The organism is Streptomyces sp. NPDC104814 (genome assembly GCF_055583185.1).
Genome location: NZ_JBVJOL010000001.1, coordinates 399697 through 857690, shown reverse-complemented (window position 1 = coordinate 857690; position 457994 = coordinate 399697). Strand labels below are relative to the sequence as shown.

At 72.6% G+C, this 457994-nt stretch carries 379 protein-coding genes, 1 tRNA gene and 11 pseudogenes (2 of these 391 only partly in view); 153 read left to right on the top strand and 238 right to left on the bottom strand.

Features of this window, described 5'->3' with window-relative positions; all coding sequences use genetic code 11:
* The 13 genes from shc to ACZ64A_RS03510 all read right to left on the bottom strand — a co-directional run.
* Positions 1-99, bottom strand: the start of a protein-coding gene (gene shc, locus ACZ64A_RS03570) for a squalene--hopene cyclase (RefSeq protein WP_469807949.1). Its footprint begins 1926 nt before the window's first position; only the first 99 of its 2025 coding nucleotides appear in the window; it begins with the start codon at positions 97-99; its stop codon lies off the left edge, out of view.
* A 119-nt stretch (positions 100-218) separates the two neighbouring features.
* Positions 219-1355 carry a polyprenyl synthetase family protein gene (locus tag ACZ64A_RS03565; RefSeq protein ID WP_469809040.1) on the bottom strand — a complete coding sequence of 379 codons (1137 nt, stop codon included), beginning with the start codon at positions 1353-1355 and terminating at the stop codon, positions 219-221.
* A complete protein-coding gene (gene hpnE / locus ACZ64A_RS03560) occupies positions 1355-2788 on the bottom strand; it encodes a hydroxysqualene dehydroxylase HpnE (protein ID WP_469807948.1) in 1434 nt (477 codons plus the stop codon). The genes ACZ64A_RS03565 and hpnE overlap by 1 nt, the downstream gene beginning before the upstream one ends.
* Positions 2785-3015 (bottom strand): hypothetical protein, encoded by a 231-nt coding sequence (locus ACZ64A_RS03555; RefSeq protein WP_469807946.1) that lies wholly within the window; start codon positions 3013-3015, stop codon positions 2785-2787. The genes hpnE and ACZ64A_RS03555 overlap by 4 nt, the downstream gene beginning before the upstream one ends.
* Positions 3012-3962 carry a presqualene diphosphate synthase HpnD gene (gene hpnD, locus ACZ64A_RS03550; protein ID WP_469807945.1) on the bottom strand — a complete coding sequence of 317 codons (951 nt, stop codon included), beginning with the start codon at positions 3960-3962 and terminating at the stop codon, positions 3012-3014. Before hpnD ends, ACZ64A_RS03555 begins: the two co-directional genes overlap by 4 nt.
* The gene (hpnC, locus tag ACZ64A_RS03545; RefSeq protein WP_469807943.1) at positions 3959-4864 is read right to left on the bottom strand and encodes a squalene synthase HpnC; all 906 of its coding nucleotides are present in this window, start codon (positions 4862-4864) and stop codon (positions 3959-3961) included. The genes hpnD and hpnC overlap by 4 nt, the downstream gene beginning before the upstream one ends.
* A gap of 391 nt (positions 4865-5255) precedes the next feature.
* Positions 5256-6044: an ABC transporter ATP-binding protein gene (locus tag ACZ64A_RS03540; protein WP_469807942.1), complete on the bottom strand. Its 789-nt coding sequence runs from the start codon at positions 6042-6044 to the stop codon at positions 5256-5258.
* The gene (locus ACZ64A_RS03535) at positions 6037-6966 is read right to left on the bottom strand and encodes an ABC transporter permease (RefSeq protein WP_469807941.1); all 930 of its coding nucleotides are present in this window, start codon (positions 6964-6966) and stop codon (positions 6037-6039) included. Before ACZ64A_RS03535 ends, ACZ64A_RS03540 begins: the two co-directional genes overlap by 8 nt.
* Positions 6967-7068: 102 nt before the next feature.
* Positions 7069-7953: a glycosyltransferase family 2 protein gene (locus ACZ64A_RS03530; RefSeq protein ID WP_469807940.1), complete on the bottom strand. Its 885-nt coding sequence runs from the start codon at positions 7951-7953 to the stop codon at positions 7069-7071.
* Entirely contained in the window at positions 7950-8729 is a 780-nt protein-coding gene (locus ACZ64A_RS03525; protein ID WP_469807939.1) for a CDP-alcohol phosphatidyltransferase family protein, read from the bottom strand. Before ACZ64A_RS03525 ends, ACZ64A_RS03530 begins: the two co-directional genes overlap by 4 nt.
* On the bottom strand, positions 8707-9768 hold the full coding sequence (locus tag ACZ64A_RS03520; RefSeq protein WP_469807938.1) for an iron-containing alcohol dehydrogenase family protein: 1062 nt from the start codon (positions 9766-9768) through the stop codon (positions 8707-8709). The genes ACZ64A_RS03525 and ACZ64A_RS03520 overlap by 23 nt, the downstream gene beginning before the upstream one ends.
* Complete coding sequence (locus ACZ64A_RS03515) at positions 9756-10508, bottom strand: phosphocholine cytidylyltransferase family protein (protein WP_361629227.1); 753 nt, start codon at positions 10506-10508, stop codon at positions 9756-9758. Before ACZ64A_RS03515 ends, ACZ64A_RS03520 begins: the two co-directional genes overlap by 13 nt.
* Positions 10505-12352, bottom strand: coding sequence for a DUF5941 domain-containing protein (locus ACZ64A_RS03510; RefSeq protein ID WP_469807937.1), 1848 nt, complete (start codon positions 12350-12352; stop codon positions 10505-10507). The genes ACZ64A_RS03515 and ACZ64A_RS03510 overlap by 4 nt, the downstream gene beginning before the upstream one ends.
* 480 nt (positions 12353-12832) lie before the next feature.
* Here ACZ64A_RS03510 and ACZ64A_RS03505 point away from each other — a divergent pair, with 480 nt between their 5' ends.
* Entirely contained in the window at positions 12833-13777 is a 945-nt protein-coding gene (locus ACZ64A_RS03505) for a cation diffusion facilitator family transporter (protein WP_469807935.1), read from the top strand.
* 209 nt (positions 13778-13986) lie between these two features.
* Positions 13987-14583 (top strand): isopentenyl-diphosphate Delta-isomerase, encoded by a 597-nt coding sequence (gene idi / locus ACZ64A_RS03500; RefSeq protein ID WP_469807934.1) that lies wholly within the window; start codon positions 13987-13989, stop codon positions 14581-14583.
* A 69-nt stretch (positions 14584-14652) separates the two neighbouring features.
* Here idi and ACZ64A_RS03495 read toward each other — a convergent pair whose 3' ends face one another.
* Positions 14653-15162, bottom strand: coding sequence for an ATP-binding protein (locus ACZ64A_RS03495; RefSeq protein ID WP_469807932.1), 510 nt, complete (start codon positions 15160-15162; stop codon positions 14653-14655).
* Between the two features lie 313 nt (positions 15163-15475).
* Between ACZ64A_RS03495 and ACZ64A_RS03490 the strand changes: the two genes are divergently transcribed.
* A complete protein-coding gene (locus ACZ64A_RS03490) occupies positions 15476-16225 on the top strand; it encodes an enoyl-CoA hydratase/isomerase family protein (RefSeq protein ID WP_469807931.1) in 750 nt (249 codons plus the stop codon).
* A gap of 106 nt (positions 16226-16331) precedes the next feature.
* Here ACZ64A_RS03490 and ACZ64A_RS03485 read toward each other — a convergent pair whose 3' ends face one another.
* Positions 16332-16967: a DJ-1/PfpI family protein gene (locus tag ACZ64A_RS03485; RefSeq protein WP_469807929.1), complete on the bottom strand. Its 636-nt coding sequence runs from the start codon at positions 16965-16967 to the stop codon at positions 16332-16334.
* Between the two features lie 28 nt (positions 16968-16995).
* Positions 16996-17955 carry a GlxA family transcriptional regulator gene (locus tag ACZ64A_RS03480; RefSeq protein ID WP_469807927.1) on the bottom strand — a complete coding sequence of 320 codons (960 nt, stop codon included), beginning with the start codon at positions 17953-17955 and terminating at the stop codon, positions 16996-16998.
* A 129-nt stretch (positions 17956-18084) separates the two neighbouring features.
* Between ACZ64A_RS03480 and ACZ64A_RS03475 the strand changes: the two genes are divergently transcribed.
* The 4 genes from ACZ64A_RS03475 to ACZ64A_RS03460 all read left to right on the top strand — a co-directional run bounded on the left by ACZ64A_RS03475 (position 18085) and on the right by ACZ64A_RS03460 (position 22471).
* Positions 18085-18954, top strand: coding sequence for an SCO6745 family protein (locus ACZ64A_RS03475; protein WP_469807926.1), 870 nt, complete (start codon positions 18085-18087; stop codon positions 18952-18954).
* A 171-nt stretch (positions 18955-19125) separates the two neighbouring features.
* A complete protein-coding gene (locus tag ACZ64A_RS03470) occupies positions 19126-19257 on the top strand; it encodes an LPFR motif small protein (RefSeq protein WP_361629254.1) in 132 nt (43 codons plus the stop codon).
* 175 nt (positions 19258-19432) lie between these two features.
* Positions 19433-21832 (top strand): Tex family protein, encoded by a 2400-nt coding sequence (locus ACZ64A_RS03465; RefSeq protein ID WP_469807925.1) that lies wholly within the window; start codon positions 19433-19435, stop codon positions 21830-21832.
* Positions 21833-21898: 66 nt separating this feature from the next.
* On the top strand, positions 21899-22471 hold the full coding sequence (locus ACZ64A_RS03460) for a putative glycolipid-binding domain-containing protein (protein ID WP_469807923.1): 573 nt from the start codon (positions 21899-21901) through the stop codon (positions 22469-22471).
* Between the two features lie 53 nt (positions 22472-22524).
* Here ACZ64A_RS03460 and ACZ64A_RS03455 read toward each other — a convergent pair whose 3' ends face one another.
* On the bottom strand, positions 22525-24162 hold the full coding sequence (locus ACZ64A_RS03455) for an ABC-F family ATP-binding cassette domain-containing protein (RefSeq protein WP_469807922.1): 1638 nt from the start codon (positions 24160-24162) through the stop codon (positions 22525-22527).
* A 62-nt stretch (positions 24163-24224) separates the two neighbouring features.
* Positions 24225-25232 (bottom strand): oxidoreductase, encoded by a 1008-nt coding sequence (locus tag ACZ64A_RS03450; RefSeq protein ID WP_469807920.1) that lies wholly within the window; start codon positions 25230-25232, stop codon positions 24225-24227.
* Positions 25233-25298: 66 nt separating this feature from the next.
* Between ACZ64A_RS03450 and ACZ64A_RS03445 the strand changes: the two genes are divergently transcribed.
* Positions 25299-26252 carry an FAD-dependent oxidoreductase gene (locus ACZ64A_RS03445; RefSeq protein ID WP_469807919.1) on the top strand — a complete coding sequence of 318 codons (954 nt, stop codon included), beginning with the start codon at positions 25299-25301 and terminating at the stop codon, positions 26250-26252.
* A gap of 13 nt (positions 26253-26265) precedes the next feature.
* Here the strand turns inward: ACZ64A_RS03445 and ACZ64A_RS03440 are convergent, their stop codons facing one another.
* Positions 26266-28209 (bottom strand): Xaa-Pro dipeptidyl-peptidase, encoded by a 1944-nt coding sequence (locus ACZ64A_RS03440; protein WP_469807918.1) that lies wholly within the window; start codon positions 28207-28209, stop codon positions 26266-26268.
* A gap of 213 nt (positions 28210-28422) precedes the next feature.
* On the opposite strand from ACZ64A_RS03440, the gene ACZ64A_RS03435 reads away from it, so the two are divergent.
* Entirely contained in the window at positions 28423-29916 is a 1494-nt protein-coding gene (locus ACZ64A_RS03435) for a M1 family metallopeptidase (protein ID WP_469807917.1), read from the top strand.
* Between the two features lie 122 nt (positions 29917-30038).
* On the opposite strand, the gene ACZ64A_RS03430 is transcribed toward ACZ64A_RS03435, so the two are convergent.
* A complete protein-coding gene (locus tag ACZ64A_RS03430) occupies positions 30039-30515 on the bottom strand; it encodes a macro domain-containing protein (RefSeq protein ID WP_469807915.1) in 477 nt (158 codons plus the stop codon).
* Between the two features lie 43 nt (positions 30516-30558).
* A complete protein-coding gene (locus tag ACZ64A_RS03425; protein ID WP_469807914.1) occupies positions 30559-32016 on the bottom strand; it encodes an amino acid permease in 1458 nt (485 codons plus the stop codon).
* 254 nt (positions 32017-32270) lie between these two features.
* On the opposite strand from ACZ64A_RS03425, the gene ACZ64A_RS03420 reads away from it, so the two are divergent.
* The gene (locus ACZ64A_RS03420) at positions 32271-32969 is read left to right on the top strand and encodes a MerR family transcriptional regulator (protein ID WP_469807912.1); all 699 of its coding nucleotides are present in this window, start codon (positions 32271-32273) and stop codon (positions 32967-32969) included.
* Positions 32970-33002: 33 nt separating this feature from the next.
* On the opposite strand, the gene ACZ64A_RS03415 is transcribed toward ACZ64A_RS03420, so the two are convergent.
* From ACZ64A_RS03415 to ACZ64A_RS03400, 4 genes are all read right to left on the bottom strand, one after another.
* Positions 33003-35183, bottom strand: coding sequence for a 3-hydroxyacyl-CoA dehydrogenase NAD-binding domain-containing protein (locus ACZ64A_RS03415; RefSeq protein WP_469807911.1), 2181 nt, complete (start codon positions 35181-35183; stop codon positions 33003-33005).
* A gap of 51 nt (positions 35184-35234) precedes the next feature.
* Positions 35235-36449, bottom strand: a complete 1215-nt coding sequence (locus tag ACZ64A_RS03410; protein WP_469807909.1) for an acetyl-CoA C-acetyltransferase — start codon at positions 36447-36449, stop codon at positions 35235-35237.
* Positions 36446-37678 carry a CaiB/BaiF CoA transferase family protein gene (locus ACZ64A_RS03405; RefSeq protein WP_469807908.1) on the bottom strand — a complete coding sequence of 411 codons (1233 nt, stop codon included), beginning with the start codon at positions 37676-37678 and terminating at the stop codon, positions 36446-36448. The genes ACZ64A_RS03410 and ACZ64A_RS03405 overlap by 4 nt, the downstream gene beginning before the upstream one ends.
* A 141-nt stretch (positions 37679-37819) precedes the next feature.
* Positions 37820-38200, bottom strand: a complete 381-nt coding sequence (locus ACZ64A_RS03400; RefSeq protein ID WP_469807907.1) for an MmcQ/YjbR family DNA-binding protein — start codon at positions 38198-38200, stop codon at positions 37820-37822.
* A gap of 123 nt (positions 38201-38323) precedes the next feature.
* Here ACZ64A_RS03400 and ACZ64A_RS03395 point away from each other — a divergent pair, with 123 nt between their 5' ends.
* On the top strand, positions 38324-39502 hold the full coding sequence (locus tag ACZ64A_RS03395; protein WP_469807906.1) for a saccharopine dehydrogenase family protein: 1179 nt from the start codon (positions 38324-38326) through the stop codon (positions 39500-39502).
* A 10-nt stretch (positions 39503-39512) separates the two neighbouring features.
* On the opposite strand, the gene mmpA is transcribed toward ACZ64A_RS03395, so the two are convergent.
* Entirely contained in the window at positions 39513-39659 is a 147-nt protein-coding gene (mmpA, locus tag ACZ64A_RS03390) for a morphogenic membrane protein MmpA (RefSeq protein ID WP_469807905.1), read from the bottom strand.
* Positions 39660-39896: 237 nt separating this feature from the next.
* On the opposite strand from mmpA, the gene ACZ64A_RS03385 reads away from it, so the two are divergent.
* Complete coding sequence (locus ACZ64A_RS03385; protein WP_469807903.1) at positions 39897-40085, top strand: hypothetical protein; 189 nt, start codon at positions 39897-39899, stop codon at positions 40083-40085.
* Here ACZ64A_RS03385 and ACZ64A_RS03380 read toward each other — a convergent pair.
* The 3 genes from ACZ64A_RS03380 to ACZ64A_RS03370 form a co-directional block, all read right to left on the bottom strand.
* Positions 40046-40756, bottom strand: coding sequence for an endonuclease V (locus ACZ64A_RS03380; RefSeq protein WP_469807902.1), 711 nt, complete (start codon positions 40754-40756; stop codon positions 40046-40048). The genes ACZ64A_RS03385 and ACZ64A_RS03380 overlap by 40 nt on opposite strands.
* A gap of 239 nt (positions 40757-40995) precedes the next feature.
* Positions 40996-41334, bottom strand: coding sequence for a plasmid stabilization protein (locus tag ACZ64A_RS03375; RefSeq protein ID WP_469807901.1), 339 nt, complete (start codon positions 41332-41334; stop codon positions 40996-40998).
* 73 nt (positions 41335-41407) lie between these two features.
* Complete coding sequence (locus tag ACZ64A_RS03370; RefSeq protein ID WP_469807900.1) at positions 41408-42484, bottom strand: WD40/YVTN/BNR-like repeat-containing protein; 1077 nt, start codon at positions 42482-42484, stop codon at positions 41408-41410.
* Positions 42485-42821: 337 nt separating this feature from the next.
* Here ACZ64A_RS03370 and ssgD point away from each other — a divergent pair, with 337 nt between their 5' ends.
* The 5 genes from ssgD to ACZ64A_RS03345 all read left to right on the top strand — a co-directional run bounded on the left by ssgD (position 42822) and on the right by ACZ64A_RS03345 (position 49646).
* A complete protein-coding gene (ssgD, locus tag ACZ64A_RS03365) occupies positions 42822-43238 on the top strand; it encodes a spore wall synthesis regulator SsgD (RefSeq protein WP_469807899.1) in 417 nt (138 codons plus the stop codon).
* 381 nt (positions 43239-43619) lie between these two features.
* On the top strand, positions 43620-45242 hold the full coding sequence (locus ACZ64A_RS03360; protein WP_469807898.1) for an ABC-F family ATP-binding cassette domain-containing protein: 1623 nt from the start codon (positions 43620-43622) through the stop codon (positions 45240-45242).
* A gap of 10 nt (positions 45243-45252) precedes the next feature.
* Entirely contained in the window at positions 45253-47508 is a 2256-nt protein-coding gene (locus ACZ64A_RS03355) for an ATP-binding cassette domain-containing protein (protein ID WP_469807896.1), read from the top strand.
* A gap of 173 nt (positions 47509-47681) precedes the next feature.
* Positions 47682-48458 carry a dimethylargininase gene (ddaH, locus tag ACZ64A_RS03350; protein ID WP_469807895.1) on the top strand — a complete coding sequence of 259 codons (777 nt, stop codon included), beginning with the start codon at positions 47682-47684 and terminating at the stop codon, positions 48456-48458.
* A 213-nt stretch (positions 48459-48671) separates the two neighbouring features.
* On the top strand, positions 48672-49646 hold the full coding sequence (locus ACZ64A_RS03345; protein ID WP_469807893.1) for an acyl-ACP desaturase: 975 nt from the start codon (positions 48672-48674) through the stop codon (positions 49644-49646).
* 313 nt (positions 49647-49959) lie between these two features.
* Here ACZ64A_RS03345 and ACZ64A_RS03340 read toward each other — a convergent pair whose 3' ends face one another.
* Positions 49960-50205 (bottom strand): WhiB family transcriptional regulator, encoded by a 246-nt coding sequence (locus ACZ64A_RS03340; RefSeq protein WP_469807892.1) that lies wholly within the window; start codon positions 50203-50205, stop codon positions 49960-49962.
* 200 nt (positions 50206-50405) lie between these two features.
* Between ACZ64A_RS03340 and ACZ64A_RS03335 the strand changes: the two genes are divergently transcribed.
* Entirely contained in the window at positions 50406-51191 is a 786-nt protein-coding gene (locus tag ACZ64A_RS03335; RefSeq protein ID WP_469807890.1) for a VOC family protein, read from the top strand.
* Between the two features lie 40 nt (positions 51192-51231).
* Here ACZ64A_RS03335 and ACZ64A_RS03330 read toward each other — a convergent pair whose 3' ends face one another.
* Together ACZ64A_RS03330 and ligD (ACZ64A_RS03325) are read right to left on the bottom strand one after the other, a co-directional pair.
* The gene (locus ACZ64A_RS03330) at positions 51232-52332 is read right to left on the bottom strand and encodes a LacI family DNA-binding transcriptional regulator (RefSeq protein WP_469807889.1); all 1101 of its coding nucleotides are present in this window, start codon (positions 52330-52332) and stop codon (positions 51232-51234) included.
* A 181-nt stretch (positions 52333-52513) separates the two neighbouring features.
* Positions 52514-53554 (bottom strand): non-homologous end-joining DNA ligase, encoded by a 1041-nt coding sequence (ligD, locus tag ACZ64A_RS03325; RefSeq protein ID WP_469807888.1) that lies wholly within the window; start codon positions 53552-53554, stop codon positions 52514-52516.
* A 96-nt stretch (positions 53555-53650) separates the two neighbouring features.
* On the opposite strand from ligD (ACZ64A_RS03325), the gene ACZ64A_RS03320 reads away from it, so the two are divergent.
* Positions 53651-54715, top strand: coding sequence for an ATP-dependent DNA ligase (locus ACZ64A_RS03320; RefSeq protein WP_469807886.1), 1065 nt, complete (start codon positions 53651-53653; stop codon positions 54713-54715).
* A gap of 124 nt (positions 54716-54839) precedes the next feature.
* On the opposite strand, the gene ACZ64A_RS03315 is transcribed toward ACZ64A_RS03320, so the two are convergent.
* Positions 54840-56030, bottom strand: a complete 1191-nt coding sequence (locus tag ACZ64A_RS03315; RefSeq protein ID WP_469807884.1) for a zinc-dependent alcohol dehydrogenase — start codon at positions 56028-56030, stop codon at positions 54840-54842.
* A gap of 237 nt (positions 56031-56267) precedes the next feature.
* On the opposite strand from ACZ64A_RS03315, the gene ACZ64A_RS03310 reads away from it, so the two are divergent.
* Entirely contained in the window at positions 56268-57329 is a 1062-nt protein-coding gene (locus tag ACZ64A_RS03310; protein WP_469807883.1) for a DUF3048 domain-containing protein, read from the top strand.
* Positions 57330-57421: 92 nt separating this feature from the next.
* Here ACZ64A_RS03310 and ACZ64A_RS03305 read toward each other — a convergent pair whose 3' ends face one another.
* Positions 57422-57889, bottom strand: coding sequence for a MarR family winged helix-turn-helix transcriptional regulator (locus tag ACZ64A_RS03305; RefSeq protein ID WP_469807882.1), 468 nt, complete (start codon positions 57887-57889; stop codon positions 57422-57424).
* A 175-nt stretch (positions 57890-58064) separates the two neighbouring features.
* On the opposite strand from ACZ64A_RS03305, the gene ACZ64A_RS03300 reads away from it, so the two are divergent.
* From ACZ64A_RS03300 to ACZ64A_RS03265, 8 genes are all read left to right on the top strand, one after another.
* Positions 58065-58820, top strand: a complete 756-nt coding sequence (locus ACZ64A_RS03300; RefSeq protein ID WP_469807881.1) for a CoA transferase subunit A — start codon at positions 58065-58067, stop codon at positions 58818-58820.
* Complete coding sequence (locus ACZ64A_RS03295; RefSeq protein WP_469807879.1) at positions 58820-59464, top strand: CoA transferase subunit B; 645 nt, start codon at positions 58820-58822, stop codon at positions 59462-59464. Before ACZ64A_RS03300 ends, ACZ64A_RS03295 begins: the two co-directional genes overlap by 1 nt.
* On the top strand, positions 59461-60666 hold the full coding sequence (locus tag ACZ64A_RS03290; RefSeq protein WP_469807878.1) for a thiolase family protein: 1206 nt from the start codon (positions 59461-59463) through the stop codon (positions 60664-60666). Before ACZ64A_RS03295 ends, ACZ64A_RS03290 begins: the two co-directional genes overlap by 4 nt.
* A 17-nt stretch (positions 60667-60683) precedes the next feature.
* Positions 60684-61457: a protocatechuate 3,4-dioxygenase subunit beta gene (gene pcaH, locus ACZ64A_RS03285; RefSeq protein WP_469807877.1), complete on the top strand. Its 774-nt coding sequence runs from the start codon at positions 60684-60686 to the stop codon at positions 61455-61457.
* A gap of 6 nt (positions 61458-61463) precedes the next feature.
* Positions 61464-62066 carry a protocatechuate 3,4-dioxygenase subunit alpha gene (gene pcaG / locus ACZ64A_RS03280; RefSeq protein ID WP_469807876.1) on the top strand — a complete coding sequence of 201 codons (603 nt, stop codon included), beginning with the start codon at positions 61464-61466 and terminating at the stop codon, positions 62064-62066.
* On the top strand, positions 62063-63397 hold the full coding sequence (gene pcaB / locus ACZ64A_RS03275; protein WP_469807875.1) for a 3-carboxy-cis,cis-muconate cycloisomerase: 1335 nt from the start codon (positions 62063-62065) through the stop codon (positions 63395-63397). The genes pcaG and pcaB overlap by 4 nt, the downstream gene beginning before the upstream one ends.
* Entirely contained in the window at positions 63394-64518 is a 1125-nt protein-coding gene (gene pcaDC / locus ACZ64A_RS03270) for a bifunctional 3-oxoadipate enol-lactonase/4-carboxymuconolactone decarboxylase PcaDC (RefSeq protein WP_469807873.1), read from the top strand. Before pcaB ends, pcaDC (ACZ64A_RS03270) begins: the two co-directional genes overlap by 4 nt.
* A 70-nt stretch (positions 64519-64588) precedes the next feature.
* Positions 64589-65380, top strand: coding sequence for an SDR family NAD(P)-dependent oxidoreductase (locus ACZ64A_RS03265; RefSeq protein ID WP_469807872.1), 792 nt, complete (start codon positions 64589-64591; stop codon positions 65378-65380).
* Positions 65381-65507: 127 nt separating this feature from the next.
* Here the strand turns inward: ACZ64A_RS03265 and ACZ64A_RS03260 are convergent, their stop codons facing one another.
* The gene (locus ACZ64A_RS03260) at positions 65508-68189 is read right to left on the bottom strand and encodes an ATP-binding protein (protein WP_469807870.1); all 2682 of its coding nucleotides are present in this window, start codon (positions 68187-68189) and stop codon (positions 65508-65510) included.
* A gap of 426 nt (positions 68190-68615) precedes the next feature.
* On the opposite strand from ACZ64A_RS03260, the gene ACZ64A_RS03255 reads away from it, so the two are divergent.
* Complete coding sequence (locus ACZ64A_RS03255; RefSeq protein ID WP_469807869.1) at positions 68616-69692, top strand: DUF2510 domain-containing protein; 1077 nt, start codon at positions 68616-68618, stop codon at positions 69690-69692.
* A gap of 150 nt (positions 69693-69842) precedes the next feature.
* On the opposite strand, the gene ACZ64A_RS03250 is transcribed toward ACZ64A_RS03255, so the two are convergent.
* Positions 69843-70457: a TetR/AcrR family transcriptional regulator gene (locus ACZ64A_RS03250; protein ID WP_361626780.1), complete on the bottom strand. Its 615-nt coding sequence runs from the start codon at positions 70455-70457 to the stop codon at positions 69843-69845.
* A gap of 165 nt (positions 70458-70622) precedes the next feature.
* Between ACZ64A_RS03250 and ACZ64A_RS03245 the strand changes: the two genes are divergently transcribed.
* Positions 70623-71462, top strand: a complete 840-nt coding sequence (locus tag ACZ64A_RS03245; protein ID WP_469807868.1) for a phosphatase PAP2 family protein — start codon at positions 70623-70625, stop codon at positions 71460-71462.
* Positions 71459-72445: a DMT family protein gene (locus ACZ64A_RS03240; RefSeq protein ID WP_469807867.1), complete on the top strand. Its 987-nt coding sequence runs from the start codon at positions 71459-71461 to the stop codon at positions 72443-72445. The genes ACZ64A_RS03245 and ACZ64A_RS03240 overlap by 4 nt, the downstream gene beginning before the upstream one ends.
* 30 nt (positions 72446-72475) lie before the next feature.
* On the opposite strand, the gene ACZ64A_RS03235 is transcribed toward ACZ64A_RS03240, so the two are convergent.
* Positions 72476-73342 carry an LURP-one-related family protein gene (locus ACZ64A_RS03235; protein WP_469807865.1) on the bottom strand — a complete coding sequence of 289 codons (867 nt, stop codon included), beginning with the start codon at positions 73340-73342 and terminating at the stop codon, positions 72476-72478.
* Between the two features lie 93 nt (positions 73343-73435).
* Positions 73436-75490, bottom strand: coding sequence for a phosphocholine-specific phospholipase C (locus ACZ64A_RS03230; protein WP_469807864.1), 2055 nt, complete (start codon positions 75488-75490; stop codon positions 73436-73438).
* A 169-nt stretch (positions 75491-75659) separates the two neighbouring features.
* Here ACZ64A_RS03230 and ACZ64A_RS03225 point away from each other — a divergent pair, with 169 nt between their 5' ends.
* Entirely contained in the window at positions 75660-76946 is a 1287-nt protein-coding gene (locus ACZ64A_RS03225) for an MFS transporter (protein WP_469807863.1), read from the top strand.
* A 25-nt stretch (positions 76947-76971) separates the two neighbouring features.
* Here ACZ64A_RS03225 and ACZ64A_RS03220 read toward each other — a convergent pair whose 3' ends face one another.
* Genes ACZ64A_RS03220 through ACZ64A_RS03205 form a run of 4 tightly spaced genes read right to left on the bottom strand, consistent with a single transcriptional unit; the run spans position 76972 to position 80992 of the window.
* Positions 76972-77787 (bottom strand): ABC transporter permease, encoded by an 816-nt coding sequence (locus ACZ64A_RS03220; protein WP_469807862.1) that lies wholly within the window; start codon positions 77785-77787, stop codon positions 76972-76974.
* A 16-nt stretch (positions 77788-77803) separates the two neighbouring features.
* On the bottom strand, positions 77804-78697 hold the full coding sequence (locus ACZ64A_RS03215) for an ABC transporter permease (protein ID WP_469807861.1): 894 nt from the start codon (positions 78695-78697) through the stop codon (positions 77804-77806).
* Between the two features lie 4 nt (positions 78698-78701).
* Positions 78702-79895 carry an ABC transporter substrate-binding protein gene (locus ACZ64A_RS03210; protein WP_469807860.1) on the bottom strand — a complete coding sequence of 398 codons (1194 nt, stop codon included), beginning with the start codon at positions 79893-79895 and terminating at the stop codon, positions 78702-78704.
* 17 nt (positions 79896-79912) lie between these two features.
* Entirely contained in the window at positions 79913-80992 is a 1080-nt protein-coding gene (locus ACZ64A_RS03205) for an ABC transporter ATP-binding protein (RefSeq protein ID WP_469807859.1), read from the bottom strand.
* Between the two features lie 121 nt (positions 80993-81113).
* Between ACZ64A_RS03205 and ACZ64A_RS03200 the strand changes: the two genes are divergently transcribed.
* Together ACZ64A_RS03200 and ACZ64A_RS03195 are read left to right on the top strand one after the other, a co-directional pair.
* Positions 81114-81860 (top strand): FadR/GntR family transcriptional regulator, encoded by a 747-nt coding sequence (locus ACZ64A_RS03200; protein ID WP_469807858.1) that lies wholly within the window; start codon positions 81114-81116, stop codon positions 81858-81860.
* A gap of 32 nt (positions 81861-81892) precedes the next feature.
* Positions 81893-82675, top strand: a complete 783-nt coding sequence (locus ACZ64A_RS03195; protein WP_469807857.1) for a cache domain-containing protein — start codon at positions 81893-81895, stop codon at positions 82673-82675.
* A 135-nt stretch (positions 82676-82810) separates the two neighbouring features.
* Here ACZ64A_RS03195 and ACZ64A_RS03190 read toward each other — a convergent pair whose 3' ends face one another.
* The gene (locus ACZ64A_RS03190; protein ID WP_469807855.1) at positions 82811-83479 is read right to left on the bottom strand and encodes an MmyB family transcriptional regulator; all 669 of its coding nucleotides are present in this window, start codon (positions 83477-83479) and stop codon (positions 82811-82813) included.
* 238 nt (positions 83480-83717) lie between these two features.
* On the opposite strand from ACZ64A_RS03190, the gene ACZ64A_RS03185 reads away from it, so the two are divergent.
* The 3 genes from ACZ64A_RS03185 to ACZ64A_RS03175 all read left to right on the top strand — a co-directional run bounded on the left by ACZ64A_RS03185 (position 83718) and on the right by ACZ64A_RS03175 (position 85248).
* The gene (locus ACZ64A_RS03185; protein WP_469809038.1) at positions 83718-84374 is read left to right on the top strand and encodes a helix-turn-helix domain-containing protein; all 657 of its coding nucleotides are present in this window, start codon (positions 83718-83720) and stop codon (positions 84372-84374) included.
* A 32-nt stretch (positions 84375-84406) separates the two neighbouring features.
* Positions 84407-84937: a toxin-antitoxin system, toxin component gene (locus ACZ64A_RS03180; protein WP_469809037.1), complete on the top strand. Its 531-nt coding sequence runs from the start codon at positions 84407-84409 to the stop codon at positions 84935-84937.
* Between the two features lie 80 nt (positions 84938-85017).
* Positions 85018-85248 (top strand): hypothetical protein, encoded by a 231-nt coding sequence (locus tag ACZ64A_RS03175; RefSeq protein ID WP_469807854.1) that lies wholly within the window; start codon positions 85018-85020, stop codon positions 85246-85248.
* A 651-nt stretch (positions 85249-85899) separates the two neighbouring features.
* On the opposite strand, the gene ACZ64A_RS03170 is transcribed toward ACZ64A_RS03175, so the two are convergent.
* Both ACZ64A_RS03170 and ACZ64A_RS03165 read right to left on the bottom strand, forming a co-directional pair.
* A complete protein-coding gene (locus tag ACZ64A_RS03170) occupies positions 85900-86580 on the bottom strand; it encodes a 4'-phosphopantetheinyl transferase family protein (protein WP_469807852.1) in 681 nt (226 codons plus the stop codon).
* A complete protein-coding gene (locus ACZ64A_RS03165; protein ID WP_469807851.1) occupies positions 86577-87437 on the bottom strand; it encodes a metallophosphoesterase family protein in 861 nt (286 codons plus the stop codon). Before ACZ64A_RS03165 ends, ACZ64A_RS03170 begins: the two co-directional genes overlap by 4 nt.
* 270 nt (positions 87438-87707) lie before the next feature.
* Between ACZ64A_RS03165 and ACZ64A_RS03160 the strand changes: the two genes are divergently transcribed.
* Both ACZ64A_RS03160 and ACZ64A_RS03155 read left to right on the top strand, forming a co-directional pair.
* Complete coding sequence (locus ACZ64A_RS03160) at positions 87708-88793, top strand: ATP-grasp domain-containing protein (protein WP_469807850.1); 1086 nt, start codon at positions 87708-87710, stop codon at positions 88791-88793.
* A 221-nt stretch (positions 88794-89014) separates the two neighbouring features.
* Complete coding sequence (locus ACZ64A_RS03155; protein WP_469809035.1) at positions 89015-90682, top strand: carbohydrate binding domain-containing protein; 1668 nt, start codon at positions 89015-89017, stop codon at positions 90680-90682.
* Positions 90683-90985: 303 nt separating this feature from the next.
* Here ACZ64A_RS03155 and ACZ64A_RS03150 read toward each other — a convergent pair whose 3' ends face one another.
* Positions 90986-92323: a 6-phospho-beta-glucosidase gene (locus ACZ64A_RS03150; RefSeq protein ID WP_469807849.1), complete on the bottom strand. Its 1338-nt coding sequence runs from the start codon at positions 92321-92323 to the stop codon at positions 90986-90988.
* Positions 92324-92560: 237 nt separating this feature from the next.
* On the opposite strand from ACZ64A_RS03150, the gene ACZ64A_RS03145 reads away from it, so the two are divergent.
* Positions 92561-93007, top strand: a complete 447-nt coding sequence (locus ACZ64A_RS03145; protein ID WP_469807848.1) for a MarR family winged helix-turn-helix transcriptional regulator — start codon at positions 92561-92563, stop codon at positions 93005-93007.
* A 104-nt stretch (positions 93008-93111) separates the two neighbouring features.
* Here ACZ64A_RS03145 and ACZ64A_RS03140 read toward each other — a convergent pair whose 3' ends face one another.
* Positions 93112-94839 carry a hypothetical protein gene (locus ACZ64A_RS03140; RefSeq protein WP_469807846.1) on the bottom strand — a complete coding sequence of 576 codons (1728 nt, stop codon included), beginning with the start codon at positions 94837-94839 and terminating at the stop codon, positions 93112-93114.
* A 604-nt stretch (positions 94840-95443) separates the two neighbouring features.
* Here ACZ64A_RS03140 and ACZ64A_RS03135 point away from each other — a divergent pair.
* From ACZ64A_RS03135 to ACZ64A_RS03125, 3 genes are all read left to right on the top strand, one after another.
* Positions 95444-96838, top strand: coding sequence for a glycoside hydrolase family 16 protein (locus ACZ64A_RS03135; protein ID WP_469807845.1), 1395 nt, complete (start codon positions 95444-95446; stop codon positions 96836-96838).
* A 183-nt stretch (positions 96839-97021) separates the two neighbouring features.
* Positions 97022-98005 carry an ATP-grasp domain-containing protein gene (locus ACZ64A_RS03130; protein ID WP_469807843.1) on the top strand — a complete coding sequence of 328 codons (984 nt, stop codon included), beginning with the start codon at positions 97022-97024 and terminating at the stop codon, positions 98003-98005.
* A complete protein-coding gene (locus tag ACZ64A_RS03125) occupies positions 98002-98796 on the top strand; it encodes an ATP-grasp domain-containing protein (RefSeq protein WP_469807842.1) in 795 nt (264 codons plus the stop codon). Before ACZ64A_RS03130 ends, ACZ64A_RS03125 begins: the two co-directional genes overlap by 4 nt.
* Positions 98797-98920: 124 nt before the next feature.
* Here ACZ64A_RS03125 and ACZ64A_RS03120 read toward each other — a convergent pair whose 3' ends face one another.
* Positions 98921-99826: a helix-turn-helix domain-containing protein gene (locus ACZ64A_RS03120; RefSeq protein ID WP_469807841.1), complete on the bottom strand. Its 906-nt coding sequence runs from the start codon at positions 99824-99826 to the stop codon at positions 98921-98923.
* 146 nt (positions 99827-99972) lie between these two features.
* Between ACZ64A_RS03120 and tkt the strand changes: the two genes are divergently transcribed.
* The 8 genes from tkt to ACZ64A_RS03080 are packed head-to-tail and all read left to right on the top strand — an operon-like array spanning position 99973 to position 110326.
* Positions 99973-102048, top strand: coding sequence for a transketolase (gene tkt, locus ACZ64A_RS03115; protein WP_469807840.1), 2076 nt, complete (start codon positions 99973-99975; stop codon positions 102046-102048).
* Positions 102049-102067: 19 nt separating this feature from the next.
* Complete coding sequence (gene tal / locus ACZ64A_RS03110; RefSeq protein WP_469807839.1) at positions 102068-103210, top strand: transaldolase; 1143 nt, start codon at positions 102068-102070, stop codon at positions 103208-103210.
* Positions 103211-104773: a glucose-6-phosphate dehydrogenase gene (gene zwf, locus ACZ64A_RS03105; RefSeq protein ID WP_469807838.1), complete on the top strand. Its 1563-nt coding sequence runs from the start codon at positions 103211-103213 to the stop codon at positions 104771-104773.
* The gene (gene opcA, locus ACZ64A_RS03100) at positions 104770-105711 is read left to right on the top strand and encodes a glucose-6-phosphate dehydrogenase assembly protein OpcA (protein ID WP_469807837.1); all 942 of its coding nucleotides are present in this window, start codon (positions 104770-104772) and stop codon (positions 105709-105711) included. The genes zwf and opcA overlap by 4 nt, the downstream gene beginning before the upstream one ends.
* Positions 105704-107350 carry a glucose-6-phosphate isomerase gene (gene pgi, locus ACZ64A_RS03095; RefSeq protein WP_469807836.1) on the top strand — a complete coding sequence of 549 codons (1647 nt, stop codon included), beginning with the start codon at positions 105704-105706 and terminating at the stop codon, positions 107348-107350. The genes opcA and pgi overlap by 8 nt, the downstream gene beginning before the upstream one ends.
* Before the next feature lie 2 nt (positions 107351-107352).
* The gene (gnd, locus tag ACZ64A_RS03090) at positions 107353-108234 is read left to right on the top strand and encodes a phosphogluconate dehydrogenase (NAD(+)-dependent, decarboxylating) (protein ID WP_469807835.1); all 882 of its coding nucleotides are present in this window, start codon (positions 107353-107355) and stop codon (positions 108232-108234) included.
* 7 nt (positions 108235-108241) lie between these two features.
* Positions 108242-108820 carry a histidine phosphatase family protein gene (locus ACZ64A_RS03085; protein WP_469807833.1) on the top strand — a complete coding sequence of 193 codons (579 nt, stop codon included), beginning with the start codon at positions 108242-108244 and terminating at the stop codon, positions 108818-108820.
* 45 nt (positions 108821-108865) lie between these two features.
* Positions 108866-110326: a membrane-associated oxidoreductase gene (locus ACZ64A_RS03080; protein ID WP_469807832.1), complete on the top strand. Its 1461-nt coding sequence runs from the start codon at positions 108866-108868 to the stop codon at positions 110324-110326.
* On the opposite strand, the gene ACZ64A_RS03075 is transcribed toward ACZ64A_RS03080, so the two are convergent.
* Complete coding sequence (locus ACZ64A_RS03075; RefSeq protein ID WP_469807831.1) at positions 110313-112115, bottom strand: bifunctional sugar phosphate isomerase/epimerase/4-hydroxyphenylpyruvate dioxygenase family protein; 1803 nt, start codon at positions 112113-112115, stop codon at positions 110313-110315. The genes ACZ64A_RS03080 and ACZ64A_RS03075 overlap by 14 nt on opposite strands.
* A gap of 8 nt (positions 112116-112123) precedes the next feature.
* Complete coding sequence (locus ACZ64A_RS03070; protein ID WP_469807830.1) at positions 112124-113002, bottom strand: shikimate dehydrogenase; 879 nt, start codon at positions 113000-113002, stop codon at positions 112124-112126.
* A gap of 136 nt (positions 113003-113138) precedes the next feature.
* Here ACZ64A_RS03070 and ACZ64A_RS03065 point away from each other — a divergent pair, with 136 nt between their 5' ends.
* Positions 113139-113804, top strand: a complete 666-nt coding sequence (locus ACZ64A_RS03065; protein WP_469807828.1) for a TetR/AcrR family transcriptional regulator — start codon at positions 113139-113141, stop codon at positions 113802-113804.
* A 273-nt stretch (positions 113805-114077) separates the two neighbouring features.
* Positions 114078-115436, top strand: a complete 1359-nt coding sequence (locus ACZ64A_RS03060) for an MFS transporter (RefSeq protein WP_469807827.1) — start codon at positions 114078-114080, stop codon at positions 115434-115436.
* Between the two features lie 142 nt (positions 115437-115578).
* Here the strand turns inward: ACZ64A_RS03060 and ACZ64A_RS03055 are convergent, their stop codons facing one another.
* On the bottom strand, positions 115579-115917 hold the full coding sequence (locus ACZ64A_RS03055; protein ID WP_469807826.1) for a VOC family protein: 339 nt from the start codon (positions 115915-115917) through the stop codon (positions 115579-115581).
* 139 nt (positions 115918-116056) lie between these two features.
* Positions 116057-116656 (bottom strand): TetR/AcrR family transcriptional regulator, encoded by a 600-nt coding sequence (locus tag ACZ64A_RS03050; RefSeq protein ID WP_469807825.1) that lies wholly within the window; start codon positions 116654-116656, stop codon positions 116057-116059.
* 127 nt (positions 116657-116783) lie between these two features.
* Here ACZ64A_RS03050 and ACZ64A_RS03045 point away from each other — a divergent pair, with 127 nt between their 5' ends.
* Positions 116784-117716 (top strand): NAD(P)-dependent oxidoreductase, encoded by a 933-nt coding sequence (locus tag ACZ64A_RS03045; protein ID WP_469809034.1) that lies wholly within the window; start codon positions 116784-116786, stop codon positions 117714-117716.
* A gap of 13 nt (positions 117717-117729) precedes the next feature.
* Here the strand turns inward: ACZ64A_RS03045 and ACZ64A_RS03040 are convergent, their stop codons facing one another.
* Positions 117730-118179 carry a PPOX class F420-dependent oxidoreductase gene (locus ACZ64A_RS03040; protein WP_469807824.1) on the bottom strand — a complete coding sequence of 150 codons (450 nt, stop codon included), beginning with the start codon at positions 118177-118179 and terminating at the stop codon, positions 117730-117732.
* 77 nt (positions 118180-118256) lie between these two features.
* Between ACZ64A_RS03040 and ACZ64A_RS03035 the strand changes: the two genes are divergently transcribed.
* Genes ACZ64A_RS03035 through ACZ64A_RS03025 form a run of 3 tightly spaced genes read left to right on the top strand, consistent with a single transcriptional unit; the run spans position 118257 to position 121577 of the window.
* Positions 118257-118835 carry a TetR/AcrR family transcriptional regulator gene (locus ACZ64A_RS03035; protein ID WP_469807822.1) on the top strand — a complete coding sequence of 193 codons (579 nt, stop codon included), beginning with the start codon at positions 118257-118259 and terminating at the stop codon, positions 118833-118835.
* Complete coding sequence (locus ACZ64A_RS03030; RefSeq protein WP_469807821.1) at positions 118832-120292, top strand: MFS transporter; 1461 nt, start codon at positions 118832-118834, stop codon at positions 120290-120292. Before ACZ64A_RS03035 ends, ACZ64A_RS03030 begins: the two co-directional genes overlap by 4 nt.
* A gap of 55 nt (positions 120293-120347) precedes the next feature.
* Positions 120348-121577, top strand: a complete 1230-nt coding sequence (locus ACZ64A_RS03025; RefSeq protein ID WP_469807820.1) for a serine hydrolase domain-containing protein — start codon at positions 120348-120350, stop codon at positions 121575-121577.
* A 12-nt stretch (positions 121578-121589) separates the two neighbouring features.
* Here the strand turns inward: ACZ64A_RS03025 and ribA are convergent, their stop codons facing one another.
* Positions 121590-122261: a GTP cyclohydrolase II gene (gene ribA / locus ACZ64A_RS03020; RefSeq protein WP_469807819.1), complete on the bottom strand. Its 672-nt coding sequence runs from the start codon at positions 122259-122261 to the stop codon at positions 121590-121592.
* A gap of 39 nt (positions 122262-122300) precedes the next feature.
* On the opposite strand from ribA, the gene ACZ64A_RS03015 reads away from it, so the two are divergent.
* A complete protein-coding gene (locus ACZ64A_RS03015; protein WP_469807818.1) occupies positions 122301-123083 on the top strand; it encodes a creatininase family protein in 783 nt (260 codons plus the stop codon).
* A gap of 101 nt (positions 123084-123184) precedes the next feature.
* Here the strand turns inward: ACZ64A_RS03015 and ACZ64A_RS03010 are convergent.
* From ACZ64A_RS03010 to ACZ64A_RS02990, 5 genes and pseudogenes are all read right to left on the bottom strand, one after another.
* Positions 123185-124339: pseudogene (locus ACZ64A_RS03010) on the bottom strand (lysylphosphatidylglycerol synthase transmembrane domain-containing protein); the annotation flags it as partial.
* Complete coding sequence (locus ACZ64A_RS03005; protein WP_469807817.1) at positions 124336-125376, bottom strand: methyltransferase domain-containing protein; 1041 nt, start codon at positions 125374-125376, stop codon at positions 124336-124338. The pseudogene ACZ64A_RS03010 and the gene ACZ64A_RS03005, both read right to left, overlap by 4 nt.
* Entirely contained in the window at positions 125373-126554 is a 1182-nt protein-coding gene (locus ACZ64A_RS03000; RefSeq protein WP_469807816.1) for a glycosyltransferase family 4 protein, read from the bottom strand. The genes ACZ64A_RS03005 and ACZ64A_RS03000 overlap by 4 nt, the downstream gene beginning before the upstream one ends.
* Positions 126551-126949 (bottom strand): 6-pyruvoyl trahydropterin synthase family protein, encoded by a 399-nt coding sequence (locus tag ACZ64A_RS02995; RefSeq protein WP_469807815.1) that lies wholly within the window; start codon positions 126947-126949, stop codon positions 126551-126553. The genes ACZ64A_RS03000 and ACZ64A_RS02995 overlap by 4 nt, the downstream gene beginning before the upstream one ends.
* Before the next feature lie 152 nt (positions 126950-127101).
* The gene (locus ACZ64A_RS02990; protein ID WP_469807814.1) at positions 127102-128085 is read right to left on the bottom strand and encodes a zinc-dependent alcohol dehydrogenase; all 984 of its coding nucleotides are present in this window, start codon (positions 128083-128085) and stop codon (positions 127102-127104) included.
* 107 nt (positions 128086-128192) lie between these two features.
* Between ACZ64A_RS02990 and ACZ64A_RS02985 the strand changes: the two genes are divergently transcribed.
* Positions 128193-128996: a CDP-alcohol phosphatidyltransferase family protein gene (locus ACZ64A_RS02985; RefSeq protein WP_469807813.1), complete on the top strand. Its 804-nt coding sequence runs from the start codon at positions 128193-128195 to the stop codon at positions 128994-128996.
* Between the two features lie 16 nt (positions 128997-129012).
* Here the strand turns inward: ACZ64A_RS02985 and ACZ64A_RS02980 are convergent, their stop codons facing one another.
* The 10 genes from ACZ64A_RS02980 to ACZ64A_RS02935 all read right to left on the bottom strand — a co-directional run bounded on the left by ACZ64A_RS02980 (position 129013) and on the right by ACZ64A_RS02935 (position 140498).
* Positions 129013-130200 (bottom strand): MDR family MFS transporter, encoded by a 1188-nt coding sequence (locus ACZ64A_RS02980; RefSeq protein ID WP_469807812.1) that lies wholly within the window; start codon positions 130198-130200, stop codon positions 129013-129015.
* The gene (locus ACZ64A_RS02975; RefSeq protein ID WP_469807811.1) at positions 130197-131942 is read right to left on the bottom strand and encodes an ABC transporter permease subunit; all 1746 of its coding nucleotides are present in this window, start codon (positions 131940-131942) and stop codon (positions 130197-130199) included. The genes ACZ64A_RS02980 and ACZ64A_RS02975 overlap by 4 nt, the downstream gene beginning before the upstream one ends.
* A gap of 2 nt (positions 131943-131944) precedes the next feature.
* Complete coding sequence (locus ACZ64A_RS02970; protein WP_469809033.1) at positions 131945-133429, bottom strand: ABC transporter substrate-binding protein; 1485 nt, start codon at positions 133427-133429, stop codon at positions 131945-131947.
* A gap of 5 nt (positions 133430-133434) precedes the next feature.
* The gene (locus ACZ64A_RS02965; RefSeq protein WP_469809032.1) at positions 133435-133929 is read right to left on the bottom strand and encodes a GNAT family N-acetyltransferase; all 495 of its coding nucleotides are present in this window, start codon (positions 133927-133929) and stop codon (positions 133435-133437) included.
* 246 nt (positions 133930-134175) lie between these two features.
* Positions 134176-135270, bottom strand: a complete 1095-nt coding sequence (locus ACZ64A_RS02960; RefSeq protein ID WP_469807810.1) for an ADP-ribosylglycohydrolase family protein — start codon at positions 135268-135270, stop codon at positions 134176-134178.
* 47 nt (positions 135271-135317) lie between these two features.
* On the bottom strand, positions 135318-135716 hold the full coding sequence (locus ACZ64A_RS02955; RefSeq protein ID WP_469807809.1) for a hypothetical protein: 399 nt from the start codon (positions 135714-135716) through the stop codon (positions 135318-135320).
* A 139-nt stretch (positions 135717-135855) separates the two neighbouring features.
* The gene (locus ACZ64A_RS02950; protein WP_469807807.1) at positions 135856-137214 is read right to left on the bottom strand and encodes a GH1 family beta-glucosidase; all 1359 of its coding nucleotides are present in this window, start codon (positions 137212-137214) and stop codon (positions 135856-135858) included.
* A gap of 56 nt (positions 137215-137270) precedes the next feature.
* A complete protein-coding gene (locus ACZ64A_RS02945; protein ID WP_469807806.1) occupies positions 137271-138110 on the bottom strand; it encodes a carbohydrate ABC transporter permease in 840 nt (279 codons plus the stop codon).
* 79 nt (positions 138111-138189) lie between these two features.
* Positions 138190-139176, bottom strand: coding sequence for a carbohydrate ABC transporter permease (locus ACZ64A_RS02940; RefSeq protein ID WP_469807805.1), 987 nt, complete (start codon positions 139174-139176; stop codon positions 138190-138192).
* A 5-nt stretch (positions 139177-139181) separates the two neighbouring features.
* Positions 139182-140498: an ABC transporter substrate-binding protein gene (locus ACZ64A_RS02935; RefSeq protein WP_469807804.1), complete on the bottom strand. Its 1317-nt coding sequence runs from the start codon at positions 140496-140498 to the stop codon at positions 139182-139184.
* Between the two features lie 234 nt (positions 140499-140732).
* Between ACZ64A_RS02935 and ACZ64A_RS02930 the strand changes: the two genes are divergently transcribed.
* Positions 140733-142556: a coagulation factor 5/8 type domain-containing protein gene (locus ACZ64A_RS02930; RefSeq protein WP_469807803.1), complete on the top strand. Its 1824-nt coding sequence runs from the start codon at positions 140733-140735 to the stop codon at positions 142554-142556.
* Positions 142557-142643: 87 nt separating this feature from the next.
* Here the strand turns inward: ACZ64A_RS02930 and fusA are convergent, their stop codons facing one another.
* Complete coding sequence (fusA, locus tag ACZ64A_RS02925; RefSeq protein ID WP_469807802.1) at positions 142644-144692, bottom strand: elongation factor G; 2049 nt, start codon at positions 144690-144692, stop codon at positions 142644-142646.
* Positions 144693-145012: 320 nt separating this feature from the next.
* Entirely contained in the window at positions 145013-145708 is a 696-nt protein-coding gene (locus ACZ64A_RS02920; RefSeq protein ID WP_469807801.1) for a nucleotidyltransferase domain-containing protein, read from the bottom strand.
* 474 nt (positions 145709-146182) lie between these two features.
* Here ACZ64A_RS02920 and ACZ64A_RS02915 point away from each other — a divergent pair, with 474 nt between their 5' ends.
* The 4 genes from ACZ64A_RS02915 (at position 146183) to ACZ64A_RS02900 (ending at position 152200) form a co-directional block, all read left to right on the top strand.
* A complete protein-coding gene (locus tag ACZ64A_RS02915; protein WP_469807800.1) occupies positions 146183-147391 on the top strand; it encodes a cation:proton antiporter family protein in 1209 nt (402 codons plus the stop codon).
* A gap of 135 nt (positions 147392-147526) precedes the next feature.
* Entirely contained in the window at positions 147527-148567 is a 1041-nt protein-coding gene (locus ACZ64A_RS02910; protein ID WP_469807799.1) for a hypothetical protein, read from the top strand.
* Positions 148564-149715 carry a P-loop NTPase family protein gene (locus ACZ64A_RS02905; RefSeq protein WP_469807798.1) on the top strand — a complete coding sequence of 384 codons (1152 nt, stop codon included), beginning with the start codon at positions 148564-148566 and terminating at the stop codon, positions 149713-149715. Before ACZ64A_RS02910 ends, ACZ64A_RS02905 begins: the two co-directional genes overlap by 4 nt.
* 238 nt (positions 149716-149953) lie before the next feature.
* Positions 149954-152200: a hypothetical protein gene (locus ACZ64A_RS02900; RefSeq protein WP_469807797.1), complete on the top strand. Its 2247-nt coding sequence runs from the start codon at positions 149954-149956 to the stop codon at positions 152198-152200.
* Here ACZ64A_RS02900 and ACZ64A_RS02895 read toward each other — a convergent pair.
* The 3 genes from ACZ64A_RS02895 to fxsA form a co-directional block, all read right to left on the bottom strand.
* Positions 152184-153206 (bottom strand): hypothetical protein, encoded by a 1023-nt coding sequence (locus tag ACZ64A_RS02895; RefSeq protein ID WP_469807795.1) that lies wholly within the window; start codon positions 153204-153206, stop codon positions 152184-152186. The genes ACZ64A_RS02900 and ACZ64A_RS02895 overlap by 17 nt on opposite strands.
* A gap of 75 nt (positions 153207-153281) precedes the next feature.
* Entirely contained in the window at positions 153282-157058 is a 3777-nt protein-coding gene (fxsT, locus tag ACZ64A_RS02890) for an FxSxx-COOH system tetratricopeptide repeat protein (protein WP_469807794.1), read from the bottom strand.
* Positions 157059-157242: 184 nt separating this feature from the next.
* Entirely contained in the window at positions 157243-157461 is a 219-nt protein-coding gene (gene fxsA / locus ACZ64A_RS02885) for an FxSxx-COOH cyclophane-containing RiPP peptide (protein WP_469807793.1), read from the bottom strand.
* Between the two features lie 277 nt (positions 157462-157738).
* On the opposite strand from fxsA, the gene ACZ64A_RS02880 reads away from it, so the two are divergent.
* Positions 157739-159055 (top strand): FxsB family cyclophane-forming radical SAM/SPASM peptide maturase, encoded by a 1317-nt coding sequence (locus tag ACZ64A_RS02880; protein WP_469807792.1) that lies wholly within the window; start codon positions 157739-157741, stop codon positions 159053-159055.
* The gene (locus ACZ64A_RS02875; protein WP_469807791.1) at positions 159052-160425 is read left to right on the top strand and encodes an aKG-HExxH-type peptide beta-hydroxylase; all 1374 of its coding nucleotides are present in this window, start codon (positions 159052-159054) and stop codon (positions 160423-160425) included. Before ACZ64A_RS02880 ends, ACZ64A_RS02875 begins: the two co-directional genes overlap by 4 nt.
* Positions 160426-160699: 274 nt before the next feature.
* On the opposite strand, the pseudogene ACZ64A_RS02870 reads toward ACZ64A_RS02875, so the two are convergent.
* Positions 160700-162242, bottom strand: a pseudogene (locus tag ACZ64A_RS02870) (AMP-binding protein).
* A 121-nt stretch (positions 162243-162363) separates the two neighbouring features.
* Between ACZ64A_RS02870 and ACZ64A_RS02865 the strand changes: the two are divergent.
* Positions 162364-162618: pseudogene (locus ACZ64A_RS02865) on the top strand (transposase); the annotation flags it as partial.
* An 80-nt stretch (positions 162619-162698) separates the two neighbouring features.
* Here the strand turns inward: ACZ64A_RS02865 and ACZ64A_RS02860 are convergent.
* From ACZ64A_RS02860 to ACZ64A_RS02845, 4 genes are all read right to left on the bottom strand, one after another.
* Positions 162699-165488 (bottom strand): pPIWI_RE module domain-containing protein, encoded by a 2790-nt coding sequence (locus tag ACZ64A_RS02860; protein WP_469807789.1) that lies wholly within the window; start codon positions 165486-165488, stop codon positions 162699-162701.
* A 74-nt stretch (positions 165489-165562) separates the two neighbouring features.
* A complete protein-coding gene (locus ACZ64A_RS02855; protein ID WP_469807788.1) occupies positions 165563-169066 on the bottom strand; it encodes a pPIWI_RE_Z domain-containing protein in 3504 nt (1167 codons plus the stop codon).
* Entirely contained in the window at positions 169059-170180 is a 1122-nt protein-coding gene (locus ACZ64A_RS02850; RefSeq protein WP_469807787.1) for a restriction endonuclease-related protein, read from the bottom strand. Before ACZ64A_RS02850 ends, ACZ64A_RS02855 begins: the two co-directional genes overlap by 8 nt.
* Positions 170170-171816, bottom strand: coding sequence for a PD-(D/E)XK nuclease family protein (locus tag ACZ64A_RS02845; protein WP_469807786.1), 1647 nt, complete (start codon positions 171814-171816; stop codon positions 170170-170172). The genes ACZ64A_RS02850 and ACZ64A_RS02845 overlap by 11 nt, the downstream gene beginning before the upstream one ends.
* A 237-nt stretch (positions 171817-172053) precedes the next feature.
* Here ACZ64A_RS02845 and ACZ64A_RS02840 point away from each other — a divergent pair, with 237 nt between their 5' ends.
* From ACZ64A_RS02840 to ACZ64A_RS02825, 4 genes are read left to right on the top strand one after another with little or no spacing between them, the layout of a single operon-like run.
* Positions 172054-174183, top strand: coding sequence for an N-6 DNA methylase (locus ACZ64A_RS02840; protein WP_469807785.1), 2130 nt, complete (start codon positions 172054-172056; stop codon positions 174181-174183).
* Positions 174184-174197: 14 nt separating this feature from the next.
* The gene (locus tag ACZ64A_RS02835) at positions 174198-176237 is read left to right on the top strand and encodes a type I restriction-modification system subunit M (RefSeq protein ID WP_469807784.1); all 2040 of its coding nucleotides are present in this window, start codon (positions 174198-174200) and stop codon (positions 176235-176237) included.
* Positions 176234-177544 (top strand): restriction endonuclease subunit S, encoded by a 1311-nt coding sequence (locus ACZ64A_RS02830; protein WP_469807783.1) that lies wholly within the window; start codon positions 176234-176236, stop codon positions 177542-177544. The genes ACZ64A_RS02835 and ACZ64A_RS02830 overlap by 4 nt, the downstream gene beginning before the upstream one ends.
* Positions 177541-180813, top strand: coding sequence for a type I restriction endonuclease subunit R (locus ACZ64A_RS02825; RefSeq protein ID WP_469807781.1), 3273 nt, complete (start codon positions 177541-177543; stop codon positions 180811-180813). Before ACZ64A_RS02830 ends, ACZ64A_RS02825 begins: the two co-directional genes overlap by 4 nt.
* 52 nt (positions 180814-180865) lie before the next feature.
* On the opposite strand, the gene ACZ64A_RS02820 is transcribed toward ACZ64A_RS02825, so the two are convergent.
* Together ACZ64A_RS02820 and ACZ64A_RS02815 are read right to left on the bottom strand one after the other, a co-directional pair.
* On the bottom strand, positions 180866-181051 hold the full coding sequence (locus ACZ64A_RS02820; protein ID WP_164457301.1) for a DUF397 domain-containing protein: 186 nt from the start codon (positions 181049-181051) through the stop codon (positions 180866-180868).
* Positions 181048-181869, bottom strand: a complete 822-nt coding sequence (locus tag ACZ64A_RS02815; protein ID WP_451714164.1) for a helix-turn-helix domain-containing protein — start codon at positions 181867-181869, stop codon at positions 181048-181050. The genes ACZ64A_RS02820 and ACZ64A_RS02815 overlap by 4 nt, the downstream gene beginning before the upstream one ends.
* Positions 181870-182022: 153 nt before the next feature.
* Between ACZ64A_RS02815 and ACZ64A_RS02810 the strand changes: the two genes are divergently transcribed.
* On the top strand, positions 182023-182457 hold the full coding sequence (locus ACZ64A_RS02810) for an ATP-binding protein (protein WP_469807779.1): 435 nt from the start codon (positions 182023-182025) through the stop codon (positions 182455-182457).
* Between the two features lie 14 nt (positions 182458-182471).
* Here ACZ64A_RS02810 and ACZ64A_RS02805 read toward each other — a convergent pair whose 3' ends face one another.
* On the bottom strand, positions 182472-184568 hold the full coding sequence (locus ACZ64A_RS02805; RefSeq protein ID WP_469807778.1) for an AIPR family protein: 2097 nt from the start codon (positions 184566-184568) through the stop codon (positions 182472-182474).
* A gap of 211 nt (positions 184569-184779) precedes the next feature.
* On the opposite strand from ACZ64A_RS02805, the gene ACZ64A_RS02800 reads away from it, so the two are divergent.
* Both ACZ64A_RS02800 and ACZ64A_RS02795 read left to right on the top strand, forming a co-directional pair.
* Entirely contained in the window at positions 184780-186375 is a 1596-nt protein-coding gene (locus ACZ64A_RS02800; protein WP_469807777.1) for a serine/threonine-protein kinase, read from the top strand.
* A 46-nt stretch (positions 186376-186421) separates the two neighbouring features.
* Positions 186422-188556 (top strand): annotated as a pseudogene (locus ACZ64A_RS02795) (UvrD-helicase domain-containing protein).
* A 455-nt stretch (positions 188557-189011) separates the two neighbouring features.
* On the opposite strand, the gene ACZ64A_RS02790 reads toward ACZ64A_RS02795, so the two are convergent.
* Both ACZ64A_RS02790 and ACZ64A_RS02785 read right to left on the bottom strand, forming a co-directional pair.
* Positions 189012-189096 (bottom strand) — tRNA-Leu (locus tag ACZ64A_RS02790).
* Between the two features lie 147 nt (positions 189097-189243).
* Positions 189244-189684: a MarR family winged helix-turn-helix transcriptional regulator gene (locus ACZ64A_RS02785; RefSeq protein ID WP_469807776.1), complete on the bottom strand. Its 441-nt coding sequence runs from the start codon at positions 189682-189684 to the stop codon at positions 189244-189246.
* Between the two features lie 62 nt (positions 189685-189746).
* On the opposite strand from ACZ64A_RS02785, the gene ACZ64A_RS02780 reads away from it, so the two are divergent.
* Entirely contained in the window at positions 189747-190643 is an 897-nt protein-coding gene (locus ACZ64A_RS02780; protein ID WP_469807775.1) for an LLM class flavin-dependent oxidoreductase, read from the top strand.
* A 48-nt stretch (positions 190644-190691) separates the two neighbouring features.
* Here the strand turns inward: ACZ64A_RS02780 and ACZ64A_RS02775 are convergent, their stop codons facing one another.
* The 19 genes and pseudogenes from ACZ64A_RS02775 to ACZ64A_RS02685 all read right to left on the bottom strand — a co-directional run bounded on the left by ACZ64A_RS02775 (position 190692) and on the right by ACZ64A_RS02685 (position 212788).
* Positions 190692-191843, bottom strand: a complete 1152-nt coding sequence (locus ACZ64A_RS02775; protein WP_469807773.1) for a sugar phosphate isomerase/epimerase family protein — start codon at positions 191841-191843, stop codon at positions 190692-190694.
* Positions 191840-193282, bottom strand: coding sequence for a nucleotide pyrophosphatase/phosphodiesterase family protein (locus ACZ64A_RS02770; RefSeq protein ID WP_469807772.1), 1443 nt, complete (start codon positions 193280-193282; stop codon positions 191840-191842). The genes ACZ64A_RS02775 and ACZ64A_RS02770 overlap by 4 nt, the downstream gene beginning before the upstream one ends.
* Positions 193279-194439, bottom strand: coding sequence for a metabolite traffic protein EboE (eboE, locus tag ACZ64A_RS02765; protein ID WP_469807771.1), 1161 nt, complete (start codon positions 194437-194439; stop codon positions 193279-193281). The genes ACZ64A_RS02770 and eboE overlap by 4 nt, the downstream gene beginning before the upstream one ends.
* Positions 194440-194444: 5 nt before the next feature.
* Positions 194445-195293 (bottom strand): TatD family hydrolase, encoded by an 849-nt coding sequence (locus tag ACZ64A_RS02760; RefSeq protein ID WP_469807769.1) that lies wholly within the window; start codon positions 195291-195293, stop codon positions 194445-194447.
* Positions 195293-195895, bottom strand: coding sequence for an EboA domain-containing protein (locus ACZ64A_RS02755; protein ID WP_469807768.1), 603 nt, complete (start codon positions 195893-195895; stop codon positions 195293-195295). Before ACZ64A_RS02755 ends, ACZ64A_RS02760 begins: the two co-directional genes overlap by 1 nt.
* On the bottom strand, positions 195892-196740 hold the full coding sequence (locus ACZ64A_RS02750) for a sugar phosphate isomerase/epimerase family protein (RefSeq protein WP_469807767.1): 849 nt from the start codon (positions 196738-196740) through the stop codon (positions 195892-195894). Before ACZ64A_RS02750 ends, ACZ64A_RS02755 begins: the two co-directional genes overlap by 4 nt.
* Positions 196737-197684, bottom strand: a complete 948-nt coding sequence (locus tag ACZ64A_RS02745; RefSeq protein ID WP_469807766.1) for an SCO3242 family prenyltransferase — start codon at positions 197682-197684, stop codon at positions 196737-196739. Before ACZ64A_RS02745 ends, ACZ64A_RS02750 begins: the two co-directional genes overlap by 4 nt.
* A complete protein-coding gene (locus ACZ64A_RS02740) occupies positions 197681-198793 on the bottom strand; it encodes an inositol-3-phosphate synthase (RefSeq protein WP_469807764.1) in 1113 nt (370 codons plus the stop codon). The genes ACZ64A_RS02745 and ACZ64A_RS02740 overlap by 4 nt, the downstream gene beginning before the upstream one ends.
* An 89-nt stretch (positions 198794-198882) precedes the next feature.
* On the bottom strand, positions 198883-200211 hold the full coding sequence (locus tag ACZ64A_RS02735) for a ThuA domain-containing protein (RefSeq protein WP_469807763.1): 1329 nt from the start codon (positions 200209-200211) through the stop codon (positions 198883-198885).
* 12 nt (positions 200212-200223) lie between these two features.
* Positions 200224-202701: a PQQ-dependent sugar dehydrogenase gene (locus ACZ64A_RS02730; protein WP_469807762.1), complete on the bottom strand. Its 2478-nt coding sequence runs from the start codon at positions 202699-202701 to the stop codon at positions 200224-200226.
* Positions 202702-202790: 89 nt separating this feature from the next.
* Positions 202791-203789 carry a sugar phosphate isomerase/epimerase family protein gene (locus ACZ64A_RS02725; RefSeq protein ID WP_469807760.1) on the bottom strand — a complete coding sequence of 333 codons (999 nt, stop codon included), beginning with the start codon at positions 203787-203789 and terminating at the stop codon, positions 202791-202793.
* A 15-nt stretch (positions 203790-203804) separates the two neighbouring features.
* Positions 203805-205046, bottom strand: coding sequence for a Gfo/Idh/MocA family protein (locus tag ACZ64A_RS02720; protein ID WP_469807759.1), 1242 nt, complete (start codon positions 205044-205046; stop codon positions 203805-203807).
* Positions 205047-205347: 301 nt separating this feature from the next.
* Positions 205348-206388, bottom strand: coding sequence for a substrate-binding domain-containing protein (locus ACZ64A_RS02715; RefSeq protein ID WP_469807758.1), 1041 nt, complete (start codon positions 206386-206388; stop codon positions 205348-205350).
* Positions 206389-206404: 16 nt separating this feature from the next.
* Positions 206405-207421, bottom strand: coding sequence for an ABC transporter permease (locus ACZ64A_RS02710; protein ID WP_469807756.1), 1017 nt, complete (start codon positions 207419-207421; stop codon positions 206405-206407).
* Positions 207418-208935 carry a sugar ABC transporter ATP-binding protein gene (locus ACZ64A_RS02705; protein ID WP_469807755.1) on the bottom strand — a complete coding sequence of 506 codons (1518 nt, stop codon included), beginning with the start codon at positions 208933-208935 and terminating at the stop codon, positions 207418-207420. The genes ACZ64A_RS02710 and ACZ64A_RS02705 overlap by 4 nt, the downstream gene beginning before the upstream one ends.
* Before the next feature lie 239 nt (positions 208936-209174).
* The gene (locus ACZ64A_RS02700) at positions 209175-210356 is read right to left on the bottom strand and encodes an ROK family protein (RefSeq protein ID WP_469807753.1); all 1182 of its coding nucleotides are present in this window, start codon (positions 210354-210356) and stop codon (positions 209175-209177) included.
* Between the two features lie 363 nt (positions 210357-210719).
* A pseudogene (locus ACZ64A_RS02695) lies at positions 210720-211425 on the bottom strand (GntR family transcriptional regulator).
* A gap of 172 nt (positions 211426-211597) precedes the next feature.
* On the bottom strand, positions 211598-212545 hold the full coding sequence (locus ACZ64A_RS02690; RefSeq protein WP_469807752.1) for a beta-ketoacyl-ACP synthase III: 948 nt from the start codon (positions 212543-212545) through the stop codon (positions 211598-211600).
* Positions 212546-212599: 54 nt separating this feature from the next.
* Positions 212600-212788, bottom strand: coding sequence for a hypothetical protein (locus ACZ64A_RS02685; protein WP_469807751.1), 189 nt, complete (start codon positions 212786-212788; stop codon positions 212600-212602).
* Here ACZ64A_RS02685 and ACZ64A_RS02680 point away from each other — a divergent pair.
* Together ACZ64A_RS02680 and fdhD are read left to right on the top strand one after the other, a co-directional pair.
* Positions 212726-212928: pseudogene (locus tag ACZ64A_RS02680) on the top strand (2Fe-2S iron-sulfur cluster-binding protein); the annotation flags it as partial. The gene ACZ64A_RS02685 and the pseudogene ACZ64A_RS02680 sit on opposite strands and share 63 nt — an antisense overlap.
* 21 nt (positions 212929-212949) lie before the next feature.
* The gene (gene fdhD / locus ACZ64A_RS02675) at positions 212950-213798 is read left to right on the top strand and encodes a formate dehydrogenase accessory sulfurtransferase FdhD (protein WP_469809031.1); all 849 of its coding nucleotides are present in this window, start codon (positions 212950-212952) and stop codon (positions 213796-213798) included.
* A gap of 232 nt (positions 213799-214030) precedes the next feature.
* On the opposite strand, the gene ACZ64A_RS02670 is transcribed toward fdhD, so the two are convergent.
* Positions 214031-214468 (bottom strand): MarR family winged helix-turn-helix transcriptional regulator, encoded by a 438-nt coding sequence (locus ACZ64A_RS02670; protein ID WP_469807749.1) that lies wholly within the window; start codon positions 214466-214468, stop codon positions 214031-214033.
* 129 nt (positions 214469-214597) lie between these two features.
* Between ACZ64A_RS02670 and ACZ64A_RS02665 the strand changes: the two genes are divergently transcribed.
* Positions 214598-215515: a quinone oxidoreductase family protein gene (locus ACZ64A_RS02665; protein WP_469807747.1), complete on the top strand. Its 918-nt coding sequence runs from the start codon at positions 214598-214600 to the stop codon at positions 215513-215515.
* A gap of 17 nt (positions 215516-215532) precedes the next feature.
* On the opposite strand, the gene ACZ64A_RS02660 is transcribed toward ACZ64A_RS02665, so the two are convergent.
* A complete protein-coding gene (locus ACZ64A_RS02660) occupies positions 215533-216567 on the bottom strand; it encodes a bile acid:sodium symporter family protein (protein ID WP_469807745.1) in 1035 nt (344 codons plus the stop codon).
* A 167-nt stretch (positions 216568-216734) separates the two neighbouring features.
* Here ACZ64A_RS02660 and ACZ64A_RS02655 point away from each other — a divergent pair, with 167 nt between their 5' ends.
* The 4 genes from ACZ64A_RS02655 (at position 216735) to ACZ64A_RS02640 (ending at position 221612) form a co-directional block, all read left to right on the top strand.
* Positions 216735-217616 carry a LysR substrate-binding domain-containing protein gene (locus tag ACZ64A_RS02655; protein ID WP_469807744.1) on the top strand — a complete coding sequence of 294 codons (882 nt, stop codon included), beginning with the start codon at positions 216735-216737 and terminating at the stop codon, positions 217614-217616.
* Positions 217617-217965: 349 nt separating this feature from the next.
* On the top strand, positions 217966-219792 hold the full coding sequence (locus ACZ64A_RS02650; RefSeq protein WP_469807743.1) for an AMP-dependent synthetase/ligase: 1827 nt from the start codon (positions 217966-217968) through the stop codon (positions 219790-219792).
* Between the two features lie 106 nt (positions 219793-219898).
* A complete protein-coding gene (locus ACZ64A_RS02645; RefSeq protein ID WP_469807742.1) occupies positions 219899-220735 on the top strand; it encodes an aldo/keto reductase in 837 nt (278 codons plus the stop codon).
* 127 nt (positions 220736-220862) lie between these two features.
* Positions 220863-221612, top strand: a complete 750-nt coding sequence (locus ACZ64A_RS02640; protein ID WP_469807740.1) for a glycoside hydrolase family 75 protein — start codon at positions 220863-220865, stop codon at positions 221610-221612.
* A gap of 12 nt (positions 221613-221624) precedes the next feature.
* Here ACZ64A_RS02640 and ACZ64A_RS02635 read toward each other — a convergent pair whose 3' ends face one another.
* From ACZ64A_RS02635 to ACZ64A_RS02620, 4 genes are all read right to left on the bottom strand, one after another.
* Positions 221625-222326, bottom strand: coding sequence for an SDR family oxidoreductase (locus ACZ64A_RS02635; RefSeq protein WP_469807738.1), 702 nt, complete (start codon positions 222324-222326; stop codon positions 221625-221627).
* An 83-nt stretch (positions 222327-222409) separates the two neighbouring features.
* Positions 222410-223303, bottom strand: a complete 894-nt coding sequence (locus ACZ64A_RS02630) for a methyltransferase domain-containing protein (protein WP_469807737.1) — start codon at positions 223301-223303, stop codon at positions 222410-222412.
* Positions 223304-223505: 202 nt separating this feature from the next.
* Positions 223506-225254, bottom strand: coding sequence for a glycoside hydrolase family 6 protein (locus tag ACZ64A_RS02625; protein ID WP_469807735.1), 1749 nt, complete (start codon positions 225252-225254; stop codon positions 223506-223508).
* A 12-nt stretch (positions 225255-225266) separates the two neighbouring features.
* Complete coding sequence (locus ACZ64A_RS02620) at positions 225267-226760, bottom strand: cellulose binding domain-containing protein (protein WP_469807734.1); 1494 nt, start codon at positions 226758-226760, stop codon at positions 225267-225269.
* 269 nt (positions 226761-227029) lie between these two features.
* On the opposite strand from ACZ64A_RS02620, the gene ACZ64A_RS02615 reads away from it, so the two are divergent.
* Positions 227030-229948 carry a glycoside hydrolase family 48 protein gene (locus ACZ64A_RS02615; RefSeq protein WP_469807733.1) on the top strand — a complete coding sequence of 973 codons (2919 nt, stop codon included), beginning with the start codon at positions 227030-227032 and terminating at the stop codon, positions 229946-229948.
* 270 nt (positions 229949-230218) lie between these two features.
* Positions 230219-230461 (top strand): hypothetical protein, encoded by a 243-nt coding sequence (locus tag ACZ64A_RS02610; protein WP_469807732.1) that lies wholly within the window; start codon positions 230219-230221, stop codon positions 230459-230461.
* A 227-nt stretch (positions 230462-230688) separates the two neighbouring features.
* Here ACZ64A_RS02610 and ACZ64A_RS02605 read toward each other — a convergent pair whose 3' ends face one another.
* Together ACZ64A_RS02605 and ACZ64A_RS02600 are read right to left on the bottom strand one after the other, a co-directional pair.
* Complete coding sequence (locus ACZ64A_RS02605; RefSeq protein ID WP_469807731.1) at positions 230689-231432, bottom strand: class I SAM-dependent methyltransferase; 744 nt, start codon at positions 231430-231432, stop codon at positions 230689-230691.
* 31 nt (positions 231433-231463) lie between these two features.
* Positions 231464-231769, bottom strand: a complete 306-nt coding sequence (locus ACZ64A_RS02600) for a 4a-hydroxytetrahydrobiopterin dehydratase (RefSeq protein ID WP_469807730.1) — start codon at positions 231767-231769, stop codon at positions 231464-231466.
* A gap of 219 nt (positions 231770-231988) precedes the next feature.
* Between ACZ64A_RS02600 and ACZ64A_RS02595 the strand changes: the two genes are divergently transcribed.
* The 7 genes from ACZ64A_RS02595 to narI all read left to right on the top strand — a co-directional run bounded on the left by ACZ64A_RS02595 (position 231989) and on the right by narI (position 241186).
* On the top strand, positions 231989-232822 hold the full coding sequence (locus ACZ64A_RS02595; RefSeq protein WP_469807729.1) for a helix-turn-helix domain-containing protein: 834 nt from the start codon (positions 231989-231991) through the stop codon (positions 232820-232822).
* Between the two features lie 27 nt (positions 232823-232849).
* A complete protein-coding gene (locus tag ACZ64A_RS02590) occupies positions 232850-233716 on the top strand; it encodes a helix-turn-helix domain-containing protein (protein ID WP_469807728.1) in 867 nt (288 codons plus the stop codon).
* A 13-nt stretch (positions 233717-233729) separates the two neighbouring features.
* Positions 233730-234545 carry an SAM-dependent methyltransferase gene (locus ACZ64A_RS02585; RefSeq protein ID WP_469807726.1) on the top strand — a complete coding sequence of 272 codons (816 nt, stop codon included), beginning with the start codon at positions 233730-233732 and terminating at the stop codon, positions 234543-234545.
* Positions 234546-234673: 128 nt separating this feature from the next.
* The gene (locus ACZ64A_RS02580) at positions 234674-238357 is read left to right on the top strand and encodes a nitrate reductase subunit alpha (RefSeq protein WP_469807725.1); all 3684 of its coding nucleotides are present in this window, start codon (positions 234674-234676) and stop codon (positions 238355-238357) included.
* Complete coding sequence (gene narH / locus ACZ64A_RS02575) at positions 238357-239973, top strand: nitrate reductase subunit beta (RefSeq protein ID WP_469807724.1); 1617 nt, start codon at positions 238357-238359, stop codon at positions 239971-239973. Before ACZ64A_RS02580 ends, narH begins: the two co-directional genes overlap by 1 nt.
* Complete coding sequence (narJ, locus tag ACZ64A_RS02570) at positions 239973-240467, top strand: nitrate reductase molybdenum cofactor assembly chaperone (RefSeq protein ID WP_469807723.1); 495 nt, start codon at positions 239973-239975, stop codon at positions 240465-240467. Before narH ends, narJ begins: the two co-directional genes overlap by 1 nt.
* The gene (gene narI / locus ACZ64A_RS02565; protein WP_469807722.1) at positions 240464-241186 is read left to right on the top strand and encodes a respiratory nitrate reductase subunit gamma; all 723 of its coding nucleotides are present in this window, start codon (positions 240464-240466) and stop codon (positions 241184-241186) included. Before narJ ends, narI begins: the two co-directional genes overlap by 4 nt.
* 4 nt (positions 241187-241190) lie before the next feature.
* On the opposite strand, the gene ACZ64A_RS02560 is transcribed toward narI, so the two are convergent.
* From ACZ64A_RS02560 to ACZ64A_RS02545, 4 genes are all read right to left on the bottom strand, one after another.
* Positions 241191-242492 carry an MFS transporter gene (locus ACZ64A_RS02560; RefSeq protein ID WP_469807721.1) on the bottom strand — a complete coding sequence of 434 codons (1302 nt, stop codon included), beginning with the start codon at positions 242490-242492 and terminating at the stop codon, positions 241191-241193.
* Positions 242489-245758 carry an AfsR/SARP family transcriptional regulator gene (locus tag ACZ64A_RS02555; protein WP_469807719.1) on the bottom strand — a complete coding sequence of 1090 codons (3270 nt, stop codon included), beginning with the start codon at positions 245756-245758 and terminating at the stop codon, positions 242489-242491. Before ACZ64A_RS02555 ends, ACZ64A_RS02560 begins: the two co-directional genes overlap by 4 nt.
* Before the next feature lie 333 nt (positions 245759-246091).
* A complete protein-coding gene (locus tag ACZ64A_RS02550; RefSeq protein ID WP_469807718.1) occupies positions 246092-246475 on the bottom strand; it encodes a hypothetical protein in 384 nt (127 codons plus the stop codon).
* A 22-nt stretch (positions 246476-246497) separates the two neighbouring features.
* Positions 246498-247397: an alpha/beta fold hydrolase gene (locus ACZ64A_RS02545; RefSeq protein ID WP_469807717.1), complete on the bottom strand. Its 900-nt coding sequence runs from the start codon at positions 247395-247397 to the stop codon at positions 246498-246500.
* 63 nt (positions 247398-247460) lie between these two features.
* Here ACZ64A_RS02545 and ACZ64A_RS02540 point away from each other — a divergent pair, with 63 nt between their 5' ends.
* Positions 247461-247994: a cysteine hydrolase family protein gene (locus tag ACZ64A_RS02540; RefSeq protein WP_469807715.1), complete on the top strand. Its 534-nt coding sequence runs from the start codon at positions 247461-247463 to the stop codon at positions 247992-247994.
* A gap of 24 nt (positions 247995-248018) precedes the next feature.
* Here ACZ64A_RS02540 and ACZ64A_RS02535 read toward each other — a convergent pair whose 3' ends face one another.
* The 14 genes from ACZ64A_RS02535 to ACZ64A_RS02470 all read right to left on the bottom strand — a co-directional run bounded on the left by ACZ64A_RS02535 (position 248019) and on the right by ACZ64A_RS02470 (position 263601).
* Entirely contained in the window at positions 248019-248408 is a 390-nt protein-coding gene (locus tag ACZ64A_RS02535) for a PPOX class F420-dependent oxidoreductase (RefSeq protein ID WP_361627128.1), read from the bottom strand.
* Positions 248405-249919, bottom strand: coding sequence for an FAD-dependent monooxygenase (locus ACZ64A_RS02530; RefSeq protein WP_469807714.1), 1515 nt, complete (start codon positions 249917-249919; stop codon positions 248405-248407). Before ACZ64A_RS02530 ends, ACZ64A_RS02535 begins: the two co-directional genes overlap by 4 nt.
* The gene (locus tag ACZ64A_RS02525) at positions 249916-251484 is read right to left on the bottom strand and encodes an MFS transporter (RefSeq protein ID WP_469807713.1); all 1569 of its coding nucleotides are present in this window, start codon (positions 251482-251484) and stop codon (positions 249916-249918) included. Before ACZ64A_RS02525 ends, ACZ64A_RS02530 begins: the two co-directional genes overlap by 4 nt.
* Before the next feature lie 61 nt (positions 251485-251545).
* Positions 251546-252583: a beta-ketoacyl-[acyl-carrier-protein] synthase family protein gene (locus tag ACZ64A_RS02520; RefSeq protein ID WP_469807711.1), complete on the bottom strand. Its 1038-nt coding sequence runs from the start codon at positions 252581-252583 to the stop codon at positions 251546-251548.
* Positions 252570-253409, bottom strand: a complete 840-nt coding sequence (locus ACZ64A_RS02515) for an HAD family hydrolase (protein ID WP_469807710.1) — start codon at positions 253407-253409, stop codon at positions 252570-252572. The genes ACZ64A_RS02520 and ACZ64A_RS02515 overlap by 14 nt, the downstream gene beginning before the upstream one ends.
* Positions 253410-253413: 4 nt before the next feature.
* Positions 253414-254379 (bottom strand): aldo/keto reductase, encoded by a 966-nt coding sequence (locus ACZ64A_RS02510; RefSeq protein ID WP_469807709.1) that lies wholly within the window; start codon positions 254377-254379, stop codon positions 253414-253416.
* A 19-nt stretch (positions 254380-254398) separates the two neighbouring features.
* Complete coding sequence (locus ACZ64A_RS02505) at positions 254399-255631, bottom strand: beta-ketoacyl-[acyl-carrier-protein] synthase family protein (RefSeq protein ID WP_469807707.1); 1233 nt, start codon at positions 255629-255631, stop codon at positions 254399-254401.
* Positions 255628-255867 carry an acyl carrier protein gene (locus ACZ64A_RS02500; RefSeq protein ID WP_469807706.1) on the bottom strand — a complete coding sequence of 80 codons (240 nt, stop codon included), beginning with the start codon at positions 255865-255867 and terminating at the stop codon, positions 255628-255630. Before ACZ64A_RS02500 ends, ACZ64A_RS02505 begins: the two co-directional genes overlap by 4 nt.
* 154 nt (positions 255868-256021) lie before the next feature.
* Positions 256022-257068, bottom strand: coding sequence for a beta-ketoacyl-ACP synthase III (locus ACZ64A_RS02495; RefSeq protein ID WP_469807705.1), 1047 nt, complete (start codon positions 257066-257068; stop codon positions 256022-256024).
* Entirely contained in the window at positions 257065-258060 is a 996-nt protein-coding gene (locus ACZ64A_RS02490) for an AfsA-related hotdog domain-containing protein (protein ID WP_469807704.1), read from the bottom strand. Before ACZ64A_RS02490 ends, ACZ64A_RS02495 begins: the two co-directional genes overlap by 4 nt.
* A 353-nt stretch (positions 258061-258413) precedes the next feature.
* Complete coding sequence (locus ACZ64A_RS02485) at positions 258414-258839, bottom strand: OsmC family protein (protein ID WP_469807703.1); 426 nt, start codon at positions 258837-258839, stop codon at positions 258414-258416.
* A gap of 93 nt (positions 258840-258932) precedes the next feature.
* Positions 258933-260309, bottom strand: a complete 1377-nt coding sequence (locus ACZ64A_RS02480; RefSeq protein ID WP_469807702.1) for an amino acid permease — start codon at positions 260307-260309, stop codon at positions 258933-258935.
* 128 nt (positions 260310-260437) lie between these two features.
* The gene (locus ACZ64A_RS02475) at positions 260438-262492 is read right to left on the bottom strand and encodes a phage holin family protein (protein ID WP_469807701.1); all 2055 of its coding nucleotides are present in this window, start codon (positions 262490-262492) and stop codon (positions 260438-260440) included.
* A 677-nt stretch (positions 262493-263169) separates the two neighbouring features.
* The gene (locus ACZ64A_RS02470; protein ID WP_361627167.1) at positions 263170-263601 is read right to left on the bottom strand and encodes a hypothetical protein; all 432 of its coding nucleotides are present in this window, start codon (positions 263599-263601) and stop codon (positions 263170-263172) included.
* Positions 263602-263685: 84 nt separating this feature from the next.
* On the opposite strand from ACZ64A_RS02470, the gene ACZ64A_RS02465 reads away from it, so the two are divergent.
* Both ACZ64A_RS02465 and ACZ64A_RS02460 read left to right on the top strand, forming a co-directional pair.
* On the top strand, positions 263686-264459 hold the full coding sequence (locus ACZ64A_RS02465) for an MBL fold metallo-hydrolase (protein WP_469807700.1): 774 nt from the start codon (positions 263686-263688) through the stop codon (positions 264457-264459).
* The gene (locus ACZ64A_RS02460) at positions 264456-265082 is read left to right on the top strand and encodes a DedA family protein (protein ID WP_469807699.1); all 627 of its coding nucleotides are present in this window, start codon (positions 264456-264458) and stop codon (positions 265080-265082) included. The genes ACZ64A_RS02465 and ACZ64A_RS02460 overlap by 4 nt, the downstream gene beginning before the upstream one ends.
* 180 nt (positions 265083-265262) lie before the next feature.
* Here the strand turns inward: ACZ64A_RS02460 and ACZ64A_RS02455 are convergent, their stop codons facing one another.
* The 4 genes from ACZ64A_RS02455 to ACZ64A_RS02440 form a co-directional block, all read right to left on the bottom strand.
* The gene (locus ACZ64A_RS02455; protein WP_469807698.1) at positions 265263-266429 is read right to left on the bottom strand and encodes an MBL fold metallo-hydrolase; all 1167 of its coding nucleotides are present in this window, start codon (positions 266427-266429) and stop codon (positions 265263-265265) included.
* A complete protein-coding gene (locus ACZ64A_RS02450; protein WP_469807697.1) occupies positions 266426-267673 on the bottom strand; it encodes an aminotransferase class I/II-fold pyridoxal phosphate-dependent enzyme in 1248 nt (415 codons plus the stop codon). Before ACZ64A_RS02450 ends, ACZ64A_RS02455 begins: the two co-directional genes overlap by 4 nt.
* 147 nt (positions 267674-267820) lie before the next feature.
* Positions 267821-268600, bottom strand: a complete 780-nt coding sequence (locus ACZ64A_RS02445) for a hypothetical protein (protein ID WP_469807696.1) — start codon at positions 268598-268600, stop codon at positions 267821-267823.
* Between the two features lie 230 nt (positions 268601-268830).
* Entirely contained in the window at positions 268831-269613 is a 783-nt protein-coding gene (locus ACZ64A_RS02440) for a SigB/SigF/SigG family RNA polymerase sigma factor (RefSeq protein WP_469807695.1), read from the bottom strand.
* Positions 269614-269856: 243 nt separating this feature from the next.
* Between ACZ64A_RS02440 and ACZ64A_RS02435 the strand changes: the two genes are divergently transcribed.
* The 3 genes from ACZ64A_RS02435 to ACZ64A_RS02425 are packed head-to-tail and all read left to right on the top strand — an operon-like array spanning position 269857 to position 272627.
* On the top strand, positions 269857-271650 hold the full coding sequence (locus tag ACZ64A_RS02435; protein WP_469807694.1) for a thiamine pyrophosphate-requiring protein: 1794 nt from the start codon (positions 269857-269859) through the stop codon (positions 271648-271650).
* Between the two features lie 18 nt (positions 271651-271668).
* A complete protein-coding gene (locus ACZ64A_RS02430) occupies positions 271669-272079 on the top strand; it encodes a DUF2795 domain-containing protein (RefSeq protein WP_469807693.1) in 411 nt (136 codons plus the stop codon).
* Positions 272080-272081: 2 nt separating this feature from the next.
* Positions 272082-272627 (top strand): type 1 glutamine amidotransferase domain-containing protein, encoded by a 546-nt coding sequence (locus ACZ64A_RS02425; protein WP_469807692.1) that lies wholly within the window; start codon positions 272082-272084, stop codon positions 272625-272627.
* A gap of 375 nt (positions 272628-273002) precedes the next feature.
* Here ACZ64A_RS02425 and ACZ64A_RS02420 read toward each other — a convergent pair.
* Positions 273003-273280: pseudogene (locus ACZ64A_RS02420) on the bottom strand (DUF6158 family protein); the annotation flags it as partial.
* A 60-nt stretch (positions 273281-273340) separates the two neighbouring features.
* Here ACZ64A_RS02420 and ACZ64A_RS02415 point away from each other — a divergent pair.
* Positions 273341-274459 carry a baeRF2 domain-containing protein gene (locus ACZ64A_RS02415; protein WP_469807690.1) on the top strand — a complete coding sequence of 373 codons (1119 nt, stop codon included), beginning with the start codon at positions 273341-273343 and terminating at the stop codon, positions 274457-274459.
* Positions 274460-274544: 85 nt separating this feature from the next.
* Here ACZ64A_RS02415 and ACZ64A_RS02410 read toward each other — a convergent pair whose 3' ends face one another.
* Positions 274545-276164 carry an ABC-F family ATP-binding cassette domain-containing protein gene (locus ACZ64A_RS02410; RefSeq protein WP_469807689.1) on the bottom strand — a complete coding sequence of 540 codons (1620 nt, stop codon included), beginning with the start codon at positions 276162-276164 and terminating at the stop codon, positions 274545-274547.
* Between the two features lie 82 nt (positions 276165-276246).
* A complete protein-coding gene (locus ACZ64A_RS02405; RefSeq protein WP_469807688.1) occupies positions 276247-276903 on the bottom strand; it encodes a histidine phosphatase family protein in 657 nt (218 codons plus the stop codon).
* Positions 276904-276969: 66 nt separating this feature from the next.
* On the opposite strand from ACZ64A_RS02405, the gene ACZ64A_RS02400 reads away from it, so the two are divergent.
* From ACZ64A_RS02400 to ACZ64A_RS02390, 3 genes are all read left to right on the top strand, one after another.
* A complete protein-coding gene (locus ACZ64A_RS02400; RefSeq protein WP_469807686.1) occupies positions 276970-278463 on the top strand; it encodes a phosphatase PAP2 family protein in 1494 nt (497 codons plus the stop codon).
* Positions 278464-278574: 111 nt separating this feature from the next.
* Positions 278575-279396 carry a methyltransferase domain-containing protein gene (locus tag ACZ64A_RS02395; RefSeq protein ID WP_469807685.1) on the top strand — a complete coding sequence of 274 codons (822 nt, stop codon included), beginning with the start codon at positions 278575-278577 and terminating at the stop codon, positions 279394-279396.
* Between the two features lie 42 nt (positions 279397-279438).
* Complete coding sequence (locus ACZ64A_RS02390) at positions 279439-279609, top strand: hydrophobic protein (RefSeq protein WP_361627216.1); 171 nt, start codon at positions 279439-279441, stop codon at positions 279607-279609.
* Between the two features lie 115 nt (positions 279610-279724).
* On the opposite strand, the gene ACZ64A_RS02385 is transcribed toward ACZ64A_RS02390, so the two are convergent.
* The 12 genes from ACZ64A_RS02385 to ACZ64A_RS02330 all read right to left on the bottom strand — a co-directional run bounded on the left by ACZ64A_RS02385 (position 279725) and on the right by ACZ64A_RS02330 (position 288059).
* Positions 279725-279988, bottom strand: coding sequence for a gas vesicle protein K (locus tag ACZ64A_RS02385; RefSeq protein ID WP_469809030.1), 264 nt, complete (start codon positions 279986-279988; stop codon positions 279725-279727).
* Between the two features lie 11 nt (positions 279989-279999).
* Positions 280000-280209, bottom strand: a complete 210-nt coding sequence (locus ACZ64A_RS02380; protein WP_469807684.1) for a gas vesicle protein — start codon at positions 280207-280209, stop codon at positions 280000-280002.
* A complete protein-coding gene (locus tag ACZ64A_RS02375; RefSeq protein WP_469807683.1) occupies positions 280206-281009 on the bottom strand; it encodes a GvpL/GvpF family gas vesicle protein in 804 nt (267 codons plus the stop codon). Before ACZ64A_RS02375 ends, ACZ64A_RS02380 begins: the two co-directional genes overlap by 4 nt.
* Positions 281006-281344, bottom strand: a complete 339-nt coding sequence (locus tag ACZ64A_RS02370) for a gas vesicle protein (protein ID WP_469807682.1) — start codon at positions 281342-281344, stop codon at positions 281006-281008. Before ACZ64A_RS02370 ends, ACZ64A_RS02375 begins: the two co-directional genes overlap by 4 nt.
* Complete coding sequence (locus tag ACZ64A_RS02365) at positions 281341-282567, bottom strand: SRPBCC family protein (RefSeq protein WP_469807681.1); 1227 nt, start codon at positions 282565-282567, stop codon at positions 281341-281343. Before ACZ64A_RS02365 ends, ACZ64A_RS02370 begins: the two co-directional genes overlap by 4 nt.
* Complete coding sequence (locus tag ACZ64A_RS02360; protein ID WP_469807680.1) at positions 282564-283268, bottom strand: DNA primase; 705 nt, start codon at positions 283266-283268, stop codon at positions 282564-282566. Before ACZ64A_RS02360 ends, ACZ64A_RS02365 begins: the two co-directional genes overlap by 4 nt.
* Positions 283265-283528: a gas vesicle protein GvpG gene (locus ACZ64A_RS02355; RefSeq protein WP_469807679.1), complete on the bottom strand. Its 264-nt coding sequence runs from the start codon at positions 283526-283528 to the stop codon at positions 283265-283267. Before ACZ64A_RS02355 ends, ACZ64A_RS02360 begins: the two co-directional genes overlap by 4 nt.
* 4 nt (positions 283529-283532) lie before the next feature.
* Positions 283533-284306, bottom strand: a complete 774-nt coding sequence (locus ACZ64A_RS02350) for a GvpL/GvpF family gas vesicle protein (RefSeq protein ID WP_469807678.1) — start codon at positions 284304-284306, stop codon at positions 283533-283535.
* Entirely contained in the window at positions 284303-284725 is a 423-nt protein-coding gene (locus tag ACZ64A_RS02345; protein WP_469807677.1) for a gas vesicle structural protein GvpA, read from the bottom strand. The genes ACZ64A_RS02350 and ACZ64A_RS02345 overlap by 4 nt, the downstream gene beginning before the upstream one ends.
* A gap of 55 nt (positions 284726-284780) precedes the next feature.
* Positions 284781-285185, bottom strand: coding sequence for a gas vesicle protein GvpO (locus ACZ64A_RS02340; protein ID WP_469807676.1), 405 nt, complete (start codon positions 285183-285185; stop codon positions 284781-284783).
* A gap of 100 nt (positions 285186-285285) precedes the next feature.
* Positions 285286-286215 (bottom strand): non-homologous end-joining DNA ligase, encoded by a 930-nt coding sequence (gene ligD, locus ACZ64A_RS02335; RefSeq protein WP_469807675.1) that lies wholly within the window; start codon positions 286213-286215, stop codon positions 285286-285288.
* Entirely contained in the window at positions 286212-288059 is a 1848-nt protein-coding gene (locus ACZ64A_RS02330; protein WP_469807674.1) for a transketolase, read from the bottom strand. The genes ligD (ACZ64A_RS02335) and ACZ64A_RS02330 overlap by 4 nt, the downstream gene beginning before the upstream one ends.
* Before the next feature lie 231 nt (positions 288060-288290).
* Between ACZ64A_RS02330 and ACZ64A_RS02325 the strand changes: the two genes are divergently transcribed.
* On the top strand, positions 288291-289244 hold the full coding sequence (locus ACZ64A_RS02325; protein ID WP_469807673.1) for an LLM class F420-dependent oxidoreductase: 954 nt from the start codon (positions 288291-288293) through the stop codon (positions 289242-289244).
* 200 nt (positions 289245-289444) lie between these two features.
* Here ACZ64A_RS02325 and ACZ64A_RS02320 read toward each other — a convergent pair whose 3' ends face one another.
* Positions 289445-289930: a phage holin family protein gene (locus ACZ64A_RS02320; protein WP_469807671.1), complete on the bottom strand. Its 486-nt coding sequence runs from the start codon at positions 289928-289930 to the stop codon at positions 289445-289447.
* A gap of 112 nt (positions 289931-290042) precedes the next feature.
* On the opposite strand from ACZ64A_RS02320, the gene ACZ64A_RS02315 reads away from it, so the two are divergent.
* Positions 290043-290393, top strand: coding sequence for a VOC family protein (locus tag ACZ64A_RS02315; RefSeq protein ID WP_469807670.1), 351 nt, complete (start codon positions 290043-290045; stop codon positions 290391-290393).
* Positions 290394-290498: 105 nt separating this feature from the next.
* On the opposite strand, the gene ACZ64A_RS02310 is transcribed toward ACZ64A_RS02315, so the two are convergent.
* The gene (locus ACZ64A_RS02310; protein WP_469807669.1) at positions 290499-292454 is read right to left on the bottom strand and encodes a DUF5107 domain-containing protein; all 1956 of its coding nucleotides are present in this window, start codon (positions 292452-292454) and stop codon (positions 290499-290501) included.
* Positions 292455-292596: 142 nt separating this feature from the next.
* Here ACZ64A_RS02310 and ACZ64A_RS02305 point away from each other — a divergent pair, with 142 nt between their 5' ends.
* A complete protein-coding gene (locus tag ACZ64A_RS02305) occupies positions 292597-292944 on the top strand; it encodes a DUF6204 family protein (RefSeq protein ID WP_469807667.1) in 348 nt (115 codons plus the stop codon).
* On the opposite strand, the gene ACZ64A_RS02300 is transcribed toward ACZ64A_RS02305, so the two are convergent.
* The 10 genes from ACZ64A_RS02300 to ACZ64A_RS02255 form a co-directional block, all read right to left on the bottom strand.
* Positions 292916-293467 (bottom strand): GNAT family N-acetyltransferase, encoded by a 552-nt coding sequence (locus ACZ64A_RS02300; RefSeq protein ID WP_469807666.1) that lies wholly within the window; start codon positions 293465-293467, stop codon positions 292916-292918. The two genes, ACZ64A_RS02305 and ACZ64A_RS02300, sit on opposite strands and share 29 nt — an antisense overlap.
* Before the next feature lie 75 nt (positions 293468-293542).
* Positions 293543-294466: a S66 peptidase family protein gene (locus ACZ64A_RS02295; protein ID WP_469807665.1), complete on the bottom strand. Its 924-nt coding sequence runs from the start codon at positions 294464-294466 to the stop codon at positions 293543-293545.
* Complete coding sequence (locus tag ACZ64A_RS02290) at positions 294463-296391, bottom strand: dipeptidyl-peptidase 5 (RefSeq protein ID WP_469807664.1); 1929 nt, start codon at positions 296389-296391, stop codon at positions 294463-294465. Before ACZ64A_RS02290 ends, ACZ64A_RS02295 begins: the two co-directional genes overlap by 4 nt.
* 10 nt (positions 296392-296401) lie before the next feature.
* On the bottom strand, positions 296402-297706 hold the full coding sequence (locus tag ACZ64A_RS02285; protein WP_469807663.1) for a M20/M25/M40 family metallo-hydrolase: 1305 nt from the start codon (positions 297704-297706) through the stop codon (positions 296402-296404).
* Positions 297699-298532 carry a M55 family metallopeptidase gene (locus tag ACZ64A_RS02280; protein ID WP_469807662.1) on the bottom strand — a complete coding sequence of 278 codons (834 nt, stop codon included), beginning with the start codon at positions 298530-298532 and terminating at the stop codon, positions 297699-297701. Before ACZ64A_RS02280 ends, ACZ64A_RS02285 begins: the two co-directional genes overlap by 8 nt.
* Before the next feature lie 225 nt (positions 298533-298757).
* Positions 298758-299105: a DoxX family protein gene (locus ACZ64A_RS02275; RefSeq protein WP_469807660.1), complete on the bottom strand. Its 348-nt coding sequence runs from the start codon at positions 299103-299105 to the stop codon at positions 298758-298760.
* A 115-nt stretch (positions 299106-299220) separates the two neighbouring features.
* Positions 299221-299946: a methyltransferase domain-containing protein gene (locus tag ACZ64A_RS02270; RefSeq protein ID WP_469807659.1), complete on the bottom strand. Its 726-nt coding sequence runs from the start codon at positions 299944-299946 to the stop codon at positions 299221-299223.
* A gap of 99 nt (positions 299947-300045) precedes the next feature.
* Positions 300046-302496, bottom strand: a complete 2451-nt coding sequence (locus ACZ64A_RS02265; RefSeq protein WP_469807657.1) for a SpoIIE family protein phosphatase — start codon at positions 302494-302496, stop codon at positions 300046-300048.
* A 160-nt stretch (positions 302497-302656) separates the two neighbouring features.
* Positions 302657-305071: an MFS transporter gene (locus ACZ64A_RS02260; RefSeq protein WP_469807656.1), complete on the bottom strand. Its 2415-nt coding sequence runs from the start codon at positions 305069-305071 to the stop codon at positions 302657-302659.
* Between the two features lie 161 nt (positions 305072-305232).
* Positions 305233-305676 carry an SRPBCC family protein gene (locus ACZ64A_RS02255; protein WP_469807655.1) on the bottom strand — a complete coding sequence of 148 codons (444 nt, stop codon included), beginning with the start codon at positions 305674-305676 and terminating at the stop codon, positions 305233-305235.
* Positions 305677-305877: 201 nt separating this feature from the next.
* On the opposite strand from ACZ64A_RS02255, the gene ACZ64A_RS02250 reads away from it, so the two are divergent.
* From ACZ64A_RS02250 to ACZ64A_RS02240, 3 genes are all read left to right on the top strand, one after another.
* A complete protein-coding gene (locus ACZ64A_RS02250) occupies positions 305878-306921 on the top strand; it encodes an Rv2578c family radical SAM protein (RefSeq protein WP_469807654.1) in 1044 nt (347 codons plus the stop codon).
* A 136-nt stretch (positions 306922-307057) separates the two neighbouring features.
* Positions 307058-308626, top strand: a complete 1569-nt coding sequence (locus ACZ64A_RS02245) for an alpha/beta hydrolase (protein WP_469807653.1) — start codon at positions 307058-307060, stop codon at positions 308624-308626.
* A 62-nt stretch (positions 308627-308688) separates the two neighbouring features.
* Positions 308689-309087, top strand: a complete 399-nt coding sequence (locus ACZ64A_RS02240) for a RidA family protein (RefSeq protein WP_469807652.1) — start codon at positions 308689-308691, stop codon at positions 309085-309087.
* Positions 309088-309256: 169 nt separating this feature from the next.
* Here ACZ64A_RS02240 and ACZ64A_RS02235 read toward each other — a convergent pair whose 3' ends face one another.
* Positions 309257-309829, bottom strand: a complete 573-nt coding sequence (locus tag ACZ64A_RS02235) for an adenylosuccinate lyase (RefSeq protein WP_469807651.1) — start codon at positions 309827-309829, stop codon at positions 309257-309259.
* Positions 309830-310235: 406 nt separating this feature from the next.
* On the opposite strand from ACZ64A_RS02235, the gene ACZ64A_RS02230 reads away from it, so the two are divergent.
* The 9 genes from ACZ64A_RS02230 to pssA all read left to right on the top strand — a co-directional run bounded on the left by ACZ64A_RS02230 (position 310236) and on the right by pssA (position 321196).
* Entirely contained in the window at positions 310236-312041 is a 1806-nt protein-coding gene (locus ACZ64A_RS02230; RefSeq protein WP_469807650.1) for a 3-hydroxyacyl-CoA dehydrogenase family protein, read from the top strand.
* A gap of 145 nt (positions 312042-312186) precedes the next feature.
* Positions 312187-312999, top strand: coding sequence for a TetR family transcriptional regulator (locus ACZ64A_RS02225; protein WP_469807649.1), 813 nt, complete (start codon positions 312187-312189; stop codon positions 312997-312999).
* 425 nt (positions 313000-313424) lie between these two features.
* Positions 313425-314762, top strand: a complete 1338-nt coding sequence (ccrA, locus tag ACZ64A_RS02220; protein WP_469809029.1) for a crotonyl-CoA carboxylase/reductase — start codon at positions 313425-313427, stop codon at positions 314760-314762.
* Positions 314763-314779: 17 nt separating this feature from the next.
* Positions 314780-316828 (top strand): protein meaA, encoded by a 2049-nt coding sequence (locus tag ACZ64A_RS02215; RefSeq protein WP_469807647.1) that lies wholly within the window; start codon positions 314780-314782, stop codon positions 316826-316828.
* Complete coding sequence (locus ACZ64A_RS02210) at positions 316825-317790, top strand: HpcH/HpaI aldolase/citrate lyase family protein (RefSeq protein WP_469807646.1); 966 nt, start codon at positions 316825-316827, stop codon at positions 317788-317790. The genes ACZ64A_RS02215 and ACZ64A_RS02210 overlap by 4 nt, the downstream gene beginning before the upstream one ends.
* 5 nt (positions 317791-317795) lie before the next feature.
* The gene (locus ACZ64A_RS02205) at positions 317796-318323 is read left to right on the top strand and encodes a MaoC family dehydratase (RefSeq protein ID WP_469807645.1); all 528 of its coding nucleotides are present in this window, start codon (positions 317796-317798) and stop codon (positions 318321-318323) included.
* 2 nt (positions 318324-318325) lie between these two features.
* Positions 318326-319531 carry an acyl-CoA dehydrogenase family protein gene (locus tag ACZ64A_RS02200; RefSeq protein WP_094056016.1) on the top strand — a complete coding sequence of 402 codons (1206 nt, stop codon included), beginning with the start codon at positions 318326-318328 and terminating at the stop codon, positions 319529-319531.
* A 170-nt stretch (positions 319532-319701) separates the two neighbouring features.
* Positions 319702-320358: a phosphatidylserine decarboxylase gene (locus tag ACZ64A_RS02195; protein ID WP_469807644.1), complete on the top strand. Its 657-nt coding sequence runs from the start codon at positions 319702-319704 to the stop codon at positions 320356-320358.
* Between the two features lie 22 nt (positions 320359-320380).
* On the top strand, positions 320381-321196 hold the full coding sequence (gene pssA, locus ACZ64A_RS02190; RefSeq protein ID WP_103783613.1) for a CDP-diacylglycerol--serine O-phosphatidyltransferase: 816 nt from the start codon (positions 320381-320383) through the stop codon (positions 321194-321196).
* A gap of 1062 nt (positions 321197-322258) precedes the next feature.
* Here pssA and ACZ64A_RS02185 read toward each other — a convergent pair.
* Positions 322259-323410, bottom strand: coding sequence for a glycerate kinase (locus ACZ64A_RS02185; protein ID WP_469807643.1), 1152 nt, complete (start codon positions 323408-323410; stop codon positions 322259-322261).
* A gap of 225 nt (positions 323411-323635) precedes the next feature.
* On the opposite strand from ACZ64A_RS02185, the gene ACZ64A_RS02180 reads away from it, so the two are divergent.
* Both ACZ64A_RS02180 and ACZ64A_RS02175 read left to right on the top strand, forming a co-directional pair.
* The gene (locus tag ACZ64A_RS02180; protein WP_469807641.1) at positions 323636-324712 is read left to right on the top strand and encodes an ADP-ribosylglycohydrolase family protein; all 1077 of its coding nucleotides are present in this window, start codon (positions 323636-323638) and stop codon (positions 324710-324712) included.
* Positions 324713-324741: 29 nt separating this feature from the next.
* On the top strand, positions 324742-325233 hold the full coding sequence (locus ACZ64A_RS02175) for an NUDIX domain-containing protein (protein WP_469807640.1): 492 nt from the start codon (positions 324742-324744) through the stop codon (positions 325231-325233).
* Between the two features lie 103 nt (positions 325234-325336).
* On the opposite strand, the gene ACZ64A_RS02170 is transcribed toward ACZ64A_RS02175, so the two are convergent.
* A complete protein-coding gene (locus tag ACZ64A_RS02170) occupies positions 325337-325879 on the bottom strand; it encodes a GNAT family N-acetyltransferase (RefSeq protein ID WP_469807639.1) in 543 nt (180 codons plus the stop codon).
* A 119-nt stretch (positions 325880-325998) separates the two neighbouring features.
* Between ACZ64A_RS02170 and ACZ64A_RS02165 the strand changes: the two genes are divergently transcribed.
* Positions 325999-326736, top strand: a complete 738-nt coding sequence (locus ACZ64A_RS02165; RefSeq protein WP_469807638.1) for an SIR2 family NAD-dependent protein deacylase — start codon at positions 325999-326001, stop codon at positions 326734-326736.
* Between the two features lie 63 nt (positions 326737-326799).
* Here the strand turns inward: ACZ64A_RS02165 and ACZ64A_RS02160 are convergent, their stop codons facing one another.
* From ACZ64A_RS02160 to ACZ64A_RS02150, 3 genes are all read right to left on the bottom strand, one after another.
* A complete protein-coding gene (locus ACZ64A_RS02160) occupies positions 326800-326976 on the bottom strand; it encodes a hypothetical protein (RefSeq protein ID WP_469807637.1) in 177 nt (58 codons plus the stop codon).
* Between the two features lie 109 nt (positions 326977-327085).
* On the bottom strand, positions 327086-327568 hold the full coding sequence (locus ACZ64A_RS02155; RefSeq protein ID WP_469807635.1) for a methylated-DNA--[protein]-cysteine S-methyltransferase: 483 nt from the start codon (positions 327566-327568) through the stop codon (positions 327086-327088).
* Between the two features lie 8 nt (positions 327569-327576).
* On the bottom strand, positions 327577-329046 hold the full coding sequence (locus ACZ64A_RS02150) for an AlkA N-terminal domain-containing protein (protein ID WP_469809028.1): 1470 nt from the start codon (positions 329044-329046) through the stop codon (positions 327577-327579).
* Between the two features lie 200 nt (positions 329047-329246).
* On the opposite strand from ACZ64A_RS02150, the gene ACZ64A_RS02145 reads away from it, so the two are divergent.
* On the top strand, positions 329247-330443 hold the full coding sequence (locus tag ACZ64A_RS02145; RefSeq protein WP_469807634.1) for an MFS transporter: 1197 nt from the start codon (positions 329247-329249) through the stop codon (positions 330441-330443).
* Here ACZ64A_RS02145 and lpdA read toward each other — a convergent pair.
* The 7 genes from lpdA to ACZ64A_RS02110 all read right to left on the bottom strand — a co-directional run bounded on the left by lpdA (position 330433) and on the right by ACZ64A_RS02110 (position 341664).
* Positions 330433-331845 (bottom strand): dihydrolipoyl dehydrogenase, encoded by a 1413-nt coding sequence (lpdA, locus tag ACZ64A_RS02140; protein WP_469807633.1) that lies wholly within the window; start codon positions 331843-331845, stop codon positions 330433-330435. The two genes, ACZ64A_RS02145 and lpdA, sit on opposite strands and share 11 nt — an antisense overlap.
* Before the next feature lie 164 nt (positions 331846-332009).
* On the bottom strand, positions 332010-335906 hold the full coding sequence (locus ACZ64A_RS02135; RefSeq protein WP_469809027.1) for a glycoside hydrolase family 2 TIM barrel-domain containing protein: 3897 nt from the start codon (positions 335904-335906) through the stop codon (positions 332010-332012).
* A gap of 254 nt (positions 335907-336160) precedes the next feature.
* Complete coding sequence (locus tag ACZ64A_RS02130; protein ID WP_469807631.1) at positions 336161-336670, bottom strand: SRPBCC family protein; 510 nt, start codon at positions 336668-336670, stop codon at positions 336161-336163.
* Between the two features lie 148 nt (positions 336671-336818).
* Positions 336819-337328 carry an O-acetyl-ADP-ribose deacetylase gene (locus tag ACZ64A_RS02125; RefSeq protein ID WP_469807630.1) on the bottom strand — a complete coding sequence of 170 codons (510 nt, stop codon included), beginning with the start codon at positions 337326-337328 and terminating at the stop codon, positions 336819-336821.
* The gene (locus ACZ64A_RS02120) at positions 337325-338734 is read right to left on the bottom strand and encodes a phytoene desaturase family protein (protein ID WP_469807629.1); all 1410 of its coding nucleotides are present in this window, start codon (positions 338732-338734) and stop codon (positions 337325-337327) included. Before ACZ64A_RS02120 ends, ACZ64A_RS02125 begins: the two co-directional genes overlap by 4 nt.
* A gap of 140 nt (positions 338735-338874) precedes the next feature.
* Positions 338875-339720: an inositol monophosphatase family protein gene (locus tag ACZ64A_RS02115; protein ID WP_469807627.1), complete on the bottom strand. Its 846-nt coding sequence runs from the start codon at positions 339718-339720 to the stop codon at positions 338875-338877.
* Positions 339721-339828: 108 nt separating this feature from the next.
* The gene (locus ACZ64A_RS02110; protein WP_469807626.1) at positions 339829-341664 is read right to left on the bottom strand and encodes a gamma-glutamyltransferase family protein; all 1836 of its coding nucleotides are present in this window, start codon (positions 341662-341664) and stop codon (positions 339829-339831) included.
* 120 nt (positions 341665-341784) lie between these two features.
* On the opposite strand from ACZ64A_RS02110, the gene ACZ64A_RS02105 reads away from it, so the two are divergent.
* Both ACZ64A_RS02105 and ACZ64A_RS02100 read left to right on the top strand, forming a co-directional pair.
* Positions 341785-342849, top strand: a complete 1065-nt coding sequence (locus ACZ64A_RS02105) for a lipoate--protein ligase family protein (RefSeq protein WP_469807625.1) — start codon at positions 341785-341787, stop codon at positions 342847-342849.
* 172 nt (positions 342850-343021) lie between these two features.
* Positions 343022-343696, top strand: a complete 675-nt coding sequence (locus tag ACZ64A_RS02100) for a hypothetical protein (RefSeq protein WP_469807623.1) — start codon at positions 343022-343024, stop codon at positions 343694-343696.
* 15 nt (positions 343697-343711) lie between these two features.
* Here ACZ64A_RS02100 and ACZ64A_RS02095 read toward each other — a convergent pair whose 3' ends face one another.
* The 9 genes from ACZ64A_RS02095 to ACZ64A_RS02055 form a co-directional block, all read right to left on the bottom strand.
* A complete protein-coding gene (locus ACZ64A_RS02095) occupies positions 343712-345232 on the bottom strand; it encodes an NCS1 family nucleobase:cation symporter-1 (protein WP_469807622.1) in 1521 nt (506 codons plus the stop codon).
* A gap of 135 nt (positions 345233-345367) precedes the next feature.
* On the bottom strand, positions 345368-346390 hold the full coding sequence (locus ACZ64A_RS02090) for a TIGR03842 family LLM class F420-dependent oxidoreductase (RefSeq protein WP_469807621.1): 1023 nt from the start codon (positions 346388-346390) through the stop codon (positions 345368-345370).
* 20 nt (positions 346391-346410) lie between these two features.
* Complete coding sequence (hydA, locus tag ACZ64A_RS02085; RefSeq protein WP_469807620.1) at positions 346411-347814, bottom strand: dihydropyrimidinase; 1404 nt, start codon at positions 347812-347814, stop codon at positions 346411-346413.
* A 73-nt stretch (positions 347815-347887) separates the two neighbouring features.
* Positions 347888-348730 carry a nitrilase-related carbon-nitrogen hydrolase gene (locus ACZ64A_RS02080; RefSeq protein ID WP_469807619.1) on the bottom strand — a complete coding sequence of 281 codons (843 nt, stop codon included), beginning with the start codon at positions 348728-348730 and terminating at the stop codon, positions 347888-347890.
* 156 nt (positions 348731-348886) lie between these two features.
* Complete coding sequence (locus tag ACZ64A_RS02075) at positions 348887-350470, bottom strand: PucR family transcriptional regulator (RefSeq protein WP_469807618.1); 1584 nt, start codon at positions 350468-350470, stop codon at positions 348887-348889.
* Between the two features lie 103 nt (positions 350471-350573).
* On the bottom strand, positions 350574-351824 hold the full coding sequence (locus ACZ64A_RS02070) for an aspartate aminotransferase family protein (RefSeq protein ID WP_469809026.1): 1251 nt from the start codon (positions 351822-351824) through the stop codon (positions 350574-350576).
* 29 nt (positions 351825-351853) lie between these two features.
* Positions 351854-352696, bottom strand: a complete 843-nt coding sequence (locus ACZ64A_RS02065) for a nitrilase-related carbon-nitrogen hydrolase (RefSeq protein ID WP_469807617.1) — start codon at positions 352694-352696, stop codon at positions 351854-351856.
* A 446-nt stretch (positions 352697-353142) separates the two neighbouring features.
* Positions 353143-354768: a hypothetical protein gene (locus ACZ64A_RS02060; protein WP_469807615.1), complete on the bottom strand. Its 1626-nt coding sequence runs from the start codon at positions 354766-354768 to the stop codon at positions 353143-353145.
* Positions 354769-354896: 128 nt separating this feature from the next.
* A complete protein-coding gene (locus tag ACZ64A_RS02055) occupies positions 354897-355163 on the bottom strand; it encodes a helix-turn-helix domain-containing protein (RefSeq protein ID WP_469807614.1) in 267 nt (88 codons plus the stop codon).
* 33 nt (positions 355164-355196) lie between these two features.
* Here ACZ64A_RS02055 and map point away from each other — a divergent pair, with 33 nt between their 5' ends.
* Both map and ACZ64A_RS02045 read left to right on the top strand, forming a co-directional pair.
* Positions 355197-355964 carry a type I methionyl aminopeptidase gene (gene map, locus ACZ64A_RS02050; RefSeq protein WP_469807613.1) on the top strand — a complete coding sequence of 256 codons (768 nt, stop codon included), beginning with the start codon at positions 355197-355199 and terminating at the stop codon, positions 355962-355964.
* Between the two features lie 129 nt (positions 355965-356093).
* Positions 356094-358625: an ATP-dependent Clp protease ATP-binding subunit gene (locus ACZ64A_RS02045; protein ID WP_469807611.1), complete on the top strand. Its 2532-nt coding sequence runs from the start codon at positions 356094-356096 to the stop codon at positions 358623-358625.
* 128 nt (positions 358626-358753) lie between these two features.
* Here the strand turns inward: ACZ64A_RS02045 and ggt are convergent, their stop codons facing one another.
* The gene (ggt, locus tag ACZ64A_RS02040; protein WP_469807610.1) at positions 358754-360553 is read right to left on the bottom strand and encodes a gamma-glutamyltransferase; all 1800 of its coding nucleotides are present in this window, start codon (positions 360551-360553) and stop codon (positions 358754-358756) included.
* A 78-nt stretch (positions 360554-360631) separates the two neighbouring features.
* Here ggt and ACZ64A_RS02035 point away from each other — a divergent pair, with 78 nt between their 5' ends.
* Positions 360632-361387: a hypothetical protein gene (locus tag ACZ64A_RS02035; RefSeq protein WP_469807609.1), complete on the top strand. Its 756-nt coding sequence runs from the start codon at positions 360632-360634 to the stop codon at positions 361385-361387.
* A 375-nt stretch (positions 361388-361762) separates the two neighbouring features.
* Here ACZ64A_RS02035 and ACZ64A_RS02030 read toward each other — a convergent pair whose 3' ends face one another.
* Positions 361763-362506 (bottom strand): amino acid ABC transporter ATP-binding protein, encoded by a 744-nt coding sequence (locus ACZ64A_RS02030; RefSeq protein WP_469807607.1) that lies wholly within the window; start codon positions 362504-362506, stop codon positions 361763-361765.
* 147 nt (positions 362507-362653) lie between these two features.
* Positions 362654-363073, bottom strand: coding sequence for a DUF6278 family protein (locus ACZ64A_RS02025; protein ID WP_469807606.1), 420 nt, complete (start codon positions 363071-363073; stop codon positions 362654-362656).
* A 207-nt stretch (positions 363074-363280) separates the two neighbouring features.
* Here ACZ64A_RS02025 and ACZ64A_RS02020 point away from each other — a divergent pair, with 207 nt between their 5' ends.
* Positions 363281-365083 (top strand): SGNH/GDSL hydrolase family protein, encoded by a 1803-nt coding sequence (locus ACZ64A_RS02020; RefSeq protein WP_469807605.1) that lies wholly within the window; start codon positions 363281-363283, stop codon positions 365081-365083.
* 83 nt (positions 365084-365166) lie between these two features.
* On the opposite strand, the gene ACZ64A_RS02015 is transcribed toward ACZ64A_RS02020, so the two are convergent.
* The 6 genes and pseudogenes from ACZ64A_RS02015 to ACZ64A_RS01990 form a co-directional block, all read right to left on the bottom strand.
* On the bottom strand, positions 365167-365946 hold the full coding sequence (locus ACZ64A_RS02015) for an exodeoxyribonuclease III (RefSeq protein WP_469807604.1): 780 nt from the start codon (positions 365944-365946) through the stop codon (positions 365167-365169).
* 71 nt (positions 365947-366017) lie between these two features.
* Positions 366018-366830, bottom strand: a pseudogene (locus ACZ64A_RS02010) (IS5 family transposase).
* A gap of 282 nt (positions 366831-367112) precedes the next feature.
* Positions 367113-367748 carry an MBL fold metallo-hydrolase gene (locus tag ACZ64A_RS02005; RefSeq protein ID WP_469807603.1) on the bottom strand — a complete coding sequence of 212 codons (636 nt, stop codon included), beginning with the start codon at positions 367746-367748 and terminating at the stop codon, positions 367113-367115.
* A gap of 95 nt (positions 367749-367843) precedes the next feature.
* Positions 367844-369145 carry a bifunctional 3-oxoadipate enol-lactonase/4-carboxymuconolactone decarboxylase PcaDC gene (gene pcaDC, locus ACZ64A_RS02000; protein ID WP_469807602.1) on the bottom strand — a complete coding sequence of 434 codons (1302 nt, stop codon included), beginning with the start codon at positions 369143-369145 and terminating at the stop codon, positions 367844-367846.
* A gap of 76 nt (positions 369146-369221) precedes the next feature.
* Positions 369222-369344, bottom strand: a pseudogene (locus ACZ64A_RS01995) (transposase); the annotation flags it as partial.
* 121 nt (positions 369345-369465) lie between these two features.
* On the bottom strand, positions 369466-370605 hold the full coding sequence (locus ACZ64A_RS01990) for a PucR family transcriptional regulator (RefSeq protein ID WP_469807600.1): 1140 nt from the start codon (positions 370603-370605) through the stop codon (positions 369466-369468).
* 87 nt (positions 370606-370692) lie between these two features.
* Between ACZ64A_RS01990 and ACZ64A_RS01985 the strand changes: the two genes are divergently transcribed.
* Together ACZ64A_RS01985 and ACZ64A_RS01980 are read left to right on the top strand one after the other, a co-directional pair.
* Entirely contained in the window at positions 370693-371748 is a 1056-nt protein-coding gene (locus ACZ64A_RS01985) for a ferredoxin reductase (protein WP_469807599.1), read from the top strand.
* Between the two features lie 7 nt (positions 371749-371755).
* Positions 371756-372874: a fatty acid desaturase family protein gene (locus ACZ64A_RS01980; protein ID WP_469807598.1), complete on the top strand. Its 1119-nt coding sequence runs from the start codon at positions 371756-371758 to the stop codon at positions 372872-372874.
* Positions 372875-373120: 246 nt separating this feature from the next.
* Here ACZ64A_RS01980 and ACZ64A_RS01975 read toward each other — a convergent pair whose 3' ends face one another.
* From ACZ64A_RS01975 to ACZ64A_RS01950, 6 genes are all read right to left on the bottom strand, one after another.
* On the bottom strand, positions 373121-374806 hold the full coding sequence (locus tag ACZ64A_RS01975; protein ID WP_469807597.1) for a ribonuclease J: 1686 nt from the start codon (positions 374804-374806) through the stop codon (positions 373121-373123).
* Positions 374803-375237 carry a CBS domain-containing protein gene (locus ACZ64A_RS01970; RefSeq protein WP_469807595.1) on the bottom strand — a complete coding sequence of 145 codons (435 nt, stop codon included), beginning with the start codon at positions 375235-375237 and terminating at the stop codon, positions 374803-374805. The genes ACZ64A_RS01975 and ACZ64A_RS01970 overlap by 4 nt, the downstream gene beginning before the upstream one ends.
* Positions 375238-375282: 45 nt before the next feature.
* Positions 375283-376779 carry a DEAD/DEAH box helicase gene (locus ACZ64A_RS01965; protein ID WP_469807594.1) on the bottom strand — a complete coding sequence of 499 codons (1497 nt, stop codon included), beginning with the start codon at positions 376777-376779 and terminating at the stop codon, positions 375283-375285.
* Positions 376780-377126: 347 nt separating this feature from the next.
* Positions 377127-377330 (bottom strand): cold-shock protein, encoded by a 204-nt coding sequence (locus ACZ64A_RS01960; RefSeq protein WP_055531870.1) that lies wholly within the window; start codon positions 377328-377330, stop codon positions 377127-377129.
* 461 nt (positions 377331-377791) lie between these two features.
* A complete protein-coding gene (locus tag ACZ64A_RS01955) occupies positions 377792-378280 on the bottom strand; it encodes a GNAT family N-acetyltransferase (RefSeq protein ID WP_469807592.1) in 489 nt (162 codons plus the stop codon).
* Between the two features lie 164 nt (positions 378281-378444).
* Entirely contained in the window at positions 378445-379380 is a 936-nt protein-coding gene (locus ACZ64A_RS01950; RefSeq protein ID WP_469807591.1) for an oxidoreductase, read from the bottom strand.
* Positions 379381-379462: 82 nt separating this feature from the next.
* Between ACZ64A_RS01950 and ACZ64A_RS01945 the strand changes: the two genes are divergently transcribed.
* A complete protein-coding gene (locus tag ACZ64A_RS01945; RefSeq protein WP_469807590.1) occupies positions 379463-380104 on the top strand; it encodes an acyl-CoA-like ligand-binding transcription factor in 642 nt (213 codons plus the stop codon).
* 59 nt (positions 380105-380163) lie between these two features.
* A complete protein-coding gene (locus tag ACZ64A_RS01940; protein WP_469807588.1) occupies positions 380164-380808 on the top strand; it encodes a dihydrofolate reductase family protein in 645 nt (214 codons plus the stop codon).
* A gap of 110 nt (positions 380809-380918) precedes the next feature.
* On the opposite strand, the gene ACZ64A_RS01935 is transcribed toward ACZ64A_RS01940, so the two are convergent.
* The 13 genes from ACZ64A_RS01935 to ACZ64A_RS01875 all read right to left on the bottom strand — a co-directional run bounded on the left by ACZ64A_RS01935 (position 380919) and on the right by ACZ64A_RS01875 (position 399975).
* The gene (locus ACZ64A_RS01935; protein ID WP_469807587.1) at positions 380919-383717 is read right to left on the bottom strand and encodes a DUF5682 family protein; all 2799 of its coding nucleotides are present in this window, start codon (positions 383715-383717) and stop codon (positions 380919-380921) included.
* A gap of 5 nt (positions 383718-383722) precedes the next feature.
* On the bottom strand, positions 383723-384835 hold the full coding sequence (locus tag ACZ64A_RS01930; RefSeq protein ID WP_469807586.1) for an ATP-binding protein: 1113 nt from the start codon (positions 384833-384835) through the stop codon (positions 383723-383725).
* 120 nt (positions 384836-384955) lie between these two features.
* On the bottom strand, positions 384956-386473 hold the full coding sequence (locus ACZ64A_RS01925) for a vWA domain-containing protein (RefSeq protein ID WP_469807585.1): 1518 nt from the start codon (positions 386471-386473) through the stop codon (positions 384956-384958).
* Entirely contained in the window at positions 386470-387885 is a 1416-nt protein-coding gene (locus tag ACZ64A_RS01920) for a hypothetical protein (protein WP_469807584.1), read from the bottom strand. Before ACZ64A_RS01920 ends, ACZ64A_RS01925 begins: the two co-directional genes overlap by 4 nt.
* Positions 387855-388358, bottom strand: a complete 504-nt coding sequence (locus ACZ64A_RS01915; protein WP_469807583.1) for a hypothetical protein — start codon at positions 388356-388358, stop codon at positions 387855-387857. Before ACZ64A_RS01915 ends, ACZ64A_RS01920 begins: the two co-directional genes overlap by 31 nt.
* A 406-nt stretch (positions 388359-388764) precedes the next feature.
* Positions 388765-390885, bottom strand: a complete 2121-nt coding sequence (locus tag ACZ64A_RS01910; protein WP_469809024.1) for an SWIM zinc finger family protein — start codon at positions 390883-390885, stop codon at positions 388765-388767.
* Positions 390886-391346: 461 nt separating this feature from the next.
* Positions 391347-394217 carry a DEAD/DEAH box helicase gene (locus tag ACZ64A_RS01905; protein WP_469807581.1) on the bottom strand — a complete coding sequence of 957 codons (2871 nt, stop codon included), beginning with the start codon at positions 394215-394217 and terminating at the stop codon, positions 391347-391349.
* Between the two features lie 116 nt (positions 394218-394333).
* Complete coding sequence (locus tag ACZ64A_RS01900) at positions 394334-394915, bottom strand: sugar kinase (RefSeq protein WP_469807580.1); 582 nt, start codon at positions 394913-394915, stop codon at positions 394334-394336.
* Complete coding sequence (locus tag ACZ64A_RS01895) at positions 394912-396060, bottom strand: ROK family glucokinase (protein WP_469807579.1); 1149 nt, start codon at positions 396058-396060, stop codon at positions 394912-394914. Before ACZ64A_RS01895 ends, ACZ64A_RS01900 begins: the two co-directional genes overlap by 4 nt.
* A 142-nt stretch (positions 396061-396202) precedes the next feature.
* Entirely contained in the window at positions 396203-396994 is a 792-nt protein-coding gene (locus ACZ64A_RS01890) for an ATP-binding cassette domain-containing protein (protein WP_469807578.1), read from the bottom strand.
* Positions 396991-398022 (bottom strand): ABC transporter permease, encoded by a 1032-nt coding sequence (locus ACZ64A_RS01885; RefSeq protein ID WP_469807577.1) that lies wholly within the window; start codon positions 398020-398022, stop codon positions 396991-396993. Before ACZ64A_RS01885 ends, ACZ64A_RS01890 begins: the two co-directional genes overlap by 4 nt.
* Positions 398019-399023, bottom strand: a complete 1005-nt coding sequence (locus ACZ64A_RS01880) for a sugar ABC transporter substrate-binding protein (RefSeq protein ID WP_469807576.1) — start codon at positions 399021-399023, stop codon at positions 398019-398021. Before ACZ64A_RS01880 ends, ACZ64A_RS01885 begins: the two co-directional genes overlap by 4 nt.
* Positions 399024-399237: 214 nt before the next feature.
* Complete coding sequence (locus ACZ64A_RS01875; RefSeq protein WP_469809023.1) at positions 399238-399975, bottom strand: GntR family transcriptional regulator; 738 nt, start codon at positions 399973-399975, stop codon at positions 399238-399240.
* 129 nt (positions 399976-400104) lie between these two features.
* Here ACZ64A_RS01875 and ACZ64A_RS01870 point away from each other — a divergent pair, with 129 nt between their 5' ends.
* On the top strand, positions 400105-401109 hold the full coding sequence (locus ACZ64A_RS01870; RefSeq protein WP_469807575.1) for a Gfo/Idh/MocA family protein: 1005 nt from the start codon (positions 400105-400107) through the stop codon (positions 401107-401109).
* Positions 401110-401264: 155 nt separating this feature from the next.
* On the opposite strand, the gene ACZ64A_RS01865 is transcribed toward ACZ64A_RS01870, so the two are convergent.
* From ACZ64A_RS01865 to ACZ64A_RS01850, 4 genes and pseudogenes are all read right to left on the bottom strand, one after another.
* Positions 401265-402449, bottom strand: a complete 1185-nt coding sequence (locus ACZ64A_RS01865; RefSeq protein WP_469807574.1) for a cytochrome P450 family protein — start codon at positions 402447-402449, stop codon at positions 401265-401267.
* 97 nt (positions 402450-402546) lie between these two features.
* Positions 402547-403227, bottom strand: a complete 681-nt coding sequence (locus tag ACZ64A_RS01860) for a response regulator (RefSeq protein WP_469807573.1) — start codon at positions 403225-403227, stop codon at positions 402547-402549.
* 240 nt (positions 403228-403467) lie between these two features.
* A pseudogene (locus tag ACZ64A_RS01855) lies at positions 403468-403937 on the bottom strand (hypothetical protein); the annotation flags it as partial.
* 285 nt (positions 403938-404222) lie between these two features.
* Positions 404223-405479 carry a sensor histidine kinase gene (locus tag ACZ64A_RS01850; protein ID WP_469807572.1) on the bottom strand — a complete coding sequence of 419 codons (1257 nt, stop codon included), beginning with the start codon at positions 405477-405479 and terminating at the stop codon, positions 404223-404225.
* Positions 405480-405658: 179 nt separating this feature from the next.
* Here ACZ64A_RS01850 and ACZ64A_RS01845 point away from each other — a divergent pair, with 179 nt between their 5' ends.
* On the top strand, positions 405659-405859 hold the full coding sequence (locus ACZ64A_RS01845) for a hypothetical protein (protein WP_469807571.1): 201 nt from the start codon (positions 405659-405661) through the stop codon (positions 405857-405859).
* A 136-nt stretch (positions 405860-405995) separates the two neighbouring features.
* Here ACZ64A_RS01845 and ACZ64A_RS01840 read toward each other — a convergent pair whose 3' ends face one another.
* Positions 405996-406391, bottom strand: a complete 396-nt coding sequence (locus ACZ64A_RS01840) for a guanyl-specific ribonuclease (protein ID WP_469807570.1) — start codon at positions 406389-406391, stop codon at positions 405996-405998.
* A gap of 276 nt (positions 406392-406667) precedes the next feature.
* On the opposite strand from ACZ64A_RS01840, the gene ACZ64A_RS01835 reads away from it, so the two are divergent.
* On the top strand, positions 406668-407411 hold the full coding sequence (locus tag ACZ64A_RS01835) for an SDR family oxidoreductase (RefSeq protein ID WP_469807568.1): 744 nt from the start codon (positions 406668-406670) through the stop codon (positions 407409-407411).
* Between the two features lie 184 nt (positions 407412-407595).
* Here the strand turns inward: ACZ64A_RS01835 and alc are convergent, their stop codons facing one another.
* Together alc and allB are read right to left on the bottom strand one after the other, a co-directional pair.
* A complete protein-coding gene (alc, locus tag ACZ64A_RS01830; RefSeq protein ID WP_469807567.1) occupies positions 407596-408711 on the bottom strand; it encodes an allantoicase in 1116 nt (371 codons plus the stop codon).
* A 71-nt stretch (positions 408712-408782) separates the two neighbouring features.
* On the bottom strand, positions 408783-410120 hold the full coding sequence (gene allB / locus ACZ64A_RS01825) for an allantoinase AllB (RefSeq protein ID WP_469807565.1): 1338 nt from the start codon (positions 410118-410120) through the stop codon (positions 408783-408785).
* A gap of 293 nt (positions 410121-410413) precedes the next feature.
* Here allB and ACZ64A_RS01820 point away from each other — a divergent pair, with 293 nt between their 5' ends.
* Together ACZ64A_RS01820 and ACZ64A_RS01815 are read left to right on the top strand one after the other, a co-directional pair.
* Entirely contained in the window at positions 410414-411217 is an 804-nt protein-coding gene (locus ACZ64A_RS01820; RefSeq protein WP_469807564.1) for an IclR family transcriptional regulator, read from the top strand.
* Between the two features lie 557 nt (positions 411218-411774).
* Positions 411775-414147 carry an ATP-binding cassette domain-containing protein gene (locus ACZ64A_RS01815; RefSeq protein WP_469807563.1) on the top strand — a complete coding sequence of 791 codons (2373 nt, stop codon included), beginning with the start codon at positions 411775-411777 and terminating at the stop codon, positions 414145-414147.
* 153 nt (positions 414148-414300) lie between these two features.
* On the opposite strand, the gene ACZ64A_RS01810 is transcribed toward ACZ64A_RS01815, so the two are convergent.
* Entirely contained in the window at positions 414301-414609 is a 309-nt protein-coding gene (locus ACZ64A_RS01810) for a DUF5955 family protein (protein ID WP_469807562.1), read from the bottom strand.
* A gap of 180 nt (positions 414610-414789) precedes the next feature.
* Between ACZ64A_RS01810 and ACZ64A_RS01805 the strand changes: the two genes are divergently transcribed.
* Both ACZ64A_RS01805 and aceB read left to right on the top strand, forming a co-directional pair.
* On the top strand, positions 414790-415413 hold the full coding sequence (locus ACZ64A_RS01805) for a nucleotidyltransferase family protein (RefSeq protein WP_469807561.1): 624 nt from the start codon (positions 414790-414792) through the stop codon (positions 415411-415413).
* Positions 415414-415635: 222 nt separating this feature from the next.
* Positions 415636-417261 carry a malate synthase A gene (gene aceB, locus ACZ64A_RS01800; protein WP_469807560.1) on the top strand — a complete coding sequence of 542 codons (1626 nt, stop codon included), beginning with the start codon at positions 415636-415638 and terminating at the stop codon, positions 417259-417261.
* 55 nt (positions 417262-417316) lie between these two features.
* On the opposite strand, the gene ACZ64A_RS01795 is transcribed toward aceB, so the two are convergent.
* Positions 417317-418222 (bottom strand): HipA family kinase, encoded by a 906-nt coding sequence (locus ACZ64A_RS01795; protein ID WP_469807559.1) that lies wholly within the window; start codon positions 418220-418222, stop codon positions 417317-417319.
* A gap of 20 nt (positions 418223-418242) precedes the next feature.
* Positions 418243-419766, bottom strand: a complete 1524-nt coding sequence (locus tag ACZ64A_RS01790) for an IucA/IucC family protein (RefSeq protein WP_469807557.1) — start codon at positions 419764-419766, stop codon at positions 418243-418245.
* A gap of 91 nt (positions 419767-419857) precedes the next feature.
* On the opposite strand from ACZ64A_RS01790, the gene ACZ64A_RS01785 reads away from it, so the two are divergent.
* The 3 genes from ACZ64A_RS01785 to ACZ64A_RS01775 are packed head-to-tail and all read left to right on the top strand — an operon-like array spanning position 419858 to position 423456.
* Positions 419858-421345: an IucA/IucC family protein gene (locus tag ACZ64A_RS01785; protein WP_469807555.1), complete on the top strand. Its 1488-nt coding sequence runs from the start codon at positions 419858-419860 to the stop codon at positions 421343-421345.
* Between the two features lie 45 nt (positions 421346-421390).
* Positions 421391-422653 (top strand): VWA domain-containing protein, encoded by a 1263-nt coding sequence (locus ACZ64A_RS01780; RefSeq protein ID WP_469807554.1) that lies wholly within the window; start codon positions 421391-421393, stop codon positions 422651-422653.
* A complete protein-coding gene (locus ACZ64A_RS01775) occupies positions 422653-423456 on the top strand; it encodes a hypothetical protein (protein ID WP_469807553.1) in 804 nt (267 codons plus the stop codon). The genes ACZ64A_RS01780 and ACZ64A_RS01775 overlap by 1 nt, the downstream gene beginning before the upstream one ends.
* A 29-nt stretch (positions 423457-423485) precedes the next feature.
* On the opposite strand, the gene ACZ64A_RS01770 is transcribed toward ACZ64A_RS01775, so the two are convergent.
* Complete coding sequence (locus ACZ64A_RS01770; RefSeq protein WP_469807551.1) at positions 423486-424127, bottom strand: winged helix-turn-helix transcriptional regulator; 642 nt, start codon at positions 424125-424127, stop codon at positions 423486-423488.
* Between the two features lie 81 nt (positions 424128-424208).
* Between ACZ64A_RS01770 and ACZ64A_RS01765 the strand changes: the two genes are divergently transcribed.
* From ACZ64A_RS01765 to ACZ64A_RS01750, 4 genes are all read left to right on the top strand, one after another.
* Positions 424209-425417, top strand: coding sequence for a pyridoxal phosphate-dependent aminotransferase (locus ACZ64A_RS01765; RefSeq protein WP_469807550.1), 1209 nt, complete (start codon positions 424209-424211; stop codon positions 425415-425417).
* A gap of 80 nt (positions 425418-425497) precedes the next feature.
* Positions 425498-426097 carry a histidine phosphatase family protein gene (locus ACZ64A_RS01760; RefSeq protein WP_469807549.1) on the top strand — a complete coding sequence of 200 codons (600 nt, stop codon included), beginning with the start codon at positions 425498-425500 and terminating at the stop codon, positions 426095-426097.
* Between the two features lie 54 nt (positions 426098-426151).
* Positions 426152-426781 carry a hypothetical protein gene (locus ACZ64A_RS01755; RefSeq protein WP_469807547.1) on the top strand — a complete coding sequence of 210 codons (630 nt, stop codon included), beginning with the start codon at positions 426152-426154 and terminating at the stop codon, positions 426779-426781.
* Between the two features lie 71 nt (positions 426782-426852).
* On the top strand, positions 426853-427275 hold the full coding sequence (locus ACZ64A_RS01750; RefSeq protein WP_469807546.1) for an acyl-CoA thioesterase: 423 nt from the start codon (positions 426853-426855) through the stop codon (positions 427273-427275).
* 358 nt (positions 427276-427633) lie between these two features.
* Here the strand turns inward: ACZ64A_RS01750 and ACZ64A_RS01745 are convergent, their stop codons facing one another.
* The 8 genes from ACZ64A_RS01745 to ACZ64A_RS01710 form a co-directional block, all read right to left on the bottom strand.
* The gene (locus ACZ64A_RS01745) at positions 427634-429001 is read right to left on the bottom strand and encodes a nucleobase:cation symporter-2 family protein (protein WP_469807545.1); all 1368 of its coding nucleotides are present in this window, start codon (positions 428999-429001) and stop codon (positions 427634-427636) included.
* 221 nt (positions 429002-429222) lie between these two features.
* Positions 429223-430608: an 8-oxoguanine deaminase gene (locus ACZ64A_RS01740; RefSeq protein WP_469807544.1), complete on the bottom strand. Its 1386-nt coding sequence runs from the start codon at positions 430606-430608 to the stop codon at positions 429223-429225.
* Positions 430609-430679: 71 nt separating this feature from the next.
* Positions 430680-432092 carry a nucleobase:cation symporter-2 family protein gene (locus ACZ64A_RS01735; protein WP_469807543.1) on the bottom strand — a complete coding sequence of 471 codons (1413 nt, stop codon included), beginning with the start codon at positions 432090-432092 and terminating at the stop codon, positions 430680-430682.
* Between the two features lie 65 nt (positions 432093-432157).
* A complete protein-coding gene (gene pucL, locus ACZ64A_RS01730) occupies positions 432158-433093 on the bottom strand; it encodes a factor-independent urate hydroxylase (protein WP_469807541.1) in 936 nt (311 codons plus the stop codon).
* 8 nt (positions 433094-433101) lie between these two features.
* Positions 433102-433503: a hydroxyisourate hydrolase gene (gene uraH, locus ACZ64A_RS01725; RefSeq protein ID WP_469807540.1), complete on the bottom strand. Its 402-nt coding sequence runs from the start codon at positions 433501-433503 to the stop codon at positions 433102-433104.
* 8 nt (positions 433504-433511) lie between these two features.
* A complete protein-coding gene (gene uraD / locus ACZ64A_RS01720; protein ID WP_469807539.1) occupies positions 433512-434021 on the bottom strand; it encodes a 2-oxo-4-hydroxy-4-carboxy-5-ureidoimidazoline decarboxylase in 510 nt (169 codons plus the stop codon).
* Positions 434022-434926: 905 nt separating this feature from the next.
* Entirely contained in the window at positions 434927-435295 is a 369-nt protein-coding gene (locus tag ACZ64A_RS01715) for a helix-turn-helix domain-containing protein (RefSeq protein WP_469807538.1), read from the bottom strand.
* Positions 435292-435549, bottom strand: a complete 258-nt coding sequence (locus tag ACZ64A_RS01710; protein WP_469807537.1) for a YkoF family thiamine-binding protein — start codon at positions 435547-435549, stop codon at positions 435292-435294. Before ACZ64A_RS01710 ends, ACZ64A_RS01715 begins: the two co-directional genes overlap by 4 nt.
* Before the next feature lie 230 nt (positions 435550-435779).
* Between ACZ64A_RS01710 and ACZ64A_RS01705 the strand changes: the two genes are divergently transcribed.
* From ACZ64A_RS01705 to ACZ64A_RS01690, 4 genes are all read left to right on the top strand, one after another.
* Positions 435780-436619 carry a TIM barrel protein gene (locus ACZ64A_RS01705; protein ID WP_469807536.1) on the top strand — a complete coding sequence of 280 codons (840 nt, stop codon included), beginning with the start codon at positions 435780-435782 and terminating at the stop codon, positions 436617-436619.
* A 70-nt stretch (positions 436620-436689) separates the two neighbouring features.
* Complete coding sequence (locus ACZ64A_RS01700) at positions 436690-437580, top strand: 2-hydroxy-3-oxopropionate reductase (RefSeq protein WP_469807535.1); 891 nt, start codon at positions 436690-436692, stop codon at positions 437578-437580.
* Positions 437581-437781: 201 nt separating this feature from the next.
* Entirely contained in the window at positions 437782-439245 is a 1464-nt protein-coding gene (locus ACZ64A_RS01695; RefSeq protein ID WP_469807534.1) for a catalase, read from the top strand.
* Positions 439246-439845: 600 nt separating this feature from the next.
* Complete coding sequence (locus tag ACZ64A_RS01690; protein WP_469807533.1) at positions 439846-440106, top strand: hypothetical protein; 261 nt, start codon at positions 439846-439848, stop codon at positions 440104-440106.
* Positions 440107-440806: 700 nt separating this feature from the next.
* Here ACZ64A_RS01690 and gcl read toward each other — a convergent pair.
* Complete coding sequence (gene gcl / locus ACZ64A_RS01685; RefSeq protein WP_469807532.1) at positions 440807-442594, bottom strand: glyoxylate carboligase; 1788 nt, start codon at positions 442592-442594, stop codon at positions 440807-440809.
* Between the two features lie 249 nt (positions 442595-442843).
* On the opposite strand from gcl, the gene ACZ64A_RS01680 reads away from it, so the two are divergent.
* Positions 442844-443467 (top strand): hypothetical protein, encoded by a 624-nt coding sequence (locus ACZ64A_RS01680; protein WP_469807531.1) that lies wholly within the window; start codon positions 442844-442846, stop codon positions 443465-443467.
* Between the two features lie 89 nt (positions 443468-443556).
* Here ACZ64A_RS01680 and ACZ64A_RS01675 read toward each other — a convergent pair whose 3' ends face one another.
* From ACZ64A_RS01675 to ACZ64A_RS01665, 3 genes are all read right to left on the bottom strand, one after another.
* On the bottom strand, positions 443557-444090 hold the full coding sequence (locus ACZ64A_RS01675) for a hypothetical protein (protein ID WP_469807529.1): 534 nt from the start codon (positions 444088-444090) through the stop codon (positions 443557-443559).
* A gap of 118 nt (positions 444091-444208) precedes the next feature.
* Entirely contained in the window at positions 444209-445798 is a 1590-nt protein-coding gene (locus ACZ64A_RS01670) for an AMP-binding protein (RefSeq protein WP_469807527.1), read from the bottom strand.
* On the bottom strand, positions 445795-447465 hold the full coding sequence (locus ACZ64A_RS01665) for an AMP-binding protein (RefSeq protein ID WP_469807525.1): 1671 nt from the start codon (positions 447463-447465) through the stop codon (positions 445795-445797). Before ACZ64A_RS01665 ends, ACZ64A_RS01670 begins: the two co-directional genes overlap by 4 nt.
* Before the next feature lie 124 nt (positions 447466-447589).
* Between ACZ64A_RS01665 and ACZ64A_RS01660 the strand changes: the two genes are divergently transcribed.
* From ACZ64A_RS01660 to ACZ64A_RS01650, 3 genes are all read left to right on the top strand, one after another.
* Positions 447590-448528, top strand: coding sequence for a helix-turn-helix transcriptional regulator (locus tag ACZ64A_RS01660; RefSeq protein ID WP_469807524.1), 939 nt, complete (start codon positions 447590-447592; stop codon positions 448526-448528).
* Between the two features lie 588 nt (positions 448529-449116).
* Positions 449117-451927 carry a helix-turn-helix transcriptional regulator gene (locus ACZ64A_RS01655; protein ID WP_469807522.1) on the top strand — a complete coding sequence of 937 codons (2811 nt, stop codon included), beginning with the start codon at positions 449117-449119 and terminating at the stop codon, positions 451925-451927.
* Positions 451928-452139: 212 nt separating this feature from the next.
* The gene (locus ACZ64A_RS01650; protein ID WP_469807520.1) at positions 452140-452934 is read left to right on the top strand and encodes a S1 family peptidase; all 795 of its coding nucleotides are present in this window, start codon (positions 452140-452142) and stop codon (positions 452932-452934) included.
* A 177-nt stretch (positions 452935-453111) separates the two neighbouring features.
* Here ACZ64A_RS01650 and ACZ64A_RS01645 read toward each other — a convergent pair whose 3' ends face one another.
* The gene (locus ACZ64A_RS01645) at positions 453112-454212 is read right to left on the bottom strand and encodes a winged helix DNA-binding domain-containing protein (protein ID WP_469807519.1); all 1101 of its coding nucleotides are present in this window, start codon (positions 454210-454212) and stop codon (positions 453112-453114) included.
* A gap of 222 nt (positions 454213-454434) precedes the next feature.
* Here ACZ64A_RS01645 and ACZ64A_RS01640 point away from each other — a divergent pair, with 222 nt between their 5' ends.
* On the top strand, positions 454435-454746 hold the full coding sequence (locus tag ACZ64A_RS01640; protein WP_469807518.1) for a DUF3040 domain-containing protein: 312 nt from the start codon (positions 454435-454437) through the stop codon (positions 454744-454746).
* A gap of 109 nt (positions 454747-454855) precedes the next feature.
* Here the strand turns inward: ACZ64A_RS01640 and ACZ64A_RS01635 are convergent.
* From ACZ64A_RS01635 to rfaE2, 4 genes and pseudogenes are all read right to left on the bottom strand, one after another.
* Positions 454856-455771: pseudogene (locus tag ACZ64A_RS01635) on the bottom strand (glycosyltransferase family 2 protein).
* On the bottom strand, positions 455768-456631 hold the full coding sequence (locus ACZ64A_RS01630; protein WP_469807517.1) for a glycosyltransferase family 2 protein: 864 nt from the start codon (positions 456629-456631) through the stop codon (positions 455768-455770). The pseudogene ACZ64A_RS01635 and the gene ACZ64A_RS01630 overlap by 4 nt, the downstream one beginning before the upstream one ends.
* Positions 456628-457560: a glycosyltransferase family 9 protein gene (locus tag ACZ64A_RS01625; protein WP_469807516.1), complete on the bottom strand. Its 933-nt coding sequence runs from the start codon at positions 457558-457560 to the stop codon at positions 456628-456630. Before ACZ64A_RS01625 ends, ACZ64A_RS01630 begins: the two co-directional genes overlap by 4 nt.
* Positions 457557-457994, bottom strand: partial view of a D-glycero-beta-D-manno-heptose 1-phosphate adenylyltransferase gene (gene rfaE2, locus ACZ64A_RS01620; RefSeq protein ID WP_469807515.1) — the end only. Its footprint extends 960 nt past the window's final position; the window shows 438 of its 1398 coding nt (coding positions 961-1398); its start codon lies off the right edge, out of view — the gene reads right to left on this strand; it ends in the stop codon at positions 457557-457559. Before rfaE2 ends, ACZ64A_RS01625 begins: the two co-directional genes overlap by 4 nt.

Sequence of the window (457994 nt, the reverse complement as noted above, 5' to 3'; positions counted from 1 at the left end):
CACCCCGGCCGCCCCGGGGGTGTGGGTGTCGGTGTCGCTGGCCGCGGCAGCGCGGGACGGCAAGGCCGCCCCGGTGCTTCCGTCGGTCGTCGCTGTCATGGCTTCCCCTTCGTGCAGTCGTGCGAGTCGTGCTGCTGTGGGTCCGCCGTCGGCCGGTGCTCTTGTTGCGGAGCTGCCGGCCGGCGACTACGCGAGGATGGTCGTTCTCCCGATAGTGATCATCTCTTCCGTACGACGACGAAGTCGGCGAGCGCCGTGAACTGGTCCCGCACCCGGTCGGGCATGTCGACGGTGTCGAGGGCTTCGATGGCGATGGTGTGCTGGCGGCGCGCCTCCTCGGCGGTCCAGTCCCGGCCGCCGGCCTCCTCGATGAGGCGGGCGCGCTCGGCGAACTCCTCCTCGGAGAAGTTCTCGAAGTCGCTGGCCTTGGCGTCGGCGGCGAGCAGCTCGCCGAGCCGGTCGGAGGCCGCGCCGCCCGCCGCGAGCGCGGCGACGACCGGCAGCGACTTCTTGCGCTGGCGCAGATCGCTCCAGGTCTGCTTGCCGGTGGCGTCCGGGTCGCCCCAGATGCCGAGGAGGTCGTCGACGGCCTGGAAGGCCAGGCCGAGGTGGTAGCCGTACGTCTCCAGCGTGTCCGCGGTGCGGTCGTCGGCGCCGCCGAGGACCGCGCCGATGGAGCTGGCGCAGGCGAGCAGGGCGCCGGTCTTGTTGCCCTCCATCTCCAGGCACTCCTCGACGCTGACGCGGTCGCGGTGCTCGTAGGAGATGTCCTGCGCCTGACCGTCGATCAGGGCCCGGCTGGCGGTGGTCAGACGCCGGGTCGCGCGGCCGGCGTCGGTGGTGCCGAGCTCCAGCAGGACCTCGTTGGCCAGCGCGAACAGGGCGTCGCCGACCAGGATGGCCTGGGCGGGGCCGTGCACCTTCCACACGGTGTCGCGGTGGCGGCGCTGCTCGTCGCCGTCCATCAGGTCGTCGTGCAGCAGCGAGAAGTTGTGCACGAGCTCGACCGCGACCGCGCCGGGGACGCCGGTCTCCGGCGCCGCCCCGGTGACCTCGGCGGACAGCACGGCCAGGGCGGGGCGCACCGCCTTGCCGCCGTCACCGGAGGACGGGTTGCCCGCCGCGTCGATCCACCCGAAGTGGTAGGCGGCGACGGTGTCCATGGGAGGGGCCAGGCGGTCGACGGCCGCCCTCAGTACCGGCGTGGCCAGTGTCCGGCCGCGCTCCAACAGCGCGGCCACGTCCACCTCGGTGGCACGAGCGGCCGTCGAGGCCGGGGGGACAGGGGGCACAGTTACTCCTCTTGTTGCGGTACCGGGGGTGCGGGGGTCTGCCTCGCCGCGCTCACCGAGCATCACGCCGCCTCCTCGAGAGCGAAGAGACGGCGGGGGCGGGGCCGGCCCAGGGCGCCGAGGGCGGCCTCGGCCGCGCTCACACCGCTGCGGACCGCACTCTCCATGGTCGCGGGCCACCCGGTGGCGGTCCACGCTCCGGCCAGGTACAGGCCGGGGGTTCTGGTGCGGGCGCCGGGCCGCAGCCGCCCGACGCCGGGGGTGGGAGCGAACGTGGCGGTGCGCTCCCGGGTCACGAAGAAGTCCCGCACCTCGGCGCCGCGGGTGCCCGGCAGCAGCCGCTCGAGCTCGGGCAGATAGCGTGCGCGCAGTTCGGCGACGGGCAGGTCGATCTCGTCCTGCACGGCCGACTGCGACAGCGCGAGGTACTGGCCCGAACGCAGCCCGGAGGACTCCGTGCGGTCGAAGACCCACTGCACCGGGGTGCCCAGCGCGGAGAGGAAGGGCGCGTCGAGCACCTTGCGGTCGTAGACGACATGGACGTTGAGGATCGGCGCGGTCCCGATCCGCAGCAGGTCCTCGGGCGCGTCGAGCGCGCCGGGCGGCAGCAGGTCGTGGGCCTCGCGCTGCGGTACGGCGAGGACGACGGCGTCGGCGGTGAGCGTCTCGCCGGGAACCTGAACGCGCAGCCGTCCGTTTCCGTCTTCACTGACGGAGGTGACGCGTGTACGGACTTCGGTGCGCACGCCCGCGGAGTCGAGCGCCTTGCGGGCCAGCCGGTCGTGCAGATCTCCCAGGGGAACGTGCGCCCAGCCGATGTCGGCCGCGCCCGGTTCGGAGAGCAGACCGGTCTTGAACACCATCGCGGCGAGGGCGAGGGAGGCGTCGGAGGCGACCGCGTTGAGGGTCGCGACCCCGACGAGGTCCCACAGGGCCTCCACGGCGCGCGGCGACTGGCCGTGCGCGGCGAGCCAGCTGCCGAAGTCCTGCGTGTCCAAGGCCGGGTCGGTGAGGTCGAGTGCCTTGAGGGCGAGCGCGGCCCGTCCGACCTTGGCCCGCTCGGCGAGCGAGAGGTGCGGGTAAGTGGCGAGGCTGCGTCCCAGGTGGAGCGGTACGGGCAGCGCGTCGCGGCGCAGCCGGCCGAGCCGCCGTCCCGCGGGCTTGTCGAGGTCGACCACGGGCACGTCGAGGCGCTTCTGCAGCGGGGCCAGCGCGGCGCCGTCGATGCGGTCGAGGAACCAGCGGTAGGCCGTGCAGCAGCGCAGGTAGACGTGCTGGCCGTTGTCGACGGTGAGGTCGCCGCGCTGGAAGGAGAAGGCCAGGCCGCCGAGTCTGGGCCGGCCCTCCAGCAGGGTGACGGCCAGGCCGGCGTCGGCGAGGGCGAGCGCCGCGGTGATGCCGGCGAGGCCGCCGCCGACCACGACGGCGTGCCGCCCGTTGCCGGCCGGCTGCGGCGCGTCCGCGTACGGCCCTGCGGACCGCGTCCCGTCGCTCATCGCGCCCCCTCCCCCGCGTTCGCCGCCTGCCCGCCGAGCGCCGCACGCGCGGCCGTCGCCGTCAGGGACGCCGCCACCCCCACGAGGGTTGCGCGCGACGGTCCCCCGGCCCCGGTCCCGCAGACGGCGGGGCGCCGGCCGGCCCGCAGGCCGACGCGGCCCACGCCGACGCGCACGGGGCCGGCGGGGGCTCTGCGGATGCCGTCCTGCACGGCGGGCTTCTTCACACGCGCCTCCTGACGGTCTGCCGGGAGATGTTGCGGGCGTCCAGTCCGGACAGGCCGCGTACGGCGACGTAGGCCTTCTCGTGTCCGGGCAGTGAGACGCGGCCGCGCAGCACGGCCTCGGGCTCGCGCTCGATGCGGTCCAGCAGCCGGCGGTAGATGCCGGCCATCGCGGCCACGCAGGCACCGCTGCGTCGGTCGAGCATGGGCAGCAGCCGGTAGCCCTCGGCGAAAAGGGCGCGGGCCCGTCGCACTTCGAAGTGCACGAGGCCCGCGAAGTCGGAGCCCTCCGGTGGGGTCGGCCCCCGGAACCCGGCGGAACAGCCGAATTTGGCGAGGTCGTCGGCGGGCAGATAGGTGCGGCCGCCCTCGGCGTCCTCCCGGACGTCTCTGAGGATGTTGGTGAGCTGCAGCGCGAGCCCCAGCGTGTCGGCGTACTCCGGGGCGCGTTCGACACCGCGCGCCCCCGGTTCCGTACCGAACACGCCGAGCGAGAGGCGGCCGATGGCGCCCGCCACGCAGCGGCAGTACACCTTCAGGTCGTCCCAGGTCTCGTACGTCTCGCCGCGTACGTCCATCAGGACGCCGTCGATCAGCTCGTCGAGTCCGCCCAGCGGGATCGGGAACTGCGCGGCGGCGTGGGCGAGGGCGACCGCGACCGGGTCGGTGTCGTCCTCGCCGACCTCGCCGGCGCGTACCCGGCCCAGCACCGCCCGCGTCTCCTCCAGCCGCGTCGCCTTGACCTCGGCGTCGAGCGCGCCGTCGCCGATGTCGTCGACGCGACGTGAGAAGGCGTACAGCGCCGACATCGCGCGCCGCTTGGGCGTGGGCAGCAGCCGGATGCCGTAGGCGAAGTTGCGGGCCTGCTGTCCGGTCACGGCCTCGCAGTAGCGGTAGGCGGCGAGTACCGGTGCGGACACGTGTGACGGAGGCTCCACGGTCCGGATCACCCCTCTCCTCGCAGGGTCACGCCCACCTCGCGCAGCAACTGGACCTTGCCGTGCTTGGGAGGGCCGGAAAGTACGTCGTATTCGGCGGCGGCGATCGCGTCGATCGCCGCCCTTCCCCCCGCCACGAACCCCGCGAGCAGCAGTTTCAGCCTGCCGTGGACGCTACCCACCAGGGGGGCGCCTTCATTCAGCAGCCGGCGGGCGCGTTGTGCTTCGAACGCGACCAGCGCGCGCACCGATGCGCCCGCGCTCGCCGCGGCGAGATCCGCCTCGGCGACGTGAAAGCGTTTCATGTCGGCGGCGGGCAGATAGATGCGGTCACGGCCGAGGTCCTCGGCCACGTCCTGGAGGTGCTCGACGATCTGCAGGGCCGTGCAGATCTGGTCGGAGCGGCGGATCCGCTCGGGCGTGGCGGTGCCGGTGACGGCGAGCACCAGCCGGCCCACGGGGTTGGCGGACAGTTCGCAGTACGCGAGGAGGTCGTCGTAGGTCTCGTAGCGGGTGACGAGCTGGTCCTGGCGGTTGGCCGCGATCAGGCCGAGGAAGGGCTCGGGGGTGAGCGCGCGGCGGTGGACCGTGCGCTGGAGCCGGCGCAGCAGCGGGTGGCGGGGCGTGCCGTCGAAGACGCGGCGCAGGTCGGCCTCGAAGGCGTCCAGCAGCAGGAGGCGGTCCTTCGCGTCGCCGTCCGCCACTCCGAGCAGCCGGGCGTCGGCGCCCCCGGGGGCGAGGTCGCCGTCGCCGATGTCGTCGACCAGGCGGGCGAAGCCGTAGACGGCCATCAGGTCGTCCCGCCAGGCCCGGGGCAGGAAGAAGGGGGCCACGGGGAAGTTCTCGTCCGCGGCCTTGGCGAGGGTGCCGCGCTCCGGATCCGTACGGGGCCGCGTCGTCGCCGTGTCCGTCACCGCCGGCTGCCCGGGGCGGGGACGGCACATGCTGCGCCCAGCTGGGGAGTTTCCGTAGCCATTGCCGTCACATCTCCCGTTCTACACCGCGGACCCGATACACACTATTTCGGACACGCCGCCCGACCCCCCGCGCGGCGTCCCCGGCGCAGGGTGTCGCGCATTATCTCCCCACTTGCCGCCTTTGGGGACTGTTCCAGCTTACGTTGTACAACGCAGCCTGGATCCCCGGGGTGTCCTGCGCATCACAACAACACACCGATCGCGGTCAAGATTCCTCATGCCGCCCGGAGTTGACGTTTCCTTTGCACGACGAGGGCCCCGCCGGACCCTCCTGTGCACGGCGAGGGCCCCGCCGGATCCGGTCCGGCGGGGCCCTGGCACAGGCGGGTCACTTGCCCGTGAACTTCTCGTACTCCTTGAGGACCTCTTCGGTGGGGCCGTCCATGCGCAGCTCACCGCGTTCCAGCCACAGCACCCGGTCGCACGTGTCACGGATGGACTTGTTGCTGTGGCTGACCAGAAACACCGTGCCGGCCTCCTTGCGCAGCTCCCGGATGCGTTCCTCGGAGCGCTTCTGGAACTTCGCGTCACCGGTGGCGAGCGCCTCGTCGATCATCAGCACGTCGTGGTCCTTGGCGGCCGCGATGGAGAACCGCAGACGGGCGGCCATGCCGGAGGAGTAGGTGCGCATCGGCAGGGTGATGAAGTCGCCCTTCTCGTTGATGCCGGAGAAGTCGACGATGTCCTGGTAGCGGGTCTTGATCTCCTCGCGGGACATGCCCATGGCCAGACCGCCGAGGATGACGTTGCGCTCGCCGGTCAGGTCGTTCATCAGCGCCGCGTTGACGCCCAGCAGCGAGGGCTGGCCGTCGGTGTAGACCCGGCCCTTCTCGCAGGGCAGCAGCCCGGCGATGGCGCGCAGCAGGGTCGACTTGCCGGAGCCGTTGGAGCCGATCAGGCCGATGGCCTCGCCCTTGTAGGCGACGAACGACACGCCGCGCACGGCGTGCACCTTGCGCACGCCCCGCGCCGCGTCGTCGGAGCCCCGCTTGAGTATGCGGCTCAGGGCGGCGGTCGCGCTGCCCTTGCCGCCCTTCGCGCCGTTGACGCGGTAGACGATGTGCACACCGTCCGCGATCACCGTCGGGATGCGTTCGGTGCCCTGCTGCTCAGCCACGGCCGTACCTCTCCTCCGCCTTCCAGAAGTACACGAAGCCGCCCACGGCGAACAGCGCCGCCCAGCCGCCGGCCGCGGCCCAGACGTGGTCGGGCAGGTTGCCCGCGCCGTAGCCGTCGATGAGGGCGAAGCGCATCAGGTCCATGTAGATCGCCGTCGGGTTCCACTGCAGCAGCGTGGCGATCCACTGCGGCTTGTTGGCGAGCATCACCGGGATGGAGAACATCACGCCCGACGCGTACATCCAGGTCCGCATGACGAACGGCATGAGCTGCGCGAGGTCCGGGGTCTTCGCGCCGGCCCGCGCCATGATCAGCGACAGCCCGGTGTTGAAGCAGAACTGCAGCACGAGTATGGGAATGATCAGCAGCCAGGACAGGTCCGGGTAGCTGCCGAAGCCGATCGCGAAGATGAACAGCACGATCATCGAGAAGAGCAGCTGCTGCAGCTGCTGGAGCGAGAACGAGATCGGCAGCGAGGCGCGCGGGAAGTGCAGCGCGCGCACCAGGCCGAGGTTCCCGGAGATCGCCCGCACCCCGGCCATCACCGAGTTCTGGGTGAAGGTGAAGACGAAGATGCCCGTGACCAGGAACGGGACGTAGACCTCACGCGACATGCCCCGGTCGGCCCTGAGGATGAGGCCGAAGATCAGGAAGTACACGGCCGCGTTCAGCAGGGGGGTCGCCACCTGCCACAGCTGGCCGAGCTTGGCCTGGCTGTACTGGGCGGCCAGCTTGGCCGAGGAGAAGGCCATGATGAAGTGGCGCCGGCCCCAGAGCTGGCGGACGTACTCCCTCAGCGGCGGCCGGGCGCCGCTCACGGCCAGCCCGTACCGGGCGGCGAGCTGTGCCGCCGTGAGGCCCTCGTCGGGCGACGGTGCCGCGCTCACCGCGACTGTGCCGTCATGCGTTGTCTCACTCACAGTGGAAACTTTCGTCTTCGTTTCGATGCGCAGCCTGTGCGGGCTGGGCACGGGCTGGGGGCCAGGGGTCGGGCCGCCGGCGTGCCGTCGGGAACGAGCTTCTCAGATGATGGGGGGCCGGCCCAGCCGGGTCAGCCGCCACACGGTACGCCACCGCATGGGGCGGCGGGGACCGCACGCGGTGGTCCAGCCCTCGCGGAAACCGCCCAGCCACGCCTTGAGCGCCGGCCGGGAGGGACGGCGGGCCAGCGTGAGCAGCAGCCACACCCCGAGGTAGACCGGGACGAGGGGGGCGGGCAGGTTGCGGCGGGCCAGCCAGACGCGGTTGCGCGCGACCATGCGGTGGTAGACCGCGTGCCGCGAGGGGGCGGTCGTCGGGTGGTACAGCACCATGTCGGACCGGTAGTCGATCATCCAGCCCGCGTCCAGGGCCCGCCATGCCAGGTCGGTCTCCTCATGGGCGTAGAAGAACGCGTCCGGCAGCGCCCCGACCTCGGCGAAGACCTTGGTGCGGACGGCGTTGGCGCCACCGAGGAAGGTGGTGACCCGCGAGGAGCGCATCGGGTCCGAGGCGCGCAGCCGCGGCACGTGACGGCGCTGGGTGACGCCGGTGTCCGGGTCGGCGATGCGGAAGCTGATGATGCCGAGCTCGCTGTCGGCGGCGAACGCCTCGCGGCACAGCTCGGCGGTGTCCGTGCGGGCCAGCAGACCGTCGTCGTCGAGGAAGAGCAGGATGTCGACGTCCCGGCCGCCGGGCCCGAACGCCTCGATGCCGACGTTGCGCCCGCCGGGGATGCCGAGGTTCTCCGGCAGCTCGATGGTGCGCACGCCCGCGGGGACGTCCGGCACGGGCGAGCCGTTGCCGACGACGACCACCTCGACCCGGTCGCCGTCCTGCTTGGCGACCGAGTCGAGCAGCGCGCGCAGCTCGTCGGGGCGGTTGCCCATGGTGATGACGACCGCGCCGACCTTCAGCGGGGCACTCATTTGAGCCTGCTGGAGGCGAGGACGGACACCAGGTGCAGCAGCGTCTGCAGCAGCGCGATCCCGGCGAGTACGGCGGTGCCGAGTCGGGTGAAGAACAGGTCTCCGCGGGCCTGGTCGGCGATCGCGAGGACCAGGATCAGCAGCGACGCCTCGATGCCGAGGATCAGCCGGTGGAACTTCAGCGCCGCCGCGGCCTTGCGGGCCAGCGCCATGCCGGAGGAGCGCAGCTCGGACGCCGTCTCCTGCACGGGCGGCTTGCCGGCCTGGTGGCGGGCGACGCCGACCAGGTCGGTCTCGGCCTTGATCAGGATCGCGCCGAGCGCGGCGAGGGTGCCGAGGAACGCCCACAGCCAGTCGATACGGCCGCTGCCGAACAGGTCGGCGGCGCGCAGCCCGAGGCCGACCAGCACGGCGGCGTCGGTGAGGTAGGCGCCGACCCGGTCGAGGTAGACCCCGCCGAGGGAGTACTGCTGCTTCCAGCGGGCGATCTCGCCGTCGACGCAGTCCAGCAGCAGGTACAGCTGGACCGCCACCACGCCGAGGACCGCGCCGGGGATGCCGGGCACCAGCAGCGCCGGGGCCGCGAGGACGCCGCACACGGTCATCAGGTAGGTGAGCTGGTTGGGGGTGACCCTGGTGTTCACCAGGTAGCGGTCGATCCGCAGGGACACCTCGCGCATGTAGAGGCGGCCCGCCCAGTGCTCACCGCTGCGCCGGTCCTTGACCCCGGCGGGGTGCACGACCGGGCGGAGTTCAGCTACCGATGGCCTTGACATAGTCGGCGTAGACGTCCTTGATCTGTTCGGTCGTGAGGTCGAGGTGTTCCAGGATCGTGTAGCGGCCGGGCCGGGTCTCCGGGGCGAACTCCACGACCCTGACGAACTCCTCGGTCGTGAAGCCGATCTCGGCGGGCAGCACCGGCAGACCGTGCCGGCGCAGCACCTCGGCCATGTGGGCCGACGCCTCGTGCGCGCCGCGCAGGTACATCGCGAAGCTCGCGCCGAGACCGCACTGCTCGCCGTGGCTGGCGGCCCGCTTGGGGTAGAGCAGGTCGAAGGCGTGGTTGATCTCGTGGCAGGCGCCGGAGGACGGCCGCGAGTCACCCGAGACGGACATGGCGATGCCGCTGAGGACCAGCGCCTCGGCGAGGACCTGCAGGAAGTCGTTGTCGCCGATGCCGCCGGGGTGGCGCAGCACGGCCTCACCGGCCTGCCGGGCCATGGCCGCGGCCAGGCCGTCGATCTTCTCGCCGTTGACCCGGTTGGCCAGCTCCCAGTCCGCGATGGCGGAGATGTTGGAGATGGCGTCGCCGATGCCGGAGCGCACGAAGCGGGCCGGGGCGTCGCGGATGACGTCCAGGTCGATGACGACGGCGATCGGGTTCGGCACACCGTAGGAGCCGCGGCCGGCGTCGTTGTCGAGGGTGGCGACCGGGGAGCACAGGCCGTCGTGCGCGAGGTTGGTCGGCACGGCGACCAGCGGCAGCCCGACACGCGCCGCGGCGAACTTGGCGCAGTCGATGATCTTGCCGCCGCCGAGGCCGACGACCGCGTCGTAGCGGCCGCCCTTCATGTCGCCGGCCAGCCGGATCGCGTCGTCCAGGGTGCCGCCGCCGACCTCGTACCAGGTGGCGCCGGGCAACGAGGGCGCGATGCGCTCGCGCAGCCGGGCGCCGGAGCCGTTGCTGACGGCGACGGCGAGCCGCCCGGAGTGCGAGATCCGCTCGTCGGCGAGGACGCCCGCCAGGTCGTCGAGGGCACCCGGGCGGATGTCCACGACGACCGGCGTGGGGATCAGCCGGGTCAGTACTGGCACGCGATCACACGCCCCTTGGCGAGGTCGTCGTGGTTGTCGATCTCGACCCACTTGACGTCGCCGATCGGCGCCACGTCGATCTGGAAGCCGCGGTTGACGAGCTCCTGGTAGCCGTCCTCGTAGTACAGCTGCGGGTCGCGCTCGAAGGTGGCCTTCAGCGCGTCGGCCAGCTCGGCGGCCGCGTCGCCCTCGATGAGGGTGACACCGATGTACTCGCCGGTCGCCTCGGCCGGGTCCATCAGCTTGGTGATCTTCTGGACGCCCTTGGCGGGGTCGACGACGACCTTCATCTCCTCGTCGGCGAGGGACTTCACGGTGTCCAGCGCGAGGATGATCCTCTTGCCGTCGCCACGGGCGGCGAGCAGGGTCTTCTCGACGGAGACCGGGTGCACGGTGTCGCCGTTGGCGAGGATCACGCCGTCCTTGAGGGCGTCACGGCCGCACCACAGGGAGTAGGCGTTGTTCCACTCCTCGGCCTTGTCGTTGTCGATCAGGGTGATCTTCAGGCCGTACTTGGCCTCCAGGGCCTCCCGGCGCTCGTACACGGCCTCCTTGCGGTAGCCGACGATGACCGCGACCTCGGTCAGGCCCACCTCGGCGAAGTTGCCGAGGGTGAGGTCCAGGACGGTGAGGCTGTCCTCGGCGCCCTCGGGCCCGACCGGCACCAGTGCCTTGGGCAGGGTGTCGGTGTAGGGGCGCAGACGCCGTCCGGCGCCGGCCGCCAGCACGAGGCCGATCATGCGGGTTCTCCTTCGTCGTGTACGGCGGGTGCGCCGCCCTGGTGGGCGGACACCCAGAAGCGGATGCTCTCGGCGAGCACCAGCAGGGCGATGATCACGGCCAGTGCCGTGAGCGCGACCTTGAACTGCGGGGCGGTGAGCAGCGCGGCCAGTACCGCGACGAGCAGCGTCCGCCCCTCCTGTCCCCCGGTGGCGCGCACCAGCCAGGCCGGGGGCGCGCCGGCGTCGCCGCGGATGCGGTACACCGTGTCGTAGTGATGGTAGGCGACGGCCGCCACCAGCCCGAAAGCCGCCGGAAGCGCCCCGTTCACGTCCGCTGTCGCGGCCAGCGCGAGCACGGTGACGTACTCGGCGGCGCGGAAGAGCGGGGGGACGAGCCAGTCGAGGGGGCCGGTGAGCGGGCGGGCCACGGCGAGCGCCGAGGTCAGGACGTAGCCGGCGGCCGCGAGGGCGGACCACACACTGCCCTGACCGGTCAGGAGCGAGACGGCCACGACCGCGGCACCGCCCAGTGCGGCCACGGCGGGGACGGCGAAGCCGGGCAGCCGCCGCCCCGGCAGCACACGGGCGAGGCCGTGGGCGAGCGGCCCGGAGTCGGCCAGGTCCGCGAGCGCCTGCGCCGCGCGGTCGGTGGTCCGGCGGGCCCTGCGGGCCAGGGAACGCAGCACCCGGCCGGCCGTCGTGTAGACGGAGGCGAAGGCGCAGCCGATGAGCAGGGCGTAGAAGGTGATGCGCGGGGTGGTCGCGGCGGTGAGGACCGCGATCATGGCCCACCGCTCGCCGATGGGCAGGATGATCATGCGGCGCACCCACAGGGTCCAGCCGACGCCGTCGAGCCGGTCGGTGGGGGCGGCGGGCTCGGCTGCCGCCGTGGCGGGGGCCGCGTCGTCGGTGGCCTCGTGGAAAGCGAAGTCGACCATGTGCCGGCCGGTCTGCAGGATCATCGCGCCGAGCGCGAGGGCCCATACGTCGTCACCGCCGCGGGCCGCCCCGAGGGCCAGGCCCGCGTAGTAGGCGTACTCCTTGGCCCGGTCGAAGGTGGCGTCCAGCCAGGCGCCGAGCGTGGAGTACTGCAGGGAGTAGCGAGCGAGCTGGCCGTCGGTGCAGTCCAGCACGAAGGAGGCGATGAGCAGAACGGCAGCCGCGACGAAGCCGCCGCGGGTGCCGGTGGCCGCGCAGCCCGCGGCGATCAGCGCGGTGAGCAGCGAGGCGGTGGTGACCTGGTTCGGAGTGAGGCCGCGCCGGGCGCACCAGCGGGCGATGTGACGCGAGTACGGGCTGATGAAGAAGGTCGTGAAGAAGCCGTCGCCGGCCTTCACGGCCGACTTCAGGCGTACGGCCTCCTCGTCGACGGCCGCGACGGCCTGCCGCGCCTCGTTGCGGGCCTGCGGGTCGGCCGGCACGGCGGCGACGAGACTGCCGAGCGCCGGCTTGTGGACGCCGGTGCCCTCGGCGTCGAGGGCCGCGGTGACGCGGTCCGCGAGACCGCCGACGACGGTGTGCGTGGCGCCCGGGGCGGCCGGGGCGCTGGTGGCGCCGGAAGCGGAGGTTTCGCGGGCCATCGCGCGGGTGAGGGCCTGGCGGCCGGCCGGCTGGGCGCTCACCGCGCCGGGGATCGCGGCGAGCGGGAAGCGGGGGTCGGTCAGGCCGAGCCGCAGGGCGTGCAGGTGGCCGACGAAACGGGCGTCGACGACGGCGACGCGCTGGTCACCGGGGACGGCGGCGAGCAGGGACTCGGCGTCGGCGGCGTCCGAGGCGAGCCGCACCTCGAAGCCCAGCGCCCGCAGGTCGTCCTCGATCGACGCTCCGGGGACCGGCTGGCCGGTGAGGATGGCGGTCGGCAACCGAACTCACTCCCTGGACACCGGCGCGTCGGGCGCCGGTCGTGTGCATGGTGGGGGGTGCCGCTGGGTGCACCAGGCGGGCGGCATGTCGGCAGAGGCTATCGGATGCCGCGAAGCGCGTGTTCACCGCCCGTTCAACACCTGATCGACGCGGACGGCACCGCCCTTTGCCGCGATCATCATCGGTGATCGCACCCCCACCCCACAAACCGCCCCCGACAGACACCGCATGAAGGGACATACCGGCGGGGCGCTCCGCAGGGTTCCGCGCGGCGGGCCGGGGCCGTGACGGCGCGGGCAGCAGGCGGGGCGCGATGGCGCGGGCGATGGCGGGGGCCGTCGGCGAAGCCGTCCGCAACCTCCTGACCTGGGATTCGTTTGTGCAGGTCAGGGCATATGACAACGGTGTTCAGTGCCGCGTTGCCGGATACCCCCCACCCGTAGTTGACTGGGGGCTCGGGCGTTCACAGGAGGAGTTTCATGGGGGCTGGGCACGATCACGCGCACGGTCACGGCGGGCATGCGCACACCGCCGGGACGGCGACCGCGGCGTACCGCGGGCGGCTGCGGGCGGCGCTGGGGATCACGCTCACCGTGATGGTGGTCGAGATCGTCGGCGGTCTGCTCGCCGACTCCCTCGCGCTGGTCGCCGACGCCGCGCACATGGCGACCGACGCGCTCGGCCTCGGCATGGCCCTGCTGGCGATCCACTTCGCGAACCGTCCGCCCAGCGAGCGCCGCACCTTCGGCCTGGCCCGCGCCGAGATCCTCGCCGCGCTCGCCAACTGCCTGCTGCTGCTCGGCGTGGGCGGTTACGTCCTCGTCGAGGCGATCCAGCGCTTCGTCACCCCCGCCGCCACGGAGGGCGGGCTCACGATCTTCTTCGGTGTCTTCGGTCTCGTCGCCAACAGCGTCTCGCTCGCCCTGCTCATGCGCGGCCAGGCGGAGAGCCTCAACGTGCGCGGCGCCTTCCTCGAGGTCGCCGCGGACGCGCTCGGCTCGGTCGCCGTGATCATCGCAGCGGCGGTGATCCTGCTCACCGGCTGGCAGGCCGCCGACCCGATCGCCTCCCTGGTCATCGGCCTGATGATCGTCCCGCGCACCGTCAAGCTGCTGCGCGAGACCCTGGACGTGCTGCTGGAGTCGGCGCCGAAGGGCGTGGACATGGCGGAGGTGCGGACGCACATCCTGGCCCTGGACGGCGTGGAGGACGTGCACGACCTGCACGCCTGGACGATCACCTCGGGCCTGCCGGTGCTGTCCGCACACGTCGTCGTCAGCACCGAGGTCCTCAACGCGATCGGCCACGAGAAGATGCTGCACGAGTTGCAGGAGTGCCTCGGCGGCCACTTCGACGTCGAGCACTGCACCTTCCAGCTGGAACCGGGCGGCCACGCCGAGCACGAGGCCCGTCTGTGCCACTGAGCGCCCCCGTCACCGCCCCCGGCTCACCCGGAAAGGACGGTTCCGCGGCCGTCGCCCCGGGCAGCATCAACCACCGGGCCCCCTCCCGGTGACCGGGCGGTCACGGCCGCGGTCCGCGTCGGCGCGGGACATGCGGCGTGCCGTCAAGGGCCGGGAGTGCCGGAAATGTACGGCAGACTGGGGCCCGTAGGACGATGCGAAGGATGGGTATGCCGATCACACCTGCCACCGCGACGCACACCTCGTCGTCGAACGGCACCGCGGACGCGATTTTGCTGGAGCTGGTCGACGAGAACGGCGTGACGATCGGCACCGAGGAGAAGCTCGCCGCCCACCAGCCTCCCGGGCAGCTGCACCGGGCGTTCTCGGTGTTCCTGTTCGACGAGACCGGCCGGCTGCTGCTCCAGCAGCGGGCGCTCGGCAAGTACCACTCCCCCGGCGTCTGGTCGAACACCTGCTGCGGCCACCCCTACCCGGGTGAGGCGCCCTTCGCCGCCGCCGCCCGGCGTACCCACGAGGAGCTGGGGGTGTCCCCGTCGCTGCTCGCCGAGGCCGGCACGGTGCGCTACAACCACCCGGACCCGGCGTCGGGCCTGGTGGAGCAGGAGTACAACCACCTGTTCGTCGGGCTCGTGCAGTCCCCGCTGCGCCCAGACCCGGAGGAGGTCGGCGCGACGGCCTTCGTGACCCCGGCGGAGCTGGCCGAGCGCCACGCGAAGGACACGTTCTCGGCCTGGTTCATGACCGTGCTGGACGCGGCGCGTCCGGCGGTCAGGGAGCTGACGGGCCCGAGCGCGGGCTGGTGAGGACCGCTCCGGTCCGGTGAGCGCCGCCCCCGTCCGGTGGGCGCGCGCCGCCGGGCCGGCCGCGGAACGTTACGGCACGCGCGCGGGCGTGAGCGGCAGGGCCGCCCAGATCACCTTGCCGCCGCTCGCCGTGTGCTCGACGTCGCACACCCCGCCACCCTCCCGGGTGATCTCGCGGACCAGCAGCAGCCCGCGTCCGCCGAGCTGCCCGTGGTCGGCCTCCAGGGCGGTCGGGCGGTAGGGGTGGTTGTCCTCCACGGACACCCGCACCCATTCGGCGCCGACCGCCACCTCCACCGCGAGCATCGGCGAGAGCAGCGCCGCGTGCCGGACGGCGTTGGTCACCAGCTCCGAGACGATCAGCAGCAGTCCCTGCAACAGGTCGGACGTGACCGGGACGCCCTGGCGGTACAGCAGGTCCCGCACGGCGTGCCGGGCCTGCGGTACCGAGGCGTCGACGGCGGGGGCGGTGAACCGCCACACGCCTTCGTACGGCAGCGGGCCCGGTCCCGGCGGGCCGGCGGGGACGTCCGTCCCGCCCGCCGGGCGGGGGGCGGACCCGCGCCCGTGATCGTCCATCGTCCGGTCGCCACCTCTGCGCTCGATTGTCACCACACGTCGAGTGTTGAGAACGCGTCGCTCCCCTCCACCCGGCTGACCAGAAGTAGACGCATATCGAGCATTTGTGACCGTTGGCGTATGACACGGTCAGATGTGGGACTGCTCGTGTCGCGGTCGTGCCGCCTTCCGGAACTCTTCGGGTTGTACGGGTTCTGCACGGCCCGCACGCCCCGGGCGTCCGCCGGGTCTTCGCCCAGCGTGGGACGTTTCACCTCGCCCCCGTGCGCGGTCTCACTCCGGCCCGGGGCGGCGGCGCCGATAGCATCCGGCCATGGAGCCCGAGCTGCAGCACAGCGTCACCGACGCGGTCGCCACCGTCGTCATCAGCCATCCGGCCAAGCGCAACGCCATGACGGCGGCGATGTGGCGGGCGCTGCCCCCGCTGCTGGACACCCTGGCCGCCGATCCGGACGTGCGGGTGCTGGTGCTGACCGGCGCGGGCGGCACCTTCTGTGCGGGCGCCGACATCTCCACGCTCCAGGGCTCCGCCGAGGAGGCCCAGCGCCTGGCGGTGCTCGCCGAGGAGGCGCTGGCCGCGTTTCCCAAGCCGACGCTGGCCGCGGTGCGGGGTCACTGCGTGGGCGGCGGCGCGCAGTTGGCCGCTGCCTGCGACCTGCGGTTCGCGGAGCAGGGGGCCCTGTTCGGGGTGACGCCCGCGAAGCTCGGGATCGTCTACCCGTCCTCCGCGACCCGCCGGCTGGCCGCGCTCGTCGGACCGGCGACCACCAAGTACCTGCTCTTCTCCGGTGAGTTGATCGACGCCGAGCGGGCCCTGCGCACCGGGCTCGTCGACGAACTGCTGCCGGAGGGCGAACTGGACAAGCGGATCGCCGAGTTCACCCGGGTCCTTGCCGCTCGTTCCCAGCTCACGCAGGCCGCGGCCAAGGAGTTCGCGAACGGCCGCACGGACCGCGAGGCGCACTGGGCCGAGCAGGCGCGTGGCAGCGGCGACACCGCGGAGGGTGTCGCCGCGTTCCTGGAGCGCCGGGCGCCGCGCTTCACGTGGACCACGTCGGGCTGACCCTCAGGTCGTGCTGACCCTCACGTCATGCACATCCCCGGGTCATGCCGATTCTCGGGTCACGCCGGTCCTCGCGTCGCGCCGGTCTGCGCGTCACGCTCTGCCCTCACGTGAGGGCGAAACGGCTCGCGGTGCGGAACTCCTCGACGAGATGCGCGGGCGCCTTCTCGGGTGACCCGGCGTCGTAGGGAGGCTGCGGGTCGTACTCGGTGAGCAGTTGGACCGCCTGCGCGTGCTCGTCGCCGGCGATCCGGCCGACCAGGGCGAGCGCCATGTCGATGCCGGAGGAGACCCCGGCCGCGGTGACGTACTTGCCGTCGAAGACGACCCGCTGTCCCGTCGGTTCGGCCCCGTACTGCCGCAGCAGGTCCAGCGCGGCCCAGTGACTCGTCGCGCGCCGGCCGCGCAGCAGGCCGGCGGCGGCCAGCAGCAGCGAGCCGGAGCACACCGAGGTCGTCCAGGTGCTGGTCGCGTCGGCCGTGCGCAGCCACTCCGCCAGGGCCTCGTTCCCCGCCTGGTCGAAGGTGCCGGGGCCGCCCGCCACCACGACGACGTCGGGGCTCGGCACCTCCCGCAGCGCCCGGTCGGCCGTGACGGCGAGGAAGCCGGTGTCGGTGCGGACGGCGCCCGGTTCCTCGGCGACGAAGTCGACGTGCGCGTCCGGCAGGCGGCTGAGGATCTCGTAGGGCCCGACGACGTCGAGGGCGGTGAAACGGTCGTAGACGACCATGGCGATCTGCATGAGGTCCCTTTCGGCAAGTGGTGGCGGTTCAGCGGACGGTGGCGGGGCGGAACCGGCGGCGGTACTCCGCCGGGGAGACGCCGAGGGCCTTGACGAAGGCGCGCCGCATGGCCTCCGGGGTGCCGTAGCCGCTGGCGCGGGCGACCTCCTCCACGCCGTCGCCGGTGTCCTCCAGCAGACGGCGGGCGTGCTCCAGACGGACCCGGTCGACATAGCGGCCCGGTGTCGTGCCGGTCTCGGCCTGGAACGCGCGCGTGAAGTGCCGTGGCGACAGCCGGGCGCGGGCCGCGAGCGCCTCCACGCCCAGATCGCCGTCCGGATGCTCGGTGATCCATTGCTGCACCTCGCGCAGCGGTTCACGGGCGGCGGTCTGTGCGGCGAGCTGGGCGCTGAACTGCGCCTGGTTGCCGGGCCTGCGCAGGAAGACGACGAGGTGGCGGGCGATGGCGAGCGCGGCGTCCCGGCCGAGGTCCTCCTCGACCAGGGCGAGGGAGAGGTCGATGCCGGAGGTGACCCCGGCGGAGGTGTGCACATGACCGTCCCGGACGTAGATGGGGTCGGGGTCGACCTGGACGGCCGGGTGGTCACGGGCGAGCGTGCCGCAGTACGCCCAGTGCGTGGTGGCGCGCCGGCCGTCCAGCAGACCCGCCCGGGCGAGCAGGATCGCGCCCGTGCACACGGAGACGAGCCGCCGCGCCCGCGGTCCGTGCCGGCGCAGCCAGTCGACCAGCCGCGCGTCGGGGCTGCGGGTGCCCTGCCCGCCCGGGACGAGCAGGGTGTGCGGGTCGGGCGTGTCCTCCAGCGCCTCGTCCGGTACGAGGAGCAGGCCGCTGGAGGTGCGCACGGGGGCGCCTCCCAGGGACGCCGTACGCAGGCGGTAACTGCCCGGCGTGTGGTTCCCGGCGCCCGCGAAGACCTCCAGGGGGCCGGTGACATCGAGGCTCTGCACGCCGTCGAAGAGCACGAAGAGAACGGTTCGCTGCGCCATGCCGACGATTCTTCGGCAGCGGCGTGATGGCGGCAACGACGAATTTCCCACCTTTTCTGCCATGCGGTCCGAGGCGGAGGGTGCGCGGGGCTGGAGTCGGATACCGACTGGTCGGTAACGTGCACGCCCATGACTACCGCCCTCCTGCCGCCGCGCGCCGGACGCCACTGCCACAACGCGCTGAACACGCTGCACGCCACGCACTACTTCGCGCCCGAACTGGGCAAGGAACTCGCCTCCCTGGGAGTCACACACCCCCGGGCGGTCAACTTCGCCGTCCGCTCGGCGGCGCTCGGACCGGTGGGCGCCGGCACCGTCGCCGCGGCCTTCTACAACTACCGCTACGACCTGGTCGCCGAGCATGTGCCCGCGGTGTGGGAGACGGCCGCGCCGGCCGAGGTGCTCGCGGCACGCGTGCGTGCCGTCGACGGCGCGCTGCGCCGGCTGCTGGGCAAGGAGACGATCGCGTCGCAGGAGATGGCCGAGGCGGCAGGGCTGGCGCTACGGGCCGCCGAGGCCTGTTCCCGCCCCGGGCGGCCGCTGTACGCCGCCCACGCCGACCTGCCGGTGCCGAAGGAGCCGCACCTGGCTCTCTGGCACGCGGCGACGCTGCTGCGCGAGCACCGGGGCGACGGGCACCTCGCCGCGCTGCTGGCGGCCGAGCTGGACGGTCTGGAGGCCGTGGTGACCCACACCGCCACGGGCAAGGGCATGGCGCCGTCCTGGGTGTTCACCACCCGCGGCTGGACGCGCGCGGACTGGGACGCGGCCCAGGGGCGGCTGCGTGAGCGCGGTCTGCTCGACGCGTCGGGCGAACTGACCGAGCGGGGTGTGGCGCTGCGCGCGGACATCGAGGAGCAGACGGACCGGCTGGACCGGGCCCCCTACCAGCACCTGGGCGCGGAGGGTGTCGCACGGCTGACGGATCTCGCCGGCACCTTCGCCCGCACCACCGCCTTCGCGGGCGCCTTCCCGGCGGACCTGCTCGGCAAGGGCTGAACCCCCGCCCGCCGGCAGCCGGCTCGCAGGCCCGGGCATGGGCGAACCTCCCGGCCCGGCCGCTGCCGGCTCGCAGGTCCGGCAAGGGCTGAGCCGCAGGTCCGGGCATGGGCGCAGCACGGCGCGGTACCCGGTGCGGGACAGCGACCCGGACGAGCAAAGGGGATGTACGTGTTCCGTGCGATCGCAGACGTTCTGCGCCAGATCGGCTCGGCGGTGGCCACCGTGGTGACACTGCCGTTCCGCGCCGTGGCCCGCCTCTTCGGCGGCGCCTCGAGCACGGCCCGGGGCCATGGGGCCTGAGCCCGCAGGGCGGGGCGGGCCGGCGCGGTGGTGACCACCGCCCGCCCGCCCCGCGCCTCCCGTCCCCGCCCGGAGGCACGATCCCGCCCCGCCGGGGCCACGCCCTGATCCCCTATGTCGGTGCCGCCTGCCACAATTGCCGCGCAACCCGATGTGGAGAAGGCGGTACGGGATCGTGACGACACCCGGATCCATCGAAGTAGGGTCCATCGAAGGCAGGATCGCCGAGGAGCTCGGCGTACGGGAGCGGCAGGTGAAGGCCGCCGTCGAGTTGCTCGACGGCGGCTCGACGGTGCCCTTCATCGCCCGCTACCGCAAGGAAGCGACCGAGATGCTCGACGATGCGCAGCTGCGCACGATCGAGGAGCGGCTGCGCTATCTGCGGGAGCTGGAGGAGCGCCGGACGGCGATCCTCGAGTCGGTGCGCGAGCAGGGCAAGCTCACTGAAGAGCTGGCGGCGCAGATCCGCGGCGCGGAGACCAAGGCGCGGCTGGAGGACATCTACCTGCCGTACAAGCCCAAGCGGCGCACCAAGGCGCAGATCGCCCGCGAGGCCGGTCTCGAGCCGCTGGCCGAGGGGCTGCTCGGCGACCCGTCCGTCGACCCGCTCGCGGCCGCCGCGGCCTTCGTCGACGCGGACAAGGGCGTCGCCGATCCGCAGGCCGCCCTGGACGGCGCCCGGGCGATCCTCACCGAGCGGTTCTCGGAGGACGCCGACCTGATCGGCGAGCTGCGCGAGCGGATGTGGGTGCGGGGCCGGCTGGCCGCGAAGGTCCGCGAGGGCAAGGAGGAGGCGGGCGCCAAGTTCGCCGACTACTTCGACTTCGCCGAGCCGTTCACCGAGCTGCCCTCGCACCGGATCCTGGCGATGCTGCGCGGCGAGAAGGAGGAGGTCCTCGACCTCGTCCTGGAGCCGGAGGAGCCCACGGACGGCCCGTCGTCGTACGAGGGGATCGTCGCCGCGAAGTTCGGGATCGCCGACCGCGGACGGCCCGGCGACAAGTGGCTGAAGGACACCGTCCGCTGGGCCTGGCGCACCCGCATCCTCGTCCACCTCGGCATCGACCTGCGCCTCAGGCTGCGCACGGCCGCCGAGGACGACGCCGTGGGTGTCTTCGCCGCCAACCTGCGGGACCTGCTGCTCGCCGCCCCGGCGGGCACGCGCGCGACGCTCGGCCTCGACCCCGGTTTCCGCACGGGCGTCAAGGTCGCCGTCGTCGACGCCACGGGCAAGGTCGTCGCCACGGACGTCATCCACCCGCACGTCCCGGCGAACCGGTGGGACGAGGCCATCGCCAAGCTGGCCCGGCTCGCGAAGGAGCACGCGGTCGAGCTGATCGCCATCGGCAACGGCACCGCCTCCCGCGAGACCGACAAGCTCGCCGGTGAGCTGATCACCAAGCACCCGGAGCTGAACCTCACCAAGGTGATGGTGTCGGAGGCCGGCGCCTCGGTGTACTCGGCGTCGGCGTTCGCCTCGCAGGAGCTGCCCGACATGGACGTGTCGCTGCGCGGCGCGGTGTCCATCGCGCGCCGGCTGCAGGACCCGCTGGCCGAGCTGGTGAAGATCGACCCGAAGTCGATCGGTGTCGGCCAGTACCAGCACGACCTGTCCGAGGTGAAGCTGTCCCGTTCGCTGGACGCGGTCGTGGAGGACTGTGTGAACGGCGTCGGCGTCGACGTGAACACCGCGTCCGCGCCCCTGCTCGCCCGTGTCTCCGGCATCACCTCCGGGCTCGCCGAGAACATCGTCGCGCACCGCGACGCCAACGGCCCCTTCACCTCCCGCGCCCAGCTGAAGAAGGTGCCGCGGCTCGGCCCCAAGGCGTACGAGCAGTGCGCGGGCTTCCTGCGCATCCGCGGCGGCAGCGACCCGCTGGACGCCTCCAGCGTGCACCCCGAGGCGTACCCGGTGGTGCGCCGCATGGTGAAGACCACCGGGCAGGAGGTCGCCTCCCTGATCGGCAACACCTCGGTGCTGCGCTCGCTGAAGCCGCAGGAGTTCGTCGACGACACGTTCGGTCTGCCGACCGTCACCGACATCCTCAAGGAGCTGGAGAAGCCCGGGCGCGACCCGCGGCCCGCCTTCAAGACGGCCACCTTCAAGGAGGGCGTCGAGAAGATCTCCGACCTGAGCTCGGGGATGATCCTGGAGGGCGTCGTCACCAACGTGGCGGCCTTCGGTGCCTTCGTCGACGTCGGTGTCCACCAGGACGGCCTGGTGCACGTCTCCGCGATGTCGAAGACGTTCGTCAAGGACCCGCGTGACGTCGTCAAGCCGGGTGACATCGTGAAGGTGAAGGTCCTCGACGTCGACATCCCGCGCAAGCGGATCTCGCTGACGCTGCGGCTCGACGACGAGGCGGCCCCGCAGGAGAAGTCCGCCTCCCCCGCCGGCGGCCGGCAGCGCGGCGGGCGTCCGCCGCAGCAGCGCCAGGGCCGTGGGGGCGGCGGTGGCGGTGCCGGTGGAGGTGGCCGGCAGGACCGGCAGGCGCCGGCCCCGGCGAACAGCGCCATGGCCGACGCGCTGCGCCGCGCGGGCCTGCTGGGCGCCGACAAGAAGGGCCGCCGCTAGGCCGTTGCGGGGCGCCCGGTTCCGTTCCGGCAGGGGCGGGGCCGGGCGCGCTCGTACAGTGGCCGTATGACCACTTCGCGTGTGCTCACCTGGGACGTACCGGCGAGCGGTGGGTACGAGACGGCGTGGGCCGACTGCGGCCAGGGCGCCCTGCACGCCCGGGGGCGAGCGGTCGGCACCACGCCGGAGCCGTACTGGATCTCCTACGAACTGGAGACCGCGGAGGACTTCGTCACGCGGCGGCTGCGGGTGACCGCGGAGACCGCCGCCCGCACCCGCACCCTGGAGCTGCGCCACGACGGCCGGGGCGGCTGGAGCGCCGACGGCGAACCGCTGCCCCAGCTGACCGGCGCCCTCGACTGCGACCTCGGGCTGAGCCCGCTCACCAACACCATGCCGGTGCTGCGCCACGCCCTGCACCGGGCGGCGGGCGAACAGGAGTTCCTGATGGCCTGGGTCTCGGTGCCGGGCCTGGTCGTACGGCCTTCCCGGCAGACCTACACCCACCTCGCCCGCCTGTCCGGCGGAGGCGGCCGGGTGCGGTACGCCTCCGGCTCCTTCCGCAGCGACCTGGAGATCGACGCGGACGGGTTCGTCGTCCACTATCCGCAGCTGGCGACGCGGATCGCCGCGGAGTGAGACAGCAGCGCGCGGCCGCCGCACCGGCGGCGGCCTGCGCGGCGGCGGGACCCCTACCGTTCCGTCACCTTGCCGTCGGCGACCTCCAGGCGGCGGGTCACGTGGACCGCGTCCAGCATGCGGCGGTCGTGGGTGACCAGCAGCAGGGTGCCCTCGTAGGCGTCGAGGGCGGATTCCAGTTGCTCGATGGCCGGCAGGTCGAGGTGGTTGGTCGGCTCGTCGAGGACCAGCAGGTTGACTCCCCGGCCCTGGAGCAGTGCCAGGGCCGCCCGGGTCCGCTCGCCCGGGGAGAGCGTCGCGGCCGGGCGCATCACGTGGTCGGCCTTCAGGCCGAACTTGGCGAGCAGCGTGCGCACCTCGACCGGCTCGGTGTCGGGCACGGCCGCGCAGAACGCGTCCAGCAGGGCCTCGGTCCCGTGGAACAGCTTGCGCGCCTGGTCGACCTCGCCGACCAGCACGCCGGAGCCCAGCGTGGCGTGTCCCGCGTCCAGCGGGACCCGGCCGAGCAGGGCGCCGAGCAGGGTGGACTTGCCCGCGCCGTTCGCCCCGGTGACCGCCACCCGGTCCGCCCAGTCGATCTGGAGGGAGACCGGGCCGAAGGTGAAGTCGCCGCGCCGGACCTCGGCGTCCCGCAGGGTCGCCACGACCGCGCCGGAGCGCGGGGCCGAGGCGATCTCCATGCGCAGCTCCCACTCCTTGCGGGGCTCCTCCACGACGTCGAGGCGCTCGATCAGCCGCTGCGTCTGGCGGGCCTTCGCGGCCTGCTTCTCGCTGGCCTCGCTGCGGAACTTGCGGCCGATCTTGTCGTTGTCGCCCGCCTTGCGCCGGGCGTTCTTCACCCCCTTGTCCATCCAGGAGCGCTGGGTGCGCGCCCGGTCCTCCAGCGCGGACTTCTTGTCGGCGTACTCGTCGTAGTCGTCGCGGGCGTGCCGGCGGGCCACCTCGCGCTCCTCCAGGTAGGCGTCGTAGCCGCCGCCGTAGAGGTTGGTCTGCTGCTGGGCGAGATCGAGTTCGAGGACCTTGGTGACCGTGCGGGTGAGGAACTCGCGGTCGTGGCTGACGACGACCGTGGCCGCGCGCAGCCCGCTCACGAAGCGTTCGAGGCGCTCCAGGCCGTCGAGGTCGAGGTCGTTGGTGGGCTCGTCCAGGAGGAAGACGTCGTAGCGCGACAGCAGAAGCGAGGCGAGGGAGGCACGTGCCGCCTGGCCGCCGGACAGGGACGTCATCGGCTGGTCGAGGCCCACGGCGAGGCCGAGGGAGTCGGCGACCTCCTCGGCGCGCTCGTCGAGGTCGGCGCCGCCGAGGGCGAGCCAGCGTTCCAGACTCACCGCGTACGCGTCGTCCGCGCCCGGTGCGCCGTCGACCAGCCCCTGCGTGGCCTCGTCCATGGCGCGCTGGGCGGCCGCGACGCCGGTGCGGCGGGCCAGGAACTCGCGGACGCTCTCCCCCGGCCGGCGCTCCGGTTCCTGCGGGAGGTGGCCCACGGTGGCCGTCGGCGGGGACAGGCGCAGCTCGCCCTGCTCGGGCGGGACGAGCCCGGCGAGCATGGTCAGCAGCGTGGACTTGCCCGCGCCGTTGGCACCGACCAGCCCGATCACGTCTCCGGGCGCGACGACGAGGTCGAGCCCGGAGAAGAGCGAGCGGTCGCCGTGCCCGGCGGCGAGGTTCTTGGCGACGAGAGTGGCAGTCATCAGGGCGCCGATCCTAACGGCCGCCGGTGACGGCGACGCGCCCCGTGGGGGTGCGGCGGCGGTCAGCGCAGGGCCGCCACCAGGACGTTGCCCGAGGTCCGGGCCACGATCCAGCACTGCCCCTTGACCGTCCCGGGGTCCAGCGGGATGCGATGGCCGCCGGTGCCGAGGACGCCGTCGAAGATGTCGTGGGTGTGGGTGCGCGAGAGCCGGTCGACGCGGTACGCCGTCAGCCGCACCCGGCACGTCGAGGTGACCTCGACGGCCGCCTCGCCCCGGGCCGCGGTCAGCCGGGTCAGCCGGCGCTGCCCGGCGGGTCCCTGGTCCAGTGCCTGTTCGATCTGCGCCACGAGCAGCGGCACGACCGGCGTCAGGGCGTCCACGTACGCGGCCTGCACCCCGGCGGCCTCGAACGCGCGGCGTACGACGGCGCGTTCGGCGTCTCCGACGCCCCGGCCGAAGGCGACGGCGCCGTAGCCGCGCAGTTCCTCGGCGGGCACGCCGTCCGCGTCGTGGGCGATGTCGGCGCCGATGCCGATGGCGCGCAGCGCGGCGGCGAGCTTGGCGAGCAGGGCCACGCGGGCGCCGATGAGGAGCACGCGTCGGCGCCCGGTGTCCGGCAGCGCGGCCAGCGCCGCCCGGTACTGCTCGCCGCGGAACCGGAACGGCCCTATGCCGTGGTAGCCGTCGCGTTCCAGATCGACGTCGTCGCGGGTCTGCCAGGCGAAGTCCCGCCAGACGTAGTCGTCGCCGTCGTGCTCGATGACCGCGGTGACCGCCCCGCAGGCCAGGTCGGCGCACTCGGGGCAGCCGTAGATGACGAACCGCCCGCCGGGCAGCGGCGCGTCGGCCTCGCGCAGCAGACCCCGCACCTGCTCCGTGAAGATCGCGGGCGGCACGTCGGAGGCGAGCGGGGAGACGGCGTCCAGGTCGGCGAGCCGGAACAGCAGCGGGCGGCCGTCCACGACGAAGTCGAGGAAGTCCCGGTGGACCTGGTAGCCGCCGTCGGCGAGGACGGAGCCCGCGCGGGTCGCCGGGGCCAGGCCGAAGGTCGCGTACGCGGCAGACATGGGGTGAGTATTCCCGCGCCGTCACCGATGTGAGCGCGGCATGACACATTCCGCTACCGTCCCGGTGTGGAGAGTGAGCGCGGGGACGACGTGATCGTGGTCGGCGGCGGTGTCGTGGGGCTGACCACCGCCCTGGTCCTGGCCGAGCGCGGCCGGCGGGTGCGGGTGTGGACGCGGGACCCGGTGGAGCGGACGACCTCGGCGGTCGCCGGCGCGCTGTGGTGGCCGTACCACATCAAGCCGGTGGCGTCGGCGCGGAGGTGGGCGCTGCGCTCCCTGGACGTGTACGAGGAGTTGGCACAGAGCCCGGAGGCGACCGGCGTACGCCTGGTCGAAGGGGTACTGGGCGAGACGGAGCTGGACGAGGTCACCGGGTGGGCTGCCGCGCGGCTGCCGGCGCTGCGCGCCTCGGCGAAGGAGGAGTACGCCGGGTCGGGGGTGTGGGCGCGGCTGCCGCTGATCGACATGGCGGTTCATCTGCCGTGGCTGCGGCGGCGGTTCACGGCGGCGGGCGGGGTCGTCGAGGAGCGCGCGGTGTCCGGTCTGGACCGGGTGCCGGCCGCGGTCGTCGTGAACTGCACCGGTCTGGGCGCCCGCGAGCTCGTCCCCGATCCGGCGGTGCGGCCGGTGCGGGGGCAGTTGGTCGTGGTGGAGAACCCCGGGGTGCGCACCTGGCTCGTGTCGACCGCCGCCGGCGGCGAGTTGGCGTATCTGTTCCCGCACCGGGACCGTCTGCTGCTGGGCGGCACCGCGCAGGACGGCGACTGGTCCACCGAGCCCGACCCGGCCGTGGCCGAGGCGATCGTGCGGCGGTGTGCGGCGCTGCGGCCGGAGGTGGCCGGTGCGCGGGTGCTGGAGCACCGGGTGGGGCTGCGGCCCGCCCGGGACGTGGTCCGCCTGGAGCGCGAACTCAGGCCGGACGGGCGGGTGGTGGTGCACAACTACGGGCACGGCGGCGGGGGCGTCACCGTCGCGTGGGGCTGTGCGGAGGAGGCGGCCGGCTTGGCCGCCCCCTCCTGAGGCGGGATGAGGGTCAGGGCACGCGCGGGGTGTTCCGGGGCCCGCGCACGCCCTCCAGCGTGGCCGGGTGCGGGGCCGGGGCGGCCGCTCCCGCCGTGGCGCGGGCGAAGGCGCCGGCGCCGCCGACGAGCGGGAGCCGGGCCGAGGTCCGGGACAGGTCGAGGGTGAGGGTCGGGGTGGTGGACGGCGGGTCGATGAGGTCCTTGTCGGTGCCGGCCACGATCAGCGCCAGCCGGTGGCCCTTCGGTACGACGTGGTCGGTCGCCGCCAGATCGACGGTGATCGTGCAGGACCGGCCCGGGACGAGCGGCTCGCCCTTGCCGGGGTCGGCCCAGGTGCCGAGATCGGCCCAGCCGCGGCTGACGACGGTGTAGCCGACGTCGGTGGTCCTGGCCCGTGTCTCCTTGAAGCAGGCGCTGTCGCCCGGGGTGCTCGCGCCCCAGCAGGTGCGTTCGGTGAGGGTCGTGATGCCCTCGGCGGCGTCGGCGTAGTCGCGGATGGTGGCCGGGCCGACGTCGACGAGGACCGCCGACAGATGGGCCGTGGCGGTGGTCGGCGTCGCGGTGACGGTGACCTTCGAGGAGCCGGACAGGCGCAGGTCGCGGGTGAGCGGCGCGGTGGTGAAGCCGGCCTTGTCGGGGGTCGGCCGGTCGAGCTGCGCGGCCCAGTCGGTCTCGCTGTGCCGTGGGTCGTCGGTGAAGGTCGCGGTGCCGGTGGCCGGGCGCAGGCCGAGGGTGCCGACGCCGGGCTGGGCGCCCGGGGCGGGCCGCAGGGTCGTCGCCCGGGTGCCGCTCGGCGGCCAGAGGGGTGAGGTGGTCCACTGGTCCGGGCGGCGTTCGATGTCGGCCATCGGTTCACGGTCGATGCCGTTGTCGTAGCCGAGGAGTTCGTGGTCGAACCAGCGGTGCAGGGTGTCGACCCAGGCGGCGCGGCGGAAGTCGAAGGGGTCGACGTGCCCGGTCTGGGAGAGCCAGATCTTGCGCTTGACGCCGTTCTTGGCGAGGGCGTCCCACCACTGGCCGAGGTGCTTGGTGCGCACGTTGAGGTCCTGCATGCCGTGCACGAGGAAGACGCTCGCGCGGACCTTCTTCGCGTCCTTCACGTAGTCGCGTTCGGTCCACAGCGGGGTCAGGTCTCCGCTGCGGGGCGCGCCGTCGACGAGCTTTCGCTGGACGGCGGCGCAGCGGGCGCGGGCGTCGGGGCTGTCGACGTAGTCGGACAGCCACTCGGGGCCGGAGTCGTACAGCGGGGCGCCCTGCTGGAAGTAGTAGTCGTACCAGGAGGAGATCGCGCTGATCGGGACGACGGTCCTCAGGCCCTTGACGCCGGTCGCGGCGACGCCGTTGGCGATGGTGCCGTCCCAGCTCTTGCCGATCATGCCGGTGCGGCCGTCGGTCCAGCCGGCCTTCACGGTGGTGTCGCCGGTGCGGGAGGTGTACGCCTTCGCGCGGCCGTTCAGCCAGTCGATCACGGCCTTGGCGGACAGGACGTCGGAGCGGCCGCCGACGTCGACGCAGCCGTCGGAGCGGTTGGTGCCGGCCAGGTCGACGCCGACGACGGCGTAGCCGCGCGGAACGAAGTAGTTGTCGTAGAACAGCGGCATCTGCACGACGTGGCCGTCGGCGTCGTAGGTCTTCTTCTGGCTCTCGTTGCCGCGGCCGCAGCAGGAGTAGTAGGGGCTGGCGTCCATGATGACGGGCACCTTGCGGCCCCGCGCGGCGGGTTCGCTCGGCCGGACGATGTCGGCGGCGACGCGGTCGGTGCGGCCGTCGCCGTCGCCGTCGTATCCGGTGTCCACCCAGACGGCTTCGCGGATGGCGTGCGCGTAGGAGTAGACGGGCCGGCTCTCGCGCGGGGTCGCGTGCGCGGCGGCCGGGGTGAGGAGGGCGGCCACCAGGGCGGCGACCGCGGCTGTCACGAGCGTTCTTGTGGTCGTGAAGCGCGTGCGTTTCGGCATGCGCGGACGGTACATCGGTCAACTCCTGTACAGAAGAGCGCACACGGGGGCCGCTGGGCCATGCCGGGCGGGCAGAAGGTGAGGAGTGTCGAGCGGCTTCGGTCATGACGGCTGAATGGCGATCGTGTGACAGGAGGGGCCATGGACATGACCGGGGGTGGAGGGACTGAATAGGCTCGAACGAACTTCGGTCCCCTACGACTTGGAGCTTTCGTGCACCGCAGAATCATCGCGCCGGGCGCACTGGCCGCCGCCTCCGTCCTGCTGGCGATCCCGGCATCGGCGGCGAGCTTCTCCCCCGGCGCCCCGGGCATCGGCGATCCCTATTACCCGGCCTACGGCAACGGCGGATACGACGTCTCCCACTACGACCTGAGGCTGAAGTACCAGCCCGCGACCGACGAGTTGGAGGGCACGGCGACGATCCTGGCGCGGACCACGCAGGATCTGAACCGGTTCGACCTGGACTTCCTGCTGGACGTCAGCGAGGTCCGGGTCAACGGCGCCAAGGCGGCTTTCACCACGTCGGGCGAGCACGAGCTGGTGGTCACGCCGAGGACGCCACTGCCCAAGGGCACGGCGGTCACCGTGGTCGTGCGCTACAGCGGGGTGCCGTCGTCGAAGAAGGCGTACGGGTTCACGAGCTGGCACCGCACCCCCGACGGCGGCATCGGGGCGAACGAGCCGGAATCGGCCTGGTGGTGGTTCCCGAGCAACGACCACCCCCTGGACAAGGCCACCTACGACGTGTCCGTGCTGGTGCCCGACGGCACCCAGGCCCTGTCCAACGGCACGCTGCAGTCGACGAGTTCCAAGCTCGGCTGGACGCGGTGGAACTGGCGTGAGAACAAGCCGCAGGCGACATATCTGGCCACCTTGGCGCTCGGCAAGTTCGACCTCACGACATCCACCTCCGAGGGCGGCGTCCCGGTCGTCAACGCCTACAGCAAGGACCTCGGCGACAACGACGGCGCGGCGCGGGCCAGCGTGGAGCGCACCGGGGAGCTCGTCGACTGGCTGAGCGGCTACTTCGGGCCGTACCCGTTCTCGTCGGCGGGCGGCTATGTGCCCAACACGACGACGGGGTACGCGCTGGAGACCCAGACCCGGGTCTACTACAGCCCGCGGCAGTTCGCGAACGGCGCCAACACCTCCGTCGTCGTGCACGAGCTGGCCCACCAGTGGTGGGGCGACAGCGTGTCGCTCAAGAGCTGGAAGGACATCTGGATCAACGAGGGCTTCGCGCGGTACGCGCAGTGGCTGTGGTCGGAGCACGAGGGCGAGGGCACGGCGCAGGAGCTGGCGGACTACGTGTACGCCTCGCACCCGGCCGACGACGCCTTCTGGACGGTGAAGCCGGGTGACCCGGGTCCGGACAACCAGTTCGACATCGCGGTCTACGACCGGGGCGCGCTGGCCATCCAGGCGCTGCGCAACGAGATCGGTGACGACGCGTTCTTCAGGATCCTGAAGGGCTGGCCGCAGCGGTACGCCTACGGCAACGCGTCGGTGGCCGACTTCCAGCGCTACGCCGAGCAGGTCTCCGGCAAGCCGCTGGCGTCCCTCTTCGACACCTGGCTGTACGAGCCGGCGAAGCCGGCCACCCCGGCGGCCCACGCGCAGTCCTTCGCCAGGTCTTCCACGCCCCCGGCCCAGCCGAAGTCCTGGAAGAAGATCGCGGCAACGAACGAGATCCACTCCCACTGAGCCTTGCCCCGGCAGTTCCCCGCGGCCCGAAAGGGGCGCGGGGAACTGCGCAACCAGCCACGACCGACCAGCAGCCAGGTGGGCCGCGCAAGGACCTCCCGCGGCCGCGCCGGAGGCGGACCTCACCCGTGGTCGTACACGGTGACCGGTATCCCCCGCCGCACCAGCCGCTCGGTGATCAGGGGCTCGACGCGGGACCACTTCCCACCGGCGAGCCCGCAGCCGATCCGCGGCATGTGGACGGACGCGCCGAGTTCGAGGGCCTGGTCCGCGACACGGGCCAGCGCGGCGTCGATGGCCTCGTAGCGAACCGGCACGCCCTTGCTGCCCGTGCGTATGCCCCGCTGGCCGACCATGTTGGCCACCCAGAGCTGCCGCTCGACCTGGACGAACTGCACGGCGCCCAGGCCGAAGTCGTTCGCCGCGCGGTCGCGGTGCCAGGCGCGGTACGCCGTCTCCGGCTCCGGCCAGCGGCGCGAGAGCGCCAGGACGAAGCCCTTGCCCCAGCCCCCGATGTCGTTGCAGACGTGGGCGATCAGCTTGACGCCCTTGACCGAAGGCACGGTGGCGTCACCCCGGACATACGTGATCTCCGACATGACGCCACCGTACGCCGTGCCACTGACAGTGGCTGGGATGGTGCTACTGGGGCAGTTCGTGGGCCGTGTTTTCGGTGACGCGGCGGCGGACCGCGAACCAGCCTGCGGTCAGGAGGACCGCGATCAGCGGGATCAGGAGCAGCGTCTTGCGGCCGACGTCGGGGTCGTTCCACATCATGCCGAGGCAGGCCAGCAGGAACGCCACCGTGGCGATCTCCGTGACGGGGCTGCCCGGCAGGCGGAAGTTCGGCCGGGTGACCAGGCCCGCCTTCGCCCGGCGCACGAACACCAGGTGGCAGATCATGATGATCACCCAGGTGCTGATGATGCCGAGGGACGCCACGTTCAGCACGATCTCGAAGGCCTGGCTCGGCATCAGGTAGTTCAGGCCCACGCCGAGCACGCAGATGCCGCAGGTCAGCAGGATGCCGCCGTACGGCACCTGGCTGCGGCTCATCACGCGGGTGAACTTCGGCGCCGAGCCCGCCATCGCCATGGAGCGCAGGATGCGGCCGGTGGAGTACAGGCCGGAGTTCAGCGAGGACATCGCCGCGGTCAGGACGACGAGGTTCATCACGTCACCGGCCGCCGGCACGCCGATCTTCGACAGGACCGTCACGAAGGGGCTCTGGTCACCGGAGTACACCGACCCCGGCAGCAGCAGCGCCAGCAGGACGACCGAGCCGACGTAGAACAGACCGACGCGCCACATGATCGAGTTCACCGCGCGCGGGACGACCTTCTCCGGCTCGGAGGTCTCGCCGGCCGCGACGCCGACCAGCTCCAGCGCCGCGTAGGCGAAGATCACGCCCTGCATGACCAGGACGACCGGCATCACACCGTGCGGGAAGACGCCGCCGTGGTCGGTGATCACGCCGAGGCCGGGCGTGTGACCGCCGACCTCGTGCTGCGTGGCCAGCAGGAAGATGCCGATCAGCATGAAGGCGACCAGGGTGACCACCTTGACGATGGAGAACCAGAACTCCATCTCGCCGAAGATCTTCACCGAGATCAGGTTCACGGTGAGCACCACCGCGAGCGCGATCAGCGCCAGCACCCACTGCGGGATGGGCGTGAACAAACTCCAGTAGTGCGTGTACAGCGCGATCGCGGTGATGTCGGCGATCCCGGTCGTCGACCAGTTCAGGAAGTACATCCAGCCGGCGACGTACGCGCCCTTCTCCCCGAGGAACTCGCGCGCGTACGACACGAAGGATCCGGAGGAGGGACGGTAGAGGACCAGCTCGCCGAGCGCCCGCACCACGAAGAAGGCGAAGATGCCGCAGACGAGGTAGGCCAGCGCGAGGGCGGGGCCCGCGTTGTGCAGCCGGCCGCCGGCGCCCAGGAAGAGGCCGGTACCGATCGCGCCGCCGATCGCGATCATGTTGACGTGGCGGTGCTTGAGGTCCTTGCTGTAACCGGCGTCGCCCGCGTCCGCGGGCGTAGCGGTCGCCGCGGGGTGGGCGGCGGCCTGTGCCGTGTGCACGGCTTCCTTGCTCACGGGTGGTTCCACTCTCTGGTGCGGCCCGAGCGGGTTGCCCTCGGGACTCGTACGTGTGGGTCGGCCCGCACCACCCCCTCACGGCACAGACCAAGGCAGCAGCTTCCCAGAGAGATCACTTCTCATGCGATGGTCCATGTCACAGAGCGGTTCTTCTCACATGGGGTTCACACCGCGTTCACCAGCCACGACGTACCGCCCACTCCCGGCACGAGTGGTGTCACAGCACCGATGAGACAGTGATACTGCTGCACATGACGACCACCGAGGAGCCGACCCTCACGATCGACGAGCTGGCCGCCCGCGCGGGCGTCACCGTGCGCACGGTCCGTTTCTACAGCACCAAGGGTCTGCTCCCGCCCCCCGTCCTCGGCCCGCGCCGGGTGGGCCGCTACGGCGCCGGTCACCTGGCGCGCCTGGCACTGATCGAGGAGTTGCAGCGGCAGGGCATGACGCTCGCGGCCATCGAGCGGTACCTGCGGCAGCTGCCGGCCGATCTGAGCGCCCGGGACCTCGCGATGCACCGCGCGGTGGTGGCGTCCTGGGCGCCGGACACGGTGGAGTCGGTGAGCCGGGAGGAGCTGGAGCGGCGGGCGGGCCGCGCGCTGAGCGACGAGGATCTCCAGCGGCTGACCGCCATGGACGTGATCGCTCAGGACGGCGACGGCCACCGCGTCGACGCCGGGCTGCTCCGGCTGGGCGTCGAGCTGCTGGACGTACCGCTGTCGCAGGAGACGGTGCTCGCCGCCCGCAGCGCGCTGATCGAGCACTCCCGCGCGGCGGCGCGGGAGCTGTCGGGGCTGCTGCGGGCCGCGGTCGCCGACCGCGGCCCGCAGGACGTGAAGGAGCTGTCCGCCCATATGCACCCCCTGGTGGTGCAGGCCCTCCTCACGACCTTCCAGCGGTCGCTGCGCGAGGAACTGCGGGAGTGGCTGGACGGCACCGAGGAGTGAGGCGCCCCCTCGGCGCGCGTCCGGGCCGGTGGCTCAGCGGCCGTCGGTGAAGGTCTCCCCCCGCTCCGCCTTCTCCACCAGCAGCGCCGGCGGCGTGAAGCGCTCGCCGTAGCGCTCGGCCAGCTCACGCGCGCGTGCCACGAAGCCGGGCAGGCCGCCCTCGTAGCCGTTGATGTACTGCAGCACGCCGCCCGTCCAGCCGGGGAAGCCGATGCCGAAGACGGAGCCGATGTTGGCGTCGGCGACCGAGGTCAGCACGCCCTCCTCCAGCAGCCGGACGGTGTCCAGCGCCTCGGAGAACAGCATGCGCTCCTGCATGTCGCGGAACGGGATCTCGCGACCGGGCTCGGTGAAGTGCTCCCGCAGGCCCGGCCACAGCCGCAGCCGCTTGCCGTTCTCGTCGTACTCGTAGAAGCCGGCGCCGCCGCTGCGGCCGGGGCGGCCGAACTCGTCGACCATGCGGTCGATGACAGCCTCGGCGGGGTGCCCCGCCCAGGTGCCGCCCGACTCCTCCACGGCCCGCTTCGTCTCGTTACGGATCTTGCGGGGCAGGGTCAGCGTCAGGTCGTCCATCAGGGAGAGCACCTTGGCCGGGTAGCCGGCCTGCGCCGCCGCCTGCTCGACGGACGCGGGCTCGATGCCCTCGCCGACCATGGCCACGCCCTCGTTGATGAAGTGGCCGATCACACGGGAGGTGAAGAAGCCGCGCGAGTCGTTGACCACGATCGGCGTCTTGTTGATCTGCCGCACCAGGTCGAACGCGCGGGCAAGGGCCTCGTCGCCGGTGCGCTCCCCCTTGATGATCTCCACCAGGGGCATCTTGTCGACCGGCGAGAAGAAGTGCAGCCCGATGAAGTCGCCCTGCCGCTCGACGCCCTCGGCGAGGGTGGTGATGGGCAGCGTGGAGGTGTTGGAGCACAGCAGCGCGTCCGGCGCGACGACGGACTCGATCTCCTGGAACACCTTGTGCTTGAGCGCGGTGTCCTCGAACACGGCCTCGATGACCGCGTCGCAGCCCGCGAGGTCGGCGACGTCGGCGGTGGGCGTGATGCGGGCGAGCAGCGCGTCGGCCTTCTCCTGCGTGGTGCGGCCCTTGGCGACGGCCTTGGCGCACAGCTTCTCGGAGTAGCCCTTGCCCTTGACGGCGGACTCCAGCGCGACGTCCTTCAGGACGACGTCGATGCCCGCGCGGGCGCAGGAGTAGGCGATGCCGGCGCCCATCATGCCGGCTCCGAGCACGGCGACCTTGCGCACCAGGCGGGGCTCGACGCCCTTCGGGCGGTTGGCGCCGGAGTTGACGGCCTGGAGGTCGAAGAAGAACGCCTGGATCATGTTCTTCGAGGTCTGGCCCGCGGCCAGCTCCACGAAGTAGCGGGCTTCGATGACCTGCGCGGTCTCGAAGTCGACCTGGGCGCCCTCGACGGCGGCGGCAAGGATGTTGCGCGGCGCCGGGTAGGGAGCGCCGTTCGTCTGCTTGCGCAGGCTCGCCGGGAAGGCGGGCAGGTTGGCGGCGAACTTCGGGTTCGCCGGGGTGCCGCCGGGGATGCGGTAGCCGGGCCGGTCCCAGGGCTGCTGGGACTCGGGGTGGGCGTCGATGAAGGCGCGGGCCCGGGCGATCAGCTCCTCGCGGCTGTCGACGACCTCGTCGACCAGGCCGTTGTCCAGGGCGCGCCGCGGGTTGTACTGGGTGCCCTGGAGGAGGACCTTCAGCAGGGCGTCGGTGATGCCGAGCATCCGGACGGTGCGCACGACGCCGCCGCCTCCGGGCAGCAAGCCGAGGGTGACCTCGGGGCAGCCGATCTTGGAGCCGGGGGCGTCCAGGGCGATGCGGTGGTGGCAGGCCAGCGCGATCTCGTAGCCGCCGCCGAGGGCGGCGCCGTTGAGCGCGGCGACGACCGGCTTGCCGAGGGTCTCGATGCGGCGCAGGTTGCGCTTGATGGCCAGGCCGCCGTCGAAGAGGTCCTGCGCGGTCTCGGGGGTGACCCGGATGAGGTCGCGCAGGTCGCCGCCGGCGAAGAAGGTCTTCTTGGCGGAGGTGACGATGACGCCCCGGATGGTGTCCTTCTCCGCCTCCAGACGGTCGGCGACCGCGGCGAGCGAGTCGCGGAACGCCTGGTTCATGGTGTTGGCGGACTGGTTGGGGTCGTCGAGGACGAGGGTGACGACACCCGTGTCGTCCTGTTCCCAGCGGATGGTGGTGGGCTCAGTGCTCATGGAAGCTGCTCCGTGAAGGTCCGTGATGGCCGTGGTGATCCGTTGGGAAGGTCAGATGCGCTCGACGATCGTGGCGATGCCCATGCCGCCGCCCACGCACAGCGTGGCGAGGCCGTAGCGCTTGTCCTGGCGCTCCAGTTCGTCGACGAGGGTGCCGAGGATCATCGCGCCGGTCGCGCCGAGCGGGTGGCCGAGCGCGATGGCACCGCCGTTGACGTTGACCTTGTCCAGCGACAGGCCCATGTCCTTCACGAAGCGCAGCACGACCGCCGCGAACGCCTCGTTGATCTCGACGAGGTCGATGTCGTCGATGGTCAGCCCGGCCTTGGCGAGAGCCTTGCGGGTGGCCGGGGCGGGGCCGGTGAGCATGATGGTGGGCTCGGAACCGGACACGGCGGCGGAGACGATCCGGGCGCGCGGGGTGAGGCCGTAGCGCTCGCCGACCTCCTTCGAGCCGATGGCCACGAGGGAGGCGCCGTCGACGATGCCGGAGGAGTTGCCCGCGTGGTGGACGTGGTCGATCTGCTCCACCCAGTGGTACTTCTGCAGCGCGACCGCGTCGAAGCCGCCCAGCTCGCCGATGTCCGCGAAGGACGGCTTGAGCTTCGCGAGGGAGTCGGCGGTGGTGCCGGGGCGCAGGTGCTCGTCGTGGTCGAGGACGACGAGTCCGCTGCGGTCCTTGACGGGGACGACGGACCGCTCGAAGCGGCCCTCCTTCCAGGCGGTGGCCGCGCGCTCCTGGGACAGGGCCGCGTACTCGTCGACGTCCCGGCGGGTGAAGCCCTCGATGGTGGCGATGAGGTCGGCGCCGATGCCCTGCGGCACGAAGTTGGTGGCGAGGTTGGTCATCGGGTCGTTGAACCAGGCGCCGCCGTCGGAGGCCATCGGCACCCGGGACATCGACTCCACACCGCCCGCGAGGACCAGGTCCTCCCAGCCCGAACGGACCTTGGCCGCGGCCAGGTTGACGGCCTCCAGACCGGAGGCACAGAAGCGGTTCTCCTGTACACCGGCGACCGTGTCGGGCAGGCCGGCGGCGATCGCGGCGATCCGCGCGATGTCGGAGCCCTGGTCGCCGACCGGACCGACCACGCCGAGCACGATGTCGTCGACCGCCGCCGGGTCCAGGCCAGGGAAGCGGGCCCGGATCTCGTGGATGAGGCCGACGACCAGGTCGACGGGCTTGGTCCCGTGCAGGGAGCCGTTGGCCTTGCCGCGTCCGCGCGGGGTGCGGATCGCGTCGTACACGTACGCTTCGGTGCTCACGAGGAGGCCTTTCGCTGAGGGTCGGAGGAAGGCTGGGGGCGGGAGGACGGCGGGGGCAGCAGTTCGGGTACGTCCCAGTCGCGGGCCACGTCCGCGGTGTCGGCGCCGGGCTGCGCGGGGCCGCTGCGGATGGTGGCCGGGGTCGCGGAGAAGCGGGGCGCGGGGGCCGGCTGGGTGATGCCGCCGTGATCGGTGAAGGTGGAGCGGGCGGCGAGGTGAGGGTGGTGCGGGGCCTCGCGGAGCGAGAGCACGGGGGCCACACAGGCGTCTGAGCCCTCGAAGACGGCCGTCCATTCGTCCTGGGTGCGGGACTTGAAGCGGGCGGCGACCGCCTCGCGCAGCTCGCCCCAGCGGGTGACGTCGTGCCGGGCCGGGGCGTCGTCGGCGAGACCGAGCAGGTCCGTGAAGGCGTCGTAGAACCGCGGCTCGAGCGCGCCCACCGCCATGTACCGGCCGTCGGCGGTCTCGTAGGTGCCGTAGAACGGGCAGCCGCCGTCGAGGAGGTTGGCGCCGCGCCGGTCCTGCCAGCCGCCGGCCGCGAGCATGCCGTGGATCATCGCCGACAGATGGGCGGTGCCGTCGACGATCGCGGCGTCGACGACCTGCCCGGTGCCGCACGCGCGTGCGTGGTGCAGCGCGGCGAGGAGTCCGACGACGAGGTAGAGGGAGCCGCCGGCGTAGTCGCCGAGCAGGTTGGCCGGCGGCGGGGGCGGCCGGTCGGGGCCGCCGATCATGCCGAGGGCGCCGGTGACGGCGATGTAGCCGATGTCGTGACCGGCGCGGTCGGCGAGCGGGCCGTCCTGGCCCCAGCCGGTCATGCGGCCGTAGACCAGCCGGGGGTTGCGGGCGTGGCAGGCCTCGGGGCCGACGCCGAGACGCTCGGCGACGCCGGGGCGGTAGCCCTCGATGAGGAGGTCCGCGCGGGCGGCCAGGGCGAGGACGCGCTCGGGGCCGTCCGGGTCCTTGAGGTCGACGACCACCGAGCGCTTGTTGCGGTTGGTGACGTCGTACGCCGGGTCGATGCCGAGGCCGGGGCCGCCGGGCCGGTCCACGCGGACCACGTCGGCGCCGAGGTCGGCCAGGAGCATGGCGGCGAACGGGCCGGGGCCGATACCGGCGAGCTCCACCACGCGCACGCCGGTCAGCGGTCCGGGTCCGGGCGTCGGGACCGGACCGTCGCCGGGCGTCGGGACCGGACCGTCGCCGGGCGTCGTCGGTGCCGTGGCCATCCAGCCCCCTTGCTGTGACACAACCGATGTAACACCAGTGATGCTAAGAACGTGTTCCACCGGGCACAAGACCCGGACGAGCAAGCGCTTAGCCAATTATGGACAGCTGCCGCCCGAACGGCCTCCCGCCCGGCGCCCGCCTCACCCCGCGTCGAGCTCCGCGACGAGCCGTTTGGGCGCGATGGCGCGGTAGCTCTCCTCCACCCAGTCGCACAGCAGCTCCGCGGCCGGGGCGCCCGCCCCCTCCAGGGGGACGCGCACCCAGCCCGCTCTGCCGAGGCCGTACCCGGCGGGTTCGGCTCCCGGGGAGGTCAGGGCGTGGGCGTGCGCCGCCTCGTCCGTGAGCTTCACGGTCACGGCCAGGGGATGGCTGCCGTCGGTGACACCGAGGAAGGCGAAGACCTTCCTGTTCACCTTGGCGACCGTCTCGCCCCAGGGGAACTCCTCGGCCGCACCGGGCAGGGACAGGGCGAACCCGCGCACTCTCTCCCATTTCCGCAGCGCGCTTTCGGCCACCGCCATCCGCCACCTCCGGCCTCGTCGTCGGCTCGCGCACTCCTCACGCTAGCCTCGGCCACCGACAGCGGCGCGGCCGAGCGGACCGGGGCGTGTCACGAGCGGGTGCCGAACGAACCGAGGGGTGTCATGAGCAGGCTAAAAGGGACGGACCGTCCGTACGACATCGTGCTCTTCGGAGCCACCGGCTTCGTCGGGACGCTCACCGCGGAGTACCTCGCCGCGCACGCGCCCGAGGACCTGCGCTGGGCGGTCGCCGGACGCGACACGTCGAAGCTGGAGCGGCTGCGGGAGCGGCTGCCCGGCGGCGAGCGGATCGGTGTGCTGCGGGCCGACGTCGCCGACCCCGCGTCACTGCGGGAACTCGCCGAGCACGCGCGCGTGGTGGCGACCACGGTCGGGCCGTACATCCGGTACGGCGAGCAGCTCGTCGCCGCCTGCGCGGAGACCGGCGCCGACTATCTCGACCTGACCGGCGAGCCGGAGTTCGTGGACCTGATGTACGTCCGGCACGACGCTCGCGCGCGGGAGACGGGTGCGCGTCTGGTGCACGCGTGCGGCTTCGACTCCGTACCGCACGACCTGGGCGTGCTGTTCACCGTGGGGCAGCTGCCGCCGGACGTGCCGCTGACCGTGGACGGCTTCGTGTCCGTCGACGCGGCCTTCTCGGGCGGGACGCTGGCCTCGGCGCTGAACCAGTTCGCGCGCGGGCGGCAGATGGTGGCGGCGGCCCGGGACCGCGCGCGGCACGAGCCGCGGCTGGTGGGCCGCCGGGCGACCGCCCCGATCGGCGCGCCGCACTACGCGCGCGAGATCGGTGCCTGGGCGCTGCCGCTGCCGACCATCGACCCACAGGTCGTCCAGCGGTCGGCGCGGTCCCTGGACCGCTACGGGCCCGACTTCCGCTACCGCCACTACGCCGCCGTGCGCCGGCTGCCGGTCGCGGCCGGCGGCCTGGCGGCCGTGAGTGCAGTCGCGGTGGCCGCTCAAGTGCCGCCCGCCCGGCGCTGGTTGTCGGACCGGGTGCGTCCAGGCGAGGGGCCGGACGCCGAGAAGCGGGCCCGCAGCTGGTTCCGGGTGCGCTTCGTCGGCGAGGGCGGCGGCCGGCGGATCTTCACCGAGGTGTCGGGCGGCGACCCCGGCTACGGCGAGACCGCGAAGATCCTCGCCGAGGCGGCCCTGTCCTTGGCCTTCGACGACCTGCCGCCGACGTCCGGGCAGGTCACCACGGCCGTGGCGATGGGCGAGGCGCTGACCGAACGGCTGCGGGCGGCGGGCATCGTCTTCCGGGTCGCCGCGCGGCGTTGAACCCGGGCGCCTAGAAGGGCCGGCTCACCACCGTGTAGATCATCCCGCAGATCCACGCCAGTCCCGCGAGCACGGAGAGGACGAGCGCGACGTTCACGGCACGCTCGACGGGCCGGGCGGTGTCGTCGAGGGACTTGGCGGCGCGATGTGTCGTCATGCGGGACAGCCTTCCGCCCGCGGGGCCGTGGCACATCCGTACGCGTACTCAGCGCACGTACTCAGAACGCGTACGCGCGCGGGTCGGGTACACGCACCCGGTGCATGCGTGCCCGGGTGCACCCTGCTTTGAGACTTTCACCGGCGGCCTTCGAGGCTTTCACCGGTGGCAGAGCCGTGATCCACGCGGCCCGTCGGCGAAAGTCTCACAGGAGACGTCAGTGAAACGATGGAAGGCATGAAGTTCCTTCTCGACATCACCCTGGACGAGGCCGCGAGCAGCGAGGACAAGGCCCGTGAGCTGAGCCGGATCCTGCGGTACTGGGCCGGAAACGTCCGCCACTACCCGCTGGAGGCCGGCGACGGGTCGGCCGTGTACGACGCGGACTACCAGGAGGTGGGTGCCTGGCGGGTCGTCGCCTCCTGAAGCGCCCGGCGGCACAGCGCGTCGGCCCGGCGGGTCGTCTCCGGCAGCCGGTAGGCCGGCGTCAGCGCCAGGGTGTGGGCGCAGGCGCCGGCCAGACTCACCCGGTGACCCACGGACACGAACACCGGCTTGACGCCGTCACGGGTGCGCAGCGCCCGGCCGACCTCCTCGGCGCCGGCCAGCAGCGGCGAGGACGAGCCGCGCGGCGCGTCGGGGTCGTCGTAGGTGAAGGTGAACGGGTTCTTGGCGACGCCGATGGTGGGCAGTCCGGTGAGCACGCCGAGGTGGCTGGCGAGCCCGAAGCGGCGGGGGTGGGCGAGGCCGTAGCCGTCGCACACGACCAGGCCGGGCGGGCTGGGCAGCGCGTCGAGGGCGGCCAGCACCGTCGGTATCTCGCGGAAGGCGAGCAGCCCCGGCACATAGGGGAAGGAGACCTGGCCGACGGCGGTCGCCTCGGCGACGACGTCGAGTGTCGTGGCGTCCAGGACGACGGCCGCCGCGGCGACGACGTCGCGTTCGTCGTCGTAGGCGACGTCGACGCCGGTGACGTGCCCGGTCCCGGGCGGCGGCCCCGGCTCGTCGAGCACCACCCGGGCCCGCAGCTCGTCCTGGACGGCCCGGGCCTCTTCCTCGGTCGCGGGCCAGCCCGCGGGTACACGTACGGTCGTCATGATGACCAGGAGCCTACGGTGCCGCGGCTCGTGCGGGCGCAGACCGCCGGTCGCGTGCGTGAGGGAACTGCATCCGCACCGCGCCGCTCGAGGCGTCGACACCGTCCGGCTGGACGAGCTGCACGCTGAGCGTGCAGGGCCACGGCCCGGCCTCCGAACGCAAGGAACCCCGCGACGGCGGGGTGATCATCGCCGTCGCGGGGAACCGCGCGCAGAGACGCTCGGCCGTGCGGCCTCGCTCACTTACCGAGGGCGCGCTGCAGCTCGCTCTTGTTCATGTGGGAACGGCCGTGGATCTCCCGGCGCTTGGCCTCCTCGTACAGCTGGTCGTAGGTCTGGCCCTCGGAGCCCTGACCCTGGGAGCCCGTGCCGGACCGCTGGCCGCCCCGCTTCGAGGGCGACGGCCCCGTGGTGGAGCTGCGGCTCGCGGTCTTGGACTCGCCGGAGCGGGCGCGTTCCTTGTTGACGGTCCGTGCGGCCATCTCCTTGGCGCGCCCGGTGCTCGCGCCCCGCTCCTCGGCGCTCTCCTTGATGTGTTCGTACTGGCGTTCCCGCTTGGGGCTGGAACCGCGTGGCATGTGCGTTCACTTCCTTCCGGATGCGGTCCCCGAGTACCCCCATTGCACCCGAATGTGCCTGCCGGGGCCTGTTTCAGGGCTCCAAGCGGGCCACGCGCCCCTGCTCGCCCGCGGCCCAACACGCCCGGTCCGCCGTGCAGTCCACGGTGTCGTACGACCCGGTGTCGACGGTGCGCCAGGTGCGGCCCGCGTCCGTCGTCAGATCGGTGCCCGTGGGGCCGACGGCGAGGGCGGCGCCCCGGCTGTGCGGGAGCCAGGCGGCGCCGGAGCGGTAGGCGGGCGGCGGGCGGTCGGCCGGACGCCAGGTGCGGCCGCCGTCCGCGGTCACCGCCGCCGCGAGCGGCGAGGGCTGATCGGGGCGGTAGTCGCCGCCGACGGCGAGTCCGTGGGCGCGGTCGCGGAAGGCGAGCGCGAAGACGCCGCGGGCCGGGTCGCCGGCCGGGACGGGGACCTCGGCGGCGGTCCAGGTCAGGCCGCGGTCGGCGGAGTGCAGCACGCGCGCGTGGGCGGCACCGCCGGTGGCCAGCCAGACGTCCTTCGGCCCGGACGTCACCAGGCACTGGCCGCTCGCCGCGAAGCCGGCCTCGCCGTCGAGGGCCGCGGGCATGCCGCGCTCGGGGAGCACCGTCCAGGAGCGGCCGCCGTCATCGGTGGACAGGATGCGGAACCGTCCGTCGACGGGGTCGCTCATCGCCAGGCCGTGCCGCTGGTCGAAGAAGGCCAGGCAGTCGTAGAACGCCTTCGGGTCGGTGTTGCGGAAGGACTCCGTCCAGGTCGCGCCGCCGTCCTCGGTGCGATACACGCGGGACGCCTCGCCCTCGCCGATCGCCAGGACCACGGCGCGGCGCGCGTCGAACGCCTCGACGTCCCGGAACTGCAGTTCGCCGGCGCCGGGCGGGGAGACGTTCCGCCAGTGCGCCCCGCCGTCGGTGGTGCGCAGCACGGTCCCCCGGGTGCCGGCCACCCACGCGGTCTCCCGGTCCACGGCGGCCAGTCCGCGGAAGCGGACGGAAGGCGCCGCGGTGTCCTTCAGCGCCCAGTGGGGCCTGGGGTGCGCGCCGGTGGACGTGAGCGCCCCGGGGGGCGTGCCCCGCGGGCCGTCGTGCGCCTGTGCCGGGGCGGCGGCCAGGGCGGCGGCACCGCCGCGCACAGCGCTCCCGAGGCGGTCCTGCGGCTCGTGCGGCCCTTGCGTCCCTTGCTCCTCGTGCCCCTCGTGATCCTCATGGCGGGCGAAGCTAGCCGACCGCCCCGGTGCCGTCCAGAGCGCACCCGCCCCGAGCGGCCTTCCCCGCCCGGAGCACATCCGCCCCAAGTGACCTTCCGGGCACACCGGAAGCAGTCGGACACCCTCGTGCATGAAGGCGGTGACAGAGGTCACTCGCTCTGTGTGTGCACGGAACGGCCGGTTCCTACGTCTCTTGAAGTGACCGGCCTCATCCGCCCCCGCCGCCCGTCCATCCGTCCAGCCGTCACAAGGGAGCAAGGCGTTGTCCACCGTCATCGAGCAGCCCGTTCAGGCACGTCTCGTCGCCGCCGCGCCCCGGATGCCGAACATCCCCGCCACGCTGCACTACGACCGCCGGGATCCCTTCGCGGTCCGGATGACCTTCCCCGCGCCGGCCACCCTGGAGGGCGTCGAGGTCTGCTGGACCTTCTCCCGTGAGCTGCTCACGGCCGGCCTGGAGACCTCGGAGGGCCACGGCGACGTCCGCGTGCGGCCGTACGGCTTCGACCGCACGGTCCTGGAGTTCCACGCCCCCGAAGGCACGGCCGTCGTCCATGTCCGCACCGGTGAGATCCGGCGCTTCCTGCAGGCCACGAGTGAGCTGGTGCCGGTGGGCCTGGAGCACCTGCAGCTCGACCTGGACCACGGCCTGGCGGAGCTGATGCGGGACGCCTGCTAAACGTGGTGCGCGCGTGTGGGGGGCGCCGTGCGTCCTCCCCGTGGGGGCGCGTGAGGGTGCGCCCAGCCGTCGGCTCTGCCCGGGCTCCGCGTTGCGGTGCGCCGCCCGCCGTTTATTCGTTGACAGCCCCACACCCCCCTCGTACGCTGTACAGCGGTCCTGTTGCCGTCGATTGGAGAAGGACGTTGCTCGTCTGAGGTCCTGAGACACCGCGCCGCACCCGTCAGGTGTGTGCGTAGCGTGCGACCTCGGCATACGAGCCGTCCCCCGGCGCAGGGCCTCGCTGTTTCCCCTGCCTTGCCGGACCCTCGGCGGTCGCCGTCTCGCGGTGTCTCGATACGCGTTTGCCCTCCTTCCGCATGCGAGCAACCGCGAGGTCCCATGTCCGTATCCCTCACCTGCGCTTCCCTGTCCTTCGCCTGGCCGGACGGCACGGTCGTCCTCGACGGCTTCGACGCCTCCTTCGGCCCCGGCCGCACCGGGCTGGTCGGCGTCAACGGGTCCGGGAAGTCCACTCTGTTGAAGCTGATCGCCGGGGAGCTGGTCCCCACCGACGGAGCCGTGCGCGTCGCCGGGGAGATCGGCTACCTGCCGCAGAACGTCACCCTCGACACCGCGCTGCGCGTCGACCAGGCACTCGGCATCGCCGCGCAGCGCGCCGCGCTGCACGCCATCGAGGCCGGTGACGCCGCCGAGGAGCACTTCGAGACCCTCGGCGACGACTGGGACGTCGAGGAGCGCGCCCTGGCCACCCTCGGCGAACTCGGCCTCGGCCACGTCACCTTGGACCGCACCGTGGGCGAGGTGTCGGGGGGCGAGTCGGTGCTGCTGCGGCTGGCCGCGCTGCTGCTGCGCCGACCGGAGGTCCTGCTGCTCGACGAGCCCACCAACAACCTTGACCTGTACGCCCGCCGCCGGCTGTACGCGGCCGTGGAGTCCTGGCCGGGCGTGATGGTCGTGGTGAGCCACGACCGCGAACTGCTGGAGCGGGTCGACCAGATCGCCGACCTGCGCGGCGGGGAGATCACCTGGTACGGCGGCAGCTTCTCGGCCTACGAGGAGGCGCTCGCCGTGGAGCAGGAGGCCGCCGAGCGCATGGTGCGCGTGGCGGAGTCCGACCTGCGCAAGCAGAAGCGCGAACTGGCCGACGCCCAGGTCAAACTGGCCCGCCGCAAGCGGTACGGGCAGAAGATGTGGGACAGCAAGCGCGAGCCGAAGATCGTCATGGGGGCGCGCAAGCGCGCGGCGCAGGAGTCCGCGGGCAAGCACCGCATCATGCACGAGGAGAAGCTCGGCGAGGCCAGGGAGCGGCTCGACGAAGCCGTGGAGGCCGTACGGGACGACGACGAGATCCGGGTCGACCTGCCGTACACCGCCGTTCCCGCGGGCCGCGGCGTGCTGACCCTGCGGGATCTGGAGCTGGCCTACGGCGCGCGCGTCGAGGGCGGTTTCGATCTGCACGGTCCGGAGCGGATCGCGCTGATCGGGCGCAACGGTGCGGGCAAGACGACGCTGCTGCGCACGATCGCCGGTGAGCTCGCTCCGGTGGCGGGCGAGGCGACGGCCCACGTCCCGCTGCGTTTCCTGCCGCAGCGGCTCGACGTCCTGGACGGCGAGCTGACCGTCGCGCAGAACGTGGCCCGGTTCGCGCCGGGCGCCACCAACAACCGGATCCGGGCGCGGCTCGCCCGCTTCCTGTTCCGGGGCGCTCGCGCCGACCAGAAGGCGGCCACGCTGTCCGGCGGCGAGCGCTTCCGGGCGACCCTGGCCGCGCTGATGCTCGCCGAGCCCGCCCCGCAGCTGCTGATGCTGGACGAGCCGACGAACAACCTCGACATGGCGAGCGTCCGTCAGCTCACCACAGCGCTGGAGTCCTACGAGGGCGCGCTGCTCGTGGCCAGCCACGACCTGCCGTTCCTGAGGTCCATCGGCATCACACGCTGGCTGATGCTCGACGGAGAACTGAAGGAAATCACGCCAGAAGCTGTCGGGTATCCCGCCTAGCGTCGAGGGCATGCGCGACTACATCACCCTCACCGGAGCCAGGGAGAACAACCTCAAGGACGTCACCCTCCGCATCCCGAAAGGCCGGCTGACCGTGTTCACCGGCCTTTCGGGATCGGGCAAGTCGTCGGTCGTCTTCGACACGATCGCCGTCGAGTCGCAGCGGCAGCTCAACGAGACGTACACCTGGTTCGTGCGCAATCGGCTGCCCCGGTTCGAACGGCCGCGCGCGGACGCCATGGAGGACCTGTCCCCCGCCATCGTGGTCGACCAGCGGCCGGTCGGCGGCCACTCGCGCTCCACCGTCGGCACGATGACCGACGTCTACGCGGTGATCCGGGTGCTGTTCTCCCGGTGCGGCACCCCGAGCGCCGGGGAGGCCACGGCGTACTCCTTCAACGACCCGTCCGGCATGTGCCCGACGTGCCACGGGCTCGGCCGCACGGTCCGGCCCGCCTGGGACCGCATCCTCGACCCGGCCCGCTCCCTCGCGGGCGGTGCGATCCTCTTCCCGCCGTTCGCCGCGGGCACCTGGCAGGGGCAGACGTACACCAACACGCCGGATCTCGACGTGCACAAACCGGTCGGCGAGTTCACCGGCGCCGAGCGGGAGTTCCTGCTGCGCGGGCGCGGCACGCGCGTGAACGTCGACAACACCGGCGGATCGCGCGACATCGACTACGAGGGGCTGGCCGACCGGTTCGAGCGCCTGTACCTCAACCGGGACCTGTCCGCGCTCAGCGCGCGCACCCGCGAGACGGTCGAGCGCTTCCTCACCGAGGACACCTGCCCGCGCTGCGCGGGCGCCCGGCTGAACGAAGCCGCGCTGGCCACCCGGATCCGCGGCCGGTCCATCGCCGACTGCGCCCGGATGCAGATCACCGACCTCATCGCCGTACTGAGGGAACTCGACGACGATCCGCTCGCCGCGCCGATCGCGCGGGCCGCCGTCACGGCGCTGGAGCGGATCGAGGCGATCGGCCTCGGCTATCTGAGCCTTGACCGGGAGACGTCGACGCTGTCCGGCGGCGAGGGCCAGCGGCTGAAGACCGTGCGGCACCTGGGCTCCAGCCTGACCGGGATGACGTACATCTTCGACGAGCCCAGCGCCGGGCTGCACCCGCGTGACGTGCACCGCCTCGGCGACCTCCTGCTGCGCTTGCGCGACAAGGGCAACACCGTGCTGGTCGTCGAGCACGACCGGGACGTCATCGCGCTGGCCGACCATGTCGTCGACATGGGCCCCGGGGCCGGCACCGACGGCGGGCGCGTGGTGTTCGAGGGCACGCCGCGTGAGCTGGCCGGCGCGCCGACCGCGACCGGGCGCTGCCTGCGCCGCCGTACGACGCTCAAGCCGCGGGTGCGGCGGGCGGACGGCGGCCTGTGGGTGAAGGGCGCGGACCGGCACAACCTGCGGGACGTGACGGTCGAGTTCCCGACCGGGGTGCTGACCGCGGTCACGGGGGTCGCCGGGTCGGGCAAGTCGACCCTGGTCGCGGAGTTCACCGCCGCGCATCCGGACGCCGTGGTGGTCGACCAGTCGTCGATCGGGATCTCCGCGCGCTCCACTCCGGCGACGTACCTGGGGATCATGGACACGGTACGGCGGATCTTCGCGCGCGCGACGGGCAGCGAGCCGGGCCTGTTCAGCTTCAACTCCACGGGGGCGTGCCCGGCGTGCGAGGGACGCGGGGTGCTGTACACGGACCTCGCGTTCATGGACCCGGTGACCACCACCTGCCCGGACTGCGGCGGCCGGCGCTTCCGGGAGGACGTGCTGCGGCTGACGGTGGACGGTCGCTCGATCGCCGACGTGCTGGCGATGACCGCCGAGGAGGCCCTGGACTTCCTCGGCGACAGCGCGGTGGGCCCGCGGCTCGGCGCCCTGCGCGACGTCGGCCTGACCTACCTGACACTGGGCCAACCGCTGTCCACGCTGTCCGGCGGCGAACGGCAGCGGCTGAAGCTCGCGACCCGGCTGCACCGCACCGGCGCGGTGTACGTCCTGGACGAGCCGACGACCGGCCTGCACATGGCCGACGTGGACGGGCTGCTGGAACTGCTGGACCGGCTGGTGGACGGCGGCAACACCGTCGTGGTCGTGGAGCACCATCTCGACGTGGTGGCCCACGCCGACTGGGTGATCGACCTGGGCCCGGACGGCGGCCGGGACGGCGGCCGGATCGTCTTCGAGGGCCCCCCACGCCGATTGCTCACCCACCGCACCTCGGCCACGGCGGAGTACCTGCGCCGGGCCGCCGGCTGACGGCGGGGGCAGATCGGCCCCGGTTCGCGGACCGCACGAGCGCCGGTCCGGGGTTACGCCCTGGTAACCCCTCCCCACCCGGGGTTTCGCCGGGCGCGCCTCGCCCTGCATCATGGCGGACCGGTGCCGCATGATGGCCCGGAGAACCACCCGCCGATACGGAGACCACGCTCGTGCCCAGCAAGAAGGCCCTCGTCCGCCGCCCCAGCCCCCGACTCGCCGAAGGTCTGGTGACGCACATCGAGCGGGAGCAGGTCGACGCCGAGCTGGCGGTCGAGCAGTGGGAGGCGTACGTCGCCGCCCTGCGCGCGCACGGCTGGGAGGCGATCGAGGTCGACCCGGCCGACGACTGCCCCGACTCCGTGTTCGTCGAGGACACGGTGGTCATGTACAAGAACGTCGCCCTCATCACCCGCCCCGGCGCCGAGTCCCGCCGGCCCGAGACCGCCGGCGTCGAGGAGGCCGTGGCGCGCCTCGGCTGCTCGGTGAACTGGATCTGGGAGCCGGGCACGCTGGACGGCGGCGACGTGCTCAAGATCGACGACACGGTCTACGTCGGCAGGGGCGGGCGCACCAACGCGGCCGGGGTGCAGCAGGTGCGGGCCGCCTTCGAGCCGCTGGGCGCGCGCGTGGTCGCCGTACCGGTGAGCAAGGTGCTGCATCTGAAGTCGGCGGTGACCGCGCTGCCGGACGGCACGGTGATCGGGCACATCCCGAAGGTGGACCGGCCGGCGCTGTTCCCCCGGTTCCTGTCGGTACCGGAGGAGTCCGGGGCGCACGTGGTGCTGCTCGGCGGGGCGAAGCTGCTGATGGCGTCGAGCGCGCCGCGCACCGCGGACCTGCTCACCGACCTCGGTTTCGAGGTGGTCGCGGTGGACATCAGCGAGTTCGAGAAGCTCGAGGGCTGTGTGACTTGCCTCTCGGTCCGACTGCGGGAGCTGTACGCCTGACGGGTGACGGCCTCACTCTTACGGCCCTGGGATCTGCGGATTCCGGGGCCGTGACGTCTTTCCGGCGGGCGGGCTCGACGGCGCTGATCAGCACTGTTTACGACGCCCTTAACCTACGGTTACGTAACCTACGGACTCGTAGCCTACGATTCCGTAGGTTCCGGCGCCGCACCGCCGGAGGCTTCCGCTCCGTTACGTCCCCCTGGAGTATCCGTGACGATCACCTCGACGCACCTCGGCAGTTCTGCCGGCTGGACCGACGCCCGGCTGCTGTACGCACTGGAGGAAGTGGTCGAGAAGGAACTGAACCGGCATCTGCAGGTCGCCAAGGACTGGATGCCGCACGAGTACGTGCCGTGGAGCGACGGCCGTAACTTCCCCGGCCTCTTCGAGGACGGCGAGGCCTGGGACAAGGAGCAGTCCAAGGTCACCGAGATCGGCCGGATCGCGCTCGTGGTGAACCTCCTGACGGAGGACAACCTGCCGAGCTACCACCACGAGATCGCCACGCTCTTCGGCCGGGACGGCGCCTGGGGCACCTGGGTGCACCGCTGGACCGCCGAGGAGGGCCGGCACGGCATCGTGATGCGGGACTACCTGCTCGCCTCACGCGCGGTCGACCCGGACAAGCTCGAGCAGTTCCGCATGGCGCACATGAGCGAGGGCTTCGAGTCCGACAACCGGCACTCGATGCTGCACTCGGTCGCCTACGTCGCCTTCCAGGAGCTGGCCACCCGCATCTCGCACCGCAACACCGGCCACCAGTCCGGTGACCCGGTGTGTGACCGCATGCTGGCGCGCATCGCGACCGACGAGAACCTGCACATGGTCTTCTACCGCAATCTGCTGAAGGCGTCCTTCGAGATAGCGCCGGACCTCACCATGCAGGCGGTGCGGGACGTGGTGGTCAACTTCCGCATGCCCGGCCACGGCATCCCCGGCTTCGAGCGGGCCGCGGCGCAGATGGCGATCGGCGGCGTGTACAACATGCGCATCCACCACGACGACGTGCTCCAGCCCGTCCTGCGCCACCTGAAGGTCCTGGAGATGGACGGCTTCGGCCCCGAGGGTCTGCAGGCCCAGGAGGAGCTCGGCCTCTACATGGGCGGCCTGAACGACGAGGCGACGAAGTTCGACGAGAAGCTGGCAGCGCGCCGGGCACGGATGGCGGCGCGCGCGAGCGCCTGACGCCACGGCACCGCGCGCCGCTGCGCCGCGCGGCCGTCCCCCGGCGGTCGCGCACGCCCGCCGCGAAACGGCGGGCCGGACGCCGACCGCTCCGCCGCCCGGTGCGGGCGGCTGCCCCACCGCAAGGCCCGGCCGCGGACTGCGGCTCGCCACCTTCGGATTCGAACCGGCGTGTACGCCCGCGCAGGCGTGCGACCGCCTCTGCGCTGCGTCCGGGCGCGCCCGGGGATCTCAGCGGTACGGCCCCCCGCGAGCCGTACCGCTTTTCGATTCCCCCGACGGGGACGTGCAGGGCGATGACCGGCCGGGGCGGTCACGGGGCGGTGCGGCGCAGGGCCTGGCGTTCCTTCTCGGACAGGCCGCCCCAGACGCCGAAGCGTTCGTCGTGCTCCAGGGCGTAGTCCAGGCAGGCGGAACGGATCGGGCACAGGGCGCAGATCCGCTTGGCCTCGCGGACGGAGCTGCCGGGCTCGGGGAAGAAGAAGTCGCCTCCGGTCTGCGCGCACAGCGCCTCCTGCTGCCAGGCGAGGTCGGGCATGTCGATCGTCTCGGTGTACATGGCCGAGAGCGTGCCGTGCGGCGCAAAACGTTCGATCAACGCCGGATCAACGCCTCCCCCGGGCCTCCGGCCACCCGATGATGCCCCCGCCACCCTGCGGTGCGCACGGCGGCGCGCGGGCCGGTGTCGTGGCGGCGATTGTCAGTGGGCGGTGCAAGACTCGGCAGAGCAGACAACGGGACCTTCGAAGGAGGGCGACGATGCTCACCACCCGTTTCGTCAACGGCGCTCCGAACTGGATCGATGTCGGCACGGCCGACATCGAGGGCGCCACGCGCTTCTACGGCGCCCTCTTCGGCTGGCGGTTCCAGTCGGCGGGGCCCGAGGCCGGCGGTTACGGCTTCTTCCAGCTGGACGGCAAGACCGTGGCCGGCGGCGTGCAGACCACACCGGAGCAGGGGCCGCCGGCCTGGACGGTGTATTTCCGCAGCGCGAACGCCGAGGCCACCGCGAAGGCCGCCGAGCAGGCGCACGGCAGCGTGCCGTTCCGGCCCATGGACGTGATGGGCGAGGGCACCATGGCGGTCCTCGCCGACCCGGCCGGGGTGCGGTTCGGCATCTGGCAGCCGGGGCGCACGAAGGGCGTCGACGTCGCCGGTGACAGCCGTTCACTGACGTGGGTCGAGCTGTACACGGCGGACATCGCCGCGGCGGCCGCCTTCTACCACTCGGTACTGGGCCTGGAGACCTCGGCGGTCGCGTTCCCCGGCGGCACGTACACCTGCGTCAACCCGGCCGAGGGCGGCGAGGACGCCATGTTCGGCGGGATCGTCGCCCTGGCGGACGACCCGGCGGAGACGGAGGCGCACTGGCTGCCCTACTTCGAGGTGCCCGACGTGGACACGGTCGTCGCCACGGCGCAGGAGATGGGCGGCACGGTCCGGGTGCCGGCCATGGACGTGGAGGGGGTCGGCCGGATGGCCCGGCTCGCCGATCCGTACGGAGCCCGGTTCGCAGTGATCAGGAGCGCCCCGCGGCAGGAGTGACGGCCGTGCGCGGGGTACCGCGACCGCCGGACCACGTCGCCTACGCGGACGCGCGACGCACCAGTGTCGTGGGCAGCACCACACCGGGCGGCCCGTCCGCCGCACCTGACGCCCCGTCCACCGCGCCCTCCTGCGCCGCCGTGCCGTCCTGCGCCGCCGCGCCGTCCTGCGCCGCCGCGCCATGGGGGGCCACGCCGCCCAGCAGCAGGCGGGCCATCAGCCTGCCCATCTCCTCGATGTCCTGACGGACCGTCGTCAGCGGCGGGTCGGTCTGCTCGGCGACGGTGACCATGTCGTCGAAGCCGATGACGGCGACGTCGTCGGGGACGCGCCGCCCGTGCTCGCGCAGGACGCGCAGGGCGCCGGCGGCGCTGAGGTCGTTGCCGGCGAAGACGGCGTCCAGGTCGGGACGGCGGTGCAGCAGCTCGCGCATGGCGCGTTCGCCGCCGGCCGCGGTGAAGTCTCCCTCGGCGACCAGCGACGGGTCGCTCTCGCCCAGGGCGTCCCGGTAGCCGTCGAGCCGGTCCGCCGCCGACGTCTGGTCGAGGGGGCCGGTGATGTGGGCGACGCGGCCGCGGCCCAGGGAGAGCAGATGGCGGACGGCCTCACGGGCGCCGCCCCGGTTGTCGCTGTCGACGTACGAGGCGCTGCGGTCCCCGTCGCGCCAGCCGGGGCGGCCGCCGAACACCGTCGGGACGCCGGCGTCGTGGATCAGGCCGGGCAGTGGGTCGTCGAGGTGCAGCGAGAAGACGAGCGCCCCGTCGACATGGCCGCCGGCGAGGTACCGGGCGACGCGGGCGTGGTCGTCCCGTCCTTCGGTGAGCAGCAGCACGAGCTGGTTGTCGTGCGCGGTCAGCTCCCGGCTGATGCCGCGCAGTTGCAGCGCGAAGAAGGGGTCGGCGAAGACACGGGTCTCGGGTTCGGCGATGACGACGGCGACGGCGTCGTGGCGCCGCGTCACCAGGCTGCGGGCGGCCTGGTTGGGGACGTAGCCGAGTTCGTCGACAACGCGCCGGACCCGCTCCACGAGGTGCGGCCTGACTCCGTCCCCGCCGTTGACCACCCGGGACACCGTCGCCCGGGAGACACCGGCCCGGGCGGCGACGGCCTCCAGCGTGGGGCGCGGGGCTGTCTCGGTCACATCGGGCTCCTCGGCGGCGGGGTGCGGCCCAGGATAGCCCCGGTGAGCGGGGGCGAGCCCCGCCGCCCACGGCGACCGGACGCGCCGCGGACGATCCGATCCGCGACGATCCGCGCCCCCGCCGCCCGCGGTCGCGGTCGCCGGGCCGCGGTCGCCTCGCCCGTCTCGTCCGGTGCGTCACCTAGGACGGTGTGTCGGCGTCGTCCGCCGGTTGGGTCCGGCGGGCGCGGCTCGGCTGGACCCGTTTGGGCTCGCCCGGCATCTTCGGGTATTCGGGCGGGTAGGGCAGGTCGCCGAGGCCGTGGTCGTGTTCGTCCTTCGTCGCCAGGTCGAGCAGCGCCTGCAGTGAGTAGCGGTGGTCGTCCATGTCGGCGTGGACGTCGCCGAGTTCGGCGAAGCGGGCCGGCATCGTCACGAGGTCGAAGTCACGCGGGTGGGCGACTCCGACCTCCTCCCAGCGCAGGGGCGCGGAGACGGGGGCGTGCGGGCGGGGCCGTACGGAGTAGGCGGAGGCGATGGTGCGGTCGCGGGCGGTCTGGTTGTAGTCGATGAAGATGCGCTCGCCGCGCTCCTCCTTCCACCACTTGATGGTGACCTGCTCGGGCATCCGGCGTTCCATCTCCCGGCCCACGGCGATCGCGGCGCGGCGCACCTGGGTGAAGGTCCAGCGCGGTTCGATGGGCACGAAGACGTGCAGGCCGCGCCCGCCGGAGGTCTTCGGGAAGCCGCGCAGTCCGCCGAACTCGTCGAGGACGGCGCGCAGTTCGTGGGCGGCGCGGGCGGCGTCGTCGTAGTCGGTTCCGGGCTGCGGGTCGAGGTCGATGCGCAGTTCGTCGGGGCGGTCGACGTCGTCGCGGCGCACCGGCCAGGGGTGGAAGGTGAGGGTGCCGTACTGCGCGGCCCACAGGACGGCGGCCTCCTCGGTGGGGCACATCTCGTCGGCGCTGCGCCCGCTGGGGAAGGTGATGTGGGCGGTGGGGATCCAGTCCGGCATGTTCTTCGGGGCGCGTTTCTGGTAGAACCACTCGCCGGTCACACCGTCCGGGTAGCGCTCCAGCGTCGTGGGGCGGTTGCGCAGGGCGCGCAGGATTCCGGGGCCGACCGCCTGGTAGTAGCGGGCGAGGTCCAGCTTGGTGAAGCCGCGCTCCGGGAAGAAGACCTTGCCGGGGTTGGACAGCCGTACGGCCCTGCCGCCCGCTTCGAGTTCCACCGCGTCACCCATGCGGCCACGGTAGGCGCAGCCCGCACACTTCGCATACCGGATGAATCACCCGGGACCTCACGGGCGGACATCCGTGACGAATCGTACAGTCGGTGCATGGACCTGCCCGTCATGCCGCCCGTGAAGCCGATGCTCGCCAAGTCCGTCGCGAAGATCCCGCCCGGGATGCACTACGAGGCGAAGTGGGACGGATTCCGCGCGCTCGTGTTCCGCGACGGGGACGAGGTCGAGCTGGGCAGCCGTACCGGCAAGCCGTTGACCCGGTACTTTCCCGAGCTGGTGGCGGCGCTGAAGGAGCGGGTGCCCGAGCGGTGCGTGCTGGACGGGGAGATCGTGATCGCCCTGGAGGGCCGGCTGGACTTCGACGCGCTGACCGAGCGCATCCACCCCGCCGACTCACGGGTACGGATGCTGGCGGAGCGGACCCCGTCCTCCTTCGTGGCGTTCGACGTGCTGGCGCTGGACGACCGGTCGGTGACCGACGTGCCGCTGACCGACCGGCGGGCCCTGCTGGCCGAGGCGCTGGCGAGTGCGACGCCGCCGGTGCACCTGGCTCCGGCGACGACGGACATCGAGGTGGCCCAGCGGTGGTTCGAGGAGTTCGAGGGGGCGGGCCTGGACGGGGTGATCGCCAAGCCGCTCGGTCTGCGCTACGTCCAGGACGAGCGCGCCATGTTCAAGATCAAGCACGAGCGGACGGCGGACGTCGTCGTCGCCGGTTACCGCTTCCACAAGTCGGGGCCGATCGTCGGCTCCCTGCTGCTCGGTCTCTACGACGACAAGGGCGCGCTGCAGCATGTGGGGGTGTCGGCGGCGTTCTCGATGAAGAAGCGCGCCGAACTGGTGGAGGAGCTGGAGCCGCTGCGCATGGACGACGTCACGGGGCATCCGTGGGCGGCCTGGTCGGAGGAGGCCGCCCACGAGACGGCGCGGCTGCCGGGGGCGCCGAGCCGCTGGTCGGGCAAGAAGGACCTGTCCTGGGTCCCGCTGCGGCCGGAGCGGGTGGTGGAGGTGGCCTACGACCACATGGAGCACGGGGCGCGCTTTCGGCACACCGCCCGCTTCCGCCGCTGGCGCCCGGACCGGACACCGGAGAGCTGTACGTACGCCCAGTTGCAGGAGCCGGTGCGCTACGACCTCGCGGAGGTCCTCGGCGACTGACCGGCCGCCGCCGAGGTCACAAGGCCGCCCGCGAGGTCACGCAACCCGCACCCGCAAGCCTGCTCGCGCGGTTCCGCGTCGCCCCCCACCACCCACGAGCCGCCCGCCGGTCCGCGAGGTCACCTCACGGCTTCATCAGGACCTTCACCGCGCCGTCCTGCTTCTTCTGGAACATCTCGTAGGCGTGCGGTGCCTCGTCCAGCGGCACCCGGTGGGTGGCGAAGTCGTCGACGCCGAGCGGATCCTCGTCGGTGAGGTACGGCAGAATCTCGTCGCTCCAGCGGCGGACGTTGGCCTGGCCCATGCGGACCTGGATCTGCTTGTCGAACAGGGTCAGCATCGGCATCGGGTCGGCCATGCCGCCGTAGACACCGACCAGGGAGAGCGTGCCGCCGCGGCGGACGAGTTCGATGGCGGTGTGCAGGGCGGCGAGCCGGTCGATGCTGAAGCGCTCCATGAGCGGGCTGACCAGCTTGCGCGGCATCGACGAGGTGGCCTGCTGGGCCAGCTTGGCGATCGCGCTGCCGTGCGCCTCGGTGCCCACGGCGTCGATCACTGCGTCGGGCCCGCGTCCGTCGGTCTGGTCGCGGATGGCGTTGACCAGCTCCTTCTCGTTGTCGAAGCTGCTCAGGTCGAACGTCTCCACGCCCCGTTCCTTCGCCCGGCGCAGCCGCTCCGGGACGAGGTCCACGCCGAACACCCGCCCGGCGCCGCGCACCTGGGCGACCCGGCAGGCCATGTCACCGATCGGGCCGAGACCGAGCACGGCGACGCTGCCGCCCTGCGGGACGTCGGCGTAGGCGACGGCCTGCCACGCGGTGGGCAGCACGTCGGAGAGGTAGACGAAGCGGTCGTCGGGCGGCCCCTCGGGGATCTTGATGGGACCGAACTGAGCCTGGGGAACGCGCAGATACTCGGCCTGCGCCCCGGGTACCGAGCCGTACAGCCGGGTGTAACCGAAGAGCGCGGCGCCCATGCCCTCGCCGGAGACCTGGGTGGTCTCACACTGGGTGGGCAGCCCGTTCAGGCACATCCAGCAGTCGCCGCAGGCGATCTGGAACGGCACGACGACCCGGTCGCCGGCCATCAGGTCCGGCACCCCGGCGCCGACCTCCTCGACGATGCCGATGGGTTCGTGGCCGAGGATGTCGCCCGGCGTCATGAACGCGGTCAGCACCTCGTACAGATGCAGGTCGGAGCCGCACAGCCCGGAGGACGTGACGCGGATGACGGCGTCCGTGGGTTCCTGGATCGTCGGATCGGGGACCGTCTCCACCCGCACGTCCCGCTTGCCCTGCCACGTCACTGCCTTCATCGCGCCGGCTCCCTCCACCGTGGGTGCGCTTCCGGACCTGCGCCCGGGTACCCGGACGGCCCTGCGCGAACCGTCGGGGGGCGGTTCCGCTGAGCCGATCGGCCGAGCCGGCGCGACCGAGGGGACGTAACCGGGTATGTCACTGAATGATCCGATTACCGGACTATCGATGACCGAGCTGGGCGGGTGGCGACGGTGGGCACAGGACGTGGGGCGCGCGCACGGCAACGGCGCACGGTGACGACGACGGCCTTCCTGGCCGTGACGCTGACGGTCGCGTCGGCCGCGGGCTGCACCACGGGCACGAACGCGGCCGACGACGGACGCGACCAGGGGCACGGGACCGCGCCCTCGCCCACCGGGCAGGAGACGAGACCCACGTCCATCGGGCAGGGGACGAGACCCGCGCCCAGCGGCCAGGAGACGGGCCCCGCGGTCAGCGGCCGGCCCTCGGGGCCCTCGCCGAGCGGTCAGGAGACGGCCCCGGGGCCCGTGCTGGCGGTGAAGATCGACAACGCGCGCGCGGCCCGGCCGCAGACCGGTCTGGGCGCGGCCGACATCGTCTACGTCGAGCAGGTCGAGGGCGGGCTGAGCCGGCTGATGGCGGTGTACGCGACCGCCGCGCCGTCCGTGGTCGGCCCGGTGCGCAGCGCCCGTGAGTCGGATCTGGAGCTGCTGCGCCAGTTCGACCGGCCCACACTCGCCTTCTCCGGCGCCCAGAGCAAGCTGCTGCCGCTGATCGACCGGGCCCCTCTGCGGGCGGAGACCCCGGGCCGGACCAGGGGCGCCTTCGAGCGCGGCGCCGGCCGTCCCGCTCCGCACAACCTCTTCCTGCACCCGCGCGCGCTGCAGGACCGTGAGCCCGGCGCGGCCGCCCTGACCACCGGTTTCCGCTACGGCGCGGCGCCCGCGGGAGGGCACCCGCTGGCGACGCGCACCGTGCGCTTCCCGCTCGCCACCTTCACCTTCACCTGGTCCGCGAGCCGGCACCGCTATCTGGTCGCGATGGACGGCGCACCAGCGGAGACCACCGACACGGGACCGATGGCACCGGCCACGGTCGTCGTGCAGTACGTCAAGGTGCGCCCGTCCGAGTTCCACGACTTCCTCGGCCACGCCACGCCGTACACCGAGACGGTGGGGGCGGGAGCGGCGACGGTGATGCGCGACGGGCGGGCCTACCGGGCGACCTGGAAGCGCCCGACGGCCACGGACGGCACACGCTTCGAGACGAACGACGGCAAGCCCATGACCTTCGCCCCCGGCCAGGTCTGGGTGGTCCTCGCCAAGGCCGCCTGACCCCCGCGGGCACCCCGGCCGGTTCCCCTCCCCCGCAGCCACCCCGGCCGGTCCCCCTGCCCCGCCGGCACCCCGGCCGGTCCGCGTGCCGGTCAGCCGTGGGACGCGGCGACCGGCTCCGCGGGGTTGCGCAGCCCCTCCGCCGCGTCGGCGACACGGCGGATCAGGTCGAGGAACAGGCTCTGCTCCTCGGCGGACAGGGGCGCGAGGAAGACCTGGTTCATCCGCGCCGTGCGGACGGACAGCTTGCGGTGCGTGCGCAGTCCGTCGTCGGTCGGGCGCAGCAGGGAGCGGCGGCCGTCCTGGGGGTCGCGCACCTTGTCGATCAGACCGCGCCGGCCGAGCCTGCTGATCACCTCGGCGATCGTGGAGCGGTCGAGCCCCACCCGCTCCCCCACCGTGCGCTGGTCGAGGCCAGGCTCGGCGACGAGCGCGTTGAGCACCGCGAACTGCGGTGAGGTGATCTCCTCCGAGACCATGGTGTTCCAGAGCAGGTAGTGGGCCTGCTGGAGCCGCCGGGCGAGGTGCCCGGGGTGCGTCGAGAGGTCCACCGCGGCCATGTGCGCTCCCGTGGTCGTTTTCGTTGGTGTACTGAACGATACCTGCCCTTAATCCCCCTGTCCGCAGCGGACCTCCACGCAGACCCCAGCTCTTGACGCGTCAGACGACCGGTGGCAGCGTGAGGGCCACCTCGCTGGAATACTCAGTGCGCTGACTAATTGGAGGGCTTACCGGATGGACAAGGTGGTCGCCTCGGCCCTGGAGGCGGTGGGTGACGTGCCGGACGGCGCGTCGCTCGCGGTCGGCGGGTTCGGGCTGAGCGGTGTGCCGAACGTGCTGATCCAGGCGCTGTACGAGCGCGGGATCGCCGGCCTGAGCGTGGTGTCGAACAACTGCGGTGCCATGGAGACGGGTCTCGCGGTGCTGCTGGCCGCGGGGCGGATCGCCCGGGTGACCGGCTCCTACATCGGGGGCAACAAGGAGTTCGCCCGGCAGTACCTGGCCGGCGAGCTGGAGGTCGAGCTGATCCCGCAGGGCACGCTCGCGGAGCGGCTGCGCGCGGGCGGCGCCGGCATCCCGGCCTTCTACACGCCGGCCGGGGTGGGCACGCAGGTCGCCGAGGGCGGCCTGCCGTGGCGCTACGACGGCTCCGGCGCGGTCGCGCTGGCCTCGCCGCCCAAGGAGGTCCGTGAGTTCGACGGCACCGAGTACGTGCTGGAGCGGGGCATCCGGACCGACTACGCACTCGTGCGGGCGGCGAAGGGGGACCGGCACGGGAACCTGGTGTTCAACAAGTCCGCCCGGAACTTCAACCCGCTGGCCGCCATGGCGGGGCGGATCACCGTCGCCGAGGTCGAGGAGCTGGTCGAGCCCGGCGCCCTCGACCCCGACGCGGTGCACGTACCCGGCATCTTCGTGCAGCGGGTCGTGGCGCTGACCGCACAGCAGGCGGCGGACAAGAAGATCGAGCAGCGGACGGTGAGCAGCTGATGGCCTGGACGCGCCAGGAGATGGCCGCCCGCGCGGCGAAGGAACTGAAGGACGGGCAGTACGTCAACCTCGGCATCGGGCTGCCCACACTGATCCCGAACCATCTTCCGCCGGGTGTGGAGGTCGTCCTCGAATCGGAGAACGGCATCCTGGGCACCGGCCCCTACCCCGCCGCGGACCAGGTCGACCCGGACCTGATCAACGCGGGCAAGGAGACCGTGACCGTCCTGCCGGGCGCCTCCTTCTTCGACTCCGCGCTGTCGTTCGCGATGATCCGCGGCGGGCACATCGATGTCGCGGTGCTCGGCGCGATGCAGGTCTCCGCAGGCGGCGACCTGGCCAACTGGGCCGTCCCGGGCAAGCTGGTGACCGGCATCGGCGGTGCGATGGACCTGGTGCACGGGGCCCGCACGGTGATCGTGGTGATGACCCACACCGCCAAGGACGGCAGCCCGAAGATCCTCAAGGCATGCACGCTGCCGCTCACGGGCAAGGCGTGCGTGAACCGCGTCATCACCGACCTCGGCGTCCTGGACGTCACCGACGACGGGCTCGTCCTCGTCGAGACGGCGCCCGGCGTGAGCGTCGACGAGATCGCCGCCCGGACCGACGCCCCGCTCACCGTCCCGGAGAACGCCCTGTGAACCCGGTCTACATCGTCGACGCCGTACGCACCCCGTTCGGCAAGTACAACGGCGCCCTGGCCGGTGTCCGCCCGGACGACCTGGCCGCGCACGCCCTGCGGGAACTCCTGGCCCGCACCCCTCGGTTGGACCCGGCCCGCATCGACGACGTCCACCTCGGCAACGCCAACGGCGCCGGCGAGGAGAACCGCGACGTCGCCCGCATGGCCGCGCTGCTCGCGGGCCTGCCCACCAGCGTCCCCGGCGTCACCGTCAACCGGCTGTGCGCCTCCGGCCTCGAAGCGGTCGTCCAGGCCGCCCGGGCCATCGCCGTCGGGGACGCCCACATCGCCGTGGCCGGCGGTGTGGAGTCCATGACCCGCGCCCCCTACGTCCTGCCCAAGAGCGACACGCCCTTCCCGGCCGCGCACACCGAGCTGTACTCGACCACGCTCGGCTGGCGGATGGTCAACCCGAGGATGGACCCGCAGTGGACCATTCCCCTGGGTGAGTCGGCCGAACTCATCGCCGACAAGCACAAGATCACCCGCGAGCAGCAGGACGAGTACGCCCTGCACAGCCACCGCAAGGCCGCCGACGCCCAGGCGCGGGGCCTCTTCGACGCCGAGATCACCCCCGTCCCCGTCCCGCGGCGCAAGGGCGACCCGGTCACGTTCGCCGCCGACGAATGCGTACGCCCCACCGCCTCCCTGGAGGCGATGGCCAAGCTGAAGCCGTCGTTCCGCCCGGCGGACACCGGCACGGTGACGGCCGGCAACGCCTCCCCGCTCAACGACGGCGCCGCCGCCCTCCTCCTCACCGACGAGGAGGGCCTGAAGGCCACCGGCCGCGAGCCGCTGGCCCGGGTCTCCGCCTCCGGTGTCTGTGGCATCGACCCGCGGTACTTCGGCCTCGGCCCCGTCGAGGCCGTCCACCGGGCCCTGGCCAAGGCGGGCAGGACCTTCGACGACCTGTCGGTCCTCGAACTCAACGAGGCGTTCGCCGCGCAGGTGCTCGGCTGTCTCGCCGAGTGGCCCGACGTCGACCCGGCGATCCTCAACCCGCAGGGCGGCGCCATCGCCCTCGGCCACCCCCTCGGCGCCTCCGGTGCCCGCCTCGCCGGCACCGTCGCCCACCAGCTCGCCCGCCGGGGCTCCGGCACCGGCGTCGCCGCGCTCTGCATCGGCGTCGGCCAGGGCCTCGCCCTCGTCCTCGAACGTTAGGAACTCCGGGGAACCCCATGACTCTCACCCAGCACGACATCGACCAGGAGATCGCGGCCGAGCACGCCGCGTACGAGAAGCGGCTCGCCGACGGCGCGCCCGTCGAGCACCACCCGCGGCGCGACTACGCGCCGTACCGCTCCTCCGTCCTGCGTCACCCGCAGCAGCCGCCCGTCACCATCGACGTCACCAAGGACCCGGAGCTGGTGGAGCTGCACTCTCCCGCCTTCGGCGAACGGGACATCACGGAGACCGACAACGACCTGACCCGGCAGCACACCGGCGAACCGGTCGGCGAGCGGATCACCGTGTCCGGCCGGCTGCTCGACCGCAACGGACGCCCCCTGCGCGGCCAGCTCGTGGAGATCTGGCAGGCCAACTCGGCCGGCCGGTACGCCCATCAGCGCGAACAGCACGACGCGCCGCTCGATCCGAACTTCACCGGCGTGGGCCGCACCCTCACCGACGACGAGGGCCGCTACCACTTCACGACGATCCAGCCGGGCCCGTACCCGTGGCGCAACCACGTGGGCGCCTGGCGGCCGGCGCACATCCACTTCTCGCTGTTCGGATCGGCGTTCACACAGCGGCTCGTGACGCAGATGTACTTCCCGAACGACCCGCTCTTCCCGTACGACCCGATCCTGCAGTCCGTGACGGACGACGCCGCCCGGCAGCGGCTGGTGGCGACCTACGACCACGGTCTGTCGGTGCCTGAGTTCTCCCTCGGCTACCGCTGGGACATCGTGCTGGACGGCCCGAGGGCCACCTGGATCGAAGAAGGACGCTGAGGCGACATGACGACGATCGACACGAGCCGGCCGGAGAGCGTGCTGCCCACGCCGTCGCACACGGTCGGCCCCTTCTACGGATACGCCCTGCCCTTCCGCGGCGGCGAGGAGATCGCCCCGCTCGGCCACCCGGACACCATCACGGTGCACGGTCGCGTCCTGGACGGCGCGGGCAAGCCCCTGCCGGACGCCTTCGTGGAGCTGTGGGGTCCGGACCCGGACGGCAACATCCCGCAGGTGGACGGCTCGATGCGGCGCGACCCGGCGACCGGAGGCCATCTCGGCCGCAACGGCGTGGAGTTCACCGGCTGGGGCCGGATGCAGACGGACGCGAACGGCCACTGGTACGCGCGCACCCTGCGGCCCGGCCCGCGCGGGCACAGTGCGCCCTGTCTGAGTGTGTGCGTGTTCGCCCGGGGTCTGCTGGTGCACCTGTTCACACGGATCTATCTGCCCGGCGACGACACCGCGCTCGCCGCCGATCCACTGCTCGCGCAGGTGGGCGACCGGCGCGACACGCTGATCGCCCGGGACGAGGGGAGGGGGACGTACCGTTTCGACATCCGCCTTCAGGGCGAAGGCGAGACGGTTTTCCTGGAGTTCCAGTGACATCCGAGGCAACGGACACCGGCCTGCTCGCCCCCGGGTGGGCCGGCTCCCCGGCGGCCGCGGCGACGAGCGACGCCGCGTTCCTGCGCGCGCTGCTCGACGCCGAGGCGGCCCTCACCCGCGCCCAGGCGGCGCTCGGGCTCGCGCCGCGCGGGGCCGCGCAGGCGGTCACCGAGGCGGCCGCCGACCAGGGCGCTTTCGACCTCGCCTCGCTGGCCGCACGGGCCCGGGGCGGCGGCAACCCGGTGATCCCGCTGGTCGCGGACCTGACGAAGGCGGTCGGCGAGGAGTACGGCGCCTACGTCCACCGGGGCGCGACCAGCCAGGACATCCTGGACACCGCGGCGATGCTGGTCTCCGCGCGCACCCTTGACCTGGTCCTCGCCGACCTCGCCCGCACCGAGCGGGCGCTGGCCCGGCTCGCGGCGGAGCACCGCGACACGCCCATGCCGGGGCGGACGCTCACCCAGCACGCCGTACCGACGACCTTCGGTCTGAAAGCGGCAGGGTGGCGGTCGCTGGTACTGGACGCGCGGGACCGGGTGGCGGCGGTCCGGGACGCACTGCCCGTGCAACTCGGCGGCGCGGCCGGGACACTGGCGGCCTTCACGGCATACGGCGCCGAGGACGCGACCGCGCTGCCCGCCCGGTACGCCAGTGAACTCGGCCTGTGCGCGCCGCGGTTGCCGTGGCACACACTGCGCACACCGGTCGCGGACCTCGCCGGGTGCCTGGCCTTCACCGCCGGGGCGCTGGGCAAGGCGGCCGTGGACGTGCTCACCCTGTCCCGTACCGAGATCTCCGAGGTGGCGGAGGGCAGCGGGGGCGGCTCGTCGGCCATGCCGCACAAGGCGAACCCGGTGCGCGCCACGCTGATCGCGGCTGCCGCCCGCCGCGCCCCGCAGCTCGCGGCCACACTCCACGGAGCGATGGCCGCCGAGGACGAGCGGCCGGCCGGGGCCTGGCACGCGGAGTGGGAGCCGCTGCGGGACCTGCTGCGCCTGGTGGGCGGCGCGGCCCGGGACTGCGCCGAACTGACGGAGAACCTGCGCGTGGCGCCGGACGTCATGCGCGCCCACCTGGACCTCACCCACGGGCTCATCGTCTCCGAGCGGCTGTCCGCGGAACTGGCCCCGCTGCTCGGCCGCGCCCGCGCCAAAGAGCTGCTCACCGCGTGCGCCCGGCGGGCCGCGGAAGAGGGCCGCCCGCTCGCTGAACTCCTCGCCGAGCAATCCGCGTTGAAGGACGTCGACCTGGGCGAACTGACCGACCCCGCCCGTTACACCGGCTCCGCCGGAGCCCTCACCGACCGTGCGCTGGAGCGACCTTGACCGAGAAACTCCTCAACCACCTCACCGAAGGCCCGGACTCCGCTCCCCCGCTGCTGCTCGGACCCTCGCTCGGCACGTCGTACGCGCTGTGGGACGACATCGCGCCCGAGCTGTCGACCGGGCATCGCGTGGTGCGCTGGGACCTGCCGGGGCACGGCGGGTCGGCCGCCGAGCTGATCGGTCCGGGCGCCACCGTCGGCGAGCTGGCCGACCTGGTGCTGGCCCTCGCCGACTCCCTCGGGATCGACCGCTTCGCCTACGCCGGGGTGTCGCTGGGCGGTGCGGTCGGACTGCATCTCGCCGTGCACCACCCCGAGCGGCTCTCCTCCCTCGCCGTGCTGTGCTCCTCCGCGCACTTCAACGGCGCGGGCCCCTGGAAGGAGCGGGCCGAGCGGGTGCGGCGGGAGGGACTGGACTGGCTGGTGAAGAGCGCGGACGCCCGCTGGTTCACGGAGGGTTTCACCGTGCCGCGCCTGGTGCGCGACCAGGCGCAGGCCGACCCGGCGGCGTACGCGGCCTGCTGCGACGCGCTCGCCGCGTTCGACCTCACCGACCGGCTCCCGGAGATCACCGCACCGACGCTGCTGGTCGCCGGGCGTGAGGACGCGGCGACCCCGCCCGCGCATCTGCGTCAGATCGCGGACGCGGTGCCGGGGTCCACGCTGGTGGAGCTGCCCGGGGCAGCGCATCTGGCGCCCGCGCAGTGCCCGCGGGCCGTGCTCACGGCGCTGCGCGCGCACCTCGGCGGAGGGGCAGGCCTCGGCATGGCCGTACGCCGCCAGGTGCTCGGCGACGCGCACGTGGACCGGGCGCAGGAGCGGCAGACGCCGTTCACGGCGCGGTTCCAGGACTTCATCTCCCGCTACGCGTGGGGCGAGATCTGGACCGATCCGACGCTGAGCCGCCGCGAACGCAGCATGATCACCGTGACCGCGTTGGTGGCGCACGGCCACTACGACGAGCTGGCGATGCACATACGGGCGGCGCGGCGCAACGGGCTCACGCCGGAGGAGATCGGCGCGGTGCTGCTGCAGACGGCCGTCTACTGCGGGGTGCCGGCGGCGAACTCGGCGTTCGCGACGGCCCAGCGGGTGCTCGCGGAGGAGGACACCGGCGACTGAGGGTGTCCCCGCCGGTCGTAGGCTCGGCCGCATCTCCCACGGGGGTGTGCGGTCGGCCTACGGTGGTGGCATGTCCACTGTTCTGATCACCGGGGCGACCTCGGGTCTCGGGCGGTACGTCGCCTTCGAGCTGGTGCGCGCCGGGCACCGCGTCCTCGCGCACGGGCGGGACGCGGGCCGCACCGAGCGGCTGGTCGAGGAGCTGCGCACGGAGGGCGAGGCCGAGGGCTTCGTCGCCGACCTCGCCTCGCTCGCTCAGGTACGCGACCTGGGCACACGGGTCGCCGCGGCCCGTCCGGATCTCGATGTGCTGATCAACAACGCGGGCCTGGGCTTCGGGGCGCCGGGCGGCGGCAGGGAGATGAGCGCCGACGGCCACGAACTGCGCCTGGCGGTCAACTATCTGGCGCCGGTCGCCCTCACCCGCGCCCTGCTGCCGGTCCTGCGCAGGAACACCCCGGCCCGGATCGTGAACGTCGGCTCGGCCGGGCAGGAACCCCTCGACCCCGGCGATCCGGAGCTGACCCGTCGCTACAGCGGGACGTCGGCGTACCGCCGCAGCAAGTTCGCGATGACCGCGTACACGTTCACGCTCGCCGAGGAGCTGGCCGGCACCGGCGTCGCGGTGAACGTGCTGCACCCCGCCACCTATATGGACACGTCGATGGTCCGCGAGGCGGGCGTCTCCCCGTGGAACTCGGTCGCGGACGGCGCGCCCGGCGTGCTCGCCCTGGCGACCCGGGAGAGGGGCTCGGGCGGCTACTTCGACGGGACGCGGCCGGCGCGGGCGCACGAGGCGGCGTACGACCCGCGGGTGCGGGAGCGGCTGGCCGCGGTGACGGAACAGCTGCTCACGCTGTGACACCCTGCGGCACCCGGTCTCGCGGTGCCGCGCGAAGGCACCCCACCCGGCTCACGCGGTGCCGCCCGAAGGCATCCGGTGCGCGGTGCCGCCATCGGCATCCCGTTGCAGGAGGCGCCGTCCGCGTTCACGAGGTGACGCGGCTCAGTCCCCGGACCGTCTGAAGTGCCTGTGTCGCCCGCTCGGCCAGCCCGTCGGCGCCGCAGGAGCGGGCCAGCGCCAGGCCGCGTTCCAGTTCGGCCTCGGAGCGGGCCAGGATGCCGTGCTCGATCCGCGCGGCGGCGTGCTCGTACTGCGCAGGCGAGGCCGCCAGACAGGTCACGGCCTGCGCGGCCAGGTCGACCGCGCGGCGGCCGGTCTCCAGGGCGGCCGCGCAGCGCAGCGCCTCCCCGATGGCGGTGTCGGTGCCGAAGCGCTCGGCGCGACGGCGGGCGTCGGCGGCGAGCCGGGCGGCGCGGGCCGGGTCCTCGACGGCCAGCGCCCGGGCCAGGTCGCCGGCCCAGGGCACCATCACCGGATTGTGGTGGCCGCGCGAGGCGGCCGCCTTCTCCGCGGCCTCCAGTTCGTTGATCCCGTCCTTGGTACGGCCGACGGCGAGCAGGAGCCGGCCGCGCAGGGAGCGGGGGTCGGGCAGCACGATGGTGGAGGGGTACGGCGGGGCGAAGTCGTACTGCTCGGCGATCGACCAGGCCTCCTCCACATGGCCGCGGGCGAGGAGCGTGTCGACCAGGTTGCAGGTCGCCGACCAGTACAGGGGCAGGCCGCGGCCGACGCGTTCGGCCAGCCGCAGGGCCTCGCGCAGGGACTCCTCGGCCTCCCGCAGCCGGCCCCGCCTGCGGTGCCCGAAGCCGACGTAGGCGTGGGCCAGGGCGAGGTGGCCGCCGCTCCAGCCGGCGGACTCATAGGCGCGCAGGGCGTCGGTGAAGAGGGCCTCGGCGCGGTCGAGCCGGTCCGTGTAGGCGTAGGCGCTGGCCAGCATCATCGGCAGTTCGAGGCCCCACTCGGTGTCGGTCCAGCCGAGTCCGGGGGCGAGACGGCCGTTGACGAGGGCGCGGTCGCACACCTCGACGACCTCCTCGGCGTTCTCGCCGCGGCTCATGGCGTCGAAGCCACGCAGGATGAGCAGGGCGCGCTCGGAGTTGTCGCGTCCGGTGCAGGTGCGGGCGAGTCCGGCGAGCCGCTCGGAGCGGCCCGGGGTCGGGGCCTCACCGGCGTGGATGCCCTCCCACATGAACTGCACGGCCTGAAGGCGCAGCCTCGCCGGGCCGTCCGGCAGCCGGGCCGCCTCGGCCTCGACGGTGCGGACGGCCTCCTCCAGCTGGTCGTTGTGCAGGAGGGCCTGCGAGAGGCGTACGACGGCGTCCACGCGGACGTCTTCGCCGAGGCCGGGCAGGGCGAGGGCCTGGCGCAGGTGGCCGATCGTCTTCGCGGGGGCGGTGAGCAGCGTGGCGCAGCCGAGCTCGAACAGCACACGCGCCCGGACCTCGGGCAGCGGCGGCTCGAGCAGCGCGCGTTCCAGGCAGCGGCGGGCCGCGTCGGGGGCGCCGACGGCGAGGTGTTCGCGGGCCGCCTCGCGCAGTTGGCCGACGAGTTCCTCGTCGTCGTCCGGGTGGACCTGGAGCAGATGGCGGGAGGCTGCCGCGGGGCCGAGGCCGAGGTCGGTGACGAGCCGGGCGGCGATACCGTGCATGGCGCGGCGCAGCGCGTCGGGGATGGAGTTGTAGACGGCGGTCGCGATCAGCGGGTGGACGAACTCCAGGGCACCGTCACGCGCGGGGCCGGCGGCCGGGTCGGGCGCGGTGAGGATGCGCGCGTTCTTCAGGAGTTCGGCGCAGCGGACGGCCTCCTCGCGCTGCATGGTGGCGAGCCGGGCGACCAGGTCGATGGTGATGGCGTCACCGAGGATGGCGGCGGCCCACGCGAACCGGGTGGCGTCTATGCCGAGTTGTTCGAGGCGGGCGACCAGGCCGCCGCCGCGGGCGGAGCGGTTGAGGTCGCGCAGTTCGGCGGCGGAGGACTCGGCCGGCAGGAGTTCGCTGTCGCGGACCTTGGCGAGGAGCTCGACGGTCTCGTACGGGTTGCCGCCGGTGACGGCCCACACCTCACGGCAGAACGGGGCGTCGGCGTGCGCGCCGAGCGCGGTGCGGGTGAGGCCGGCGACGGCCTCCGGGGTGAGGGCGCTGAGGACGGTGGCGGGGCGTCCGGCGGCGGCGACGGCCTCCAGCAGCCGGGCGTTCTCCCCGGCGATCTCACCGGGCCTGCGGGCGACGACCACGAGGACGGGCAGGTCGTCGAGGCGTTCGGTGAACGCGGCGAGCCAGCGCAGCGTCTCCTGGTCGGCCCAGTGGGCGTCGTCGATGAGAAGCACCAGCGGCCAGTCCCGCGTGGCGAGGCGGCGCACGGCGGCGACGAGTCCGTCGCACACGCCCTGCGGGTCGGCGTGGCCCTCCCCGGGTTCCGCAATGCCGAGGGCGGGACCCGCTATGTCGTACCAGTCGCCGAGGTACTCGCGGGCCTCCTCCGGCAGCATCGGGACGAGGGCGGGTTGCAGCAGCTGCCGTACGACGTTGAAGGGGACGGATCGCAGGGTCTCGCCGCCGCGGGCCGACCAGACGGTGCAGCCGCGCGCCTCGGCGATCCGGCGGGTCTCGGCGAGCAGCGCGGTCTTGCCCAGGCCGGCCTCGCCGCGGAACACCAGCAGGGTGCCGGAGGTCGTCCGGTCCGCGCACAGCTCGTCCACCGCCTGTGCGACGACGGCGAGTTCCTGCTCGCGCTCCACGAGGGAAGCCGAGGCGGCCGCCTCCGTCATCCCGCTACCTCCCCAAGTCGCCCGAACGACGTACCGATGTCGAGCCTAGCCCCCTCGACCGCCGAACGGTGCGCCGTCACCGCAGGTATTGCCGCGGAGGGTGAAAGGGAGTATGGCGAATCGCAGGCCGGGCCTGCGGGGTGCGACGACTCCGTCAACGAGGGAGAGGGGGCCGGGAATTGACGAGGAATCGGCCGGAATGTGACGCCGGGGCGTCCGCCCGTCGTTTCCGCCCAGGGTCTCCGCCCGGCAGGACGGACCGCGCAACGCCTCCGGCGGATGCGCCGGATGCACGGGCCGACTCCGGCCGGGGGGCGGGCTGGTGGACGACGCAGCCGGGGCCGGCTCCCCTGGCGCGGGGCAGCGGACCGAGTTGTGGGCGGGGGTTCTCATCCGGCTTTCACGGTGGGCTCATACGGTGGGGGCATGACGCAGGTGACTCCTCCCGGGTGGTATCCCGACCCCGGGCAAAGCAGTGACGGTCCCGCCACCGAACGCTGGTGGGACGGCGGGGCGTGGACGGACCGGACGCGCCCGGCGGGGACGGCCGCCGCCTGGGGTCCGCCGGGCGACGGTCCGGGAACGCCGGCCCAGCCCGGCCGGCCCGGTCAGGGAGACCATCCCGCGCAGCCTGCGCCCGTCGGGCAGCCGGGGTACGCGGGGTCCCCGGCCCATCCCGGGTACGCGGGGTACCCGGCGTATCCGGCATACCCCGGGCAGCCGCCGGCTCGGCGTGGGCGGCGTGGGCTGCGGCTCGGTATCGCCGTCGCCGCAGCGGTCGCCGTGCTGGCGAGCATCGGCGTCGGCGTCCACGCCCTGACCGACGGCGGCGGCAGCGGCCGGCGCACCGACGCGCGGCAGGGGCAGGGACAGGTGCCCGGGCCCGACGACCGCGGCGGCCGCCCGGGCGGGGGCGGTGACGGCGGTCCGGGCGGCCCCTCGCCGTCCCCGGGACAGAGCGAGGCGCCGAAGATCCACAGCGGCTCGGCGACCGACGCGGCCGGCGGCATCAGCCTGCCCATCCCGGACGGCTGGTACGGCCAGGAGTACGCCGCCGGCGCCGCCGTCACCTCCGACTCCTCCTATCCGTGCCCCGGCGACACCTCGCAGACCTGCACCAAGGGCGGCGCGTACGCGGCCCCCGCGACCCTCCTGGGCGCCCGGGGGTCCACCCCGGAGCAGGTCGCCAAGGCGGACATCGCGGAGAACGCGAAGGAGTCCTACGGCGGTGCCTCCTACGGCGCGATCACCTCGCACCAGGTGCTCGCCTCGCAGGCGGTCACGGTGGCCGGGCAGAAGGGGTATCTGGTCCGCTGGAAGGCGGTGACCAGCAAGGGTGCCGACGGCTGTGTCGAGTCCCTGGCGTTCCCGTCCCCGGCCGACCCCCGGATGATCGTCCTGGTCCGCTTCGGTGTGGACGCCGACCAGCAGGTGTCGGTCATCGACCGGATCACCCAGGGGATCAAGCGGGCGAGCGGCGGCGGCTCCGGACAGAGCGTCTGACCCGCCGTACCCGGACGCACAGCGGCCGGGTGGGACCCCCTCCGCTCAAGGAGGGTCCCACCCGGCCGGGGGGTGCGCGCCGCCCCCGTCCCCACGGTGCGGCGCGGCCGGGTCACCGTCCAGTCATCCCATGGACGGCGGCCCGGGTCTTCAGGTGAGGCCCAGCGCCGGGAGCACCACGGCCTCCACGAACCGGACCAGATAGTCGGAGTCCGCGTACTGCCCGTCGATGACGGGCCGCACCCGCAGGACGCCGTAGAGCTGGACCGGGACGAACTCAAGCGCCGGGTGGTCCGCGGCGATCTCGCCGCGTTCGACGCCGCGGCGCAGGATGGCGCGCAGCGCCTCCATCTCGGGCTCGACGAGCGCCTCGCGCAGCGCAGCGCGCAGCTCCTCGTCCTGCATCACCGCGTGCCCCAGCGCCTGGAGCAGGCTGGTGTCCGGGCCGGACCAGGCCCCGGCCTGCCGGGCCGCCTCGCGCAGGTCCGCGGCGACCGAACCGGTGTCGATGCCGGCGAACCGGCAGGCCCGGTTGGAGCGCAGCGCGGCCGCCACGAACTGGGGCTTGGTCTTCCACTGCCGGTACAGCGTGGACTTGCTGCACCGCGTGGAGGCGGCGACGCCCTCCATGGTGACGGCGTCGTACCCGCAGACGCGGATCTGGTCGAGGACGGCGTCGAAGAACTCCTGCTCGCGCTCGGGCGTGAGCTTGGAGCGGCGCGATGCGGCGGCCGTCTCCGGCCCGTCCGCGGCCTGCGACGTCATCGGGGCTTCACCTCGCTGGGATCCGTGGGGCGTCGACTTCCAGTGTGTCGCACCTCAATCGATACGCCAGTGTACCGGTACTCGTGCGTATCGGTACACTGGCGTATCGGTACGCAGTCGTATCGATGAGAAGCACCGCACCACCGTCAGTGAAGGGGCCGGGGGATGAACGCCCGCACCGAGCCTGAAGAACCGGAACCAGAAGCAGCCGGACCGGAACACGCCGAGCCGGGCGACACAGCCGCGCGCACGGCGCGGCCGCCGCTCCTGCGCGAGCTGCTGCTCGTCGCCGGGCTCTTCCTCGTCTACAAGTTCGGCCGGCAGCTGGCCACCGGTCACACCGGCGATGCCTTCCGCGACGCCCGCCACGTCTGGGACCTGGAGCGGACCCTCCACCTGCCCGGCGAGGGCGCCGTGCAGTCGCTGCTGCTGCACGGCGACACGCTGGTCCACCTGGCGAACACCTACTACGCGACCGTGCACTTCCCGGTCACGGCGGCCTTCCTGATCTGGCTGTACCTGCGCCGCCCGGCCCACTACGTCTGGGCCCGCCGGGTCCTGGCCGTCCTCACCGCGGCCGCCCTGGTGCTGCATCTCACGTTCCCGCTGGCCCCGCCGCGGATGCTCGCCGGGACCGGACTGATCGACACCGCGCGGGTCTACGGCCCGTCGGTGTACGGGCCGCCGCAGAGCGACCACCTGTCGAACCAGTTCGCGGCGATGCCGTCGCTGCACTTCGGCTGGGCCCTGATGGTCGCGATCGGCCTGATCGCCGCCACTCGCTCACGGTGGCGCTGGCTCTGGCTGCTGCACCCCGCGCTGACCCTGCTCGTCGTCGTCGGCACGGCCAACCACTACTGGCTGGACGCGATCGTCGCGACGGCCCTGCTCGGCGCCGCCCTCGCGGTGATCCATCCGCCGTACCGGACGACGACGACCGCCGGCCGGGGGCGCGAGCAGCTGCTGCCCGCCGAGGAGCGCGAGCTCGCGGGGGTGGCCCGGTGAACGCCGCCCTGCTCGCCGTCGTCCTGTCGCTGTTCTCCGCCGTCGCCTACGCCGCCGCGGCGGTCGCCCAGGAACGACTCGCGTCCCGGTCGTCCGGCGCCGGGCTGCTGCACATGCTGGGCAGCGGAGCCTGGTGGTGGTCGGTCGGGCTGAACGCCGGCGCGGCCCTGCTGCACGTGGTCGCGCTGAAGTACGGCCCGCTCACCGTCGTACAGCCGCTCGGGGCGCTGACCCTGGTGGCGGCGGTGCCGCTGGGGGCGCGGATGGCGGGGCGCCGGGTCAGCGCGATCGAATGGCGGGGCACCGGCTTCACGCTGCTCGGGCTCGGCGCGATCCTTGTCACCGCGTCCGGTCCCGCGCCGGCGGACGTGCTGAGCGTGCCCGAGGCGCTGGCGGTCGCAGGCGCCACGGCCGCGCTGATCGGCACGCTGTCCCGGCCGGGCGCCCGGCCGGGCCTGCGGCACGCGACCGCGTCCGGGCTGGCCTCGGGCGTGGCCTCCGCGCTCACCCAGACGGTCACCGTGGCCGCCACCGACCACACCGGTCCGCTGCTGAGCGTGCAGGTGATCGGGGTGGCGGTGCTGGTCGCGGCGTTCGCGACGGGCGGGCTGCTGCTGTCGCAGACCGCCTACCGGGGCGGCCTCGGCGCTCCGCTTGCGGTGGTGACGCTGGCCAACCCCGTCGCCGCCGCCGTGATCGGCGTGGCCCTGCTGGGCGAGCGGCTCCAGGGCGGCGCGCTCGGCATCCTGCTCGCGCTCGCGGGCGCGGGGTGCGCGGCCTGGGGTGTGGTGCTGCTGTCCCGGGCGACCCCGCAGCCGGCCGGGACACCCGCACCGGGACCGGCACCGGCGACGGCGCCCGCACCCGTGGACGCACCCGCACCCGTGGACGACGAGCACCCCGTGGCGGCCGTTCTCGCCCTGGACCCGAACGCGGCGGTGCCCCGGCCGACGAGCGAACCGGGGCACCTGAGCGTGCTCTGAGACGGTGACGTGCGCTGAGAGACGGCGGCCTCAGCCGAGGCCGCGGGAGTCCTGCTTCAGCGCGGTGTCGACTGTCAGGGCCGTCGCGACGACCAGGCTGAGCAGCGGGTCCGGCAGCTGGTAGTGGATCTGCAGGACGTAGTTGTCCGCGGTCGTGAACATCGTCTTGGCGAGGCCTTCCCAGGTCTTCGTGATCCGGGCCACCTCGTTGTCCGCGTGGTCGACGATCGCGAAGTTCCACGCGCGCCAGTTCTCCGCCTTGATGGCACCGACCTTCTGGCCGTTCACCATCATCGCGAAGTTGATCTTCCCGAAGACGTTCTGCTGGACGATCTCACCGACCGGCGTGCCGTCGGGGCGCTCGACGATCACCCGGGACTTGAAGATCTTACCCGGACGGGTCAGCAGCATCACCGGCTGACCGTAGGCGTCGCGGATCTCCAGCTTGACCTTCATGAACTGGTCGATGCTGTACAGGAACCGCACGATCTTGCGCAGGACGCTCTGACCGACCTGGACGACCGCGCCGAGCTCCCGGCCGTGCTGGTCCATGACCTTGTACTCGTTGGTCAGCTCGATCAGCTTGGCCTTCTGGTTCACCACCAGGACCGGCTCGGAGAACAGGGTTCCGCCACCGGCGCCGCCCCCGGCGACACCGGCCTGCTGCTGGACCTGGCGCTGGACGCGCGGGTCGGGACCGGCCTGCTGCGCCGGCAGCTGCGGGGCGGCCGGGGCCTGTGCCGGGGCCTGGGGGTGGTGGCCCTGGGCCTGGGGCTGAGCCTGCTGGTCGGCGTGGGTGTGCTCGGTCCACTGGGTACCGTCCCAGTACCGCAGGGTCTGCTGCGCCCCGTGCGGGTCGGGGTACCAACCTGCAGGTGTGTTCGAATGCGTGGTCACCGGGGCACACTATCGCGCACCGGCCGGAAAGCAACCGTCGTTCCGGCGGGCGCCCGTGACCCGGGCGCCCGCCGTCCGAAGCCTGAACGCCGGTCAGACCGTGGCGATCGCAGGGTCGCTGACGCCGGGTTGACCATTCTCGACATGTCCGGCGAACCGCCGCAGATAGGACGCGTCACCGTCGGCCGTCACGGTCAGGTCGTACCAGCGCCGGCTCCCCGTCAGGTCGACGAGCTGCTTCACGGTGGCGCCCGGCCGCACGCTCACCGAGCGCTTGGCCCCGCCGTAGCCGTCGATCACGGTCAGACCCGCGGTGCCGGAACCGGAGTTGGTGAAGGTCAGCTCCAGACCGTCCCCGCTCCGCCGGGCGGTGACCTCGGGACCGGTGACCTTGTTGCGGCCCTTGAAGGCGCGCAGGAAACCGTTCGGGCCGTGCACGGTGAGGTCGTAGGAACCGCTCGAATACACCGAGTTCCAGGTGTCCGCAAGGGACTTCCCGGCCTCCGTGGTGTACGTCCAGGGGCCGTCGGTGCGGTTCCCGGAGGTGACGAGGAAGGCCGCACCGGCGGCGGCGCCGGAGGCGAAGGTGAGGGTGAACTTCCCGGCCGCCGCGTCGACCTTGCCGTCCACGGCCGGGTCGTACTTCAGCGGGCGGGCCGGCCGCAGCCCCCGCTCCTGCTTGGGCAGCGCCCCGGTGGCCGGCGGGACGGGCTTGTAGTCGGGGTGGCGCAGACGGTCCGGCGGCTCGTAGCCGGCCGTGTCGGGCAGCGTGACGCGGCCGGTGTCGGTGCGGGAGAAGTCGAAGGCGGAGGTCAGGTCGCCGCAGACGGCCCGGCGCCAGGGCGAGATGTTCGGCTCGCGCACGCCGAAGCGGTTCTCGATGAACCGGATGATGGAGGTGTGGTCCAGCGTCTCGGAGCAGACGTAGCCGCCCTTGCTCCAGGGGGAGACCACCAGCATGGGGACGCGCTGGCCGAGCCCGTAGGGGCCGGCGACATGGCTCGCGTCGCCCTTGAACACGTCGAGGGAGACGTCGACGGTGGACTTGCCCTGGGCGGCGGAGCCGGGCGGGAACGGCGGTATCAGATGGTCGAAGAAGCCGTCGTTCTCGTCGTAGGTGATGAACAGCGCGGTCTTCGCCCACACCTCGGGGTTGGAGGTGAGCGCGTCCAGCACCTGGGCGACATACCAGGCGCCGTAGTTGGCCGGCCAGTTCGGGTGCTCGGTGAACGCCTCGGGGGCGACGATCCAGGACACCTGCGGCAGCCTCCCGGCCGCCACGTCGGCCTTGAGCCGGTCGAAGTAGCCCTCGCCCTTGCGGTAGTCGGTTCCGGTGCGGGCCTTGTCGTACAGCGGGCTGCCCGGCTGGGCGTTGCGGTACTGGTTGAAGTACAGCAGCGAGTTGTCGCCGTAGTTGCCGCGGTAGGCGTCCGAGATCCAGCCCCAGCCGCCGCTCGCGTCGAGGCCGTCACCGACGTCCTGGTAGATCTTCCAGGACACCCCGGCGCTCTCCAGGCGTTCGGGGTACGTCGTCCAGCCGTACCCCTTCTCGTCGTTGCCGAGGACGGGGCCGCCGCCGGTGCCGTCGTTGCCGACGTAGCCGCTCCACATGTAGTAGCGGTTGGGGTCGGTGGAGCCGATGAAGGAGCAGTGGTACGCGTCGCAGATGGTGAAGGCGTCGGCGAGCGCGTAGTGGAACGGGATGTCGTCGCGGTTCAGGTACGCCATCGTCGTGGAGCCCTTGAACGGCACCCACTTGTCGTACTTGCCCCCGTCGAAGGCGGCGTGCCCGTCGTTCCAGCCGTGCGGGAGGTCCTGGAGGAAGGCCATGCCCAGGTCGTCGGCGTCGGGGTGGAAGGGGAGGATGTCCTTGGTGCCGTCGGACTGGTACCAGACGGGCTTGGCGCCGGGCCGGGTGGTGGCCGGGCGGGGGTCGCCGAAGCCGCGGACGCCTCTGAGGGTGCCGAAGTAGTGGTCGAAGGACCGGTTCTCCTGCATGAGGACGACGATGTGCTCGACGTCCTCGACGGAGGCCGTGCGGTGGTTCGCCGGGAGGGCGGCGGCGCGCTGGATGCTCGCGGACAGCGCGGTGAACGCCGTGGTGGCGCCCGCGAGTTGGAGGAAGCGACGCCGGTTCACTTCGGGCATGGGGGACAGACCTCTCGTCGTGGCGGCGGCAACTCGCCGGTGAATGACGGAATGTGCGCGCAGCGAGTGTTCCAAGAGCATCAAACGTCAGGGAAGGGTCTGGTGGCACTCATGTGAACTCATCGCTACGGCAGGTGTGCGGAACCGGCCACCCGGGGAGGTCGCGATCATGACAGTGACGAGGACGACGGTACCGACCAGGACAAAACGCCCCATACGGCAGCTTCTTGCCGCTTCTGTGGGCAATGCCGTCGAGTGGTACGACTGGTACGCCTACACGTTCCTGGCGACCTACCTCGCCCGGGCGGTGTTCCCCAAGGGCACGGGGAACTCCCTGGTGCCGCTGCTGTCGACGTTCGCCGTGTTCGCCGTCGGCTTCTTCATGCGGCCCGTGGGCGGGCTGGTCATGGGCGCCATCGCCGACCGGCGCGGACGCCGGGCCGCGCTGACGGTCACCATCCTGCTGATGGGCGGCAGCAGCCTGCTGGTCGGTCTCACCCCGACCTACGCCTCGGCGGGGCTCGCGGCGCCGGTGGTGCTGGTCGCCGCCCGACTGCTCCAGGGGCTTTCGGTGGGCGGGGAGTTCGCCGCCTCGACCACTTTCCTGGTGGAGTCGGCGGGCCCGGGCCGGCGCGGGCTGTTCTCCAGCTTCCAGTACGTCTCCACGACCGCGGGACAGCTCGTCGCCTCCGGGATCGCGACGCTGCTCGTCGACACCCTCGCCGAGTCCTCGATGAACGGCTGGGGCTGGCGCGTGCCGTTCTGGCTCGGTGGCCTGTTCAGCCTGGTCGGGTTCTGGATCCGGCGGGGCGCCGAGGAGACCCGCAGCGACGAACAGCAGCGGGCGCCCAGGCCCGGCCTGTTCGAGGCGCTGCGTCGCCATCCACGGCAGTCACTGCTGATCGCCGGCATCACCGCGGGCGGCACCCTCGCCTACTACACCTGGACGTCGTACCTGCCCACCTACGCCGAACTCGAGGCGGGCGTCGCGAAGCCCGACGCGCTGCTCGCGGGGACGATCTCACTGGCGTTCTTCGCCGTGCTGCAGCCGCTCGGCGGGCTGCTCTCCGACCGGCTCGGCCGCCGCCCCCTGCTGCTGTTCTTCGGGCTGGGCTTCGCGCTGCTGTGCGTGCCGCTGCTGCACGCGCTGCGCGACTCCTTCGCTGTGCTGCTGCTGGTGCAGTGCGCGGGCATGGTGCTGCTGACCGGCTTCACCTCCATCAGCGCCGCCGTCAACGCCGAGGTGTTCCCGCCTCGCGTGCGCGCGGCCGGTATCGGCTTTCCGTACTCGCTCACGGTCGCCCTCTTCGGCGGCACCGCGCCGTACGTCGGCACGCTGTTCAAGCAGTGGGGGCAGGCGGGCCTGTTCCCCTGGTACGTCGCCGTGCTGTGCCTGGTGTCCTCGCTGGTGTACCTGCGGCTGCCCGAGACCGCCCACCGGGAACTGGAGCGCTGACCGACCGGAGCCCTGCCCCGGGCCGTCACACCCGGCTGCCGGTCGCCGTGTCGGCGGACAGCCGCTGGGCGACGTAGATCGGGACGACGGAGAGCAGGACCAGGACGGCCGCGACCACGTTCACCACCGGGGCCTGCTGCGGGCGGGTCATGTTCTCGAAGATCCACAACGGCAGGGTCTGCACCCCGGGTCCGGCGGTGAACGTGGTCACCACGATCTCGTCGAAGGACAGCGCGAACGCCAGCAGCCCGCCCGCCAGCAGCGCGGTGCGCACCAGAGGGAAGGTGACGTCGGCGAAGGCCCGGAAGGTGTGCGCGCCGAGGTCGGCGGCGGCCTCCTCGTACGAGCGGGAGGTGCGCCGCAGGCGCGCCACCACGTTGTTGAACACCACGACGATGCAGAAGGTGGCGTGCCCGACGACCACGGTGAACAGGCCGAGGCCCACACCGAGCGGTTCGAGCACCGTGGAGAAGGCGGAGTTGAGCGCGATGCCGGTGACGATGCCGGGCAGCGCGATCGGCAGGACGACGACGAAGGACAGCGCGTCGCGGCCGAAGAAGCGGTACCGGGCGACGGCGAAGGCGATCAGCGTGCCCAGCACCAGGGCGATCGCGGTCGCTCCGAGGCCGGCCTTCACCGACACCCACAGGGCCGCGCGGGCCCCGGAGTTCTCCCAGGCCACCTGCCACCAGTGCAGGGTCAGCCCGGGTGGCGGCCAGCTCGCGCTGCGGTCCGGGCTCAGGGAGTTGACCAGGACCAGCAGCAGCGGCACGTAGATCACCGCGAAGCCGAGCCCGGCGGCGGTGCGCAGCGCGATGCGCGCGGGACGGGACAGTTGCACGAGTCGGACACCTCCTCTACAGGCTGCTGAGCGCACCCGTGCGGCGCATGGCCAGCAGGTACAGCACGATGACGACGACCGGGACCGTGCCGAGGGCCGCGGCCATGGGCAGGTTGAGTTCGATGTTGGAGTACACGAGGTTGCCGATCAGCTGGGTCTTGCCGCCGACGATCTGCACGGTGATGTAGTCGCCGAGGCTGAGCGAGAAGGTGAAGACGGACCCGGCGGCCACGCCCGGCAGCACCATCGGCAGCACCACGGACCGGAACGTCCGCCAGGGCCGGCCCCCGAGGTCGGCGGAGGCGTCCAGCAGCGCCCCGGGCAGCTGCTCCAGCGCGGTGTGGACCGGCAGGATCATGTACGGCAGCCACAGGTACGTCAGGGTCAGCACCGTCGCCGGCAGCCCGAACCCCGGGCCGGACAGCCCGAACGGCTTCAGCATCCAGTCGGCGAGGCCGCCCTCGGAGAGGATCAGCCGCCAGGCGTACACCTTGACCAGGTAGCTCGCCCACAGCGGGGTGAGGATCGCGACCACCAGCAGCGGCCGCCACTTCGGCCGGGCGACGCGGGCGGTGTAGAAAGCGAGCGGGAAGGCGATCACCGCACACAGGACGGTGACGGCGAGGGCGACGCCGATGCTGCGCACGATCACCTGGCGGAAGACCGGGGTGGTGAACAGCGCGCGGAAGTTGTCGGCCGAGAAGACCTTGACGACCTGGGAGGTGAAGGAGTCCGTCGTCCAGAACGCGGCGACGAACAGCACGGTGAGCGAGCCGAGGTAGAGCACCGCCAGCCACAGCAGCGGGGCGGTCAGCAGCAGGGACAGACGCAGGCGGGGGCGCCGGTGCAGCGCCCCCGCGAGCCGCCGGACACGGTCGCGTCCGGCGGTCTCGGGGGTGACGGCGGTCATGGCTTCAGCCCTTGATCTCGGTCCAGGCCTGGACCCACTTGGCGTACGGCACGCAGCGGACGTCCGTGCGGCCGTCCAGGCACTGCTCGATGGGCGTGTTCCAGAAGGCGATGTTCTTCCAGTAGCCCTCGTCGGCTGCGTGGTAGACCGTGCAGAAGTTCTTGTCGCTGGTCAGGGCGCACGCCTTGGAGTTGGCCGGGGCCTCGCCGAAGTACTCGGCGACCTGGGCGTTGACCTTGGGTGAGACGATCCAGTCGAGCCACTTGTAGGCGCAGGTGGGGTGCTTGGCCTTGGCCGAGACCATCCAGGTGTCGGACCAGCCGGTGGAGCCCTCCTTGGGCACGAACGCCTTCACCTTGGCGCCCTCGTCGGCGGTGAGGTTGGCGATCACCTGCCAGGTGGTGCCGACGAGGGAGTCGCCGCTCTTGAAGGCGGAGACCTCCTTCAGGTAGTCGCTCCAGTACTCGCCGACGTCCGCGTTCTGCTTCTTCAGCAGGCCGACGGCCGCGTCGAACTGCTTCTGGTCCAGCGCGTACGGATTGGTGATCTTCAACTCGGGCCTGGTGGCCTTGAGGTACAGCGCCGCGTCGGCGATGTAGATCGGCGAGTCGTAGGCGGTGACATGGCCCTTGTACTTCGGGGCGTCGTCGAAGACGGCGGACCAGGAGGTCGGTGCGGGGCTGACCTTCTGGGTGTTGTACATCAGCAGGTTGGCGCCGCGGCCGTGCGGGATGCCGTACATCTTCCCGTGCACGGAGTTCCAGGCGCCGTTCTTCAGGCCGCTGAAGACGTCCCTATAGTTCGGCACGAGGGCGGTGTTGACGGGGGCCGCGTCGCCGGAGGCGATCAGGCGCAGCGAGGCGTCGCCGGAGGCGGAGACGGCGTCGTACTCGCCGGTCTTCATCAGCTTGACCATCTCGTCTGAGCTGGCCGCGACCTTGGAGTGGACCTGGCAGCCGGTCTGCTTCTCGAAACCGGAGACCCAGTTCACCTTGGGGTCGTCGGAGCCGTCCTCGACATAGCCGGCCCAGGCGATCAGGTTGACCTGGCCCTCGGGTGTGCCGAGCCGGGAGGGGGCCTTGAGGTCGGGCGGGTTGAGGCCGCCCGCGCCCGCCTTGGTGCCGGAGGAGCCGCAGGCGGTGGCGGCGAGCAGCAGCGCGGCGGCGGCCGCGGCCTTCCATGCGGGGGTGAAGCGCATGACGTACTCCAGTCGGATCAGTGGGGGACGTGGACGGCGTGGCGGCGGTGCCACTGGAGGCGGACCCGGGTGCCGCGGTAGGCGGCGACGTCCTCGGAGGAGGTCTCGAGGTTCTGCTGGAGGGCGGTGAGGCGGCCGCCGGCGTCGAGGTCGACGAGGAAGCGGGTGGCGTCGCCGAGGTAGACGACCTCGGCGACGGTGCCGGTGGCCGAGGAGTGCTCCGGCTCGTCGGCGCCGTCGGCCTCCTTTCGGACGCGGATCTTCTCGGGGCGGATGCTGTAGGTGCCGGGGGCGCCGACGATGCGGTGGGCGGACTCGCCGTCCAGCAGGTTGGAGGTGCCGACGAAGGAGGCGACGAAGCCGGTGGCGGGGCGTTCGTAGATCTCGGCGGGGGTGCCGACCTGTTCGATGCGGCCCTGGTGGAAGACGGCGATGCGGTCGCTCATCGTCAGGGCCTCCTCCTGGTCGTGGGTGACGAAGACGAAGGTGATGCCGACCTCGCGCTGGATCGCCTTCAGCTCGACCTGCATCTGCTCGCGCAGGCGCAGGTCGAGGGCGCCGAGCGGCTCGTCGAGCAGCAGCACCCGGGGGCGGCCGACGAGGGCACGGGCGAGGGCGACGCGCTGGCGCTGGCCGCCGGAGAGCTGTGCGGGGCGGCGCTTGCCGTAGCCGTCCAGGCGGACCTCGGCGAGGGCCTTGCGGGCGCGGACCAGGCGTTCGGGCTTGGGGACCTTGCGGATCCTCAGGGGGTAGGCGACGTTCTGTTCGACCGTCATGTGCGGGAAGAGGGCGTAGTCCTGGAAGACGGTGTGCACATCGCGTTCGAAGGGCGCGCGGCGGGTCACGTCCTGTCCGGCGAGTTCGATCCGGCCCGCGGTCGGGGTCTCGAAGCCGGCGATCATGCGCAGGACCGTGGTCTTGCCCGAGCCGGACGGGCCGAGCATGGAGAAGAACTCCCCGTCGCGGATCTCCAGGTCGACCCCGGCCACGGCGGTGGTGTCGCCGAACGACTTCCGCAGCTGCCGCAGCCGGACGGCCGCCCCTGCGGCGGGCTCCCCCGGAGTCCCGCCGGCCTTCCCTTCAGCAATCCCCTCCATGGGCGGGAACCTTTCTGACGCCTTCGAGCGTTGACCGATGGAGCGAAAACATATGAAGTCATAGTTCAAAGCTCAAGGCCCCCTTAGGGTAAAGCTTGAGTCAACGCACAAGGTGGTGGCCGTGAAACAGCAGCAGACAGCCGGCGGCGCCCGCGCGGCCGTCTTCGCGCCGCTCGACAGCCGGGCCCGGGTGGAGACGGTGGTGCGCCGGCTCGGCGACGCCATCGAGCTCGGCCTGCTCGCCGACGGCGAGCAACTGCCCGGCGAGAGCGAGCTGGCCGGGCAGCTCGGCGTGTCCACGGTGACCCTCCGGGAGGCACTGATGGCCCTGCGCCAGCAGGGTCTGGTCACCACCCGGCGCGGCCGGGGCGGCGGCAGCTTCGTCTCCCTGCCGGACCTGCCCGCCGAGGAGCGCCTGCGGACCCGGCTGCGCGGCTGGAGCACCGAGGAGCTGCGCGACCTCGGTGACCACTGGGCGGCGCTGTCCGGGGCGGCGGCCCGGCTCGCGGCGCAGCGCACCGAGCCGGAGGACCTGACGCAGCTGCGGCGCACGATGGAGGAGTTCACCGCCGCTAAGGACGCCGCCGCCCGCGCCCGGATGTACGGCCGCTTCCACGTGGAGCTGGCCGCCGCCGCGCAGTCCGCGCGGCTGACCCGCGAACAGGTCGCGCTCCAGACGGAGATCGGGGCGCTGTTGTGCCTGGTCCTCGGTGACGACGCGGGCGCATGTCGTGAAGAAGTCGCGGACCGTCACCGCGCCGTGATCTCGGCGGTGCAAGATGGGGCCCACGACTCGGCCGGCGCGCTGGCCGAGCGGTGCGTACGGGAGTCGACGGCACGGCTGATCGCCGTACGGCTCGCCCTGTAGGCCTGTCACGGCCCCGGCTGCTGGAGGGCGCCATGAGCTCGAGCCCCGGCCTTGCCGCCACCGCTCCGCCCGCGCCGGACCTCGGCGCCGCCCGGCGGGTGGCGCACCGGGTGGGCGGTGCGCTGGAGGCGGTGTTCGCGGCCGTTCTCGCGACCGCCGACGAGACGGCAGCCCTGCTGAGCGCGGTGGCCGCGACCGGCCGCCGCCCCACCAGCGCGGACCTCGCCGCGCTGCGGCCCGCGCTCCATCTACGGCTGCGGCGGCAGGAGTTGATCTCCGGGGTCGGTTTCGTGGCGGCACCGGAGCTGCTTGCGGACGCTCCCGCATGGCTGGAGTGGTGGCAGTGCGGGCCCGAGGGGGACGTACGGCCGCTGCTGCCGTATCTGGACCCGGAGCAGTCGGCGTACGCGGACTACACGCACTGGGAGTGGTTCGCGCTGCCCCGTGACACCGGCCGGCGCGCCGTGGCCGGTCCCTACGTCGACTATCTCTGCTCGGACGAGTACAGCCTCACGCTGTCCGCGCCGGTCACGGTCGCGGGCCGCTTCGCCGGCGTGGCCGCGGCGGACGTCTATCTGCGGCACTTCGAGGCGGCGGTCCTGCCGCTGCTGCGCACCCTGCGGCTGCCGGCTCGCCTGGTCAACGCCCGGGGCCGCGTCGCGGCCTCCGCCGACCCCACCCACCTGGCCGGCTCCCTGACCAAGGGCCCCGACTTCGCCGGCGCCCTGGACCACCCCCACGCGACAGCCCTGCCGGGCCTGCACCTTCTCCCCTGCGGCGAGGTCCCCCTCCTGCTGACCCTGAGGACCGACTGAGCGACGGCGGTGCACTGCGTCCGGGCGGGGGGTGTGTGCTCGGGTGCGGGCAGAGGCCGGGCCGGGGCGGGCCCGGCCGCCCCCTCCCCCGGTGGCACGGGTGCCGTCGGCGACCTGAACGCCGGCGGTGACCCGTCAGGTGCCGGGGGTGGGGACCACCGTGAGGTGGGCCGCCGAGCGGGCTCGGCGGCGGCCGCGCGGGGGCGGGGCCGTGCGGCGGGGCTCGCGCAGGACCAGGGTGAGCCGGGTGCAGCCCATCTCCCGCAGCACCGGCGTCGTCTCGTCGATCAGCCGGCACTCCGTGGCGCCCCGGCGCGGATCGGGGTGCAGCAGCGGCCGTACCGCGCCGTCCTGCCGCAGGCCCTCCTCCCCCACCGCGCGCATCCAGTGGGGCAGCCCCTGCCGGAACGCGGCCTCCATGATCGGATCCTGGGCGATGTCCCGGCGCACCGCCTGCAGCACCGGATCGTGCGCGTGCCGCTCCAGCGCGGTGCGGAACTGCGCCAGCATCGGCAGGCACCAGCTCGTCTCGTGGTCGCCCAGGACCGCGCCCGCGTCCGGGTGGAAGAGCACGAACCGCAGGAAGTTGTCGCCGGGCATCGCCGTCGGATGCGGGGCGACCGCCCGGAAAAGTGACTGATAAGCGGCGTTGGCCAGCACCACGTCCCAGCGGTGGTCCACCACCAGGGACGGCAGCGAGAGCGCGGCCATCAGCGTGGTGCAGTCCTGGAGATAGGCCTGGGCCTCGGGAGAGTCGGGGACGAGCCGCGGCGCCGGCCGCTGCCCACCTGCCTGATATGCCATCGGGAGGTCACCCCTTATGACTCTGCGGCCTTCACGCGGCGCCCCGATCCTCGTGCCCGGACACTTGCCGTGTCAACTATCGTGGCATTCCGCGCTCGTTGACGGCTGAAATTGGCCACAGTTGTGGCGAGACCTGGATGGAAGTTCGAACCAGCGGATAATCTCCGGGCAGTTCACGACTGCCGGTGCGGCGCGACACGCCTGTGAGAGGGCTGTGAGAGACGTGGGAGACCTGTCGGTGACGGATGGCTTCGAGGTTCCGGACGCCACTCCGTCCGCTGTGCTGTCCGCCGTCGTCACCCGGGTCACCGCACTCGCCGACCGGCTCGGCGTGCCGCACTCCGAGGTGTTCGACACCGCCCGCCTGTCCGTGGCCTGCGGTGTCCCCGAGCCCGTGGTCAAGGCCCTGCTCGGCGGCCGCCCGGCCGGAGAGCCCGACGTCCAGGCGCGGTTCCTGCAACGCCTGGACCTGCTGCGCCGCACCCGGCTCAAGCCCAACGGGCGCCGCTACACCCAGCAGGAGATCGCCGACGGCGCCGGCATGTCGCGGCAGCAGGCGGGCGCGCTGATCAACGGCGACCGGCGCCCCACCATGGAGCACTGCGACGCCCTCCAGCGCTTCTTCCGCGTCCACGCGGGCTTTCTGACCGCGGAGGACCCGGAGGCGCTCGCGGGCGCGCTGCAGCGCACCGAACAGGATCTCCTGCAGCGGCTCGCCGACCGGGAGCGGGCGGCGGCCGCGGCCGCCGACGACCCCTTGGAGCGGCTGCTGCAGGACCACGGGGTGCGCGGCATCGCCTGGCGGGCCGCACAACTGCCCACCGACCAGCACCGTGACAAGGTCGCCGAATGGCTGGACATGCTTCTGGAGAGCGTCAAGCGGCCCGAGTCGTGAACCGGGGGAGGACCGTGGGCATCGCCAGGGACATGCGCCGTCTGTGCGGCGCGCTGGTCACCGAACTCGACCTGCCGGCACCGGCACCGCCGGTCGAGCTGTACACCGCGCTGTGCTCCGCGATGGGCCGGCGCCGCGGCCGGCCCGTGCGGCTGCGCACCGCCCCGTTCCCGCCGGGCACGGCCAGCGGACTCTGGCTCGACATGGCCGACCAGGATCTCGTCGTCCTGGAGGAACGCACCGCGCCCGACCACCAGTTGGTGATCCTCGGGCACGAGCTGTGGCACATGCAGGCCGGGCACGGCGGCCATCCCGTCGGCGGCGCGACGGTCGCCGCACGGCTGCTGGGCGAGGACGTCGACCTGCGCGCGACGGTGCGTGCGATCGCGGCGCGCACCCGTTTCGACGAGGGCGAGGAGCAGGAGGCGGAGGCCTTCGGCATGCTGCTGGCCAGCCGGTGCCGTACCTGGCTGGCGGGCTCGGCACTGCGCGCACCCGTGCAACGGGACCGCCTGGCGGGCCGCATCGAGGCCTCACTCGGCTATCTGGGCCCACAGGGCTGAGCGGGACGCCGGAGCGGCTGAGCCCGATTGTCAGTGGGGGACGGCAAGCTGGTCTCATCACGCCTACACGGGGAGGGCCGATGCCGACCACCGTACTGACCGACCGCGAGCGCACCGCCGTTCAGGCCTATCTGCGGCTGCTGCACACCGTCCGGGCCGTCTACGACGACGGGGCGGGCCCGCCCGGGGTGCCCGGCCCTCCCCCGGTCCCGACCGCGGTCCTGGCCGAGGCGGACCAGGCCCTCGCCGAGGCGGGCCTGACCGGCAACGAGGAGTCGTTCTTCCACCTGCTGCACGGCTGGCACGCCTGACGGGGCCGGGGGGCGCGACGCCCTCGCCGGCGCCCTGACGGGGCCCGGGGGCCCGCCCCGCGACCGGCGCGGTGCGGTGCGGTCCGATGCAACGGGACGCCGCACCGGCGCCAGCGGGGCCGACCCCGCTCGCGGCCCGACGCCCTCGCCCGGCGGGGTCGCCTGGCGGCCCGGCCCGGCGCGGCGCGGTCGCCTGGCGGCCCGGCGCGGCGGGGGCGGCCCGGCGGGGCGGGGGCGGCCCGGCGGGGGCGGGGGTGGCCCGGCGGGGGCGCGGGTGGGCCGGCGTGGCGGGGGCGACGGGTCGCCCCTCGCCGGCGTCCTGACGGGGCCCGGGGGCCCGCCCCGCGACCCGCGCGGTGCGGTCCGACGCAACGGGACGCCGCACCAGCGACAGCGGGGCCGACCCCGCTCGCGGCCCGACGCCCTCGCCCGGCGGGGTCGCCTGGCGGCCCGGCCCGGCGCGGCGCGGTCGCCTGGCGGCCCGGCGCGGCGGGGGCGGCCCGGCGGGGGCGCGGGTGGCCCGGCGTGGCGGGGCGGCCCGGCGGGGGCGCGGGTGGGCCGGCGTGGCGCAGCCCCCGCCGCGCCCGCTCACGCGTGGGACACGGCCACCCCCGCGCCGTTCACGCGCGTGGCGCGGCCTCCCCCCGCTGCTCAAGCGTGTGGCACCGTCACCGTCGTCGCGAGTAGGCCGCGGGCTGCTGTCCAGTGGCCCGAGAAGTGCTGGACGACGCGGCCGTTCAGCGACGGGCCGGGGACGAGGAGTTCGGCGCGCAGGGTGCCGTGCGGGCGGCCGTCCGGGGCGGGCCGGAGGTCGATGTCCGCCTCCGTGAAGTCCAGCCAGCGGCCGGTGAGCGGGAACCACGCCTTGTAGACGGACTCCTTGGCGCTGAACAGCAGCCGGTCCGCGTGCAGCCCGGGCAGCGCCACGGCCAGCTCGGCCAGGCGGCGCCGCTCCGCGGGCAGCGACACCGCGTTCAGCACCCCGTCCGGCAGCGGCCGGTGCGGCTCCGCGTCGATGCCGAGCGAGGCCAGATCCGCCGCGGCGACGAGCGCGGCAGCGGCGTAGCCCTCGCAGTGGGTCATGCTGCCGGTCACCCCACGGGGCCAGCGCGGCGCGCCGCGTTCCCCGGGCAGCAGGGGCTGCGGTTCCACGCCGAGCTTGTCCATCGCGCGCCGGGCGCACACCCGTACGGCGGCGAACTCGCGGCGCCGTTTGGGCACCGCCTGTGCCACGACGGCCGCCTCCTCGGGGTGCAGCAGTGCCTCGTCGTCGCCGTCGAGGTCGTAGGTCTCGACGGCGACGACGCAGGACGGCAGGAGTTCCTCGATCACGCCCGGCCCACCTCCGCCGGGAGGATACGGCGCAGCCGCCCCGGTGGCTCGGACCGCTTGCGCCACTCGCGCGGGTAGCCCACCGAGACCTCCTCGAAGCGGACGCCGTCCTGGTGGGTGGTGCGCGGGATGTGCAGGTGGCCGTAGACCATGGCGGCGACGTCGAAGCGGCGGTGCCAGTCGGCGGTGAGCGTGGTGCCGCACCACATGGCGAACTCCGGGTACCAGAGCACCTCGGTCGGGTGACGGTGCAACGGGTAGTGGTTGACGAGCACGACCGGCAGGCCGTCGGGCAGCTCGCCGAGCCGCCGCTCGGTCAGCGCCACGCGGGCCCGGCACCAGTCGTCCCGCGTCGGGTAGGGGTCGGGGTGCAGCAGTTTCTCGTCGCTGCAGACGATCCCGGTGCCGCGCGCGTAGGCCAGCCCCTCCTCCTTGGTCGCGCAGCCCGCCGGCAGGAACGAGTAGTCGTACAGCAGGAAGAGCGGGGCGACGGCCACCGGCCCGCCGGGGCCCTCCCAGACGGCATAGGGGTCCTCCGGCGTCAGGACGCCGAGATCGCGGCAGACGTCGACGAGGTGGTCGTAGCGGGCGACGCCGCGCAGCGCGACCGGGTCGCTCGGATGGCTCCACAACTCGTGGTTGCCCGGCACCCACACCACCTGGCGGAAGCGGCTCGCGAGGGTCTTCAGGGCCCAGCGGACGTCGGCGACGGTCTCCGAGACGTCACCGGCCACCAGGAGCCAGTCGTCGTCGGTCTCCGGGCGCATCCGCTCCACCAGCGCCCGGTTCTCCTGGTAGCCGATGTGCAGGTCGCTGACGGCCAGCAGCCGGCCTTCGCCCCGGGCCCTCGATGTCACGTGCCTTCCCCCTCCGTCGCACGAACCCCCACCACCAGAACACACCGTACGCGGTGGGCGCGCGGCCCCGGAGGGGTGCCCGCGGCGCGTCCGGGGCCCGTCCCGCAAGCCGTAACACAGGCGTTGCACGCGGGGCCCCGGGAAAGCCGTATGATCCCCCCGACACCACCGCCGGGGCTCCCTGAACGCAGGGCGGTTCGGTGTCCCTCCCTCACTTCTGCCCGGGCACGGGCCGCCGAGTCCTGCCCGCATACCCGGAAGGCGGCCTGCATGGTCTCTCGCGTACGCGTCTGGCTCAACCGCACGTACGCGGAGAACGTGTTCTTCATGGATCAGCTGCGGCGAAATCCCGAGGACCGGGCCGTGGAGATCCACGCCACCCACGGCGATCCCGACTCCCCGGTGCCGGCCGCGGCGGACACCTCCGAGCCGGAGCCGGAGGGCCTGTCGTCGGCGGCGTACGTCGAGTACGCCCTCGACCAGTGCCGGCGGCGCGGCATCGACGTGTTCGTGCCCCGGCTGCACCAGGCGGCGATCACGGCGCAGCGCGCGGAGTTCGCCGCGGCGGGCACGGCCCTGCTCGCGCCGACGCCGGAGGCCGTCGCCGTCTTCCAGGACAAGGTGGTCGCCTACGAAGCCGTGCAGGCGATCGGGGTGCCGGTGCCGCCGTGGTGGCGGGTGCGTACCCCGGACGAGTTCGTGGCCGCCGTCGAGGAACTGGAGGCGGCCGGTCACCAGGCGTGCTTCAAGCCGGCGTCCGGGGCGGGCGGGGTGGGCTTCCGGGTGGTGAGCCGCGCCCCCTTCTCGCTCGTCCAGCTCAGCGGCTTCCCGAGCCCGTACGTGAACCTCGACCTGGTGGTGGACGCGCTGCGGCGGGCCGAGGAGCCGGTGGACTGGCTGGTGATGCCGCGGCTGGAGCAGCCGGAGGTGTCGGTGGACTGCCTCACCGGTCCCGACAACCGGATCCGGCTCGCCATCGGCCGCACCAAGAACGGCCGCCGCCGGGGTTTCACCCTGCACGAGCGGTGGCTGGAGCCCGCCCGGCGCATCGCGGAGGGCTTCGGGCTGCACCATCTGTCCAATGTGCAGTTCCGCATGTTCGGCGACCGGCCGGTGCTGATGGACGTCAACACACGCCCGGCGGGCGGGCTGCACCAGCTGTCGCTGTGCGGGGTGAACGTGCCGTGGGCGGCGGTGAAGCTGGCCCTGGGTGAGGACCCCGGGGTGATCGAACCGCCGTTCCTGGGGCCGGACTACACGGTGGTGGCGGGGCCGCGGGCGCTGCGGTCGGTGACGCTGCCGGCGCAACGGGTCGACTCCGTCGGCGCGCGGGCGGGCGAGGCACTGCCGCTCTAGGGCTCCTGCTCCGTGCGCTGCCGCCAACCCCTTCCGCCGCCATCCCCGCACACCCACCCCCACCGGCCCCACCGGTATGGACCAATTTCCGTCCGGAGCCTTGACGGGCCGATTGGTCCATACCACATTGGTGCGCGCACCACCCCCGCACATCCGTGCACTCCCGAACACCCCCATTCCTTCAGGGAGATCGCGTGCGCTCCACACCCCCCAGACGCCCCATGCGTCGCCTGCTCGCCCTGCTCGGCTCCGGCGCGCTCGCGCTGACCGGCGCCATCGCCCTGCCCGGGACCGCGCAGGCGGCCAACATCCTCGGCAACCCCGGCTTCGAGTCCGGCTCCCTCTCCCCCTGGTCCTGCACCGGCAACCTCGGCTCGGTCGTCTCCTCCCCCGTGCACAGCGGCGGCAAGGCCCTCGCCGGCGCGGTGACCTCCAGCGACATCGCCAAGTGCAGCCAGACCGTCTCCGTCCAGCCCAACACCACCTACACCTTGCAGAGTTGGGTGCGCGGCTCCTACGTCTACCTGGGCGTCGACGGCGGCGCCTCGACATGGACGTCGTCGCCGTCGGCGTACAGCCCACTGTCGGTGTCGTTCACCACCGGCGCCTCCCAGACCAGTGCCACCCTCTACGTCCACGGGTGGTACGCGCAGGGCACCTACTACGCAGACGACATCAGCCTCGACGGGCCGGGCGGCGGCGGAGGCGGCTCCGACACCCAGGCGCCCACCGCACCCTCCGGCCTCACCTCCACCGGCAAGACGTCCTCGAGCGTGTCGCTGAAGTGGAACGCCTCGAGCGACAACGTCGGCGTCACGGGCTACGACGTCTACAGCGGCGCGAGCAAGGTGGCGAGCGCCTCCGGGACCAGCGCCACGGTCAGCGGGCTGTCGGCGAGCACGAGTTACACCTTCACGGTGAAGGCGCGCGACGCGGCCGGGAACGTCTCCGGCGCCTCCAACGCCGTCACGGTCACCACGGACGCCGGCACCGGCGGCGGAGGCGGCGGCTTCAAGCAGGCCGCGCCGTATCTGTACGAGGGCTGGGGCGACCCGCCGAGCCCGACGACGGTGATGAGCGCGACGGGCGTGAAGTGGTTCACGATGGCCTTCGTGCTGGACTCGGGCGGCTGCACCCCCGCCTGGGACGGGCAGCGGGCGCTGACCGGCGGGGCCGACCAGTCCGCCATCAACGCGATCCGCTCCGCGGGCGGTGACATCGTCCCCTCGTTCGGCGGCTGGCAGGGCAGCAAGCTCGGCGCCAACTGCTCCTCCGCGAGCGCGCTCGCCGGGGCGATCCAGAAGGTGATCGACGCCTACGGCCTGAAGGCGATCGACATGGACATCGAGAACACCGACGAGTTCGAGAACGAGGCCGTCCAGGCGAAGATCCTCACCGCGCTGAAGACGGTCAAGGCGAACAACCCCGGCCTGAAGACCATCGTGACCTTCGGGACGTCGACCACCGGTCCGACGTACTACGGCAACCGGCTCATCGAGCAGGCCAAGTCACTGGGCGCCGACATCGACGTCTTCACCATCATGCCGTTCGACTTCGGCGGCGGCTCGGACATGTACGGCAACACCGTGAACGCGGCCGAGGGGCTGAAGGCCAAGCTGAAGTCCACCTTCGGGTGGGACGACGCGACCGCCTACTCCCACATCGGCATCTCCGGCATGAACGGTCTGTCCGACCAGCAGGAGAACACCACGCCGCAGATCTGGACCCAGATCCGCGACTGGGCGAACTCCCACCACATCGCCCGGCTCGCCTTCTGGTCGGTCAACCGCGACCGGCCCTGCCCGGGCGGCGGCGTGGCCGAGAACTGCTCAGGAACCAGCCAGAGCAACTGGCAGTTCACCTCCATCACGGCCGGGTTCACCGGCTGAGCCCACCCCCCACCCCGGTTCCCCCCGGCCTCCGGCGCCGGGGGGAACTTTTTTCCCGCGGGGGTGTATCAGACGGTGGCCCCGGCGCTCTCGATACCGGGAACGGGGGAAGCACCACAGGATCCCGGACGGGGGAAGCACCGGGATCGCACGGGGGAAGCACGGGGGATCGGACCGGCCGGCCGCTGCGCACGGGGGAGCGGCCGGCCGGCCCGCAGCACGTCACCGAGCCGGCCGGGGCCTAGGGGGTGTCTCGTCGACCGGGCGTCGCGAGCCCGGCGTGATCGGCGAGACACCCCCTGACTAGGTCAGATACGCCAGTCCCGGGTGCACGGCCCGGTAGCCGTCGGTCAGGCGCCGTGCCACGGTCACCGAGTCGACCAGGGGGTGCAGCGCGAACGCCTTCACCGCCGTCTCCCGGGAACCCGACTCCGCCGCCGCGAGCACCTCACGCTCGACGGCCTTCACCGCGCAGACCAGCCCGGTCGCATGGCCGGGCAGCGGGTCGGCCGCCACCGGGTGGGCGCCGTTCGCGTCGACCAGGCAGGGCACCTCGATCACCGCGTCGGCGTCCAGCGCCGCCAGCGTGGAGCGGTTGCGGACGTTGAGGATCAGCGTGGTGCGCTCGTCACGGGCGATGGCCCGCATCAGCGCCAGCGCCACCTTCTCGTAGCCGCCGGACAGGTCGTCGGCGTCGCGCTCGCCCGCGCCGGCCGCCTCCCGGTTCTCCGCCATATAGGTCGCCTCCCGCTCCGCACGGGTGCGGTTCCAGGCGGCGAGGGCGGGCGTCGCCGGGTCGCGGACCTCGTCGTAGAAGCGGGCCTGCTGGTCGCGCAGGAAGGCGCCGCGGGTGCGCTCGGCCTGCTGATAGGCGGCCACGGTCTCGCGGTTGAAGTAGTAGTAGTGCAGGTATTCGTTGGGGATCGCGCCCAGCGAGCGCAGCCACTCGGCGCCGAACAGCTTGCCCTCCTCGAAGGAGGTGAGCAGCTTGTCGTCGGCGAGCAGCCGCGGCAGTTCGTCGCGCCCGGCCACGCGCAGGCCGCGCACCCAGCCGAGATGGTTGAGGCCGACGTAGTCGATCCACGCCTGCGCCGGGTCCGCGCCGAGCACCCGGGCGATACGGCGGCCGAGGCCGACCGGCGAGTCGCAGATGCCGATGACCCGGTCCCCGAGATGCCGGGACATGGCCTCGGTGACCAGTCCGGCCGGGTTGGTGAAGTTGATGACCCACGCGTCCGGCGCCAGAGCGGCCACGCGGCGCGCGATGTCCACGGCGACCGGCACCGTGCGCAGCCCGTAGGCGATACCGCCCGCGCCGACCGTCTCCTGGCCGAGGACACCCTCGGCCAGCGCGACCCGCTCGTCGTCGGCGCGGCCCGCGAGGCCGCCGACGCGGATCGCGGAGAAGACGAAGTCGGCGCCGCGCAGCGCCTCGTCGAGGTCGGTGGTCGTCGTCACGCGCGGGGCGTCCGGCACGGGCGCCGCCTGCTCGGCCAGCACCCGGGCGACCGCGCCGAGCCGGCCGGCGTCCACGTCGTGCAGGACCACCTCGGTGACGCGGCCCTCGGCGCGGTCCGTCAGCAGCGCCCCGTACACCAGCGGCACCCGGAATCCGCCGCCGCCCAGAATCGTCAGCCTCATACCGCTCCCACCTCGTCCGCCACGCGGGCACCCTACCCGCCGCCCGACCGCTCCGTCGGCGCTCCTGCCCGGGCGGCGTGGTCACGCGGTGCCGTCCGGCACCGCCGGAGCTCTGGACCAATAATTGCAGGACGCAATAGTTGTTGCGGACCCCAGGATCCGGCATCCTGGGACACCCGACGACCGAGACCCAGGGAGAGCGCCATCAGCCCGCGGCAGACGAAGCAGCCCACCCCAATGGACGCGGACGAGCCGTGGATGCGCGCGCTGCACGCGGACGCCGGCTATCTGCTCTACCGGCTCGGTCTGCGCTCGGGACAATTGTTCAACGCGTTCCTGCAGGAGTCCGGGCTGCGCCTGCGCCACTACGCGGTGCTGCGCTTCCTCGCCACCTCCGAGGGTGCCCTCCAGCGCGAGCTGGCCGCCCGGCTCGGATACGACCCGAGCGCGATCGTCGGCCTCGTCGACGACCTGGAGAAGCAGGGCCTGGCGGAGCGGCGACCGGCGCCCGACGACCGCCGCAGCCGGATCGTCGTCCTGACCGAGACCGGCCGCGCCTTCCTGCGCGGTACCGACGAGGCGGGCCGGCGCGTGACGGCGAAACTCCTCGCCCCGCTCGACGACACCGACCGCGAGACACTGCACACGCTGCTCCGGCGCATCGCGGAGGCCGGCCTCGACTGAGCCGCGGCAGCGACGGCGAGGACCCGTCGGCCGCAGGCGCCGCACCGCGCCGCACCGCGGGGGCCCAAGCGCGCCCGACGCGGTGCAGGCTGCGCCGCCGGTCGTCAGGACATCCCGACGCGCCCGCGGGCCACTTCGTGTGCCGCGCGCAGCATGGCCTGCTGGTCCTCGTCCAGGCTCCGCGGCCGCGGACCGCGCGGCCCGACGGCGAAGAACGAGATGGGCCCGTAGAACGGGCCGTCGTGGCAGTCCAGCAGGCGGAGCATCTCGTGGGCGACCAGGTTGGCCGGCTCTTCCGAGGCGGTGACCAGCTCACCGACGTAGGCGTGCACAGGCGACGGATCCGGCAGGGTGATGCGGTCCACCAGGCCCGCCCCTGCGGCGCCGACCTCGTCCCGCATGGTGTCGACCGGTTGGGAGCGGAACTCGAGGCTGCCGTCGGGGGTGACGAGCGCGTACGTGATCGGCCGCTCGTTCGACTCGCGCTTGCGGCCGGCGCGGAGGTCCTCGAGCAAGGAGTGCATGGAATCGCCCAGCTTCTGGTCCTCACCGAAGTCCTCCATGTCGCCGTCGAACTCGGCGGCCTCGACGGCCCGGGACTCGGCGCGCTGTCTCAGAGTGCGGAATCGGCCGAGCGCCTCGGCTTCGCAGGCCTGCTGCTCCAGCAGGCGCAGTGCGGTGGCGTGGGTGGCGGGGCGAGGGACCCAGTGGGGCAGGTCGTACTCGTCCATGCGGCGGTCTCGGGCGTAGCCGATGCGGCGCTCGAGGTTGGTGACAGCGGCGGCGGAGACGCTTCCCGGCTTGAGGCCAGGGGTGCGCTGACCCCATGCGACGGAGCCGGCGGCGGAGCTCCAGGCGATCGCGACGAGCTGCCCGAGGGTGAAGCCTTCTTCGAGTGCGTTCAGGAACCTGTCGTAGGCGTCGGGAAGGCGGTGCTCCGGAATGGGTTCCTCGTCGTACTTGCGGATGAGGAGGCCCTCGAGGTAATCGACGGCCATGCCGGCTTCGAGTTCGCGCACGTGGCGGCGGACCTCAGCGGCACGGTTGCGCAGCAGGTGCCCGATCAGGTGGGTGATCTCCTGGCGCGCCGTTGTCTTCCCTCCTGGACCTGGGGCGATCCGCCAGGGGACCTGCGCGACGTACACCCCGCGGACGGTGCCGTCGTCGTGGTAGGTGAAGTCTCCGGTGGTCGCTGGGGTGGTGGGGCAGATCCACCGCTCCTGATGGAGGGACCGGAAGACCTCGATGTCGGTGCCGGCCGAGGAGGTCAGCGTGTAGTCGAGATCGCGCAGAGGCCCGACCGACTCGGTGTCCTTCCCCTGCATGATCTCCACCATGGCCATCAGGGTGAGAGCACCCACGAGGCTGGGGTGGACGTCGGGAACGGCTCGCTCGGCCTGCTCGCCCAGCCACGCACCGGCGGCGTCGACCCGCTGTGTGTCCTGCTGCCGCTGCGCTTCTGCCGCGCGTTCGGCTTCTGCTTTCCGGGCAGCGGCTCGGGCGGCCGCGCAGTCCGTGCACACCTTGTTCGCGTCGACCGGTCCGGCCGGGAAGTCAGGGCGCCAGACGGCGGTCGCCGCCATGTCGGATCGGCTGGTCACCACGGTGGGAGCAGCGCAGCCGGGGCACACCACGGTCAGCAGCTCGGCCCGGCACGCTCCGCGGACGGCCCTGTAAACCAGCGAGGTGGAGCCGATCGCGGCGACGTGCCGGGTCCACTGGCCGGGAGTCGTGAACTCCCAGTACTGACGGCACATCTCCGCGATGTCGTCCGGGGTGTCCGGGTGGATGTGGACCTCCAGGAGCGGCTGTTGCGCATTCGGATACAGCACCCTCCGGACGGCAGGCGGCTGCGGCCGAGCCGCGGCCCAGTGCCGCTTCCTGCGGCGCTCACGCTTCCCCATCGCGTCCCCCTCCAAGTGAGTTCACCACGGTATCGACGACCACTGACAATCCAGCTCGAATCGGCCGCAGGTGCCGGTCAGTGACGTCTCTCGCCGGGCACGTCCCCGACGAGGAGAAGCGGTCGCCCGTCACGCCGAAGGAAGCCGGACGACAGTCTCGCCGTCGCTCAGGATTCCGGTGGCGGCGCGAGCCATGGCGCCGGGTCGCGGCGCGAGCCATGGCGGCCGGTCGCGGCCCTAGCCATGGCGGCCGGTCGCGGCCCGAGCCATGGCGGCCGGTCGCGGCCCTAGCCATGGCGGCCGGTCGTGGCGCGAGCCATGGCGGCCGGTCGCGGCCCGAGCCATGGCGGCCGGCGGCGGCGCGGGAGCGACCGTTCACCCCCTTCGCGGTATTCGCGACCTGAACTCCCGTGCCCCGAAGGGACTTTGTTGGCTTCAACCTCTTGACGGCCGCAGTGACGGAGAGCACATTGGCCGCACTTGAGAGCGCTCTCACACAGCATCCGCCTGCGACTCCGAGAGGCACCCCCCAATGACCGCATCACCCCGTACACCGAGACGCCGCCCGCTGCGGCGGGCTCTCGTCGCCGCCCTCGGCACCCTCGGTCTGGCCGCCACCGCGGCGGGCATCGCCGTCCCTTCCGCCGACGCCGCCGCGCCGGCGCCCCCGTCCGGCTGGACGCGCGTCTTCGTGGACGACTTCGACGGCCCCGCGGGCTCCGGCGTCAACACCGCCAACTGGCAGTACGACACCGGCATCTCCTACCCCGGCGGCCCCGCCAACTGGGGGACCGGCGAGGTCGAGACGATGACCAGCAGCACGAGCAACGTCTCGCTCGACGGCAGCGGCAATCTGCGCATCACCCCGCAGCGGGACTCCGCCGGCCGCTGGACGTCCGGCCGTATCGAAACCACACGCACCGACTTCCAGCCACCGGCCGGCGGCAAGCTGCGCGTCGAGGGCCGGATCCAGATGCCGGACGTCACCGGCACGGCCGCCGAGGGCTACTGGCCGGCGTTCTGGGCCCTGGGCGCGCCCTACCGGGGCAACTACCAGAACTGGCCCGGCGTCGGCGAACTGGACATCATGGAGAACGTGCAGGGCCTGAACAAGGTGTGGGCCACGATGCACTGCGGCACCAGCCCGGGCGGCCCCTGCAACGAGACCACCGGCATCGGCAACTCCACCGCCTGCCCGAGCACCACCTGCCAGTCCGGCTTCCACACCTACGCGATGGAGTGGGACCGCTCGGTGAGCCCGGAGGCGATCCGCTTCTCCGTCGACGGCGTCGTCTACCACACGGTGACGGCGAATCAGATGGACGCCACCACCTGGGCCAACGCCACGAACCACGGCTTCTTCGTCATCCTCAACGTGGCCATGGGCGGCGGCTTCCCGGACGCCTTCGGCGGCGGGCTGGACGGCGACACCCAGCCGGGCCATCCGATGGTCGTGGACTACGTGCAGGTGCTGACGGCCGGTGGGAGCGGTACCACTCCCCCGCCGTCCGGCAACCGCGACGCGTACAGCCCCGTCCAGGCCGAGTCGTACGACAGCCAGTCCGGCACGATCACCGAGGCGACCTCCGACAGCGGCGGCGGGCAGAACATCGGTGCCGTGGCAAGCGGTGACTGGGCCCTGTACAAGGGGGTGAACTTCGGTTCCACGGCGGCCCGGCAGTTCTACGCCCGGGTGGCGAGCGGTGCCGGGTCCGGCGTGAGCGGTCTGGTCGAGGTGCGCCTCGACAGCCGCAGCAACGCCCCGATCGGCAGCTTCGCGCTGGCCAACACCGGTGGCTGGCAGTCCTGGCGGACGGTCCCGGCGAACATCAGCGCCGTCACGGGCGTCCACGACGTCTATCTGACGTTCACCAGCGGCCAGCCGGCGGACTTCGTCAATGTGAACTGGTTCGACTTCGGGCACTGACGGGCGACCGGCCGGGCCGAACACCACCGGGGAGGCGGCCTGCGCCGGCTCCCCGGCTCACCGGCGCCCTGCCTCGCTCCACCGCCCGACGCCTCCCGGGACGGGCATGGCATCCTGTGTCGGCACAGGACGTCACGGATGCCGGAGGACGAGGGCAGGCGTCCGGGGGGTCGGGGTAGATCGATGAAACTCTGCTTTCTGGTGGAGGAGCAGTACCGCCACGACGGCATGCCGGTCGAGGTGATACGCCAACTGACGTCCTGGGGGCACCAGGTGGACGTGATGCGGCCGGGCGGCTCCCTGCTGCACATGACGGAGGCGCTGCAGGGCGCGGGGCACGACGCCTGGATCCTCAAGACGGTCTCCGGCGGTCCGGGGCTCACCCTGCTGGAGGCCGCCGCCGCGGCCGGGACGACGACGATCAACGACGCCCGCTCGATCCGCGGTGTACGGGACAAGGCGCTCGCCGCGTCGATCGGCCGTCTCGGCGGACTTCCGCTGCCGCCCACCTACGCGGCGGCCCGGCCCGACCTGCTGACGCACATCCCGCAGTCGGAGTACCCGATCGTGGTCAAGCCCGCCGACGGCAGCTCGGGACGGGCCGTGCATCTGGTGACGTCACCGGACCACCTCGCGGCGATGGCTCCCGAACTGGCGGCGGAGGGCATGCTCATCGCCCAGCCCTACGTCCCCAACTCGGGCGTCGACATCAAGGTGTACTGCGTCGCCGGCGAGCTGTACGCGACCGAGCGCCGCTCCCCGCTCCGCCCCGACCACGCGGTGGCCGAACGCCGTGTCCCGCTGACGGCCGAGGTGGCCGCGATCGCCGCCCGGGCCGGAGCGGTCTACGGCCTCGATCTGTACGGCGTGGACGTGGTGCTGGGGCCGGACGGCCCCGTGGTCGTCGACGTGAACGACTTCCCCAGCTTCCGTCAGGTCCCCGACGCGGCCGCGCGGGTGGCACGGGCGGTGCTCGGGCTGGCGGCCGCCGGGGGCCGGGCCGCCGCACCGGTACAGTCCGCCCGGCCGCGCATGCCGGAACAGCGGGAGCGGTCCGCGGGCGCCGCGTCGCCGGCCGGACCGGCCGTGTCCCCGGCCGCGACGACCGCGCCACAGCCGCGTTCGGATGAGGCGCAGGTTCCGGTCACGGCGGGCAAGACCGCATGAGAATCGGCCTGATCACCTCCGATCCCGGCCATCCGCTGCTGACCGCCACGACCGCGCTGCTCGCCGACGAGCGCGCGGTGCACACGCTGGACCCGGAGACGGCGGGACCTCCCGAACCGCCCGCATCCCTCGCCGACGTGTATCTGCTCAAGGCGCGCACGCCGCGGGCGATCTCACTCGCCCGCGCGCTGGAACGGCGGGGGGCCCGGGTGCTGAACTCGGCTGCCGCGACCGCGTTGTGCCAGGACCGCGTGGCGATGGCGGAGCACGCCCGGCGGGCCGGCCTGCCGTTCGCACCCACCCGCGCCCACCCGGCGCTCGCCCGGCTCGCCGACGGCCCGGGACTCACCGCTCCGCTGGTGGTCAAGAGCCGGCACAGCCGCAAGCACGACCTGGTGGCCCGTGTCGACAGCGACGGGCAGCTGCGCCGGCTGGCCGCGGCACACCCTCTGGAGCCGGTCGTGGTGCAGGAGTTCGCCGCCAACAACGGCTGGGACCACAAGCTGTGGGCGATCGGCGACCGGACCTTCGCGGCGCTGCGCCGCTCCGAGCTGTCGCCCGAGGGCCGCGGCCCCACCGTGCCGCTCGGCGCCGAGAAGCTGCCGCCCGGCTGGGCCGCCCTGGTCCACCGGGTGGGAGAGGTCTTCGCCCTGGACGTCTACGGCGTCGACGTCCTCGACACCGGCGACGGCGTCCCGCTGATCGTGGACATCAACGCCTTCCCCGGCGTCCGTGACCAGCCCGGCGCCCCGCAGGCCCTGGCCGCCCTCGCCCTGTCGGCCGGTGCCTGACCCGCGGTCACACCGAGGCCATCGCCCAACGCGGCCGTCGGGCAGCGCCGTACCACCCCGATCCGTACCCCGTCCGCACCCCCGGCCCGAACCCCGTCCGCACCCAGGCCCGTTGGGCAGGCCCCTACCGCAGCTCCGCCCGGAACGCCGCCGGTGTCCGGTCGGTGTGCTGGTGGAAGAACTTGGAGAAGTTGGCGGCGTCCGGGAAGCCGACCGCCACGCCGACGCGGCCGATGGGGAGGTCGGTGTGCGCCAGCAGCCGCTTGGCCTCCAGGACGACCCGTTTGTCGATGAAGCCCTTGGGGGTCTCCCCGGTGGCGGCGCGCACCGCGCGGACCAGGGTGCGGCGGGAGTACCCGAGGGCGTCGGCATAGGCGCTGACGCTGTGGTTGGCGGCGAAGCCCTCTTCCACCGCGTCCCGGAAGCGGGTGAAGGTGGTGTCGCCCGGCTGCCGGGCCGCGTCCGTGGAGCCGGCGGCGAGATGGGCGAGGCGCAGCAGGAACGCGGTCAGGGTGTGCCGCAGGACCGCGGTGTGCAGGCTCAGCGGGAGGGTGTCGGTGTCCTCGTACTCGCGCCGGAGCTGTTCCAGGGCGGTGCGCAACCCGGTGAGCTGGGCCGGGCCGGGGTGGAGGAGAGGCGGCAGGTCGTAGCGGTACAGGCCGGTGGCCTCGACGGTGGCGCGGGGCAGGAAGCCGGGCTGCATGGTCAGGACGGTTCCGCGGTACCCGGTCTCCTTCGAGAAGCGGTGGACCTGACCCGGGCGGATCCACAGGACGTCACCGGCGTTCGCCTCGTATTCGGCGAAGTCGACCATGTGGCGGACGGGGCCGTGCGTGAAGAGCATGACGACGTGGAAGTCGATGCGGTGGACGCGGTCGAGAGGGGCCTCGGAGTGCCAGGTGCGACCGCTGCCCATCGGGCCGACCTGCATGCCCACACCGCCGACGCTCGCACCGACCGGGAAGGGGAAGGTTCTGATCCCGTCCACGCCCTCGCCGGCGTCGCCGTTGTGCCTGGTTGTGTCCGCCATGTCCGTCTCGTGCCGTCCCGGTCGCGCGCTCGGTGTCCCACTTTCACCACAGGCTGACACACGCAGACCTTCCGGCGAAAAAGTCAGACTTTTAAGTTTGAACGCGTCAGAGCATAAGCAGCGCTTCTTGCGAGGACTTCTTGAAGATGAGCACGCACACACCCGACACCCTCGAGTGGACCGACCTCGACCGGCGTGCCGTCGACACCGCACGGCTGCTGGCCGCGGATGCCGTGCAGAAGGTCGGCAACGGCCACCCCGGCACCGCGATGGCCCTGGCCCCGGCGGCGTACACGATCTTTCAGAAGGTGATGCGGCACGACCCGGCCGACCCGGAGTGGACGGGCCGTGACCGGTTCGTCCTCTCCCCCGGTCACACGTCGCTGACCCTCTACACACAGCTGTACCTCGCCGGGTACGAGCTGGAGCTGGACGACCTGAAGGCGTTCCGCACCCACGGCTCGAAGACGCCCGGCCACCCCGAGTACGGGCACACCGCCGGAGTGGAGACCACCACCGGCCCGCTCGGCCAGGGCGTCGCGAACGCCGTCGGCATGGCGATGGCCGCCCGTTACGAGCGCGGGCTGTTCGACCCGCAGGCCCCGGCCGGCGAGTCCCCCTTCGACCACATGGTCTGGGCGATCGTCTCCGACGGCGACCTGCAGGAGGGCGTCTCCGCCGAGGCCTCCTCGCTCGCCGGTCACCAGAAGCTCGGCAACCTCGTCTTCCTCTACGACGACAACCACATCTCCATCGAGGGCGACACCGCGACCGCGTTCTCCGAGGACGTGCTGAAGCGGTACGAGGCCTACGGCTGGCACACCCAGCGCGTCGAGCCCGCCGAGGACGGCGACATCGACGTCCACGCCCTGTACGCCGCGCTGAGGGCCGCACAGGCCGAGACCGGGCGGCCGTCGATCATCGCGATGCGCACGATCATCGCCTGGCCCGCCCCGAACGCGCGGAACACCGAGGCCGCCCACGGCTCGGCGCTCGGCGAGGCGGAGGTCGCCGCCACCAAGCGCGTCCTCGGCTTCGACCCCGAGCGGAGCTTCCAGGTCGACGCCGACGTCCTCGCCCACACCCGTGCCGCCCTGGACCGGGGCGCCGACGCGCACGCCGCCTGGGACAAGCAGATCTCCGTCTGGCGCGAGGAGCAGCCGGAGCGCGCCGCGCTGTTCGACCGGATCGTGGCCGGGCGGCTCCCCGAGGGCTGGGAGGAGGCGCTGCCCGTGTTCGAGGAGGGCAAGGCCGTCGCGACGCGCGCCGCCTCCGGCAAGGTCCTGCAGTCACTGGGCGCGGTCATCCCCGAGCTGTGGGGCGGCTCCGCCGACCTGGCCGGCTCCAACAACACCACCATCGACAAGACGTCGTCGTTCCTCCCGGAGGGCAACCCGCTGCCGGAGGCGAACCCGTACGGCCGTACCGTCCACTTCGGGATCCGCGAGTTCTCGATGGCGGCGGAGATGAACGGCATCGCCCTGCACGGCAACACCCGCATCTACGGCGGAACCTTCCTCGTGTTCTCCGACTACATGCGCAACGCCGTACGGATGTCGGCGCTGATGCAGCTGCCGGTGACCTACGTGTGGACGCACGACTCCATCGGTCTCGGCGAGGACGGGCCGACCCACCAGCCGGTGGAGCACCTCGCCTCGCTGCGCGCCATTCCGGGCCTGAACGTCGTCCGCCCGGCCGATGCCAACGAGACCGCGGCCGCCTGGGCCGAGATCCTGAAGAGGCACGCCACCCGTCCCGCCCCGCACGGGCTCGCGCTCACCCGCCAGGGCGTGCCGACGTACGCGCCGAACCCGGACGCGGCGAAGGGCGGCTACGTGCTGCGCGAGTCGTCCACCGACACCCCGGAGGTGATCGTCATCGCCACCGGTTCCGAGGTGCAGCTGGCCGTCGCCGCGCGGGAGCGGCTGGAGGCCGAGGGAATCGGCACGCGCGTGGTGTCGATGCCGTCCGTGGAGTGGTTCGAGGAGCAGCCCCGCGCGTACCGCGAGTCCGTCCTGCCGCCGGCCGTGAAGGCCCGGGTCGCGGTCGAGGCCGGGATCGGTCTGACCTGGTACCGCTACGTCGGCGACGCCGGCCGCATCGTGTCCCTGGAGCACTTCGGCGCCTCCGCCGACGCCACGACCCTCTTCGCCGAGTACGGCTTCACCCCCGAGAATGTCGCCGCAGCAGCCAGGGAATCGCTGGCCGCCGTGCGCGGTTGATCCGACCGCCAGAAGGAAGATGATCACTGTGACCGAAGCAACCGCCACCGCGGTAGCCCTCAAGCGCCTGTCCGACGAGGGCGTGTCGATCTGGCTGGACGACCTCTCGCGCACCCGCATCGACAGCGGCAACCTCGCCGAGCTCGTCGCCACGAAGCACGTCGTCGGCGTCACCACCAACCCGTCGATCTTCCAGGCCGCCATCGGCTCCGGCGAGGGCTACGAGGCCCAGCTGGCCGAGCTGGCCGTGCGCGGCGTGACGGTGGACGAGGCCGTCCGCATGATGACCACCGCCGACGTGCGGGCCGCGGCCGACGTGCTGCGCCCGGTGTACGAGGCGACCGGCGGCCGGGACGGCCGGGTCTCCATCGAGGTCGACCCCCGTCTCGCGCACCACACGGCGGCGACGATCGCCGAGGCCAAGCAGCTCGCCTGGCTGGTGGACCGCCCCAACGTCATGATCAAGATCCCGGCGACCAAGGCCGGTCTGCCCGCCATCACCGAGGTGATCGCCGAGGGCATCAGCGTCAACGTCACGCTGATCTTCTCGCTGGAGCGCTACCGCGCCGTGATGGACGCCTACCTCGCGGGTCTGGAGAAGGCCGCCGCGAAGGGCCTGGACCTGTCCTCCATCCACTCCGTGGCCTCCTTCTTCGTCTCCCGCGTGGACGCGGAGATCGACAAGCGCCTCACCGTCCTCGGCACCGACGAGGCGCTCGGGCTCAAGGGCCGCGCCGCCGTGGCCAACGCCCGTCTCGCCTACGCGGCCTACGAAGAGGTCTTCGCCGGTCAGCGCTGGCTCGCCCTGGCCGGCGCCCGCGCGAACAAGCAGCGCCCGCTGTGGGCGTCGACCGGGGTGAAGGACCCGGCGTACAAGGACACCCTGTACGTGGACGAACTGGTCGCCCCCGGCACCGTCAACACGATGCCCGAGGGCACCCTGAACGCCGTCGCCGACCACGGCGAGATCACCGGTGACACGGTGTCCGGCGGCTACGCGCAGGCCCGCGCCGACCTCGCGGCGGTGGAGAAGCTCGGCATCTCCTACGACGCGGTGGTGCAGAGGCTGGAGGACGAGGGCGTCGCCAAGTTCGAGACGGCCTGGCAGGACCTGCTCAACGCCGTGGCGAAGGCTCTGGACAGCAAGGGGGTGGCAGCGTAAATGACCGCGACACCACTGATGGAGCTGACGGCCGGGTCCGCCGGCTGGGCCAACCCGCTGCGCGATCCGCGCGACCGCCGGCTGCCGCGGATCGCGGGCCCCTCGGGGCTCGTCATCTTCGGCGTGACCGGTGACCTGTCCCGCAAGAAGCTGATGCCGGCCGTGTACGACCTGGCCAACCGCGGTCTGCTGCCGCCGGGCTTCTCCCTGGTCGGCTTCGCCCGCCGGGACTGGGAGGACCAGGACTTCGCGCAGGTCGTGCACGACGCCGTCAAGGAGCACGCCCGCACCCCCTTCCGTGAGGAGGTGTGGCAGCAGCTGTCGGAGGGCATGCGGTTCATCCCCGGCGACTTCGACGACGACAGCGCCTTCGACCAGCTGCGCCAGACCGTCGAGGAGCTGGACGCGGCCCGCGGCACGAGCGGCAACTACGCCTTCTACCTGTCGGTGCCGCCGAAGTTCTTCCCGAAGGTCGTCCAGCAGCTGAAGAAGCACGGTCTGGCGGACGGCCCCGAGGGGTCCTGGCGGCGGGCGGTCATCGAGAAGCCGTTCGGCCACGACCTGGCCAGCGCCATCGAGCTGAACTCGATCGTGCACGAGGTGTTCGAGCCGGACCAGGTGTTCCGCATCGACCACTACCTCGGCAAGGAGACCGTCCAGAACATCCTGGCACTGCGCTTCGCCAACCAGATGTTCGAACCGATCTGGAACCGGTCGTACGTCGACCACATCCAGATCACCATGGCCGAGGACATCGGCATCGGCGGCCGCGCCGGCTACTACGACGGCATCGGCTCGGCCCGGGACGTCATCCAGAACCATCTGCTGCAGCTGATGGCGCTCACCGCGATGGAGGAGCCGGCCGCGTTCGACGCCGAGTCGCTGCTGACCGAGAAGCTGAAGGTCCTCAGGGCGGTACGGCTGCCCGAGGACCTCGGCAAGCACACCGTGCGCGGCCAGTACGCGCCCGCCTGGCAGGGCGGTGCGAAGGTGCGCGGCTACCTGGAGGAGGACGGCATCGACCCGAACTCCACCACCGACACCTACGCCGCGGTCAAGCTCGGCATCGACAACCGCCGCTGGGCCGGGGTGCCGTTCTATCTGCGCACCGGCAAGCGGCTCGGCCGCCGGGTCACCGAGATCGCGGTGGTCTTCCAGCGCGCGCCGCACTCCCCCTTCGACTCCACGGCGACGGAGGAGCTGGGCCAGAACGCGATCGTCATCCGCGTCCAGCCCGACGAGGGCGTGACGGTCCGCTTCGGCTCCAAGGTGCCGGGCACCTCGATGGAGATCCGGGACGTGACGATGGACTTCGCCTACGGCGAGTCCTTCACGGAGTCCAGCCCGGAGGCGTACGAGCGCCTCATCCTGGACGTGCTGCTCGGCGACGCCAACCTGTTCCCCCGCCACCAGGAGGTGGAAGAGTCCTGGAAGATCCTCGACCCGATCGAGGGCTACTGGGCCACGCACGGCAGGCCGGCGCAGTACCCGTCGGGCAGCTGGGGACCCAAGGAAGCGGACGAGATGCTCGCACGAGACGGACGGAGCTGGCGCAGGCCATGAGGATCGACCTGACCGACACCACGGCAAGCAAGGTCAACAAGGCCCTCGTCCAGGGGCGCCGTGCCATCGGCACCCCGGCGGTGGGCATGGTCCTGACGATGGTCATCGTCACGGACGAGGAGAACGCCTACGACGCGATCAAGGCGGCCGAGGAGGCCTCGCACGAGCACCCCTCGCGCACCCTGGTCGTCATCAAGCGGCACGCCCGCACCCCGCGCGACCGCCAGGCCTCCCGGCTGGACGCCGAGGTCCGGGTGGGTTCCGAGGCCGGCACCGGCGAGACCGTCGTGCTGCGCACCTACGGCGAGGTGTCCGACCACGCCGACTCCGTCGTCCTGCCGCTGCTGCTCCCCGACGCCCCGGTCGTCGTGTGGTGGCCGGTGGACGCGCCGGAGAACCCCTCCAAGGACCCCCTCGGCGCGCTGGCCCAGCGCCGCATCACCGATCTGTACGCGGTCGAGAAGCCGCTGGAGATGCTGCAGACCCGGGAGCGCACCTACGCCCCCGGCGACACCGACCTCGCCTGGACCCGGCTCACGCCGTGGCGTTCGATGCTGGCCGCCGCCCTGGACCAGGCCCGTGCCACGGTGATCTCGGCGGCCGTCGAGGCCGAGGCCGACAACCCGGCCGCCGAGCTGCTGGCCCGCTGGCTGGAGGCCCGCCTCGGCGTCCGGGTGGACCGCGTCGTCACCGCGGGACCGGTCGTCACCGCGGTCCGCCTGGGCACCGCCGAGGGCGAGATCGTCATCGACCGTCCCGAGGGCCCGCTGGCCACGCTGACCCTGCCCGGCCAGCCCTCGCGCACCCTGGCGCTGAAGGTCCGCGCCACCTCCGAACTCATCGCCGAGGAGCTGCGCCGCCTCGACGCCGACGAGATGTACGCCGTCGCCCTGCGCGGCGAGGGCGAGGTCACGAAGGAGACTGCCGCACATGTCTGAGACCCCGCTGCTGACCCGGCGGCCCGAGTGGACCGCGCTGGAGGACCACCGTGCCGAGTGGCAGCCCCATCTGCGGGAGCTGTTCGCGAGCGACCCCGGGCGCGCCGAGCGGTACGTCGTGCGCGTCGGTGATCTGCGCATCGACTACTCCAAGAACCTGATCACGGACGAGACCCTCGCCCGGCTGCAGGAACTGGCCACCGCCACCGATGTGTTCGGGCTGCGCGACGCCATGTTCCGCGGGGAGAGGATCAACGTCACCGAGAAGCGGGCCGTGCTGCACACCGCGCTGCGCGCCCCGCGCGACGCGGTGGTCGAGGTCGACGGCGAGAACGTGGTGCCCGGGGTGCACGCGGTGCTCGACAAGATGAGCGCCTTCGCCGAGCGGGTCCGCTCAGGCGAGTGGACCGGCCACACGGGCCGGCGGATCCGCAACGTCGTCAACATCGGCATCGGCGGCTCCGACCTGGGCCCGGCGATGGCGTACGAGGCACTGCGCGCCTTCACGGCCCGCGACCTGACGTTCCGTTTCGTCTCCAACGTCGACGGCGCCGACCTGCACGAGGCGGTGCACGGCCTGGACCCGGCCGAGACGCTGTTCATCGTCGCCTCGAAGACCTTCACGACGATCGAGACGATCACCAACGCCACCTCGGCGCGTGCCTGGCTGCTGGACGGCCTCGGCGGTGACGACAAGGCGGTGGCCAAGCACTTCGTCGCCCTGTCGACGAACGCGGAGAAGGTCACCGAGTTCGGCATCGACGCCGACAACATGTTCGAGTTCTGGGACTGGGTCGGCGGCCGCTACTCCTACGACTCCGCGATCGGCCTGTCGCTGATGATCGCCATCGGCCCCGACCGCTTCCGGGAGATGCTCGACGGCTTCCACACCGTCGACGAACACTTCCGCACCGCGCCCGCCGAGGCCAACGCCCCGCTGCTGCTGGGCCTGCTGGGGATCTGGTACGGCAACTTCTTCGACGCCCAGTCGCACGCCGTCCTGCCCTACAGCCACTACCTGTCGAAGTTCACCGCGTATCTGCAGCAGCTGGACATGGAGTCCAACGGCAAGTCCGTGCAGCGCGACGGGCGCCCGGTGGAATGGCAGACCGGCCCGGTCGTGTGGGGCACCCCCGGCACCAACGGCCAGCACGCGTACTACCAGTTGATCCACCAGGGCACCAAGCTCATCCCGGCCGACTTCATCGGCTTCGCCCGCCCGGTCGCCGAGCTGAGCGACCGCCTCAAGTCCCAGCACGACCTGCTGATGGCCAACTTCTTCGCCCAGACCCAGGCCCTGGCCTTCGGCAAGACCGGCGACGAGGTGCGCGCCGAGGGCGTGCCCGAGGAGCAGGTCACCGCCCGCACCTTCCAGGGCAACCACCCCACCACCACGATCCTGGCCCCCGAGCTGACCCCGTCCGTGCTCGGCCAGCTGGTCGCGCTCTACGAGCACAAGGTGTTCGTGCAGGGCGCGATCTGGAACATCGACTCCTTCGACCAGTGGGGCGTGGAACTGGGCAAGGTCCTCGCCAAGCGGGTCGAACCCGCCCTCACCGAGGGTGCGGACGTACCCGGTCTCGACCCGTCCACCGCAGCGCTCGTCGCGGCCTACCGCGACCTCAAGGAAGTGAAGTAACCATGCAGATCGGTCTTGTTGGTCTCGGCAAGATGGGCGGCAACATGCGCGAGCGTCTGCGCAACGCCGGCCACGAGGTCGTCGGGTACGACACCAACCCCGAGATCTCCGACGTCGACAACCTCGTCGAACTCGCCGACCGGCTCGCCGCGCCGCGCGCGGTGTGGGTCATGGTCCCGGCCGGCGCCGCCACGCAGAACGTCATCGACCAGCTGTCGGGCATCCTCAAGCCCGGCGACACCGTCATCGACGGCGGCAACTCCCGCTGGACCGACGACGAGAAGCACGCCGAGGAGCTCGCCAAGCGCGGCATCGGCTTCGTCGACGCCGGTGTCTCCGGCGGCGTCTGGGGCCTGCAGAACGGCTACGCGCTGATGGTCGGCGGCGAGAAGGAGCACGTCGACCGGCTCAAGCCGATCTTCGACGCACTCAAGCCGGAAGGCCCCTACGGCTACGTCCACGCGGGCAGGGTCGGCGCCGGGCACTTCGCGAAGATGGTCCACAACGGCATCGAGTACGCCATGATGCAGGCCTACGCCGAGGGCTGGGAGCTGCTGGAGAAGGTCGACTCCGTGGACAACGTCCGCGAGGTCTTCCGCTCCTGGCAGGAGGGCACGGTCATCCGCTCCTGGCTGCTGGACCTCGCCGTCAGCGCCCTCGACGAGGACGAGCACCTGAACAAGCTGCGCGGCTACGCCGAGGACTCCGGCGAGGGCCGCTGGACGGTCGAGGCGGCCATCGACAACGCGGTGCCGCTGCCCGCGATCACGGCCTCCCTGTTCGCCCGGTTCGCCTCCCGCCAGGACGACTCGCCGCAGATGAAGATGATCGCGGCGCTGCGCAACCAGTTCGGCGGCCACGCCGTCGAGTCCGCGAAGAAGTGACGAGGCGGTGGGAGACCTTCTTCTCGTCCGCCACGGCGAGACCGAGTGGAGCCTGACGGGACAGCACACCGGCTTCACCGACCTGCCCCTCACCACCCACGGCGAGGAGCAGGCCAAGTCCCTGGCTCCGCTGCTGTCCGGGCGGCCCTTCGCACTGGCTCTCACGAGCCCGCTGCGGCGGGCCGTCCGCACGGCGGAACTCGCGGGCCTCGGCGCGGCACCCGATCGTGACCTGCACGAGTGGGACTACGGGGCGTACGAGGGCGTCACCAGCGTCGACATCCACCGCACCCGCCCCGGCTGGGACCTGTGGACCGACGGCGTCCCGCCCGGGGACAGCCCCGGCGAGTCGCCGGACGAGGTGGGGGCGCGGGCGGACCGGGTCCTGGCCCGGATCGCTCCCGCGCTGGACGCCGGAGACGTGATCGTGGTCGCCCACTCCCACTTCCTGCGCGTCCTGACGGCCCGTCGCCTGGGCCTGCCGCCGTCCCAGGGACGGCTGTTCCAGCTGGCGACGGCGACGGTGAGCCGGTTGTCGCTGGAGCACGGGCGCCCGGTGATCGCGGAGTGGAACGTCCGCGCGTAGAGGCGTGGTTGACAGTGTGCGATCAGCCCGCCAGAGTCGCGGCCGATGGAGATCAACGATCTGACACCGGCAGAGCAGCGAGTCTGGCGGGCTTTCCCGCGGGGCGAGGACGTGGACTTCCGTGCCGCACCCGACGAGGACGCGGCCGGCGGTCAGGACTGGGGCCCCGAACGCACGCTGCGGGCCTCGGTCCTGCGCGCCCTGCTGGTCAGCGCCCCCACCGAGGAGGGGGAGATATCGGCGCTGCGGGTCACCGGTGCCCGGATCACCGGGCCGCTCGATCTCACCCACGCGGTGCTCGAACGGCCCGTACGGATGAGCCGCTGCTACTTCGATGAACGCCTGGAGTTCTACGGCGTTCAGCTTCCGCGCCTCAGCCTGCGTGGCTCGGTGCTGCCCGGGCTCAATCTCGCGGGTGCCCGCGTCGAGGGGATGGTGCGACTGAGCGAGTGCCGGGTGGCGGGTCGGCTGATGCTCGCCGGAACCCAGATCGGGGGCGCGCTGTTCCTGGATCGGGCCGAAGTCACGGCTCTGGACGACTCACCCGTACTGCAGCTGAACCAGGCCCGCATCGGTGACGACCTGTCGGCCCCCGGCCTGCGCACCCGCGGCGGGATACGGGCCACCGGCGCCTCCGTCGCCGGGTCGGTCAACCTCAACGAGGCCCGGCTGAGCCACCCCGGCGGGGCGGCGCTCGACGCCGAGACGCTCGCCGTCGAGGGCGACTTCCAGATCCGGGACGCCGAGGTGCACGGGGGGCTCGGCCTGCGTGGCGCCCGGATCGCAGGGCGGCTCGACCTGTCGTACACCCTCCTGTCCCATCCGGGCGGCACCGCGTTGCAGGCGAGCAGCAGTTCGCTGGGCGAGCTGTGGCTGCGCCGCGGGCCCGCCATGGAGGGCAGCCTCAACCTGCGCCGCAGTCAGATGGACGCGCTGTTCCTGGACCCGGAGGCAGTGCCGGCCTCCGTGTATCTCAGCGACCTCACCTACACCGCCCTGACCCCGCACGAGCCCGCCGAACGCCGTCTGCCCATGCTGGAACGCGACCGCAACGGCTATGTCCCGCACGCCTACGAGCAGCTGACGGCCGCCTACCGGCGCACCGGCGACGACCATGCCGCCCGGCTCGTGCAGCTGGCCAAGCAGCGCCGCCACCGCCGCACCCTGCCCTGGTACGGCCGGCTGTGGGGGCTGGTCCAGGACGTCACCGTCGGCTACGGCTTCCGGCCGCTGCGGGCCGCCGTCTGGCTGCTGTCGCTGCTCGCGGTCGGCTCGGCCGCCTTCGCGCTGCACCACCCGCAGCCGCTCAAGGCCGGTGAGGCTCCCCCGTTCAACCCGGTGTTCTACACCCTCGACCTGCTGCTTCCGGTCCTGTCCTTCGGGCAGGAGTCCGCGTTCGCCCCGCGCGGCGGGTATCAGGCCCTCGCCTACACCCTGGTGCTCACCGGCTGGATCCTGGCCTCCACGGTGATCGCGGGTGTCACCCGCGCCGTCAGCCGCCCGTGACTCCGTGCGCGAGGTGCTGCGCGGCCAGCCGCACCGGTGCGTTCGCCGCGCCGTAGCCCTGGTGACCGCCGTCGCGCTGGACGAGTTCGAAGAAGACGTGGCCGACGGTCCGCGTGTAGCAGTGGCGGAACTCGCCGCCGTGCGGGTCGCGGTCGTAGAGGATGCCGAGGTCGCGGTAGGCGGCCAGTTCCTCCTCGGGGAGGTCGAAGCGGGCGGCCAGGTCGTCGTGGTAGTTGGCGGGCACCGGCAGCAGCCGGCCGCCCGCCGCGCGGAAGCGGCGCGCCGCGGCGACCACGTCGTCGCAGGCCAGCGCGATGTGCCGGGCGTGCGCGGTGGCGTCGCCGGGGGCCGCGCCCACGGTGAGCGCGAGGCGGACCGCGCCGTCGGCGGTGGCGACGGCGCGGCTGCGCATCAGGCCGTAGGGGTCGGCCAGGTCCACGCTCTCCTGGGCGTCGAGGCCGAGGACGGACCGGTGGAAGAGGGCGGCCTCGTCGAAGTGGTGCCAGGGCTGGGTGAGCGCGAGATGGTCGATGCCGCGGATGCCGGTGTCCGGCGGGGCCGGGGCGACGTCCGTGAAATCGGCGCGCCAGTCGGGGCGCCCCGCTGTGCGGCCGGGGGCGCAGAAGAACAGTTCCGTGCCGTCGGGCGCGGCCACCGCCTCCAGCGGCGCGTCGCCGGGTGCGCGGCGGCGGGGCAGGACGGGGGCGAGCAGGGCCTCGGCGCGGCGGGCCGCGGCGGCCGGGTCGGGTGTCGTGAGGCCGATCGCGGCGAGCCGGGTGCCGTCGCGGCGGGCGGCCGCCCCGGTGTTGACCAGAATCCGCGCGTCGCCCTGCTCCCACAGGTCGACGGGCTTGCCGCGGTGGCGGGCGGTGCGGGTGAAGCCGAGGGCGCCGAGCACCGCGGCGGCGGGGGCGGGGTCCGGGGTGAGGAGTTCGGCGAAGGCGACACCCGTGGGCACGGTCGGTGCGGGCAGCGCGGCCGCGCCGGTCTCCTCCTGGAGGACCAGCAGGGAGCGGCGGCCGTCGACGGCGGTGGGGCCGGGGTCGGCCTGCCGGAAGACGTCGTTGAACACCTCCAGGGACAGCGGGCCGGTGTATCCGGTGCGCAGCACGTGCCGGACCAGACCGGCCACGTCGAAGCCTCCCTGGCCGGGGAAGCAGCGGTAGTGGCGGCTCCACTGCAGGACGTCCATGGCCAGGCGGGGCGCGTCGGCGAGCTGGAGGAAGAAGATCTTCTCGCCGGGGATGTCCTCGATGCCCTTGGGGTCCGAGCCACGGGAGAGGATGTGGAAGCTGTCGAGGCAGGTGCCGAGCGCCGGGTGGTCCGCGGCCTCGACGATCCGCCAGGCGTGGTCGTACGTCGACACGTGCCGTCCCCAGGCCAGTGCCTCGTAGGCCACGCGGACGCCGAAGTCCTGGGCGAGGCCGGCGAGCCGGGCGAGCTGGCCGGCGGCGAGGGCGTCGTCGTCGGTGGCGAGCGGGTGGACGCTGGAGCAGACGAGGACGGTGTCGCCGCCGAGGCGGCGCATCAGCTCGAACTTGTGCCGGGCGCGGCGCAGAGCGCGGGCGAACTCCTCCTCGGGCAGCGCCTCGATGTCCCGCATCGGCTGGTACAGGTCGATGGCCAGGCCGAGGTCGGCGCAGCGGGCGCGGATCTCCTCGGGGGTCAGCGGGCTGGCGAGCAGGTCGTTCTCGAAGAGTTCGACGCCGTCGAAGCCGGCCCGGGCGGCGGCCGTGAGTTTCTCGGTCAGTGAGCCGCTCAGGCAGACGGTGGCGATACAGGTGCGCATCGGTGGCCTCACGGGGTGGTGGTCGCGGCGGCGCCGGTCAGTGCGGCGAGGTCGGCGAGCATGGCCGCGCTGTCGGGTTCCCGCCCGGTGAACAGGCGGAACGCGTCGGCGGCCTGGAACGCGGCCATGCCGCCGCCGTCGAGGGTGGCGCAGCCGAGCGCCCGCGCGGTGCGCAGCAGCTCGGTCTCCAGGGGGCGGTAGACGACCTCGGCGATCCACAGGCCGGGGTGCAGCAGCTCGGCGGCGAGCGGCAGGCCGGGGTGGGCGGCCATGCCGGTCGGGGTGGCGTGGATGACGCCGTCCGCGCCGGTGAGCAGCGCGGGCAGCTCGTCCGGGGTGGCGCCGACCGCGCGGCCTGCGCCGAAGTGCGCGGACAGGGACGCGGCAAGGGTGGCGGCCCGCTCGGGCTGTGCGTCGACGAGGGTGATCCGCTCGGCGCCGAGGGTGAGCGCGGCGTGCGCGACGGCCGCGCCGGCGCCGCCCGCGCCGAGCTGCACGACCCGCTCCAGCGGGGCGTCGGGCAGGCCCCGGGCGAAGGAGGCGGCGAAGCCGGTGACGTCGGTGTTGTGGCCGACGGCCCGGGCGCCGTCGAAGACGACCGTGTTGACCGCGCCGAGCGCCTCGGCCCGCGGGTCCAGGGCGTCGAGATGGGGGATCACCAGCTGCTTGCAGGGGTGCGTGATGTTCAGCCCGTCGTAGCCGAGGTCGCGGGCGGAGCGCACCAGGTCGCCGACCGCCTCGGGGGCCAGCCGGAGCGTGTCGAGGTCGAGGAGCCGGTACAGACAGCGCAGGCCCTGGCGGTCGGCCTCCCGCTGGTGCAGCGCCGGACTGAGGGACGGGCCGATGCCGGAACCGATCAGTCCGACGAGAAAGGAGTCACCGGGCACTGCTGACCTCCGGAGCTAATGTACGAACCAGTACGTTAGCTATATCAGCCGAACGGGCCCGCGCAAAGCCCCGGCCCACCGGACACCGGCCGCCTTCTACAATCTGCGCACTGGCCCAACGCATCGGGGGAAGCCCATGACCAGCGTCGACGAACCGGCACGCACCGGCGGACGGACCCGCGACGCCGCCCGGACCCGGGCCGAGATCCTCGACGTGGCGACCCAGGAGTTCGCCCGGGCCGGCTACGACGGGGCCCGCGTCGACGAGATCGCCGCCCGCACCCGCACCACCAAGCGGATGATCTACTACTACTTCGGCGGCAAGGAGCAGCTGTTCACGGCCGTGCTGGAGCAGGCGTACGCGGTGATCCGCGAGGCCGAGCAGCGCCTGGACGTCGAGCACCTGGACCCGGTCGCGGCCATCCGCCGGCTGGCGGAGCTGACGTTCGACCACCATGAGCAGCATCCGGACTTCATCCGGCTGGTCAGCATCGAGAACATCCACGAGGCCGAGCACATCGCGGCCTCCCGGAAACTCGCCCGGATCGGCTCGCCGGCGCTGGACGTCATCCGCCGCATCCTGGCCGCCGGCCGGCGGTCGGGCCTGTTCACGGCGGACGTCGACGCCGTCGACCTGCACGCGATGATCAGCGCGTTCTGTTTCTTCCGGGTCTCCAACCGGCACACCTTCGGGGCGCTGTTCGACCGCGACCTGCTCGCACCGGCGGAGCGGGAGCGCTACCGGACCATGCTGGGCGACATGGTGATCGCGTATCTGACGGCGGAGCGCGCCGACGGCTGACCTCCGCGGACTACGGTCCGCAGACTTCGGCCGGGCGTCACCTCTTGACAGGGCGGAAACACGGGCGCAACATCGCTTGCCATCGCGACTAACTATCCAGTGGGTTAATTAGCCGAAGATCCGGCTCTCCCCCGCTGTCCTCGCGTTGTCCGCGGTCGTCCTGCGGTCGTCCTGCGGTCCTTCCGCGCTCGTTGCGTGGTCGTCCGCCGGTCGTCCCGCGGTATTCCGCTCACCCCGTTCCGCCTACGGTGGAGTCCCCCGAAGGAGCACGCCGTGTCCGTCCCCGCCGCACCGCACGACGCCACCGCCCCGCCCGGCCAGGCCAGGAAGGCGGCGGCCGCCGCCTGGATCGGCAGTGCCCTCGAGTACTTCGATTTCTTCATCTACGGCAGCGCGGCCGCGCTGATCTTCCCGAAGGTCTTCTTCGACTCCTCCGACCCGGCGACCGCGACCCTGCTCTCGCTCGCCACGTTCGGTGTCGCCTACGCCGCCCGCCCGGTCGGCGCGCTCTTCCTCGGGCACATCGGGGACCGGCTGGGCCGTAAGAAGATCATGGTGTTCACGCTGATCCTGATGGGCGTCTCGACGTTCCTGATCGGCTGTCTGCCCACCCGCGCCCAGGTCGGCGGCCTCGCTCCGGTGCTGCTGGTGGCCTGCCGCGTGCTGCAGGGCATCTCGGCGGCCGGTGAGCAGGCCAGCGCCAGTTCCATGACGCTGGAGCACGCGCCGCCTGAGCGGCGCGGGTTCTTCACCAGCTTCACCCTCAGCGGTACGCAGGGCGGTCAGCTCATCGCCACGCTCGTCTTCCTGCCGATCGCGGCGCTGCCCGAGGACCAGTTGCTGTCGTGGGGCTGGCGGGTGCCGTTCTGGCTGAGCATCCTGGTCGCGGTGGCCGGCTATCTGGTGCGCCGCCGGCTGGCCGAGACCCCGGCGTTCACCCGGCAGGCGGCGAGCGAGGGCGTGGTGAAACTGCCGCTGGCGGTGCTGGTGCGCGAGCACTGGGCGGACGTGCTGCGGGTGATCGCCGGCGCGCTGATCGCCTCCGTCAGCACGGTCTTCACAGTGTGGGCGCTGGCGTACGCCACCAGCGACGCGGTCGGGATGGACCGGTCCGGGATGCTGTGGGTGGGCGCGCTCGCCAATCTCGTGGCGCTGGGCGCGATCCCGCTGTGGGCGCGGCTGTCGGACCGGATCGGCCGCCGGCCGGTGTACCTGGCCGGGGCGGTGGGCAGCGCGGTGACGATGGCGCTGTACCTGTGGGCGATCTCCACGGGCTCCTACCCGCTGACGCTGGTGTGCGGCGTCGTGGCGTTCGGGATCGTCTACAGCGCCGCGAACGGCGTGTGGCCCGCGTTCTACGGCGAGATGTTCTCCACCCGGGTCCGGCTGTCCGGCATGGCCGTCGGCACCCAGATCGGGTTCGCCATCGCCGGTTTCGCGGTGACGTTCGCGGCGCAGATCGCCGGGCCGGGCGGTGACGACTGGGCGGCGGTGGCACTGTTCACGGCCGCGCTGTGCGTGCCGCCGGTGATCGCCGCGCTCTCCGCACGGGAGACGCACCGGGTGCCGACGGAGCTGCTCGGGGAGCGGCCGGTGCCTCCGGCGGCACAGCAGGAGACGGTCACGGCCTGACCGTTCGCACCCACCGGAGCCCCGGGAGCCGTACCCACGGCGACCGGGGTCCCGTACTACGGCGCATCCCCGCGCCGGAACTCGTCCGGACCGTCCGGTGGCCGACAGGAGGGCCCCTACGGCGGCGGGTGCCGTGCGGCCCCTACGGCCGCGGGTGGCGTGGTTCGTACAGTCCGATCTCGCCGCCGCCCGGCAGCCGGAACCCGGTGAGGCGGCCCCAGGGCGCCTGCACGACGGGGCTGAAGTCGACCCCCTTGTCCGCGAGTTCGGCGATGGTCGCGGTCAGGTCGTCGCACATCAGCATCAGCTCGTGCGACGGCTCGCCGTCCGCCGGATGGCAGGCCACCTCGGCGGGTGGCATCTTGAAGATCAGCCAGCCGTTGCCGGCGTCGACGTGCGGCCAGCCCAGCACGTCCCTGAGGAAGGCCCGGTCGGCCTCCGCGTCCCTGCTGTACAGCACCACGTGCGCCCCATTGATCACCCCGGGGAGGCTAGGGCGCCCGCGCGGTCCCGGCAAGCACCGGCCGGGACGCGTCGCCGAAGTGGTACTGGCGGTGGTGGCGGGGGCACGCGGCACGGTTTCCGTGCCGGATGAGTGCTGCCGGATGCGTGCCGCCGGGTCAGTCCTGGCGCGGCGCCACCGCCGCGTCGAGCAGGGGGGCCAGTTCCTCCACGGCCGTGTGGAGCGCGCGGGTGTCGCGTTCGCTGCGGGCCAGGAGGATGGCGCCCTCCAGGGTGCTGATCATCACGGTGGCGAGGGAGCGGGCGCGGTCGTCGGGGACGTTCATGCCGGTGAGCGCCTCGGCCACCGCGCCGGTCCAGGTGGCGAACGCCCCGGCCGTCGCCTCGCGGGTGCTCTCCCCGGAGGCGGAGCAGTCGACGGTGGCGGCGGCGACCGGGCAGCCCGTGGCGAAGCCCCCGCTCTCGTACTCGTCGATCCACTGGCGGGCCATCGCCGCGAACAGGCCGCTGGGCGTGGGGACGTCGAGCCGCGCGAGGAAGCGGGGCACGCGCCGGGCGGCGTACCGGCCGGCCCAGCCGACCGCCTCGTTGACGAGCTGTTCCTTGCCGCCGGGGAAGTAGTGCTGGAGCGAGCCGCGGGGCGCCTCGGCGTGTGCGGCGACGTCGCGCATCCCGGTCGAGCTCACACCGTCGCGCCGGATGAGCTGGGCGGCGCTGAACACCATCCGCTCCCGTGGTCCCGGTCCGGACCCCGCCATCGTCAGACCTCCCATAACCGTCGCCGAGCCTGCGCCCAGGGTAGGGCCGGACGGCCTTCTATGACGACGGTCATGGAGCCGCGCTACTATGACCGCTGTCATAGCTTCGTCGGAGGAGGGCGGACGCATGCACGTCGGCTTCATCGGTCTCGGCGTCATGGGGCAGCCCATGGCCCTGCGTCTGGCCGCCGCCGGGACCCCGCTGACCGTGTGGAACCGCACGCCGGGCCGCGCCGAGCCGCTGCGCGCGGCCGGTGCCGCGGTGGCCGCCGACGCCGGCGAGGTCTTCGCCCGGGCCGGCACCGTGTTCCTGATGCTGGCCGACGAGGCGGCCGTCGACGCCGTGCTCGCCCGGCACACCGCGGAGTTCACCGCCCGGGTGGCCGGACGGACCGTCGTCCACATGGGCACCACGTCCGCGGAGTTCTCCCGCGCCCTGGAGGCGGACGTGCGCGCGGCGGGCGGCCGGTACGTCGAGGCCCCCGTCTCCGGATCACGGGTGCCCGCCGAGCAGGGCCGGCTGGTGGCGCTGCTGGCCGGCGAGGAGGAGGCGGTGTCCGCGGTACGGCCGCTGCTGGCGCCGATGTGCCACCAGGCGTTCGTCTGCGGTGCCGCCCCGAACGCGCTGCTGATGAAGCTGTCGGTGAACCTGTTCCTGATCACCCAGGTGACCGGGCTGACCGAGGCGTTCCACTTCGCCGGACGGCAGGGGCTGGACCCCGCGCTGTTCCTGGACGTGCTGGACGCCGGGCCCATGGCCAGCGCGGTGTCCCGGATGAAGGCGCCCAAGCTGCTGACCAGGGACTTCGCGGTGCAGGCGGCCGCGCTGGACGTCCTGAAGAACAACCGGCTGATCGCCGAGGCCGCCCGCGCCCGAGGGCTCGCCTCCCCCCTCCTCGACGCCTGCCACGCGCTGTTCGAGGAGACGGTGACACTCGGGCACGGAGGCGCGGACATGGTCGCGGTGCTGCGGGCGATCGAGGCGCGGACCGGAGCGCCGGCCGGGACACGGACGCAGGCGCCCGGCGAGACGCGATCCGGGGCGTCCTCCGCGGGCTGATCCGCCGGGGCCGTCAGCCGCCGAGGGCGCCCCTCGGGATGCCGTACACCCGCTCCACGGGCAGGCGCAGGACCACACGGCGCTCGCGGACCATCGCGGCGCGGTAGTCGTCCCAGTCGGGGTGCTCGCCCTGGATGGCCCGGTAGAGCCGGACGAGTTCCTCCACGGTCTCGTCGTGCGGGTCCTCGGCCACCGGGGAGAGGTCCGCGGTCGCCTCGACGACCGTGTAGGCCCATCCATCGGCGGTGGAGACGTGGTACGTCGCCCGCGGATCGCGCCGCAGGTTGCGCGTCTTGGCACGGTCGTCGGTCAGCGAGATCCGGATGACCCGCTCGTCGGGGTCGTAGTGGTGAAGGACGTTCGACAGCTGCGGGCGGCCGTCGCGCTTGAGGGTGACGAGCGCCCCGCCCGGCCGCTCGGAGAGCAGGGCGAGCAGCGCGTCCTGATTCGTGTCGTGAGTCATATCTCGCTCAACTCCCCCGCGGCATCCCTCATTCCCCCGAGTAGACACTGTCTACGTCCGGCTGGTAGACAGTGCCCATGACTGCTGCCGAACCGGCCGATCTGCGGACCCGTCTTGTCGACGCCGGCGTGGACCTGGTCGCGCACGAGGGCGTCCAGGCACTGACCCTGCGGGAGATCGCCCGGCGCGCCGGCGTCTCGCACGGGGCGCCGCGCCGTTACTTCCCCACCCATCTGGAGCTGCTGTCGGCCATCGCCCGCCGCGGCTTCGACGACCTGGCGAGCCGGGTCGCGGCGCGGGCGGCCACGGGCTCCCCGCGCACGGAGGCCGAGGAACTGGCCCGGCTGTACGTGGAGTTCGCCCGGGACAACCCCGGCATGTACGAGCTGATGTTCCGTCATGATCTGCTGGAGAGCGGCCGTCTCGGGCTGCGGGAGACGAGTCTGCCGCTGTTCGGCGTGCTCGTGGACCTGGTGGGCCGGGCCCGGCCGGACGCCGACGCCCGCACGGTCGCGGCCGCGCTGTGGGCGAACCTGCACGGCATCGCCCAGCTGTGGCGCTGGGGCAGCCTGTCACTCGCCACCGGAAGCGAGGACATCACTCCCCTGCTGCGCAGCACGCTGGACGCCCACCTCGGCTCCGGGACGGCCCGGTGAGGCGGCGCACGGCCCTGGCGTGCAGCGTCGCGGGCGCGGTGATCGTGGCCCTGGACGGCACGGTCCTCACCGTCGCCCAGCCCACCCTCGGCGCGGACCTGCACGCGCAGGTCGGCCAGGTGCAGTGGACCACCACCGGATACCTCATCGCGGTGGCCGGCCTGCTGGTGCTCGCGGGGCGGCTCGCCGACCTGCACGGACACCGGCGCGTCTTCGCCGTCGGCATGCTCGGCTTCGGCGCGGCCTCCGCCGGGATCGCGGCGGCCCCCGGCGTGGGCTGGGTCGTCGCGCTGCGGGTCGTGCAGGGCGTCTTCGGGGCCCTGCTCCAGCCGGCCACGCTCGGCATGCTGCGCGCCGCCTACCCGCCCGACCGGCTGCGCCGGCCGCTCGCCGTGCGCACGGCGGCCATCGGGCTGGCCGCGGCGACGGGACCGCTGATCGGCGGCGCCCTGACCACGGCGGTGGGCTGGCGGGCGGTGTTCCTGGTCAACGTCGTACCGGCGGCGTTGTTCGGGCTGCTCGCCCTGGCCCCCGGGCAAGGGGATGCGCCCCGCCGCGAGCGCCCGGCGCCCCGTCCGGACCTGTACGGCGCCGTGCTGCTCGCGCTCTGCCTGGCCGGTTCGGTGCACGCTCTTGTCGCCCTCCCGGTGTCCGGATGGACGCCGGCCCGCGGGCTCGAACTCGCAGCAGCCGTGGGGGCGGCCCTGCTCTTCGTGCGTCATGAGCGTCGTACCGCCGATCCGCTGGTGCCCGCCGACGCGGTCGGCGCGCCCGGAGTCGGCGCCGCACTGGGCATGCTGGTGGCCGCGTCGGCGGCCCTCCAGGGCGCCCTGTTCCTGTGCGTCTACGTGCTCCAGCGCGACCTCGGTCTGGACCCGCTGCACTGCGCCCTGACCGCCCTGCCGCTGGCCGCGCTGATGATCGTGGCCGCGCCGGGCTGCGCCGTCGCGCTGCGCCGGGCCGGTGCCCGCCGTACGACCGCGGCGGCGCTCGCGGCCCTCGCGCTGGGGCTGCTGGTCCTCGCCCGCGCCACCGCCCCGCTCGCCTTCGGTGCCGGGTTCGCACTGCTCGGCGCGGGCTTCGGCACGGTGATGGTGGCGGCCACCCATGTCGTCGTACGCCAGGCGGCCGCGCGCTCGGCCGGGGTGGCGGGTGGTCTGCAGCAGACAGCGCTGAACCTCGGTCCGGTGCTGGGCGTGGCTGCGGCGACCACCCTGTGGGGTCTGGCCGGACCGCGGGCGGCCCTGCTCGCCCTGGCAGTCGTGGCGGCGGCGTCCACGGCGGCGGCACGAGCGCTACCGGGACGGGACACCGGCCCCGGGACAGCGACCCAAGCGGACGCGGAGGCGGGGGCGGAGGCGGGGGCGGAGGCAGGCGCGGAAGCGGCCGGGGACGCGGCGACCGCCGCGGAAGCGGCCGGAACGCTTCCCGCCGCTTCCGCGCGGCCTGACGTCTGACGCCCCGCCGGTGGGGTATGCCGGTGGAGGGGCACGCGGCGACGAAGGACACGCGATGGCACTGCTGCGACAAGAGGTGGAGCCGGGCGAGGCCGGGCTGGACGCGAAGGCGCTGGACCGGCTCGACCGGCATGTCGTCCGCCTCGTCGAGGAGGGCCGGCTGCCCGGGTTCCTGATCTGCGTGGCGCGCGGCGGACGCGTCGCGCACCTCACCTGCCACGGCCTGCGCGACCTGGCCGCCGGGGCGCCCGTCGAGCCGGACACACTCTGGCGGATCTACTCGATGACGAAGCCGGTCACCGCGGTCGCCGCGCTGCTGCTGGCCGAGGAGGGCCGGCTGGCGCTCGACGACCCGCTCGAACGATATCTGCCGGCGTTCGCCGCGCCCCGCGTGTACGTCGCCGGCGAGGGCGCCGACGTGCGGACCCGACCGGCCGCCGGGCCCGTCCTGATCCGGCACCTGATGACCCACACCGCCGGTCTGACCTTCGGCTTCTACCACACCCACCCGGTGGACGCCCTGTACCGGGCGGCTGGCCTGGAGTCCTCGGTGCGGCCGGGCTGCGACCTCGCGGAGACGATCGAGCTGTACGCGAGCCTGCCGCTGCAGTTCGACCCCGGCACGCAATGGAACTACTCGGTTGCCTCCAATGTGCTCGGCCGGGTGATCGAGGTGGTCTCCGGGCAGCCGCTCGACGCCTTCTTCACCGAGCGGATCTTCCGCCCGCTCGGCATGACCGACACCGGCTTCCACGTGGGAGACGAACAGGCCGAGCGGCTCGCCGAGTTGTACGGCGACGCGGACGACGGCGGGATCACGCCGATCCCCGGACTGCCGGTGCGCGGACGGCCCCGGTTCCTGTCCGGCAGCGGCGGCCTGGTGACGTCCGCACCCGACTGGCACCGCTTCATGGAGATGCTGCGCCGCCGCGGGGAACTCGACGGCGTACGCCTGCTCGCGCCCCGCACGGTGGCGGAGATGACCCGCAACCAGCTGCCGGGCGGTGCCGACCTGAGGTCCTTCGGCAGCCGCCCGGCCCATGACGAACCCGGCAACGACGGCGTCGGTTTCGGCCTCGGCGTCTCCGTCGTCACCGACCCCGCCCGCACCCTGGCACCGGCCGGGCCCGGCACCTTCGGCTGGAGCGGGGTGGCGACCACGACGTTCTGGGTGGATCCGGGCCGGGAGCTGACCGTGCAGTTCCTGACCCAGCTGCGGCCGAAGCGCTCCCTGCGGCTGTTCCCGCAGCTCAGACGGCTCGTGCACGAGGCGGTCACCGACTGAGCCGGGGCCGGGTCAGGACCAGTGGGCCACCGCGTCCAGGTGCGGCAGGTGATGGTCCATCCGCTCCCGCTTGGTGCGCAGATACGTGATGTTGTTCTCGCACGGCGGGATCAGCAGCGGCACCTGCTCGGCGACACCGATCCCGTGCCGCACCAACGCCTCGCGTTTGAGCGGGTTGTTGGACATCAGCCGCACAGAGTCCACGCCCAGGTCGGCCAGCATCGCGGCGGCCACACCGTAGTCGCGGGCGTCCACCGGCAGCCCGAGGGCCAGGTTCGCCTCGACGGTGTCCAGGCCCTCCGCCTGCAACGCCATCGCCCGCAGTTTGGCCAGCAGCCCGATGCCCCGGCCCTCGTGGCCCCGCAGATACAGCACGACACCGCTGCCCTCGGCGACGACCGCGCGCAGAGCCGCGGCCAGCTGGTCGCCGCACTCGCAGTGCCGGGAACCGAACGCGTCACCGGTGAGGCACTCCGAGTGCAGCCGGGCCAGGACGTTCTCGGTGCCCAGGTCGCCGTGCACGAGCGCGACCTGCTCCTCGCCGCGGTCGTGGTCCAGGAAACCGATCGCCTGGAACATCCCGTACACCGTCGGCAGCGGCGCGCTCACGACGCGTTCCACACCCGTGCGCCGGTCCTGCTTCTCGCCGAGGACGCCGAGGGGCGCCGTGCTGTTCTCTGTCATGATCTGATTCCTCAGCTCTGTACGAAAGGCCGTGAAAACATGAGTGGTTCGGGCTCGGTGACAGCGGGAGACGGTCCGGTGCCGGCGGGTCACGGTCTGCTGCCCGCGGACACCACGGAAGACGTACGGGCCAGGGCGGCGGACGGTTCAGCACGGGTCGCCGTCCTTCCCGTCGGCAGCCACGAGCAGCACGGCCCGTACCTTCCGCTGGCGACGGACACCCTCGTCGCCTGTGCGATCGCCCGGGAGATCGCCGCCGCGTACCCCGTGCAGCTCCTCCCGCCGGTGACGATCTCCTGTTCGCACGAGCACGCCGGCTGGCCGGGCACCGTCAGCATCTCCGCGGTGACCCTGCACGCGGTGGTCCGGGACATCGCCGCCTCGCTGCGCCACTCCGGCGTCGAGGCCCTGGTCGTCGTCAACGGGCACGGCGGCAACTACGTGCTCGGCAACGTCGTCCAGGAGGCGTCCGCGCGCGGCGAGCGCATGGCGCTGTTCCCGGCCGCCGAGGACTGGGAGGCGGCCCGCGTGCGGGCGGGGGTGGCCACATCGCTGCTCACCGACATGCACGCGGGCGAGATCGAGACGTCCGTTCTGCTGCACGCTCACCCCGAAATGGTCCGGCCCGGCTACGAGTCCGCCGACGTCGTCGCCGACGACCGCCGTCATCTGCTCACCGTGGGCATGTCCGCCTATACGGCTTCCGGTGTCATCGGCCGTCCTTCCCTGGGCTCGGCGGACAAGGGCAGGGAACTGCTGGCGGCCCTCGCGGACTCGTTCGGGGCGTACTTCGCGCTGCTCACGGCGGCCGCCGGGGAGTAGCCGCGGGCGGGCAGCGCCAGCACGCCGGGCAGGGCCGCCGCGAAGCACAGCACGCCGTAGACGACCGCGACGGCCAGCCCGGTGTCCGCGCCGAGCCCGGCGGCACCGAACGCCCACGCGGTCACGCCCTCGCGCGGCCCGAACCCACCGACGTTCAGCGGCAGTCCCATCACGAGCAGGGCGAGCACGGCGAGCGGCAGCAGCGTGACGAGCCCGGTGCCGGGCGCGGCGGCCCGGGCCGCGAGGACGAACGTCGCCAGGTGACCGGCGAGCACGACGACCGAGGACAGCAGCACGCCGGGCCCGTTGCGCCGGGACAGCAGCCCCTCGCGGGCCTCCGCGAGCGCCGCCCGCAGCGCACGGGCGCGGCGCGCAGGCGCCCCGGGTGCGCGGTTCATCCGGACGGCGAGCGCGACGGCCAGCGCGCCGACGGCGGCGAGCGCGGCGACCGGGACGGCATGCCGTACGTCGTCGCGGACCGGGGAGTCCACGACGAGCAGCACGAACAGCCCGGCGCCCGCCAGGACGGCCTGTCCCGCGGCGCGTTCCAGCACCACCGCCCGCACGCCGCGTCCCAGGTCGCCGGCGCTGCGCCCGTGCCGCACCGCGCGGTGCACGTCGCCGAGGACACCGCCGGGCAGGGCGGCGTTGAGGAACAGCGCGCGGTAGTAGCCGGCGAGGGCGGTGCCGAAGGGGAGCCGGATGCCGAGCCCGCGGGCCACGAGCGACCAGCGCCAGGCGCTGCACGCGGTGGTCACGGCGCCGATCCCGACCGCCAGGGCCAGCGTCGGCACATCGATCCTGCGCAGCCCGTCGACGAACGCCCCGGTCCCCAGCCGCCACACCAGCAGCCCGAGGATCACCACCCCGGCGACCGTACCGAGATGCCGTCGCAGGGGTGCCGACCGACGCGGGGCGGGGGGCGGCGCCGCCGGGCCGGAGGCGGACTGGGGCACGGTCGCTCGCGGGACCGGCACGGTGGCACCGGGGCGGGACGCCGTGACACCGGGAGCCGACGCGGTGGCGTCCGGGCGCGACGCCGTGACGCCGGGATGCGACGCGGTGGCGTCCGGGCGCGACGCCGTGGTGTCGGCGGCGGTCCCGGAGCCGGTTGCCGCCGGGGCGGTACGACCGGTGTCGGGGCCGGAGGCGGCCGCCTCGGGCGGCAGCACGCCGACCGCCGAGGCTGCCGTGGACGCCGAGACCGCCGAGGCCGCCACGCGGTCGGCGGTCGGACTCTGCCTCCGCGTCCTCATGGCGTGCCGCCGTTCGGGCGGGGCAGGGCCAGCAGGTCGCTGTGGTGGACGGTGACGCGCAGTTCGCCGTCGGCCAGCGACGCGAGCCGGGCCGCCAGGTAGGCCTCGGCGCGTCCGGCCAGCTCCGGGCGGTGCTCCACGGCGGCGCCGACCCAGCCGCGCAGCCACTGCGCGGTCAGCTCGGGGGCGTCGGGCCCGAGATGCCAGGGGCTCGGGCGGACCCGCACGGTGGCGCCGTACGCGGCGAACGCCTCGCACGCCGCGGTCACCGCGTCGGGACCGAGCAGGCCGGTGCGCCGCTGGTGGTCGTTGAAGGCGGCCGTGATCTCTTCGTCCAGCGGATCCCCCGGGGCCAGCTCCACTCGTCCGGCGACGGAGAGCGTGAGCAGCGCGGGGCAGCCCGCTCCGGCGCACGCGGCGGCGAGGGCGTCGACCTCGTCGCGGGTCAGCACGTCCAGCAGCGCGGACGCGGTGACCAGGGTGGCTCCGGCCAGCGCGTCCGGGGTGAGCCGGGCGACGTCGCCGCGCCGGGTCTGAACGGTGACCCGGCTGCCGTCGGCGGCGGCGCGCGGGGCGCCGGCGGCGGCGAAGTGCAGCAGATAGGGGTCGCGGTCGTGCAGCACCCAGTGCTGGGCGCCGTCCAGCCGGGGCGCCAGCCAGCGGCCCATGGAGCCGGTGCCGCATCCCAGGTCGTGCACGACCAGTCCGCCGGAGCGGCCGGGCGGGCCGGCGAGCCGGATGCGCAGCGGATCCAGCAGGTCGGCGGCGCGCGCGGCGGCGTCGGCCGGCTCCCGCAGCCGCAGCCACTCGGGCGCGTACCGGGCCGGTTCCTCTGGCGCACCCGGCCGCAGCCGTACGGTCTCCCGCTCCCCCGGCCGGGTCACGGGCCCGGCGCCGGGAATCACGGCGGGCGTACCGCCCGTCGCCCGGGCCTGCACGGCGGCCTCGGGCTGCCGAGCCGCCGGAGCGGGCGCCTCCGAAGCCGTCCGCGCCTCGCGCGGAACGCGGCCGTCCGCGGCGGTCGCCGGCCCTGTCATGCCGGCCTCCCGGACGGCGCCGGGAGCCTGCCGAGGACGGCGGCCAGGCGCTGGGCCGTCGTGCCCCAGCCGCTCAGGGCGGCCCGGCGGGCGCGCGCGGCCGTCCTGAGGCGGCGGCGCAGCTCCGGGTCGCCGAACCAGGCCCGCAGGGCCGTGGCGAGGGCGGCGGGGTCGTCCGGGGGGACGAGAAGGCCGGGACGGGTGCCGTCGGGGGCGCGGCCGAGCGCCTCGGGCAGGCCGCCGACGTCGGTGGCCAGTACCGGAACCCCGCGCGCGAGGGCCTCGGTGACCGCCATGCCGTAGGTCTCGCCCGCGGAGGCCAGGACCATCAGGTCGGCGGCGGCGTAGGAGGCGTCGAGGGCGCCCGCGGTGCGCGGTCCCGTCAGGCGGACCCGGTCGTCGAGGCCGTGGGAGCGGATCGCCGAGCGGACGCGGGATACGTAGGCCGGGTCCTGGGCGGTCCCGCCGACGAGTTCGCAGCTGAACGGCAGTCGGGCGGTGGCGGCCAGGGCCTCGACCAGCCGGTGCTGGCCCTTGCGCGGGGTGACGGCGGCGACGCACAGCAGACGGGAGACGCCGTCGGTGCCGGGTGCGAGGGGCGCGATGTCCGCGCCGGGGGCGGCGACGTGCACCGCGTCCGGGGCGAGTCCGTGGTGGGCGACGAGCCGGCGTCCGGCCCAGGCGCTGGTGGCGATCACGGCCGGTACGGCCCGCAGCACCGCCCGCTCCCGCGCGTCCAGGTCGGCGGCGACAGCCGGGGCGAGCCCGGTCTCGTCGCCGAGCGGGAGGTGGACGAGGACGGCGAGGGACAGCCTGCGCGCCGCCGGGACGACGACCTCCGGTACGCCGCAGGCGACCAGTCCGTCCAGCAGGACCACCGAACCGTCGGGGATCTCCCGCAGGGTGCTCTCCAGCGCGGCGCGGGCGGCGGCGTCCGGGCGGGGCCAGGCGCCGGCCACCAGGTGGGGGTGGGGCTGCCAGCCGAAGCCGGGCAGGTCCAGGCCCACGCGCCGGTCGTAGGCGTTGCCGCCGCTCGGTGCGGACGGGTCGTCGACACCGGCCGGCATCACGAAGTGCGCGGTGCGCAGGGACATGGGGATGATCCCGCCGTCGGTCGGGGGTACGGGCTGCGCGGGTATGTGGGCGAGCCGCTTCTTGCGCGTCGTCGTGCCCGTCACAGCGCACGCTCGTAACTCGCCCACGCCACATGCGACTCGTGGAGGGTGACGGAGAGTCCGGCGATGCCCCGGGCGCCCTCGCCCAGCGCGCCCTTGTGGATGCGCTCGGCGAGACGGTCGGCGATGACCTTGGCCAGGAACTCCGTGGAGGTGTTGATCCCGGCGAAGTCCGGTTCGCTGTCGAGGTTGCGGTAGTTCAACTCGCCGACGACGGCGCCGAGTTCGCGGGTGGCCAGACCGATGTCGACGACGATGTTGTCGTCGTCCAGCTCCTCGCGCCGGAAGGTGGCGTCCACCAGGAACGTCGCCCCGTGCAGACGCTGCGCGGGGCCGAAGACCTCGCCGCGGAAGCTGTGGGCGATCATGATGTGATCGCGGACGGTGACACTGAACAACGGACGACCCTCCAGGTGCGGCGCGTCGGCTTCCCCGGCCGATGGCCGCCGGGGATGCCTTCCAGTACGGCTCGTTCCTCCCCCGCGTTCAGTCTCTCCTCACCTTTTCGCTCAGGTCAGGCGCTCGGGCCGGTACCGAGGTGCCGCTCAGGTCAGGCGCTCGGGCCGGGATAGCGGATCCGGTGGCACAGGGCCGGGAGCTCGCCCGACGCGAGCCGGGGCAGTACCTCGGGCAGTTCGTCGAAGGCGGACTCGCCGGTGACGAGGGCGTCGAGGGCGGGGTCGGCGAGCAGGTCGAGGGCGAGCGCGAGCCGGTCGCCGTAGGAGCGGGAGGCGCGGGCCGGGGAGACGGTGCCGACCTGGCTGCTGCGGATCGTCAGGCGCCGTGAGTGGAAGGCCTCGCCGAGCGGGAGACGGACCGCGCGGTCGCCGTACCAGCTCAGTTCGACGACCGTGCCCTCGGGGGCGAGGAGTTCGAGCGCGCGGGCCAGGCCCTGCTCGGTGGCGCTGGCGTGCACGACCAGGTCGCAGCCGCCGAGCGCGTCCTCGGGCGCGGCGAAGCCGGCGCCGAGCGCCTCGGCGGTGCGGGCGCGGCCCGGGTCGGTGTCCACCAGCTGGACGCGCACGCCCGGGAAGCGGGCGAGCAGGGCGGCCACCGAGCAGCCGACCATGCCGCCGCCGATCACCGCGATCCGGTCGCCGACCAGCGGCGCTGCGTCCCACAGGGCGTTCACGGCGGTCTCCACGGTGCCCGCCAGCACGGCCCGGTGCGCCGGCACCTGCTCGGGTACGACGGTGAGGGCGGCCGCGGGGACGACGTACCGCGTCTGGTGCGGGTACAGGCAGAAGACGGTGCGTCCGGTCAGCTCCGGCGGTCCCTCCTCCACCACGCCGACGTTGAGATAGCCGTACTTCACCGGGCCGGGGAAGTCGCCCTCCTGGAACGGGGCCCGCATCTGCGCGTACTGGCTGACGGGCACCCCGCCGTGGAAGACGAGGGTCTCGGTGCCGCGGCTGACCCCGCTGAACAGGGTGCGCACCACGGCCTCCCCTTCCGCCGGTTCCGGCAGGGTGACGTCGCGGACCTCGCCCTGCCCTGGCGAGCGCAGCCAGAACGCACGTGCTGAACGGATCATCGGCATCCTCCTGAACGATCGGAAGGCGGTGCACGTACCGGGATGTGCACAGGCCGCGCACAGTACGCGGCGTTGATCGACTCTGTCACTCGGCCGGAGGGTGTTCGGTGGCCCTGAACGACATGTACGCAACGAGGCCGGTCCAGCAGGAGCCCGCCGTGGGCGCGGGGGTTCAGCTTCTGTTGCTGGGCCTGCTCGGCGCCGCGATAGGACTCGGCCCGGTGGGGTGGCTGACCGGGCTCGTGTTCGCCGTGGTCAGCTGGGCGGTGCTGTCGCGGGCCCTGCACCGTTCCGGCCTTGACTCGTTCGGCCCGGCGAACCGTGTCACACTCGGCCGCGCGACCCTGGTCGGCGGGGTGACCGCGCTGGTCGCGGACTCCTTCGAGGGCGCGCCGCCGGTGACGCTGTTCGTCGCGCTGACGGCGGTCGCGCTGCTGCTGGACGGGGTGGACGGCAAGGTGGCCCGCCGCACCGGCACCACGACGGCGCTGGGCGCCCGATTCGACATGGAGGTCGACGCGTTCCTGATCCTGGTGCTCAGCGTGTACGTGGCGCTCGACTTCGGCCCGTGGGTGCTGCTGATCGGTGCGATGCGCTATGTGTTCGTCGCCGCGGCCCGGCTGTGGCCGTGGCTGACCGCCCCGCTCCCGCCGAGCACCGCCCGCAAGACGGTGGCCGCGCTCCAGGGCGTCCTCCTGCTGCTGGCGGCCTCCGGCCTGCTCCCGGTGCCGGCGGCCACCGGGGTGGTGCTGCTGGCGCTGGCCCTGCTGACGTGGTCCTTCGGCCGGGACGTGGTGTGGCTGTGGCGCCGCGCGCCCCGCGTGCCGCACACGGTCCCGGTGCCGGACCGGGCGCGGGAACAGGCACCGGAACAGGCGCAGGCCCAGGAACTGGATCTGGCCGCGCGCTGACGCCTGCGCCCGCGCCTCACACCACTGCCTTGCGTGGCAGCAGGGTGATCGCCGCCAGCGGTACGGCGGCCAGCGCGAGCCACGGCGTGGCGGGCGGCAGGCCCGGGTCGAGCAGGACACCGGCCGCGGCGGAGCCGGCCAGCACGATGAGCCCGGACACCGAGGACAGCGCGCCGGTGTACAGGCCGAGCCGGCCTTCCTCGGCGAGGTCGGGCACCCAGGCGCGGGCGGCCGGGGCGACCAGCATCTGACCCAGCGTCAGCAGGACGACGAACCCGGCGGCCGGCAGCAGCCCGCGCACGCCGGTCCACCCGGCGGGACGAAGGACCGCGACGACGGCGAACCCGGCCGCGATCAGCGCGAGACCCGCCACCATCGCCGAACGCGGCGTGAGCCGCTCCCCGGCCAGCCGCGTGACCGGCAGTTGCGCGGTGACGACCAGCAGCGACGACAGGGCGAACAGCCAGGCCAGCGGTGCCTGGGAGCCGGCCGCGCGCTCCACCTCGGCGGGCAGGGCGAGGTAGAGCTGGTTGTAGGCGAGCAGGTAGGCGCCGTACGCGCAGCACAGCGCGAGGAAACGGCCGTTGCGCAGCAGCACTCCGATGCCGCCGCCGACGCGCACCGCGACCGCCCGTCCCGTCGTGTGCCGTGGCAGCAGCCAGGCGTGCCCGGCGAGGACGACGGCGAAGATCCCGGCGCCCGCGAGGCACACCGTGCGGAAGTCGACGTCCAGCAGCAGCGCGCCGAGCAGCGGCCCGAGGAACGCCCCGGCCTGCCCGGCGACCGTGAACAGTGCCAGCACCCGGGTGCGTGGGCCGCCACCGGCCTTCTCCCGGGCGACGGCCTGCCGGGCGACCTCGGACTCGACGGCCGGGGAGAACAGCGCGGCGGCGAAGCCGATGAGCAGCACCGCCCCGATCACGGCCCAGGTGCGCTGTGCGTACCCGAGCCAGACGAATCCTGCGATCCTGAGCGCGCACCCGGTCAGGACGACGGGCCGGATGCCGTGGCGGTCGGTGAGCGCGCCGCCGACCACGAACAGCCCCTGCTGGCTGAACGTGCGCAGCCCCAGCACGAATCCGACGAGCCAGCCCGCCATGCCGACGCCGCGTCCGAGGTGGTCGGCGAGGAAGGGCAGGACGGCGAAGAAGCCCAGGTTGAAGGCGAGCTGGGTGAGGATCAGCAGCCGGAGCAGCGCCGTCATGCCACCGGCCCGGCCACGGACACGGGACGCCCCGCCCTGCGGGCCCGGTCGCGGCGTGGCAGCCGCACTCCGCCCGCCGCACTGACGGCGAGCGCGCCCAGCAGGGCGAGGACGGCGGCGGGTGCGAGGACGGCCCAGGGGGCGCGTTCGGCGTACGGCTGGTTCTCGGCGAGCAGCAGGCCCCACTCGGGGGACGGCGGCTGCGCACCGAGGCCGAGGAAGCTCAGCGAGGCCAGCGCGAGGGCGGTGCCGGGCAGGCGCAGCAGGGCGTGCCGGGTGACGGAGGGCAGCACGGCGGGCAGCAGGGCGCGGCGCAGGACGTGGAGGCGGCCCGCGCCGAGCGCGCGGGTGGCCGTCAGATGCAGGGTGGCCCGCTCCTGCCGCAGCAGCGCGGAGGTGTGCGCGGCCAGCGGTGCCCAGGCGACGGCGAGCACGGCGAGCGCGGGAGTGGTCGCACCGCCGCCCCGGACTGCGGTGACGAGGAGCGCGGCGAGGACGGGCGGGATCGCGTTGACGGTGTCGACGAGCGGCCCGGACAGCCGGGGCAGCAGCCCGAGCAGGACGCCGGCGAGGAGCGCGGCGGCACTGATGCCGAGGGCGAGCAGCAGGGTGTCCAGGGCGCCGTGCGCGATGCGGGCGAGCAGGTCCCGGCCGAGCGCGTCGGTGCCGAACGGGTGCTGGGCGGAGGGTGGCCGGAGCCGGGCCGTGGTGTCCAGCGTGAGCGGGTCGCGCGGCAGGCCGAGGGCGACGACGGCGGCCAGCGCGCCGCCGTACACCAGCGGCAGGGCGGTGCGCGGGCGCGGGGCGGGCCGGTGCAGAGTGGGCAGGGCGCCGTCGCGCAGGGCGGGGCCGGTCAGCACACGGATCGCGAGGTGGGCGAGTGCGGTGGCGGCGGCCGCGAGCAGGAGCAGCGCGAGGGTGCCCGCCTGGAGCACCGGCAGGTCCTGGGCGAGGGCGGCCTGCAGGGTGGTGCGTCCGAGGCCGGGGATGTCGTAAACCTGCTCGACGGCGACCGCACCGCCGGTGATGCCGACGACGAACAGACTCGTGTTCGGCAGCAGTGCGGGCAGGCAGCGGCGGACGGCCTGACGGGCGATACGGCGGCGGGGCATGCCGCGGGCGGCGGCGGCACGGGCCCAAGGCTCGGCGAGGGCGGTGGGCAGCAGGTCGTCGAGGAGCCGGCCGAGCACGGCCCCGGAGGGCAGGCCGAGAGCGAGCGCGGGCAGCACCGTCCAGCGCGGCCCGTACCAGCCGAGCGCGGGCAGCCAGCCGAGCTGGACCCCGACGACGGTGGCGAGCACGGAGGCGGTGAGGAATTCGGGCAGTGCGGCGAGGACGGCGGTGCCGCTGCCGCCGGCGCGGCGTGCGGTGCGTCCGCGCAGCGTGCGGGCGGTGACGAGTGCGGCGGTGACGACGGCGACCGCGAGGGCCGCCGTCATCAGCAGCAGGGACGCGCCGAGGGCGTCGAGCACGGTGGGGGTGACGTCGGCGCCGCTGAGCCACGACTGCCCGCCGGCTTCCCGCAGCCATCGCAGGAGGAGACGCAACGGTCCCTCGTCGAGGTGCAGTTGGCCGCGGATGTCGGCGAGCACCTGGGCATCGGGGTCGCGGTCGGCGGAGCGGGCCTTGAGGACAGTGCGGGCCGGGTCCGTGTGCGTCAGCCAGGGCAGCAGCCCGATGGCACACACGAGCCCGGCCGCGAGGGAGGTGCGCCACAGCAGGGCGCGCAGGGTCGCGCGCATGGTCAGCGGTGCGTTCCGGGGCCGACGAGGGTGCGCTCGTACGGGTCGAGCAGCACGCCCCGCACCGTGGTGCCGACGCCGGTGACGATCCGCTGGTGGACCAGCGGGACGACGGCGTCGGTGCCGAGGACGGCGGCCTCGGCGGCCATGACGGCGTCCTGCCGTGCGCCGGTGTCCTCGGTGGACTCGGCCCGGGCGACGGCCCGGTCGACGTTGCGGTCGCACAACTGGGCGATGTTGTAGTTGCCGTGGCAGGTGTGGTCGCCGGCCAGGACGGCGACGGGGTCGCCGGTGTCGACGAGGGTGTTGCGGGCGAGGACGAAGGCGTCGAACCTCCCGGCGAGCGCGTCGCTCTCCAGCCGTGAGTACTCCCGCACCTGGAGCGTGACCCGGAACCCGGCCTTCTCCAGCTGCTGTTTCAGCACCTGGGCGACTTCGGGGAGTTCGGGACGGTTGTCGTAGGTGGCGAGGGTGATCGCGGTGCCGTCGACGGCGCCGGGAGCCCGGTGCCGGGGCTCGGTCCGCTTGCCCGCGGCCCAGGTGACGGCGGGCCCGTAGATGCCGGCACCGGCGTCGGCATGTCCCTCGTACACGCCCCGGGCGAGGGCGGTGGTGTCGACGGCGGCGCGCGCGGCGGCGCGCGTCCCCGGGTTCTCGAAGGGTCCGCGGGCGGCGTTGAGCAGCAGGCTGGTGGTGCGGGTCGTGGCGGTCTCGTGCCGGGTCGCCGCGTCCAGGGTGGCGGCCTGGGCGACCGGGACCGCCTCGGCGATGTCGACCTCGCCGGTGCGCAGGGCGTTGGCGCGGGCGGTGCCGTCGGCGATGAAGCGGGCGTCGATGCCGGCGGCGTGGGCGAGGCCGCCCCAGTAGCGGTCGTGCCGGTCGAGGGTGGCGGCGGTGGCGCCGGTGACCTTGGTGAGCCGGAAGGGGCCGGTGGCGGTGGAGACCGGGTCGACGTGACCCCTGCTGTCGTACGCCTTCGGGGCGAAGACGGCCAGGCTCGGGCTCGCCAGCCGCAGCGGCAGGATCGGGTCGGGCGCGGCGGTGGTGACGCGGACGTCGTGGTCGCCGGCGGCCTGGGCGGTGAGGGTGACCCCGGACAGGGCGGCGGGGGCGGGCTTGGCCTGCGTGGCGCGGGTGAGGGCGGTGGCGACGGCGGCCGGGGTGACCTCGGTGCCGTCCTGGAAGGCGGCGTCGCGCAGGGTGAAGCGCCAGGTGCGGGCGTCCTCGCGTCGCCAGGACGCGGCGAGCGCGGGGGTGGCGGTGCCGTTGGCGTCCAGGGCGGTCAGACCCTCGGTGACGCCGAGGCGGCTGAGGATGGTGGCGTCGGCGCCGTACGGGGAGAGGTTCTCGGCGGGCGGGAAGGCGAGGGCGACGCGCAGCCGGGAGCCGCCGGCGGCCCGGGCGCCGTCGCCGCCGTCCTTCTCGGCGAAGCAGCTCGCGAGGAGGGGGACGAGGAGGAGCGGGGCGAGCAGCCGGAGGCGGCGTATGCGGGTCACCGCGTCACCGCCTGGGCGGGGGCGGGCATCGGGATCTCCATGTGCAGCACGCCGTTGCCCCCGTGGGCGTCCTCGCGCTCGTCGTGGACGACGGTGCCAAGCGACCGCCAGAACGCCTCGGCGCCGGGCACGGACGGGTCGGTGTGCAGATAGACGGCCCGGTAGCCGCCGTCGGCGGCGGCGAAGGCGAGCAGTTCGCGCACGAGCCGCCGGGCGAGACCGCGCCTGCGGTGCTCGGGGCGGACGTAGACGCGGCGCAGCTGGGCGGTGGTGCCGCAGGGGTAACGCTCGGCCAGCGGGCGGGGGTTGGGCGGGTGCGCGGGTCCGCGGGAGTCGAGCGCGGCGGTGGCGACGACGCCGTCGGTGGCGTCGACTGCCACGAGGAGGGTGTGCCGGGGCGGGACGAGGTAGGCGCCGGCGAGGTCGATGATGTCGCCGTGCCAGCGCGGCACGTATCCGGTGCCGAAGTCCCGGTAGACGGTGTCGAGCATGACCGCCCGCGCGCCGTCGAGGTCGCCGGCGGTGGCGGGCCTGATGCGGTGGTCGGTGAGGGGTCGCGGGTTACTGATGCCTTGCTGTCGCACTTGCACATCATATGCATTAAAGGGCAAGGCAAGATCGGCCCGGTCCTGACGGAACGCCGGCCGGGGGATGGCGGTGAGCATGACCCCACTGTGCCACATGACATTCATTTTCAAAAAGAGCGCTGGGGTGGCCGGATCACCGGGCGGAACCGGTCACCAGCCCGGATACCGCTCCCACCACTGCGGATCCCACGCCGGTACGAACTCCATCCCGCTGGGGGAATCGTCGAGTTCCAGGGTCATGTCACGGGCCAGGGTGTCCAGCACCCAGGCCAGTTCATGACGGCTGATCAGATCGGTGGGCAGGGCCTCGACGCCGTGGACGGCGCCCAGCAGCGCGCCGGTCACACAGGCGACCGAGTCGCCGTCCGGGGCGCCGGCGGCGAAGGTGAGCGCGGCGCGGATGCCGGTGCGCCCGGGGAAGGACGCGGCCGCGTAGACGGCGCCGAGCAGGGCCGCGGGCGCGGTGGGCTCCGGGGCGAGACGGGCCAGGTGGCCGGGGTGCGCGGGTTCGTCGGCCGCGCGGCGCAGTGCCGCCGTCAGCAGGGCGTGCTCCTGCCCGGTGAACGGCAGGTCCGCGGCGGGGAGTTCGGCCAGGCCCGTGTGCAGCGCTTCCCTCACGGCGTCCTCGGGCCGCGACGGGGTGTGGGTGAGGCAGTGGCGGGCGAGGAAGACCGCGTGCGCGGTGGCGCTCTGAGCCGCCGGGTCGCCGTGCGTGAGGCCCGCGAGCGCGGCGGCCTGGGCGACGCCCGCGGGACCGGTGGCCGCGACCGGGAGCGTCCGGGTCAGCGCGTGGCAGCCACGGCTCGGGGTGGCCATGCCCGGCTCGCCCTGCTCGATCCGGGTCAGGGCCGTCACCGTCGCCGGTGCGCTGCCCCGCCGTTCGGCCAGCGCGGGCACGCCCGCGAGCCAGCCGTCCGGCCAGGGGGTGTGGCCGTACCGGTTCCAGCGGCGCTGCATGGTCTCGCGGGCGATGCCCTGGAGGTGGGCCCAGCGGCTGTAGGCGTGCAGGACCACTCCGGGCGCATGGCAGATGCCCTTGTGGTTGACGCGGACCTGGGCGCGGATGATGCCTTCGGCGGTGAAGCAGGCCAGTTGGGTGCTGACGCCGGCGGGCAGCGGCCCGCCGGCGGGCAGCCCGCCCCGCGCCGCCCCCAGCGTGTCTCCGATCGCCAGGCCGAGCATCAGCCCGCGGACGCGGGACTGCCGGGCGAAGAGTTCCCGCTGAGGGTCCTTGGCATGGGGCAAGGCGGCACGCCTCACTTTCTTCCGTGGGGAGAAACCGGATGCGCCGGTCAGAGACCGGCCCGCTCCAGCAGGACCGGCAGCGCCTCCGGCTTCACCTTCTGCACCGACCGCACCTGCCCGATCCCGAGCTGTTCACGGCCCACGGGGTCGCGGGACAGCGCCTTCGTCGCCTCGGTGAGCAGCGTCGCGCCGACCAGGTAGGAGACCTCGCTGTCGTCGGGGTCCTGCCAGGGTTCCTCGTCGACCTCGCCGACCGCGCAGACCGCCGCGTCGGGGTGGGTGAAGAGGAACCAGAGCCGGTCCCCCGGTTTCATTCGGTTACGGCGGCTGAGCCAGAGCTCCAGTTCGGGCTCCTCCTCGGCCAGTTGCCGGATCGTCTCCCGGTCGGCCGGTTCACCGTCCAGCATGTCCAGTTGAGGATTGAGGATGTAGATCCAGTCCGCCACGGCTCTCCCCTCGGTCAGGACGCTCGGCCCACGGCCACGCCCACAGCAGCGCCCCATGGTGCCAGGCGGACGGCGCCGGTGCGAACTCGGTTTCGGTGAACGGACGGCGGTGCGGTCCCCGGCAGGCGTCGCCGCCCTCTCACGCCGCCTCCCGCACCCCGCCCCGGTGCTCCCGGATGATCTCCGCGTACCGGTGTCCCGACGCCTTGATCGTGCGTTTCTGGCTGGTGTAGTCGACGTGGACCAGGCCGAAGCGCTTGTCGTAGCCGTACGCCCACTCGAAGTTGTCCAGCAGGGACCAGGCGAAGTAGCCGGCCAGCGGAGCGCCCTTGCGCAGGGCGGAGGCGCAGGCCGACAGATGCTGCTCCAGGTACGCGCGGCGCTCCGGGTCGTCCACGGTGCCGTCGGGGCGTACGGCGTCGGGGTAGGCGGAGCCGTTCTCGGTGACGTACAGCCTGCGGGCGCCGTAGTCCTCGGTCAGGCGCAGCAGCAGCGCCTCGATGCCGCTCGCGTCGATCTCCCAGTCCATGCCGGTGCGCGGGACGCCGGGCCGGTCGACGGTGCGCACGTGCGGGGCGGGGCCGGCCGGGTCGTCGGCGACCGTCTGGGGGAAGTAGTAGTTCAGGCCCAGCCAGTCCAGCGGGGCCGCGATGGTCTTCAGGTCGCCCGGCTCCTCCGGCAGGTCCACGCCGTACACCTCGCGCATGTCTGCGGGAAAGCCACGGCCGTGGACGGGGTCCAGCCACCAGCGGTTGGTGTGGCCGTCCAGGCGGTGGGCCGCCGCGAGGTCCTCGGGGCGGTCGGTGGCCGCGTGGACGGTGGAGAGGTTGTTGACGATGCCGATCTGTGCCTGTGGGGCGGCCGCGCGGATCGCCTCGGCCGCCAGGCCGTGGCCGAGCAGCAGGTGGTAGGAGGCGCGTACGGCGGCCGTGAGATCGGTCCAGCCGGGGGCCATGCGGCCCTCCAGATGGCCGATCCACGCCGAGCACAGGGGTTCGTTGAGGGTGGTCCACAGGCGGACGCGGTCGCCCAGGCGGGCGGCGACGGTCTCGGCGTACTCGGCGAACGCGAAGGCGGTGTCCCGCTCGGGCCAGCCGCCGCGGTCCTGGAGCACCTGGGGCAGGTCCCAGTGGTAGAGGGTGACGGACGGGGTGATGCCCGCCTCCAGCAGGGCGTCCGTCAACGCGTCGTAGAAGGCGAGGCCCTTGGGGTTGACCGGGCCGTCGCCGCCGGGCAGGACGCGAGGCCAGGCCACCGACAGCCGGTAGCCGTTCACCCCGAGCCGGCGCATCAGGGCGACGTCCTCGCGCCAGCGGTGGTAGTGGTCGCAGGCGACGTCGCCGTGGTCGCCGCCCGCCGTCATGCCGGGGGTGTGCGAGAAGGTGTCCCAGATCGACGGCGAGCGGCCGTCCTCGGCGACGGCTCCCTCGATCTGGTACGCCGACGTGGCGGTGCCCCACAGGAAGTCGGCGGGGAACGCGGCGAGGTCGATGGTCACGGAGGTCCCTTCGGGAAATGCGGGAGAGGCGGGAGAGGCGGGAGTGGGCGGCAGGGTCACTTGACGGCTCCTGCCGTCAGACCGGCCACCAGATAGCGCTGGAGCAGCAGGAAGCCGGCCACCACCGGCACGCTGACGACCAGCGAGGCGGCCATGATCTGGTTCCAGTACACGTCGTTGAGGGTGGAGTAGCCCTGCAGGCCGACCGCGAGCGTGCGGGTGGTGTCGTCGGTCATCACGGACGCGAAGAGGACCTCTCCCCACGCCGTCATGAAGGCGTAGACGGCGACGGCGACGATGCCGGGCACCGCGGCGGGGACGACGATCCGCAGCAGCGCGCCGAGCGGGCCGCAGCCGTCGACCAGGGCCGCCTCGTCGAGGTCGCGCGGCACCGAGTCGAAGTACCCGATCAGCATCCAGATCGAGAACGGCAGGGAGAAGGTGAGGTACGTCAGGATCAGGCCGCCGCGCGAGCCGAACAGCGCGATGCCGGTGGTGTTGCCGATGTCGACGTAGAGCAGGAAGAGCGGGAGCAGGAAGAGGATGCCGGGGAACATCTGCGTCGACAGCACGGTCACCGTGAAGACCCGCTTGCCGCGGAAGTCGTGTCGGCTGACCGCGTAGGCGGCGAACACCGCGACCACGACCGAGCAGACCGTCGCGGCGCCCGCCACGATCAGGGAGTTCACGAAGTAGCGGGCCAGCGGGATCGTCGTCCAGATGTCGATGTACGGGCGGATCGTGAGGCCGCTGGGCAGCCAGCGGAACTTCCCCGACACGTCCGCGAGCGGCTTCAGCGAGCTGGAGACCATCACGTACACCGGCAGCAGGACGAAGCCGGAGAGCAGCGTGAGGAAGATCCGGCGGGACCAGAGGAACGAAGCCGGCGGCGCCATCGGGGAGTTGTGTCTCGGTACCGGGAACGCGACGGGTGTCGGTGCGAGGCGGCGGTCACGCGTCGGCGCGAGGGGTGCGTCAGGCATCGGTGGTCCTCCGTCCGCGGGTGGTCAGGGCCAGGTACACGCCCGTCACCGCGAGCAGGAAGAGCAGCAGCAGAACGCTCATCGCCGCTCCCGTGCCGAAGTTCCAGGTGACGAAGGACGCCTGGTAGATGTGCACCGAGATCAGGTCGGCGGCCTGTGGAGCGGCCCTGCCGAACAGGACGAACGGGGTGTTGAAGTCGTTGAACGTCCACAGGAACAGCACCAGGACCAGCACCTGGTTGACGGGCCGGAGCGAGGGCAGGGTGATGCGGCGGATCTGCTGCCATGTCCCGGCCCCGTCCAGGGCCGCCGCCTCGTACAGCTCGCGCGGGATGTTCTGCAGCCCGGCGGTGACGATGAGGAAGGCGAACGGCCAGCCCTTCCACACCGAGACGGTGAGCAGGGCGTAGAAGCTGTTGTCGCCGATCAGCCAGAAGGACCGCTGGTCGGTCAGGTGCAGCTGGTCGTGCAGGACGTGGTTCACCAGGCCGTTGTCGTGCTGGAACATGAACACCCAGGTGATGACGGCCGCGTAGACCGGCAGCGCGTACGGCACGAGGAACAGCGCGCGCAGCAGACCGCGGCCGGCGAACGCGTCCTGCATGAAGATCGCGGCGGCGGTGCCGGTCAGCCAGCACAGGGCGACGGACAGCAGGGTGAAGGCGACCGTGACGAGGAAGGAGTGCAGCAGGGCCTGGCCCACGGGCGCGTCGAAGTCGACCGACACCGTGTAGTTGCCGAGGCCGGCCCAGGGCGCGCTGCCCCAGTCGCGGATGAAGAACTGGGTGAGTTCCTTGAAGCTCATCACGACGCCGACGACCATCGGCACCAGATGGACGAGGAGTTCGAGGACCAGGGCGGGCAGCAGGAGCAGGTACGGCAGGGTGGCGCGGCGGATCCGTCCGGGGCGGCGGGGAGCGCCCGCGCGGGCGGACGCTCCCTTGTGCAGCGCCGGCTCGACGGCGGTGGTCGTCGTCATGTCGGTCACTTCGCCGGCATCTGCTGCTGGGCCTTGGCCAGCGCGGCCTTCACGGAAGCGGTGGTGACGGGACGGCCGGCGGCCGCGTCGGCGAACAGTTCCTTGACGGCCGAGCCGACCGCCGTCTCGAACTGGGACTCGTCGGCGACCTGCGGCAGGGCGGCGGCGCTGGTGGCGAGGGTGTTCTTCAGCACGGCGTTCGCGGGAGTGGTGAACGCCGCGTCGCTCTGGGCGTTCTTCACCGGCGGGATGGTGCTGTAGGCCTTGTTGAGGATCTTCTGCTCCTCGTCGCTCGTCAGGAACTTCACGAACCGGGTGGCCCCGTCGGCGTTGTGGGTGTTGCGGAAGACGGCGAGGTTGATGCCGGCGACCATGGAGTTGACCTGCGTCCCGGTGCCGGGGGCGCCCGACTGCACGGGGACCGGGGCGATGCCGTAGGCGTCCTCGCTCATGCCCTGGGACCTGAGGTTGGCGGAGGCCGACTGCCACAGCAGCATCGCGGTGCGGCCCTTGGCGAAGTCGCTGACGGACTGGTTCTGCGCGTACTCGGCGTTGCCGGCCGGGATCACCTTGTCCTTGGCCATGAGGTCGACGTACTGCTGGACGGCGCTGACGACGCCGTCGCTGGTGAAGTCGGGTTTGCCGTCGGCGGTGAAGAAGTCGGCACCGTGCTGGCGGGCGAAGACGAAGACGTGGTGGATGTTCTCGGAGACGTTGGCTCCCTCGGCGCCGAGCGCCTGCTTGCCCTTGGCCTCGATCTTCTTCCCGTCGGCCACCAACTCCGCCCAGGTGGCGGGTGGCTTGGCGATGCCCGCGTCGGCGAAGATCTGCTTGTTGTAGTAGAGGGCGTACGCCATCGAGTACAGCGGCACCGCCGCCGGGTCCTTGCCCGCGGCGCCGGTGGAGCCGAGCGCGGAGTCGACGAACCGGTCCTTGCCGCCGATCTTGCCGAAGTTCGCCGTGTCCCAGGGCAGCAGGGCGCCGGTGGCCTGGAGGGACGCCGACCAGGTGTTGCCGATGTTCAGCACGTCCGGGCCCTGACCGGAGGTGGTGGCGGTGAGGATGCGGTTGAGCAGGTCGGACCAGGGGACGACCTCCAGCTTCACCTTGATGCCGGTCTGCTTCTCGAACTTGGCGAGTTCGGGCCCAAGGACCTTCTTGTCCTCCTCGATGCTCGCGCCCTGGTTGGAGGCCCAGTAGGTGAGCGTCCCGGGCGAGTCGTTCGACCCGCCGCCGGTGGCCGAACCTCCCCCGCACGCCGTGGCCGCGAGGGCGAGGGAGAGGGTGACGGCGCCGACGGCCGCGACTCGGATGCTGCGCATGCTCCAGGTGATCCCTTCCGGGAAGCTCATCACATCTTAATTTAGGGCGTGAGTTAAACCGCGAAAGGCAAGCGCGTCAAGGGCTTTGACGCGGATCGTCGAACTCGGCCGAGGGGCTTGACGCGTCCGTTTCAAGGATGAACCATTCCCCGGCAGGAGAGCGCTCCCCGCACCGCCGGCCGTTCACTTCCCGAACGGCCGCTCCCCCTCCCACCCCCCTTGGAGAGCCGCCCCATGCCTTCCCAACCCCCCGCTGCCGACGGCCCGTCGACCCCTGCGCCCCGCCGCAGGGCGGTCCTCGCCGCCGCGGCCGCCGCCCCGGCCCTGGCCGCCCTGCCGGCCGCCACGCCCGCCTCCGCGGCGCCCGCCTCCGCCGCGCCCGCGTCGGGGAAGCGGCCACGCCCTCGTGCCCTGCCCGGTGGCGGCGACCTCGGCCCCAACGTGCTGGTCTTCGACCCCGCCACGCCCGACATCCAGGCCCGCCTCGACGCCGTCTTCCGGCAGCAGGAATCGGCCCAGTTCGGCACCGGCCGCTACGCGCTGCTGTTCAAACCCGGCACCTATCGCGGCCTCAACGCCCAACTCGGCTTCTACACCTCGATCGCCGGCCTCGGCCTCTCCCCCGACGACACCACCATCTACGGCGATGTCACGGTCGACGCCGGCTGGTTCGGCGGCAACGCCACCCAGAACTTCTGGCGTTCGGCGGAGAACCTCGCCCTCGTCCCGGCGAACGGCACCAACCGCTGGGCCGTCGCCCAGGCCGCACCCTTCCGCCGCATGCACGTACGCGGCGGCCTGAACCTCGCGCCCTCCGGCTACGGCTGGGCGAGCGGCGGCTACATCGCCGACAGCCGGATCGACGGGCAGGTCGGCCCGTACTCGCAGCAGCAGTGGTACACCCGCGACAGCACGATCGGCGGCTGGCTCAACGCCGTGTGGAACATGGTTTTCTCCGGCGTCGAGGGCGCTCCCGCGCAGAGCTTCCCCGACCCGCCGTACACCACGCTCGACACCACACCCGTCTCCCGCGAGAAGCCGTTCCTGTACCTCAGCGGCGGCGACTACCGCGTGTTCCTGCCCGAGAAGCGCACCGCCGCGCGCGGCGTGACCTGGGGCAACGGCACCCCGCGGGGGACGTCGCTGCCGCTCGCGCAGTTCTACGTCGCCCGGCCCGGGGTGAGCGCCGCCACCCTCAACCAGGCCCTCGCCCAAGGGCTGCACCTGCTGCTGACACCGGGGATCTACCACGTGGACCAGCCGATCCAAGTGGACCGCCCGGGCACGGTCGTCCTCGGCCTCGGCTACGCCACCCTCGTCCCCGACAACGGCGTGACGGCTGTGAAGACCGCCGACGTCGACGGGATCCGGCTCGCGGGGTTCCTCATCGACGCCGGCCCGGTCAACTCCGCCACCCTGCTCGAGGTCGGGCCGCCCGGCGCCTCGCGCGACCACTCGGCGAACCCGGCCACCGTGCAGGACGTGTTCGTGCGCATCGGCGGCGCGGGCGCGGGCAAGGCCACCACCAGCATGGTGATCAACAGCCGGCACACCATCGTCGACCACACCTGGGTGTGGCGCGCCGACCACGGCACCGGCGTCGGCTGGGAGACCAACCGGGCCGACTACGGCATCGTCGTCAACGGCTCCGACGTACTCGCCACCGGACTGTTCGTCGAGCACTTCAACAAGTACGACGTCCAGTGGTTCGGCGAGCGCGGGCGCACGGTCTTCTTCCAGAACGAGAAGGCCTACGACGCCCCGAACCAGGCCGCGATCCAGAACGGTCCGGTCAAGGGCTACGCCGCCTACAGGGTCGGCGACGCCGTCACCACGCACGAGGCGTGGGGGCTGGGCAGCTACTGCTACTACAACGTGGATCCGACGATCGTGCAGCACCACGGCTTCTCAGCCCCGCAGCGGCCCGGTGTGCGCTTCCACGATCTGCTCGTGGTCTCCCTCGGCGGCAACGGCCAGTACGAGCACGTCGTCAACGACACGGGCGCGCCGACGTCGGGGACGTCGACGACACCGTCGACGGTCGTGTCGTATCCCTGACACCTCGGCCCTGGCGCCTCATCCTCCGGTGGCCCGGCCGTCGGCGGCCCTCCCCTGTGCGCGGGGAGGGCCGCCGGCGGCGCGGCGTCAGGCGGGCGCGTACCCGGTCGGGCGGGCCGTGAAGGTGCCGCGGCCCTGGGTGCGGCTGCGCAGACGGGTGGCGTAGCCGAAGAGTTCGGCCAGCGCCACCGTCGCGGTCACCACCGCCGCGCCGCCGCGCGTGCGCGACCCGGTGACCTTGGCCCGGCGCGCCGCAAGGTCGCCGAGGACCGCGCCGACCGCGTCCTCGGGCACGGTCACCGTGACCTCGGCGACCGGCTCGAGCAGCAGCGGGACACAGCCGCGCAGCGCCTCGCGCAGACCGAGCCGGCCGGCCGTGCGGAAGGCCGTCTCCGAGGAGTCCTTCACATGCGTGGACCCGTCGGTGAGCGTGACCTTCAGCCCCGTCACCGGGTGCCCGGCCAGCGGGCCGCCCTCGGCCAGCGCGTCCCGGCAGCCTGCCTCGACCGCGCGGACGTACTCCTGCGGCACCCGGCCGCCCACCACGCTCGACGCGAAGACGAAGCCGGTGGTCCCCGGGCCGCCCGGCAGCGGCTCGACGTCGAGGACGACGTGCGCGAACTGGCCCGCGCCGCCGTCCTGTTTGACGTGCCGGAAGACGACGCCGGTGACACCGCGGGCGATCGTCTCGCGGTGGCTGACCCGCGGGCGCCCCGTGGTGATCTCCAGCCCGTGACCGCGGCGCAGTTTCTCCGCCGCGACCTCGAGGTGGAGTTCGCCCATGCCGGACAGCACGGTCTGACCCGTCTCGGGGTCGGTGCGGACGACCAGGGACGGGTCCTCCTCGACCAGCCGGGCCAGCGCGGCCGACAACCGTTCGGAGTCGGTGCCGCGGCGGACCTCGACGGCCACCGAGACGACGGGTTCGGCCGCGCCCGGCGGTTCGAGCACGATCGGCGCGCCCGGCGCGCACAGGGTGGTGCCCGCGCGGGCCGACTTCAGGCCGACGACGGCCACGATGTCACCGGCACCCGCCCGGTCGACCGCCGCGTGCCGGTCGGCCTGGACGCGCAGGATGCGGCCGACCCGCTCGGTGCGGCGCGCGGTGGCGTCCCACACGGTGTCTCCCTTCTCCAGTGTTCCGGCGTACACGCGCAGATACGTCAGGCGTCCGGTCGCCGTGGCGGTGACCTTGAACGCCAGGGCGGTGAACGGGGCCGTGGGGTCGGCGGGACGTTCCTGACCGTCCTGCGTGCCCCGGACCGGCGGGCGGTCGGCCGGCGAGGGCAGGTAGGCGACCACGGCGTCCAGCAGCGGCTCGATGCCCCGGTTGCGGTAGGCGGAACCGCACAGCACGACCACGCCGTCGCCGCTGAGGGTCAGGTCCCGCAGCGCAGCGCGGAGCGTGTGTGCCGAGAGGGTCCCCCGGTCGCAGAACTCCTCCAGCGCCGCCGGATGCCGTTCCGCGACGGCCTCCTCCAGCATCCGGCGCCGGCGCCGGGCCTCGTCGAGGACCGTGTCCGCGACCGGGCCCTCGGTGACCGGCTCGCCGCCGTCGGACCAGGTCAGGGCGCGCATGCGGACCAGGTCGACGACGCCGGTGAAGGCGTCCTCCGCGCCGAGCGGCAGCTGCGCCACCAACGGTGCGGTGTGCAGCCGCGCGCGGATCGACGCGACGGCCGCGTCCAGGTCGGCGCCCGCGCGGTCCATCTTGTTGACGAACGCGATCCTGGGCACGCCGTGCCGGTCGGCCTGGCGCCACACGGACTCGCTCTGCGGCTCCACGCCCGCCACCGCGTCGAACACGGCGACCGCGCCGTCCAGCACCCGCAGCGAGCGCTCCACCTCGTCGGCGAAGTCGACGTGGCCGGGGGTGTCGATCAGGTTGACGCGGTGGCCGTCCCAGGCGCAGCTGACGGCGGCGGCGAAGATGGTGATGCCGCGGTCGCGTTCCTGCGGGTCGAAGTCGGTGACGGTGGTGCCGTCGTGCACTTCGCCGCGTTTGTGCGTGGTGCCGGTGGCGTACAGGATCCGCTCGGTGACGGTGGTCTTGCCGGCGTCGACGTGGGCCAGGATGCCCAGGTTGCGGACGGCGGTGAGCGGGTGGGTGGGGTGACGGTCGAGTGCGGTGCGCACGGCCCTCATGCCTTTCGGACGAGATGTGGTCGGGGCAGCGCGATCTCCCGGACGCGTCGACGGCGTCCAGTGACATGACGGACCGTCAGATGAGCGTCGCGGGCTTCCGGTGCCGGCCGCGCAGCGGGCACCGGACGGCACGGGACACGAGGATCACCTCGTAGCGGGCGCGGGAAGCGGCGGCAGCGGTGCGGTCACGCATGGCCTGCTCCCCTCACTGGTGATCGGTGTCGATGGTCATCGCGCGCCGTCGGCAGGGGCGGCGCGCGATGCGTGGCGAGTCTAGGAAGACGGCGGGTGGCGGGGCATCCGATTTTCCGTCAGGTGCCGGTCGTACCCGCAAAGGCGTAGAAGTGGGCGCGCACCCGGCGCAGCCAGGCGTCGGCCGCCGACTCGTCGGGGCGCGGGGGCAGGGCGCTGGGCGTGTTCGCGAAGGCGTCCTCGTAGTGCCGCAGCAGCGGCTCCGCGGCCGACGGGTCGGCGGCGACCCGCTCGCCGAAGGAGTGGTAGGCGTCGGGGTCGTCGACCCGGACGGTCAGCGCGCCGGTCGCGTACAGCTCGAAGCCCTGCGCGCACAGCCGCCGCAGGTGCCGGGCGTGCTTGGCGATCCGCGCGGGCGGGGCGGTCCCCTCGGCCCGGTGGGTGAGCTTGCGGAACTGCTGGGTGGCGTAGCCGAGGCAGGCGTCGCGGACCCGGTGGGCGCTGAGCAGGCTGGAGCGCAGGGCGATGAGTTCGTCGCCGAGCGGGGTGCGCACCTCGTACAGCTCGTCCGGCAGCCACACCAGTTCCATGACGGTCGGGTTGCCGCCGAGGGCCAGCCGGCACCACTTGGCGGCCTCGTGCAGGGTGCGGTCCGGTGCGGTGGAGACGTGGGACTCCTTGGGCTGCCGCAGGCCGTGCAGCTCCTCGGTGGGGACGGCGTACAGGCCGAGCCGGTCGATGTCGGAGCCCTCGCGGGCCAGTCCGTACGCCGTCGAGCCGACGATGCCGGACAGCAGGACGTATCTGTCGCTCACAGGTCCCCCCGGTGGTGGTGCGGTCCGTCATCATGCCTCGCACCACCGTTCACCGGCCTCGCATTTTTCCCCGCCGGGGGGGGGCTCGCGGGCCGGTGCGCGCGCCTGCCGGGAGCGGAGCGGTGCCCCCGGTTCACCGGGAAGGGTGATCCAGGCGGCCGGATGCGCCCGGCCGCCGGGTGCGCGCGGGTTCGGCGGCGGGCCCGGACGGGCATCGTGAAGACGAGGCACCGCACCGGGGTACGGCGACGGCACCGCGGCCCGCGCGGGCGGGGCGGGCCGAGGGGCCGTGCCCTGGACACGGCCGGTGCCGGGCTGTCGAAGCGGCGGCCGGGGCGCCTACGATTCACCTGCCCCGCGGCGGCGGGCCCGACACCGGACCGGAGGCGTCCCCGCCCGTCCCGGACGCCGTCCGGGTCCGGCAGGGGGAGGGGGGACCAGGCGATGGCGACGGTGGTGCGCACAATGCGGCGGGTGTCCGGGGCGGTGCCGGGCCTGGTGCTGGGCGGAGCGGCGGCGCTGGTCGTCGGCGTGCTGATCGGTCTGCCGGTGGACACCAGGGGGCTGATGCACTCCGGCGGTTACGTCTTCACGGCGGGCCTGCTGCTGGCGGTCGGCCTGTACGGCAGTACGTACGCGATCGACGTCAAGGCACTGCGGGCGGACCTGACCGGGGTGCTGGTGGCGGTCACGCTCGGGGTGGTGCTGAAGGCCGCACTGATCGCGGGGACGATGCTGCTGTTCTTCCGGCGGCCGGAATCGCTGGTGCTGGGGATGGCGGTGGCGCAGATCGACCCGCTGTCGGTGGCCGCGCTGGACCGCGAGGGGCGGATGTCGCAGCGGGCCAGGTCGCTGCTGAAGGCATGGGCGTCCTTCGACGATCCGATGACGGTCCTGCTGACGCTGTATCTCGCCGGGTACGCCTATACGGCGGCCGGGCACTCGGGCAGCCCGGAGGTGGCCTCCGGGGGCGTCGGCGGCTATCTGACCGGGCTCGGTCTGAACGCCGCACTGCTCGGTGCGGTGGTCGCGGTGTGGTGCGCGGGTCGGTGGGCGGTCCGGCGGATGCCCGGCGCGGTGGCCGCGCGGCGGGCCGGTGGCGCGGGCGCGGTGCTGCTGGTGGTGGCCCTGCTGGTGCTCGCGGCGGCGCAGCAGTTGATGCTCGCGGTGGCGCTGGCCGGTCTCGTGGTGCGCTCCCGGACGGTGGGCCGGGTGGTCGACCGGGCGGTGGGCGGCGCGTTCCTCGTCGCCTTCCTGGCACTCGGTCTGCTGCTCGCCCGGGGCGTGTCCTGGACGCAGGGTGTCGTGCTGGGTACGGCCGCGTTCGCCGCGCAGGCGCTGGTGGCGCTGCTGGTGCTGCCGCTGTTCGTGCGGGGCCTGCCGCGCCGGGACCGGATCGCGCTGGGGCTCGCCCAGCAGAACGGCATCACGGCGGTGCTGATCGCGCTCACCCTCGAGCGTGATTTTCCGGGCACCGCGGGGACGGTCGGCCCGGCCGTCCTGACCGTCAACGCCCTGTACGGGGTGGGTCGCCTGCTCCAGGACCGCCGGCCGCGACTGCCGGGCCTCCTCGGCCTGCGGGAACTCGCCGCGGCCACCGTTCGTCACTCTCCGTACCACCGCGAGGCGGTGGAGGCGAGGGCGGTGGAGGCGAGGGCGGCGGACGAACGGACCGCGGCCTAGGGGGTCTCTCGTGCGGCGTGATCGGCGAGACACCTCCTGGAGGCGGCGGCCCATGGGACGGGGCGGTATCGGGCGCGGGGCGGCAGGGGTACGGCGAGCAGGGGTCACCGGGGTGGCCGGACGGGGAGAGGCGTGATGAGGCAGCGCAGGGGACACGGCCGGACGGGGGCACCGCGCGCAGGCCGTCCGCCCGGCGCCCGCCCGGCGGCGCGGGCCACCGCTCCCCCGCGCCGCCCCGCAGGCAGCCGGGTCCGTCGCTCCTGCGCGGCGGCCTGCGGGGCGGCGCTGGTGCTGCTGGCCTCGGGCCCCGCGTGGGCGGGCCCGGGTCCGTCCTCGGAGCGGGACGTGCAGCTGGTGTACTGCCTGGACGGCGCGCACCGGGCCGGGCTCGTCGCGGCGGCCGTCCGCCTGCACCTGCTGGCGCCGGGCAGCGCGGCCGCGCCGGACGCGGTGCTGCCGGCCGACGGATCGAGCCAGGGCGCGGGAAAGGGCGTAGGCGCGGGCAAGCGCCCAAGCACCGGCGATGGCGCGGGCGTCGGCAAGGGGGGTGGCCCGATGACCCTGCAGCAGTGGGCCGAGCGGCGGACGGAGGCGTTCGGGCGGGCCTGTTCCGCGCTCATGGCCGCCGCCTCCGAGTCCCCGGGCGCGGCGGCGAAGGACGACGGCGGGGGCGGCTGGTTCACGGACTTCCTGAAGCAGTTACCGCTGCTGGCCGCCGGTGCGCTGCTCACCCTCGGCGGCCAGGCGTCCGAGCGGCTGTCGGCAGAACGCCGCCAGTTCCAGCAGCAGTTGACCGGCGAGGAGAGCGCCTACCGAACGGCCGTCCACGACTACCTCGCCGCGTACGAGAGCGACGAGCGGGCCGATCACGGCGCGGTGCGCCAGGCCCGTACGGCCCTGGCGCGCACCCTGAACCGGGTACCCGGCCCGCCGGCGCGCCGGGACGCGGGGCGGGCGGCCGCCGACGCGTTGCCGCTGGGCCGGCCGCTGCGCGGGGACCAGGACGGCTATCTGCTGGACACCGAGGGCCGCGCCCAGTACGCGGACGAGCAACGCAGCGCCCTGGAGGACCGGCTGCGACCGATATCCGACCTCAACCGGAGCAAGGTGTACTGGAGTTGGCGTAGCGTGCGGGACCGGATCGGGCGGCGGGAGAGAGCGGGGGCGGCCGTATGAGCGGGGGTGAGCACCGCACGAACCCGTTCGGGGTGTACGTGCCGGGCAGCAGAAGCCAGGTGCCCGGGATACCGGCCGTCCCCCGGGACGACCATCCCCTGGTGCCGTGGGCGGAGGAGGAGCACGCGGGGCAGTGGGTCGACGTCGACCATGTCCGCGAACAGGTGGAGGAGTTCCGGCGCTGTCTGGCCCGGCTACCGGAGATGATCATGCCGCATGTGGACCGCGGCCATCTGGTCGTGGTGACCGGTCCGGTCGGCATGGGCAAGACCACGCTGATCCACCAGTGCATCCACCTCGCCCACCAGTACCTCGCCCGGCTCGACGCGGACGCCGGCGGCACTCCCGAGTACCGGCGGGGGCTGCGGCCGCCGCGCCCGGTCGTCGCGATGACCGGCGGATACGTCAACTACGGCAACGACGTCAGCTGGGACGAGCGCGGCGACTTCGCCGAGACGCCGGGCATCAACGCGGCCATACGGGACAAGGTCGTCGAGGCGCTGCGCGGGTACTTCCCCGACGTGGCCCTGGACCCGGTGATCGACGGCGGTGACGTCCACAAGGCGTTCGGCGCGATCAGCGCGCTGCTCGCCCAGCAGAACTGTCTGCTGTTCGCGATCGTGCCGCACATCGACTGGCGGGACGCCGGAGGCGAGGTGCGCGGCAAGTTCCTCAGAACGTGCCTGAGACACGCGCAGAGCCGGATCGTACTGTTCGTCGAGATCAGCCACCAGAACCCGCGCACCGCGCGGGAGGTGCTCGGGGACCTGCTGTCCTACCCGGAGGTCACCCATCTCTCGCTCGGCTCCCTCACATCGGAGGACCCCGTGAAGTTCATCGAGGCCGTCCGGGGCGGCCATCCGTCCGTGGACGGCCCACCGCCCGCGGCCGGTGACGCGTGGAACCTGCTGGACGTGCGGCAGCTGCGCAAGGAGTGCTTCGAGATCGCCGAGCGGCAAAGACGCCAGGGTGGCCGCGTGCGGGTCACCGCCGCCGACCTGCGCGCGCCCACCCTGGACCCGGCCGACCTGGGACGCACCCCGCCGCCGGCTCCGCACCGGACGCCGGGACAGCGGGCCGCGCCGCCTGCGACAGGGCGGCCCGTGGCGCCGCCGGACCGGTGGTCCACGCCGGCGCCGGGCCACTGAACGGGCGGGCCCCCGGGTCCGTCTCACCCCACCGGGCCCCGAGCCGCCGCCCCGACACGCAGCGGCCCGAGCCCGCGCCCCTGTCGCCCCGCCTGCAGCGGCCCGAGTCCCCGCCCCTGTCGCCCGACCCGCAGCGGCCCGCGTTCCTGCCCCGCCGCCCCGACGCGCACCGGCCCGTACCCCCCGCTCCCGCCGCTCGCACCGCGGACACCACCGTCAGAACCCGAGGAGTGCCATCATGGCCCCAGACCGTGGAGACCTCTGGCACGACAACCCCTTCCCGCTGAGCCCGGTCGTGCGGCTCGGCCCGACGTCCGACCTCGGGGAGTCGGCCGCGGTGGCGGCCGACTCGGGCAACGCCCACCTCGACACCCCGCTCGTCACCGATCTGCAGGCCCTGGTCGGCGACTACTTCGCGCCACCCTCGGCGGGCGGCCGGCGCGGGCGGGTCGTCGCCCTGGTCGGCGGGTTCGGCCTGGGCAAGAGCCACGCGCTGCGCCGCGCCTACCGCACGGTGCGCGAGCGGCACGGCGACGCGGCGACGTGGATCGTGGACGAGCCGGCGCAGGACATGGGACGGCTCTACCGTGACCGGCTGCGCGGCCCCGCCGACACCCCGCAGGGCCGGCAGGCCTTCGAGGACCTCGTGCGCGACTACTACGCCTACGTCACGGCCGGCTGGGTCGGCGGCGAGGAGGACGACCCGCGCCGCGGCACCCTGCGGGAGATCGCGGCCGGACTGCGCGACCGCACGCTCGACCCCGACAAGGTCGTCACGGCGCTGCGCTACGACCCCGAGGTGCTCCACGCCGACCTGCGCGGCACGCTCGGCGAGGTGACCGAGCACCGCCGGTTCGCCACCGCGCTCGCGCTGCTGCTGCAGCCGCCGTTCCGCCGCATGGTGTGGAACTGGCTGAGCGGCGAGGAGCCCGCCGAGCCGCTGCGCGAACGGGGCATCACCGAGGCCATAGGACCGCAGCCGGGGCGAGCGGACAACGCGGCCGGCATCGACCGGGTCTTCGACGCGCTGGCCGTACAGGGCTTCCTGCACGGCCGGGTGGGCAACCCGTACGTGCTGCTGCTGGACTCCCTGGAGAAGGTGCTGGAGTGGCCTGAGGAGGCCCGGCGCACCTTCTTCGACGCCTTCGAGCGCCTCGTCAACATCTGTGCGAGCCACGGCGGTCTGCTGGTCTTCTGCACCTCCCCGGCCGGGTTGCAGGCGCTGCGCGGCAGCGTGCACGAGCGGGTGGTGCAGCTGTGGGCCAACGGCCTGGACGGCCGCGACACCCGTGAGCTGGTCGCCCGCTACCTCGCCGCGGCGGGGACGGCGGGCACCGGGCCGTTCGACGAGGAGGCGCTGCGGCTGCTGCCGGAGCTGACCGAGGGCGTGCCCCGGGAGATCCTCAAGACGTGCCGGCAGGCCTGGCAGCTCGCCGAGGACGAGCAGGGCGCGGTGCGGCGGGTGCCGGGTTCGGCGGTGCTGGCGGCGGTGCGGGAGCTGCACGAGCGGGTGGCGTACCGGCAAGTGCTGGCCGACCTGCACGAGGCGCTGGACGTCGGGCAGTGGCGGATCGCCTCCCGCGACCCGGTGCCGGCCCGTCTGGCCCGCTCACCGGGCGGCCGGGAGGAGGTCGTGTACTGGCTCTCCCCCGCCCCGGACGCCTACATCGCGGTGATCTACGGCCGGTCGGTGCTGCTCGCCGACGACGCCGAGCGGGTCGCCGCCCATGTCCTCGGGCTGCGCAGCGCGGTACGGCCGTATCGGCTGGAGGTGCTGCTGGTGGTGAACGGGCTGGTGTCGCAGGCGATGCAGGACCGGCTGGGACGGTCCATCGGTTCCCGGCCGCTGGTGTACCGGCAGGGCGGTTTCGGCCTGAGTGCGCACGACGCCCTGCTGCAGCTGGAGCGGCGGCTGGTGGAGGAGCGGCGCGAGGAGGACCTGCTGGAGCTGGGCGAACGCATGCGCCGCGACCTGGAGCTGCAGACCGCCCGGCTGGACGAGATGCACCGCACCCTGGCCGGCCTGGCCCTGGACACCCGGCCCGCCGCCACGGACCGGGCCACGCCGGCGCGCGGCGAACCGGAGCCGGACGCCGCCGCGTTGCCGGGGCCGGTGCGGCGCCGCTTCCGGGACGCGCTGGCCATGCTGGAGGCGGTCACCGGGCGGGTCGCGGGCCGTTCGGGGCGCGCGGCGGCGACGCCGGCCGATCTGAGTGTGCTGGGCTGCGCGACGCTGGTGCGGGAGCTGACGGAGCGCTTCCGCGCGGCGGTCGCCGCCTGGGCCGCCGCGACCGTGCCCGGCGCCGCGCCGACCGAGGCGGAGCTGGGCGAACTGCGCCGGATCTGCCGGGAGTACGAGAGCGCGGTGGAGGTGCTGCCGGTCCATCTCCTCGGCGGCGCCGACCAGCGTCACCGCCTCACCCCGGCCCGCACGGTGGAGTCGCTGGCGGAGGAGGTGTGGGGAACGCTCAGCGCGGCGTGGTGAACCGCCCGGCGGGCGTCGCCCGCAGGGCCCGGGCCAGGCCCGCCAGGCGCTGTTCTGCGTTGCCGACCTGCCGCTGGTCGAGGGTGACGCCCAGCAGGAAGGCGTGCGGCGAGGTCCAGTGGACGTACACGGCGCCCTCCTGCACATCGAGGACGAGCCGGTCCAGGGGCGCGCGGCCGGGCGCGGGCGGGGTGATCAGGCCGAGCGCGTCGGTGAGGCGTACGACGTGGCCGCGCAGGCTGCGCGAGAGGTCGCGGTAGGCGGTGCGCCGGGTGCGCACGCTGACGTCGATGAAGCGGGGCCCGAGTTCCCCGGCGTCGAAGACGTCTCCGACGCAGACCAGCGTCCAGTCGCGGTAGTAGCCGGCGTAGTGCAGGTCGGCCGGGTTGACGTGGCTGCGCCACAGGTCGCGCAGTCGCTCCTCGTAGACGGTGTCGGCGGCCGCGGCCGTGCCGAAGTCGATCCGCGGGCCCTCGGGGGCCGGGAGTGCGGTGAGGTGCGGTTTGGCCACCGGGTCACCGCCGAGCAGTTCGTCGGGCAGTGAGTGGATCTCCGTGCGGATGCGGGTGACCAGCCGGTTCATGGCGGTGTCGGCGGCGGGCACGCCGTCGCCCAGGTCGGTCACCGCGGCGAGGAACTCGCCGGGCCGGGCGCGGCCGCCCCACAGCCCGCCGCGGGGGCCCGCGACCACGGTGCGCATCAGCTCGCCGGTGCCCAGCGGGCGCAGCACCAGGCCGAGGTCCTGGGCGCACAGCAGCAGCCGGCTGCCGGGCAGGGACTCGCCGGACTCCTCGTCGCCGGGTTCGGTGAGCAGGCTGCTGAGCGGGGCGAGGGGGGCGCGCAGGACCGCGAAGTCGAGGATGCCGTTGCTGTAGTGGCACAGGCTGCGTATCGCCGGGGTGGCGGCGACGGTCTCCTCGCACATCTCGGTGATCACGCCGTGCCGCTTCACGGTCCAGTGCGACTGCTTCAGCGTGCTGGTGTGCTGGGGTGCGGGAGCTGCCACGGGTACGCGCCTTTCGGTGGGGTGGGGCCGGCCGCCGGTGCCGGGATGCGGGCGTCGGGCCCGGCCGGGTGGGGTCTACAGGCCGGGCAGCTCCAGGTCGATGTCGTAGCCGGAGGGCGGCGCCGGGCGGGCGCCGCCGGTGCCGGTGAGGTGGTCGAGGTGGAGGGCGACCCGGCGTCCGTCGGGCCGGTCCGCGACACCGAGGTCGCCGAGCCGGGTCAGGGCGGAGCGGGCCAGTTCGACGGCCTCGTCGGTGCGGCCGGCCGCGGCGAGCGTGGCGGCCAGGGAGTTCTCGGCGGCGGCGACCCAGGGGTGGGCGCCGCCCAGCTTGTGGCCGAGCAGGTTGAGCCCGGCGCGGCCCGCCTCCTCGGCCGACCGCGGCTCGCCCATGTTCCGCAGGTGGACGCCCTGCCGTACGTGGCACAGGCCGGTGTAGGGGTGGCCCGCGCCGAAGGTGCGGGCGAAGATCCCGGCGCACTGGCGGGCCTGCGCCTCGGCCTCCTCGTGCTTGCCGAGGGCGCCGAGGTCGGCGGCGTAACTGAACTGGCAGCGCAGGGTGTCGAAGCGGGAGGCGCCGAACCGGGCGAGGTACTCGGTCAGGGCGCGCCGGTCGCGTTCGTGGGCGCGTTCGTAGCCGTAGCGGGGGTCCTTGACGGCGGGGAAGCCGTCGGCGAGGCGGCGTTCGCCGACGGCGAGGCCGACCTCGGTCCACAGCCGGTCGCGGCCCCAGGAGTCGCCGAGCCGGCGCAGCCGCCGGCGCAGCAGGTCACGGGCCTCGCCGTCGCGGCCGGTGGCCCGCAGCAGATAGGCGAGCAGGTCGGCGGAGTCCCAGGCGACCGGGTCGTCCTCGCCGCCGACGGCCTGCCGGTGGCGGAAGCGGTCCTGCAGGCGGGTGAGGGCGTCGCCCGTGCGGCCGGTGAGCGCCTCGGTGAGGGCGAGGTTGTGCTCGACCTGCACGGTGGCGGGGTGCTGGGGGCCGAGCAGCAGGGTCAACCCGTCGAGGGCGGGCCGCAGTTCGAGCAGGGCGTCCTCGAAGCGGCCGAGGGCCCGCAGGGTCGCGGCGTAGGAGTCGGCGGACAGCAGGGTGCGCGGGTGGGTGATGCCGAGCAGTCTGCGGTGGCCGAGCAGCGCGTCCTGGGCGAGGCGGCGGGAGGCGTCGTAGTCGCCGCGCAGGCGGTGGGCGCGGGCGGTGAGGTTGAGCAGCCGCAGATACTCGGGCGACTGCTCGTCGTCGTCTCGGTGCCAGGCGTCGCGTGCCTGGGCGGCGATGTCGAGGAGGCGTTCGAGGTCGGTTGCCTCGGCGCGCTGGCTGAGCGCGTTGAGGTGGCGCAGCAGGGAGCGGCGCACCCGGGGGCGGGTGTCCTCCCACAGCCGCAGTGAGTACACCTCGCGGGCCCAGTCGGCGGGCAGGTCCTGGCTCTCCTGCGGCGCGTACTCGGCGAGGACGCCGCGCAGCACCGACTCGATGTGCTCGCGTTCGGTGTCGCTCATGCCGGCCCGGATCAGGTCGCGCAGCCCGTGGTGCTGGGCGAGCGGCTGGGCGGCGCGGTCGAAGTCGACGTCGAGGAGGCCCACTTGGGCGAGTGCCCACAGGGCGACGCTGACCATGTGCTCGTCGGGCAGCTGCACGTCGTCGGGGTGGTGGGGGTCGCCGGTGCGGGGGTCCGCGAGGTCGTCGTCGCGGGCGAGTTCGGACAGGATCCGGCGCGAGCGCAGCAGTTCCAGGCCCATGCCGCGGCCGGTGAGCAGGGATGCGGCGTCCAGCAGCCAGCCGAGCGCGTCGCGGTGCGGGGACTCCGAGCGCCAGGCGGCGGCGCCCGGGGTGGTGCGGGCGACCTGCCGCGCCACCTGCACCATCACGGCGACCGGGGTGGCCGCCTCGCCGCGTTGCAGCAGCTCCGTCTTGCCGGCCCGGTACTCGGCGAGCAGGTCCCGCACGGCGTCGCGCACGGCGGCCTCGGTCGTGAGGTGGTCGTGGCGGTGGTGTCCGGCGGCCCGCTCGGCCAGGCAGTGCGCGGCCAGGTGCAGGGCGTGCGGCACGAAGTCCACGACACTGCCGACCTGCCCGGCCTGCCCCTCGCTGATCTCCGGCACCCGCTCGGCGAGCAGCGCGCGGCTCTCGTCGGCGGTCATGGGCGGCATGGGGTACGCCGTGAGTCGCGGACGCCGGCCGAGGGGGGAACCGGGGGCGGGCTCCCCGGTGTCGGTGGGCTGTTGCGCGCCTCTTCCGTCCGCGCCCGTGGCGTCGTCCGCCGCCGGGGCCGGTTCCGCCAAGGCCGGTTCCGCCGGGGCCGGTTCCGCCGTCGCCGGGGCGGTGCGGCTGGTGATCAGGACGTGGCCGTGGTCGTGCGGGGAGGGCAGAAGGCCGGTGAGGGTGGACAGGTCGGCGACGCCGTCGTAGATCAGGAGCCAGCTGGTCGGCTCGTCGGCGCGGGAGAGACGGCCGAGCAGACGGGGGATCGCGTCGCCGGAGGTGTCGGCCGGTCCGAGGCCGTCGTGCGGGCTGTCCAGGCACCCGGCGAGGCGGCGCAGCCCGCGTTCGACGCGCCGGCGTTCCCAGGCCCGCACCCACCACACGACGTCGTAGCCGGAGCCGTAGCGGTGGCACAGCTCGTGCGCGGCCTCGCTCTTGCCCCAGCCGCCGGCCCCGTGTAGCACCAGGCACGCACCGTCCTGCCCGGCGGAGCGCAACCGGTCCTCGACGGCGGCGAGCAGTTCGTCGCGGCCGACGAAGTCCCGGTTGCGGGGACCGATGTTGTGCGTCTCGGGCAGCCGGGGGAAGGGCGTGGCGCCGGGCGCCTCACCGGCGGGACGGGGGTCGAGCCCGAGACCGGTGTACAGCAGCCGGAGCGCCTCCTCCTCCCCTGCCTCGCGCAGGTCGATCCGTTCGTGGTGGGCGGCTTCGGCGTACGGGAACGGCTCGTCCACGAGGACGATCCGCACGTCGGTGTGGGACAGCGCGCCGATCTGGGCGAGCAGGGTCTCGTCGGTGCCGTCGGGTGCGAGGAAGAGCAACGCGCCGCCGCGCCCGGGGCGTTCGCCGGTGTAGGTGTCGGCGCGGCGCGCCTGCGTGCGCACGCCCTTGGCGGCGAGCCGGTCGCGTACCCAGGCCGCCCAGGGGGCGTGCCGGGCGGAGTGGACGACGGTGACCTCGTTCAGCCGTGGGGCGCGGCGGGCGCGCAGCCAGTCGGCGAGCCGCTCGTAGTAGGGGCGCAGCCCGATGACCGTGCCCGCGCCCTCGGAGTGGACGGCGAGGCTGCGCGCGTCCTGGTAGAGCGGGTTGTAGGGGATCTCGAGGAAGGGGATGTCGGTCTCGCCGAGCGTCGCGGCGAGCGGCCCGAAGCGCCGCCGTACGCGTTCGCGGGCGTCGCGCAGCCGGTCGTGGACGCGTACGTCGCTCTTGAGGCCGAGGGTGAGCAGCCGCACGGGCCGCCGGGCGCGGGCCGTGAGGTCCTCGGCGAGGGCGGCGGCGCCGTCGATGGACCAGGCGGTCATCGCGAAGCACACGACGAGCGCGTCGGCCGGCGCCGCGGTCCGGGCGGGTTCGTCGGCGTCGGGGGTGTCCGGTACGGGCGCCTCGATCAGGACGTGGTCGTAGGCGGCGGCGACGGGGTCACCGGCGAGGGGCCGGTCGGGGTGCGGGCGCGTGGTGGTGACCCGGCCGGGCACGGGCGGCGGCAGCAGCGCCGGGTCCGGGGCGCCGGTGCGGCCGTCGACGAGCAGCACGCTGCGGCCGGTCTCGGCGAGGATGTCCGCGACGTTGCGCAGGGTCGTGCTCAGGCCGACGTTCTCGGAGGCGGCGACGAAGACGGCGAACGGACCGGTGCGGTCGGGGGAGTTGACGTCGGGCATGACCTCTCCGCTCGGCGCGGCGCGACGGGACGGTGCGATGGGGAAGACGGCGGTACGGCGGCGGGGCACGGGCGGTGCCGGACGGCGCCGACGCCTCCCCGGGAAAGGACAAAACGGACGCTCGGGGGGTGACAGTACAGGGCGTGGCCGGTGGCGTCACGGCCGCGGCTCCGTGTCCCGGCGCTCACTGGCTCTCTTTGTGTCCGGTGACGAACGGGTCGCCCTCGGCGCAGCTGTCGTGGACCCGGCGCAGCAGCTCGCCCAGCACGGAACCGGGCAGGGCGGCGATGTCGTCGGGCGAGAGCGCGGCGATGTCCAGGACGGCGGACTCCACGTCGCCCTCCACGCCGTCGCCGCCCGCGGCGCGCACCTCGGCGGGGGCGGTGCCCTCGGCTGCTTCCACGGGGTCACTCCCTGGGGTCTCGTGGCCGGGCCCACCTCGGGGCCGCGTGGCCGCGCCGGTGGCCGTCGTTTCAGCGTAACGCCGGGGCCCCCGGCGGCGGCAGCGTACGGACGGCATCCGTGCGGTCAACTGCGCGGTCTCTCACCTGCGTTGTCTCATTAGCGATGTTGACGGTGCGTCGAGGGCCCCCGAATACTGGTCGGCATGCGGGCCGGACGGGCTGTGCCTGACGCCCGTGGCAGGCGGGGCCCGTGGCGAGGCCGTCGGGGGGAAGCGGATGAGTCGACCGCCACTGCGCCGCGCCGAGCCGCCGTGGCCCACCACCGCCGACGTGGCGGCGCGGCGGGCGGCCGGCTGGCAGCCGTATCCACTGGACTCGTTCGTCCTCAAGGTGCACAGCCGCTGCGACCTGGCGTGCGACTACTGCTACATGTACCGGGCGCAGGACACCGGTTGGCGGCGCCAGCCGCGCATCATGGCACCGGCCACGGTGGAGCGCATCGCGTGGCGCATCGCCGAGCATCTGGCCGCGCACGGCGCGCGGGAGGCGGGCGTGGTGCTGCACGGCGGCGAGCCGCTGCTGGCCGGCGACCGCGCGCTCGCCGACACGGTGGGCACGCTGCGGGCGGCGGTCGGCGACGGCGTGCGGCTGCACCTGTCGGTGCAGACCAACGGCGTGCGCCTGACCCGGCAACGGCTCGACCTCTGCGGCGAGTTGGGGCTGCGCATCGGCGTCAGCACCGACGGCGGCCGCGCGGCGCACGACCGGCACCGGCGCGGCGCGGACGGCCGCGGCAGCCACGCCCGGGTGAGCGCGGGGCTGCGGCTGCTGTCGAGCGAGCGCTACCGGCCCCTGTTCGCTGGGCTGCTGTGCACGGTCGACCTGGCGAACGACCCGGTGCGCACCTACGAGGAGTTGCTGGCGTACGCCCCGCCGGCCGTCGACTTCCTGCTGCCGCTGGGCACCTGGCACACCCCGCCGTCCGGCCTGGACCCCACCGGACGGCGCACCCCGTACGCCGACTGGCTGTGGGCCGTCTTCGAGCGCTGGTACGGCGCTCCGGTGAAGGAGACGGGGGTCCGGTTGCTGGACGACCTGATGGCGCTGCTGCTCGGCGCCCCGGTGCGCACCGAGTCGCTGGGTCTGTCCCCGGTGCGCTACGCCGTGGTGGAGACGGACGGCACGCTCGCGCAGGACGACGCGCTGCGCACGGCGTACGACGGGGCCGCGCGCACCGGTCTGGACGTGTGGCGGCACTCCCTGGACACGCTGCTCGGTCACCCCGGGATCGCGGCGCGCCAGTGGGGCGCGCAGGGACTGTGCGCGCAGTGCCGCGCCTGCGCCCTGCACCGCGTCTGCGGCGGCGGCCACTACGCCACCCGCTACCGCCCCCCGACGGGCTTCGCCAACCCGAGCGTGTACTGCGCCGACCTCGCCGCACTCATCCGGCGCGTCCGGCGACGGCTGGCGGCGGACCTGCCGGGCGTGGCCCGGCGCGCCGAGCCGCTCACCGTCGACGGCACCGGCCACATGGCCCCCTCCCCCGACCGCGGTGACGACAATCCGACGCCGCTGACCGCGGAGGCGGTATGACACCGTCGCCGTACCGGATGCCGGGCGCGCTGTTCGACGCGGTCGCCGCGGGCGGCGGCGGGGCCGAGGCGCTGCGGCTGCTGGCCCGGGCCGAGCACAGCCGGCGTCTGGCCTGCGCGTGGGCCTTGACGGACGCGGCGGCCCGCACCGGCGGCCGGGTCGCGCAGGAGGGCGCGTCGGCCTGGGAGTTGCTGACCGCGGCCGCGCGCACCGCGCCGGACGCGACGGCGGCCGTCCTCACGCATCCCGTCTCCGGGCCCGCGCTGTTCGAGGTGCTGTCCCGGCTGACGCGGCCGCGACCGAGCGAGGAGCCGCCGATGGGCCGGTTCACGGCGCTGGCCGCGGCGGCGGCGGCGCGCGCGGGAGTGCCGGGGTGTACGGCGTTGCCGGTGGACGGGACGTGGGTGGTGCTGCCCTCGCTGGGCCGGGCGCGTTTCCCGGGGGCGCACGCCGGCGACCGGGCACAGGTACGCATCGGCGCCGAGGGCCGTGCGCGGATCGTGCTCCGCACGCCGGACGGCACCGAGGACGCGGTGACGGTACCCCCGGCGCCGTACCGGAGCGGCGGCCGCTGGCACGGGCCGCATCTGCTGGCCACGCTGGAGGGCGGGGCGCCGCTGCTGCTGGACGTGGTGGACCGGCCGTCGTTCCCGCACGCCGCCGACCGCCCCGACGGCATCGGCCCGCGTGAGGCGCGGGCATGGGCGGCCGTGGCCCGGGAGGCGTGCGCGCTGCTGCGCACCGACCACCCGGAGGTGTACGAGGAGCTGGCGGCGGGCGAGCGCCTGCTGGTGCCGCTGGCCGGGCCGGGGCCCGGCATCGTCAGCGGAAGCAGCGCGGAGACCTTCGGCTGTGTGGCGCTGTCGCTGCCGCGGACGGCGGCGGGGTTCGCGGTGACCGTGGCGCACGAGATGCAGCACAACAAGTTCGCGGCACTGCTGCACCTGTTCGACCTGTTCCACGCGGGTGGCCCGGAGCGCTTCTACGCCCCCTGGCGTCCCGACCCGCGTCCGCTGCTGGGGCTGTTCCACGGGGCGTACGCGCATCTGGGCGTGGCCCGGTTCTGGAACCGCCGCAGTGAGCGCGAGTCCGACCCGCGCACGCGTTTCGAGGCGCACGTGCAGTTCGCCCGCTGGCGCCTGGCCGCCCGCGAGGCGACGCTCGTCCTGCTCGCCTCCGACCGCCTGACACCCCTGGGCCGCCGCTTCGCCGACCGCATGCTCGCCACCCTGGACACCCTGTGCCGCCTGCCGGTCCCGCCGGCGGCGGTCCACCGCGCGGAATCAGAGGCCCGAGCCCACCGCAACGCCTGGCACGACCGCCACGGCGGCCACGGCGGTCCGGAGGGGGAACGGATGCTGTCGGCGTGACCGGCGGACCGGGCGGGAGAGCGGCGCGGGCTGGGCAGAGGGCTGCACCAAAGGGCTTGGCAAAGAAAAAGACCCCTGCGGTGCAGGGGTCTCACTGGTGTCCGAGGGGCGAGTTGACCGCTGACGATACGGTCGTGGTGGCACATGGGCAGATCCGCCTATCAGACGGAACTTGAGTCACACCTCTGCTGAGGTCTTGTCGCGTGCCCCCGTCACTGTATGAGCGGGGGCACCACGCCAATGCCGGCCGCGCCCGGCGGCGTCAGGCCGGTGGTCAGTTGACTTTCCAGTCCTGGCCGGACCAGTACGGCTGGCGGAGCTTGAACTTCTGGATCTTGCCGGTGGCCGTACGGGGGATGGCATCACAAAACTCGACGCTCGTCGGCGCCTTGTAGCCGGCCATGCGCTGCTTGCAGTGGACGATGATGTCGGCCTCGGCTGCCGTGGCTCCCTCGGCAAGCACCACGAGGGCCTTGATCGTCTCGCCCCACGTCTCGTCCGGCACCCCGATGACGGCGACCTCGGCGACCGCCGGGTGGCTGAAAATGGCGTCCTCCACCTCGATCGAAGACACATTTTCGCCGCCTGTGATGATCACGTCCTTCTTCCGGTCGGAGATCGTCAGGTGACCGTCGGACTCGTCGATCCTGCCACCGTCGCCGGTGTGAAACCACCCGCCCTTCAGGGCCACCGCGGTCTCCTGCGGCTTGTCCCAGTACCCGTCCAGCACGACGTTCGACCGGGCCAGGACCTCGCCGGTCTCGGAGACCTTCAGCTTGACTCCCAGCGCGGGCAGTCCTGCACGGGACAGCTTGCGCGCCCGCTCCCCAGCGGGCAGTGCAGCATCTGCCGGCCTGGACCGGTTGAACGTGAGCAGCGGGGACGTCTCGGTCAGACCGTAGATCTGCGTGAACTCCCAGCCCAGTTCCTCCCCCACCCGCTGGATCAGCGTGCTCGGAGGCGGAGCCCCCGCGCACACGATCCGTACCCGATCACGGCCAGGGATCTCTCCTTCCCATGAAGCCGCCGCATCCAGCACCGCCTTCCACACCGCCGGCGCGCCGCACATGAGCGCCACGCCGTGCCGGTCGACCCGGCGCAGGATCTCCGCGCCGTCGACCTTGCGCAACACCACCTGTTTCACGCCCAGTCCGGCCATCACGTAGGGCATGCCCCAGCCGTTGCAGTGGAACATCGGCAGCATGTGCATATACACATCGCGTTCCCACGCCCTGGTGTGCAGCCCGAAGGTCATCCCGTTCACCCAACTGTTGCGGTGGGTCAGCTGCACCCCCTTCGGGCGGGCGGTGGTCCCTGACGTGTAGTTGCTCGTCGCGGTGGCATCCTCGTCCGGGGCCGACCACGGGCGGGGGGGCTACGCCGAACCGCATCAGCTCGGTCTCGGTCTGCTCCCCGAGGACGAACCGGTGGCGCGCCTTGACTCCGGACAGAGCCTCGTCCAGCTCCGGGTCGACGAGCAGCACCGTCGAGCCGCTCTGCTGCACCACGTACTCGACCTCATCGGGCTTGAGGCGGAAGTTGACCGGCACGCAGATCCGACCGCTCATCGGCACCGCGAACAACAGCTCCAGCAGCCGTGCGGAGTTGTGGCTGACCACCGTCACCCGCTCACGCTCACCCACGCCCAGCGCATCCAGCCCCGCCTGCCAGGCTCGCACCCGCTCACCCAGCTGCCCGTACGTCGTCTCCCGTACCGGCACGCCTGGCTGATCCGGCTCGTCCACCACACCGGTGTCCGAGGCGAGACCCCACTCGGCCCGCTCGAGAAAATCGGCGACCGTCATCGGAACACGCATAGCTCACTCTCCTGCATCCGGAACACCTACTTCACGCGGAAGCGCCGTGGGCGCCTCCCCCTGAGTGGTGGACACGCTGATACTGGATCTGCTTGATCCGGACGAAGCGAGAAGACCGCCGATGGCGATGAAGGACTATTCGGAAGAGTTCAGGGCCGATGCTGTGGCCTTGTACGAGTCCACGCCCGGGGCGACGTACAAGAGCATCGCCGCTGATCTGGGCATCAACCGGGCCACTCTGCGGGAGTGGGTACTGCGGGACCGCGAACGCCGTGGTGCTGGCCCTGACGGCCGGGCCGGGGCCAGGAAGGCTCCGGCTGGTTCCGGGCAGACGGCGCCGGCCGCCGATCCCGACGAGCGGATCCGGCAGCTGGAGGCCCGGGTCGCCGAGCTGGAGGCGAGTGCAAGCCAGTTCAGACGTCACCCGATCGTGCAGCAGATCCCCGAAATGACCCATCAGCCCTCAGCTGCCACCTCGTCGCCTTCCTCCGGCGTGCCGTCCTCAGGGATAGCTCCGATTGACGCTGTGCCAGGCTCAGCCTGCTCGGGCTCTTCATACGGCAGGGCATACTCGACGGTGAGCGATGCCAGATGCAGGGCGAGCGGGAGCCCCAAGGCATCGGTGTAGTCGTAGGCGAAACGCTGCTGATGCACGAACATGGCCCACGGTTCAGGATCGTCGCCCGACTGCAGGCCGACGACACCGATCTCGAGCAGTTCCGGGTTCCAGGCCGCCTTGTCCGGCTTCCGCAAGGAGCGTCCGCCGTCGTTGCGGTGTTCCGTGAATTTGCTGATGTCCCGGGCGTGCTTGTGCTGGCTCGCCTTGTCGGAAGTGCTGTAGAAGATGCGGTTGCTGTCACCTGCATCGGTCGGCCGCCACAGGCCCTTGGCGACACCGGCTGCCTCGTCACCGTCCGGGGCCCACCACTGCGCGGTCTCGTCCCGTACGCTGCCCGCGACCCGTACGACGCGCAGCTGGCGGCCGTGGGCAGCGAGGCGCTGGAGCGGTCCGTTCCCCAGTCTCATTCCGTCCGCGACCAGTCCCTTGTTCTGCAGCCAGGGCCAGCGTTCACGAATGTTCTGGGCATGGGTGAGGACCAGCGTGGGCTCGCCGCGCAGCTTGTAGAGCGTCTGCTTGATGAAGAGGGCGGTGGCATCCTCTTGTTGCTGCCGGAACTTGAGGTCCGTGCCTCGGACGCGCCCGACGAGGTTCTTGAGGAGCTCCGGATAAGGAACCCAGTCCTGCGTCTCAGGCGAGCGTCCCATCACACAGCCCTGTCCCGGCCGGATCAGCACGGCGATGGGGGTGAACTGCGGGTACTGGTTGTCGCCGCCGATCCGCCGTTTCACGAGCCAGAAGGCGACCTGGTTGAGTTTCTCGGGGATCCGCTCGCCCACAGAGTGTTCGGGGACGATCCGCATACCGAGCTGCCTGAGTCCGTCGCTCCACGCTGCCGCGGCACGGTGAGGCCCAGAGTCTTTCTCGGGCACGGTTCCCGCGGGATCGGGCAGATCGAGAAACTGGCTGACGAGCCCCGCGTCGGCGCATCCGACACGGATGGCGAACTTGGGGTCGCTCGTGCGGCGCTTGAAGCCGTCTCGTCCCTCCAGTTCGACGAAGGCGAGCTGCGCGGGGCTGGCGGTGTCTCGCATCCAGTCGTGGAGTGCGGTACCTACCTCGGCACGGCGGACATCGACGGCCGCGTCCCATTCGACCCCACGCCGGGGTGCCCTGTCTCCGCCGAGCCGGCTCGCGAGTGCGCCGGCCTGACGCACGTGAATGCGCACGGTCAGGTCAGGGTGCTCCCACGCCCAGAGTTCCGGCCCCGAGGCAACGCAGTGCCCGGCCAGTCCGAGGTTCTCCTCGGCTGCCGCGATCAGCAGATCCCTCATGGCATCGGTCTGGTACAGCAGCACGGCGGTGAGCCCACCGGCACCGACGGCCTGAGCGACCCTGAGGCGTCGTTCGGCCGCGTTTCGCAGCAGGATCTCGGTGTTCCTCCTGGCGATCCCCGCCTTCTCCTCCTCGGTTGCGGTCTTCTTCACCGAGAGCGTGTCCTCCAAGACGTTGAACGGCATCTGGCGACGGATCCCGCTCCTCTCGAAGGCCCCGATGCGGACGAACTCCGGTTCCAGGGCCGCGGCCGCCCATTCGGTGAGCCTGCGCCGCTCCATCGGCATGATCCCGGACTTGACCCCGTGCGCGCCCATCATGGTGTGGTGCAGCACGGCCGCGGTGACTCCTTCGCGGCCCGTGAGCCAGCTCTCGGGCTCCTTCGCCATCAGGTCCGCGGAGGGGAAGTTGGCCACGGCTGACACCTGGCTGAGCATGCCCTCGGGGCCGCCCTGGACCCATTCGTGCCCCCCGGACATGGGTACCCAGCGGATCGCGCCGACCGCGAACCGCTCCGGCGAGGGCCCGTCGGGCACCAGGCTGTCGTCGGCGAGCAGATACACGGACACACTGCCCCGCTGCGGCATCCACACGGGGCCGCGTACCCAGCGGCGCACACCGGTTGTCAGATGGAGACGGGGCGTCGGATCGAAGGGCACCGTGCGCAGGGAGAGCCGGATGTACGCGGAGTAGTACCACACTCGTTCCTTGGCGCCCCTGCCGCTGGTGTGCTCCAGCGGCGGCCACGAGACGAGTTCCGCACCGGGCGCCCCGGCAGCCTGGGCCACCTGCCGGAAGTGGAGCCGCTGGCCGAAGTGCTCGTACGGCGGGTCCTGCCGAGCGATGCGGGAGGCCAGTGTCTCGGGTAGCAGCCGCCACAGGTGGTCAGCAGGGCTGGCGGTGCCGCCCTCCGTCAGAGTCTGCTCCAGCATGTCGACGCCGACGAGCCCCCAGTCCAGACCGTCGATATCCAGCTGCCCGGCGGTCTCCTTGACCTTTGCGTGCCCTTCGGCTCCGGGCTGCAGGTCGCGCAGCCAGGCGTGGATGAAGCTGCTCATGACGGCTTTCGGGTACGGGGCGTTCGCGTAGAGCCATGGCTTGGCGTCGTCCAGCGGAGCCTTGGCAGCGACCGACACCAGGTCGGGGGCGACCGCCGCGATGAGACGGTTGAGCCGACCGATGGGGACCTGCATGCGATGACGGGAATATCGCTCGGGTTTTCCGTGCAGATAGTGCTCCTTGAGGGGGTCGCGCCACGCGCGGGGAAAGGACAGCGCGTAGTGCGTGACGAGGAAGGGGCCGACGTCCGGCGCGGGCACGAAGGCCGCCGGCTGGATGCGGTCATAGGCCATGGTGAGGACTGACTCCGTTCGTGGACGTGACTGTGGCTTTGGCTGTGATGGGCGCGGCGTGCGGCGGCGCGTTGTCAGTCCATGTCGGCCAGCGCCCGGTACAGGGGCTCGTACAGGGCTGTGACCAGGGACTTGTCCATGCCGGGAACGCGCGAGTGTGGGGTGAAATAGGGGGCGAGAAGCTGCCGCATGCTGGCCAGAAGACTCGTCGCGGGGGTGTCCGTGGCCTGCAGGCCGGCCTCGCGCGGAGAGAAGGCGGCATCGACGAACACGACCCGTGCAGGTACCCCTCCGCGCACGAGGCGGCCGATCACCTGCCACATGACGACCAGCTGATCCCAGGTGAACGCCTCCTTCTCCTCCTTCGGCAGGCTCGTCCACGACAGCCTCCGGGTGAGGAAACGGTTCCACTTCTGGCGGGCGGCCCGGCGGAAGGCAAGACCTGCCCGGTCGGGGGTGCCAGCCGCCAGCGCCGCCTGGTGGAAGGCTCGCTCCGGGCCGCGGACCTGCCGTACGGCCCAGTCGTTGACGGCCTGGACCGCGAGCGCGATGTCGTCGGGGCGGGGATGCGGGCGTGCCAGGAAGTACACGGTTCCTATGGCCGCCTTCCCTCCAGGGAGAACGATGTTGTGGCCACGTTCGACAGCAAGCAGCGGGGCCACCAGGATTTCTCCGTCCGCCTGTCCTCCCCTGGCGTAGCCCGCGACGTCACCGCGCCGCAGAGGCCGCGGCTCCGTGCTGCGCGGCAACACCGTCCACGCGGTGTCCAGGTCGGCGTCGTCGGAGACAAGACGGCTGACCCTTCCGGTCCACTCGGGAATCGAGTTGAGGTACTCGGCTGCTTTCCTGGCTTCCTCGTAGCTTCCGACGAGCAGGAGGATGCGCCTGCGCTCGGGGTCGTCGATGTCGTCGAGTTCCTGTTGCAGCGCGCTGATCGCATCCGTGAGACTACGGTCGGGCTCGGCTAGCTGGTGCAGCATCTGGACCAGCGCCTGGGGGCGCTCCTCCGGGTCGCAGCCGGACAGCCGAATCGGTGTGCTCCCACCAGGCCAGTGGAGGAACTCCTTCCGGAACTCGGTACGCAGAATCGCCTCGACTTCATCGGGGTGTGGCCTCAGGACCGCGTCCACATCGGCATGCACGTGGTAGCGGCTGGACGTCCCCGCCCAGCTGGTGGCCGACATCAGCAAGACATGCGGGCCGGGCCGGCCGTCCACCGCCGTCAGCTCCGGCAGCATCAGGAGCAGTTCCCGCCCCACGCCGTTGCAGCGGAAGAACCGCAGTTCACCGCTCTGCTCGCCGTCCTTGCGCCGCTCGTCGATCTGGAACTGGAAGCCCAGCACGTTACCCATGGGCGATTCGGGGATCATCGGCTCGTAGTCGCGCGGCGGGCGTCGCGACAGTACATTGGACGCAGCATCCAGGTTAAGGGCGGCTTCGACGCGCTGCCACAGGCCCGTCATGAAGTTGAGCCGGTGGTGCAGGGCCGCAAGCACCAGGGTGAACTCGAAGCGGGACACATGGGGATGCCCGGCCTCGTCGAGGTCCACGGCGCCATCCAAAAGCCGCGTGAGCACCGCCCGCGCCCGCGAACGTGTCACCGAGCCATGGGGGGCATGCAGCAGCCCCAGTGTGAGGTGGACGAGTTCGTTGACGACGGCGGCCTCGTCCCTGCTGTCCTCGTCTGCGTTCCCGGTCGCCGTCGGCTGGGGCTGGAGCGGGTCGTCACGGAACCGGTCGAGGATGCGGTCGATCCGCGCCCGCTGCCGCTCCCTGTGCGTCCGCTCCGTGCCCTCGGAGGCCGTACCGGGGTCGGTGTCCTTGAGTTCGGGGAACCAGGTGTTGATCAGCCACTGGTGGAGTGTGAGCGCACTGAAGTAGTCCTGGGTGATCCAGAGCCGCAGCGGCCGGTTCTGAATGAGCCGCGCGTACAGTCGGTCAGTCGCCGCACGCACCGTGTTCACGGCGTTTGTCCAGTCGTCGACGTCTCGTGCCGAGAGCTGGAGCCGGGCATGACGGGCAAGTTCGGTCAGCGCGTGGCCGGCGACCTCGTCAATCCACGAGTTCGGCGCGCGCCCGGCCAGCGTGGCCGCCGGGGCGAAGGCCGTGTCGAGTTGCATCTGGACCCGGTCTGCCTCGTCGATCACCACCAGGTCGCTCATGCGGCAGGCAAGCTCCAGGTAGCGCAGCCGCTCTTCCTGAAGCTGTTCTGGTACGGAACTGTGGACCAGGCTCGCCGGAGTCGCCACCCATACATCGGCCTCGACAAGTTCCCGGGTGGCCCGGTGACGTGGGCAGCGCGACCACAGGGGGCAGCCGTGTCGCTTGGGCCGCTCGTCGATCTCCGGTTCGGGATCCGATATGCCCGTCGACTCGCCGGTGTCGGTCTCGGCGCCGAAGGGAGACGTCGTCGAGCCTGTCCCAAAGGGTTCCCGGCGTACTGAGTAGAGGTTGCCGCACGGGGCTTCGCCGATCCGCAGCGGCCGCTCGGCCTCCACTCCGCGCAGGGCGTCGAGCGGGCAGGCGCTGTTGACATAGGCGAAGCCGTCGTGCCGGTGTGTGAGCAGATTGGGGGCGCCCGTGGAGGCGATGCGCCGGTGCAGGCGCTGGATGTGCCGCTCCCTCGTGGACTGCCCGAGTACGGGTGCGGCACGCACGTCCAGTCTGTTCAGGAGTTCGGTGACGGCAAGAGTCTCGGCCACATCTCCGACGACAACAGTGATCCGCAGTCCCCGCTCCTTGACCGCCCAGAAGGTGAGGATGTCCCGCAGGGTGCTCTTGCCCGCCCCAACCATGCCGACGAGATGCAGCAGCCCGTCGACGCGCAGCGTGCCGCCGGCCGTGAACGCGCCCTCGTCCTCGTCGCGTACGAGCAGTTCGACCCGGGCGAGCCGGGCTGCCCAGCAGCTGAGCGGTACACCTTCCTGGCCGGCCTCGATCTCGTCCATGCGGTGTGCGGCCCGCTCGAGCTCCGCCCAGTTGACGCCGAGCGGCTTCCCCTCTCCCGTGGGGAGAGTCTGGATGTCGTGCCCCGCCGTCTCGGGGTCTTGCAGTATGTCCTCGGTGAAGGTGACGGCGTAGCGCCGGTCGCGTACCGGGAACACGTACTCACCGGCATGGGCGAGCGGCAACCGCCGCAGCGCGTACGGGGGCGGGCTCGCGAGCACCTCTTCGTAGCGCTCGAAGCGGCGGGGAGCTCGCGCGGGTGCCCGGCGCACCGGCACACAGTCCGCCGACTCCAGGTCGAAGCCACGCAGTTCCTGGGGGACGCGGATGTATGCCTCCAGGGCAAGTCTCCACTCCCTGCGCCGGCGCAGATTGAGCAGATAATGGCGAGCCCGCTGGATGCGTAGCCGCTGCTCCGCGGTGCGCACGTCGCCGAATGCCTCACCGAAGGGGTAGCCGCTGAACAGCGTCCAGGCGTCCCCTGCCGCACGCGCGGGCATCACCGACTGCAACAGATACAGGCCGAGTTCCACGTCGAGGAGCTCGCCCGGCCGGAGCGACACCGATTCCGCGGGCCACGCCTCCTTGAGAGGACCGGTCAGCTCTCGATGCCAGCCGCTGCGGTCACGCATTCCGACCTCCCTTCTTCGTCGTGCCCAGGGCAGCCCTCGCCTGGCACAGAAGTTCCTTGTCCGTGAGCAGTTCGATACGCCCGCCGGTTTCCTCCGGCAGGTGGTGCAAGAACACCTCGCGGTAGCCGTCCCGCTCCTGGAAGCGGTATGCAGGGACGATCAGCAGCCCCCGGTCGTAGGGCGGATCGCAGCGCAGTGGTGTGGTGCCCCGGGCGAGCAGGGCAGGGTTGGCGCGGTCCTTGACGTCGACGGCCCACACGCTCCCGCCCGGGAGGGTGATGTGCAGGTCGTACGCGTCGTAGTTGGGCCACATCCGCACCTGGATTCCCAGGCCGGCGAGCTCCGCCTCGAGTCCGGTCTCGGCCAGCCCCGGGCCGGTGATGAACGTGCGCAGCGGGCGGGTGAGGTGATACAGCCCGCCGGATGCCGTGGGAGCGATCCGGCGTCCCGCCCTGACCGTCTCGCGTCGGCAGCGGTCGAGCTGACACGCGTACCCGCCGTCACGCAGCGGCACCAGCAGACAGCCGCAGCGGGCGCAGGTTGTGCAGTGTCCGTTGCCGACGTGGGCCGCGGTCACCGGCTCGTAGCAGCGTTTGACCGTGGCGTGCAGCAGAGCGAGATCCAGGTCCGAGCCGAGGAGGGCGATCTCGGCACCGGTGAGGACGGGGCGCTCGATGAGCAGTCTGCGGAAGGCCGTGTACGCGTCCGGGTCCTTGGCCGCCCGGGACAGGGTCAGAGCCTCCCCCAGCAGCTCGTTCTCGATCTGCTCAGCTGCCGGGTCGGGGGCGGAGATCGCCCATTCCAGGCACTCCTGTACGGGCACGGCCGTGTCCGGGTCGACCAGCCGCAGCCCGCCGGTCTCCTCGTCCGGCAGGCCGAAGGGCCACCACTCGGCCAGCGGTTTCTCGCAGGCCCACCTGGCCAGCTCCGGCACACTTCCCGGGGCTGGCTTCCCCAGCCGCAGGCAGCCCAGCACCAACTGGTTGTAGGCAGCCTGTGTGGCGTCAGGGTAGACGGGATCCCCCGGCCCGCGCAGCTGCGACAGCCGCACCAGGCCGGTGGCGACCAGCCGTAGCATCCGCTCGGCGTCCCCACGCCCCTGTTCAGCGCTCACCGTTGGCCTCCTTCAGCGCGCTCCCGCACCACTCGGACACCGGGCAGATCCGGCAGTGCCGTCCGGGCTTGGGGGTGAACACCTCGTCGCTGCGCCAGGGTTCGGCATACGAGTAGATCAACCGGCGGGCTTGCGCGACCCGTTCGGGCTCGTGGTACGGCTCGATGACCAGGGGATCGCCGCTGTCGGGCCTGAGCACTTCCAGCTCCACCCGCGCCCCCTTCGGGTCGCCGTCCAGCGCGCCTTCGGCGAGCAGGACCACCGCGAGGGCCAGTTGCGGGTCGTACGTGAACGGGTCGCCGCGGAAGGTGTCGTCGCTCTGCGTGGTCTTGATCTCGCGCCAGACGGGAGATCCGTTGTCCTGGTACAGCATGTCGGGCTTGGCGAGCACGATGACGTTGGCGGCGGTGTCGTAGAAGGCGAGCCGGGGCTCGATCTGCACGTCGGTGACGTTCTCGTTGTTGAAGGGGCACAGGTCGAGGTGCTGGGCCAGCATCCGGGAGCCGGTCCGGGCGAACTCACCCTTCATACGGTGCGGTTCGTCGCCCCACTCGGTGTCGGCCCACGGCATGTCGTGGGCCGCACAGGGGGCGATCACGCCGCCGTGATTGGTCTCCAGATGGGCGTGCACGGCCTTGCCGAGCAGGTTCTCCGGGCTGTACTCGCCCGTGCGCGGCAGGTTCTGGCTGTACGCGAGGTACTGGGCGGGGCACCTGTTGTAGTAGCGCAGGTCACTCGCCGAGACATGTCTCAGCGGTCGCGGGGTCCGCGCGCTTGGGATGCCGAGCAGCCCCGGCAGCCTTGGCAGCGCCTCACACGTGGTCAGCCGCCGGCAGTCGGTGCAGGTCTTCCCAGGGGTGGCCGGTCCGCCACGAGTCAGCTCGGCGACCCTGTCCTTGCCGTGTTCCTCGTAATAGGCGCGGACCTGCTCGGGCGTGCCCTCGAAGAGCAGCCGGTAGGAGCCGTCGTGGAGACCGGTCAGGGCGACCCGCACCTGGTCCACCTGCTCCGCCCCGCACAGCTGGTACGGATGACCAGGCTTCTCGCCCTGCTCGGCCGGTTCACCGAAGGCGGCGGCGTAGGCGGCGATCGCCACTCGGGCGGCTTCGACATCCCGGTCACGGACACTGCCGAAGGACAGAAAAGAGAACTCGCGCAGCCGACGTCCGGGGTTGTGGTGCTGCAGCCCCCAGGCGGTCAGCTCCCACTGCCTGCCGTCCCGCTCCCTCGCGGCCACCCAGGGCAACGGCTGCGGGATGACGGGGGGCGCACCCGTCGGCCGGTCGCGCTGCAGCCAGGAGCCCACCGCGTGACGTACATACCGCTGCTGCGCACGGTGCAGGGGACGCTCTGCCCGGTCCAGTACGCGGCGGAGCGCCTCGTCAGACGCGACACCGTCGCACTCCACCAGCCGCACGGCGACCACGACCAGCCCGAGGACGAAGTCCTCCAGCCGCCCCTTGGGATGCTTCGGCCGCATCGGAGGCCAGGCTGCGGGCCGCGCCTTGGACTCCGCGCGGTGCAGGCACGTGTACTGCTCCGCGCCGGCCAGTGACGCCTGGACACGCACCAGTGCGCCGCTGCCCTTCAGCCCGGCAGGCGGGGGCCAGTCGCCCGCGTATGCCCCATCCCCCACTGCGCGTCTCCTTCACTCCGTACGGCGCACATGGCGCGGCCCACCCCTCGGCACGGCCGCCGAAGCAACCTGCCGTGAAACCATACCACCGCCCCCTGTGAACGTAGCCAACCAAATCTGTGATCCAAAAATTTGTCCGCTGTGATCCTGGTCGGCGCTGGTGGGATCACGTAAGGTCACCGATGGGCGCGCCTGCATGGGGAGGCGCGAGCAGACGAACGCGAGGAGCCGAGGAGCATGACCACAGGGCGAGTGGAGGTGACCGCCGCGGACATCGCACGGATCGCCGACGTCAAACCGACCGCCGTCAGCAACTGGCGCAAGCGCCACGACGACTTTCCCCGCCCCGTCGGCGGCACGGACCGCAGCCCGCGCTTCGACCTCGGGCAGGTCGAAGCCTGGCTGAGGCAGCAAGGGAAGGCCCGGCGCATTCCGGTGGCCGAGCGTCTGTGGCAGACCTTCGAATCCGTACGCGGTAGCAGCGCCGCCGAGGACGCCCTCGCACTCACGGGTGTCCTTCTCCTGCACCTCCGCCTCCACCCGGAAGAGCCGATCCCCCGGGACAAGACGGGGTTCGGGCAGCTCATGGAGCGCGCCGAGCACACCTTCGCGCATGTCCCCGGAGGTGCGGTGGGAAGCCTGGGCCAGCTGGTCACCCCCCTCCAATACGACCTGGGCGCCCGCCAGCTCTCCCTACTTACCGCCGCCGCGGAGACTGCCGCAGCCGAGGGGGCCGAGGAGACCTTCGGTCAACTGTGTGCACGGTTCCTCGCCCAGGGCCCGCGCTCGGGCTTCGCCGCCACCCCGCGTGAACTCGCCGACCTCATGGTCACGCTCGTCGGACCGCTGGCCACCGGCACGGTTCTGGACTCCTCGTGCGGCAGCGGTACCTTCCTCCTCGCCGCCGCCGAAGCGGGGAGCCACCGACTGCAAGGACAGGAGCTCAACCACTCGCTGGCGGTGCTCGCCGCCCTGCGCCTGGCCTTCCGCAACGCGGACAGGGGCGATACGGCACCGGTCTCCTTCGACATCCAGACCGGCGACTCCCTCCGCCGTCCCGCCTTCCCGCGCGGGCGCGCGGGCGCGGCCGTCGGCCACCCCCCGTTCGCCGACCGCAACTGGGGATACGAGGACCTGACCGCCGACCCCAGCTGGGAGTACGGCATCCCGCCGCGCGGTGAGTCGGAGCTCGCCTGGGTCCAGCACACCCTCGCCCACACGGCTCCCGGCGCGCCGGTGGCTCTTCTGCTCCCGCCCGCCGTCGCCTCGCGCCCGTCCGGCCGGCGCATCCGCGTGGAGCTGCTGCGCCGAGGAGCATTGCGCGCGGTCATCTCCCTCCCAGGCGGGTACGCGGCCCACTACGCGCTGGCCCTGCAGATCTGGGTGCTACGACACCCGAGCGTGGACGACCCGGACCCGGAACGGCTGCTGGTCGTCGACGCGAGCGCGGAGACCGATCCGCGCGAGCTGATCGCCAGCATCTGGTCCGAGTACGCGGCCGATCCCGGCAGCTTCACACCGAGGCCGGGCGTGGCCCGCGCTGTCCCCCTCCTCGACCTGCTCGAGGACGCCGACGTCACCCCCCGCCGTCACCTGCCGCAACCGACCGCGCCCGGGGTGTCCCTGGCGGCGCTGTCCGCGACCCGGTCCGCCGTCGAGGACCACCTGAAGGCACTACTCTCGCGGCTGCCCTCCGTCCCCGAGCTGCCCGAGCTCACCGAGATCGAACGGGCAGGCATTCGCACCGTGTCCCTCGGAGAGCTGGCCAAGAGCGGCGCGGTCGTCCTGCGCCGCCCGGCCCCGGCGGGAGGCTCGCGTACATCAGAGGGCCCGCCCGGTCCAGGGGAGGCCCGAATCGTCACCGCCCGGGACGTCGTTGAAGGCCGCCCGGCCTCCGAGTCCGGCCCCGCTCCCGAGGACCCGCTGCAGCACCAGCCCGTCCGGGCCGGAGACATCCTGCTCCCGGTGGTCACCCAGACCGTCGTCGCCCGCGTGGCGACGAACGAGGACGCGGGCGCGTATCCCGCGCCCACACTGCACCAGATCCGTGTGACGGACACCGAGCTCCTGGATCCGTGGTTCGTCGCGGGCTACCTGTCCAGCAGCGAGGGCGGTCATCAGGCCGCCTCCGCGAGCAGCTCACTGGGCCTCCACACGCGTGTGGACCCGCGTCGTGTGCGCGTGCCGTTGCTGCCGATCGAGCGGCAGCGAGTGTACGGGGAGGCTTTCCGCACCATCGCCGAGTTCACCAGGGCCCTGCGGGCGGCCCACGATCTCGGGCAGGATCTGGCTCGTAACTCGACGGACGCCGTCGCGGCGGCGCTGCGGGGCGCCGACGCGGACGACGCCGTGCCGCTCTCGCTCTGACCGAAGAACCTTGGATGTTAAGGACGTACGTGGAGACCAACCCCAACGCCCAGTCCGCTGCTGATCATGCGGCAGCGACGAAGCTGGCGAACCGCATCTGGCAAGTGGCCGACCTGCTGCGCGGGGACTACAAGCGCTCTGACTACGGCAAGGTGATCCTGCCGTTCACGGTGCTGCGCCGGCTGGAGTGCGTGCTGGAGCCCACCCGGAAGCAGGTTCTGGAGACGCATGAGCGGTGGACGGCGAAGGGGGTGAAGTCGGACCCGTTCCTGCCCGCCGAGTCGGGTTACGCCTTCTACAACAGGACCCAGCACACTCTCGCGGACATTGCGGGAGCGCCGGAGGACGAGAAGGACAACCTCCCGAAGTACGTGCGCGGCTTCTCGGACAACGTCCGCGAGGTGTTCGCCCAGTTCCGCTTCGAGGAGCACATCCAGCGCCTGCTGGACACCGGGCTGCTGCACAAGGTCGTGTCGGAGTTCGCAGACCACGACCTGCACCCCAACACCGTCTCGAACCATGTGATGGGGTACGCCTTCGAAGAGCTCATTCGGAAGTTCTCCGAGGAGTCGAACGAGACGGCCGGTGAGCACTTCACGCCGCGCGAGGTCATCAAGCTGATGGCGGGGCTGCTCATCGCCCCGGACATGGCCGAGATCAAGGTCCCGAAGATGACGCGGACGGTGTACGACCCCACGTGCGGTACGGGTGGCATGCTCAGCGCCGCCCAGGAGTTCATCCTCCAGCACAATGCGCAGGCCAACGTCTTCGTCTTCGGCCAGGAGCTCAACCCCGAGTCGTGGGCCATCTGCCGCTCCGACATGATGATCAAGAATCAGGATGTGGAGAACATCCAGCTGGGCAACACCCTGAGCAAGCCGTTCTTCCGGGACAAGACCTTCGACTACGTGCTCTCCAACCCGCCGTTCGGCGTGGAGTGGAAGAAGGTCAAGGAGGACGTCGAGAGTGAGCGGGACGACCTCGGCCACCGGGGCCGCTTCGGAGCCGGAACGCCGCGCATCAACGACGGTTCACTGCTGTTCCTGCAGGAACTGATCTCCAAGATGAAGCCGGTCGAGGACGGCGGCAGCCGAATCGCCATCGTCTTCAACGGCTCGCCCCTGTTCACGGGCGCGGCCGGCTCGGGTGAGTCCGAGATCCGGCGTTGGATCCTGGAGAACGACTGGTTGGAGGCCATCGTCGCCCTGCCGGACCAGCTCTTCTACAACACCGGTATCTCCACGTACTTCTGGATCCTGACGAACCGCAAGGACCCGGCCCACAAGGGCAAGGTCATGCTCGTCGACGCGCGGGACTATTGGGTCAAGATGCGCAAGTCGCTGGGTGACAAGCGGAAGATGATCAGCGAACAGCAGATCGACGACATCATGCGCCTGTACGGCGAGGCTCTGTCGATCGCGGAGGAGGAGACGCACGAGCTGCACGGCAGGGTGAAGGTCTTCCGCAACCGCGACTTCGGCTATCACCGCATCACGGTCGAGCGCCCGCTGAAGCTGCGCTTCGAGGTGACCGAGGAGACGCTGGAGGAGGCGCGCGAGTCGAAGGCGATGCAGAAGCACTTCGGCGAGGGTGAGGGCGTCGAGGGCTTCGTGGACGCCCTCAAGCCGCTGATGGGGAAGGTCTGGGCCACGAAGAAGGAGGCCTGGGCCGAGGTGAACGCCGCGCTGGCCGAGGCCGGCGTCGCGTGGTCGAAGGCAACGGCCTTCCAGAAGGCTCTACGAGAGCTGATTGGCGTGCGGGACCCCGAGGGTGAGGTCCAACTGAAGAAGGGCGAGCCCGAGCCGGACCCGGAGCTGAGGGACTACGAGAACGTCCCGCTGGACGAGGACGTGGAGGCGTACCTGACGCGCGAGGTACTGCCGCACGTGCCGGACGCGTGGATCGACCACGAAAAGACAAAGATCGGCTACGAGATTCCGTTCACGCGGCACTTCTACGTGTACACGCCGCCGAGGCCGCTGTCGGAGATCGACGCGGAGCTGAAGGCGCTGGAGGAGCAAATTCAAGCGCTGCTGGGCGAGGTGACCGAATGACATCGATCTGCAACACCGGTCTATCCACATCCTCTAGCGTGTCGTGGCCTTCTAACTGGCGCACGGTTCCCTTGTGGTCGATGTTCGAGCGCATCAAAGACGTCGGGCATCCACAGGAGGAACTACTGAGCGTTTATCGCGAGCATGGTGTAGTGAAGCGCGAGAGCAGACATGACAACTTCAACAAGGCGGCGCTGGACCGCAGCATCTATCAGCTTATCCATCCAGGGTGGCTGGTCGTAAACCGCATGAAGGCATGGCAAGGATCAGTGGGGATTTCACCATTCCGCGGGATCGTTTCGGGACACTACATTTGCTTTCGACCGCAACACAATGAGGACCCCCGCTTCCTGAACTGGCTTTTCCGCTCGGACGTTTACGCAACCGAATACGCCGCGCTCTCACGCGGCGTACGGCCAAACCAAGTCGAGATCGACAACGACGCACTCCGAGTGCTCCCCGTAAAGCTACCTCCGCTGGGGGAGCAGCGACGCATTGCCGACTTCCTCGACACGGAAACAACACGCATGGATAAGCTGATTGAAGCACAGGAGCGCCTGGTCGCAAAGCTTCAAAGCCGGCGAGAGGCTGGAATCTTCGCGGAGGTGACGGGCGCACGCACATCAAACCACCGCCCGTCATCCCTGGCTTGGGCAGACACGATCCCTCTCGAGTGGCAGGAGGTACGCCTGGGACTCCTGGCACGCATGGGTAGTGGTCACACCCCAAGTCGCTCAAACCCTGAGTGGTGGACAGATTGCACAATCCCGTGGATCACAACTGGCGAGGTCAGCCAAGTACGTGATGACCGGCGTGAGACCATCACGGAAACGCGCGAGAAGATCAGCATGCTCGGTTTGGACAACAGTGCCGCCGAAATTCACCCGGCGGGCACTGTCGTTCTTTGCCGAACCGCGTCGGCGGGGTACTCCGCCGTCATGGGGCTGGATATGGCTACAAGTCAGGATTTCGTGACGTGGACTTGCGGGCCACGTCTCGACCCCTACTACCTGCTGTGGAGTCTCAGGGCAATGCGTAGTGACCTCCTTGGTCGGCTGGCCATGGGGTCTACTCACAAGACCATCTACGTCCCCGACCTTCAAATGCTTCGCATTCCGTTGCCGAACATGCAGGAGCAGCAAGCGATCGTGAAGCGTATCCGCGAGCAGAACGCCAAAATTGACGGCCTCGTCGATTCGGTCCGCAAACAACTCGCCCTGCTGGCCGAGCGCCGCCAAGCCCTCATCACCGCCGCCGTAACCGGCCAACTCGATGTCACCACCGCCCGAGGAGTGGACGCCGCATGACCAGCGCCACCCCAGCCCCCGTCCCGGCGCAGGTCCGCGCCGCCAGCGAGGAGGCCTTCGAGGTCGCCGTCACCGAGGCACTGATCGCCAACAAGTGGCGCGCAGGGCAGACCGGCGACTACGACGCGGAGCTCGGAATTGACACCGCGCAGGTGTGGGACTTCCTCGGGGCAACGCAGCCCCAAATCCTGGACAAGCTCAAGGAGCTTGCTGGCGTAGACGCCGGCAATGACGCCGCGAACATCGCCATGCGCGAGTTCGTACGCCTCCTCGCCAAGGAGATCGACCAGCGCGGCGCGCTAGACGTCCTTCGCAACGGCGTCAAGGACCGTGGCCTGCATATCGACCTCGCGTACTTCCGGCCCGCGCATGCGATCGCCGAGGACGCCTTCGACAACTACCGCCGCAACCGCCTCTCCGTGACCCGGCAGTTGCGCTACTCCCCAGACCACACCAAGGAACTGGACCTCGTCCTTTTCGTCAACGGCATCCCCGTGGCGACCGCGGAGCTCAAGAGCTCGGCCTCCGCCCACCCTCAGACCGCCGAGGACGCCAAGAAGCAGTACCGCTTCGACCGCGACCCGAAGGACCTGATCTTCGCCAAGCGTGCCCTCGTCCACTTCGCTGTGGACGAACAGCTGGTCTTCCTCACCACCAAGCTCAAGGGGCAGAAGACCGACTTCCTCCCCTTCAACCGGGGCTCGGAAGGCCCCGGCAACCCCGGTGGCGCCGGCAACCCGGCTCTCTCCCCGGACGGCCCCGCCTACCGCACCGCCTACCTCTGGGAGGAGGTGTGGCAGCGAGACAACTGGCTGGACCTCATCAAGAGGTTCCTGCATGTCGAGGACCCCAAGCATAAGAAGGGCCGCGCCGGGACCGCCCGCCGCATCTCCGTCCACGACCGGACGCTGATCTTCCCTCGCTACCACCAGTGGGACGCCGTCCGGAAGCTCACCGCCCACGCGGCCCGCTACGGTTCGGGGCAGAACTACCTCGTCGAGCACTCCGCCGGCTCCGGAAAGTCCAACACCATCGGCTGGCTCGCTCATCACCTCTCAGTACTTCACGGCTCCGCCGAGCCCGACGCCCTCGACCCGAAGGCCGTCGACGAAAGCCGTATCGAGGCAAACAAGCCCGTCTTTCACAAGATCGTCGTCATCACGGACCGCACGGTCCTCGACGACCAGCTCCAGGACACGATCTACCAATTCGACCACACTCCCGGAGTCGTCCAGCGCATCAAGGCCCAGGACGGGGCCAAGTCCAAACAGGTCGCCGAGGCCCTCGCCAACACCGGTACGAAGATCATCATCGTGACGGCGCAGACCTTCCCGTATATCCTGGAGGGCGTCTCCTCGCTCAAGGAGAAGCGGGTCGCGATCATCGTCGACGAGGCGCATTCCGGCCAGTCCGGTGACTCCGTCGCCAAGCTCCGCAAGGTGCTGCGGGGTCTGGGCGCCGAAGAGAACACGAGCACGGACGAGGAGGACTTCCTCACCTCCTCCGCCGCCGAGCGCAAGATGCATCCGATGCTCTCGTACTTCGCCTTCACCGCCACGCCCAAGCGTAAGACACTGAACCTCTTCGGTGTGAAGGACCCCGCCACCGGCCTGATGCGGGGATTCCACGTCTACTCGATGAAGCAAGCCATCGAGGAGGGCTTCATCCTCGACCCCCTCCGCAACTACTGGCGCTACAGCACCAGTTGGAAGGTCGACAAGGAAGGCGCCGACGAGATCGAGGTGGCCGAGGACAAGGCCAAGGGCGAGCTTGCCAAGTTCGTCTATCTCAACCCGATCACCTTGGCCCAGCACGCCGAGATCGTCATCGACCACTTCGCCACCCATGGCCGCCGTCGTCTCGGCGGCCGGGCGAAGGCCATGGTCGTGACCCGTTCCCGCAAGGCCGCGTACGAGATGCACAAGCACCTCGTCCAGTCAGCGAAGGACCTGGACTGCGAGGATTTGGGCATCCTGGTCGCCTTCTCCGGCGAGCTGGAGGTGGAGAAGGAGATCGACGGGGAGGTCAAGAAGGTCAAGGTCACCGAGGCCGAGATCAATGGCATCTCCGAGAAGGAGCTCCCCGAGGCCTTCGCCTACACCCGCGCCGACGACCCTCACGCCGCCCTCCGCACCGGTAAGCCAGGCGGCGCACCACAGCGCACCGAGTACCGCATCCTGGTCGTGGCCGAGAAGTACCAGACCGGCTTCGACCAGCCGCTCCTCACCCACATGTACGTGGAGAAGCCGCTGACGGACGTCGCCGCTGTGCAGACCCTCTCCCGGCTCAACCGCACGCACCCTCTCAAGAACCAGGACGACCTGTTCGTCCTCGACTTCGTCAACGACCCCGACGACATCAAGAAGGAGTACGCCCCCTACTTCAAGGAGGCCCGTACCGAGCCTGCCGACCCGAACCTCCTCTACCCCGCCCAGCGCAAGGTCATGGACCACAGGCTGCTGTACCCGGAGGAGATGAGCGCCTTCATCACTGCTCTCGCCAAGGCCCAGCCCGCTGCCGGAACCGTCACGGCCGGCCAGCCCGCCGAACGCAAGTGGGAGAAGGCCCACGCGGCCCTCTACCGACACACGGACGGGGCGCGCGCCCGCTTCGTCGAGCTCCAGGAGAAGGACCGGGAAGCCGCCGAGCAGTTCCGTTCCGACCTTCAGGACTTCCTGCGCCAGTACGGCTTCCTGTCCCAGCTCATGCCCCACCCGGACACCGACCTGGAGCGGCTCTACCTGTACGGCAAGCACCTCGCCAACGTCCTGCCCCCGCCTCCGCACGATCCGTCCCTCGACGTTGGGGAGCTGGACCTCACCCACATGCGGGTGACGAAGGTCGGCGAGTACGACATAAGCCTCACCGACGAGGACGCCGAGGACCTGCCGCCGTACGGCGGGGACGGTGTCGGCGTGTACAAGGACCCGGCAAAGGCTCTGCTCTCCGAGATCATCGACGACTTCAACGAGCGTCATGGGCTCGGCCTGAGCGAGGCCGACCGCATTATGTACGAGGAACGCATCGTCGCCGCCGCAGAGGACCAGGACCTGCAGGAGGCCGCCGTTGCGGCCCGCAACGAGGGGGACTTCGAGCACCCCTTCAACAAGCGCTTCCGCGACATCATGATCGAGCGCGCTGAGGCGGACACCAAGTTCACGGAGAAGTACTTCTCCGACGAGGAGTTCCAGGGCAAACTCCTCCAGGAGGCCCGGCGGGCGGCGTATCGCCTGATCCGACGCCGGCACAATCTGCCGGACACGCGCTGATACGCGAGGGAGGGGGCGGAACCCACCGCTCCCTCCCTACCTACGCCGTGACTCAGCTCTCCGAGGCGTATCCGATGAACGCCGTCCAAGCGGTGGGATCCACAGCCAGCTGCGGTCCCTGCTTGTCCTTCGAGTCCCGGACGTAGACGGCTTCGGGCACGGCAGCCACCTCCACACAGTTGTCGCCCTGTGTACCGCTGTAGCTGCTCTTGAACCAGGCCAGCTCGGTGGTGCTCATAGCGCTCCTCGCATCTGCTCCAGCAGGCACACGGTGGCCTCTCGGCCGAGGGCCTGCGAGCGCATCTTCCCATAGCGCTGGAGCATCGCGCTGACGTCTTTCGGGGCAGTGATCAAGTCGCTGTGCTGCTGCCCCTCCGCATAGCCGATCCACTGGTGCTCGGAGGTCTCCGCCAGGTACATCGGCCCGTCAAGGCCGGCGTGATCCGGCTGCTGAGCAGGCATGATCTGGATCTCAACGTTCCGCAATCGGCCCACCTCCAGCAGATGGTCAATGAGGATCCGCGTCACCTCCTTGCCGCCAGTCTGCCGCTCCATCAAGCCTTGCTCGACCATGAAGCTGAAGGCGGTATTCCGCCGCTCGATGAGTAGCTTCTGCCGCTCCAGCCTGGCCATGACCTGCCGCTCGATCTGCTCCTCCGTAAGCGGTGGCAAGCTGGCGTCAAACACGGCCCTGATGTACGCCTCCGGCTGCAGCATCCCCGGCACCACCCGGCACTCGTAGGCGTACAGGCTGATCGCGTCCTCTTCGATCGCCGCCCACTCCCGGAACCACGAGGCCAGCCCGACTCTCCGGGTCAGGTACTTCGCGGCCGCTCGCAACACCCCACCTGCGTCGAGGACTTCCTCGCCCCGCTCGACAAGGTCCTTCGGCGGGAAGCGGCGCCCCTGCTCGATCGATGCGACATAGTGCGTCGAATATCGCACCCTCGGCGCGAAGTCCTCCTGTGTCAGGCCCGCCTTGTCCCGCAGAGCCTTCAGCACCGCGCCAAAGGTCTTCAGCGCTTCCGAAGTCTCCGGTTCACCGTTGCCCGCCATACCAGGCACCTCCCGCGTACCATCCGCTCCCCGCCCAACTCATCCATGGTCACGGCCTGTTACGCGTACTGTCCACCCCATGAGCCCGTACAGTCCCCACAGTACGAGCGTCGCCGCTGGTCACCCGCCCTCCACCAGCGGAACTGTGGAGTCATGCCACCCCACACCTCTGTCACCGTACGTGTGTTCACCCAGCGTTTCAGCTCCACCCCCAAGGGCGCGCGCCTTGCCCGCCTGCTCGCCGTGCAGCAACTCGATGACTGGGGATTGCCCTACAGTTCCGAAGGCTCCGGCAACGCGGCCGTCATCGTCGCCGAGCTCGCCTCCAACGCCGTCACCCACGGCCGAGTACATGGCCGGGACTTCGAGCTCGCCCTCGTCCTCGCCGGCCCGACCCTTCGTATCGCGGTGTCGGACGCCCGGGGCGAGCGCCTGCCCCACGTCACCGGCGCACCTCAGCTCCCGGAAACCGAGGCCGGTCGCGGCCTCCTCCTGGTCGCCGCGCTCGCCAGCCGCTGGGGCGTGGAGCCTCGCCAGCACATCGGCAAGACGGTCTGGGCCGAGTACACCCTGAACGAGACCTCGTGAGGAAGCAACCCTGGTCAGCCCTCTTCCTCCTGGGCGGCCAGCCATTCCTTGGCAAGCTCCCACAGGTTGCGCTTGCCGTCGAGCACCCAGCGCGCCGGGCCCTGCACCGCCACCGGGGCTTCCTCCCACCCTGCGAGCTCCCAGATATGGGTGACGAGGCCGCTGGCCGAGTAGGCCTTGCCGTCGTAGGACCAGATGAGCGGCTTCGTGCGGTCGTTCTGCCACCGGGCCTGCGACCTTCGCTCGTCCGCCGCGAGCCACTCCTTAGTGGCTCGCGTTTCCGGAGCGTTGTACGGGACATACACCAGCGGTGTCCCCTCCGCGAGGATCCCGGCGTTGACGAGGGTCGGCACGACGTTGGGGCGACGGCGCCGACGCTTCTGCTGGGCCGGCGGCTGGTAGTCGTCGGCCAGCTGCGGCACGGAGGCCCTGCCGCCGACATCCTGCGCCACGATCCGTGCCAGTTCCCTGCACCGCGTCTCGTTGGTGAACGTACTCGTGAGGAAGGACGTGGGACCGTATTCCTCGTCCACCCTGTAGATGAGCCAGGAGAGAACAGATTCGGTCAGCTTCGGGACAGACTCCAGCACGGAATCGAGCGGGTAACCCGGCTCGTCGATGTCCGCAAGGTCGAGCAGCTGGAAGACCAGATGCGTGATCAGCAGGTCGCCGCGCTGGGCCGTGTCCTGGGCTCGCCCCCGAAGGCGCTTGCGCAGGACGTCGAGGGCCTTGCCCACCTCCCACTGGATCTGCACGCAGCGCCAGATACGGAAGGCGCTCGGGGCCTCACCGAAGAGCCGGGAGTAGGCGCCCCCGTCGCCTCGCTCCCACAGCAGATCGGTGTCCCGCTTGGCCCGTACGGTGAGTTCAGGGGTCCGGCGGGCGCAGGCGAGGGCGACGGCCGCGTGCACGACGGAGCAGCCGGACTCCGGCGCGGGATCGGCCTCGCCGCGCTTGTAGACGTACGTCTTGCCCAGGGTCAGATCGAAGTCCTCGCGGATGAGCGCCTGTGTCTCGTCGAGGGCGATGAAGTCCCGTCGCGAGACATCGTTCTGGGTGTTCGTGGTCTCGGTGATGCGTGCCGCGTACTCGGTGCGTTCGTCGCCCAGGGAGATGACCCGGACCATCACATCGGCGTCCTCGACGGTGTCCGGGGTCACCTGCATCGCCTTGTGGATGGAGGTGACCGTCTGAGCGCCGTTGACCACGCTGACATGCGTGAGCCTCAGTTCCACGGGATGGTCGGGACGGCGGCGGTCGGGGTAGTAGGGCTCGATCCTGTCGCACAAAATCGTGATGCCGTTGTTGAAGTACCAGAAGTTCTCGGGCTCGTCCTTGAGCGTCTTCTCGATGCCGGAATTGATACGGGTCCGCCCCAGCGACTGCCGGATGTTCTGCGAGAACAGACGGGCACCGTGGTCCTCGTACCAGGCTGCGATGTCACGGGCGGCCACGCTGCCCTGGTAGGCCAGGAACGGGATGTCGCGGTGCACCCACTTCGGCATCCGCACCGTCACGTTCACGGGGTCGGGGGTACGATCCTCCCTCAGCTGCCGCAGCAGCTCCCCGGTCCCCATGAGCTGGTACGCCAGCATCGGCCCGTGGCCGTGGTGGTCCTCGACGGCCCGGTCGAGAATGGTGGTGGTGTGGGAGCTGAGCGGGTCGCTTCCGACTACCGCGATGATCAGGGTGATCTTGAGGTTGGTATCACCCATCGCCGAGTCGAGAAGCGCCGTGAAGGGCTGCAGCTTGTTGTTGAACGCGTCGAACTGCCGCTGCTCCAGCAGGCGCAGCCCGTCGACGAACGCGCGGGCCGCGTCCGTGTGGAATCCCGCCGTACCTTTGTCGCTCCACTTCGCCTGGACCAGCCACACCTGGGCGCCATCGGTGACCGCCACGGCGTCGATGCCGTTGTCGTCGCTTCCGTCGATCACCGCTTCGGCACAGGCCTTGGGCTCCCAGCCCGTCACCCGGCGGATCGCCGTGGCGGCCACGGCACGTGACAGGAAGGCGCGTCCTCGCTCCTGCTCGGAATTCCGCTGAAGATCACTCTCGTCGATGAGCCCGCGGTACGCCTGAGTCAGAGCAGTCCGGATCTGGTGCAGCTCCAAGGGTGTCGTCCTCACAGGTCCCCGCCCCGTACCGCTCATCTCTCACACCTCGGTGACGCTCATTCAGCTGTTTTTGTTTCCGCGCACGTCCACCCTAGCCCGGCCCTTACCGACCGTGTCGGGCAATGGCCGATGGCAATCCCTGCGGCTGGACCTGACGTTGCCTCACCCGCCAGACTGATCGGGAACGATCACGGGGAGGCCCACCGGCATGACAGCGCAGCATCCGAGACTTGTCGCGGATCGGTACGAGCTGAAGGCGCTGCCCATGCCCGGCGGCATGGGGCTGGTGTGGGAGGGGTACGACACCCGCCTCGACCGTCCTGTCGCGATCAAACAGATCCGCGCCGACAAGGCGCACACCTCCGCACAGCGGGCCGAGTTGATCAGTCGGTTCCGGCGCGAGGCGAAAGTGACCGCCAAGATCGAGCACCCGGGTGTGCCGGCCGTGTACGACGCGGCCATCGACAAACCGGATGACTCACCCGACGGCGTCGCGGAGCTGTACCTCGTCATGCAGCTGGTGCGCGGTGAGGATCTGCGGGACGTCCTCGCGCAGCACGGTGCGCTGCCGGTCGCCTGGGCGGTCTCCGTCGCGGCGCAGGTGTGCTCGGTACTCTCGTACGCGCACGCTGTGCCCGTGGTGCACCGGGACCTCAAGCCCAGCAACATCATGATCGACACCGACGGCTGGGTGAAGGTCCTCGACTTCGGGGTCGCCGCGGTGCTCGGAACGGACGTCACGCAGATCACCGACACCGGCCGTATGGTCGGTACGCGTGAGTACATGGCGCCCGAGCAGTTCCTCGGCGTCGGAGTGAGCCCGCGCAGCGATCTGTACGCCCTCGGGTGCGTCCTGCATGAGATGCTCGCCGGGAAGAAGGTGTTCGACGGCAGCAGTGATCCGGCGCTGCAGCACGTCCACGAGGATCCGGTACCCCTGCGCGTGCTGCGTCCCGAAGTGCCACAGGCGCTGGAGCGGATCGTACTGGAGCTGCTGGCAAAGGCGCCCGAGGACCGGCCGGACAGTGCGCAGGACGTCCACGAGCGGCTGGTGCCGTATCTCCCGGTGAGCAGCGCGGGCGCCGATGGGCCCGCACCGGCCGGTGTCGCCGATCCGACGCGCCCGTATCGCGCTCCGCTCGCCCCGAAGGCAAGGCCACGGCCCGCCGCCGAGCCGCTCGTACCGTACACGCCGACCGTCCTGGATCCGGCAGCCGCTCCTCCGCCCGCACCCGCGACCGTCTCCACGCCCTCCTTCGCGGTGCCCCGCGTGAGTGAGGAGGACGTCGAAGAGGCGGAGCACCATGCGGTGCGGCTCTTCGAGGAGGAGCGGTACTCGCAGGCCGCGGGCGTGCTGGAGGAGATCCTCGACCAAGCCGGGTCCGACGACCCGCTGCTCCTGGGGCTCAGGCAGGTGTACGCCGCCGTACTGTTGGCAGGCGGCGACTACCGTCGGGCGCTGGCTGCCTTCCAGCTGCTGGCCGCCGCTGCGGGCAGGACGGAAGGACCGGACAGCGAGGACATGCGCGAATACCGGCAGCAGATCGCGCTGTGCCACGCCATGCTCGGCGAGCACGAGCAGGCGCTCGACGCGTACCGCGCCCTGCTTCCCGGCGCCGCCCGCGAGGAGGCGCTCGCACTCCAGGAGAAGATCGCTGCTCTGCTGCTGACATTGCACCGGGTACGAGAGGCGGCCAGGGTGCTGCGTGGTCTCCTGCGCGACCTGGATCCGGCGAGCCCGGAGGCCGGGCGCGTCCGCGAGCTCCTGACCCGTATCGAACTCACCGGCGGCACCGGCAGCTGAATCGGGGCCTTTCGCTCCTTCCCCACGAACCGACAGGAGGCCGACCGTGCCGCATCTCGCCTTTGACATCGGCTTCTGCGCGGAGCTGCACAAGCTGCAACCGCCAGTGAAAAAGGGGTCTTCGGCGCCTGGGAGAAGTTCGAGAAGCTGACGCTCCAGCAGCTGTTCAAGGATCCGGGGCTGAAGCTCGAGTCGCTGACGCACGCCCGCGACCCGCACATCCGCACCATCCGCATCACCGACTTCTGGCGCGGTGTCGTCCTCGCCCCCGGCTCGGGAGAGATCTTCGTCCTTCTGAAGGTGATGCAGCACGACGCGGCGATCGCCTGGGCGAAGAAGCAGAAGTCCAGCATCAACGCGGTGACGCGAGCAGTGGAGATCCGCGACGCGGGGATGCTGGAGGAACTCGCCCCGGCCGCCGAACGGATGGCCGCAGAGTCCCCGGACCGGCGGCTGTTCGACCATGTCACCGACAAGGAGCTCAAGTCTCTCGGCGTCGATGAGGACACCCTGCGCCAGGCGCGCAGCCTCGTGGACAAGGAGCAGCTGGAGCTGTTCGCGCCGTATCTGTCGGCGGACCAGCGCGAGGTCCTGGAACACCTGGCTGAGGGCTTCTCCGTCCAGCAGGTCTGGCAGGAGCTCGTGGCCTACCGGGCGCAGCCCGCTGACACCCACGACTACGACACGGCCATCCGTAACGCGCGCTCCCGTATCACGCTGGTCACGGCCTCAAAGGAGCTGCAAGACATCCTGGAGAAGCCGTTCGCGGCCTGGCGGGTCTTCCTTCACCCCTCCCAGCACCGGATCGCGTACCGGCCCAGTTACTCCGGTCCCGCCCAGGTCACCGGCGGACCCGGGACCGGCAAGACGGTTGTCGCGCTGCACCGAATCCGGCACCTTCTGGGTCATGTGCGCGACGGTGAGCGGATCCTGCTCACCACGTACACGAATGCGCTCGTCCACGCACTGCGGTCCGGCCTTCGGCAACTGGTGAACGATCCACGGCTTCTCGACCGCGTCGACGTGTGCACGGTCGACGCATTCGCGCACCGGGCAGCCGCACGCGCAAACGCTCCTGCCCTTACTCCGCTGAACGGCAGCGAGGAAGAGCAGTACTGGATCCGTGTCATCGACGACCAGGGCTTGCCGTGGACAGCCCAGTTTCTGGCACAGGAGTACCGGCACGTGGTGCTCGCCCAAGATCTCATCAACCAGGGCGCGTATCAGGCAGCACAGCGGCGAGGCCGTAGCAGCGCCCTGCCGTCCGACCGGAAGCCTCTGGTGTGGCAGGCGGTCGAGCGTTTCAAGGAACTGCTCGCCGAGGACCAGCGCTGTACCTACCTCCAGCGCGCAGCCGAGGCAGCCCGTTCCCTGGCGGATGCGGGACCGTTGTACCGCCACATTGTGGTGGACGAGGTCCAGGACCTTCATCCGGCGCAGTGGCGACTGCTGCGCGCCGCCGTCCCCGAGTGCCCCGACGATCTGTTCATCGCGGGCGATCCGCACCAACGGATCTACGACGCGAAGGTCTCACTCAAGGCCCTCGGCATCAAGGTCTCCGGGCGGTCAACCAAGATACGCAAGAACTACCGGAGCACTCAGGAGATCCTTAGCTGGGCGGTCTCGTTGCTGGCCCGGCGACCGATCGGTGAACTCGCCGACGACGAGATTGAGGAGACCTTTTTCGGCTACCGGTCTGCGCTCCACGGCGGTACGCCACTGACCCGCGACACCGATGGGCAGGACGAGGAACTGGAGGCACTGGCGGAACAGGTCCGCAAGTGGATCACCTCTGGGGTGCGACCAGGAGAGATCGGCATCGCTACCCGCTTCAACCGGGGTGTCGGGTCGGTCGTGAGCCGGCTGTCAAAGGCCGGTATCCCTGCACGCAGACTGCGCGCCGAGTCCGCGGATGACGCTGACGAGGTGGCCGTGGGCACCATGCACGCCTTCAAGGGGCTCGAGTTCCGCTGCATCGGCGTCTTCGGCGTGAACGAGGGCGCCGTTCCCTACCCGAAGGCGGTCACACCACTTGATGTCGACGCGGTCCAGCACGGTACGGATCTCCTCAGCGTACGCTGCCTGCTGTTCGTCGCCTGCACCCGGGCCCGCGAGCAGCTGTACGTGTCCTGGTCCGGCAAACCGAGCCCGTTCCTGCAAGAGGCGGGCCTCACCGGGTGAGCCTCCGACAGCAGGGACACAAGTACCGTCTGGAAGCGCTGACCGGCCCCGAGGGCTCACCGCGCTTCTTCGGCTACCTCTCCTCCTCGCGCTGACCTGATACGCGGAAGCGAGGAATGCGAGCGGCATCTCACCCGCTACCAGGCTGCCCTCGAAGCCGGAGCGGACCCAGCCGTCGTCACCTGGCGGAGCAACGAAGCACAGCGCAACAAAGAAGAGGCGCAGAGGAAGTTCGACGCGCTGCCCGCCACCACCCGGAAGACGGAACCACCACTCAGCACCGACCAGATCGGGGCGATCACTGAGAGAATCGAAGATATCGCACAGCGCATCCACCCCGCCGACATCGAGAAGAAGGACCCATACGAAGCCCTGGGCGTCACCATCAGCTACGAAAACGTAGCGAGGACCGCGACCATAGGTCGAGGCCCTCGCTACCGTATTGTTACTACGAGTGTCCGAGGGGGGACTTGAACCCCCACGCCCGATAAAGGGCACTAGCACCTCAAGCTAGCGCGTCTGCCATTCCGCCACCCGGACAAGGTGTCTGCCGCTCGGCGAGGGGCTTCCCCGCGGCGACGAGGACAACCATACCAAGGTTTCGCAGTGCCTTTCACCTGCGTATCCGTGCGGTGGGCGCGGCGCGGACGGGGTCGAAGAGGGCCGTCACCGTGGGCGCCCGGGCGGTCACTCCTCGCCGGTCGCGAGCGTCCGCAGTGCCCGGACCAGCGTCGCCGCCGTGTCCTCGTCGAGCGCGGCGAGGAAGCGCCGCTCGGCGGCACGGCGGGCCTCTTCCGCGCGGCGCAGGCAGTCCCGGCCGGCCTCGGTCAGCTCGACGATGTTCTTGCGGCGGTCCAGGGGGCTGCGCCGGCGCTGTACCAGGCCGTGCTCCTCCAGGCCGTCGATCAGCGCGACCATCGTGGTGCGGTCGACGCCGAGCCGGGCCGCCGCCTCCACCTGCGACAGCGGTTCGCCGCCGGCGAGGACGACCAGAACGGCCAGCTCGTGGCCGTCCACCCCGTGCGGCGCCAGGGCCTCGGCGGAGAGGCGGGCGAAACGGGCCTGTGCGTGCTTGAGGAGGTAGCCGAGCCGGGACTCGAGCGGCGCGGGCTGCTGATCGCTGACCATTCCCCGACTGTATTCGGGAAACTGACTGTCAGTTTCGCTGATGATTTACTACGCTGATCGTCATGACCACTGTTCGGTTCGGCCTGAAGACCACCCCCATGCACGTGTCCTACGAGGACATCCGCCGCGTCTGGCTCGAGGCGGACGCCGTGCCGGAGATCGAGGACGCGTGGCTGTGGGACCACCTGCTGCCGGTCGCGGGCCCCGCGGACGGCGAGGTGTACGAGGGCTGGACGCTGCTCAGCGCGCTCGCCGCGCAGACCGAGCGGCTGCGGCTCGGACTGCTGGTGACCAGCAACCGGATCCGGCCGCCGGCCCTCCTCGGCAAGATGGCCGCCACCCTCGACGTGATCTCCGGCGGGCGGCTCGTCCTCGGGCTCGGCGTCGGAGGCACGCATCAGCCGGCTGGCGCCGGAGGGATCGCCGGGCCCAATCCGGCGATCGCGGAGTACGCGGCGTACGGGATCGACCTGGTGCCGCCCGCCGAGGGCATCGCGCGGCTCGCGGAGACCGCCGAGATCCTCAAGCTGATGTGGACCGAGGACGTCTTCGACTTCGAGGGCCGTCACTACCGGCTCCACGGCACGCGCAACGAGCCCAAGCCCGTGCAGCGGCCGGGGCCCCCGCTGCTCATCGGCGGCTGGGGCACCCGGCTGCTGCGACTGGTGGCCGAGCACGCGGACGCCTGGAACGTCCCCGGGCCGCCGCACAACAGCGTGGAGTTCGTCGCCGAGCGCTCCCGCGTCCTCGACGCGCACTGCGCGGACCTCGGACGCGACCCGCGCGAGATCGAGCGCTCGGTGCAGGTGCTCGTGTCGTACGACGACCCGGCGGCGACCCGCGAGACGGTCGCCGCGCTGGTCGCCGCCGGGATGAACCACATCGTGCTCAGCCTGCCCCGGCCGTACCCGGTCGGCGTCGCCCGGTGGCTGGCCGACGAGATCATCGCCGGCACCTGAGGAGGGGCCTCCCCGTGACATCGGGGCTGCCCCTCCTCAGGGGTTGCGTCACTTGCGGCGCAGGGCCGCCATGTTCCGGTAGCCGATCGCCGCGTGCTCCAGCGACTGGCCCGGGTTGGCGGCGCTGGGCGCGTTGTCCTGCTCGACCATCGGGTTGTGGTAGTTGCGGTGGCCGACGCGGGAGAAGAACGTCGTGTAGTCGATCACGCCGGTGCCGAACGGCACCATGTCGTAGCCCATGCCGTTGGTGTTGTTCACGACGCCGTCCTTGGCGTGGAAGAGCGGGTAGCGCTTGTCGTACCGCTCGACCAGGCCGGCCGGGTCGAAGATCTTCGTCTGCGTGGAGCCGTCGTGGGCGGTGTAGGTGCGGAACTTGTACTGCGCCACATGGGCCCAGAAGATGTCCATCTCCAGCCAGACCAGCTGCGGGTCGGTGACGGTGAGGAAGTACTCCAGCTTGCGCAGGCCGGAGCTGCGGGTGGGCCGGCCCTGGGCGTCGAGCGGGCCGCCGTCCAGCAGGAAGCCGTAGGCGGCGTCGTGGTTGTGGGTGTACAGCTTGATCCCCGCGGCGCGGGCGATCTCGCCGAGGGCGTTCCACTTGTCGGCGGCCACGTCCCAGTCGGACTTCACGGCGCTGGAGGTGGGGTCGCCACCGGTGCCCATGTGCGCCATGCCGAGGATGTTCGCGATCTCCAGGTGCTTCTTGAAGGTGTCCAGGTCGGCGCTGGTCAGCGGCCAGGACGGCGGGATGAAGCCGTGGTTGCCCTGGGCGCGCAGCCCGTAGTCGTCGAGCCAGCCGCGCAGCAGCCTGGCGCCCTGCGCGGACTCCAGGTTCGCCCCGCCGGGCGCGTTGGCGTGCTGGCCGTAGCCGGCGAACTCCACCTGCCGGTAGCCGAACCGGGCCAGCTGCTCGAAGACGGCGCGGAAGCCGGAGGGCAGGGTGCTGGTCAGCGGGTCGCGGCCGATGGCGTCGCGGACGGTGTACAGGATGATGCCGCGCCGGTCGGCGGGCACCAGCTCGTGCCCTCTGGCGGTGCCGTTCTCCGCGGCCGCCGGGGTGGCGGCGTGCACGGGGGCCGCGCCGAGGACGGGCGCGGCGATCGCGCCGGCCGCGACGGCGGTGCAGGTGCTCAGGAAGGAGCGGCGGCCGATGCCGAGGGAGCGGCGCAGCTGGTCGTCGGGGGTGCGGATGTCGTTCACGGGTGCCTCTCTTCGCCAGGGTGGTCCGGTCCGTCGAGACCGGCAAGGTGGAGCAGCAGGGACTTCACGTCGGTGGCCGCGATGCGGTCACCGACGGCGCGGGGGGTGGAACACAGGACGAGCGGACCGTCGTCGTCGCTCGTGGGGAGGCGGCCGTGGCTGCCGCGCACGGGTGCCGGGTCCAGCGGCACGACCGCCATGCGGTAGCGCAGGCCGAGCTTCTTGCGGGCCAGGGCGCCGGCCGCGCGGAGTCTCACATACGGATCGAGCGGGTCCATGAACAGCTCGGCCGGGTCGTAGCCGGGTTTGCGGTGGATGTCGACGAGCCGAGCGAAGTCGGGGGCGCGGGCGTCGTCGAGCCAGTAGTAGTACGTGAACCAGGCGTCCTCGTCCGCGACGGCGACGAGGTCGCCGGCGCGGGGATGGTCCAGGTGGTGGGCCTTCTTGCCCTCGTCGTCCAGCAGGCGGTCGATGCCGGGCAGGTGGTCGAGGGCGGCGCGGGTGGCGGCGAGGTCCTCGGGGCGGCGGACGTAGACATGGGCGATCTGGTGGTCGGCGACGGCGAAGGCACGGGAGGCCATCGCGTCGAGGTACTCCATGCCGTCCTGGGTGTGCACCTGGAGCAGGCCGGCGCGGCGCAGGGCGCGGTTGATGTCGACGGGGCGGCGCACGGCCGTGATGCCGTACTCCGACAGGGCGAGCACGGTACGGCCCTGCGCGCGGGCGTCGTCCAGCAGCGGGGCGAGGGCCGCGTCGAGGTCGGCGGCGGCACGGTGCGAGCGCGGGTCGTCGGGGCCGTAACGCTGGAGGTCGTAGTCGAGGTGCGGGAGGTAGCAGAGGGTCAGGTCCGGCCGGCGGGTGCGGTTGAGGTGACGGGTGGCGTCGATGATCCAGCGGCTGGAGGTGAGGTCGGCGGTGGGTCCCCAGTAGTGGAAGAGGGGGAACGTGCCGTACTTCTCGGTGAGTTCGTCGTGGAGGGCCGGGGGCCAGGTGTAGCAGTCGGGTTCCTTGCGGCCGTCGGCGTAGTACACCGGGCGGGGGGTGACGGTCCAGTCGGTGTCCGCGCCCATGGCGTACCACCAGCAGACGTTGGCGACGGTGTAGCCGGGGTGGGCGCGGCGGGCGGCGTCCCACACCTTGTCGCCCTCGATCAGGGCGTTGTGCTGCCGCCACAGCAGGACGTCGCCGAGGTCGCGGAAGTACCAGCCGTTGCCGACGATGCCGTGCTCACCGGGGTGGGCGCCGGTGAGGAAGGTGGCCTGGGCGGAGCAGGTGACGGCGGGCAGGACGGTGTCGAGGGGGGCGCGGGAGCCGTGCTCGGCGAGGGCCTTCAGGCGCGGCATGTGCTCCAGCAGACGGGGGGTGAGGCCGACGACGTCCAGGACGAGGAGGGGGTTCGGCTCGGCGGTGTCGGTGCGGGTTCCGTCCGGTCGGCTCATGGCAGCTCCTTCAGGCCGAGGTCGGTCAGCAGGTCGCGGGCCAGGGTGAGTTCGGCGGCGATGCCGTCGACGAGCCGCTCCCGCGTGCGGGGGCGCAGCTCGGGCGGCAGGGCCTGCCAGGTGTAGGTCTCGACCTCGAGGTGGCGGGTGAGGGGGTGCGGTCCGCCGGCCAGCCGGGCCAGGGCGGCCTTGAGGACGGGCAGGGTGGAGGTCAGCGGCGGTGCGGGGTCGGCGTGCAGCGGCACATGGAAGTGGGCCCGCCAGGGCGTGGCGTCGGGCAGCGTGTCACCGCTCAGGGCGTCACCGAGGTCGTCGGTGCCGCGCAGGCCGGTGGCGGTCGCGGTGCGGGTCTGGTGCAGGAAGCGCGGCTCGGCGAACGCGGCCAGCGCCTCCCGCACCTCGGGCAGATGCGGCTGCTCGGCGTGCAGCGCCGCGGACAGCTGCGACTTGACGACGGGAACGCCGGCCGCGGTGAGGGCGGTCAGGGCGGTGTCCGGGTCCTCGAAGGAGGTGGCGAGGTGGCACGTGTCCACGCACACGCCGATACGGGGATGGCGGACCGCGGCGAGGGGGGCGAGGGCGTCACCGGTGGTCTCGATGACGCACCCGGGCTCGGGTTCCAGGCCGATCCGCACGCTGCGTCCGGTCAACTCCTCGAGCGTGTCGAGGCGTTCGCCGAGCACCCGCAGTGCGTCGAGCCCGCGGTGGGTGTCGGCCGCGGTGCGCCAGGCGAGCGGCAGGGTGGAGATGCTGCCCTCGGTGACGTCGTCCGGGAGCAGGGCGGTGAGGATACGGGCGAGGGCGGTGGTGTGGTCGAGGCGCTCGGGCTCGGACCAGTCGGGCCGGTACACGCGGTACTTGACCTCATCGGCGCCGAATCCCTCGTACGGGAAGCCGTTGAGGGTGACGACCTCCAGGCCGCGCCGGTCGAGTTCGTCGCGCAGTCCGCGCAGCGCGGCCGGGTCGGCGGCCAGGGAGCGGGCGGCGTCCTGCGCGAGCCACAGGCCGATGCCCAGCCGGTCGCGCCCGAGGCGGCGGCGCACCGGCTCGCAGTGGTCGCGCAGCTGCGCGCGGACGCCGTCGAGGGTTTCGGCCGGGTGGACGTTGGTGCAGTAGGAGAGGTGGATCGTGGAGCCGTCGGGGTGGCGGAAGCGCATCGGCGTCACTCCCCGCCGCGCAGCACGGAGTTGCCCTCGTGGGTGGGGCCGGTCGCGGCCACGTCCAGGACGAGGCGGCCGCTGAGCCCGTAGAACTCGACGGGGTTGCGCCACAGGACGCGGTCCACGTCGTCCTCGGTGAACCCTTCCGCCAGCATCAGGTCGGCGACCTTGCGGGTCTTCAGGGGGTCGCTGCGGCCCCAGTCGGCGGCCGAGTTCACCAGTAGCCGTTCGGGGCCGTAGGTGCGCAGCACGGCGACCATGCGGGCCTCGTCCATCTTGGTGTCCGGGTAGACCGAGAAGCCCAGCCAGCAGCCGCTGTCCTTGGCCTCGCGCACCGTGGTCTCGTTGAGGTGGTCGACCAGCACCCGCTCGGGGGCCAGCGCCGACTCGCGCACCAGGTCGAGGGTGCGGCGCAGACCGGCGAGCTTGTCACGGTGCGGGGTGTGCACCAGCGCGGGCAGGCCGTGGTCGGCGGCGAGCTGGAGCTGGACGGCCAGGGCCTTGTCCTCGGCGGGTGTCATGGAGTCGTAGCCGATCTCGCCGACGGCGACCACGCGGTCCTTGACGAGGTAGCGGGGCAGGTCGTCGAGGACGGGTATGCAGCGCGGGTCGTTGGCCTCCTTCGGGTTGAGGGCGATCGTGCAGTGGTGGGCGATGCCGTACTGGGCGGCGCGGAAGGGTTCCCAGCCGAGCAGCGAGTCGAAGTAGTCGTGGAAGGTGGCGGGAGCGGTCCGGGGCTGGCCCAGCCAGAAGGCGGGCTCCACCACGGCGCGTACCCCGGCAGCGTGCATCGCCGCGTAGTCGTCGGTCGTGCGGGACGTCATGTGGATGTGCGGGTCGAAGATGCGCATCACCGATCCCCCTCCTCGGTCAGGGCGAGCACATGGCGCAGGTCGTCGGGGACACGACGGCCGGCGGCGGTGCGTTCCGCGGCGTAGTCGCGCAGCATGCGGGCGAGTTCGGCGTCCCCGCGGGCGCGCCGGTCCAGGTCGGCGACAGCGTCGACGGGCACGCCGGTGAACAGGCACTTCAGTACGGCGTGCCGCCAGGCGTGGGCGTCGAGGTGACGGGCGGCGTACGGCCCGACGGCGGCGGCGAGCAGCCGGGTGTCGTTGGTGCGCAGCGCGTCCTCGACGAGGGGCAGGGCCTCCGGTCCGGCAACGAGGCCGGGCAGCGCGCGCAGCACGGCGAGGCGTTCCTCGGCGGTGCCCTGGTGGTAGACGCGGGCGAGGGCGTCGGGGGCGGGGCGGGCGGCGGCGAGGATGAGGGAGCGTGCGGCCTCGGCGTGCTCGGGTCCGCAGCGCCGGCCCGCCTCGGCCAGGCGCAGTTCCCACACGGAGATCGGGCCGTGCGCGCCGGGGTGCGCGGTGGCCTCGTCCAGCGCCCGGTCGAGCCAGGCGCGGGCGGGCCCGGGGAGACGTCCGCGCAGGTCGTCGGCGGTGGGGTGGGTCATGAGGTGCTCCCTTCGGCGTGCCTGAGGAAGGGCAGGGAGAGCGCAGCGAAGTGCGGGCCCGCGTGGGAGTGGCGGGGCAGTTCGACGACGGTGAGGCCCTGGTAGCCGGCGTCGGCGAGGGCGGCGAGGACGGGCGGGAAGTCGATCTCGCCGTCGCCGAACGGAAGGTGTTCGTGGACGCCACGGCGCATGTCCTCGATCTGCACGTGCCGCAGCCAGGGCGCGGCGGCCCGGACGCAGTCGGCGGGCGGCAGCGGCTCCAGGCACTGGCAGTGGCCGATGTCGAGGGTGAGGCCGAGGGGTTCCGGGTCGCCGAGCAGGCGGCGCAGGCGGTGGAAGTCGTCGAGGGTGGCGAGCAGGTGGCCGGGTTCGGGTTCCACGGCGAGCGGGACGCCGGCCAGGGCGGCCGCGTCCAGCACGGGTGTGAGGGCGTCGGCGAGCCGTTTCCAGGCGGTGTCCTCGTCGGTGTCGTCGGGGGGCAGGCCGCTGAAGCAGTGCACGGCGTGTGCGCCGAGGTCGGCGGCGATGCTCACGGCGCGCAGCAGCAGGCCGGTGCGGCGGGCGCGGTCGTCGGGATCGGCGTCGAGCAGGGACGGGCCGTGTTTGCGGCGCGGGTCGAGGACGTAGCGGGCGCCGGTCTCCACGGTGACGCCCAGCCCGAGTGCCGCGAGCCGGTGCGCGACCCGGCGGGTGCGGGCCGCGAGGTCCGGGGCCAGCGGGTCGAGGTGCATGTGGTCGAGGGTCAGGCCCACGCCGTCGTAGCCGAGGCCGGCGAGCAGGGCGAGGGCGTCGTCGAGGCGCAGGTCGGCCAGGCCGTTGGTGCCGTAGCCGAAGCGGAGGCTCATGTGATGCTCACCTTCCTCGCGAGGCGGGCCCCGAGCGGGGCGAGGGCGGCGATGAGCAGCGCGCCGGACCGGGCGCCGGAGCGGGCGGCGAGCGCGGCCTGGAGCGGGATCGTGGCGCGGATTCCGGCGCCGACGGCGCGCTGGGTCAGCGGGGGCGAGGGGTTGAGGGCGGCGTGGGTGTAGGGGCGGGCGGCGGTGGCGGCGTACAGGGCGGTCAGGGCGGGGACGAGGGGGTCGCTCCAGCGTGGGGCGGGTGTGCCGCCTGCGTGCCGGGCAGGGCCGGGGGCGCTGGTCGGCGTGGGGCCCGGCAGCCCGCGGGTGGCTGCGTCGCCGTGGGCTGCCGGGAGACGGTGGGTGAGGAGGGCGGTCGTGGCCAGGGCGGCCAGGGGGGCCACGGCGGAGCCGCCGCGGGTCTCGGTGCGGGAGACCGTCGTGACGGCGAGGGTGTGGGTGCCGAGCAGGGCCGCGGAGGGCACGGCCGCGCGGGTGCCGCCCGCGGTGGCGGCCGCGCCGAGCAGCAGGTCGAGGGCGCGGGCCGCCGCCATCGCGGCGGGACCGGCCGGGGTGTGCTTGAGGACCAGGTCGTACGCCCAGACGGTGGCCGCGAGCGGTGCGGCGACGGTGAGGGCGGGGCGGCCGGCGCGGGCCGCCAGGCCCAGGCCGGCCGCCGTGAGCGCACCGGCCGCCGTGAGGGCCGCGGCGGGGCTGACGCGGCCCGACGGGAGCGGCCGGTGCGGGCGGTCCACGGCGTCCTCGGCGCGGTCCGCCCAGTCGTTGAGGGCCATGCCGGCCTCGTACAGGCACACGGAGGCGCCGACGGCGAGGAGCGTGCGCCGGTTCGGCCGTACGGCGGCAGCGGCGGCGCCCGCCAGGACGTCCCCGGGGACGGTGCACAGGGCGGGCAGCCGCAGCAGCTCGGCCCAGGCGCGCAGCCGGGGGTTCACCGCGCTCCCCCGCCGAGCCGCTCGGCGAACCGCAGCAGTGCCGCGTACTGTTCGCCCAGCGCCGCCGGGCCGTCCCCCACCGGGTCCTTGAAGTAGAAGCCGAGGTCGGTGAGCGGGCCGCTCAGGCCGGCTTCGTGGGCGCGTGCGGTCAGCCGGGCCAGGTCGAGGACGAGGGGTGCGGCGAGGGCGGAGTCGCAGCCCTGCCAGATGGTCTGCAGGACCATGCGGGCGCCGAGGAAGCCGTCGAAGGCGACGTGGTCCCAGGCGGTCTTGAAGTCGCCGAGCGCCGGAACGTCGTCGATGTGCACCTCGCCCTGCGGGACGGAGCCGAGAGTGTCGGTGAGGACGCGTTCCTTGCCGGCGTTCTTGGCGGCCGCGGCGGCCGGGTCGGCCAGGGCGGCGCCGTCGCCCCCGCCGAGCAGATTGGTGCCGGACCAGGCCCGCACGGTCAGCGAGCGCTGCGCGAACATCGGGCCGAGGACGGAACGCAGCAGCGTCTGCCCGGTCTTGCCGTCCCGGCCCGCGTACGGCAGCCCGCTCGCGGCGGCGGGAGCGGCGAGCGCCGGGTGGTGCAGGCCGGTGGAGGGGGTGAAGTTGACGTAGGGGCAGCCGGCGCGCAGGGCGGCGGCCGCATAGAGGGAACTGGCGGGCAGTTCGCCGCCGGCGGGCGCGGGTTCGGTGGAGGCGACGTTCACGACGACGACCCGTGCCAGATCGTTTCTGCGGGTGAAGTCGGCCAGGTCGGCGGTGAAGGTCTCGATCAGCCGGTCCGCGTCCCTGGTGTCGCCGGGCAGGGGGCCGCCGGGCCGGATCTCCCGTTCGGCGGCGGCCAGTTCGGCGGCGACGGCCGACGGCAGGCCGTGTGGCAGCACCCCGGCAGCGGCCAGCTGCTCGGCGCGTTTGGGCAGCGGGCAGTCGACGGTGTCGTGGCCGCCGAACACCAGCGAGCCGAGCGGGGGCAGCCCGCCCGCGGCGAACGCCGGGGTCTCGGTGACCATCCCGGTCGGTGGGTGCAGGGCCGCCGTCAGCGCGGCGCAGCCCGCCACCACGGTCGTGGCGACCGAACCGCGGGCGCCTATCAGCCAGACTCCGGTACGGGACGCGGACATGGGCAGCCTCCTTGTCGCGTGCGAACCCTCGAAAGGGGTTGGGGGTGAAGACGGCGGGCGGGAGTCCGGCGTCCCCCGCCCGCCGCCGCTCAGTCGCCCTCTCCGGGCAGTTCCTTGATCCGGATGTCGCGGAAGGACACCTCGTCACCCACTCCGTGGTTCTGGATGCCGATGTGCCCGTCCGCAAGGCTCCGGGCCGGATCGGTGTTGGTGAAGTCGTTGATCTGCACGCCGTTGAGCCACACGCGCAGGCGCTCGCCCTGCACGCGGATCTCGTACGTGTTCCACTCCCCCGGCGGGTTCAGCGCACGGTCGCGCTTCTTCAGGTCGGCGGACCGGAAGCCGTAGACGGACCCGGTGGTCTTCTCCGGGACGTCGGTGGCGTCGATCTGGACCTCGTAGCCGTTGTTCACGGCCGACCACGGGTCGTCCGAGGGCGGGAAGCCCACGAACACACCGGAGTTGTCGTCGCCGGCCGCCTTCCAGTCGAGCTTCAGGGAGTACGACCCGAAGCTCTGGTTGGCGTACCACAGCAGGCCCATCCCGCCGGACGAGGTGAGCGTGCCGTCGTCGGACAGGGTGAAGGAGCCGGGTCCGGCCTGCCGCCAGCCGTCCAGGGAGGTGCCGTCGAAGAGCGGCCGGTAGCCGTTCTCCGGCCGGCAGTCGGCCTGGGCGGCGCCGATGGCGTACCGGATGCCGCCGAGCAGGTGCTGCCTGAAGGCGGGGTCGGCGTAGGACTCCTTGGTGTGGCCGCCACCGGTGTAGAAGGCGCGGCCGCCCTGGTACTCCTGGCACCAGGCGATCGGATGGTCGCCGTTCATGGTGCCGCCGCTGTACGACGACTCGTCCAGCGAGGCGAGGACATGGGCCCGCTCGCGCGGGTTCGAGCGGTAGTTGTACCACTCGTCGGTGCGGTCCCAGGCGGCCCCGAGGTGGGCGGTCGCCGGGTGGGCGCGGTCCTCGACGTTCACCGTGGCGGGCTGGATCGCCGGGTGCGACTGGAAGTACGCGCCGGCGAGGCCGCCGTAGAACGCCCAGTCGTACTCGGTGTCGGCGGCGGCGTGGATGCCGACGTAGCCGCCGCCGCGGTGGACGTAGTCCTCGAAGGCCCGCTGCTGGGCGGGGTTCAGCACGTCCCCGGTGGTGGACAGGAACACCACCGCCGCGTACCGGCGCAGGTTGCCCGGCGTGAACGCGCCCGCGTCCTCGGTGGCGTCGACCGTGAAGCCGCCGCCGGCACCGAGCTCCTTCACGGCCGCGACGCCCTCCGGGATGGAGTCGTGCCGGAAACCGGCCGTCTTGGAGAAGACCAGCACCCGCTTGCCGTCGCCGGGCTGGGAGGTCGCCGGGCCGGTCGCGCAGCCGAGCAGCAGCGCGGCGCAGACGGCGGCGGTCGTGACTCTGCCGACGGTTCGCATGACGGCCTCCTCTCAGCCGGTCGTGAAGGTGAAGTCGTCCAGGTCGAACAGGGCTCCGGCGCCGCCCTTGAACACCAGGTAGAGCGTGGTGGTGCCGCGCGGGGCACGGGACAGGCCGGCTTCAACGTCCCGGTAGGTCTCCCAGCCGCCGGTGGCCGGGACGGCCGCCTTGCCGAGCAAGGTGCCGGTCGGGGAGCCGGCGTGCACCTCGAGGGTGCCGCCCGCGCCGCCGGAGGAGACCCGGGCGGTGATCTTGGTGGCGTTGCTCAGGGCGTACGGCGTGAAGGAGATCCAGTCGCCGTTGTCGATGTTGCCGACGGTCCTGCCGCCGTGCGCGGTGTCCTTGGTGACGACGTCGACGCCGGAGCCGGCGCCGAAGTGCTCGGCCTGGCGGTGCTTGGGCTGGGTGACGTGCCGGGTGTGCGTGGTGAGCGGGGCCTGGCCGCCGCCCCCGTTGTCGGTGTACTGGGCGTCGAAGACACCGAAGATGTTGGCGTCCTCGTCGTGGCCGCCGTCGGCGCTGGTCTGGATGGTGCCGGAGCAGCCGGTGGCGGAGGTCAGCGGGTGGCCGTGGCTGTCGTGGCCGAGGACGAAGGTGACGGTCACCTTGGAGCAGTCGATCGCCCGGCCGTCCTCCGGGTCGGTGACCTTCACCTTGAACGGGATGGCGTCACCGAAGCTGAACAGCTGCCCGTCCTGGGGCAGTTCCAGGGTGACGGTGGGCGCGGTGTTGCCGACGACGATCTGCACACTGGCGCTGCCGGTGCGGCCGGTGGTGTCCTTGGCGGTCAGTGTCGCGGTGTAGGTGCCGTTCGTCTTGTACTTGTGCGTGGGGTTGGCCTCGGTGGACGTGGCCCCGTCACCGAAGTCCCAGCTGTAGGTGAGGGCGTCGCCGTCCTGGTCGCTGGTGCCGGCGGAGGAGAACTGCACCTTCAGCGGAGCCTGCCCGTTGGTGCGGTTCGCGGCGGCCTGGGCGACCGGGGAGTGGCCGTCGGTGGCGTTCTCGATGCGATAGAGCGCGGAGTTGTCGTCGCCGCCGAACCAGGCCAGGCCGTAGTCGAGGACGTACAGGGCGCCGTCGGGGCCGAAGGCCATGTCCATCACCTGGGTGCCGGTCCAGGGGAACGCGTTGATGGACTGCACGGTGCCGTTGTCGTCGCTGACGATGCGCTTGATCCAGCGGCGGCCAAACTCACCGGCGAAGAAGTTCCCGTCGTACGCCTGGGGGAACTTCACCGGCGAGTCGAGCGCGGGGTCGTAGTGGTAGACCGGGCCGCCCATCGGGGACTCGGAGCCGGAGCCGAACTCGGGTACGGAGCCGTTGTCGTAGGGGATCCAGGCGGGCTGGGCCGGGGGCAGGTCGGTCAGGCCCGTGTTGTGCGGGGAGGTGTTCTTGGGGGCGTTGCAGTCGAAGGCGGCGCCGGAGGTCTTGGTGGCGAAGTCGTAGTCGATGTAGGCGTCGTTGGCGCCGGTGCAGTACGGCCAGCCGAAGTTGCCTGGGCCGGTGACCCGGGCGAACTCGACCTGGCCGGCGGGTCCGCGGGTGGGGCTGGCGGAACCGGCGTCGGGGCCGTAGTCGCCGACGTAGAGGATGCCGGTCTTCTTGTCGACGCTGAACCGGAACGGGTTGCGGAAGCCCATGGCGTAGATCTCGGGCCGTGTCTTGGCCGTGCCGGGTGCGAAGAGGTTGCCGTCGGGGATGGAGTAGGAGCCGTCGGCGTTCACCTTGATGCGCAGGATCTTGCCGCGCAGGTCGTTGGTGTTGCCGGCGGTGCGCTGGGCGTCGAAGCCGGGGTTGCGGCCGTCGCGCTCGTCGATCGGGGTGTAGCCGTCGGACTGGAAGGGGTTGGTGTCGTCGCCGGTCGACAGGTACAGGTTGCCGGCCGCGTCGAAGTCGATGTCACCGCCGACGTGGCAGCACAGGCCCCGGGTGGTGGGGACGTCCAGGATCTGCTTCTCGCTGGCGAGGTCGAGTGTGCCGTCGGTCTTCAGCACGAACCGCGAGAGCCGGTTGACGCCGTCGAAGGGCGCGAAGTCGGCCGCGGTGCCGTTCTCGGGGGCGTCGCCGGCCGGGGTGTTCATCGGGGGCGCGTAGTACAGGTAGACGAACCGGTTGTCCGTGAAGTCCGGGTCGATGCCGACGCCTTGGAGTCCTTCCTCGTCGTGCGAGTACACGGCGAGCTTGCCCGCGAGCCTGGTGTTGCCGGCGGCGTCGGTCAGACGCAGCTCGCCGTCGCGGGAGGTGTGCAGGACGGAGCGGTCCGGCAGGACGGCGAGCGACATGGGCTCACCGACCTCCGCCTCGCCCTTGGCGAGGGTGACCTGCTGGAAGTCCTCGGCGGCGGTTGCCTGTTGGTCGGCGACGGCTGCGCCGGCCGGCGGTGTGGTGAGGGTGAGCGAGGCGCCCGCGAGCAGGGCGCCGCTGAGCAGGGCGAGTGCCGTGCGCAGACGTGAGCGAGCAGATCTGGTGGTGCGGTCGTTCCCGTGCACGAATGCCTCCAGATGAGGGGCTGGTTGTACGGGCGGGTGGAGACGCCGGGATGCGCCGTCATCCCGGAGCGGTGACGCTTACGCGGTGGTCAGTTGCCGAACGCCGCGTCGAAGGACGCCGACGGGGGTTCGAAGTCGTACGCCTTCAGGCGGGTCAGGGCCTCGGGGGCGCCCTGCAGGCGGTCCATGCCGGCGTCCTCCCACTCCACGGAGACGGGGCCCTGGTAGCCGATGGAGCGCAGCATGCGGAAGACGTCCTCCCAGGGGACGTCGCCGTGGCCGGCGGAGACGAAGTCCCAGCCGCGCCGCGGGTCGCCCCAGGGCAGGTGGGAGCCGAGGCGGCCGTTGCGGCCGTCGAGGCGCTTGCGGGCTTCCTTGCAGTCGACGTGGTAGATCCGGTCGCGGAAGTCCCACAGGAAACCGACCGGGTCGAGGTCCTGCCACACGAAGTGGGAGGGGTCGAAGTTCAGGCCGAACGCGGGGCGGTGGCCGACCGCTTCGAGGGCGCGCCGGGTGGTCCAGTAGTCGTAGGCGATCTCGCCGGGGTGGACCTCGTGCGCGAACCGTACGCCCTCGGCGTCGAAGACGTCCAGGACCGGGTTCCAGCGCTCGGCGAAGTCCTCGTAGCCGCGCTCGATCATCGACTCCGGTACCGGCGGGAACATCGCGACCAGGTGCCAGATCGCGGAGCCGGTGAAGCCGATGACGGTGTCGACGCCGAACGCGGCCGCGGCGCGCGCGGTGTCCGCGATCCGGGCGGCGGCCCGCTGCCGTACGCCCTCGGCGTCGCCGTCGCCCCACACCTCGGCGGGCAGGATCGCCCGGTGGCGTTCGTCGATGATGGCGTCGCACACCGCCTGGCCGACCAGGTGGTTGGAGATCGCCCAGCAGCTCAGGCCGTACTTGTCGAGCAGGCTCTTCCTGGAATCGAGATACCCCGGGTCGGCGAGGGCCTTGTCGACCTCGAAGTGGTCGCCCCAGCAGGCGAGTTCGAGACCGTCGTAGCCGAAGTCGCGGGCGAGGCGGCAGACCTCTTCGAGGGGCAGGTCGGCCCACTGGCCGGTGAACAGCGTGAACGGACGCGGCATGGCGGTGGCTTCTCCTCAGAGCCCGACGGGCGTGTAGACGGAGTTCTTCTCGGCGCTCTCCTCGACCGCGGCGAGCACGCGTTGCACCTGCAGCCCGTCGGCGAAGGAGGGTTCGGGACGGCGGCCGTCGCAGACGGCGTGGACGAGATCGCGGGCCTGGTGGACGAAGGTGTGCTCGTAGCCCAGGCCGTGGCCGGGCGGCCACCAGGCCTCCAGGTACGGGTGGCCGGGCTCGGTGACGAGGATGCGGCGGAAGCCGGCGCGCTCGCCGGGCTCGGTGCCGTCGTGGTACCAGAGCTCGTTGAGCCGCTCCAGGTCGAAGGAGAGCGAGCCGCGTTCCCCGTTCAGCTCCAGACGCAGGGCGTTCTTACGGCCGGTGGCGTACCGGGTGGCCTCGAAGGAGGCGAGGGCGCCGGAGGTGAACCGGCCGGTGAACAGCGCCGCGTCGTCCACGGTGACCGTGCCGGTGCGGGCGGCGGCGGTCCCGGCGGACAGGCCCTGGACCGCCCCCGCGGGCAGCGGGCGTTCCCGCACGAAGGTCTCCGTCAGCGCGGACACCCCGGCCAGGTGCTCCCCCGCGACGTACTGGGCGAGGTCCACGATGTGCGCGCCCAGGTCGCCGAGCGAGCCGGAGCCCGCCTGCTCCTTGCGCAGCCGCCAGGTCAGCGGGAACGCGGGGTCCACCAGCCAGTCCTGGAGATACGTCACCCGCACGTGCCGCAGGCGGCCGAGCCGGCCCTCGGCGACCATACGGCGGGCCAGCGCGGTCGCCGGCACCCGGCGGTAGTTGAAGCCGACCATCGCCACCAGGCCGCGCGCCTCGGCCTGCCGCGCCGCGCGGACCATCGCCTCGGCCTCGGCGACGGTGTTGGCGAGGGGTTTCTCGCACAGCACGTGCTTGCCGGCGGCGAGCGCGGCGAGCGCGATCTCGGCGTGGCTGTCGCCGGGGGTGCAGATGTCGACGAGGTCGACGTCGTCGCGCTCGACCATCTCCCGCCAGTCGGTGACGGCCGCCGCCCAGCCGTGCCGGTCGGCCGCCGCGCGCACCGCGGTGGCGTCCCGGCCGCAGATCACGGCCAGCTCCGGGCGGCGGGGCAGGTCGAACACCCGGTCCACGGTGCGCCAACCCTGGGAGTGGGCGGCGCCCATGAAGGCGTAGCCGACCATCCCGACGCGCAGCGGCGGTCTGTCCCGGCCCGCTGAGCCGGCCGGGCTCGCCGGGCTCTGGGTCCCGTCTGACTGCTGCGGCTGTGCCATGGGGTAAGTCCTCCGTCCTCGTCGTGACGACGTCGTGGCGGTGCGGTGGGGGGTGCGGGGCTTGCGGTCCGGTCGTGGATCCACCGCGCGGCGGGCCTGGCGTACGCGGGTCCTCCGGTCGTGGCTCCACGGCGCGGCGGGCCTGGCGTACGCGGGCCGCTCCACTGGGTGCGCCGGCGCCGCGGCGCCATGGGTACGGCGGGGCCCTGCGTCCTCGCGCCGTACGGGGCCGGCGTCCTCGCGCGGGGGCACCCCCGTGGCCCCCGCGCGGGCCGCGACCCGCGACGGGCGCGGACGCCGGTCAGCGGAAGCCGGTGGGCATGTACTGGTCGACGTTGGTCTTGTCGACGACGGCCGAGTAGAGCGTGATCGACGACGGGATCTCGTACTCGGCGAGGCCGCCGACGCCCTTGCCCTGGCCGAGGGCGCGGGCGAGGTCGATGGCGGAGGCGGCCATGGTGGGCGGATAGAGCACGGTCGCCTTGAGCACGCCGTTGTCCTGCTTGATGGCCTGGAAGGCGGACAGCGCGCCCGCGCCGCCGACCATCAGGAAGTCGTCGCGGCCGGCCTGCTCGATGGCGCGCAGCGCGCCGACGCCCTGGTCGTCATCGTGGTTCCACAGTGCGTCGAAGCCCGACTGGGCCTGCAGCAGCTGGGCCATCTTGGCCTGCCCGGACTCCACGGTGAACTCGGCCGCCTGACGGGCGACCTTGCGGATGTTCGGGTAGTTCCTCAGCGCGTCGTCGAAGCCCTGGGTGCGCTGTTTGGTCAGCTCCAGGTTGTCCAGGCCCGCGAGTTCGACGACCTTGGCGTTCGGCTTGCCCTTCAGCTTCTCGCCGATGTAGTGCCCGGCGTTCAGGCCCATGCCGTAGTTGTCGCCGCCGATCCAGCAGCGGTAGGCCTGCGGGGTGTTGAAGACGCGGTCGAGGTTGACCACGGGTATCCCGGCGCGCATCGCCTTCAGGCCGACCTGGGTGAGGGCCTTGCCGTCGGCGGGCAGCACCACCAGCACGTCGACCTTCTTGTTGATCAGGGTCTCGATCTGGCCGATCTGCTGCGCGGTGTCGTTGGAGCCCTCGGTGATCTCCAGGCTGACGTCGGCGTACTTCTTGGCGCGGCTCTTGGCGTTGTCGTTGATGGCGTTGAGCCAGCCGTGGTCGGCCTGCGGTCCGGCGAAGCCGATCGTGACGTGCTTGCCGGGCTTGTCGTCGGCGGCCGGCCGGTCGTCCGCGGCCGGGGCGGCGTCCTTCGGCTCGTTGCTGGTGCAAGCCGTGAGGAGGGCTCCGGCGGAGACGGCGGCGGATCCGAAGAGCAGTCCTCTGCGGGTGGGCAGCTGGGGCATGGCGGGGAACCTTTCCTCAGGTCGTGCTTGCGGTACGGCGCTGGACCAGCACGGCGGCGACGATGATCGCGCCCTTGGCGATCTGCTGGACGTCGCTCTGCAGGTTGTTCAGGGCGAAGATGTTGGTGATCGTGGTGAAGACCAGGACGCCGAGCACGGACCCGGTGATGGTGCCGCGCCCCCCGGTGAGCAGGGTTCCGCCGATGATGGCGGCGGCGATGGCGTCGAGTTCGTAGAGGTTGCCGTTGGTGTTCTGGCCGGAGCCGGACAGCACGATCAGCAGGAAGGCGGCGATGCCGCAGCACAGTCCGGACAGCAGGTACAGGTACAGCCGCTGGCGGCGGACGTCGATGCCGGCGAGCCGGGCGGCCTCGGCGTTGCCGCCGACGGCGACGGTGCGCCGGCCGAAGGTGGTGCGGTTCAGCAGCAGCCAGCCGAGGACCGTCACGAGTGCGAAGACCAGCACGAGCGGCGGGATGCCGAGGACGTAGGAGTCGCGTTCGCCGAGACTCAGCACGCCGTCGATGCTGACGATCTGCGTCTTGCCGTCGGTGATCTGCAGGGCGAGGCCGCGGGCCGAGGCCAGCATGGCGAGGGTGGCGATGAACGGGACCATCCCGCCGTACGCGATGAGCAGGCCGTTGACCAGGCCGCAGCCGACGCCGACGGCCATCGCCGTGAACAGGATGCCGGCGAAGCCGAACTCCTGGGTGGCCAGCGTCGTCGCCCACACCGAGGCGAGCGCGACGATCGCGCCGACGGAGAGGTCGATGCCGCCGGAGGTGATGACGAAGGTCATGCCGACGGTGACGACACCGATCACCGAGGCCTGGGTGAGGACGAGTTGCAGGTTGCGGGTGTCGAGGAACTCGTCGGGCTTGGTGACACCGCCGATGACCACGAGCACGGCGAGCACGCCGAGCAGGGACAGGGTGCGGACGTCGGCGCGGGCCATCAGGGTGCGCCAGGCGGGCAGATGGACCTGCGGCACCTTTCCGGTGCCGTCCCGCGGCGGGGAGACGTGCTGCGTCATGACGCCGGGCTTCCTTCCATGACGAGGTCGAGGACGCGGTGTTCGTCGAGCTGCCGGGCGGGTGCGGTGTGCACCACATGGCCCTCGCGCAGCACCAGGACGCGGTCGGCGAGGCCGAGCACCTCGGGCACCTCGCTGGAGACGAGGAGCACCGCGAGACCCTCGTCGGCCAGGCGCCGTACCACCGCGTACAGTTCGGCGCGGGCGCCGACGTCGACGCCGCGGGTGGGTTCGTCGAGCAGCAGGACACGGCAGCCGCGCAGCAGCCAGCGGGCCAGGACGGCCTTCTGCTGGTTGCCGCCGGACAGGGCGCGCACGGGCACGGAGGGGTTGTCGGGCCGCAGGGACAGCTCACGGACGGCGGCGCGTGCGGCGCCGCTCTCGGCCCCGCGGTCGATCCAGCCGCCGCGCGAGAAACGGGACAGCGAGGAGACGGAGACGTTGCGGGTGACGGACTCCAGCATCAGCAGCGCCTGAGCCTTGCGCTCCTCGGGTGCGAGCCCGAGCCCGGCACTCACGGCGGCGCGGACACTGCCCGGTCGCAACGCACGTCCGTCGACACGTACCTGACCGGCCGTCGGTTTGCGTGCGCCGTAGATCGTCTCCAGGATCTCCGAGCGTCCGGAGCCGACGAGTCCGGCGAGACCGACGATCTCCCCGGCGTGTACGTCGAGGTCGAGCGGTGCGAACTCGCCGTCCCGGGCGAGGCCACGCACCTGGAGCACCGGGGTGCCCGTGGGCAGCTCGGCCGGCCGCTCGGGGAAGACGTACTCCACGTTCCGGCCGGTCATCAGGGCGACGACGTCACGGGTCGGGGTCGTCTTCGCGGGCAGTCCGCCCGCGACCGCCCGCCCGTCCTTCAGCACGGTGACGCGGTCGCCGATGCGGCGGATCTCCTCCAGGCGGTGGGAGATGTAGACGACGGCGACTCCGTCGGCGGTGAGGCCGGCGACGATCCGGAAGAGGTTGTCCACCTCGTCCGGGTCGAGCGCGGCGGACGGCTCGTCCATCACGATCAGCCGCACGTCGTGGGACAGCGCGCGGGCCATGGAGACGATCTGCTGCTGCGCGGCCGACAACTCCCCTACCGGTCGCCCGGGTTCGATCTCGGGGTGCCCGAGTCGCGTGAGCAGCGCGGCGGTCGACTCCTTGGCCGCCTTGCGCCGTACGACGAAACCGGCGGCCGTGGGCTCGTGGCCGAGGTGGACGTTCTCGGCCACCGACAGGTGCTCCACCAGGTCGAGTTCCTGGTAGATGGTGGCGATGCCGAGGCGCATCGCGGCGATCGGCGAGCGGAGGGTGACCTCCTCGCCGTGCCAGCGGATGGTGCCGGTGTCCGGCTGGTGGGCCCCGGCGAGGACCTTGATGAGGGTGGACTTGCCGGCCCCGTTCTGGCCGAGCAGGCAGTGCACTTCGCCGGCCTGGACGTCGAGGTCGACGCCGTCGAGGGCCCGGACTCCGGGGAACGACTTGGTGATGCCGGACATGCTGAGCAGCGGTGGTTGTGGTGCCATGCGGATTCCCCTCGGCGGGCGTGCGGGCCGGGTCAGGGCGGTTCTGGGCAGGGCGGAGCAGGGCAGGGCGGAGCTGGGCAGGGCGGAGCTGGGTGAGCGGGTCCGGGCTGGACCGGACCGGCGGTGAGGCGGTTCTGGGCAGGGCGGAGCGGTGCGCTGTGCTGTGCTGGTGCGCCGGTGTGGGGCCGGAGGTGACGCGCGTGCGGGGCCGGAGGTGACGTGAGGGCGGAGCCGGTGGGCTACGCCGGTGAGAACAGGTGGTCGCTGATCAGCCGGGCCGCGCCGATGACTCCGGCGACGGGTCCCAGCTCCCCCAGGACGATGGGCAGGTTGCCGGTCGCCAGCGGCAGCGACTGGCGGTAGACCTGGGTGCGGATCGCGGCGAGCAGGGTGTGGCCGAGTCCGGTCACCCCGCCGCCGATCACCACCAGGCCGGGGTTGAAGAAGCTGACCAGGCCGGCGATGACCTGCCCGGTACGGGTGCCGCCCTCCCGGATGAGATCGAGGGAGGTGGCGTCACCGGCGGACGCGGCCGCGGCGACGTCGGCGGCGGAGAGGGTGCCGCCCGTCTCCAGCCGTGACGCCAGTTCCGGCGACAGCCCCTGACGGGCGGCCTCGGTGGCGTCGCGGGCCAGGGCGGCACCGCTGAAGTGGGCCTCCAGGCAGCCGCGGTTGCCGCAGGCGCAGGGACGGCCGTCGGGCACGGCCTGGATGTGGCCGATGTCCCCCGCGCTGCCGGTCACCCCGCGGTGGACGCCGCCGCCCACCACGATGCCGCAACCGATGCCGGTGCCGATCTTGACGCAGAGGAAGTCGCCCACGGAGCGTGCGACGCCCGCGTGCATCTCCCCCATCGCCATCAGGTTCACGTCGTTGTCGACCATGACGGGGCAGCCCAGTTCCTGGCTGAGCGCCTCCCGCACGGGGAAGCCGTCCCAGCCCGGCATGATCGGCGGTGCCACCGGGACGCCCTCGGGGAAGCGGACGGGCCCCGGGACGCCGATGCCGGCGCCGTCGAAACCCTCCGCGAGCCCGGAGTCGCGCAACTTCGCGGCCATGGACAGCACGTGCTCGAAGACCGCGACGGGTCCCTCGCGGACGTCCATGGGCTGGTTGAGGTGGCCCAGGACCTCCAGCTCGGCGTTGGTGACGGCGACGTCGATCGAGGTCGCGCCGATGTCGACGCCGAGGAAGCGCAGCTGCGGGTTGAGCCGGACGTTGTGCGAGCGGCGGCCGCCGCGCGAGGCGGCGAGTCCGTCGGCCACGACCAGGCCCGTCTGCAGCAGCCGGTCGACCTCCACGGCGAGCTTGGACCGCGAGAGGTCGATCTGATCGCCCAGCTGGGCGCGGGAGTTGGGTCCCCCGTCGCGCAGCAGCTTCAGCAGCTGAGCCTGATGCGTGTTCCCGGGTCGTGCGGTCATGCGCCTCACGTGCCCCTCCCCGCCTCATATCGGCCACTGTCGTCGGGCTTTCGAGGGGAACGTAGCAGTGACTGTTGAATGTGGGAAGAAGTCGCGCACGGATTCCCGCAGACTTCTTCCACTGACAGGACAAAGCCCTGTGCCGCCAACTGCCCTGCCTGCGGGGCCCCTTGCGGTCGGCGGGCACACCGATCACCTGGGGGAACACGTGAACACCGCACCACCGGAGCCGGGCCGCAGAGACGCAGAACACCCGCCTGCGCCGCACACCCTGCGCGGGCAGTCAGAACGCCCGCCTACGTGACGGCCGCGCGCAGGCCGTCGAGAGGTCCGGCTGCATGACGGCCGTGCGCGGGTGGGCCGTCAGGGCGTCGGACGCTCGTGGTACGAGCGTCGGTCGTGCTCGGTGTGTTCGCGCATCAGGCGGGTGGCGAGGCTCTCGTCGCCGTCGGCGATCGCGGCGATCAGCGCGCGGTGCTCGATCCACGACTGCTGCCCGCGCCGGCGCGCCACCGGCGTGTGGTACCAGCGCACCCGGCGGTCCACCTGGGCGGCGAGGTCGGCGAGGACGGTGTTGCCGGCCAGCTCCATGATCGTGGCGTGGAAGCGTGCGTTGAGCGCGACGGCGGCGTCGACGTCGTCCGCGGCGACGGCCTCCTCGCCCTGTGCGCACAACTCCTCGAGTCGGGCGATGCCGTCGCTGGCGGCGGCCGCGGCGGCGAGCCGGGCGGCCTCGGCCTCCAGCAGGGTGCGGACGGTGAGCAGCTGGTCGGCCTCCTCCTCCGTCGGCTCGTGCACGAACGCGCCCTGGGCGGGCGGGCTCGTGCACGAACGCGCCCTGGGCGGGCCGCAGATCGACCCAGCCGTCGGTGTTGAGCCGCTGCAGCGCCTCGCGCACCGGCTGCCGGGACACCCCGAGATGCCCGGCGAGTTCGCTCTCCACGAGGTGCTGACCGGGGCGCAGGGCACGCGTGGTGATGAGTTCGAGCAGGGCCTCGTAGACGCGCTCGCGCAGCGGTCCGGGCCGCTCCAGTCGGGGCACCGCGCCCTGCGGCAGTCCGCTCGACAACGTCGCTCCCCTCGCGGGACTCGGCGGGACGGCACGCGCAGCAGACCATCAGGACCGATTGTCTTTCGTCTACAGGCTACGGCGCCCAAAAATCAGCCGGCCCAAGCCCTGCGCTCCCTTTTCACCACCGTTTCCACAACCGCCGACGGCAGTCCCCCCGGCCCGCCACCCCTCAGGGACAGCGCACGACCTGGCCCGCGTACGACAGGTTGCCGCCGAAGCCGAACAGCAGCACCGGGTCGCCGGTGGTGATGCGGCCCTGCTCGACGAGCTTCGACAGGGCCAGCGGGATGCTCGCGGCGGAGGTGTTGCCGGAGTCGGTCACATCGCGGGCGACGACGGCGTTCGTGGCGCCGATGCGCTCGGCGAGCGGTTCGATGATGCGCAGGTTGGCCTGGTGGAGCACGACGGCGGCGAGGTCCTGCGGGGCGATGCCGGAGCGTTCGCACGCCTGCCGGGCCAGCGGCGGCAGCTGGGTCGTCGCCCACCGGTACACGGACTGCCCCTCCTGCGCGAACCGGGGCGGCTGGCCCTCGATGCGCACGGCGTGCCCCATCTCCGGCACCGATCCCCACAGCACGGGGCCGATCCCGGGCTCCTCCCCGTCGGCGCACGCCTCGACCACCGCGGCCCCGGCCCCGTCGCCGACCAGGACGCAGGTGCTGCGGTCGTTCCAGTCGGTCACCTCGGACATCTTGTCGGCGCCGATGACCAGGGCCCGGCGGGCGGCGCCGGCGCGGACGGTGTGGTCGGCCGTGGCGAGCGCGTGGGTGAACCCGGCGCACACCACGTTGACGTCCATCGCGGCCGGCCCCGGGATGCCGAGCCGGGCGGCGACCCGCGCGGCGGTGTTCGGGGAGCGGTCGATCGCGGTGGAGGTGGCGACCAGGACGAGGTCGATGTCGCCGGGCGCGAGGCCGGCCGCGGCGAGCGCCTTGGCGGCGGCATGCGCGGCGAGTTCGTCGACGGGTTCGTCGGGCCCGGCGATGTGCCGTGTGCGGATGCCGACCCGGCTCCTGATCCACTCGTCGCTGGTGTCGACCAGTCCGGTGAGGTCCTCGTTGGTGAGCACCTTGGCGGGCTGGTAGTGGCCGACGGCGGCGATCCGTGAGCCGTTCATCTGGAGGGTCCCCCTCGTTGGCTGGGCAGCGGGTCCCTCAGTCTGATCAGTGACTCACGGGTACGAGGGCAGCCGAAGCGACAGGAATCGGGCGCGGGCGTTGTCGGCTTCCGTCAGAGGCCGGGCCGCTTCCTGCAGGGGCCGGGCTTCCTTCAGAGGCCGGGCCGCCGCATCCTCCAGGAGAACACCTTCGCGATCTCCGTCGCCGGCCGCGGCTTCGACGCGCGGATCGCCGTCGAGCACGACGCTCCGCTGCCCGACTGACGCTGCACGTGCAGGACAATGAGATCGTCTAGGTCACCTCGCCGCACGACAACCCGGTGACCCACGGCAACCTCTGCATCAAGGGGCGCTTCGGCTACCAGCAGGTACAGAACCGGGACCGACCGGGACGGATGGGGACCATGGGACGAGTGACGGAACGACGCAAGGTGATCCGGGTACGGGACGGGGCGGTCTCCACCCGCCCGGACACGCTCGTCGCCGAGGAACCCCTGGAGATCCGGCTCGACGGCAAGCCCCTCGCCATCACCATGCGCACCCCCGGGGACGACTTCGCGCTGGCGGCGGGGTTCCTGGTCAGCGAGGGCGTCCTGGCGGAGGCGTCCGACCTGGTCAACATCGTGTACTGCGCGGGCGCCACCGCGGACGGCTCGAACACGTACAACGTGGTGGACGTCCACACCGCCGCTCACGTGGTCGTCCCGGACATCACACTGGAGCGCAACGTCTACACGACGTCCTCCTGCGGCCTGTGCGGCAAGGCCAGCCTGGACGCCGTGCGCACCACGGCCCGCTGGCCCATCGCCGACACGCCCCCGCTGCGGGTGACGCCGAAGCTGCTGTCGGGCCTGCCCGACCGGCTGCGCGCGGCCCAGCGGGTGTTCGACCGCACCGGCGGCCTGCATGCGGCGGCGCTGTTCTCCGAGGACGGGGACCTGCTGGACGTGCGGGAGGACGTGGGCCGGCACAACGCGGTGGACAAGCTGGTCGGGCGTGCCCTGCAGAGCGGGGACCTGCCTCTGTCCCGCACGATCCTGCTGGTGTCCGGGCGCGCCTCCTTCGAGCTGGCGCAGAAGGCCGTGATGGCGGGCATCCCGGTGCTGGCCGCGGTGTCGGCGCCGTCGTCGCTGGCCGTGGACCTGGCGGCGGAGACGGGCCTGACCCTGGTGGGCTTCCTGCGTGGCGCCTCCATGAACGTGTACGCGGGCGAGGAGCGGATAGCACTGAAGGCCACGGCCGACCAGGGCTGATCCTCCCCGGCGGCACGACGGCGGGGCCCCGCGGGCGGGGAGCGCCCCCTGCGCCGCGGGGCCCCGTCTCAGCCCGCTCCCGTCCGCCGGAGGCGCGTCCGGTCCACCGTCACCACGGTTCACGGACGGGGCCGAGTCGAGCCGGGCGGACGCCTCGTGCTCCGCGGCGGCGAGCGCGAGCCGGACGCTGCCGCCGAGGTCGGCCTCCGCTGCCGGGGCGAGGTGACCGCGCTCAGCCGTCCGTACCGGAGATCCTGGTCAACAGGGCCAGGAACCGCTCCCGTTCCTCCTCCGTCAGGGGCGCCAGCAGCTCGGCGTTGGCCTCGCGGGCCAACTCCTCGCACCGCTGAAGCATCCGCTCGCCCTCCCGCGTGAGCCGGACGGCGTTCTTGCGACGGTCCTGCGGGTCGGGTTCGCGCAGGAGAAGGCCGGCGGACTGGAGGTCGTTGAGGATGCCGACCAGGTCCTTGGGGTCGAGCCGGACGCTGCGGCCGAGGTCGGCCTGCGCGACCGGGGCGAGGTCACGGACGGCGGAAAGCACCACGTGGTGCCACATCTTCATGCCCTGCCCGGCGAGCGCCTCGGCGACCAGGGCACGCCCGCGTGCGGCGGCGCGCCCGAGCAGCCAGCTGGGCAGGGAGCGGATCGCGGGCAACGGTGCTTCGGACATGCGAGCACCCTAACCGGAAAACCATTGGGACTCCCTACGACTTTCGGATACCGTTGGGACTCCCAACGAGTTCCGGGGGTGCCCGGCGTCCCGGCGCCGGGGGTTCCCGCATGTCGACCGGAGGTACTCATGCGCCGCATCCGATACGACCGCCCCGGCGGCCCCCTCTTCCTCGAGGAGACCCCCGTCCCCGAGCCCGGCCCCGGCGAGCTGCTCGTGCGGTGCGAGGCGATCGGCGTCACCCTCCCCGTCGTCCGCAAGGTCACCGAGGCCGCGGAGCCCATCGCGCTCGGCGGCGAGATCGCCGGTGAGGTCGTGGCCGTCGGGGAGGGCGTGACCCGCTGGGCGCCCGGCGACCGGGTGACCGGGCTGTGCTTCGGCCACGGCTACGCCGACTTCGCGCTGCTGGGGGACGCGATGGCCTCACCGGTGCCGGACACGGCCTCCGCAGTCGACGCGGTCGCTCTCGTCCGCAGCGGGCTCGTCGCCTACGGCGCGCTGGACGCGGCCCGTCCCGAGCCCGGCGAGACGGCACTGGTCACGGCCGCCGCGAGCGGAGTCGGCCATCTCGCCGTGCAACTGGCCCGTATACGCGGCGCGGCCCGGGTCACCGGCGCCGTCTCCGACCCGGCCAAGGCCGGCTTCGTGCGCGCGCTCGGCGCCGACGAGGTCGTGGTGTACGGCGACGAGAACTGGGGCGAGCCGGCCGACTACGCACTGGACGCCGTCGGCGGCGAGCTGCTCACCCCGGCCCTCGCCGCGCTCGCCGCCGGCGGCCGGCTGGTGGCGTACAGCTCGGGCGGCGGGACCGTCCAGGCGTACGACCTGCTGGTGGGCGCGAAGTCCGTCATCGGGTTCCAGATGGCCCGCATCGCCCGGGGCCGGCCGGCCCTGTACGAGCAGTGGCGCGCGGAGCTGTGGCGGCTGTTCGCGGACGGCTCGCTCAAGCCCGCTGTGCACGGCGAGTTCGCGCTGACCGACGCGGCAAAGGCGCACGAGGCGATCGAGGACCGGGTGAATCTCGGGAAAGTGGTGCTGGTCCCGTGATGATCCGCTCAGCACCCTCAGCGCAGGGCGTGGTCCTGTCGCTGCCCCTGGACCGGGTCGGCGGCTGAGTCCTCGGCGTTCGTCCCGGGGTCGTGGGAGCGCCGCTTGGCGATCACCGCGCACACCATCAGCTGCATCTGGTGGAACAGCATCAGCGGCAGCACGGCGAGCGAGGCCTGCGGGCCGAACAGCACGCTGGCCATGGGCAGCCCGGACGCCAGCGACTTCTTCGACCCGGCGAACTGGATCGCGATCCGGTCGGCGCGGCCGAAGCCGAGCCCCTTCGCGCCGTACCAGGTCAGCAGCAGCATCACCGCGAGCAGCACCGCCTCGACGACGAGCAGCCCGCCGAGTCGGACGGGGCTGACCTGGTGCCAGATGCCCCGGACCATGCCCTCGCTGAAGGCGGTGTACACGACGAGCAGGATGGAACCGCGGTCGGCGAGCCCGAGCACCTTCTTGTGCCGGGCGACGAAGCCGCCGATCCAACGGCGCAGCAGCTGCCCCGCCACGAACGGCACCAGCAGCTGCAGCACGATCTGCACCACCGAGTCGGCGGAGAAGCCGCCCGCGCCGCTGCCGAGCAGCCCGGCGGCCAGCAGCGGGGTGACGACGATGCCGACCAGGGAGGAGAAGGAGCCGGCGCAGATCGCGGCGGGCACGTTGCCGCGGGCGATGGAGGTGAAGGCGATGGAGGACTGGATGGTGGACGGCACCAGCGTCAGGAAGAGCAGGCCCTGGTAGAGCGGCTGGGTGAGGAAGACCGGAACGAGTCCGCGGGCGGCCAGGCCCAGCAGCGGGAAGATCACGAAGGTGCAGGCCAGGACGGTGCCGTGCAGCCGCCAGTGCTTGAGGCCGTCCAGCGCCTCACGGGTGGACAGCCGGGCGCCGTAGAGGAAGAACAGGAACGCGATCGCCGCGGTGGACGCGCCGGAGGCGATGTCGGCGCCGGTGCCGCGCGCCGGGAGCAGCGCGGCGAGCCCCACCGTGCCGAGCAACAGCACGATGTAGGGGTCTATCGGCATCCAGCTCGGCCACTGCAGGCGTTTCACGGTGCTCCACGTGCTTCGTCGTCGGTGCGTGCGGGGCCCGGCGGCCCCCTTCCCGGGCGAGGCCCGGAGGGCCCCCTTCCATCGTGCTCCCGGATGCCGTGATCGGGAATCCGGCATACGGCTCTGACTGTCATCGCGATTCATGATGAGCGGCTAGGCTGACAGGCGTGTACGACCCCTCCCAGCTGCGCACCTTCCTCGCGGTGGCGCAGACGCTGAGCTTCACGCAGGCCGCGCGACGCCTCGGGCTGCGTCAGTCGACCGTCAGCCAGCATGTGCGGCGGCTGGAGGACGCCACCGGGCGCACGCTGTTCACCCGGGACACGCACGCCGTGGAGCTGACCGAGGACGGCGAGGCGATGCTCGGCTTCGCCCGCCGGATCCTGGAGGTCCACGAGCAGGCGACGGCCTTCTTCACCGGGACCCGGCTGCGCGGCCGGCTGCGCTTCGGAGCCTCGGAGGACTTCGTGCTGACCCGGTTGCCGGAGATCCTGGAGGGCTTCCGGCACGACCATCCCGAGGTCGACCTGGAGCTGACGGTCGAGCTGTCCGGCATCCTGCACGAGCAGCTTGCGGCCGGGAAGCTGGACCTGGTGCTGGCCAAGCGGCGCCCGCAGGACCCGCGCGGGGAGCTGGTGTGGCGGGACGATCTGGTGTGGATCGGGGCGGAGCGGCTGCGCCTGGACCCCGACCGTCCCGTCCCGTTGATCGTCTACCCGCCGCCGGGCATCACGCGGGCGCTCGCCATGGAGGCGCTGCAGCGGGCGGGACGCCCATGGCGGATCGCCTGCACCAGCGGCAGCCTGAACGGCCTGATCGCGGCGGCCCGCGCCGGCCTCGGGGTGATGGCGCACTCCCGCGGTCTGGTCCCGCCCGGCCTGGTACGCGTCCCGGACCGGGCCGGTCTGCCGGAGCTGTCGGGTGTCGACTTCGTGCTGGTCCACGGCCACCGCCGCCCCTCCGCCCAGGACGCCGCCGACGCCCTCGCCGCGGCGATCCTGGCGGGCGGCGACCGCTTGCAGCGCCGCCGCCGGACCGGCGTCGGGTAGCGGTCCGGGCTGAGAATTCGGGTGCGGCCGCCCGCGTCGGCGGCCCGCGGTGACGGAATCCGGGGCGCCGGCGCTGACCGGAGTGAGACGCCGACGCGAGCCCGGATCGCCCGGCGACCCGGTCGTACAGATTCGGTGGAGATTGCGGCGCCGAAACTTACGGAACCGTCGGTTTTCTGTCCGACCCTTCCGCATGTGCGCCCATTTTCCGTCCATGACCAGCGGGGACCCGGAGGCCGCCCGCCGCCGTCGCCCCTCCCGTCCCGCCGCCGCGTGGGGTAGCTTTCACGGCGCTGCGCGGGCGCCGAGGACGAGCCGGGCGCCCGGGACCGGGGAGCGGGGAGCGGGTTTGCGCGAGTACACCAACCCTCCGTTGGCGCTGTCGCCGCCGGTGGGCGGCCTGGCCGACGTCGTCTTCCGGCATGCCGAGACCGATCCGCTGCACGTCGCGCTGGGCCGCAAGGACGAGAGCGGACAGTGGCGGGACGTGACCGCGGCCGAGTTCCGCGACGAGGTGCTGGCGCTGGCCAAGGGGTTGCTGGCGAGCGGCATCCGGTTCGGCGACCGGGTCGCGATCATGTCCCGTACCCGCTACGAGTGGACGCTGTTCGACTTCGCGCTGTGGACGATCGGCGCCCAGGTGGTGCCGGTGTACCCGACCTCGTCGGCCGAGCAGTGCTTCTGGATGCTGTACGACGCCGAGTGCACGGCGGCGATCGTGGAGCACGAGGACCACGCGATGACGATCGCCACGGTCATCGACCGGCTCCCGAGCCTGCGCCGGCTGTGGCAGCTCGACGAGGGCGCCGTGCAGGAGCTGTACGACGCCGGCGCCCACCTGGACGACGACGTGGTGCACCGGCACCGCGAGGCCGTCACCCCCGAGTCGGTCGCCACGATCATCTACACCTCCGGCACCACCGGCCGCCCCAAGGGCTGTGTGATCTCGCACGCCAACTTCATGTACGAGGCGGACACGGTCATCGGGCGCTGGGAGCCGGTGTTCCACTCCAGGAAGGGCGACGAGGCGGCGACCCTGCTGTTCCTGCCGCTGGCGCACGTCTTCGGGCGGATGGTGCAGGTCGCGGCGATCCGCGGCAAGGTCCGCTTCGGTCACCAGCCGCAGCTGAACGCGGCCGCGCTGCTGCCGGATCTGCAGGCGTTCCGGCCGACGTTCATCCTGGCCGTGCCCTACATCTTCGAGAAGGTGTTCAACGCGGCGCGGCGCAAGGCGGAGAAGGACGGCAAGGCGGGGCCCTTCGAGAAGGCCGTCGAGGTGGCCGTGAAGTACGCCGAGGCGGTCGAGGCGAAGGCATGGGGCATCGGCCCCGGCCCCTCGGCGGGGCTGCGCATGCAGCACCAGTTCTTCGACAAGCTCGTGTACGCGAAGGTCCGCGCGGCGATGGGCGGCCGGATCCGCAACGCGATGTCCGGCGGCTCGGCGATGGACCGCCGGATGGGCCTGTTCTTCGCGGGCGCCGGCGTGCAGATCTACGAGGGCTACGGCCTGACCGAGTCGACGGCGGCGGCCACCGCGAACCCGCCCGAACGCACCCGCTACGGCACCGTGGGGCAGCCGATCCCCGGCGTGACCGTGCACATCGCCGACGACGGCGAGATCTGGCTGCGCGGCGGCAACGTCTTCCAGGGCTACCTGAACAACCCCAAGGCCACCGACCAGTCCCTGCACGACGGCTGGCTGGCCACCGGCGACCTCGGCCAGCTGGACGAGGACGGCTATCTGACGATCACCGGCCGCAAGAAGGAGATCCTGGTCACCTCGGGCGGCAAGAGCGTCTCGCCGGGGGTGCTGGAGGAGCGGGTGCGCGAGCATCCGCTGGTGAACCAGTGCATCGTCGTCGGCAACGACCGCCCGTTCATCGCCGCCCTGGTCACCCTCGACCAGGAGGCGGTCGAACACTGGCTGCAGATGCGCAACAAGCCCCGTCTCACCGCGTCGGAGCTGGTGCGCGACGCCGATCTGGAGACGGAGGTGCGCCGCGCGGTCGTGGCGGCGAACACCCTCGTCTCGCAGGCGGAGTCGATCCGCACCTTCCGTATCCTCGCCCAGCCCTTCACCGAGGAGCACGGCCTGCTCACGCCGTCACTGAAACTGAAGCGCAAGGCGATCGAGAACGCGTACGCCCGCGAGGTGGAGGCGCTGTACCAGGTGTGAACCGTCGCACGGCGGGCGACGGATTTCGCGGTCAGGAATGCATCACGGCCGCTGATCGTTGACGATGTCCGTACCACCTGACGGACAACCGAAGGATCAAGAGCTCGTGAGCAGCAAGGTCCCCCCGATCACCCTCAACAACGGCATCGAGATGCCCCAGCTGGGCTTCGGCGTCTGGCAGGTGCCGGACGACGAGGCGGAGCGGGCCGTCGCCACCGCCCTGGAGGCCGGGTACCGCAGCATCGACACGGCGGCGATCTACGGCAACGAGGAGGGCACCGGCAAGGCCATCGCCGCCTCCGGTCTCCCCCGCGAGGACGTCTTCGTCACCACCAAGCTCTGGAACAGCGAGCAGGGCTACGACTCGACGCTGCGCGCGTTCGACACCTCGCTCGCCAAGCTCGGCCTGGACTACGTGGACCTGTACCTGATCCACTGGCCGCTGCCGTCCAAGGACGCCTACGTCGACACCTACAAGGCGTTCGAGAAGCTGTACGCCGACGGCCGTGTCCGCGCGATCGGCGTCTCCAATTTCCTGCAGCCCCACCTGGAGCGGCTCATCGCCGAGACCTCGGTCGTCCCGGCGGTCAACCAGATCGAGCTGCACCCGCACCTCCAGCAGGGCGCCGCCCGCGAGTACCACGCCGAGCAGGGCATCGCCACCGAGGCCTGGTCGCCGCTCGGCTCGGGCAAGGGCATCCTGGAGATCCCGGCGATCGTCGCGATCGCCCAGAAGCACGGCCGCACCCCCGCCCAGGTGGTGCTGCGCTGGCACCTCCAGCTGGGCAACGTCGTGATCCCGAAGTCCGTGACGCCGTCGCGGATCAAGGAGAACATCGCGGTGTTCGACTTCAGCCTGGACGACGAGGACCTCGCCGCGATCAGCGCGCTCAACGAGGACCGGCGCCTGGGCCCGGACCCGGCGACGTTCGACGTGGTCTGAGCATCACCCTGTCGGACGATCACCCCTCCCGATCGTCACCCGATCACCACGCCGCCCCGGGACCCGCCGTCCCGGGGCGGCGTGGCGTTCCGCGCCGGGCGGGCGCCCGGGCTAGCGTCCCTGACCCGTGCACTCGTTTCCCACAGCGCGTACGCGTACCCGATCCCGCCGTCTCGCCCTGCCCGCGGCGGCCGCCCTCCTCGCCGCCGGTGTCCTCCCGGCGCTCGCCGGCCGCGGTGCCGGCGAGGCCTTCGCCCACGAGGCCTCCCTGGCGGCCCCTCTCGCCCACGAGGGTTCGGTGGCCGCCGCCGACCTGCTCGCCAAGGTGCGCTCCTGCAAGCAGGTGTCGCACGGCCTGTACCGCACCGACCAGGACAAGGCTCCCGCCGTCCCGGTGTGCGGGGCGAAGGGCGCGGTGTTCTTCACCGCCGACCTGGACATCGACTGCGACGGCCGCCCCAGCGCCCGGTGCAGCAGGGCCACCGACGCCTCGTTCCAGGACGACACCGCCTTCCACCAGTCCGACGGCAAGCCGCTGCGCGCAGACCGGCTGCCGTTCGTCGTCGTCCCCGGCGCGAGCGACCTGTGGGACTACCGCGCGGCGGGCGTGCGGGGCGGTGGCGTGGCGGCGGTGATCCACGACGACCAGGTCGAGTACGCGGTCGTCGGCGACGTGGGCCCGAAGCAGATCATCGGGGAGGCGTCGTACGCCACCGCCGACGCCCTGGGGCTCGACCCCGACCCGGAACACGGCGGCACCGACGCCCCGGTGACGTACATCCTGTTCACGGACTCCCAGGTCACGCCGCTCGAGAGTCACGGCGCGGCCGTGACCCTCGGCGAGCAGCTGGCCCGGGAGTTCCTGAGGAACAACTGACGCCGGGCGTCGTCAGACGGGCTGCCCGACGGGCCGTACGACGACCGTGTTGACGTCGACGCCCTCCGGCTGCCGCATCGCCCAGACGACCGAGTCGGCGATCTGGTCGGCGGTCAGCAGATGGCCGGGCGGCAGGCTGCCGTAGGCGTCCCAGAACGGAGTCTCCACCCGGCCCGGCGCCACCAGCGTCACCCCTATGCCGAACTCGGTGACCTGGCGCCGGGTGTTCTCCGCGAGCCCGGTCACCGCCCACTTCGTCGCGCCGTACAGGTTGCCCGGACCGTGGACGAACCCGGCGACGCTGCCGACCAGCACGATCCGGCCGCGGGTCTCCTTGAGGGCGTCGACGGACGCCCGGATCAGCAGCGCCGGCCCGAGCACATTGGTCAGCACCATCTCCGGCCAGAGCGCCGGATCGCCCTCCGCGACCGTGTCATGGGTGGCGAAGCCGGCGTTGGCGACGACGGTGTCGATCCGGCCGTACGCCTTCAGCGTGCGCGCGACGGCGTCCTGGACGTCGGCGTACTCGGCGGCGCTGCCGGCGACCGTCAGCAGTTGCTCGGGCTCCCCCAGCAAGGCGGCGAAGTCCCGCAACCGCTGCTCACCGCGTCCGGTGACGGTCACCCGCCACCCGTCGTCCAGCAGCTGCCGCGCGACGGCCGCGCCGATACCGCTGCCGCCGCCGGTGATGAGTGCGACCGGAGAATCGGTCATGACAAGCCCCCTGAGATGTCGTTCGCGTGGTGAACGAGCGGGAGTTCATCAGTTGGAGCGCACTCGATGTCAAGGACGGCCGGTCAGTACGGCCTGACCGCCGTGTGGACGGTGTGCGCGGCGAGGACGAACACGTCCGGGCGGTGGTGGACGCTCGCCGGGTCACCGGGGTCGAGGAGGCGGTCCAGGGCGGCGCGGTCCTCCGCGTCCAGGTCGTCGCCGAAGTTGTCGCGCTGCCGGTCGAGGAAGGTGACCACATGAGCGCGGGCCCGGTCGGGCACGGGCGCCGGGATGTCGAGCAGGAAGGTGCGGGTGCGGGTGTGCTTCAGGCCGGCCGCGGTGAGCAGCGCCGCCCAGTCCTCGGTCACGGCGACGCTCCCGGGCAGCTCGGCGCGCATCCGGGCGAAACGGTCCTCCTGCAGCGCGTCCAGCCGCGCCTGGAGCCCGGGGCGGCCGAAGCCGATGTCGCGGGGCAGGTGACGGGGCGGGAGGCCGCCTTCCAGCAGGGCCAGCGTGCCGCCGGGGGCCAGGCGCTCGGCGAAGGCGGCGAGGGCGGCGCGCTGGTCGCCGAGGTGGTGCAGGCTGCGGCTGGCCCACAGCAGGTCGGCGGGGTAGTCGAGGTCGTCCAGGGCCTCGGGCAGGTCCCCGGCCAAGGTGGCGAAGCGGTCGGCGACCCCGGTGCGCTCGGCGCGCGCCCGGGCCCGCTCCAGCAGCGGCGCGGAGCCGTCGGCGGCCAGCACCCGCGCGCCCGGGAACGCCTCGGCGAACAGGCAGGACACCACGCCGGGCCCGCTGCCCGCGTCGACGATCAGCCCCGGCTCGGTCACCTCCTTCCCCAGCCAGGCCAGCGCCCGTTCGTACAGGGGCGTGAACAGCTCGGCCTCCGACTCCAGGTACGCCGCCATCTCGGCCCAGTCGATGTCGGTGCCGTGGTCGTGGCCGTGGCCGTGCGCGGGGTGGTGGTGCTCGTGTGCCATGGTGGTCAGCCTCTCGTCCGGATGCGACCAGCGTGCGCCGACGCACGGCGCGGCGGCCAGCACTGTTGCCGGGACGGCAAAACGCGCGACGGCCCGGCCGTCGGGTCCGCGATCCGCCGGGACCCGGGCCGTGCGGCCCGGGTCCCGGCGGTCGCGCCCGGGGCCGGCTCCCCACTGCCGGCCCCGGACGGACGTGCACCCGCTACGGCAGCGGCGGGTAGGCGTTCTGCATCAGCTGCTGGAACTGGGCGGAGAACCAGTGGCCGGCCAGCGGCGCGTTCGGCAGGGCACCGCTGGGGTTGTTGCCGTTGCGTGCGTTGCCCCCGTACGTCGGGTCGCACATCCGGTCGAAGCCCTTGCCCTCGTCGTTGGCGACGGCGGAGCTGGACCCGTCCGACTCCCCCGGCGGCTTGACCCAGACATAGGCGTCGATCCCTGCGGCGGGCGCCGCGACGGGCCGTTCGCCGAGGCCCGCGCCGCTCTGGTTGCACCAGTTGCCGACGTGGAGGCGCCGGTCGGTGCGGCCGCCGTTGACGTAGTCGTCGACGGAGGTCAGCGGGCCGGGACCGGCCGGGCGCGCGGTGCCGCCCCAGCCGTTGCGGGAGGTGTCGATCAGCATGCCCAGGCCGGAGTTGAAGCCGGCCGCGACGAGCTTGTCACGCAGTCCCTGGGCGAAGGACTGCTCGTCGACGTACTGGTTCCAGTCGACCCACTTGGACTGGCGCACGGTCTGCCCGTTGACGGTGTCGGTGACCTTGACGTACGGCTCCTTGGTGGGGCTGTAGTTGGCGGTGTTGACGATGAACCCGGTCACGTCGTTCACGCTCGCGCCGTTGGAGGTCGCCGTACGGTAGAACTCCTGCACGGAGGGGCCGAGGTTGGTGTCCCAGCCGAGCCAGCCGTGGTGACCGGCGTCGATGTAGTTGTAGACGTTCGGGATCGCGCCCAGCTTGTCGAGGGCGTAGCCGACGCCCTTCTCGTAGTTGCCGTTGGCCTTCATGGTCACGCAGGCGTCGGTGGTGGTGCTGGTGCCGCCGGCGTTGGTGACGAGGTTGGGCAGCGAGTCGGGTTCGATGACGGTGGCGATGCGCAGGCCCGCGTACTTCGCGTCGGACAGGATCGATGCGATCGGGTCGATGTACTGCGTCTTGTACCTGTCGATGTCGTTCGGGCCGAGTTCGCCGTTGGAGGCGAGGGCGGCGCAGTCGCGGCCGGGCAGGTCGTAGATGACCAGCTGGACGACGAGGTTGCCGGAGCCCTTCTGCTTGAGCGCCTCGTCAAGGTGGGCGCGCAGCCCCATGCCGCCGTTCACGCCGTTGATCGCGGCGATCCGGTCGAGCCAGACGTAGGTGGGCTGGTTGGCGATCCGGCTGCCGCCCGGCTCGGCGGCGGCCAGCGCGGACCACTCGGGGTTCACGTACACCTTGGCCCCGGCGTAGGGGTTGTCCACCCGGCCGGTGGGATCGGGCGTCGGGTCGGTCGGCGTGGGGGTCGGGTCGGTCGGCGTGGGGGTGGGGGTGGGGGTACCGCCGCCGTCGACGGTGCAGGTGACGCCGTCGAGGGTGAACGTGGCGGGCACGGCGTTGGCGCCGCTGTAGGAGGCCTGGAAGCCGAAGCTCGCCGAACCGCCGGTGGGCAGAGCGCCGTTGTAGGACTCGTTGGCGGCGGTGACGGCGGCGCCGGACTGGGTGACCTTCGCGTTCCAGGCGTTGCCGATCTTCTGGTTGCCGGCGTAGGTCCACTTCAGCGACCAGCTCGACTTCGCGGCGCCGTTGTTGGTGACGGTGACGGCGGCGGTGAAACCGGTGTCCCACTGGTTCTGCACGGTGTAGCCGACCGTGCAGGCGGGCGCGGCGGCCGCGGCCCCGGCGGGCACGGCCGTGAGGGCTGCCGCACCGGAGCCGGCGGTCAGCGCCAGGGCGGCGATCAGGGCAAGTCTCGTACGACTCATGGGGGGTTCCTTCTAGGTGAGGGGGTTGAGGGCGCGCAGGTGGTCGCGCAGACCGGTGCCGTACGCGGTGGGGGTGCCGTCGTAGGAGGAGATGAGCGAGGGACCGGAGGAGCAGTCCCAGGTGTTCCAGGTCCAGCCGAGATAGGACAGACGGTGGTCGTCGAACCACTTCACGGCCCGGTCGACGAAGGAGTGGCCGCAGGTGTTCTCCCCGATCTCCCCGGCCACCAGCGGGACTTGCGCGGCGACCGGGGCGAGCGTGGAGTTCCAGCAGCTCTCGCCGGCGCAGGCGTTGAAGTTGTATCCGTGGTACGCGGCGGCGAGATTGCCCGCCGGGTCGGTGGGCCGGTACGTCAGCCACTGGCTCAGGTCGTTGGAGTAGGCCAGGCCGCCCAGCATGAGCACGTTCTGGGCGCCGGTGGCGCGCACCGCGTCGACCAGGTCCTGCATGCCGGCGACCTCGTAGCCGATCCCCGGGCAGGTGCCGCCGTCCCGCCAGCACTGCCAGGCCTGGGCGGTGGTGGAGGTGGCGCGGTCCGGGTAGGGCTCGTTGAACAGGTCGAAGACGACGGCCCGGTCGCCCTTGAAGGTGCTCGCGACCGACGACCAGAACGACGGGCTGTACTGCGCGTCCGGCATCGGCTTCTGGCAGGTGGCGTGCACGTCGGAGCAGCCCGCCGAGTTGCCGGTGTACTGCCCGTGGGTCCAGTGCAGATCGACGATCGGTGTCATGCCGTGCGCCTCGACCCGGGCCACCAGCTCCTTGACGGCGCTGATGTAGTGGGCGCCCGCGTACTCGGGCTCGACGTCGGGCAGGCCGAGCCAGCACTCCTCGTTGAGGGGGATGCGCACGGCGTTCGCCCTCCAGTCGGCGATCGCCTTGAGGGCGGCGTCGTCGACCGGGCCGTCCCAGATGCCGTGGCCCTGGACGCACATGAACTCGCCGCCGGAGCGGTTGACGCCGAGCAGCCGGTGCGCCGTGCCGCCGGCGTCGACGAGGGTGCCGCCCTGGACGTGCAGGGCTGGTGCGGTGCCGCCGGAGGGCGGCGGGTCGGTGGGGCCCGGACCGGTCGGGTCCGGGGTCGGTTCGGTGCCGGCGTTGCAGGGGGTGCCGTTGAGCTTGAAGACGGCCGGTACGGCGTTGGTGCCGGAGAACGAGCCGAGGAAGCCGACGCTCACGCTCGCGCCGGTGACGAGCGTGCCGTTCCAGCTCTCGTTGGACGCGGTGACGGTCGTGCCGGACTGCGACCACTGGGCGTTCCAGCCCTGGGTGACCTTCTGGGAGCCGGGGAAGTCGAAGGTCAGTCGCCAACTGCTCAGCGCTGCCGTGTTGTTGGTGACCTTCACGGCGCCCTGGAAGCCGGTGTCCCACTGGCTGGTGACGGAGTACTCCACCGTGCATGCGGGCGCGGCGGCCTGTGCGGTGACGACCGGCACGACCGCTGTGGTGAGCAGGGCGATCGCGCCGCCGACGGCTAAGAGTCCTGAACGCGGGGGGTGTCTCATCGAGCGACTCCTTGCAGTTCGGGCGCGTGAGGCACACGCGCCGACTGGATGGAACCGCTCCCACTGGTGCGACGGAAGGTAGCGCCGAGGAGCCGGGATGAACAGGGGGCGCACAGAATTTCCCGGAAGTCGCCCCCGTCGAATCTTTTCGACTCTTCAAGCGTCTTGACCCTCCGTCACCGCGTCCCCACTATGGGAGCGCTCCCACTGGTTCAGGCCTTGACTTCTCCGAGCCCGTACACCCCGAGCCGCAAGGAGGAACCAGCACCATGCATCCCCCACCCCGCGCACGCGGACCCGTACGGCGGCTGTGGACCGCCGCCGCGGCGGCCCTAGCCCTGCCGCTGTCGATGCTGGCGGGCGGCGCGACGACCGCGCACGCGGCCGCGCTCCAGTGCAGCGTCGACTACAAGACCAACGACTGGGGTTCCGGCTTCACCGCGGACCTGACCCTCACCAACCGCGGCACCGACGCCGTCGACGGCTGGACCCTGACCTACGCCTATGCGGGCAACCAGACGCTCAGCAACGGCTGGAACGGCACCTGGAGCCAGTCCGGCCGGACGGTCACCGTCAAGAACGCCTCGTACAACGGCACGATCGCCGCCGGCGCGGCCGTCGGCACCGGCGCGCAGTTCACCTACAGCGGCACCAACACCGCACCGGCGTCCTTCGCGATCAACGGCACGCCCTGCACCGGCGCGCACCAGCCGCCTGTTGCCGTACTGACCAGCCCGGCCGCGGGCGCGGTCTACACGCAAGGGGACGCCGTCCCCCTCGCGGCGACCGCGGCCGCCGCGGACAACGCCTCCATCAGCAAGGTGGAGTTCTACGACGACACCACGCTGCTGGGCACGGACACGACGGCGCCGTACGCGCTCCCGGCCTCTGGTTTGACCGTGGGCAGTCATTCCCTGGTGGCGAAGGCGTACGACAGCCTCGGCGCGTCGGCGTCCTCCACCCCGGTCGGCATCACGGTCGCCGCCGGGCCGTCCGTGGTCGCCTCCACGAACCAGCTGGCGGTGCGGCAGGGCAAGACGGCCTCGTACGAGATCAAGCTGTCGACGCGGCCCACCTCCGATGTCATCGTGACCACCGCGCGGACGGGCGGCAACAACGGTCTGAGCGTCTCCGGCGGCGCCTCGCTCACCTTCACCCCGGGGAACTGGTCCACCCCGCAGAAGGTGACGATCACCGCGGACGCCTCGGGGACCGGCGCGGCGGCCTTCGAGTCGACGGCCCCCGGGCTGGCGAAGGCGTCGGTGACGGTCACCCAGATCGCGGCCGCCAAGGAGTACGACGCCCGCTTCCTGGACCTCTACGGGAAGATCACCAACCCGGCGAACGGCTACTTCTCGCCCGAGGGCATCCCCTACCACTCGGTCGAGACGCTGATCGTGGAGGCCCCCGACCAGGGCCACGAGACCACGTCCGAGGCGTACAGCTATCTGCTGTGGCTGCAGGCGATGTACGGCAAGGTGACGGGTGACTGGTCGAAGTTCAACGGCGCGTGGGAGCTCATGGAGAAGTACATGATCCCCACCCACGCCGACCAGCCGACCAGTTCCTTCTACAACGCCTCCAAGCCGGCGACCTACGCGCCCGAGTACGACACCCCGAACGAGTACCCGGCCAAGCTCGACACCTCGGTGCCGGTGGGCTCGGACCCGATCGCCGGTGAGCTGAAGAGCGCCTACGGCACCGACGACGTCTACGGCATGCACTGGATCCAGGACGTCGACAACGTCTACGGCTACGGCAACGGGCCCGGAAAGTGCGAGGCCGGCCCGACGGCCACCGGGCCGTCGTACATCAACACCTTCCAGCGCGGCCCGCAGGAGTCGGTGTGGGAGACCGTCCCGCAGCCCACCTGCGACGCCTTCAAGTACGGCGGCAGGAACGGCTATCTGGACCTGTTCACCGGCGACTCCTCCTACGCCAGGCAGTGGAAGTTCACCGACGCCCCGGACGCCGACGCGCGTGCGGTGCAGGCCGCCTACTGGGCGGACGTGTGGGCCAAGCAGCAGGGCAAGGGCACGGCGGTGTCCGGCACGGTCGCCAAGGCGGCCAAGATGGGCGACTACCTGCGCTACGCGATGTACGACAAGTACTTCAAGAAGATCGGCAACTGCGTCGGTCCGTCCGCCTGCGCGGCCGGCACCGGCAAGGACGCCTCGCACTACCTGCTGTCCTGGTACTACGCCTGGGGCGGCGCCACCGACACCTCGGCCGGCTGGGCCTGGCGCATCGGCTCCAGCCACGTCCACGGCGGCTACCAGAACCCGCTCGCCGCGTACGCCCTCAGCTCCTACGCCGACCTGAAGCCCAAGTCGGCCACGGGCGCGGCCGACTGGGCCAAGTCCCTCGACCGGCAGCTGGAGTTCTACCGCTGGCTGCAGTCCTCGGAGGGCGGCATCGCGGGCGGCGCGACCAACAGCTGGGCGGGCCGCTACGCCACCCCGCCGGCCGGTACGGCGACCTTCTACGGCATGTACTACGACCCGGCGCCCGTCTACCACGATCCGCCGTCCAACCAGTGGTTCGGTTTCCAGGCGTGGTCGATGGAGCGTGTCGCCGAGTACTACCAGCAGACGGGGAGCGCGGCCGCCAAGGGCGTCCTCAACAAGTGGGTGAAGTGGGCGCTGTCCAAGACCACGGTCAACCCGGACGGCACGTACCGCATCCCCTCCACGCTCCAGTGGACCGGGCAGCCGGACACCTGGAACGCGGCGAGCCCGGGCGCCAACGCGGGCCTGCACGTGACCGTCGCCGACTACACCGACGACGTCGGCGTGGCCGCCGCGTACGCCAAGACCCTGACGTACTACGCCGCCAAGTCCGGTGACACGCAGGCGAAGTCGACGGCGAAGGCGCTGCTGGACGGCATGTGGACCCACTACCAGGACGCGCTCGGTGTGGCCGTCCCGGAGACCCGCGCCGACTACAGCCGCTTCGGCGACAGCGTGTACGTGCCGAGCGGCTGGAGCGGGACGATGCCGAACGGCGACGCGATCAACTCGTCCTCGACGTTCGCCTCGCTGCGGTCCTTCTACCAGAACGACCCGGCCTTCTCGAAGGTCGAGGCCTATCTGAAGGGCGGCGCGGCACCCGTGTTCACGTACCACCGGTTCTGGGCCCAGGCGGACGTGGCACTCGCCCTCGGCTCGTACGGGGAACTCCTCGAGTAGCCCCACCCACCATGCACACGCCGGGCGACCCCCCGACCTGGGGAGCCGCCCGGCTCCCGTGTCACCGCGCCGGTCACCCGGACACGTCCACGGCTTCCGGCTTCACAGAAGGCCCGTCGCCGGCGAACACCTCCGGCCCCGGCTCTCTTTCCCGGTGAGGTCCTACGCCCTTTTCGGCTCGTGCGCCCCGGCGTGCGCTCTTGTGGACGCATTCGACTCCCCCGACCTTGGTGCAGAGGTGCAGTTGCTTCACGACGACGGGAGACATCTTTGCGGCGTTGGTGGAACGACACGGTGGGCCGGCTGTCGGTGACGCTGGCGGTGATTTTCGAGCGGTTGGCAGGACGCGAGGCCGCGCGGCGGGCTCTGCTGCGGCGGAACGAGGCCCTGCGGCGAGCGCACCAGCGCGGTGTGCCGGTGGAGGTGCTGGCGGCACGCCTCGGCCTGACGCCGGCGTGGGTGCGGTCCGTGATCAGGAACCCGGAGAAGGCCGCACTCGAGGAAGCGGCGTAACCGGGGGAGACGGACAACGGCAAGCCCCCGGTCGGCGTCGCCCGTCGGCCGGGGGCTTCCGTGTTCCGCCTGCGGACGCTCACGACGCGGAGGCGGCCGCTCTCGGCCGGGTCGGCATGCCGTCGCGGAGGAAGGAGCTGGAGTGGTCCCTACGGCCCTGCCCTGGTCTCGGGGAAGACGGCGGGGGCGTTCGCTGGTCGGTGTCGGGGAAGGGGAGGGTGGCGGGGCTACCGGGGCTTGCGGAATGCTCGGAGTGTGAACTGTGGGTCCGGGCGGGGGCGGTTCTGGTCCGGCAGTTCGGCCAGCCGGGCCGCGTACTGCTCGGTGAGGGGCCGGCCGGGCGGCAGGGTGACGAACCAGCCGCGGCGCAGGTCGGCGATCGTCCGGCGCGGGCTGCGGCCCTGACCGCGTCCGGTGAAGCGTGCCTCGCCGGCCGGGACCAGGCCGTGCTCGGTGGCGTACTTCTCGACGAGGCCGGCGGCGTCCCGGGCCTCGCTCGGCGGCCGGGAGGCGAGGACGGCGTCGATGTCGCTGCCGACGTTGTGCGCGGCGGCCTTGTCGACCGTGGTGACGTACACCCCGCCGGGTACCAGCACCCGGGCGCACTCGGCGACGACGGTGCGCACGTCCTGCGGTGAGCCCAGCAGATGCAGCAGCCACACGCTGGTGACCGCGTCGAACGCGGCGTGCGCGAAGGGCAGACGGCGTGTGTCGGCGCGGACGACGGTGCCGGGCAGGCGGGCGGCGGCGTGCCGGGTCATGGTCTCGGCCAGATCGGCGCCGGTGACCGCGAGACCGGGGCGGGCCGCGGACAGCCGACGGGTGACGATGCCCGTGCCGCAGGCGGCGTCGAGCATCCGCCGCGCGGTCGGCGGTATGAGGCTCAGCACGGCGTCCGCCGCCGCGGCGGCCCGTGGTTCGCCGCCGCGCAGGGCGTCGTAGCGCTCGGCTTCCTTGTCGTAGTCCAGCACGGCCCGCTCCCCCCTCGTCCGCGTGTGCCGGTCAGTCGGCCCCGTGGCCCGGGGCCAGGTCCTGCACGCGGCGCGCCAGCTCGAAGTCCAGCTCGGTGACCGCGCCGCCGGCGCTGTGCGTGCTCACCGTGAGGGAGACGGTGTTGTAGCCGAGGGTCAGGTCGGAGTGGTGGTTCAGCTCTTCCTGCACCTGGGCGATGTGGATGACCATCGCGGTCGCCGCGAAGTGGGAGGCCAGCCGGTAGGAGCGGGCGAGGCGGTCCCCGTCGAGGGACCAGCCCGGCAGCTCGGCCAGCCGGTCCTCGATCTCCTTCTGCGACAGCGGTTCGACGGCCATGCCGGGCTCCCTTCAGCGGGGTCGCGTACGCGTCCAGCCTGCCACAGCGCGGCGCCGAGAGCGCTGGTCGACGCGGTACGTCCGCCCCGGCGGGGCCCGGATCCGGCCGCGCGGACGGCGCCACCGCACCCGCCGGTCGTGAGGGCTCCCCGGCGCTCCGGCGCCCCCGGCCGCACGACGGCGCCGCGGCCGGGGCCCGCCTCGGATACGGTCGTGCCCATGACCACTGTCGCGTCCGGCACCGCCCCCTCCCCGACCGCCCCCGCCGGCCAGGGCTTCGGCCCGCTGCTGCGGGCCTGGCGGGTACGACGGCGGGTCAGTCAGCTGGAGCTCGCGCTGCGCGCCGACTCCTCCGCCCGGCACATCTCCTTCATCGAGACGGGCCGCTCGCGGCCCAGCGAGGAGATGGTGCTGCGGCTCGCCGAGCACCTGGAGGTGCCGGTGCGGGACGTCAACGCCCTGCTGCTGGCGGCCGGTTACGCTCCGCGCTACCGGCAGACCCCGCTGGACGACCCGGCGCTCGGTGCGCTGCGGGACGGCATGGAGCGGCTGATCCAGGGCTACGAGCCGTATCCGGCACTGGTGGTGGACGGGCTGTACACCGTTCAGGCGGCGAACCGGGGCATCATGATGTTCCTGGAGGGCGTGGACGAGGACTTGCTCGAACCACCGCTGAACGCGATGCGGTTGACGCTGCACCCGCGGGGCATGGCGCCGCGCATCCGCAACCTGCGCGAGTGGCGCGGCCATCTGCTGGCGCAGATGGAGCGGCAGATCGCGCTGCAGCGCTCGCAGGAACTGCGCGAGCTGTACGAGGAAGTGGCGGCCTACCCGGTGCCCGAGGGCTCCGCGTCGGACACCGAGCCGGAGGAGCCCTACCCGTACTTCGCGCTGCCGCTGCGGATCGAGCACGAGGGCCGGGTGCTGTCGTTCATCTCGTCGATCTCCACGTTCAACACGCCGATGGACATCACGGTCGCCGAGCTGGCGATCGAGTCGTTCCTCCCTGCCGACCCCGCCACAGTGAAGTACCTTCATTCCCTGGGCGATTGACGGGACACGGCACTGGGGAGGGACGGGGTGAGCGAGCGGCGGCCCGCGCCCACGGTGGGCCAGGTGGTGCTCGGCAGACGGCTGCAGGAGCTGCGGGAGGCGGCCGGCCTCAAACGCGAGGAGGCCGCGCAGGTGCTGCGGGTGGCCCCGGCGACGGTGCGGCGGATGGAGACGGCCGAGGTCGCGCTGAAGGTCCCGTACGTGCAGGTGCTGCTGGAGGCCTACGGCGTCGGTGCGGCGGAGGCCGCGCAGTTCGTGGCGCTGACGGAGGAGGCCAACCGGCCCGGCTGGTGGCAGCGTTTCCACGACGTGCTGCCGGACTGGTTCAGTCTGTTCGTCAGCCTGGAGGGCGCGGCGCGGCTGATGCGTTCCTACGAGCCGCACTTCGTGCCGGGGCTGCTGCAGACGGAGGGCTACGCGCGCGCCGTGCTGGAGTCCGGCACGATCGGGCGGCGCAGCCCCGCGGCCACCGAGCGGCACGTGCGGCTGCGCATGGAGCGGCAGCGGCTGCTGGAGCGCCCGGACGCGCCCCATCTGTGGGTGGTCATAGACGAGACGGTGCTGCTGCGCCCGGTGGGCGACGACCCGGCGATCATGCGGGAGCAGCTGGAGAAGCTGCTGGAGTTCGGCGAGCGGGACAGGGTCACGCTGCAGATCGCCGAGTTCGCCTCCGGTCCGCACCCGGGGACGTACGCGCCGTTCTCCCTGTTCCGCTTCGCGGAGCCGGAGCTGCCCGACATGGTGGTCTCCGAGTACCTCAGCGGTGCGCTGTACCTGGACTCCCGCTCGGAGGTGGCGGTGCACCTGGAGGTGCTGGACCATCTGACGACGCACGCCGCGTCCGCCGAGCGCACCAAGAAGATCCTCACGGACCACCGTGACCGGCTGAGCTAGGAGAGCACCGCACATGACCGGATCCGACACCGCGCCGCCCCGTATCGACACCGGCAGGCCGCACCCGGCCCGGGTGTACGACTGGTGGCTGGGCGGCAAGGACAACTACCCGGTGGACGAGGAACTGGCCCGCCGCATCCTCGCCGTCGACGGCACCGTGGTGCGCGGCGCCCGCGCCAACCGCCGGTTCATGCACCGGGCGGTGCGCACGGTGGCCGAGGCCGGCGTCCGCCAGTTCCTCGACATCGGTACCGGCATCCCGACCGAGCCCAATCTGCACCAGGTCGCGCAGGGCGTGGCTCCGGGGGCGAAGGTGGTGTACGCGGACAACGACCCGATCGTGCTGCGGCACGCCGAGGCGCTGCTGCGCGGCACGCCGGAGGGGTCCACGGACTATGTGCACGCCGACGTGCGGGACGTGGACACGCTGCTCGCCCGGGCCGCCGAGTCCCTGGACCTGGACCGGCCGGTCGCGCTGTCGCTGGTCGCCCTCACCCACTACCTGAGCGCGGACCCGGACGGGGACGACGTCCACGGCCTGGTCCAGCGGTACGTCGACGCACTCGCCCCCGGCAGCCATCTGATCCTGTCCCAGGTCACCCCGGATCTGAACCCGCAGGCCATCGAGAAGGCGGCGGAGAACTTCCGGCGCAGCGGCACCCCGTTCTACCCGCGACCGCTCGCCGAGTTCTCCCGCTTCTTCGAGGGGCTGGAGCTGCTGGGCCCGGGGGTGATCCCGGTGACCGGCTGGCGACCGGAGCCGGTGGACGTCGCCGCCCAGGCGGAGGGCATCGTGCCGGTGTACGCGGGGGTCGCCCGCAAGCCCTGACCGACACGCCGTCGCCGCCTCCCCCTCCCCCGGCCCGCCGGTCCCCCTGACCCGTACGGATGCGCTGGACAGGTGCCCGAACCCTGCCGCCCCTAGCGTCGGCCCTGAGGGCGAGCAAGGGAGGGCCCGTGAGCGACACGCGCATACCGCCCACCGAGCCGGGCGCGGCCCTGCTGCGCGCCGGCCGGTTCTTCCGGCCGGGTACGCCCGCGCCTGACCTGCACAGCATCGGGCTGACCGGTGGCCGGGAGGCCGACGCCTTCTACCGGGACCGGTGGAGCCACGACAAGGTCGTCGACTCCACCCACGGCGTGAACTGCACCGGCTCGTGCCGCTGGAAGGTGTACGTCAAGGACGGCATCATCACCTGGGAGACGCAGGCGACGGACTACCCGTCGGTGGGCCCGGACCGTCCCGAGTACGAGCCGCGGGGCTGCCCGCGCGGAGCGGCGTTCTCCTGGTACACCTACTCCCCCACCCGGGTGCGCCACCCCTACATCCGCGGCGTGCTGCTGCAGATGTACCGCGAGGCGCGGGAACGGCTCGGCGACCCCGTGCTGGCCTGGGCCGACATCCAGAACGACGCCGAGCGCCGCCGCCGCTACCAGCAGGCCCGCGGCAAGGGCGGCCTGGTGCGGGCGACCTGGGACGAGGCGGTGGAGATCGTCGCCGCCGCCCAGGTGCACACGATCAAGACGTACGGCCCGGACCGGATCGCCGGCTTCTCGCCGATCCCCGCGATGTCGATGGTGTCGCACGCGGCCGGGGCCCGCTTCCACTCCCTCATCGGCGCCCCCATGCTGTCGTTCTACGACTGGTACGCCGACCTGCCCGTGGCCTCCCCGCAGGTCTTCGGCGACCAGACCGACGTGCCGGAGTCGGGCGACTGGTGGGACGCGGCGTATCTGATGATGTGGGGCTCCAACGTCCCCGTCACGCGGACCCCGGACGCGCACTGGATGGCCGAGGCCCGCTACCGCGGCCAGAAGGTCGTGGTGGTCGCCCCGGACTACGCCGACAACGCCAAGTTCGCCGACGAGTGGCTGCACCCGCACCCGGGCACGGACGGCGCGCTGGCCCTGGCGATGGGCCATGTGATCCTCAAGGAGTTCTTCGTCGACCGGGAGACCCCGTTCTTCGCGGACTACGTGGGCCGCTTCACCGACCTGCCCTTCCTCGTCACCCTCACCGCGCGCGACGGGGGGTACGTGCCGGGCAAGTTCCTGCGGGCGGCCGATCTCGGCGACCGGTCGGAGGGCGCGGAGTGGAAGACGGTGGTGCTGGACGCGGCGACCGGCCGGGCCGTGGCACCGAACGGCTCGCTGGGCTTTCGCTGGACGGAGTCCGGCAAGGGCCGCTGGAACCTGGAACTGGGCTCGGTGCAACCGCAGTTGAGCCTGTACGGCAGCCGGGTCGCGGCGGGTGTGGAGGTGCTGCTCCCCCGCTTCGACACCGAGGGCGGCCCGCACGGGCAGGGACGCGGCGAGGTGCTGCGCCGGGGCGTGCCGGCGACCCGGCTGGGCGGCGCCGACGGTCCGCTCGTGACGACCGTCTTCGACCTGCTGCTCGCCCAGTACGGCGTGGGGCGCCCTGACCTACCGGGCCGCTGGCCCGCCTCCTACGACGACGCCGGCGCGCCGGGCACGCCCGCCTGGCAGGAGGCGCACACCTCGGTCCCGGCCGCGGCGTGCGTGCGCATCGCGCGGGAGTTCGCGCGGACCGCCGAGCGGTCCAAGGGCCGCTGCATGATCCTGATGGGCGCCGGCACCAACCACTGGTTCCACTCCGAGACCATCTACCGGGCCTTCCTGGCCCTGCTCCAGCTGACCGGCTGCCAGGGCCGCAACGGCGGCGGCTGGGCCCACTACGTCGGGCAGGAGAAGTGCCGTCCGGTCACCGGCTGGGCCACGCTGGCCGCCGGTCTGGACTGGTCGCGGCCACCCCGGCAGATGATCGGCACGGCGTACTGGTTCCTGAACACCGACCAGTGGCGCTACGACCGTTTCCGCGCCGATGTGCTGACCTCACCGCTGGCCGAGGGACGCCTCGCCGGGATGACGGGCGCGGACTGCCTGGCGCTGTCGGCGCGCTCGGGCTGGATGCCGTCGTATCCGACGTTCGACCGCAACCCGCTGGAGCTGGGCGAGGCGTTCGGTGATCCGGTGGCGAAGGTGGTGGCCGAACTGCGGGCGGGCACCTTGAAGTTCGCCTGCGAGGACCCCGACGCGCCGGAGAACTGGCCGCGGGTGCTGACGCTGTGGCGGGCGAACCTGCTCGGTTCGTCGGCGAAGGGCGCCGAGTACTTCACCAAGCACCTCCTCGGCACGCACTCCTCGCTGCGCGCCGAGGAGGCCGCCCCCGCCGAACGCCCGAGGGACGTGGTGTGGCGTGCGGAGGCGCCCGAGGGCAAACTCGACCTGCTGCTGTCGCTGGACTTCCGGCACACCTCCTCCACACTGCTGTCGGACGTCGTGCTGCCGGCGGCGACCTGGTACGAGAAACACGACCTGTCGTCCACCGACATGCACCCCTTCGTGCACTCCTTCACCCCGGCCGTGGACCCGCCGTGGCAGGCGCGCACCGACTTCGAGGCGTTCAAGGCGCTCGCCGAGAAACTCAGCGAGCTGGCCGTGGACCACCTCGGCGTGCGCAAGGACCTGGTGGCCTCGCCGCTCCAGCACGACACACCCGGGGAGATCGCGCAGCCGGGCGGGGTGGTGCGGGACTGGAGGCGCGGCGAGTGTGATCCGGAGCCCGGGAAGACCCTGCCGAACCTGACCGTCGTGGAGCGCGACTACACGAAGATCGGCGCGAAGTTCGCCGCCCTGGGACCGCTGGCGGAGGAGCTGGGCCTGCCCGCGAAGGGCATCGCGCTCAGGCCCGACGAGGAGGTGGAGCGGCTGCGGCAGCTGAACGGCACCGGGCACCAGGGGCGGCCCTCGCTCGACACCGCCGTGAAGGCGGCGAACGCCATTCTCGCCCTGTCCGGCACGACCAACGGGCGCCTGGCCACGCAGGGTTTCCGCACGCTGGAGGAGCGCACCGGGCAGGAGATGGCCCAGCTGGCCGCCGAGCACGAGGGCAAGCGGGTCACGTACGCCGACGCCCAGGCCGCGCCGGTGCCGGTCATCACCTCGCCGGAGTGGTCGGGCAGCGAGGCGGGCGGGCGGCGCTACACGGCGTTCACGCTGAACACCGAGCATCTCAAGCCGTGGCACACCCTCACCGGGCGCCAGCACTTCTTCCTCGACCACGACTGGATCCATGAACTGGGCGAGGCGCTGCCCGTGTACCGGCCGCCGCTGGACATGAACAAACTGTTCGGTGAACCCCGCCTCGGCCCCGACGGGCAGCGGGAGGTGACGGTGCGTTACCTCACCCCGCACAACAAGTGGTCCATCCACTCCGAGTACCAGGACAACCTGTTCATGCTGGCGCTTTCCCGGGGCGGGCAGACGATCTGGATGTCACCGCAGGACGCGGACGCGATCGGCGTCACGGACAACGACTGGATCGAGGCCGTCAACCGCAACGGCGTGGTCGTCGCCCGCGCGGTCGTCTCGCACCGGATGCCGCCCGGCACGGTGTACATGCACCACGCGCAGGAACGCACGGTCGCCGTGCCGAAGACGGAGACGACGGGGATGCGCGGCGGCATCCACAACTCGCTGACCCGGCTGATCCTCAAACCGACCCATCTGGTCGGCGGCTATGCCCAGTTGTCCTGGGCGTTCAACTACCTGGGCCCGACGGGCAACCAGCGTGACGAGGTGACGGTGATCCGCCGCCGCGCTCAGGAGGTCGAGTACTGATGCGTCCGATGGCCCAGATCGCCATGGTGATGAACCTCGACAAGTGCATCGGCTGCCACACCTGCTCGGTCACCTGCAAACAGGCATGGACCAACCGGCGGGGCATGGAGTACGTCTGGTTCAACAACGTCGAGACCCGGCCCGGCCAGGGCTACCCGCGCCGCTACGAGGACCAGTCCCGCTGGCGCGGCGGCTGGGAGCTGAACCGGCGCGGGGCGCTGAGGCTGAAGGCGGGCGGCCGGCTCAGGAAGCTCGCCGGGATCTTCTCCAACCCTCGGCTGCCGGAGATCAAGGACTACTACGAGCCCTGGACGTACGACTACAAGAACCTCACCGACGCCCCGCTCGGTGACGACTTCCCGGTGGCCCGGCCGGTGTCGTCGATCACCGACAAGCCGATGAAGATCGAGTGGTCGTCGAACTGGGACGACAACCTCGGCGGCGCGCCCGCCTACGGCGACCTCGACCCGATGGTGGAGCGCACCCGGCAGCAGGCCTCCGACAAGGTGCGGTTCGCCTACGAGCAGACGTTCATGTTCTATCTGCCGCGTATCTGCGAGCACTGCCTGAACCCGTCCTGTGTGGCGTCCTGCCCGTCCGGGGCGATGTACAAGCGCACCGAGGACGGGATCGTCCTGGTCGACCAGGACGGCTGCCGGGGCTGGCGGATGTGCGTGACGGGATGCCCGTACAAGAAGGTGTACTTCAACCACCGCACCGGCAAGGCCGAGAAGTGCACCCTGTGCTATCCGCGGATCGAGGTGGGGCTGCCCACCGTGTGCTCGGAGACCTGCGTGGGCCGGCTGCGCTACCTCGGGGTGGTGCTCTACGACGCCGACCGGGTGGCCGCCGCGGCCGCCACGCCCAGCGAACAGGATCTGTACGAGGCGCAGTTGGGTGTGTTCCTCGACCCGGACGACCCGGCCGTGCGGCGGGCCTGCGAGGAGGCGGGCATCGCGCACGACTGGCTTGAGGCGGCCCGCCGCTCCCCGGTGCACGCGCTGATCAGCCGCTACCGGGTGGCGCTGCCGCTGCACCCGGAGTACCGCACGATGCCGATGGTCTGGTACATCCCGCCGCTGTCGCCGGTGGTCGACGCGCTGACGGAGAGCGGGCACGACGGCGAGGACGCGGCCAACCTGTTCGGCGCGATCGACACGCTGCGCATTCCGCTGGAGTACCTGGCCGAGGTCTTCACCGCCGGTGACACACGTCCCGTGCGGGCGTCGCTGGACAGGCTCGCGGCGATGCGCTCCCACATGCGGGCGATCAACCTCGGCGAGGAGCCGGACGCCGCCGTGGCCGCGGCGGCCGGGATGAAACCGGACGAGATCGAGGCGATGTACCGGCTGCTGGCGATCGCCAAGTACGAGGACCGGTACGTCATCCCGACGGCCGCCGTCGGCGACGCCCGCCGGCTGGAGGAGTCCGCGCTGCCCGACGAGTGCTCGCTGGAGTTCGACGGCGGCCCCGGCATGGGCGGCGACGGCCCGTTCGGCGGGGACTCCGGGCGCCGCAGGCTGCCACTGGTGTCCGTGGAGAACTTCCACCTGCTGCGCCGCAGGCAGACCGCGGACGACGAAGCCGAGGTGGCCGACCCGAAGGAGGCACCCTGATGCCCTCGGACGCCGTGCTGTACCAGGCGGCCGCGCTCTGCCTGACCTACCCCGACGACGACCTGTTCGCCCGGCTGCCGCTGCTGCGCGAGGCGGCGCCGCAATTGCGGGAGTTCACCGATCACGCCGCCGTCACCGAGCCGCAGGAGCTGGCCGCGCACTATGTGCGGGTCTTCGACCTGAAGAACCGGCACAGCCTCTACCTGAGCTGGTGGCGCGACGGCGACACCCGGCGCCGCGGGATGTCACTGGTCCGCTTCAAGGAGCAGTACCGGGCGCACGGCCTGGAGTTCACCGACGAGGAACTGCCGGACTTCCTGCCCGCGGTGCTGGAGTTCACCTCCCGTACCGGCGACACCGGGCTGCTCACCGAGTACCGCGACGGGCTGGAGCAGCTCCGGGCGCGGCTGACCGCGTTCGGCACCCCGTACGCGGCCGTCCTGGACGCCGTGTGCGCCGCGCTGCCGCCCGCCCGTACCGAGGTGCGCCGATGACCACCCTGCTCTGGGGCGCCCTGCCCTACGTCGCGTTCGTCCTGCTGGTGGCCGGTCTGCTGTGGCGCTACCGCTACGACCGGTTCGGCTGGACCACCCGCTCCTCACAGGTGTACGAGTCGCGGCTGCTGAACATCGCCTCACCGGCCTTCCACTACGGCATCCTGTTCGTGCTCGCCGGGCACCTGATCGGGCTGTTCGTGCCCATGTCGTGGACGGACACGCTCGGGGTGAGCGAGCACGCCTACCATCTGCTGTCGCTGTACGGCGGCACCGCCGCCGGGGCGCTGACGGTCGCCGGGATCGCCCTGCTGGTCTACCGGCGGCGCACCAAGGCGCCGGTGTTCCGGGCCACCACCGTCAACGACAAGCTGATGTACCTGGTGCTGCTGGCCGCGCTCGTGCTCGGCATGGCCGCCAAGCTCACCCACTCCTCCGGCGACGGCTACAACTACCGCACGACGATCGGCCCCTGGGCGCGCAGCCTGTTCACGCTCCAGCCGAGGACGCAGCTGATGGAGGGTGTACCGGTGCTGTACCAGGTGCACGCGGTGGCCGGCATGGCGCTGATCGCGCTGGTGCCGTACACCCGGCTGGTGCACATGTTCAGCGCGCCGGTGCAGTACCTGTTCCGGCCGTACGTCGTCTACCGCAGCCGCGACCCGCGCCGGCTGGGGCCCCGCCCGGAGCGGCGGGGCTGGGAGCGGACGGGCGGCTGAGGAGTCAGGTCCGTCCCACGACCGTCAGGTCGACGTCCTTCGTCTCGCGGTACCGGACGAACGACACCGTGCTGAGCAGACAGAGACCGGCCACGTACCAGCGGTACCAGTCGGCGTGGCCGTGCGTGGCCAGGTACTCGATCAGATAGGGGGCGGTGCCGCCGAACACGGCGACGGTCAGCGCGTACGGCAGCCCGACCCCGCTGGAGCGCAGGGCGGTGGGGAACATCTCCAGCGTCGCCACCGGCGCCGCCGCGGCATAGCAGCCGAACAGCAGCAGCGCGGCCGTCATCACCGTGAACAGCCGCACGGCCGAGCCCGACAGCGCCCCCATGAACAGCGGCGACAGACACACGAACCCGGCGCCGAACACCAGCAGCAGCGGACGGCGCCCGAACCGGTCGGCGGCCATGCCGAGCACCGGCAGGGCGGCCATGAACACCACCTGGGCGGCGACACCGGCCCACAGCGCGGCGTTCGCCGGCATCCCGTACCGGAGCTGGGCGTACAGCGGAAGGTAGGCGGCGAAGGTGTAGTAGACGACGGTCGCCCCGAGAGTGAAGGCGACCACCCGGACCGCCGCGCGCGGATGCCTGCGCACCGCCTGCCACGCAGGGTTGCGGGCCGGCTCGCGGACCGCGCCGTAGACGGGTGTCTCCGCCATCCGCCCGCGCAGGTACCAGCCGTAGAGGGCCAGCAGCGCGCCGAGCGCGAACGGCACGCGCCAGCCCCAGCCGGCCAGCTGAGCGGGCGTGAGCGTGGCGTGCAGCAGCAGCGCGAGCAGGGTTGCCGCGAGCGTGCCGAGCGTGGTGCTGACGTAGATGGCGCTGGAGTACAGGCCGCGCCGCCCGGCCGGCGCCGTCTCGCTGACGTACGTGCTCATCGCGGCGCCCTCGCCGCCCGCGGACAGCCCCTGCACCGCCCGGCCCACCACCAGCAGCACCGGCGCCAGGACGCCGACGGACCGGTAGGGCGGGACGACGGCGATCAGCAGGCTGCCGCCCGCCATCATCAGCAGGGACAGCCGCAGCGCCGCGCTGCGCCCGCGACGGTCGCAGTACGCGCCGATCAGGGCCCCGCCGAGGGGCCGGAACAGGAATCCGACGGCGAACACGGACAGTGTCCGCAGGACGTTCGTGGCCGTGTCGCCGGCCGGCTGGAGCTGCGCGCCGAGCAGCGCGGCGAAGGTCACGAACGCGCCCCAGTCGAACCACTCCATGGTGTTGCCGATCGAGGCGACCATCACCCGGCGCAGTCCGCCCCGCCCGGTCTCCGTCGACGTCGTGCTGAGGGCAAGGGTGCTCACGATGCGGCCCCGGTCTTCCTGGTCGTCGTGGTCGTCGTGGTGTTCTGCGGCGCCGGTGACGGGCCGTTGTCGAGCCGGGCACGGACGTCGTCGGCCTCGGCGGCACCGATCTCGGTGAACACCGCCAGGGCCCCGGTCCAGTACGCCTGCGCCCGCTCGTGGTCACCGCCGAGCGCGGCGACCGTGCCCAGGACGTGCTCGGCCCGGGCGACGTTCAGACGCTGCGCGGTCGGCCGGGACAGGGCCAGCGCCCGTTGCGCGCACTCCTCGGCCCGCCTCGGATCGCCCAGGGCCAGGTAGAGCGGGGCCAGTTCCAGCAGGACCTTGCTGCGGGCGACACGGTTGGCGTTGGTCTCGGCGAGGACGCGGGCCGCCTCGGCGTGTCCGAGGGCCTCCTCGCCGCCCAGCAGCCGGTCGATGACGGCGAGCCGGGCCAGCGCGTACGCCTCGCCGTCCACGTAACGGATCTGCCGGGCCCCCTCCAGTGCCCTGGCCGCGTAACCGGCCGACTCCTTGAGCGCGTCGAGACCCGCGCTGATGGCCGACAGCAGGCACAGCGTCTGCACCTCGTAGGTGCGGTCGCCGCACTCCTGGAAGGAGCTGAGAGCCCGCTGCGCGGACTCCAGCGCGCTCTCGTGCCGGCCGAGGTCCAGGTCGACCAGAGCGAGCCCGTACAGCGAGATGCTCCGGTCGTAGGAGGAGTCGATGGACTCGGACGCCTTCAGGGCGCGCGTGAAGCAGGACCTCGCCTCGGACAGCTCCCCGGTGGCCTGGCGGACCAGACCCAGGTTGCGCAGGCTGTAGGAGTTGATGTGGTGCAGGCCGAGCGTGCCGGCGGTGGCCAGCGAAGCCGTGAGGAACTCGGTGGCCCGGACCATGTCGCCCTGCGTCCAGTGGATGAACCCCAGCAGACCCTGCGTGGTGGCCTCCAGCCGGGGCGAGCTGATGCTGTGGGAGACGTCGAGCGCCCGCCGTGCCGCCTCCTCGGCCTGCGCGCCCCGGCCCAGGCTGAGGTGGGCGAGGCTCATGTTGTTGAGGGTGGCCGCGACCTCCTCGGCCATGCCGAGCCGGTCGTGCAGGGCGAGGCTCTTCTCCTGGTGCGCGATGGCCCGCTCGTAGTCACCGAGGGTGTTGTAGAGGTTGGCGAGGCTGCGGTGCATCGCCGCGACACCGGGTTCGTCGTCCTGGGACTCGGCGGCGGACAGACCGATCCGGGTCGTCTCGTCCCACTCGGTGCGGTACTTGCCCGTCCAGAAGAAGCCGCGCAGGGCGTCGGCCAGCCGCCAGGAGAGGTGGTGCGGGCCGTGGGTGCCGAAGTGGCGCACGCACGCCATCAGGTTGCGCCGCTCGGCCAGCAGCCAGGCCATGGCGTGGCTCTCGTCCCGGAACCGCGGCGCGTCGAAGGTCGCGCTGGACCGGGCCGGTTCGGCGAGCCGGACGAACTCCGAGTACAGCACGTCGGCGGCGGCGCAGGCACCGGCGAGATACCACCCGCCGAGCCGCCGCAGCGCCTCCTTGCGCTCCTGCGCGGAGTTCTCCTCGCCGGCGCGGTCCTGCGCGTACTCGCGCAGCAGGTCGTGGAACTGGTAGCGGCCCGGGGCGGTCTGCTGCAGCAGGCTCGCCGTCTCCAGCCGGCTCAGACCGGACCGCGCCTGCGCCTCGCTGATGTCGGCGAGCACCGAGACGGCGGCGGGGGTGAAGTCGGAGCCGGGGAACAGCCCGCTGAGCCGGAAGACGGCGCGGTCGTCCGGCGTCAGGGCGTCGTAGGACAGGGCGATGGCCGTGGAGACGGCGGACGTCGTGTCTCCGTCGACGGAGAGGGCGGCGAGGCGGTTGCCCTGCCGCAGACTCTCCAGGTACACGTCGGTCTGTCCGCCCGGGGCGCTGATGAGGTTGGCCGCGGCGATCCGCAGCGCGAGCGGCAGGTACGAGCACAGCGCGGCCACTTCGTCGACCACGTCGGGCCCGATGCTCACGCCTGCCTGGCGCACCATGCCGGTGACCAGTTCGGCGGACTCCCGCGGGCTGAGCGTGCCGACGCCGATCACCTGGGCGCCGTGGGTCACCGCGAGGGAGCGCAGCTGCCGTCTGCTGGTGATCAGGACGGAGCAGCCCGCGTCACCCGGGATGAGCGGGAGCACCTGCTCGGCGCTGGAGGCGTTGTCCAGCACCACCAGGATGTTCTTCCCGGTCAGCTTGGAGCGGTAGAGGTTCGCCTGCTCCACCGGGTCGACCGGGATCTGGTCCGCCGGAACGCCGAGGCTGCGCAGGAACTGCGAGAGCACCTGGTCCGGAGGGAGCGGCGCATAGGCCCCGCCCCGCTCGTAGCCGCGCAGGTTGACGTAGAGCTGTCCGTCCGGGAACGCGGCGCGCACGCGCCGGCCGAGGCACACCGCGAGCGCCGTCTTGCCCACGCCGGGCGGCCCGGACAGGACGACGACGGGAACCCCGGTGCGGTCCGGCGCCGGGGGCAGGACCGCCTCGACGCGGGCGCCGATGTCGTCCCGTCCGACGAACCCCAGGGCGAGCGGCGGCAGTTGGGCGGGCACGGTGACGACCCGGTCCGTGCCGGGGCGGGGCCCGTCGGGGGCCGCCAGCGAGGGGTCGGATTCGAGAATGCCGGTGTGCAGCGCGCGCAGCCGCTCGCCGGGCTCGATGCCGAGCTGCTCCACGAGTTCGCGGCGGGCCTGCTGGTAGACGTCCAGTGCCTCCGCCTGCCGCCCCGAGCGGTACAGGGCGAGCATCAGCAGGCTCCAGAAGTTCTCCCGCAGCGGATTGTCCATCGCGGCCGTGCGCAGCTCCTTGACCAGCTGTGCGTGCCTGCCGCAGTGCAGCTCCGACTCGAAGTACGCCTCCAGGGCGCCGAGGCGCTCGTCCTCGAGCGCCGGGACCTCGTCCTGGCGCAGCGAGTCGGAGGGAATGTCGGCGAGCGGCGCCCCGCGCCACACGCTCAGTGCCTCGCCCAGCAGCCGGGCCCGCTCCTCCGGCGTGGTCGTCTGCTGTGCGGTCAGGACCAGGCGGCGGAAGCGCGTCAGGTCGAGTTCGTCCTCGCGCAGGTCGATCCGGTAGCCGCCGGCCGCGGTCTCCACCAGGCCGGCGTCGCCGAGCAGGAGCCGCAGCCGGCGTACGTAGGTGTGCAGCGCTCCGCGCGGGTTCGACGGCTTGCGTTCGTCCCACAGCCAGTCGGCGAGCCGGTCGTTGTCGACCACCGCTCCGGCCCGCAGCAGCAGGGCGGCCAACAGGACCCGGAGTTTTCCGGAATCCATGACCTTTTCATTGCCGGCTATTGACGCGGAGAGTGGTCCGAGAATCCCGAAGTTGTTCCCGTCGCGGTGCACGGCGGCACTCCGCGAAGGGATGAATTCCGTTCTTGCCATGTGTGGTTCTTGCCTTCCCCCATAGGCTGCGCACAACCGCCCCCGTCACACGCAACGCACCATTGCGGAAATACGCACTTCAGGGGTCTGGTCGGGTTGTGCGGTTGACAGAATAAGGGAGAGGTGTGACAACCCGGTGACCACGGGTTGTTCGGTAGATCACACGGCGAACTCCTCGGCGGCATGACGCGCGGGTGAATCCACCACGTTCGTCACCCCCGCTCACCCCGTTCCGGTGAACCAGCGGATCGTCGTCGTCAGCGGGTCCGACGACGCCGGGTCGTCGAGCTGAAGGAGGGGACGCGGGCTGCGCAGGGCCCGCAGGAAATCCCGCTGCGCGTCGGCGCGTGCGGCGCCGCCGTCCGGCGGCGCGGGCTCGTCCCGGGGCGCGGGCTCCATCTGCGGCGGTGGTACGACCGCACCGGGCGCGGGAGGGTGCGGGACGGAGGCAGCGGCATCCGGCGTGCGCGGCGGCGCCGTCTGCCGGCCGGCGCCGTGCGGGAAGCAGGCGGCCTGCGCCGCGCCCACCCGCGCTCTCGGCTGGGGCCGCGCGGAAGCGGTCCGACCCGTCAGGTGACGGCGCATCACGGTCTCCTTCGTGCGCATCACGGTCTCCTTCGTGTCCGGATCAGGCGCGGCTCGGGTGCCGGCCGGTGTGATCCGACGGGTGGGACCGGCGGAGGTGGTCGACGATCAGCTCCCGGATCACCGGCGACCAGTGCGGGGGGAAGATGTGGCCCATGGCGGCGATACGCCACAGCCGCGCGCGGGGGATCACCCGGCGCAGTTCCTCACCGTGCTCCAGCGGGAAGACCGGGTCCTGCTCGCCGTGCACGACGAGGGTCGGCACGTCGAGGGCGGGGAGCCGGCCGGTGAGCGGGGGCGTCCGGTCCAGGGCCGTCAGATGGCGCCAGGAGGTGTCGGGCCCCTCCGCACGGGACGCCACACGCCGGACCAGGTCCTCCCAGTAGACCCGGTCGAACGGGACGTTGGGCCCGACCAGCACCCGCCAGCCGTCGACCGCGGCGGCCAGTGACTCCTCGGGGCCGCGCGGCGGTGACGCCGTGAGCCGGGCGACGTGGTCCACCATCGCCGGACGCGGACCGGGCAGTCCGGTGCACGGCGGGCGCGAGACGTCACCGTTGGCGTCGGGGGAAGAGGACAACAGCACCAGGGACCGCACGAGTTCGGGCCGCTCCAGGGCGAGCAGCTGGGCCACCATGCCGCCGAACGACTGGCCCACCACATGCGCCCGGCCCAGCCCGAGCCCGGTGATCACCTCGGCGGCGTCCGCGGCCGGCACCGAGAGGTCGTACTCCCCCGCGGACCTGCCCGATCTGCCGGTGTCCCGGTGGTCGTAGCGCACCACGAAGTAGCCGTCCGCGGCCAGCAGCCGGCACAGTTCGTCCGGCCACCCGATGCCGGGCACCGTGCCGCCCATCACCAGCAGCAACGCCGGGTCACGGCGGCTGCCGAACGTCTCCGTCCACAGCCGCAGCCCGTCCCGCGTCGTGATTGGCCTCTCCACTGGGCTGTATGTCCCCTTGGTAGTGTGCGTCGGGACCACGATCATCCGTCCCTGGGGGAACACATGACCCGCGCCCGCACGGCACTTGTCCTGATTGACTTGCAACGGTGGATCGTCGACATGCCGTGGCAGCCGATCAGCGGTGACGCCGTGGCGGACGCGTGCGGAAGACTGCGAGAACACTTCACGGACACCGGCTCCTCGACCGTCGTCCTGGTCCGCTACGTACGGGCCGACGGCGCCGACGGCGGCATCGCCGCCGCCCCCAACCAGCTGGTGGCGGCCTGCGCGCCGCGCCCCGGCGACCACGTGGTGACCAAGAACGGCCTCGACGCCTTCGAAGGCACCGACCTCGAGGCGCTCCTGCGCCGCGAGGAAGTCACCGAGGTGGTGATCGCGGGGCTGTCCACCGCCCACGGTGTCGCCGCCACGGCCGCGACGGCGGTCCGCCTGGGCCATGACGTGGTCGTCGTCTCCGACGCCACCGCGAGCGTGGACGAGGCGCAGCACCGCGAGGCACTCGACCGGCTCGCCGCGTCCGGCGCGCGCATCACCTCGTTCGCCGGCCTGACGGCCGCGCAGGCTGCCGGGAACTGACCCGGCGGCCTGCGGCCGGGCCGCCTACTGGTAGCTGACCGCCGTCGGCTTGACCACGTACACGATCCGGTGCGCGGCGTCCGGCGGCGGCCCGTCCAGCTTCATCCCGTACCGCTCGGCGAGCTGCGCGAAGAACTCCGCCGAGGAGTCGTCGTCGATCCGGACCACCTCGCCGCGGATCTCCAGGTAGCGGTAGGGCTGCTCCGGGTCGTTGACGGACACCGCGACCTGCGGGTTCGCCGTGATGTTCTTGTACTTGTAGCGGATCGTCGTGTTGGTGAAACGGATGTACTCGCCGTCCCAGGAGAACCACATCGGGTTCACCTGGGGTCCGCCCGCCCGGCGGATCGTGGCCAGGTGACCGAAGAGCGGCCGTTCCAGCAGGTCACGGTGGCTGTCCGGAATGAGACTCATGCGGTGTGTGCCTTCACTTTCTCGTGTGCGCCCCGCCGGCTGTCGAACAGAGGCCGGAACAGGTCGGTCAGTCGGGCCCGCATCGCGCGGGCGTCCCTGGTGGTGATGTCCACGTGGCCGTCGGGCCGGGCGAGCACCAGGGCCGGCCGGCCGCGGTGTGCCACGGTGCGGACGTCGAGGACCACGTCGAGCCGGTCCGCGCACCAGCGGCTCAGCTCCCGCGTCTCCTCGTCCGGCTGCCCGGCGACGATCAGCGTGTGGCGCAGGTCGTCGAGGCGGCCGCGCAGCGGCTTCGGCACGAGCGCGCCGGGCACGAAGCCGGCGACCTTGCCTCCGGCCGACGCGTCGGCGCGGTACTTCGTGCGCAGACCGGCGAGCCAGGGTATGTAGGCGAGGTCGAACAGGCGCAGTCCGGAAGCGACCCGCAGCGCGTTGTCCCGCAGCACGACCTGGTGCCGCTTGCGCAGCAGCCACAGCCGGGTCTGCACGTCGGCCTGGCGCACCACCGCCCGCGCCACGTCCCCGCGCTCGGCGGCATAGGTGTCCAGCAGCCGCTGCGCGCTGCGCCCGTGCCAGACGAGGGCGAGCTTCCACGCCAGGTTGTGGGCGTCGTTGACACCGGTGTTGAGCCCCTGGCCGCCCGCCGGGCTGTGGATGTGCGCGGCGTCCCCGATCAGGAAGACCCGGTCGACCCGGGTCGTCTCGGCGTGCCGGGCGTGCACGTTGAAGACGCTGATCCAGTCGGGGTCGCGCAGCCGGATGCCGCCCGGTCCACGCTCGTCGACGAGCTGCTGCACCGCCGCCAGGTCGATGTCGTCCTGGGTGACACCGGGGGGCGCCGAGGTGAACACGCGCCAGCGCCCGTCCGGCAGACCGCAGGCCACGAGGATGCCCCGCGGCGAGCAGAAGTAGTGCGTCATGCGGTGGTCGAAGGACGTGTCGACCATCACGTCGGCCACCACGAATCGCAGTTCGTAGGTGGAGCCCTCGAAGCCGACACCCAGGTGCCCGCGTACGGTGCTGCTCGCCCCGTCCGCTCCGACCAGGTAGGCGAACTCCTCCTGGCGCTCGGTGCCGTCCGGGCCGCGCAGCGTGGCCCGCACCCGGTCGCCGAGCTGTTCGAAGCCGAGCAGCTCGGTCGCCCACTCCACGGTTCCCCCGACGGTGGCGAGGTTGGAGCGCAGCACCTCCTCGATGTCCGGCTGCGGGCAGATCAGGGGCTGGGTCTCGGGACGGTAGCGCAGGTCGGCGATGACCTTGCCGTCGGAGTAGTACCGCATCTGCGACTGGGGCAGCGCGCGGGCGGCGAGCAGGTCCTCGCCGCCGACCCGGTGGATCAGTTCGACGGTGCGCGGCCACAGGCCGAGCGCCTTGGACAGGGTGGTGGGGCCGTCGGCCTTGTCCACGCAGCGGACCGGCACGCCCCGGCGCAGGAGTTCGGTCGCCGCGGTCAGCCCGGCCGGTCCCCCGCCGGTGACGAGGACGGGCAGCGCATCCGCCGGGGTGCTCATACGACGGCCTTCTCGGGGGCGGGCTCGGCGGGCGCCGTCTGCTGGGCGGGCTCGCGCAGCATCACGCCCACCAGCACCGCGCTCGCGGCGCAGATGGCGACGACCACCCACAGCACGAGGTGCAGCGCGTCGGTGTAGCCGCCGGTCAGCAGGGCACGGAAACCGGAGCGGGCGGAGCCGGCGACGCTGCCGGCGGCGCCGGCCAGGTCACCGCTGATCACACGGTCGGCCAGGGCGCCCGCGTCGGCGCCCCGGGCGCCCGGGATGCCGGGCAGGCCGTCGGCGATGTGCGAGCGCGTCGAGTTGAGCAGCACGGCGCTCATCACGGCGATGGCGAACGCCTCACCGGCCAGGCGCATCGTGTTGAACATGCCCGCGGCGGCACCCGCCTGGGTGGGCTCCACGGAGGTGATCGCCACACCGTCGACCAGACCGGCCGTCATGCCCATCGAGATGCCGAGCAGCAGCAGCGGACCGGCCAGCGAGGCCACCGACGCGTCCGGGGCGATCAGCGTGAGCCAGCCGGCGCCCAGCGCGGCGACGACGAGGCTCAGGGTGAGCACGAGCCGGGTGGAGACACCGTTCTTGACCAGCTTGCTGACGACGAGCGGCACCACCAGGACGGGCAGGGTGAGCAGCATCATCGTGGCGCCGGAGGCGTTGATGCTCATGCCCGCCGCCGAGGTGAAGTACGTGGGCAGCAGCACCAGCAGGCACACGAAGCTGAAGGACAGCGCGACGGGGATCAGCGAGACCGCCATGAAGCGGCCCTGGCCGAGCAGCGAGAGCTGGAACATGGGCTGGCGCTGGCGCAGTTCGGCGACGACGAAGAGGGCCATCAGGACGACCGCGGCGGTGAACAGCAGCAGCGTCGTCGCACTGGTCCAGCCCCGCTGGGGGCCCTGGACGATGGCGAACATCAGGCAGAACAGCGACAGGGTGAAGGTCGTGGTGCCGGCCCAGTCGACCTTGGTGGCGGCGGGGTTCCTCGACTCGGGCATCGCCGGCACCGCGAACAGCACGATCACGGCGACGACCAGGTGCGACACGAACACCGCACGCCAGCCGAAGGCGTTGACCAGCGCACCCGCGGTCGACGGGCCGAGCGCCAGACCGGCACCGGCCGACGAGCCGAGGATCGCGAAGGCACGGGCCTGCGCGGCGCCCTCGAACGTCGTGGCGAGCATCGCGGCGCCCGCCGTCATGACCGCGGCGGCGCCGAGCCCGGCGAGCGCACGGGCCACGTCGAGGACGACGATGCTGGACGTCACCGCGCTGGCCAGGCTGGACAGGGCGAACAGAACGGTTCCGGCGGCGAACATCCGGCGCCGGCCCAGGATGTCCGCGAGCGAGCCGCAGCCCAGCATGAAGCAGGCGAAGGCGAGGTTGTAGGCGTTGACCACCCACTGGAGCGGGGCGAGCCCGACGTGCAGCGTGGAGCTGATGTCCGGCAGGGCGACCGAGGTGCCGGTCAGCGAGGCGGGCAGCACCAGGACGGCGAGGCACACCGCGGCGAGAGTCAGCGTCGGATTACCGCGTGCGGAGTCCGGACGAGCCGTGCTCATGAAGCGTTTCCCTTTCGTGGGGGGGTGATGGGGGTATGCGGAGAAGGAGAGGTGGGTGGGTTCAGCGGGCGGGACGGGCGACGACGGCGCAGGTGAAGCCGAAGCCTCCGCCGGCCGAGATGGCGAGGGCGATGTCACCCGGCGCGAGCAGGTCCTGCTCCCGGATCGCCGTCAGGTTCGCCGCCATGTCACCGGCGCCCAAATGGCCCGTGCGGGTGCCGAGTTCGACGATCTCCGCCTTGGTCAGGCCCTCGACCGCCGGATGGTAGGTCTCGCGGCGGACCTTGACGCCGACCCGGGGAAGGGCGAGGAGGCGGATACGCGGGTCGTCCGGTTCGATGCCGGCCTCGTCCAGCGCCGTCGTGACGATGGTGCGCAGCGCGGTGTGCACCCCGCGGTAGAAGCCGTCGAGGCCGACGTCGGTGATGTACGCCTTCTTGGTGCGCCGGACGTCGATCCGGTCACTGGTCCAGCGGCCGGCCGGGGTGAACTCGTCCCGGCCCCGGTGCAGCCCCTCGGCTTCCGAGACCGCGGCGCTGGACAACCCGAGCAGGGTGAACTCGTCGGCGGTGTCGTCGCGTTCGTGCAGCAGCAGGGCGGTGGCGCCGTCGCCGTAGAAGACGCCGTAGTCGCCCGCCCAGCGGTCGAACCCCTCGTCGGGGAAGCGGTCGCCGGTGGTGACGAGCGCACTGCCCGTGGCGGGGTCGGCCAGGAGCCGGGAGGCGGCCGCCTCCAGGGCGGTTCCGCCGCCGTTGCACATCACCTGGATGCCCAGCGGCACGCCGCGCACCGCGCCGACGCGGTGCGCCACGTAGTGCGCGGGCGACCAGAAGTCGTGTCCCTGGTGGTGGATCCAGGCGTGGGTGGTGAAGCCGAGGGCGGAGCCGTCCCAGCCCGCGGCGGCGAGGGCGTCCCGGGCCGCCTCCACCGCCATGTCCGGTGCCGAGACGGTGTCCGCCACGGGCACCTCGGTGACTCCGGTGTTCGTCAGGTCTTCTTCGCTGATCCTGTCGCGGGTGAGGGCGTCCTGGGCGGTTTCCACGGTCTGCGGCAGCCAGGTCGTGACGGCCCGGATTCCCAGCCCGTTACCGAGTCGCATCGTCGATTTCCTCCGTGCTCGTGGTGATGGGGGCGGTCAGGAGTGACGGCGTGGACGCACCCCGCGGGGCGGGCGGGCCGGTGGCCGGGTCCGCAGCCGCGGTCCCCTGTGCTGCGGCTGCGGACCCGACGGCCGAGGGGAGCCTCATCCAGCCGTGACGGCCGGCGTGCTCCACGAGCACCGGGTCGTCCCCGACGATCCCGGCCCGGCCCACACAGGCCAGGAGCGGCAGGTCGGAGGCGTGATCGCCGTAGGCCACGCACGCCTCGGGCCAGGCTCCCGAACGGTCCATCAGGGCGCGGGCGGCCGTGGCCTTCCCCTCGCCGATCACGGTGCTGAGCACCTCGCCCGTGTAGCGGCCGGCGGCCACCTCGGGCTCGCTGCACAGCACGTGGTCCGCGCCGAGGTACTGCGCGATGGGGTCGAGGCAGGCCCGGAAGGAACCCGAGACCAGGGCGACGCGGTATCCCTCGCCCTGGAGCCGGCGCAGTTCACCCACGGCTTCGGCGTGGAAGAACCCGGCGCGCCGGTGCACGGCGGCGAACCAGCGCCGCCCGCTCTCCGCGACCGCCGCCCGCTCCATCCCGGCGTAGGAGCGGTAGTAGGCCCGGTTGGTCTCCTCGCGGGGCACGCCGGCCCGTGCGGCTCGCGTCAGGGCGTCCGCGGCCGCCCGGTAGCGCTCCTGGTCGGCGAGGTGGAACTCCAGGAAGGAGAACATGCTCTTGAGGCCGATGAGCGTCTCGTCGACGTCGAAGAACGCGATCCGGGCCGGCCCCGCCGGGCCGCTCGCCCGCTCGTTCGCGGGGAGTCGGGTGATGCCGCTCATCGGCTCAGTACCTGCTTCCCTGGGCCGGGGGCAGCGCGTCCAGGTCGGCCAGGTCCTGCGCGGTGAGGTGGACGTCCGCCGCGGCCAGGTTCTCCCGCAGGTAGCGGGAGTTCTTCGTGCCGGGGATCGGCACGACGCGTTCGCCCTGCGTGAGCGTCCAGGCGATGGCGACCTGGGCGGGCGTGACCGCACGGCGGTCGGCCACCTCCCGGACCACGTCGACGATGCGCTGGTTGGCCTCCATCGCGGCGCGGTGGAACCGCGGGCTCGCGGCGCGGAAGTCGGTGTCCTCGAACTGGTCCGCGTGCAGCGTCCCGGTGAGGAAACCGCGGCCCAGCGGAGCGAACGGGACGAAGGTCGCCCCCACGCTCTCGCACCAGCCGACGACACCGCCGCCCTCGCCCTCCAGGGCATCGCGCGTCCACAGCGACAGCTCGGACTGCACGGCCGTCACCGGGTGGATCGCGTGCGCCTCGCGGGCCTGTGCCACGGTCGGCTCGGACAGGCCGAGCCAGCGCACCTTGCCCTGCGCGACGAGTTCCGCCATGGCGCCCCAAGTCTCGGACAGCGGCACCGCCGGGTCGATGCGGTGGACGTAGTACAGGTCGATGACGTCGGTGTTCAGCCGCCGCAGGCTGGCCTCCACCGCCCGGCGCAGATAGGCCGGAGAGTTGTCGCGGTGGGCCTCGCGCGCCTTCAGGTCGTCCAGGACGATGCCGAACTTCGTCGCGACGACGGCCTCCTCCCTGCGGCTCGCGACGGCCCGGCCCAGCAGCGTCTCGTTGTGGCCCGCCCCGTACAGGTCGGCGGTGTCCAGCAGGTTGCCGCCCAGGTCGAGTGCCTCGTTGATGACCCGGATCGAGCGCTCGTCGTCCCGGGCGGACTCCTGATAGAGCCAGCTCATGCCCATGCACCCGAGGCCGACGCTGCCGATTTTGGTTCCCGTGTTGCCCAGATTCCTCAGGAGCACTTTCTTCTTCCCTTTCCTGTCAGACGGCCGCGAGGACGAGCGCGGCGTTGTGCCCGCCGAATCCCAGCGACGTGCTCACCGCGACCTCCAGGTCGGCCTTGGCCGCCGTGCCCGTCGCGATGTCGAGGTCGATCGCGGGATCGAGCTCGGTGAGGTTGGCCGTCGGAGGGACCAGCCGGTGGTGCAGTGCCAGCGCGGTGAAGGCGGCCTCGACGGCGCCGGCCGCCGCCAGCGTGTGTCCGGTGACGCCCTTGGTCGACGTGACCAGCGGGCGCTCGCCGAGGACCCGGCGCAGCACGCGCCCTTCGGTGACGTCGTTCAGCGGAGTGGACGTACCGTGCGCGTTCACGTGGTCCACGTCGCCCGCGCCGACCCCCGCGTCGGCGAGTGCGGCGCGCAGGGCACGTTCCATGCCCGCACCACTCGGATCGGGGGCGGTGGCGTGGTGGGCGTCGGACGACCAGCCGAAGCCCACGACGTCGGCGTAGACCCGCACGCCCCGCGCCCGGGCGTCCTCGGGCCGTTCCAGGACGAGGATCCCCGCGCCCTCGGCGGCGACGAAACCGTCGCGCGCCACGTCGAACGGCCGGGACGCGGCGGCCGGGTCCTCACGCCGCCCCGACAGGCCGCCCATCCGGGTCAGCCCGGTGATGGTCGCGGGTGTCAGCGCGGACTCGGCCCCTCCGGCGAGCACCACGTCACAGGTGCCGGACCGCAGCAGATCCCGGGCCAGGCCGATCGCGTTGGAACCGGACGCGCAGGCGGTGGCCGTGACCATGCTCGGCCCGTACGCCTTGACGTCGATGGCCAGATGCCCCGCGACCATGTTCGACATCCCCATGGGGACCGTCAGCGGGGAGACGCTCTTCGGCCCGTCCTGAAGGAACCGGCGGTGCTGCTCCTCCCAAGTGGCCGTGCCGCCGAGGGAGTTGCCGACGATGACACCGACCCGGGTGCCGTCCCAGCTCTGCGGGTCGAGGCCCGCGTCGGCCACCGCCTGGCGGGCGGCGACGATCGCCAGCTGAGTGAAGCGGTCCAGTCGCCAGGCGCTGGCGGTCCCGAGCAGCGCCCCGGCGTCGAAGCCGGGCACACGGCAGGAGAAGTCGACCGGGAGACCGGCGAGTTCGGGATCGGGGGCGGCGGTCGGCCGGCCGGAGCACACCCGCTCCCAGCTGGTCCGCGCGTCGAGGCCGGCCGGGGTCACGAGTCCCAGACCCGTGATCGCCACGGCCCCCTTGGACGAGTCGGTCACGCCCGCACGCCCTGGGACTCGATGAGCTCGACGGTCTCGGCGATCGTCGTCTCGCCCTGGAGGAGGTCGTCACCGAGGTCGGTGCCCAGCTCCTTGTTGATGATCATGGTGAGCTCGATCAGTGCGAGCGAGTCGAGACCGAGGTCCTTGTAGCAGATGTCCGCTTCGGCCTTCCCGGCGGGCACGCCGAGCTGGGTGACGAGGAGACCGGTCAGCTTTTCGTGGATCGCGCTCATGGCTTTGCCTTCTTCTCGGTGCGTGGATGTCTACGAACGAAGGGGTGTCTACGGATGAAGGGGGTGTCTGCGGATGAAAAGGGTGTCTGAGGGTGAAAAGGGTTTCTGCGGGTGTAGGGATCGACCGGTGCACGCCGGTCGCGGACCGGAACGGTCAGCGCGCGTGGGCGAGTTCGGCCGGGGTGGACGGGTACGGCAGCGGTTCGACCGACAGTTCGGGGAACCGCAGGGCCGCGGCCCCCCAGGTGAGCCCCCCGCCGAAACCGCACAGCAGCACCCGGTGGCCGGGAACGACCGACCCCGCGGCCACGGCGTCGGTCAGCGCCAGCGGGATGGACGCGGCGACGGTGTTGCCCACCCGGTCGAGGTTGGCGACCACCTTCTCCTCGGGCAGGCCCAGCTGCGCGCCGACCGCCGACAGGATGCGGATGTTCGCCTGGTGGGCGACGAGCCGGTCCAGCGATTCGACCGGCCAGCCGAGTCGTTGCGCGAGCCGCAGCGACGACTCGCTCATCCGGGTCACGGCGTTGCGGAACACCGAGCGGCCCTGCATGGCGAAGAACGCGTCGCCCGGCTCGGCGAGCCCCTTCGAGCGGTACTCGGACCCGCCGCCCGGCACGGTGATCAGGTCGGCCTGGGAGCCGTCACTGCCCAGGTCGAACCCGAGCAGCGCGCCGCGCTCCTCCGGGTGACCGGCGCGCAGCACCGCGGCACCCGCGCCGTCCCCGAAGATCGCCCGGGTCGTACGGTCCTCGGGGGCGAGGATCGTCGAGAAGGTGTCGGCGCCGATCACCAGCGCACTGTCGGCCACCCCCGCGGTGATCATGCTCGACGCGGTGGCCAGCGCGTACACGAACCCCGTGCACACGGCCGCCACGTCGAACGCGGGGATGTGGCCGAGCCCGAGCCGGCCGGCCACCTCCGGCGCGGTGGCGGGACACGGGTGGTCCGGGGTGCTGGTGGCGAGGACGAGGAGGTCCACCCGGTCGGTGCCCGCCGAACCGAGGGCCCGCGCCCCCGCCTCGACCGCCACCCCGGAGGTGGACAGCCCCGGCGGGACGACGAACCGCTGCCGGATCCCGGTGCGCGTGGTGATCCACTCGTCGCTGGTGTCGAGTTCCCGGGCGAGGTCGTCGTTGGTGATCCTGACCGGCGGCAGCCAGCCGCCGAGCCCGGCCAGTACCGCCGCTCGTGCGCTCACCGCGCCCTCCGGTGCGAGGCGGGGACGGCCGCGGTGGCGACGGTGCCGGCCGCTATCTCCTCACCGTTCTGCCGGAAGAGGACCCGGAAGGTGCGGATGCCGTCGCTCTCGTCCTCCGGGACCGCGCTGACCGTGGTCGGCGCGTCGAGCTCGGCGAACCTGGTGAAGGCCAGGTCGAACCCGACCATCGTGGTGGCCTCCGCGGGCCGGCCGAGGAGCCGGGCACCGCAGAACAGGGCCGCCTGCCGCGCCGCCTCCGTGAGCACCATCCCCGGCAGGTGGTCCTGCGCGTGGTCGAACATGCTCGGGTTGTCGGTGGGGATGCGTACGCCGGCGACGATGCCGTCTCCGTCCCGCACCGGCTCGGTCAGCAGCGCGTTGACCGGGTTGGCACGCCCGACCTCCGGCGCGTCGACCGTCGCCGGCACGGCCGCGACGTCGTCGGAGGAGACGGGCGGGCTGCCGCGCCGCTTCGACCGGATGACGGAGTACGCCGCGGACGACACGTAACCGACCGCCATGCGCACCTCGCCGACCTCCTGGCCCGCGAGGAAGAACCGCATGTCGTACGCCGCCGACCGCGCGGGGGCGCTCGCCCCGGTGGGACGGTCCGTGGTGACCTCCATGGTCAGTTCCGCCGGGTCACCGGAGTGGGCGTGGAACAGGCCCGGCAGCCGCATCGACCACGACTGCAGGACGAACTTCGTGTCGTCGTCGACACCGAGGTGCCGGTGCGCGCCGCAGGTCTCGGCCTGGCGGGCGCACTCCAGCAGGAGCACCGGGTCGACCACCGTGTGTCCGGCGTGATCGGTGAAGTAGGCGTGAGAGGAGGGGAGCTGGGCGCCCGCGAGGAAGCGCTGCCCGTCCACCGCAGCGGTGTCGGTGAGGAAGACTTCCGACAGGGCCCGGCGGTGGAGCAGGCGCCGGTCGACCGACCGGACGAACTCGAGCTCCCGCAGACCGGGGGTGAAGGCACTGGTGGTCACCGTCATCGGTGGGTAGCCCCTCTCTCGAGAACGCCGCGTTCCCCTCGCCGGCGTTCTCGGCATCTCGTCGTGGTGCGCCGCCGGACGAAGGCGTCCGCGGCGGATGCGAAGAAAACTAGCCACGGCTTCTGTCGCCCCACTGTCGGAGCGTGTAAGAGGCTGACTCGGGCCTGTAAGGAGGCTGACTCGAGAAAGAGTCGAGGCCCTGACTCGAGGGTGGGAGGAGGCCGACTCGAGGAGCGGGACACGACGTCGCGGCGGGTGCGGAGCCGTGACGACGGCGGGGAAACGACAGCGCGGACCGTCCCCGGAAGTCCCGGGGGCGGTCCGCGCCGGTGTGAGGGGTGCGGGGTGCGGGCTCAGGCGAGCTTCGCGTCCAGCGTGATCGGTACGGCCTTCAGGGCCTGGCTGACCGGGCAGTTGGCCTTGGCGTCCTGCGCGGCGGCGACGAAGGCGTCGTTGTCGATGCCGGGGACGGTGCCCTCGACGGTGAGGTGGATGCCGGTGATGCCCTCACCGGGCTGGAAGGTGACGTCGGCGGACGTGACGAGCTTGGTGGGCGGGGTGCCGGCCCCGGCCAGACCGTGCGACAGCGCCATGGAGAAGCAGCTGGAGTGGGCGCCGGCGATCAGCTCCTCCGGGCTGGTCTTGCCGTTCGCCTGCTCGGCGCGCGACGGCCACGACACCGGCTGCTGACCGATGCCGGAGGAGTCGAAGGTGACGACACCGTTGCCCTCGAGCAGGTTGCCTTCCCAGACGGTGTGTGCGGAACGCGTGGTGGCCACGATTCTTCCTTTCGCGTGTGGTCCCGCCCAAGCGGGTTCCCTAGGCCCCCATCCGATCACATTTCCCCACGCCGCACGCGCAGGATGGGCCCCTCACGCCGCGCTCCGCTGCCGCCGCGCCGCGAGCCACGCGTACACCGGGACGCCCGCGAAGAGGAACAGCACGCCCTGGTAGACGGCCGCGTAGCCGGCGCCCGCGACGAGCCACAGCGAGAAGCCGAAGGCGAGCGCGGCGAGGACCGCGTCGCGCACCAGCCGCACCCGGTCGACCTGCTCGCCCCGGGCGAGGTGGAAGATCTGCGCGGCGGTGGCCAGCAGGTACGGAACGGTCGCGGTGAAGGTGGTGACCAGCACCAGGATCTCGAAGACCCGCGCCGAACCCGCCGTGTAGTTGTAGATCGTCAGCAGGGAGGCGAGGACGACGGTGACGCCCACGCCGACGGTCGGCACACCGCGCCGCTTGCGGGTGAACGCGGCCGGGAACAGCCCGTCCCGGGCCGCCGCGTAGGGAGTCTGGGCGCTCAGCAGGGTCCAGCCGTTCAGGCAGCCGGTCATCGACACGAGGGCGGCGAGCGCGACGGCCCAGCCGCCCCAGGAACCGCCGAACATGGCGTTCACCGCGTCCGAGAACGGGGCGGTGGAGTGCACCAGCCTGTCGTGGGCGACCGTGCCGAACACGGCGAGGGTGCCGAGCAGATACACCACGGCGGCGCCGACGGTGCCGATCACGGTGGCGCGGCCGACGTTGCGGCGCGGGTCGCGCACCTCGCCGGCGCTGACCGCGGCGGACTCCACGCCCAGGTAGGAGAAGAGCAGGATCGCGGCGGACGCGGAGATCGCGCCGAGGGTGCTGCCGCCGCCCGCCTGGAAGGGTCCGAGGTTGCGCGCGTCGAAGTGGAAGAGGCCGCCGATGGCGACGAGCAGCAGCGGCGCGAACTTCAGCACGGTGGAGATCAGCTGCACGGCGCCGACGTACCGGCTGCCGGCGAAGTTGGACAGGGCGGGCAGCCACTGGATGACGAGCGCGGCCAGGCAGGCGCTCCACTTGTGGTCGTTCACCGGGATCAGCACGTCGAGATAGCCGACGGCGGCGACGGCGAGGGCCGCGTTGGAGACCCAGGTGGTGATCCAGTACGCCCACGCGGCCAGGAAGCCGGCGAAGTCACCGAAGGCCTCGCGGGCGTAGACGTAGGGTCCGCCGGTGCGCGGGTCGCGCTCGGCGAGCCGGCCGAAGACCAGGGCCAGCGCGATCGCACCGAGCGTCAGCACGCCGAAGGCGAGCAGGCTGACGGTGCCGAACGGGGCCACGGAGGCCGGGAGGAGGAAGATGCCGCCGCCGATGATGTTGCCCATGACGAGGGCGGTGGCGACGGGGAGCCCGAAACGCCGGGCGTGCTTCTCGGGTGCCGACGCGGACCGGGTCGCGGTCGCCTCGGGGGCCGGAGCCTGGACGGTCCCGGAGTCGTGCATGGAGTGGTGCGCCTCTCGTACGTGCTGGGTGGCCCGGGATCGCCGGGCGGCCCGCCGAGCTGCCGGGCCGGTGTCCGGGATCGCCGGACGACCGACCATGGTCGGTCACCGCTGCGAGTCGCTCCAAATCACGCGCTTTTGTCCTGTACGGCCGGGTCGGGCACCGCAAAAGGTGTGCTCCCGAGGGCCTCGTACCGCGAATCGTCCACCGGCACCTGAGGGCCGTCCGCCTCGCTCAGCCAGCGCCGCAGCACCCGGTGGAGGTGCTCGGCGCCGACGAGATCCGCTCCCTCGGCCACGGGCGCGGACAGCGCCAGGGGCGACAGCAGGAAGGGCCGGCTCTGGGCGCCGCCGAGGCCGCCGTGGGAGCCGATCTGCTCCTCGAAGGCGAGCACCTCGCCGTCGGCGGGATCGTAGGCGGAGTTGACCATGATGTCGGCGGCGTGCGGAAAGGAATGGGTACGGCGCACGGCGTCGGCCGCGCCGGGCCCGAACGGGGCGAGCGGCCCGCAGCCGTCCTTCAGCTCCCCGACCGGTATCGCGGCCCCCCGCGCACCGAGCACCACCCCGCCGTGCTCGGCACTGCGCACGAGCAGGAAACCGACGCCGGGGTGGTGGGCAAGGGTGGGCAGCAGAGCGGGGTGGCGGGCGTCGATCTCCTCCCGGGTCATGCGGTGCGGGACGTCCGGGAAGGAGACCAGGCCGAGGTTGCCGGAGGCCAGCACGACCGGCTCGGAGCGCCGCCCGGAGGGCCGGTGCTGCTCGCCGCCCTCCTCCACGGGCCGGCGCAGCGCGGCGCGCACGGCGCTGCGGGCCTCGGCACCGCTGCGGGTGCGCCGGGCACGGCGCGGCACGGGCAGCCCGCACCCGGCCCGCACCAGGTCGCCGAGGGTCAGCCCGTACCGGGAGCGGAAGGTCTCCCCCGGGCTCTGGCCGTGATCGGACAGCACAACGATCCGGTAGGGCCGAGGGGCATGCTCGGCGGCCTTCTCGATCAGCGCGAGGGACCGGTCGAGCCGCTGCAGCACCTTCTCCGCATCCCGGCCGGCCGGGCCGGAGTGGTGGGCGACCTCGTCGTAGGCGACGAGGTCGGCGTAGACGCTGGTGCGGCCGGCCAGCAGGTCGCCCATGACGGCGGCCACGACGACGTCGCGTTCGACGACGGTGGCGAAGGCGCGCACGAGGGGGTACAGGCCGCCGCGGCCGACCCGCGGCCGCTGCCGGCGCACCCGGGCCCGGACGGACTGGCCGATCTCCCGGCCGGCCTCGGCGACGAAGGACAGGGCGGTGCGGACGGCGTTGGCCGGATCGGAGAAGTAGGCGAAGTACCCGGCGCGGGAACGGTTGGCACGGCCGATACGGGCGGACACCGACAGGACGAGGGCGTTCTCGTCGGCCCCGCCGCTGAAGAGGTTGCCGCGGCTGGCTCCGTCGGCGGTGAGCAACCCGCCGTCATGCGTACGGGCGACGGCGCGTCTCTGCAGCTCGGCCGCCGACGACGGCCGGTTGCACACCATCACCTCCCCCGTGTCCTTCTCGTACCAGCGGAAGGCGGGAACGTCGTGGTTGGAGCCGTGCAGGATGCCGAGCTGGCTGGCGCCGGTCTGGCTGGACCAGTCGGTGCGCCAGGCCGTGAGCCGGTGGGTGGGCTCGCCGAGCCAGCGGGCGACGGTCGGCATCAGCCCCTTGTCCACGGCGTTCCGCAGCACGTCGTGACCGACGCCGTCCAGCTGGAGGAAGACGGTGCCGGGCCCGGACGGACAGGGCGGCCCGCGCCGGCGTCTGCGCGTGGCGAGCCGCAGCAGCCGGCGCCGATAGGCGTCGTCGTCCCGCACCGCGAGGGCGGCGCCGGTCGCGGAGGCCACGGCGGACATCACGGCGGCGACGATGACGGCCGTCTCGGGAGCGGCGGCGCTGTCACCGGAGGGGTTGATCCTCAGCGCGAGCCACAGCAACGACCCGTTGAGGAAGAACACCAGCAGCCCCAGCAGGAGGGCCGGCACGAGCAGCAGCAACCGCACGAGCAACGGCCACACCAGCGCCGACAGCAGACCGAACGCCCCGGCCCCGAGCGCGGCGGTCACGGCGATACGGGTCGCGCTGTCCCCATCGGCGGACTGCAACTGGAAGTCGGGCAGCAGCCCGGCGAGCACGAGCATGGTCACGGTGGAAGCGGCCCACACGACGACGCTCCGCCCCACCTGCCCGACCACCCGCCCCCAACGCCCTCCCCACACAGCGCACCAACCTCCCGTCCCGGCCTCCCACCCACGAAGACCTCCGGCACTACACCCTGTCATACCGGTTTGTCCTGGGAGGGGGGAGGCCGGGAGGGAGGGCGGGGGCCGGGATGGGAGGAGGCCGGGAAGGAAGGAGGCCCGGAGGGGAGGGCGGGGGCCGGGAAGGAAGGAGGCCCGGAGGGGAGGGCGGGGGCCGGGAAGGAAGGAGGCCCGGAGGGGAGGGCGGGGGCCCGGGTGGGGGCTGGGCCGAACACATGAGGTGCAGGGGCGGGGCCCCGCCGGGGTCCGGGGCGGAGCCCCGTGACGGGGTGCAGGAGGCGGGGCCCCCGCCGGGGTCCGGGGTCGGAGCCCCGTGGCGGCACCTCCTGGCCAACCGAGACGGGTGGGCGGGTGGGCAAACACCCCCCGGGGTCCGGGGCGAAGCCCCGTGGCGGCACCTCTTGCGCAAGCGAGACGGGTGGGCGGGCGGGCAAACACCCCCGGGGTCCGGGGCGGAGCCCCGTGGCGGCACCTCCTGGCCAACCGAGACGGGTGGGCGGGCGGGCAAACACCCCCCCGGGGGGCGCGGGGCGCAGCCCCAGCGAACGGCAACCGAGGCCAAAGCAAGACCGGCGGAGCCCTCAGCGGCCGTCGTACCCCGCCGTCGGCATCGACAGCCTCCGATGCACCCGCGCCTTCATCTGCGCGTCGTACGCCGGCTCGGCGCAGCCGACCGTCTCCACCCGCACCCCCCGCCGCGCGCACTCCGCGGTGAACTCCTCCACGGAGGACAGCGCGGACTCCAGCACCCGCCGACTCGGCGCGACGAACACGTCCCGGCCCGCCCGCACCCCGTCCCACAGCACGCAGTGGTCGGCCCGCAGCCCCCGGACGAGCAGTTCCCGCGCGACGACGTAGCCGCGCTCCGCGGCCCAGCGGGCGCACATCGCGAACTGGCTGCGGGAGTCCACCAGAAAGGGGTCGCTGTCCAGCTCCTCCAGCGGCGTCAGACCGGCGATCGCCGTGACGCGGACCTGGGCCGGCCGGCCGAAGGCACCCCGCACCTCTCCCATGGCGTCCCCCTCACCTCCGGGTTTCGCCGCCGACCCTACTCCTGCCCGTAGGCTTCGGGGGAGTCGCGCGAAGGAGGCATTGAGGTGCCGGTGGAGATCACCTGGTGGGGTCACGCCACCTGCACGGTGGAGGACTCGGACACCCGTGTGCTCACCGATCCCCTGTTCACCCGCCGGCTGGCTCATCTGCGGCGCCGCCGCGGGGCGCTGCCGCCGCCGGACGCCTGGCGCGCGGACGTCGCACTGGTGTCCCATCTGCACGCCGATCACCTCCACGTGCCCTCCCTGGCGCGGCTCGCGCCGGGCACGCGCCTGCTGGTGCCCCGCGGTGCGCCGAGCGCCGTACCGGGGCTACGGCGTCTGACGCATCTGGATCTGCGCGAGATGGCTCCCGGCGACGAGACCCGGGCCGGGGATCTGGTGATCCGCGCGGTGCCGGCCGAGCACGACGGCCGCCGGCTGCCGTTCGGCCCGCACCGCTCGCCCGCCCTCGGGTACGTCGTCGAGGGTGAGGCGCGCACCTATTTCGCCGGGGACACCGCTCTGTTCGAGTCGATGGCGAAGGAGGTCGGCCCGATCGACGTGGCGCTGCTGCCGGTCGGTGGCTGGGGACCGTACCTCGGGGAGGGGCATCTGGACGCGGGGCGGGCGGCGCAGGCCCTGGCCCGGCTCGCGCCGCGCTGCGCGATACCCGTGCACTACGGCACGTACTGGCCGATCGGGATGGACGCGGTGCGCCCGCACGAATTCCACGCGCCCGGCGAGGAGTTCGTGCGGCTCGCGGCCCTCAGGGCCCCGGACGTGACCGTGCACCGGCCGGCGCACGGCGAGAGCGTGCGCCCGGCGGTCGCCCCGTGAGCTGGCTGGCCGCCGCGGTGACGGCGGTGCCGACGCAGTCCACGCAGCAGGCGCTCGGCTACCCGTCGCTGTTCCTGCTGGTGCTGATCGGCGCGCTGGTGCCGGTGGTGCCGACGGGCGCGCTGGTGAGTTCGGCGGCGGTGGTCGCCTTCCACCAGACGGCGCCGTTCTCGCTGGCGCTGGTCTTCGTCACGGCGTCGCTCGCCGCGTTCTGCGGGGACGCGGCGCTGTACTGGCTGGGCCGGCGCGGGATGCGCTCGCACAGCGGCTCACGCTGGCTGGAGGCGATCCGGTCGCGGGCGCCGCAGGAGCGGCTGACGCAGGCCCAGGACAAGCTGGCGGAGCACGGGGTGGCGGTGCTGGTGCTGTCCCGGCTGGTGCCGGCGGGCCGTATCCCGGTGATGCTGGCGTGCCTGCTGGCGAAGTGGCCCCTGCGGAGGTTCGCGCGGGGCAACCTGCCGGCCTGCCTCGCGTGGGCGGTGACGTATCAGGTGATCGGCATCCTCGGCGGCTCGCTGTTCCCGGAGCCGTGGGAGGGCGTGGTGGCGGCGATCGCCCTGACGATCCTGGTCAGCGCGGCCCCGGCCCTGTGGCGCCGGCTGCGCGGCACCCCGGCCGGCTGAACCGGGGCGGCCCCCGGCCTCCCCCACCCGCGGGAGCCTGCTCCCCCCACCTTCCCGCACCCGCCACAGCCCCGCCCCCTACGCCCCTCACGCCCCCGGCGCCCGACGCCCCTCACCCACCCGCCACAGCTCGCCCCCGCGCCCCGTTCCCCGCACCCCCCGCCCCGCCCCGCGGCAGCCTCAGTCCCCCGGCTCCAGCACCCGGGACGCGCCCACCGCCAGGTCCCACAGGTCATCTCGGTCCAGTCCGGCCCGCTGCCACGCGTCCCGCACCCGGGTCAGCGGTTCCAGGACGGGTTCCGCGGAGAGGATGAACGTCCCCCAGTGCATCGGGGCCATTCTGCGGGCGCCGAGGTCCAGGGCGGCCTGCACGGCCTCCTCCGGGTCGCAGTGGACGTCGCTGAGCCACCAGCGCGGGTCGTAGGCGCCGATCGGGAGCAGGGCGAGGTCGATGCCGGGGTAGCGGCGGCCGATACGGCCGAACCAGTGGCCGTATCCGGTGTCGCCGGCGAAGTACAGCCGCCGGCCGTCGGGGGCGGTGAGCACCCAGCCGCCCCACAGGCTGCGGCAGGTGTCGGTGAGGGTGCGCTTGGACCAGTGGTGGGCGGGGACGAAGTCGAAGCGGACGCCGGACAGTTCGGCGCCCTCCCACCAGTCCAGTTCGGTGACGCGGGTGAACCGGCGCCGCTGGAACCAGCGTCCGAGCCCGGCGGGGGCGAACACCGGGGTGTCGCGGGGCAGTCGGCGCAGCGTGGGCGCGTCGAGGTGGTCGTAGTGGTTGTGGCTGATGACGACGGCGTCGACGCGCGGCAGCTCCTCCCACTCCACGCCCACGGGCGTGATGCGGGCGGGCGTGCCGAGGATGCGGCGCGACCAGACCGGGTCGGTGAGCACGGTCAGTCCGCCGACGCGGACCACCCAACTGGCGTGTCCCGCCCAGGTGACGGCGAGGGTGCGGGCGTCGACGCGGGGCAGCGGGGCGGGAGCGCAGGGCACGCGAGGGATGTCGGCGAGGCCCTCCTTGCCGGGGCGCACCGCTCCCTCGCGGGCGAAGCGGGCCATCGCCTTGAGGCCGGGCAGCGGGGCGGTGAGCCGGTCGTGGAAGGTGCGCGGCCACACCCGCCGCTCCCCCAGCGGGCGGGGCTCGGCGAGGGGCGGGAACGGCGGCGCGAAGGACGACGGGGGCGATGCGGGGGCGTCCGGCGCCGGTGCGGGCGTGGCGCCCGCGGAGGCCGGGGACGGCGTCGTGACGACAGGAGTGGGGGACGGCGTCGTGACGACAGGGGTGGGGGACGGCGTCGTGCTCGTGACCGTGCCGGTGGCGGGCGTCTCGGACTGCTGCGTCATCGAGGAGGCTCCCATCGCTGGGCGTCGTCGCGGAGGTCGTCGAAGACGGACCGCACCGTCCTCAACGCGCGGTGCACGTGTGGCAGTTCCAACGGCGCGGGGGACGTGAGGCATTCCGCGCGCTCGGCGTCCGTGCCGCCGAGCAGCGGACCGGTGGTCAGCCGCACGCGCAGCGCGGCGAGGTCGTCCCCGAAGCGGTGGCCGCCCGGCGCGGGCATGCCGAGCCGGGCGGTGAGGTACTCCTCCAGGTCCTGCGCGTCGCCCACTCCGTGCCCGGCGAGCGCCGTGCGCAACGGGCCGAGGTCGGCGTACAGATGGCGGCCGGCCTGCGGCGGGCGGGCCAGGGCGCCCGCGGTGACGACGGCGTCGTGCAGGGCGGCGGCCACGCGCGCGTGCAGCGCCACGGTGGCCGCGACCCGGGCGGCCACCGGCTCGGGCTCGGTGAGCGCGTAGGCGGCCGCCGCGGCGACGGGTGCGGCGACATGGGCGCCGAGCGCGGTGAGGATGTCCAGCACACGCGCGTGCAGTTCGCCGCCGCGGCCGTCCGCCGGGAACCGGGCGATCGCCGCGGGCCAGCCGGCCGGCAGCAGCGCGCCGGCCAGGTCGCTGACGACGGTGACCTGTCCGGGCAGCATCTCGGCAGGGCTGAGCAGCACGGTCCGGTGCCGGGCGTGCAGGGTGTCGCGCCAGGTCTCGTCGCTGACCAGGTGCAGTCCCTCAGCGGCGGCGGCCTCCACCGTCTCGTGCAGCAGTTCCGGCGGGGCGACGGTGCCGGTCGGGTCGTCGGCGAGCGACAGCACCAGCAGCCGGGGCTCGCCGCCCTCGGCGCGGACCCGGCGGACGGTCTCCAGCAGGGCGTAGGGGTCGGGTACGCCGCCGGACTCAGCGGGGGTCGGCACGTGGAAGACCGGTCTGCCCAGCACGCGCGCGTACGGCCCCCACCAGGCCGCGCAGGGCCGGGGCACCAGGACGTCCCCGCCGAGGGCCGCGGTGAGCGCGAGCAGCAGCGCGGGCGCACCGGGCGCGGCGGCGACGTGGCAGGGCTCGCCGGGCAGGCCGCGCCGCTCCCAGTAGCCGCAGGCCGCCTCGGTGACGGCGGGTGAGCCGCCCACGGGTTCGGCGTCGGCCCGGTCGGCGGCGGCGCAGACGCGGGCGGTCAGTTCGGGGAGCACCGGCAGTCCGGTGCCGGGCGGCGGGGGGCCGTAGCGGACGGGGCCGTGCCCTTCGGGGTCGGTCCGCCGCATGCGTGCCTCCGCGCAGTCGCTCGTGCCGTGGGGCGGGCCGGTGCCGCATCACCGTCTCGCCGCTTCGCCTCCAGGTACCCACGTCGTGCGCCCCCCATGGCTCGGGGCGCGGGTTGCGCCGCTCACAGCCGCCCGCCGCCGCTCGGCTCAGGGGCGGTTCCGTTCGCGCCGGCGCAGCCGGTGCGCGGCGGCGCCGGCCGCGCCGAGGATGAGCAGTCCCCCGGTCACCAGGGCGGGCGCCGAGGTGGTGAAGGCTCCGCCCTCGCCCGCCTGCACCCCGTGTTCGATCGCCGGGGGGCGGGCGGTGGGCTGCTGCCAGGCGGGAGCCGGCGAGACGGGTTCGTGCTCGGGCGGTGCCGGCTTCTCCTCCTTGCCGCCCGCGTCCTCCTTGTCCTTGCAGGGCGTGAGGGGGGCGCCGGGGCAGCCGGGGGCGGCGGTGGCACCGTGGGAGGCGTGGGCGACGGCGAACGTGGTGCTCCAGGGCCGGCCCTTGCCGCCCGGCGGTGCCGGACAGGTGCCGTCCACGGTCCAGCCGGCCCCGGCCCCGTCCAGGCCGTCGAGGTCCTCGGCGGGGACGATCTTCGCGGTGCCCTTGTAGGCGGGCCCGGACAGTTCGTCGTCGCCGCCGGGCACCTTCTGCAGTTTCACGGTGCCGTCCGCGAACGCGGCCTCGGAGCTGGCGTCGATGCTCTCGGGCGCGGGTCCGCCCGTCGGGTCGCAGGTGACGGACACGGTGACGGTGCCGCCCGGCTCCACCGAGGCGGGACTGATCTGCGCGGCCGGCGCGGCCGGGTCGCCCGGACCTGCCTGCACGGCCGTGTCCGGCGGGTCGAGCGGGTCGGCCGGGTCATCCGCGGCCCCGGCCGGTGCGGCACCGGCCAGCACGACCAGCGCGGCGACGGACAGGGCACGGGCGGTGCGGCGCATGGGGTGGACTCCTTCGGCCGTACGACTGCGGGCACGGGGGTGTCGTGCCGTACAGCCATCACAGCCGCCGGGAGCCGAGGACGCGCGCGGCCGGACGCCGTTGGGGGGAGGAAGGGCAGCCGACCGGGTGATTCGGCCGGCGCGAGGGCAGCCGACCGAGGGGCGCGGGGAACTGCGCGCTCAGCCCACCACGATCCGCACCCGGCATCGGGCCGACGGCCCCCACGGTCCTACTCCGCCAGAACGTCGTCCCGCAGCCGCGCCACGCACCGGCTGATCAGCCGGGACACATGCATCTGCGAGATCCCCAGCTCCTCCGCGATCCGGCTCTGCGTCATGTCGCCGAAGAACCGCATGTACAGGATCGCCCGCTCCCGCTCCGGCAGCGCCGCAAGCCGCGGCCGTACCGCCTCGCGGTCCACGACCGTGTCCAGCGCCGTGTCGGGCGAGCCGAGCGTGTCGGTCAGCGCGTAGCCGCCCTCGGCGCCCGTCATCTCCGCGTCCAGGGACAGCGCGGTGAAGCTCTCCAGCGCCTCCAGACCGGCCTTGACGTCCTCCTCGCTGAGCTGCGCGCGTTCGGCGATCTGCGCGACGGTGGGCCGCTCGCCGGAGACGGTCTGGGACAGGTCCTGGACGGCCGAGCGGACCCGGTTGCGCAGGTCCTGGACGCGGCGGGGCACGTGCAGGGTCCACATGTGGTCGCGGAAGTGCCGCTTGATCTCACCGGTGATGGTGGGCACGGCGTAGCTCTCGAAGGCGTTGCCGAGCTCGGGGTCGTAGCGGTCGACGGCCTTGACCAGGCCGAGGGCGGCGACCTGGCGCAGGTCGTCGTAGGACTCGCCGCGGTTGCGGAAGCGTCCGGCGAGGCGTTCGGCCATCGGCAGCCACGCCTCGGTGATCTCGGCGCGCAGGGCGTCACGCTCGGGCCCCGGCGGCAGCGCGCCGAGCCTGCGGAAGGCGTCGGCGGTGTCGGGGGCGTCGTCGTGCGGGTGCGTGCCGGTTCGGGTTCGCATGGTGCGTCGCTCTCCCCTGGGTGCTCTGGGTGGACGGTCACCGAGGGAATGCGGCAGGCCCGGACGGGGTACGCCGGGGCCACGTGCAGCCGTTCCCACGGACGTGCCTCCGGTCCGAAGCACTGATCCTGCGCCTGCCCCCGGCCCCGGCGGGCAAACCCACGCGCAGGTTTTCCGGGGTGCCTGCGGGTGACTCGTCCCGTGCCGACGCCCACCGAAGCCTGTGCGACCTGGAGGTACTGCATGAGCAGCAAGGTGTCCGACTACGTCCTCGAGCGGCTGCGCGACTGGGGCGTGGAGTGTGTCTTCGGCTATCCGGGTGACGGCATCAACGGACTGCTCGCCGCCTGGGGACGCGCCGAGGACAAGCCCCGCTTCATCCAGTCCCGGCACGAGGAGATGTCCGCGTTCGAGGCGGTCGGATACGCCAAGTTCAGCGGCCGGCTCGGGGTGTGCACGGCGACATCGGGGCCCGGCGCGATCCACCTGCTGAACGGCCTGTACGACGCGAAGCTGGACCATGTGCCGGTCGTCGCGATCGTCGGCCAGACGCACCGCACCGCGATGGGCGGCTCCTACCAGCAGGAGGTCGACCTGCACACGCTGTACAAGGACGTCGCCTCCGACTTCGTGGAGACGGTGACGGTCCCCGAGCAGCTGCCGAACGTGCTGGACCGGGCGATCCGCACCGCCTACGCGCGCCGCGCCCCGACGGCCGTGATCATCCCGGGTGACGTGCAGGAGCTGGACTACTCGCCGCCGGGCCACGCCTTCAAGATGGTGCCCTCCAGCCTGGACCGCAGTTCGTGGACGGCGATCCCCTCGGAGGAGTCGCTGCGCCGGGCGGCGGAGGTGCTGAACGCCGGCGACAAGGTGGCGATCCTGGTCGGGCAGGGCGCGGCCCACGCGCGGGAGGAGGTGCAGCACATCGCGGAGCTGCTGGGCGCGGGCGTGGCGAAGGCGCTGCTCGGCAAGGACGTCCTCAGTGACGAGCTGCCGTATGTGACCGGCTCGATCGGTCTGCTGGGCACCCGTGCGAGCTATGAGCTGATGCGGGACTGCGACACGCTGCTGACGATCGGCTCGTCGTTCCCGTACTCGCAGTTCCTGCCGGAGTTCGGCAAGGCGCGGGCGGTGCAGATCGACATCGATCCGCACATGGTGGGCATGCGCTACCCGTACGAGGTGAACCTGGTCGGTGACGCGAAGGCGACGCTGGACCGGCTGATCCCGATGATCGACTCGGGGCGCGGACGGGAGTGGTTCGACACGGTCTGCGACAACGTGCAGCACTGGCAGCAGGTGATGGAGCGGCGCGCGCGTCTGTCCGCCGACCCGATCAACCCGGAGTACGTCGCCGCCGCGCTGGACCCGCTGCTGCCGGACAACGCGATCGTCACCTCCGACTCGGGGTCGACCGCGAACTGGTACGCGCGGCACATCACGATGCGCGGCACGATGCGCGGTTCGCTGTCCGGCACGCTGGCGACGATGGGCCCCGGGGTGCCGTACGCGATCGGCGCGAAGTTCGCCCATCCGGACCGGCCGGTGGTGGCGCTGGTCGGCGACGGGGCGATGCAGATGAACGGGCTCGCGGAGATGATCACCGCGGCGAAGTACGCCGACCGCTGGCAGGACCGGCGGCTGGTGGTCGCCGTGTGGAACAACCAGGACCTCAACCAGGTGACGTGGGAGATGCGGAGCATGGAGGGCGCGCCGTCCTTCCTGGAGTCGCAGGCGATCCCGGACGTGCAGTACGCGGCGTTCGCCCGCTCGCTGGGTCTGACCGGCGTGCGGGTGGAGAAGCCGGAGGACGTGGAGGCGGGCTGGCGCGCCGGTCTGGAGGCCGACGGTCCGGCGGTGATCGAGTTCCTCACCGACCCGGCGGTGCCGCCGGTGCCGCCGCACGCCACCTGGGAGCAGATGGAAGCCACGATCGCGTCGATCCTGAAGGGCGACGCCGACCGGAACTCCATGGTCAAGCAGGGCTTCAAGGCGAAGGTGCAGGAGTTCCTGCCGAGCCGGGAGAAGAAGTGACCGCCGAGAGGAGCGGACATGCAGCGAGGCAGTGACCGGATGAGCGTCCACCGCGACGACGAGATGAAACACCAACTGCAGGGGCTGCTGAGGTCCGGCCACCCGACCCGGACCGAGGAGTGGCACGACCCGGAGCCGGCCGCCGACGACGACCCCGAGGTCTGGGGCGGCCCGGTGGCGCCCGGTGGCCTCGGTTCCTCCCTGGAGACGGTGCGCCTGGAGCTGGCGCGGATCCTGGGCCGCGGCTCCTTCCCGGCGAGCCCTCATGAACTGATCGGTGTGCTGCGCCGCAACAACGCGCCGGACCCGCTCGTGGCCGCGCTGGAGGGGCTCCCCCGCAAGGCGCACTACGGCAACGTCCAGCAGCTGGCCGAGGCGGTCACCGGCACCCGGTCCGCCCGCACCGAGTCCACCCGCACGAAGGGATGATCATGCGTATTGCTTTTCTGGTGGCCCCCGAGGGCGTCGAGCAGGTCGAGCTGACCGATCCGTGGCAGGCGGCGAAGGACGCCGGACACGAACCGGTGCTGGTGTCGACGAAGCCGGGTGAGATCCAGGCGTTCAACCACCTGGACAAGGCAGACACCTTCCCCGTCGACGAGGTCGTGGGGGACGCCTCCGCCGGCTCCTTCGGCGGACTGGTGCTGCCCGGCGGCGTCGCCAACCCGGACTTCCTGCGGATGGACGACAAGGCGGTGGCGTTCGTCAAGGACTTCTTCACGCAGGGCCGGCCGGTCGCCGCGATCTGCCATGCCCCGTGGACGCTGGTCGAGGCCGACGTCGTACGGGGGCGGGTGCTGACCTCGTGGCCGAGCCTCGAGACGGACATCCGCAACGCGGGCGGCACCTGGGTCGACGAGCAGGTCAAGGTCTGCGACCACGGACCGAACAAGCTGGTCACCAGCCGCAAGCCGGACGACCTGAAGGCCTTCTGCGAGACGTACCTGGAGGTGTTCACGCAGGAACAGCCGGCCTGAGCGACCGAAGACCCGCCGGGGCCCCTCGCGGCGCCCGGCGGGCCCCTCGGGGCGCCCGGCCGGGATGCCGGGCCGGTCGGCCGGGATGCCGGCGGGCCGCTCGGCCGGGAAACCGGGCCGCCCGAGCGGCGGCCGGCCCGGCAGGCCGCCAGGCCCGGGTGGAGGCCGCAGGCGGGCGCAGCCTGGGCGCAAGCCCGGATGCCGGCCGCAGGCCCGGATGCCGGCCGCAGCCCCGGGTGCAGGCCGCAGGCGGGGTGCAGGCTGCGGCCCGGCAGGCCGCAGGCGGGCGCAAGCCCGGGTGCAGGCCGCCCGCCCCGGCGGGGTGCCGGGCTGCACGAGTGCGCGGGTCGCCGGCCGAGGGCCGGTGTCAGGAGGTCAGGAGCGGGGAGTCGCCGACTCCCCGCTTCCGCGTTCTCGGGCGCCTTCCCTGGTGCGGCCGGCCGCGACGGGACGGCTCGGGTTGCGGCGCAGGTACTCCCCCTCGAGCTGCGCCATGCGTTCGTTGTGGGCGCGCAGCGCGTCGTTCGAGCCGTACAGCAGGGTGTCGTGGCGCGTGCGGTGGATCGTCTCCAGCTCCCTCATCAGCTGCTGGTCGTCCAGTCGCTCCGGGTCGACTCCGCTCATGGTGGTCCCGTCCGTCGGTCGTGTTCGTGTCTGCGGTCCGGGTACCCGCCCGGTGAGCACTACCCCCGAGCGCGTCACGGGAGGGAGCCATGGATCTCGCCTTTCTGCATCCACTCTATGAACAGTCCGGCCCCTGGGCCTCCGTGTACGTCGACCTCTCCCGCCATGCGGAGGACACGGCGCACGAGCGGGAACTGACGGCGCAGGCGGTGGCGCGGGAGCTGGCCGGGCAAGGAGCGGACGAGGCGACCTGCCGTGCGGTGCGTGAGGCGGTGGACGAGCTGCGCCATGCGAGTGATCCCCACGGGCGCGCGCTGTTCGCGCGGGACGGCGAGGTGGTGCTGGATCCGCCGCTGGCCCGGGCACCGGTGCGGGGCAGCTCCGCGCAATGGGCCCCGCTGCCGCGGGTGTCGCCGCTGCTGGAGCTGGCCGGCGAGGATCCGGTGTGCGTGGTGGCGTACGTCGACCGCAAGGGCGCGGACTTCGAGCTGCGCTCGGGGCTGGGCAGCCAGGGAACCGGTTCGGTCGGCGGGCGGCAGTGGCCGGTGCACCGCACCGCCTCGGCCGACTGGTCGGAGCGCCACTTCCAGCTGCGGGTGGAGAACACCTGGGAGCACAACGCGGCGGAGATCGCCGACGCGCTCGCGGTGTGCCAGGAGGAGTCGCGCGCCGATCTGCTGATCCTGGTGGGTGACGCCCGCGAGCGGCGGGCCGTGCACGACCGGCTGCCGCAGCGGCTGCACGGGGGTGTGGTCGAGGCCGACCACGGCTCGGGCAGCCGGCTGCTCGACGCGGAGGTGGAGCGGGCGCGCGCCGAGCATGTGCGGCGCCGGGCACTGGAGGACCTGGACCGCTTCCTGGCCGCCCGCGGGCCGGGCGGCGAGGGCCGCGCGGCCGCCGTGGAGGGTGTGCCGGCGCTGGTGGAGGCGGCCCGTGAGCACCGCATCGACGAGCTGCTGATCCGGCCGGACGGCCCGGACACCCACCGCGAGGTGTGGATCGGCGAGGACCCGGACCAGGTGGCGGTGCGCCGCACGGAGCTGAGGACGCTCGGCGAGCAGCACGCATGGCCGGCGCGGGCCGACGACGCCCTGCTGCGCTCGGTGGTGACGACGGGGGCCCCCGCCATCTCGGTCGACCCGGCCCTGCCGGAGCAGGCGGACGACACCCCGGCAGGCGGCCTGGGAGCACTGCTGCGCTGGAGCTGACCGGCGCCCTCGGCACGCCGGCCCACACCGCACTCGGCGGCCACCCACCGATCAGCCGAGTCGGCAACGCATCAGGTCAATACGCTTAGCGCGCCCGCTCCACCCGGCGTTCGTCCCACACCGGCTCCGGGGTCTCGCGGACGTGGCCGTCCGTACCGAAGACCAGGTAGCGGTCGAAGGAGCGGGCGAACCAGCGGTCGTGGGTGACGGCGAGGACCGTGCCCTCGAACGCCTCCAGGCCCTCCTGGAGCGCCTCCGCGGACTCCAGGTCGAGGTTGTCCGTCGGTTCGTCCAGGAGCAGGGCGGTGACGCCGGCGAGTTCCAGCAGCAGGATCTGGAAACGGGCCTGCTGCCCGCCGGAGAGCCGGTCGAAGCTCTGCTCGGCCTGCTGGGTCAGCTCGTAGCGGCGCAGCCGGGACATCGCGGCGCCCCGGTCCTGGGAGTGCTGCGTCCACAGGATGTCCAGCAGCGTCCGGCCCGCCAGCTCCGGATGGGCGTGGGTCTGCGCGAAGTGCCCGGGCACGACCCGCGCGCCCAGCTTCCACTCACCCGTGTGCGCCACGTCCTCACCGGCGAGCAGGCGCAGGAAGTGCGACTTGCCGGAGCCGTTGGAGCCGAGGACGGCGACCCGCTCGCCGTAGAAGACCTCCAGGTCGAACGGTTTCATCAGGCCGGTGAGTTCCAGGCCCTCGCAGGTGACGGCGCGTACGCCGGTGCGGCCGCCCTTGAGGCGCATGGTGATGTCCTGCTCGCGGGGCGGCTCGGGCGGCGGGCCGGCCTCCTCGAACTTGCGCAGCCGGGTCTGGGCGGCGGCGTACCGGGAGGCCATCTCATGGCTGACGGCGGCTGCCTGACGCAGGTTCAACACCAGCTTCTTCAGCTGGGCGTGCTTCTCGTCCCAGCGGCGGCGCAACTCCTCGAAGCGCGCGAAGCGTTCCCGGCGGGCCTCGTGATACGTGGCGAAGCCGCCGCCGTGCACCCACGCGTCGGCCCCGGCCGGCCCGGGCTCCACCGAGACGATCTTCTCGGCGGCGCGGGAGAGGAGTTCGCGGTCGTGGGAGACGAAGAGCACGGTCTTGCGGGTCTCCCGCAGCCGTTCCTCCAGCCAGCGTTTGCCGGGCACGTCGAGGTAGTTGTCCGGCTCGTCCAGCAGCAGCACCTCGTCGGTGCCGCGCAGCAGCGCCTCCAGCACCAGCCGCTTCTGCTCGCCGCCGGACAGCGTGCGCACCTGCCGCCACTGCGCCTTGTCGTACGGCACGCCGAGCGCGGCCGTGGTGCACATGTCCCACAGGGTCTCGGCCTCGTAGCCGCGTGCCTCGGCCCAGTCGGACAGGGCCTGGGCGTACCGCATCTGGGCGGCCTCGTCGTCGACGGTGAGCAGGGCGTGCTCGGCGGCGTCGACGGCGGCCGCGGCCGCGCGGATCCGGGGCGAGGCGACGGAGACCAGCAGGTCGCGTACGGTCGTGTCGTCCCGTACGGACCCGACGAACTGCCGCATCACGCCGAGCCCGCCGCTGACGGTGACGGTCCCGCCGTGCGGTTTCAGCTCCCCGGAGATCAGCCTGAGCAGCGTGGTCTTGCCGGCGCCGTTCGGGCCGACGAGCGCGACGACGGCGCCTTCGCCGACCCGGAAGGACACGTCACCGAGCAGTGCCCTCCCGTCGGGGAGGTAGTACTCCAGGTGCGCGGCTTCCAGATGTCCCATGGGCAGGCATTCTCCGGTGCGGTGGTCGGCGGCGGCAAACTCTTAATCGCGGGGCCCGCGGGCCGGCCCCCGCGGACACCCGTCACTCGGCGTCCGGGACGGGCTCGCCCGTCGGGCCCGCCTCGCCCGGCGGCACCACCGTCTCGTCCGCCCAGGTCAGGGCCGTCCAGCCGGTGGACGGGCTGCCTTCCAGCACGACCACGCCGGTGTTGCGCAGGGGGTGCGCGGCGGCGAAGGGGACCTCGACGTTCGCGGCGCGGGCCGCGGTCCACAGACGGATCACGGCGCCGTGGCTGACCAGGGCGGCCGTGCCGGCGCCGCTCGCCGCGGCCTCGGCGACCACCTCGTCGTACCGCTGGAGCACCTCGTCGCCGCTCTCGCCGCCGGGCAGGCGCAGCCCGGTGTCCCCGGCCGCCCAGGCGAACACCGTCTTCATGTACAGCTCACCCTGGGCGCTGTCGCCGGGCAGCATCTCCAGGTCGCCCGCCGTGACCTCCCGGATGCCGTCACGGACGCGCACCTGAAGGCCGCGGGCGGCGGCCAGCGGGGCGGCGGTGAGCTGGGTGCGGATCAGGGTGGAGGCGTAGAGCGCCGTGATGTCCTCGTCCGCCAGCGCCCCGGGCAGGGCGGCGGCCTGCTGCTCGCCGAGGGCCGTCAGAGCGGGGCCGGGCACCGCCGTGTCCAGCAGGTGCCGCACGTTGGAGGGGGTCTCGGCGTGGCGGACGAGCAGCAGACGCATGCGGCGGTCTCCGTGCGGTGTGGCCCCCCGGTCGGCAAACGGCCACTTCAGGGTACCTGCCAGGGTATGAGTCCCGATGTCGACCTCACCGCGCCCCGGTCCGGGGGCCACCCCCTGCGGCAGAAGCTGCTCGCCCTGGACTGCCGTCTCTTCGAGTTCGCCGCGAGGCGGCACTGGCCGGCCGCCGAGCCGGTGCTGCCCCGGCTGAGCCGCAGCGCCAACCACGGCCTGCTGTGGTTCGCGACGGCGGCCGCCGTCGCGGCGAGCCGCACCCCGCGCGGCCGCCGGGCCGCCGCCCGCGGTGTGGCCTCGCTCGCGCTGGCCTCGCTGACCGTCAACACGCTCGGCAAGCGCTCGGTGCGCCGCGACCGGCCGGTGCTGGACCCGGTGCCGCTGGTGCGGCAGCTGAAGCGGCAGCCGATCACCACGTCGTTCCCGTCGGGCCACGCGGCGTCGGCGGCCGCGTTCGCGACCGGGGTGGCACTGGAGTCCCCGGCCTGGGGCGCGGCCGTGGCACCGCTGGCGTTCTCGGTGGCGATGTCCCGTGTCTACACCGGCGTCCACTTCCCGAGCGATGTCCTGGCCGGTGCGGCGCTCGGCGCGGGCGCCGCCTTCGCCGTACGCGGTCTGGTGCCCACCCGGGCCCAGCAGGAGCCGTCGGCCCGGCCGCGCGCCGACGCTCCCGCGCTGCCGGACGGGCAGGGCCTGGTGCTGGTGGCGAACACCGCGGGGGGCACCGCCGACCGGGTGCGGGCGCTGCGGGACGCCCTGCCGGCCGCGGAGATCGTGCAGTGCGCGCCGCAGGACGTGCCGGCGGAACTGGAGAAGGCGGCGGCGCGGGCGGTCGCGCTCGGCGTGTGCGGCGGCGACGGCACGGTCAACACGGCCGCCGAGGTCGCCGTGCGCCACGGGCTGCCGCTGGCGGTGCTGCCGGGCGGCACGCTGAACCACTTCGCCCTCGACCTGGGCCTGGAGGGCGTCGGCGACCTGGCCGGGGCGCTGACGCGGGGCGAGGCGGTGCGCGTGGACGTGGGCCGCTTCACCTCCGGCGAGCGGCGCGGCGTCTTCGTCAACACGCTCAGCCTCGGCGTGTATCCGGAGCTGGTGCGGGAGCGGGACCGCTGGGCGCACCGCGTCGGCGGCTGGCCGGCCGGGGTGCTGGCGGCGCTGCGCGTGCTGCGCGCCGACCGGCATCCGCTGGAGGCGGAACTGGGCGGCCGGCCCCGTCCGCTGTGGCTGCTGTTCGTCGGCAACGGCACCTACCACCGCACGGGCCTCACCGCGGGCCGCCGCGTGGACCTGGCGGACGGGCAGCTGGACGTGCGGGTCGTGCACGGCGGGCGCCACCCGGCGCTGCGGCTGCTGTCGGCGGCCGTCGCGGGCCCGCTGACGCGGTCCTTCGCGCACGCCGCGGTGCAGGTGCCGCGGATGCGACTGGCCGGTATCGCCCCGGGCACGCTGCTCGCCTACGACGGTGAAGTCGCCGAGGTGCAGGGCGAGGTGACGGTGGAGAAGCTGCCGCAGGCACTGACCGTCTACCGGCCCGCGGCCGCGAACTGACGCCCCGTCAGTCCACATGGCAAAACGCGTATCTCATCATGCGGCCGACGCGCGTACCGTGACGAGCACCTGCCGGGGCATCCGGCCGGGCTCGACGAGGAGGGCACAGCCATGCCGAAAGCGCAGGAGACGGCCGTCTACACGCACGGGCACCACGCGTCGGTGCTGCGATCGCACACCTGGCGCACCGCAGCCAACTCGGCCGGCTACCTGCTCGGCGCGCTGAAGCCGCACATGAGAATCCTGGACATCGGCTGCGGCCCGGGCACCATCACCGCCGACCTGGCCGCGCTGGTCCCCGACGGCCATGTCACCGGCGTCGACCGGGCCGAGGGCGTCCTGGAGCAGGCGCGGGCCGAGGCCGCCGGGCGGGGTCTGACGAACGTCGCCTTCGCCACCGCCGATGTGCACGCCCTGGACTTCCCGGACGACACGTTCTGCGTGGTCCACGCCCACCAGGTGCTGCAGCACGTCAGCGACCCGGTCCAGGCGCTGCGCGAGATGAAGCGGGTCACCAGGCCCGGCGGCTTCGTCGCGGTCCGTGACGCGGACTACGCGGCGATGACCTGGTACCCGCATCTGCCCGGCCTGGACGACTGGCTGGCGCTGTACCACCGGGTGGCTCGCGCGAACGGCGGCGAGCCGGACGCGGGGCGCCGGCTGACGGCGTGGGCGCGCGCGGCCGGCCTGACCGACGTCACCGCGACCTCCGGGACCTGGACGTACGCCACGCCCGAGGAGCGGGAGTGGTGGAGCGGTCTGTGGGCCGAGCGCACGACGGCCTCCGCGTTCGCCGGTCTGGCCCTCGCCGGCGGCCACGCCACCGAGGACGAGCTGGCCGCGGTGGCGGCGGCGTGGCGGGAATGGGGAAAGCACGAGGACGGCTGGTTCGCGGTGCTGCACGGCGAGATTCTGTGCCGCAAGGAAGTCTGAATCCTGCTTTTCGGGAAACCCGGAAAGCAGGAGGTTCAGACTATGGTTCCCATCCTGCTGGTACTGCTTCTCGCGATCGTGCTTTTCGGTCTCGGATTCGCAGTGAAGGTCCTGTGGTGGATCGCGTTGGCGGTCCTCGTGGTATGGCTTCTGGGATTCCTGCTGCGGAGCACAAGTGCGGCAGGCGGCAGGGGCCGTTGGTACAGGTGGTGACACAACCGGAAGCCTGACTCCCGGGGCCTGCCCCGGGAGTCGGCACATCTCCCCGGAGTCGAAACGCCTTCGGCCGAGTCACTCCGAAAAGGTCTTCACGGCCTTCGGCCGAGTCTCACTCCCGGGGAAGCAGCGGTCCGAGCGGCCCGAGGTCCAGATTGAGGTCCTCGGGCCGCAGCCCGTAGCGGTCCCGCAGTTCCGCCATCCGGTCCTCCAGCAGCATCAGGGTCAGCCCGATGCGCTCCTCCTGCTCCTCGGTCAGGCCGCCCTCGTCGAAACGGCGCACGGCCTGGCGCTCCATGAGCTGACGCAGCAGCTCCACCACCGTCAGGACGAGCTTGACCAGGTCCCGCTCCACGGTGTCGGGATCGAGGTCCATACGGCGATCGGTCACGGCACCTCCTTGCGCGAGGGGACCAGCGGGTCGAACGGCGAGGGCACCTGGGCGTTCACCGAGCTGATCAGCGCGTTGAGGTCGATGCGCACCAGATCGACGTCGGCGATGCGCAGGGTGATGTCCCCGGTGATCACCACGCCGCCGGCCAGCAGCCGGTCCAGCAGGTCCACGAGCGCGATCTCACGGCGTTCGACGACGGTCACCCGGATCCCTCCCCCACCGGCCGCGGAGTCTCCACGAACGAATAGGCGGCCCACGGGCCCGTGAGTTCCACGCGCATTCCGGGGACGTCGTCCTTCGTCCGGTCCACGAGTTCCACGAATTCCTCGGACGCAGCCCGCGGCACCAGATAGGCCGCATTGAGCACATTGCGTCCGGCCGCACCGGAAAGCGCCGGGTTCTGCGGCGCGTGCACCCGGGAATCGACGGCGTGCGCGGAAAGGGACTCGTGCAGTCGCGTGGCGAATTCCTCGGCCTTCTGCCACATGTCCTCGTGCGCCCGGGCGCGCATGCTGCGCCGGCGCAGATAGTCCCGCCCCGACGCGGCCGGCGCCGCCCCCGAGGGCGCCTGCGGTGACGGGGTGCCGCGCTGGGCCTCCTCGCCCTGCACCTCCGCGTACACCTTCACGCCCCACTCGACCTTGCCCTCGAGCCGGTCGAGGGTGCGCCGGAAGTCGCGTTCGCGGGCCTCCATCATGGTGCGCACCCCGCTGTCGTCGTGGAAGACGGTGCCCAGGCGCAGCGGCAGCGGGGTGGTGACGACGGTCAGCGCGTCGATGACGCCCTGGTGGGCGCGGGCCGTCGCGGTCACCCAGTCCAGGTCCTCCAGGTGTGCGCGCAGCGGCTCCTCGGCGAAGTCGCGGGCCGGGACCTCACTGTAGACGGCGACCAGCCCGTGGTGGGTCAGATGCCGGGGCGGTGCCCCGCCCACGCCCGTCAGCTGCGCCTGGAGGGGCGCGCTGAACGGGCGGCAGACGGCGTACACGTACCGCAGTCCGGTCATGGGGCCTCCTCCTGGCCGCGTCCGGGCTCCAGCTCCGCCAGCCGGGCCCGCAGCTCGGCGTTCTCGCGGGTGAGTTCGTCGCGGCGGGCGCGGCTGGAGAGCGCCGGGTCGGTCTCCCACCAGTCGATGCCCATCTCCTTGGCCTTGTCCACGGAGGCGACGATGAGCCGCAGCTTGATGGTGAGCAGTTCGATGTCGAGCAGGTTGATCCGGATGTCACCCGCGATGACGATGCCCTTGTCCAGGACACGCTCGAGGATGTCGGCGAGGTTGGCTCCGCTGCCGCCCCCGTAGGGCTCGGGCATCCGGCCGGACAGAGGGCTGGGTGACGTCATCGCCGGCTCCCGGAGTACTCGTCCTCGTCCTCCTCCTCTTCCTCGTACTCGTCGTCGGCGTCCCCGGCGCCCTCGTCCTCGTAGCCCTCCTCGGGCTCCTCCTCGTACTCGCCCTCTTCCTCGTCGTACGGCTCCTCGTCCTCCTCCTCGTCCTCCTCCTCGTCCTCGGCCTCGGCAGGCTGCCGGTCCTCGTTCTCGGGGGCCTGCTCGTCCTCGTCCTCGTCGCCGGAGGACTCCTCGTCGTCGTACTCGTCCTCGGCCTCGGCGCCTTCCGCCTCCTCGCCTTCGCCCTCCTCGCCCTCGGCCTCCTCGGCCTCCTCGGCCTCCAGGGCCTCCTCGTGGCTGCGGACGACCTCGCCGTCCTGGATCTCGCCGCGCCAGCCCTCGTCCGCCTCTCCCTTGAGGGTGATGAAGCGGGCGTAGTTCTTCAGGTCGAGCCGGGCCCGGCGGCCCTGGGCGCGCCAGATGTTGCCGGTCTTCTCGAACAGGCCGGAGGGGTAGTACTCGATCACCAGCAGGACGCGGGTGAGGTTGTCCGCGAGCCGGTGGAAGGTGACCGCGCCCTTCGTGGTGCCCTTGGCGCCCTCCGACGTCCAGGCGATGCGGTAGTCGGGGACCTGCTCGGTGGTGGTCGCCTTCCAGCTGCGGCTCGACCAGAACACCTTGGCCTGCCAGTCGGAATGGGTGTCGTCGGCGCGGCTCGCGCTCTTGACGCCCTTGGCGAAGGTGCTGAAGTCCTGGAACCGGGTCCACTGGTCGTAGGCGGTGCGCAGCGGCACACCGACGTCGATGTGCTCGATGATCACGGTCGGCTTGTTGCCGGCGCGTCCCTTGCCGCCCTTCTTGCCGCCACCGCCCCCGAGGCCCTTCAGCTTGTCCATGACGCTGTCCTTGGCTCGGGAGGCGCCGAGTTCCAGGGCGGTGCGCAGCGGGCCCTTGCCCTCGGCGAGCTTGCGCCCGCCGTCCAGGGCCAGCTTGGCGAAGCCCGGGCTGTTGCCCTCGGCGATGTCGTTCAGTTTCACGGTGGTCTCGCCGAGCTTGCGCCCGACGCCGCTGAGCATCCGGGTCGCCTGCGCGGCGAGGTAGTCCTGCACTTCGGACTTGAGCCGGTCGGCGGCCTCGCTGTGCGCCAGGTCGGCGAGCGGGTTCTTGTCCGTGGCGCCCTTGGCGGCGCCTGCCGCGCCCCGCGCCGCGGAGCCGGCCGTTCCCAGGGTGTCGGTCATCGTTCACCGCCTCCCTTCTGCTGGCCGCCCCCGCCGGCGGTCCTTTCCGCCGTCCTGCGGGCCGAGGCAGTCTTCTTGGCGGCGGCGCCGGAGCCCGGCGCCTTCTTGGCGGCCTTCTTGGCCGTCGCGGCCTTCTTGGCGGGGGCGGCCTTCTTCGCCGGGGCCTTCTTGGCCGCCTTCTTCGCCTTCTGGGCCGAGCCCGCCGCCTTCTTCGCCGGGGCCCCGCGCTCACCGCGCGGCCTGTGCGACCTGTCGTCGCCCTCGTCCCGGTCCTCGGCGTCGTCGTCGCCCTCGTCCCGGTCCTCCGGCTCCTCGTCCTCGTCGGGCTCCTCGGCCCGGTCCTCCGGCTCCTCGTCCTCGTCGTCCCGCTCACCGCGGGAAGAGCCGCCGGAGGCCTGGTCGCGCAGATCGGCCGTACGGGAGTGCAGCCGGTCGGCGAGGGCGCCGATCTGCCGCTCGACGAGGGCGCCGGAGGCGGCCTTGCCGACGCCGCGCAGATCCCCGCGGAGCTGATCACCTATCTCTTTGAACTGAGGATTGTTCTTCAGTTGCTGGTTCACCAAGTCGGCGACCATACGCGGGCTGAGGTTCAGCCGTTTGCCGGCGACCATGCTGCCGACGGCGATCGCCAGCTTCGCCTTCTTGGTACGTCCGAGGACGTATCCGGCCCCTACCGCGAGGCCCAGTCCCATTCGGTTCATTGCGGTGTCCACTCACCTGTTCCCGCGCTCGCGCGCGTCGCCGTCTCCAGCCGGTCCAGAAGCTCGTCCTCCTGGCGGTCGAACTCCTCCTCGGTGATCTCCCCGGCCTCCAGCCGTTCCTCCAGGCGGGCCAGCTCGGTCCGTACGGTGGCCGGGTCGTAGTAGATCCGTTCCGCTTCCTGGAGGACCTGTTTGATCACCCAGCCACTGCCGCGCACCGGTGCGAACGGCAGCAGCAGCACCTCACCGAGCAGGCCCACGACCTCACCCCTCTTCGGTCTCCGCGGTGCCGGCCAGGGTGGCCGTGTGCTCGGCCGGGCCCGGGTCGACGAAGCTGTAGGGCGGCAGCGGGCCGTTGACTCGGATCTCCAGCTGCGGCAGGTCCTTGCGGGCCTGCTCGACGGAGGCCAGGAACCGCTCCGCGCTGTCCTTGTCCACCAGGAACGACATGTTGGCCAGCCAGCCGGTGGACTCCGGCCCCGCGCTGACCGCGTCGGCGTTCGGCTCCAGCAGCCGCTGCAGGACGGTGCCGTCCTCGGCCTCCTTGGCCTTCACGGCGGCGGCGACCATCTCGCCGAGGCGCAGCTTGTCGTCGTAACTTCCGCCGCCCGCCCGCCTGTTGGCCTCGGCGAGGCTGCGGATCTCCGGGCTCTCCGCCATCACCCGGTGCAGGACGGCCTCTTCCACGTGGTTGGCCTTGATGTTGTACTCCACGCGGTTGTCGAGGGCGCGCAGGCGTTCCTTGTAGTGGTCGGCCCGCTCGGTGAGCACCGAGGTGACGGTGTCGTCGTCGGGGGCGACGCTGCCGAACCGCATGGGCAGCACACAGCCGGCCGCGCCCGCCTCGCCGAGCACGTTCTGGTGGGCGAGCAGGTCGCGCCGCTTGGGCCGCAGCCCCTCCGGGGCGTCGCTCACGACGGCCGCCAGGTCACCCGCCCTGAGGATGCGCACGGGACGGGCGGGCTCGCCGACCCCCTCCATGCCCTCGGGGAGCTTGGGGTGGGAACTCGCCGTGATCCCGTAGACGTACGTGCTCACTCCTGCTCCTCCTTCCGGCGGGCGGCCGTGCTCTTGCGGGGCCGCCGCTGCTCGGTCTCGCCCTCGCCACGGGCCTGCTTGAAGGCGTCGGAGATCGTCTCCGCGGCACCGGACAGGGCGCCCTTGGACTTGCCCTGCGCGCCGGACTCGGTGACCTCGCCGACCAGGTCGGGCAGGCCCGGGCTCTTGTGCGGCCCGGACTCCAGGTCGAGCCGGTTGCACGCCTCGGCGAAGCGCAGATAGGTGTCGACGCTGGCCACCACGACCCGTACGTCGATCTTCAGGATCTCGATGCCGACGAGGGACACCCGCACGAACGCGTCGATGACGAGGCCCCTGTCGAGGACGAGCTCGAGAACGTCGTAGAGGCCGCTGCTGCCGCCTCCGCCGCCGGACTGCTGTGCCGGGACAACGGTCATGCCGACCGTGCCTCCTTCTGTCGTGGTCGTGTGTTCGGTCGTCGAGAGCGGCGGGCTACCGGCCGCGGGCGTCGGCCCGGCCGCGCTCGTAACGACGGACCTTCCGGTAACCGGTGAGCTGGCCCTCGGGGTCCAGCTCCACCTGGTAGCTCGCCATCAGGCTCATCGTGTCGGGCACCCGGGCGAGTTCCAGGACTTCGACCTCCAGCGCCCAGCCGTCCTCCGTCTGCTCGAAGGACGACACGGACTCCGGGCTCATCCCGGTCAGCTCGGCGAGCTGGGCCCGTGCGTTGCGGAGCACTTCCATCGGCCTGATCCGCGACTCGGCGGTCTGCCGCTCCTCGGGTTCCCGCTTACGCGCGGGCTCCCGCTCCTCGGGTTCCCGTTCCTCCTCGGGCTCCCGGTCTTCGGGTTCGTTCGGTGAATTCTGCGAATCTCGCGTGTTCTTTGTGTTCGCCATGGCCACCTCTCTCCTCCGTGTGGCCGCTCGTTCCATGGCCAAACCTTCACGGGGGCAGGCGCAAGCGGCGCGGCCGGCTCCGCTCGCGGAGGGTGGCCGGTCAGCCGCGCAGCGCGTCGAGCCGGCGCCGCGCGGGCCCGAGCGCACGGCCCCGGCCCTGCAGCCCGGCCCATGGGTCGGTGCGGGCCTGGTCGACGGCCTCGGCGAGGGTCCAGTGGCGGGCGTCGACACCGTCGTCGTCCAGCTGGTCCCAGGTGACGGGGACGGCGACCGGCGCGCCGGGCAGGGCCCGCACGGTGTACGGGGCGACGGCCGTCTGCGCGTAGGCGTTGCGCTGGATGTCCAGATAGAGCCGGTCGCCGCGGTCCTTCTTGCGGGCGGCGGTGGTGAGCCGGCCGGGGTGTTCCGCGGCGAGCAGCTCGGCCGCGTCGCGCGCGAACTGCCGTACGGCGTCGAAGTCCTGATGGCCGGCCAGCGGGACGACGACGTGGATCCCTCTCGATCCGGTCGTCATCGGGGCCGACGGCAGGCGCAGCTCGTCGAGCAGCTCGCGCAGCCACCGGGCGGCCTGCCGGACGGCCTCGAAGTCGTTCCCGGAAGGGTCGAGGTCGAACACCATCCGGTCGGGTGCGCCGACGTCGCCGGTGCGCGAGAGCCAGCGATGGAAGGTGAGACAGGCCTGGTCGGCGAGGTACACGAGGGTGGCGGTGTCGTCACACACCGTGTGGCACACCGTGCCGTCCTCCTTCGGCAGCTCGACGCGGGTGATCCACTCCGGATAGTGCTCGGGCGTGTTCTTCTGCATGAACCGGGGCCCGTCGACGCCGTCGGGATGCCGCTCGAGCATCAGCGGCCGGCCGCGCAGATGCGGCAGCATGAACGCGGCGACGGACCGGTAGTAGTCGACGAGGTCGCCCTTGGTGTACTCCTTGGCGCCCGGGCCGCCCGGGAAGAGCACCTTGCCGGGCCGGTGCACCGGCACGCTGCGGCTCCCGGCCCGCACCGTCCGCGTGTCGTCGCGGTCGCTCACCGCACGACCGCCTCCCCGACCAGCAGCCGTCCGGCCGCCGCGATGGACTCGGCGTCGATGCCGGCGGCGTGCAGCGCCTCCTCGGGCGTCGCCGAGCCCGGCATGTTCCGTACGGCGAGCCGGACCAGCCGCGGCACCGGACGCCCGTCGGAGAACGCCTCCGCCACGGCGTCACCGAGCCCGCCCTCGGGGTGGTGGTCCTCGACGGTGAGCAGACAGCCGGTCTCCTCGGCGGCCCGCCGCAGCGTCTCGGCGTCGACCGGCTTGACCGAGTACAGATCGATCACCCGCACGGCGATGTCCTGCGCGGCCAGCGCGTCGGCGGCGGCGAGCGCCTCGGGCACGGTGACCCCGGCCGCGACGATCGTCAGCCGGTCCCGGGCGGAGGAGCGCAGCACCTTGCTGCCGCCGACGGGGAACTCCTCGTCGGGTCCGTAGAGCACCTCGCTCTTGCCGCGCGAGGTGCGCAGATAGCGGATGCCGTCCAGGTCGGCCATGGCGGCGACCAGCTTCGCCGTCTGGTTGGGGTCGCACGGGTAGAGCACGGTGGAGCCGTGCACGGCCCGCATCATCGCCAGGTCCTCCACCCCCATCTGGGAGGGCCCGTCCTGCCCGATGGCCACTCCGGCGTGCGAGCCGACGAGATTGATGCCGGAGCCGCTGATCGCGGCCATGCGCACGAAATCGTGGGCGCGGGTGAGGAAGGCGGCGAAGGTCGCGGCGTACGGCACCCAGCCGCGCGCGGCGACTCCGACGGCGGCCGCGACCATCTGCTGCTCGGCGATGTAGCACTCGATGTACCGCTCGGGGTGCTCCTTGCCGAACAGCTCCGCGCGTGTGGAGTCACCGACCTCGCCGTCCAGCGCGACGACGTCGCCGCGTCCGTGTCCCAGGGCGGCGAGGGCCTTGCCGTAGGCGTCCCGGGTGGCGGCCTCCTCCCCCTTGCCCCAGCGGGGCAGCTCGTAGGGCTGGGTGGTGGCGGAGCGCAGCACGGTGACGGTCGGCGGCTCGTGCACCTGTACCCGCAGGTCGCGCACTCCGCCGAGCTGCTCGATGGCCTCCTCGGCCTCCGGCAGCGGCTTGCCGTGCAGGCCCTCACGGTCCTGGACGCCCTCGACGCCCTTGCCCTTCAGGGTGCGGGCGATGATCGCGGTGGGCTGTCCGGCGGTGGACAGGGCTTCGCCGTAGGCGCGGTCGATGGCGTCCACGTCGTGGCCGTCGATCTCGATGGTGTGCCAGCCGAAGGCCTGGAAGCGGCGGGCGTAGGCGTCGAGGTCGTGGCCGTGCCGGGTGGGCCCGCGCTGGCCGAGCCGGTTGACGTCGACGATGGTGATCAGGTTGTCGAGATGCTCGTGGCCGGCGTGCTCGGCCGCCTCCCACACTGACCCCTCGGCGAGTTCGCTGTCGCCGGTGACGACCCAGACGCGGTAGCCGTCGTGCTCCAGCCGCTTGCCCGAGAGCGCGATGCCGACGCCGACGGGCAGGCCCTGCCCGAGCGAACCGGTGGCGGTCTCCACCCAGGGCAGCCGCTGCGGGGTCGGATGCCCCTCGAGCCTGCTGCCGAGCTTGCGGAAGGTCAGCAGTTCCTCGTCGCCGATCGCCCCGGCCGCCTTGTACGCGGCGTACAGCAGCGGCGAGGCGTGGCCCTTGGAGAGCACGAAACGGTCGTTGCCGGGATGGTCGGGCCGGTCGAAGTCGTAGCGCAGGTGGTTCGCGAGCAGGACGGCCATCAGATCGGCCGCGGACATCGAGGACGTCGGGTGCCCGGAGCCCGCGGCGGCGGCTGCGCGCACGCTGTCCACGCGCAACTGCTGACCGAGTTCGGCGAGTTCACCGGTGTTCATGAGTCTCCTTGAGCGTCGGTACGGGTTTCGTCGGGGGACGTCCCTGCGGTCCACGTCCGCCGCGCAACGGTCCGCCTGACCGCGTTTCCCTCCGGGGGTGGACCAAACGTGACCTCCCGGGCGGGGGGGGAGGCCGACCGCGCCGCACAGCCCGTTGCACCGGCGGAGCACTGGGTACTCGCTCTCTCACCGTCCACCCAGCCGACCACGCACACCCCGGAGGCGCCGCCCATGCCCCAGTACGGCTACTTCCTCTCCTGCGAGCAGTACGGACCCGCGGAGCTGATCGAGCAGGCCCGGATGGCCGAGCAGGCCGGATTCCAGGCACTGTGGATCTCGGACCACTACCACCCGTGGAACGACGCGCAGGGCCAGAGCCCGTTCGTGTGGTCGGTGATCGGCGCCCTCTCCGAAGCCGTGTCACTGCCGATCGAGACGGCGGTCACCTGCCCCACCGTCCGTATCCACCCGGCCGTCGTCGCACAGGCCGCCGCGACCAGCGCGGTCATGACGAACGGCCGCTTCCGGCTGGGCGTCGGCACCGGCGAGGCCCTCAACGAGCACATCGTCGGCGGCCCGTGGCCCCCGGCCCACGTCCGGCTGGAGATGCTGGAGGAAGCCATCCAGGTGATGCGCCGGCTGTTCACCGGCGAGGAGGTCAACCACCACGGCACGCACTACACGGTGGAGAACGCCCGTCTGTACACGGTCCCCGACGAGCCCGTCCCCATCGACATCTCCGGCTTCGGCCCGGCCGCCGTCAAGCTGGCCTCCCGGGTGGGCGACGGCTACATCACCGTCGCGCCGGACGCCTCGATGGTGGAGCAGTACCGCAAGGGCGGCGGCGGGGCGAAGCTCGTCAGCGGCGGCACCAAGGTCTGCTACGACACCGACAAGGACGCCGCGGTCCGCACGGTCCACCGTCTGTGGGCGAACGAGCAGCTCCCCGGTGAGCTCTCCCAGGTGCTCCCCTCCCCCAAGCACTTCGAGCAGGCCCAGCAGCTCGTCACCGAGGACATGGTGCGCGAGAACCGGGTGTGCGGCGACGACGTGGACGAGCACGTCGCGGAGCTGCGCCAGTTCGCCGACGCCGGCTTCGACATGGTCTACGTCAACCAGATCGGGCCGGACGTGCGCGGCTTCTTCGACTTCTACCGCACGAAGGTGCTGCCGCAGCTGGGGTGAGCCTCGTCCCGGCGTCTTCCCCGACGGCGGGGGCGGTGGGCCGCGGGGTGGCCTGCGGCCGACGGGGTTGACGCCGTCGCCGTCGGGGGTCTCCTCGTTCACCCGGGTGCGGGTGGTGGGTGGCTGGTCGCGCAGTTCCCCGCGCCCCTGGGCCGGCTGCAGAACCGTCGCCTCGAGACCGCACCCCTTCGGGGATCGCGTCAGGCCCGGTGGTGGGGAGCGGTGTCGTCGGGGCGCTGTGCCGTCTGGCCGGCCGCCTCGGGCGCCGGGGTGCCCACGGCGGGGGCGACGGACGGCATCGGCGGGTACTGCGGGGTCGCGCCGGGTGCCGGTGCGGCCGGCGCGGTGGCGTTGACGGCGTCTTGGGCCGCACGCTCCCGGTCGGACCGTGCCGAGGACGGCCGGGCGGCGCCGCGCAGCAGGTAGGCGGCCACGCCCAGGAGCGCGGCGGTGATCAGCGCGGCCGCCCAGCCGGGCAGGCCGAGCGCGAGCGCCAGTCCCACGGCGAGCGCGGCAGCCGCACCCGCGTACAGCGCGGCAGCGCCGGACGCCGCGTACAGCAGGGCGGTGCGGCGCCGTTCCCGCGTCTGCCGCCGCAGTTCGTCGCGGACGGTCTCGCGGGCCACCTGCGCCAGTTCGTCGACCAGGTGCTTGTCCAGATGCTCCAGGTGATCCAGCGGTTTCATACCGTGCGGGTACCCGGCGCCGAGGGGCCGTAACGGAGTGCAGCGGGCCGCCGGCCGTGGGAACCGGGTGAAACGATCACCGGTCCGCGCGTGCCCAACTAGGCCCTGCGGTATGGAGATCCAGGGTGCCGCACTCCGTGTCTGCGTCGACGACCTCGAGACCGCCGTCCCCTTCTACGAGCGGCTCGCCGGTGTCAGAGCCCTCCGCTTCGAGCGGGGCGGCGTCCAGGTCGCCGCGATCGGCTGCTTTCTGCTGATGAGCGGCCCGGCGGCGGAGATCGAGGTGCTGCGCAAGGTGGCGGCGACGATCGCCGTCGCGGACGTGGACGAGGCGCACACCGTGCTCAGCGAGCTCGGCGCGGAGATCGTGGCCGGGCCGGTGCCGACGCCGGTGGGCCGCAATCTCATCGCCCGCCATCCCGACGGGGCCGTGTACGAGTACGTGGACCGCCGCCGCCCGTAACCCCGCCGTCGGTAACCGCTACCCCGCCGTCCCCGGCCCCGCCACCCCCGGCACCAGCCACCCGCGACCCGCCGCCGACGGCCGGGCCGCCTCGGAACGGCCCCCTCAGGACGGCCGCATCCGGAAGTCGTACCGCTCCGGGAGGGGGTCGTCGGTGAGCCGGGCCCACAGCCGCCCGATCACCTCGTCCCCCTCCCGCAGGTCGGCGACCTCGAACCCCGCGTCGAACACCGCCCGTGCCTCGCCCGTCCTGCCCTCGGCGAGCAGCAGGGCCGCCCCGAGCAGCCGGAACCGGCCGCGTTCCCGGGTCTGCGAGGGCAGCCGCTCCCACACGGCCCTCGCCGCCTCCGTACGGCCGGCGGCCAGCAGCGCCTCGACGGCCTCCCGGCCGAGCGCGGCGGTGGCGGCCGCCCACTGCGGGCCGTCGCCGTGCGGCTCCCGGCACAGGGCGTCGAAGGCCTCGGCGTAGCGCTCGGCCGCCCGTTGCCCGTGGCCGCCCTCCCGGTCGGCGACGGCGAGGCAGCGCAGCAGCGGCCACCGCGAGGGCGCGAGCGGCAGCGCCCGCTCCCAGCTGCGCACCGCCTGGGCGCGGTCGCCGACGTGCCACTGGGCGACGCCGAGGTGGTACTCGGTGTGCGGACGGGCCGGCGCGGCCTCCAGCATGTCCCGCCAGTGCGGGGCGACGAGGCTCTCGCCGGGCGGCAGCTCGCCGCTCGGTGCGGGCAGCGCCCCGGTGCGCAGCAGTGCCAGCCAGGGCTCCTGCTCCTGTCCGAGGGTGGTGTCCGCGAACGGCGTGCCGGGCAGCTTGAAGCCGCCGCGCAGCACCTCCAGCGCGCCCCAGCCGGAGCCGGCGGCGAGCGTTTCGACGGGTTCGGTGTCGGCGTACGGCAGCCACGCGGCGTAGGCGGCGTCGACGTCGGCCGCCGGCAGTACGGCCGCGAGCCGGGCCTCGGCCCGGTCGACGACGGTGTCCCACTCCCCCTGGGGGCTGGCCTCGAGCGGGCCGTACGCCTCCAGCCAGGCGATCTCGCTCGCCTCCTCCAGCCGCACGTGCTCCAGCTGGGTGCGGGCGAGGCCGGCCTGGATCTCGCAGTAGCCGCCGGTGCCGGGTTCGGTGAGCCACTGCTGCCAGCGGCGGCCGCCGGGCAGGTGGCCCCACACGAACAGCTTGCGGCCGCGCAGCACGTCGGTGGAGGTCTGCACCAGCCCGTGGCCGCTCTCGTCCAGCGCGGCGATCCAGGGGCGGCGCCGCGCGGGCACGTCGTAGAAGTAGTCGGCGGCGTACGGGCTGCCCAGGGGGTAGCTGCGGTCGGCGCCGTCGTACGCCGGGACGGGGACGCGGCGCAGCCGGCGCTCGTAGCCGAAGTGGTAGGCCTCGTTCGCCGGGGCGAGCACGCGGCACTCCTCGGGGACGGCGATGTTGGACCACCAGTAGGTGGGCACGGGCCGCTCGTGCGGGTTGCGGATCCGGACGCCGACGTGCAGGAAGTCGGAGCCGTCCGGCAGCCACAGGTCGACCTGGAAGGGCAGGTCGCGCAGCCGCTCCCACTCCCACAGCCGCAGCATGTCGGTGCCGTCGGGGCCGGGCACGCGGGCGGCGTGCAGGGGCGCGCAGGACAGGGTCGTGTGGCCGGTGGCGCCGATGTTCCACTCGATGCCGCCGGAGTACCAGGCGCCGTTGAGGGCGAAGTTGGCGGGCTGCAACACCGGGTTGCGGTAGAGGAGTTCGCGTCCTGTCGGCTTGTGCAGCAGGGAGACGATCCGGCCGCCGAGGCCGGGCAGGACGGTGGCGCTCAGCCGGTCGTTCTCGATGACCAGGGCGTCGAGGCGGCGCGGTGCGCGCCGGCGGCCGTAGCCGTCGCGCACCCGCACGGGCAGCAGGCTGGTCAGCGGGGCGTAGCCGATCTGCCGGGCCGTGTCGCGCGGCAGGTCCTCCTTGTCCCGGTCGTCGATGTGGTGCATCTCGTCCAGGGGCCGCAGCGCGGGCAGCGGATTGTCCGGGCCGAGGTCCGCGGCGGGCAGGGTCAGTACCTCACGTCGGATCGTCGTCACGACGACCATGGAAGCGGTTGCCGGGTGATCCGGCCAGGGCCGCTGCGGGTCAGGGTTGCGCAAAGCCGCCGGTTTTATTCGGTGGGCGGGGCGGCGGGACGCCCGTACAGTCGGCGCGTCGACCACCGTCACGAAGGAGCACGAGCGTCCCATGAGCGAGCAGCACACCTACCGGGTGATCGTCCGGGGTACCTGGGACGGGCTGGGCGAGGAGGCCCGGGAGCGGCTGGTGGCGGAGTCGGGCGCGCACGGGCTGGCGAGCATGCGCTTCACCGAGGAGGGCACGCTGAGCTACGAGCCGCGGCCGCTGAAGCACTTCTCGATGCGGTTCGTGGTGGTGTCGGATGCCGGGGACGGCGAGGAGATGGCCGCTGCGATCGCGGAGGACCGTGCCGCGGCCGCGCTGCGCGCTCTCGGGTACGGCTTCGGGGAGCTGAAGTCGTCGGTCACCGACCTCGACACCATGAAGATCAATTACAAGCCCGCATCTCGGCGGTGATCGCCCAGCGCTCGTGATCGCGCCAGGCCCCGTCGATGAAGAGCATCTTCGGCGAGAACCCCTCGAGCCGGAAGCCGCAGGCGCGGGCCAGGCCGATGGAGGCGGCGTTGCCGGGCTGGACGTTGATCTCCAGCCGGTGCAGCCGCATCGGGCCGAAGGCGTGGCCGACGACGAGGTCGAGGCCCTCCTTCATCAGCCCGCGTCCGGCCGCGTGGGCGAACGCGCCGTAGCCGAGGGCTCCGCTGAGGAAGGCGCCCTCGACGATGTTGTTGATGTTGATGAACCCGGCGATGTCCCCGCCGTCCTTCTCGCAGACCAGGAATCCGGCCTTCGTCGGGTCCTCGATCAGCCGGGACGCGTATGCCGTATAGGCGTCGGCGCTGTCCGGCGGGAACAGCCAGGGGTGGTGCAGATCCTTGCTCTGCCGGGCCCGTGCGGCGAACTCGGGGCCGTCGTCGTAGGCGAAGTGGCGTATGCCCACGCGGGGCCCCTCGGCGAGCCAGCGGGATGCGGTGTGCGGCATTCGAACACTGTACGACGCGACCGGCGCCCGTGCGCGTCGTCCACCGGGGGTACCGCGGTGGACCCGCGGGCGAGGTCAGCTCAGTGCCGGCTCGTCCAGTGTCAAGGTGCCCGCTGAGGCGTCGAGTTCCGCCGCGACGCCGAACGGGATCGTCAGCGCTCCCGCCCCGTGGCCGAATCCGAACTCCTCGGCGACGGGCACGCCGAGCCCGCCGAGCCGGTCGGCGAGCAGCGCCCGCACCCGCTCGTAGGGGTCGCACCGCTCCCACGAGCCGAGCAGCACCGCGCGTACGCCGTCCAGCCAGCCGGAGCGCAGGAGTTGGGTGAGGTAGCGGTCGAGGCGGTAGGGCTCCTCGCCGACGTCCTCCAGGCACAGCAGGCCGCCGCGCGCCGACGGCCGGGCGTGCGGGGTGCCCAGTTCGGCGGCGAGCAAGGACAGGCAGCCGCCCAGCAGTACGCCCCGCGCCCGGCCGGGCACCAGCGCGCCGCTCCCGGACGTGATCGTGCGGACCGTCTCCGGGGCGAACAGGGTGGCCCGCAGGTGCTCCTGGGCGCGGGCGTTCTTGACGAAGTCGATCCCGGCGGCCATCGGGCCGTGCAGGGTGACCAGGCCGAGCCGCGTCGCGAACGCCTCGTGCAGCGCCGTGATGTCGCTGAAGCCGACGAACACCTTCGGCCCGGCGGCCGCCATCGCCTCCCAGTCGAGCAGGTCGGCGACGCGCTGCGCTCCGTAGCCGCCCCGCGCGCACAGCACGGCGTCGACGGCCGGATCGCACCAGGCGGCCTGGAGGTCGGCGGCCCGGTCCTCGTCGGTCCCGGCGAGGTAGTCGAAGTCGCGGTGCCGGTCGAGCACATGGGGCGCGACGACCGGGTCCAGATCCCAGCCGCGCAGCACGTCGAGCCCGGCCTGCAGCCGCTCCTCGGGCACGGGTCCGCTGGGGGCGACGACGGCCACGCGGGCGCCGGGGGCGAGGCGGCGGGGCCGCAGCAGCGGCTTCACTTGGCCAGCTCCAGCCGCGGTACGTCCGTCACCGTCAGCCCGAACACCTGGGCGTACAGGGACAGTTCGGCCTCCAGGGCGTGGACCATGGTCTCGGCCCGCCGGAAGCCGTGGCCCTCTCCTTCGAAGGCGATGTAGGCGTGCGGCAGCCGCCGGCCCTCGATGCGGGCGAGGAACCGTTCGCACTGCTCGGGCGGGCAGATCACGTCGTCGAGCCCCTGGAGCAGCAGGAAGGGCACGGTGATGCGGTCGGCGTGGGTCAGGGGCGAACGCTCGGCGTAGCGTTGCGCGTCGAACGGTCCGACCAGGGAGTCCAGGTAGCGGGACTCGAAGTCATGGGTGCCGTCGGCCCAGCCGACGAGGTCGAGCACGGGGTAGATGATCGTGCCGCAGGCGTAGACGTCCGTCGTGGCCAGGGAGGCGGCCGCGGTCCAGCCGCCGGCGCTGCCGCCGCGGATCGCCAGCCGGGCCCGGTCGGCGGTGCCCTCCTCGGCGAGGGCCAGCGCGACGGCCGCGCAGTCCTCGACGTCGACCACGCCCCACTGCCCCCGCAGCCGCTCGCGGTAGGCGCGCCCGTACCCGGTGGAGCCGCCGTAGTCGACCTCGGCGACCCCGATGCCGCGCGAGGTGAAGTAGGCGATCTCCAGGTCCAGCACGAGCGGGGACCGGCCGGTGGGCCCGCCGTGCGCCCACACCACGTACGGGGGCCGTTCACCGTCCGGTGCCGCGCAGTGCGGGTGGTGCGGCGGGTACACGTGCGCGTGGATCTCGCGTCCGCCGGGGCCGGTGAAGGTCCTCTCCTGCGGCTCGGGGCAGTAGGCCGGGTCGACGGCGTCCCGGTGGGCGGCGCCGACCACCCGGGCGCGCCCGGTGCAGGTGTCCAGCTCGACGACCTCGCCCCCGGTCCGCGGGCTCGCGCCGACCGCGAGGACCCGGTCGCCGTGCGCGGCCAGGGTGGCGGCGTACTCGGTCCACGGGCCCACGGCGTCGGCCAGGACGCCGGTCTCCGGGTCGAGTATGCCGAGCACGGCGGGCCCGCGCCCGTGCAGCACGGCGATCAGCCCGCTGTCCAGCGGCGCGAACCAGCGCTGCCCCAGCTTCCACAGCGGCCCGCCGAACTCCTCCTCGCGCGGGCACAGCGCCTCGCCGTCCCGGTACAGGTTCCACCAGCCGGTGCGGTCGCTCGCGTACAGCAGCCGCCCGTCCGCCGACCAGTCGGCCTGCGCGACGGACTCCTCCTGGCCGCCCGCGACGACCCGCGGGTCGCCGAAGGTGCCGTCCGCGCCGATGTCGGCGACCAGCAGCTCGGTGCCGTCCCACGGCATCCGTGGATGGTCCCAGGCCAGCCAGGCGGCCCTGCGCCCGTCCGGCGCGAGCCGCGGCCCGGAGACGAACCGGTGCCGTTCACCGGTCAGTTCACGCACCGCCCCCCGGTCGCCGGCGGCCGATCCGTCGAGCGGTACGGCGGCCAGGACACGCCGCACGTCGGTGGGCGCCGGGCCGGTGAACTCCTCCAGCACGCACCACACCTCACCGCGGCCGGGCAGGATCTGCGGCTCGGCACAGCGCGGACCGGCGGGCGTGAGCGGGCGGGGCTCGCCGCCGGGTTCGTACGCGTACAGCCGCTGATCGGGGAAGTGCGTGAACACCACGAGCGGCCGGCCGTCGTGCAGCACCCCGTCCCAGGGCCGTCCGCCGTACTCGATGACCCGGCTGCGCACGTTCCACGGCGCGGGCAGAACCGGCTCCGTGCGGCCGTCGGCGTGCCGCCGCACCAGGGCGCGCCGGCCGCCCTCGGTGGGACGCGGCTCGGTCCACCAGGCCTCGTCGCCGACGAAGCCGACGTCCTCGGGGCGCCCGTCATGGGCTGCGGCGAGCGCCGCGTCGACCGGCGACGGCCACGAGCCGTACGGCAGGATCTGCACGGTGTCCCTCCTAGGCGGTGCGCAGGAAACGGTCGAGGACGTGGACGCCGAAGTGCAGGGCCTCGACGGGCACGCGTTCGTCGACGCCGTGGAAGAGGGCCTGGTAGTCGAAGCCCTCGGGCAGCTTCAGCGGGGTGAAGCCGTAGCCGGTGATGCCGAGCCGGGAGAACTGCTTGGCGTCCGTGCCGCCGGACATGCAGTACGGCACGACATGCCCCTCCGGCGCGAACTCCTCGACCGCGGCACGCATCTTGGCGTACGTGGGTGAGTCCACCGGCGCCTGGAGGGCGACCTCGCGGTGGAGGAAGTCCCAGTCGACGTCCGGGCCGGTGAGCTCGTCCAGGGTCGCGCGGAACTCGTCCTCGTGGCCCGCGAGATGACGTCCGTCGACGTGGGCGACGGCCTCCCCGGGGACGACGTTGACCTTGTAACCGGCGTCCAGCATGGTCGGGTTGGCGCTGTTGCGGATCGTGGCCTCGACCAGCTGGGCGGCCGGGCCGAGCTTGCCCAGCAGCGCGTCCACGTCGTCGAAGTCGGGCTCGACGCCGTACAGCGCGGCGAGTTCGGCGAGCGCGGCCCGCACGGTCGGGGTGAGCCGTGTCGGCCAGCTGTGCTCGCCGATGCGGGTGACGGCGGCGGCGAGCCGGGTCACCGCGTTCTCCCGGTTGACCTTGGAGCCGTGTCCGGCCCGGCCGCGCGCGGTGAGCTTCAGCCAGCCGGTGCCGCGCTCGCCCGCGGCGATGGGGTAGATCTGCCGCCCGGAGCCGTCGTGGAAGGTGAAGGCGCCGGACTCGCTGATGCCCTCGGTGCAGCCCTCGAACAGCTGCGGATGGTGGTCGGCGAGGAAGCCGGAGCCGTCCTCGGCGCTGGCCTCCTCGTCGGCGGTGAACGCGACGACGATGTCCCGCCGGGGCCGGAAGCCCTCACGGGCCCAGGCGCGCACGACGGCGAGGATCATCGCGTCCATGTTCTTCATGTCGACGGCCCCGCGGCCCCAGACGACGCCGTCGCGCACCTCCCCGGAGAAGGGGTGCACGCTCCAGTCCCGCGCCTCGGCGGGTACGACGTCCAGGTGGCCGTGGACCAGCAACGCGCCGGCGGAGGGGTCGGTGCCCTCGATACGGGCGACGACGTTGGTGCGGCCCGGTGTCCGCTCCAGCAGCACGGGCTCCAGCCCGGCGCCGGCGAGCCGTTCGGCGGCGTACTCGGCGGCGGGCCGCTCCCGGCAGTCGCCGCCGCCCCGGTTGGTGGTGTCGATGCGGATGAGACCGCAGGTGAAGTCGACGACCTCGTCCAGGGCCTGCTGGTCAGCCATACTGCTCCTCCACTGCGGCCGAGGCGATCGTGGTGACCGCCTTGAACGTGCGGATCCCCTCGTACATGGTGTCGCTGGTGTACGCCACCTTCCGCTCCCCGATCCGGCCGACGCCCGGCACGACCGTCGCGGCCATGGCCAGGTGCTCGGCGTCGAACTCGACCGCCACGGTGAACGGGCCGGCGTCGGACGGCGGCTGACGGACCGCCAGCCGTGCGGCCTCCTTGGCGGCGGCGCGGATGTCGGCGGCCGTGCGGGCCGGGGTGCGGCAGACGGCGGCGTACCGGGACACATGGTCCTTGACGGCGACTTTCAGCGCCTCGGGCGCATAGCCGAGGGCGTCGTCGCAGGCGACGTCGTCCCCGGTCACCAGCACCACGGGCACCCCGTACTCGGCGACGACGTGCGCGTTCAGCAGGCCCTCGCTGGCCCGGACGTCGTTCAGCCAGACGCCGGTGATCTGGTTGGCGAGGTAGGTGTGGGCGAGGACGCCCTCCATGCCGGCACCCGCGTGATAGCCGACGAAGGCGATGCCGTCGATGTCGCCGTGCTGCACGCCCTCGACCATCGACAGGTCCTTGTGCCGGCCGGTGAGCATCTGCGCCCGCTCGTCGAGCCGCTCCAGCAGCAGGTTGCGCATGGTCGAGTGGGCCTCGTTGACGACCACTTCGTCGGCGCCGCCGTCGAAGAAGCCCCGCACGGCGGCGTCCACGTCGGAGGTGAACATCGCCCGGCACCGCTCCCACTGCGGCGTCCCCGGCAGCACGTCGGCCGGCCAGGTGACCCCCGTGGCCCCCTCCATGTCGGCACTGATGAGGATCTTCATGCTCCGCCACGTTACGCGCCGCCCGCCCCACCGGCCAGGCTCCGGCCCGGGGTGTCCCGAGCCCGGCGCGCCCCGACCCGCCGCCTGCCGCCCACGCGACGCCGACGGCCCCGCCGAGCACATGGGGGCCGGGGCACGTTGCCGCCCGGCCGCGAGTACCCGCGGCCGGGCGTGTGGTGATCACGGGATCCGCCGTGGCGGCCAGGCGGCCAGACGGTCAGGCGGTCAGGCGGTCAGGCCCAGGACAAGGGACGCGACCGCCGGTGCCGCGTACACCAGGGGGAACGGCACGTGGGAGAACCAGCGGGCGCGGATCACGGTGATCGCCGCGCCGAGGAAGTACAGGATCAGGCCCACCGCGGCCAGCCGTCCGATCACCGGCACCGCGAGACCGACCAGCAGGCCCACCGCTCCGGCGGCCTTGGCCGCGCCGAGCCAGGGCCACCACGCGCGCGGGACGCCGTAGTCGGCCAGTGGCTTGACCGTCCACTCGGCGTGGAAGAAGACCGAGCCGGCGGAGAAGGCCGCCATGACGGCTCCGAGGACGGTGACGACGACGTAGGCGGTGGACATGGCTGCGGCTCCTTGGCTGGGGTGGCTGGGGCGACCCTGCGGTGCTGTCACCGGTCTGACGCGCCGCGCGCCGTGGATGTGACCGGTACGGGGCCACCCTTTCCCGTGGCCTGGGTCACACGGACACGCGGGCCAGCACGAACCAGTGCGCCGGCAGCTCCAGCAGGCTGCCGTCGGGCAGGTACTCGGTCTGCGCCAGTGCCGTGTCGCCCTCGGCGAGGATCTCCAGACCCGCCGCGCCGAGCAGCTGCCGGATCTCCTCGTCGGGCGCGTCGGCCGGCTTGAGCCCGTGCTCGAAGACCCGGCGCAGCTTGGGCCCCGGCCCGCCCGGCCCCTGCGCGGCCCGCCGCAGCACCTCGCGGGAGCCGGAGGTCAGCTCCACGACGAAGGCCCGGCCCCGCTCACCCGTCAGCTCGGCGACGGCCGCCGCGACCGCGGGCCGTGCCTGTGGCTCGCTCTGGTGGATGACCGCCCGCATGTAGACGTTGGTGTCGCCGAGCCGCTCGTGCAGCGCGCGCACGGCGTCCGCGTCGGTCAGGTCGAGCTGCTGGAACTCCACCCCGTCGCCCTCTCCGCCGCGCCGCGCGTGCTCGACGGCCGCGTGCGACAGGTCGACGCCGACGGCCCGCGCGAACCGGGTCGCGAGATAGCGGGTCTGGGTGCCGTTGCCGCAGCCGAGGTCGACCACGGGCAGGTCCGGGTCGGCGTGGGGCAGCAGCAGCTCGCTGTGCGGCACGGCGGTCAGCTCCACCCCGGCGTCCCAGATCGCCTCACCCGGCTCGTCGGAGGTCTTCTCCCAGTAACTCTCCCAGGCGCTGCGGTAGTTGTCCGAGACGTTCATACGTGCTCCCCAGGTCGGCGTCGTGATCGACATATCGCGACGCGCCCGGGCACGGCAAGGGGGCGAGGGAAGGCTTTCACCCGGTGTTCGACGTCGGGGTCAGGACGTCAGCGCCTGTTCGAACCACACCGTCTTGCCGTTGCCCTGCACACTGGCGCCCCACTCCCGCGCCAGCCGGCTGACCACCCGCAGCCCTCGCCCGTACTCCTCGTCCTGCCCGCGGGCGAGCAGGGCGGGCAGCTCGGCGCCCTCGTCGGTGACCTCGACGAGCAGCGCGTCCGCGAGGACGAGCCGCAACCCGATCCGGCGTCCACCGCTGTGGCGTACGGCGTTGGTGACGACCTCGCTGACGAGCAGCTCCGCCGTCTCCACCATGTCGGCCAGGTTCCAGCGCAGCAGCTGATCGCGGACCAGCCGGCGGGCCCGGCCGGCCTCGCGCGGGTCGTGGTCGAGCGGCCACTCGGCGATGTGTCCGGCGGGGATGCCGTTGAGCCGGGCCAGCAGGAGCGCGACGTCGTCCTTGCGTTCGCCGTGGGTGTTGAGCGCCCGGATGATGGTGTCGCAGGCGTCGTCCATGGAGGCCGCGGGATGGGCGGCGGACTCGCAGAGCGCGGCAAGACCTTCCCCGATGTCCGCGCCGCGCACCTCGACGAGCCCGTCGGTGCACAGCACGAGCCGGTCGCCGGGCGCCACCCGCACCACGGCGGTCTCGAAGGGAACGCCGCCGATACCGATGGGCGCGCCGGTCGGCAGGTCGAGCAGCTCGCTGCGGCCGTCCTCGGCACGGACCAGCACCGGCGGGATGTGCCCGGCGTTGGCGATCCTCAGCTCGCCGTGGATCGGGTCGTACACCGCGTACAGGCAGGTGGCGAGGTAGGTCTCGCCGAGCCGCCGGGCCAGGTCGTCGAGGTGGCGCAGCATCTGGGCGGGCGGCACCTCCATGGCGGCCATGGTCTGCACGGCCGTACGCAACTGGCCCATCATGGCGGCGGAGTTCAGACCGTGGCCCATGACGTCGCCGACGACGAGGGCGGTGCGGGCGCCGGGCAGTTTGATCGTGTCGAACCAGTCGCCGCCGACCCGTCCGAGACGGGTGCCGGGCAGATAGCGGGTGGCGGTGTCGCAGCCCGCCATGCGCGGGGCGACCTGCGGCAGCATGCTGTCCTGGAGGGTCTCGGCGACGTTCTCCTGGTAGGTGTACATACGGGCGTTGTCGAGCACGAGGCCCGCGCGTGCGGCGAGTTCGGCGCCGGTGGTGCGGTCCATGTCGTCGAAGGCGGCGCGGTCGGGGCGGCGCATGAGCACCATGAAGCCGAGGACGACGTTGCGCGCCTTGAGCGGCACGATCAGCAGGGAGCGGCCGGTGATCAGCGGCCGCAGATCGCGTTTTTCGAACTCGCCGGAGATCCGCTCGCTCAGCTCCGGACTCACCCGCTCGATGAGGACCGGTTCTCCGGTGACCATGCACCGGTAGAAGGGCGTGTGCTCGGGGAAGGCGAAGGTCTCGCCGACCGGGACGGTGTCGTCCCAGCGGCCGGGTTCGTCGTTGTGCTCGACCCAGACGCGGTGCATCACGGTCTGCGCGTCCGGCGGCCCGTCCGGGAACTCCTCACCGGCCAGGACGGCGGCCCGCAGATGGGTACCGGCGAAGTCCGCGAAGCGGGGCACCGCGGCGCTGGTGACCTCGCGGATGGTCGCGTCGAGGTCGAGGGAGGAGCCGATGCCCCGGCTGACCTCGTTGAGGAACTCCAGCCGCTCGCGTACGGCCGCGTACTCCAGCTCCGACTCCGCGCCCGCCGGTACGGCCGCAGGCGCCGGCGCCCGGGTCCGCTCGGCGAGCACCGCGGCCGACCGGTCGGCGCGGCGCGGCACGCCCCAGTCCGGGGTGACGGGCACCCGGTCGAACTGGCTGAACTCCAGGACGGGATAGCCCAGTTCGAGGACCTGCGAGATGATCCGGGCGCTGCGGCCGGGGCCCATGTTGGGCAGGATCTCCGGCAGCCGGCGGGCCAGGCCGTCGGCGTCGGGCAGTTCGGTGTGGCGGGTGAAGCCGGGTGAGATCCGCTCGATCAGCTCGTCGTCGTAGCCGCGCTCGGCGTGCAGCCGTGCGGCGTCCGCGGCGAGCACCAGCAGCCGCGCGGAGCCGGGGCCGACCAGCGGGTAGGCCCACCACAGGACGTCGAGCCGGTCGCCGCGGCCGGGGTGGGCGACGCGCGCCCGGCCCGCCGCCGGGTAGGCGGTGCGGCCGCCGAGCGAGGCGCCGAGGCCGGGGCCGAGACCGTCGTACGCGTCGTAGGCGTCGAGCGTCGGGCCGTCCTCCGGATCCTCGGGCAGCGCACCGGAGACCGGCAGCAGGTCGACGGCCGGGCGGCCGACGGCGTCCTCGCGTGCGGTGCCGAACAGCCGCCGCGCTCCGGTGCTCCAGTGGGACACCAGTCCGTCCCGGTCTATGACGACCACGGCGAGCGGAATCCGCCCGGCGTCCGCCCGTGCACTCTCGCCGTCGGCCGCGCGGCCGGTGTGCACGCCCGTTTCGGTGCCATGGTCCATGACCCAGGCCCCTTCTCCCCCTCGACGTCACGTGGGTTCCCCGTGGGTGCCGCGCCCTCAAGATCTGCGCCGCTCTCCCACGGTACGGTGACCGCGCGCCGCGGTGTGCGGCAATCACGGGATTTCCCGCGGCCGGACGCGCCGCCCCTCGCCCTGCGGCTCAGTCCTCGTGGCCGAGTTGCAGGTCCCGTTCGGTCCGGCCGCCGCCGGCCACCTGCAGCACGGTGGCGACGGGCGGGTAGCCGGCGGCGATGACGGTGTACTCGCCGGACGACAGGTCGACGAAGCGGAACGTGCCGTCCGCGCCGGTGGTGAGGGTGTCGACGACGTTGCCTGCCGCGTCGAGCAGCGTCACGCGCGCGTCCTCCACCGCGCGTCCTCCGCTCGCCCGCACGGTGCCGCGCAGCACGGCGCCGCCCGCGAGTTCGATGTCCTGCCGGGTCTCGCGGGAGGCCTGCACGCTGACCGGGAGGGCGGCGGGGCGGTAGGCGGGGGCGCTGGCGGCGAGGGTGTACTCACCGGCGACGAGTTCGGTGATGACGTAGCCGCCCTCGCGGGCGCTGCGGGTGGTGGCGACGACCTCGCCGTGCACATTGGTGAGGGTGACGGTGGCGTCGCGCACCGGGGTGCCGTCGGCGGTGAGGACGCTACCCGCGAGGCGTCCGGCGCCGCCGAGGACGACGTCGAGCTCGACGGGCCGCTCGCCGACGGTCACGGAGACGGCCTGCGGCTGGTGGCCGCCCGCGGCGGCGATCAGGACGTACGCCCCAGGGCCGGGCGTGGCCAGCGCGTACCGCCCGTCCTCGCCGCTGGCGCCCCGGCCGATCTGCTGCCCGGCGACGTCGATGAGGGTGAGCGCCGCGCGGGGCACGACGGTGCCGTCGGGATGCTGCACGGTGCCGCAGACGGCGATGCCGGCGGTGTGGGGGGCGCGGGCCTGCGGGACGCTCGGGTGCCGGGGCCCGGTCTCCGTCTCGGGGGCGGGGGCGTTGTGGGACTCTGCGGTGGTCAACAGGGGGGTCTCCTTGAGGAAGAAGGCGATGAGCAGGCCGAGGACGAGCACCGGCACCAGGTAGAGGAAGATCCGCGGCATGGCGTCGGCGTACGCCTGGATGTAGGCGTCGCGCAGCGCGGGCGGCAGCCGGTGGACGAGCTGCGGGGTGATGGACTCGGCGTCGGGCAGGGCGCCGCCCGCGCGTGCCGGGAGGCGGTCGGCGAGGGCGTCGGTGAGGCGGTCGGCGAAGAGGGTGCCGAAGATCGCGGCGCCGACGCTGCCGCCGATCTGCCGGAAGTAGTTGTTGGCGCTGGTGGCGGTGCCGAGGTCGGCGGGGCGCACGGAGTTCTGCACGGCGAGCACCAGGACGGGCATCACCAGGCCGATGCCGGTGCCGAGGACGGCCATCCAGATGCTGTAGTGCAGCCGGGGGGTGTCCACTTCGAGCCGGGACAGCAGCCACATGCCGAGCGCGGAGACGGCGCCGCCGAGCACCGGGTAGAGCTTGTAGCGGCCGGTGTGGCTGATGAGCTGGCCGGAGATGACCGAGGCGCCGACGATGCCGCCCATCATGGGCAGCATCAGCAGGCCCGACTCGGTGGCGGAGGCCCCGTCGACCATCTGCAGGAAGGTCGGCAGATAGCTGGCGGCGCCGAAGAGGGCGACACCGATCACCAGGCCGACGAGCGCGGAGACGTTGAAGACGGAGTCGCGGAACAGCCGCAGCGGGATGAGGGGTTCGGCCGCGCGGTGCTCGGTGATCAGGAACAGTACGGCGGCGACGACCGCGCCGGCGCCGAGGCCGGCGATGACCCGCGAGCCCCAGGCGTACTCGGTGCCGCCCCAGCTGGTCAGCAGCACCAGACAGGTGGAGGCGGCGGCGAGCAGCAGGGTGCCGAGGATGTCGAAGCGGGGCCGGGCGGTGGGCTTCGGCAGTTTCAGCACGACGGTGACCACGGCGAGGGTGAGCAGGCCGAAGGGGACGTTGATGTAGAAGCACCAGCGCCAGGAGAGGTGGTCGGTGAAGTAGCCGCCGAGCAGGGGTCCGGCGACGGAGGCGAGGCCGAAGGCGGCGCCGATCAGGCCCATGAACCGGCCGCGCTGCCGTGGCGGCACGATGTCCGCGATGATCGCCTGGACGCCGATCATCAGGCCGCCCGCGCCGACGCCCTGCACCGCCCGGAAGGCGATCAGCTGGTCCATGCTCTGCGCCCGGCCGGCGAGCGCGGAGCCGATGACGAAGACGACGATCGCGAACTGGAAGACGCTCTTGCGGCCGAGCAGGTCACCGAGCTTGCCGTAGACGGGCAGGCCGACGGTGGAGGTGAGCAGATAGGCGGTGATCGCCCAGGACATCCGCTCCAGGCCGTGCAGCTCGCCGACGATCTTCGGCAGGGCGGTGGCGACGATCATCTGCTCGAGCGCGGCGAGCAGCAGCGCGAGCATCAGGCCGAGGAAGACCAGGCGCACCCGGCGGGGGCTGAGCCCGGCCGGATCGTCGGGCCCGGGCGCGGGAGGTCCGGGGGGCGCCACGACCGGCGCTTCCCGCAGCTCCTCCTGCGTCAGGGTGATCCCGCCCACGTGCCGCTCCCCTCGTCGCGCCTGCCACGCAATTCCCGCGTAAGGCGACAACTACGGGCAGGCGCGACGAGTTACGGCGAATCGGCGCGTCGAACGGAGATCCACTCGAACCGGTGATGGAGTCAACCGGAGGTCAACCCCGGTGGCTCACCGGCGACTTGTCACTTCTCGACCTCGGCGGCCAGCTTGGCGAGCAGCGCGTCGTAGATCCGGGCGAGCCCCTTGGGCGCGAAGGTCTTCTCGAAGAAGCCGCCGATGCCGCCGGCGCCCTTCCATGTGGTGGTCACCTGGACCCGGGACCTGCCCTCCCCGGCCGGGGTGACGGTCCAGGTGGTGACCATGGAGGAGTTGCGGTCCTTCTCCACCAGCTGCCCGTCGGTGGGCTCGGTCACCTCCATCAGGCAGTCGCGGATGCGCTTGCTGGTGGCCTGGAGCTTCCAGTGGACGAGGGTGCCCTCGCCGTCGCCGCCCTCGCGCACCTCGTACTCGCTGAAGTGCTCGGGCAGCAGCTTCTCGCGCGCGCCGCTGTAGTCGGCGAGGGTGTCGAACACCGTCTCCGGGTCCGCCGCGACGACCCGCTCGGTAGTGGCCTCGACCTGCGCCATCGGATCCCTCCAGGACCTCGTGTTCTCGGGTTGGGGCAAGCCAACCACCCCGCCGCGCGGGCACCCAAATCGGGGTGCCGGAAGTGATCGATCGAGGGTCTTCGGATGACCGGAGATGACGTTCGCACGATCATGGGAACAAGTGTTCTATTGTGTCGGCAGAGCCACCGCGACCTACGCCAGAGCTACCGAGGAGGCGTCATGCGCTGGGAGAACCTCACCGTGGACGCGGGCGAGCACAGCCGTGCCGACGACGCCGCGCTGTTCGGCGCCGACGCGGTGGTCCGCACCACCGTCGACACACCGGAGTTCCGCGGGATCACCTTCCACGAGATCCGGGCCCGCTCGATCATCAACCGCGTCCCCGGCGCCTCCCGCATGCCCTTCGAGTGGACGGTGAACCCCTACCGGGGCTGCTCGCACGCGTGCGTGTACTGCTTCGCCCGCAAGACGCACAGCTACCTGGACCTGGACACCGGGATCGGCTTCGACACCCAGATCGTGGTCAAGGTGAACGCGCCCGAGCTGCTGCGCCACCAGCTGGCCTCACCGCGCTGGCAGGGCGAGCACATCGCGATGGGCACCAACGTCGACTGCTACCAGCGCGCCGAGGGCCGCTACCGGCTGATGCCGGGCATCATCGGCGCCCTGCGCGACCGCGCGAACCCCTTCTCGATCCTGACCAAGGGCACGCTGATCCTGCGCGACCTGGAGCTGCTGAAGCAGGCGGCCGCGGTGACCGACGTCGGCATCTCCGTCTCGGTCGGCTTCACCGACGGCGAGCTGTGGCGCACGGTGGAGCCGGGCACCCCCGCCCCCGAGCGGCGCCTGGACGTCGTACGGACCCTGGCCGAGCACGGCATCGGGTGCGGGGTGCTGATGGCTCCGGTGATCCCGTTCCTCGGCGACCGGCCCGAGCAGCTGCGCGCGACCGTGCGGGCCATCGCGGAGGCCGGGGCGACCTCGGTGACACCGCTGGCGCTGCACCTGCGGCCCGGGGCGCGGGAGTGGTTCATGGCGTGGCTGCACAGGCACCACCCGTACCTGGTGCCGCGGTACGAGCGGCTGTACGCCGCGGGCGCCTACGCGCCGAAGTGGTACCAGCGCCGGATCACCCGTCAGGTGCACGAGCTGGCCCGGGAGTACGGCATCGGCCCGGCCGGCCCGGGCCTGCCCCGCCGGATCCGGCCCGTGCGCGCCACCGGGGCCCCGGCGCCGGAGCCCACCCAACTGTCGCTGATCTGAGAGCGTTCGAGGGCATCCGGCGGCCCATCCGGGTCAAGTATCGCCGGAACACGTTCTTCGGGGGTTCCTTGCCGGGACGATGCGGCGTGGACCGTGAATCTCGCGGTCCACCACCCTCCGTCCTGGGAGGACCCCCATGAGCAAACGCGCAGCCGCGCTGTGCGGCGCCGTCGCCGTGCTGGCCGGAGCCCTCACGGCGGCGCCCGCGCAGGCCCACGCCGCGCACGGCGCACCCGCCGCCCCTCTCACCTGGAAGAAGTGCGGCACCACCGACTATCCGACGCTCCAGTGCGCGTCCCTGACGGTGCCGCTGGACCACACGGCCCCGGACGGGCGGCAGATCACCCTGGCGCTCTCCCGGGTTCCGCACACCGCCCGGGCCTACCAGGGTCCGCTGCTGGTCAACCCCGGCGGTCCCGGCGGCAGCGGACTCAGCCTCGCCGGGTTCGTCGCCTCCTCGCTGCCCAAGGCGGTGGCGGCGCAGTACGACGTCATCGGGTTCGACCCGCGTGGCGTCGGCAAGTCCCGCCCCGCCCTGGACTGCGTGCCCGGCCACTTCAAGCCGGTGCGGCCCGACTCGGTGCCGGCCACCGGCGCCCTGGAGCAGGCGAACCTGCGCCGGGCCACGTCCTTCGCGACGGCCTGCGGCAGGAAGTACGCGGACCTGCTGCCCCACATGGACACCGTCAGCGCCGTGCGGGACATGGACGCCATCCGCGCCGCGACCGGCGCGCCGCAGCTCAACTACTTCGGTTACTCCTACGGCACCTACCTGGGCGCCGTCTACGCCCGGCTGTACCCGCAGCGGGTGCGCCGCCTGGTGCTGGACTCGATCGTCGACCCCACGGGTGTGTGGTACGACGACAACCTCACGCAGGACCTCGCCTTCAACGACCGCCACCGGGCGCTGATGTCGTGGATCGCGAAGTACGACGCCACCTACCACCTGGGCACCGACCCGGAGAAGGTGGAGGCGAGGTGGTACGCGATGCGGGCGGCCCTCGCGCACACACCGGCCCAGGGCAAGGTGGGCGCCTCCGAGCTGGAGGACACCTTCATCCCGGGCGGCTACTACAACGGCTACTGGCCCTACCTCGCCGAGGCGTTCTCGGCGTACGTCACGAAGAACGACACGGGTCCGCTGGTCGAGGCGTACGACAACTTCGGTGCGGTGAGCGCCTCCGGTGACAACGGCTACAGCGTCTACACCGCCGTGCAGTGCCGGGACGCCTCCTGGCCGCGCGAATGGCGGCAGTGGCGCAAGGACAACTGGGCGGTCCACGAGAAGGCGCCGTTCATGACCTGGAACAACGCCTGGTACAACGCGCCGTGCGCGTTCTGGCCGACGTCGGCGCAGCGACCGGTGAACGTGGCCAACGCGAGCCTGCCGCCGGCGCTGCTGTTCCAGGCGACGAACGACGCGGCGACCCCCTATCGCGGCGGTGCGACCGTGCACCGGCTGCTGGACCGCTCCAGCCTGGTCGTCGAGCAGGGTGGCGGCAACCACGGCATCACCCTCAGCGGCAACGCCTGCCTGGACCGGTATCTGACGGCGTATCTGGCCGACGGCACGGTGCCGCGCGGCGGCGGGGCGGTGGACGCGGTGTGCGCGACGCTGCCCGCCCCGAAGCCGCTCGGCACGAAGGAGGCGTCCAGCGGCTCACGCGGCTCGGCGCTGCACGGTCTGCTCGGCTTCCGCAGCTGAGCGGGCCTTTGACGTCCCGTCGGGGGCGGTGACCGTCGGACCCGTGCGCCATGATGGGACGCATGAGTCACCTGACGCGGATCACCGCCCCCGACGGAGTCGCGCCCGCGGCGCAGTACAGCCATGTGGTGATCGGCACGGGCCGCCTGGTCGCCGTCTCCGGACAGCTGGCGCTGGCCGAGGACGGCAGCGTGGTGGGCGAGGGCGACGCGGCCGCTCAGGCCCGCCAGGTCTTCGACAACCTCCGCCGCTGCCTGGCCGCGGCCGGGGCGAGCTTCGACGACGTCGTGAAACTCACCTACTTCGTCACGGACATGGCCCACCTGCCGGCGATCCGCGCGGCCCGCGCGGCGCACCTGCCGGACGACCGCCTGCCGGCGTCCTCGGCCGTCCAGGTGGCGGCGCTGGTACGCCCGGAGTTCCTGATGGAGATCGAGGCACTCGCGGTCACCCCGGCCTGACGCCCGTCGGGCGTGGCACGACGGTCACCACGGGCGGCCCCGGCGCAACGGCCCCCGCGGTGCCCGCGGTACTGCGAGCGCCGGGGCTGACCCCGGCGCCACGCGGGACGGCGGTCGCTCCGGCAGCGCGGCCGGGCTCACCGGTGCCCGGGCTCACCGTCGCCCGGGCTCACCGCTGCTGCGGGATGCGGGCCAGTGCGTGGACCGCCGCCTGGGCGAGGGACGGGTGGGCCAGGGCCTCGGTGAGGACCTCCCGGGCGCGGGCGTCGGCCAGGGTGCCGAGGCCCTCCACGCAGGCGAGGGCCACCCTGCGGTAGGGGTCGTGCGGCCTCAGGCGGCGGCGCAGCGTGGTGATCAGGGCGGGCACGGACTCCGGGGCGTCCAGCGCGACCAGCAGGCGGACGGGGTGCAGGGCGTAGGCCACGCGCAGTTCGTTGGTGGCGAGGGCGGCCGCGGCGCGGGCGGTGCGCGGGTCGCCGAGGCGGGCCAGGGCGTGCGCGGCGGACGCGCAGCGCTCGGGATCGCGGTGGTTGAGCAGCAGGACGAGGGCCTCGAAGGCGCGCCGGTCGCCGGCGCGGCCCAGCCGGAAGGCGGCGAGCTCGCGGGCCCACAGCGGTTCCGCGGGCGCGGTCAGTACCCGGGCCAGCGCATCGGCGTCCGCGGTGAGCAGCCGTTCGAAGTCCGGGCCGCCTCCCGACTCCCGCCGTAAGCGCTCCGTGAGCGCTCGCAACTCTTCGTCCATGCCTGAGAGGGTAGGGCGCCCGCGGCGCCGAGGGACGTACATCACAAAGTCCGGGGGCTGGCGCGCTCGTTACCCGCCGGTTAAGCTCAAGCGAGCGAGTTACCCACTCGCACCCCTCCCCGTGACGGTTTGGTGACGCAGCCCCACGGGAGCAGTCGGTTCGGTACGTCATGTACCGCAGTGCGACCCGGCCTCGGGACAGGGCCGGTCGGTTCTCCGCCGTGCGACGGGCGTGTGCACGCCCGCCCCACCCCTCGGGTCCACCCCGAGCGGGGCACGCGACGGCACCGGGCGTGTGCGCTCAGCAGCCCGGACATCACACCCGCACTCCTGCACGCACCCGGTGCGCCCCCGCGGCGCACCCGGGCGCTCTCCTCGTCGTCACCCTCATTCCTGGAGTCCCGCGATGGCCACTCCCCTGTCCCCCAGTTCTCCCTCCGCGCTGCAGAAGATCGCCGTCGTCGGTCTCGGCACCATGGGCACCGGCATCACCGAGGTCCTGGTCCGCGCCGGCCGCGAGGTGACCGGCATCGACATCAGCGAAGCCCAGGCGGCCCAGTGTCTGGCCGCGCTGGAGGCGTCCACCGCCCGTGCCGTCGAGCGCGGCCGGCTGACCGGGCAGGAGCGCGCCGACGCCCTCGCCCGGGTCCGGACCACCACCGAGCTGTCCGCCGCGGCGGACGCCGACCTCGTCATTGAGGTGGCGCCGGAGTCGTACGAGGTCAAGCAGCAGATCTTCCGTGAGCTGGACGGGATCGTGCGCCCCGAGGCGATCCTCGCGACCGGCACCAACGCCCTGTCCGTGACCCGGCTGGCCGCCGACTCGGCCCGCCCGGAGCGGGTGCTGGGCCTGCACTTCTTCAACCCGGCGCCGGCCATGAAGCTGGTCGAGGTCGTCTCGTGCGTGCTGACCGCGCCGCAGGCCGTCGCCGCGGTCACCGACCTGGCGCTCGAGCTGGGCAAGGAGCCGGTGGCGGTCGGTGACCGTCCCGGGTTCGTGGCGGACGGGCTGCTGTTCGGCTACCTCAACCAGGCGGCCGCGATGTACGAGGCGAAGTACGCCTCGCGGGAGGACATCGACGCGGCGATGCGGCTCGGCTGCGGCCTGCCGATGGGCCCGCTGGCGCTGCTCGACCTGATCGGTATCGACACCGCGCGCACCGTCCTGGAGGCGATGTACGCCGAGTCCCGGGACCGGCTGCACGCCCCGGCGCCGATCCTGAAGCAGCTCAGCGAGGCGGGCCTGACCGGCCGCAAGACGGGCCGCGGCTTCTACACCTACGAGGCCCCCGGCAGCGCGACCGTGGTGCGGGACGCCCTGACCCCGCTGGAGGGCGGCTCGCCGACCGCCGGCCGCCCGGTGCGCTCGGTCGGCGTCGCGGGCTCGGGCACCATGGCGTCCGGCATCGCCGAGGTCTTCGCCAAGGCCGGTTACGAGGTCGTCCTCGCCGCCCGCAGCGAGGAGAAGGCGCAGACCGCGAAGGCCCGTATCGGCAAGTCGCTGGCCCGCTCGGTCGACAAGGGCCGGATGACCGCCGAGGCCGCCGCCCAGACCCTGGAGCGGATCACCCCGGCGGGCTCCTACGACGCGTTCGCCGACGTGGACCTGGCCGTCGAGGCCGTCGCGGAGGACCTGGAGGTCAAGCAGCAGCTGTTCGCGGCGCTGGACAAGGTCTGCAAGCCGGGCGCGGTCCTCGCGACGACGACGTCCTCGCTGCCGGTCGTCGCCTGCGCCCGTGCCACCTCGCGTCCGCAGGACGTGATCGGCATGCACTTCTTCAACCCGGCGCCGGCGATGAAGCTGGTCGAGGTGGTCCGTACGGTGCTCACCGCTGACGACGTGCACGCCACCGTCCGCGAGGTCTGCGCCAAGATCAGGAAGCACGCCGTGGACTGCGGCGACCGGGCCGGGTTCATCGTGAACGCGCTGCTCTTCCCGTACCTGAACAACGCGATCAAGATGGTCCAGGAGCACTACGCCTCCCTCGACGACATCGACGCGGCGATGAAGCTGGGCGGCGGCTACCCGATGGGTCCGTTCGAGCTGCTGGACGTCGTCGGCCTGGACGTCTCGCTGGCCATCGAGAAGGTGCTGCACCGCGAGTTCCGCGACCCGGGCCTCGCGCCCGCGCCGCTCCTGGAGCACCTGGTGGCCGCGGGCTGCCTCGGCCGCAAGACGGGCCGCGGCTTCCGCGAATATGCCCGCCGCTGAGCATTCCGGCGAGTGGTACGGGACGGATCCGGACCGCGCGGACTGGGGCGGGCTGCTGGATCCGGCCACCCCTCCCCCGCCCTTCACGGGCGGGGGAAGCCCCGGACCTGCACAGAGAGCCGCGCCCATGCAGTACGTTCGGGTCATGTCCCAGCCCGCCAAGTCCTCACGTACCACCGCCACGCCCGACGCGCCGGAAACCGCCGCGGGCTCCCGCGCGGCTGCCCAGCGGCTGAAAATGCGCCGAGAACTGGCGGCCGCCGCGATGGAGCTCTTCGCGACGAAGGGGTACGAGGCGACCACCGTCGACGAGATCGCCGCCGCGGCCGGCGTCGCCCGCCGCACCTTCTTCCGCCACTTCCGTTCCAAGGAAGAGGCGATCTTCCCGGACCACGACGACACCCTGGTCCGCGCCGAGGCGGTGCTCAACGCCGCCCCGGCGCACGAGCACCCGCTGGACACGGTGTGCCGCGGCATCAAGGAAGTCATGAAGATGTACGCGGCCCGCCCGGAGATCTCCGTGGCCCGCTACAAGCTCACGCGCGAGGTGCCCACCCTGCGCGAGGCCGAGATCGCCTCGGTGGCCCGCTACGAGCGTCTGTTCACCCGCTATCTGCTCGGGCACTTCGACGAGCACGCGCACGACGACGACGCCAACGACGACCCGCTGCTGGCCGAGGTCGCCGCGTCGGCGGTGGTCACCGCGCACAACCACGTGCTGCGGCGGTGGCTGCGGGCCGGCGGGCAGGGGGACGTGGAGGCGCAGCTCGACCACGCCTTCGCGATCGTGCGCAAGACGTTCGGCACGGGGATCATGGCCGGGCGGTCGGCGCCGCCCGCGCCCCCGACCGCCGCGACGACGTCCGCGCAGGGCGAGGTACTGGTGACGGTCGCCCGCACCGACGCCCCGCTGGAGGAGGTCATGCGGACCATCGAGCAGGCGCTCAAGGAGCGCTGAGCGCCCCTTCCCTCCTGTGATGACGGCCACCCTTCGGGGTGGCCGTTTTGGCATGTCACGAGCCGTTTTCGACCGGCTCTCCGGCGGCATTCGATCGATCATCGCTCATTTGTTACGTAAAGATTTCATCTGAGAGGAAGTTCTGGCACTCAGTGCCTTGTCACCTGACACGCTGTGCCATACGTTGAGAGTGTTCCGGGCGGCCGGCACACAGCGAAACCGCGATGTGCCGGCTGTCCCCGCAAGCCGGAAGGCGTGCGCGCCCGGACGCCTGCGTCACAGGCACCCTCCCGCGCCACAAAGCGCTGCCGAACCAGCACCACCCGCCGAACCGACGGCACACCCCTCGCAACCCTCAGCAGCACCGACGTACCCATCGGCGCCCCTCCCTCAGGGCGCTCACCGCCGGAGGCAACACCGTGACCATGAAGGACATCCTGGCCGCGATCCAGTCGCCCGAGTCCACCTCGGCCGACTTCGCCAACCTGCCGCTCCCCGAGTCGTACCGCGCGATCACCGTCCACAAGGACGAGGCGGAGATGTTCGCGGGGCTCAACAGCCGCGACAAGGACCCCCGCAAGTCGATCCACCTGGACGACGTTCCGGTGCCCGAGCTCGGCCCGGGCGAGGCCCTGGTGGCCGTCATGGCCTCCTCGGTCAACTACAACTCCGTGTGGACCTCGATCTTCGAGCCGGTGTCGACCTTCGCGTTCCTGGAGCGCTACGGCAAGCTGTCCCCGCTGACCAAGCGGCACGACCTGCCGTACCACATCATCGGCTCCGACCTGGCCGGCGTCGTCCTGCGCACGGGCCCCGGCGTCAACGCCTGGCAGGCCGGCGACGAGGTCGTCGCGCACTGCCTGAGCGTCGAGCTGGAGTCGCCCGACGGCCACGACGACACCATGCTCGACCCCGAGCAGCGCATCTGGGGCTTCGAGACCAACTTCGGTGGCCTCGCCGAGATCGCCCTGGTGAAGACCAACCAGCTGATGCCCAAGCCCAAGCACCTGAGCTGGGAGGAGGCCGCCGCCCCGGGGCTGGTGAACTCCACCGCCTACCGGCAGCTCGTCTCCCGCAACGGCGCGGCGATGAAGCAGGGCGACAACGTCCTGATCTGGGGCGCCTCCGGCGGCCTCGGCTCCTACGCCACCCAGTTCGCCCTGGCCGGCGGCGCCAACCCGGTCTGTGTCGTCTCCTCCCCGGAGAAGGCCGAGATCTGCCGGAAGATGGGCGCCACGGCGATCATCGACCGCAACGCCGAGGGCTACAAGTTCTGGAAGGACGAGCACACCCAGGACCCCAAGGAGTGGAAGCGCTTCGGCAAGCGCATCCGCGAGCTCACCGGCGGCGAGGACATCGACATCGTCTTCGAGCACCCGGGCCGCGAGACCTTCGGTGCCTCGGTCTACGTCACCCGCAAGGGCGGCACCATCACCACCTGCGCCTCGACCTCGGGCTACATGCACGAGTACGACAACCGCTACCTGTGGATGTCGCTGAAGCGGATCATCGGCTCGCACTTCGCCAACTACCGCGAGGCCTACGAGGCCAACCGCCTCATCGCCAAGGGCAAGATCCACCCGACGCTGTCGAAGACGTACTCCCTGGAGGAGACCGGCCAAGCGGCCTACGACGTCCACCGCAACCTGCACCAGGGCAAGGTCGGCGTGCTGTGCCTGGCGCCCGAGGAGGGCCTCGGCGTGCGCGACCACGAGATGCGCGCGCAGCACATCGACGCCATCAACCGCTTCCGGAACGTCTGAGCACCCCGAGGTCATAGATGACTGAGCGTCAGCCCGCCGAAGGCAGGCGGGAGAAGGACCGGCCGTGGCTCATGCGCACGTACGCCGGTCACTCCACGGCCGAGGCGTCCAACGAGCTGTACCGGCGCAACCTCGCCAAGGGCCAGACGGGCCTGTCGGTGGCGTTCGACCTGCCGACGCAGACCGGCTACGACTCCGACCACATCCTCGCCCGCGGCGAGGTCGGCCGGGTGGGCGTGCCCGTCGCGCACCTCGGTGACATGCGCCGGCTGTTCCAGGACATCCCCCTGGAGCAGATGAACACCTCGATGACGATCAACGCCACCGCCATGTGGCTGCTGGCGCTCTACCAGGTCGTCGCCGAGGAGCAGGGCGCGGACATCACCAAGCTCCAGGGCACGACCCAGAACGACATCGTCAAGGAGTACCTGTCCCGCGGGACGCACGTCTTCCCGCCGGGCCCGTCGCTCCGCCTGACGACGGACATGATCGCGTACACGGTCTCCCACATCCCGAAGTGGAACCCGATCAACATCTGCAGCTACCACCTGCAGGAGGCCGGGGCCACGCCGGTGCAGGAGATCGCGTACGCGATGTCCACCGCGATCGCCGTGCTCGACGCCGTGCGCGACTCCGGCCAGGTGCCGCAGGAGCGCATGGGCGACGTGGTCGCCCGGATCTCCTTCTTCGTGAACGCGGGCGTCCGCTTCGTCGAGGAGATGTGCAAGATGCGCGCCTTCGGCCGCATCTGGGACCAGGTCACCCGCGAGCGGTACGGCATCGAGAACCCCAAGCAGCGCCGCTTCCGCTACGGCGTCCAGGTCAACTCGCTCGGTCTGACCGAGGCGCAGCCGGAGAACAACGTCCAGCGGATCGTGCTGGAGATGCTGGCGGTCACCCTCTCCAAGGACGCACGCGCGCGTGCCGTGCAGCTGCCCGCCTGGAACGAGGCGCTCGGCCTGCCCCGCCCCTGGGACCAGCAGTGGAGCCTGCGCATCCAGCAGGTGCTGGCGTACGAGAGCGACCTGCTGGAGTACGACGACATCTTCGAGGGCTCGAAGGTGATCGAGGCGAAGGTGGAGCAGCTGGTCGCCGACTCCCTCGCGGAGATGGACCGGATCGAGGAGATGGGCGGCGCGATGGCCGCCGTGGAGTCCGGCTATCTGAAGTCGCAGCTGGTCTCCTCGCACGCCGAGCGCCGGGCCCGGATCGAGTCCGGGCAGGAGAAGATCGTCGGCGTCAACATCTTCGAGTCGACCGAGCCCAACCCGCTGACCGCCGACCTGGACACCGCGATCCAGACGGTCGACCCGGCGGTCGAGGCCCAGGTCATCGCCTCGCTCCAGCACTGGCGGGACACCCGCTACCAGCCGCCCTTCAACCACCCGCGCCCGTGCAAGGCGCTGGAGAAGCTGAAGGAGGCCGCGAAGGGCACCGACAACCTCATGGAGGCCACCCTGGAGTGCGCCCGCGCCGGCGTGACGACCGGCGAGTGGGCCGGGGCGCTGCGCGAGGTGTTCGGCGAGTTCCGCGCTCCGACGGGCGTGTCCTCCGCGCCCGTCGCCGTCACGGCCGAGGCGGGCTCGGCGCTCGCCGGGGTGCGCCGCAAGGTGGAGCTGACGGCCAAGGACCTGGGCGTGGGCAAGCTGCGCTTCCTGGTCGGCAAGCCGGGCCTGGACGGGCACTCCAACGGCGCCGAGCAGATCGCCGTGCGGGCCCGTGACGCCGGCTTCGAGGTGGTCTACCAGGGCATCCGGCTCACCCCGGAGCAGATCGTGGACGCGGCCCTGGCCGAGGACGTGCACGCGGTGGGCCTGTCCATCCTGTCCGGCTCGCACGCGCAGCTGGTGCCGGACGTGCTGGACCGGCTGCGTGTGGCCGGTGCCACAGATATACCCGTGATCGCGGGTGGCATCATCCCCAGCGGGGACGCCGCGCAGCTCAGGGCCGCCGGAGTGGCCGCCGTCTTCACCCCGAAGGACTTCGACATCACCGGCATCATCGGCCGCATCGTCGACGAGATCCGGACAGCGAACAAGCTCGACCCCCTGGAGGTCCCCGCATGATCACGCCTGTCAACCGCCTTCGCCCGCGGCGTTCCTGCCTGGCGGTGCCGGGCTCGAACCCGCGCTTCCTGGAGAAGGCCCAGGGCCTCCCCGCCGACCAGGTCTTCCTCGACCTGGAGGACGCCTGCGCGCCGCTCGCCAAGCCCGAGGCGCGGCACACCATCGTCAAGTTCCTCAACGAGGGCGACTGGACCGGCAAGACGAGGGTCGTGCGGGTCAACGACTGGACGACCGAGTGGACGTACCGGGACGTCGTGACGGTCGTCGAGGGCGCGGGGCAGAACCTCGACTGCATCATGCTGCCGAAGGTGCAGAGCGCCGAGCAGATCGTCGCCCTCGACCTGCTGCTGACGCAGATCGAGAAGACGATGGGCTTCGAGGTCGGCAAGATCGGCATCGAGGCGCAGATCGAGAACGCGCAGGGCCTGAACAACGTCAACGCGATCGCGCAGGCCTCCCCGCGCGTCGAGACGATCATCTTCGGCCCGGCCGACTTCATGGCGTCGATCAACATGAAGTCGCTGGTCGTGGGCGAGCAGCCGCCCGGCTACCCGGCGGACGCCTACCACTACATCCTGATGAAGATCCTGATGGCCGCCCGCGCCAACAACCTCCAGGCGATCGACGGCCCCTACCTGCAGATCCGCAACGTCGAGGGCTACCGCGAGGTCGCGCAGCGCGCCGCCGCGCTCGGCTTCGACGGCAAGTGGGTGCTGCACCCGGGCCAGGTCGAGGCGTCCAACGAGATCTTCTCGCCGTCCCAGGAGGACTACGACCACGCCGAGCTGATCCTGGACGCGTACGACTACTACACGTCCGAGGCGGGCGGCAAGAAGGGCTCCGCGATGCTCGGCGACGAGATGATCGACGAGGCCAGCCGCAAGATGGCCCTGGTCATCTCCGGCAAGGGCCGGGCCGCCGGCATGCAGCGCACGTCGAAGTTCGAGATCCCGGAGGCCTGAGCGCGATGCAGTTCGGACGCACCTACGAGGAGTTCGAGGTCGGGGCGACGTACAAGCACTGGCCGGGCAAGACGGTCACGGAGTACGACGACCACCTGTTCTGTCTCCTCACCATGAACCACCACCCGCTCCACATGGACACGAACTATGCGGAGAAGACGACGGACTTCGGCAAGAACGTCGTCGTCGGGAACTACATCTACTCCCTGCTGCTCGGGATGAGCGTGCCGGACATCTCCGGCAAGGCGATCGCCAACCTGGAGATCGAGTCGCTCAAGCACGTGGCGCCGACCTTCCACGGCGACACGATCTACGGCGAGACGACGGTCCTGGACAAGTGGCCGTCGAAGTCGAAGAACGACCGCGGCATCGTCTACGTCGAGACCAAGGGCTACAAGCAGGACGGCACGCTCGTCTGCGTCTTCCGCCGCAAGGTGATGGTGCCGACCGAGACGTACATCAAGGAGCGCGGCGGCGAGCAGCCGGGCCGCCCGGAGCTCCGTGACATTTCAAAGCGTGAGCAGGAGAAGTAGAGATGGCCCGTCTCGCCCAGACCGCCGGTCTGACCGACGTCCAGCAGGAGATCCTCTCCACCGTCCGGGACTTTGTCGACAAGGAGATCATTCCTGTCGCCACGGAGCTGGAGCACCGCGACGAGTACCCGCAAGCGATCGTCGACGGGCTGAAGGAACTCGGCCTGTTCGGCCTGATGATCCCCGAGGAGTACGGGGGTCTGGGCGAGTCGCTCCTCACCTACGCCCTGTGCGTGGAGGAGATCGCCCGCGGCTGGATGTCCGTGTCCGGCATCATCAACACACACTTCATCGTCGCGTACATGCTCAAGCAGCACGGCACGCAGGAGCAGAAGGACCACTTCCTGCCGAGGATGGCGGCCGGCGACATCCGCGGCGCCTTCTCGATGTCGGAGCCGGGTCTGGGCTCCGACGTGTCGGCCATCACCTCCAAGGCGGTGAAGGACGGCGACGAGTACGTCCTGAACGGCCAGAAGATGTGGCTGACGAACGGCGGCACGTCCTCGCTCGTGGCGGTGCTCGTCCGCAGTGACGAAGGACACCCCGAGGGCACGGCCCCGCACAAGTCGATGACCACCTTCCTCGTTGAGAAGGAGCCCGGCTTCGGTGAGGTCCGCCCCGGCCTGACCATCCCGGGCAAGATCGACAAGATGGGCTACAAGGGCGTCGACACCACCGAGCTGATCATGGACGGCCTGCGGATCCCGGCCGACCGGGTGCTCGGCGGGGTCACCGGCCGAGGTTTTTACCAAATGATGGACGGCGTGGAGGTCGGCCGCGTCAATGTCGCGGCGCGTGGCTGCGGTGTCGCGCAGCGTGCCTTCGAGCTGGGCGTGCAGTACGCGCAGCAGCGCCACACGTTCGGCAAGCCGATCGCCCAGCACCAGGCGATCCAGTTCAAGCTCGCCGAGATGGCCACCAAGGTGGAGGCCGCGCATGCGATGATGGTGAACGCAGCGCGCAAAAAGGACTCTGGTGAACGAAACGACCTCGAGGCAGGGATGGCGAAGTACCTCGCCTCCGAGTACTGCAAGGAGGTCGTGGAGGATGCCTTCCGGATCCACGGCGGTTACGGCTTCTCCAAGGAGTATGAGATCGAGCGCCTCTACCGTGAGGCCCCGATGCTGCTCATCGGTGAAGGTACCGCCGAGATCCAGAAAATGATCATCGGGCGCAGGCTGCTCGAAGAGTATCGGTTCCAGGGCTGATTGTCCGGGTACGGGGTGTTATCTCCGGGAGGAAGATCACACCCCGTAGGCACTCTTCGGACGCCGACTCGGCTTCCTGCCTTACCCAGTTGTGCCCGTGAACCGCTACGATCGCGGAAAGCCGCCGTCCCCCTCCTGAAGCGCGGCATCATCCGCTACGAAGGTCATCCATGCCCCACAGCCAAACCTCTGCATCTCGCGACAGCCGGGCCGGCGTACGCCTCGCGCGCGGAGCATCGCCGTGGCTTCTCCCGACCGTCGCCACCGCAGCCCTCAGCCTGGTCCGGGCCCGCCGCTCCGGCGCCGCCAGGGCCGTCGCCGTTCCCGCCACCGCGCTCGCGGCGGGGATGCTGTGGTTCTTCCGCGACCCCGAGCGCGAGATCACCCAGGGCCGGGTCATCTCCCCGGCCGACGGTGTGGTGCAGAGCATCATGCCGTGGAAGGACGGCCGGACCCGGGTCGCGATCTTCATGAGCCCGCTCAACGTCCACGTCAACCGCGCCCCCCTGGCCGGCACCGTGACGTCGGTCGAGCACATCCCGGGCGGCTTTGTTCCGGCTTTCAACAAGGAGAGCGAGAACAACGAGCGCGTAGTCTGGCATTTCGACACCGAACTCGGCGACATCGAGATGATCCAGATCGCCGGCGCGGTGGCCCGTCGCATCGTGCCGTACATCCCGCAGGGGACGAAGGTCGAGCAGGGCGACCGGATCGGGCTGATCCGCTTCGGCTCGCGTGTCGATCTCTACCTGCCGGAGGGTGTGGAGGTCGCGGTCGAGGTCGGTCAGAAGACCGTGGCTGGGGTGACTCGCATTGACCGTGATTGATCCGCAGACTCAGTCGGGCTGGGTGCCGGAGGCGGCCGAGGAGGACGAGGAGGAGATGCCCCTCTCCCTCCGCCTCTCAATAGCGGACACCCTGACCCTCGGTAACGCCACGTGCGGCTTCATGGCGGTGTACTTCACCACCACCGGCATCCTGATCCCGCACCTGACCGGCAGCCAGGAGTCCGGCATGGCCCGCCACAGCGCGGCCACGGCGGTCATCCTGATGCTCTGCGCGGCGGTCTTCGACCTCTTCGACGGTCTGGTGGCGCGCAAGCTGCGCTCCTCGCCGATGGGCGCGGAACTGGACAACCTGTCCGACCTGATCAGCTTCGGCCTGGCCCCGGCGTACTTCGTCCTGGTCTACGGCATGGTCGCCGACGACGCCCACCAGAGAGTGGCCGCGGTCGGCGCGATCGTCGTTCTGCTGGCGGTGGTGCTGCGTCTCGCGCGCTTCTCGTGCGTGACGGTGAAGGACGGGACCTTCCAGGGCATGCCGAGCCCCTTCGGGGCGCTGACGGTCGTGGCGATCGTCCTGCTGGAGCTGCCGTTCGCGGCGACGCTGCTGGCGATCATCGGTACGGCGTGGCTGATGGTGAGCCGCGTGGAGTACCCCAAGCCGCGCGGGCGTCTCGCGGTGGCGATGCTCTCCTGGATCGTGCTCAGCATGGGTCTGCTGGCCGCGTGGGCCTTCGGCGCGCCGAGCGGGCAGCTGCTGCTGCAGACCGGCTGCGCGCTGCAGCTGGTGATGGGCGCGGTCATCCCGCTCTTCGCCACGGCCCGGCGAGTGAACAACTTCCGCGACAACCGACGCGAGGCAAGGGCAGCGCAGCTGCCGTGACGCTCCGCTGCGAAGGGCCCCGGACCATTGGGTTCGGGGCCCTTCGCCGTGTGCGGGGCCGTGAGCCGCGGTAACTGCGTCGCGGTGATCGTGCGTCGCGGCGACCGTGGAGGCAGGCACGGTAGAGAGGCCGGGTGGGTGAGGGCACGGGGCGAAGCGCCGTTTGAGACACGGCTAGGCGCGCCAGGGCCGGACGCCTGCGGCGGGGCCGCCCGCGGGGCTCCGGGAGCGCCCCCAGGACTGCCCGGGCGGAAGGCGCAGGGAGGCCCGGCTCGGGCGGAGGCGGCGCACTCGGGCAGGGCTCGGGGCCTCGGGCGGCGGCGCAGCGCGCGGGGAAGCGGGCCGAGGACAGGGCCCGGCGCGCCGGGGCCCGGATGTCGGCGGCGGCGCCGCCCTGCGGTCAGGAGGCAGCTTCCGGGAGCGCCCCCCGGGGCTACCGCAGCCACGCGGCGTGCGGAGGGAGGCCCGCTCGGGCGGAGGCGGCGCACTCGTGCAGCGCACGGCAGCGCTGCGCGGCACCCGGGGCAGCGTCCGGCGCTCCCGGGCAGTGTCCAGCGCCGCGGGCGGCGCCGACGCGGTGCCCGGGGCGAACCGGCCGAGGACAGGGCCCGGCGCGCCGAGGCCCGGAGGCCGGCGGCGGAGCCGCCCACGATCGGGAAGCAGCGCCGGGGAGCGCGCTCCCAGGGCTGCCCAGGCGGCGTGCGCAGGGAGGCGCGGCTCGGGCGGAGGCGGCGCGCTCGGGCAGCGCGCGGCGCCCGGGCAGCGCACGGGGCAGCGTCCGGCGCTCCCGGGCAGCGCTCGGGGCCTCGGGCGGCGTCGGCGCGGCGCACGGGCGAAGCCGGCCGAGGACAAGGCTCGGCGCGCCGAGATGTCGGGGCCGACGCAGCGCACGGGGCGGCGTCCGGCGCTTCGGGCGGTGCCTGCGCAGCGCGCTCGGAGTCTGGGTGCCGGCCGGCGTAGGCACGGCGACGGCCCCGGGGGCGGTCGCCCGGAAGGCGCCGTCCCCCGGGGCCACCGGTGGATCATGAGGGGAACGGGCAGGCCCCGGGCCCCCCTGGGGGGTCAGTTCAGGTAGTCCTTCGCGATTTGTTCCGCCACGCGCTCCAGGATCGGGCCGGCGTCGGCGATGCACTTCGCCACGTCCGGCTCGATCTCCGTCAGGGGGTAGGCGCGGCGGATGCCCGCGCGGCCCAGGGCCTCGTGCGCCAGGGCCAGGCGGCCGCAGACCGCGACGACCTCCTTGTCCGCCGCCCGCGCCGCCGCGGCGACGCCCGCCGGGGCCTTGCCGTGCAGGGTCTGCTCGTCCAGGGAGCCCTCGCCGGTGATCACCAGCGTCGCCCGCTCCAGGGCCGGGGCGAAGCCCAGCACGTCCAGCATCAGCTCGATGCCGGGGCGGAAGCTCGCGCCGAGCAGCAGGGCGCCGTAGCCGATGCCGCCCGCGCCACCGGCGCCCGGGGACGCGGCGAGCTCGGTGGCCTTGGGGCCGATGGCCTTCTCCAGGACCTGCGCGTAGTGGGCGAGGGCCGCGTCGAGGGTCGCCACGTCCTCCTCGGAGGCGCCCTTCTGCGGTCCGTACACCGCGGCGCAGCCCTTCGGGCCGGTGAGCGGGTTGTCCACGTCACTGGCGAGGACGAAGTCCACGTCGGCGAAGCGGGGGTCCACGCCGGACAGGTCCGCCGAGGCGAGGTCCGCCAGCGCGCCGCCGCCCGGGCCGACCGGTACGCCGTCGGCGTCCAGGAACACCGCGCCGAGGGCGGCCAGCATGCCGGCGCCGCCGTCGGTGGTGGCGCTGCCGCCCACACCGAAGACGATCGTGCGGGCACCCGCGTCCAGCGCGGCCTTCAGCACCTCGCCGGAGCCGTAGGTCGTGGCGGTCAGGGGGGCGAAGACGCCCGCCGGGAGCAGCTGGAGGCCCGAGGCCTCGGCCATCTCCACCACCGCGGTGCCGTCGCGCAGCGCGAAGGCAGCCGTGACCGGCTCGCCGAGCGGGCCGGTGACCCGGACCTCCCGGCGTTCGAAGCCGGCCGCGACGGCGGCCGCGACCGTGCCGTCCCCGCCGTCCGCGACGGGGAGGGTCTCGACCTCCAGGCCGGGTACGACCCGGCGCAGCCCGGCCGTCACCCGCTGGGCGACCTCCACCGCCGTCAGCGAGCCCTTGAACTTGTCCGCGGCAACGAGCACCCGCCGGGTGCCCTCCACAGCAGCGTCCGCCACCTTGCTATCCCCTTGCTCTCCGGGCCCGGCGCATGCCGGGGCCAGTCGCGCCGCTGCGACCATAACCGGAGGACACCCCTTACGTCATGCCCCGCCCGCTGGCTGGAACGCCCGCCCGCCTGCGCAGACCCGGTCGCCGCGCCCGCACAGAGCCGGCCGCCCCGCCCGCGCAGACCCGGCCGCCCCGCCTGCGCAGACCCCGTCGCGAGCGGGTACCCCTTCCCCATGACCGCTGTGGGCACGACGCCGGAACTGGCCGACCGCATCCTCGGAGGCTGGCTCGGCCGGATCGCCGGCAACATGCTCGGCAAGCCGGTGGAACAGGGCGAGGTGTGGACCCGGGACCGCATCGACCGCTACCTGCGGCGGGCCTCCGCGCTCCCGCTGACCGACTACCTGCCCGAGCCCGCGGACGGCGGTGAGCACGACCCGCCGCTGCGCCCGGAGTGGCGTGACTGCGTGCGCGGCCGCATCCACGGCAGCTGCCGGGACGACGACATCGACTACGCGATCCTCGGACTGCACCTGCTGGAGACGTACGGCTTCTCCTTCAGCACCGAGCAGGTCGGCGATCTGTGGCTGCTGCGGCTGCCGTATCTGCAGACGTTCACGGCGGAGCGGGCGGCGTACCGCAATCTCGCCAACGGGCTGAAGCCGCCGCTGACGGCGACCTTCGACAACCCCTACCAGGAGTGGATCGGCGCCCTGATCCGCGCCGACGTCTTCGGCTGGACCTGCCCGGGCGCCCCGCGCCGCGCGGCGCTGCTGGCCCGCCGGGACGCGGTGCTGTCGCACACCGGCAACGGCGTGTACGGCGCGATGTTCGCGGCCGCGCTGATCTCCGCCGCGTTCGAGGCGGGCGGCGTGCGCGAGGCGCTGGAGAGCGCGCTGGCGGTCGTACCGGCGAGCAGCCGTCTGGCGCGGACCGTACGCCGGGTGATGTCCCTGCACGGGACGCGGCTGCCCTGGGAGGACACGCTGGCCACGGTCGGGGAGGAGACCGCGGGCCTGGGCTGGATCCACACCGTGCCGAACGCCGCCGTGCTCACCGCGGGTCTGCTCTACGGCGACGGGGACTTCACCCGCACCATCGCGCTGACCGTGCGCGGCGGCCTGGACACCGACTCCAACGGGGCGACGGCCGGTTCGGTGGCCGGGGTGCTGGCCGGTGCCGCGGCGATCCCGGAGCAGTGGAAGGAACCCCTGGAGGACACCGTGCGCAGCGCGGTGTTCGGCTTCGACGGGGTGCGGATCAGCGAGCTGGCCGAGCGGACGCTGCGGCTGGCCGGGACGCAGGTCTGAGGCGGGCGCGGGCTGGTTACCCTTCCTGGATGACCACAGCTGACTTCGCCACGTACATCGCCTCCCTGCCGCGCGTGCTCGCCGGGGCCGCCGCGCTGTTCCGGGACGCCGAGGGCCGGGTGCTGCTGGTGGAGCCCAACTACCGCGAGGGCTGGGCGCTGCCGGGCGGCACGATCGAGTCCGACGAGGGTGAGACGCCGCGGCAGGGCGCGCGGCGCGAGACGCTGGAGGAGATCGGTCTGGACCGGCCGCTGGGCCGGCTGCTCGCCGTGGACTGGTCGCACGGCCCCGGCCGGCCGCCGCTGGTGGCGTATCTGTACGACGGCGGTGTGCTGAGGGAGGACGACTTCGACGCCATCCGGCTGCAGGAGGAGGAGCTGCTGTCCTGGCGGCTGGTGCCGCGCGAGGAGCTGACCGGCTATCTCCTCGACCCGCTGGGCGCCCGGGTCCTGGCCGCTCTCGACGTCCTGGCGGAGGGCGCGGGCACGGCGGAACTGGAGAACGGGCGGCGGGTCGCCTGAGCGGCGGCCGCCGGCCGGCCACCGGGCCGGTGACCGACGGCATCGAGCGGGACTCTGACCTCGGCCGCGGCACCGGCCTGCGGCACGGGGGACGCGCGCGTCCTCAGCGGTGCGCGGAGGGGGCGCGGAGCCGGTACACGACGCTGCGGCGCAGCGGGCCGTCGGGGACGGCCGGGTCGTCGAAGTCGTCGGCCGGGTCGTGGGTCATGCCGAGCCGGCGCATGACGGCCTGCGAGCGGACGTTGGCGGCCGCCGTCACCGCGAGGATCTCCTCCAGAGAAAGACGCGCGAAGCCGAAGTCCAGCACCGCCCGGGCGGCCTCGGTGGCGTAGCCGTGCCCCCAGGCCGGGCGGGCCAGCCGCCACCCGGCCTCCACCCCGGTGAACGGCATGTCCTCCTCCACCGGGTCCAGCCCGGCGAACCCGATGAACGCGCCGGTGGCCCGCACCTCGACCGCCCACCAGCCCCAGCCCCGTCCGTCCAGGTCGGCCTGGAAACGCGCCACGGAGGCGTCGCTGCGCTCGGGTGTGAGGACGTCGGGGAAGTAGGCGCGCACCTCCGGGTCGGCGTTCATGGCCGCCCAGGGGGCGAGGTCGGACGCGCGCCAGTGGCGCAGCAGCAGCCGGTCGGTCGTCAGCTCGGGCATCGGGCCAACGTAACGCGACCACGCCGGCCCGGACGACTGCTTATCACCGGCCCCGCCCGGGCCTTCGCGCCTCGGATACTCGTTCGCTCCGCGCGCACGGGCGTCCTAGTCTCGGCCCCATGACCAGGCCCCTCGTAGCGATCCTCAGCGGCGCGGGCATCTCGACCGACTCCGGCATCCCCGACTACCGCGGCCCCCAGGGGCTGTGGCGGCGCGATCCCGACGCCGAGAAGCTCGTGACGTACGCGTACTACATGGCGGATCCGGAGATCCGGCGGCGCTCGTGGCTGATGCGGCGCGAGAGCGGCGCGCTCGGGGCGCGGCCCAACGCCGCGCACCGGGCCGTCGCGGAGCTGGAGCGGGCCGGGGTGCCGGTGCGGGTGATCACCCAGAACGTGGACGGGCTGCACCAGCTGGCCGGGATGCCCGCCCGCAAGGTGCTGGAACTGCACGGCAGTGCCCGCGGCGTGGTGTGCACCGGCTGTCGGGCGCGCAGTTCGATGGAGGACGCCCTCGCCCGGATCGACGCCGGTGAAACGGATCCGCCCTGCCGGGACTGCGGCGGCATCCTGAAGTCGGCGACGGTCATGTTCGGCGAGCGGCTCGATCCGATGGTGCTCGGTGAGGCGTCCGCGATCAGCAAGGCGTGCCAGGTGTTCATCGCCGTCGGCACCTCGCTCCAGGTGCATCCGGCGGCCGGACTCGCGGGTGTCGCCGTCGACCACGGGGCGCGGCTGATCATCGTCAACGCCGAGCCGACGCCGTACGACGAGGTCGCGGACGAGGTGATCCGCGAGCCCATCGGTACGGCCCTGCCCGCGCTGCTGCGCCGGATCGGCGACGCCGGGAACGGCTGAGCCCGCGGACCGCGGCCGCCGCCCGTCCGGGCGCGGTCGCGGTCCGCGGGCGTCAGGCGTCGCTCAGAGCGCGACCTCGACGCAGACCTGGGCCTGCAGGCACGCCTCGCCGGTCCCCGCGGCGCCGACGGCGAGCCCGGCACCGAGGCCCACACCGGCGTGCACAGCGAGACCACCGGCGACGTCGTCGAGTTCGGCCTCGGAGATCTCGGCGGTCTCGACCTGGTAAACGGAGTTCATGACTGTTCCCTTCGTACTGGCTGCCGGAAGATCCAAACACGCATACGGAGGGCAGTCGTCCGGTCCTCGTGGGTCTGCGGTGAATCTGCACAGCACGTGCGCACGGCGGTCAGAACAGCGCCGCACCGCCTTCGAAGTCCAGCAGTTGACGCTTGCGCGACAGGCCGCCGCCGTATCCGGTGAGGCCGCCGCCGGCGCCGACCACGCGGTGGCAGGGGACGATGATGCCGATCGGGTTCCTGCCGTTGGCGAGACCGACGGCGCGGGAGGCGCCCGGGGTGCCGAGGGCGGCGGCCAGGTCTCCGTAGGTGCGCAGCTCGCCGTAGGGGATCGCCCGCAGCCGGTCCCAGACCTTGCGCTGGAACGGCGTGCCGTGCAGGCGCAGTTCGAGGGTGAACTCCTTCAACTGGCCCGCGAAGTACGCCTTCAGCTGTTCCTCCGCCTCGGCGAACGGGGTGGGGTCGCGGTCGCCGAAGGTCTCCTCGGGCGGGCGGTGGCGCTGTTCGGTCATGTACAGCCCGCACAGGACACCGTCGTCGGCGACGAGGGTGAGCGGGCCGCAGGGGCTGTCGATGACGGTGTGCTGCTTCATGGACGTCCTCACACGGGCAGGAAGTTGATGGGGTGGTCGTCGGTCGCCCACAGGTACTGCACGGCGTAGGCCCGCCAGGGGCGCCAGGCCGTCGCGCGGGCGGTGAGGGCGGCCGGGGTGGCGGGCAGGCCGAGCTCGGCGGCCGCGCGCCGGATGCCGAGGTCGGTGGGGAGGAAGGCGTCGGGGTCGCCGAGGGCGCGCATGGCGATGACGTCGGCGGTCCAGGGGCCGAAGCCGGGCAGGTCCAGCAGCCGGGCGCGGGTCTCGGCCCAGTCGCTCTCGACGCCCAGGTGCAGGGAGCCGTCCGCCAGGTGACGGACCAGGGTCGTGAGGGTGGTGCGGCGGGTGCGGGGCATCGCCAGGGTCTCCGGGTCGACCGCCGCGAGGGCCTGCGGGGACGGGAAGAGGTGCGTCAGGCCGCCCTCCGGGTCGGTGACCGGCTCGCCGTGCGCCGTGGTGAGCCGGGCGGCGTGGGTGCGGGCGGCGGCCGTCGACACCTGCTGCCCGAGCACGGCCCGCACGGCGAACTCCGCCTCGTCGACCGTGCGCGGGACGCGCCGCCCGGGTGCCTTGTCGACCAGGGGGGCGAGCAGCGGGTCGGCGCGCAGCGCGTCGTCGACGGCGACCGGGTCGGCGTCCAGGTCGAGCATCCGGCGGCAGCGGCTGATGGCGACGGTCAGGTCGCGCGGGTCGGTGAGGGTGAGGCGGCAGGCGATGTGGTCGGGCCGGGGGGTGAGGGTCACGATGCCGTGCCCGTACGGCAGCCGGAGCGTGCGCCGGTAGGAGCCGTCCCGCCACTCCTCCACGCCGGGTACGGCGGTCGCGGCGAGGTGACCGAAGAGGTTGTCGGGGTTCAGCGGGGCCCGGAAGGGCAGGCGCAGCGACAGGGTGCCGGGGGCGGTCGGCGCGGCGCTCTGCGGTGCCCGGGCGCGCAGGTCGCTCGGGGCCAGGCCGAACACCTCGCGGACGGTGTCGTTGAAGGTGCGGATGGAGGAGAAACCGGCCGCGAAGGCGATGTCCGCCATCGGCAGCGGTGTCGTCTCGATGAGCAGGCGCGCGGTCTGGGCGCGCTGGGCCCGGGCCAGGGCGAGGGGGCCCGCGCCCAGTTCGGCGAGCAGCTGGCGTTCGATCTGGCGGGTGCTGTAGCCGAGGCGGGCGGCGAGGCCGGGCACGCCCTCGCGGTCAACGACACCGTCGGCGATCAGCCGCATGGCGCGGGCGGTGAGGTCGGCGCGCTGGTTCCACTCGGGCGAGCCGGGGCTGGTGTCGGGGCGGCAGCGCTTGCAGGCGCGGAAGCCGGCCTGCTGGCAGGCGGCCGCGCTCGGCTGGAAGGTCATGTTCTCGGGCTTCGGCGGCACGGCCGGGCAGCTGGGCCGGCAGTAGATGCCGGTGGTCAGGACGGCGGTGAAGAACCAGCCGTCGAAGCGCGCGTCCTTGGACTGGACGGCGCGCACGCACCGCTCCCGGTCGGTGTGCATCCCGTTCTGCATGCCTCAAGCATCGGCCACGCGCGCGGGCCGGGCTGGCGGAAATCCGACATCAACGCGGCGTGGGCTGGGCCGCGACGGATCGCGGCCGTACGCCTGCGCCCGCTGCCGTCGTCGTTACGATACGGCCATGGCCCACGGAGTCGTCACCGGCCGCCGGCCGGCACCGGAGCACCCCCGGCGGGGCAGCGGTGACGTCGCCCGGTGAGCCGGCGCCGCGCCGGGCGCGGATGCCGCTGTACGCGGCCGGTTTCACCACCGCCTTCGGGGCGCACGGCATCGCCGCGAACCTCGGTGCCGCCGACGCGGACGCCGTGACCTCCCTGCTGGTCCTCGGCGCTCTGCTCGCGCTGTACGACGGCGCGGAGGTCGTCCTCAAACCGCTGTTCGGGACGCTGGCCGACCGGGTCGGGGCCCGCCCGGTGCTGCTCGGCGGGCTGCTGGCGTTCGCGGCCGCGTCCGCCCTGTACGTCGCCGTGGACCGGACCGGATGGCTGTGGGCGGCGCGGCTCGGGCAGGGCGCGGCGGCCTCCGCGTTCTCCCCGTCGGCGTCGGCGCTGGTGTCCCGGCTGAACCCGGCGACGGCGCAGGGCCGTGCCTTCGGCGGCTACGGCTTCTTCAAGTCCGTCGGCTACACGCTGGGCCCGCTGCTGGGCGGGGTGCTGGTGTGGGCCGGGGGGCTGCGGCTGCTGTTCGGGGTGCTCGCGGTGCTCGGCGCCGCCGTCGCGCTCTGGGCGTGGGTGGCCGTGCCGGTCGTGGCGCCGCTGCCGAAGGAGCGGCAGACCGTGGTGGATCTGGCGCGGCGGCTGGCCGATCCGGTGTTCCTGGTGCCGACGGCGGCGCTGGCCGGGGCGACGGCCGCGCTGTCGGTCGGGGTGGGTTTCCTGCCGGTGTCCGGGCGGGCGGCGGGGCTCGGGCCGGTGGCGACGGGCGCGGCGGTGTCGGTGCTGGCGGCGTGCGCGGCGGTGGTGCAGCCGCGGGCCGGGCGGGCGCTGGACGCCGGGCGGCTGCGCACCGGGCCGGGGCTGGGAGCGGGGCTGCTGCTGGCGGCGGCCGGGGCGGGGTGCGCGATGCTGCCGGGGCTGGTGGGCGTGCTGCTCGCCGCCGCGCTGATCGGGGCCGGCACCGGGCTGATCACGCCGCTGGGGTTCGCCGCGCTGGCCGCGGGGACGCCGAAGGAACGGCTGGGGCAGACCATGGGGGCGGCGGAGCTGGGCCGGGAACTGGGTGACGCGGGCGGGCCGTTGCTGGTCGCGGGTGTGGCGTCGGCGGCGACTCTGACGTACGGGTACGCGGTGCTGGCGGTTCTGCTGGCGCTGGGGCCGGTGCTGGCCCGGTGCGGCGCCCGCCCGGGCGGGCGGGCGCCGGTGACCCGGCCTAGAAGTTGATCATGTGGCCGGCCAGTCCGTGGACGGCCTCCTTGACCGCCTCGCCCAGCGTCGGGTGGGCGTGGACGTTGCGGGCGACCTCGTGGACGGTGAGGTCCCACTGCTGGGCCAGGGTCAGCTCGGGCAGCAGCTCGGTGACGTCGGGGCCGATGAGGTGGCCGCCGATCAGCTCGCCGTACTTGGCGTCGCTGATCAGCTTGACGAAACCGGTCGCGTCGCCGAGGCCGTGCGCCTTGCCGTTGGCGGTGAAGGGGAACTTCGCGACCTTCACGTCGTAGCCGAGGTCGCGGGCCTGGGCCTCGGTGTAGCCGAAGCTGGCGATCTGCGGCTGGCAGTAGGTGGCACGCGGGATCATCGCGTACTCCAGCTCCATCGTCTCGGCGTCCGCGATGGTCTCGGCGGCGATCACGCCCATGGACTCGGCGGCGTGCGCCAGCATCAGCTTGGCGGTGACGTCGCCGATGGCGTAGATGTGCGGCACGGAGGTGCGGCAGCGGCCGTCGACGTCGATCGCCCCGCGGTCGGTGACCTTGACGCCGGTGTTCTCCAGCCCGTAGCCCTCGACGTTCGGGGCGAAGCCGATGGCCTGGAGCACCTTGTCGGCCTCCAGCACCTGCTGGGAGCCGTCCTTGGCGGTGACGGTGACGCGGACCTGCGGGCCGGACTCGTCGATGGCGTCCACCCGGGTGGAGGTGAGCACGTCGATGCCGAGCTTGCGGTACTGCTTGGCCAGCTCCGCGGAGACCTCGGCGTCCTCCAGCGGGGCGACGCGGTCCAGGAACTCGACGATGGTGACCTTCACGCCGTAGTTGTGCAGCACGTAGGCGAACTCGATGCCGATCGCGCCGGCGCCCGCGATGACGATGGACTGCGGGAGGTCCTCGGCGAGGATCTGCTCCTCGTAGGTCACCACGCGCGCGCTGCGCTTGGTGCCGGGCAGCAGCTTGGGGGTGGCGCCGGTGGCGATGATGCAGTTGTCGAAGCCGATCGTGCGCGTGTTGCCGTCGTAGTCGGCGACCTGGAGGGTGTTCGCGTCGACGAAGGTGCCGCGGCCGTCGAACTCCGTGATCTTGTTCTTCTTCATCAGGTAGTGGACGCCCTTGACCCGGCCGTCGGCGACGCGCCGGCTGCGGCGGAAGGCCTCGCCGTAGTCGAAGGAGATCGGGCTGTCCGACTTGATGCCGAAGGTCTTCGCCTCACGGGTGACGATGTGCGCGAGCTCGGCGTTGCGCAGCAGCGCCTTGGTGGGGATGCAGCCGACGTTCAGGCAGACGCCGCCCCAGTACTTCTCCTCGACGACGGCGACGCGCTTGCCCAGCTGCGCGGCGCGGATCGCGGCCACGTAGCCGCCGGGGCCCGCGCCGAGGACCACGACGTCGAAGCGCTCGTCCTGCTCGACCATGAGGACTTCCTTTTCGGGTGTGCCGTGAAGTGCTGACCTCCGGATTGTTTCTCCCCCACCGCCTCCCCGCCACGCCGATCACGGATCTCGCCCGGCCGGATGGTGTGATCTTGGTCCTTGTCACGCGGCGGCGGAGGGCACCTTCGTCGGGGAGGCCGCCCGGGTCAGACGGTTCCGGTGGGCCGGCGGGACAGGGACGTCGCCCGGTCCACGTCCGTGAGGGGGCGCAGGCGGTAGGTGTACGCGTAGTCGCGGTCGGCGAAGAGTTTGTACTCGTCGTGGGTGTGGGCGCCCCAGCTGTTGTCACCCCCGACGCCCATCTGGCGGTGGTTGACGCGCAGCACGACCTCCTCGCGCGGGGTGAGCTGGTAGTCGTGGCGGACCCCGAGGGAGAGGTCCTCGGGGGTGAAGCGGGAGGCGTTGACCTCGATTCGCGGCTCCCCCGCCACCAGCAGGCCGCGGCCGGCGGCGTCCGTGAGGGCGGCCCAGCGCACGTCGGTCTTGTTGCCGTTCTCCTGGGGGCGGATGTAGGAGGTCCACTGCTCGGCGACGGTCCCGGAGTACAGGCCGACGTCGGTGCCGTCGTTGCGGTCCCAGTAGTTGTCCTCGGGGCCGCGGCCGTAGTAGTGCAGGTGCTCCAGCCGCTCGGGCAGGAACAGCATGGTGCCGACCTCCGGGAGGTACGGCAGGCTCGCGGCGCCCGGGTGGAGGGTGTGGTCGACGCGGATCTCGCCGTTGCCGAAGACGGTGTACGTGGTGGAGTACGCCGACGCCACCGTTGTGGGCAGGGTGCCGGTCACCTTGATCTCGACGGCGCGGTCCCGCAGGGGCCGCACGCTCACCCCGGTCACGGCGCGGCGGGCGCCGGCGTCGCGCCAGGTCTGGTTGCGGGTGTGCTGCCCGTTGCCGCGGTCGTTGTCGGTGGGGGCGCGCCAGTAGTTGGGCACGGGGCCCGAGGTGAGCAGGCGCATCCCGGCGGCCTCGTAGGTGGTGATGAGTCCGGTGCGCTTGTCGACGACGACGGTGAGGTCCGCGCCGGTGACGGTGACGGACGCGGCCGCATCCGTGTACCGCAGCGCCGGGACGGAACCGAGCGGGGCGGGGGTGACCGCCGGGCTGCCCGCGTCGAGCGGGATCTGCTGCCGGGCCACCTCGAAGCCGGCCTTCGCCCAGGGCGTGGCCTCCCGTGCGGTGAAGGACAGCTCGAGGAAGTGCTCCGTGCCGGGCGCGGGGCTCCGGGGCAGGGTCAGCGGCACGGTGACGTCCTGGTGCGTGAGCGGCGCGACGTCCAGCTGGTCCCGGGTCAGCTTTCCCTTCTGCACGACGACGCCGTCGGCGACGAGCGACCAACTGCCGTCGAATTCCCGCAGGTTGGTGAACAGGTACTCGTTGGTGAGCGTCACCCTGCGCGGGTCCCCGCCGGCCGGGGCGGCGTTGATCGCCTGGTAGATGCGCTTGACCTCGGCGGCCTTGCCGGTGTGCCCGCGGTCGGCGGTGACGATGCCGTCGGCGACGAAGGCGCCGTCGTTGGGGTTGTCGCCCCAGTCGCCGCCGAACGCCAAGAACGTCTTCTGCTTCGGCTGGACCTCGGTGAGCCCCACCGTGGCCGCGTCGAACCAGAACCGCACCCCGGCGTCCTGCGGCCCGCGCCCCTCGGCGGCCAGCTCTCCGGCGTCCAGCGCCCGGGCATGGACCCGCGCCCGCCGGATCGTGCCGCTGAACTCCCGGGTCGGGTTGTCCACGTCGGTGGCGAGCGAGAGCGGCGCACTCGTGCTGGTCGGCCGCAAAGCGGTCGTCCGGGTCGCCCTCACCACGCCGTCGACGTACAGCGTCACCGTGCCCGCGTCCGCGTCGAAGACACCGGCGACATGATGTTCGCGGCCGGTCCAGTCGGCGGGCAGCGCCCAGCTCGCGGTGATCCACTGACCGGCGCTGTGGATGAAGAACTCCAGGGTTCCGTCGGTCTGTTTGAGCGCGTACTGGGTGTCGCCCTTGGCGAGGATCGGCTGGTGGTAGCCGGTGACGCGCGGGGTGATCCAGGCCTCCAGGGTCAGCGATCCGGTCAGGTCGAGACGGTCGTCACGGGCGAAGACGGTACCGCCGCTGACACCCTTGGCCCGGTCGAAGCGGCCGTGCGCGGGCAGGATCTCGCCGCGCAGCCGGCCCGGCCCGGTCTCGGTGAGCAGCGTGCGCGCGGGGGTCGGCCAGCTCAGCGACTGGTCCACGAAGTCCCAGATCCAGCCGCCCTGCAACACGTCGTGGCGCCGGACCAGGTCCCAGTACTTCTTGAGGTTGCCGTTGGAGTTCCCCATCGCGTGGGCGTACTCGATCATGACGTACGGCCGGGTGTCGGTGGTGTCCTCGGCCCGCTGCTGCACGCGCGCCGGGGTGTCGTACATCTCGGAACGGATGTCGCTGACGCCGGGGCGGTCGTCGCCCTCGTACTGGATGACTCGGGTGGGGTCGTAGGAGCGGATCCAGTCGTGCATGGCGGAGAACGTGCTGCCGCCGCCGGCCTCGTTGCCGAGGGACCAGATGACGACCGAGGCGTGGTTCTTGTCGCGGTGGACCATGTTCTGCGCGCGGGCGACACAGGCGGCCGTCCACTCGGGATGGCTGCCGGGGTACTGGCCGCGGATGCCGTGCGTCTCGAGGTTGGTCTCGTCGACCAGGTAGAGGCCGTACTCGTCCGCGAGCTCCAGCCACTGCGGGTTGTTCGGGTAGTGGGAGGTGCGGACGGAGTTGATGTTCATCCGCTTGATGATCTCGATGTCGCGCACCAGGTCGGCGCGGGTGAGCGCGGTGCCGCGGTCGGGGTGCATCTCGTGGCGGTTGGTGCCGCGGAAGGACACCGGCCGGCCGTTGATGCGCATCAGTCCGTCCTTGAGCGCGAACTCCCGCAGGCCGACGCGGTGCGAGAGCGTCTCGGTCACCTTCCCGGCCGGATCCCGCAGCCGCAGGACGGCGGTGTAGAGATACGGACGCTCGGCCGACCACAGCTGCGGATCGGGTACGGCCCTGGCGGCCTGCACGGTCAGCTCGCCGCCGGAGCCCAGCTCGGCGCTCAGCTGCAGGGGGCGCGGCCACACCGGGTGGCCGCCGGCGTCGTACAGCGTGCACTCGACGGTGTGCCGGCCGCCGCCCTCGCCGCCGTAGTCGCGCACGCTCGCGGTGACTTTCAGCTCCGCCGACCGGTAGCCGTCGCCGAGCGGGGTGTCCAGCTTGAAGTCGCGCAGGTGCACGCCCGGCGTGGAGTACAGGTAGACCGAGCGGAAGATGCCGCTCAGCCGGATCATGTCCTGGTCCTCCAGCCAGTCGCCGTCGGAGTAGCGGTAGACCTCGACGGCGATCTGGTTGGTGCCGGCCTTCAGGTGGTCGGTGATGTCGTACTCGGCGGGGGTGTAGGAGTCCTCGTGGTAGCCGACGAGCTGCCCGTTGATCCACACGTAGTGCGCGGACTTGACGCCCTCGAAGTGCAGGAAGGTGCGGCGGCCGGACCAGTCCCCGGGGACGGTGAAGGTGCGCCGGTACTGGCCGACGGGGTTGTAGCGGGTCGGGGCGGCGGGCGGCTGGGGGTCCTCGCCCAGGCCGTTGGGTCCCCAGTAGGGGTAGGTGATGTTGACGTAGATCGGGAAGTCGTGGCCGTGCAGCTGCCACACGGAGGGGACGGGGATGGTCTCCCAGTCCCGGTCGTCGAGGTCGGTGCGGTGGAAGTCGGCGTCCCGGTCGGCGGGGCGGTCGGCGTAGGCGAACTTCCACGTCCCGTCGAGGCTCATCCGGTACGGCGAGGCGGTGCGGTCGGCCTTCAGCGCCTGGGCGAGGTTCGCGTACGGCATGAGCGTGGTGTGCGGGGGCTCGGTGCCCACCTGGAACAGGTTCATGTGCCCGTTCCACTCCGCGCGGTCGTCCGCCGCCGCGCTCCTGCTTGCGGCGTACGCGGCGGCGGACGGGCCGGGCAGGGCGAGCGCGCCGAGCACGGCGGCGGAGGCCTCCAGGAGACGACGGCGGCTGACGACCGTGCGCTCGGAGCGGGCGGACGGGGACGCGTTCGGGTGCGGCATGACCGGGGCCTTCCTGACGACCGACACGCAACTCATGGTGACCGTGCGGCTACTGAGCCACCGTCACCCTAGAACCCGAACACTTTCCTATCAACGATTCTGTCGGAGTTTGTGTGATCCTGATGGACGCGCGTCGCCCATCAGGATCAGCGCGGCGACAAAACCGGGTCGCGTCGGCGCGGGAAGCTGCCTCACCGCGGCGCGGCCCCCTTGGTTCCCCGACTCGGGACCGGTGGCGGCCGGCGCCAAAGCGGCTACGCCTCGGCCTCGGCCTTCACTCCGGCGAGCGTCGCCTCGATGCCGGTACGCAGCAGGGCGAGACGGCCTTCGATGATCTGCTCCTCACGCTCGGGGTACTTCTCCACGAAGTCGTTCAGCGGGCCGCGGCCGGCGCCGATCCGCATGCCGTGCCGCAGCCGGGTGGCGGACCCGCCGGCGACCGGCTCCAGGGTGTACGTCCACCGGGCGAGCGCCTCTCCGTCCCGGTCGCTGTGCCGGACGACCTCCCAGGCGTAGGTGTGCGGTTCCTCGAGCACCGTGATGCGGCTGACGGTGCTCCACTCCCCTATGTGCTCGTTGTGGTTGCGGCCGGAGAAACACGCCCCGACGGCCGGCCCCCGCGCCCCGTCGAGCCACTCCACCTCCTGTAGCTCGGGGCTGTACTTCGCCGAGGTGGCGATGTCCGAGACGACCTTCCACACCTGCTCCGGCGCGGCCGCTATCTCGATCTCGCACTCCACCCCGGGTCCATCGGCAAGACGCATCGCTTCGACCTCCATACGGGAACGGCTCCAGTGCGTGCACCGGCCGGTGATCACCGGCGCAGGGCGCGGCCAGGCTAGCGCGTGTCTTTGACTCGTCGTCAGCGGCCCTCGACCCGGCGGGACCGCGCGTCCCCGGGGGGCCTCGGCGTCAGCCCAGCTGCCGGGCGAACGCGGCGTAGGCGCCGTCGTCGAAGAGGACGAAGCGGACCTCTTCCACCGCGGTGGGGGTGGCGCGGACCGTCTCCACCGCGATGCGGGCCGCGTCGTCCATCGGCCAGCGGTAGACGCCCGTGGAGATCGCCGGGAAGGCGACGGTCCGCGCGCCGAGTTCGTCGGCGACGCGCAGGGACTCCCGGTAACAGGAGGCGAGCAGGTCGGAGCGGTCCTCGCTCGCGCTGTGGACCGGGCCGACGGTGTGGATCACCCAGCGGGCGTCCAGCTCGCCCGCGGTGGTGGCGACCGCCCGGCCGGCGGGCAGGCCATTGCCGTACCGGGAGGCGCGCAGCTTGCGGCAGTCCTCGAGGATCGCCGGGCCGCCGCGGCGGTGGATGGCGCCGTCGACGCCTCCGCCGCCCATGAGGGAGGAGTTGGCGGCGTTGACGAGGGCGTCGGCGCTCTGCCGGGTGATGTCGCCCTGGACCAGGGTGATGGTGGTCATTCCTGTCTCAGTCTCCTCCACACGGCCTTGGCCGCGTTGTGCCCCGCCATCCCGTGCACGCCCGGGCCCGGCGGGGTGGACGAGGAGCAGATGAAGACGGCCGGATGGGGGGTCGCGTACGGGAACAGGGTCAGTCTGGGGCGCAGCAGCGTCTGGAGGCCGGACACCGCGCCGGAGGCGATGTCGCCGCCGACGTAGTTGGCGTTGCGGGCGGCCAGTTCGGGCGGGCCGGCGGTGGCGCGGGCGAGGACACGGTCGCGGAACCCGGGGGCGAAGCGCTCCAGTTGGCGTTCGATGGCGTCGGTGAGGTCGCCGGTCCAGCCGTTCGGGACGTGGCCGTAGGCCCAGAAGACCTGTTTGCCCTCGGGCGCGCGGGTGGGGTCGACCACGCTCGGCTGCACGGTGATCAGGAACGGCCGCTCGGGGGCGCGCCCCTCGCGGGAGGCCGCGCGCAGCGCCGCGCCGATCTCCGCGCTGTTCGCGCCGATCTGCACGGTCCCGGCGGTGCGGGCCTCGGGCGCGGTCCACGGGACGGGGCCGTCCAGGGCGTAGTCGATCTTGAAGGCGCCGGGGCCGTAGCGGAAGCCGTCGTAGGCGCGGCCGAAGCCGGCGATGCGGGCCAGGGCGGCGGGCGAGGTGTCGAAGACGTAGGCGCGGGCCGGGGGCAGGTCGTCGAGCCGCTTGACCTCGTAGTCGGTGTGGATCTCGCCGCCCAGGTCGGTCAGGTAGGCGGCGAGCGCGTCGGAGATCGCCTGGGAGCCGCCTCGGGCGACGGGCCAGCCGCGGGCGTGCGCGGCGATCGCGAAGACCAGGCCGATGGCGCTGGTGGCGACGCCGCTGAGCGGGGCCATGACGTGCGCGACGAGACCGGCGAACAGGGTCCTGGCCTTCTCGTCGCGGAAGCGGCGCGTCAGCCAGGTGGACGGCGGCAGGCCCACCAGCCCGAAGCGGGCGAGCGTCACCGGGTCGCGGGGCAGCGCGGTCAGCGGCAGGGACATGAAGTCCCGGACGAGGGTGTCCCAGGTGTACAGGAACGGCTCCACCAGCCGGCGGTAGGCCCCGGCGTCGCGCGGGCCGAAGGACGCGGCGGTCTCGGCGACCGAGCGGGCGAGCACGGCCGCGCTGCCGTCCGGGAAGGGGTGCGCCATCGGCAGCTCGGGGTGCAGCCACCGAAGGCCGTAGCGCTCGAGCGGCATGGCGCGGAACGCCGGTGAGTTGACGGCGAGGGGGTGGGCCGCGGCGCACGGGTCGTGGTGGAACCCGGGCAGGGTCAGCTCCTCGGTGCGGGAGCCGCCGCCGACGGTGTCACGGGCCTCGAACAGGGCCACGGAGAAGCCCCGGCGGGCCAGCTCCACGGCTGCGGTCAGTCCGTTCGGCCCCGCACCCACCACGACCGCATCGAGCATCGACGGCACCTTCGGACCCCTTCGTCAGCCGATGGCCTGCCTGAGGGGATCAGGATATGCCGGGGCACCGACAGGCCCGGCGGCGCGGTCGGCTCCCACCCCGGCCCGCGGCCGTCACCCCTCGCGCAGCGGCGCGATGCTCACGCCCCCGGGGTCAGCAGCGTCCGTATCCGGCGCGCCGTGGCCGCGTCGCGGGCCGCGGTGAACGGCAGGGCGTTGCCGCCGGTGATGCGGAACGGCTCACCGCTGACCGTCAGGTGGACACCGCCCGCCTCCTCGACGAGCAGCAGGCCGGCCGCGTGGTCCCACGCCGCTTCCCAGGAGAAGGCGACGGCGTCGGATTCGCCGCGTGCGACGGCCAGATACTCCAGACCCGCCGAACCGCAGGCGCGCGGAGCGACCCCGGGCGTCCACAGGCCCAGCAGGGCCCGCTTCTGATCCTCGGTGGTGTAGTCGGGGTGCGACGTGGCGACCCGCAGGTCCTCACCCGGGGCCGGCACCCCGGCGTACAGCCGCTGTCCGTCGAGGTGGGCGCCGCCGCCCCGCACCGCGGTGGCGAACTGGCCGCGGGCGGGGGCGAACGTCCAGGAGGCGCGCAGGACGCCGCCGTGGACCAGCGCGACCAGGGTGCAGAAGCCGTCCTCGCCGTGCACGAACTGCCGTGTGCCGTCGACGGGGTCGACGATCCACACCGGTGCCGTGCCCCGTATCGCCTCGTACGTCGCCGGGTTGGCGTGCACGGCCTCCTCGCCGACCACCACGGAGCCGGGCAGCAGGGCGCTCAGGGTCTCGGTGAGATACAGCTCGGCCTTGCGGTCGGCGTCCGTCACCAGGTCGTGCGGCCCGCTCTTGACGTCCACCTCGTGGTCGGCGAGCTGCCGCCAGCGGGGCATGATCTCGGCCGCGGCGGCCTCGCGGACCGCCTCCTCCACGTCGGCCGAGCGGCGGGCGAGAAACTCCTCGATGGTTCCCGTGTCTTGGATCATGCCTCCATCACAGCATGCGGCACTGACATTCCTCACCCGGCCCGTGCACACCGGGTGGAATCGGCATGAACGTGCGGCTCCGCTCATCGTGCGCGGGGCCGCGGAGGTTCACCGTCCCACCGCGTACCCCTGCATCCCCCGCGGGTTGGCCGCCGCCGACAGCACGCCGGTGCGCGGGTCCCGGGCGACCGCGCACAGCCGGCCCTCGGACCAGGCCGGGCCGAGGCTCACGTCATGGCCGCGGCGCCGCAGCCCGGCGACGACGGCCGGGTCGGTGCGCCCTTCGACGGTGACGGCGCCCGGCCGCATGGCGCGCGGGTAGAAGGAGCCCGGGAAGCTGTCGTTGTGCCAGTTCGGGGCATCGATGGCGCCCTGCAGGTCGAGGCCGCCGCGCACCGGGGAGCGCAGGGCCGCCGCGAGGAAGAAGTGCAGCTGCCACTGGTCCTGCTGGTCGCCGCCGGGGGTGCCGAAGGCGAGGACCGGCACGCCGTCGCGCAGCGCGAGCGACGGCGTGAGCGTGGTGCGGGGGCGCCGGCCCGGCGTCAGGGAGTTCGGCAGGCCCTCCTCCAGCCAGGTCATCTGCAGCCGGGTGCCGAGCGGGAACCCCAGCTCGGGCACGACCGGGTTCGACTGGAGCCAGCCGCCGCTGGGCGTGGCGGAGACCATGTTGCCCCAGCGGTCGACGACGTCGAGGTGGCAGGTGTCGCCGCGGGTGGCGCCGTCGGCGGCGGCCATCGGTTCACCGGGCACCGGGGAGGCGGCCGGTCCCGCGACGGTGGGCTCGCCGACGCCGAGCGCGGCCAGCGGATCGGGGCCCTGGGGCACGGTGGCGGCCACGCGCGCGTGCGCGCTCAGCCGTGGGGTGCGGCCGCCCGGACTGCCGGGCCGCAGCTCGGTGGAGGCCGTGTCCCCGATCAGGGTCCGGCGTGCCGCGTTGTAGTCGTCCGACAGGAGCACGTCGACGGGCACGTCGGCGGCGTCGCCGTACCAGGCCTCGCGGTCGGCCATGGCGAGCTTGCAGCCCTCGACGAGCAGATGCACGTAGTCGGCGGAGCCGTAGGGCGGCAGCTGCGGCGGGAGCAGGGCGAGTTGCTGGAGCAGGACCGGTCCCTGGCTCCAGGGGCCTGCCTTGCACAGGGTCCAGCCGTTCCAGTCGTACGTCACCGGCGCCTCGTAGGTCGCGGACCAGCCGGCGAGGTCGGCGGGCGTGAGGGTGCCGGTGTGGTGCTCGCCGCTGGTGTCCAGCGTGGGCCGTCCGGCCTGCCGCACCAGTGCCTCGGCGACGAACCCGCGGCGCCACACCTCCCGCGCGGCCGCGATCCGCTCCTCCCGGTCCCCCGCCCCGGCGGTCTCGGCCAGCAGCCGCTTCCAGGTGGCGGCGAGCGCGGGGTTGCGCAGCAGCTCGCCGGGGCGGGGCGCGCGGCCGCCGGGCAGGTAGACCTCAGCCGACGAGGTCCACTCCGTCTCGAACAGCTCCCGTACCGTCTCCACGGTCGCGCCGACGTTCTCCACGGGCGCGTGCCCGTGCTCGGCGTACCCGATGGCGTACTTCAGGACGTCGGCGAGTGTCTTGGTGCCGTGGTCGCGCAGCAACAGCATCCACGCGTCGAAGGCGCCGGGCACGGCGGCGGCGAGCGGGCCGGTGCCCGGGACGAGGTCCAGGCCGAGCCCGCGGTAGTGCGCGACGCTCGCGCCCGCCGGGGCCACGCCCTGTCCGCACAGCACCCGCACCTCGCCGCCCGCGGGGGCGAGCAGGATCGGCACCTCGCCCGCCGGCCCGTTCAGGTGCGGCTCCACCACGTGCAGCACGAACGCCCCGGCCACGGCGGCGTCGAAGGCGTTGCCGCCGTCCTCCAGGACCGCCATCGCCGACTGGGAGGCCAGCCAGTGGGTGGAGGACACCATGCCGAAGGTGCCTTGCAGGGTGGGCCGGGTGGTGAACACGCGCGCCTCCTGGGCTCGGGTACGTCTCCCGGGTGGATCGTACGAGCGTGATCACGCTCCGGGGAACACGGCGGCCGCCCGCTGCGTTGATCCGGTACGGCAGGACGGGAGGCCCAGGAAGTGCACGGTGAGTACAAGGTCCCCGGCGGCAAGCTGGTCGTCGTGGACGTGGACGCCGAGGACGGCGTGCTGCGGCACGTGCGCGTGGCGGGCGACTTCTTCCTGGAGCCGGACGAGGCCCTGGACGCGGTGAACGGCGCGCTGGAAGGCGCCCCGGCGGACACCGACGCGGCGGGGCTCGCGGCCCGCGTGGACGCGGCGCTGCCCGAGGGCACCGTGATGTACGGGCTCACCTCGGAAGGCGTGGGCATCGCCGTGCGCCGCGCCCTCGCGCACGCCACGGACTGGACGGACTACGACTGGCAGCTGATCCACGAGGGCCCGCAGCCACCGGCGCTGCACATGGCGCTGGACGAGGTGCTGACCGCCGAGGTGGCCGCGGGACGGCGCCCGCCGACGCTGCGCGTGTGGGAGTGGGGCGCACCCGCGGTGATCATCGGCAGCTTCCAGTCCCTGCGCAACGAGGTCGACGCCGAGGGCGCCGCGCGCCACGGCGTGCAGGTCGTGCGCCGGATCTCGGGCGGCGGCGCGATGTTCGTGGAGCCGGGCAACACCATCACCTACTCCCTGTCGGTGCCGGAGGCGCTGGTGCAGGGCCTGTCCTTCCAGGACAGCTACGCCTACCTCGACGACTGGGTGCTCGGCGCGCTCGGCGACATGGGCATCCGGGCCTGGTACCAGCCGCTGAACGACATCGCCACCGACCAGGGCAAGATCGCGGGCGCCGCGCAGAAGCGGCTCGTGGCCCCGCACGGCGGCTTCGGCGCCGTACTGCACCACGTGACCATGTCGTACGACATCGACGCCGACAAAATGGTCGAGGTGCTGCGCATCGGGCGGGAGAAGCTCTCCGGCAAGGGGACCACGAGCGCGAAGAAGCGGGTGGACCCGCTGCGCCGGCAGACCGGGCTGTCCCGCGAGGCGGTCATCGAGCGGATGATCGACTCCTTCGGCACGCGGTACGGCCTTACCGAGGGCAAGGTCACGGACGAGGAGCTGGCCCGCGCCGAGGAGCTGGCCCGCACCAAGTTCTCCTCGCCGCAGTGGACCGCCCGGGTGCCCTGAGCAACCCGGCAGGACAGTCTTTTCGCCCAAGTCCGGCGTCCGTCGACACGCCAGCGTCACGGCACCGCCACGGAGCGAGTTCGCCCTTCCGCCCCACAGGCAGTCATGTGACACTGTCGTCCCGTCCGCACTGCGGACGCCCCTCACAGCCTCCCCCCATGAGAAGTGCGCCGTGCGTTTGCTTCCTCTGCCGCTCGCCCTGACCGCGCGCCTGTCCCCGGTGGCCGTGCTGGCCACCGCCGGCTGGGCCCTGTCGTCCGGCCCCCTCGCCCCGGCCCCGGCCGCCGCCGGTCACGAAGCCGCGCAGAACAAGACGGCCACCCAGTCGGCCACCGCCCCCTCCACGACGACGGAGTCGAAGTCGTACGCCACGGCCCCCGCGCCGTGCACCAGCATCGGCACGAAGACCATCGCCTCGCTGGTGCCCGGCGCCGGGACGGGCGGCAAGGAGATCCCCTCCACCGACGCGAAACTGCGCCGCACGTGCTCCTGGAACGCCCTGAAGGGGTACGACTACCGCTGGCTCGACGTCTCGTTCGAGATCATGGGCTCGGGCGAGCAGGCACAGAAGTCGTACCAGGAGCGCACGACGGAGAAGAGCGGCGGCGGGGCGGTGCCCGGGCTCGGGGACGAGGCCTACTCGGTGGTGAACCTGACCACCGAGGACAAGCAGCAGACCCGGGAGGGCGAGGTGATCGCCCGCGCGGACAACGCGGTGGTGGTGGTCACCTACAACGGCAGCGACTTCGAGACGAAGAAGGCGCCGAGCACCGACGAGATCAACAAGGGCGCGATCAAGGCGGCCAAGGAGGCGATGGCGGCGCTGAAGGGCGGCCAGGCCGGCTGACCGCCCCGCGAGGGATCAGGCAGCGCCGCGGCCACGCGGCAGCATCAGCGCCAGGTAGACCACCAGTGACGTGCCGAGGCCCACGGCCCAGCCGTAGTCGGCGAGCGAGGCCAGCGCCGGGATGGGCCGGCCGTCGATCAGCGGGTGGAAGTCGGCGCCGCCGACGGCCAGCACTCCGCCCGCCGCGAAGGCGGCCACGGCCCGCCAGTTCCAGCCGCGCGCGTACCAGTAGCGTCCGCCCGCCCGGTACAGGTCGGCGAGGTCGAGGCGGGCGCGGCGCAGGATCCAGTAGTCGGCGACGAGGATGCCGGCGACGGTGCCGAGCAGTCCGCCGACCAGCCCGAGCCAGGTGAAGATGTAGCCCTGCGGGTCGGCGTACAGCTTCCACGGGCAGATCAGCACGGCCAGCACGCAGGTGATCAGCGCTCCGGTGCGGAAACTCACCCGGCGCGGCGCGACGTTGGAGAAGTCGAACGCCGGGGAGACGAGGTTCGCCGCGATGTTCACCGACAGGGTCGCCACCAGGACCGTGACGAGGGCGTACAGCAGGCCGACCGTGCTGTCGGTCTTCGCCGCGAGCTGCACCGGGTCCCAGACGGGCCGGCCGTACACCGCCTGGGAGCCGGAGGTGACCAGCACCGACAGGAACGCGAACAGGGTCATCGTGGTGGGCAGTCCGAGAGCCTGGCCCCAGGTCTGCGCCTTCTGGCTGCGGCCGTAGCGGGTGAAGTCGGGGATGTTCAGCGACAGGGTGGACCAAAAGCCGATCATGCCCATGAGGGAGGGCGCGAAGAGTTTCCAGAAGTCGGCGCCCCAGCCGAGCTTGGACGGCTGGTCGAAGAGCGGGCCGAGACCGCCGGCCTTGTCGCTCATCCACCACAGCATCACGAACGCGCCGACCAGCACGAAGGGCGCCGCCCAGTTCTCGAAGCGGCGGATGGTCTCCATGCCCCGGTGGATGATGGCGACCTGGAGCACCCAGAACAGCGCGAACGACAGCCACATGGTCCAGGCGTGGCCGCCGATGTGGGACGCCTGCGACCAGCCGGAACCGATCAGCTTCCCGGCGAGGAAGTAGATCGCCTCGCCGCCGATCCAGGTCTGGATGCCGAACCAGCCGCACGCCACCAACGCCCGCACCACGGCGGGCAGGTTGGCGCCGCGCAGCCCGAACGAGGCGCGTGCGAACACCGGGAAGGGGATGCCGTACTTGGGTCCGGCGTGCCCCGTGAGCAGCATCGGCACGAGCACGATGACATTGGCGAGGGCGATGGTGAACACCGCCTGCTTCCAGTCCATCCCGACGGCGATCAGCCCGGAGGCCAGCGTCCAGGAGGCGGTGTTGTGGGCCATGCCGACCCACAGCGCGCAGAAGTTGTACGTCGTCCAGGTGCGCCGTGCCGTCGGGACCGGCAGCAGGTCCTCGTTGGCGTAACGGCCGCCGGGCGGCGCGGAGTGAGGCGCGAGCTCGACCCGGCCGTCGGGCAGGGTGACCTGGCCGGTCGGGGGTATGGCGGAGGGAGCGGTCTCGGTCATGGCAGCCCCATGGGGTGAGGTGGGACGGGGTGGGTGCGGGCACCGGCCCCTCCCCCGGGAGGCGGGGAGGGGCGACCAAGGGCTTGAAGGCGGGGGCCGGGCGGCCGGGGGTCAGGCCGTCAGGCGGTCAGGCGGTCAGGCGGTCAGGGCGGGGATGACGTGCTGCCCGTAGGCGTCGATGACGGCTTCCTGCGCGTCGTGCATGTCGTAGACGGCGAACTGGTCGACGCCCAGCGCGCGCAGCGCCCGCAGTTTCTCGATGTGCCGCTCGACCGGTCCGATCAGGCAGAAGCGGTCGACGATCTCGTCGGGGACGAAGGCGGTGTCGGGGTTGCCGCTGCGTCCGTGGTGGGAGTAGTCGTAGCCCTGGCGGGCCTTGATGTAGTCGGTGAGTTCGTCGGGGACGGCCGCCGAGTGCTCGCCGTACTTGCTCACCAGGTCGGCGACGTGGTTGCCGACCATGCCGCCGAACCAGCGGCACTGCTCGCGGGCGTGGGCGAGGGCCTCGGGCGAGTCGTCGTCGGTGACGTAGGCGGGGGCGGCGACGCAGACGGTCACCTTCGACGGGTCGCGTCCGGCGGCGGTGGCGGCGTCACGGACGGCCTTGACCATGTACTCGGTCAGATAGAGGTCGGCGAGCTGGAGGATGAAGCCGTCGGCCTCCTCGCCGGCCATCTTCAGCGCCTTCGGCCCGTAGGCTGCCATCCACACGGGCAGTTCGGCGCCCGGCTTGATCCAGGGGAACCGCACGACGGTGCCGCCGCCGAGGTCGGCCTCCCGGCCGCCGGCCAGGGCCCGGATGACCTTCATCGCCTCGCTGATCCGGGCGAGCGTGTTGGGCTTGCGGCCGGCGACGCGCATGGCGGAGTCGCCGCGGCCGATGCCGCACACCGTGCGGTTGCCGAACATGTCGTTGAGGGTGGCGAAGGTGGAGGCGGTGACCTCCCAGGTGCGCGTCCCCGGGTTCGTCACCATCGGGCCAACGGTCAGTGTCTGCGTCTGGGCCAGGATCTGGCTGTAGATCACGAACGGCTCCTGCCACAGCACGGCGGAGTCGAAGGTCCAGCCGTGGCTGAAGCCGTTGTGTTCGGCCCGTTTCATCAGGTCGATGACCCGGGAGGCGGGCGGGTCTGTCTGCAGGACGAGCCCGAAGTCCATGGGCGCCACTCCTCGTTCGGCTAGTTCAGGTACTGACAGGTGGAGCGGGGCAGGTAGACGCCGTGACCGGCGTGCCCGGTGTACTCCCGCTGGTCGATGACGAGTTCACCGCGCGAGAGCACGGTCTCGACGCGGCCGGTGACCCGTTTGCCCTCGTACGCCGAGTAGTCGACGTTCATGTGGTGCGTCTCGGCGGAGATCACCTGCTCGGCGTGCGGGTCGTAGATCACGACGTCCGCGTCGGCGCCGGGCGCGATGGTGCCCTTCTTCGGGTACAGGCCGAACATCCGGGCCGGGGTGGCGCAGGCGATCTCGATCCAGCGGCGCCGTGAGATGTGCCCGTCGACGACGGCCTGGTGCAGCAGGTCCATCCGGTTCTCGACGCCCGGCAGCCCGTTGGGGATCTTGGAGAAGTCGCCCAGGCCCAGTTCCTTCTGGCCCTTGAAACAGAACGGGCAGTGGTCCGTGGAGACGACCTGGAGGTCGTTGGTGCGCAGGCCCTTCCACAGCTGGGCCTGGTGCTCCTTGGGCCGCAGCGGTGTGGAGCAGACGTACTTGGCGCCGTCGAAGCCGGGCTCGGCGAGGTTGTCGGTGGACAGGAAGAGGTACTGCGGGCAGGTCTCCCCGAACACCGGCAGTCCCTCGTCGCGCGCCCGGGCCAGCTCGGCCACCGCCTCCGTCGCCGAGACGTGCACGACGTACAGGGGCGCCCCGGCGACCTGCGCGAGCCGGATGGCGCGATGGGTGGCCTCCGCCTCCAGCAGCGCCTTGCGGACCTCACCGTGGAAACGCGGGTCCCGCTCGCCGCGCTCCAGGGCCTGCTGGACGAGGACGTCGATCGCGATGCCGTTCTCGGCGTGCATCATGATCAGCCCGCCGTTGCCGGCGGAGCGCTGCATGGCCCGCAGGATCTGGCCGTCGTCGGAGTAGAACACGCCCGGGTAGGCCATGAACTGCTTGAAGGAGGTCACGCCCTCCTCCACCAGCAGGTCCATCTCCTTGAGCGTCTTGTCGTTCACGTCGGAGACGATCATGTGGAAGCCGTAGTCGATCGCGCAGTTGCCCTCCGCCTTGGCGTGCCAGGCGTCAAGGCCCTCGCGCAGGCTGTGGCCGACGCTCTGCACCGCGAAGTCGACGATCGTGGTGGTCCCGCCCCAGGCGGCGGCCCGGGTGCCGGTCTCGAAGGTGTCGGAGGCGAAGGTGCCGCCGAACGGCAGCTCCATATGGGTGTGGGCGTCGACGCCGCCCGGGAGGACGTACTTCCCGGTGGCGTCGATCGTCCGCTCCGCCGTCCACGCCCCGGCGGCCGGGGTGCCGGAGGCGGCGAGGGCGGCGATACGGCCGCCCTCGATCAGGACGTCGGCGTGGATCTCGTCGGACGCGGTGACGACGAGGCCACCGCGGATCACTGTGCGGTCGCTCATGTCTGGGTCGCTCCTCCCGGTGGGTCTGTGCCGGTTGTCGGTGGCTGGTCGCGCCCGCGGCGCGCCCGGGCGTCTACGGCGCCGTCAGCGGTTCGTACGCCCCCGGCGCGCGGTCCCGGTAGAACTGCCAGCGGTCGCGCACCTCCCGCAGCTTGGCCAGGTCCAGGTCGCGGACGACCAGCTCGCTCTCCTTGTCGCTCGCGACCTCGCCCACGAACTGCGCCTCGGGGTCGACGAAGTAGCTGGTGCCGTAGAAGTCGTTGTCGCCGAGGTCCTCGACGCCGACCCGGTTGATCGCGCCGACGAAGTACTCGTTGGCCACGGCCGCCGCCGGCTGTTCCAGCTGCCACAGATAGCGGGACAGGCCGCGGGAGGTGGCCGACGGGTTGAACACGATCTCGGCGCCCGCGAGGCCGAGGGCCCGCCAGCCCTCCGGGAAGTGCCGGTCGTAGCAGATGTAGACGCCGATCCGGCCGGCGGCGGTGTCGAAGACGGGCCAGCCTCCGTTGCCGGGGCGAAAGTAGAACTTCTCCCAGAACCCCTTGACCTGGGGGATGTGTGTCTTGCGGTACTTGCCGAGGTAGGAGCCGTCGGCGTCGATCACGGCGGCGGTGTTGTACAGGACGCCGGGCTGCTCCCCCTCGTACATCGGCAGGACGAGGACGATGCCGGCCTCCCGTGCAAGGGCCTGGAAGCGCTGCACGATCGGGCCGTGCGGGATCTGCTCGGCGTACGCGTAGAAGGCGGGGTCCTGCACCTGGCAGAAGTACGGCCCGTAGAACAGCTCCTGGAAGCACAGCACCTGGGCGCCCTGCGCGGCGGCGTCGCGGACCGCCTGCTCATGGACCTGGATCATGGACTCCTTGTCGCCCGTCCACGCGGTCTGGAAGAGGGCGGCGCGGATCACTCGGCTCATCACGTTCCTCCGCTCGGTCGGTGTGCGGCGAGCGTAGAAAGTCCGCGGGCGCGCGGTGAGGTGCACCGTGTCACGTCCGCGGGGGTGCGGCGTGTCACCGTGTCACCCTTCGCCTGGCGCATGGGTCACCGCCGTTTCCCGGGTGGTCGTCGTGTGTCAGGGGTGCTGCGCGTCGTGCGCGAGGAGGGCTATGTGCACCGAGGCGGCCTGTTCGAAGTCGTCCAGGTCCACGCCGAGGCGGGTCTGTATCGCTTCCAGCCGGCGGTAGAGGGCGGGCCGGGAGACATGGTGGAGCCGGGCGGTGCGGGACTTGTTGCGGCCGGTGGCGAGGTAGGTGCGCAGGACGGCGAGCAGGTCGTCGTCGGTGGTGCCGAGCAGCCCGTCCAGCTCCCGCTCCGCGAAGGACTGCACATGCGGGTCGTCCCGCAGCAGCCGGATCAGGCCGCGCAGATGGACGTCCCGCAGGCGGACCACGGGCGGCAGGTCGAGGGCGGCCGCCGAGCCGGCGACGGCGTCGGAGACGTGCCGTGCCTCGCGCAGTCCGGCCGGTACGTCGTCCCAGGCGGTGCGCGGATCGGCGGCGGCGACCACGGCCGGGGCGTGGTCGTCCGGCCCGCCCGCGGGGTGCGTGGCGCGCAGCCGGGTCGCGAAGTGGGCGGTGAGCGCGTCGGCGTCCTGGTCGCGGGCGAGGCTGAGCAGGACGGCGGTGGTGTCGTCGGCGAGTCCGGCGACGAGGCCCGGCAGCCCCAGCAGCCGCAGGACACGGTCGAGTTGTACGGCGTCGCGGTCGCGGACGACCAGCGGGACGAAGGTGCGCCGGTTGACGGGCAGCCCCGCGGCGCGCGCCCGGGGCAGCAGGTGCCGGGCCGGTACGACGCCGCTGACCAGGTCGGTGAGCAGGCTCTGCGCGGACTGCTCCTCCCAGGTGCGGGCGGCCGGACCGGCGAGCATGCGGTGCAACACGAGCGCCTCGGCGGCCCGCTCGGCGAGCAGGCGGCCGGTGGCCTGCTCGCCCCGGTGGCCGCACAGCACGAGGCGGCCCCAGCGTTCGCCGTGACCCCCGAGTTCGGCGCGGACCCAGCCGTCGGCGTCGGCGGCGCCGGCCTGGCGTGCGATGCGCTCCCAGTCGCGCAGCACGTCGTCCACCGCGGACCGCTCCCCCGCCGTGGCCAGCACCCGGTGGGCGAGGTTGGTGACGACGACGGGGCAGCCGCAGTGCCGGGCGATCTCGTCGAGGAGGCGTTGCAGCGGGGCACCGGAGGTGATCAGGGCGGTCAGCGCGGTGCGCACCGCCTCGGACAGACTGACCGCGGCGAACTCGCGCCGCACCAGCCGGGCCTGCACCTCTTCGGTCAGCTGCGCGAAGGGGAACGGCCGGTGCAGCACGACCAGCGGCAGCCCGCACCGCTCGGCGGCCCGGCGCATGACCTCCGGCGCGGCCGGGAACGCCCGTCCGAGGCCCAGGACGACCGCGGCCGCCTCGGCGCGGTGCAGGGAGCGGATGTAGTCGGCCTGCTTGTCCTCGTCGCCGGCGAGGAGCACGCCGGTGGTGAGCACGAGTTCGCCGCCGCTGAGCATCACGCCGACGTCGGGTGCCTCGGCGACGTGCACCCAGCGCACCGGACGGTCCAGCCGGCCGGCGCCGGCCACCACCTCGGGCTCCCCGGCGAGCACCCGCTCAAGGGTGAGGATCTGCCGTACCGACAGGGCCGCTTCCACGGGTTCCCAGGTGGTGGTCATGGCGCCTTCCCCGCTCCGTGTCGACGCTCCGTCTCGCCGCTCCGTGTCGCCGCTCCGTGTCGCGGCTCGTCCGGCCCCGCCCGGCTTCGTGTTCACCGTGCGGCTACTGGATGCTCCTGAGGGCGTCCTCGAGGATCGCGGCGCCCTCCTCGGCCTCCGCGACGGTCAGGGACAGCGGCGGGGCGATGCGCAGCGCGGAGGTGTTGTGTCCGCCGCCCTTGCCGATGAGCAGCCCTTCGGTGCGGCACGCCTCCAGGACGGCCGCGGCGGCCTGCGGGTCGGCCTCGTCGGTGCCGGGTCGCACCAGCTCGACGCCGATCATCAGCCCGCGTCCGCGTACCTCCCGTACGGCCGGGACCTGGGCGGCGATGCCGCGCAGCCGCTCGAGGAGCAGACCGCCGACGCGCCGGGCGTTGCCCTGCAGGTCGTGCTCCAGCAGATAGCCGAGGTTGGCCAGGCCCGCGGCCATGGTGACCTGGGTGCCGCCGAAGGTGGAGATGCTGTTGGCGTCCAGGCAGTTCATGATCTCGGCGCGGGCGATCACGCCGCCGATGGACATGCCGTTGCCGATGCCCTTGGCGAAGGTGACGATGTCCGGCGGGCCGCCGCGGGCGTGCGCCTGCCAGCCCCAGAAGTGGTCGCCGGTGCGGCCCCAGCCGGTCTGCACCTCGTCGGCGATCCACAGCACGCCCCGCTCGGCGAGCACCTCGCGGAAGGCGGCGTACAGGCCGTCCGGCGGCGAGGTGAAGCCGCCGACGCCCTGGATCGGCTCGGCGATCAGCGCGGCGGGCGGCCGGGTGTGGCCGAGGAGGTCCTTCAGGTCGTCCACGCATGCCGCGATGAATTCGGCGTCGCTCAAGGAGGCGTACGGGCCGCGGGTGCGCACCCCGCCGTGCACGTACAGCGTCTGCAGCGGGGAGAGCGAGGTCGGCGACCAGCCGCGGTTCCCGGTGATGCCGACGGCGCTGAAGGAGCGGCCGTGGTAGCTGTTGCGCATCGCGAGGATCGTGTTGCTGCGCCGGTGGGTCGTGGCGAGCAGCAGGGCGGTGTCGTTCGCCTCGGTGCCGGAGGTGGTGAAGAAGACCCGGGCGTCGGGGATGCCGCTGAGCTGGGCGATGCGCTCGGCCAGCTCGACCATCGGACGGTTGAGGTAGAGGGTGGAGGAGTGGATGATCCGCCCGGCCTGCTCGCTGACGGCCTTGGTGACCTCCGGCAGGGCGTGCGCGGTCGTCGTCGTCAGGATGCCGCCGAAGAAGTCCAGGTAGCGACGGCCGGCGGAGTCCCAGACGTGGCGGCCCTCGCCGTGTGTGATCTCGATCGGGTCGTCGTAGTACAGCGCGAGCCAGTCCGGCATCACGCGGCGGTGGCGGGCGTACAGGTCGCTCACGGCTGCACCAGTCCTTCGTAGGCGTCGGGGCGGCGGTCGCGGTAGAAGGCCCACTGCTGCCGCACCTGGTCGATCAGGTCGAAGTCGAGGTCGCGGACGATCAGTTCCTCCTTGGAGTCGGAGGCGGGCCGGCCGACGAACTGTCCGCGCGGGTCGACGAAGTAGCTGGTGCCGTAGAAGTCGTTGTCGCCGTAGATCTCCTGGCCGACGCGGTTGATCGCGGCGACGAAGTACTCGTTGGCCACGGCCGCGGCGGGCTGCTCGAGCTGCCACAGGTAGCTCGACAGACCGCGGTGGGTGGCGGAGGGGTTGTAGACCAACTGGGCTCCGTTGAGCCCGAGTTGCCGCCAGCCCTCCGGGAAGTGCCGGTCGTAGCAGATGTAGACGCCGACCTTGCCGACGGCCGTGTCGAAGACGGGCCAGCCGAGGTTGCCGGGCTTGAAGTAGTACTTCTCCCAGAAGCCCCGCACCTGCGGGATGTGATGCTTTCTGTACTTCCCCAGGTAGCTGCCGTCGGCGTCGATCACGGCGGCGGTGTTGTAGTAGAAGCCGGACTGCTCGACCTCGAACACCGGGACGACGATCACCATGCCGGTCTCGCGGGCGAGCTCCTGCATACGGCGCACGGTCGGGCCGTCGGGGACGGACTCGGCCCAGCGGTAGTGCTCGGGCTCCTGGACCTGGCAGAAGTACGGGGCGTTGAACACCTCCTGGAAGCCGATCACCTTGGCTCCCTGCCGGGCCGCCTCGCGGGCGTGCTCCTCGTGCTTCGCCACCATGGACTCGGTGTCGCCGGTCCAGGTGGCCTGGACCAGGGCGGCACGGACGACGTTCGCCATGAGCTGCTCCTTCGACGCGACGTCAGAGCCTCTACGCCCGTAGAAGCAGGCCGTAGAGGCACGAACGTAAGCCTCCCGGACGGGCTTGCCAAGACCATCGTCGCCAACCCGCTGAGTCGAGCACGATTGACACTCCTGTGGGTGATGCCTGGGGCTGATGGGGCGGGTGTGGCGGCTTGCGGGGGCGGAGGTGGGTGCCTGCGTGCGGGGGTCGGTGGCTGGAGTGGTGGGGTGGGGTGGGGTGGGGCGGCATCGGGGGAGGGCGTCGGTGGTCTGTGGTGGCCGCGGGTGCGGGCGTCGGTGGCGTGCGGTGGCATCGGGTGCGGGCGTCGGTGGCGTGCGGTGACCTCCGGTGCGGGTGTCGGTGGCGTGCGGTGACCTCCGGTGCGGGTGTCGGTGGCGTGCGGTGGCATCGGGTGCGGGCGTCGGTGGCCGGGGGTGCGGGGTCAGTGGGCGACGCCGGCGACGCGCAGGGCGTGCAGGAGGTCCCAGTGGCGCTCGTCGGTGTCGCCGCGGGCGGCTTCCAGCAGCAGCGGCACGAGGAGTTCGGGGTCGGCGGCGGCGCTGCGGGCGGCCTCCTCGGGGGTGCGGACACGGACGTAGGCGCCGAGCAGCGCGCGCACCTCGCGGTGGCGGCCGGCCGTGTGCAGCGCGCACACGGCGGCGCCGATCTCCTCGGCGGGCCGTACGACCCCTTGCCGCAGGATGTGCTCGCCGTCGGTGTCCCGGCCGGCCGCGACGAGCGCGTCCGCGGCGGCCACGAGCCGCTCGGCGGGCAGCGATGCGGCCTCCCACAGCAGCGTCGCCCAGTCCGCGCCGAGCCCGGCCCGGTGCAGCTCGGCGGCGAGCAGCGGGAAGCGGGCGGCGGGCCAGTGGGCGAGCTCCACGAGCAGCACATGTGCGTCACCGCTACGACCGTCGGCGCGCAGCCGCGCGAGCCGGTCCACGGCGTCCTGGACCGCCCGGCGGTCGGCCCCGTCCACCGGCTCGGGCGAGGGTGCCGCCCCGACGCCCTGCCCGGCACCCTCGCCGGCCCCGGCGAACCGGGCCCCCCGCGGGGTACGGCCGGCATCGACGACCGGCGCCGGCGCCGGCGCCGCGGCGAGCGCGGCATCCCCCTCGTCGACGGCACCGGCGAACCGAGCACCGCCCCGACGCCGCTTACGCGTCCCGGCATCGGGGACCGTGGAGCGACCGACAGCCCGGGCATCGACGGGAGGCCCGGTGGGGACCGACACAGGCCCGGCCGACCGCGAAGCACCCGCCTGCACGGCGGGCGGAGCCGGGGGGACGCCGGGCCGGCCCAGAGGGACGGCGGGCTGGGCCAGGAGGGCACCAGGCTGGGCCGAGGAGCCCGGCTCAACCGGCGGGCGGCCAGGCCGGGCAGGCGGCGGCACGCCGGGCTGGGCGATGGGGGCACCGGGCCGAGCAGGCGGGCCGCCAGCCGGGGCCGGGGGAACGCCGGGCTGGGCCGCGAAGCCCGGCTCAACCGGCGGGACGCCGGGTCGCACCGGTGGGGCGTCGGCCGACGGTTCGGCGGGACGGTGTGGCGCGGGGGGCGACGGCGCACGGTCCAGGCGCGCCATCCGCGTCCGCAGTTCCGCGCAGCGGGCCGTCGCGCGGTCGTGGTCGTCCCGGGACCAGGCCAGGTCGAGTCGCACGGCATCGGCCTCCTCGCGGGTCGCGGCGCAGGCGAGCGCCCGGGCCAGGCCCGCGCAGCGCTCCGCGGCGTAGCGCTGTTCGCGGAGCATCACATCGAGGCGGTCCGCGAGCGCCCCCCGGCCACCGGGGCGGGCGTCGTAGGCGCGGACCGCGGCGGCGTGCAGGGCGCGGGCCCGCTCGGACTCCTGTGCGGCGGCCCGCGGCCCGTCACGCCCGGCGAGGTCCTGCAGCAGTGCCTCTACGACGTCCCACGGCGGCATCTCGCGGCCCTCACTGCACGCGCGCATGCCGTCCGGATCGCGTCGCAGGAAGACGGCGCACCAGCCGTCGCCCGGGTCGAGACGCCCCAGCAGGACGTCGAGGTACTCCACGAACTCCCGTACCGCGCCCGGGAGCTGCTCCACCACCATCGCCCGACTCCCGCCCGAGGGGATCACTCCGGAACCTCAGCCAACACCGGTTGTGTTACGGCACGGCTACACGGAGTTTTCGCCCGGGAGGCGGGGACCTCAGCTCCCCGCCCGGGCAGCGGTGACGCTCAGGCCGCCGCGAGGTCCAGGCCCGCCTGCGCGCAGCGGACGGCCAGCTCGTCCAGCGACAGCCCGAGCGCGCCGGCCAGCGCGGCCACGGTGAAGAAGGCCGGCGTGGGGGCCCGGCCGGTCTCGATCTTCCGCAGCGTCTCCGCGGAGATCCCGGCATCCGCCGCGACCCGCGTCATGCTGCGGTCGCCGCGGGCCTCGCGCAGCAGCCGGCCGAGCCGCTCGCCGCGCTCGCGCTCTTCGGGTGTGAGAGGGGTACGCACCATGGCGCCCATTCTAATACCGGTATAGTAATTGGCATGGTGGAACTGAAGACGGACACGTCGATCGACGCGATGTACGAGGCGGGCCAGGTCGTCGCCCGCGCCCTGACGGCCGTACGGGAGGCCGCCGACGTCGGCGTCTCCCTGCTGGAACTGAACGAGGTGGCCCACGACGTGCTGCGCGAGGCGGGCGCGACGTCCCCCTTCCTGGGCTACCGGCCCTCCTTCGCGCCGACCCCGTTCCCGGCCGTGCTCTGCGCCTCCGTGAACGACGCGATCGTGCACGGCATCCCCACGGCGTACCGCCTGCGCGACGGCGACCTCCTCTCCGCGGACTTCGGCGCCGAGCTGAACGGCTGGGTCGGCGACTCCGCGATCAGCTTCACCGTGGGCCGCCCGCGCCCGGCGGACCTGAAGCTCATCGAGACCGCCGAACGCGCCCTCGCGGCCGGCATCGAGGCGGCCGTCGTCGGCAACCGCATCGGCGACATCGCCCACGCCATCGGCACGGTGTGCCGTTCGGCCGGTTACGGCATCCCGGACGGCTTCGGCGGACACGGCATCGGACGCCGTATGCACGAGGATCCGGGTGTCCCCAACGAGGGCCGCCCCGGACGCGGCCTGCCCCTGCGCCACGGCATGGTCCTGGCGATCGAGCCGATGCTGATCGCCGGCGGCACCGACGGCTATCACGCGGCCCCCGACGGCTGGACCCTGCGCACCGACGACGGCACCCGCGCCGCCCACGCGGAACACACCGTGGCCATCACGGAAGCCGGGCCCCGCATCCTCACGCAACGCTGAGCGGCACCACCCGGACCGGCACCCCCCGGGCCGGAAGGCGCCCCCCGCCAGAACATGCCATCGTGGGCATGACCGACCCCACCCCCGGTTACCCGCCTCCGGAACGTCTCAGTGAAGGAACGGAGCGCCATGACCAGCGGCTACCTCGGCCCGGAGGGCGACCCCTTCGGAGAATTCCTCGCCCGCTTCTTCGGCGGGCCCCGCCCGGGGCCCCGCCAGATCGACATCGGCCGTCTGCTCAGCCAGCCCGCCAGGGAACTGGTGCGCGGCGCCGCGCAGTACGCCGCCGAGCACGGCAGCCGGGATCTGGACACCGAGCACCTGCTGCGGGCCGCGCTGTCCAGCGAGCCCACCCGCAGTCTGCTCAGCCGGGCGGGCGCGGACCCGGACTCGCTCGCCTCGGAGATCGACGAGCGGTCGGGCCCCGTCCAGCACCCGCCCGGCGAGGCGCCCGCGCCGACCTCGCTCTCCCTCACCCCCGCGGTCAAACGGGCCCTGCTCGACGCGCACGAGATGGCGCGCGCCGGCGGCGCCGGCTACATCGGCCCGGAGCACGTGCTCAGCGCGCTCGCCGCCAACCCGGACTCCGCCGCCGGCCACATCCTGAACGCGGCCCGCTTCGCCCCCTCGGGCCCGCCGGCGGCGCCGGAGGCCCCGCAGATGCCCCGCTCCGAGCGGGCCCGGCCCACGGGCACGCCGACCCTCGACAAGTACGGCCGCGACCTGACCGACCTGGCGCGTCAGGGCCGAATCGACCCGGTGATCGGGCGGGACACGGAGATCGAGCAGACCATCGAGGTGCTCTCCCGGCGCGGCAAGAACAACCCCGTGCTGATCGGTGACGCCGGCGTCGGCAAGACCGCCATCGTGGAGGGGCTGGCCGAGCGCATCGCCGACGGAGACGTGCCGGACATCCTGATCGGGCGGCGGGTGGTCGCCCTGGATCTGACCGGGGTGGTCGCGGGCACCCGCTACCGCGGTGACTTCGAGGAGCGGCTGAACACCATCGTCGAGGAGATCCGCACCCACTCCGACCGGTTGATCGTCTTCATCGACGAGCTGCACACCGTCGTCGGCGCCGGGGGCGGCGGCGAGGGCGGCAGCATGGACGCGGGCAACATCCTCAAGCCCGCCCTGGCCCGCGGCGAGCTGCACATCGTCGGCGCGACCACGCTCGAGGAGTACCGGCGCATCGAGAAGGACGCGGCGCTCGCCCGCCGCTTCCAGCCGATCCTCGTGCCGGAGCCGTCCGTGCCGGACACCATCGAGATCCTGCGCGGGCTGCGCGACCGCTACGAGGCCCACCACCAGGTCCGCTACACCGACGAGGCGCTGCTGGCGGCCGTCGAGCTGTCCGACCGCTATCTGACCGACCGGCGGCTGCCGGACAAGGCGATCGACCTGATCGACCAGGCCGGCGCGCGGGTGCGGCTCCAGGCACGCACCAAGGGCACCGACGTACGGGCCATGGAGCGCGAGGTCGAGCAGCTCAGCCGGGACAAGGACCAGGCGGTCGCGGACGAGCAGTACGAGACGGCCACGCAGCTGCGCGACCGGATCACGGAGCTGAAGCAGCGGATCGCCGAGGCCGGCGACGGCGAGGCCGACGAGGGCCAGAACCTGCAGGTCACCGCGGAGGCGATCGCCGAGGTGGTGTCCCGGCAGACGGGCATCCCGGTCAGCAGCCTCACCCAGGAGGAGAAGGAACGCCTGCTGGGCCTCGAGGAGCATCTGCACCAGCGGGTCGTCGGGCAGGAGGAGGCGGTCGGCGTCGTCTCCGAGGCGGTCCTGCGCAACCGCGCCGGTCTGTCCGCGCCGGGCCGGCCGATCGGCTCGTTCCTCTTCCTCGGCCCGACCGGCGTCGGCAAGACGGAGCTGGCGCGGGCGCTGGCGGAGGCGCTGTTCGGCAGCGAGGACCGCATGGTCCGCCTGGACATGAGCGAGTACCAGGAGCGGCACACGGTGTCCCGGCTGGTCGGCGCCCCGCCCGGGTACGTCGGCCACGAGGAGGCCGGGCAGCTCACCGAGGTGGTGCGCCGGCACCCGTACTCGCTGCTGCTGCTCGACGAGGTGGAGAAGGCGCATCCGGACGTCTTCAACATCCTGTTGCAGGTGCTGGACGACGGCCGGCTGACCGACTCCCAGGGCCGCACGGTGGACTTCACCAACACCGTGATCGTGATGACCAGCAACCTCGGCTCGGAGGCCATCACACGGCGCGGCGCCGGGATCGGTTTCGGCGCGACCGGCACGGACGCCGACGAGGAGGCGCGGCGCGAACAGATCCTGCGGCCGCTGCGCGAGCACTTCCGGCCGGAGTTCCTCAACCGGATCGACGAGATCGTCGTCTTCCGCCAGCTGACCGGCGACGAACTGCGGCAGATCACACGGCTGTTGCTGACGCAGACCCGCCGGCTGGTGCAGGCGCAGGGCGTCACGGTGGACTTCACCGACGCGGCCGTGGACTGGCTCGCCGAGCGCGGCTACCAGCCGGAGTACGGCGCCCGGCCGCTGCGCCGCACCATCCAGCGGGAGGTCGACAACCAGTTCTCCCGGTTGCTGCTGGACGGCACGATCAGCGAGGGCGGCCGGGTGACGGTCGACGTGGAGGACGGACGGCTGGCGTTCCGCACGCAGGCGCGGCCGGCCCCCGAGCTGTAGAGCCCACGGCCGCCGGCCCTGTCACCGGCCCGACGGCCGTCACGCCGAAAGAACGGACGGACGGCCGTCACGCCGGAACGCGGGCGGACGGCCGTCGCACCGGGCAGGTCCGGGCCGCAGCCCGGGTCCTAGGGCGCCGGGCGGACCACCATCGCCGAGCCCCCGCCGCGCCGTACCTTCTCGGCGGCGGCGAGCCAGCGCCCGTCCGGCAGCCGCTGCACGCCGGTTCCGGCGCCGATCTCCGGGTTGAGCTTGAAGGAGTGCCCGAGCTTCTCCAGCTGTGTCCTCAGCTCGCTGTTCCACAGGCCCGGTTCCAGCTCGGTCTGCGCGGCGTTGCGCTGGCTGGCGCGCGGCGCGGCGATCGCGTCGACCAGCGGCAGCCCGCGGTCGAGGAACTCGGTCAGGGTCTGCAGCACGGTGGTGATGATGGTCGCCCCGCCCGGTGAACCGAGCGCCACGACCGGCTTGTCGTGCCCGTCCAGCACGATCGTCGGGGAGATCGACGAGCGGGGCCGCTTCCCGGGGCCGGGCAGGTTCGGGTCGTGCACGGCCGGGTTGGCGGGGGCGAAGGAGAAGTCGGTCAGCTCGTTGTTGAGCAGGAAGCCGCGGCCGGGCACGGTGATGCCGCTGCCGCCGGTCTGCTCGATGGTGAGCGTGTAGGCGACGACGTTGCCCCACTTGTCGGCGACCGTGAGATGCGTGGTGTTCTCGCCCTCGTACGTCGTCGGCGCCGCGGTGCCGCGGGCGGCGCAGTCGGCGGGGTGGCGCGGGTCGCCGGGCGGCACGGGGCTGGTGAGCACCGCGTCGTCCTTGATCAGGCAGGCCCGTGAGTCGGCGTACCGCTGCGAGAGCAGTTCCTTCGTCGGTACGTCCTCGAAGGCGGGGTCGCCGACCCAGCGCCCGCGGTCGGCGAACGCGATCCGGCTCGCCTCGATGTAGCGGTGCAGGTACTGCGCCTCGGTGGCCTTCGACAGGTCGGTGTTCTCCAGGATGTTGAGCGCCTCGCCGACGGTGGTGCCGCCGGAGGAGGAGGGCGCGATGGAGTACACACCGAGTCCGCGGTACGACGTCTTCGTGGGCGCCTGGTACTTGGCGCGGTAGGCGGCCAGGTCCCGTGCGGACAGCGCGCCGGGGCGTGCGTTCCAGCCGGAGGCCGCATCGACGGGCGGGTGGTTGACGGTGTCGACGATGTCCCGGCCCAGGTCGCCGTGGTAGATCGCGCCGACGCCCTTGCGGGACAGCTCGGCGTAGGTGGCGGCGAGGTCGGGGTTCTTGAACGTCGACCCGACGACGGGCAGCTGCCCGCCCGGCAGGAACAGCTTCGCGGTGTCCGGGAAGTAGCGGAACCGGGTCTCGTTGGAGGCCGTCTGCGAGCGGAAGGTGTCGTCGACGGTGAACCCGTCCCTGGCGAGCCGCTCGGCGGGCTTCAGCACGCTCGCCAGCCGTTTGCTGCCCCAGGCGTCCAGTGCCGCCTGCCAGGTGGCGGGGGTGCCCGGGGTGCCGACGCTCAGTCCGCTGCTGACGGCGTCGGCGAAGGCCAGCGGCTTGCCGTTCTCCGTGAACAGGTTCTGATCGGCACTCAGCGGCGCGGTCTCGCGGCCGTCGATGGTGTGCACGGTGCGCGACCGGGCGTCGTAGTAGACGAAGTAGCCGCCCCCGCCGATGCCGGCGGAGTAGGGCTCGGTGACGCCGAGCGCTGCGGCGGTGGCGACGGCGGCGTCGACCGCGTTGCCGCCCTTCCTCAGCACCTCGATGCCGGCGGCGGAGGCGTCCGCGTCGACGCTGGCGACGGCGCCGCCGTAGCCGACGGCGAGGGGGACCTTCTGGACGGGATCCCGGTGCGCGGCGGGCGGTGCTGCCGCCCCCACCGACACCACGGCGGCCGAGACCGCCAGAACGGACAGTTTCCGGGCAACAGGACGACGCATCCGCACCTCCGGTTGAGGGACCGTTCGCGCAGCCTATTCCACCATCATGGTCACGTCAGTCACGTAACATGCGCGCCCATGAACGACGACGTGCGCAACATCGTCCTCGGGGTGATAGCGGCCGGCATCAGCGCCGCCCTGGGATGGCTGGCCCGCACCTGGCTGTGGCAGCGGAAACTCCGGCGCAAGCAGGCGTTCTTCGGGCTGCCGGACGACTCCGAGTCGCTGCTGGTGGTCAACCGCAACGCCGGCGGGCCGGAACTGGCCGTGATGCGCCACGACGTGTTCGCGCTGCTCGAACTGGCCGCGCTGATCAAGGACTGCCGCGCGCACGCCCAGGTGCTGGCGCACGACACGGCCCGTCAGGGCTTCGGGGAACGCACCGAGTTCTGCGTCGGCGGGCCGGCCTCCAACCGCCGTATGGCCGCGCACCTGTCGTCGCTGCTGCCCGGGGTGCGGGTCAACGTGGACGCCGAACCGGGCCCGGACCGCGGCGTCTTCCAGATCGGCTCCGAGCGGTACCGGCTGGAGGCCGGCCGGGCCGAGTACGTGCTGCTCGCGCGGCTCACCGTGGACGGCAGCCACGGCGACCGGCCGGTGTTCCTCTTCTGCGGTCAGACCGCGATCACCAACCAGGCCGCCACCCGCTACCTCGCCCGCAACCACGAGCGGCTCGCCCGCAAACACGGCAGGGACTCCTTCGCGCTGCTGCTGAAGGTGGTCAACTCGCAGGCGTACGGACCCGACGTGGTCGAGCTGGTCGCGGACGTCACCCGGGCCGCGCTGGCCCCGCTGCCCGCGGCGGCGAGGACCTCGCACCGGGCGCAAACCTGACGCCGTGTCGTGCGAGCGGGGTCACGTCCCCGGAACGAGCACAACCCGACCGGCGCGCGGCTGACCTTCTCCTCGCGGCGGGCGGCCCCTGGCGTGGGTCGCTGCCGCCGCGTGCAGTGATCTGCGGCCGCGGCCGGGCGGGTATGGCCCTGTGTACTGCTGCCCCCTACGGACGAGGGGCCGTGGGGGGACCCACCCCCGGCAGCAGCGTTCGTGGTGCGGCCGCACCGGCGGGTACGGCCTCGGTCGTCACCACAGGGATGAACGGCACATCGTAGTTGAGAACCGCCGTGCGGGCACAAGCGGTACGGACCATGCGGAGCGCTCCTCGTTCGATTCCGCGCAGGGGTCGGCACCCTGAGGGCCTGAACTCCCTCAATGCTTGAGGATCTTGGAGAGGAAGTCCTTGGCGCGGTCGCTGCGCGGGCTGGTGAAGAACTCGTCGGGGTTGCGGTCCTCGACGATCCGGCCGTCCGCCATGAACACCACGCGGTTGGCGGCGGAGCGGGCGAAGCCCATCTCGTGGGTGACGACGACCATGGTCATGCCGTCGTGGGCGAGTTGCCGCATCACCTCCAGCACCTCGTTGATCATCTCCGGGTCGAGGGCGGAGGTCGGCTCGTCGAACAGCATCACCTTGGGGTCCATGGCGAGGGCCCGGGCGATGGCGACGCGCTGCTGCTGGCCGCCGGAGAGCTGCGCGGGGTACTTGTCGGCCTGTTCCGCCACCCCGACCCGGTCGAGCAGCTCGCGCGAACGCCGGTCGGCGTCGTCCTTCTTGCGGCCGCGCACCTTGACCTGACCGAGCGAGACGTTCTGCAGCACGGTCTTGTGGGCGAAGAGGTTGAACGACTGGAAGACCATGCCGACCTCGGCGCGCAGCCGGGCGAGCTCCTTGCCTTCTTCGGGCAGCGGCCGCCCGTCCAGCAGGATGGTGCCCGAGTGGATGGGTTCCAGCCGGTTGACGGCCCGGCACAGCGTCGACTTCCCCGACCCGGACGGGCCGATGACCACGACCACCTCCCCCCTGCCCACCGAGAGGTCGATGTCGTGCAGGACGTGCAGCTCCCCGAAGTACTTGTTGACGTTCCGCAGCTCGATCAACGGATCGACGGCCATGCGCAGCCCTACTCACTCTCAGCTGTGTCGTGGTTGCCGCAACCTATCCAGCGGCCCTGCGCCCGGGGACACGACACGCACTTTGCGGGCATAAGCCGTATTTAAGCCGGAGGTTGGGCCATGACCTCACCCTCGGATTCCCCGGGGTCAGTCCTCGGCGACCTCCGCGTACAGCTGTGACAGCTCCGGGACCCCGCTTTCGGCCCAGTCCCGGCCCGCGGCCACCACGTCGATCTCCCGTCCCGAGGCGAGCCGGACCACCGGCGGCCCGCCGGGGCGGATCTCCCACGCGGCGCCGGGCACCGTGCGCACGACCACCGTGCCGAGGTACAGCCCCGCGTCGTTGCCGAGCCAGGGCAGCATCTCCGCGTCGTCCCGCCAGCGCGGCACCACCTGGTCCAGCGCCTCCAGCGAGGCCGCCGTGTCGTCGAGCCGTACGCCCGCCTCGGCGGCCTGCGAGCGCAGCAGCTCGCACTCCGACAGGAGCGCCGCGACCGCCTCCGGGGCCGCAGTGAACCGCGCCTCACCGATCTTCCTGCGCCCGATGCCCAGAAAAGGGAGATTCATACGGACAGCGTGACATTCGCACCCACGTGCGCACCACAGGCGCGCGGGCCTCCTTTGCTCCCTCACATGCGCCGCCGTCCGGCCCCTTTCGCTTCCCTCCCAGGCATGGCGCGTTGACGGGTTCTGGACCCCTTCCTAGCTTCGCGGTGGGCGGGCGCGGCCGGGGCCCGGGTGAGCCGAGGAGCGCGGGAGGAGCGGGTGCGGGTGATGCGCCGAGGCGTCGGGGGGCTGGTGGCGGCCCTCGTCCTGACCACGGCCGGTCCACCGCCGGCCGGGGCGGCTTCGACGGCCGGCACGGTGCCGCTGCCGCCGTCCGCTGCGGTGGGGGCCGCGAGCACCGTGCCGCTGCCGTTGCCGCTGGAGCGGCTCTACGACAACGCCGCCGTCAGCGACGACGCGCGGCCGGGCGGCGCGGACTTCGACGGGGCCGGGGCGTCCCTGTCGGCGCAGGACCTCGCGGCCGCCGGCTGGACCCCGGGGCGGGCACTGACCGTGCAGGGGACGCGGCTGACCTGGCCGCGGCGGGCGCCGGGCGAGGCGGACAACGTACGGTCCGCCGGGCAGTGGGTGCGTCTGCCGGGGCGTGGTGACGCGCTGGCCTTCCTGGTGACGGGCACGGCCGGGCACGTCACGGGCGGGACGGGCACGGTCCGCTACACGGACGGCACGACCACGCCGTACGCCCTCACCGTCCCCGACTGGCGCACCGGGCCGCTCGCCACGAAGACGGTGGCGCTGCCGCACGTCAACACACCCGGCGGCCGCCTCACCCAGCGGGCCCGGCTGTACGTCGTGACGGTGCCGCTCGCCGCCGGGCGCACGGTGGCGGCGGTACGGCTGCCCGTCGCCCCGGCGCTGCACGTGTTCGCGGTCTCGGTGCGCTCGCCCGCGCCGGGCTGGACCGGCAGCTGGGCCGCGTCGACCGGCGGCCTGCCCGCCGTCGGCCCGTGGACGGACCGCACGCTGCGGCTGGTCGTGCACACCTCGGCGGGCGGGCCGCGGGTGCGCCTGCGGTTCGGCAACACCTTCGCGGGCACCCCGGTGCGCATCGGCGCGGCGTCGGTGGCGGTGCGGGCGTCGGGAGCGGTTCCCGCGGCACCGCCCGTGGCGCTGACCTTCGGCGGGGCGGCCGGGGTGGTGATCCCGGCGGGGGCGCAGGCGGACAGCGATCCGCTGGACTTCACCGTGCCGGCCGACGCCGATCTGCTGGTCAGCTTCCATCTGCCGGGTCCGGTGACGGCGGCTGCGGTGCACCGGCTCGGGCAGCAGCGGTCGTATCTGAGCGAGCCGGGCGATCACACCGCGGACGTCTCCCCGGCGGCCTACACCGCGACCCTGACCAGCCGGCCGCTGCTGACCGGGGTGGACGTCGGCGGCGGGAGCGGGGCGGTGGTCACCCTCGGCGACTCGATCACCGACGGGGACCGTTCGACACCCGACACGAACCGGCGCTGGCCCGACATCCTGGCCGGACGGCTGCGCGGACAGAGCGCCGTGCCGCACTACGGCGTGCTGAATCACGGCATTTCCGGCAACCGTGTGCTGACCGACCGCTACCCCGGCGACGGTGTGTCGGCCGAGCAGTCCGGGGTGAGCGCCCTGCACCGGCTCGACCGGGACGTGTTCGCGCAGACCGGCGTGCGCACGCTCGTCGTCTTCGAGGGCGTCAACGACCTGCTCGACTCCGTCGCGGCCGCCCCGCTGATCGAGGGGCTGCGCACGATCGCCGGCCGGGCGCACGCACGGGGCCTGCGCGTCCTCGCCGCGACGATCCTGCCCTGCGAGGGCCACGCCCGCTGCCCGGCCGCCGTGGACACCGAGCGGACGGCGGTCAACCGCTGGATCCGCTCCACCGGTGTCTTCGACGGCGTGCTGGACTTCGACGCCGTGGTCCGCGACCCGGTACACCCGGCGCGGATGCGGGCGGCCTACGACAGCGGCGACCATCTGCACCCCGGGGACGCGGGGCTGGCCGCGCTGGGCGACTCCGTGGACCCGCGGCTGCTGTGAGCCGGGCCCCGTCGCGCCGGCCTTGTCGCCCCGGCCATGTCGCCCCGGCCCCGGCGGCGCCGGGACGATCCGGACGCCGGGGTCTACACGTCCAGGTCGACGACGACCGGCGCGTGGTCCGAGGCGCCCTTGCCCTTGCGCTCCTCCCGGTCCACGTAAGCGTCCTTGACGGCCTTGGCGAACGGCTCGTTGCCGTACACCAGGTCGATGCGCATGCCGCGGTTCTTCGGGAAGCACAGCTGGCGGTAGTCCCAGTACGTGAACGGGTGCTCGTACTTCAGCGGGCGCGGCACCACGTCGTTCAGCCCGGCCTCGCGCAGCGAGGCGAGCGCGGCGCGCTCCGCCGGGGTGACATGGGTGGAGCCTTCGAAGGCGGCCACGTCGAAGACGTCGTCGTCGGTCGGCGCGACGTTGTAGTCGCCCATCACCGCGAACGGCCTGCTGCCCTGGGCGTCACCGGCGACGGCCGCGCGCAGCGCCTCGAACCACTGGAGCTTGTACGCGTAGTGCGCGTGCTCCACCTCGCGGCCGTTCGGCACGTAGACCGACCAGACGCGGACCGGGCCGCAGGTCGCCGAGATCGCGCGGGGCTCGACCCCGCCGTCGAAGCCGGGGTCGCCGGGCAGGCCCTTGACCACGTCCTCGATGCCGACGCGGGAGAGCACGGCCACGCCGTTCCACCGGCCGGTGGCGTGCACCGCCGCCTCGTAGCCCAGCTCGCGCAGCTGCTCGAAGGGGAACTGGTCCTCGGCGACCTTGGCCTCCTGCAGGCACAGCACGTCGGTGCCGCTGCTCTCCAGCCAGGCCAGCAGCCTCGGAAGGCGGGCGGTGATCGAGTTCACGTTCCAGGTCGCGATGCGCATGCCTCACAACCTACCCGGACCCACTGACAACGCTCCCCCGCCCGGGTCGGGCCTAGGCAGCGTCTTGTCGATCACGTCTCGAGCCAGATGAGTGTGCTGGCCAGGGTGATGGCGGCGAGGTAGCGGCCGGGCTGTTTCTCGTATCGGGTAGCGATTCCGCGCCACTGCTTGAGGCGGTTGAAGCAGCGCTCGACGACGTTGCGGCGGCGGTAGACGGTTCTGTCGAGAACACAGGGCCGTTCACCGGCGACGGAGTCGGCCCGCAAGCTGGTCGACGCGCTCGGGGATGGTCGCCTTGATTCCGCGTCTGCGCAGGTAGGCGCGGAAGGTCCGGGCCGAGTAGCCCTTGTCGGCCACCACCCGCTCAGGCCGGACCCGGGGCCGTCCCGGTCCGGGCTGCGTGACGCGGATCTTGTCAATGACTGCTTCGGCCTGGGTGCAGTCGTTGCGGGTGCCGGCCGTGACCGTGAAGGACAGTGGCCGGCCCCGTCCGTCGCAGGCCAGATGAATCTTGCTGGTCAGCCCGCCGCGGGAGCGTCCGAGGCCGCGTTCCTCGAGCCCCCTTTGGCCGCGGTGTGCTGATGGGCCCTGACGATCGTGGAGTCCAGCGCGACCAGCCAGTCCACCTCCGCTCTCCCCTGGGCCGCGGCCAGCAGCCGATCGAAGGTTCCGTCGGCGGCCCAGCGGGCGAAGCGTCCGTGCACGGTCTGCCAGGGCCCGAACCGCTCCGGCAGATCTCTCCAGGGCACCCCGGTGCGGAACTTGAACACGATGCCCTCGAGCACCTGGCGGTGATCCCGCCACCTGCCCCGGGCGCGACCCGCAGGCGGCATCAGCGGCTCGATCACCGCCCAAGCGGCGTCAGTTATCTCCCCATCCCTCACGACCAACACAACGATCGGATGATCGGAAAGACACCCCCTAGGGCCTGTCGTTTGGATCATCCCGGCGTCGCGTGGTCTGGCACGCACTCCCCCTAGCTCTTCGAGCAGGGGGGACCCCCAGCCGCGTTGTCGTCGGTTGCCAACTCCCCCTAGCTCTCCGAGCAGGGGGGACCCCCACCGCGTTGGCGCCCTCCTCCGCCTTGCAGCTGCACGCACCAGACCCCGCTCGGGTCGGCCGAGACGCACCGCAGCTCGAGGCCGGCCTGATCCAAACGACAGGCCCTAGACGTCGGTGCTGGTCCCCGGCGTCAGCCGGCGGTGGTCCGTGCCGCCCAGCTGCCCGATCTGGCGGTCGTAGATCGGGCGGGCCAGGTCGGTCAGGAGGGCGTCGTGGACGTCGTAGGCGCGTCGCGGCTTCACCTCGCGGACGTAGTCGATGACCTCGGAGATCTTGTTCCAGGGGGCCATGACCGGCAGCATCAGCGTCTCGACGGGGTGGTCGGGGACGGTGAGCGCGTCGCCGGGGTGGAAGACCGCGCCGTCGTCGATCAGGTAGCCGACGTTGGTGACGCGGGGGATGTCCGGGTGGATCACGGCGTGCAGCTCGCCGTGGACCCGCACGTCGAAGCCGGCGGCGGTGAACGTGTCGCCGTGGCCGACGGTGTGCACACGGCCCGGGAAGGCCGCGGAGATCCGCTCGGCGACCGAGCGCAGGGTCCAGATCTCGGCGGCGGGATTGTGCTCCAGCGCGGCGCGCAGCCGCCCCTCGTCGAAGTGGTCCGGGTGCTCGTGCGTGACCAGGACGGCGTCCGCGCCGAGCGCGGCGTCCTCTTCGCTGAAACCGCCGGGGTCCAGGACGAGCGTCCGGCCGTCCTTCTCCAGCCGGACACAGGCGTGCGACATCTTCGTGAGCTTCATGCGTCCCATCCTGCACGCAGGAGCGGTGAGGGTGTGCGGTGGCGGGGTGCGGCGGTGCGCACCCCGCCGGCGGCGGCGTCGGTCCGGCGCCGGCGTCACTCCGCCAGCGTGGTCTCCTCGAGGATGACCTGCTGCACCACGCGGAAGGCGCTGTTCGCCGCCGGGATGCCGCAGTAGACGGCCGCCTGGAGCAGGACCTCCTTGATCTCGTCCGGGGTGAGGCCGTTGCGCAGGGCCGCGCGGGTGTGGAAGGCGAGCTCCTCCAGGTGGCCGCCGGCGACGAGCGCGGTCAGGGTGACGCAGCTGCGCGAACGCCGGTCGAGTCCGCGCCGGTTCCAGACCTCGCCCCAGGCGTAGCGGGTGAGGAGTTCCTGGAAGTCGCCGGAGAAGTCACCGGCCTGCGCCAGCGCCCGGTCGACGTGCGCGTCGCCCAGCACCTCCCGGCGCACCTTCAGGCCCGCGTCGTACGGGTCCGGCCGCCCGGCGGGCTGGGGCTGCGCCACGGGCGGCGCGATCTCGGCGATCGGCGCCGTGGGCTGCGGCGGCGGCGCGGCCGGCACCGGCTTGACGGGCGCGGCCGTGATCGCGATCTGGCCGGTGCCGGGGTCGATGACGGGCTGCCAGGCGGTCGAGAAGTGCGTGACCAGCAGATCGGTCACGGCGGCCGGCTGCTCCACCGGAACCAGGTGGGAGGCGCCGGGGACGACCGCGAGGCGGGCGTCCGGGATGCCGGCGACCAGCGTGCGCGCCTCGGCGGGGCCGGTGACCTGGTCCTCGGAGCCGACCAGCACGAGGGTCGGCACGCCGACGCGGCCCAGCTCGGGACGTACGTCGAACGCGGCGAGCGCCTCGCACGCGGCGATGTAGCAGCCGGGGTCGGTGGTGCGGACCATCTGCACCGCCCACTCGGTGATCGCGGGCTGGGCGGCGGCGAAGCCGTGGGTGAACCAGCGGTCGGGGGACGTACGGGCGATCGGGTCGAGGCCGTTGGTCCGGACGATCACTCCGCGCTGGCGGAACTCGTCGGCGGTGCCGAACCGGGGGGAGGCGGCGATCAGCACGAGCGAGGCGACCCGCTCGGGGTGGCGCAGCGCCAGCTCGACGCCCACGGCACCGCCGAGCGCACAGCCCGCGTAACCGAAGCGCTGCACACCGAGCGCGTCGAGGGTGGCGAGCAGCCGGGCGGTGAGTTCGGCGACGGAGCCCGCCGGGTGGGCGGGCGCGCCGCCGTGCCCCGGCAGGTCGAACCGCAGGACGCGCCACTGCTGGGCGAGCTCGGGAACCTGCCGGTCCCACATGTGCCATGTGGTGCCCAGTGAGGGACCCAGGATCAGGACCGGGGCGTCTTCCGGCCCGTCAAAGCGGTATTGCAGGGTGTTCGACGGTGTCTCACTCACGCCCCAGACCCTCTCACGTCTCACGACTGCCCCTATAACGAGGGTTGCGGCTGCACAGGTCTGACCAGGTGGAAGAAAGGGCCGCGTTCGCCTGCCGGTCGCCGCCGCGGTTGAGGTGCCGGTACTGCCGACTGCACGAGGAGCGCTCGACGGGGCTGACCCCGCGCAGCGCCGCGAACGACGCCTCACCCGCCAGGCGTCCCGAAGGACCCGGTACCTTCCACTCCGGCCCGCTGGACCGACATCCTGCTCGACGCGAACGGCGTCCTCCTCGGCCAACTCCCGCTCAGCCGGGAGTTCGTGGACGGTCGCAGTACGCCTCAACCGGCCCGTAGACCGACCGCCAGCGTCAGTTCAAGGACCCGGTGGGGCGATGCGAGATCCGGAAACAGCTCCCGCAGCTGCGACATCCGGTACCGGACTGTCTGGGGATGGACGAACAACGCCGCCGCCACCTCGTCCCGCCTGCCCTGGTGCAGCAGCCACGCCCGCAACGTCTCCTCCAGCCGCCGTGCGGTCGCGACGGGCAAGGTTCGCAACGGTGCGAGGGCTCGGGCACGCAGGTCGGCGAACGCGTCCACGTCGGCGCTCAGCACCAGCTCGGGCAGGTGGTCCTCGGTGTCGCGAATATCAGAGGAGAGGGAGCGCGCGCGTACGGCTCGTGCGTACGAGGCCGACGCACGGGTCCATGGCCGGGCCGGGCCGACCACGGCGGTGCGGTCGGTCAGCTGCCGCAAGAGATGTGATCGGTCGGCGTCGGGGACGAGCAGCACACCGGTGGCGTCCGGCAGATCGTCGAGGACGAGGGTGCTCGGGTCGAGCGCGCGGTAGGCAGGCCGGGCCTGGGCGGCGGGCAGCAGGACTGCCGTCAGCGAATCCGGAGGCTGCCATCCGGCCCGTTGAGCAGAGGCCAGCAGCACGTCCGGGCTCACGCCGGCGAGGAGGTCGCGGGCCAGGTGTTCCAGGTGGCGCTCGTGGGCCCTGCCCCGGGCGGCCAGTTCGTCGGCGTGGCCCGCGGCGCTCGCGGCGGAGAGCTCGTCGATGTAGGCGAAGGTCAGCTCGGCGAACTTGGCGACCTCGGCGGCGGGCAGACCTGCGGACACGGCGCCCGCTGCCAGGCATCGCCAGGCCACGCGGGCGCCGACGCGGTAGGCGCTGAGCAGAGCGTCCATCGAACGGCCGTCGCGCACCTCGCCGCGGCCCAGCTCGTAGGCCGCGTCACCGCCGTCGCCGCCCGTGGCGTTCCCGCTCGCGAGGTCCAGGTAGTGTCCGAGGGCGGTGCGAACGGCTCGGCGGATGGTGCCGCCCATGCTGCCCGAAAGGGCGTTGGCGTAGGGAGGGACCTCGTCGATGATCGCCTGGACGACCTCGTCGGCGGTGGCCTTCAGCGCGGCCCGGAGTGCGGTGACCGTCGTCTCATCCAGGGCCAGTTCGCTGGCCCACTGGGTTACACGACTCACGTTTTTATTCCCTGCGAACAATTCCACTCACCAGATTCACGTCCTACGGTCAGGACTTTACGCCCTGAGACGCAGCAAGCTGGAGTCATGACGAGTGCAGCCCTTCGCAGCGGGGCGTGGAAACTGCTGGAGATGGTCACGACGCCGCTGCTGCCGTCGGACTACCTCGACCTGGTCAGCCCGCTGCGTGCGGGCGCTGACCTGCGGGGGCGCATCGAGGCTGTGCACCCCGAGACGGATGACGCCGCGACTGTCGTGATCAGGCCGGGACGGGGCTGGCGCGGCCACACAGCCGGTCAGTACGTGCGGATCGGGGTCGACGTCGACGGGGTGCGCCTGTGGCGTGCCTACTCCATCACCTCGCCGACGAACCGCCAGGACGGCCGCGTCACGATCACCGTGAAGGCGATCCCGGACGGCAAGGTCAGCAACCACCTGGTCCGCAGGGCGAAGCCGGGCACGTTGATCCAGCTCGACCAGGCGACCGGTGACTTCGTGCTGCCGCAGGCCAAGCCCGCCAAGGTGCTCTACCTGACGGCCGGCAGTGGCATCACGCCCGTGATGGGCATGCTGCGCGACAGCGAGTTCGACGACGTCGTCATGGTCCACTGCGCGCCACGGCCGCAGGACGTGATCTTCCGTAGCGAGCTGCACGCTCTGGTCGCGGACGAGAAGCTGCGGCTCATCGAGGTGCACACCGACACGGACGGCGTGCTCGACATCGCCCGCCTCGGCGAACTCGTGCCCGACTGGGCCGAGCGCGAGACCTGGGCTTGTGGGCCCGCGGGCCTGCTCGACGCCGCCGAAGAGCACTGGAGCGGGCACGGCATCCAAGAGCGCCTGCACACCGAACGCTTCCGCCCCGGCATCGTCGTCGCCGGCGACGGCGGCGAGGTCACGTTCAGCGCCACCGGCAAGACCGTCGACGCGGACGGCGCCACACCGTTGCTGGACATCGGCGAGGAGGCCGGCGTGCTCATGCCCTCCGGGTGCCGCATGGGCATCTGCTACGGCTGCATCACGCCGCTCAAGGCGGGCGCCGTCCGCGACCTGCGCACCGGCGAGATCACCGAGGCCGAGCCGGGCGTCCTCATCCAGACCTGCGTGTCCGCCGCGGCGGGCCCTTGCGACATCGAACGGTAGGAGCACTTTGACCGCCATCGACCCCACCGCCCACCTGACGGCGGAGCAGATCGAGGAGCTCGGCCGCGAGCTGGACGCGATCCGCGACGAAGTGATCGCCGGACGCGGCGAGAAGGACGCCGCCTACATCCGTAGGGTCATCTCGGCGCAGCGCAAGCTCGAGCTGGTCAGCAGGGGCGTGCTGCTGTTCTCGATCTTCCCGCCCGCGTGGCTGCTCGGCACCGCCGGTCTGTCCGTGGCGAAGATCATGGACAACATGGAGATCGGCCACAACATCCTGCACGGCCAGTGGGACTGGATGCGGGATCCGAAGATCCACTCCACCACCTGGGAGTGGGATCACGTCTCGCCGGCCGACCAGTGGAAGCACTCGCACAACGAGCTGCACCACACGTACACCAACGTGATCGGCAAGGACAACGACCTCGGCTACGGCATCATGCGGGTCGACGAGGACCAGAGGTGGCACCCGATCCACCTCGGCCAGCCGCTGTGGAACTTCATCAACGCCTGCTTCTTCGAGTACGGCATCGCGGCGTACGACCTGGAGCTCGGCAAGAACCTGAACAAGCGCCGCCGCAAGAACCCGGAGTTCCGCGCGCGGGCCAAGGCCGTGGGCCGCAAGATCCGCAAGCAGGTGCTCAAGGACTACGTCATCCACCCGCTGCTGTCGGGCCCGTCGTTCCTCCCCACGCTCGCCGCCACGTTCACCGCGAACCTGGTCCGCAACCTCTGGTCGCACTCGGTGATCATGTGCGGGCACTTCCCCGAGGGCGTGCAGGTCTTCGAGCGCCGGTCGATCAAGGGCGAGACGCGCGGCCAGTGGTACCTGCGCCAGATGATGGGCTCGGCGAACATCAGCGGCAGCAGGGCCATGCACTTCATGACCGGCAACCTGTCGCACCAGATCGAGCACCACCTGTTCCCGGACCTGCCGAGCAATCGGTACGCCGAGGTCGCGGTGAAGGTGCGCGCGCTGTTCGAGAAGTACGAGCTGGAGTACGTCACCGGACCGCTGCCCAAACAGGTGTTCTCCGCGTGGCGCAAGGTCTTCCGGCTCTCGCTGCCGAACAAGAAGCCCAAGGTCAAGACGCTGGGCCGTGAGCAGGAGCTCGTCGCCGCCTGATCGTTACCAGCGCCTGGCTCACGAACCCGAGGTCAGGCGCTCGCCCTTGCCCGCAGGCTCCGCTATCGCCACGCTGGTGGTGCGGGATGCCCGGCACAGCGCTCGCCACCGGGCCGCCCCGGCCGACCCGGTGGGCCGGTGGGCCGGTGGGCCGGTGATGAGGCTGGACATCAGGACCGACTCGTCACCGGGTTTCACCTCGTGCACATCGGCGTCCGCCCCACGGGACGCCTGCCGGACTGTGGCTCAGGCGTCGATGATGACGGGGATGATGAGGGGCTTGCGGCGGTGGGTACGGAACGCCCAGTTGGCGACGGCCCGAGCGAGGAGCTGTTCGAGTTGGCGCGCGTCCCCGACGCCTTCCTCGGCTGCGGTGGCCAGGGTCTTCTCGATGACGGGGATGACCGGCTCGAAGGTGGCGTCGTCATGCACGAAGCCCCGGGCCAGGAAGTCGGGGGGCTCGGCGAGGGCGCCGGTGTCCGCGTCGACGATCGCCACCACCGTCACGACACCTTCGGCGGCGAGGGTGAGGCGGTCCTTCAGGGACGCCTCGGTGGCTCCGCCGACTTCCATGCCGTCCACGTAGACGTTGCCGGCGGGGACCTTGCCGGTGATGGACGCGCGTCCGTCGACCAGGTCGACGACGACGCCGTCCTCGGCGATGACGACCCGGTCGGGGTCGACACCGGTGCGGATGGCGAGGTCGCCGTTGGCCCGCAGGTGGCGCCATTCGCCGTGCACGGGCATGACGTTGCGGGGCTTGACGATGTTGTAGCAGTAGACGAGCTCGCCGGCGCTGGCATGCCCGGAGACGTGCACCTTGGCGTTGCCCTTGTGGACCACGTGGGCGCCCCAACGGGTGAGTCCGTTGATCACCCGGTAGATGGCGTTCTCGTTGCCGGGGATGAGGGAGCTGGCGAGCAGGACGGTGTCGCCCTTGCCGATGCGGATCATGTGGTCGCGGTTGGCCATCCGTGACAGCGCGGCCATCGGTTCGCCCTGGGAGCCGGTGCACACCAGGGTGATCTTGTGGTCGGGGAGCTTCTCCAGCTCCTTCGTGCTCACGACCAGACCGGAGGGGACCTTCAGATAGCCCAGGTCACGGGCGATGCCCATGTTGCGGACCATCGACCGGCCGACGAAGGCGACCTTGCGGCCGTGCTGGTGGGCGGCGTCCAGGACCTGCTGGATGCGGTGAACGTGGCTGGCGAAGCTGGAGACGATGACCCGGCGCGGCGCGGTCCGCAGCACCTGCTCGATCGCCGGGTTCAGCTCACGCTCGGAGGTGGTGAAGCCGGGTACCTCGGCGTTGGTGGAGTCGGTGAGGAACAGGTCCACACCCTCCTCGCCGAGGCGGGCGAAGGCGCGCAGATCGGTGATGCGGTCGTCGAGAGGGAACTGGTCCATCTTGAAGTCGCCGGTGTGCAGCACCATCCCGGCACCGGTGCGGATCGCCACCGCGAGGCTGTCGGGGATGGAGTGGTTGACCGCCACGAACTCGCAGTCGAAGGGCCCGAAACCACGCCGGTCGCCCTCCCGCACCCGCACCGTGCGCGGCCGGATGCCGTGTTCCTTGAGCTTGGCCTCCAGGAACGCCAGCGTCAGCTTGGAGCCGACGACCGGGATGTCCCTCCGCTCGCGCAGCAGGTACGGCACGCCGCCGATGTGGTCCTCGTGGCCGTGGGTGAGGACCACGGCCACGATGTCGTCCAGCCGGTCCCGGATCGAGGTGAAGTCCGGCAGGATCACGTCCACGCCGGGCTGGGTCTCCTCGGGGAACAGCACGCCGCAGTCGACGACGAGCAGCTTGCCCGCGTACTCGAAGACGGTCATGTTGCGGCCGATCTCACCCAGACCACCCAGGGCGATGACCCGCAACCCTCCGTCAGCAAGGGGCGGGGCGGCTTTCAGTTCGGGGTGTGGATGACTCATACCCTGACGGTACCCGGAGAGCGGGACAGGTGATCCATTACCTCCTCCCGACAGGGTCTGGCCGCCACGAGGTGATCTTGGAGTACTGGCGGCTGGCCGGCGGCAGCGCATGTCACGCTCGGCTTGGCCCTCGTGGCCGGCGGCGAGGCGAAGGGTCCGATGACGTCGGCGATGTCACGCAGGCGGATCCGGTCCGTGTATCCGGAGCCGTCACGAACGGCCGTGAGCCGGTCCCGGGTGACCAGGCCGGTGCGCATACCGTCCTCGTCGCAGACGACCAGCTGACCTGTACGGGCGGCGGCCATCACGGACAGTGCCACCTCCACGGTCATGTCCTCCCAGACCTGCGGTCCGGCCGTGTCCGCGGGATCGGCCGCCGTCTGCACGGCATTGGTACGTGTTGAGCGGAACTGCGTCTGGTCCAGCGTCAAAGGGTGCCTCCGGCGAAGTGGGGCGGGCTTCCTGACACAAAGGTTCTATGCCGTCGCACCGGCAGTGGACTGCCGTACGGGCGCGCGGCCGGCCGCCGGGACGGGACGGCGTCGGCCGCGTGAGGTGGCGCCGCGCTTCTTGGGGCGTTCGACCACCGGTGCGGTGATGACGACCGGGATGCCGGAGGGGGCCTGGGCGCCGGTGATGCGGTGCAGGGCCTCTTCGCCGACGCGGACCTGCGTGGTCTGCGGCACGATGCCGGCCGCTGCCATGAGGCGGGTCATGCCGCGGCGCTGGTGGGGGGTGACCAGGGTGACGACGCTGCCGGACTCTCCTGCGCGGGCGGTGCGGCCGCCGCGGTGGAGGTAGTCCTTGTGGTCGGTCGGCGGGTCGACGTTGACGACGAGGTCGAGGTTGTCGACGTGGATGCCGCGCGCCGCGACGTTGGTCGCCACCAGCACGTTGACGTGTCCGGTCTTGAACTGTGCCAGCGTGCGGGTGCGCTGGGGCTGTGACTTCCCGCCATGCAGGGCGGCGGCCCGTACCCCGCTGTTCAGCAGGTGTTCGGTGAGGCCGTCGACGGCGTGCTTGGTGTCGAGGAACATGATCACGCGGCCTTCGCGTGCGGCGATCTGGGTGGTGGCCGTGTGCTTCTCGGCACCGTGAATGTGGAGCACGTGGTGCTCCATCGTCGTGACCGCGCCGGCCGAGGGGTCGACGGAGTGCACGACGGGGTCGCTGAGGTAGCGGCGCACGAGCAGGTCGACGTTGCGGTCGAGAGTGGCGGAGAACAGCATGCGCTGGCCTTCGGGGCGGACCTGGTCGAGGAGGGCGGTGACCTGCGGCATGAAGCCCATGTCGGCCATCTGGTCGGCCTCGTCCAGGACGGTGATGGAAACCTGGTTCAGTCGGCAGTCGCCACGGTCGATGAGGTCTTTGAGGCGTCCCGGCGTGGCGACGACGACCTCGGCGCCGGCGCGCAGCGCGCTCGCCTGTCGGCCGATCGGCATTCCGCCCACCACCGTGGCCACCCGCAGCCTCACGGAGCGGGCGTACGGGGCGAGCGCGTCGGTGACCTGCTGCGCCAGCTCACGCGTGGGTACGAGGATCAGCCCCAGCGGCTCCCTGGCCTCGGCGCGCTGCCCGCCCGTTCGGGCCAGCAGCGCCAGCCCGAAGGCGAGGGTCTTGCCGGAGCCGGTGCGGCCACGGCCCAGTACGTCGCGGCCGGCGAGGGAATTCGGCAGGGTCGCGGCCTGGATCGGGAAGGGCACGGTCACGCCTTGCGAGCTGAGCGCGCCCAGCAGCGCCCTGGGCATGTCGAGATCGGCGAAGCCCTCCACGGCGGGGAGCGCCGGAGTGATCGTCCTGGGCAGCGCGAACTCCCCCTGGACCGCGGCGGGCCGGCGGCCGTGACCACCGGAACGGCCCGAGCCGCCGGAGCCGCTCCTGGCCGACGAACCGAATCGGCTGCCGCCCCTTCCGGATTCGGCACTGCCGTTACGGGTGCGGTTGAAGCGGTCGTTCGTGCGTGTGCGGTTCATGCGGAACCTTCCTCGATGCGGCACATATCAAGGAATTCCCGCAGCGATCAGCAGCACAGAGAATTGCAAGAATGGACCGGTGGAATGCGACAGCGAATCTGTCCGACGAAAAATCCGTGCGGCACAGGAGCTGGAATGAGTGGCGCGAAGCGGACGCAATGTTCGGGCGTCCGCCGCGATGAAGCTGTGAAGGGATGCGTGCACCCCTGCCGGATGCCCCGTACGCGGTGAGTCTACGGGTTCTCTAGTCGTCGTCCGCAGGCGAAACCACTGCGGGAAAATGCGAGTAGCCGGGGCCCGCACCCCGAAGGACGCGGGCCCCAGCTACAAGTATGCGACGTTCAGCGTCAGGCGAGAACGATGTTCTCGGCCGTCGGGCCCTTCTGGCCCTGCGCGATGTCGAAGGTCACCTTCTGGCCCTCCAGCAGCTCGCGGAAGCCCTGGGCGGCAATGTTCGAGTAGTGGGCGAACACATCAGGCCCGCCACCATCCTGCTCGATGAAGCCGAAGCCCTTTTCCGCGTTGAACCACTTCACGGTGCCAGCAGCCATGTCATTTCTCCTTTGGGGCAGTGCATCGGAATCCGCGCTGCGCGGACCCTGTGTCGCCGCGATGATCACCCCGCCCGGAAAAAGAACCGGATCACAAAAGCGCGTCCAGTGGCACAGATGCCGACCGGACGACACTTGAAATTTGGGAACCACAACTGCAACTGACGTCGACAGTAGCACGCCGACGCGGTCTGTGTACGGTGAAGAAATCCACCCCACTTAATGCGATAGAGAATCTGTCTGCCTGTTCCGTTGAAATCTGTGCTCGCGGGCACAGGTATTGACCCAGCCGGAGCGCAACGTTCAGGAAGCGTTGGGGGCGCGCCCCGTGTAAGGGCTGCTCCCCCGAGGTATGGTGCGGGCGGGCGTGGACCACACACACGGAGCGCGCGGCGTCCAGCGGCTCCTGCAAGCCGGTCACCACGCAGCGAAGCCGGTGCCTCGCCGACCGGCACACCGCGTCATTCCGAAGAAACGCGAAACTCGAATTCGGGACGGTCCCACGGCACGGCGGGCGGGTTCGCGTACGCGGTCCCGGTCCGCACTGCACCAGCGCGGTGGTAGAAGCCCTCGGCGGGAGGATGCGACACGACCTTGACACGGTCGAGCCCGGCGGCACGGGCCTCGGATTGCATGTGCGCGACGAGCAGTCGTCCAATACCCCGTCCTTGCGCTTCGTCGGCGACGAACAGCAGGTCGAGCTCCGGTGGAGCGAGGACGAGCGAGTAGAACCCGAGGACCCGGCCTCCATGCTCGTCGGCGCCGACGGCCACAAAGACGCGGTGGGCCTCGATGTAATCAGGCCCGACCCGGTAGCCCGCGACTGCGGCTGCGTACTTACCCGCGTAGGCGCCTGAACCACGCACGAGCCGTGTGAGCCGTTTGGCGTCCCGCGCGACGGCCCTCCGTATCGTGATCGGCCGGCCGACCGGGAAGTTGCCTGAACTCATCGGGAGAGTATTTCGCACCGCAGCGTGCCGCCGTGCGGGCGGGTCGGCCGCACGCGCAGGTCAGCAAACGGATGGGTCCTGGTTGATCGCACCAAGTCGCCGGGGCGTGTGTTGCGCATCGGCCGTATGACGCGGTTCGGGCGGCCGGCCCGGGAACCGTCGGCTCAGGCGGGGGTGGGGAGCGGGAAGCGGACGCCGGTCAGGTGCTCGGACAGGCGCCACAGTCGGTCGGCGGTCCGCGGGTCGGTGGCGCGCCGGGCCAGTTCGACCCGGCGGGGCGCGCCCCGCAGCTCGCCGGGGCCGTCGGGGCCGTAGAGCTCGCCGCCGCGGGCGTCGGGGGCGGTGGCCGCGTACAGCTGGGGCAGCGCGCCCTGGTCGGCGCTCTGGGCGAGGGGCAGCAGCAGGCGGCCGAAGAGGAACTTCACCCGGGCCACGGGCGCGCTGGTCTGGAGGTTGGTGGCGGTGTAGCCGGGATGGGCCAGCACGCTGCGGACCGGGCTGCCGGACGCGCTCAGCCGCCGGTGCAGCTCATGGCCGAAGACCGCGCCGGCGAGTTTGGACCGGTTGTAGTGGCCCATCGGCGAGTACGACCGCTCACCCGCCGGGTCGTCGAAGGACAGCCGCGCCCGGCGGTGGTTGGCCGACGTCACCGTCACCACGCGCGGGTCGTCGCCGTCGGCCAGCGCGTCGAGCAGCAGGCCGGTGAGGGCGAAGTGGCCGAGGTAGTTGGCCGCGAACTGCAGCTCCACGCCCTCGGCGGTGACCGTGCGGGGCGACGCCATCACACCGGCGTTGTTGACGAGGACGTCCGGGCGTACACCGTCGGACGTCAGCCGGTCGGCGAAGGCGTGGACCGACGCGGTGTCGGACAGGTCGAGCGGGCGCACCTCCAGGTCGGCGTCCGGATGTCGGGCCGTGATCCGGGCGACCGCACGCCGCCCCTTCTCCTTGTCCCGCACGGCGAGGATCACGCGGGCGCCCTTGTGGGCGAGGGCCTCTGTCGTCGCGAGTCCCAGGCCACTGTTCGCTCCGGTGACGACGAAGACCCGTCCGTCCTGGTCCGGTATGTGCTCGGCAGTCCAGCGTTCTGCACGTGTCATGTGACTCAGCGTGGCGTTGATGACATCAAGTGTCAAGCATGGCACTTGGAGGCTTCGTCGGCACGGTGCGTACGATGGCGTCATGACCTCACGCCCGGCGGAGACCCTGGCCCAGCGCAAACGGCAGCTTGTAGCCGATGAGTTGACGCAGGCCGCGCTGACCCTGCTGGCCCGTGACGGCTTCGACGCGGTCACGGTGGACGAGATCACCGCCGCGGCGGGCGTGTCCAAGCGGACTTTCTTCCGCTACTTCGCCTCGAAGGAGGACGTGGTCGTCCAGTTCCTGGCCGGCATGGGCACCGCCATGGGTGAGGAACTCGCGAGCCGCCCCGCCGGGGAATCCGCGTCGGCGGCGCTGCGGGCCACCGTGTGGCGCTCCATCGACGCCTGCGCGGGACATGCGGAGCGTGCCCTGCCCGTCGTACAGCTGATCCTGCGGACGCCCGCCCTGCTCGGTCGTTTCCTGGAACGCCAGGCGCAGTGGCGGGAGGTGCTCGCGCGGGAGGTGGGGCGCCGGGTCGGGCTCGACCCGGTGACGGACCTGTATCCGCAGCTGGCCGCCGGGATGGCGCTCACGGCCTTTCACGCGGTGCTGCAGCGCTGGAGCGACAGCGACGGCGCCGAGGATCCGGCCGCGCTGACCGACCGGGCCTTCGCGGTCGTCGCACCGGCGCTGGACGGCGGCCCGGGAGCCGAGAGGGCCGGTGTGCCGCAGCACCGATGAGTTCTCGCGCGTGAGACGGTCTCACCCTCGTCGGCGCGACATGGGAAGGACCCGATTTCATGACTCAGCTGCTACGTGTGCAGAACTTCAACGTCTCCAGTGACGGATTCGGTGCCGGTGAGGGCCAGAGCCTCGAGCGGCCCTTCGGCCACGCCGATCCGGCGCAGCTGTTCGCGTGGGCGGGGGCCACGGCGAGCTGGCCGATGCGCACCGACCCCGGGGGCAGCCGGGGCCTCGACGACTACTTCACCCGGGACTACGCCCGCAACATCGGCGCCGAGATCATGGGCCGCAACAAGTTCGGGCCCCAGCGCGGGCCCTGGCAGAACCACGAGTGGCGCGGCTGGTGGGGTGACGAGCCGCCGTTCCACACTCCCGTGTTCGTCATGACCCACCACCCGCGTCCTTCCTACGCCCTCTCCGACACGACCTTCCACTTCGTGGACGGTGATCCGGCCGACGTCCTGGCGCAGGCGCGGGAGGCGGCGCAGGGCAAGGACGTCCGGCTCGGCGGCGGGGCGACCACCATCCGGGAGTTCCTGGACGCGGGCCTCGTCGACACCCTGCACGTGGTGGTCTCGCCGGTGAAGCTCGGGTCCGGCGCACGGCTGTGGGAGTCGCCCGAGGAGCTGCTCGACCGCTACCACCTGGACGTCGTGCCCAGCCCGAGCGGTGTGACGCACCACCTGTTCTGGCGCAAGTGAGGTGGGGCGCCGCCGGGCCCCGCACCCTTGGAGGTGAGGCGGCCCGGCGGTGGCCGTCAGCCGATCGTCTCGGACCGTCGTGGTCGGACCGTCGTGGTCGGGCCTGGTCTTCAGCCGGTGGCCAGCAGCGCCTCCAGAGCGTCGGCGGTCTGCGGATGGCGGGCGAGCAGAGCCGCGCCGGCCGGGGCCGGTCCCGGTGTCTGCCAGGGGTCCGCGCAGCCGAGCAGATCCGCGACCGCGTCGCAGGTCGCCGGGTGGGCCGCCAGCAGGGGCAGGCCGCGCGCGCCGGTCGCGCGGTCGCGGGAGAGGCGGGGCGCCGCGGGGGCCGGGGCGGCCCGCCACGGTGGTGTCCATGCGTCGAGGTCCGCCAGCCGGCCCGGGAAGATGCGGCCGGCCTCCCGGATCAGCAGGGGCGCGAGGTCGGCACCGCCGCCGCGCAGGGTGGTGAGCAGGGTCGGCAGCCAAGGCAGCAGCACCGGGTCCGGCAACTGCGCGAAGGCCCGCGAGACGGCTTCCACGACGAAGTCGGCGAGGCCGGGCACCGGTTCCAGTGCGTGCAGGAAACCGCTGAGGTAACGCGGATAGGCCGGCACCACCAACGGGTTGCCCAGCAGCTCGGCGCACCGTGTGCGCAGCTGCGCCCGGGAGAGCCGGCCCAGCTGCGTCTCGGCCGCCCACAGCAGCGCCGTCTTGGCCGGGTCCTCGGGATGCGACTGCGCGACGGCCAGCTCCAGCTGGCTGCGGTCGCAGCCCAGGGACAGGGCGAGGCTCTCCATGCTGAACAGGAAGCCCAGCATGGCCGCGACCTGGCCCACGCCCGCGTCCTCGTCGGTGAACGCCGTGGGCAGCAGTGTGCAGTAGTGGGCGTAGCCGGTCTTGACGAACGACTCGATCCACGACGGGAGCGCCGGCTCACTGGTGCGGTAGTACGCCAGCAGTGCGCGCACCCGGCGCAGCACCTCGGGCGCGCCGTCGACGCTGCGCTCGGTCGCCAGCACCTCAAGAGCGCGCTGCCCGAGCTCGTCGGCCAGCCGGCGGCTGTTCAGGTAGAGGGTGGCGTCCTCGACGGCCTCGAGGACACGAGCCGTGGTGGCCTGCGGGCCGTAGGCGACGCGCCGCAGCCGCTGTTCGAGGACCTGCTCGATGCTGACGCCCTCGTAGCCCAGCTCGATCAGGGCCCGCTGATGGGTGCCGAGGGCCAGGTCCCAGGACTCCTGGATCGGCCGTTCGCCGAGCCGACGCTCCCCCATGATGGGGCGGGCGGCGCCGTGCGGCATCAGGTAGCGCAGCATCCACAGCACGTCCGAGCAGCGCGCCAGCTCCGGCCGGGACGCCATGTCGAGCAGGGCACGCCGCACGCCGCGCTGTTGCAGCTTGAGGTTCAGCGGGGCCAGCCGGTCGTGCACGTCACGGGCGAGCGGCGGCAGGGCGTCGTAGCCGACCTGGCCGACGCGGTCGCCGCCGAGCATGATCTCCACCAGCCGGCGCACGTCCCGCCGGCCCGGCACGGAGTCCTTCTCGATACAGGTGACCGCCGCGTCCTGGAAGTCGTACGGCGTCGGCTTGGCGCGCTCCCGCATCCCGGCCAGGAGGATCGACGTCTCGAACACCGCGATGGCGTCGGCGGTGGACGCGAGATAGCCGTTGCGGCGGGCGGCGCGCACGATCTCCACGGACCAGCCGAGCAGCTCCGCCTCGTCCAGACGGTCCAGGACGGGTGGCCGCTGCAGGAACCCGGTGAGTCTGTCGGAGGCGTCGAGCGGTGCCGCCGGGGCCGCGGCGGGCACGGTCGGGGCCGCCTTCTTCGGCGCCTTGGTGCCCGCCTGCCCGGCCAGCCGGTACGGCTTGACCCGGGTGCGCTTGACGTTCTTCGCCCACTCGGTCGCGGCGATGGACACCGAACCGGCGGCGAGGCCGAACTGCGCCTCGATCGCCGCGTGACTGGACGGGATCAGTCCGTGCTGCCACGTGGTGGCACTGGGCGGGCTGATCTCGAAGGTGTCCGCGCCGTGGACGCCGAACTCCTCGACCCGGCTGGCCGCGTGGAAGGCGCCGCACACATAGAGCGCGTCCGTGGGGTCGGTGCCGGTCGCCGCGAGGTGGGCGCGCATCCGCGTCCACATGTACCGCTCGCGGTCCTCGTCCACCCGCACCCGGCCCGGATCGCCGGGCGCGAGACGGCGGAAGAGGCTGCCGATCAGCAGCATGACCTGGCGGTAGGTGGCGTGGTCGGCGTCGCCGAGGGGCAGTTCGACGTACTGGTGCCACCACTCCGACCAGTGCCGCACCCGCCCGTGCCGCAGCAGGTGCTCCTCCAGCTCGGCGAAGCGCGGGCGCAGGTCGCCGATCTCCACGCCGACCGCGTCGCCGTGCAGCGCGGCCTCCTCCTCTGCGGCAGGTGCGTCCGGGTCGGCCGTATCCGGGGTGCCGTCGGCGTTCTCCTGCCACTGGAAGACGTGGTCGGAGGAGCGGTCGACGAGGACCAGCTCGACGCCGGGGGTGTCCAGGGCGTAGGCGATCGCCTGGTACTCGGCGGACGCCTCCGTGATCGGCGCGACCACCGACAGCGGCGCCCACTCGGCGGGGAAGCCGTCGACCTCGGTCGCGAACGCCTGCACCGCGACGGGAAGCCGGCAGTTGCGCAGCTCGGTCAGCAGGGGCGCCATGTCCTCGCACAGCTCCAGGTACACCACCTTCGGCTGCTTCTCGCGCAGCCGGCGCGCCATGGCGAGCGCCGAGGCGGGCGAGTGGTGGCAGACCGGGAAGATCTCCAGCGGTTCGCGCACCGCGCGGTCGACGTCGTCGACGATGCCGAGAAGGATGCCTTCCAGCGCGTCGGGGCCGTCGGCGAACGCGGTCGCCGCTTGCTGCAGTTGGCCGCGCAGCGCGGCGAAGGTTCCCTCGGTCATGGCGCTCACGACAGGGTGGCGATCGCGTCGCGGCCGCCCTCGTAGAACTCCGGCCAGGAGCCGCCCTCCTCCTTGCCGCGCGGCTCTACGACGCCGTGCAGGTACTTGTTGAGGATGGCCAGGTCCTCGGGCTCGCGCCGGGCGAGGGAGCCGACGAGGGAGGAGGCGAGGGTACGGGCGGTCAGGGCGCGCTCGCCGAAGAAGTTGCTGTGCAGGATGGCGTCCTCCAGCACGCCGATCTGCTCGGCGGTGGACAGCGCCGACTCCAGCTTCTCGTCGTCGCTCGCGGCGGCGGCCGCGGAAGCGCGCAGATCGGCGAAGCTCTGCAGCAGCACGTCCAGCAGCGTGGGCGGCACATCCAGCTCTATCCGGTGGCGGCGCAGCAGTTCCTCCGTGCGGAAGCGGACGATCTCCGCCTCGCTCTTCTTGTTCGTCACCACGGGGATGCGGACGAAGTTGAAGCGGCGCTTGAGGGCGGACGACAGGTCGTTGACGCCGCGGTCGCGGCTGTTGGCGGTGGCGATGACGGAGAAGCCGGGCTTGGCGAAGACGATGTTGTCGCTGTCGAGTTCGGGAACGGAGATGTACTTCTCGGACAGGATGGAGATCAGCGCGTCCTGGACGTCGCTGGTGGAACGCGTCAGCTCCTCGAAGCGGCCGATGACACCGGCCTCCATCGCCGTCATGATAGGCGAGGGGATCATCGAGTCCCGCGACTGGCCCTTGGCGATGACCATGGACACGTTCCACGAGTACTTGATGTGGTCCTCGGTGGTGCCGGCCGTGCCCTGCACCACCAGTGTGGAGTTGCGGCAGACGGCGGCGGCGAGCAGCTCGGCCAGCCAGCTCTTGCCGGTGCCGGGGTCGCCGATCAGCAGGAGCCCGCGGTCGGAGGCGAGGGTGACGATGGCACGCTCGACGATGCTGCGGTCACCGAACCACTTCTGGGAGATCTCCCGGTCGAGGCCGTCGGCCCGCTCGGAGCCCAGGATGAACAGCCGGATCATCTTCGGCGACAACCGCCAGGAGAAGGGCTTGGGGCTGTCGTCGACGGACTCCAGCCAGTCCAGCTCCTCGGCGTACTTGATCTCGGCGGGGGCGCGCAACAGGTCGGACACGTCAGGGCCTTTCCATGAGGAAGAAGGAAGGAAGCGAAGAAGACAAGGAGGCGACGAGGGGAGCAAGAAGGGGGGCGCAGGCGGCGAGCAGGAGACGAGAACTGGGGCCGGTGAGGCGCCTTAAGGGAGGAACGTCTTCAGCTCGTGCACGAGCTTGCGGATGTGGCCGGATATGACCGGCGTACCGAGATCCTTGAAGCGTTCCTTGAACCACGGATTGACGCTGCCGCGCCCGGCGCTGGTCACCGAGCCGACCGGGATGAACTTCGCACCGGAGCGGTGGATGGCCGCCATGCTCTCGAACAGCGGCTCGCAGCGCCATTCGTAGAAGTCGGAGATCCACACCACGACGGTGTTGCGCGGTTCGGCGATCTTCGGCTGGGCCAGGGCCATGGCGACCGTGCCGTCCGTGCCGCCGCCGAGCTGGGTACGCAGCAGGGTCTCGAAGGGGTCGTTCACCCAGGGCGTGAGGTCGAGCGCCTGGGTGTCGTAGGCGATCAGGTGGACGTCGACCTTGGGCAGCCCGGCGAAGATCGACGCGAGGATGGTGCAGTTGACCATCGAGTCGACCATGGAACCCGACTGGTCCACGACCACGATCAGCCGCTGCGGTGTCGTCTTGCGCGCGGTGTGCCGGTAGTAGAGACGGTCGACGTAGAGCCGCTCCTCCTCCGGGTCCCAGTTGGTGAGGTTCTTCCAGATGGTGCGGTCGAGGTCGAGGTTGCGGAAGACCCGCTTCGGCGGCACCGATCGGTCCAGGGCGCCCACGGATGCCTTCTCGACCTGGGTGCGCAGCACTTCGGCGACCTCGTCGACGAAGCGGCGGATCAGGGCCTTGGCGTTGGCGAGGGCGACACCGGAGAGGTTGTTCTTGTCGCGCAGCAGCTGTTCGATCAGCGACATGCTCGGGGTGAGCTGCGCGGCGAGCTGCGGATCGGCGAGGACTTCCCTCAGCCGCATCCGCTTGACCATGTCGGCTTCGATGGCGCCGAGTTCGGGTCCGATCGCCGGGATCAGGGTGCCGAGGTCGGGGGCCGGGAAGCCGGCTGCGGTGCCGGTCGGGCTCACTCCCCCGCCGGCGCCGGACCGGGCGGCGCCGGTGCCGCGGCCGCCGCGCAGGTCGCCCGGGGTGCAGCCGAGGGCCCGCTCCAGCCAGCCGGCGTCGGCCTGCCAGCGGGCGAGCTGCCCGGCGGTGACCGTACCGGTGCCGGAGGCGAAGACGTTGAGCAGCACCTTGGACGCCAGGGCGGCCCGGCGCACCTCGGCGGCCCGGTCACGGCCCTCCTCCTCCGGCTCGGGCACCATCAGGCCGTCGAACTCGGCGGCCAGCTCGGGGTGGCGTTGCACGATGGCGTCGACGGACGCCTGCGGGTCCAGCAGCGCGGGCGGCAGCCCGATGTCCTCGACGACGGCGAGGGAGGCGGACTCCAGACCGGCCTGCTCCTCGGGGTCGAAGAGACGGGCGAGCAGGCGCCAGTACAGGACCTGCCGACGGTTCTCGTCGGGTGTGGGGAGCGAGGGTGCCTGGGGTCCCTCAGGGCCGGTGGCGGTCGGTTCGGGGGCGGTCGGTTGTTCGGGGGCGGTGCCGGTCGAATCGGGGGTGGTACCGGTCGGTTCGGTGGTGGTGTGGTCGGTCATGAGCGCAGCAGCCTTCCGGCGCGTTCGCGCAGTACGGCCACCGCGTCGGTGGCTGCCTTCTCCGCCTTGACCCCGGCCTTGTCCGTCGTGCCGCCGGCCCAGGCGCCCGCGTGCACCGCGACCGTCTTCTTGCGCACGGTGGTCTCCACGGCGAGCGGCTGCAGAACCCACCGCCCGGCGTCCCAGCGCAGCAGCCCGATGCAGGCGCTGGAGGTGGCGACGGCCTGCGGGGTGAGCGGTCCGGCGACCGGGGCGCGGTCGGTGTCGACGGCCAGGTGCTGCCCGGTCAGGCTGAACGTGACCGTGTCGCCGTCCTGTTCGACGCCGTAGCCCTCCAGGAACACCAGGTGGGTCAGGCGCACCGGGTGCCGGTCCAGGGGGACGGTCCGGGAGGCTTCGGCGGTGGGCAGGGCGACGCGGGCGGTGGCGAAGGGGTCGGCGCTCTCGCCCGGGCGGGCGTGCTCGTCCTGCCAGATCAGGTCGCCCTCGGCGGTGACCGGCATGTCGGTGAGGTCCATGCAGCGGCCCTCGCCGACGGCGGCCAGGAGCGACATGTGGGGGCGCAGCAGCTGCCAGAGACCCGCGCCGAGGACCGTGTCGGGCTTCGGCACGGACACGCTCGCCCGCACCAGCCGGGCCGCGGTGCCGTCGGCGGGCTCGAGCACGGCGTGCACCTGCGCCTGGGCCGCGGTGGCGTGCTCCTGGACGTCGACGCCGAGGGGCAGCAGCCGGCCGGTGACGGTCCGGGTGACGGGCGCGGCGGCGCCGGGCACCGTGAGGAGCATGCCGCGCGCCCACAGGTCGGCCCAGCGGCGCACGGGCACGCTGTGCAGGGAGGCTCCCGGGCAGGATGCGGCGAGTTCGGCGGCGAAACCGTCGAGGAGGGTCGCAAGGCGCCGCAGCGCGGGGTCGGGGAGCATCGCGGAGACCACTGGAGCGGAGCCGGCGACCACGTCGTGTTCGAGGCCCTGCCAGCCGGTTCGGGCCAGGTCGCAGAGCCAGGAACGGGCGGCCGCCAGCAGGTTCGGCGCCTGCTCGCCGGTGGCGGCCGGGGCGGAGGTCTCGGCACGGGTGCGGCCGGTGGCGTCGTCGGCGCGCTCGGCGAGCGCGTCGTGCGCGGCGCCGAGCAGGGCGGTGCGGGCCGCGGCGAGCGCGAGGAAGTGGTCCTCGCCGGCGGCGCCGGCAGCGGCCTTCTCGGCGGCCTCGGCGACCCGGGAGGCGAGCGGGCTCGCGGCGACCGCGTCGGCGAGGGCCGTCAGACCCTCGGCCTGGGCGGGCTGGGGGCGCAGCAGGCCCCCGAGCAGGGTCCGGTCGAAGGCGTCGACGGCGGCCAGGGTCTCGTCGAGACCGTCCACCGGTTCGGTGAGGAGATCCATGCGCATCAGGCCACCGCCCTCGTCGGCGGGAACCACTGCATCTCCGGCAACGGCACGGTGGTGGACGCCATTTCGAGGTACGCCAGGTGACGCAGGAAGCGGCTGAAGACGGAGGCGGCGGCCTTGCTGTCCGCCGGGGACGGGCGGGTGCTGCTCATCGTGAGGCGGATCGCCTGCGCACCGGCCTCGCTCTCGCCGAGGTCGACCCGCAGATAGCGGGCGACGCGCTCGGCGCCGTACTGGAGCACCGATTCGTTGATCAGCGCGCCGATGTGGTTGCAGAAGCCGCCGCGGGCACCGCCACAGGGACGGTTGTTGTTGGTGCTGCACGCGTAGGCGTACGTCCCGGCGGCGACCGAGGAGACGTAGACCCGCTCGATGTCCGAGCCGCTGGAGACGACGCCCTGCAGGCGTCCGTCGGCCAGTTCGACGAACGGGACCTTGGCCAGTTTGCGCGGCCTGGCGGGTTGGATCACCCGCGTCGTGCTCGACCTCTCGACGTCGGACAACGCACCATCTCCTTTGCAGCACGAGGGAAGCCCATTCGCCGGACCGGCGGGACACCAACGAACTTAGCGGGGACCACTGACAACGCCCCTTCGACGAACGGCCGGTGGGGACCCAGGCCAGGCCGGGGCTGGGGAGCGGGCCGGGGGCGGGGGGGCAGGGGCGCGGACCAGGAGCCGGGGTGCGACCGGGGCCGGGGAGCAGGCCGGGGCCGGGGTGCAGGCCGGGGGGACGCGGGTGCGGTGGGTCAGCCGTCGCTGCGGGGCTCGCCGGCGCACGGCCGGAGGCGGGCGTGGGCGGCTCAGCGGCCGCTGCTCGGCTCGCCGGCGCACGGCGGGAGCCAGGTGTGCACGGCTCAGCGGCCGCCGCTCGGTCCGCCGGCGCCCGGTTCGAGCCGGATGCGGTCGGTCAGAGGTCGTCCGTGGTGCCGAGGCCCGTGAGGGCGCCGACCGGGTCGGAGTCGGGGGTGCCGCGCGGCCACCAGTCGTCGGCGCCGGGCTCGGACTCGTAGGCGTACCACAGGCCGTCCCGGCCCAGCCGCAGCTGGACGTGTCCGCGCGGGTGGGTGAGGCGGTTGCGCCACGGACGGAACGCCGGGAGATCGGCGGCCAGGAGCGCCGGACGCGCCCGGTCGAAGCGTCCCGCCGGCGGATCCCACGGCTCCTCCAGTACGTCGAGCCCGTCCGGGCCGCCCTGGCGCCACGCGGCGACGGCGCGGGCCAGCTCGGCGGAGGTGCGGCCGGCCGCGGAGGCGAGCGAGGAGTACAGGGCGCGCGAGCCGGCGGTGAGCCCCGAGCCGGGACGGGCCGCGGCCAGCCGGATCGCGTCCTGCCACAGGGTCAGTTCGCCCACCTCGTCATGCCCGGTGGCGAGCAGGGCATGGGCACGGGCTGCCGCGTCGGTGGCGAGCTGGTCGAGCGCGATCGGGTCGGGTCCGCCGGGGGCCGCCGGGTAGACGGGCGGCTGCTCCGGGTGCGGGGGGAGCGGCAACGGTGCCGGAAGCGGAGGGAGTTGACGGGGTGCGAGCGCTTCGGCGGCCCGGACACCGGGCAGTGGCGCGGGCTCCCGGTCCTGGGCGGCTCTGGCCGCGCGGGTGGCGCTCAGCCGGGCGAGCGCGTCGAGCAGCTCCCGCTCGCCGCGGCCGCGCAGCAGGAGCAGCACGAAGGGGTCGGCGTCCAGCAGGCGGGCGGTCTGGTAGCACAGGGCGGCGGCGTGTTTGCAGGGGTGGCCGCGGTCGGGGCAGCTGCAGCGGGGCTCCAGGTCGCCGGGGCCGGGCAGCAGCCGGACGCCGCAGTCGGCGAGGGACTGCGGCATCTCCTTGTCCAGCAGGGCGGCGATGTGGCCGGGCCGCTCCGCCGCGGCGTCCAGGAAACGCGCCCAGTCGGCGTCGTCCAGGGTGCGCAGCCGCACCTGCACGCGGTAGGGGCGCGGCCGGCTGCCCTGCACGTACGCGAGCACCGAACCCGGGGTGACGGTGATCGCGTCCACGTGGCCCTGCTCGGCGTAACCCCGCCCACGGACCAGTCTCTTCGGGTCGAGCGCCCCCTCCTCCAGCGCCGTCACCCAGGCGTTGCCCCACCAGGTCTCGGCGAACCGGGAGTCCGCGCCCGCCGGCAGGGGTGCGAAGGGCGGGAAGGTGCGGCGCAGGTCGCCGTCCCGCGCGGGCGCGGCCATCGAGCGGGGCAGGAGGGGCGCGGGGGCAGGAGCCTCGGGCGGCGTACGGCGGACGGGGACGTCGTCCTCGTGCGCGGGCCACGGTTCCACCGGCGGCGGGGTGGCCCTGCCCGGCTGCTCAACCGGGCCGCCGGCCTCGTCGGCGGTTTCGTCCGTGGTCGCCTCGGTGGGCATACGGAAGGCGCCCGACAGCAACTGCCGCAGTTCCCGGGCTCGTTGTCCGGCCTGGGGGTTGCCCATGGGCCGGCCGGTGCGCCGCTCGGCAGCGGGTTCGGAGGGGCGGAACGGTCTGCGCCGCGGGGAGGACGGGCGGTCCGCCTGTCCCGCGTCGGCCGCCTTGCGCTGCGCCTCGGCGCGGGCGGCGCGCAACGCCTCACGGGCACGATCGGCGGGGGCCGCGTCTTCGGCCGGGGGCTCACCGGCCGCGGCCACAGGGGATGAGCGTCCACCGACCGCGGACGCATCGGCCGTGGGCCCACCAGCCGTGGCCCCATGAGGTGGGAGTCCACCGGCCGTGGCCCCATGAGGTGGGAGTCCACCGGCCGCGGACGCATCGGCCGTGGGCCCACCGGCCGTGGCCACATGAGGTGGGAGTCCACCGACCGCGGACGCATCGGCCGTGGGCCCACCGGCCTTGGCCCCATGAGGTGGGAGTCCACCGGCCGTGGCCACATGAGGTGGGAGTCCACCGGCCGTGGCCGCATCGGCCGGGACTCCACCGGACGCGGTCGCATCGGCCGCGGGTCCCGGCTCCGCGGGTGCGGCAGCGGTCTGCTCCTCCGGGGGAGCCGGGTGCCCTGCGGCTTCGTCGTCGGCCGGCACCGCCGTGCGCCGCTGGGCCACCGCGCGGCGCAGCGCCTCGCGCGCGACGTCGCCCGGCCGGGACTGCTGCCGCCCGCCGCCCGCCGGTACGGCACCGGCGGCGGTCCCACGTTCCGGCTGTACGCCGTCGGCGGCTGCCGCCTGCTCCGGCCGCCCGGCGTCGGCAGCTGCCGCATGATCCGGGCGTACGGGGCCGGCGGCTGCCGCGTGGCCCGGGTGGACCGGGGCAGCCGCTGCCCCGCGCTCCGTCTGTCCGGCACCGGTCGCTGTCGCGTGCTCCGCCCGCGCGGGCTCGTGGTCGTGCTCGTGCTCGGGGTTTCGCCGCTCCCCCGCGCCGGTCCCCTCCGCCGTCGCCGCACCGCGCTCCCGCGCCTCACGCAGGGCCCGCCGTGCCGCCTCCGCGGGGCCGGAGCCGGAGCCGGGGCGGGGACCTTGAACGTCGGCCCTGCCCTCGGCCCTGGTGTCCGCCGTGCCGTCGTCGTCCGTCGGGGTCATCACGCCTCCCTCCGCAGTGAGACGAGGTCGGACAGTTCACGGTCCGTCAGTTCCGTGAGGGCGGACTCGCCGGAGCCGAGGATGGCGTCGGCCAGGGCGCGTTTCGCGGCGAGCATCTCGGCGATGCGGTCCTCGACCGTGCCCTCCGTGATCAGCCGGTGGACCTGCACCGGCTGGGTCTGGCCAATGCGGTAGGCGCGGTCGGTGGCCTGTTCCTCCACGGCGGGGTTCCACCAGCGGTCGAAGTGGACGACATGGCCGGCGCGGGTGAGGTTCAGGCCGGTGCCGGCGGCCTTGAGGGACAGGACCAGGATCGGTGTCGTACCGCTCTGGAAACGGTCGACCATGCGCTCGCGTTCGGGGACGGGCGTGCCGCCGTGCAGCAGGTCCACAGGGACCGCGCGGGCGGCGAGGTGCGCGCTGATCAGGCGGGCCATGCCGACGTACTGCGTGAACACCAGGGCGGAGCCGTCCTCGGCGAGCAGGGTGTCCAACAGCTCGTCCAGCAGGGCCAGTTTGCCGGAGCGGGCGGCGAGCCGGTCGCCGGCGGCCGGGCCGTGGTCCTCCTTCAGATACAGCGCCGGGTGGTCGCAGATCTGCTTCAGCGAGGTGAGCAGTTTCAGCACCAGGCCGCGGCGGGCCATGCCCTCGGAGACCTCGATGGCGAGCATCGACTCGCGCACCACCGCCTCGTACAGCGCGGCCTGTTCGCGGGTGAGCGGCACCGGGTGGTCCGTCTCCGTCTTGGGCGGCAACTCGGGCACGATGCCGGGGTCGGATTTCTTGCGCCGCAGCAGGAACGGCCGGACCAGACGGGCCAGGCGCTGCACGGCCTCCTCGTCCTCGCCGGTCTCCACGGCGCGCGCGTGCCGGGCGCGGAAGGACTTCAGGGGGCCGAGCAGGCCGGGGGTCGTCCAGTCGAGCAGGGCCCACAGCTCGGAGAGGTTGTTCTCGACGGGGGTGCCGGTCAGCGCCACGCGCGCGGGCGTGGGGAGGGTGCGCAGCGCCTTGGCCGTCGCCGAGTAGGGGTTCTTCACGTGCTGGGCCTCGTCGGCGACCACCATGCCCCACGGCTGCTCGGCCAGCGTCGGCGCGGCCGAGCGCATGGTGCCGTAGGTGGTAAGGACGAAACCGCCGTCGAGGCCGTCCAGGCTGCGGTCCGGGCCGTGGTAGCGGCGGACGGGGACGCCGGGCGCGAACCGGGTGATCTCCCGCTGCCAGTTGCCGAGCAGGGACGCCGGGCAGACGACCAGGGTCGGTTCGCTGCGGGCCCGTTTGAGGTGGAGGGCGATGACGGTGATGGTCTTGCCGAGGCCCATGTCGTCGGCGAGGCAGCCGCCGAGGCCGAGGGAGGTCATCAGCTCCAGCCAGGCGAGGCCGCGCAGCTGGTAGTCGCGCAGGGTGGCGTGCAGGCCGGCGGGCGGCTCGGCCGGGGTCACACCGGCGGTGAGGCGGTCGCGCAGGGCCGCCAGCGCGCCGGCCGGAACGGCCTCGACCGTCTCGCCGTCGACCTCGGCGGTGCCGGTGAGGGCGACGGACAGCGCGTCGACGGGGTCGAGCAGGCCCAGATCGCGCTTGCGGGCCTTGCGGACGAGCGCCGGGTCGACGAGGACCCACTGGTCGCGCAGCCGCACGACCGGGCGGTGGGCCTCGGCGAGGGTGTCCATCTCGGTCTCGGAGAGCGGGTCGCCGCCGAGGGCGAGCTGCCAGCGGAACTGGAGCAGGTCCTCGCTCTCGAAGAAGCCGGTGCCGTCGGTCGCCGAGCCCGGCGCGGACCGGACCACGGCGCTCGCGGTGAGGTCCTGCGCCAGGTCGCGCGGCCAGTGCACGGCGACCCCGGCGGCCGCGAGCCGGGTGGCGGCGACGCCGAGCAGGTCGCCGAGTTCGTCCTCGGACAGGGCCAGCGCATCGGGGGCGTCCTGTTCGGTGAGCCGGGCGAGCGGCGGCCACACGCGGGCGGCGCGGCGTACGGCGAGCGCGGCGTCTACCCGCGCGCGGGGGCCGAAGGCGGCGTCGGCCTCGCCCGCCCACAGCGCCGCCGCGTCGGTGATCAGGGTGGGGTCGGCGAGGCTGTGCACCTGCACGATCGCCGCTCCGGCGCCGCGCGCGCCCGCACCGCCGGAGCCCTGGTCGAAGAGGTCGGTGGCCGACAGGTCCAGGCGCAGCGAGATCCGTACGCCCGCGTCCATGCCGGCGGCGACCTCGGCGGCCCAGTCCTGCGCGCCGGGCAGCCGGACCGGCTCCCGGGCGGCGAAGGGGCGCCCGGAGGCGTACGGCGCGGCCGGGGTGCGGGGCAGGGTGTCGGCGACCGCGTCGAGGAAGGCGCGCAGGAGTGCCTCGGGTTCGGGCAGCCGCAACGGGCCGGGGCCGGGCAGGGGGACGGCGTGGCCTTCGGCGGGCAGCGCGGCGGCGATCGCGCGCAGGTGGGCGATGTCGTCCGGGTCGAGCGGCCCGGCGCGCCAGGCGTCGTGGCCGGCCGGGGTGAGGCCGGGCAGCAGACGTCCGCGCGCGGTGAGCCGTAGCGCGTGCAGGGCGGCCGCGCCCCAGCAGGCGGTGGCGGGGTGCGCGGCCGGGTCGCGGCGGGCGCGCACGAGCAGCGGCAGGGCGGTGTCGAGCGGGAGGGACAGCGCCGGGGTCTGCCTGCGGCGTACGGTCGCGCCGTGCGGCCGTACGACGGTCAGGTCGACCGGCTCCGCGGTGGCCGGCCCGGGCAGGGGGGCTTCGTCCGGGTCCCAGAAGGCGACGCGGCTCTCGCGCGGCAGAGGGGCCGGGAGGAAGACGGCCGCGAGCCGCACGGGAACCTGTTCCACGGTCGCGGGCGGGCCGGCCGTGCGCTCGGCACGGTCCGCCACCGCGGGCACCTCGCCCATACGCTCTGCCACCTCCCGTCCGCGTGTCGGATCAGACGTCTTCGACTCTACGGGCGGGGTCTGACAATCGGCTCCGGCGGCCGGGGCGAGCCGGGACGTCTCGGCCGCGGCCGGGCTCAGGGCACGGTACGGGAGACGACGTACACCATCGGGTTGTCGGGGTCGGCCGTGTTCACGACGATGTCCTGGGTGGGCGCCGGGTTCTTCTGCTCGTGCACCAGGCCGCTCCACGGACCGGGACCGGTGAACTTCCAGCCGGTGATCTTCTGGTCGCGGTCGCTGATGGCGATGTCGCCGGCGCGCAGGTCGCTGTGCCGGGCGCCGATCCACCGCAGGAAGTTGTCCAGATTGGCGGCGGAGGTCTGGAACTGCACGTAGAGACGGCTGGTCTTCCAGTTGTTGGTCTCGTAGTAGGCGACCTCGTGCGACTGCCTCGGGATCGGCACCTGGTACAGGCGGCGCTGCACCCCGGACGGCCAGCCCGCGGTCAGGCCGGTCGCCGAGTACTTCGCCTCCTTGTCCTTGCCGCTGTCGCGGCTCTGGTTGGCCGAGATCACCAGATAGCCGGCCGGGACACCGATGAGCAGCACGATGATCAGCAGAGTGAGCGCCCGGCGGCGGATCCGGTGCCGGCGGTCCTCGCCCGGCTGCTCCGGCTCGTCCGCGGGCGGCGCCTGGTGGGGAAGCGAGGCGGTCATGCGGAGTCCCGGGCCGCGCGGCGCGCCTCGACGTACCGCTCGTAACGTTCATGGCGCTCCACCCGGCGCCGGTTGGCGCGGCGGAAGCGCCGGGCGACCAGCCGCGCCAGGTCGGCGGCGCCCACCATGCCGGCCTCGGGGCCGAGCTGGGCCCGCACGATCCGCGCCTCGGGGCGGTAGCCGCGCCCGGTCAGGTGCCGCTTGAAGGCGTCCCGCGCGGGGCCGATCAGCAGGTCGTCGGCCGCGGAGACACCGCCGCCGATGACGAAGCAGGAGGGGTCGAGGGCGGCGGCGAGGTTGGCGATGCCGACGCCGAGCCACTGGCCGATGTCCTGGAGCAGCTCCACGCACATCGCGTCGCCCTCGCGGGCCAGCTCGGTGATCATCGGGCCGTTGATGTCGGCGATGTTGCCCTTGACGTGCTCGATGACCCCGTAGGCCACCGGGGAGTCGGCGGCGGCCATCTCCCTGGCCTCCCTGACGAGGGCGTTGCCGGAGCTGTACTGCTCCCAGCAACCGCGGTTGCCGCAGGGGCAGCGGTGGCCGCCGGGCACGACCTGCATATGGCCGAACTCGCCGGCGACGCCGTACTTGCCCCGCTTGACCTGGCCGTCCTCGAGGATCGCGCCGCCGATGCCGGTGCCGAGCGTGATCATGACGAGGTGGTCCTCGCCACGGCCGGCACCGAAGCGCCACTCGGCCCAGGCGGCCGTGTTGGCGTCGTTGTCGACCAGCACCGGCACCGACAGGCGGGCGGCGAGGCGGTCGCGCAGCGGCTCGTTGCGCCAGGACAGGTGCGGGGCGAACAGGACACGGTTGCGGTCGGCGTCGACCCAGCCGGCCGCGCCGATGCCGACGGCGTGCACGTCGTGCCGGTCGGACAGGTCCAGCACCAGCTCGACGATGGTGTCCTCGACGACCTTGGGGCTTTTGGACTTGTCCGGGGTCTCCGTGCGGAGCTTCTCCAGGATGTTGCCGTCGGCGTCCACGACACCGGCCATCACCTTCGTACCGCCGATGTCGATGCCCACGGTGGGTACCCGCGGGGCGGTCAGGTGGGACCGGCGCTCGCGGGTGCCGACCGTTCGCAGCGCGGTCGCCCGGCGGGAGCCGATGGGGGCCGTGAAGGTGCCGTAGGTGCTCATCGCCGCCGATTCTGCCCCACGGGTGCCTTCGGCGACGAACGGGGAATCGAGGGGGTGGTTGATCATTTACGCCGGGTGTGGGTGCTTTGTGGTTGCTCGCGCCCATGCGGCGGAGCCGCCTGTCGGCGCTGCCCCGCGCCCCTTACCGGCGCTGCAGCTCGTGCCGTAGTTCGTCCAGGTCGCTTCCGCCTGCCATTTGGCTCGTCAGCTCGTCCAGGGTGATCTCTTGGCGTGTGTGGTTGCCCACCATCGTGCCGCGCTTGAGGAGGACGAATCTGTCGCCCACCAGGTAGGCGTGATGGGGGTTGTGGGTGATCAGTACGACACCGAGACCCTCGTCACGTGCCGCGGCCACGTACTTGAGGACCACGCCGGACTGCTTCACGCCCAGCGCGGCCGTGGGCTCGTCCAGGACCAGGACCTTCGCGCCGAAGTGGACGGCCCGCGCGATGGCCACGCACTGGCGTTCGCCGCCGGACAGGGTGCCGATGGGCTGGTCGACGTCGCGCAGGTCGATGCCCATGCGCAGCAGCTCAGCGCGCGTGGTGCGGCGCATGTGGTCGACGTCCATGCGCTTGAACGGCCCGGTGCCCTTGCGCGGCTCGGAGCCGAGGAAGAAGTTGCGCCACACCGGCATGAGCGGGACGACCGCGAGGTCCTGGTAGACCGTGGCGATACCGCGGTCCAGGGCTTCGCGGGGCGAGGAGAGACGGGTCTCCTCGCCGTCGATACGCAGCACACCCTCGTCATGCTGGTGCAGACCGGCAATCATCTTGATCAATGTTGACTTGCCGGCGCCGTTGTCGCCGAGGACGCAGGTGATCTCCCCCGCGTGGACCTCGAGGGACACGCCCTCCAGGGCGCGGACGTTGCCGTAGTGCTTGCTGACGTCCGACAGCTCGACGAGTGCCGTGCGGGCCTCGGGGTGCGTCATGTCGTGGCCTCCGCGCGCTTGCGGACCCAGGCGTTGAGCAGGGTCGCGAGGAGCAGCATCGCTCCGAGGAAGAACTTGAACCAGTCGGGGTTCCATTCGGCGAAGACGATGCCCTTGCTCGTCATGCCGAAGATGAACGCCCCGACGGCGGACCCGACCGCGCTGCCGTAGCCGCCGGTGATCAGGCAGCCGCCGATGACGGCCGCGATGATGTAGATCAACTCGTTGCCGACACCTTCGCCGGACTGGACGACGTCATAGCTGAACAGCAGGTGTTGACCGGAGATCCAGGCACCGAGGGCCACGCCCATGTAGAGGCCGATCTTGGTCTTGGCGACGGGGACGCCGACCGCGCGGGCCGCGTCCTGGTTGCCGCCGACCGCGAAGATCCAGTTGCCCGTGCGGGTCCGCAGCAGGATCCAGGAGGCGACGGCGACCAGGGCCAGCCACCACAGGATGGTGACCTTGATGTCGACACCGCCGACGGTCAACGTCGACGCGAAGACGTCGTGAGCGCTGGGGAAGCCCTCCATGTCGGCGATGGTCTTCGTCGACACCGTGCCGTCGATCAACTTGGTGAAGCCGAGGTTCATGCCGGTCAACATCAGGAAGGTGCCCAGGGTGATGATGAAGCTGGGCAGCTTGGTGCGGGTCAGCATGAACCCGTTGAAGGCGCCGATGGCCAGCGTGACCAGCAGGGAGACACCGACGCCGACCCAGACGTTCGCGGTCGTCTGGAAGCTGAACATGGACGAGATCAATGCCGACGACGTCACCATGACGCCGGCCGACAGGTCGAACTCTCCGCCGATCATCAGCAGCGCGACCGGGACGGCCATGATGCCGATTGTCGAGGACGCGTACAGGACCGTGCTCAGGCTGGAGGCGCGCAGGAAACTGTCGGCGAAGAACGCGAAGAAGACGAAGACCGCGACGGCGCCGACCACCGAGCCGAGCTCGGGACGGGCGAGCAGCTTGCGCAGCGGCGAGGTCCGAAGGAGCCGTTCGTCGGCGGTGACGGCGGTCATCGGGTGCCTCGCTTCGTGTACTCCTGCAGCGCGGCCGCCTGGTCCTTGGTGATGATCTGCGGACCGGTGAGCACCGGGCGGCCGCCACCGAGGACATCGTTGTTGTACTTGTAGAGCCACAGCAGGTCCACGGCCTGGTAGCCCTGGAGGTACGGCTGCTGGTCGACGGCGAAGCCGAGGGTGCCGTCCTGGAGTTCGGTGGCGACCTTGGCGTTGAGGTCGAAGGTGTCGATCTCGGCCTTGCTGCCCGCGTCCGCCTTGGCCTTCACCGCGGTGTCGGCGTAGGGGGCGCCGAGGGTGACGACGGCGTCGATGGACGGGTCGGCCTGGAGCTTGGCCCCGACGCCGGACTGCACGTCGGGCATGTTGGTGCCGTTGACGTACACGCGTTGCAGAGTGCCGTGGAAGGTCTTGGCGATGCCGTCGCAGCGCTGCTCGTGACCGACGTTGCCCTGCTCGTGCAGCACGCACAGGGCTTTCTTCTTGCCGCGCTTGTTCAGCTCCTCGCCGACGGCCTCACCGGCGATCGTCTCGTCCTGTCCGACATGGGTGAGCGCGCCGAAGGCCTTGGACTCCGCCGAGCCGGAGTTCACGGTGATCACCGGGATGCCGGCCTTCTCGGCGCGGGCGACGGCGGCCTTCATGGCGTCGGGCTTGGCGAGCGTGACGATGATGCCGTCGACCTTCTTGTCGACGGCGGCGTCGACGAGCTGCGCCTGCTGCTGGGCCTCGTCGTCGTGCGAGTACAGGAAGTTGATGTTGTCCTTGACCGCGGCCTGCTTGGCGCCGCTCTGGACGATGTCCCAGAAGGTGTCGCCGTCGCCGGAGTGCGTGATCATCGCGAAGGTCCAGCGGGGCGTGTTCACCGCCGCCCGGCCCTGCGCGGCCGCGGCCTTGCGGGCGTCCTCGGCGCGTTTGCCGCCGGTGCTGCTGCACGCCGACAGGGACACACACAGTGCCCCTGCCAACGCGATCCCTGCCCAGGTCCGAAACCGTGCCACGAGGCGGTGCCCTTCTTGCTGTGTGCTGTGCGGTGTCCTGCGAGGGGCGCCCGGTGGTCTCTTCAGCCTCATCAGCCTCACGAGTCCCACCGGCCCCAAACACACCAGTATCGGGCACGGGGCTGCCGGGGACGGCGCCCGGGGAGCACAGACGGGTCTTATTGTCCGGACATAGAGACGAAACCGGCCCCGCGTCGGAACGGCGACAGCGCCGTCAGGACCGTACGAGCAGCTGGAATTCGAAGGAGTAGCGGCTCGGGCGGTAGATGTGGTCGCCGAACTCGACGGCGCGCCCGGTGTCGTCGAACGTAGTGCGCTGCATGGTGAGCAGCGGGGCACCCTCGCTCTCGGTGAGCCGCTCGGCCTCGTCGGCGGTCGCACCGCGGGCCCCGATCGACTGGCGGGCGCTGTGCAGGGTGATCCCGGCACTGCGCATCAGCCGGTACAGGCCGGTGGCCTCCAGCTGCGCGGTGTCCAGTTCGAGCAGCCCGGTCGGCAGGTGGTTGCACAGGTACGCCATCGGCTCGCCGTGCGCGAGCCGCAGCCGCTCCACCCGGTGGACGTCATCGCCCTCGGCGACCCCGAGGGCGGCCGCGACCTCGGCGGACGCCGGGACCACCGCGTTGACCAGGACCTTCGTCGCCGGACGCTGCCCGGCCGCCTCCAGGTCGTCGTAGAGGCTGCTGAGCTCCAGCGGCCGCTTGACCTGGCTGTGCACGACCTGCGTGCCGACCCCGCGGCGGCGCACCAGCAGACCCTTGTCGACCAGGGACTGGATGGCCTGGCGGACCGTCGGACGGGACAGGCCGAGCCGTGCGGCGAGCTCGATCTCGTTGCCGAGCAGACTGCCCGGCGTGAGGGTGCCGTGCTCGATCGCGGCCTCGAGCTGCTGCGAGAGCTGGAAGTACAGCGGCACGGGAGAGCTGCGGTCCACACGGAGTTCGAGCTGCACGGTCGGGTCCACTTCTGGTTTCGGCACGGCCCGAGCGTAGCCCCGTGCGCTGTTGACGGGAAGTTGTGTAGTTCGGTTGTCCGGACATACGCATTGACAGGGGCCGGACCGCGACCTCACTTTGTTTCCATGCGCATCGGGGTCATCGGTACCGGCCGGATCGGCACCATCCACGCGAACACCCTCAGTCGCCATCGCGACGTCGGCTCACTGATCCTCACGGACGCCGACCCGGCACGGGCCCAGGAGCTCGCGCTGCGGCTGGGCGAGACGGCGGCGCCCGGGGTGGACGAGATCTTCACGTGGGGCGTGGACGCCGTGGTGATCACCACGGCGACGCAGGCCCACGCGGAGCTGATCGGCCGGGCGGCCCGCTCGGGGCTGCCGGTGTTCTGCGAGAAGCCGATCGCGCTCGACCTGCCGGGCACACTGCAGGCGATCGCGGAGGTCGAGGCGGCCGGCACGGTCCTGCAGATGGGCTTCCAGCGCCGTTTCGACACCGGCTACGCGGGTGCCCGGGAGGCGGTGCGCTCGGGGCGGCTCGGGCGGCTGCACACCGTGCGCGCGGTCACCTCCGACCAGGCGCCGCCGCCCGCCGCGTGGCTGCCGCTGTCCGGCGGGCTCTACCGGGACACACTGATCCACGATTTCGACGTCCTGCGCTGGGTCACCGGCCGGGAGGTGTCCGACGTGTACGCCGCGGGGTCCGATGCCGGGCCGGCGATGTTCCGGGAGGCCGGGGACGTGGACACCGCCGCGGTGGTGCTCACCCTGGACGACGGCACCCTCGCCACCGCCACGGCGACCCGGCTGAACGGCGCCGGGTACGACGTGCGCATGGAACTCGCCGGGGAGCGGGACCAGATCGTGGTGGGGCTGGACGACCGCACACCGATCGCGTCCACGGAGCCGACCGGGCCGCCGGCCGCGGACAAACCGTGGACCGGCTTCCTGGAACGTTTCGGGCCCGCGTACGAGGCGGAGCTGATGGCGTTCGTGGAGGTGGTCCGGGGAGAGCGGGCCAACCCCTGCGACGGGCGCGAGGCCCTGCAGGCGCTGCGGATCGCCGAGGCCTGCGAGCTGTCGCGACGCGAGCGCCGTCCGGTGCGGCTGGGGGAGGTGGCGGGGGCGTAGGGCCTACGGCGGTGGACGGGCCGTGTGGTGCGCCCGCGGCCGCGCGACCGCGCCGACGCGCACCGTGCCCCCGGCCGCGCGACCACACCGTTTCGCACCGCGCTCCCTCCGCCGCCGACGCGCAGCGGGACCCGCCACCGCGGCGGCTCCACGTCCTACCAGCGCACCGGCAAGCTCCGAACCCCTCGTATGAGCGTGCCCGGGAGCCAGGGGCCGGGTGGGGCGGCCAGGGCGAGGGCCGGGGTGCGCTGCAGCAAGGAGCGCAGGGCGATGTGGGCCTCGAGGCGGGCCAGGGGGGCGCCGAGGCAGTAGTGGATGCCGTGGCCGAAGGCCAGGTGGCCTCGGCTGTCGCGGCGGATGTCGAAGCGGTCGGGCTCGGGGAAGCGGTCCGTGTCCCGGCCCACGGCGGTCAGCCCGACGAGCACCGGCTCGCCCCGCTCGATCCGCCGGCCCGCGATCTCCAACGGCTCGGCGGCGAAGCGGAACGTCGTGTTCTCCACCGGTCCCTCCCAGCGCAGCGTCTCCTCCACCGCGCCGTCGACGAGGCTCCAGTCGGCGCGCAGGGCGGCGAGTTGGCCGGGGTGGGTGAGCAGCGCGTGCACGGCGTTGGTGATGAGGTTGACCGTGGTCTCGTGACCGGCGATGAGCAACAGGAAGGCCATGCCGCGCAGTTCGTCCGCGGAGAGCCGGTCGCCGTCCTCCGTCACCGTGCGGATCAGGTCGCCGAGCAGGTCGTCGCTCGGCCCCGCGCAGCGCTTGTCCTCGATCAGGTCGGAGAGGTACGCGCCGAGCCGGGCGAACGCCTCCTGCTCGCTCGCGGCGCTGCTGGGCGCCACGGCCTCCGTGGACATGCGGCGGAACCGGGCGCGGTCCAGCTCGGGCACCCCGAGCAGTTCGCAGATCACGGTGATCGGCAGCGGGTAGGAGAAGGACTCCACCAGGTCGGCCCGGCCGAGCGGCAGCATCGCGTCGAGCAGGTCGTCGGTGATCTGCTGGATCCGCGGCCGCATCCGCTCCACCCGGCGCATCGTGAACGCGCGGGAGACCAGCCCGCGCAGCCGGGTGTGCTGCGGCGGGTCGGTGGTGAGCAGGTGTTTGCCGATGTACTCGTCGTCGAGGAAGGTCAGCCCGATCCGGGCGGTGTCCTTGACCAGCCGTGGATCGGTGAGCGCGGCCCGCGCCTCCTCATGGCCCACGACCAGCCACGTCTCCTGATACCCCTCGCCCGTGGGCAGCCGCACCCGGTGCACCGGGCCCCGCTCGCGCAGCGCGGCGTACGCCGGATGCGGGTTCTCGGTGAACCCGGTGCCGAACTCCTCGACGTCGATCACTTCGCCCACGGCTCTCCCCCTCGCTCGGGCCGGTCGGTCCCGTCCGGCCACCGCGGGCCGGCCGCTGCACGGCCTTGACTCTCCTTCCAACGCGCGAGCGCCGCCGTCAGTGCCCGCCGCGGCCGGTTTCGTCGACCAGTCCGGCGTCGTACGCCAACAGGGCGATCTGGACCCGGTTGTTGAAGCCCAGGCGGGCCAGGATGCGGGAGACGTGCGCCTTGACGGTGGCGACGCTCATGAACAGCTCGGCGGCGATCTCCGCGTTGGACAGGCCGCGGCCCACCGCGACGGCGACCTCGCGTTCCCGCTCGGCCAGCGTGGCGAGCCGTTCACGCGCGCGTGCGCCGCGCGTGTCGGCGGCGGTGCCGGCCGCGTGGAGCATCAACTGCCGGGTCACGGCGGGCGACAGGACCGGGTCCCCGGCGGCCACCTTGCGGACCGCGTCGATGATCTCGGCGGGCGGGGTGTCCTTCAGGACGAACCCGGCGGCGCCCGCACGCAGGGCGCGCAGGACCTGGTCGTCGGCGTGGAAGGTGGTCAGCAGCACGACCTGGGGCGCGTCCGCGCGGCCGCGCAGCTCCTCGGTGGCGGTCAGTCCGTCCACGGACGGCATGCGGATGTCCATGAGCACGACGTCCGGCCGGGTGCGGTCCACCAGTTCGGCCACCTCGCCGCCGTCGCCCGCCTCACCGACGATCCGGATGTCGTCGGCCCCGCCCAGCATCAGCGACAGACCGGCCCGCACCAGCGGGTCGTCGTCGACGAGGAGCACTCTGATCGCAGTCATGGGCCCTACGAAACCACGTGCGCCGCGCCACTCGCGCGTGCCTTCACGCAGGGCGCCGCTCCGCCCCCATCGTCGGCGAGCCCCTCGCATCGTCACGCACCGCCGCTTCGCCACGCACCGCCGCGCCCGCACCCCGACGCACCGCCAGGCCCGCTCCGCCAGAGCCTCACATCGCCACGCGCGCAGGCGTGTGTGCCTCCGCACGCTCCTGCACCCCCGCGTCGAGGCACGCGCGCCCCGTCAGGCCCGCAGCACCACCCCGCAGCGGGTGCGCAGCCGGTGGATCTCCCACCAGGCCACCGCCGTGAGCGACGCCGGGCCGCCGAGCAGGGAGCACAGCTGAAGGACCGGCGGCCCGGGTGGAGACCCGTCGGCGACCAGGCCGATGGCCGTGAACTCCCAGAGCAGGACGCCGGTGAGGAGGGCGGGCAGCGCCGGGTGCACTGCGCGGTGTCGAAGGCGCTGCGGACCGCTGGGCCGGAGGCGAACCCCACCGGCCCCTGACCCCGCTGCGTGAACTGCGTGGCCCAGGCCCCCGCCGCGCCCACCAGCGGCACCGAGGTGAACGCACCGAAGTACCACAGCACCGACCGCCCGGCGGCACGCAGACGAGGCCGCATCGCCTGCCGAGCCTGCGGCGAGGCCCGCCGGAAGAGGATCGCCACCACCACGGGCGCGCTGAGCAGCAGCAGCCACGGAGTGATCACCAGCAAGCAGGGGCACGGTCAGCCCCCAGACGCAGGGCAGCAGCAACAGCGCCCACACACAGCCGTGCACGCGCTGCCGCCCCACCCTCAGGACCTCACCGAGCGGCGGCCACTCGTCGTCGCGCAGCCGGCGCCACAGCGAGGTGTGCGCCTGCCGCGGACCGTACAGGGAAGGCCCGGGCTGCGGCGGGACGTAGGGCGGTCAACTGACAGAACAGCTGCCGATCATGACATGGCGTCAAGTCGGCGTGGCAAGGGTGCGCAGCAGAGGGCGCCCCGTGCGCCGGCTCATCCCCACGGCAGCCACGCGCGTACCTCGAAGCCGCCGTCCGCGCGCGGGCCGTGTTCCAGGTGGCCGCCCGCGAGGGTGGCGCGTTCGGTGAGGCCGATCAGCCCCTGGCCCGAGCCGGGAACCGGTGGGGGCTCGTGGTCGGGGGGCGGGTTGCGTACGGCGATGGTGAGGCCGTCGCCCGGGGCGCCGGTGACCGTGACGGTGACCTCCGTGCCGGGGGCGTGCTTGCGGGCGTTGGTCAGGGCTTCCTGGGCGATGCGATAGGCGGTGCGGCCCACCGAGGCGGGGACGCCGGCCGCGTCGGTGACGCGCTGGTCCAGCGTGACCTTCATGCCGGCCTCGCGGGACTCGGCGACCAGCGCGTCCAGCGCGGCGAGCGTGGGCTGCGGACGGCCCCCGTCCTCGCCGTCGCCCGCGCGCAGGACGCCGATGATCTCCCGCAGGTCCTGCAGTGCCTCGTGGGCGCTCTCCCGGATGACACCGGCCGCCCGCGCGATCTCCTCGCCGGGGGCGTCGGGGCGGAATTCCAGTGCCCCGGCGTGCACGCTGAGGAGGGTGAGCCGGTGGGCGAGCACGTCGTGCATCTCCCGGGCGATGGCCTCACGGGCGAGCCGCTGCGCCTGGTCGGCGCGCAGCCGCGCCTCCGTCTCGGCGCGCCGCGCCCGATCCCGCAGGGTCAGCAGCAGTTGCCGCTTGGAGCGCACGAACATGCCCCAGCCGACTACGGCGACGGTGAGGACGTAGATGAAGGCGACGGCGGCGGGGTAGGACAGGTCGGCGTCGGGCCGGAGCCAGTAGTAGACCGGGATGGCGACCAGTTCGGCGGCGCCCACCCAGGCCACGTACCGGAAGGGCCGGTGCACGGCCAGGGTGAACAGGGCGATGAGGTAGGCGCCGCCGGCGGTGTCGGAGACGAAGTTGACCGCGGTCAGGGCGATGGCGAGGGCGACGGGCCAGCGGCGGCGCAGCCACACGGCCGCGCAGGCCGCCGCGCCGAGCCCTTGGTCGGCGACGGCCAGTGCGTGCGGGACGTGCGGGTTGTCGCCCACCGACTCGGCGGCGGTCAGCCCGATGACGACGGCCAGTGCGAAGCAGGAGAAGTCGACGGCCCAGTCGCGCGCGGTGCGCCGGGGCCGCCCGGCGCGGCCGGTGACCGGGTCCAGTTCATGGGTCAGGGCGGACGGCAGCCACCACCGCCGCCCGGGCAGGACCGGCGCGTGGGCCTCGGCGTCGTCCTTCGCAGTCCACTTCACAAGCGACCAATCTACGGAGCGCCGGCGGGCCGCACCCTCCGGTGCGGGCGGTCGTCGACCGAAGTCGCCCGGGTGCCGACTTTGGTCGCACCCGGCCCGGTACCGCCGCCACCTGCGTCGCGCGTGACGCGCCACGTGGCCGATGCGGGCGGAGGGCACGCGGCGCGAGGCTCGTGCCCATGAAGACGTTGCTCGAGACTCTCGGATTCCTCGCCCTGGTGCAGGGCGCCATGGGCCTGCTGCACGAGTTCACCGACTGGCATGTGGGCCTGGTGCAGCGGATCGGCCTGCTCGACGGCCACGAGGTGTACGCGAGCGTCGCGCTGATCGTGGCGGCGATCGCCCTGTTCGCGGCCGCCGAGCGCTTCAAGGCGCGGTGAGGGCGGCTGGGCGCCACCGGCTCTGCGGCTGGGCGCCACCGGCTCTGCGGCCGGGCCGGCCCGGAAGCGGTCGGCCCGGCCGCTCGCTCGGCCCGGGGCGAGTGGTGGCGGCGCTCCCCAGCCCCGGGCCGGGGGCTCAGCAGCCGTGGTCGACCAGGTCGAACGTGGCGTAGTGGTCGGCGGTGTAGTAGTCCTCCTGCCGCTCCTCACCGGTGACGATGCGGCGGGCGCCGCGGGTGGGAGAGCCGGGCGTGATCACCGTGTACTCGTGGTAGTAGCCGCTCGCCCGGCTCGGCAGGACTCCTTCCCTGTTCTGGAAGACGACGCCGTCCTGGTCGTACGGGAAGGGGCCGCCCTGTGCGATCAGGTTCAGGGTGTCGTGGGCCTGGGACGGCAGGTCGCTGTAGCAGATGGTGCCGACGGACGCGGTGGCCGCGCCGGCCGGGCCGGCGGAGACGGTGGCGCCCATGAGCAGGGCGGACAGGACCGCGGCTGCGGCGCCGAGGCGCGAGATGCGTGGGGGGAATCTCATGGCGGCATGATGACGCGCGTAGAGACTGGCATGTCAATGACAATCACGGGGTCTCCTCCTTTCCCTCCCGTGTGTTCGCGGGCCGTTAACCGAGCGGCGGCAGGACCTCGGCCGGGGAGACGAAGGGCTCGGTGTCGTCTGGGCCGGCTCCGGCAGCGGGCGGTCGCCGGGGCCGGGTCTCCGCCCGGTGCCGGGCCGGTTGCGCACCGCGTGGCCCGCCGACTCGATGTCCGTTGGCCGCCGGTCATCGCGGAGCGGGGCCGGTGGGATGGAGGCATGACGGAGAACAGAAGTCTTCACGGCAAGGCGGCCCTCGTCACCGGTGGCAGCCGGGGCATCGGGGCGGCCACGGCATTGCGGCTGGCCCGCGAGGGCGCGGACGTGGCGCTGACCTACGTACAGGGGAAGGAGGCGGCCGAGGACGTCGTACGGGCCGTCGAGGCGCTCGGGCGGCGGGCGGTGGCGCTGCGGGCGGACGCGGGGGTCGCGGACGAGGCGGCCGGTGTCGTGGGCCGGGCCGCCGACGCGCTGGGCGGGCTGGACGTGCTGGTGAACAACGCGGGGGTGGGCGTGCTCGGCCCCCTGGAGAGCCTGCCCGTCACGGGCGTGGACCGGGTGCTCGCGGTGAACGTGCGCGGAGTGTTCCTCGCCTCGCAGGCGGCGGCCGCGCGGATGGCCGACGGCGGGCGGATCATCACCATCGGCACCTGCATGGTCCAGCGGGTGCCGGGGCCCGGCGGCACGCTGTACGCCATGAGCAAGGCGGCGCTGGTCGGGCTGACGAAGGCGCTGGCGCGGGAGCTGGGGCCGCGCGGGATCACGGCGAACATCGTGCACCCCGGCCCGATCGACACCGACATGAACCCCGCCGACGGGCCGTACGCGGACGGCCAGGCCGCCATGACGGCCCTCGGCCGTTTCGGCCGGCCGGAGGAGGTGGCCGCAACGGTCGCCCACCTCGCGGGCGCCACGTACGTCACCGGCGCGGAGTTCTCGGTGGACGGCGGCCACGCGGCCTGACCGGAGTCCCCTTAGAGAGGGGGCACGCGCGTGGGGCGCCCGGTGTGGGAGGCCGCCCTTCAGAGCGCGCATGCGCCTGGAACGCACCGGTGCTGTCAGGCCGCCCCTTGCGAACGGGCAGGCGCGTGGAGCGCACCGGTGCTGTCAGGCCGGTGCGCCCCACGGGTCCTTCGGGGGCTGTGGGTCAGCCGCCCAGTTCCTGGTGGCGGGCCGCCAGGCGGGTCGCGCCGGCCTCGGTCAGCGAACCGAACAGGCGCAGGCGGGAGATGCCGCCGTCGGGGAAGATGTCCACGCGCGCGTGCGTGCCGACGGCCGGGGCCGGCAGGACGAAGCGGTGGTTGGTGTCGGGCTGCATCCGGGTGCGCGGGAGGATCTCCACCCACTGGCCGTCCTCGCCGTCCTTGACGGAGACCGACGCCCAGCCCGCGCTGTTGCCCTTGAGGTAGGCGGTGTCGATCTCGATCGCGCGGATCTCGGACTGGGCGACCAGCTGGTAGCGGATCCAGTCGTTGCCCTGGTCGCGGCGGCGGCGGGTCTCCCAGCCGTCGTCCATCTTGCGGGAGCGGCCCGGCTGGATGGTGTTGGTGGCCGGCGAGTAGAAGAGGTTGGAGGCGTCCTCGACCCGGCCGCCGTTCTCCAGGGCGACCACGTCGAAGGTGCCGAGCACCTCGAGCCACTTCGGGTCCGGCACGACCTCGCCGTACACCCGCAGGCGCGCGATGCCGCCGTCGGGGTGCTGCTTGAGGCGCAGGTGCGTGAAGCGCTGCTCGACGTCGACCGCGAAGCCGTTGGCCGCGTGGCCGCCGACCGCGGTGCGCGGGACGAGCGTCGTCCACTTCACGTCGTCGGCGAGCAGTTCCTCGGGGGACGGCGAGCCCGCCACCGAAGTGGCCTCGACGGAGACGGCCTGCGGGTAGTTGCCGCGGAAGTGGGCGGTGTCGACGACGACGCCGCGGACCACGCCGGGGGCGCCGAGGCGGATCAGCGCCCAGTCGTGGTCGTTCTCGGTCGGCCACGGGTGCTCGGCGGAGGCGCCGCGCCGACGGCGGGTCTCCCAGCCGTCCATGACCTTGCCCTTGTGCCCGAAGTGCTCGGGGTCGAACTCGGCGGCCTCGGGGACCAGCAGGTTCTCGCGCTGGGCGAAGAACTCGTCGTTGGCGGCGATGACACCGGCGCCGAGCTGCCGGTCGGCGAGGTTGGCGTGGTGGGTGAAGGGGAAGTCGGCGGTGCGGTAGTCCGCGTACGGGTCGCCGCCGGAGTAGGGGTTCGCGTCGCCGGTGAAGCTGGGTATCGCCGTCACGGTGATCAGGTCCTGCCTTTCGGTTCTACAAGTCGCTACGGGGGTCGAAGTGGCCGATGGCGCTCCTTCGGTCAGGCGGACCGGTTGAGCAGACGGCCCCGGGGCTCGGTGAACTCGCCGTCGGCGACGATCCGCTCGCCGCGCAGCCAGGTCGACCTGACCACGCCGTACAGGGTGCGGCCGGCGTAGGCGGTGACACGGTTGCGGTGCTGGAGCCGGTCCGGGTCGACGGTGAAGGTGTCGTCGGGGGCGAGGACCGCGAAGTCGGCGTCGCGGCCGACCTCGATGGCGCCCTTGGAGCCGAGGCCGACCAGGGCCGAGGTGCGCTCCGACATCCAGCGGACGACGTCCTCCAGGGTGTGGCCGCGCTCGCGGGCGGCGGTCCACACGGCGGACAGGCTGAGCTGGAGGCCCGAGATGCCGCCCCAGGCGGTGGCGAAGTCGTCGGTCTTGAGGTCGGCGGTGGACGGCGAGTGGTCGGTGACGATGCAGTCGATCGTGCCGTCGGCGAGCGCCTCCCACAGCAGATCCTGGTTGGCGGCCTCGCGGATGGGCGGGCAGCACTTGAACTCACTCGCGCCGTCGGGGACTTCCTCGGCGGTGAGGGCCAGGTAGTGGGGGCAGGTCTCGACGGTGATCGCCACGCCCTCCGCCTTGGCGGCGCGGATCAGCGGCAGCGCGTCGCTGGAGGACAGGTGCAGTACGTGCACGCGCGCGTTCAGGCGCTTGGCCTGCGCGATGAGGTTCGCGATGGCGGTGTCCTCGGCGTCGCGCGGGCGGGAGGCGAGGAAGTCCGTGTACTTGGGGCCGCCGTGCTGCGGGGCGGCGTCGAGGTGGTGCGGGTCCTCGGCGTGCACGATCATCAGGCCGTCGAAGCCGGCGATCTCGGCGAGGGACTGGGCGAGCTGGTCCTGGTCGAGGTGCGGGAACTCGTCCACGCCGGACGGCGACAGGAAACACTTGAAGCCGAAGACGCCGGCGTCGTGCAGCGGGCGCAGGTCCTTGACGTTGTCCGGCAGGGCGCCTCCCCAGAAGCCGACGTCGATGTGCGCCTTGGTGCGGGCGACGTCCTGCTTGACGCGCAGGTTGTCGACCGTGGTGGTGGGCGGCAGGGAGTTGAGCGGCATGTCGATCAGGGTCGTGATGCCACCGGCCGCGGCCGCGCGGGTGGCGGTCCAGAAGCCCTCCCACTCGGTGCGGCCCGGGTCGTTGACGTGCACGTGCGTGTCGACCAGACCGGGCAGCAGGACGTCGTCGCCGAAGTCCTCCAGGCGGGCCGTGGCCGGTACCTCCGCGTCGTGGTCGAGTACGGCGGTGATCGTGCCGCCCGTGACCACGACGGACGCGGGCCGCGTCCCCTCGGGAGTGATGACGCGCCTCGAACGCAGGACCAGTTCAGCGTCGGACACCCGGACCCCTCTCTCTGCCGCCGTGGGCCGCCTCGGAGGCTCGGTGGCCTCCGCGCGTCTTCCACACAGCGGAATTTCAACGAACTGTTGAAGCTACTTCGGGAGTCTTCACTCCCGCCTTCGCGTCGTCAAGGGCACACTCATCCACAGTGCACCCGATCCGCCCACCCTGGACGTTTCCACAAAGCGGAATTAGAATTCCGTCAGATAGAACGTAGCTACGCACAAGCGGGGAGTCAACCGGCTGCCGGGTAGGCTGCTGCCTCTTCAGTCAGTCCCGAAAGGAACGCGCCGTGCCGACGTCCAGCGCCAGCACCACCGACTCCGCCAAACCCGCCGCCACGGGGGGTGTCCAGTCCCTGGAGCGCGCCTTCGACCTGCTGGAGCGCATGGCGGACGCCGGCGGCGAGGTCGGCCTCAGCGAGCTGTCCGCGAGCAGCGGACTGCCCCTGCCGACCATCCACCGCCTCATGCGCACGCTCGTCGCGTGCGGGTACGTCCGCCAGCAGACCAACCGGCGCTACGCCCTCGGTCCGCGCCTGATCCGCCTCGGCGAGTCCGCCTCGCGCCTGCTCGGCACCTGGGCGCGGCCGTACCTCGCCCGCCTGGTGGAGGAGACCGGCGAGACGGCGAACATGGCGCTGCTGGACGGCGACGAGATCGTCTACGTGGCGCAGGTGCCGTCCAAGCACTCGATGCGGATGTTCACCGAGGTCGGCCGCCGGGTGCTGCCGCACTCCACGGGCGTGGGCAAGGCGCTGCTGGCGGGCTACCCGCCGGAGGAGGTGCGGGCGCTGCTGTACCGCACGGGCATGCCGGCGGCCACGGACAAGACGATCACCACGCCGGACGACTTCCTGGCCTCCCTGGAGGAGGTACGCCGGCTCGGCTACGCGATCGACGACAGCGAGCAGGAGATCGGCGTCCGCTGCCTGGCGGTCTCGGTGCCGAACTCCCCGACGGCCGCCGCCATCTCCATCTCGGGCCCGGCGGGCCGCGTCACGGAAGCCGCCACGGACAAGATCGTCCCGATCCTCCAGCAGGTCGCCGAGGAGCTCTCCGAGGCCCTGACCAACTCGGGCAACAACGGCGGCTGACCCCTCCGGGCCTCTCGGCGGGGCTGCGCCACCGGCGCCTCGTACGCGCCGCTGACCTGTGATGCGCACCGGGGCGCCGGCCCCCAGGCGTCCTGGCGGGACGGCCGGCACCGACCGCCTGCCCGAGGCGCAGGGCACCCGGAGCAGGACACAAGCCGGTCGGGCCCTCTGGGGCCCGAGGCCGCGACAGGCCCCGCCCCGGGCGGGCGGGCGCGCGCGTTCCCAGCCCCGCGCCCAAACACACCCCCCGCGGGCCTCACAAGCCGACGTAAGCCCAGCCCGCCCCCGCAGGCGAACGCGCTCCAGACCACTCCCCCCCACGCCGGGCAGGCCCCGCCGCCCCCCTGGGTGACGCCCGCCGGGCACGCAGGCTCCGCCGGCCCAGGCGACGCCGTGCCGCCGATCCGCTCCCCGTCCGCAGGCGAAGGTCAGGATTCGAGAAGCGCTCGCCCCCCGTTCCCACGTAGCGTGAACGGCACGGGCATCCGTGGGGCGTCGGTCGGGCCGGCGGGCGCGGAGGGTGGCCGTGATCGAGGGTCTGAACGGATGGAGACACCATGACCAAGGCCACGGGGACCGGCCACGCCGCCGACAGCCACGACCTGATCCGCGTGCACGGGGCGCGCGAGAACAACCTCAAGGACATCAGCGTCGAGCTCCCCAAACGCCGGCTGACGGTCTTCACCGGTGTCTCCGGCTCGGGCAAGAGCTCCCTGGTGTTCGACACGATCGCCGCCGAGTCGCAGCGGATGATCAACGAGACGTACAGCGCCTTCGTACAGGGCTTCATGCCGACCCTCGCCCGCCCCGACGTGGACGTGCTGGAGGGCCTGACCACCGCGATCACCGTCGACCAGCAGCGCATGGGCGCCGACCCGCGTTCCACCGTCGGCACCGCCACCGACGCCAACGCGATGCTGCGCATCCTCTTCAGCCGCCTCGGCAAGCCCCACCTCGGCTCCCCCAAGGCGTTCTCCTTCAACGTCGCCTCGATCAGCGGGGCCGGCGCGGTCACCGTGCAGCGCGGCGGGCAGACGGTGAAGGAGCGCCGCCAGTTCAGCATCACCGGCGGCATGTGCCCCCGCTGCGAGGGCCGCGGCTCGGTCACGGACATCGACCTGACCCAGCTCTACGACGACAGCAAGTCCCTCAGCGAGGGCGCGCTGATGGTCCCCGGGTACAAGTCCGGCGGCTGGAACCACCGCCTGTACACCGAGTCCGGTCTCTACGACGCGGACAAGCCGATCCGGAAGTTCACCAAGCGGGAACTGCAGGACTTCCTGTACCGCGAGCCGACCCGGATGAAGATCGCCGGCATCAACATGACCTACGAGGGTCTCGTCCCGCGCATCCAGAAGTCGATGCTCGCCAAGGACAAGGAGGCGATGCAGCCGCACATCCGGGAGTTCGTGGAGCGGGCGGTCACCTTCACCACCTGTCCCGAGTGCGAGGGGACCCGGCTGAACGAGGGCGCCCGGTCCTCGAAGATCAAGGGCCTGAGCATCGCCGACGTCTGCGCGATGCAGATCAGCGACCTGGCCGCATGGGTACGCGGCCTGGACGAGCCCTCGGTCGCGCCGCTGCTCGCCTCCCTGGGCGACACCCTCGACGCCTTCGTGGAGATCGGCCTCGGCTACCTCTCCCTCGACCGGCCGGCGGGCACGCTGTCCGGCGGCGAGGCCCAGCGCGTGAAGATGATCCGCCACCTCGGCTCCTCCCTCACCGACGTGACGTACGTCTTCGACGAGCCCAGCATCGGCCTGCACCCGCACGACATCCAGCGCATGAACGACCTGCTGCTCCAACTGCGCGACAAGGGCAACACGGTGCTCGTGGTGGAGCACAAGCCGGAGCTGATCGCGATCGCCGACCATGTCGTCGACCTCGGCCCCGGCGCCGGCACGGCGGGCGGCACGGTCTGCTTCGAGGGCACCGTGGAGGAGCTGCGGGCGAGCGGCACCCTCACCGGACGCCACCTGGACGACCGGGCCCGGGTCAAGGAGAGCGTCCGCACGCCCACCGGGAAGCTGGCGATCCGGGACGCCACCACGCACAACCTGCGGTCCGTGGACGTCGACATCCCGCTCGGCGTGCTGGTCGTCGTCACCGGGGTCGCGGGCTCCGGCAAGAGTTCGCTCGTGCACGGCTCGATGCCCGCCGACGCCGGTGTGGTCTCCATCGACCAGACCCCGATCCGCGGCTCACGGCGCAGCAACCCGGCGACGTACACCGGGCTGCTGGAGCCGGTCCGCAAGGCGTTCGCCAAGGCCAACGGGGTCAAGCCGGCGCTGTTCAGCGCGAACTCCGAGGGTGCCTGCCCCACCTGCAACGGCGCCGGCGTCGTCTACACCGACCTGGCGATGATGGCCGGGGTCGCCACGACCTGCGAGGACTGCGAGGGCAAGCGCTTCGAGGCGTCGGTGCTGGAGTACAAGCTCGGCGGCCGCGACATCAGCGAGGTGCTGGCGATGTCCGTGGCCGAGGCGGAGGAGTTCTTCGCCGACGGCGAGGCGCGTACGCCGGCCGCGCACAAGGTCCTGGACCGGCTGGCCGACGTCGGGCTCGGTTACCTCACGCTCGGGCAGCCCCTCACCACTCTGTCGGGCGGTGAGCGGCAGCGGCTGAAGCTGGCGACACAGATGGGCGAGAAGGGCGGGGTCTACGTCCTGGACGAGCCGACGACCGGGCTCCACCTGGCCGACGTCGAGCAGCTGCTCGGGCTGCTCGACCGGCTGGTCGACTCGGGGAAGTCGGTCGTCGTGGTCGAGCACCACCAGGCCGTCATGGCCCACGCGGACTGGATCATCGACCTGGGGCCGGGCGCGGGGCATGACGGCGGGCGGGTCGTCTTCGAGGGGACACCGGCGCAGTTGATCGCCGGGCGGTCGACTCTCACCGGTGAGCACCTGGCGGCGTACGTCGGCGGATAGCCTCCGGCGGTTCGTGGCTTGCCCGGTGCCTTCGGCCCGGGCAGGCGCCTTCTGGTCTGCCGGGTGCTGTGGTCGTGCGGGAGCGGGTGGACTGTGGCTGGTCGCGCAGTTCCCCGCGCCCCTCAGCGGCACTGCACTGCCCGGCGAGCCGGGTCAGCCCGGGGCGCTGAATGCCTCCACGGCCGCCCGGAGTTCGCTCAGTGCCGTCGACAGGGCGCTCACCGAGCCGATCGCCCCTGCTATCAGCAGCAGGGCGCGGTGCAGCGGGGCCGGCTCCGGGATGCCCCGGGTGGCCATGGCCGTCAGTGCGGCCAGCTCTTCCTCGGCTATGTCCCGGTCCCGTAACTCGGCCCTGTACGCGGCCAGTTCGCGGTGCAGACGGGATGCCGCCGCGCGCAGTCGGCCCGCGCGCAGATCCTCTTCGCCGCCGGTGACCGGCTTGTGCTGAACGCTCCGCAACACAGCCCTCCCCCTCGCACTCCGTCGTGCGATCTCCCTGAGCCGTCCGGCCCGCGCCGGTGCGGTGAGCCGGGGCGGGGGAGACAGTAAACGACACCTCGGCCGCGCCGCGCCAGTCCGCTGCGTCATCGAGTTGCTGCACAGCGTGAACCCGTGGCCCGCGTGGTGCGGTATGCAGGGCGTATGACGACACCTCGCCCCACGGGCACCAGGAATCCCACCGACCCGGTCGCCGGGCTGCTGCTCGCCGCAGGGGGCGGCCGGCGGCTCGGCGGGCGGCCCAAGGCGCTGCTGGAGCACCGGGGCCGCCCGCTGGTGGAGCACGCCGCCGGGGTCCTGCGGGCGGCCGGGTGCACGCGCGTGCACGTGGTGCTGGGGGCGGCCGCCGACGTCGTACGGCAGCGGGCGCGGCTTGAGGGGTGCGTGCTCGTGGAGAACCCGGAGTGGGAGGAGGGCATGGGGTCCTCGCTGCGGGCCGGGCTCGCCTCGCTGGCCGGGACCGGGGCGCGGGCCGCGCTCGTGTCGCTCGTGGACCAGCCGGGGATCGGGGCGCGGGCCGTCGCACGGGTGCTCGGCGCCTACGAGGACGAGCGCAGCCTTACGTCGGCCGCCTACGACGGCGTGCGCGGGCATCCGGTCCTGCTGGGCGCGGCCCACTGGACGGGCGTCGCGGAGAGTGCCACCGGCGACCGCGGGGCACGCGCGTATCTGCGGGAGCACGCGGGTGAGATACGGCTCATCGAGTGCGGCGACGTGGCGCGCCCGTACGACATCGACACCGAGGCCGACCTGGGCCACCTTCAGTGAACGGGGTGGCACCGAGCGCCACCTTTGCTCGACTCAGAGAATCTCGACATCAACAAACCATTGAACTTCCACCATGCGATAACTACTATCCACTGTTCAGAAGCACCCGACCGCACAGCGGGTGCGAACCGCCCCATTTCTGCATCTAGGCACCCCGTGCCAGGGCAGAGTGGCGTTGCACGTGGTTCGCTGAAACAGCCCCCCGTAAGGAAGTGACCGCTCATGTCCGCACCAGCGCCGTCCACGCTGGCCATCGTCGACGCCGAGCCCCTGCCCCGGCAGGAAGAGGTCCTCACCGACGCGGCGCTCGCCTTCGTGGCCGAGCTGCACCAGCGGTTCACGCCGCGCCGCGCGGAACTCCTCGCCCGCCGTGCCGAGCGCCGCGCCGAGATCGCCCGCACCTCCACGCTCGACTTCCTGCCCGAGACGGCCGCCATCCGCGCGGACGACTCCTGGAAGGTCGCCCCGGCCCCGGCCGCGCTGCAGGACCGCCGTGTCGAGATCACCGGCCCCACGGACCGCAAGATGACCATCAACGCCCTGAACTCGGGCGCGAAGGTCTGGCTCGCGGACTTCGAGGACGCCTCCGCCCCCACCTGGGAGAACGTCGTCCTCGGCCAGCTCAACCTGATCGACGCCTACACCCGCAGCATCGACTTCACCGACCCGAAGTCGGGCAAGTCCTACGCGCTCAAGCCGAACGACCAGCTCGCCACGGTCGTCATGCGGCCGCGCGGCTGGCACCTCGACGAGCGCCACCTCCTCGGCGCCGACGGCACCCCGGTCCCGGGCGCCTTCGTCGACTTCGGCCTGTACTTCTTCCACAACGCCCAGCGCCTGCTCGACCTCGGCAAGGGCCCCTACTTCTACCTCCCGAAGACGGAGTCGCACCTGGAGGCCCGCCTCTGGAACGACGTCTTCGTCTTCGCGCAGGACTACCTCGGGATCCCGCAGGGCACCGTCCGCGCCACCGTCCTGATCGAGACCATCACGGCGGCGTACGAGATGGAGGAGATCCTCTACGAACTGCGCGACCACGCCGCCGGGCTGAACGCCGGCCGCTGGGACTACCTGTTCTCCATCGTCAAGAACTTCCGTGACGGCGGCGAGAAGTTCGTCCTGCCGGACCGCAACGCGGTGACGATGACCGCCCCGTTCATGCGCGCGTACACCGAACTCCTCGTGCGCACCTGCCACAAGCGCGGCGCGCACGCGATCGGCGGCATGGCGGCGTTCATCCCCTCCCGCCGGGACGCCGAGGTCAACAAGGTCGCCTTCGAGAAGGTCCGCGCCGACAAGGACCGCGAGGCGAACGACGGCTTCGACGGCTCCTGGGTCGCCCACCCCGACCTGGTGCCGATCGCCATGGAGTCCTTCGACAAGGTCCTCGGCGACAAGCCGAACCAGAAGGACCGCCTGCGGGAGGACGTCGACGTCAAGGCGGCCGACCTGATCGCCATCGACTCGCTGGACGCCAAGCCCACCTACGGCGGTCTGGTCAACGCCGTCCAGGTCGGCATCCGTTACATCGAGGCGTGGCTGCGCGGTCTCGGCGCCGTCGCGATCTTCAACCTGATGGAGGACGCGGCCACCGCCGAGATCTCCCGCTCCCAGATCTGGCAGTGGATCAACGCCGGTGTCGTGCTCGACAACGGTGAGAAGGTCACCGCCGACCTCGCCCGTCAGGTCGCCGCCGAGGAGCTGGAGAACATCCGCAAGGAGATCGGCGACGAGGCCTTCGCCGCCGGCAACTGGCAGCAGGCGCACGACCTCCTGCTCCAGGTCTCCCTCGACGAGAACTACGCCGACTTCCTCACCCTGCCGGCGTACGAGCAGCTCAAGGGCTGACACACGGCTCCCGATCCGAGCGGCCCCGGGGCGTCCCCGGGGCCGCTCGGCCCGTTCAGCCCAGGTGGACGGACCAGTCCTGCTGCGCGGCCGGCTTGCCGTGCAGGTCGGGGACCCGCTTGAGCCAGTCCGGGCGGCCCGCCTGGGTGCGCGCCGCCCGCCGGGCCTCGTCCGCGGCCAGCTCCTGCGGGCCGGGGAAGTCGGTGGGCAGCCACTTCGCCGAGGCCCGCACGCGCGCGTACAGATACGCCACGTACGCCTCACGCGTCTCCTCGGGGCTCGCGAAGTCCGCCAGCCAGGCGTCCGGGACCTCGGCGACGATCGCGCGCAGCAGTTCCTCGGTGACCCGCGGCGCCAGTTCGGCGTCGGCGGCGCGCACGTCGGGGCCGTAGTGGCCGAGGGCGTGGTGGCGGAAGTCGTAGGCCTTCTCGGGGTCGGCGCCGTCCCAGCGGTGGTGGAAGACGAGAGCGGCGCCGTGGTCGATGAGCCACAGCCGTGGCGGTGCGACGCCGAGGGTGGGCCACACCATCAGGTTGGAGCTGTGCACCGTGCGGTCGACGTTCGCGGTGAGCGCGTCGAGCCAGACGATCCGGCCGGCTTCCGAGGGGTCCACGGAGAAGGACCGCGCGACCTCCGGAGTGAAGTCGACCGCGCCCGGCAGATGGTCCATGCCGAGGTTGAGCCCGTGGCTGGCCTCGTGCAGGTCGCGCACCTCCTGGTGCGGCTCGGCGGCGGCGATCGCCGGGTCGAAGTGGACCAGCACCAGCTCGGGGAAGCGCAGGCCCAGCGCCCGGGCCAGCTCCCCCACGATCACCTCGGCGACCAGCGCCTTGCGCCCCTGCGCCGAGCCGGTGAACTTCACGACGTAGGTCCCCTGGTCGTCGGCCTCGACGACCGCGGGCACCGAACCGCCCGACCTCAGCGGGGTCACGTATCGAACAGCGGTCACGTCGCGCAGCACACCGGCCAGCCTACGGCAGGTCAGGCATCCGCCAGCGGGTTGGGCAGGGGCCGGTAGCGGGCCGCGGCGCCGTCCGCCCGGGTCCAGCGCAGCAGCAGGTTGGTCTTGCCGGGCAGGGTGGGCGAGGCCGGCAGCGCGGCGACCTCGGGCAGGTCGTGGCGGGCCAGTTCGCGGCGGGCCGCCGGCCATGGGTCCAGGCCCGGGTGGCGCTCGGCGAGCGCCGCGGCGACCTCGGTGAGGTGGTTGACGACCAGGCAGTACACCAGCCGCTCCCAGCCGGCCCGCGGTGTCACGTCGGGCAGCAGCTTCACGCCCTCGGCGTCCCGGAAGAGGGCCTGTACGGGCATCCCGGCCGCGTCGACCGCGACCAGCGTGTTCTGCAGGTGCGCCTCAAGGACGACGCCGTGGTCGGCGTACACGGCGAGGGCCGGCGGCACGACGGCGCGCAGATACGCCTCCCACCAGGCCGCGGGATCGGGGGCGGCGGCGAGCGGGTCGCCGTCGAAGCCCTCCACCAGGCCGGCCGCGAGCAGGGGGGTCGCGCCGGGCAGGACGGCCCCGCCCAGGCCGTCGCGGACGACGACGGCCAGCTCCTCGACGGCGAAGCCGGCGGTGCGGTACCCCCGGTCGCTCAGCCAGGCCGCCGGGCCGCCGAGCGCCGCGAAGGCGTGCGTGACGGCCTTGTCCGTACGGCGCAGCCTGCGCAGGTCGTGCTCCCACAGCCGGCGGATGTCGTTGGTGATCCGCACATCGAGGCTGAACTTGAGGAACAGGTCCTGCTCCGGCGCGTACACGGTCCGGATCGCGGCCGTCGGCCACACCGGGAACGCGGTCGCGCCGAGCCGGATCAGCCGCCCGTCGGCGAAGGCGTCCGCGAGGGCGGGCGCGGCCAGCCGCAGCTGCCAGGGGTGGGCGGGCAGCAGCCGGTAGCCGGGCGGGGCCTCGCCGAGCGCGTCGAGGGCACTCGTGTCGCCCTCCTGGACGACCGTGTCCGCGCGCACGCCGAGCAGCGTCAGCGGGAAGCGGGCGTGCGCCTCCGGGGCGTACGGCAGCCAGTCGGCCGGCGGGCCGCCGCCCCGCGCCTTCGGGGCGGGGTGGTGGGGGTGGCCGGTGATCAGGGACTGCTCGGAGCGCAGATACGGGCCGGCGGGCGGGGTGGCGTCGGCGCGCGCGGCCAGCAGGGCGGCGACCACGTCCCGGCTGTCGGTCATCTCGGCGGGCAGCTCCGCGTTGTCGAGACCGGTGTGCCGGCGCAGTTCGTCCGCGACGAGCGCGACCAGGTCACGGTGGTCCAGCGGCCGCCAGACGCCGTCCGCCCGGATCTCGGGACGGGCGGGCCGGCGTGTGCCGCGCACCCGCAGCAGCCGCCCGGAGGCGGCCAGCCGGTGCACCCGCCAGACGCCGTCGGCGTCCACCGGTTCGGCGACCTCGCGCAGCAGGCAGTTCAGCAGGGGCGCCGCCGCGTAGGCGTCGGCCCGGGCCGCGAGGTCGTCGCGCGGCGGGAAATCGCCGATGGTGGGAGGCAGGAGGTCCACGCGATCCACTCGTTTCCCTACGGTCCTGTCGGTCGGAGACGATCAGTATCCCGCCGTCACGGCCGCCGTGACGCCGTCCGCGTACCCGAGGAGCCCGCCCGTGCACCGACCCCCCACCGCCGAGGCGGAGGTCGCCGCCGAACTCGCCGCCGCGCGTGAAGGCCTGGTGCCCCGGTACCGGGCCGCGCTGCCCGGCGCGCGTGCCGCCGTGCTGACCCGGCTGTGGCGCGGCCTCGGACACGATCCGCTGCCCTGGATCACGCGCCGCGAGGAGAGCGGCGACGGTCTCACCCTGCACCTGGCGGACGGCCGCCGGCTGCACGGCCCGGTGCCGGACCCGTACGCCACCGACGCGTACGTCGGCGCCGTACACCTCGACGGTGTGGCCTACGAGCGGCCGGAGCGGCTGATGACGGACCTGGCGGTGCCGCACGCGGCGGGTTTCGCGGTCGAGCTGGGGCACAGCGTCGCCTCGCTGGCGCTGTCCCGGGCCGGGCAGGAGGGGCGGCCGCAGGGGCGGCCCGCGCGGGGCTGGGAGTGGGAGCAGCGGGTCGTGGACGGGCATCCCTACCATCCGTGCTGCCGCTCGCGGCCCGGTTTCTCGGTGGCGGAGCAGCTGGCGTACGCGCCCGAGCACCGGCCGGTGGTGGAGCTGGAGCTGCTGCCGGTGCCGGCGGACGGGTGCCTGGTGACGGGGGGCTGGCCGGGGTGGCTGCGGGACGGGGAGCGGCTGCTGCTGCCGGTGCATCCGTGGCAGGCGGAGCATGTGCTCAAGCGGACCGGGCAGGGCACTCTCCCCGCGCATCCGCTGATGGCGCTGCGCACCCTCGCCCTGCCCGGCGGCCCGCATGTGAAGACGGCGCTGAGCGCCCGGCTGACGTCCTCGGTGCGGGACATCTCGGTCGGCTCGGTGCGCATGGCGGCCTCGCTGTCGGAGTTCGGCGAGCGGCTGGCCGCGCACACGGACGGGCTGCTGCACGTCACGCGCACGCTGGGCGCGGTGACGGCCCACTCCCCGGACCTTGCGGCGCAGCTGCGCGAGGCGCCGGAGGTGTACGCGGGGCCGGGGGAGGACGTGGTGCCGGTGGCGGCTCTGCCCGGTCCGCGCTCCCCCGCCTGGCTGGCGGACTTCGCCCGGCTGGCGTTGTTCGTGGGGCTGCGGGTGCTGGAGCTGGGCGCGGCGCTGGAGGCGCACGGGCAGAATCTGCTGGTGGTGCTGGGGCCGGCGGGCGAGCCGCGGCGGCTGGTGTACCGGGACCTGGCCGACATCCGGGTCAGCCCGGCCAGGCTGGCCCGGCACGGCATCGCGGTGCCCGGTGACCTCGCGGGCCGGATCGTCACGGACGACGTGACGACGCTGCGGCGCAAGCTGTTCGGCTCGCTGGTGGGGGGTGCGCTGGCCGCCGCGGCGGGCGACGGCCCGTCCCTGCGGGGGGCCTTGGCCGCGGCCGTACGGGATCTGCCGCGCACCGGCGACCTGGTGGCGCTGTGTCAGGAGCCGTTGCCGGTGAAGGCGCTGACGCTGATGCGGCTGACGCCGGACGTGCCCGGGGACCAGTGGACGGGGCTGGAGTGCCCGTTCGCCTGACGGACCGTTTTGGAGCCGGACCCCGGAGATCAATAAGATCCGCCGATGATCAGAAGACAACGGCTGGCGGCGGGCGTCGGCGCCCTGCTCGCCGCGCTCGCGGCCGGGCTCGCGTGCCCGGCCGGGGCGGTCGCCGACGAGACCACCGCAAGCGCGCCGAAGGTCGACCTCGTGATCGACGTCAGCGGGTCGATGCGGACCCGGGACATCGACGGGCAGTCACGCATGTCGGCGGCCAAGCAGGCGTTCAACGAGGTGCTGGACGCGACCCCCGAGGAGGTGCAGCTCGGCATCCGCACGCTGGGCGCCACCTACCCGGGCGACGACCGGCAGACCGGCTGCAAGGACACCGCGCAGCTGTACAAGGTCGGCCCGCTGGACCGCACCGAGGCCAAGACGGCGGTGGCCACGCTCAACCCGACCGGCTGGACGCCGATCGGACCGGCGCTGCTCAAGGCGGCCGGGGACCTCGACGGCGGCACCGGCTCCAAGCGGATCGTGCTGATCAGCGACGGCGAGGACACCTGCGCCCCGCTCGACCCGTGCGAGGTGGCCCGCGAGATAGCCGCCAAGGGCATCGGCCTGACCATCGACACGCTCGGCCTGGTGCCGAACGTGAAGATGCGCCGGCAGCTCAGCTGCATCGCCGAGGCCACCGGCGGCACCTACACCTCGGTGGAGCACACCGACGAACTCACCGACAAGGTGAACCAGTTGGTGGACCGGGCGGCCGATCCGGTGGTCACGCCGGTCGCCACCGACGGCGCGTCCTCGTGCACCAAGGCTCCGACGCTGAACTCGGGCCTGTACACCGACCGCGAGGAGTTCGGGCAGCAGCGCTGGTACCGGGTGGACGTGAAGCCCGGCCAGGAGCTGCGCGCCTCGGTGAGCGTGGCGGCGGACCGTTCGATGCACCCGGACTACGGCGTCCTGCTGCGCGCGGTCACGGTGCACGGCCGGGAGATCGTGCGCGGTGAGGCGGCCGGCACCGGCCGTACCGACGTGGTCTCGACGGGGTTGCGCTATCCGAAGGCCGACAGCGACGACGACAACGCCCCGGCGGAGACGGTGTGCCTGGCGGTGACGAACGCCTTCTCGGCAGCGCCCGGTGTGAAGGCCACGCCCGGCATGCCGCTGGAGCTGACCGTTGACGTGGTCGACGGCCCCTCGCAGGCGGACGACGTGGCGTCCTTCGGTCTCGGGCGCGGCTGGTGGCTGCTCGGTCTGCTGGTGCTGATCGGCTTCCTCGCGGGTGTGGTGTGGGGCTGGCTGTCGCGCTGGCGTGTCGCGGTGTGGAGGACGAACTGATGAGGATCACCACCGCGTTGGGCGCGGCCCTGCTGACGCTCGGCCTCGCCGCCGCCCCCGCCGCGGCCGACTCCTCGCCGTCGCCGAGCCCGTCCGGGTCGAGCGCGGCGCCGGCGTCGGCGGGCACCTCGTTCCGTACGGCGACGGAGGTGGAGCAGGGCCAGACCGCCACCGCGAGCGCCTCGACGGGTGATTACCTGTACTGGTCGTTCCCGGCGGACGCGAAGCAGCGGCCCACCGTGAAGGCGACGGTGAAGCTGGCGCAGACGCACACGACGCAGACCTGGCAGGTCGACGTGTACGACGGCCTCAGGCGCCGTCAGGCCTGCCAGTACGGCGCGCAGACCCGCACGGCGGACGCGGGGACCTCCTCGCTGGAGCTGACCTGTGTGCTGCGCACGGTGCGCGCCTGGTCGGAGCCGTGGGCGAACGACCCGCTGCCGGGCACGTACTACGTGCGGCTGACGGCGGTCGGGGTGCAGACCGCCGACCTCGGGCAGCCGGTGAACGCCGAACTGCGCGTGGAGTCCAAGGACATCGGCGGTGCGGCCGCCGTGGACGGCTGGCTGGCCGAGCCGCTGGTGCCGGGCGTCGCCGTCACCGAGCAGCAGGACAAGGGCGGCTCGAAGAAGGCGGCCGTGCTGGCGAGCGTCGAGCCGGACGGCGGCTGGTCGTCCGGCTGGTGGTCGGATCGCTGGGTGTGGACCGCGATCGGCGGCGTGCTGGCCGCGCTCGCGGGTATCGGCGGATACGCGTTGACGCGCGGACGGGGACGCCCGTCCCACGTGCCGCCGAACGTCTGACGAGCCGCCGGGAGGGCCCGCCGCATGCGCTATGCGGCGGGCCCTTCGCGCAGTTCCTTGGCGAGGGTGCCGTCACCGGTCACCTCGACGCGGCCGAGGCGGATCGCCTCGGCGAGACGCATCTCGCCACGGGAGAGGGCCGCACAGGTCGCCGAGTCCATCACGAGCCGGGCGTCGGGCGCGCCGGGCGCGGCGCCGTCGCCGTAGACCGGGCCGTCCTCGGCGCCGGCGTGCAGATGGAACACGCCCTCCTCCAGCCGTACTTCGACCAGTCCCTCGCCGTGGATCGAGCGCAGCAGCGGCAGGGCGAACCAGTGCGCGCGGACGGCGTCGGTGGGCCGCCGCTCCCCCAGTTCGGCCTCCCCCCAGGCGCCGAGGGCCTGCAGGACGGGCAGCAACTGCTGTCCGCGGACGGTCAGTTCGTAGACGTAGGCGGCGCCCGGCGGGGGCAGCCGGCGCCGGGTGGTGAGGCCGCCCTGCTCCATGTCCTTCAGCCGGGAGGCGAGTACGTCCGTGCTGACGCCCGGCAGGTCGGCGTGCAGGTCGGTGTAGCGGCGCGGTCCGGCGAGCAGCTCCCGGACGATCAGCAGGGTCCAGCGGTCGCCGACGAGGTCGAGGGCGCGGGCGGCGGAGCAGTACTGGTCGTAACTACGGCGCGTGCGGGGTGACATGCGACGCAGTCTAGACCGCTTGTTGGACTTTCCAAGCTCCCGCTTGGTAAAACCAAGCAACACGAGTTTCCGGAGGGGCGCATGGAGTTCCGGCAGTCGAACAAGCTCAGCGAGGTCTGTTACGAGATCCGCGGGCCGGTGATCGAGCACGCCAACGCGCTGGAGGAGGCCGGGCACAGCGTGCTGCGGCTGAACACCGGCAACCCGGCCCTCTTCGGCTTCGAGGCGCCGGAGGAGATCCTCCAGGACATGATCCGGATGCTCCCCCAGGCACACGGCTACACCGACTCGCGCGGCATCCTCTCCGCCCGCCGCGCGGTCGCCCAGCGCTACCAGACCCTCGGCCTCCCGGTCGACGTGGACGACGTCTTCCTCGGCAACGGCGTCAGCGAGCTGGTCTCGATGGCCGTGCAGGCGCTGGTCGAGGACGGCGACGAGATCCTCGTTCCTGCCCCGGACTTCCCCCTCTGGACGGCCGTGACGACCCTCGCGGGCGGCAAGGCGGTCCACTACCTGTGCGACGAGCAGGCCGAGTGGTACCCGGACCTCGCCGACATGGAGTCGAAGATCACCGGCCGCACCAAGGCGCTCGTCCTGATCAACCCCAACAACCCCACCGGCGCGGTCTACCCGAAGGAGATCGTCGAGGGCGTCCTCGACCTCGCCCGCCGGCACGGCCTGATGGTGTTCGCCGACGAGATCTACGACCAGATCCTCTACGACGGCGCCGTGCACCACTCGGCCGCCGCGCTCGCCCCCGACCTGGTCGTCCTCACCTTCTGCGGCCTGTCCAAGACGTACCGCGTGGCGGGCTTCCGGTCCGGCTGGCTGGTCGTCACCGGGCCCCGGCAGCATGCGAAGGACTACCTGGAGGGCCTGACCATGCTGGCCTCCATGCGCCTGTGCGCCAACGCGCCCGCCCAGTACGCCATCCAGGCCGCGCTCGGCGGCCGGCAGTCCATCCGCGAGCTGACCGAGCCCGGCGGCCGGCTGCGCGAGCAGCGGGACGTGGCGTGGGAGCGGCTGAACGAGATCCCGGGCGTGTCGTGCGTGAAGCCCAAGGGGGCGCTGTACGCCTTCCCGCGGCTGGACCCCAAGGTCCACAAGATCCACGACGACGAGAAGTTCGTCCTCGACCTGCTGCTGCGCGAGAAGATCCAGGTCGTCCAGGGCACCGGCTTCAACTGGCCCGCGCCCGACCACTTCCGCATCCTGACCCTGCCGCACGCGGAGGACCTGGAGGCGGCGATCGGCCGGATCGGGCGGTTCCTGAGCGGGTACCGGCAGTAGCGGCCGCGTCCGGTCCGCGCGGGCACCCGGCGGGCTGCGACGCCGCGCGGCCGGCGGAGCCGGCCCGTAGCCTGTGAACCGTGGGTGATCTCTTTCTGGTCCGGCACGGCGAGACCGAGTGGTCGCGGTCCGGCCGGCACACCGGGTGGACGGACGTCCCGCTGACCGAGCACGGGCGCGAGGAGGCACGGCGGCTGGTGCCGCTGGTCCGCTCGCACCGGATCGGGGCCGCGTTCGTCAGCCCCCTGCAGCGGGCGCGCGAGACGGCCGAGCTGATCGGGGTGCCCGACGCGCGGGTGGACACCGATCTGCGCGAGTGGGACTACGGCGGGTACGAGGGCATCACCACGGTGGAGATCCAGCGGGAGCGGCCGGGGTGGTTCCTGTTCACGGACGGGGTCGTGCCCGGGCCGCCGGATCATCCCGGGGAGAGCCCGGAGCAGGTCGGCGAGCGCGCCGACCGGATGCTGGGCAAGGTGGACGCCGCCCTCGCCAACACCGAAGGGGTCGTCCTGCTCGTCGCCCACGGGCACTTCCTGCGGGTGCTGACCGCCCGACGGCTGGGGCTGGCGCCGCAGCACGGGGCGCTGTTCCAGCTGGCGACGGGCTCCCTGTGCCGGCTGGGCACCGAGCACGGCCGCCCGGTGATCGCCGGCTGGAATGTCAGACCCCCGGCGTAGCCTGCGAAGCGGCTGACCTCCCGGCCACGGGAGCCGCGCAGGAAGGAGAACGCCGTGACCCGACCGCCGACCACCGCGCAGCGGCGTGTCATCGACGCCGCCGACCCCGTCACCGGACGGCTCCGGGGGACACCGGCGCAGCTCGCGACGCTGGTCAGGCAGGGCCTGGCGTTCCGGCACCCGCGGCCGCCGCACGACCACTTCCTGACGCCGGCCGGGCACCGGATACGTCTCACGCCGGTCACGGCGCCGCCCGAGCCGGCTCCCGCGCAGCCCGCGACCGGTGTGTTCCTCGCGCGGACGGGCGCCGAGGAGGAGCCGCCGGACACGGGCCCGGCCCGGGCGCGTGAGGTGCACAGTGCCTGGCAGGGGCTGCTGGAGCTGCGCCGGATGACCCATGCGGACGGGGCCGTGGACCGCCCGTGCGGCTGGGAGCGCACGCATCTGGTGCAGGCCGCGGCCCTCGCCCTGGAAGCGGCCGGGCAGCGGCCGGCCGGGGGCGGGCGGGACGGATACCGGGTACGGGCGACGGAGCAGCCGGAGGCGGTCGCCGTGCACGCGGACGACCCGGACGCCCTGCGCGGCTGCGCGGCGGCGCTGGAGGCGGCCGGCTGGCAGGCGGGCGAGTACACCGAGCCCCGCACCCGGGCCCGGTACCTGCTCGCTTCCCCGCGCCGGGTGTGAGGAGTCCCGGCGTCCGCGGTGCGGGGCATGCCAAGATCGCTGGACAGTGCAAGGAAGGCGAAGGGGAAGTGATGAGCGAGCCGTTCTCCGTCCGGATCAGCGTCCGCGGATACGAGACCGACGTCCAGGGACACCTGAACCAGAGCGTGTACCTCAACTACGCGGAGCACGCGCGCTGGTCGCTGCTGCAGGCGGCCGGCATCACCCAGGCCGGGCTGATCGCCACGGGCATCGGACCGGTCGCCCTGGAGACCACCATCCGCTACCAGCGGGAGCTGCTCGCCGGCGACGAGGTCGACGTGACCTGCGCCTTCGAGTGGGGCAGCGGCAAGACCTTCCGCATACAGCAGACGATCCGCAAGACGGACGGCACGGTCGCCGCCGAGATCACGGCGGTCGGCGGACTGATGGACCTGAAGGCCCGCCGTCTGGTGGCGAACCCGCAAGGCCACTTCAAGGAACTGGCGGAAAACCCGGGCCTGTTCGGCCTGTGACACCGGGCCGGCCTCACCCGGGGCCTGACGCCTCCCGACGGCCGTGCGCCCCGTCACGGCACGGCTGCGCCGTCATCCCTCGCCGGGCCGGCTGAGTCCGCCCATGGAAACGGCCGGGGGTGACGGCGTCTGCCCCGTCTCCCCCGGCCGGTTAGGGTCTGTCGTTTGGATCAGGCCGGCCTCGAGCTGCGGTGCATCTCGGCCGACCCGAGCGGGGTCTGGTGCGTGCAGCTGCAAGGCGGAGGAGGGAGTCGACGCGGAGCGTCGGCGAGTGACGACAACGCCGCAGATGTGCGTGCCAGACCCCGCGACGCCGGGGTGATCCAAACGACAGGCCCTTAAACCCTCACCGCCGGTCTCAGTGCGCAGCGGCGATCTCCTCCCCCGCCTCCATGGGGTGGGTGACGTCCTGGGCGTCGCGGCTCTTGCCGAGGTGGTTGAAGAGGAGGTTGAGCACCACGGCCGTGACACAGCCCGTCGAGATGCCCGAGTCCAGGACGATCTTCGCGGTCTCCGGGAAGGAGTGGTAGAACTCCGGCGCGGTGATCGGGATGATGCCGACGGCGAGGGAGACGGCCACGATCAGGACATTGTTGTCCCGCTCGAGTCCGGCCCGCACCAGGGTCTGGATGCCGCTCGCCGCGACCGAGCCGAACAGCACCACGCCGGCGCCGCCGAGGACCGGGCGGGGCACGACCGCGATCAGCGAGGCGGCCATCGGGCACAGGCCCATCAGCACCAGGAAGCCGCCGCCGGTGGCGACGACGTACCGGCTGCGGATCTTCGTCATCGCGACCAGGCCGATGTTCTGGGCGAAGGCGCTGCACATGAAGCCGTTGAACAGCGGGCTGAGCGCCGAGCCGAGGGTGTCGGCGCGCAGACCGGCCGCGATGGTCTTCTCGTCGGCCGGACGCTCGACGATCTCACCGAGCGCCAGCATGTCGGCGGTCGACTCGGTCATCGAGACGACCATCACCACGCACAGCGAGAGGATCGCGGCGAGCTGGAACTGCGGGGCGCCGAAGTGGAACGGGGTCGGGAAACCGACGACGGCGGCCTCGCCGACGGGGCTGAAGTCCGTCACGCCGAACGGTATGGCGATGATCGTGCCCGCGATCAGACCGAGCAGCACGGCGATCTGCTTGACGAAGCCGGTGGTGAAACGGCGCAGCAGCAGCACGATCAGCAAGGTGATGCCGGCCAGGGTGAGGTAGGTCGTCGAACCGTAGTCGTCGGCCTTGGGGTTGGGGCCCTGGGCCCAGCCGAAGGCGACCGGGAGCAGCGACACACCGATCAGGGTGATCACGGTGCCGGTGACGACCGGCGGGAAGAAGCGGAGCGCCTTGCTGAAGATGGGAGCGGCGAGAAAGCCGAGCAGACCGGCGACGATGACCGCGCCGAAGATGATCGGCAGCGCGTCGGACTTGTCGTGGGTGGAGGCGACCACCGCGGTCATGGGGGCGACACCGGCGAAGGTGACGCCGTTGACGAACGGCAGCCGGGCACCGATCTTCCAGATGCCGAGGGTCTGCAGGAAGGTGGCGAGGCCCGCGGTGAACAGGCAGGCACCGGTGAGGAACGTCAGCTCGGCGCCGGAGAGGCCTATGGCCGCGCCGACGATCAAGGGTGGGGCGACGACTCCGGCGTACATGGCGGCGACGTGCTGCAAGCCGCTGGTCGCCATTTTGAGTGCGGGGAGTTTTTCGTCTACGGGATGGGCGGCCACAGCTGCTCCTCCGGGCGGCTAACACATCGTGGGGCGACGTGGATTTCAGGGAGGTGGTGCGGGGGTCGTGCGGGACCCTGACGGGGGTGGCGCGGGTGAGCGGTGAGACCGTTCCGGGGCGCGCGCGTTCACGCGCGCCCCGGAGACGGCTGCCGTGGATCCCGCTCGGATCCACGGTTCCCGGCCGGGAGCCGTCCCTCTCGGCCGGAGACTTGGGGGGATCAGCCCTGCGCGCTGATCCGGGCGAGGCGCTGTGCCTCCTCGCGGGTGGAGCGGGCGACGGCGTCCTCGTCGACGGTGAGCAGGCGCCCGTTGTCGACGATCTGCCGGCCGTTGACGAACGACGCGGTCACCGGGGCGGCCGCTCCGAAGACCAGCGCGGTCACCGGGTCGGCGATGGAGGCATGGGCGAGGGTGTCCATCCGCCACAGCACCACGTCGGCCAGCTTGCCCGCCTCCAGCGAGCCGATCTGGTCGGCCCGGCCGAGCACCCGCGCGCCGCCGTGGGTGCCGAGGCGCAGCGCCTGGCGGGCGTTCAGCGCGGCCTCGCGGTGCGCGCCGAGGCGGTTGATCAGCAGGGCGTTGCGCAGCTCGGTGTGGAGTTCGCCGGACTCGTTGGAGGCGGTGCCGTCGACGCCGAGGCCGACCGGGACGCCGGCGGCGAGCAGATCGGGGACGCGGGCGATACCGGCCGCGAGGCGGGCGTTGGACGACGGGCAGTGGGCGACGCCCGTCCTCGTCCGGGCGAACGCGGCGATGTCGTCGTCGGTCATGTGGACGCAGTGCGCCATCCACACGTCCTCACCGAGCCAGCCCGTCGACTCGAAGTAGTCGGTCGGGCCCATGCCGAACAGCTCGTGGCAGAACTTCTCCTCCTCCACGGTCTCCGAGCCGTGGGTGTGCAGCCGCACGCCGAGGCGGCGGGCCAGTTCGGCGCCCTGGCGCATGAGTTCGGTGGACACGGAGAACGGCGAGCAGGGCGCGACGGCCACCTGGGTCATCGCGTCGAAGGAGGCGTCGTGGTGCTTGGTGACGGTGTCCTCGGTCGCCGCGAGCGCGCCCTCCAGCGTCTCCACCGCGAAGTCCGGCGGCAGCCCGCCGTCCTTGACGCTGCGGTCCATCGAGCCCCGGGCCAGCGTGAAGCGCACCCCCATCTCGGCGGCGGCCTTGATGATCGCGCCGGACAGGTCACGGGAGCCGTGCGGGAACACGTAGTGGTGGTCCATGGCGGTGGTGACACCGCCGCGGGCCATCATGGCGAGCGATCCCTGCGCGGCCGAGTAGCACATCTGCTCGTCGATGCGCGCCCACGTCGGGTACAGCGCGACCAGCCAGTCGAACAGGTTGTGGTCGGTGGCCAGGCCCCGGGTGATCCACTGGTAGAAGTGGTGGTGGGTGTTGACCAGACCGGGCGTGGCGAGGTGACCGCTCGCGTCGATCCGGCGCCCCACGTTCTGCAGGCCCTCGGGGGCCTTTCCGGCGCCGACCGACTCGATCCTGTTCCCGGCGAGGACGAGGTGCCCCGACACGTACTCGGTGTCGTCCGCGTCCACGGTGGCGATCGCGCAGTTCTCGATGACGATGCGCTGGGCTGCCGATGCTGCCATCGTTCTTCCTTGTCTTTCAGTGGCGGCCCGTGGACGCCAGGTGCGTCCACGGGGAGGGCACGGCAGGGCCCCTAGGAGGATTTGAGTGCCGGGGCTGTCTGGCCGCTCCGGGTGCCGAGATGGTGGAAGAACAAGTTGAGCATGACCGCGACGAGCGCGCCTGCGCTGATGCCGGAGCCGAGCACCGTCTGCGCCCAGGCCGGGAAGTCGGCGTAGAAGGTGGGGGCGGCGAGCGGGATGATGCCCGCGCCGAGCGCCACGGCCACCAGGATGATGTTGGAGCTGTCGTCCAGGCCGGCTTCCGACAGGGTGCGGATGCCGCTCACGGCGATCGAGCCGAAGAGCACGATGCCCGCGCCGCCGAGGACCGGCATGGGGACCAGGGAGACGACCGCGCCGAGGACGGGGAAGGCACCGAGGACCAGCAGGGTCGCGCCGGCGACGGCGACGACGTACCGGCTGCGCACGCGGGTCAGCGAGACGACGCCGACGTTCTGGGCGAAGGCCGAGGTGGGGAAGCCGCCGAAGACCGGTCCGAGCAGCGTGGCGATGCCGTCGGTGCGCAGGCCCCGCGTGATCGTCTTCGCGTTCGCCCGGCGGTCGCAGATCTCACCGAGGGCGAGCATGCCGGCGCTCGACTCGGTCATCAGTACGAGCATCACGATGCACAGCGACAGGATGGCCGCGGGCTGGAACTCGGGCGTGCCGAACGCGAACGGTGTGGGCAGCGCGGCCACGGGCGCCGACTTGAAGGCGGTGAAGTCGGCCATGCCGAAGGGGATCGCGACCAGGGTGCCGATGAGCAGGCCGAACAGCAGGGCGACCTGCTTGACGAAGCCCTTGCCGAAGCGCTGGATCAGCAGGATCACGGCGAGGGTGAAGCCGGCCAGCGCGAGGTACTTCATGGCGCCGAAGTCCGCGGCGGTCTTGTCGCCGCCCTGCGCCCAGCTGACGGGCACGGGCATCAGGGTGACGCCGATGAGGGTGATGACGACACCGGTGACCAGTGGCGGGAAGAAGCGCAGGAGCCGCCCGAAGAAGGGCCCGACGGCCAGGCAGAAGACGCCGGCGACCATCACCGCGCCGTAGATCGCGGGGAGTTGGTGGCCCTTGTCGTTGGTCTCGGCGATCGCCAGGATCGGCGCGATACCGGCGGAGGAGGCGGCGTTGACGAAGGGCAGCCGGTTGCCGACGAAACCCTTGACGCCGATGGTCTGGAGAATGGTCGCGACGCCCGCGATGAGCAGGGACGCGGCGATCAGCCGGGTGCGGGCCGCGATGTCGAGGCCGCAGGCCTGGCCGATGATGAGCGGAGGAGTGACAACGCCTGCGTACATGGCGGCGATGTGCTGGAGCGCGGCGGGGACGAGCCGCGAGAGGTGGAGCTTCTCGTCCACCGGGTGCACGGACGTGACGGCGTCCTCGGTGTGCACCGGCGGGGTGGAACAGGAGCCTTTCACCGGCTCCATTGCAGGCTGTGCCATTGTGTTCCCTCCGGTGTGGCGTGTCCCCGGGCCCGGCGGCCGGGTCCGGGGACACGCGCCCCGCGTCAGAGGTTGGTCATGTCGACCGGGATGAGCTGCTCAGCGCCGTCCCGCAGGATGGTGGCCTCGATCAGGCCGTACGGGCGGTCGGCGGCGTAGTACACCGCACCGTCCTTCGCCTCGTTGTCGATCCCGAAGGGCGACAGGTCGGAGCGGAAGTGGTGCTTGTTGGGCATCGAGAAGCGGATCTCGTCGACCTCGTCGCGCGAGTTCAGCACCCGCACACCCATCTCGAAGAGGGTCTGCTGGAGCGAGTACGAGTAGGTCTCGGCGAACGCCTGCAGCGCGTGCTTGCGCACCCCGTTGTACGAGCGGTCCCAGTCCGGGGCGTGCGAGTCGATGCCGTCCCAGTTGTGCCGCCACCAGGTGGAGACGGTGGTGGCGAGGATCCGGTCGTAGTCCTCCTTCAGGGTGGTGTACTTGTCCTTCAGGTAGCCCCAGAACTCGGAGTTCGTGGTGTTCAGGACGGTCAGGTCCTTGAAGCCGGAAAGCACCTGGATGCCGTGGCCGTCGTAGGTGATCTCCGCGACGCGGGTCTCCTGGCCCTTGCGGACGAAGGAGTGGGCGATCTCGTCGGAGCCGACGAAGCGGGCGCCGGACTGCGAGGTCTCGATCCGCTCCCAGCCGTACTCCTCGATGCGGATGCGGGCCCGGCCGATGGAACCGGTGTTGTCCACGAAGTGGCGGGCGAGCTTGACGCCGAAGTCCTCGGCGCTCTCGATCCCGTGCTCCTTGGCGAACGCGTACACCGTGTTCTTGGTGGTGTCGGTGGGCAGGACGTTCGCGTTCGAACCGCTGCGGTGGACCTCCTCCATGTCGCCGGACAGGGCGACGGAGACGTTCAGGTCCTTGATGTGGTGCGTGTCGCCGTCACGCGTGATCTTTACGACGCGGTTCTCTGCCTTGCCGTACTGGTTCTGTCCCAGGACGAAACGGGTCATGGTGTCGGTCAGCTCCCTCGGTAAACGGAGTAGCCGAACGGGTTGAGCAGCAGCGGAACGTGGTAGTGCTCACCGGGCACCACCGCGAAGGCGATGGTGACCTCGGGGAAGAACACCGGCCGGCTGTTCTCGCTGTCCCGGAGCGCGGGGGCGTCCTGCTGGGCCGCGGCTTGTTTCTTGGCGAAGTACGTCTCGGTGTCGAAGTCGAGCCGTACGTGGGTGGTCCCCTCCGGCAGGGCCGGGAGGTCCTTGCACCGCCCGTCCGCGTCGGTGGCCGAACCGCCGAGTTCCTGCCAGTCCGCGTCGAGCCCGGAGCGGGCCGACAGGCGGACGGCGACGGCCTCGGCGGGCCGGCCGACGGAGGTGTCCAGGATGTGCGTGGACACCGAGGCGGTGGTGCTGGTGCTCATGGCTGCTGTCAGTCCTCTTCGACGAGTCGTGCCAGTCGGATGCGGTTGATCTTGCCCAGCTCGGTGCGGACGATCTCCCGCTCCTGCTCCGGCGAGTTACCGATCCGCTCCTTGACGGCATCCCGCATCTGCTCACCGGTCCTGCCGGTGGCGCAGATCAGGAAGACATGACCGAACTTCTCCTGGTAGGCCAGGTTGAGTTCGAGCATCTCCGCCCTGAGCTCCTCGGATGCGCCGGCCATGCCGCGCTGTTCCCTCTCGGAGGTGGGATCCCCCGGCTTGGGGCGGCCGATCGGCGGGTGCCCGGCCATGGCCTCCTCGAGGTCCTGCGCGGTCAGCTCCGCCATGGCGGCGTCGCTGGCTGCGTAGAGTTCTTCGAGGCCGGCGTAGGGGCGGGCGGCCAGCAGCCGCTGTGCCCATGCCGTGGAGCTGCACGCCTCGAGGAGCGCGGCGCGAGCCGTGTCGTCCTCGGAAGCGTTGAAGCGGGCCAGGCCCGGCGGCGTGGAAGTCGAAGTCACGGGTGCCTCCGTGGCCTTGTGCTGAACGGGCTGCGGATAGCTAACGCTCTCGGAAACACGACGTCAACAGTTTGTTGAAAATTCGGCGTAACAAATACGAGGCCTTGACGAACGACTCCCCGCGGGGGTGGCGAGAGGATGCCAGACCGCCCGCGTGCCGCCTCCCCCACCGAACGGCCCCGGGGCGCCGGCCCCCGACACGCCCATGGTCCCGCACCGCCCAGCCACCCGGCCAGGACCGGGACACACCGGGAGGGCGCGGCCGCCGACAGGGGCGCGCCGGCAGGGCGGGATCTGCACGGCCGGGGAGCGCGCGGGCGCCAGCCGGGACCTGCACGGACCGGAGCGCATCGGGAGGGCGCGGGCACCGGCCAAGGCAGGCCGGCAGGCCAGGGCGCCGGCCAGGACTGCGACACCGGCCGGGGCGCGACGGCAAAGGTAGGCCCCGCCGGGCGAGGCCCAGCGCCGCGAGGTCCGGGCCGGCGTCCCGACGTGGACGGGGTGAGCGGGAGGAGGCCGACAGGGCCCAGGTGACTCCCATCCAGTGCCGCAGGCCGGGCCTCCCAGGCGGCCGCCGAACGAACCAGGCAGACCGGAGCCCCCGAGGACCTGCTGGTGGGGGCCCCGCGCGGCGGCCCGGCGGGCCGGGGTCACCGGCCCGCAAGGCGCAGAGACACCCTCGCCGGACGGTCACAGGCCGCGCGGGCCCGGCGACTTCCGGGCGCGAGTCGCAGTCTCTCGCCCAGAGGGCGCACGGCCGGCCGCGCTCGGCCGAGCCGGGTGCGGCCGGCACTCGTGCGTGGGCTGTCGAGGGCGGGGCAGAGCGGCCGGGTGCAGGGCCGCCTGGGGCCGGGCGCGGGACGGCCGGGTGCGGGGTGATCGGGAGGCGGGTGCGGGCGGAGGTGTTACGCGTCTTTTTGGCGGTTCAGGTAGTTGTAGACCGTGAAGCGGCTGACGCCCAGGGCTCCGGCGACGGTTTCGACGCCATGGCGGACCGAGAAGGCGCCCCGGGCTTCCAGTATGCGGACGATCTCCTGCTTGGCCTTGCGGTCCAGGTCGGCGAGCGGCATGCCCTTGCGGCGCTCCATCGCGGCCAGGATGTGGTCGAGGGAGTCGGCCAGCTGCGGCAGCCGTACGGCGACGACGTCCGTGCCCTCCCAGGTGAGCACCACGTCGTCGGGACGCGCCTCGTCCGGCGGCATCATCTCGCCGCCGATCGCATCGATCAGCGGCTTCACGGCCGCGATGAACGGCTCGTCCCCGGTACCGGTCACTCGTCCTCCCCGATCCCGTCGATCACGTTGACCTGCAGCGAGACGCGGGTGGCACCGGCCGCGAGCGACTTGCGCAGCAGCGCGTCCACCGCCGTGAGCACGGCGTCCGCACCGCCCTCCGCCGTGTTGCCGAACGGTCCGACGTCCACGGCGTCCAGCTCGGCCGCCTCGATGACCTCACGGGCGACCACGGCATGCTGCGGCGCCTCGTCCAGATCGAAGGGCTCGGTCGTGAACTCCACTCTCAATCGCACGCGCACAACCTAACGCCCGGCACCCGTTTTCGTGCAGCCTCCGCCGAGGCCGGACCGAGCGGCCGGCGGGCCCGTCCCGCGTGCGCGGAGGGGTCGCGCACGTCGTCCCGGGCCGTCCGTCAGCCGGGCCCCTCTTGACAAGGGGCGACACACGACGGCAATCTTCCATTACGCAGAAACGAACTTCCGTAATACGGAAACTCGACTAACGGAAGGGAGCGCGGCCCCAGATGGGATTCGCAGACCAGCGCTTCAACGTCAACCTGTCGATCCTCTTCACGGAACTCCCGCTCCTGGAGCGTCCCGCGGCCGCCGCCGCGGCCGGCTTCACCGCGGTCGAGCTGTGGTGGCCCTGGATCGAGACCCCCACTCCCGAGCAGTCCGAGCTCGACGCCCTGAAGAAGGCGATCGAGGACGCGGGCGTACAGCTCACGGGCCTGAACTTCTACGCCGGGCAGCTGCCCGGCCCGGACCGGGGCGCCCTGTCGATCCCGGGTGCGGAGTCGGAGAAGTTCCGCGCCAACATCGACGTGGCCATCGCCTTCGCCCAGTCCCTGGGCTGCACCACGTTCAACGCCCTGTACGGCAACCGCGTCGACGGCGTGGACCCGGCCGAGCAGGACGCGCTCGCCCTGGAGAACCTCGTCCTTGCGGCCCAGGCCGTCGGCCGGGTCGGCGGCACGGTCCTGATCGAGGCCCTGAACCAGCCCGAGTCGCCGAAGTGCCCGATCGTGAGCGCACCCAAGGCGATCGAGATCGTCGACAAGGTGAACGAGGCGACCGGCCTCGGCAACGCCAAGTTCCTCATGGACCTGTACCACCTGTCCATGAACGGCGAGGACCTGCCGTCGGTCATCGAACAGTACGCGGCCAAGACCGGCCACGTGCAGATCGCCGACAACCCGGGCCGCGGCGCCCCCGGCACCGGCTCGCTGCCGCTGGAGGACCTCCTCGACCAGCTGACGAAGGCCGGTTACGACGGCTGGGTCGGCCTGGAGTACAAGCCGGGCGACAAGCCCAGCGCCGAGGCCTTCGAGTGGCTTCCCCGCGAGGCCCGCGCCGCCCGCTGACACCCGGGGCGCCCTGTCAGCCGGCGCCACCTCACCGACGTAGCACAGCAGTTAGAGAGGCACCCCCGTCATGAGCAACCTTCCCAAGATCGCCTGGATCGGCCTCGGCATCATGGGTTCCCCCATGTCCGAGAACCTGATCAAGGCGGGTTACCAGGTCACCGGCTTCACCCTCGAGCAGGACAAGCTCGACCGCCTGGCCGCCGCCGGCGGCACCGCGGCCGGCTCGATTGCCGAGGCCGTCAAGGACGCCGACGTCGTCATCACGATGGTGCCCGCCTCCCCGCAGGTCGAGGCCATCGCCTACGGCCCGGACGGCATCCTGGAGAACGCCAGGTCCGGCGCCCTGCTGATCGACATGTCCTCGATCACCCCGCAGACCTCCGTCGACCTGGCCAAGGCCGCCAAGGACAAGGGCATCCGCGTCCTGGACGCCCCGGTCTCCGGCGGCGAGGCCGGCGCCATCGAGGCCGTACTGTCGATCATGGTCGGTGGCGAGCAGGCCGACTTCGAGCAGGCCAAGCCGATCCTCGAGGCCCTCGGCAAGACCATCGTGCTGTGCGGTCCGCACGGCTCGGGCCAGACCGTGAAGGCCGCCAACCAGCTCATCGTCGCCGTGAACATCCAGGCGTGCGCCGAGGCCGTGGTCTTCCTGGAGAAGTCCGGCGTCGACCTGAAGGCCGCGCTGGACGTCCTCAACGGCGGCCTGGCGGGCTCGACCGTGCTGACGCGCAAGAAGGACAACTTCCTCAACCGCGACTTCAAGCCGGGCTTCCGCATCGACCTGCACCACAAGGACATGGGCATCGTCACCGACGCCGCCCGCAACGTCGGCGCGGCCCTGCCGGTCGGCGCCGTGGTCGCCCAGCTGGTCGCCTCGCTGCGCGCCCAGGGCGACGGCGGTCTGGACCACTCGGCCCTGCTGCGGGCCGTCGAGCGCCTCTCCGGCGCCCAGGTCTGACCCTCCCGGAACTTCCGGGCCGTGGCGGCGCCGACACCTGTCCCGTCGCGCCCATGCGCCGCCACGGCCCGGAACCACGCATGCCCACCACTTCAACAAAACGTTGAAATTGACTTCAACAAACTGTTGACGCTCCTGGTCAGGCGTCCTTACGCTCACTGCACCGTCACCAGCTTCAGCAGTCCCGTTCGGAAGGTCCACATGTCGAAGCGCGTGCTCACCACCGAGTCCGGCGCCCCCGTCGCCGACAACCAGAACTCCGCCTCCGCCGGCGTCGGCGGTCCGCTCCTGATCCAGGACCAGCAGCTCCTGGAGAAGCTTGCGCGCTTCAACCGCGAGCGCATCCCGGAGCGTGTGGTGCACGCCCGCGGCTCCGGCGCCTACGGCCACTTCGAGGTCACCGACGACGTCACCGGCTTCACCCACGCCGACTTCCTCAGCGAGATCGGCAAGCGCACCGAGGTCTTCCTGCGCTTCTCCACCGTGGCCGACTCGCTCGGCGGCGCGGACGCCGTCCGTGACCCGCGCGGCTTCGCAGTGAAGTTCTACACCGAAGAGGGCAACTACGACCTCGTCGGCAACAACACCCCGGTGTTCTTCATCAAGGACCCGATCAAGTTCCCCGACTTCATCCACTCGCAGAAGCGCGACCCGTTCACCGGGAAGCAGGAGCCGGACAACGTCTGGGACTTCTGGGCCCACTCCCCCGAGGCCACGCACCAGATCACCTGGCTGATGGGTGACCGCGGCATCCCGGCGTCGTACCGCCACATGGACGGTTTCGGCTCGCACACCTACCAGTGGACGAACGCCAAGGGCGAGGCCTTCTTCGTCAAGTACCACTTCAAGACGAACCAGGGCATCCGCACGCTGACCGGCGAGCAGGCCGCCGAGCTCGCGGGCAAGGACCCCAACTCGCACCAGACGGACCTGCTCCAGGCCATCGAGCGCGGCGTGTTCCCGTCCTGGACCCTCTACGTCCAGATCATGCCGGCGGCCGAGGCGGCGAACTACCGCTTCAACCCGTTCGACCTGACCAAGGTGTGGCCGCACGGCGACTACCCGCTGCAGCGCGTGGGCCGCCTGGTGCTCGACCGCAACCCGGACAACGTCTTCGCCGAGGTCGAGCAGGCCGCGTTCTCCCCGAACAACTTCGTGCCGGGCATCGGCCCGTCGCCGGACAAGATGCTCCAGGGCCGTCTGTTCGCCTACGCCGACGCCCACCGCTACCGCCTGGGCGTGAACCACACCCTGCTGCCGGTCAACTCGCCGAAGGCGGTTCCGGGCGGCGCCCGCAACTACGGCCGCGACGGCTTCATGGCGCTCAACCCCCAGGGCCGCGACGCGAAGAACTACGAGCCGAACTCCTACGACGGCCCGGTCGAGACCGGCCGCCCGCTGTCGGCTCCCCTCGCGGTCTCCGGCCACACCGGCACCCACGAGGCCCCGCTGCACACCAAGGACGACGACTTCTTCCAGGCCGGTGAGCTGTACCGGCTGATGTCGGAGGAGGAGAAGTCCCGCCTGATCGCGACCATCGCCGGCGGCCTGTCGCAGGTCACCCGCAACGACGTGGTCGAGAAGAACCTGGCCCATTTCCACGCCGCCGACCTCGAGTACGGCAAGCGCGTGGAGGAGGCGGTCCGCGCCCTGCGCGAGGACTGACCCTCCAGGCCACGAGGCTGCGTCCGGACCCGGCGGGGAGGCCGGGATCCGGACGCGCAGGACCCGCCGCCACGCGATCCGGATGAGGGGTGATCGCGGGCATGCGGGCAGGGCGAGGACCGCGGCGGCGTGCGAGCCAGTGCGGTGGTGAAGGAACGTGACGCGACTGCCGACGTGAGGCAGGAACGTACGGCTCCGTCGCATCCGCCGCGGTCCCAGCCACTCCCCTCCGGGGGGAACCTGATCCAACGGGGGCGCCTGCCCCGGCGGCAGCCCTTGGCCTCCGCCGGGCGCTCGCTCCCGCGGCAACTCCTGGCTCCCGTGCGGGTCCGGTGCTCCAGCGGAGCCCGTTCCCCCGGGGCCGTAGAGCCCCTCGGGGCCCACAGACTCCGTCCGGCGGCGCGAATGTCCTGTCGCGCCCAGTCTCGCGCCGTCGGGCGGCCACAACCGAAGATGCCTCACCGGCCGAGCGGCGCCGGATGCGGACGGTCCCGCATCCGGCGCCGCTCGGCGTTTTCCGGAGTGCCGTTCCGCGCCGCTCCCGACGCCCGGCTTCTGTCCGGGGTGCGGTGGTGGCGGGGCGGCAGCAGCCTGGAAGACATGACGCACGCAACGGAGCACCCGCACGTCGTGGTGCACCCGCCGGCGCTGGACGGCTCACGGCGGGTCACCGAGGGCGACGAGACGCTGGGCGTCGCCACGCACATCGACGACGTCGCCGAGATCCTGCGGCTGGCCGACCTGTATGTCACGGACGTGGCGGAGAGCGACTTCGTCGAGTGGCAGGGCGGCGGCCCCGACGACTGGCCGGGCCTGTCGGAACACCACGAGCCCACCGGGGACGTTCGCCAAGGGCCGTAGCGGTCCCGCGCAACCCTCGACTCCAGCTCCGAACCGGCCCCACGAAGGCTTCGGCACCCTGGCGGCGGGCACTTACGGCGCACACGGCTTGGTGCGGCCCGGGCCGCGTGCCGCCGCCAGCGTCGCCCTGGTCGCCTGTATCTGCGCGGCGCCGTCGACGCCGGGCGGCCGGGAAGCATGCGCGCCGGAACAGGCGGGGCCGCCGTCCGGCATCCCGTGGAGAAGGCCGTACGCACCGCCCTCCACCGTCCCGCCGGACCGCGGGAGTTTGCCCGCCCGTCCCCCCGTGCGCCGGGCCCTGGAGGGGCCGCGGGCCGCCCTCACCACCGCCAGGATGCTGCGCCCGCTGCTGCCACACTTCTCCCGCACGGCGGGACTGACGGGCCGGGGGCGCCCTCGCGGACGAGGATGACGCGGCCCTCGGCAGGGGCAGATCACCGGCGGTGAGGCCTACGTCGTCCCAGCCGACGCCGGAAACGCCGGCGCCGCCGGCGACCAGACGGCGACCGGACCGCCCGCGGCGCCCCACCGTACGGGCACCACGGCGGTCACGGCGGCGGGGGTACGCAGGCCGCGCGGGGCGCCCGGGCATGCAGAAGGGCGGCCCGTCCCCCCACGGAACGGGCCGCCCTCGCTCAGGCCGGTCTCTCGGACCGGTGTGCCGGCCGGTGTGTCAGGCCGGCACGTCAAGCCGCGCTCGTCAGACCTTCAGCGGCTTGATCGACGTCGGCGCGTGGCCCGGCTCGGTGGCCAGGTCCTCGAACTCGCTGATGTCGCTGATGTCCATCGTCCTGCTCATCGCGATGTTGGTGATTCGCTCCAGGATCGCCTCGACGACGACCGGCACCTGGTACTCGGCGGCCAGCTTCTTCGCCTGCTCCAGGGCCGCGCCCAGCTGGTCCGGCTCGGTGACCCGGATCGCCTTGCAGCCCAGACCCTCGGCGACCTTGACGTGGTCCACGCCGTAGACGCCGATCTCGGGCGAGTTGATGTTCTCGAACTCCAGGTTGACCTGGAAGTTGATGTCCAGGCCGATCTGCGCCTGGCGGATCAGGCCCAGGTAGGAGTTGTTGACCAGCACGTGGACGTAGGGGACCTTGTGCTGCGCGGCGACCGCCAGCTCCTCGATCATGAACTGGAAGTCGTAGTCGCCGGAGAGCGCGACGACCGGGGACTCCGGGTCGGCCTTGGCGACGCCGATCGCGGCCGGGATGGTCCAGCCGAGCGGGCCGGCCTGGCCGCAGTTGATCCAGTGGCGCGGCTTGAAGACGTGCAGCATCTGCGCGCCGGCGATCTGGGAGAGGCCGATGGTGGTGACGTAGCGCGTCTCCGGGCCGAAGGCCTTGTTCATCTCCTCGTACACGCGCTGCGGCTTCATCGGCACGTTGTCGAAGTGCGTACGGCGCAGCAGCGTGGCCTTGCGCTCCTGTGTGGAGGCGACCCAGGCGCCGCGGTCGGGGAGCTTGCCCTCGGCCTTCAGCTCCTTCGCCACCTCGACGAACAGCTCCAGCGCGGCCTTGGCGTCGGAGACGACACCGTAGTCCGGCGGGAAGATCTTGCCGATCTGGGTCGGCTCGATGTCGACGTGGACGAACTTGCGCTCACCGCGGTAGACGTCGAGCTTGTAGCCGGTGTGGCGGTTGGCCCAGCGGTTGCCGATGCCGAGGACGAAGTCCGACTCGAGGAAGTTGGCGTTGCCGTAGCGGTGCGAGGTCTGCACACCGACCATGCCGGCGTTCAGCTCGTGGTCGTCCGGCAGCGCGCCCCAGCCCATCAGGGTCGGGATGACCGGGGTGTTGGTGATCTCGGCGAACTCGACCAGCAGGTCGGCCGCGTCGGCGCCGATGACGCCACCGCCGGCGACGATGACCGGGCGCTCGGAGGCGAGCAGGTAGGAGATCGCCTTCTCGATCTGCGCACGGGTCGCGGTCGGCTTGTAGACCGGCAGCGGCTCGTACGTGTCGATGTCGAACTCGATCTCGGTGAGCTGGACGTCGATCGGCAGGTCGATCAGGACCGGGCCGGGACGACCGGAGCGCATCAGGTGGAAGGCCTGCTGGAAGACGCCGGGGACCTGCGCGGCCTCCAGGACGGTCACCGCCATCTTGGTGACCGGCTTGGCGATCGACGCGATGTCGACGGCCTGGAAGTCCTCCTTGTGGATCACGCTGGTGGGCGCCTGGCCCGTGATGCACAGGATCGGGATGGAGTCACCGATCGCGGAGTACAGACCGGTGATCATGTCGGTGCCGGCGGGGCCGGAGGTACCGATGCAGACACCGATGTTCCCGGGCTGGGTCCGGGTGTAGCCCTCCGCCATGTGGGAGGCGCCCTCGACGTGACGGGCGAGGGTGTGGTCGATCCCGCCGCCCTGCTGCAGCGCCTTGTAGAAGGGGTTGATCGCTGCGCCCGGCACACCGAACGCCTGGGTGACACCCTCGCGCTTGAGGATCTCGACTGCCGCACGGGCAGCGGTCATACGAGCCATGGAGTTACTCCTGCTTCGGCTGTCGGATTCGCTCTCCCCGTCGCGCCCTGCGGTGAGTTCGTGTCCGCGTCCAGTCCAGCTCCGCCGTCCGGCGTCCGGGGCTTCCCGAACTTCCGTATTGCGGAAACTAATTTCTACTATCTGGAAGCAATGTAAGGGGCTGGACGAAGACCGTCAAGAGACGGACAGACGGTGGACAGGTGGAGCACCATGGGAGCGCCGAGCCGACGCGACACCTGGGAGGGGGCCATGCCCGAGAGCGTTCCGGTGCGCTGCCCGTCCTGCCGACGCGAGCGGCGCTTCACCGTGCCGGTGTATCCCTGCGCGTGCGGCGCACCCGTCGTACCGCCGCTGGACCCGCGCGGGGCGCCCACGGCCGTGACGCACCGGGTGTGGGACGAGGAGTGGGTGTCGCTGCGCTGCGGGGCGTGCGGGCGCGACGGCGAATGGCCGCAGCCGGAGCTGGGGTGCCCGTGCGGCACGATGGTGCGGCTCCCGGTGGCCCGCGGCGAGCCCGGGCCGTGGGACGACGTCGTCGCGGCCGCGCGACTGCTGCACCGGCTCGGCCACCGCGACGTGCGCCGGGCCCGCCGGCTCCCGCCGAGGGGCATCGGCCTGGTCGCCCCCGGCCTGGTGGCTCATGTCGACCCGGGCGGGCGGCCGTCCTGTCTGCGGGACGTGGAGTGCCTGTGGCTGACGGCGATGATCCGCTCGGCGCGGGGCGTCCACTTCTCCCGGGCCGGTTACACCGCCGACGCCCGCGCCCGCGCGGACGGCCTGGACATCCCCCTGTTCGGCCTCGACCCGTCCGGCACACCCCGCCCGCTCAACGACGCCGCCCGCGCCTTCGCCGCACCGGGAACGGCACCCTGAGGGCCTGAGGAGCGGCCCCGTTCCCGCACCGCGCCCCGGGCCCGACCGGACCCGCGCCGCGGTGGGCCCGCGTCGCCCGTCCCGAGCGCTCAGGCCTCGGCCCGGCGGCGCCGCCAGTAGTGCACGGTGACCGCGCCCAGCGGCGGGCCCCAGGCCAGCAGCGGCAGATAGCAGGCGTTCATCAGCCACAGACCCCACCGCGTGATGTCCATGTCGGCGTGCAGGGTCGTCCACACGAACAGCACGCCGTAGACGCCGCAGGCCAGGGCGCCGAGACCAGCCGGTACGGCGGCTGCGAGCACGGGGACCGGGCGGCCGCCGAGGACGGGAAGCCACCGGGGCCATCTCTCGCCCCACGGGCAGACCAGGCCCAGCGTCAGCGCGGCCAGCGCCTCCTGCATCAGGGTCAGCAGCGGCAGCGCGAGGTAGCCCCAGCCGGGGAGCAGCATCGCGTCGTACTCGGAGTCGCCGAGCCCCAGCGGCACGCCGAGGACGACGGCCAGGCGCCACAGCCCGGAGGGCAGGTTCACCCAGACCACGGCAGCGGCGGTCCGCCGCGCCCAGCGGGGTACGGGCGCGGCGGTACGGGCCTGGTCGGGGGCAGGGTGTGCGGCGACGGCCATGGGGAGGCTCCTTCGCGTCGGGTGACGTGCGGTGACGCACCCGATGCTGTCGTCCACGCCTGCTCTGCCGCGTCCGGCCGGGGGGCGATCCCCGCTCCGCCGCGCGGCGGAGGCCGGCTCAGCCGGCGTACCGCTGCCGCAGTTCCACCTTGCGCACCTTGCCGGACACCGTCATCGGGAAGGCCTCCAGGAGCTGGAGCCGGCTGGGGATCTTGTAGTGCGCCAGCTGCCCCTCGCAGAAGGCGCGGACGTCCTGAAGGGTCGGCGGGTCGGCCGGGTCGCGCGGGATGACGCAGGCCAGCACCTCCTCGCCGTACTTCTCGTGCGGGACGCCGACGACCTGCACGTCGCGGATCTTCGGGTGGCCGTAGAGGAACTCCTCGATCTCGCGCGGGTAGATGTTCTCCCCGCCCCGGATGATCATGTCCTTGATGCGGCCGACGATCTCGACGTACCCGTCCTCGCGCATCACCGCGAGGTCCCCGGTGTGCATCCAGCGCCCGGCGTCGATCGCCTCGGCGGTCTTGTCGGGCTCCTGCCAGTATCCGAGCATCACGCTGTAGCCGCGCGTGCACAACTCCCCCGCCTCACCGCGGGGTTGCGTGATCCCGGTGGCCGGGTCGACGATCTTCACCTCCAGGTGCGGCAGGACGCGGCCGACCGTGCCGGTGCGGTGCTCCAGGTCGTCGTCCATCCGGGTCTGCAACGACACCGGGGACGTCTCGGTCATGCCGTAGCAGATGGAGACCTGCTCCATGTGCATCTCGGCCACCACCCGCTTCATCACCTCCACCGGGCAGGGCGAGCCGGCCATGATGCCGGTGCGCAGCGAGGTGAGGTCGTACTCCGCGAAGTCGGGCAGGTTCAGCTCCGCGATGAACATCGTCGGCACGCCGTAGAGCGAGGTGCAGCGTTCCTGCTGGACGGCCTCCAGGGTGGCCTTCGGATCGAAGGACGCGGCCGGGATCACCATGCACGCGCCGTGCGAGGTGGCCGCAAGGTTGCCCATCACCATGCCGAAGCAGTGGTAGAAGGGGACCGGGATGCAGATCCGGTCCTGCTCGCCGTAGGCGATCAACTCACCCACGAAATAGCCGTTGTTGAGGATGTTGTGGTGGGAGAGGGTGGCCCCCTTGGGGAAGCCGGTGGTGCCCGAGGTGTACTGGATGTTGATGGGGTCGTCGCAGGACAGCGCCTCGTACGTCACGTCCGCCGCGGCGCGTGCGAGAAGCGCGTCCCAACTCGGGTCACCGATGTACACGACCTCGCGCAACTCCCGGCATCTGCCGCGCACTTGGCCGATCATCGCCCGGTAGTCGCTCGTCTTGTGGCTGACGGAGGCGACGAGGAGGCGGACGCCGGACTGGTTGAGGACGTACTCGACCTCGTGGGTGCGGTAGGCCGGATTGATGTTCACCATGATCGCGCCGATACGGGCGGTGGCGTACTGGACCAGCACCCACTCCGGGCAGTTGACCGCCCAGATGCCGACCCGGTCGCCCTTGGCGACGCCGCTCGCGACGAGCGCCCGCGCCAGCGTGTCGACGTCGGCGCCGAACTGCGCGTACGTCCAGCGCCGGCCGGACGGCACGTCGACGAGTGCCTCGCGTTCGGGCCAGGTGGCGACGGCCCTGTCGAGGTTGGCGCCGATGGTGTCGCCGAGCAGGACGGTCCCGCTCGTGCCGTGCGTGTAGGACGGTTCGGTCACCGGAAGTCCTCCTCGCGGTACTCGTCGTCCGACCCGGCGGCCGTCGCCTCGCGCAGCTCGATCCGGCGGATCTTGCCGGACACCGTCTTCGGCAGCGCACCGAACTCCAGCCGGCGGATGCGCTTGTAGGGCGCCAGCACCTGACGGGAGTGCTCGAAGATCACCTTGGCGGTGTCCGGGCCGGGCTCGTAGCCCTCGGCGAGGACGACGTACGCCTTCGGCACGGCCAGGCGCAGCTCGTCCGGCGCGGGCACGACCGCGGCCTCGGCGACCGCCTCGTGCTCCAGCAGCGCGCTCTCCAGCTCGAACGGGCTGATCTTGTAGTCGCTGGCCTTGAAGACGTCGTCGGCCCGGCCCACGTAGGTCAGGTAGCCGTCCTCGTCGCGGGCGGCGATGTCACCGGTGCGGTAGTAGCCGCCGGCCATCACCTCCGCCGTACGGTCGGCGTCGCCGTGGTAGCCGGTCATCAGGCCCACCGGGCGCTCCGCGAGGTCGAGCGCGATCTCGCCCTCGCCGGCACCGGGCGCTCCGGAGACCGGGTCGAGCAGCTCGACGCGGTAGCCGGGAGTGGGCCGGCCCATGGAGCCGGTCTTGAGGACCTGGCCGGGCGTGTTGGCGACCTGCACGGCGGTCTCCGTCTGCCCGAAGCCGTCCCGGATGGTGCGGCCCCAGGCGCGCCGCACCTGCTCGATGACCTCGGGGTTGAGCGGCTCTCCCGCGGCGACGACCTCGCGGGGCGGGACGGCCAGCTGGCTCAGGTCGGCCTGGATGAGCATGCGCCACACGGTCGGCGGGGCGCAGAACGTGGTCACACCGGCCCGGTCCATCTCGGACATCAGCCGGGCCGCGTCGAAGCGGGTGTAGTTGTGGATGAAGACGGTCGCCTCGGCGTTCCACGGCGCGAACAGGTTGGACCAGGCGTGCTTGGCCCAGCCGGGCGAGGAGATGTTCAGATGCACGTCCCCGGGCTTCAGACCGATCCAGTACATGGTCGCCAGATGCCCGATCGGGTACGAGGTGTGGGTGTGCTCGACCAGCTTGGGGCGGGCCGTGGTGCCGGAGGTGAAGTAGAGCATCAGCGGGTCGTCGGCGCGGGTCGGGCCGTCCGGAACGTATCCGGCGGACGCGGCGTAGCCGTCCTCGTACGGCTCCCAGCCCTCCGTGGGCAGGCCGCCGACGCTGATCCGGGTGTAGGCGCCGGGCACCTCGGCGAACTTCTCCGTGTCCTCCGCGCGCACGATCACGTGCTTGACCCGGCCCCGCTCCACACGGTCGCGCAGGTCGGCGGGGCCCAGCAGCGGAGTGGCCGGGATGACCACGGCCCGCAGCTTCATCGCGGCGAGCGCGGTCTCCCACAGCTCGGCCTGGTTGCCGAGCATGACCAGCACCCGGTCCTCGGCGGCCACGCCGCGGTCGCGCAGCCAGTTCGCCACGCGGTCGGAGCGGTCGGACAGCTCGGCGAAGGACAGCCGGGTCTCGGTGCCGTCCTCCTCGACGATGTGCAGCGCCGTGCGGTCGTTGCCGTCGGCGATGACGTCGAACCAGTCGAGCGCCCAGTTGAAGTACTCGGGCCGGGGCCAGCGGAACCCCTCGTAGGCGCCTGCGTAGTCCTCGCGGTGCTCCAGCAGGAAGTCCCGTGCCCTGCGGAAGTCGTCCGTCGCCGTCATCTGTCCTCCTGTGTGCCGGACCATTGCCGGGCGGCTCGGGTACATCGTGTAATCCGTGATGCAGATCTCACTACCCCCGAACGGGGGTGGGGGCCGCGAAACAGCGCAGTGAGGGGTCGAGCAGGTGACAGCGGACGCGTCCGACATGGTGGAGATACGCGGTGCGCTGGCGCGGCTGCGCCGCGGCACCGGGCTGCCGGTGGCCTTCGGCGGGCTGGTGGACGCCGGGCACCGCCGCATCCGGATCAGCGAGCTGAGCGGCAACGACACCTCCGCGCTGCGCTCGCTCGCGGTGATCTCCGGCAACGGGCTGGGCGGCAAGGCGGTGGCGCTGGCCCGGCCGTGCGCCGTGTCGGACTACTCCTCGTCCCGGCAGATCAGCCACGAGTACGACGCGGCCGTCGCCGAGGAGGGGCTGCGCTCGGTGCTCGCGGTGCCAGTGGTGGTACGGCGGCGGGTGCGCGGGGTGCTGTACGGCGCCCTGCGCAGCGCTCAGCCGCTGGGCGACCGGGCGCTGAGCGAGGCCGTGGCGGCGGCGCGGGACGTGGAGCAGGCGCTGGTGGTGCGGGACGAGGCGGGTGAGCTGCGCGAGCTGGTGGAGGCGGGGGTGCGGGGGGCGCGGTCCGCGGGCGTGCGGTCCGCGGCGACGCGGCTGGCGGGGGTGCGTGACGCGGGCGTGCGTGTTGCGGGTGCGGGGCCTGAGGAGGTGCGTGGTGTGGGGGTGCCTCCCGCCGGGGGCTGGGAGCAGGTGCGGGAGGCGCACGCTGCGCTGCGGGCGCTGGCTCCGCGGATCACCGATCCGGCGCTGCGGGCGGAGCTGCTGGGGGTGTGCGGGCTGCTGGCACCGGGGGGTGCCGAGGCGCCTGCGGTGACTTTGGCACCGCGTGAGCTGGACGTGCTGGCCTGCGTGGCCGCGGGCGCCACCAACGCGGTGATCGGTGAGCGGCTCGGGTTGCGTGCGGAGACGGTGAAATCGTACTTGCGGTCGGCCATGCGGAAGCTGGGGGCGCATACCCGCGGGGAGGCGGTGGCGGGCGCGCGGCGGGCGGGCCTCCTGCCGTAGCCTCCGGCGGTTGGCCCGGGGGGTGCCTGCGGCGCGGGTGCCTGCGGCGCGGGTGCCTGCGGCGCGGGTGCCTGCGGCGCTGGGTGCGTTGTCGGCTGCGGGTTTCTTTGTGGCTGGTCGCCGTTGCCTGCGGCGCCTGGCTGCGGGCCGGTGGGGGCTGGTCGCGCCGTTCCCCGCGCCCCTTTTTTGCCTGCGGCGGCCCGTTGCCGGCCGGTGGGCGGTTGCTGTCCTCGCCTACGGCCGGTGGTCAAGGCGGGGCCGCGGTGGGGGGTGTCCGTCCTCGGTCCGGCCGGCCGTGTCCGACACGGGTGCCGTGTCACGGTGCCGGACGCTGCGGGCGGACACCCCCCACCCCCGGCCCCTCACCGCCGTATGCGGGTGCAAGCCGTTGTGGTGTGCGGTGTGGTGTGGGATGTCTCTGGGCAGGGGAAAGAGGGGGCGGCAGCGTTGTCATTCAGGGAGACGGCGCTGTGATTTTTTCGTTGCGCAAGGGTGTTGTTATATCCCTCACGACATCGTCCGTCCGAATTTCCTGCGCGGTTGCCTAGAATTTGGCCCGGACACGACACACGGAGGGGAGCGGTAACCGTGCGACGGGACTTCCAGGAGCCTGCCCGATGCCGCCCCGACCTGGTCATCGGCCGGGAGGAGCTGTTCAACACGGCGCGTGAGCGGCTCGCGTCCGGAGGCAGCGTGCTGCTGCACGGGCCGGCCGGAATAGGAAAGTCGACCGTGCTGCGGGCATTGGCCGCGGAAAACTGCTTCCAGTCGGGCACCGTCTTGCGCTGCTCGGCGACCGAGTCCGAATCCCATCTGCCCTTCCTCGCCCTCGCCGACCTGTTCGGGCTGGTCCTCGACCGGATCGCCGACCGGCTGCCCGGCGCGCAGCGCACCGCCCTGGAATCGGCGCTGACCGGCCGGGGCGAGTCGACCCTGCAGCGGGACGGTCTGGCGCTGCGGCTGGCCGTGCTGTCGGCGCTGCGGGCGCTGGCCGAGGACGGGCCGGTGCTGGTGGTGGCCGACGACTTCCAGTGGCTGGACTCGGCCAGCGCCGAGCTGCTCGGTTTCGCCGCCCGGCGCCTCGGCGACACATCGGTGCGCATGCTGTGCGCGGTGCGCACCGAGGCGCAGGAGTACGACCGGTATCTGCGGGCGTGTCCGCCCGACACGCTGGCGGTGCGGCTCGGTCCGCTCACCCGTGCGCAGGTGTCCGCGCTGCTCGGCCACCGGGGGTACGGCGGCTTGCCGCGGTCCACGGTGCGCGACATCCACCGCACCAGTGGCGGCAATCCGCTCTTCGCCCTGGAGCTGGGCCGGGCGCTGGCCGAGAACCCGACGCCGCCGCGGCCGGGCGAGCCGTTGCCGGTGCCGACCTCGCTGCGCGCCCTGGTGCTGAGCCGGCTGAACCTGCTGTCCGACGAGGCCCGCCGCACCCTGCTGGTGGCCAGCGCCGGTGCCCGGCCGACGGCGGCGCTGCTGCACGCGGCCGGCCGGGACCACGCCGAGGCCGAGTGCGCCCAGGCGGCCGAGCTGGGGCTGCTCGCGACCGAGCCGGAGGCTCCGGCGGTGCGGTTCGCGCATCCGCTGATCTCCGCCGCGCTGTACGCGGAGGCGCCCGCGCACGAGCGGCGCGCCGCGCACGCCGCCCTGTCCACGGCCGCCTCGGACCCGATCGAGCGGGCCCGGCACCTGGCGCTGGCCACCATCGGCACCGACCCGGACGTCGCCGCGTCGCTGGCGGAGGCCGCCGCGCTCGCCCGGGACCGCGGGGCCCCGTCGGTGGCCGCCTCGCTCGGGCTGCTCGCCGCCCGGCACACACCGGCCGACGGCAATCCGGACGAGCGCCGGTTGCAGGCCGCCGAGGACGCGATCACGGCCGGGGAGGTGGACCTCGCCCGGGACATCGCCCGGGAGGTGCTCACCCGGGCCACCGTGCCGGCGGAGCGGGTGCGGGCCTGGATGGTGGTGATCGAGGCGGCCGGGCAGGCCCTCGGTGACGTGGACGCCGTCTTCCCGCAGGCGCTGGCCGATGCCGGTGACGATGCCCGGCTGCTGGCCCTGGTCCACTACCAGCTGGCGTGGCGCGCCCTGGTCGTCGAGGGCGACTTCGCCGAGGCCCGGCAGGAGGCCGCGCACGCGGCGGAGCTCGCCGCGCGGGCCGGGAACCGGCGTACCGAGCTGATGGCGCTGTCGTTCCAGGCGTCCACCGAGACGCTGATGGGCCACCCGAGCGCCCCGGTCACCGTCAAACGCGCGCTGCAGGAGCCGCAGGACCCGTATGTGGCGTGCCATCACAACGGCGCCGGCGCGGCCCGCTTCCGCTGGCTGCTGATGAGCGATCAGCTCCCCGAGGCCCGTACGACGATCAGCGCGCTGCTGCGCGAGGTACGCCGGCGCGGCATGGTCGAGAGCGAGGTGCACTTCCTGCGGGCGCTGGCCGAGACCGAGTTGCTGTCCGGGCACTGCGGGCGGGCCCTGGATCTGGCCCGCGAGAGTCTCAGGCTGGCCCGTGACTCGGGGATCGGCGAGGGCGCCTCGGCGATGCTCGCCTCGCTCGCCGAGGCGTCCGCCGGGGACGTCGGGCATGCGGAGGCGCTGGCCCGGGAGGCCGCCGCGCACGCCGAGGAGGACGGCGACCAGATGTACCTCTCGCGGGCGCTGGCCGCCCTCGGGCAGGCGCAGCTGGTCGCCGGGGACGCACGCGGGGCCGTGGTGTCGCTGCGCCGGGTGCGGGAACTGGAGACGGGACTCGGCATCACCGACCCGGCGCGTGGCCGCTGGCACGGCGACCTCGCCGAGGCTCTGGTGCGGATCGGCGAGGTGGGCGAGGCGCAGGAGGTCATCGGCACCGCCCGCGAACACGCGCTGCGGCTGCACCGGGAGAGCGTGCTCGCGGTACTGGACCGGGCCGGGGCGCTGGTGCGGGCGGCCCGGGGCGACACGGAGGCCGCGCTCGCTCAGCTGACGTCCGCTCAGGACCGGCTGGCCAAGCTGGGGTACGGCCTGGAGGAGGCGCGGGCCGCGTTCGAGCTGGCCCGGCTGCGCTCGGGGCGGCCGGGACCGACGTCGTATGACGAGGCGGCGCGGCTGTTCAGACGCTGCCGCGCGCTGCCGTGGCTGCGGCAGGTGGAGGCGGCCGCCCAGGACGCCACCGCCGCGGCGGCCCAGCGGCCGGCGCCCGCGCCGGCCGGACTGCACAGCGCCCTGGACTCGCTGGCCTCGATGGAGCGTCAGGTGGCGGGCCTGGTCATGGAGGGCGCCACCAACCGGGAGATCGCCGCCCGGCTGTTCATCAGCGTCAAGACCGTGGAGGCGACGCTGACGCGGGTCTACCGCAAGCTGGGGATCCGCTCCCGGGTGGACATCGTCCGGCTGGCGGCGGGGCGTCACGCGAAGTGAGGTCGGCGCGGGTTAACTGCCTTCGTGGGTCAACGGCGGGGCGACCGAGGGTTTTCCCTGCCCGCCTCCGTTAGGGGGTTCCCTCATTGGGAGGGCGGTGGCGCGGGTTCTAGCGTGAGGGACGTGCCGCTCGCCCGGGCACACGGGGGTCGGTCCCGCGTCTCCCACACACCCGTGCGAAACCCCCCACCGGCCACCCACCGAGGAGACTGATGTTCGGGCTCACCCGTGCGAGATCGACCGTCGGCAGGACCGCCGCGGCCATCGCCGTCGCCTCCGCAGCAACGCTCTTCAGCACTCCCGCCGCCGTCGCCGCCCCGCAGCCCGTCGTGGGCGGCACGACCACCACGACGACGGCGTACCCGTTCATGATGCAGATCACCGACGCCTCGCAGAACCAGTTCTGCGGCGGCACTCTCGTCGCCCCGACCAAGGTGGTCACGGCCGCGCACTGCATGGCCGGCGAGACCACGTCCAGCGTGCGGGTCGTGGGCGGCCGCACCTTTCTCAACGGCACCAACGGCACGGTCGGCCGGGTCAGCAGGATCTGGGTCGACCCCGACTACACGGACGCCTCGAACGGCGACGACGTGGCCGTGCTGACGCTGTCGGCGCCGATGCCGTACACGCCGGCGAAGTACGTCGCGCCGTCGGACACGGCGGTGTACGCGGCGGGCACCACGGCCCGCATCCTCGGCTGGGGCACGACCGCGGAGAACGGCAGCTCCTCCAACCAGCTGCGCACCGCCACGGTCCCGATCGTGTCCGACGCGAGCTGCAAGACTTCCTACGGCTCTGACTTCGTGCAGAGCGACATGGTGTGCGCCGGGTACTCATCCGGTGGCGTGGACACCTGCCAGGGCGACAGCGGCGGTCCCCTGCTCATCGGGGGCGTCCTGGCAGGGATCACTTCCTGGGGGGAGGGCTGCGCGGAGGCGGGTTACCCGGGTGTGTACACCCGGCTGACCACCTTCTCCGGCCTCGTGACCGCGCAGGTCACGTCATGACGCGCTCATGACCCCAGAAGACTCCTGAGTATCCCTCAGGTGATTACCAGGGGGGCGTTGCGGGCTTCCACGAGCAGCCCGCACCGCCCCCCTTCCAATGCCCGCAAAGGGACCTCGGGGCCGAGGGCCGGCCCAGGGGGTCCGCCGCTCGCGTGCTCGCCTTCGCCGGCCTCGTCGTCACGGCCGTACCGTGCCGAAGCGGATGTCGTACGACGAGTCCGGGTGCAGCGTCGCCAGCATGCGTTCCGCCTCGGCCGTGATCCGCGCACGCGGGCCCTTGCCCAGGGCGGTGAACGGCTCGATGACGAGCGCGTCCTGTTCCAGCGCCCACAGGCCCGCGAGGAAGCCGTCCAGGAGGAGGGTGCGGTAGGCCTGGTTGCCCTGCCAGCTGCGGCCCCAGTGCTCGGGCGGGATGACCCGGCTGCGGTCGGCGTGCGACAGCAGCAGGTTGTCGAACTCCGGCAGGAAGCGGGGCGGGGCCGGGGTGTCCGGGTCGGGGCGGGGTGCGTCGGGCAGGTCGAACAGCTCCACCCCCTGCTCGTCGCGGAAGGTGAGCAGCCGGGGCCTGAGCCGTTCGAAGGCGTCGCGCAGCCGGGTCAGACCCGCCCAGGTCTGCATGTCCTTGACCGAGGCGGGGCCGAAGGCGGCGAGGTAGCGCAGCACGGTCGCGTCGGGGCCGGCGGGCGGTTCGGTGGGCCGGCCCAGCCAGTGCTCGGCGGTGGTGAGCGCGACCTGCCCGCTCGCGCCCCACACTCCGCGCGGGGTGACCTGGACGAGCGGCAGGGTGCAGCGGGCGGCGATCCCGAGGGCCTGCGGGTCGGCGTCCGGCCAGTACCGGTGCAGTGCCTCGCGCAGTTCCTTCAGGGTGCGCGGCCGCTCTTCGACGAGGTCCCGGGCCAGTACGGCGAGCCGGCCGAGGTCGACGCCCGTCAACCCCTTGCGGAAGGCGGTCAGTTCGCGTTCGCGGGCGGGCTGCACCAGGGGGCGCAGGGTGAGGCAGTCGTCGGCGGTGTGGGTGTGGATCGTGGAGCGCAGGGTGACGATGCGGGCGACGGAGCGGTCCTCCATGAGCCGGGAGAGCTGCTCGGGTGCGAAGCCGTCGAGGCGGGCGGCGAGCGCGTAGTACGGCGGTTTCACGTTCTGCGCCTGCAGTCCGAGGAGGTGGGACACCGCCTGCTGGACCGGCAGCGGCGAGCGCCGCAGCAGCAGTTGGCGCTCCAGGGTCGCGCGGTTGAGGGCACGGGCGCCGAGTACGGGAGCCGTCGTCGTCTTGGCCATGAACCGCACGTTAGCGCCCGTTGCGGACAGCTGCTGTCCGCAATCGCTTCCCTTGTCGCCGGGTGCCGACCCGGCGGGCGCCCCGCCGGTCGCCGGGGCGGGCGGCGTCGCGGCCGGTTAGCCCCTGCGGCGGGCGGGGCACCCGCGAGGGGCACCCCTGCGGCGTTTCCCCTGGGGCACCCCCGAAGTACGCCCCTCCCGACGTTTCCCCCTGGAGGCACCGTGTCGATCGGCCGACTCCCCGACCATGAACAACGGATACTGGACGACCTGGAGCGTGACCTGCGGCGCGACCGCCGGCTCACGCGCCGGCTGCGCACGCTCCAGCAGCGGCGGCGGGCGTCCTGGCCGGCCCGGCTGGCCGCCTACCGGCCGCGTCCGCTGACCGTCGCCGCACTGCTCGCGGTGGCCGTCGGACTGATGGTGAGCGGCATCAGCACCTCGCATCCCGCGGTGATCTGGGCCTTCGCCCTCGTCTGGCCGGTGACGCTGTTCGCGGTGTTCCGGCTGCTGTGCCGGTGGACGGAGCCATGAGAGCTCCCTCGGCGCCGTGAGGCGGGAGCGGGGCCGCCGCCTCGACGGTGACCCCGCTCCCGCTCGTCGCGTACGGGGCACCCTGCTCCTCAGCGATCCTCAGCGCTCCTCAGCCCACGTAGCGCCGGGCGTTCGAGCGCCGCTGGGTGTCCTCCAGCAGCCGCATCCGCGCCTCGATCTCCGCGGGCAGCACCTTCCGCTCCCGCAGGACCCACGGCAGCTCCCGCAGGACCCACGGCAGCGCGGCGGCCTCGGCGAAGGCGCGCAGCGACACCGTGTCGCGGGGAACCGTGCGCGCGAGGTGCACGGTGCGGCGCAGCGCGGGCCGGGCCGGCCGGCGCAGCCAGGTGAACCACAGGGTGTTGCGGATGCCGTGCGCCCGCCGCAGGGTGGCATCCCGGTTCCGGGACGGCTGATGATGGATCGTCAAATGCTCGGCGTACGTGAGCCACCAGCCGTTCGCGGCCAGGTCGGCGGCGAGCAGCTCCTCCTCGCCGCCGAGCCACAGCCGTGGAGGGAAGCCGCCCGCGGAGCGGAACGCCTCGGTGCGCAGCACGGTCGCGGCGGCCAGGAAGGAACCGGGCGCCGGGCCGGGCAGCCAGCGGGGGCCGCGGAGCGGAGAGTTGCGCAGTTCCTCGGTGATCGGGTCCTCGGTGGAGCCGGGTTCGAAGAGGATGCGCGCGGTGACGGTGCCGAGCGCGGGATGCCGGTCGAGCAGGTCGGCGGCGCCGGAGCGGGCGCCGGGCGACCACCAGGAGTCGTCGTCGCACAACGCCACATAGGGGGTGCGGACTTCACGGACCGCGAGGGTGCGGCCGACGGCGCCGAGGTTGCGGCCGGGCCGCAGCCGGCCGTATCCGCGGATGCCGTTCGGCGACGGCTTCGGCGGTGCCGTCGGCGGAGGCGTTGTCCACGACGGTCACCGGCGGCTTCTCGGGGAGCTGTGCCAAGTGACCGAGGGTGCGCAGGAGTTCGGCGCGCCGGTGGTGGGTGATGACGACGACGGTGGTGCGCGGGTCGGTCATGGGCGGGCTCCGTCGAGGGTCCGGGCGGCACGCTCCAGGTGCGGCGGCAGGAGGCGGCGGGCGCGCAGTGCGGCGGGCAGACGGGCGAAGGTCTCGCGCAGCGCCTGCCGGGCGACCGGGTCGTGGCGGGCCTGCCCGGCCAGGTCGCGGGTGAGGGCCAGGGCGCGCGGCAGGGGGCGGCGCAGCCAGGCGGTGAGGACGTCGTTGCGGCGCTGGGCGGCCGGGCGGCCGGGGCGGGGCGACGCCGGGTCGGGGTGGTGGTGGGCGACCACGTCGGGGCAGTGGGTGACGCCCCAGCCGCGCGCGGCGAGGTCGTAGGCGAGCACGGTCTCCTCGCCGCCGAAGAACAGCACCGGGTGGAAGCCGTCCGCGTCCAGGTAGGCGGTGCGCCGCACCACACTGGCGCAGGCGAGGAAGCCGAGCACCTGGACGCCGGGCAGGTCGGCGGCGGGGCCGAGCGGGGAGCGGGCGAGGAGGCCGTTGAGCGGGTCCTCCTCGTCGGCGGGGCCGACGAGGGTGCGTGCCGCGATCAGCCCGAGCCGGGGATGGGCGTCGAACAGTTTGCCGGCGAGTTCCAAGGCGCCCGGCTCCCACCACGAGTCGTCGTCGCTGAAGGCGATGTACGGCGTGGACAGGGCGCGCACGCCCTCGGTGCGGGCGAGCGCGCCCCGGTTCTCGGCCAGCGTGAGGACGCCGACGTGCGGGAAGTCGCGGGCGATCAGAGCGCGGGTGTGGTCGCGGGAGGCGTTGTCCACGACGAGGATCTCGGGCCGCTCCGGCAGGGCGGTCAGCCGGCGCAGGGTGCGGGCCAGGCGGTCCGCGCGGTCGCGGGTGGCGATGACGATGCCGAGGTGGGTCATGACGGCAGCCGGTCGTGGGCGTGCAGGACGTCGTCGGGGGTGATCCGCAGCAGTGCCGGGTCGGGCCGGACGCCGTGCGGGTCGCCCTCGTCGGGGCCGGGGCACCACAGGACCTGGTGGCGCGGGTCGTCCGGCGGTCCCCAGCGGCTGGGCGCGACGGGCCCGAACAGGGTCACCGAGCGGGTGGCGTGGGCGACGGCGAGGTGCGCGATGCCGGTGTCGCCGCTGATCACGGCGCGGGCGCCGGCCACCAGGGCGGACAGGCGGGCGAAGGGCAGCCCGCCGCCGAAGGTGTCGGTGTCGGGCAGCCGGGCCGCCTTGGCGAGCCGGGCGACGAGGTCCTCCTCGCCCTCTCCCCCGGTGACGACGACGCGCAGGCCGCGTTCGCGCAGGGCGGTCGCGACGGCGGCGTACCGCTCGATCGGCCAGCAGCGCGACGGCGCCCCCGCGCCCGGGTGCAGGACGACGGCGTCCGGCGCCGGGGACGGTCCGGGCGGTGCAGGCAGCCGCAGGTCGGCGGGGTCGGCGGGGACGCCGTGGAACTCCAGGAAGCGGCACCAGCGGTCCCGTTCGTGTTCCTCGGCCCACCACGGCGGGCCGTCGGGGCGGGCGAAGGCCCACAACCGGCGCGGGTGGAGAGCCTGGAGCACGTCGCGGCTGGGCGGCCCGTTGCCGTGCAGGTCGACGGCGACGTCGGGCGGCGGCCCGGTCCAGTCGATGCGCCGCGGTACGGCCCGGCCGGGCGCGGCGGCGGGCAGCAGCCGGTCGACGGCCCCCGTGGCGTCGGCGACCGGCGCGAGCGCGGCGGGAGCGGCGAGGATCAGTTCGTGGCCGGGGAAGCCGCGGCGCAGGGCGCGCAGCGCGGGCACCCCGGCCAGCAGGTCGCCGAGGCCGAGGGCGCGCAGGACGAGCAGCCGGGGGCGGGTCACCGGGCACCCTCCGCGGCGCGGGCGATCAGCGCGGTGGAGGACCGCCCGTCGAGGTAGGGGAGCAGGACGGCCTGTCCGCCCCACTCCCGCAGCAGCGCCGCCTCGGGCAGGTCGGCACCGGTGTAGTCGCCGCCCTTGACCCAGACGTCGGGGCGCAGTCCGGCGAGCAGCCGCTCGGGGGTGTCCTCGTCGAAGACGGCGACCGCGTCGACGCAGCCCAGCGCGCGCAGCACGCGGACCCGGTCGGCGAGCGGGTTGACGGGGCGGCCGTCGCCCTTGCGGCGGCGCACGGAGTCGTCGGAGTTGACGCACACGACGAGGCAGTCGCCGATGCGCCGGGCGGCCTGGAGCAGGCCGACGTGCCCGGCGTGCAGCAGGTCGAAGCAGCCCCCGGCGGCGACGACGGTCCCGCCGGCGGCGCGGACCCGGGCGGC

Coding starts and splice junctions, on each gene's coding strand:
- ACZ64A_RS01985 (WP_469807599.1), top strand. CDS start 370,693: ATGACGAGTGCAGCCCTTCGCAGCGGGGCGTGGAAACTGCTGGAGATG.
- ACZ64A_RS02325 (WP_469807673.1), top strand. CDS start 288,291: ATGCCCCAGTACGGCTACTTCCTCTCCTGCGAGCAGTACGGACCCGCG.
- ACZ64A_RS02250 (WP_469807654.1), top strand. CDS start 305,878: ATGCGCTGGGAGAACCTCACCGTGGACGCGGGCGAGCACAGCCGTGCC.
- ACZ64A_RS03175 (WP_469807854.1), top strand. CDS start 85,018: ATGCCGACCACCGTACTGACCGACCGCGAGCGCACCGCCGTTCAGGCC.
- ACZ64A_RS03480 (WP_469807927.1), bottom strand. CDS start 17,955: ATGGCGCAGCGAACCGTTCTCTTCGTGCTCTTCGACGGCGTGCAGAGC.
- ACZ64A_RS02720 (WP_469807759.1), bottom strand. CDS start 205,046: ATGGCACAGCCGCAGCAGTCAGACGGGACCCAGAGCCCGGCGAGCCCG.
- ACZ64A_RS03505 (WP_469807935.1), top strand. CDS start 12,833: ATGGGGGCTGGGCACGATCACGCGCACGGTCACGGCGGGCATGCGCAC.
- ACZ64A_RS03385 (WP_469807903.1), top strand. CDS start 39,897: ATGAAGTTCCTTCTCGACATCACCCTGGACGAGGCCGCGAGCAGCGAG.
- ACZ64A_RS03405 (WP_469807908.1), bottom strand. CDS start 37,678: ATGGCCACGGCACCGACGACGCCCGGCGACGGTCCGGTCCCGACGCCC.
- narJ (WP_469807723.1), top strand. CDS start 239,973: ATGCCCTCGGACGCCGTGCTGTACCAGGCGGCCGCGCTCTGCCTGACC.
- ACZ64A_RS02340 (WP_469807676.1), bottom strand. CDS start 285,185: ATGGCGAACACAAAGAACACGCGAGATTCGCAGAATTCACCGAACGAA.
- ACZ64A_RS03230 (WP_469807864.1), bottom strand. CDS start 75,490: ATGCCCGAAGTGAACCGGCGTCGCTTCCTCCAACTCGCGGGCGCCACC.
- ACZ64A_RS02060 (WP_469807615.1), bottom strand. CDS start 354,768: ATGGTGGTGGAGCAGCTCCCGGGCGCGGTACGGGAGTTCGTGGAGTAC.
- ACZ64A_RS02135 (WP_469809027.1), bottom strand. CDS start 335,906: ATGCCGCACCCGAACGCGTCCCCGTCCGCCCGCTCCGAGCGCACGGTC.
- ACZ64A_RS02825 (WP_469807781.1), top strand. CDS start 177,541: ATGACCAGCGCCACCCCAGCCCCCGTCCCGGCGCAGGTCCGCGCCGCC.
- ACZ64A_RS02180 (WP_469807641.1), top strand. CDS start 323,636: ATGACCGCTGTGGGCACGACGCCGGAACTGGCCGACCGCATCCTCGGA.
- ACZ64A_RS02600 (WP_469807730.1), bottom strand. CDS start 231,769: ATGGCCGTCGAACCGCTGTCGCAGAAGGAGATCGAGGACCGGCTGGCC.
- ACZ64A_RS02815 (WP_451714164.1), bottom strand. CDS start 181,869: ATGGCGGGCAACGGTGAACCGGAGACTTCGGAAGCGCTGAAGACCTTT.
- ACZ64A_RS02320 (WP_469807671.1), bottom strand. CDS start 289,930: ATGAAACCGCTGGATCACCTGGAGCATCTGGACAAGCACCTGGTCGAC.
- ACZ64A_RS01945 (WP_469807590.1), top strand. CDS start 379,463: ATGACCTCACGCCCGGCGGAGACCCTGGCCCAGCGCAAACGGCAGCTT.
- ACZ64A_RS02415 (WP_469807690.1), top strand. CDS start 273,341: ATGGATCTCGCCTTTCTGCATCCACTCTATGAACAGTCCGGCCCCTGG.
- ACZ64A_RS02525 (WP_469807713.1), bottom strand. CDS start 251,484: ATGAGCACGGCTCGTCCGGACTCCGCACGCGGTAATCCGACGCTGACT.
- hydA (WP_469807620.1), bottom strand. CDS start 347,814: ATGAGCGACCGCACAGTGATCCGCGGTGGCCTCGTCGTCACCGCGTCC.
- ACZ64A_RS02205 (WP_469807645.1), top strand. CDS start 317,796: ATGCAGTTCGGACGCACCTACGAGGAGTTCGAGGTCGGGGCGACGTAC.
- ACZ64A_RS02095 (WP_469807622.1), bottom strand. CDS start 345,232: ATGACCGAGACCGCTCCCTCCGCCATACCCCCGACCGGCCAGGTCACC.
- ACZ64A_RS02700 (WP_469807753.1), bottom strand. CDS start 210,356: ATGACCGCACGACCCGGGAACACGCATCAGGCTCAGCTGCTGAAGCTG.
- ACZ64A_RS03420 (WP_469807912.1), top strand. CDS start 32,271: ATGACGACCACCGAGGAGCCGACCCTCACGATCGACGAGCTGGCCGCC.
- ACZ64A_RS02065 (WP_469807617.1), bottom strand. CDS start 352,696: ATGGCGAACGTCGTCCGTGCCGCCCTGGTCCAGGCCACCTGGACCGGC.
- ACZ64A_RS01770 (WP_469807551.1), bottom strand. CDS start 424,127: ATGTCACCCCGCACGCGCCGTAGTTACGACCAGTACTGCTCCGCCGCC.
- ACZ64A_RS01630 (WP_469807517.1), bottom strand. CDS start 456,631: ATGACCCACCTCGGCATCGTCATCGCCACCCGCGACCGCGCGGACCGC.
- ACZ64A_RS02025 (WP_469807606.1), bottom strand. CDS start 363,073: ATGAATCTCCCTTTTCTGGGCATCGGGCGCAGGAAGATCGGTGAGGCG.
- ACZ64A_RS02275 (WP_469807660.1), bottom strand. CDS start 299,105: ATGTCCACCGCCTACGTCGTCGTCACCGTCCTCGGAGCCGTCATGGCG.
- ACZ64A_RS02715 (WP_469807758.1), bottom strand. CDS start 206,388: ATGCCCCAGCTGCCCACCCGCAGAGGACTGCTCTTCGGATCCGCCGCC.
- ACZ64A_RS03250 (WP_361626780.1), bottom strand. CDS start 70,457: ATGACGTCGCAGGCCGCGGACGGGCCGGAGACGGCCGCCGCATCGCGC.
- ACZ64A_RS02385 (WP_469809030.1), bottom strand. CDS start 279,988: ATGGACCTCGATCCCGACACCGTGGAGCGGGACCTGGTCAAGCTCGTC.
- ACZ64A_RS02670 (WP_469807749.1), bottom strand. CDS start 214,468: ATGTCCGAAGCACCGTTGCCCGCGATCCGCTCCCTGCCCAGCTGGCTG.
- ACZ64A_RS01705 (WP_469807536.1), top strand. CDS start 435,780: ATGGGATTCGCAGACCAGCGCTTCAACGTCAACCTGTCGATCCTCTTC.
- ACZ64A_RS02150 (WP_469809028.1), bottom strand. CDS start 329,046: ATGCACACCGACCGGGAGCGGTGCGTGCGCGCCGTCCAGTCCAAGGAC.
- ACZ64A_RS01695 (WP_469807534.1), top strand. CDS start 437,782: ATGTCGAAGCGCGTGCTCACCACCGAGTCCGGCGCCCCCGTCGCCGAC.
- ACZ64A_RS02905 (WP_469807798.1), top strand. CDS start 148,564: ATGAGCGGGGGTGAGCACCGCACGAACCCGTTCGGGGTGTACGTGCCG.
- ACZ64A_RS02070 (WP_469809026.1), bottom strand. CDS start 351,824: ATGCCGGACTGGCTCGCGCTGTACTACGACGACCCGATCGAGATCACA.
- ACZ64A_RS01885 (WP_469807577.1), bottom strand. CDS start 398,022: ATGACCGCCGTCACCGCCGACGAACGGCTCCTTCGGACCTCGCCGCTG.
- pcaG (WP_469807876.1), top strand. CDS start 61,464: ATGACGACGATCGACACGAGCCGGCCGGAGAGCGTGCTGCCCACGCCG.
- ACZ64A_RS03265 (WP_469807872.1), top strand. CDS start 64,589: ATGTCCACTGTTCTGATCACCGGGGCGACCTCGGGTCTCGGGCGGTAC.
- ACZ64A_RS03040 (WP_469807824.1), bottom strand. CDS start 118,179: ATGACTCACGACACGAATCAGGACGCGCTGCTCGCCCTGCTCTCCGAG.
- ACZ64A_RS03120 (WP_469807841.1), bottom strand. CDS start 99,826: ATGGCGGACACAACCAGGCACAACGGCGACGCCGGCGAGGGCGTGGAC.
- ACZ64A_RS02740 (WP_469807764.1), bottom strand. CDS start 198,793: ATGTCCGCGTCCCGTACCGGAGTCTGGCTGATAGGCGCCCGCGGTTCG.
- ACZ64A_RS02045 (WP_469807611.1), top strand. CDS start 356,094: ATGACCAGCGGCTACCTCGGCCCGGAGGGCGACCCCTTCGGAGAATTC.
- ACZ64A_RS02855 (WP_469807788.1), bottom strand. CDS start 169,066: ATGCGTGACCGCAGCGGCTGGCATCGAGAGCTGACCGGTCCTCTCAAG.
- ACZ64A_RS02005 (WP_469807603.1), bottom strand. CDS start 367,748: ATGAAGCTCACGAAGATGTCGCACGCCTGTGTCCGGCTGGAGAAGGAC.
- ACZ64A_RS03005 (WP_469807817.1), bottom strand. CDS start 125,376: ATGACAGGGCCGGCGACCGCCGCGGACGGCCGCGTTCCGCGCGAGGCG.
- ACZ64A_RS01805 (WP_469807561.1), top strand. CDS start 414,790: ATGACGACACCTCGCCCCACGGGCACCAGGAATCCCACCGACCCGGTC.
- ACZ64A_RS03340 (WP_469807892.1), bottom strand. CDS start 50,205: ATGTACACCGAGACGATCGACATGCCCGACCTCGCCTGGCAGCAGGAG.
- idi (WP_469807934.1), top strand. CDS start 13,987: ATGCCGATCACACCTGCCACCGCGACGCACACCTCGTCGTCGAACGGC.
- ACZ64A_RS02910 (WP_469807799.1), top strand. CDS start 147,527: ATGAGGCAGCGCAGGGGACACGGCCGGACGGGGGCACCGCGCGCAGGC.
- gcl (WP_469807532.1), bottom strand. CDS start 442,594: ATGGCTCGTATGACCGCTGCCCGTGCGGCAGTCGAGATCCTCAAGCGC.
- ACZ64A_RS02170 (WP_469807639.1), bottom strand. CDS start 325,879: ATGCCCGAGCTGACGACCGACCGGCTGCTGCTGCGCCACTGGCGCGCG.
- ACZ64A_RS02635 (WP_469807738.1), bottom strand. CDS start 222,326: ATGACCGATTCTCCGGTCGCACTCATCACCGGCGGCGGCAGCGGTATC.
- ACZ64A_RS02880 (WP_469807792.1), top strand. CDS start 157,739: ATGAGTCGACCGCCACTGCGCCGCGCCGAGCCGCCGTGGCCCACCACC.
- ACZ64A_RS03415 (WP_469807911.1), bottom strand. CDS start 35,183: ATGAGCACTGAGCCCACCACCATCCGCTGGGAACAGGACGACACGGGT.
- ACZ64A_RS02840 (WP_469807785.1), top strand. CDS start 172,054: ATGACCACAGGGCGAGTGGAGGTGACCGCCGCGGACATCGCACGGATC.
- ACZ64A_RS01680 (WP_469807531.1), top strand. CDS start 442,844: ATGCCCGAGAGCGTTCCGGTGCGCTGCCCGTCCTGCCGACGCGAGCGG.
- ACZ64A_RS02625 (WP_469807735.1), bottom strand. CDS start 225,254: ATGAGTCGTACGAGACTTGCCCTGATCGCCGCCCTGGCGCTGACCGCC.
- ACZ64A_RS02470 (WP_361627167.1), bottom strand. CDS start 263,601: ATGGGAGAGGTGCGGGGTGCCTTCGGCCGGCCGGCCCAGGTCCGCGTC.
- ACZ64A_RS02830 (WP_469807783.1), top strand. CDS start 176,234: ATGACATCGATCTGCAACACCGGTCTATCCACATCCTCTAGCGTGTCG.
- ACZ64A_RS03395 (WP_469807906.1), top strand. CDS start 38,324: ATGAGCAGGCTAAAAGGGACGGACCGTCCGTACGACATCGTGCTCTTC.
- ACZ64A_RS02530 (WP_469807714.1), bottom strand. CDS start 249,919: ATGAGCACCCCGGCGGATGCGCTGCCCGTCCTCGTCACCGGCGGGGGA.
- ACZ64A_RS01735 (WP_469807543.1), bottom strand. CDS start 432,092: ATGGCACAGCCTGCAATGGAGCCGGTGAAAGGCTCCTGTTCCACCCCG.
- ACZ64A_RS02455 (WP_469807698.1), bottom strand. CDS start 266,429: ATGACGCAGCAGTCCGAGACGCCCGCCACCGGCACGGTCACGAGCACG.
- ACZ64A_RS02615 (WP_469807733.1), top strand. CDS start 227,030: ATGCATCCCCCACCCCGCGCACGCGGACCCGTACGGCGGCTGTGGACC.
- ACZ64A_RS02445 (WP_469807696.1), bottom strand. CDS start 268,600: ATGCGCCGCACCGCCCGTGCCCTGTCCGTCGCCGCGCTGGTCGTGCTG.
- ligD (WP_469807888.1), bottom strand. CDS start 53,554: ATGGGTGACGCGGTGGAACTCGAAGCGGGCGGCAGGGCCGTACGGCTG.
- ACZ64A_RS02690 (WP_469807752.1), bottom strand. CDS start 212,545: ATGAACGGCTCACGGATCGCCGCCGTCGGCCACTACCAGCCCGCCAAG.
- ACZ64A_RS02750 (WP_469807767.1), bottom strand. CDS start 196,740: ATGAGCCTCCGCTTCGGCTACGGCACCAACGGCCTGGCCGACCTGCGC.
- hpnE (WP_469807948.1), bottom strand. CDS start 2,788: ATGAGCGACGGGACGCGGTCCGCAGGGCCGTACGCGGACGCGCCGCAG.
- ACZ64A_RS02965 (WP_469809032.1), bottom strand. CDS start 133,929: ATGCTCGACACCGTCTACCGGGACTTCGGCACCGGATACGTGCCGCGC.
- ACZ64A_RS02930 (WP_469807803.1), top strand. CDS start 140,733: ATGCCTTCCCAACCCCCCGCTGCCGACGGCCCGTCGACCCCTGCGCCC.
- ACZ64A_RS03255 (WP_469807869.1), top strand. CDS start 68,616: ATGACGCAGGTGACTCCTCCCGGGTGGTATCCCGACCCCGGGCAAAGC.
- ACZ64A_RS03150 (WP_469807849.1), bottom strand. CDS start 92,323: ATGAGGCTGACGATTCTGGGCGGCGGCGGATTCCGGGTGCCGCTGGTG.
- ACZ64A_RS03025 (WP_469807820.1), top strand. CDS start 120,348: ATGGCACTGCTGCGACAAGAGGTGGAGCCGGGCGAGGCCGGGCTGGAC.
- ACZ64A_RS01925 (WP_469807585.1), bottom strand. CDS start 386,473: ATGACCGACCACACCACCACCGAACCGACCGGTACCACCCCCGATTCG.
- ACZ64A_RS02395 (WP_469807685.1), top strand. CDS start 278,575: ATGCCGAAAGCGCAGGAGACGGCCGTCTACACGCACGGGCACCACGCG.
- ACZ64A_RS02165 (WP_469807638.1), top strand. CDS start 325,999: ATGACCAGGCCCCTCGTAGCGATCCTCAGCGGCGCGGGCATCTCGACC.
- uraH (WP_469807540.1), bottom strand. CDS start 433,503: ATGAGCACCAGCACCACCGCCTCGGTGTCCACGCACATCCTGGACACC.
- eboE (WP_469807771.1), bottom strand. CDS start 194,439: ATGCGCTTCCGCCACCCCGACGGCTCCACGATCCACCTCTCCTACTGC.
- ACZ64A_RS03050 (WP_469807825.1), bottom strand. CDS start 116,656: ATGGCGGGGTCCGGACCGGGACCACGGGAGCGGATGGTGTTCAGCGCC.
- ACZ64A_RS03485 (WP_469807929.1), bottom strand. CDS start 16,967: ATGCAGATCGCCATGGTCGTCTACGACCGTTTCACCGCCCTCGACGTC.
- ACZ64A_RS02305 (WP_469807667.1), top strand. CDS start 292,597: ATGAGCGAGCAGCACACCTACCGGGTGATCGTCCGGGGTACCTGGGAC.
- ACZ64A_RS02945 (WP_469807806.1), bottom strand. CDS start 138,110: ATGGCGCCGCCGGCTTCGTTCCTCTGGTCCCGCCGGATCTTCCTCACG.
- ACZ64A_RS03360 (WP_469807898.1), top strand. CDS start 43,620: ATGTCCGTATCCCTCACCTGCGCTTCCCTGTCCTTCGCCTGGCCGGAC.
- ACZ64A_RS02875 (WP_469807791.1), top strand. CDS start 159,052: ATGACACCGTCGCCGTACCGGATGCCGGGCGCGCTGTTCGACGCGGTC.
- ACZ64A_RS02370 (WP_469807682.1), bottom strand. CDS start 281,344: ATGACGTCACCCAGCCCTCTGTCCGGCCGGATGCCCGAGCCCTACGGG.
- ACZ64A_RS03075 (WP_469807831.1), bottom strand. CDS start 112,115: ATGCGCACCTGTATCGCCACCGTCTGCCTGAGCGGCTCACTGACCGAG.
- ACZ64A_RS03015 (WP_469807818.1), top strand. CDS start 122,301: ATGAGTGGTTCGGGCTCGGTGACAGCGGGAGACGGTCCGGTGCCGGCG.
- ACZ64A_RS02780 (WP_469807775.1), top strand. CDS start 189,747: ATGACCACTGTTCGGTTCGGCCTGAAGACCACCCCCATGCACGTGTCC.
- ACZ64A_RS02345 (WP_469807677.1), bottom strand. CDS start 284,725: ATGACCGTTGTCCCGGCACAGCAGTCCGGCGGCGGAGGCGGCAGCAGC.
- ACZ64A_RS03130 (WP_469807843.1), top strand. CDS start 97,022: ATGAAACTCTGCTTTCTGGTGGAGGAGCAGTACCGCCACGACGGCATG.
- ACZ64A_RS02480 (WP_469807702.1), bottom strand. CDS start 260,309: ATGCACGACTCCGGGACCGTCCAGGCTCCGGCCCCCGAGGCGACCGCG.
- ggt (WP_469807610.1), bottom strand. CDS start 360,553: ATGCGTCGTCCTGTTGCCCGGAAACTGTCCGTTCTGGCGGTCTCGGCC.
- ACZ64A_RS03380 (WP_469807902.1), bottom strand. CDS start 40,756: ATGACGACCGTACGTGTACCCGCGGGCTGGCCCGCGACCGAGGAAGAG.
- ACZ64A_RS02860 (WP_469807789.1), bottom strand. CDS start 165,488: ATGGCCTATGACCGCATCCAGCCGGCGGCCTTCGTGCCCGCGCCGGAC.
- ACZ64A_RS03195 (WP_469807857.1), top strand. CDS start 81,893: ATGAGCTCGAGCCCCGGCCTTGCCGCCACCGCTCCGCCCGCGCCGGAC.
- narI (WP_469807722.1), top strand. CDS start 240,464: ATGACCACCCTGCTCTGGGGCGCCCTGCCCTACGTCGCGTTCGTCCTG.
- ACZ64A_RS02630 (WP_469807737.1), bottom strand. CDS start 223,303: ATGGCACACGAGCACCACCACCCCGCGCACGGCCACGGCCACGACCAC.
- ACZ64A_RS02405 (WP_469807688.1), bottom strand. CDS start 276,903: ATGCGTCTGCTGCTCGTCCGCCACGCCGAGACCCCCTCCAACGTGCGG.
- ACZ64A_RS01645 (WP_469807519.1), bottom strand. CDS start 454,212: ATGGCCAAGACGACGACGGCTCCCGTACTCGGCGCCCGTGCCCTCAAC.
- ACZ64A_RS02940 (WP_469807805.1), bottom strand. CDS start 139,176: ATGACGACGACCACCGCCGTCGAGCCGGCGCTGCACAAGGGAGCGTCC.
- ACZ64A_RS01955 (WP_469807592.1), bottom strand. CDS start 378,280: ATGAGTTCAGGCAACTTCCCGGTCGGCCGGCCGATCACGATACGGAGG.
- ACZ64A_RS02300 (WP_469807666.1), bottom strand. CDS start 293,467: ATGCCGCACACCGCATCCCGCTGGCTCGCCGAGGGGCCCCGCGTGGGC.
- ACZ64A_RS01870 (WP_469807575.1), top strand. CDS start 400,105: ATGCGCATCGGGGTCATCGGTACCGGCCGGATCGGCACCATCCACGCG.
- ACZ64A_RS02265 (WP_469807657.1), bottom strand. CDS start 302,496: ATGGACCATGGCACCGAAACGGGCGTGCACACCGGCCGCGCGGCCGAC.
- ACZ64A_RS02215 (WP_469807647.1), top strand. CDS start 314,780: ATGACTGAGCGTCAGCCCGCCGAAGGCAGGCGGGAGAAGGACCGGCCG.
- ACZ64A_RS03305 (WP_469807882.1), bottom strand. CDS start 57,889: ATGGCCGCGGTGGACCTCTCGACGCACCCCGGGCACCTCGCCCGGCGG.
- ACZ64A_RS02800 (WP_469807777.1), top strand. CDS start 184,780: ATGACAGCGCAGCATCCGAGACTTGTCGCGGATCGGTACGAGCTGAAG.
- ACZ64A_RS02835 (WP_469807784.1), top strand. CDS start 174,198: ATGTTAAGGACGTACGTGGAGACCAACCCCAACGCCCAGTCCGCTGCT.
- mmpA (WP_469807905.1), bottom strand. CDS start 39,659: ATGACGACACATCGCGCCGCCAAGTCCCTCGACGACACCGCCCGGCCC.
- ACZ64A_RS03475 (WP_469807926.1), top strand. CDS start 18,085: ATGACTACCGCCCTCCTGCCGCCGCGCGCCGGACGCCACTGCCACAAC.
- ACZ64A_RS02090 (WP_469807621.1), bottom strand. CDS start 346,390: ATGGACTTCGGGCTCGTCCTGCAGACAGACCCGCCCGCCTCCCGGGTC.
- ACZ64A_RS02120 (WP_469807629.1), bottom strand. CDS start 338,734: ATGCTCGATGCGGTCGTGGTGGGTGCGGGGCCGAACGGACTGACCGCA.
- ACZ64A_RS01960 (WP_055531870.1), bottom strand. CDS start 377,330: ATGGCTGCTGGCACCGTGAAGTGGTTCAACGCGGAAAAGGGCTTCGGC.
- ACZ64A_RS02240 (WP_469807652.1), top strand. CDS start 308,689: ATGAGTCACCTGACGCGGATCACCGCCCCCGACGGAGTCGCGCCCGCG.
- ACZ64A_RS03300 (WP_469807881.1), top strand. CDS start 58,065: ATGGACAAGGTGGTCGCCTCGGCCCTGGAGGCGGTGGGTGACGTGCCG.
- ACZ64A_RS02360 (WP_469807680.1), bottom strand. CDS start 283,268: ATGAACCGAATGGGACTGGGCCTCGCGGTAGGGGCCGGATACGTCCTC.
- ACZ64A_RS02410 (WP_469807689.1), bottom strand. CDS start 276,164: ATGGGACATCTGGAAGCCGCGCACCTGGAGTACTACCTCCCCGACGGG.
- pgi (WP_469807836.1), top strand. CDS start 105,704: ATGTCTGAGACCCCGCTGCTGACCCGGCGGCCCGAGTGGACCGCGCTG.
- ACZ64A_RS02595 (WP_469807729.1), top strand. CDS start 231,989: ATGACCACTGTCGCGTCCGGCACCGCCCCCTCCCCGACCGCCCCCGCC.
- ACZ64A_RS02390 (WP_361627216.1), top strand. CDS start 279,439: ATGGTTCCCATCCTGCTGGTACTGCTTCTCGCGATCGTGCTTTTCGGT.
- ACZ64A_RS03455 (WP_469807922.1), bottom strand. CDS start 24,162: ATGACTGCCACTCTCGTCGCCAAGAACCTCGCCGCCGGGCACGGCGAC.
- ACZ64A_RS02585 (WP_469807726.1), top strand. CDS start 233,730: ATGACCGGATCCGACACCGCGCCGCCCCGTATCGACACCGGCAGGCCG.
- ACZ64A_RS01905 (WP_469807581.1), bottom strand. CDS start 394,217: ATGGGCGAGGTGCCCGCGGTGGCGGACCGTGCCGAGCGCACGGCCGGC.
- ACZ64A_RS01935 (WP_469807587.1), bottom strand. CDS start 383,717: ATGACCGAGGGAACCTTCGCCGCGCTGCGCGGCCAACTGCAGCAAGCG.
- aceB (WP_469807560.1), top strand. CDS start 415,636: ATGTCCGCACCAGCGCCGTCCACGCTGGCCATCGTCGACGCCGAGCCC.
- tal (WP_469807839.1), top strand. CDS start 102,068: ATGATCACTGTGACCGAAGCAACCGCCACCGCGGTAGCCCTCAAGCGC.
- ACZ64A_RS03160 (WP_469807850.1), top strand. CDS start 87,708: ATGGTCTCTCGCGTACGCGTCTGGCTCAACCGCACGTACGCGGAGAAC.
- ACZ64A_RS03315 (WP_469807884.1), bottom strand. CDS start 56,030: ATGAAGGCAGTGACGTGGCAGGGCAAGCGGGACGTGCGGGTGGAGACG.
- ACZ64A_RS02020 (WP_469807605.1), top strand. CDS start 363,281: ATGCGCCGAGGCGTCGGGGGGCTGGTGGCGGCCCTCGTCCTGACCACG.
- ACZ64A_RS02710 (WP_469807756.1), bottom strand. CDS start 207,421: ATGACGCAGCACGTCTCCCCGCCGCGGGACGGCACCGGAAAGGTGCCG.
- ccrA (WP_469809029.1), top strand. CDS start 313,425: ATGAAGGACATCCTGGCCGCGATCCAGTCGCCCGAGTCCACCTCGGCC.
- ACZ64A_RS03045 (WP_469809034.1), top strand. CDS start 116,784: ATGCACGTCGGCTTCATCGGTCTCGGCGTCATGGGGCAGCCCATGGCC.
- ACZ64A_RS03190 (WP_469807855.1), bottom strand. CDS start 83,479: ATGGCATATCAGGCAGGTGGGCAGCGGCCGGCGCCGCGGCTCGTCCCC.
- ACZ64A_RS02075 (WP_469807618.1), bottom strand. CDS start 350,470: ATGACCACCACCTGGGAACCCGTGGAAGCGGCCCTGTCGGTACGGCAG.
- ACZ64A_RS03295 (WP_469807879.1), top strand. CDS start 58,820: ATGGCCTGGACGCGCCAGGAGATGGCCGCCCGCGCGGCGAAGGAACTG.
- ACZ64A_RS02280 (WP_469807662.1), bottom strand. CDS start 298,532: ATGAAGATCCTCATCAGTGCCGACATGGAGGGGGCCACGGGGGTCACC.
- ribA (WP_469807819.1), bottom strand. CDS start 122,261: ATGACAGAGAACAGCACGGCGCCCCTCGGCGTCCTCGGCGAGAAGCAG.
- ACZ64A_RS02155 (WP_469807635.1), bottom strand. CDS start 327,568: ATGAAGCAGCACACCGTCATCGACAGCCCCTGCGGCCCGCTCACCCTC.
- ACZ64A_RS01940 (WP_469807588.1), top strand. CDS start 380,164: ATGACTCAGCTGCTACGTGTGCAGAACTTCAACGTCTCCAGTGACGGA.
- ACZ64A_RS01860 (WP_469807573.1), bottom strand. CDS start 403,227: ATGACTGCGATCAGAGTGCTCCTCGTCGACGACGACCCGCTGGTGCGG.
- ACZ64A_RS03490 (WP_469807931.1), top strand. CDS start 15,476: ATGGAGCCCGAGCTGCAGCACAGCGTCACCGACGCGGTCGCCACCGTC.
- ACZ64A_RS02055 (WP_469807614.1), bottom strand. CDS start 355,163: ATGGTGCGTACCCCTCTCACACCCGAAGAGCGCGAGCGCGGCGAGCGG.
- ACZ64A_RS01765 (WP_469807550.1), top strand. CDS start 424,209: ATGGAGTTCCGGCAGTCGAACAAGCTCAGCGAGGTCTGTTACGAGATC.
- ACZ64A_RS02620 (WP_469807734.1), bottom strand. CDS start 226,760: ATGAGACACCCCCCGCGTTCAGGACTCTTAGCCGTCGGCGGCGCGATC.
- ACZ64A_RS03125 (WP_469807842.1), top strand. CDS start 98,002: ATGAGAATCGGCCTGATCACCTCCGATCCCGGCCATCCGCTGCTGACC.
- ACZ64A_RS03335 (WP_469807890.1), top strand. CDS start 50,406: ATGCTCACCACCCGTTTCGTCAACGGCGCTCCGAACTGGATCGATGTC.
- ACZ64A_RS02735 (WP_469807763.1), bottom strand. CDS start 200,211: ATGCGAACCGTCGGCAGAGTCACGACCGCCGCCGTCTGCGCCGCGCTG.
- ACZ64A_RS01975 (WP_469807597.1), bottom strand. CDS start 374,806: ATGAGTCATCCACACCCCGAACTGAAAGCCGCCCCGCCCCTTGCTGAC.
- ACZ64A_RS02810 (WP_469807779.1), top strand. CDS start 182,023: ATGCCACCCCACACCTCTGTCACCGTACGTGTGTTCACCCAGCGTTTC.
- ACZ64A_RS02900 (WP_469807797.1), top strand. CDS start 149,954: ATGGCCCCAGACCGTGGAGACCTCTGGCACGACAACCCCTTCCCGCTG.
- ACZ64A_RS03450 (WP_469807920.1), bottom strand. CDS start 25,232: ATGTCTGCCGCGTACGCGACCTTCGGCCTGGCCCCGGCGACCCGCGCG.
- ACZ64A_RS02550 (WP_469807718.1), bottom strand. CDS start 246,475: ATGCGCACGAAGGAGACCGTGATGCGCCGTCACCTGACGGGTCGGACC.
- ACZ64A_RS02230 (WP_469807650.1), top strand. CDS start 310,236: ATGGCCACTCCCCTGTCCCCCAGTTCTCCCTCCGCGCTGCAGAAGATC.
- ACZ64A_RS02330 (WP_469807674.1), bottom strand. CDS start 288,059: ATGAACACCGGTGAACTCGCCGAACTCGGTCAGCAGTTGCGCGTGGAC.
- ACZ64A_RS01665 (WP_469807525.1), bottom strand. CDS start 447,465: ATGACGGCGACGGACGACTTCCGCAGGGCACGGGACTTCCTGCTGGAG.
- ACZ64A_RS01840 (WP_469807570.1), bottom strand. CDS start 406,391: ATGAGATTCCCCCCACGCATCTCGCGCCTCGGCGCCGCAGCCGCGGTC.
- ACZ64A_RS02125 (WP_469807630.1), bottom strand. CDS start 337,328: ATGACCACCATCACCCTGGTCCAGGGCGACATCACCCGGCAGAGCGCC.
- ACZ64A_RS01845 (WP_469807571.1), top strand. CDS start 405,659: ATGAAGACGTTGCTCGAGACTCTCGGATTCCTCGCCCTGGTGCAGGGC.
- ACZ64A_RS01775 (WP_469807553.1), top strand. CDS start 422,653: ATGAGGATCACCACCGCGTTGGGCGCGGCCCTGCTGACGCTCGGCCTC.
- ACZ64A_RS02160 (WP_469807637.1), bottom strand. CDS start 326,976: ATGAACTCCGTTTACCAGGTCGAGACCGCCGAGATCTCCGAGGCCGAA.
- ACZ64A_RS02490 (WP_469807704.1), bottom strand. CDS start 258,060: ATGACGGTGACCACCAGTGCCTTCACCCCCGGTCTGCGGGAGCTCGAG.
- ACZ64A_RS02975 (WP_469807811.1), bottom strand. CDS start 131,942: ATGCGCGCGACCCTGCGCGCCCTGCTGTGGCGCACCTCCCTCGCGGCC.
- ACZ64A_RS02115 (WP_469807627.1), bottom strand. CDS start 339,720: ATGATCCAAGACACGGGAACCATCGAGGAGTTTCTCGCCCGCCGCTCG.
- ACZ64A_RS02015 (WP_469807604.1), bottom strand. CDS start 365,946: ATGCGCATCGCGACCTGGAACGTGAACTCGATCACCGCCCGCCTTCCG.
- ACZ64A_RS02980 (WP_469807812.1), bottom strand. CDS start 130,200: ATGACGGCGCTGCTCCGGCTGCTGATCCTCACCCAGCTCGCCTTCAAC.
- ACZ64A_RS01950 (WP_469807591.1), bottom strand. CDS start 379,380: ATGACACGTGCAGAACGCTGGACTGCCGAGCACATACCGGACCAGGAC.
- zwf (WP_469807838.1), top strand. CDS start 103,211: ATGACCGCGACACCACTGATGGAGCTGACGGCCGGGTCCGCCGGCTGG.
- ACZ64A_RS03375 (WP_469807901.1), bottom strand. CDS start 41,334: ATGCCACGCGGTTCCAGCCCCAAGCGGGAACGCCAGTACGAACACATC.
- ACZ64A_RS02270 (WP_469807659.1), bottom strand. CDS start 299,946: ATGAACGTCTCGGACAACTACCGCAGCGCCTGGGAGAGTTACTGGGAG.
- ACZ64A_RS03145 (WP_469807848.1), top strand. CDS start 92,561: ATGGACGCGGACGAGCCGTGGATGCGCGCGCTGCACGCGGACGCCGGC.
- ACZ64A_RS02245 (WP_469807653.1), top strand. CDS start 307,058: ATGAGCAAACGCGCAGCCGCGCTGTGCGGCGCCGTCGCCGTGCTGGCC.
- ACZ64A_RS03400 (WP_469807907.1), bottom strand. CDS start 38,200: ATGGCGGTGGCCGAAAGCGCGCTGCGGAAATGGGAGAGAGTGCGCGGG.
- narH (WP_469807724.1), top strand. CDS start 238,357: ATGCGTCCGATGGCCCAGATCGCCATGGTGATGAACCTCGACAAGTGC.
- ACZ64A_RS01690 (WP_469807533.1), top strand. CDS start 439,846: ATGACGCACGCAACGGAGCACCCGCACGTCGTGGTGCACCCGCCGGCG.
- ACZ64A_RS02210 (WP_469807646.1), top strand. CDS start 316,825: ATGATCACGCCTGTCAACCGCCTTCGCCCGCGGCGTTCCTGCCTGGCG.
- lpdA (WP_469807633.1), bottom strand. CDS start 331,845: ATGGTCGAGCAGGACGAGCGCTTCGACGTCGTGGTCCTCGGCGCGGGC.
- ACZ64A_RS03495 (WP_469807932.1), bottom strand. CDS start 15,162: ATGGACGATCACGGGCGCGGGTCCGCCCCCCGCCCGGCGGGCGGGACG.
- ACZ64A_RS02450 (WP_469807697.1), bottom strand. CDS start 267,673: ATGCGGCGGACCGACCCCGAAGGGCACGGCCCCGTCCGCTACGGCCCC.
- ACZ64A_RS03210 (WP_469807860.1), bottom strand. CDS start 79,895: ATGCGCTTCACCCCCGCATGGAAGGCCGCGGCCGCCGCCGCGCTGCTG.
- ACZ64A_RS02035 (WP_469807609.1), top strand. CDS start 360,632: ATGAACGACGACGTGCGCAACATCGTCCTCGGGGTGATAGCGGCCGGC.
- ACZ64A_RS02725 (WP_469807760.1), bottom strand. CDS start 203,789: ATGCCGCGTCCGTTCACGCTGTTCACCGGCCAGTGGGCCGACCTGCCC.
- ACZ64A_RS03205 (WP_469807859.1), bottom strand. CDS start 80,992: ATGGAGGGGATTGCTGAAGGGAAGGCCGGCGGGACTCCGGGGGAGCCC.
- ACZ64A_RS02435 (WP_469807694.1), top strand. CDS start 269,857: ATGAGCAGCAAGGTGTCCGACTACGTCCTCGAGCGGCTGCGCGACTGG.
- ACZ64A_RS02990 (WP_469807814.1), bottom strand. CDS start 128,085: ATGATCCGTTCAGCACGTGCGTTCTGGCTGCGCTCGCCAGGGCAGGGC.
- ACZ64A_RS03225 (WP_469807863.1), top strand. CDS start 75,660: ATGACAGTGACGAGGACGACGGTACCGACCAGGACAAAACGCCCCATA.
- pucL (WP_469807541.1), bottom strand. CDS start 433,093: ATGACCCGTTTCGTCCTGGGACAGAACCAGTACGGCAAGGCAGAGAAC.
- ACZ64A_RS02665 (WP_469807747.1), top strand. CDS start 214,598: ATGCGCCGCATCCGATACGACCGCCCCGGCGGCCCCCTCTTCCTCGAG.
- ACZ64A_RS02515 (WP_469807710.1), bottom strand. CDS start 253,409: ATGAGCGGCATCACCCGACTCCCCGCGAACGAGCGGGCGAGCGGCCCG.
- ACZ64A_RS03430 (WP_469807915.1), bottom strand. CDS start 30,515: ATGTCGGAGATCACGTATGTCCGGGGTGACGCCACCGTGCCTTCGGTC.
- ACZ64A_RS02440 (WP_469807695.1), bottom strand. CDS start 269,613: ATGCGAACCCGAACCGGCACGCACCCGCACGACGACGCCCCCGACACC.
- ACZ64A_RS03215 (WP_469807861.1), bottom strand. CDS start 78,697: ATGACCGCCGTCACCCCCGAGACCGCCGGACGCGACCGTGTCCGGCGG.
- ACZ64A_RS03135 (WP_469807845.1), top strand. CDS start 95,444: ATGACCGCATCACCCCGTACACCGAGACGCCGCCCGCTGCGGCGGGCT.
- ACZ64A_RS01780 (WP_469807554.1), top strand. CDS start 421,391: ATGATCAGAAGACAACGGCTGGCGGCGGGCGTCGGCGCCCTGCTCGCC.
- ACZ64A_RS02820 (WP_164457301.1), bottom strand. CDS start 181,051: ATGAGCACCACCGAGCTGGCCTGGTTCAAGAGCAGCTACAGCGGTACA.
- ACZ64A_RS03565 (WP_469809040.1), bottom strand. CDS start 1,355: ATGCTCGGTGAGCGCGGCGAGGCAGACCCCCGCACCCCCGGTACCGCA.
- ACZ64A_RS03245 (WP_469807868.1), top strand. CDS start 70,623: ATGAACGCCCGCACCGAGCCTGAAGAACCGGAACCAGAAGCAGCCGGA.
- ACZ64A_RS02315 (WP_469807670.1), top strand. CDS start 290,043: ATGGAGATCCAGGGTGCCGCACTCCGTGTCTGCGTCGACGACCTCGAG.
- pcaH (WP_469807877.1), top strand. CDS start 60,684: ATGACTCTCACCCAGCACGACATCGACCAGGAGATCGCGGCCGAGCAC.
- ACZ64A_RS02535 (WP_361627128.1), bottom strand. CDS start 248,408: ATGAGTCTCATTCCGGACAGCCACCGTGACCTGCTGGAACGGCCGCTC.
- tkt (WP_469807840.1), top strand. CDS start 99,973: ATGAGCACGCACACACCCGACACCCTCGAGTGGACCGACCTCGACCGG.
- ACZ64A_RS01750 (WP_469807546.1), top strand. CDS start 426,853: ATGAGCGAGCCGTTCTCCGTCCGGATCAGCGTCCGCGGATACGAGACC.
- ACZ64A_RS03155 (WP_469809035.1), top strand. CDS start 89,015: ATGCGTCGCCTGCTCGCCCTGCTCGGCTCCGGCGCGCTCGCGCTGACC.
- ACZ64A_RS02500 (WP_469807706.1), bottom strand. CDS start 255,867: ATGAGCGCGATCCACGAAAAGCTGACCGGTCTCCTCGTCACCCAGCTC.
- ACZ64A_RS02285 (WP_469807663.1), bottom strand. CDS start 297,706: ATGGCTGACCAGCAGGCCCTGGACGAGGTCGTCGACTTCACCTGCGGT.
- ACZ64A_RS02755 (WP_469807768.1), bottom strand. CDS start 195,895: ATGACCCACCCCACCGCCGACGACCTGCGCGGACGTCTCCCCGGGCCC.
- ACZ64A_RS02080 (WP_469807619.1), bottom strand. CDS start 348,730: ATGAGCCGAGTGATCCGCGCCGCCCTCTTCCAGACCGCGTGGACGGGC.
- ACZ64A_RS02030 (WP_469807607.1), bottom strand. CDS start 362,506: ATGGCCGTCGATCCGTTGATCGAGCTGCGGAACGTCAACAAGTACTTC.
- map (WP_469807613.1), top strand. CDS start 355,197: ATGGTGGAACTGAAGACGGACACGTCGATCGACGCGATGTACGAGGCG.
- ACZ64A_RS03065 (WP_469807828.1), top strand. CDS start 113,139: ATGACCAGCGTCGACGAACCGGCACGCACCGGCGGACGGACCCGCGAC.
- ACZ64A_RS02540 (WP_469807715.1), top strand. CDS start 247,461: ATGACCCGCGCCCGCACGGCACTTGTCCTGATTGACTTGCAACGGTGG.
- ACZ64A_RS02705 (WP_469807755.1), bottom strand. CDS start 208,935: ATGGCACCACAACCACCGCTGCTCAGCATGTCCGGCATCACCAAGTCG.
- ACZ64A_RS02225 (WP_469807649.1), top strand. CDS start 312,187: ATGTCCCAGCCCGCCAAGTCCTCACGTACCACCGCCACGCCCGACGCG.
- ACZ64A_RS02200 (WP_094056016.1), top strand. CDS start 318,326: ATGGCCCGTCTCGCCCAGACCGCCGGTCTGACCGACGTCCAGCAGGAG.
- fxsT (WP_469807794.1), bottom strand. CDS start 157,058: ATGCCCGACGTCAACTCCCCCGACCGCACCGGTCCGTTCGCCGTCTTC.
- ACZ64A_RS02935 (WP_469807804.1), bottom strand. CDS start 140,498: ATGCGCAGCATCCGAGTCGCGGCCGTCGGCGCCGTCACCCTCTCCCTC.
- ACZ64A_RS02255 (WP_469807655.1), bottom strand. CDS start 305,676: ATGGCGCAGGTCGAGGCCACTACCGAGCGGGTCGTCGCGGCGGACCCG.
- ACZ64A_RS02310 (WP_469807669.1), bottom strand. CDS start 292,454: ATGGTCGTCGTGACGACGATCCGACGTGAGGTACTGACCCTGCCCGCC.
- ACZ64A_RS01675 (WP_469807529.1), bottom strand. CDS start 444,090: ATGGCCGTCGCCGCACACCCTGCCCCCGACCAGGCCCGTACCGCCGCG.
- ACZ64A_RS01815 (WP_469807563.1), top strand. CDS start 411,775: ATGACCAAGGCCACGGGGACCGGCCACGCCGCCGACAGCCACGACCTG.
- ACZ64A_RS02400 (WP_469807686.1), top strand. CDS start 276,970: ATGAGTCCCGATGTCGACCTCACCGCGCCCCGGTCCGGGGGCCACCCC.
- ACZ64A_RS01900 (WP_469807580.1), bottom strand. CDS start 394,915: ATGACCGCCTCGCTTCCCCACCAGGCGCCGCCCGCGGACGAGCCGGAG.
- ACZ64A_RS02430 (WP_469807693.1), top strand. CDS start 271,669: ATGCAGCGAGGCAGTGACCGGATGAGCGTCCACCGCGACGACGAGATG.
- ACZ64A_RS01740 (WP_469807544.1), bottom strand. CDS start 430,608: ATGGCAGCATCGGCAGCCCAGCGCATCGTCATCGAGAACTGCGCGATC.
- ACZ64A_RS01700 (WP_469807535.1), top strand. CDS start 436,690: ATGAGCAACCTTCCCAAGATCGCCTGGATCGGCCTCGGCATCATGGGT.
- ACZ64A_RS01835 (WP_469807568.1), top strand. CDS start 406,668: ATGACGGAGAACAGAAGTCTTCACGGCAAGGCGGCCCTCGTCACCGGT.
- ACZ64A_RS03525 (WP_469807939.1), bottom strand. CDS start 8,729: ATGTCAAGGCCATCGGTAGCTGAACTCCGCCCGGTCGTGCACCCCGCC.
- ACZ64A_RS03530 (WP_469807940.1), bottom strand. CDS start 7,953: ATGAGTGCCCCGCTGAAGGTCGGCGCGGTCGTCATCACCATGGGCAAC.
- ACZ64A_RS02365 (WP_469807681.1), bottom strand. CDS start 282,567: ATGACCGACACCCTGGGAACGGCCGGCTCCGCGGCGCGGGGCGCGGCA.
- ACZ64A_RS02520 (WP_469807711.1), bottom strand. CDS start 252,583: ATGCGACTCGGTAACGGGCTGGGAATCCGGGCCGTCACGACCTGGCTG.
- ACZ64A_RS03460 (WP_469807923.1), top strand. CDS start 21,899: ATGACCACTTCGCGTGTGCTCACCTGGGACGTACCGGCGAGCGGTGGG.
- ACZ64A_RS01965 (WP_469807594.1), bottom strand. CDS start 376,779: ATGAACCGCACACGCACGAACGACCGCTTCAACCGCACCCGTAACGGC.
- ACZ64A_RS01895 (WP_469807579.1), bottom strand. CDS start 396,060: ATGAGCACCTACGGCACCTTCACGGCCCCCATCGGCTCCCGCCGGGCG.
- ACZ64A_RS03320 (WP_469807886.1), top strand. CDS start 53,651: ATGGACCTGCCCGTCATGCCGCCCGTGAAGCCGATGCTCGCCAAGTCC.
- ACZ64A_RS03180 (WP_469809037.1), top strand. CDS start 84,407: ATGCGCCGTCTGTGCGGCGCGCTGGTCACCGAACTCGACCTGCCGGCA.
- ACZ64A_RS02175 (WP_469807640.1), top strand. CDS start 324,742: ATGACCACAGCTGACTTCGCCACGTACATCGCCTCCCTGCCGCGCGTG.
- ACZ64A_RS02375 (WP_469807683.1), bottom strand. CDS start 281,009: ATGACCGGACTGCGGTACGTGTACGCCGTCTGCCGCCCGTTCAGCGCG.
- ACZ64A_RS01890 (WP_469807578.1), bottom strand. CDS start 396,994: ATGACGCACCCCGAGGCCCGCACGGCACTCGTCGAGCTGTCGGACGTC.
- fdhD (WP_469809031.1), top strand. CDS start 212,950: ATGGGACGAGTGACGGAACGACGCAAGGTGATCCGGGTACGGGACGGG.
- ACZ64A_RS02130 (WP_469807631.1), bottom strand. CDS start 336,670: ATGCGTCTTGCCGATGGACCCGGGGTGGAGTGCGAGATCGAGATAGCG.
- ACZ64A_RS03440 (WP_469807918.1), bottom strand. CDS start 28,209: ATGCCGAAACGCACGCGCTTCACGACCACAAGAACGCTCGTGACAGCC.
- ACZ64A_RS02555 (WP_469807719.1), bottom strand. CDS start 245,758: ATGGATTCCGGAAAACTCCGGGTCCTGTTGGCCGCCCTGCTGCTGCGG.
- ACZ64A_RS02195 (WP_469807644.1), top strand. CDS start 319,702: ATGCCCCACAGCCAAACCTCTGCATCTCGCGACAGCCGGGCCGGCGTA.
- ACZ64A_RS03515 (WP_361629227.1), bottom strand. CDS start 10,508: ATGATCGGCCTCGTGCTGGCGGCCGGCGCCGGACGGCGTCTGCGCCCC.
- ACZ64A_RS02760 (WP_469807769.1), bottom strand. CDS start 195,293: ATGCGCATCTTCGACCCGCACATCCACATGACGTCCCGCACGACCGAC.
- ACZ64A_RS02425 (WP_469807692.1), top strand. CDS start 272,082: ATGCGTATTGCTTTTCTGGTGGCCCCCGAGGGCGTCGAGCAGGTCGAG.
- ACZ64A_RS02235 (WP_469807651.1), bottom strand. CDS start 309,829: ATGGACGAAGAGTTGCGAGCGCTCACGGAGCGCTTACGGCGGGAGTCG.
- ACZ64A_RS02785 (WP_469807776.1), bottom strand. CDS start 189,684: ATGGTCAGCGATCAGCAGCCCGCGCCGCTCGAGTCCCGGCTCGGCTAC.
- ACZ64A_RS02770 (WP_469807772.1), bottom strand. CDS start 193,282: ATGAGCCGACCGGACGGAACCCGCACCGACACCGCCGAGCCGAACCCC.
- ACZ64A_RS03260 (WP_469807870.1), bottom strand. CDS start 68,189: ATGACGGAGGCGGCCGCCTCGGCTTCCCTCGTGGAGCGCGAGCAGGAA.
- ACZ64A_RS03355 (WP_469807896.1), top strand. CDS start 45,253: ATGCGCGACTACATCACCCTCACCGGAGCCAGGGAGAACAACCTCAAG.
- gnd (WP_469807835.1), top strand. CDS start 107,353: ATGCAGATCGGTCTTGTTGGTCTCGGCAAGATGGGCGGCAACATGCGC.
- ACZ64A_RS03035 (WP_469807822.1), top strand. CDS start 118,257: ATGACTGCTGCCGAACCGGCCGATCTGCGGACCCGTCTTGTCGACGCC.
- ACZ64A_RS01650 (WP_469807520.1), top strand. CDS start 452,140: ATGTTCGGGCTCACCCGTGCGAGATCGACCGTCGGCAGGACCGCCGCG.
- opcA (WP_469807837.1), top strand. CDS start 104,770: ATGAGGATCGACCTGACCGACACCACGGCAAGCAAGGTCAACAAGGCC.
- ACZ64A_RS03080 (WP_469807832.1), top strand. CDS start 108,866: ATGGAGATCAACGATCTGACACCGGCAGAGCAGCGAGTCTGGCGGGCT.